Here is a 345,648-nt window from a genome sequence, read left to right as displayed (position 1 = left end):
CAATGGTATCAGTGGTAGGGGAGCGTTCTAAGGACAGTGAAGTCAGACCGTAAGGACTGGTGGAGTGCTTAGAAGTGAGAATGCCGGTATGAGTAGCGAAAGACGGGTGAGAATCCCGTCCACCGAATGCCTAAGGTTTCCTGAGGAAGGCTCGTCCGCTCAGGGTTAGTCAGGACCTAAGCCGAGGCCGACAGGCGTAGGCGATGGACAACAGGTTGATATTCCTGTACCACCTCTTTATCGTTTGAGCAATGGAGGGACGCAGAAGGATAGAAGAAGCGTGCGATTGGTTGTGCACGTCCAAGCAGTTAGGCTGATAAGTAGGCAAATCCGCTTATCATAAAGGCTGAGCTGTGATGGGGAAGCTCCTTATGGAGCGAAGTCTTTGATTCCCCGCTGCCAAGAAAAGCTTAGCGAGATAAAAGGTGCCTGTACCGCAAACCGACACAGGTAGGCGAGGAGAGAATCCTAAGGTGTGCGAGAGAACTCTGGTTAAGGAACTCGGCAAAATGACCCCGTAACTTCGGGAGAAGGGGTGCTTTCTTAACGGAAAGCCGCAGTGAATAGGCCCAAGCGACTGTTTAGCAAAAACACAGCTCTCTGCGAAGCCGTAAGGCGAAGTATAGGGGGTGACACCTGCCCGGTGCTGGAAGGTTAAGGAGAGGGGTTAGCGTAAGCGAAGCTCTGAACTGAAGCCCCAGTAAACGGCGGCCGTAACTATAACGGTCCTAAGGTAGCGAAATTCCTTGTCGGGTAAGTTCCGACCCGCACGAAAGGTGTAACGATTTGGGCACTGTCTCAACCAGAGACTCGGTGAAATTATAGTACCTGTGAAGATGCAGGTTACCCGCGACAGGACGGAAAGACCCCGTGGAGCTTTACTGTAGCCTGATATTGAATTTTGGTACAGTTTGTACAGGATAGGCGGGAGCCATTGAAACCGGAGCGCTAGCTTCGGTGGAGGCGCTGGTGGGATACCGCCCTGACTGTATTGAAATTCTAACCTACGGGTCTTATCGACCCGGGAGACAGTGTCAGGTGGGCAGTTTGACTGGGGCGGTCGCCTCCTAAAGTGTAACGGAGGCGCCCAAAGGTTCCCTCAGAATGGTTGGAAATCATTCGTAGAGTGCAAAGGCATAAGGGAGCTTGACTGCGAGACCTACAAGTCGAGCAGGGACGAAAGTCGGGCTTAGTGATCCGGTGGTTCCGCATGGAAGGGCCATCGCTCAACGGATAAAAGCTACCCCGGGGATAACAGGCTTATCTCCCCCAAGAGTCCACATCGACGGGGAGGTTTGGCACCTCGATGTCGGCTCATCGCATCCTGGGGCTGTAGTCGGTCCCAAGGGTTGGGCTGTTCGCCCATTAAAGCGGTACGCGAGCTGGGTTCAGAACGTCGTGAGACAGTTCGGTCCCTATCCGTCGTGGGCGTAGGAAATTTGAGAGGAGCTGTCCTTAGTACGAGAGGACCGGGATGGACGCACCGCTGGTGTACCAGTTGTTCTGCCAAGGGCATAGCTGGGTAGCTATGTGCGGAAGGGATAAGTGCTGAAAGCATCTAAGCATGAAGCCCCCTCAAGATGAGATTTCCCATAGCGTAAGCTAGTAAGATCCCTGAAAGATGATCAGGTTGATAGGTTCGAGGTGGAAGCATGGTGACATGTGGAGCTGACGAATACTAATAGATCGAGGACTTAACCATATAATATGAAGCAATGTTATCTAGTTTTGAAAGAATATAAAAAACTTGTTGACTTTCAAAAGTAAATGAGTTACAATAATTCTTGTCTTAAATGAATACAGTCTGGTAATGATGGCAGAGAGGCCACACCCGTTCCCATACCGAACACGGAAGTTAAGCTCTCTAGCGCCGATGGTAGTTGGGACCTTGTCCCTGTGAGAGTAGGACGTTGCCAGACAAATGGAGGATTAGCTCAGCTGGGAGAGCACCTGCCTTACAAGCAGGGGGTCGGCGGTTCGATCCCGTCATCCTCCACCATTTAGCCGACTTAGCTCAATTGGTAGAGCAACTGACTTGTAATCAGTAGGTTGGGGGTTCAAGTCCTCTAGTCGGCACCAGAAATCATGGCGGTTGTGGCGAAGTGGTTAACGCACCGGATTGTGGCTCCGGCATTCGTGGGTTCGATTCCCATCAGTCGCCCCATTTTTCTTAAATACATTAATATGCGGGTGTGGCGGAATTGGCAGACGCACCAGACTTAGGATCTGGCGCCTTTGGCGTGGGGGTTCGACTCCCTTCACCCGCACTTTTAATTAAATAACTCATACATGTCTTGCGGAAGTAGTTCAGTGGTAGAATACAACCTTGCCAAGGTTGGGGTCGCGGGTTCGAATCCCGTCTTCCGCTCCAATTTTCAATATGACATGCCGGGGTGGCGGAACAGGCAGACGCACAGGACTTAAAATCCTGCGGTGGGTGACCACCGTGCGGGTTCGACCCCCGCCCTCGGCACCATATGCGCCCGTAGCTCAATTGGATAGAGCGTTTGACTACGGATCAAGAGGTTAGGGGTTCGACTCCTCTCGGGCGCGCTTTTATTAACGGGAAGTGGCTCAGCTTGGTAGAGCACCTGGTTTGGGACCAGGGGGTCGCAGGTTCAAATCCTGTCTTCCCGATATTCCAAAAAACATGGGGCCTTAGCTCAGATGGGAGAGCGCCTGCCTTGCACGCAGGAGGTCAGCGGTTCGATCCCGCTAGGCTCCACTTATATTAATATCATTTATGGCGGTGTAGCTCAGCTTGGCTAGAGCGTACGGTTCATACCCGTGAGGTCGGGGGTTCGATCCCCTCCGCCGCTACCATAAAGGACCTTTAGCTCAGTTGGTTAGAGCAGACGGCTCATAACCGTCCGGTCGTAGGTTCGAGTCCTACAAGGTCCACCATTAGACGTATATATCTCGGAGGTATACCCAAGTTCGGCTGAAGGGATCGGTCTTGAAAACCGACAGGCGGCGAGAGTCGCGCGGGGGTTCGAATCCCTCTACCTCCTCCATTTTTTTCTAAAGTGAATATTTTATCATCGCGGGGTGGAGCAGCACGGTAGCTCGTCGGGCTCATAACCCGAAGGTCGCAGGTTCAAATCCTGTCCCCGCAACCAAATGGTCCCGTGGTGTAGTGGTTAACATGCCTGCCTGTCACGCAGGAGATCGCCGGTTCGACCCCGGTCGGGACCGCCATTTTTTACATAAAGGCTCGGTAGCTCAGTCGGTAGAGCAGAGGACTGAAAATCCTCGTGTCGGCGGTTCGATTCCGTCCCGAGCCACCATTTTGAAATCACGAGCCGACTTAGCTCAATTGGTAGAGCAACTGACTTGTAATCAGTAGGTTGGGGGTTCAAGTCCTCTAGTCGGCACCACTTTCAAAATGAGCCATTAGCTCAGTTGGTAGAGCATCTGACTTTTAATCAGAGGGTCGAAGGTTCGAGTCCTTCATGGCTCACCATTTACAATTTAATGCGGGTGTAGTTTAGTGGTAAAACAAGAGCCTTCCAAGCTCTGGTCGAGAGTTCGATTCTCTTCACCCGCTTTTCAATTATGGGCCTATAGCTCAGCTGGTTAGAGCGCACGCCTGATAAGCGTGAGGTCGATGGTTCGAGTCCATTTAGGCCCACCATAATTGTTCCGCAGTAGCTCAGTGGTAGAGCTATCGGCTGTTAACCGATCGGTCGTAGGTTCGAGTCCTACCTGCGGAGCCATATTTATAGAGAAGTACCCAAGTGGCTCAAGGGGCTCCCCTGCTAAGGGAGTAGATCGCGAACGCGGTGCGAGGGTTCGAATCCCTTCTTCTCTGCCAGAACTGGCCCGTTGGTCAAGTGGTTAAGACACCGCCCTTTCACGGCGGTAACACGGGTTCGAATCCCGTACGGGTCATACTAAAAGAGATAGCATAATCTGCTATCTCTTTTTTGTTGTATAAAGGTGGACTTTGGATAGTCTGCTTTTTTATGCAATAGAAGAAATATGAAGTATGGGCTGTTGCAGTTGGGTATAGAGAGCCGTAAATACAATCATGTTGTTTATTTACCCCAGCTGTATGGCTGTAGCCTCCTACACTTGGAGAAACCGATGAAAATAAATAATATATAGAAGAAGCTGCTTCTTTCAACAGGTGTGATCTACTGGAGACAGCTTTTTTATGTTGTCATTATTGTCGAGTTTTGTCGGTAAGTCGATATATTGCAAAAATCGCTGATATAATTTGAGTTACGATCGATAAATTTTAATAATCGCTGATATATTTGGAGTTACGGTCGATATATTCTAAAAATCGCCGATATAATTTCACTTACCGACGAAAAACACAAGAAAATCCCTTTCACAATCTAAAGAAAACGCCTCCATTGAAATGGATTCCACACCTATTCCAATAACTTTACACTCTATGTGAAAAAGTTCACAAATAGGTCATAATTTGTGAAGTAATTCACAATAATACGTGCTACAATATGAATGTAAAGAAGTTAAACAACATTAAATTAGTATTTTAATTAATTACTTAAACAATCATAAAAAAATATATGTGAACAATAGAGAGGGGAAATTACCATGAAAAAAGGTATCAATCGTGTAGTATTAGTAGGAACAGGAGCTGTAGGTTGTAGTTACGCTTACTCAATGATCAACCAAGGTGTAGCTGAAGAATTCGTATTAGTAGATGTTAATGAAGCAAAAGCAGAAGGGGAAGCAATGGACTTAAGCCATGCGGTACCATTCTCTCCATCACCAACAAAAGTTTGGAGCGGTAGCTATGCAGATTGTAAAGATGCAGATTTAGTTGTTATCACTGCTGGGTTACCACAAAAGCCAGGTGAAACTCGTTTAGACTTAGTTGAGAAAAATACAAAGATCTTTAAACAAATCGTTCGCGGCATTATGGATAGCGGATTCGATGGAATCTTCTTAATCGCAACTAACCCAGTTGATATTTTAACTTACGTAACTTGGAAAGAATCTGGTTTACCGAAAGAGCGCGTAATCGGTTCTGGTACTACTTTAGACTCTGCTCGTTTCCGTTACATGTTAGGTGACTACTTAGATGTAGATCCACGCAACGTTCATGCTTACATCGTTGGTGAACACGGTGACACTGAACTTCCAGTATGGAGCCACGCTACCATCGGTGTACAAAAATTAGAAACAATCTTAGCTAACAACGAACAGTACAAACAAGAAGACTTAGACAAAATCTTCGAAAACGTACGTGATGCAGCTTACCATATCATCGAGCGTAAAGGTGCAACTTACTACGGAATCGGTATGTCACTACTTCGTGTAACGAAAGCAATCTTAAACAACGAGAACAGCGTATTAACTGTATCTGCATACCTTGAAGGTCAATACGGCGAGAAAGATGCTTACGTAGGTGTTCCAGCTGTAATTAACCGCGAAGGTGTACGTGAAATCGTAGAACTTGAGCTAAATGAAGAGGAAAAAGCGAAATTCGCTCATTCTGTAAAAGTATTAAAAGAAACAATGGCACCAGTACTATAATAATTGCTAAATAATTCAGAGGTGGGAAACTGCTTCTTACCTCTGAACTTATATAATTTAATATAAATTCCTTTTCCGGTTTCCCTTGTATATCCCCAATATACCCCTTTTGCTGGATAAGGGTCGTTTATAGAAAAGAGCACTCTATTTTACGTAGAGTGCTCTTTATTATTCCGCTATTTGTCGGGCAGTAAAAACCCACTGATTAAAGTTTCAATTTATTATTTTTTAGGTGTTAATCCTAATTTCTTTAAAATATCTGCCAGTGTACCGCTTTTGGATTTTTCTACAGGTGTTTGTGATTTAGATGCATCTGGACCTTTTTTCAAGAAGTTCCTTTCAACGAAGCGAATATCTTTTTCGTCGACAATACCATCTTTATTAAGGTCTCCGTCTTTTACAGTTAGTTCTTTTTTACCATAGTTGCTAGCGATAATTTCAGCATCTTTAATATCGATTACTTTATCACCATTTACATCGCCGACAAGGTTTTCGTCAGGTCTTGCATAATAATATTGGCCAAGCAGCTTACCGTCTTTTTCAGTACCAAGTTTCGTTGTTAGGCGGCTTGTTAAATGTCTTGGCACCTCTACATATAAGTTATAGTCGCGTTTATTAACTGGAAGTTCATTTAGTTTGAAGTATCCGTATTTATCTAGTGAGCCTTCAAACTTATGACGGTAAGAATCAGTCGCATATACTTTTACGCCAAGCTTTGTATAATCGAACTTTTCATCTAAATATCCGCATTCATTTAAGAACGCACCAGGTTTAATATTTCCTTCTACTAGTGAGTTTAAGGACATAACTGAGAATGTTTGATCTTGAAGTACACGCATTCTATTTGGTTCTGATTCACCTTGTTTCCAGTAAACAAAAATTGGTGACTCTAATTGAGCGTTTGCCTCATAAAATTCATCATTTTCTACTTTGAAAGTTACATCAATGAACGGGAAATCACCATCTAATCCAGCAAAGTTTTTGTCATCGATAGCGCCGCCAACTGTAACAGAACCTGCCTCTAGTTTCGGTTCATTTACTTTTGCGGTTACTCCTTTGTCGGAAAGTAGCTTTTCAAAAGCAGGATTAAATTTCGCATTTTAATAAAATTATGACAAAAAATATTGATAAACATTTTTTTATGATAGATTATTTTGTTTTGATTTTGAGTGGAAAATAGCATGAAAAGTAGGATAAACCTACTAAAATAAAGATTGAGAAAAAATAATAAGAAAAAATATACAAGGGTAATAAAGCGTTTTCAATGAATATTCGTCAAAATTCGATATTTTACACGGAAATGTGAAGAAAAACTAACATTTTTAAGAAAAAAACGAATGTTTTTTATAAATTAACAAGGATATTGCAGTTTTTCGCAGAAATAGTTAAAGTATAAAAAATTCTGTCATCTAAGTGAGGTGAGCATATTGAGTGTAATAAATTGTGAAGAAGTGAAACGAGATGAGTTTCATACAGAAAAGTACTATGAAAGTTATAACATCTTTGGCGCACATGTTGTGACGGAAGATGAGATTCAAGGGGTACGATTTACAGTGTGGGCTCCTCATGCGAAAGCAATGAGTGTTGTTGGAGATTTTAATGAGTGGGATTATGAGCAACATAAGATGCTACAAGTGACAGAAGAAGGCATTTGGTCCTTATTTATACCGCATATTGAAGAAGGAGAAATATATAAATATGCGATTGAAACGTTGGCTGGTGACGTCATTTTAAAGGCAGATCCGTATGCTATATATGCAGAAGTAAGACCGAATACGGCATCTGTAGTTTTTGATATAAAAGGATATGAATGGAAGGATAAAAACTGGAATCGTAAGAAAAAGAAAAAACCGATTTATAAAGAAGCGATGACAGTTTATGAATTACATTTTGGTTCTTGGAAAAAGAAAGAAGATGGAACACTATATTCTTACAGGGAAATGGCAGAAGAACTCATTCCGTATGTGGTGGAACATCAATTTACACATATTGAAATTATGCCGCTTGTTGAGCATCCATATGATCGTTCTTGGGGATATCAAGGAACGGGATATTATGCAGCGACGAGTAGATTTGGTACACCGCATGATTTAATGTATTTTGTCGACGAATGTCATAAATATGGAATCGGTGTCATTTTAGATTGGGTACCGGGGCACTTTTGTAAAGATGCTCACGGTTTATATTTGTTTGATGGCACACCGACCTATGAATATAAAGATAAAGATGTACAAGAAAATCTAGTATGGGGAACTGTCAATTTTGATTTAGGAAAGAGAGAGGTACGTAATTTCTTAATTTCAAATGCGTTATTTTGGATGAAATATTTCCATATTGATGGTTTCAGAGTAGATGCAGTTGCGAACATGTTGTACTGGAATAAAGAAGGACAAGAGCAAAGTAATGAGTACGCTGTGTCATTTTTACGGGAGTTAAATGAAGCGGTATTTGCAGAGGATGAAGATTTTCTTATGACGGCAGAGGATTCAACAGCTTGGCCACTTGTAACAGCACCAACGTATGAAGGTGGGCTTGGATTCAATTACAAATGGAATATGGGCTGGATGAATGACGTGCTGAAATATATGGAGTGTGCGCCAGAGTACAGAAAATATATTCATGAGAAAATGACGTTCTCTTTACTATATGCTTACTCTGAAAACTTCATATTACCCCTTTCTCATGATGAAGTCGTTCATGGGAAAAAGTCGTTATTAAATAAAATGCCAGGTGATTACTGGGATAAGTTTGCTCAGCTTCGTTTATTATATGGATATTTCTTTACTCACCCAGGAAAGAAATTACTTTTCATGGGAGGAGAATTCGGGCAGTTTGATGAGTGGAAAGACCTTGAAGATTTAGATTGGAATTTACATGATTTTGAAATGCATCGTTATATGCATGATTACTTTAAAGAGCTCATAGCATTGTATAAGCGCTCAAAACCACTTTGGCAGCTTGATCATTCGCCTGAAGGTTTTCAGTGGATTGATGCTAATAATAACGAGCAAAGTATTTTCTCGTTTATCCGCCAAGGGGATAAACAAGAAGATGCGTTAGTTATCGTATGTAATTTTACGAAAGCTACATATGAAAACTATAAAGTAGGTGTACCAGATTTCGAGTATTATAACGAGATTTTAAACAGTGATGCACAGCAATATGGAGGTTCGGGACAAGTGAATAAGAAACGTCTTAAGACGTTTCTAGAACCGTACCATAATCAAGCAGCACATGTAGAGATTACAATTCCACCATTTGGCGTATCCATATTACGACCAGTGAAGACGAGAAAGGGGAGCAAAAAACAAGATGGCTCAAAAACAAAAGTGCGTAGCAATGTTACTAGCAGGGGGAAAAGGTAGTCGTTTAAGTGCATTAACAAAGAATTTAGCCAAGCCAGCTGTTCCATTTGGTGGTAAATATCGCATTATTGATTTTACGCTAAGTAACTGTGCGAATTCTGGTATTGAAACGGTTGGGATTTTAACGCAATATCAACCACTCGAACTTCATAATTATATCGGAATCGGAAATGCGTGGGATTTAGACCGAGTAAACGGTGGGGTCACAGTCTTACCTCCTTATGCGGAGTCTTCAGGGGTTAAGTGGTATACAGGTACGGCAAGTGCCATTTATCAAAACTTAAACTATTTAAGTCAGTATGAACCGGAGTATGTTCTCATTTTATCAGGCGACCATATTTATAAAATGGATTACAGTAAGATGCTAGATTACCATATTGAGAAAGAATCGGACGTATCCATTTCTGTTATTGAAGTACCTTGGGATGAAGCAAGTCGCTTTGGCATTATGAATACAAATGAAGAAATGGAGATTGTTGAGTTTGAAGAGAAACCGCAATTTCCAAGAAGTAATCTTGCATCAATGGGAATCTATATTTTTAATTGGTCAATTTTGAAAGAGTATTTAGAGATGGATGCAAGAAATCCTGAATCTAGTAACGATTTCGGAAAAGACGTACTTCCGCTTTTATTGGATGAAGGGAAGAAGCTAATGGCGTATCCGTTTGAAGGATATTGGAAAGATGTTGGAACGGTGAAGAGCTTATGGGAAGCGAATATGGATTTGCTTCGCGATGAAACATCACTGAATTTAAACGATCGTAATTGGCGTATTTACTCTGTCAATCCAAACGAACCGCCTCAATATATTGCTGAAAAGGCGAAAGTAGAAGAATCGCTTATTAACGAAGGGTGCGTCATTGAAGGGGACGTGAAGCATTCTGTGTTATTCCAAGGAGTGACGGTGGAAGAAGGAAGTATGGTGATTGATTCTGTCGTTATGCCAGGGGCTAAGATTGGTAAAAATGTTGTGATTGAAAGAGCGATTGTTGGATCAGAAATGGTTATCGAAGATGGAACAATCATTCGTCCAGAAAAGAATGTTGACGATGTAGTATTAATTGCTGAAGGGAAATAGAAAAGGGGGATGAAATGAATGGGAGAAAAAATGTTAGGAATTATTAATGCAACGGGAAGTTTTCCTTCCTTAAAGAAAGTAACAGGGCATCGTTCACTAGCGGCGTTACCGTTTGGGGGCCGTTATCGACTCATTGATTTCATGCTTTCAAATATGGTGAATTCTAGTATTCATAGTGTGGCAGTTTTTACAAGCCATAAAAATCGTTCGTTAATGGACCATGTTGGTTCAGGAAAACAGTGGGATTTAGATAGAAAACGAGACGGACTATTTTTATTCCCGCCAAACTGCCAATGTGACCAAGATGAATTTGGGTCTTTTGCACACTTTAGAAGACATATTGATTATTTTCTAAGAAGCAGAGAAGAGTACGTTGTTATTACGAATAGCCATCTCGTAACAGCATTAAATTTTCAAGCGGTGTTAGAGCGACATATACATACGGCAGCTGATATTACGGAAGTTTGCCATGAAGGGGTTTCGCTTCAAACATATGTGTTAAAGAAACAATTATTGTTAGACTTATTTGAGTCATATAAAGATGTGGAACAATACAGTTTATTTGATGTAGTGAGAGAAAAGCGCGGGAAATCATTACACATTGCTACATATGAACATACTGGATATGTAGCAATTATTGACTCGATTGAAAGTTACTATAAACATAGCTTAGAAATTTTGCAACCTGCTATTTGGAAGCAATTATTTAAGAAAGAAGCACCGATCTTTACGAAAGTAAAAGATGAGCCACCAACTCGTTATCTAAAGGGTGCAGTTGTGAAAAATACAATGATTGCAAACGGTAGTATTATTGAAGGGGAAGTCGAAAACAGTGTTGTTTCCCGTTCAGTTAAAATTGGAAAAGGTTCAATTATTCGTAATAGCATTATTATGCAAAAGAGCCAAATTGGAGATAACTGTATAATAGATGGTGTTATTATTGATAAAGACGTGAAAATTGGTGACGGTGTCGTATTAAAAGGAACCGCCGATGGGCCGTATGTTGTAGAAAAAGGAAGCGTACAAAACAGTACGATTAATAGTTATTCTTAAAAGAATCAGTGGGGGTCTTCCTCCACTGATTAAAGTTTTAATTCAAATGAAAACTCGAAGGGAGGAAGCTGCAAGAGGAGTAATAAAAACTTTTCGCGCAGTGGGACAACAAGTGAATATTTTATTTGCAGTATCAGAATGTGTACCGTTTGTGAAATCGGGAGGATTAGCTGATGTAGCGGGTGCGCTCCCAAAAGAGCTGAAAAAATTAGGAGTGGACGTTCGTATTATACTTCCAAATTATAGCCTCATTCCGCAAAAGTTAAGAGATGGATGTACGTTACATAAAGTAATTAACGTCCCGCTTGGGTGGAGAAATCAATATTGTGGAATTTTAAAAGGTGAGCAAGACGGAATTACGTATTACTTAATAGATAATGAATATTATTTTAAGAGAGATTCTCTGTATGGTCATTATGATGACGGAGAGCGTTTTTCTTATTTCTCAAAAGCGGTGTTAGAGTGTATTCCGCACCTTGATTTTGAAGTGGATGTTCTTCATAGCCACGATTGGCATACGGCTATGGTTAATTTCTTACTTCGTGAAAAGTATCAAGATAACCCGTTATATGAGCGTATTAAAACGGTATATACAATTCACAACTTGCAGTTCCAAGGAGTATTTCCTCCTGAAGTGATGTACGACTTGTTAGAGCTTGGTGATGAATATTTTCATAGTGAGCAGCTAGAGTTTTATGGAAACGTAAACTTTATGAAAGGCGGTATTATCGCTTCGGATCAAATTACAGCAGTTAGCCCGACATATAAAGAAGAAATTCAATATGAGTTTTTCGGTGAGAAGTTAGATGGATTACTGCGAAAATATAATGATAAGCTAAGCGGCATCGTAAATGGTATTGATACGAGCGTATATAATCCAGAAACGGATTCGTATATTACTGCTCAGTACGATGCAGATTCATTATATGAAAAGAGTGAAAATAAACGCGCCTTGCAGCGTTATTTTGGTTTGCCAGAAAAAGAGGATACACCAATTATTTCAATGGTAACGAGATTAACGAAGCAAAAGGGGCTTGATTTAGTACGTACTGTATTCCGTGAAATAATGGAGGAAGATGTACAATGTATTATTTTAGGATCAGGTGATTTGGAATATGAGCAATTCTTTGAGTGGATGGCATACGAGTATCCTGAGAAGGTAAAAGTGTACATCGGATTTAATGAAGAATTAGCTCACCAAGTATATGCGGGAAGTGATTTATTCTTAATGCCATCACTGTTTGAACCGTGTGGACTTGGACAACTTATCGCATTAGCTTACGGTACGATTCCAATTGTAAGAGAAACAGGCGGATTAAACGATACGGTACAATCTTATGATGAAGAAACTGGAGAAGGAAATGGTTTCAGTTTCACGAACTTTAATGCACATGACATGTTGCACACAGTTCTTCGTGCAATTGAATTTTATCACGATAAACCGGTATGGGAGCAGCTTGTAAAGCAAGCGATGACGGAAGATTATAGCTGGGAGAAGTCAGCTCTTGCTTATAAGAAATTGTATAAAAGTCTCATGGAATAACATGTAGGTGGTGAAGAAATGTTTACTCATGTTGAAAGTTTCAAATCAGCTTTTCTAGAAAAGTTAGAGACGATGTATGGTAAAAGTTTCAAAGACTCTACAACACGTGATCAATACAATACGCTTGGGTACATGGTGCGTGAATATATGAATAGTCAATGGATTGCAACGAACGAGAGTTATCGATCCGGAGAGCAAAAGCAAATGTATTACTTGTCTATTGAGTTTTTGCTTGGACGTTTGCTTGGAAGTAATATCTTGAATTTAGGTATTCGAGATGTATGCGAGCAGGGGTTATCTGAACTAGGGATTTCGTTACAAGAGTTAGAAGAAGTGGAAGCAGATGCAGGCCTTGGTAATGGTGGGCTTGGACGCTTAGCAGCCTGTTTTCTCGATTCACTTGCATCTTTAAACTTGCCAGGACACGGCTGTGGAATTCGTTATAAACATGGTTTGTTTGATCAGAAAATTGTTGATGGTTATCAAGTTGAATTTCCAGAACAGTGGCTTCTTCATGAAAACGTATGGGAAGTAAGAAGGCATGATCAAGCTGTAGAAGTAAGTTATTTCGGCAATGTTGAACCGCTAGAAATTGACGGGCGTTTAGAGTTTAGGCATACAAATGCAGAAGTCATTATGGCCGTGCCATATGATGTGCCGGTAGTTGGCTATGAGACGAGTACTGTAAATACACTTAGACTTTGGAATGCTGAACCAGTTCCTTTCCCGCAAAACTGCAAAGATATTTTGAAATATAAGCGTGAAACAGAGGCTGTATCGGAGTTTTTATATCCAGATGATACGCATGATGAGGGAAAAATACTTCGTTTAAAACAACAGTATTTCCTCGTATCAGCAAGTTTGCAAAATATCGTTCGAATGCATAGAGAAAGATATGGTGACCTTCGTCAACTACATGAAAAAATTGCGATCCACATTAACGATACACATCCGGTTTTAGCAATTCCGGAACTGATGCGTATTTTACTAGACGAAGAAAAGTTAGCATGGGAAGAAGCTTGGCACATAACGACGCAGACGATTTCTTATACGAATCATACGACGTTATCAGAAGCGCTCGAAAAGTGGCCAATTCACATTTTTAAACCGTTATTACCGAGAATTTATATGATTATTGAAGAGATTAATGAACGTTTCTGTCATGAACTTTGGGAACAGTATCCGTATGAGTGGGATCGTATTGAAGCAATGGCGATTATTGCACATGACCTTGTGAAAATGGCTCATTTAGCGATTGTCGGTAGCCATAGCGTAAATGGTGTAGCGAAAATTCATACGGAAATATTAAAGCAGCGGGAAATGCGATTGTTTTATGAATTTTATCCAGATAAGTTTAATAATAAGACGAATGGAATTGCTCATAGGCGCTGGCTTATGAAAGCAAATCCACAGTTAACAAATCTCATTTCAGAGGCGATTGGAACAGAGTGGAAGAAAGAACCGATTAAGCTTCAAGAGCTACAATTAGTTCAATATGATGCGAGTTTCCAAGAGAAATTTGCAGAGGTAAAGCAAGAGCGTAAAGAGATTTTAGCGGAGCGTATTCATAATACAATGGGGATTACCATTGATCCAAATTCTATTTTTGATGTGCAAGTGAAAAGATTACATGCTTATAAACGACAATTATTAAATGTTCTTCATATTTTATATTTGTATAACCGTTTGAAAGAGGATGCTAGTTTTACATTTTATCCGCGTACTTTTATTTTTGGAGCGAAAGCATCACCTGGCTATTATTACGCGAAAAAAATTATTAAATTAATAAATGAACTCGCAAGAAAAGTAAATAATGACCCGTATGTCAGTCAATATATGAAAGTTATCTTTCTAGAAAACTATCGAGTTTCTTTAGCAGAAGATATATTCCCGGCGGCGGATGTAAGTGAACAAATTTCAACGGCGAGTAAAGAAGCATCGGGAACAGGTAATATGAAATTTATGATGAATGGTGCGATTACACTCGGAACGCTAGACGGTGCTAACGTTGAAATAAAAGACCGGGTCGGTGATGATAACTGTTTTATTTTTGGTTTAACAGCAGAAGAGGTTCTTCATTACTATCAAAATGGTGGATATCGTGCAAGTGATTATTATCACCACAATGGGCACATTAAAAAGGTAGTAGATCAGTTAACGAATGGTTTCTTTGCACAGTCGGGAGCCGAATTTGAAGCAATTTACGATTCTCTCGTTATTCAAAATGATGAATATTTTGTTCTGCGAGATTTTGGTCCATATGCTGAAAGACAAGAAGTTGTCGGTAGAGCTTATGAGAACCGAACGAAGTGGCTAGAAATGTCGATTTTAAATATTGCACAGTCTGGTCATTTTGCGAGCGATCGAACGATTTTGCAGTACAGTAATGAAATTTGGGGTATTGGTAATACAGTTAAACAGTTTTAAAGAGGTTGCTATATTGGGAGATATATTATCGATTTACCAACAGAAATGGATATTAATAAATAAAACGTGCTTAATAAAATTAAGCTCGTTTTATTTATTTTGCTTAAGAAAGAAATGGAACAGTGGTATATATGATACCTGCCCCATCATACTCTCCTGTCGCAAAGTATGAAAATGTAAAGAAACCTGTAACCGTAAAAATTACAATAAGGAAAAATGCGAAGATAAATTTTAACATGTAAGGTCCCCTCATCCAAAAATAACTTCATAGATTATTATAGTATACGAATATTTTATTTCCAATTGTTTACTGGTTAAAAATGAGAAGTCAGACATGTTTTGTATGTTGTAATGGAATGATTATTTGTAATGGATTTTGTGTTTTTTGTAAATGTCATGTTGTGATGGACGTGTGCATACTCCCAATCATGATCATTAAAATTTATGTTTCGGGGAGGGAGAAGTGGGACGACATCGAATAAGTTGACGAAACGAAAGCTACTAGCTACTTGTAGTTTATAATAATTTCGAAAAGCGATATCTCCTACTTTTGGAGAAGCGAATGTATAAAGTCCATACTGTGCGAAGGCAGTATTTATACGTGCATCTAATATGTGTAATGTGGCAAGCGCGCCACCTAGACTATGCCCAGTAGCTAGCAGTTTTTTATGTGCTGGCAATGATACGAGCATATCCATAATAGAATCACGACAAGACTCATAAATAGAGAGAAAACCGTTATGGACATTTCCGCCATTTAAAGCATAAGGATAAGGTTTTTGATTGACGAGAGAATCAATAATCCAATCTGGATCTGTTTGAGTGCCTCTGAAGGCAACGATAATTGTATCCTCAGATTCTAATATAAATCCGAACCATTCTGTTGTTTGAATGGCCTTTCCTTGAAAACCTTGTACATATTGAAAACCATCTGGTATTTCGAAAATACCATTTTGTTTATATTGTTCATACGTTAACTCACAACAAGAAGCTAACAGTATGGCAGTTTCTTTATCAAAGGATAAAGGAGTACGCATTAAGGTAGCCCTCCTTAAGAAAAGGTATAGTTTAATATATGCGGTGAGGAACTTGATTCATTCTTTTGGAGGTGGGGAATAGCTTGTATCGCTTACCTAAATCAGTGGAGGAAATTATAATGTCAAAATAAAACAGTGCCTGATAAGGACACTGTTTACTCTTTTTCATCTCAAGGAATCGACTTTTTTAGTTATTCTTAATGAACTGACGCATGCGTTAGTTGCATAAGTAAGAGGTTTGAAAAAATAGCCTGTATATATTTGAATGATGAATAACTTACCTATTTTCTTGTGTTTGTTTGCGTTACATACAGAAAAAATTCGGAAAATAAAACATATTATTTATCTGTTTGTTTTTGCTTCTTTTTCAAATACTCCGTACGCAATTTTTCAAGTTGCTGCTTTTTATCAAATTTGGCAGGCTTCTGTTTTTCATGGAACTTTGCCACAGCTACCTGACTTTTGGAATCCAATTGATATTTTCCCACTTTGTTCACCTACTTTTCTTGTCTCTAAAGAGAATCTACTCAACAAATATAATATACCTTATTTTCCTTAAGTAAACCTTATTACTTTATTTTAACTGCTTTTTCTCGTTTGTAGACGTAAATTAAAACACCCTTTCACTGCATTACTGCAAGCAAGGGCGTTTTAATTTTATTATTTTATTAGTTGATGGTCATGCCCACATAAGGGCACAGTTTACTCTTTCCCATCTAATAAACGACCAAGGCCACCTAATACACTACCTTCGCCAGTACTTTGCGCTGCTGGGCTTGTAAGGCGTGCTGCTAATCGGCTAAGTGTTAAGGACTGAATCCAAACTGTTCCAGGTCCTTCTAACGTTGCGAAGAATAAACCTTCGCCGCCAAATAGAGCTGTTTTTACTTTTCCAACGAACTCGACATCATAGTTAATGTCTTTTGTCATAGCAACAAGACAACCTGTATCAATGCGAAGTTTCTCACCAGGTTTTAATTCACGTTTATATACAGTTCCACCTGCGTGCATGAAAGCAAGACCGTCACCTTCAAGTTTCTGCATGATGAAACCTTCACCACCGAAGAAACCAGTTCCTATTTTTTTCGTAAATTCAATTCCGATAGAAACACCTTTTGCGGCACAAAGAAAGGCATCTTTTTGACAAACTACTTTTCCTTGATATTCTGTTAAATCTACAGGAATAATTTTACCAGGATAAGGAGCAGCAAATGAGACGTGGCGTTTGCCGTGACCTGTATTTGTAAATACAGTCATAAACATACTTTCGCCTGTAACGAGACGCTTACCAGCGCCCATTAATTTTCCGAATAAACCTCCAGATGGGCCAGAACCATCACCGAAGATTGTTTCCATTTCTATGTAATCTTCCATCATCATCATTGCGCCAGCTTCTGCGATCACGCTTTCTTCTGGATCTAACTCAATTTCAACAAACTGCATATCATCGCCATATAACTTATACTCAATTTCATGTGCTCTCATTTTTTTCACCTCGTATGTAATAGATACTTATATTGTACAGAATTTAATAGGATTAGAATACTTTAGTTTTGTTAATTTTCAAATAAAGTGGAACAAACCAAAACTGATTATCAGCTCCCGCCAATCAAGCTGTCCGCAAATACCGGGCTAAAATATGAATATGGAAATTCAACATTATATTAAAATTATAAAAAAATGGTGGAATGAAAGTGTTCTCATTTGACGTTTTGGATATAGCGTGATATAGTGAAATCACTATTGAGCTACATAATGTGGTACGGAAATAAAGCACGTTGAATTAAAGGCTGTAAGCTTGTTATACATTCATGTCCTTTATATCCACCTTTTCATGTGGATTCATAGTTTCATTTTTATTTAGGAGGTACATGACATGCAAACAGGTAAAGTTAAATGGTTCAACAGCGAAAAAGGTTTCGGTTTCATCGAAGTTGAAGGTGGAGACGATGTATTCGTTCACTTCTCAGCTATCCAAGGTGACGGATTCAAAACTTTAGAAGAAGGTCAAGAAGTTTCTTTCGAAATCGTTGAAGGTAACCGTGGACCACAAGCTGCTAACGTTACAAAAAACTAATTAGCTAGCGATAAAAAGCATTCCGATTTTCGGAATGCTTTTTTTTATTCTTTGGAACTCGACTCATTTGAAGACAATTCGCCCTTAAACGTACGCTCTTCAAAGTCATCAAGCATTTGTTCATATTCTTCATGCTCTTCCGTAGCGAAAACTTGCGGATTTTTTCCATACATATCTGTACCGATAAAGTTTTCGAAATCCTCTACGTAGCCTACGTTTTCTTCACTATTTACGTACATGCCATTATAGTTTTTCGAATCTTGTCTTTCTAAATCAGATGGTGTTTCAGATGTTCCGTAATTAGCAACATCTTGCCATGCATCTTCTGCATCATATTCAACAGAACGATCTTCATCATGTTTGTGGAAAGAAGGAGATAACACTTCTTCTTCGACTGGTCGTGTATTCATATTTAGCTTATTTGTCGCGTGCTGGATGCATGTTGTAGCAGTCGGCATTGCTTCTAATCTTTCAAATGGAATTTCTTCGCCAGACACTTCGCAAATGCCGTACGTACCCGCTTCTATTTTTTGCAAGGCATGTTTCGTATCCTCTAGCTGTTTATGCCAAAGTTCAATAAGCCCGAAGTCTTTTTCACGTTCATATAGCTCTGTTGCCATATCAGCTGGATGGTTATCATAGCTAGATAATTCTCCAACAGACTCACGTTCAGATGCACGATCTTCATTTTCGTGTGTTTGTATCGTTTGCTCTAGTTCTTGTTTTTGTTTTTCTAAAATGGATTTAAATTGACCTACTTGTTGTGGAGTTAACATAGTCGTCCACCTTCCTACAATTCAGTTTCTTTACATAGTATGAGCGTTGCGAGTAGGAATTATGAGATGAATTTTAGATATGAAAAAGGAGCCGCATAAGCAGCTCCTTTTATAGAAAGTATCCAAGTAATAATCCGATTCCCATGAGGAGACCGAAGATCGTATTTGTTTTTGCTGTTGCAATCATCGCAGGTACCATTTCCATTGGAATGCTTTTGCCGATAAATCCTTTCGTCGCTTTAAATGCTTTCGGTGCACTTAAAAATACGATAAGCATCCATGGTGATACGATGCCCACGATAATTAAAGCAATTGTCCAAATGTAGGAAACGATGAACATAGAAGCAAGTACACCAACCGCTCGCTCGCGTCCAACGAGAATTGCTAACGTTTTACGACCATTTTCTTTATCGCCATCTAAGTCACGAATATTATTAGCTAGTAAAATGGCACCAATTAAAATGGAGCTTGGAATAGATAGTAAAATGACTTCTGATGTTACAGTTCCAGTTTGAATAAAGAATGAAATTCCAATAATGATAACACCCATAAATAATCCGGCTGTTAACTCTCCAAATGGTGTATAGGCAATGGGAAGTGGGCCACCCGTGTAAAGGTAAGCAACGGCCATACAAACAAGACCGATTCCAGCAAGCCACCAGCTAGAATTCATACAAATATAAACACCTAATAGTATTGCGATGCCGAAAAATCCAAATGCTAAGTTAAGCACTGTTTTTGGCTGAATGCCATCGCGAACGATAGCGCCGCCGATACCAACTGAACCTTCGTGATCGAGTCCTCTTTTATAATCAAAGTATTCATTAAACATGTTTGTTGCTGCCTGAATGAGAAGACAAGCAAGAAGCATTATAAGGAAAAGAGGGAGATGTATTTGATTTATACCTCCGACCTGCATTGCATAGGCTGTTCCGATGAAAACAGGAACGAAAGCTGCTGTTAATGTATGGGGACGTAGTAAACTCCACCAAATGCGCCAGCCTGTTTGCTTGCTTGGTTTTGGCGCCGTAGGAGAGGAATTCGTTTCGACGTTCATTTCCATGTTGAATCCTCCTTTGGTCACATATTGTACACAACTAAGTGTAGAAAAAGCATCATTTAGTGTCAACGTTTATTTTCTAGGAAGAGAAGGTGAATTTCTCAGAAATGCTAAACGTTGACAGGCCTTTCGTTTGAGGTGTATCTTAAAATCAAGCGTAATTATGACTATTTTTCGCCCATAGGGGGGAGACAATTGTGATTCAAACGAAACAAAAAGGCTTGCAAGAAGTTCTTAGTGCAGCTATTAAGCATGCAACTGATGAAAAAATATTGGTTAGTTTTGTAAAACAAATAGACTGGATGGATCCGCTTCTGTTTTATGCAGCAGGAAAAAGGATTGCATTGGAAAATAGATGTTATTTTGCAGATCCAGCTCAGCATGTAATATTTGCTGGAATTGGCTCTGTTTTCACTATAGCAAATTCTTCTCACAAACGCTTTCAAGCGGCTCGTGACGAGTGGGATAAAGTAAAAGAGAAAGCATTTGTACAAAGAGAAAAATATGAATTTGGAACAGGTCCTCTTTTATTTGGTGGATTTTCATTTGACCAAGAAAAAGAGAAAACGGACTTATGGAAAGAATTCGATGATACGACATTTTCACTACCAGCATTTTTATTAACTGTAAAAAATGAAAAAGCATGGTTAACAATGAATACATTCGTTTCAGCAACAGATTGTGCAGAAACTCTTTATAACGAAATTGTTTCTTTAGAAGAGAAAATTTTGGGGGAGAGTAAATGTGCATTAGAAGGATTGAAATTAACAGTTACTTCTAAAGTGGAAGTGGATCCGAAAGGCTGGATGAAAGCCATTGAGAAAGTGCAAGATGAGATGAAGCAGGGTAACGTGCAGAAGGTTGTATTAGCGAGGGAGCTAAAAGTAGAAATGGATCATCATATTGATTCTGCTCTTGTTTTAGAAGCACTTCGCATTGGGCAACCGGATTGTTACGTATTTTCTTTTGATTATAAAGGAGCATGCTTCTTAGGAGCGACGCCAGAGAGGTTAATTCGCAAAGAAGATGAGAAGTTTACTTCGATGTGTCTTGCTGGTTCAACTGGTCATGGTCAATCTATAGAAGAAAGTAAGCGAAATAGTAATGCGCTTCTTCATGATGAAAAGAATTTAGCTGAACACGGTTATGTTGTAAACATGATTCGAGGAGTATTAAATGAGCACTGCGAATCTGTTAATATTCCGGAAAGTCCGGACTTATTAACAACGAAAAACTTAATTCATTTATATACGCCTGTAGAGGCAAAGGGCGATGCGAGTCTTTTAACAATGGTAGAAGAATTACATCCAACACCAGCTCTTGGCGGGACACCTCGTTTGGAAGCGATGAAACTGATTCGTGATGTTGAATTGTTAGACAGAGGATTATATGGCGCACCGATTGGCTGGATAGATGATGAAGGAAATGGTGAGTTTGCGGTTGCACTCCGCTGCGGGTTATTAAATGGCAAGAAAGCATCCTTATTTGCCGGTTGCGGGATTGTAATTGATTCAGTACCACAACTTGAATATGAAGAAACAAGTTTGAAGTTTAGACCGATGCTTGGTGCTTTGGAGGAATTAATGAAATGAACAATCATATAGAAGCATTATCATATTATTTAGGCGCGTTCGTGGATGAACTGACGCGTCTAAATGTATGTGATGTTGTCATTAGTCCAGGCTCACGGTCAACACCGATTGCTCTGCTAATGGAACAACACGAAGGAATGAACACATATTTACATGTAGATGAAAGATCTGCAGGATTTTTTGCGCTTGGTATTGCGAAAGCAAAAAAACGTCCGGTTGCATTATTATGTACGTCAGGAACGGCAGCAGCGAACTACTATCCAGCTGTATGTGAAGCTTTTCATTCAAGGGTCCCGCTTATCGTCTTAACAGCAGATAGACCGCATGAATTAAGAGATGTCGGTGCACCACAAGCGATGAATCAAATTAATTTATACGGTACGTTTGTGAAGCAATTTACAGAGATGGCACTTCCAGAAGCGAGTGAAGCGATGTACCATTACGCTCGCATGACGACGCAGCGCACGATAGCAAGCGCACTTCTAGCGCCGCAAGGACCTGTTCATCTTAATTTTCCAGTTCGCGAACCGCTTATCCCGGACTTTTCATTAGAAAGTTTATGGGATAAAGGACGCGGGGAATATACAGGAGTAGTTCAGCAAGGGAACGTGATGATGCCGAGTGAATATGTAGATTCTCTTGTAGGGCGCCTTTCACATATGGAAAAGGGGCTTATTATTTGTGGAGATGATAGTCATTCAGAAATCGCAGCATTTGCAACGCAACTAGCTGAAAAAACGGGATACCCAATATTAGCAGACCCACTTTCTAATATTCGTAGCGGACACCACGATAAAACGATGGTAATCGACTGTTATGATACATTTTTACGAAATGAATTGTTAAAAGAGACGTGGAAGCCGGACGTTTTAATTCGTTTTGGTGGTATGCCTGTTTCGAAAGCATTAACGCAGTTCATTAAAAAACAAACGAAAGCTGTTCATATCGTTGTTGACGAATCTGGACAATGGAGAGATCCAGCTCTTGTTGCGACAGAAGTTGTACAGGCAAGTGATATTGCATTTTGCAGTACATTAATAGAAAAAATGCCAGTTATGAAAAAGAATGATTGGTCCCAAATGTGGCAACATATAAACGAAAAAACGAAGGAAACGCTTCGTGAAATGGAAACATATGAAACTGCATTTGAAGGAAAAGTCATTACAGATATTGTACGCGTATTACCAGAAGGAGCAACGTTATTTGCGAGTAATAGTATGCCAATTCGTGATACAGATTCATTCTTCTTCACATCAGATAAAAATATTCAAGTGATGGCAAACCGCGGTGTAAATGGGATTGATGGCATCATTTCGACAGCTTTAGGAGCGAGCATGATTTGCGATCCGCTCGTATTAGTCATCGGTGACTTATCATTCTATCACGATTTAAATGGACTATTAGCTGCAAAATTACATGAATTAAATATAACGATTGTCGTTGTAAATAATGATGGTGGGGGTATTTTCTCATTCTTACCACAATATGAGAAAAAGGAACACTTCGAATCGTTATTTGGAACGCCGATTGGGCTTGACTATGAGCATGTTGTTAAAATGTACGGTGGTTCATTTAGCCGTGTAAATGGTTGGGAGCAATTCCGGGAGGAAGTACAAAAGGGAGCAACGACAGAAGGTTTACACGTTGTAGAAATTTGTACGAACCGTGATGAAAACTTAACGTTGCACCGTACGTTATGGGCAAAAACACAGGACGTAATTACTACATCATTGCAAGGTGAATCAAAATGAAAGTAACGCTGCAAGGTGTATCGTATGAATATGAAGTAGTCGGAAGCGGGGAACCACTTCTACTTCTTCATGGTTTTACGGGAAGCATGGAAACGTGGCGTTCTTTTATCTCTTCATGGAGTGGGCAGTTTCAAGTTATTGTAGTGGATCTTGTTGGACACGGAAAGACCGAGAGTCCTGAAGATGTTGCGCATTATGATATTCGAAATGTGGCATTGCAAATGAAAGAACTATTAGATTACCTTCATATTGAAAAAGCACATATGCTTGGCTATTCAATGGGCGGTAGACTGGCGATTACGATGGCATGTCTATATCCAGAATATGTACGTTCTCTTTTATTAGAAAATTGTACAGCTGGACTCAAAAGTGAAGATGAGCGAAAAGAACGCTGTGAAAAAGATGAGCGACTTGCCGATAAAATTGAGCGAGAAGGCATAGAAAGTTTTGTATCGATGTGGGAAAATATTCCGCTGTTTGAAACGCAAAAACGTTTAGCAAAAAACGTACAAGAAGCGGTGCGAAAAGAACGACTTGCTAACAACCCAAAAGGGCTCGCAAATAGCTTGCGCGGCATGGGAACTGGGGCTCAGCCTTCATGGTGGGATGAGCTAAAAAACTTAAAAATACCTGTTCTTTTAATGAACGGAGAGCATGATGAAAAGTTCTTTCGCATATTAAAAAACATCGAAAAATGCGTCTCTGATGCGAAAATTGTCAAAATTGATGGTGCTGGCCATGCAATTCATGTGGAACAACCGGAAAAGTTTGATACAATAGTAAAGGGATTTCTAAAAACTATGCAGTGATGCTTTTTTCAGTTAAGAATGAAGTTACACTTATAGAGGAGATCAGAAATATACAAGGAGGTAGTTGTAATGGCTATTGAATGGGTAAAAGAAGGCAATTACGAAGATATTATTTATTCAACATACAATGGTATCGCAAAAATTTCGATTAACCGTCCTGAAGTACATAACGCATTCCGTCCAAAAACGGTAATGGAGTTAATCGACGCTTTTGCACAAGCTCGTGATGATGCAAATGTTGGCGTTATCATTTTAACAGGTGAAGGTGGACGTGCATTCTGTTCTGGCGGCGACCAAAAAGTTCGTGGTCATGGTGGATATGTAGGTGACGACCAAATCCCACGTCTAAACGTATTAGACTTACAACGTCTAATTCGCGCAATTCCTAAACCAGTTATCGCAATGGTAGCAGGTTATGCAATCGGTGGAGGACACGTACTTCATATCGTATGTGACTTAACAATCGCTGCAGAAAATGCTGTATTCGGACAAACAGGTCCTAAAGTAGGAAGCTTTGACGGTGGATACGGAGCTGGTTACTTAGCTCGTATGGTAGGCCACAAGAAAGCTCGCGAAATTTGGTACCTATGCCGTCAATACAGTGCTGGGGAAGCGCTTGATATGGGCTTAGTAAATACAGTAGTACCATTAGAACAACTTGAAGCAGAAACAGTACAATGGGCACAAGAAATCTTAGCAAACAGCCCAATGGCACTTCGTTTCCTAAAAGCTGCATTCAACGCAGACACAGACGGTCTAGCTGGTATTCAACAACTAGCTGGAGATGCAACGTTATTGTACTACACAACTGACGAAGCAAAAGAAGGTCGCGACGCATTCAAAGAAAAACGCAGTCCGGACTTCGGTCAATTCCCTCGTTTCCCGTGATGAAAGCGGAGCCGACTGTTTAGCCCCGTTGGCTAAGGTTCTTTCGCACAGAAAGTGTTTTTTACTTTCTTGTGCGGAAGGTTCTTAGACGGAAGGGGCTAGGAGGCGCAGCTGGATAAAATCAAAAGCGGAAGCAGCTCGTTCAGAATGTGAGGGGGATGGAGCTTCTGACGTAGAGGCGTTTTTTGCCTCGTAGGAAGAAGTGAAACGACCGACTGTTCTAGCCGCTGTAGCTGGATGTGACAAACCGGAAACAAAACAACTAAGAGACTTGATGTCACATCAAGTCTCTTTCTTTCATGAAAGGAGAATGTATGATGGAGACGATGCCAAATTGGTTAAAGCAACGTGCATTTTTAACACCAGATCGTACTGCAATTGAAATAGAGGAAGAGAAAGTTACTTTTATGCAGCTGCATGAAACAGTAGTATCTGTTTGTGAACGTCTCACGCATGTTGGAGTGAAGCGAGGGCAAAAGGTGGCTGTTCTGATGAAAAATGGTATGGAGATGATTACAGTTATTCACGCCCTATCGTACGTAGGGGCAGTAGCTGTACTTTTAAATACGCGTCTTTCAAGAGAAGAGCTACTTTGGCAAATGGATGATGCTGAAGTTATTTGTTTAGTGACGGATCAAGATTTTGAGGCTAAAGATGTTCCTGTCTATTCATTCGCCGAAGTGATGAATGGACCAAAAGAGGAAGCCTCTATACAAGAAGAATTCTCTTTAGAAGAAGCGATGACGATTATTTATACGTCAGGGACGACAGGGAAACCGAAAGGCGTTATTTTAACATATGGAAATCACTGGGCCAGCGCGGTTGGCTCTTCGCTTAATTTAGGACTTCGTGATGATGATTGCTGGTTAGCGTGTATGCCGATGTTCCATGTTGGCGGGTTATCTCTTCTAATGAAAAATATTATGTACGGCATGCGCATTTTACTCGTTCCGAAATATGATGCTGATTTTATTCATACAGCACTTCAAACGAGAGGCGTAACGATTATTTCAGTCGTATCAAAAATGTTAACTGATTTATTAGAGAGACTTGGAGAAGAAACATATCCATCTTCTTTACGATGTATGTTACTTGGCGGAGGACCAGCGCCAAAACCGTTACTCGAAACGTGTGTAGATAAAGGAATTCCTGTGTATCAAACGTACGGTATGACAGAAACGTCTTCGCAAATTTGTACGTTGTCCGCAGATTACATGTTAACGAAAGTAGGATCAGCTGGAAAGCCACTATTTCAGTGCCAACTTCGTATTGAAAAAGATGGCGTAGTAGTGCCGCCACATGCGGAAGGTGAAATTGTAGTAAAAGGACCGAACGTAACAGGTGGTTACTTTAACCGTGAAGATGCGACGCGTGAGACTATTCAAAACGGATGGCTTCATACTGGCGACCTCGGTTATTTAGATGAAGAAGGATTTTTATACGTATTAGATCGCCGCAGTGATTTAATTATTTCTGGCGGAGAGAATATATATCCGGCTCAAATTGAAGAAGTGTTGCTGTCCCATCCAGCGGTAGCGGAAGCTGGTGTTGTAGGTATGACTGATGATAAATGGGGACAAGTACCCGCTGCTTTTGTTGTGAAAAGCGGGGCGGTAACAGAAGAAGAAATTCTTCACTTTTGCGAGGAGAAATTAGCGAAATATAAAGTGCCGAAGAAAGCATGTTTCTTAGAGGAATTACCACGTAACGCTTCGAAAAAATTGTTAAGACGAGAGTTAAGAGAATTAGTGGAGGAGAAAGAAACAGTAAACAAAAACATAGACAAAAGTAGGCATATATAATAAAAAGTAATTATGAAACAATATAAACCAAAAGAATTTTCAGAAATGCTTAATGTCTCTGTTAAGACATTGCAAAGGTGGGACAATCAAGGTGTTTTAACTGCTTACCGAAACCAAAAAGGAAGATGATACTATACAGAAGAACAGTATAAGGAATATATGGGTATTCAAGAAGAAAATAAAGTAGGCAAAGTAGTTATTTACACAAGAGTATCAAATCCAGGTCAGAAAGATGATTTAGAAAATCAGGTTGAGTTTTTAAAAACATTCGCAAATGCACGAGGGATGATTGTAGATGAAGTTATCAAAGATATTGGTAGCGGATTAAACTACAAAAGAAAACAGTGGAATAACCTGATTGACAGTTGTATGGAAAGAAATATTTCGACTATCATCATTGCACACAAAGATAGATTTGTACGTTTTGGATATGAGTGGTTTGAAAAGTTTCTTCGTAAAATGGGAGTGGAAATTATGATTGTTAACAATGAAAAACTATCTCCTCAAGAAGAACTTGTGCAGGATTTAATATCTATCATTCATGTATTTAGCGGTAGAATATATGGGTTGAGAAAATACAAAAAGAAAATGTCGGAGGATGAAGATTTATGAAAAGAGCATATTTAATAGAAATCAAACCGACAACTGAACAAGTTAGTAAAATCCGTCAAACTATTGGGGTGTGTCGATATGTATATAACCTGTATATCTCTAAAAATAAAGAGGCATATGAGTCGGATGGGAAATTTCTTAGTGGCTATGACTTTTCTAAATGGTTAAACAACATTCATACAAAAGAGTGTGACCAGTGGATTAAAGAAGTGTCGAGCAAAGCGGTAAAACAAGCGATTATGAATGGAGATAAAGCTTTTAAGCGATTTTTTAAAGGTTTATCTAAGTTTCCACGATATAAAAAAAAGAAGAAGCAAGATGTGAAGTGCTACTTTCCGAAAAACAACAAAACAGATTGGACAGTAGAAAGACATAGAGTAAAAGTCCCTACAATTGGTTGGATAAGGTTAAAAGAGTATGGATATATTTCAAAAAATACAACTGTAAAAAGTGGTACAGTATATCAAAGAGCAGGAAGATACTATGTGTCTATACTCTGTGAAGTGAAAGAGGTAAAACCAAATTCAATTCTCAATGCAGTAGGTATAGGAATTGATTTGGGAATTAAAGACTTCGCTGTACGTAGCGATGGAAAAACTCACAAAAATATAAATAAAACAGTACAAGTAAAAAAGATAGAAAAACGGTTAAAACGTGAACAACGCTCTTTATCACGCAAATTTGAAAATATAAGAAAGAGAGGTGAACAACCTGTTACTAATAAAAGAGCGAATATAAACAAAAATATTCTTAGGGTGCAACAGCTACATGCTAGGCTAGCAAATATTCGATTAGCGTATGTAAAGTCTATTGTAAATGATGTGGTGAAAACCAAGCCAATGTTTATTACAGTAGAAGATTTGAATGTGAAAGGTATGATGAAGAACAAACATCTATCTAAAGCTGTAGCGCAACAATGTTTTTATGCTTTTAAAACATGGTTATCAACGAAATGTAGGGAATATGGAATTGAACTACGGCAAGTGGACAGATTCTATCCATCTTCTAAAATATGTTCATGTTGCGGTCAAAAAAGTCGGATTTAAAGCTGTCTGACCGAGTATATACATGTGATTGTGGAAATGTAATGGATAGAGATTTAAATGCATCTATCAACCTTTTACAAGCAAAAAAATATACAATACTAACGTAAATAGATTGTATATATGTACGGTGGGCTACATCGGAATTTACGCCTGTGGAGTGTCACAGCAAACTGTAGTAGCAAGTGATTAGCGAGGCAGGGCACGTAGAAGCAGGAATACTCTAAGAATATACATTTGTCTATATTTTTAGTAGCAGATGTAGGTGGAAATAAAAAAAGCGACACTTCATATAACAGAAATGCCACTCGTAATCCCGTTTGCTGCAAGCTATGGGACTTACGAAAAGCGTGAGAGTATCGTTATTGAATTAGAAGATGAAGACGGGTACATTGGATTTGGCGAAGTCGTTGCGTTCTCTGAACCGTGGTATACGGAAGAAACGGTGAAGACGGCGCTGCATGTACTGCAAGACTTTTTAATACCTGATTTATTAAAGGCTGAAATTTCTCATCCGAATGAGGTACCGGGTCTATTTCAACATATAAAAAGAAACCGAATGGCAAAGGCCGGAATTGAAGGGGCTGTTTGGGATTTATATGCGAAGTGTCAAAAGAAATCGTTAGCGACAGTGCTTGGCGGAACGAAGTCTGAAATTGAAGTCGGCGTTGTAATTGGGATCAATACGATTCCGGTTATGTTAAAACAAATCGAGAAGTACGCAGAAGAAGGATACGAGCGTTTTAAAGTGAAAATAAAGCCAGAGCATGATTACGAATTATTGAAAGAGATTCGAAAAGAGTTTCCGCATATCCCGCTAATGGCAGATGCAAATTCAGCATATACATTAGGGGATACGGAGAGGCTGAAACGACTAGATGAATTCCAATTAATGATGATTGAACAACCGTTAGCCGATTATGATTTTCTTGATCACGCGGAGTTGCAAAAGAAAATTGAAACGCCGATTTGTTTAGATGAAAGTATTCATAGTTTAGAAGATGCACGCGTTGCGATTACCCTTGGTAGCTGCCAAATTGTGAACATTAAACCAGGGCGAGTGGGCGGATTAACAGAATCGGTTCAAATCCATAATTATTGCATGGAGCACAACATACCCGTTTGGTGCGGCGGTATGGTGGAGATGGGGATTTCAAGAGCACAAAATGTTGCGCTTGCCTCATTGCCGAACTTTACGATTCCAGGCGATATATCTGCTTCTAGCAGACATTGGGAGCAGGATATTATTTCGCCGGAAGTGATGCTTGAGAGCGGGAAAGTTATGGTGCCGCAAAGTGTTGAAGCTGAGTATGAAGTAGACCGCGGAAGGTTGGCGGAGATCACGAAACAGCGAATTGTTTTGGAGCGGTAACTTGAGTCTTTAAAGTAGCGGGCGAATTTCGTTGTTAATTGTCGGTAAGTCGATATATTTCAATAATCGCTGATATAATGCAAGTTACGGTCGATATAATTGAGAAATCGCCGATATAATTCAAGTTATGGTCGATATATTTGGAAAATCGCTGATATAATTTTATTTACAAAGGTTACTCTAATGGGTAACCTTTTCGTATTGTACAAATTGGATAGACTAGTTTACAATCGAGCGTATAAAAGGGGGAGTAAAATGAAGCGCATTTCAATTTTAATAGTGGATGATGAGGCAGAAATTGCTGATTTAATTGAGATACATTTAGAAAAAGAAGGGTACCACGTCGTGAAGGCAGCAGACGGGGAAGAGGCTGTTCATATTATTGAAACGCAGCCAATCGACTTAGTGGTTTTAGATATTATGATGCCGAAAATGGATGGGTATGAGGTGACGCGCCAAATTCGCGCGAAGCATCATATGCCAATCATTTTCTTAAGTGCGAAAACATCTGATTTTGATAAGGTGACAGGTTTAGTATTAGGTGCAGATGATTATATGACGAAACCTTTTACACCGATTGAATTAGTTGCGCGTGTAAATGCACAATTACGTAGGTTTCTTACATTAAATCAGCCGAAAGTAGCGGAGAATAAATCTGCTTTAGAGATAGGCGGAGTTATTATTGATCCTGAGCGAAGAACAGTGAACGTCTATGGAGAGCAAATTGAGTTAACACCGAAAGAGTTTGATATTTTATATTTATTAGCGAGCCATCCGAAGAAAGTGTATAATGTGGAAAATATTTTTCAGCAAGTATGGGCAGATGATTATTATGAAGGCGGAAATACAGTTATGGTACATATTCGTACGTTGCGGAAAAAGCTTGGGGAAGATAAAAGAAAGGATAAATTAATAAAAACAGTGTGGGGAGTAGGTTATACTTTCAATGGCTAATATGATGAAAAGTTTTCGATTTAAAATGATTGCCTTATTTGCGTTAAGTATGGTGCTTGCAGCAACTGTAACTTATATAATTTATAAAGGATTGCAGCTGTATTATAAAACGATGGTTCGCTACGAAGAGCCTTTAGCGCAATTTAGGTCAGTGGTAAGGGAAGTTGGAGACATTAACTTCTTTTTAATTTTCTTTATTCCGTTATCTATTATCTTTTTCTTCTTTTTGACAAAACCGTATTTAAAGTATTTTAGTGAGATTTCTAACGGGATTCATCATCTTGCGAACGGTAACTTTACGAATAAAGTTCAAGTTTCATCAAACGATGAGTTTGGAGATATCGCACGTGAAATAAATGTTGCGAGTGAAAAGTTAAAAGAAGCGGTGGAAAGAGGAGACTTTGCTGAAAGTAGTAAAGATCAGCTCGTTGTAAACTTAGCTCATGATTTAAGGACACCATTAACATCCGTGTTAGGGTATTTAGATTTAATTCTTAAAGATGAGAATTTAACAAAAGAACAAATTAAACATTTTTCCACGATTGCATATACGAAATCGCAAAGGCTCGAAAGTTTAATTGATGAGTTATTTGAAATTACACGTATGAATTATGGCATGCTAAAGCTGGATAAAAAGCCGATTGATATAAGTGAACTACTTATACAGTTAGATGAGGAATTGTATCCTTTATTAGAGAAACATCATTTACAAGCTAGGTTGAATATTGATCCTCATTTGCCAATTAACGGTGATGGAAAATTGTTAGCTAGAGTATTTGAAAACTTGTTAACAAATGCCGTTCGATACGGATATGATGGGCAATTTGTTGATCTGAATGGGTATATCGATAATGGAGAAGTTGTCGTACAAGTTATGAATTATGGAGACAGCATTCCAGAAGAAGATTTACCGTATCTTTTTGATATGTTTTATACAGGTGATAAATCGAGAACTGAGAACCGTGGCGGGACAGGCCTTGGACTGTTTATTGCGAAAAATATTGTTGAGCAGCATAACGGTACAATTTCTGCTGAAAGTAATGTAGTTAGAACAATGTTTGAAGTGCGATTGCCAAAAGACGAGAACTTAACAATTTAATAAAAATTTAAACTTTATCCCACTTTTTATTTTAATAGTTTTTTCTATTCTATACGTAAGTTACGTTAAGGAGGAACTAGAAATGAAAAAGTGGGTATTTATTTCTTTTTTTATAGCATGCACAGTATGTGTAGGCTTTTATATATCACCGTTATTTCAAAAGGAAATCGATGTTAAAATTGTCGGAAAAGATGAGCTAGTAAAGGCGGCAAATACCGAGAGGAAAGAGATTACGAAGGAACAAATTTATAAGGGTGATTTATTATTAGTTAATAGGGATTATCCAGTAAAAAAAGATAGTATTAGGTCTGATATTATAAATGTAAATCATAATAGTGAATTAGTAAGAGGCTACGTAATATTTGATAGAAATCTTCGTTTATCAAAGTATGTTGTAAAAAAGTTTTTGAACGTTGTCGATGCGGCTGGAAAAGATGGCGTACAGCATTTCTTAATGAGTAGTGGGTATCGAGATTTTAAAGAACAAAGTAAATTATATAAAGAAATGGGATCTGATTACGCGCTTCCAGCAGGATATAGTGAACATAATTTAGGATTATCACTAGACGTTGGATCAACGCAAAAGAAGATGGAGAAAGCGCCTGAAGGAAAATGGATCGAAGAGAACGTATGGAAGCATGGCTTTGTATTACGTTATCCGAAAAATAAAAGTAACATTACTGGAATTCAATATGAGCCATGGCATATCCGTTATGTTGGCCTACCTCATAGCGCAATTATGCAAAAAAAGAATTTCACACTAGAGGAATATTTAGAGTTTTTAAAAGAGGAAAAAGGGATTTCAACTGAAGTAGAAGGTAAGAAATATACTGTTTCTTATTATAAAGTTTCTGAGAATATGAAAGTGAACATTCCGACAAACAAGCAGTATGAAATTTCGGGGAATAATATGGATGGGGTTATTGTGACGGTTCAGGAATAAAGAAAAAGGCTGTGCCATTTGGGACAGCTTTTTTTATATAAGAAAGGAATTGACGTTTCTTGTCGATAAATCGATATTCCTTGTCGAATCGTTGATATATTATAAGTTATGATAGATATAATTGAAAAATCGTTGATATATTGTAAGTTATGATAGATATATTCAAAAAATCGTTGATATAATTTCCTATACTATTACCATTTTGGAGGAGCATCTTTTTATTCATTTTCAAACATTATAACGTTATATTTACTTCTCCCTTTTTTTGTGTTACGCTAAACGTGTGAAAGAGACATAAAATGAAATTTTAATGTAAGCGTATTCTTATGGCTTCTTATAGAAAAGGGTGGAAGTACAATGACAGAACGATTCGTACTACGTAATGTGAAACGTGTGAACGGGGAAGAGATTGACATTGTAATTGAAAATAACAAAATCGCACAGGTGACGAAAGCTGGTGCTGGCGAGGGTGGAAAGGTTCTTGATTACTCTGGTACTTACGTATCGAGTGGCTGGATTGATTTGCACGTTCACGCTTTTCCAGAGTTTGATCCGTATGGCGATGAGGTGGATGAAATTGGCGTTAAGCAAGGGGTAACGACAATTGTTGATGCGGGTAGCTGCGGAGCTGATCGCATTGCAGATTTAGTAAAAAGTAGAGAGCAGGCAAAAACGAATTTATTTGCCTTTTTAAATATTTCTCGTATCGGTTTGAAACGAATTGATGAATTATCCAATATGGAATGGATCGATAAAGAGAAAGTGATAGAAGCAGTAGAAAAGTATAAAGATGTAATCGTTGGGTTAAAGGCGAGAATGAGTAAAAGTGTCGTTTGTGATAGCGGAATTGAACCGCTTCATGTTGCACGCTCTTTATCTCGTGAAACATCATTACCAATTATGGTACATATCGGTTCAGCGCCTCCTCGCATTGAGGAAGTTGTACCTCTTTTAGAAAAAGATGATGTCATTACACATTACTTAAACGGGAAAGAAAATAATTTATTTGATGAAGAAGGCAAACCGTTACCTGTGTTACTAGATGCAGTGAAGCGCGGTGTGCATTTAGATGTTGGGCATGGTAATGCCAGTTTTTCTTTTAAAGTAGCAGAGGCTGCGAAGCGTCACGATATCATCTTTAATACGATTAGTACAGATATTTACCGGAAGAATCGTGTGCATGGTCCGGTGTATAGTATGGCCCATGTTCTTTCGAAATTCCTTTACTTAGGTTATCCGCTAGAAGAAGTAATTGACGCGGTTACGAAAAATGCAGCAGAGTGGCTGAAAAAACCAGAGCTTGGCCGCATTCAAGAAGGCGATATTGCAAACTTAACTTTATTTACGGTGAAAGATGAGAAGGTTACGTTAATTGATTCAGAAGGGAATCAGCGCGTTGCTGAAAGAAGAATTGATACGAAAGGGGTTGTAATCAATGGGTCATTCATTGAATGCTAAGTATGGATTAAAAAGAGTAATTAATGCGAGCGGTAGAATGAGTATTTTAGGTGTATCTGCTCCTACAGATACGGTAATGGATGCGATGAAACATGGTGGACAAAATTATGTGGAAATTGCTGATTTAGTAGATAAAGCAGGAGACCATATTGCGAGAATTCTAGATTCAGAGGCAGCGGTCGTTGTAAATTCAGCATCGAGCGGAATTGCGCTTTCTATCGCTGGTATCGTTACAGAAGGAAATCGCCGTAAAAGTGAAAGACTTCATCAAGAAGTAATCGCGAAAAACGAAGTGATTATGTTAAAAGGTCATAACGTTCAATACGGTGCTCCTGTTGAAACGATGATTTATTTAGGCGGCGGTAAACTTGTAGAAGTTGGCTATGCAAATGAAGGGAAAGCAGAGCATATTGAAGAGGCAATTGGTGAAAATACAGCAGCGATTCTGTATGTGAAATCACATCATGCAGTGCAAAAAAATATGATTTCTGTTGAAGAAGCATGGGAAGTTGCGCAGCGAAATAACGTACCGCTTATCGTGGATGCAGCAGCTGAAGAAGACATTCAAAAGTATGTGAAGTATTCAGACCTTGCTATTTATAGCGGTTCAAAGGCAATTGAAGGACCTACTTCTGGTATTGTTGGTGGGAAACGAAAATATATTGAATGGCTGAAAGTGCAGTTACATTGCATCGGAAGAAGCATGAAAGTTGGGAAAGAAACAACTTTTGGTTTACTTCAAGCACTTGATGAGTACGGAGTAAAAGAAGATAAGAGCGAGCAAGAAAAAGAATTGCTACAAATACTTATGCCGCTAAAAGAATTAAAAGGTGTAAATGTAACGATCGTTCAAGATGAAGCGGGAAGAGCAATCTTTAGAGCACGTATTCATATTAACGAAAAAGAGTTAAATAAATCGGCAAAAGACGTTGTGACAGCATTACGCGAAGGGGAAATCGCAATCTATACACGTGATTACGGAGTAAGACAAGGATTCTTTGATATTGATCCACGTCCACTTCAAGGTGATGACATACATGTGATTCAAGAAAAATTGAGAGAAATTGTAGGGGGAAACTAAAATGACAAACATTCAAAAACGTTTTTATAAAGGCCGCGTAGCATTAAATGTATTAGCGAACAATATCCGAAATGCGAAAGATATTTTTGAAGCAGCAGAAGGGTATGTAGTAGTGGGGGTATTATCAAAAGACTACCCAACAGTAGAAGAAGCCGTTACAGCGATGAAAGCATACGGAAAAGAAATTGATGACGCTGTATCAATCGGACTAGGAGCAGGAGATAATCGCCAAGCGGCAGTTGTAGCTGAGATTGCGAAGCATTATCCTGGCAGCCATATTAACCAAGTGTTCCCTTCAGTTGGAGCGACACGTGCAAATCTCGGCGAAAAAGATAGCTGGATTAATAGTTTAGTATCGCCAACAGGAAAAGTAGGTTACGTAAATATTTCTACTGGTCCAATTAGCGCAGCTGGAGAAGAAAAAGCAATCGTTCCAATTAAAACAGCAATTGCACTTGTACGTGATATGGGCGGAAATTCATTGAAATACTTCCCAATGAAAGGTTTAGCTCATGAGGAAGAATATCGCGCAGTTGCGAAGGCTTGTGCAGAAGAAGGATTTGCATTAGAGCCAACAGGCGGAATTGATAAAGAAAACTTCGAAACAATTGTACGTATTGCGCTTGAAGCAAACGTAGAGCAAGTTATCCCGCACGTGTACTCTTCTATTATTGATAAAGAAACTGGTAACACGAAAGTAGAAGATGTTCGTGAATTATTAGCAGTCGTGAAAAAGTTAGTTGATCAATATGCGTAAGAAAATTGCAGCATTTGGTGAAGTAATGATGCGCCTGCAAGTACCAGGATATGAATTGTTGTCGCAAGCTAACACATTAAATTACTCATTTTCTGGTACAGGTGTGAACGTTGCAGCAGCACTTTCTCATCTCGGTCATGAAGGCTTTCTTATTTCAACTTTACCGGAAAATTCTGTTGGGGATGCTGCAGTATCACATATTCAAAAGTTAGGCATTCAGGCACCGTTTATTTCAAGAAGCGGTAAATATGTCGGCATGTACTTTTTAGAAAATGGATTTGGCGCAAGGGCAAGCCGCGTTACGTATTCGAATCGACTAGAAAGTAGCTTCAATATGGCATGTGAAGAAATGTATCAATTTGAAGAAATCGCAAAGGAAATTGATATCGTTCATTTTTGTGGTATTACACTTGCGATGAATGATACTGTGCGCCATCATATGAAATCTTTAGCGAAAGCAGTGAAAGAAAACGGAGGAACCGTCGTTTTTGATTGCAATTATCGTCCATCACTTTGGGGAGAAGACGGATATGAACAGGCAAAACCGCATTATGAAGAAATGCTGGGACTTGCTGATATCGTTATGATGAACGAAAAAGATGCAATGTTTGTTTTAGGAATAAAAACCGAAGAAACGGAGCGAGAGGCGCAACTTGTTGATCTTATTCCAAAGGTAGCTGAAACGTATCATATCGCTACAATCGCTGGTACTCATCGCTCTATTAACAGTGATAATACACATTCGCTTCGCGGATTTATATGTAAAGATGGCGCGTTCACTTTTGCAAAAACACTTACGTTTTCTGTATATGATAGAATAGGTGCTGGAGATGCTTATACGAGCGGAATTATTCATGGCGAGATAAAAGAGTTTGCACCAGAGAAAGCTGTTTCATTTGCGTCAGCAGCTGGAATGCTAGCACATACAATCGTCGGTGATACGCCAATGTCATCAGAGAAAGATATACTTCGGGCGATGACGGCATCAGTAGGTGATGTAGAAAGGTAGTGGGTGTAACGGTGAACGTAACGAGGAAAAAAGGACCATTATATTTACAAATAAAAAATATTATTCGTGATCGAATATTGCATGGTGTATATGCCATTCATACGAATATTCCTTCCGAACCGCAGTTAGAAGAAGAGTTCAAAGTGAGCAAAATTACAGTGCGTAATGCAATTAAAGAACTCGCTCAAGAAGGATATTTAGAAAAGAAAAGCGGTAAAGGAACGAAAGTTATCCGTAATACTTCTGCGACGAAGTTGTCAAAAGGTAAGAAATTTACTGAAGTGTTAGTGGAAGAAGGATATAAAGTACAGAAGAAATTGCTAAAAGCAGAAATCGTTCAGATTGAAGAAGGAACAGTGCCATTTCGATTATTCGGCAAGGAGAGTTTTCGTATTGAACGTTTATATACGTTAAATGATGCACCGTACATTCATTATACGCACTATTTCTCAGCAGGAATGGCAAGTACAGATTTATCGGACTTTGACTTGCAATCGCTTTATGATTTAGTTGAAGACCGAGGCATTCACTTAGAAAACTTCAGAGATGAATTCGCTGTTGGCCTTGCGCCTAGGTTCGTTGCAGAAGCGCTAGGTGAAAAAGAGGGGGCAGCGCTATTAAAACGTATGCGTTATTCTTATGATGAAGTTGGCGAAGTAATTGAATATAGTGAAGGCTACTACAATACAGAGATGCAGCATTATGTAGTGAATTATGACGTATAAAAAAGAGGGGATGTTCCCTCTTTTTTTATAAAGTAAAACTTTAATTAGTGGAGGAGAGCATCATCCACTAATTATTAGCTCACACCAATCGGGATAAAAATAAGGGGAATGAGAGATGGATATATACTTATTAATCGTCACGTTACTTGCGATCACAATTGTTATTTTAGGGGTATCATGGTGGAAATGGCATGCATTTATTAGTTTAACAGTTGCGAGTTTATTTTTAGCCATTATGTCTGGACTGAATGTAACGAAAATAGTGACTGCCTATGAAACTGGTGTTGGTAGTGTACTAGGGCATTTAGTTGGTATTTTAGCACTTGGAACAATTTTAGGAAAAATGATGTCCGATTCAGGGGCAGGCATGCAAGTTGCAGATTTCTTTATTCGATTTTTCGGCGTAAAAAAATTACCTTGGGCTATGTTATTTGCAGGGTTTGTTATAGGGATTCCCGTATTTTTTGAAGTGGGGATTGTCATTTTATTACCACTCGTTATTTCAATTCGAAAAACGACGAAGCAAAATATATTATTAATTGCGTTACCTGTCATTGCAGGATTATCTATTGTTCACGGGCTTGTGCCACCACATCCAGGGGCGATGACAGCAATCGGTATTTATAACGCGAACTTAGGAAAGGTACTTTTATATTCATTACTTATCGCGTTACCAGCAGCCATTATCGCAGGACCGATATTTGCAAAGTGGGTACATAAAAGGGTTATACCTGAAAATGAACCGGAGCTTGTTCGAGTTACGACAGTATCAACTGATTTGCCAAGTCGTAAAATTTCATTCTTTATTATTTTATTACCAGTTGTATTGATGATTTTATCAGTAGTTGCACCATATATTTCATTACCGAAAAAAATGACTGAATTTTTTGTGTTTATAGGAAGTCCAGTAATCGCCTTACTTATTTCATGTTTCGCAGCATTTTATTTACTTGGAATAAGACAAGGAATTAATAAAAAGATGATTAAAAAGTTAACGGATGAAAGTTTATTACCAGTCGGTTCCATTATTTTAATTATTGGTGCAGGCGGTGGATTTAAACAAATATTAATTGAAAGCGGCGTTGGAACAGCTATTGCACAAATGGCAGAACATATTTCGTTATCACCAATTGTATTAGCTTTCATGGTAGCTGGTTTAATTCGAATTGCAACAGGTTCAGCTACAGTAGCATTAACGACAGCAGCAGGGATTGTTTCACCAGTTATTCAGCACATGTCTGGTGTGAATTTAGAGTTGCTAGTTATTGCAACCGGTGCGGGATCATTAATGTTTTCTCACGTAAATGATGCAGGATTCTGGCTTGTAAAAGAGTATTTAGGATTAACGGTGAAGGAAACATTTAAAACGTGGACGGTACTCGAGACATTGTTATCATTTATTGCATTTGGTTTTGCTCTTTTATTAAATATGTTTATTTAGAAGATACCTTAATTGGTATCTTTTTTTGATGAAGCCCATTTCCGAAAACAAGCCCGTTTTTAAGAAAGCCAAGCTTCCTATTCGCCCTGAAAACATACTATAAATGGAATCCCCTCATTTAGAGCAAGGTGAACTTGTTATGAATGATACTAAAGGAGGAATAGAGTAATGAGCGAAAAGTGTGAACACAGACATGATGATTGTAACCGCAGACATGGTTGCGGAGGCGGTTTTGCGCTTCTAATCGTATTGTTTATTTTATTAATTATCATCGGTGCTAGCTGCTTCGGCGGAGGCGGCGGTTGTGGCTATGGTGGTTACGGCGGTTATGCAGGCGGCTACGGCGGATATTGCTGCTAATTATTAAAAACTATTGAAAATGGCCTTGTGCAATATGCACAAGGCCATTTTATTCATATTTTTATATGCTGTGATAATTTATTAATGTACAGAGAACGGATTAAGAAGAAGAAAATAATCTCGATAATCCCGAAAAAGGTGAGTACGATACATGTCTCTTTTAGTAATGAGAAAGAAAACATGCTTTGTAAAAACTTAACCGCAAATAACGTGTGAACACCAGCAACGATGTAAGGAACGAAAAATAAAATTCCTAATTGAATCGTTGCAGAGCGAAACATTTCTGATTCAGTTAAGCCAAGCTTTGTAATCGTAATATACTTTTGTCTTTCAGTTGTTAAGTCATTATACATACGGAAGTATAAAACACTAGCCGCACCGATAAAGAAAATAAAGCCGAGAAATGCCCAAATAAAGAATTGAGCAACTGCATTTCCTTTACCGTAAATGAGTTCATCCGTAGCCGTGTGTATGAAGAAAGGAACTTGAGCGTTCTCTTCTGTATGCTTTTCGTAGAACTCACGCGCATCGCCACTAATAACACGTAACATATTTTTGGTTGGAACTATTGCATTTTCCCAGTTTTCTACGAAGTAGTTATAGATTACAGTTGTTTCAATATGAGGAATCATATTATCAAATACATAATCTTGTACGACAGCTAAATGTGGGAATGCAAAGGATGGTTCGATTCCCTTATTAATAAACCCTTTAATATGAAATTCTTTTTTATTAGACCCGAGTGTAATCGTATTTTGCTTTGCAAATGGATTAGATACGAGATCGAGAAGTTCTGGTGAGTGCCGAGAAATAATATAAACTTCTGTAGAATCGATTGTTATTTCCGGTCTTTTCAATTGTTTAGCAATTGCGTTATAATCACTCATCTTCATAAGCATAATATCTTCTTTGGAAGCTGTATCTTTTAATACTGTAAACTTATATTTTTTGTAAAGAAAATTATTAGTTGTAAGCTCCGTTTCAATTGTAGAAATATGCTTTTGTTCAAGGGAATTGTCACCTTCTGATGTATACGTGAAGGGAACGGGATATCGCTCTAGTACTGATGCCTTCGTATTGTTATTAGCAGCAAATAACCCGATAATAATCGTAAATGCAAGTGCAGATAGCATAGAAACAATAAAGAGTACATTAATATTACTGCGTGTACGAGAAACTAAATCTGAAATCCATAACATATTTATTTGTTTCAAATAAAACTTTCTGCGCTTCTTTAAAATATAGATGAAAAGAAGGAATGTTTGTGAAAAGAATAAATATGTCCCGACTATTACGAGCGGTAAAATAGATAACATAATAAAAAAGACAGATCCATTTTGCACATTTTTTTCCGTTACGTAGCCTCGCGGATAACCAGCGATATAATAGCATAGCCCTAAACAAATTAAAGCGAATAAAGAGATGAGTATAGATGGTCTTTTTTCAGCTGGCATTTTCTTGTTCCCCTTAATGAGGTGGGCTGTTTTTCGAGTACGAATAAACATTGGTGTAAACGTAGAAACGATTAAAAATAAAATGATAAACGTTACGGTTGTAACGATAATCGCTTCTGTTGGCCAATATAAATAGAGACCTTTCGCACTTGTTAATTTCGAAGTGACTAATAAGAAAAAGTTAGAAAATACAAGTCCACCTTGAATGCCGATAAAGATAGACAATATCCCGATTATCATATTTTCAGTAAATAACAATCTTTTTAATTGTCTCTGTGAGATACCAAGAATAGTGAGTATCCCGAATTGCTGCTTCCGAACATTTAAAAATGTTCCAATTGAATATAAGAGAAAGAAGAACGAGAACATAACAATCACAAGCTGTGCTGTACTAGCTAAGTTCATTAGAGGATCACGTTCTTGAAAGCTTTGTACACTCTGTAAGCGCGGATGATACGCGTATACAGTAAATGAAAAGAAAACCATGATAGAAAAAGCACTACTTACAAAGTAGGCGAAATATGCTTTCGAATTACGCGAGACATTTTTAAATGCGAATTGCCAAAATGTCATCCACGTCTTCCTCCTAATAACGCTAGAACATCTAATATTTCTTGATAAAATTTCTCGCGATATAATCCGCGGTGCAGTTCATTGTAAAGCTCGCCATCTTTAATGAAAATAACACGGTTACAATAACTTGCTGCAAACGGATCGTGCGTAACCATTAAAATCGTTGCATCTTCTTCTTTATTTAATTTCGTAAATAACTCCATTACGTCAATTGCCGCTTTTGAATCTAAGTTTCCTGTCGGTTCATCGGCTAGTAGAAGTGAAGGATGATGAATAACAGCACGTGCTACTGCGGTACGCTGTGCTTGTCCTCCAGAAACTTCAAAAATACGCTTGTCCAAAATATGATCAATTCCAAGCTTTTGTGAAATGTTATCAAGCTTTTCATCCATTTCTTTTAATGGAACATTATCTAATGTTAAAGGTAGTACGATATTTTCACCGATTGTTAGTGTATCTAGTAAGTTAAAGTTTTGGAAAACAAATCCTAACTCTTGTCTTCGGAAAATAGCTAACTTCTCTCTACGAAATGTGTGCGGTTTTTTTCCGTTAATCACGACATCACCAGAAGTCGGAGAATCGATTGTAGAGATAACGTTTAAAAATGTAGATTTTCCGCTACCAGATGGTCCCATAATGGCAACGAATTCCCCTTTATCCACGTGTAAATTTATATTTTTTAAAGCAGTATGAGGGACTTTTCCCTCATATACTTTTGAGACGTTTTTTATGTGTAATACTTCTTCCATAGTAATCACCTTTCTACTTTTTAAAACTTAATGTGTTGTGATAATTTTTGCATATAAAAGGAACGAATTAAAAGGAAAAATAAAATTTCAACTGTTCCAAAAATCAACAGTACGACTGTAATTTCAGCGAAGAACGAGAGATGTAATATTTCTTGTAGCATCTTTGTCGCAAACATCGTATGGATTGATGCCATAATGTAAGGTACGAAGAAAAGAATCCCAAGCTGAATTGTCGCTGAACGTTTCATTTCAGTCTCAGTTAAGCCGATTTTCGTAATCGTTATATATTTTTCTTGCTCATTTGTTAAATCTGTATACATCCGGAAGTAAAGAACACTGCCAGCACCGATAAAGAAAATAACTCCTAGGAAAGTACCAATTAAGAAGAACGAAGCGACATTTAGTTTTGTCTTATATAGAGAATCGCTCGCTTCACTTGCATGGAAAGGTGGATGCTCTGCTTGAATTGCTGCATTATCGTTATGGATTTTTGTTATAAACGATGAACCGATATTATGTGCTTTTTCCCAATCTGTAACTTTGAAGTTATATACACTCATTTGTTTGGAAACTGTGGATAAGGCTTCTACATTTTCATTAGATAGTATGAGTAATTGGTATATTAAGCTGTTTGGGAATGGGCTATAACTTTTATATTCTTTCACTTGTAGTTGTAAATTGTTTTGAGTAAGTGTAAGAGTATTTTTGTTGTCTTTATTATGAAGCGTTCCAATAACCTGATCATCTAAGTCTTTCATAAGAATATAAGATTCATTCTTATTTACCGTGAGTTTTTCCCAATTTAAAGCCTTAGCAAGTACATTATAGTCACTTTGTTTAATGGCATAATAGAGCTGCGTGTTATCTTCAGCCGAAGATACTTCATATATATCCGTTTTAAATTTTGTATAAGTAAAGTGCTCTTCATTAAATTTCTGCTCTAACCAGTTTAAATGTTCATCAGCTAACGTATTTTCAGTATGTGATAAATAAGTAAACGGGAAAGGGTTTTGTCTAATCGCATCAAACTTTGTAAATTTCCCGAATCCATATAAGAATGTAATCATTGTAAAAGCGAGCGTCGATAGCATCGCTACAATAAAGAGCATGTTAATGTTTGTCCGAATACGTGATGCTAGATCGGAAATCCAAAGCATATTAATTCGTTTCATATAAAACTTTCTTCGTGTTTTTAAAATACGAATAAGTAAAAAACTAATTTGTGAAAAGAAAAAGTATGTTCCAGCTGCAATAAGCGATGGGATGACAAATATACTAGAGACGGCATATAAAAGTCCAATTATGTCACCTAGCGACATAAAATACAGCGGATTTGCGGCTAACGCATATCCACATATTAAACAGATCGCACCAAATAGAGAGATGAGCACGGATGCTTTTCTTTCTTTTTGTTGTTTTCCTTCTTTTAAAAGACGTACGGCTTTTCTCGTGCGAATGAGCATCGGTGTAAAAGATGATACGAGAATGAAGAGCCCGAGAAAGATGATGATAGTTAAAACGATAGCACTTGTAGGCGGATATAAATATAAACCAGGTACGTGTGTAATTTTGGCGGTAACTAACAAAAAGAACTGTGAAAAGACAAGTCCAAGTTGAATGCCAAAAAATATAGAAAGAGCACCAATTAACATATTTTCTATAAATATGAGTCGCTTTAATTGTTTTTGAGATATGCCAAGTACTGTTAAAATCCCGAACTGTTTTTTTCGTACTTTTAAAAACGTCCCGATTGAATACAGTAAAAAGAAAAATGAAAAGAACACAATGACAACTTCTGAAATTGTCATTAATATGTTCAGAGAAAAATTCACGTCTGTCATATGCAATTTAGGATGAAATAAATAAACTGCAAATGAGAAAAAGATTGCGATGGAGAACGCACTGCTTACAAAATAGGCGAAATAAGCTCTGGCGTTCCGCGTCACGTTTTTAAATGCAAACTGCCAAAATGTCATTCACCTGAACCTCCTGATAGGGTGAAGATGAGAAGAGCATAAGAAATACTCTTTTCATCAAGTTTGTTTTAAATATTTTGTCCACTCGTGTAATGTGATAATTTTTGCATATAAAGTGAACGAATGAATAAGAAAAATACGATTTCAACGAATCCAAAAATAATAAGAACGGCTGAAACTTCTTTGAACAGAGATAAACCAATTACATCTTGTAGCATTTTTGTTGCGAACATTGTATGAATGGATGCCATAATGTACGGAATGAAAAATAAAATACTAAGTTGAATGGTTGCAGATCGTTTCATCTCTGTATCTGTTACACCGATTTTAGAAATCGTTATATATTTCTCTTGGTCGTTCGTCAAATCCGTATACATTCTAAAGTAAAGAACGCTACCAGCTCCAATGAAGAAAATAACTCCTAAAAATGTCCCGATTAGGAAGTACGCGGCACTACCTGATGTTATTTTGTATAACGATCCCGCTGATTCAAAGGAGCGAATAAGAGGCCCTTCATACTGGTATTTATTTCGATCTTTTTGTACCTTTTCTATAAAATTATCAGCAATTTCATATGTCTGTTCCCAGTTTTGAATTTTGTAATTGTATGCTGATATATGTTTTACGGTGTTAGGTAAGTTATTTACGATAACATCAGGCAACACTATCGTTTGATATGAAAAGTCAGATGGGATTGCGTTTACATGCTCATAGCCTTTTACTCGTAATTTCGTATTTGTACTAGAGAGTGTAATGTAATCTCTTTTGTAGCTTTGCTCAAATTCGTTGAATATGGTGATATAAGATGTCCCTGTTAGCACATATGCTTCGTTATCATCCATAAATAGTTGTTTCATTCGTAAAGAATCTGCAAGTTTGTTATAGTCACTTTGCTTAATTGCGTATACGTCATTATAAATAGCTATATCTTTATCTTCTTTTAGTGGTGTTTCATATATATCAGCTTCTATTTTTTGATAAGGGAAATGCTCTTTTTGTAATTGTTGCTCAAGCCAATTTAAATGCTCTGTAACAAAAGGGTTCGCATCATAAGAGAAATAAGAAATTGGAAAAGGAGAAGTTCTATTAACTTCTAGCTTAATAAATTTCCCGAATCCATATAGAAACGTAATCATTGTGAAAGCAATTGTAGATAGCATTGCTACAATAAAAAGCATATTAATATTCGTTCGAATACGGCTCGCTAAATCCGAAATCCAAAGCATATTAATCTGTTTCATATAAAACTTCCTTCTTTTCTTTAAAATATAAATCAGTAAGAAACTAATTTGTGAAAAGAAGAAATATGTTCCGATTGTAACAAGCATTGGGATAACGAAAATACTTGAAACCATATATATAACACCGATTTGCGGGCTTACTGATACGAAATATTTAGGATTTCCAGCTAACGCATAACCACCAAATAAACAAATCGCACCAAATAATGAAACAAGTATGGATGGTTTTCTTTCTTTTTGTTTTCCACCATTTGTTTTTAAAAGGTGTACCGCTTTTTTGGTACGAATAAGCATTGGTGTGAATGCAGATACAATGATAAAAAGACTAAGGAAAACAATGGTTGTTAAAATAAACGCGTTAGTAGGACCGTATAAATATATTCCTGGAACATGCGTAAGTTTGGATGTTACTAATAAGAAAAATTGAGAAAAAACAACTCCAAACTGCATGCCGAAAAAGATAGATAAAATCCCGATTAACATATTCTCCATAAAAACAAGACGATGTAATTGTTTTCTCGATATTCCTAAAATGGTCAAAACACCAAATTGTTTTTTTCTAACTTTTAAAAAAGTACCAATGGAATATAGTAAAAAGAAGAAAGAGAAAAATACAATTACTACTTCTGAAAATATCATTAATCCTGAAATTTCAGAAGTCATGTCAAAGTTTTGTAATTTCGGATGGAATAAGTAAACAGCAAACGAAAAGAACACAGCAATGGAAAAGGAGCTACTTACAAAGTAAGCAAAATAAGCTCTTGAGTTGCGCGTGACGTTTTTAAATGCAAATTGCCAAAATGTCATAGATTATACCTCCGGCTAGAAGATATAGAAGTAGTTGTATTGCAAAAAATGTATGAGAGTGAGTTCTCATACATTTTGCTTGCATATGTTACGATCATGCTTCGGTCACCTTCTCCGTATGTTCTGCTTGATTATTTGCAGCGTTGTGGAAGATGATTTTAATCGTCGTTCCTTTACCAACTTCAGAATCTAGTTTGACAGAGTGACCTAAATAATCACAAATTTTACTTACAATATAAAGTCCCATACCAGTAGATTCTCCGAATGCGCGACCGTTTTTCCCAGTGTAAAATGGTTCAAATACTCTTCGAATATCTTCTTGCGGAATACCAACACCTTCATCGCGAACTTCTAAAATAATATCTTTTCCGTTTCGGTAAGCAGATAAGAAAACTTTCTTTCCGCGCTCACCAGAGTAACGAACAGCATTTGTCATTAACTGATAGATGATAAATTTTAGCCATTTTGCATCAGAAGCAACCTTTAAATCAGAATGAACTTCTAAAACAGGAAAGACACCATTACGAATGAATAGTTCTTTTAATCCGTTAATATTTTTTGTTACCGTATCTTTTAATGAAATCGTCTCGACATGGAAATCTTCATGGAAGTTATTTAACCTAGCCATGTATAAAGCCATATCAAGCCCTTGGTTTAGACGCTCTAATTCTTTTTTAAACTTTGGAATTAAATGCTCGTCTTCCATTTCTAGCACCATAAGCTGCATAACAGAAACAGGTGTTTTCATTTGATGTACCCAGTGGTTAATGAATAATTGATGTTCTTGTTGTTTTACTTCATACGATTGTAGTTCTTTTTGGAAGAGGCGGTACTGCGTACGCACGAGTTCATTGACACCGTGAGGCATCGGAGCAGTTGCTCTTTCAATAAACGCATCTTCCATTTTTTCTGGTTGCTCGCTTAATCTATGGTACATTCTACGATTGCGAACGTAACGGTAAGCGAGGAAACAAATAAATAAATATAAACTTAAAACGACGAAATAAAATTTATTGTTTTGAAATCCATCTACTGCATCATAAAGAACGAAAATGATACCGAAGTTTAAAACGTACAGTAGGAAAAATGCAAAATGATCACGTAAAAATAGCTTCATGCTTATTCACTCCAAGTTGCGTTAAAGCGATATCCAAGTCCACGTACTGTTTCAATAGAGTTCTCAATACCAAGCTCATTAAACTTTTTACGAAGACGCGTAATGTTTACGTTTAATGTATTTTCTTCAACGAAGCTTTCGTCATCCCAAAGCGCAGCTAATAAATCTTCACGGCTTGCTGTACGAGGGAATTTAGATAATAACATTTCAGCTAAAATAGCTTCTTTTTTCGTTAAAAGAACTTGTTCAGATCCGAAGTGAATTTCAGGACGTTCTGGGAATAGTTTTAAACCTTCTACTTCAACGATACGTTCAGAAATATTTGGTGCATAATCACCGTAAATACGGCGTAATTGTCCTTTAATTTTTGCCATTACAACGTCGTAGTGGAATGGTTTTGTAATGTAATCATCCGCACCGCTTTCAATTGCCATAATTTGTTCCATCTCACCAGCACGCGCTGAAATGAAAATAATTGGACAAGTAGATTCATGACGAATTTGACGGCACCAATAGAAACCATCGAATTTCGGTAAGTTTACATCAAGTAAAACAAGATGTGGTTTCACAGCGTTAAACGATTCCATAATATCATCGAAATTCTCTGCAACAACAGCTTCATAACCGTACTTCTGAATGTGAGATTGCAGTAATGATGAAATATTTGGATCGTCTTCAACGATTAAAATTTTATACATATGTATATTCCTCCTCAGAAAAACAATTGTAGCTATAGTGTATCATGTGTTTCAAGTCTTTTCATTATGTTGAAAGATAAGCTAGTAAACAGTATAGGTTAAAAGTGAGAAAAGTAAAAAGGGCACTGGATACAATTGACAAATAACAGTAATCGGTTTAACATTTAGATAAATATCTAAATGTCTAATTATCGAAAGGAAGAAAGACATTGAATCAAGCATTCAAAGCATTAGCAGATCCAACAAGGCGAAAAATTTTAGACTTATTAAAAGAAGGTGATTTAACCGCTGGTGAAATCGCTGAACATTTCAATATGACAAAACCAAGTATTTCACACCACTTAAGCGCACTTAAAAATGCTGAACTTATTCAAGATGAAAAGAAAGGGCAATTTGTTGTGTACTCTTTAAACACAACTGTCTTTCAAGATTTATTAACTTGGGTGTTTACATTTACGAATAAGGGGGAAGAGGGGAAATGAAAAAACATCTTTTTGCAATCTTATTAATTGTTATAACTTGTTTAGCTTGGGCGTTTGCTTGGCCACATTTGCCGGATACAATTGCAACGCATTGGAGCGGTGGTAAGGTAGATGGATATTCTTCTAAATTGTATGGAATGATTTCTATGATTGGAATTATGATTGTTTTATATATTTTTCTAAACGTGTTACCAAAGATTGACCCAAAGAAAGTAAATTACGAGAAGTTCTCTAAAGCTTTTATGATGATGAATAATGGTGTACTATTGCTACTATTTGTAGGAAATATGGATATTATTACAAGTGGATTAGGATATAACTTATTCATTAATCGTGTGCCGGAATTATTAGTTGGTATTTTATTTATAGTCATCGGTAACTATTTACCACAATGTAAACCAAATTACTTTGTAGGTATAAAAACACCGTGGACATTAAGTAACGAGGAAGTATGGAGAAAGACACACCGTTTTAGCGGAAAGGTGTTTGTTATATTAGGAATTATTATGATTCTAAGTGTTTTTGTACCAGTAACGTGGAAATCTTTCGTAATGGTTGGAATTATTACCGGTGCAGTAGGATTAACAATGGGATATTCATATATTGCTTATAAAAAAGAAATAGGGGCCTAATAAAAAATTATGGGGGAGAGAGGATGAAAAGACACGTATTACCATGGAGTTTAATTATTGGTATTGCAATTGGATGGTATATTGTATGGCCATATTTACCAGAACAAATTCCACGCCATTATAATGGAGCAGGAGTAGTAGATGGATATTTTTCTAAAGTAGAAGCAAGTTCTGTTTCAATAGGAAGCATGATGTTGCTGTATTTGATATGGCTAGCTCTTGGGTATATTGACGTAACGAAAGATAAGTATAAACAGCATGCTAAAGTCCTTTCCGCAATCCGTTATGCTATTCTTTTGATAGGATTCGGCTGTAACTTATTTGCACTATTAGCAGCGTCTAATTATATTGCATCGGGCTCAATTGCATTTAATTTTGGACTTGGAACATTGTTTCTTGTACTAGGTAATTACATGCAACAAACGAAGCCAAACGGGTTAGTAGGCATTCGAATGGACTGGACATTAGAAAATCCTGTAGTTTGGAGGAAAACACATAGATTTGCTTCGAGGGTATTTGTAATAGGTTCACTTTGTATATATGCCGGGGCTTTGCTTCCAGATCCATTTAATATTTTTATAGGGATTGGAATCATATTAATATGCATTATCGTATCAACAATAAAGTCATATAGTATTTATAAAGAAGAGTTGAAAATGTAAATGTAAATAAAGCTGCTTTTCCTTTTAGGGAAGAGCAGCTTTGTTTTTTATCACTTCTTCAAAACCGGTATCCAAATTTCACTTTTAAAGTTTGGAGAAGATATATCTTTCTGTTCATTCCACAATATCTCCGGTCCTTCCGCTAGTTCATAGTTCGAAGAAGGGAACCATTCAGAATAAATACGTCCCCATACATTTTGTAGTGCATCAGGAAATGGACCGACAGCTTCGAATATAGCCCATGTTGAAGCAGCAACTTCAAGCTGTTTAAACTCCTCTGGACAATCCTTTGTTGTGGCTACTCCAATATAGTGATCGAGTTCGCCTTTTTCCTCCATTCTTCCTTCAGAAAAATTAGTAGAAGCACTAATAATTCCAGTAGGTTCAATGTTTGAAAGGGACTTTAATGTTTGAATAGACTCTGGGTTTAAACTTTTCCACATAGAAGCAATTTCTTCATTTACACCGTTAAAAACAATTGGTACTCGTTTTGTAATACCTATAATTCGAAATGGCTCTTTTTCTTCAATTCGATAGTTCATTTCATTTCCTCCTTGAATGGATAACTGGAAGGTCATTGGTGAATAAGCTTTCAAAGAACGGCTACTATTTCGGGCTTCAGAAGGTGTTATACCGTGCAAGTTTTGAAATGCACGAGCGAATGAATCTGGTGAGTTGTAGCCATATTTTATAGCGACATCAATGACTTTTGCATTGCTATTTTTTAGTTCAAAGGCAGCAAGAGTAAGACGTCTACAGCGAATATAATCAGATAGTGATATACCTGCTAAAAACGAAAACATTCTTTTAAAGTGATACTCAGAACAGAGAGCTAGCCTCGCAACTTCTTTAAAATCAATTTCATTCGTAAGGTTATCTTCAATATAGCGCATTGCAGTATTCATATTTTTAAGTGAATCCATATTATGACCTCCTCTGTACATAGAATAGCAGGAACGAAATAGCTCCATCCGACATTTCGTGCACAACTTTGTAGGGGACATTTTTAACCTTACAAAATTGTAATGTTCCTGTAAGGAGAATGAATGGATGGTATGATATCCCAATGTTATAGTAACAAAGTACTTTTGTTCAGTAGGTTAAATTTTTATATCTTTACTTATGCGTCTTACATAACTGTCATGTTTGTGTAAGAAACATCGATAGTGGCAAGAGTAGAGAGTGTATATAGTTGAAAATAGAGAATAGAAGAAATGAGGGATGTCGAGATGAAAACAGTGTTAGAAGCAAAAAATATTGAAAAAGTGTACGACACGGGTGGGAATAAATTTGCAGCGTTAAAAGGTATTAACTTACAAGTAAAAGAAGGTGAGTTCGTTGGAATTATGGGACCTTCTGGTTCTGGTAAGACGACTTTACTAAATGTTCTTTCTACAATTGATAATGCGACGAACGGTGAAATTTTAATTGATGGAAAAGATATTGTAAAGATGAATGATGATAAGTTAGCGTTATTCCGCCGCGATCATTTAGGTTTCATTTTCCAAGATTATAACTTATTAGATACGTTAACAGTGAAAGAGAATATCGCTTTACCACTTGCGTTATCAAAGGTGAAAGCGAGTGAGATTGATCGCCGCGTTCTTGAAATCTCAAAGAAATTCGGTATTGATCATATTTTAAGTCAGTTCCCATATCAAGTATCTGGTGGACAGAAGCAGCGCTGTGCAGCATCGCGTGCAATTGTTACGAATCCAAGTATGATTTTCGGAGACGAGCCAACTGGAGCACTTGATTCTAAATCTGCAACAGATTTACTTGAAAGTATGAAGTCATTAAATGAATATGATAACTCAACAATTTTAATGGTAACGCATGATGCATTTGCAGCAAGTTATTGTAAACGAGTTATTTTCATTAAAGATGGTGAACTATATAAAGAATTGCACCGTGGTGAATCGACGCGTAAACAGTTCTTCCAAAAAATTGTTGACGTAATGTCTTCTATTTCTGGAGGTATGGCTGATGACCTTATCTAGCATTGCCCTCCGCAACATACAGCGGAACTTTAAAGACTACTTTGTATATTTTGCATCTATGATTTTTAGTATCGTTATTTATTTTACATTTAAAGCACTGCAATATAATTCACAAATGGAAAAAGCAGCAGAAGCTTCAAAAAAAATTAGCGGAGCGTTCCAAGTTTCAAGTGTGATGCTTATCATTTTCGTAGCAGTGTTCATTATATATTCGAACGGATTCTTTACACGTAAACGTAAAAAAGAAGTTGGCTTATATTCGTTATTAGGTATTCGTAAAAGACAAATTGGTAAAATGCTCTTTTATGAAAATATGTTAATGGGATTAATGTCATTAGTAATTGGGATTGCGATCGGTAGTGTCCTTTCAAAATTATTCCTTGAGTTATTAGTAAATATGATGGGATTAAATTTAAACGTTCATTTTGAAGTACCGATGGCTGCCATTATTGATACAGCAATTATTTTCTTTGTGATTATTTTATATACATCACTTCAAGGATATCGTTTAATTTATCGCTTTAAGTTAATTGAACTTTTCCGTGCAGAACGTGAAGGAGAAGCAATGCCAAAAGGATCTGTCATTATGGCATTAATTTCAGTTTTCTTAATCGGTTCAGGTTATTTTTTAGCATTAATGTACATGAAAGCAGTTATGTATGCAGACTTTATGGTCGTTGCATTATATATTTTATTAGCGACAGTAGCAGGGACTTATTTACTGTTCATGTTCTTCACAGTATTTGTATTGAAACGTGCAAGAAATAATAAATCATCGTTTTATAACGGTATGAATATGGTAACGACGTCACAGCTACTATATCGTATTAAAGGAAATGCAAAATCACTTGCGACAATTTCTATTTTAAGTGCGGTAACATTAACAGCGGTTGGTACATCAGTTACGATGTATTACAACACATTTACGCAATCAAAAGTTGCTGCGCCGTATAGTTATTCCTATGAGAAAAAAGATGCAGCATTAGATAAAAAAGTAAATGAAATACTTGCTGGAGAGAAGAATAATCACCCAGTCACATATGAATCAGAAGTTGAAATGATTCCTGTGAAGGGAACATTTAAAGGTGAAAGAGCTGATCAAGTTCTGAACACACACTATAATGTTACGAATCAGTACCAGCTTATTTCTCAATCAAGCTTTAATACACTTGTGAAACATTTAGATGTAGAGCCTGTAAATTTAAGTGCGAATGAAGCTTTCGTATATGATAGCTTATATATTGAGAAACTTGATTTTGGTCCTCTTTATACAGGAAATACAGCTGTATTCCCTGTTGGAAACGAGTCAAAAGAATTAAAAATTAAAGGTGTAAATAATAGAAGCCTTACAAATTTAAATGAACTATTTGTAATCGTTCCTGATAAAACATATGAGCAAGTGAAACAAGTAAACGAAACGCGTACTGTAAAAAATATTGATGTAAAAGGTGAGCGAAATAGTAAAGAGTTAACAGCAAAATTAGCAAGCATTATGCCAGCTGGAGAATCAGAAGTTTTAAAACCATTTAACGATTTCTATACAGGATTCCAAATGGGGCTTGAAACAACAGGCTTAATGATGTTTATTGGGTTATTCTTAGGATTAGTATTCCTATTAGCAACAGGCTCAATCATTTACTTTAAACAATTAACAGAAGCAAGTGCTGACCATGATCGTTATGTTGTTCTTCATAAAATTGGTGTAACGAAGCAAGAGATGAAGAGAGCTATCGCAAAACAAGTGAGCTTTATCTTTGCTATTCCGTTAGTAATCGGTATTTTACACAGCCTATTTGCACTAAAAGGTTTATCAAATATATTACCATTTGAAATTATGATTCCGCTTCTAATTAGTATCGGAGTATACGGCGCGATTTATATTGGATATTACTTCTTAACGGTTCGTTCTTATTATAAAATCGTGAGTGCGAAGTAATAAGGGACAGCTATCGCTAGAGACGATAGCTGTTTTTTTATTCTTCATAAAATCTTAAGAAATCTCCTCAATTTTTGTTAAGAAATAATAGTTATACTTAGAAACAAGTTAGAAACTATTGAACGAATGAGGAGAGGTTTATATGCAACTCATAACATTCTTACATGAATTTATTAAACATCCGAAACATACTGGTGCAATTGCGCCAAGTTCAAAAATATTAGCAAAGAAAATGGTAGATGTAATTGATTTTAATAAAGCGAAATGCATTGTAGAGTTAGGTCCTGGTACAGGAGTCTTTACGAAAGAAATTATGAAGAGAAAGAAGAAGGAAACAATATTTCTTCTTATTGAAATTAATGAAGTGTTTTGCAAGGAGCTAAAGAGAAAATTTAAAGATGAGCAGAACGTCATTGTTGTACACGGTTCAGCCGAAAATATAAAAAAGTATATAGAAGATCTCAATATAGAATGCGTGGATTACGTTTTATCGGGATTACCTTTTACCTCTTTACCAGAAGAAGTTTCAAAGCGTATTTTAAACAATGTAATGGAAGGGATACATGAGAATGGTGAATTTATTACATTTCAATATTCACTTGTGAAAAAAGGATTTATACAGCACTTCTTTCCTGAAATTACGCTAGAGAAAGTGTGGCTCAATTTCCCACCAGCGTATGTCTTTAGCTGTAAAAAAGAGCTAAGGAGAGCATATGCATAATGGAATTACATGAATTATTATCTTATATTGAACAATACGGTTATTGGGCATTATTTTTCTGTTTATGGTTAGGTATTATTGGTATGCCAATTCCAGACGAAATGATCGTAATGAGTGGTGGCTTTGTATCTTCACTAGGGATATTAAGTGTCATTCCTGCATTTTTATTAACATATTTAGGTGTTGTATCTGGGCTTTCTTTAGGTTATATATTAGGGAAAATATTTGGTACGAAAGTACTTGATAAGCTAGTGAAAAAGAAAAAGGCGAAATATCTTTTGAAATCTCAACAAATGGTAGAGAAGTATGGTCATTATGCGTTAGTCACAAGTTACTTCATACCAGTTGTAAGACATATCGTACCGTATTTAGTTGGAATGAATAACATGTCATTTAAGACGTATGCTTTGTATTCTTATACGACAGGATTTGTTTGGACACTCGTTTACTTTGTGCTCGGTGCTTTATTTGGAAAGCATATTGAAAGTATTGTAGCGATTGCGATAGAATATGGCGTGTATTTTGGCGTGATTGTTTTTATAGTTACAGGTATGCTTTATTTATATAGACAAAAAAGAATCACGCTGATGAGTAAATAGAAGTAAAGAAAGTTTCTTCCAGTATGAAGGACAAGATAGGATTATAAGTATAAAATTATCTTTATTTAATGGTAAAATATAGGTAAGTAGTTAAGGGAGGAAAAGCGTTGTGCTACTCATTTTTAGCCTTATCTTAATTGGAATTATGTGCAGTATGAAAATAGTATCCTTACACATGATAGAACGACAAAAGGTAGAGGAACGATATGTATATTGTCCAAAATGTGATACGAAAATTAGAAGAGGAAATTCAGCTCCTTTTTGTTCGAAATGTAATTTAATATTTTAAAAATAAAAAGTCCGAAATCACTTTATATAGTTTCGGACTTTTTATTTTTAAGTAAACATTAATCCACCTAGTTCTCTTTCGTTTGTTTATTAGCTAAAATGGATTATGAATAACAATAGTATGTAAACGAAAATAAATATAAATGTACACATGGAGTGTTATATTTGGAGATTTTAATCATAGTAGGATGCCTAAACTGTATGGATGTTAACCTTTTTAGAGAAAGATATCCCAGCTAATTTAGTTTGGAAGATTGAAAGAATAGATTGAAAATAGATGAGAAGTGGAGTGCATATGATGGAGACACAAATCGTTATTGGAGTACCTGGTTTATGGAAAGATAGAACAGAATTAATACAAGAAGTTGTGAGTAAAAGTAACTATATATTAGCGGGAAATGTTATGCACCATAAGGAGAAAGAGATTGGCTTTGAAATTGATATATATGAACAAGAGGATCCATTTTATAATCCGTGTGGGGTATGGAAGTTAGAGAGTGCTTCGGCAAAGAAATCTATCTTTCAAAAATTGGGGAGTGTGCTAAAAGGATGGAAAAATACATAAAAGAACAGAGGAGTATATGTGATAAATATAAAGCGGAGTATGTAGAATCTCCGAATGACTTGAAATTAGGAATAGCGCAAAATGTGAAAGATGGTATCGCTCCGATTAATGGGTTACGAATGCCTATAGAAAACGGAACGACAGGTTGGTACATTTGGGCTGGTGAAGAAATGGGGACAGAAGAAGATTTCTTTCTTCCTTTACACGTTCAACATATTGATGAATGGGCACCTGAAATAAAGAAGTATTTAGGGTTACCACCTGGTTGGAGATTTTTAATTGCTGGAGATTACGAGGACGTGTGGTATGATCCGAATTTGTTTGATGAAGATTTAGAAGAGGATGCAGATGAATGGGAAGAAAACATGCTACAAGAGTATGGATGGTACATGCATAGCATATTAGCAGAAGATATTGATGGCATCCATGCTAATTATCATACGCATGGTCTAAGAGATAACTTTAATCATCAAGATTTACAAATAGCATTAAATATGGATCCTGAAGCCGCGCATAGTGTTTTTTGTACCATAATAGAAGAAATAAAGAGCGGAAAAAAGTTTGAACAAGGGATTGAGTATACGAATATTATTGAAGGATATCCCATTATTATGAAGTCTTTCGTAGAGATGGATCGAGAAGTTTTGAGGGTTTTATTACCTGATGAAAGAGGGATTCTTCCTACGAGGCCAGAGTGTGATAAATGTTATAAGACTCAATTGGATGATATTGAGGAGAGTTGATAAAAAAGAGCTTGAAACTATTCAAGCTCTTTTTTTATCACTATTTATGTCCTAAAATATGCTCAATCTCATGCAAACTTAATTTACTTGCCTTAGCAATCGTTTCAAGTGGTATACCAAGATTATACATATTTTTAATTATTTGAATTTTCCCCTGTTGAACTCCTTCTTTTCGACCTTGTTCAATGCTCTGTTCAATGCCCTGTTCAATGCCTTTTTCAATTCCTTGTTTCATCCCTTGTTCCATTCCTCTTTTTATTCCTTCTGTCTCTGCATGGGCGAATTTTGCTGCTTCATCCATTAAAACTTTCTCCCTTGCGTCATAGGCTTGTCGGAAAGATGAATCTTGACTCATACGTTCCCATTTATTTATCGCTTTTTGTAAAATAGGGTCTTGGTTCATAGCAATATCCTCCAATAGTTTAGTTAAGTGCTCATCCTCATTTGCTGAAAGCAATAAAAGCCAACGAACAAATGGATCTTTCCACGGATTTACTTTTTCTTCATGCCATTGTTCAGTTAACTTTGGAATTTCTATAATGTGGATTTCAATGTCGTCACTCAGGAGTTTTTGTTGTTGTGTATTCCATAATATGCTTGTTGTTTGGAAGGCTGGGTGTTCCGAAAACATTACGAAGTTTAGTAGGTTTATGGTGATGGTTTTGTGAAGTGCACTGTAGGGCATCCCTTTTTGTAGTTGAGATGTGTATAGTCTTCCCCAATAATATAAACTGCGTTTAACCATATCGTGATTATTATTGAGTTGTATTTCTACATTGACTTTTGTTCCTGTGTCTAATGTTGCTGAAATGTCTAAAATAGATAACTTATCCTCTTCATATTCCCTGTGTAAATGTGGATCTTCTAGTTGTAGAGAAGCAATGGGCGACTCTAAAGACTCTTGTAACATAGCATTTAAAAATGCAATTAGAATATCTTCGCTACCATTCGTACCAAACAATTGTTTAAATGCAAAATCAATGCGTAAATTAACTAACTGTTGGTTGAACAAAGTTTGTCCTCTCCCTTATATGAAGGTACTTCTTTCCTTCATTGTACATAAAAAGAACTAGAGTATGCAAACAAGCCATTCTTCTATTTTTTAGTAGTTTTATTAGAATGTCACAGGTAAGTATGGTTATGTTATACTCTAGTGAAATTAAAAAAAATTTTTGTTTATATCGGGGTGAAGATGATACATATGCAAAAAGATATTTTAAAACTATTAGATAAAAAGCAAAGTAACTATGAATTTCCTGCCTTTGATAATGAATATATGGATATTTCACAAGTGAAATTCTCTCTTTTCTTTAAAGATGCTAAGGATTGGCTAATGGTGTTTCAAATTGTGGGTGTAGGTTCATTAGGTGTATGTAATGATATTCAAGTATATGGCGATAGAATTACTCATTCAATGGGTGATGATTGCATTTTACAATTAAATAATGGCGATTATGAGTTGTTTGATGATGAAGGTGAATTTATACCGAATATTTATAACGGCAGTTTAAAAATTCGCGAGCATCATTTTGAATATGAATTTACAGAAGAGGATTATATAAATAATGGAATAGAAGTACAAACGACAGAGCATTATCCAACATACTTTATGCGTATGCTTGCTACTAATGAGGAAGCTCAAAAATTATTGTGGTGGGATAAAGGAGAAATTTTAGAAGAGTTCGGTTTAGAAGGCGACTGGGAAGTAGCGTATGAAACGGAAGAATGGAAACATGTTGAAGACGAAAAAGTAAGTGAAAATGAATTCTTCCAATCAGTAGCCGCTGCAATAGAGAAGAAAGATCCAAGTGTTATTGTGAATGAAAATGCTAATACGCATTGGAGAAATTGGGTAGAGTTTGATTGTGACTGAAAAGGATAGGAGAAAGAATGACAAATGAAAAGAAGAAGAAAATCCGGAGAAAAAGTACAAATGCATCGTTTTGCACTACCTCTATGCTACGGAAGTGAAGCACCATATTATTATTACGAGGTAGCGCCCCATGAAAGAGAGGAACGCTTCCATTTAACATCAGATCTTTGTGTAATGGATGGTGAACATTATTTTATTAGAGGATGTTTAGAGATTCCTATAATTGACTACCACGAAAATTTCATATGGACTGTGTGGGTATCACTTAGTAAAGAAAGTTATGATGAAGTATTAGAAAAGTGGGATGAAAGAGGCCGAGAAAATAGTGATCCTTATTTTGGTTGGTTATCTGTAGAAATACCAGTTTATCCAGAAACATTAAATTTAAAAACAAATGTACATATAAGAGAAGTTGGAATGGCACCGTATGTTGAATTAGAGCCAACCGAGCATCCTTTAGCGATCGAACAAAGAAATGGAATTACTTTAGAGAGAGTTAAAGAAATAGAGGAAATGATCCAACAATATAACTAGATTAGAAGAGAAAAAACGAGTGCTAGCACTCGTTTTTTTATTACACAACCGCAGGATTATAAATCATCGTAAAGTGTCCTGGTAATAATTCAATGTGACAAGGTGTATGAAGCGAGCTTTCTCCATCTGTATCTACTTCTTTTTCTTCTTTCGTTTCAATATGAATGGATTTCGCTTTTACGTGGAAGATGTCATTTTCATTTGAGTCTTCAAATAGTTTCTTTCCGATGTAATCTTTAAATGCTTGAATACCTGTTGATTTGACTACGAAAATATCAAGTGTTCCGTCATCACATTTTACGTTCGGAATAAAGGATGGAATACCACCAAGATATTCACCATTTCCAACCATGACAAGGACAGCTTCGTCTTCATATACTTGTCCGTCATAAGTAATTTTTACCGGGAATGTTTCAGCATTCTTTACAGTTCGAATTGTGCTTAAATAGTAACCGATTTTACCAAGCTTTGCTTTTTCTTCTGCATCGATATTGTTTGATACTTCAGATACGAGACCAATTCCCCAGAAGTTTAAGAAATGTTGTTCATTTGCTTTTGCAACGTCAACTGGTTTTATGTGTTCTTTTGTAATAAGTTTTGCCGCTTCTGCAATGTTTTGCGGAACACCAAGTGTGCGAGAGAAGTCGTTGCAAGTTCCGCCTGGAATGATTGCAAGTGTAGGTCTAGTTTCGAGAGGTGCTAAGCCATTTGTGCATTCAAATACTGTTCCATCACCACCAAAGACGATAATTAAATCTACTTTACTAGCAAACTCTTGGCAATATTTTGTTGCATCACCTTGTTTTTTCGTATGAAGGATATGTAGATCAGGAAAAGCTGCGGCAAGAGGTGGTACGATTTTCGTTAAATTTGTATGTAAGTCACCTTGACCAGCTTTCGGATTTACGATGAGGAGTACTTTTTCAAATTTTGTCTTTGTCATATTTCATCTCTCCCTGTAGTTTGCAATGGAAAGAAAGGAGCTGTTCCCATGTATTTTAGAACAGCTTCTCCCTATTAATTGGGTGCTAAGATTGTCAGTTATTGTCGGTAAGGCGATATATTTAAAAAATCGCCGATATACATTTTATGTACTATCGATTTTTTAAGTTATACGATTATTCCGTTACAACTGAAGCAATGAATGGTAAGTTACGATATTTTTCCGCACAGTCGATACCGTATCCAACGATGAATTCGTCTGGAATTTGGAAGCCAACATATTCAGCTGTTAAGTCTACTTTACGACGTTCTGGTTTATCAAGTAATGTACAGAACTTGAGTGCTTTTGGTTTATGCATAAAGAAGTGATCTTTTAGGAAATGAAGTGTTAAACCAGAATCGATAATATCTTCTACAACAATTACGTTTTTCCCAGTAATGTTTACGTCGATATCTTTTAGTAGTTTCACTTTTCCTGTTGTTTCTGTTTGATTTCCGTAGCTAGATGCAGAAATAAAGTCAATTGTTACATCATTTTTGATGTTACGAATTAAATCAGCAGCAAATACGAATGAACCTTTTAATACTGCGATAACTACGATTTCTTCTCCTTCAAAGTCACGTTCGATTTGAAGTGCTAATTCTTTAACTTTTGCTTGTAATTGTTCTTCAGAAATTAAAGTGTCTTTTATTTCAATATTCATTGTAATCCTCCTACAGTGTAAAACTTATGAACATTTCGACTGTAAAGGATAGAATAGAAAAAGTCAAAGGAGATAGTAATTTTTTACAAAGATAATGACAAAATCATCTGATGATATGATATACTAAGTGTATTAAGAAAACGCTTCCATGAAGGGTGAATATGATGAAGAAGAAACAGTACACAAGTGTAACATTTATAAAAGCATTACTTTTAACAATTGTTCTTGGCCTGTTGGCTTACGTAATTGATGTACCTGCGATTCGTATTTCATTAATTGGAATGACTTTAGTGTTAGGAGCAATTTCGCATGGTATGATGTCGCAGCTAAAAGAAGCTGGACTTGATGATATGAGAGATCATATAGATAAAAAGTGAGAAACCTTCATTATATAGAGTGAAGGTTTTTTTGTTTCTTACAAAAATGTAAGGTAGTTGTAAGGCAAATCGATAGTTGCATAAGAGCATTTTGGATAAACTATGGGTGTAAGGTAAAAGGCAAGCATATTTTAGGTAAATTAAGTTTTAGGCACTCTATATGTGAAAAAGGAGTAGGAGGGCATGGAGAAACGTTGGACGACCTTTTCTTTTTTAGCGACTAGTAACACCGTAATGCTAGATGGAAAAATGGATTTTTTGCACTTGTTTGATCGTGAAAATGATCATTCTTCTTCTAAATTTACAATGAAATGGAATAAATGGAGCGAGAGTTGTAAGATTGAAGAAGAGGCCCCTAACGAAGAGCAAAAGATTATTTTAACAAACCCTATTAAAGCGTGGGTTGTTCAACGTCGTAAGTGTAACGTCAAAAATCACTTCAAGAAAACTGAGCCGAGACAATTAGTTATCGCTCCGGCCCGTTCTACTTCCAAATCACGCGAAAGTAACATGTAAATAATTGAGACACACACCCGAAAAAAACATCGTACATATTGCGATGTTTTTTTCTTTTTCTACAATGAAATCTTTAAATGAAATATATTTCATCTGCATCTTATATTTATATCTCTTGCTTATTCTAGTAATACATCCGATGCGAGTAGATGTGAATAAAATATAAGGAGAGAGTGAAAATGAAAAAGAAACTATTACCAATTTGTGCAATGGCACTTTTAACAGTAGGATATTCTTCAGTAGCGAGTGCGGATACTGGAACAGTAACAAAGGAAGAAGAAGCGCAAGTACAACAGGATAAAGCTAAAAAAGAAGAAGCAATTAAGGAACAGCAAAAAAGTGAAATAGAGAAAAAGCAAGCAGCACAAGTACAAGAAAAAAATGATATGGCTAAAAAAGAGGAAGCAATAAAAGCTGAGAAAAAAAGTGAAGAAGAGAAAAAGAGAATAGCGCAAGAACAGTTAAAAAACGATATGGCCAAAAAAGAAGCAGCGATAAAAGCCGAGCAAAAGAATGAAGTAGCTAAAAAAGAAGTAGCAAAGCCAGTTGTACAAGGTGAAAAATTACCAAATACAGCATCAAATAATGTAGCAATGATGGGATTAAGTGCATGTCTTGTAGCGGTAGGTACATTATTTGGTTTGAATCGTCGCAATAAGATTAAAGCGTAAATAAAATATTTTCCTATAAAGAATGGGATAATTTCATATATTAAAAATGGTAGGTTACTCCTACCATTTTTGGCATGGAGGAATGAAGAATGAAGTTACTCAATTATATCGGTATCATATTGATGGCTATAGGGCTATTCATGGGATCCTATTATGCTGTGGAATGGTATAAAGGAAGAAGCTCTGCCGGGCAATTAACGGCAGAAGAAATAAAGAGCCTTAAAAATATACAAGATACTCAACTTTCTCATGAAACACCTGTAACTTCTCAAGTGCCTTCTTCTCAAACAGAACATAAAGAAGGAGAAAAGGTAGCGATGTTAAACATACCGAAAATAAAGAAGAAGTTTTCTATATATTGGGGAGCAGATGATACGACTTTGAAAAAAGGAGTGGGTATGTTCGTTAGTGATTTAACGACAACTCCATCTGGAGGGGGACATACTGTACTGAGTGGACATCGAGATACTGTATTTACAGATTTAGAAGAGTTGAAAGAAAAGGATACCCTTGTTTTAGAGTATGATAATAAAACGTACACATATGAAATTCAAAAGACATGGATTACTCATGCGGATGATCGTACTGTTATTATAAAAAAAGAAGAACCGATATTAACACTGACAACTTGTTACCCATTTGATTATATAGGGGATGCACCAGATAGATATATTATCGAGGCGAAGTTAACTGGCAGTTATTCAAAGTGAAATTATAGTTTCTGAAAGCGAGAGGGGGATATATAAGTTATGTCAAAAAACATTTTAATTGTTGAAGATGAAGACATATTACGTGAAATATTAAAAGATTATTTTTTAAGTGAACAATATGTAGTGTTTGAAGCGAGGGACGGGAAAGAGGCTTTAGTTGTATTTGAAGAAGAAGAGGTTGATTTAGTTATTTTAGATATCATGTTGCCAGAACTCGATGGATGGTCTGTTTGCCGAAGGATTAGGAAGACGTCCGAGGTGCCTATTATTATGCTGACGGCGCGTGTAGATGAAGACGATACGTTACTTGGTTTTGAACTTGGAGCAGATGACTATGTGACGAAGCCGTATAGTCCTCCAATTTTATTAGCAAGAGCGAAACGATTATTAGAAAGTAGAAAAGCATCGAAGAAACCTTTAGAGAACGAAGATGATACGTTATCGATTCATGGCATCCATGTCCATTTTCCGTCGCGTACTGTTACTGTTGATGAGGCAGATGTTAGTTTAACGCATACGGAGTTTGAAATATTGGTGTATTTCATGAAAAATCAAGGAATCGTTTTAACGCGAGAGCAACTCATTTCAAGAATTTGGGGATATGAATTTGCTGGCGATGATCGAACGGTGAATAGCCATATTCGTAATTTAAGAAATAAATTAGGAGAGAAAGCAAAGTATATTACAACTGTAGTACGAACTGGTTATAAATTTGAGGGGAATGTATGAAGAAAGGAATTGTACTAAAATTATTTACTCTTACAACAGCATTATGTATGTTGATTTTAGCGACGATATTTATTGGACAAACGATATTTTTTAAACAATATTATGCGAATCGAAAAGTGGAAGATATTAAAGTGAATTTAAATTCTTTTGAGAAGAATTATTTAAATTATGCAGGAAATGCAGAAGAAATTCAGAAACTAGAGCAAGACTTTTTAAGAGAAAATAATACGTGGATTACGACATTAGATAAGAACGGGAATTTAAAACATGCAGATGATTTTTATTTTGAAGTAACGATAGATCGTAGGCAACAAAAGAGCTTTGGACAACAAATATTTAAAATTCCCTTAGGTAATCTCGTCAATATAGAGGAAATTGATAATAAATTATCAGAGCAGTTTTTAGGGCAAGAAATTTATTTTTCTGGAGTGAGAAAAGAAGATAGTTTTATTCCATTCTCTTTTTCTTTATCTAAGCAGAATTTAAGTGGATCTAATAAACCGTTAGAAAAAGCATTTAATGAGAAAATGAGCAAATTAAATGAGGAGAAAAAGAGAGCAGTTGAGGAACAACTTGTTAAGGAAAAGAAACCAGCTGTTCAGGAGCAAGCTGCTCAAGAATTAAATGTTTACATAGGAGGACGTGTTACAAAAGTACAGTTACCAGATGTAAAAGGTCCTGTGAATCCAATTTATAAAAATGGCATCTTCTTAGATAGCATAAAAGAATTTCAAACTAATTTATTATTAAAAGAGAGCAAGCCCATACAATATACAACACAAACAATGGACTATGAAAAAAATGATATTAAATATAAATTATTAATCAAGCCAATAGAAAAAGACGGATCAGTAACATATATTTATGCGATGGCTTCTTTACAGCCCGTAGATGAAGCTGTACAAATGGTGCAAGATTACTATATCTATATCATTGCATTTGTAGTTGTTCTTATTTTTTTAGCTTCGTTCTATTACTCAAAACAAATTGCCAAACCGTTATTAAAAATAAATGATACGACGAAGAAAATAGCACAATTAGATTTTACAGAAAAAATACCGATTACTTCAAAAGATGAAATTGGAGATTTATCGAAAAATATTAATGTGCTATCAAATAAACTCCATTCCCATATTGGACAGTTAGAAGAAGATATTGAAAAGGAAAGAAAGTTAGAAAGGACGCGAAAAGAATTCATTTCTGGTGTTTCACATGAATTAAAAACACCGCTAAGTATTATGAAAAGTTGTATTTCCATTTTAAAAGACGGGGTAGCTGAGCATAAAAAAGAGTATTATTTTCAAGCGATGGAGAGAGAAGTAGACAAAATGGATACTTTAATTTTGGATATGCTTGAGTTAGCTAAATTTGAATCTGGTACATATAAAATGAAAAAGGATTCGTTTTATATTGATACAGTAATTGAAGATATATGTGAACATCTATCTGTGGAAATAGAGAAAAAAGAACTTCATGTTCATAAAAATATATGTTCATTTGAAGTGATTGCAAATCAAGGCCGGATTGAACAAGTCATCGTGAATTTCATTACGAATGCCATACGTTATACACCAAATAAAGAAGATATTATTATTTCTACAATAGATGAGAAGGATCGTATAAAAGTGTGCATTGAAAATAAAGGTACTCACATTGAAGAAGAACAATTAGATAAAATTTGGGATCGTTTTTATCGAGTGGATACAGCTCGTCAGCGTTCACAAGGTGGGACGGGACTTGGGCTTGCTATTTCTAAAAATATTTTAGAATTACACGATGCTGAATATGGAGTGAAAAATACAGAAGACGGTGTATTATTTTACTTTTACTTACCGAAAAAAGCGTAGATAATGCATGCTACGCTTTTTTTAATTTATTTTCATATTATCTTTACCTAATCTTTATTTTTAAGCGATATAATCTGGTTAGAAAATGAGGTTATGTAAGGAGTCGATGAACCGTGCATAGCAATTGGCTAAGTATAATGGTATTTATTTTCTTTTGCGCATTTATTGTATTTTTAATTAATATTACGATATGAAAAAAGAGCGCTCATTAAGCGCCCTTTTTTTGTGTATTCATTTGATAAGCACTGATGCTTTTGAATAAGCGTGGTGAAGTGATAAATAAAAATATAAGTAAAACGGTACATAGAATATAGGAACCAATCATTGTACTACCGTTAAATATTAAAGAATATAGGAAAGCCGATTGGCCTTTTGGTGCATATTGTCCCCAGAAAATGATACCAGCGATAAAGTGACAGAAGTAACGAGCTAGACTACCGATAAAAGTAGCGACGATAATGTATCCAATTACTTTCTTTCCTTGGTTTGGTTTTGATGAAGGTTTGTCTTTACGGTTACCTAAATTTGATTGCTCTTCGCTATTATCATTGGAAGTTAAAAGTGCTTTTTGAATTGGACGATAGAATAAACCAGCAAATCCAATGAATGCGAAAGCAACAAAGTATTCAATTAGTACTTGAATTGGTGTGACGATAATGGCATCGCCTACGACAATTTGTAATAATCCCCAAATTAGGCCCCCTAAGAAAGCCATTTTGAAGCCCCAGCGGTATGCGATAATAAAAATAGGAATCATAGCAAATGAAATGGAACCGCCTGTTGCTGATATTTTTATTGAAAGTGGTAAAATGTCGATGACCAAGGCGAAGGCTGCAAGAATAGCAGATTCGATCATCGCTTGTAAATTAGTGTTACGCATGTTGTCTCCCCCTAAATCCAAGTTGTACAAAAAAGAATAGATATCATAGGAGGATACGAAATACGTAAATAAAAATGAGGTATGTATTTCGGACGTTTGCACAATCCCTGCGTTAGCATTAACTAACAGGTTCGAAGGGTCGGAACGAAGTGTTCCCTCTCAGCGACATGGCTCCCCCAGTGATAACGAGATTCTTTATTTGCTATTGTTTATTGTAAGCGAAATGGATGAGAATGGCAAACGAATACAGTATGACAATAATTGAAATAGAATTGTAGCGAAATGTTAATAAATATGAAGCAAAAGGGTATAGTACAAGAGAAATTGGGTGTGGTATAATTTTTTTGAAAATAATTATCATTCTCTTCTGAGGGGGAAGGTTATGAGCTTAGTAGATATTAAAATTGGAGAGAAAGTGTTAGTAAAAAGTATTCAGTCTTTAGATCAGCTATTAAAGCGTAGACTAGCTGCTTTCGGTCTTGCTGAAGGAAGCGAACTTCGCCTGAAACAGAAAGCGATGTTTAAAGGTCCTTGTACATTGGAGTGTCGTGGACAGTTAATTAGTATTCGTCATTGTGACGCGAAAATGATAAAGGTGGAATTAGCGTGAATAAGGTAGCTTTGCTAGGGAATCCGAATACAGGGAAGACATCATTATTTAATGCACTTACTGGTTCTTATGAGTATGTAGGAAACTGGAGCGGTGTAACAGTAGAAAAGAAGGTTGGTAAATTAAAAGATAGACAAGGAACATTAATTGATTTACCAGGTGTTTATGATTTAAATCCAGTTTCACGTGATGAAGGTGTTGTAACAAACTTTCTATTAACAGAAGAATTTAATCATATGTTAAATATCGTAGATTCCTCGCAGTTTGAAAGAAATATGCATTTAACGTTGCAGTTACTTGAATTTGGTAAGCCAGTCTCAATTGGTTTAAACATGGTTGATGTGGCGAAGCAAAGAGGAATTGTCATTGATGTAAAACGATTATCAGAACTATTAGGTGTAACAGTCGTTCCTGTTGTTGCAAGGAGTGGAAAAGGCTGTGAAGAACTGCTTACGACTCTTAAAGAAAATGACAAAAAAGAGAAAAAGCCATTCCTTATTTCATATGGTGTACAAATGGATGAAGGAATTGGAGAAGTAATTGCTCTTTTAGAGACAGTGAATTACGAGCATCCGAGATGGTTAGCACTTCAATTTTTAAGCAATAACGAAGTAGTAGAAAAAGAAATGAAAGCATTACCAATTTATAAGGAACTCATAGCCATTCGATCTCGCTTAGAAGGAAAACTTGATTGTACGTTAGAAGAGCACATTTACAAAACTCGTGAAGCGTATATTGAAAAGTTAAAAACAAATGTTATGAAGCATGAGAAAGAAGGAAAAATTCCTTTTTCAGAAAAAATTGATAGATTAATTACACATAAAATTTTAGGACTTCCAATCTTTTTAGCAGTTATGTTTTTTATTTTTCAGGTTACGTTTACGTGGATTGGTACACCTTTATCTGATATGTTAGATGAGTTTTTTGGTGGCCAGCTTACGGATTGGGTGACGGCTGGACTTACAAGTATTGGAGCTTCTCAGTTTATTCAAGCACTCGTTACAGAAGGTATTATTGCCGGTGTTGGTGCTGTATTAGTATTCGTACCACAAATCTTTGCACTATTCTTTTTCATTTCATTATTAGAAGACTCAGGGTATATGGCGCGAATTGCGGTTGTTATGGATAGAATTATGGAGTTTTTCGGCTTAAACGGAAAAGCTTTTATTCCGATGATTATCGGTTTTGGATGTAACGTTCCAGGTATTATGGCTGCGAGAACGATTGAACAGGAGAAAGAACGTTTACTTACCATTTTAGTAACACCATTTATGTCTTGTTCAGCACGATTACCTGTATATGCATTATTTGCGGGCGTATTCTTCCCGCATAGTCAGGCGACTGTTGTATTTTCTTTATATGTTGCAGGGATTGTTCTTGCGTTATTAGTTACAAAAATTATGTCTCTTACGATTTTGAAAGCGGAAAAGTCTATTTTCGTAATTGAATTACCTCCTTATCGTGTGCCACAAGCAAAAACGTTATGGCTGAGCACATGGGAGAAAGGAAAAGGATTTGTTCGTAAAGCTGGTACATTCATCTTCGGTGGTTCAGTTATCATTTGGTTATTAAACTATGCAGGTCCATCAGGATTTGGTGTTGATATGGGAGACAGTTACTTAGCGATGATTGGTGGATTTATCGCACCGCTATTTGCACCGCTCGGCTTTGGAACGTGGCAAGCTGCAGCATCCCTTTTAACAGGATTTTTGGCGAAGGAAGTTGTCGTTTCAACAATGGCAATTATTTATGCAGTTAAAGAAGATGTGCTTGGAAACGTAATGGGAGCACATTATACAGCATTATCAGCTTATGCATTTATGTTCTTTATTTTATTATACGTTCCATGTTTAGCGACGGTGGCTGTTATTAAACGTGAAACAGGATCAGCGAAATGGACGATTTTCTCAGTCGTTTACCCGCTTGTTGTTGCGTATGTATTAACGCTTATTATATACCAAGTTGGATCTTTACTAGGATTCTAAAAGGAGATGTATAATGATGGTCAATATTATAATTGGAGCTATCATTTTTGGTTATGCAGCATACACGTTAGTTAATTTTGTAAAGAGAAGTAAAAAAGGAAAATGCGCAGCATGTTCTTTAAATAAGTCATGTCAGTCGAAAACTTGTAGTCCAGATATGGAACAAGTTGCTCATAATAAATAGAAAAAAGCTTTGCGAATTTCGCAAAGCTTTTTTGTTTTACTTTTTAATTTTTACAAGTTGAGAAGCTTCGACGCCGTTGTAACCAGGGAATTCTTTACTTGGGTCTTTATCAAATTTTAATACACCTACAGATTTTTCATCACCTTTTACATTGTTGTAAGTTGCGTCATCGACAATCGCATACATATCTGTATATGCACGGCCACTTCCGATAATTGTGTTGCCTTCATATTTTAATTTGGCTCCATCAAGTGTAGCATTTTCTACTTTTTCTTTTGCAAATAATACACCTTGTTCTGTTGTTACAGCTGGTAATTTATCAAGTGGTTTCGTGTTGTCTTTTTCATCAACTTTGCTAAGTAACTCTTTTTTCACTAGTTCCTCACCAGTTTTCTTATCCATTACAAGAACTTTTTTACCATCTAATGTTGTCATTTTCATTTTATAAAAGTCTTTTTCTTTCACTTCTTTTTTGTTTTTATCTGTAATTTGCTGAACTTGTTCTTCTGAGCCGTACAGTACAAAACCGTTCGCTTTCTCTCCTAATAAAGAACAACCTGATAATGCTCCAAGTGAAATTGCTGCTGCTAATCCGATTCCTACTAATTTTTTCATGATGATTTCTCCTTTTATATGTTTTATATTAAATACAATTTTTGTATTATTGCTTACAAGTGAAGAAGCTTGTTTGTTGCTTCTGGTATTAGTGTATAAGAAATATTAGAATGCAACTATCGAGTTAGCTTACAGTAACATTACACTTATGTAATTTAGTGAAATTGCACAAAAGTAAGTTAATTTCAAAGAGGGATAATGAGAATATATTAGAAATACAATATTGTATATAGAATGTCATATTATAATGGATGTATTTTGGAAATAACATGTAAGGACATATTAGTTTTGTTATAATAAACACATAGGCTGTAAAAATGAATATTCTTTACTGTAAAGGGAGATTTTTCAGTTTTCCAAGTAGTGAATTTGAAATATGAGGTATATCATAGGAGGAATTTAGATGTCTGTATTCAAACGATTAAGAGATTTAACAATGTCGAATGTATATTCATTAATTGAAAAAGCGGAAGATCCAGTTAAGATGACTGATCAATATTTACGCGATATGCAAGCGGATGTACAAGAAGCTGAGAAAAGTGTAGCAGCTCAAATCGCGCTTGAGAAGAAATTCAAAATATTATTTGAAGAGCAAGAAGCACTTGTGAAAAAACGTGAAGAGCAGGCTCATATGGCTGTTCAAGCTAATAACTTAGATCTTGCGCGTCGTGCATTAGAAGAGAAACAAAATGCAGAACAAAAAATGAATGAGTATAAAGCAAGCTACGAGCAAAATAAAGCTGCTGCTGATAACCTGCGCCTAAAGCTAGAAGAAATGCGCAAGCAATTAAATGAGCTGAAAAATAAACGTGAAACACTTGTAGCACGTGTAAATGCGGCGAAAGCACAAAAGAATATTAATCAGGCAATGTCTGGATTTGATTCAAACTCAGCAAAAGCTGGTTTAAGCCGTATGGAAGAGAAAGCTCTTCAATTAGAGGCTGAAGCAGAAGCAAGCGGTGAAGTTTATAAGAAAGAAAAATCATTAGATGATGAATTCGCAAGCTTAAACAAAAATTCTGCTGTTGACGATGAATTAGCTCGTATTATGAAGCAGTATGAGAAATAATATAGAATAGAGACAAATTAACCGACATGTCTAAATATATTCATGTCGGTTTTCTATTATATTTAGAGGAGGTTTTGCAATGACATGGATGAATGTAGTTGCCATGCTTGTATGGACTGGAGCGAGTGCAGTACTTTTATTTGCAATTATGTGGGTTGATTCAATTTTTACAAAATACAATGATTTAAAAGAAATTAAAAATGGAAATACAGCTGTAACAACTCGTTTTATTATGAAATTATTTGCACAAGGGTACATTTTATCCCAATCAATTACGAAAGCAAATGACTTATGGCAGGCACTTCTTGCTTCAGCAGTTTCTTTCGTTATTTTATTAGTGGTAGAAATGTTTATCGAATTTGTATTAAAGAAAATGTCTGGTCTTGATTTAGAAGAAGGTACGAAAGAAGGTAGCGTTGCACATGCGATGTTAGCCGGATCATTACATATTGTTGGTGCACTAATTTTAGGTGCTTGTTTATAAAGAGAAAAGGAGGGGTAGAGTATGAGTTTATTTAAACGAATAAAAAATATAATGAAAAGCCCAGAGCCACTGAAGCCGGAAAAAAGTCTTTTAACGTTAGCTCCTGGCGATATGATTGAAGTTTCATTAGTTATGTATGAATTAATTGGGAAAACGAGTATGCATTCGCGTAAGGAAATTGTTTTGACATTGCAAGATGGAAAAGATATTCGTTATTTAAAAATTGAAGATCGTGAAAATACGTATTACAAATTATATACACCAATTGATGGTCGCTTAGATTCAATTGATGAAATTCCCACGACAATTGAAATGGATGATACCGAGTACCATATGGAAGAACAATATAACGGACGTGTTGTTGTGATGGGAAAAACTCCATTCTCAGCTTCAGAAGAACAGTACGTATGGGAATTCCAATCAGACAATCGAAAATTATTGCGTATTGAATGGCAAAATGGTCGCACAATGATGTATGAGGGAGAAGCAATCATTCCTGCTGATGTACAAATTATAAGAGCAACGTAAGGGGGCGTAATCATGTCAAACCGATTGTTTACCATGATTAAATCGTTTGTAATCCCTATACTTGCTATCGTTATATTACTTGTTGTTGCTGGTTATGCCTTATCAGGTTGTCAAGGCGGGCAGACAAAGTCGATTCAAGACCGTTATCCACTTGAATCTGTTGCCAAGGAAGGTAAACAAGAATCTTACGTGTATAGGGCCGCCAATCGGTCAGTTCCTGAAGTAGCGAAGGAACTCATTAACGAAAGAGAACCGAAGCAAGCATCTAAAGAAGACGAAAATCAAATGTTCCTCGTTTATTCTGATAAGATTTATAACCTGCAAAAGGATAAAGAGAAACCATCTGATACGTTAATTGAAATAAGTAATAAAGAATTTGTCCGTCAAAATTACCAACCGTCCTTTTTGCAAGGATATATTATGGGTAGCATATTAAACGATATATTCGGTTCACGAAAATCATCATACGGTGATTATCGAGGATATAACGATAGACAAAATCATAAACCAGTTATTCCAGAGAGACCACCTACAAAAGAAGAAAAGAAAACCCCACCTCCAATTACGAAGGAAGGGAAAGGGTCTATCATTAAGCGAGGCGATAATGTAGATTCGAAACCATCAGTAGGTGATAAGGGAAGTATTACTGAAAAAGGAAGTAATACGACGCCCCCACCTTCTACTGGAAGCAAGGGTAAAATTACAAAAACACCAGGCGGTTCAAGCGGATCAGATGTGAAGCCAAAATCATCTATTAAAACGCCGCCAAGGAACACATCTCCTCCGAAAACAAGGGTTGGTGGTTCAGGAAAAATTACAAAGAGAAGATAGTATAGAGACCGAAAAGTGTAAATTGCTTTTTGGTCTTTTTTTGTTATGGGAATTAATCCCTTTCAGTTGGTACGATTTATGCATAAGGGGGGAAGTAAAAATATATCAGCGATTATTGGAATATATCGACTTACCGACAAAAACTGACAACGATAGCAACTTAATAATAAAAAGAGGGTGTGCCAAAATTTTGGCACACCCTCTTTTATATAACGATTAATGAATATCACGTTTCTTGAAATTACCGCCTTTTACTTCTGCTACGTCATAAACTGTAATAAAGGCGTGTGGATCGATTTCATTAATAAGTTCTTTCATTTTACTTTCTTCTAAACGGTTAATTACGCAAGAAATTTCTTTGAATTTCTCTCTTGAATAACCACCGTATACTTCGTTATATGTTGCACTTCGGCCTAAACGATCGCGAATTGTTTCTACCATTAATTCAGGCTCTTTTGTAATAATTTTAAATGCTTTTGAACCACTTAAACCAACTTCAACGATATGAATCACTTTCGAAGCGATAAAGTAAGCAATTGCCGAAAGGATAGCTCCTTGAAGACCGAATACCGTTGATACGAAAATAAATACGAACATGTTTAAGAATAAAATAAGGTCACTCGTTCCAAATGGTAACTTACGAGAAAGCAATACAGCAAGCATATCGATTCCATCTAATGCCCCACCGTTACGTAATGCTAGTCCCATACCAAAACCGATGATAATACCACCAACAACTGTAACTAATAATGTATCGCCTTCAATAATAGCTGGTATTCCGTGCATGACAACGGTACCTACTGCTAATGAAGCAATTCCGATAATAGAATAAATCGCAAAGCTTTTACCGATTTGCTTATACCCTAACCAAACGAAAGGAATGTTAATAACTGCGATTAGAGCTCCTAATGGCAATCCAAATAATCTTGAACTAACGATACTTAAACCAGTCACACCACCGTCTGATACGTTATTTGGAATTAATACTGCTTCTAATCCGTACGCTGTAATAAATGCCCCAATAATAATCATCAAAGCTTTTGAAGCAATTTTTAGCTTATTGGGCTTGTTTTTGATAATTTTCTCCATATAATTTCCTCGTTTCAAACTAGTTTCTTATTTGTTACGTCATTCACACCTAAATTTTATTTTAACATTTAATTTGAAAAAATTCTCCTTTAATGGATGTATGCAGGGAATATTATCACCATATTATCTTTAAAATATTTTTGAAATCAGTATAAGAAATCCCATCCTTTCAAAGGATGGGATGCTATTAAGAAAATATAAAACTAAGTATTGATACGAATAAAGCGAAACCTAAAATAGTTCCACATATTTTCATATGGCGCTTACGTCCCATTACGACAATCGCAACATATTCGCGAATCATTGCGTTAGGCCAGTAATAAAATGCAGTTTTTGACCCGATTCCTTGGCTATTAAGACCAGCTTGTCTAGCGTATATGCCAGCGCGGAAAAGGTGGAAATTATTTGTGGTAAAAATACTTTTATATTTACCTTCAGGTTTTAAAGAATCCATAATTTCTTTAGAGAACAACATATTTTGATATGTGTTTACAGAGCGATTTTCTTGCACTGTATGTTCAAGAGGAATTCCTTTTTCAACAGCATAATTTTGCATTGCTTCTGCCTCTGGAAGACCTTCATCTGGACCTTGACCACCAGAGAAAATAATTGTTGGTGGTGTATTTACAGCTGCTTGTTTCCAATAGAAGTCGATAGCTTTATTAATGCGGCTTGCAAGTAATGGTGGTACTTTATCATTAATTAAGCCGCTACCAAGAACGATAATGAAATCTTGATTACGTCTTGGTCTGTTGAATTGGTATAAAAAATATGCACTTAAGAAGTTAGATAAGTGTATAAAGAAATATATGGTTATAAGAGAAATTCCACCAAAAATAGGTTGCAAATGTGATGAGAAGAAACTTGCTGGACTTATGAAAAGGAATAATATAGAGAATAAAATACCTAAAGCAGCAATAAGTGTTAAACAGTTAGTAAAACGTCGTCCTTCTCGTTTCATTAAAATTCTCGCATTCAGAAATAGCCCAAACATTAAAGCAACAACACCGAAAGGAATCATAACGATCACTGCTAAAATAGGTAAGACTATTATGTAGCCTAGGATAGTATTACTTGAGTCCCAAGAGACAAGTATACAAAACAGAAGGAAAAAACAGAAAAAGGCATTAAATAAAAAGCCGTTTATTATTTTTCGTGGATCTTTTAAATAGGAGATAAGAAAAATAATAAACAATATAAGAGGAATAATTCCAAAATACATAAATATAGTACACCTCAATTTGTATAATAATTTGACATATCCTTTATATTACATGATTTTATAATTGAAAATGAAAGAAAAAATGATTTAGAATTTTCTCAATAAAATATATAGATACATATGTTACAATGTATGTAAAGCGATATATTAAAAGTAAAATGGTTGAAAAGGCACTCAGTAGAGTGCTTTTTCTTTTTGTATGCAATTGTGCATATTATATTTTTTTTCAAATGAAGAGGATTACAATATAATTTGTAGACAGACTTTATAAAGCAGAATTTAATACAAACATTTCCCTCTACTTTTTGTATCTAACAATCGTATAACAATAAATAATTCTGTTTTATAGTGTCTGTTTTTGAAATGTGTCTTTTTTGAAGGCACCTTTTTTTATTAGTATAGATAGTTTTCACTGTTAGCGTAGTGTAAACTATCTATACTAAACATTAGCAATCTTCCGTATAAATATTATCAATTTACTATATATTCCAGTGGTGTTAACCTACATATGAAAGGCTTTCTTTTTCAAAATATTACCCCTAATAAAATTTTGAAGAAGTCAACTGTCTCCAAACTTGTCTTTATGCTTAAAGAAAAAGCACTCAAATTGAGTGCTTTTTCTTATTGAAACATGCTATTTTTCTAGGCGATTTTCATAAAATAAAAGTAAAGAAATGAAAGTGGGTGACAAAATGCCGGCAGTTGTGGAAGGTGTTATTATTGAAAATTGCAATGGAACAATTAATGTAGGGGATAAATATAACGTACAGCCGATTGAAAAGACGAAGGCTTATAATGGATCGGGGTCATCAAATACAGGAATGAAAGTACAAACGTTTAGCGGGATTAGTACAGCTGATGTATGGGATAATGATGTAAATGATCAGGGGATACAGTTTACTTTATAGCACAATATGTAAAATTGCATAAAATGATGAAGTTGCCCTATGATACATTCTAGCTGTGAGCTGTTAATGATTCTTCTGTATTATAGTTGTTAGATTAGAAATATAACATCTTATCGAAAATCATACGTACAAAAAAAGACACTTCAAACGAAGTGTCTTTTGTATTTTAGTGATATCCTTTAGCAGAGTCTTTATGAATTTTATTTTTAAAAATACTGTAGCTCCAAAGCTGATATCCAATAACGATTGGTACCATGATCATTGCAACGAAGAACATAATTTTTAAGTTTAATTGACTACCAGCTGCGTTGTATAACGTTGTACTGTATGCATCGTTAATACGAGATGGTAACATTCTTGGGAACATACCTGCAAAGCCAGTTGTCATAAACATTGCGATTGTTAGGCAAATGAATGTGAATGCAAGGCCAATTTTATGTTTGTACACCATAATAAGTGCGAGTACACTCATTAGCATTGCAAGTACTGGAAGAATGAATAGTACCGGATATTCCGTAAAGTTTTGGAATAAGTTTGTCCTATTAGCAGTTGCTACATAGAAGATAGCTAAAATAATAGCAGCTGCCATTGAAAATGGTCTTGCGATTTTATAAGCACGATCAGATACTTCACCAGTCGTTTTAATCATGACCCAAAGGGCACCGGATACGACAAATATAGCAGTGAAGAAAAGACCACCTAATATACCGTAATGGTTTAGTAAGCTAAGTAAATTTCCTTCATAGCCATTTTTTCCGATTTGTAGTCCGTAATAAAGATTAGCGAATGTAACACCGAATAAGAAGGCGATTAGGAAACTGCCAATTGCAAATGCCCATTTACAAGTTTTTTGCCAAATTGGTGAATCATCTTTATGCATGAATTCCAGTCCAGCGGCACGAGCAAATAGTGCAAGTAATACTAAGAATAACGGTGTATATAAATAACTAAACATATTAGCATATGTGACTGGGAAGGCAGCAAATGTTGCGCCACCAGCTGTAATTAACCATACTTCATTACCGCCCCAGAACGGGCCAATTGCTTCTTGTAATTGATTTCGTTCTTGTCGGTCTTTCGTAACGAAAGGAAAAATCATTCCGTTACCAAGTGCATACCCGTCAAGAATGAAGTAAACTGTCCAAATCACGCCCCATAAACCGAACCAGATGATTGCAAGCATATCATGAGACATGAGCCACACCTCCCTCAGTAGCAGGTTCTTCTAATGCGGCAGGTCCTTTTTTCGCGAACTTCAGCATTAAGTATACGTCTGCGATTAAAAGTAAAGTGTAGAATAAAATTAAACTAATTAATGAGAACCAAATTTGCGGGACAGATATAGGTGATACAGATTCTGCTGTACGCATTAGTTTATATACTGTCCATGGTTGACGACCTACTTCAGCGACAATCCATCCTGCGTTAATCGCGATATAAGGAAGTAAGACAGACCATATTGTAATTTTTAAATAACGTTTTGAGTTTTCTAGTTTTCCTTTTCGGTTTAAATAGAAACCATACCAAGTTAATGCCATAAAGAACATACCGAGTGCAACCATTAAGCGGAAGCTATAATACACAAGGTTAACATTTGGACGTTCATCTTTCGGAATATCTTTTAAACCAACAATTTCGCCATCAAATGAATTTGTGTAGAAGAAGCTTCCGAGTTTTGGAATCGTAAGGAATTCAAAGTTCTTCTCATTTTTTACATCAGGAATTTGAACAATTGAGAAGCCTTGTCCTTTTCCAGTTTCCCAAACTGCTTCCATCGCAGCTCCTTTTGCGGGTTGATATTTAGCTGCTGATACACCAGATTGATGTCCCATAAACGGTGTAATTGTTGCGGCGAATAAGCCTAACATTAAACCAAACTTAAATGATTTTTTGAAGAATTCTACTTCATTTTTACGTAATAAGTGATAGGCACTAATTGCCATAACGAAGAAAGCACCTACAATATAACAACCAACTACAGTATGGAAGAACATATTCCAAGCGTATGGATTCGTAACGAGTGCCCAGAAATCATTTAATTCAGCGCGGCCGTTACGTACTACGTAGCCAACAGGGTTTTGCATAAAGCCGTTTGCTGTAATAATCCAAAGTGCGGAAATGTTTGTTCCAAGTGCAACCATCCACATACAGAAGGCACGGAACTTTGGTGAAATTTTGTCTTTACCGAATAACCATATTCCCATGAAAGTAGATTCTAAGAAGAAGGCAACGAGTGCTTCGATTGCGAGAGGTGATCCGAAAATGTCTCCCATATATTTGGAGTACTCAGACCAGTTTGTTCCAAATTGGAATTCCATCGTAATCCCGGTTATAATCCCCATTACGAAGTTAATTGTAAATAATTTACCCCAGAAATTTGCCATTTTACGGTATGTTGGATTCAATGTGCGGGCGTATTGAGTTTCCATACATGCTACTAAAATGACAAGTCCGATTGTCAAAGGTACAAATAAAAAGTGATAAAAAATAGTAATTGCAAATTGAAAACGACTCAGTAACAGAACGTCGGACATAATAAATATTCACTCCTTTTTTACATTATCTACAATCAGTTTATAGTGAAAATACGTTTAAAGTATGTGAAACTTGTTACAAAGATGTGTGTATATTTTGAAAGAATTATGTCGATTATCTGAAAATATCTTATTTTTACTATAAAGCGATATCCTTTTTGAGTTTTTCATATTTTGGTACACTATTTATGTAGTGTAAACGAGAGAAAAGAGGGTCCTTTACTATGAAGTCATTAGAAGAGATTTTGCAGTACAATGAGAAATTTGTTGAAGAGAAAAAATATGAAGAGTTTGTAGCGGGGAAATTTCCAAACAAAAAGATGGTAATTATTTCTTGTATGGATACACGACTTGTTGAACTATTACCGAAAGCGATGAATATGCGTAACGGTGATGTGAAAATTATTAAAGTAGCAGGCGCTGTTATTTCACATCCATTTGGAAGTATTATGCGTAGTATTTTAGTCGCTGTATACGAACTTGGCGCTGATGAAGTATGTGTAGTTGGTCACCATGATTGTGGTATGGCAAAAATTCAAGCAAGCAGTACGATTGAGAGAATGAAAGAACGCGGTATAACAGAAGAGAAATTAGATATGCTTCGTTATTCTGGAATCGATTTAGAACAATTCTTGCGCGGTTTCTCTAGTGTGGAAGAAAGTGTAGAACATAGCGTATCAGTACTTCGCAACCACCCATTACTTCCGGAAGAAGTACCTGTTCACGGTCTTGTTATAGATCCTGATACAGGAAAATTAGATTTAGTTGTGAATGGTTACGACAATTAAGAATTTACTTTGTCATCCTTTTTATCTGGGACAGGATCAAATCCTCCCGGGTGGAAAGGGTGACATTTTAATATACGCTTACAAGTAAGCCAAAAGCCTTTGAGTGCACCATGTTTTTGAAACGCCTCTAATCCATAATGAGAACAAGTTGGATAAAAGCGGCATGTTGGTGGTGTCATCGGAGAAATGAACTTTTGATAAAAGCGTATAATCCCAATAAAAATCTGTTTCATAACGGTCTCCTTTTCAGCATATTCTTAAAGTATTATAGCACGACTGTACATAATACTTTACTAATGTGCATTTCCGTTATATCATATTGGATATAACGGAATTAAATTAAAAGCGGGAGAGATGTTGTATGCCATCAGTAGAAAGCTTTGAATTAGATCATACGATTGTAAAGGCACCTTATGTAAGACATTGCGGAGTTCACAATGTAGGTAGTGACGGTATTGTAAATAAATTTGATATTCGTTTCTGTCAACCGAATAAACAAGCAATGAAACCAGATGTTATTCATACGTTAGAGCATTTATTAGCATTTAATTTACGTAAATATATTGATCGTTATCCGCATTTTGATATTATCGATATTTCACCGATGGGCTGCCAAACAGGATATTATCTTGTAGTGAGCGGAACGCCGACAGTTCGAGAAATCATTGATTTATTAGAACTAACATTAAAAGATGCGGTTCAAATTACAGAAATTCCGGCTGCAAATGAAACGCAATGTGGTCAAGCGAAGCTTCACGACTTAGAAGGAGCACAACGCTTAATGAACTTCTGGTTAAGCCAAGATAAAGATGAACTTGAGAAAGTTTTTGGATAAAAAGAAAAACTGCCTGTGAAAGGGCAGTTTTTTTATTGTGCTAAGAGCGACCATACTCTTCTTTTGTATGAAAATATATTAGATACTCCAACATATAAAATAAAGGCAGAACAGAGAAAATAAACAAATGCTTTCGCTTTTTGCTGCTGCTTTATTTCATCGATTCCAAAAAGGATGAACACGTAAGGTAAAAGAATAGTGAAGTTTGCAAAGAAGCTAAATAGGGCGAGAGAAAGAGCGATAGTGGCGATTATAATTCGAATGTTTTTTAACATGGAATCCCCCTTAGTAGAAAGACATAGTTACTGAGAGAAAATAATTATAAATGCTAAATTGGTCAAAATTTCATTCTACATGTAGTGAAAGTAGTTCGATATTAAGAAGAAGAATATAAGACCAGAAACGAAAAAATACGGGATACTCATTGATTTTCGTCCGGATTTTAATTCATTAATTCCTAGAAGAATAAAGGAACAACTGAGAATAAATTGTAAGTATGGAAGAAGTGAAAAATTATCGGTAACATGGACATAAGTGCTTAGAGTGAGTAAGAGAAGCATGAGAAATGCTAAAAAAATCTGTAATATAGTTAGAGTTAGCATTGTATGGCCTCCTTTAGACCATTTACTAGAATATTTCTGTGAAACCAATAAATAAAGCAGCGGCCCCTGCTAGTAGAGCGAGCAGACTACCTCCTGTTTGTCGTTTTAATATTTCCTCTAAACTTATGGTGAGGGCCATACCTCCTAAAAAGATGAACATATAAGGCATTATTTCTCTACTACCAGTAAAAAATCCATAGATTGCTATAGATAAGGCAATAAGTGATAAAGTAATCCGGACTCCTTTTAGCATGTATGTAACTCCTTTTTCTTTATTTATTCAAATGCGATGAGAAACATTAAAGCTCCTAATAGAAATTGTGAAAGTGGTAGAAAATTATTTTGACCTGTATATAATCCAATTGCCGACATAACGATCACAGTGAGTGCTACTATGATGCAGAGTATACGAAGCATATTAGGAATCATCCTTATTCTTTTTTGTATAAGGATTATCTTCTAGTTTATCGACGGAATGTTTATAAGCATAGCCTTTATTAATTGTCATGATGGAGAGTACGAGGATGATTAGGACGATGATAATACCGATAATTAATATTTTGAACATAAAACCCCTCCTTTTCTTTATTTTACATAATTTTGTAATTGATGAAAACAATAGAAATTAAAAGGATGAAAGAAGGGTGTTACATGGAGACGAAAAAAACATATTATATATCAATAGGAAACGGTCAAATTTCACAAGTGAAGACGGCGGATACGTATAATTTTGAGATTTCCGCAAATGATGAGGAAATTACGGAATTAAGAGAGCACTTCGATCAAGCATATGTAGAAGATTTAGGGGCATTTGTACGCTCCCACGTTCCATTTGTTGAGTATCATCACGATTCAAATAATGACCGATATGATGAACAACTACAAAAAGCATATAAAATGATTTATGATTTAGGAAATCATGAGACGAAAGAATTAGTCGCGCAAATGGGAATAATCAATGGATTGTAATTGGATAATATTATGCAGAAAAGCGAGAATATGCTACAATTTGTGGTAGGAAAAACTTGTAACCATCAATAGGGGAGTAATGGCATGTACAAATTTAAAGATTATTACCACAACACTGTACAATTATCGTTTGAACGTTATCCATTTTCTCCTGAGCCAAAGCATGTTTGGGTTGTATGCCGGTACGGGGATCAATGGTTATTAACGCATCATTTACGTCGCGGTCTTGAATTTCCAGGTGGTAAAGTAGAACTAGGGGAAACACCGGAAGAAGCGGCAGTTCGAGAGGTTCATGAAGAAACCGGCGGCATAGTTTCTGATTTAACTTACTTAGGACAATACAAAGTATCTGGAAAAGACAAAATAATCATTAAAAACATTTATTTTGCAACAATTAGTGCGGTAGAAGAACATACGCATTACGAAGAAACGAAAGGGTCTGTTTTATTAAAAGACATTCCTGACAACATTAAAACGAATAGAAAATTTAGCTTTATAATGCGCGATGACGTATTAGCGCGTACGATGAAACATATAGAAGAAATCGGCTGTTTTACGAAGTAAAGTAGCCGGTTTCTTTTTTTGTATGTAAGAATAAATGTAAATATATCTTTATATTATTTTGGTTATATTATACAATTTTGTAAAGATATATTTACATTTTAGGAGGGGGAAGATGGATAAAAGAAAAGAAACGACTGTTACTGTTTCGATGGTTAAATTAAACTTTTCTTTATTTTTTATAATAATTGCTTTGTCGTTTGGAATTGGTTATTTGCATATATTTCTTTCAGGTGGGGTTCAAGTTGAAGTTACATTATTAACGATGTTTCTTTTTATTATCGCAATGATTGTTCTCGTTTGTATTCATGAGGCAATACATTTAATTGGCTTTCGCTATATCGGAGGTGTTCCGTGGAGTGAACTAAAATGGGGCGTTAATTGGAAATTAGGTGTTGCATATGCTCATTCTAAACAGGCGGTTACAGTAAAGCAAATGAAGAAAGTGTTAATGCTTCCGTTTTTACCAACTGGAATTTTGCCAATTGTATTGGGATTAGCTATGAATCTGGAGCCACTCTCATTTTTAGGAATTCTACTAACAGCAGGTTGTATCGGTGACATTGCCTTATATCAAAAAGTTTCAAAGTTTCCAGATGATGCGCTAGTAAAAGATCATCCGAGTAAACCACAGTTTACAGTGTATGAATAATAAAGAAAGAGGAGGCGTTTTTGAATAACTGCCCCCTCTTCCTTTATTATCACTTTTTTCCGGTAAATCGATATATTATGAAAATCATTAATATGATTTAATTACTATTATTATGTTTTTATCTCGCTATTTGCCGGGCAGTAAGACCCCCCACCTCAAAATTCAGCGGGAGCAATGAAGTAGGTGGGGGCGGCGGATTAAAGTTTCACTTTATCTCCACCTCCACCTCTAAAAACGAAAGCACCTCCAACAAATCATCTACGATACGTGAATGCTTAAAATTCCCCCAAAACGAATCTTTTTTCCAAACACCAAGAATCCCTACTTGTTCAGAACCAAGCACATCGTTTTCTGGATGATCTCCAACATAAAGACATTCTTCTGCCTTCACATCTAGTCTTTGCAAAGCACGTTCGAAAATTTCAGGATGAGGTTTTTTAATTCCTTCAGCTTCTGAAACGAGAATGGTGTTTGTATACGTATGTATATGTAGTGCTCGAAGGTTGCTCATCTGAAATTCAGTAAAACCATTTGTAATAATACCAATTTTAATGTTTCGCTGTTTTAACTGTTGAAGTAGTTCATGCGTGTTTTTGAAAGGAATACAATGATGTTGGAAGTTTGTAATATAGTCGTGTAGTAGTTGTTCTTGCGTTAAAGTAGTAATGTTGTATTCAGAAAGGAGAGTAGCATATACTTTATCCTTCCACGTATAGCCATTATTATCGAGTTCAAGAAATCGAGAACAATACTCTGTTTTCTCTACGCTCTTCAAATGTGAGGCGAAGCGATTATATTGCTCACAAATAAATTGTTCTAAAGATTGGCGCCGATCTAATAGTGTTCCATCTAAGTCGAATAAGATTGCACGAATCATGGGAAGCCTCCTTGCAGTTTTTATAATTAATTATCGCATATTCGCAAAAAAATGATTATGATATTTTGTAGAATGGGATAATGGGGGATTGTATGAAGAAACTGTATGGCAAGTTAGTATGTTGTATTATAGCAAGCAGTTTAGTTGCAGGATGCGAGAGTGCTATCGAGGTTACGAAAGAAAAAGAAATTTGTAAAACAGAAGAAGAGTGCACGCAAATAGGAGATAAAACATTACAAAAAGTATATAAAAAGATAGAGGGACTTTCAGAACTTGAAAAAGTAGAGGATTATGACATAGAAGAGTATGAAAGTATGAATATGAAAGAGGCGGAACAGAAAAAAGAAGAGGATGACAATTACTTCTTTTTAGCTTCTTATTATATCGATGATGATGAAATTGTAGATCCTTATTTTGAGAAATTGGATCGTAAGAGATTGAATAAAGTTTTTGCAGATGACAAAGTAGCAAAAGATGATTTGTTAAGCCAGCGACAAGATAGAGAGTATCATGAAACGTTATGGGACATGTATCGCACTCTCATTCCAGTGAAATATCGTGAGAATATAACAGGGTTTGATCTAATCACGGATGGTTATGACGGCGTTGTTGCCCATGTCATGCTAAGTATGGATGACCCGAGAGATTGGTTGCTTAGTTTAGACGTGCTCGATTCTGGGGTGAATATAGATGAAGTGATGAAAACATTAATTCATGAAACGGCTCACGTATTAACGATTGGGCATAAACAAGTACCAGTGGATAGGAAATATTTAGAGGCGTTTGATGAAGAGAAAGACATTTCATCATATCGAAATAAATGTAAAACGGTGTTCTTGAAAAATGGATGTGCGAGAAAAACTTCGTATATTAACCAATTTTATAATGAATTTTGGAAACCAATTGAGCAAGAGTGGACAGAAAAGAAAGTAGAAGAAAGTGAAGAGGCACAAATTGAATTTTATAAAGAAAAGCATGATGATTTTGTATCGCTGTATGGAACAACAAATGTAACGGAGGATATCGCAGATACATTTACAGCGTTCATTTTACAAGATTCAAAAAAGGTGAAAGAAGGAACAGAGTTAAAATATAAAAAAATTGCTTTCTTCTATCAGTTCCCTGAGCTTGTAAAAATGAGAGCGGAAGTGCTGTCGGGATTATATGATGTTTCAAAAACGATAGAAGAACAAAGTGGAGACTAATGTGAGTTATGCTTTCGATATAGTTTCGTTAAAGAAAAGCGTGAAGAATTTTTAATTCTTTGCGTTTTTTTATGTTGATAAAATTGAAAATTCTGTATTTTTATTAAAAAGAAGAAGGAACTTGCGGTATAAAATAGAATTAGTATAAAAATGTCACAATTTAGACACAATTATAATGCGCGTGTTGTAGGGACTATAAGTTTACTCTCGAGGAGGTAATGAAACGTATGAAAACGATTCTTGCTGTTGCTGGTCTCATTTGGGTAATGTCTCACGGTTTTCCGATTTTTGAAGGGGAGCAAATTCGTAGTGCTTTGAATGAAAAGTTTAATGATTATCATGTGATAGATCGAAAAGATAATGTCGTTACAGTACGTGTGAAAGACTGTTTCCATACAGTTACGGTTGCGGATGGAAACATTACAAATGAAACGAAAATGTGTGATAAAAGGTAAAAGAAAGAAGCTGACTATAGCGCACTGTTTTGAGTCAGCTTCTTTTTCTTTTTCCAATTAGAATTTTTTCAAATGCCTCAACAAATACATACATAAGAGTTGCAAGAACACATGTGAGTAGTACGCTAAGTAAGACGAGTGTGAAGTTAAAGACTTGGAATCCGTAGCTAATTAAGTAGCCAAGTCCTTGTTTGGAAACGAGAAGTTCTCCGAAAATAACACCGACCCAGGATAAACCAACATTTACTTTTAACGTTGAGATAATTGCTGGAAAGGATGCAGGGAGAACGACTTGCTTATAACATTGCCATTTATTTGCGCCAAATGTGTCCATCACTTTTATATAGTTAGAATCGACTTCTTGAAATGCACTGTAAATAACGAGAATGGTAATGATGATGGAAATGATTACTCCCATTGCGATAGAAGATGAAATGTTTGGACCGAAAATAACGATGATGATTGGACCGAGTGCAACTTTTGGCATTGCATTTAGGACGACGAGGTAAGGATCAAGTACGCGGGCTAGAAGTGGCATCCACCAAAGAAACGTGGCAATAATAGCACCGAGTACCGTTCCGAGAATGAAGCCTACTCCTGTTTCCAGCAATGTCGTCCATATGTGGACCCAAAGTGAACCATCGATCCATTTCGTTAAGAAGAGATCCCAAATACTCGAAGGAGAACTAAAGAGTAAAGGATCGATCCATTCTTTTTTGCTAGCTATTTCCCATAGTGCAAAGAAAAGAATAAGTAGTAAAAGCTGTAATGAGCGAGCAATCCAAGCACGCCTGCGTTCTTTCTTTCGAAATTGTTCATGTAGTTGTTGTATATTATCCAAGTCGTTCCAGCTCCTTCCATATATCTTGAAAGAGGGCTGGGAAATCGTAGTGATGGCGTGCTTCTAACGGTGATAAAGAACGGATACTTTCCGGGACGATAAAGGTTTTTGCGATTTTTCCAGGATTCGCTTGCAGTAAATAAATACGATCACTCATCGCAATCGCCTCTTCAATATCGTGAGTAACAAGTAGTGATGTTTTCTTATATTTATTTAGTAAGTTGAAAACGAGTTCTTCTAGTTTTAATTTCGTTTGATAATCGAGTGCGGAGAATGGTTCATCTAGTAATAAAATTTTCGGATCAGTTGCTAACGTTCGAACGAGAGCAGCACGTTGACGCATACCGCCGGATAGTTCACGAGGATATTGTCCTTCTACCCCATGTAGACCGACTTGTTTTAAAAGATTTAAAGTATGTTCTTTCATCTGTTCATCATAAATCTTTCGAATATGAAGTCCAAGCATAATATTTTCTTCAATTGTTTTCCACGGGAATAAGTAATCTTGCTGCAACATATATCCCATAGATGAAGTTTTCGTTGTAATTGGTTCACCATCTAAAAAGACGATACCATCAATTGGATCAAGTAGTCCAGCAATGATTGAGAGGAGCGTTGTTTTACCGCAACCACTTGGGCCGAGTATAGAAATAAATTCGCCTTCTTCCACTTGTAAGCTCATATCTTCGAGAATAAGTTTGGCATTCTCTTTTGCGAAAAAACAGTGAGAAACGTTACGTATTTGTAAAAAACTCATACACTTCGCCTCTATTTCTTAATAACGCTTTCGGCAATTTTTGTATTGACGAGCGCTTCATGTGGGACTTCTTTTTGTAATTCACCAGCATCTTTCATAATCGTTTGGAGCTGTTTCCATTCTTCCGCATCTAGTAGTGGATTTGTCGCATAAGAATGTTGTTTTTTATACCGTTCAATTACTTTTACTGTAATGTCTTTCGAAGTGTCTTTAAATAGCGGAGAAACAGCATCAGCAATCTCTTCTGGACTATGTGTATCAACCCATTGCTGTGCTTTATAGAGCGCACGTGTGAACTTTTCAGCAGCAGCTTTATCTTTCTTTAAGAAACTTTCTTTTGCCATGAACGTTGTATAAGGAACAGTACCAGATTCATTTCCGAATGAAGCGACGATATAACCTTTACCTTCTTTTTCGAATATGCTTGCAGTCGGTTCAAAGAGCTGCACAAACTCTCCTGTACCAGATGCAAAGGCATTTGCAATATTAGCAAATTCGATATTTTGAATTAAGTTCGTATCTTTCCGAGGATCAATTCCATTTTTCTTTAAAACGTATTCCCCAACCATTTGCGGCATGCCGCCTTTACGCTGTCCTAAAAATGTAACACCTTTTACGTCATTCCAATTAAAAGAGTCTAGTTTTTTACGTGAAACTAAAAATGTCCCATCTGTTTGTGTAAGCTGTGCAAAGTTAATGACAGGGTCTTTCGCTCCTTGTTGATGAACATAAATAGACGTTTCAGAACCGACGAGAGCAATATCAATTCCGCCAGATAATAGGGCGGTCATCGTTTTATCGCCACCAGCTGTTGTTTGTAGGTCAATATTTAGTCCTTCATCTTTAAAAAATCCTTTTTCAATCCCGACATATAATGGGGCATAGAAGAGAGAATGGGTAACTTCGCCAACGCGAATGTTTTGAGTTTGTTCTTTCGTACTTTCTTTTTTACTACTACAAGCAGCAAAAGTAAAAACAGCTAGTAACATGATGCAAAAAATCGCGATTAATTTTTTCACTATATAACACCTCCTAGAAGTCACTCTACAAGCATGATATGTAGGTAAGTGCCCATATGTGAGTGTAGATAGCAGGAATTTTTTGGGTGGTAAAGAAGTACAAATATAAGGGGTGATAAAATGGAGTACGAATACGATGATAGCGTACATTTACATCTTGATTATTTCGGGACAGAATGTGATATGGAATCGATCGCTTATAAGAGGAAGAATGAAGACGTATGGGATGTGTATTTTAATTTTGGAGTATACGGTATTCAGAAAGACGATGTAGAGTTAGGTAGGTTTATGGACGAATATGCCGGTTATTACGTTTTTTCTGTACATGCTCGCGATCTTAGTTGGGAATTTGGAAGTGCCCAGTTTGAAGAGTGGGTTTTGAAAAATCGGATAGTAGAAAAAACGCTACAAAAATAGGAGGAATTTTGTGATTGGATTTCTCATCTTATTATTTATTTTTGTGGCCGGATTTTTTATTATGCAAATGCTTATTTACCGATTTGCAAAGAAAAACATCCATAAATATACAAAAATAAAATGGTTTCATATGTGGCTACATATGAATATGAAAAAAGGACCGAGATTAGATTTTTTTGATTTTGTAGTTATAGTGCTCGTATGTATCGTATGGAAAATATGGCTGCTTCCTTTTATATAATACACATACTAATCATTTTCTCTTTTATCATAAAATAACGAAAAGAACCTGTCTTGTGGCAGGTTCTTTTCGTTATAGTAATAGTTGTTAAAAACGTGCAACGCCTGTTTATTAATTCTTTCGTATTTTTATGTGAAATCTTTAATAGTATTAAGGATTTCCAAAACATAGTTATTATATCATAAAGTGGAATGCTGAAATTAAGTTTTTCAAGAATGAGTAATTTGTATACCACAATTTAACTGTTGATTAAGGGAATATTAAGACAATACATTTATGGTAGAAGCAAGTATGCAGACGAAATATGTAATATATGTTATTTTAATAGAAATAGTTCTTTCGATGCGGGGGAAATTAAGACATAGAAACGAGGGAATGAATTGAAGTATGGTTCTACACTTTTTCATCTTCCAAAAAGAAATATATTAATTTCTAGCATTATAAGTAGTATGGTGACTTTATTAGTAATAACTATGCTGTTTATGATTTTAAAGGTTTTTAATTTAGACATGATGAAAGATCATTTAAATCAAAAGCTTGTTTTAAGTGTTATGATGATTTTCATATGGGGCATAACGTTTTATATTACGCATTTCAATAAAAAAGAGATGCCTATACTTAGAGCATCCCTGCGAGTGCATTTTATATTACTTTTATTAGCTCATACAGTAGCGTTATTTTATATTGTCATGCAAGTTAATATGAGTTTCATAGAGGCAATGAATTGGATTTACTTTTATAATATGCAGTTTATATTAAGTTTTGTAGTAATTTATGCAATATATATTCTTGTATATAATTTAATAGGTAAGGTTTTTCTAAGTATGGTTTTAACGAGCTGTACGTTAGTCATTTTGTGTATTGTGAATTATTTGAAGCTTATTTTCAGAGGTGATCCGTTATATCCTTCTGATTTCACACAAATTACGCATATGCAATCTGTTATACCGATGGTGATGGACTATTTTAGTTGGAGTTATATTTTTGTCATTATCGTAAGTATCGTAGCTTGTATTGTAGCAGGGATATATATGAGAAGGTATATTCAAAATGTAAAGATTCATCTAGGAATAAGAGCCTTATTAGTAGTAGGATCTATTTTTGTTCTATATGCGTACGGTAATTTTGCGAATACATTTATGAATAAAGTATTTCAAAAATCAGGTGTAGATTTTGTTTTGTGGAATCAAAATGAGAACTACGCTTCAAATGGTTTTGTACTTGGGTTTATTAGCAATTTAGATACAACAGTTATGGAAAAACCAAAAAATTATTCTAAAGAAAATATGCTTCAAATAGCAAACGATATAAAAAAACAATATAGTGGAAATATAGGGAATCAAAAGAAAAAAGAGAAACCGAATATTATTTTTGTAATGAGTGAATCGTTTTGGGATCCGACGAAAGTAACCAACCTTTCTTTTAGTGAAGATCCTGTACCAAATTTGCATCATTATATAGAAAACTTTCCTGGGGGACAAACTATTTCTCCTACATTTGGGGGAAATACAGCGAACGTTGAATTTGAGGCATTAACAAGTTATTCAATGAGTTTGTTAAAGCCAGGTTCTATACCATATCAGCAGGTTATTACAAATAAGAAAGAAGTTCCATCAATCCCTACGGCGTTGAAAAAAGAAGGTTATTATACAAGTGCAATTCATTCATTTGGTCGCACATTCTTTAAACGTGACGATGTATATAAGGTGTTAGGATTTGATAAGTTTAATGCAGAGGACACGATGGAAAATGTGGATATTGATGGAGATTATATTAGTGATTTAGCGATGAGTAAAGAGATAATTGCTGAGTTAGAGGAACAAAAACAGCCAACATTTATTCATGCAGTTACGATGCAAAATCATTTTCCATTTACAGAAGGCCGATTTGGTGAAAACCTAATAGAAATTAGCGGTCTAGAAAATGAAGAATCAAAAGGAGAATTAGAGACGTATACAGAAGGATTAAGACGTTCAGATGAGGCCCTTCAATATTTAATAGAGCAACTAGATAATTTAGATAGACCTACATTATTAGTATTCTTTGGAGATCATCTTCCATCATTAGGAACAAATAAATCTTTTTATAAAGAAAATGGGTATATAACGAATGAAAAAACACCGAGCGAACGTTTAGCGATGGCGCAAACTCCGTTATTAATGTATGCAAACTTTGATATGCCAAATGATAATTTAGGTTTAGTAAGCCCAATTCATTTTTCTAATCTTATTTTTGATTATGCAGGATTAAATAAATCCTTATTTTATCAATTTTTATCGGAACTTTACAAGGAAATACCAGTGCTTAGAGATGAATTAAAAGTTGATAAAAATGGAGAAGTAATCAATGATTTAACAAAGAAACAAAAAGAAATGTTAGAGCAATATAAAATGCTTCAATATGATTTACTCGTTGGAAATCAATATAGTAAAGATATCCTCTTTAAATAAAAGAAACAAAAAGAACTTGTATAACGATACAAGTTCTTTTTTCATAGTATTTAACGGGGTAACCAGACAAGCTGGGTTTAGGGAGTATTACTTGTACATTTAGTATATATGAAAATGTAATCGTTTTATTCGTGTATTTGTGAGAAATGTGTGAATTTTATGTTTTATAAAAACGATTATGTTAACTTTCATTCTTATATTGCAGTTGTTATGTTTGTAAAAATTTTATCAGTTCTTTATTTAATTCATCCGCTTGATCGATTGGTGAACCATGACCACTATTTGTAAGAGCATGTAACTGAGAATTTTTAATTCGTTGTTGTGTAAGTTCAGCACTTTTGTAAGGAATTAGTTGATCGTGAACGCCGTGGAAGATTTTTGTTGGGACGTTAATTTTATTTAAATCTTTCGTTACATCTTCATTTGCAGCTGCTTGTAAAATTTTGATAAGGGCATAAGAAGCGGACTGCATACCGAGATAAGAAAACCATTCAAGGGTTGCAGCTCCTAAGTTTCTATTGAAAAAGGATAAAGATACATCATTTAAAAATTTTGGTAAATTAGCATACATTTGATTAATGAGAGCATCTGCTTGTTCTTTCGGTACACCGTAAGGGGACTCTTGATTTTTAACGAAAGAGGGGGAGACAGCGTCAATTAATGCGAGCTTAGAAATGCGGCGGCCATTATAGCGAGACATATAGCGAATAGAAAGAGCACCACCAACTGAGAAACCGACTAATGTAGCGTTCTCTACTTGAAGTGCTTCCAGAACAATTGCGATATCATCGGCTAATCGATCATACGTGTAACCAGACCATGGCTTATCAGATTGCCCATTCCCTCGTATATCCATGGCAATACAGCGAAAGCCATGCTCTGGTAAAACATTGAGTTGATATTGATACATTTGATGATTTAAAGGCCATCCGTGAACGAAGAAAACAGTCTTACTACCTGGACCAGGATTAACGTCTTGCACAAAAATATGCACATCTTTCTCGACAGTAACAAACATAAAACTCCCCCTGTTCTATCAATAGGCTCCATTCTAAAAGCTTTGTTTTACTTTTTAGGCCGTCTATATAAAACATCCTCCATAATATACGTATTAATGATCATAGATTTTATGCTCTGTATATAGTCTAAATATATTGCGTTTTTGGTACGATTTTCCTCAAATGTTCGATTTATCTTTGTTTGTCTATGAAAATCATTTATTATAATAAATGGTATTCTTCGAGATATTATTTTGAAGGGGTGTTGAAGTGAAAGAAAGTTTTCTATCATATAAAGAAGAAGAAAAGAATGCAAAAATCCTTTTATGGGTGTTATATGTCATTGTTATTGTATATCAAATTTTCTATGCAATCGTATTAGAAGATAAATCAATAATGGATAAGGGATACAACATAATATGGCAAGTTATTTGCGGAGTAGCAATACTGTGCGTGAATATATATTTAATGAAAAAAGAGAAGGCAAACCTTGTTAAATATGCATGGATATTTGCATACATAGCGATAGAAATCGCTAATATATTTGCATATGTTTTTTATAATAAAGCGGCGTTTGATGCGACAAATATAATAGAAATTATTCTCATTTTCTTTGTACCTATATTTTTAAATAAAAAATTTTATGTGTTTTTACTTTCCTCTATTGTAGGAAAATATTTAATTTATTTATTTGTATTAGAGGAAGTAAAAGCATTTATGTTCCTTATTATGTGTACGCTTATGTTAATAGCTGCATATATCATTTTAAATCGATTTTTACAATATCTTTCAGCCGTAAAGGAAAGTATTGCGATTGCTAGTGAATCACAAAAATTAGCAGTAATCGGAAAAATGGCAGCGACTGTTGGACATGAAATTAAAAATCCACTGGCTTCATTAAAAGGATTTACGCAATTACAACGAGAGAAGCATGAAGAGGATCCTATTTATAAACGTATGATTTTTGAAATAGAAAATATGAATAATATGATAAGTGAGTTGATGGAAGTTGCTACATGCAAACCTTCTATTTATAAGAAACATGATGTAGGAAAAATTGTATTACAAGTAATAACAAGTCTTCGCGGAAAAATGAATGAATTAAACGTGCAGTTTATTTCTAATGTGGAAGAAAAAACAATAGAAGTTGAATGTGATGAACGAAAAATAAGAGGAGTCTTTTTATATACGATAAAAAATGCTTTAGAGGCAATGGAACAAGGTGGCATATTACATTTGCAATTAGAGAATAAAGGGAAAGAATATGTAATAATCAGCGTAATCGATAATGGTCATGGTATTAAGCAAGAAAACTTAACCCGTGTTACAGAAGCCTTTTATACAACGAAACAAGATAAAATTGGTCTGGGACTTACGGTAGCGAATCGAATTGTCGCCGAGCACTTTGGTGAGCTGCATATTTCAAGTGAAAGAGATACTGGAACGAGAATAGACATCATTCTCCCAAGGAAGTGTGGAAATACTGAAATCCAAGTGGAAGAAAAGCTAGGAGTTACCATATGAATAAAGGCTATATATTTAAAAATGAAGAAATAAAGGCATTGAAAGTATTTTTAAGTTTATTTTTTATTATATTTTTTGTGTATGATCTTGCCTATGAATTTATCGTACCTTTAATCGCGGGAGAGCAAGAAGGCGTAGGAAAGTTTGAAGATGGTTTAGGTTTATGGCTTTACTTTTTGACGGTAGTATTGTTTTGCAGTGGAATATACTTTATGAAATGGAAGAATGTTTTTGTGGTAAAGTATATTATTCTAATTGGCTATAATGTATTAGATTGTATCCATAACATTATGATTTATTATGGTAGCGATGCGGAATTTGACGGTGGAAATATAGTAGAAGTATTTTTTATTTTGTTCGCACCAATCTTTGTGAACAAAAGATATTTCTGGTTAGTTCCAGCGATACTTGTCGGGAAGTACGCTCTTACAGGAATCATTATTCAATCTTCTCTCGTTTTAATCCCAATGGCATTATATAGTGTATTTACTATTATATGTTGGATTATATTTTTGAGGGTTCAGTCTTACGTTCGTACGCTTGAGATGATGGACAAAGAAATAAAACAGACAGAAAAACTAGCAGTTGTTGGAAAAATGGCAACGGTTATTGGTTATAAGATTAGAAGACCTTTAGCAAACTTAAAAAAACTTGTGAATAAACAGGCAGACAAGCATCCAGAGGATAAAATTTATAGTGATATTATGAAACAAGAAGTAGATCGGATTCATATAATTGCTACAGAACTTAGTGGATTTGAGAAATCTAAATCACTAGAATCAGAAACTCATAACATACAAGAAATTATCTCTTATGTTATTCGAGTTATGGAAAAGCCTGCTTTAAAACAAGGAGTCCACATACAAGGTATTTACAGTAAAGACTTACCGTCCATTACATGTGATGAAAAACGATTAAAACAGGTCTTTTTTAATTTAATCAAAAATGCAATTGAAGCAATGTCAGTTGGGGGAACAATTACGATTAAAGTTACTGTAAAAGATGGAATCATCGTTCAAGTGAAAGATGAGGGATGTGGTATTCCGAAAGATAAAATTCCAAAGTTAAATGAAGCCTTTTATACAACGAAAGAAACAGGAACTGGTCTAGGTTTAGTAGTTACAGAAAAAATTATTAAAGACCACAATGGTAAAATGAGTTTTGAAAGTGAAGTTGGGGTTGGAACAACGGTTGAGGTTATGTTACCACTGCATTAAATAGAAAAAACATCACTTATTTGGAAGTAATGTTTTTGTGTTCTTCTTAGGTAGACGTTCTAAAAAAGAGGACGATAACGAAAAATAATATATTGATAGTGTAAAAAGAAAATAATGGATGTTTTACTATGAAAAATATATAATGGCTTTGTCTGTTATTTGTTGTAGTTCATTTATATTTCTATTTTTTGACCCGAATCTCGGGTCTTTTTTTATGAAATGAATTGCTATATGTCAGTGATTAGAAAAATAGAATATATATTCATGCTGTAATACTGGTAGCACCAGTAAACTCGGTGCTACCAGTAGGTTCGTTTTCCGGCACAACGAAAGCATTTACGTTGGTACAGGTGGTGCTTTCACATTTCTCTATTTTTCTGTGGTCGATTGTATTGTGTATATAAATTTAAAAAATGATAGCGTTAGAGCCACCATTTCTCCTGCGGAAGCAAAATAACATCCACATCAAAATTTTCTTTAAACCAATCATACATCAATGTCTCTTTCACTAAATATTCAGAGGCAGAGTGTGATACACCAATTAGAGACATATTCGTTTCTTTTACATAATCCATAATGAGCGAGTATTTATGTCGGCCGTAATCATTGTCGATATGGCAATGGATTTCTCCTGTAATATATGCTTCAGCACCTTTTTCTTCTGCTTCCTTCATTAAAGATACAACATCGCCACACCCAGCGATAATTGCGATTTTTTTAATGGAATCATGTCGTTTACCTTCGAAGTCTGTGTAAGGAATCTGGAAGAGTTGTTTTAGATGTTTTTGGAGTGCTTCTGTTGATGTTTCATCTATTTCACAAATAAGACCAATTGGTTCTTGTTCTGGACCTCCATATGCAAAGTCGTCCACTACAGTAGCGTTTAATGCTTTTGCAATTGAAATACTCGTTCCATGCGTTTGATGAAAATCCATTGGTACATGACATGTATATATAGAAAGTTGTTTTTCTTTTATTCCTTGCAAATATTTTTCAGGAATTGGTATGAAACCGCGACCTGATCTTCCAAGCGGATCACCACACTCCATTACAAGGGGATGGTGCATAAAGAGTAAATCACCAGGTGTGGATTGTGAAATGAATGTTTCAAGAACGTCACCTGTAGGGAATACAGCTAAAAATACTTTGTTTACATTTTCAGATCCGTGCATCATAAGGCCGTTAAATAAATCTACAAAATTTGCTTCGAAAAATTGTTGCCAAGGAAATTTGATAGGATCATATACGGCTGGGATAAATCGACTAAAGGCACTATCTTTTCCGTATTTTTCAATTTGGAATAAGTGATTGAGTGATTGCTCTATTTTTTTTAAGGCTGGCATGTTTGATAATCCTCCTTAAGATGATTTTTGCTTTATGAGTTGTTTGTATTCTTCGTAGTAAAATAAGAAGCGGATAGGTAACAAATAAAACCTAGAATCCAGCCGATAGAAGGAGAATAGGGAAGTACATGCTGTAACAGTATTCCGCTAGAAATGAAGAAACTACCCAATAGACCTAATAACATAGGATATCGTTGTAGTTTGAACACGGATAGTAAACCTCCTTTCTCCTGCATGAACTATTCATAAAAGCTCGATTGCTGAAACTTTATCACATACATTGTATATTAGTCTTAATTTTCTGTATATAACTTTTGAGAAAAATGGTGATACAATATATGAATGATAAGAGAAGAGAGGATGAAGATTAACGTATGTACGTTACTGTAACAGAAGCAGCATATAAAAAGATTATGGATACGATTCCAAGTGAAGCGAAATATATAAAGTTATTTTACGATAATGAAGGTTGCGGTTGTGTTATGAGCGGAATTATCGATTTAGTAGCTGTAGCAGAGAAAGATGAGCGCGATGTGGATATTGAATCAAGCACAATGAACTTTATCGCTGATCGTACAAAGCTTGTATTTATGGATGATAAGTTAACTGTTGATTGGCATGAAGGTGGAGGGACTTTTCAGTTGAAGAGCCCAAGCCAGTTTTATAATCCAAATATGAAGTTACACGTTCGAATATAGTAAAGGAAAGGTGATTCCAAAATGTATTTTGGAATCACCTTTTTTATTTTATAAGTCGCTATTATTGTCGATTTTTGTTGATAAGTCGATATATTGAAAAAATCGCTGATATAAATGGAGTTGCGCTGATATATTTGGGAAATCGCCGATATAAATGGAGTTGCGCCGATATATTCAGAAAATCGCCGATATAATTTCATTTACCAAAACGTTTCAATAGTAAAAAGATTTTTTCACATAATGAAATGTACATGTGATTGAATTTTCTGTATAATCTTCTTTGCGGAGGGGATACGCATGAGAAGATGGGGAATTGAGTTGTTAATTTTAAGTGTTGTTATTATTTGGGGGATTAACTATACAATTGCGAAGTATGGACTTTTAGAATTTACAGCAATTGAGTTTACTGCACTTCGCATGATGGCGGCGGCACCGCTTCTGTTACTCCTTACCTTTTTTATTGAAAAGTCGGTTTATATGGAGCGAAAGGATATACCTAGATTAATTATCGTTAGCATTGTAGGTATTGTACTGTATCAAACGTTATTTATGGAAACTGTCAAATATACATCTGCTACAAATGCCTCTTTACTCATTTCTATTTCACCTATTTTTACAACTGCATTTGCGATTTTCTTGAAACAAGAAAAGTTTTCTTCTCGAAAGTTAATCGGTTCTATGACTGCCTTTGTTGGTGCAGCATTAGTTTTAGTAGCAGGACATTCGCTTACTAGTTCTTTTTATGGCAATGGAATTGGACTTATTACATCAATATGCTGGGGGCTTTATCCTGTTTTAGCAGGACCATTAATTAAAAAATATTCAGCATTACGTGTTACAGCATGGTCTGCATTAGTGGGTGCGATTCCGCTATTATTGTTAAGTGGTCCACATGTGTTTGTCATGCCATTTCACATTACTCACGGAATGACACTATTTGCTTTACTATATTCTATTTTCTTTGTAACAGTATTTGGTCTAGTAATGTGGTATGTTGGTGTTCAAAAAATTGGGGCGTCACATACGATGGTATATATGTATATAACGCCGCTTGTAGCTGTTCTATTTGCAGCTGTCTGGGCAAATGAATATGTATCGTTTCAACAAATCATCGGTGGAATTATCATTTTTGTCGGTCTATGGTTTGTGAAATCGGAGAAAGTAAAAGTTCATTCTATTGCAGGGGAACCTATATCAAAATAGGAAAACAGATCACCTATGATCTGCTTTCCTATTTTTTTATTTTTGGTAAGAAGATGAGAAATAAGATAGCAGTAATAAGTGGAATTAAGTTTAAAAATGGAATACGGAAGAGTGTAATAAGAATAATACCTGGAAGAAGAACACCGAGGACAGCGTAAAAAATGCTATGGTTTTTCGTGTACCAATACAATGAAAGTCCAATAAGTGCAGGGATAATGAGGTGAATGAGAGCCATTAAAAAATAAATCATTAGACGCCCCCTTTATTTGTGTGCTTATTACATCATATCCGTATGTTCATAGATTGATATCATTTTTTTCATAAATGGACGAAAAAAGTTTGAAAAACCGTCACAAAATATGAGAATATGATGTTTGAAATCTTGTATAATATTATTTCCTAAAAATATTTAAACAACATAAACATACTGTTTATGTTGTTTTTAATTTGAATGAAATGGATGTAAGGAATATGAATTTGAAAGAAATTTTTTGTTGGATAGATAAGAACGAATGAAGAGAGGTACAGCATGATTAGTATGTCACTAAGATCATTTAAAATCCAATCGTATTATATACTAGGTATTTTGTTACTAGGTTGGATGTTAACACCGTTTTCAGCACACTTTTTAGGCGCTGGAATTGGGCTTATTGTAAGTATGTATTGCGTTTGGCTTTTAGGGAGACGAATTGAGAAGCTTGGAGATAGTATTGTAAAGAAGACGAAAGCACCGACACTCGGTATGTTTAACCGTTTTGCAGCTGCCATTTTGGGTGCTATTATTATGTACGAAATTGAGCACCACATGGTTATGTGGGCATTTGCAGTAGGGATTATGGGCGGTTATTTCTTAATTGTTGTGAATTTAGGTTACTATAGCATGAAAGATGAGAAAGAACTAACAAAGAGCTAAAAAAGATAAAAGACTTTTTTTAGATGGAATAGATGATCCAGCCACGGATAGAAGCGGTCAGGGCCTTTTTTAGCACCATACGATGTGAAACCCGAGAGATGTAGCGAGTAGGGATATAATGTATATTTATAATCAAGGTCACAGATGAAGAGATTAGCGTTTCACTTTATATAAGATATAGAAAGAAGCTTACGTTTTCACGTAAGCTTCTTTTTTATGTAAGTGTGTGTAATCGTTAAGCCGCATTGGGTTTTGTCGGTGAGTACGCGAAACTTTACGGTTACACGACACTTATTCATATGAGTAAAGGGTTATTTCAACAGAAAGTTTTAATTTAAGCGATTGGACCGCCTAAGTTAATAATGTCTTCAGATACGCTGTCGAACTTTTTGAAGTTAGCTTTGAATTCGTTTGCAAGTTCGATTGCTTTTGCTTTGTAAGCAGCTTTATCAGCCCAAGTTTGTTCAGGCATTAACACTTCGTCAGGTACACCTGGTACGTGAAGTGGAACTTCAAGACCAAAGATGTCATGTTTAGCTGTTTCAGTTTTCGCAAGTTCACCGTTTAATGCAGCTTGAATCATTGCACGAGTGTAACCTAAGTTCATACGTTTACCAACGCCGTATTCGCCACCAGTCCAGCCAGTGTTTACTAAGAATACTTTCGCATCGTGTTTCTCAATTTTTTCACCAAGCATTTCAGCATAGCGAGATGCATCAAGTGGTAAGAATGGTGAACCGAAGCAAGTTGAGAATGTTGCTTGCGGAGATGTAACACCGCGCTCTGTTCCTGCTAGTTTACTAGTATAACCACTTAAGAAATGATACATAGCTTGTTCTTTTGATAACTTACTGATTGGAGGCAATACGCCAGATGCATCAGCAGTTAAGAAAATGATTGTATTTGGGTGTCCAGCAACACTTGGCAGTACGATATTGTCGATCGCATGCATAGGGTATGCAGCACGAGTATTTTCTGTTAAAGTAGTATCGTTATAGTCTGCGATACGCGTTTGGTCATTAATGATAACGTTTTCTAAAACAGATCCAAATGTGATTGCATCGAAAATTTGTGGTTCTTTCTCGTGAGAAAGGTTTACACATTTCGCGTAGCAACCGCCTTCAATATTGAATACACCGTTATCAGACCAACCGTGCTCATCATCACCAATTAATTTACGGTTTGGATCAGCAGATAATGTTGTTTTACCTGTTCCAGATAAACCGAAGAATAATGCTACATCGCCTTCTTCACCTACGTTTGCAGAACAGTGCATAGAAAGAATATCTTGTTCAGGTAATAAGAAGTTCATAATAGAGAAGATTGATTTTTTCATTTCTCCAGCGTATTCTGTACCACCAATTAATACGATGCGTTTTTCGAATGAAACCATAATGAATGCTTCAGAGTTTGTACCGTCAACAGCTGGATCAGCTTTGAAATTCGGTGCAGAAACAATTGTGAACTCTGATTCATGAGTCGTTAATTCTTCTTCAGTTGGACGAATGAATAATTGATGTACAAATAAATTGTGCCATGCATATTCGTTAATAACTTGAATTGGTAGGCGGTAATTGCGGTCAGCGCCTGCAAATCCTTTGAAGACGAATAACTCTTCTTTTTCTTTTAAGTATTCTAAAACTTTAGTATATAATTTATTAAAATGTTCTTCAGAAATCGGTTGGTTCACAGCTCCCCAAGCAATTTTGTCAGCAACCGATGCTTCTTTCACAATAAATTTATCTTTAGGAGAACGTCCTGTATATTTTCCTGTTGAAGCAGAAACGGCACCAGTAGAAGTTAATTTCCCTTCATTTCGCATTAATACTTTTTCCACTAATTGCGGAACACTTAGTTGAATCTGTGCATTGCTTCCGTTCAATAATTCGTGTAAACCAATTTGGACATTCACAGTACTCATATTTATATACCATCCTTTTCATTTAATGAAATATTTCTCGTAATCCCCAACAAGAGTATAACACAATTATATAAATAATGTATACTATTTATTTCTTTTTGTTTGTGTGAATGCATTATTTCCTTATTAATATTTCATTTCAGGCGTATTGAGAAAAACTTTCAGGAAAATGTGAATATTAATTGACAAATGAATATCATTTCTTTAGTATAGGTTGGGACGGATACTCTCTTATCCCGAGCTGGCGGAGGGACAGGCCCGATGAAGCCCAGCAACCTCACTTGTATTGATAAATGCAGGTGAATAGGTGCTAAAACCTGTGCGAGGCTACAGGTCTCGAACGATAAGAGCGAAGGGCAAAAAGCAGTATGCAAGTAGCAAATTAAACCTTTCCTCTATGTAAAGTAGGAAAGGTTTTTCTGTATGCTTGTGTGGGAGAATAAATGTATGTCGCAGTTTGTGGCAAATTAAGGATGAGTTCCGTACAATATATACAATTACTGTAGGGAGGTTTACCACATGACAAAAAAACGTCATCTGTTCACATCTGAGTCTGTAACTGAAGGACATCCAGATAAAATTTGTGACCAAATTTCTGATTCAATTTTAGATGCGATCTTATCAAAAGACGCAAATGCACGTGTAGCTTGTGAAACAACTGTAACAACTGGTTTAGTATTGGTAGCGGGGGAAATTACGACTTCTACTTACGTAGATATTCCGAAAATCGTTCGTGAAACAATTCAAGGCATTGGTTACACACGCGCAAAATACGGATTCGATGCAGAAACTTGTGCTGTTTTAACATCTATCGATGAGCAGTCTGCTGACATCGCTATGGGTGTTGACCAAGCGCTAGAAGCACGCGAAGGTCAAATGACTGACGCTGAGATTGAGGCGATTGGTGCAGGAGACCAAGGTTTAATGTTTGGTTTTGCATGTAATGAAACACAAGAATTAATGCCACTTCCAATCTCGCTTGCTCACAAATTAGCTCGCCGTTTAACTGAAGTACGTAAAGATGATACATTATCATACTTACGTCCGGATGGAAAAACGCAAGTTACAGTTGAGTATGATGAAAATGGTAAACCAGTACGTGTTGATACTATCGTAATTTCTACACAACATCACCCAGATGTTACATGGGAAGAAATCGATCGCGATTTAAAAGAGCACGTAATTAAAGCTGTAGTACCAGCAGAATTAATGGATGGAGAAACGAAATTCTTCATTAATCCAACTGGCCGCTTCGTAATTGGTGGACCACAAGGTGATGCTGGTTTAACAGGACGTAAAATCATCGTTGATACTTACGGTGGATACGCTCGCCACGGTGGCGGTGCATTCTCTGGTAAAGATGCAACGAAAGTTGACCGTTCTGCAGCATATGCAGCTCGTTATGTTGCGAAAAACATCGTAGCAGCTGGTCTTGCTGAAAAAGCAGAAGTACAACTTGCATACGCAATCGGTGTAGCACAACCAGTATCAATTTCAGTTGATACATTCGGCACTGGTAAAGTATCTGAAGACGTACTAGTAGAACTAGTTCGTAACAACTTCGATCTTCGCCCAGCTGGTATTATTAAAATGTTAGACTTACGTCGCCCAATTTACAAACAAACAGCAGCTTACGGCCACTTCGGACGTACTGATGTAGATCTATCATGGGAACGTACAGACAAAGCTGCAGCTTTAAAAGAGCAGGCTGGTCTATAATATATGAAAAAAAGCTTTGCGCGGTGAGCGCAAAGCTTTTTTTATTTATAATTACGTTGGAATAAAGCGAAGAGTTCAATGTCATGCCAAGTGCCGTTGCGGAATATAGCTTCTTTACAAGTTCCTTCATGTTGAAAACCAAGTGATTTATATAATTTAACTGCTCTATCGTTAAAAGAAAATACTCGTAAAGAAAGGCGATGTAAATTTAATTCTAAAAATGCATAATCCAATAATAGGGTTAAAGCTTCCTGCCCATAACCTTGCCCCCAGTAATCCTTTTTACCAATATCAATAATGCATTCAGCGTTTCGATTATACGAATCAATATGAATTAAAGAAGTAATACCAATTGGAAGATGCGTAGCTTTTTCTTCAATGATATAGCTCTTAGAGTTCGAAGAATGAATAAATTGCTGGCAAAGTTTTTCTGTGTCTTGAAAGGAATATTTATCAAGAGTAAGTGTAGTTGAACTCATAACGTCTATATCATTATGCCATTTATAATATGTTAGAATATCATCTTCGGAAAACTTTCGTAACTGGATTCGGTTGGACTCAAACAATGTAAACACCCCTTTTGTATTTACTGGTTTTTATTCATTATCTCAACACACGAACTACAATAAATTTGTCCTTCTAATTCAATATACTTTTTCATATTCGTCATGCCATTCGCCGGAAAGGGCATATGAATCCACGCTTTTTCATACGTTTGTATTTCTGTTTTACATGATTTACAAAAGATTGATTTCTTTCTGAACATATGTAATCAACCTTTCATTTGACGTGCTTTACTTGCGCAAAAGGCACTACTTAGTAAAAATAGTGTCGCAAATATAATGCTTACTAATGTAGCGTATGGAATTGCGCCTTTTAAGGAAAAGCCGACAGTGATTGAAGCGATGAATAAGAGGATAAATGTTGTTGTTAATTTTTTATAAAGTTCCATACTATGTAGACCTCCAATTTATTTTTTAGTACAAGTTTTAAAATTGAATTCTATTATGTAGAAAATATAAAGAGTAGCTAAAGATGTGTAGTCTAGGAGTATAAGAAAGTACACTTTCCTTTTTGTGGGTTAGTATACTTATATTGTATCATGCCGCATGAGTGGCTTCATACATAATTGTGTAAAGGTATGTATGATAAAATGAAGAAAAGTCTTTAAGAAAGGAAAGATAAAAAATGAGTGTAACTGAACATAAAAAGCAAGCTCCAAAAGAAGTGCGTTGCAAGATTGTTACGATTTCCGATACACGTACGGAAGAAACAGATAAGAGCGGACAACTATTACATGAATTGTTAAAAGAAGCGGGACATAAAGTAACTTCTTATGAAATTGTAAAAGATGATAAAGAAAGTATTCAGCAAGCAGTGTTAGCTGGTTATCATAAGGGAGATGTAGATGTTGTATTAACAAATGGCGGTACTGGTATTACGAAACGCGATGTTACAATTGAAGCAGTATCAGCGTTATTAGATAAAGAAATTGTTGGATTTGGTGAGCTGTTCCGTATGATTAGTTATTTAGAAGATATCGGAAGCAGCGCAATGTTAAGTAGAGCGATTGGTGGTACAATTGGGCGCAAAGTAGTCTTCTCGATGCCAGGGTCTAGCGGAGCAGTTCGACTTGCGATGAATAAATTAATTTTACCGGAATTAGGCCATATTACATTTGAGCTGCATCGCCAATGAGGAAGTGTGCTGGAATTGTATTAGCGGGCGGTATGTCGAGTAGATTTGGTGAGCCGAAAGCGTTAGCAATTTGGAAGGGAACTACTTTTGTTGAGCATATTGTGAAAGTGATGGGAACTACTTTGCAAGACATTGTAGTAATTAGCCATACTGATATAAAAGAGCGAGTAGAGCAATTCGTACAAGTTCCTGTTATAGAAGATATCCCGCACTATAAAGGGAATGGACCGCTGGCCGGCATTGTATCAGGTATGGAATACATAGAAGCAGATTGGTACGCTATTATGCCTTGCGATGCACCAAATGTTTCGCATGAATGGTTTACCATTTTATTAGAGCAAACGAGTAATGAATATGATGCGGTTGTACCTATTATTAATGGAAGAAAACAACCGTTACTTGCAGCGTATCACAACCGCGTGAAAGAAAAGATTTATGCTTTACTTCAGGAAGAAAAAAGAAGTATGGGCCAGCTTTTATCACAATGTAATGTGAAGTATGTTTCTGGAGAAGATGTACAAGCGAATGCGGATTGGTTTATAAATGTAAATACGAAAGAAGAATATGTGCAGGCTCAAAAAGACCTTTCAAATGAATGAAAGGTTTTTTGATATACAGAATTGGGGAACAATTGCTGTATAAAGGTATGTGAGTAAGTTGATTTTAAGGGGAATTCTTAAAATCATTATACAGTTTAAAATACTGTATAACCATATATTAATTTTTATGGGTTTTTATTACAAGTCTGTTTAGTTATGTTTATTTTTGATATAATTAATATAGAAATAAAACAATGTTTAACCTTATGTATCATTTATTAAACTAAAATTTATGACCATGTAATAAACTCCCTTCGTTTTTTTGAAGGGAGTTTTTCTATTTAAGCAAGCAACTCTGATGCGTTATGCTGCAGGACTTCTTCATATTGGTTAAGCAAACCGTGAAAGATCTCATCCCAGCTCTTTGATTTCGCAAAAGATGAAGCTGCTATTCCCATCTGCTCAAGTTTTTCTTCATTTTGTAATAAAAAATAAATGGATGATAGAAATGCATCTTCATTTTTAGGCGGACAAAGAACTCCCGTTTTTCCATCTGTAATAATATTTTTAACCCCGCCACTATTTGCACCAATGACAGGTGTACCGCATGCGAGTGATTCAAGTACAACATTTCCGAATGTTTCAGTAGCTGATGGAAACACCATTATGTTAGAACAAGCATATGCTTCAGCTAAATCTGTACTTTGTAAATAGCCAGTAAAAGTGATATTTGTTTTCGGAACAGCTTCACGTAAACTTGTTGCTAGAGGACCGTCTCCTGAAATGAGCCAATGAATATCGTTTCGAGTATGTGCTGTTTTAACGATAAGGTGTTGCAGCGTATCAATATCTTTTTCAGGAGCAATTCGTCCAACATAGGAAAGGACATACTTCACTGTAATATTATATTTTTTTCGGAATAGGTCTGTATTGTAAGCAGGATGAAAGAGTGTGCAATCTACACCACGTCCCCATATAGAGAGGGTCTGAAAGCCTTTGTTTTTTAATTGATGTAATGTTTCAAAGGAAGGTACAAAATTTTTTTGCATATGACTATGAAACCATTTTAAATAGTTCCACAGCATATTGGAGAGGAATTCGATTTTGTAATAACGTAAATAGGCATCGAAATCAGTATGATAAGAACCGACAACTGGGATGTTTAACTTTTTTGCATAATACAATCCACAAAGTCCCATGTTGAAAGGTGTGGCAATGTGAATAATGTCAGGTTTAAAGGAAAGTAGTTCTCGTTTAATGCGCGGAGTAGGAAAAGAAAAACGACATTCTGGATATAATATTGTTAACGGGATACTTCTCATCTTATTCACATTCGCTACAAAATTATCTTCAGCTGTATGCTGAGGAGCGAAAACAGAATAGGCGATCTGTTCTTTCTGAAAATATTGTGTTAATCGCTCTAACGTTTTCGCAACCCCGTTAACTTGTGGCGTAAAAGTATCGGTAAAAATGGCGACTCTCATCATATCACTCCTTTATGTGAAAAGTGGGATGAATTGATAAAAAGAGATGATGCCAGAGCAAGTGCCAAGGCACATACCGACGAATACATCTGACGGATAGTGAAGTCCTAAATAAATACGTGAAATACCGACGCATAATGCTAACGGTAATAGGAAAGCAAGTAAGCTTGGATTATAGCAAATAAATGGAATGAAGACAGAGAAAACGGCTGTTGTATGACCAGACGGGAAAGAGTGGTCTTTTAATGGATGGACTGGATATTTTGCATCCTGAATTGTTAAATAAGGACGTTTTCGCGGATACCACCTTTTTAATATTTGCACAGGAATATGGCTAATTGCTAACGAAATAGCAGTTGCAATTGCAGCTTGATGCAAAGTTCCCTTTGCGAAAATTAAAAAGAAAAGTGTGAGTGCGATGGAGAAAGTCGCGCCACCGATATGAGTAATATTGCTGAAAAAGATATTTAATGTTTTTTGATCAAAGTAGCGGTTAATTCCTCTGAAAATGTAACATTCTATTTTATATAATCCACTGACCTTCATGAAAATTCTCCTCCCTCATCTACATATATATGGAGATATTAGCTTTTATTTTAATAAGATTTTGTTGAGGGAGTAATAATGTTTTGTAAAGAAAAAGTTAGATTTTATATAAAAAAAGCTGCCAATCTTATGGCAGCGGAAATTTACTTCTGTAATGATTTATAATATTGACCTTTTTCAACGTATTGCGTGCGAATACGCTCCATATCTTTACGGTCTTCTTCTGTTAATTCACGAATGACTTTCGCGGGACGACCGAAAGCTAACGTGTTCGGCGGAATTTTCTTTCCTTGTGAAACGAGGCTTCCAGCGCCGATAAAAGCTCCTTCGCCAATTTCAGCACCATCTAATATAATAGATCCCATTCCAATTAAAGCATCTTTCTTAATATGGCAACTATGTAAAATGACTTGATGCCCAATTGTTACGTCGTTTTCTAAAATAAGAGGATACTGCGGGCTTTGGTGAAGTGTACATTGGTCTTGTACATTTACTCGGTCTCCAATGATTGTCGGTGACACATCACCACGGATGACTGTATTAAACCAAATACTTGATTCCTCGCCAACGGAAACATCGCCTGTAATCGTAACATAGTCAGCGATAAAAGCACTACTCGCAATTTTCGGTTTTTTTTCTTTGTAAGGATATATCATGTAAAGTCTTCCTTTCCTAGAGACTAGTTTTAGTGTATCAAATTATGAGAAAGAGTGAAATGGAGGAGAGCCGTATGTGGAATTATGAAGCGGAGGAAGCAAAAGCTGTCATTGTTATTGTGCACGGCGCAATGGAATATCACGGACGTTACGAAGCAGTTGCGGAAATGTGGAATCATATCGGCTACCACGTCGTGATGGGGGATCTTCCGTCACATGGAACGACTTCAAGAAATAGAGGACATATTGATTCATTTGATGAATACATAGAGGAAGTTAAATTATGGGTGAAAGAAGCAAGAAAGTATAGGTTACCTATTTTTCTATTCGGTCATAGTATGGGTGGTCTTATTGTCATTCGTATGATGCAAGAAACGAAGAGAGAAGATGTAGAAGGTGTTATTTTGAGTTCGCCTTGTTTAGGGGTAGTGACTGGACCCTCTGCTCCGCTTCAATTTGCTTCAAAAATATTAAATGTTGTGGCTCCAAAATTGCAATTTGCAACGAATCTTACGGTGGAAATGTCAACACGTAACCATAAAGTAAGAGATGCAATGGAGAATGATTCTTTGTTCTTGCGCAAAGTATCAGTACGTTGGTATAGTGAATTGATCAAGTCTATCGAAATTGCTCATAAAAAAATAGATGATTTTCCAGATGTTCCGCTCTTGCTAATGCAAGCTTGTGAGGATAAACTTGTAGATAAAACACGTGTCCGCACTTGGTTTGATAATGTTAAAATAAGTGATAAGGCTTTTAAAGAATGGCCGAATTGTTATCACGAGCTATTAAATGAGTATGAGCGTGATGAAATTTTGAGTTATATTCAGTCATTTACTGAAATGCATGTCAATAATATAGTAAAAACAAACAAATAAATCATTATTTGTACATTTAATAGAGGAGATGAAGGAAGAAGTGAACGTACCGAGTAATCCCATAACGCTCATGGCGAAAGTATACCGTGATGTGTTTCCGGTTGTACACCATGAGCTAGCGATGTGGAAAGAGCGTGCCTACCATATTCCGAATGATGAGCTTCATAGTCAGGCAATCGCAAGTATTGAGCATAAAACGTTTCATTGCGAGGGCGGTGGCATTTTAGCACTGCTAGCAAATGAACACCGAGAAGAATGTATTCGTTTTATCGTAGCGTATCAAACGATCAGCGACTATTTAGATAATTTATGTGATCGCAGTACATCACTTGATCCAAATGATTTTGCCGCACTGCATGAATCGATGTTAATGGCATTATCACCTGAAGTAGAAGGCGGCGGTAATTATTATCGTTATCGTGATGATCAAGATGATGGTGGTTATTTAGATGAACTTGTTGAAACATGCCAAGATGTTTTAAAGAAAACGAAGCACTATGACAAAATTGCTCCTGTTCTTCATGAACTTGCTTGTTATTATTGTGATTTACAAATTCATAAACATGTAAAATTAGAAGAAAGAGAACCACGATTACAAAAGTGGTTTGAAGCGCATAAAGAAAACTTACCAGAGATGAGTTGGTTTGAATTTTCAGCATGTGCCGGTTCTACACTTGGAATCTTCTGTCTTGTCGCATATGCCTTTCATGATGAATTACATGATGAAGATATTGCGAAAATTAGACAAGGATACTTCCCTTACGTACAAGGGCTTCATATCTTACTTGATTATTTCATTGATCAAGAAGAAGACCGTATAGGCGGAGATTTGAATTTCTGTAGTTATTACGAAAACGAGCAAGCAATATTAGATCGGATGAAACATTTTGTAGAAGAAGCGGAGAAGAGTATTGGTGATTTGCCTCATGCGAAGTTTCATCGCCTTATAAGCCGAGGGTTACTTGGTATTTATTTATCAGATCAAAAAGTATCAGCACAAAAGAATATGCACAAAATGGCACGGCGCATTGTAAAGTACGGAGGCCTCACTTCACGATTCTTCTATTGGAACGGGAAGATGTACCGAAAGAAAACAGCGCAGTGATGAAGAAAACCACTCATGTAGAGTGGTTTTCTTTTCATTATGATTGTATTTTTGAAAATACATATATAAGAAGTTCAATCGCAAAAATCACTAATACAGATAATCCAAATAAAGGCATGACAGCGCCCAGTATAACCATCATGATAAAGAAAACGAATATACTGTTCTTATCTCTTTGTTTTGGAGGTGCTGCTAATTTTCCTTTCGGCTTTCTTGCTAACCACATTTTTACCCCGTAATAAATAAGAAGTAGTAGAGATAATGTCGTTAGTAAGCATAATATTTTATTTGGCCATCCAAATAAATGTCCTTCATGAAGCGGGATGCCGTAAGTGAACCATTGTGCAAGTAATCCATAATCACGATAGTCCGTTTTTGAAATGAGTTCCCCGCTATATTGGTCAAAGTAAGCTGTTATCTCTTCATTTGGTGCAACATGCATACCTGTAATACCAGAACCGCTCGATTTCGAAACAGTGAATACACCTTTCGGATCAGCTGGTAGTGAGATAACGTATGGCTTCTTTATTTCAATTCCTTTTTGTAATTCATCGACAGAAATTGTTTTTGGCTTACTCGAATTCGATTCAGGAGGAGCTTCTTTTCTTGTTGCCCATGGCAATTCTTTTACCTTTGATTCAGGCGGTGCCATATACAACTTTGGATATCCAATCGATTCATTCGACGATGCGATTTTATAAATTTGGTTACCCATAAATCCTGACCATGGCAATCCAGATGCGACTAACAAAACGAGTGGAATTGTAAATATAATACCGATAATAGAATGACGTCTTTTTGCTTTTTCTCGCTTATTGGATGATGGTGTGTTTTTGAATTGGCGTATACTCATGTACAATCCGGTTACGATTAAAAAGATTGTCCAGCATGCCGCGAGTTCTACAGTATAGTTGACGACAGTGCCACCGATTAAAAGAGAACTATGTAATTCCCTCATTATATTCGCAAACGTTTCACTTGCGTTTTGATCTCCGACAATTTGATTATTGCTATCTAAATATACATACTTTTGTTGCCCCGTATATTCATTTGCAATCGTAAGCCTCGTATTATAATCCCCATTAAACTCACTAATTTTCGCCACACTATAATGTGGATATTTTTTCTCGGTTAAGGAAATAGAATCAGACATCGAAATAGATTCTGTTTGGGCGCTCTTCCCAAAATATAAATCTTTATAGATGAAATCTTCAACCTCTTCCCGAAATAAATACCCAATTCCGCTCAGTGACAACGTAATAAGAAGCGGTGTAATAAAAAGTCCAGCATAAAAATGCCAACGCCAAAAAATGTAATGAAGCGAACGATTTACTTTCATACTTTCAGTTCCCCTAACCTTCCCTATATGAATAACTACGTATTTAATATAGCGAGATTAAGTGTGATTACTTTGAAAGAATTGTGAAGAAAGTTAAAAGTTTTTAGGGGTTTCAACAAACATAAAACACATTTCAAAAGGGATGTTTTCTATGTTTATGAAGATCTCTTTGTATTTGATAAGTATATCCTAACAACCGCTTTCGCAAGACATTGAGAAGAATCAACAAAATCCTCACTAGCCACAACATTCAAATCAGTACATGCGATAATTGCGGTATCTACTTCATCCTTCAATTGCACAACGAGTGCGTTCCATAATTTGTGAGCTTCTTCAACTTCTCCGCTTTTAATATACGTAATAATTTGATTAATCATCGTTTGCCATTTTTCATAATGAATGTATTCTATATTCCGCTTTGCAATCCCGTCTTGATAAATACCAGCTTGAACTGTCGCTTCCGTTGCAAGAAGAGCGACTCTTTTTGCAGTTTCAGGAATTGCTTTTAACGTTTCGTCAACTATATTTAAAATCGGGATAGAAAGAGAACGCTGTAATTCTTCAAAATAAAGATGTGCCGTATTGCACGGCATAGCGATAAAGCTTGCGCCAGTACTTTCAAGTTTTTGTGCTCCTTCAATAATCGCTTTTTTCATCGCTTCGTAATCAATAGGGCGATCTATGTAAAACGGTGTTGGGCACGAATAGATCATCATATGAGGAAAGTCCATATCATGCTTTGCTCCGTATATTGTTTGGCATTCTGCTACAACTGTATCGACGAATGGTCCGGTTGATTTTGGCCCCATTCCTGCTAGTATTCCGATCATTGTCTCGTCTCCTTTAATATGTAATTAAAAACGTTTTTTGCGAACGATAAAAAGAAATAAGGTAAATAATAAAAATGAATATACGATAGCCCAAGCTGTGAGCCATAGTGTGTGAGTCAGTATATTATATTTGTATTGGCCAAGCATTAGAAAGCTTTCGACAGGTGGTAAAAACCATAATAACTCTTTTTTAAACCGGATAGATGCGATCGTTATAAGCAATATAAAGGTAAGGCTAAGCCAAGCAGTGCCTGCTTTTTGAATCATATTTCTAGTAAATAATGTTGCGATTGAAATTCCTAGTATAGAGAAAGACATGTGAGAGAGAAATCCGACTAGAAATAAAGAAACTGTCATTTTTTCATTAAACATTTGCAAAATAATTGGATAGATTACGGATATAAAAGATAATACAGTACAAATGAGAAGAGCTGTAATATATTTACCAACGTATAATGCGGAAATATTATTTGTGTGAGAAATAGTAATTTGTTCTTGTACAGGGTCTTCAGTATGAAAAATTGTGACCGTAATCCAGGCAGATAATAAATAAAGCACGAGAGCTGTTTCTAAATATGTCGGTACAATAGGAGTCGGTTTATATGTATATACAAAAAGCAAGCTCACAAAGTACATCGCAATAGGAGGGACATACTTATACGATTTTGTATAGTCGAGAAAATGGTAACGAATAAGCGCAAACATAATAAACCTTCTTTCGATTTAAAAGTTAGGTTGTAGCAGTGTGATAGATGCTTTTTTATGTAATAAAAACTGAAGTATTTCGTTTGTATATTCTTTTTCGATTTGTAATTGAATAAGATTTGGATTTGCATTGTGTGCAACGTGTATAAAACCGGATTGCTTTTTTAGTTCTATTGCTGAAAATGTGTCGTGAACGATTGCCTCAATATAGACCTGTTCCGCTACTTTTTGTGCAGAGGTATTTTCTGCAATTGTATGATTTGCTAACGTCACAATTCTATCGGCGAAGTTTTCTAATAGTTGTTTTTCGTGACATGTGAAGAGTATAGATATACCTTGTTGTTTTAATGAGAGTAAAATATGTTCTAATTCTTGCTGAGAGTTAGGATCGAGCCCAGAAAGCGGTTCATCTAAAATTAATAAATGGACGTCTGTAAGTAATGCTTGCATAATACTAGTTTTTTGTTTCATACCTTTTGAAAAGTTTCGTACAACAGAATGTCTTGCATGCTGTAAATGAAAAGATTCAAGAAGCATCGGGATTTTATCTTTTAAATATTTGGTTGATAAACCGTGAATGTGGCCGAGATGATATAAATAATCCTCTAATGTAAAACGAATCCCTTCAGGAAAATGTTCAGGTACATAGCCAATTTGTATATGTTCTTTTCTTTGAAGTGCCCCTGCCGTAGGTGAAACAAATCCTGCAATTATTTTGAGTAGAGTACTTTTTCCCGTCCCGTTTCCGCCAACAATGGCGAGTGCTTCTCCTTCTGGAATGGATAAATCAATATTGTCTAGTATAAGTGATTTGCCGTACTTCTTTTGAATTCCCCGTAGTTCTACTAGCAAAGTTCTATCCTTCTTTCTTTAAATAGTCTATATATCCATTATATAGGAGAATAAAAAAAGACGTGCAGTGAATGCACGTCTTTTTTTGTTATGTTTTGTCGAACAATCGATGTAATTGAAAAATCGTTGATATATTACTCCGCATTATTAACGGGCAGTAAAACTTCCACCTTAAAATTCGGCTGGAGCAAAGAAGTTAGTTGGGAGATAAACTGCCCATAAATGCCCGATTGGTTCAACTAATAATCAGTGGGGATTCCCCCCACTGATTAAAGTTTCACTTTATCGTTTCTCAATCGCCACAATAAATGGCGGGTTATTTTGCTGGTTAATGAAGCCATATCGCAGTACGTGAGCTTGTTTTTGGTCTAGTTCTTCTGCAAATTTGAGAACAGCGTCGCGTTCTACTTGTCCTTCTGGGTGTCCGTGGTAAATGACGAGGACGATGATACCTTCAGGTGCCATTACTTCTAGTAATTGTTCAATTGCCGAAATTGTTGAGTTCGGTTTTGTAACGATATGCTTGTCACCGCCAGGAAGGTAACCTAAGTTGAAGATAGCGCCTGTTACTTTTCCTTTTGCGTCTTCTGGTAGTACGGATAGAAGTGTATCGTGACTATCGTGAACTAAAACAGTACGTTCAAAAAGTTCTTTTTCTTTTAGACGAGTTGTTGAGCTTTCAATCGCTTCTTTTTGAATATCAAATCCAAATACTTTTCCGCTATCCCCAACAATTTCAGCTAGGAAGCAAGTGTCATGACCATTTCCAAGTGTTGCATCTACAGCGTAGTCGCCTTCTTTAACAGCCGTTTGCAGCAGTGTGCGAGCAAACGGTAATACACGTTCTAATTTCATTGTTGTTTCTCCTCATTTGCATATTTTCCTTGCCAGCTTCCGCGGCGTACAAATTCTGCATCGATGGAATTTAATACTTCCCATTTATTTAAGCTCCACATTGGACCAATCATTAAATCAGGTGGGCCGTCACCTGTGATACGGTGCACAATTACGTCTTCTGGAATAATTTCAAGTTGGTCAACAACAAGACTTACGTAATCCTCAAGAGAAAGGAATTCGAGTTGTCCTTTTTCATATTGCTTCACCATTGGCGTTCCTTTTAATAAGTGAAGTAAGTGGATTTTAATTCCTTGTACGTCAAGTTTCGCTACTTCACGAGCTGTTTCCATCATCATGTCGTAATCTTCAAGTGGAAGACCGTTAATAATATGAGAGCAAACTTTAATGCCGTGCTTACGTAATTTATTTACGCCTTCCACGTAAGACGGATAATCGTGAGCGCGATTAATAAGGTTTGCAGTTCGTTCGTGAACAGTTTGTAAACCGAGTTCAACCCAAAGGTATGTGCGTTTATTTAAGTCCGCTAAATATTCAACAACATCATCTGGTAAACAATCTGGACGAGTTGCGATAGAAAGACCGACAACGTCTTTTTCTGCTAGAAGCGGTTCGAATTTTTCTTTTAACACTTCAAGTGGTGCATGTGTATTTGTGTACGCTTGGAAATAAGCGATACATTTGCCATCTTTCCACTTTGAACGCATTTTTTCTTTCATTTCATGATATTGCGTTATAACATCATCGCGGCGATCACCAGCGAAGTCGCCAGATCCGGCAGCGCTACAAAATGTACAGCCACCGTAAGCAACTGTACCGTCACGGTTTGGACAATCGAAGCCAGCATCTAATGAAACTTTAAAGATTTTTTCACCAAATTGATTTCGTAAATGGTAATTCCATGTATGATAACGTTTATTGTCGTTTGTATATGGAAAAGGGTTTTGAACCTTCATTATTTTCCCTCCTAAGCCGAGTCAAAATGAAACAAAATCCATTATAACATACTCATAAGGTAGAGATGGAAGGGACACACTAAAGGGGAATTGAAGCAAGGAGGGACAATTATGGCAGAGCGTCAATCACTTGAATCGTATATTACACAAGCGGAACAAGCGGTGGAATATGCAAAAGAACAATTAGAACAAGGCATGAGACAAGAGCATTACAATACGATGGAGTATTCAGATGCACAGTTACAATTAGAACAAGCGTATAACGATTTACAAACGATGCAACAACATGCGAATGATGAGCAACGTGAGCAATTAAATAGAGCACGTATGGCAATTCGCCAATTGCAACATCAAATGATTATTACACCGCACTAATAAGGAGTGAATGTAATGGCGAAACGTTCAGATCAAAATAACCCAGAGCAAAAAACACAAAATGGACATAACGCTGAGTTTTCGAATGAACTTGATCCCATTGTTCAAGTAAAACAGCGTAATAGTAAAAAAGGACAACCTCAAAAATCAAAACAATCAGAGTAAACCAGGTCGCAATATGACCTGGTTTTATTTTGTTATATGACAATAATGTAAGATTCCTGTAAGGTTTGCCGATAGTTGTAAGCTTACTTTTCCAGTAGAGTAAGGGAGGATTAAATTTTGGACAAGGAGCTGCTTTATGGGGAACAATATTACAAACAAACGAATTGATGAGTTAGATTACATTCGTGGCTTCGCATTACTGGGGATTATTTTAGTAAATATTCTAGCGCTACTTAATATTAAAACTCCAGATCCTAATACAGTAGATGCTAGCTATCAAAGATTTTTATACTTATTTGTAGAAGGTCGTTTCTTCTCAATCTTCTCATTCTTATTTGGAGTGGGATTCTATATTTTTATTTCAAGAGCGATTGCGAAAGGGAAGAATGGCTATGTTTTATTTTTACGTCGTTTAGTAGCATTATTTATTTTTGGTTTAATTCATCAAATGTTTCAGCCTGGAGAAGCACTAGCGTTATACGCAATTTGTGGGTTAATCGTTTTGCCGTTTTATAAAGCGAAAAAAGAAGTGAACCTAGCACTAGGACTTATTTTGACAATTGCCTTCAGTGTAATGGGAGTTAAAGAACTATTACCACTTGGCTTAATTTTATTAGGACTTGCTGCAGGACAATATCGTGTATTTGAAAATCTCACGCAAAATATAAAGAAAGTCGCTATTTTTACAGGTATTATGTTTGTTTTAAGTGTCATAGCAGTATGGTATCAATATGGGCACGCTCCTGCTGAACCATTTATAAATGGGATAATGGAAACTGAAGATGGAACAATGGATGTTGCAAGCCAGTTTCTAAAAATTGGTATTACTGTTGGACCAATTATTTCAGCTTTCTATGTAGGAGCATTAATTTTATTACTTCAGTTAAAACCAGTTCAAACATTATTAGCACCATTGAAATACTACGGTCGTATGGCTTTAACAAATTATATCGGACAAACGGCAATGATTTTAATTGCTAGTAGTGTATTTAACTTTGCAGGAAATTTAACATACATGCAGACGTTATATGTATGTATCGCAATTTATGCAATTCAAATTGTGTTTAGTGTAATTTGGATGAAAATCTTTAAAATGGGTCCATTAGAATGGGTTTGGCGTGTTATTACGTACTGGACGGTAACACCTTTAAAGAAATAAAGTGAAACTTTAATCAGTGGGCTGTTCCTTTCGCGGAACAGCCTATTTTTATTGTCATCTTTTGTCGATAAGTCGATATATTTTGGTAATCGCTGATAAAAGTGTAAGAATCGCCGATATATTTGAAAAATCGCTGATAAAAGTGTAAGAACCGCTGATATATTTTAACAATCGCCGATATAATTTCATTTACCGTTTTACTATGTCGAAATGCGAACTAGTATGAAAAGCCAAACTTACACGCCCACCTTCTTTATATTACAAAAGTGTAAGGTAAATGTAATGTTAACAAATAGCAGTTCACCTCCAAAAGGCGCAAAATAGGTAATGGAAAAACAAGCGTAGGAGGATATATATGACGAAACCAGTTGTAGACGTGAAAAACGTTCAAAAAGTGTACGGTAAAAAAGGTGAGAACCAATCACACGCGTTAAAAGGTGTTTCATTCTCAATTCAAGAGGGTGAGTTTGTTGGGATTATGGGACCATCTGGTTCTGGTAAAACGACATTATTAAATGTAATTTCAACGCTTGATAAAGCAACGGGCGGCGTTGTTGAAATTGCGGGTACGGATATTACGAAAATGAAACAAGGTGAGCTTTCTGATTTCCGTTCACAAAAGTTAGGATTCATCTTCCAAGATTTTAACTTATTAGAGAACTTATCTATTTATGAAAACATTGCACTTCCACTTTCTCTTCAAGGTGTCGCATCACGTAATATTGGACCGAAAGTAGAAAAAGTAGCGGATATGTTAGGGATTACAGAAATACTTCAAAAGTATCCATCTGAAGTATCTGGTGGACAGAAACAACGTTCAGCAGCAGCGCGTGCTTTAGTGCATGAGCCGGCAATTATTTTAGGGGACGAGCCAACAGGAGCGCTTGATTCTAAAAATGCAACGAGTTTACTTGATGCGATGACAAACTTAAATAAAGATCAAGGCGTATCGATTATGATGGTTACGCATGATCCATATAGTGCAAGTTACTGTCAGCGTATTTTATTCATTCAAGATGGTGAGCTATATAAAGAAATTCATCGCGGTGGTACGCGTGAAGAGTTCTACAAAGAAATTTTAGATGTACTTGCAGATTTAGGTACACAAAAGGCGTAAGAAAGGAGGTTCCAGTATGTTATTTAAACTTTCCATGTCGGGGCTGAAAAGTAAGCTGAAAGATTATATCGTCTTACTTGTCGGTCTTGTCATGTCGATTTCAATTTTTTACATGTTCCAAACGTTAGCACTGAATAAAGCATTTTTAGAATCTAATTCAGTGATTAAATCTATTGGATTCGTATTCCAAGCAGGATCATTTTTATTAGCAATTATAACGTTCTTCTACATTTTATATGCAAACTCTTTCTTATTATCTCTTCGTCAAAAAGAGTTCGGTATGTATATGATGTTAGGTGCGAAAAAACATAAAGTTACATTACTTATGTTTATTGAAACAATCGTATTAGGTGCTGCGTCTCTTGCAATCGGGATTGCAGTTGGAGTAGGACTTGCAGAAGGTATTGGACAGTTATTAATGAAACAGCTTGAATTTGCTGGTGAAGGGTATAAAGCATTTTATCTACCATCTATGACTGTTACTTGCATCTTCTTCTTTGCACTATTTGTATTATCAGCAATTATGAACAGTATTAAATTGTCACGTATTTCTGTATTGCAACTAGTACATGCAGATGCACAAACAGAGCGTGTTGCAGTAAAAGGTAAAAAGACAGTTGTAGTGGCATTCCTTGCTGTTATTTTATTAGGTATAGGTTATGCATCTATGATCTATATGGAAAAACTAAAAGAGATGGGAATCCTTATTGCATTAATTACAACGACAGCTGGTACTTACATGCTATTTGGCTCACTTCTTCCAGTCATTATTAAAAAGTTAAAAAGTAATAAAAAGCGTAGTGAAAAAGGACTTAATGCTTTTACATTTGCACAATTAAACTTCCGAATTAATAGTTTAACGAAAGTACTTGCAACAGTGGCAATGTTAGTTGCGCTTGGAGCTGGTGCAATTTCGGGCGGTATGGCGTTCAAAAATAACGTTATAAAAATGGTAGATGGTTTAGTAATATATGATTCAGTAGTTCATAATCCAACAGCTGAAGAAAAGAAGGTTTTAGACGGTATTACATTTAAAGAGAAAAGCGAATATCGTTATAAAGTTGATGATAAATACGTTTACTATGTAAAAGAAGATTTAGAGAAAAATCGTCCTTTCGTAAAAGATATGGCAAAGATGAAGTCTATGAAGGATTTAGTAAATACGAAAAAAGTTTCAGAGGAACTACCGGTAGGTGCAGTTTCTAGAGAGATGAATCAAAAAGATGCGAACACTAAAGAACTTTCAGCGGAATGGACAGATGCTTTTAGTACAATCCATCCATATTATTTATACAATGATCATGCAATTAAAATTGTAGATCAAAAAATGTACGATGGGATAAATGGTAAAGAAGGTATAGCATTTATCGGAAAAACAGATGATTTTTTAACATATAAAAAAGAATGGAAAAAACTTGACGAGTTGCAGCTAGATAAATATAAAAATGTAAAAGTTGAACAAATGGATAGTAAATATCAAGCTTATAGTGGGTTCTATGGCATTGCGAGTGGAACAGTATTTATGGGATTCTTCCTTGGAATTGCGTTCTTAGCAATGATGGCAAGCTGCCTTATGTTTAAAATTCTTTCTGGTGCATCAAAAGATATTACGCGTTATCAAATGCTTCGTAAAATCGGTGTGCGCCGTGAGTTACTAACGAAATCGATTTATAAAGAGCTATTCCTAGTATTCTTATTCCCAGCAATTGTGGGTATCGCTCACGTATTAGTTGGTATGAATATTTTCGGATTTATTTTAATCGATCCGTACTTCCGTATTTGGGTACCAATTGTAATTTTCGTAGTTATTTATGCGATTTATTACTTCATTACAGTTCAATTGTATAAAGGAATTGTTCTTCCGAAAGAAGATTAATAATAAAAACCGAGCAAAAACGCTCGGTTTTTATTATTTTCAGAAAAAATACTTTAATGTTACTGAAATGTATAATATAATGTAAGTAAGTAACGTAATATAAAAGTAGAAGTAGCTGTATAAGGAAAGGAGGAATCCAATCTGTAGAAAGAAGCTGAACTTTTATCCCCACATTTTTTTACCGCAACGTATTTATACAATCGTAAGTTTCCACATTGAAAGTTTTCAGAACCACCTGAGTATATTGTGAAAATAATGGATAACACATGGAAATCTCATAGCATGATAAGGTAAAATGGACAACATAATGAGAAAATTACCGTTCATAAGATGAGGAGAATACATGTATGGAAGTTGTAGAGGCATTAAAAGATATAAGCCAAATTGAGGCTATGAAAAAATATTTAAAAGAGCACTCCCAGCGAGATTATCTTTTATTTGTTATTGGAATTAACACAGGATTAAAAATTACAGAACTACTTAGCATGAAATTTGAAGATGTATTAAATGAAGACGGGACTGTTAAAGAGTTTTATGCTCTTCCTGTGAAAGATGAAAAATTTAAACAAGATATTTATTTAAATACAAAAGTAAAAGAAGCGCTTTTAGATTACGTACAATCTATTGGCGTTAAAAGAGAAAATTACGTATTCCAATCTAATAAAACGCCAAATTCAATTACGCGCCAACAAGCGTATCGTGTAATTCATAATGCTGCAGAAGCAGTTGGAGTTGTTGGTAAAATCGGAACGAATTCAATGCGAAAAACGTTCGGATTTCATGCGTACAAAAGAGGGATAGCGATTGCACTATTGCAAAAACATTTTCATCACGCGACTCCATCAGAGACACTAAAGTATTTAGGTATCTCAAAGGATGAGAGCTTTAAAACGGAGATTGATGTCGATTTATAAAAGCCGTAACTAAAAAATTAGGAGGCGGAAAATATGAATATTAGAGAGAGTGAACTGCCGGGTATTGGATGTAAGTTTGAAGTGATTACAAAAGGTAATGAAAAGATGGTTATCGTTATTCATGATGATGGCCGAAGAGAAATGTACCATTTTGATGCTGATCATGAAGAGAGTATTTCAAGCGTCTCTCTTCGTGATTCTGAAGCGAGACAAATTGCAGCTATATTGGGCGGAATGGTATATAGGCCACAAGCTTTAGATACGATTGAAATGGCTTTTGAGGGATTATCAATTGAGTGGTTTAAGGTGGAAAATAATGCACCAGTTGTACAAAAAACAATTGGTAGTTTACATGTTCGAAACACATATAACGTAACGATTATTGCCATTTTGAAAAAGAATATGAAGAAGTTCTTTAATCCAGGCCCAGATTCTATCATTGAAGCTGGCGATATGCTCGTATTATCAGGTGAAAGACATGAAGTGAAAAGAATTATTAATGAGTTGCTTTCAGTAGGAGGGGATTCATAATCGATGGATACTTTAATCTTTGAAGTTGGAACTGCGTTAGTATTAGTCGCTTTTGCAGCTATTCTCGCTGCAAAGTTAAAGTTCTCGATTATTCCGTTTCTTATTATACTCGGTATGCTAGTGGGGCCTCATGCCCCAGATTTAGGGCTTATCGATTTAAGATTTATTGAAAGTGGAGAAGTTATTTCCTTCCTCGGCCGTGTTGGCGTCATATTCCTCCTATTTTACTTAGGTTTAGAATTCTCAATTAAAAAATTAATTAAATCAGGAAAATCAATTGCTTTTGGGGGAACTGTTCATATATCGCTTAATTTTATATTAGGTTTACTTTACGGATATATAATGGGTTTCCCCTTATTAGAAACATTAATTATTGCTGGGATCATAACAATTTCATCGAGTGCAATTGTTGCGAAAGTAATTGTTGATTTAAGAAGATCTGGTAATAAAGAGACGGAGCTAATTTTAGGAATCATTATGTTTGATGATATCTTTTTAGCGGTATATTTATCAGTCGTTTCAGGATTAGTACTTGGAGGGGCAACATCATTTGTAGGTGCTCTTACATCTATTTTAATCGCAGTAGGTTATATGCTACTATTCTTTGTAGTTGCTAGAAAAGCTACACGGTTTTTAAATAAAATGTTAGATATTTCGTCCAATGAAATTTTTATTATTGTAATATTCGCTATTTTGTTCTTTGTAGCAGGATTTTCAGAAACGATTCATGTTGCAGAGGCAATTGGAGCATTATTACTAGGACTCGTTTTTTCTGAAACAGAGCATAGTGATCGAATTGAACAGCTTGTCGTTCCGTTTCGTGATTTCTTTGGAGCTATATTCTTTTTCAGCTTCGGTTTAAGTATAGACCCATTTTCACTTGGCGGAGCAGTGTGGTTGGCATTAGGAGCAGTTTTCATTACTCTTATCGGTAATTTTACTGCTGGAATGGTTGCGGGGCGTAAAGCTGGGTTATCGCATAAGGCTTCTACGAATATCGGTTTAACACTTGTATCACGCGGAGAATTTTCTATTATCGTCGCGAATATTGGAATTGCGGGTGGCTTAATGGCAGCGATTAAACCGTTCTCAGCTTTGTATGTTTTAATATTAGCATCGTTAGGACCTTTGTTAACGAAAGAATCTGGGAGAATATACTCGCTACTAGATAAGGTGTTTAAATGGAGTGCTAAAGAACGTGTGAAGCGAGAAAAGGAAGTTGGATAGTACAAATAAGGGTAGACTGCATGAAAATTTCATGCAGTCTACCCTTTTATATATTGTTACTGTTGTCGTTTTTTGTCGGTAAGTCGATATATTTTAATAATCGCTGATATATTTGTAGTTGCGCCGATATATTCTGATAATCGCTGATATAATCCAAGAAGCAACCAATATAAATTCATTTACCGACGAACTATTATCTGAATTTCATCAACTATTAATCAGTTGCCTTCCTATTTAAAAACGACTACAATTTTACTGTTATATATATGAACGAAAAAAATAGAATAGGAGGGGAAGCTATGCCAAGGAAAGTATGGCTATTAGTAGCTGGGATGATTATTAATGTCACGGGTGCTTCTTTTTTATGGCCTTTTAATACAATTTATTTGCATGATCACCTAGGAAAATCTTTATCTGTGGCCGGAATGGTATTAATGATCAATTCGCTTACTGGTGTAATAGGAAACTTGCTCGGCGGTGTTTTATTTGATAAATGGGGCGGTTATAAATCAACTTTAGTAGGGATTGTGATTACACTTGTATCAATTTTAGGTCTTGTGTTCTTCCACGGTTGGCCGTTATATGTTGTATGGCTAGCGTTAATCGGCTTCGGTTCTGGAATGGTCTTCCCATCGATGTATGCGATGGTTGGTACGGTTTGGCCAGAAGGCGGAAGACGGGCATTTAATGCGATGTATGTTGGACAAAATGTTGGTATTGCGATCGGAACAGCATGTGGTGGATTAGTTGCATCGTATCGTTTTGATTATATTTTCTTAGCGAACTTTATTTTATACTTTGTTTTCTTCTTAATTGCTTTTATTGGATTCCGCGGTATGGAAGACAAGAAAGAGCCAGGAGTGCAAAAAGAAGTCGAAACGAAAAAAGGGTGGTCACTTACACCTGGATTTAAAGCACTTCTTATCGTGTGTGTAGCATATGCTTTATGCTGGGTTACATACGTACAGTGGCAAGGAGCGATTGCAACACATATGCAGGAATTAAACATTAGTCTTCGTCATTATAGTTTATTGTGGACGATAAACGGAGCAATGATCGTTTGTGCGCAGCCACTTGTTAGTATGTTAATTCGCTGGATGAAGCGTTCCTTAAAACAGCAAATTATGATTGGAATTTTCATTTTTGCGGCGTCATTCATTGTGTTAAGTCAAGCGCAGCAATTTACGATGTTCCTCGTTGCGATGGTAACATTAACAATTGGTGAGTTATTTGTATGGCCTGCGGTTCCAACGATTGCAAATATACTTGCACCAAAAGATAAATTAGGATTTTATCAAGGGGTCGTAAATAGTGCGGCGACTGTAGGGAAAATGTTCGGACCGGTCGTTGGCGGAGCAATTGTAGATTTATACAATATGGAAGTATTGTTTATAGCAATCATGGTAATGCTTGTAGTAGCGCTTGTAGCAACAAGTATTTATGATAAACGAGTAAAAGTAGAAGAAACAGTTGAAGAAAAAATTGCAGTTTAGTTTGACGGAACATGTTCACATGTTTTAGAATATATTTAAATAAAACAACCTTTAGAACAAGGGAGATAGCTCGGCTGTCTTAAGATGAATTCGTTAGTTATGAAGAGTAACGATTAACCGAGAAGTCCTCGCTTTAGTAAGCTCTTAAGAGATACTAGGTGAAGGATAGTTCACGTAACTTATATGTGTAATAACAGTGAGAAGGAGTAGTAGTAATAGAAGCTGGTTTAGAGAGTTGACGGTCGGTGCAAGTCAATCCACGTTTCGTTATGAACTCGCCTTTGAGTTGCAGTTGTGAAATTAATAGTAGCAATTGCCGTTAATCCACGTTACGGATCTAAGCGAATGTACATTTGTACATTAATTTAGGGTGGTACCGCGGGAATCTATAACCTCTCGTCCCTTTTTAGGGATGAGAGGTTTTTTGTATTTTGGGCGGTGAAAATAAATAGAATTTCAAGGAGGGTATCTCATGAGCTTTAATCATCAAGAAATTGAGAAGAAGTGGCAAGGGTACTGGGAAGAAAATAAAACATTCCGTACGCCAGATGAGACAGAAAAACCAAAATTTTATGCACTAGATATGTTCCCATATCCATCAGGTGCAGGCTTACACGTAGGACATCCAGAAGGTTATACAGCGACAGATATTTTATCTCGTATGAAGCGTATGCAAGGATATAACGTTCTTCATCCAATGGGATGGGATGCATTCGGTCTTCCAGCAGAGCAATATGCACTTGATACTGGAAACAGCCCAGCTGAATTTACAGAGCATAATATTAATACGTTCCGTAACCAAATTAAATCATTAGGTTTCTCTTACGATTGGGACCGTGAAGTAAATACAACAGATCCAAACTACTATAAGTGGACGCAATGGATCTTCCTAAAACTATTTGAAAAAGGCTTAGCTTACGTTGATGAAGTACCTGTAAACTGGTGCCCAGCACTTGGTACAGTACTTGCAAACGAAGAAATCATTGACGGTAAGAGTGAGCGTGGTGGACATCCAGTTGAGCGTCGTCCGATGAGACAGTGGATGTTAAAAATTACAGCTTACGGAGATCGTCTATTAGAAGATCTAGATGAGCTTGATTGGCCAGAAAGCTTAAAAGATATGCAACGTAACTGGATCGGTCGTTCTGAAGGTGCAGAAGTACACTTTAACATCGATGGTACAGACGAGAAGTTCACAGTATTCACAACGCGCCCTGATACATTATTTGGTGCAACATACTGTGTACTAGCTCCGGAACATGCGCTTGTTGCAGAAATCACAACAGCGGAACAAAAAGAAGCAGTAGAAGCTTACATTAACGCTGTAAAAATGAAGAGTGACCTAGAGCGTACAGAACTTGCGAAAGAAAAAACTGGTGTATTCACTGGTGCTTACGCAGTTAACCCAGTAAACGGTGAGAAATTACCAATCTGGATTGCTGATTATGTTCTTGCAACTTACGGAACAGGTGCTGTAATGGCAGTTCCAGCTCACGATGAGCGTGACTATGAATTCGCATCAGTATTTAATCTTCCAATGAAAGAAGTTGTAAAAGGCGGAGATATTACGAAAGAAGTGTACACAGGTGATGGTGCACACGTAAACTCAGCATTCCTTGATGGTTTAAATAAAGAAGAAGCAATCGCAAAAATGATTGAATGGCTTGAAGTAACGAGCGCAGGAAATCAAAAAGTAACGTACCGTCTACGTGACTGGTTATTCAGCCGTCAACGTTACTGGGGTGAGCCAATTCCAGTAATTCACTGGGAAGATGGTACAATGACAGCTGTGAAAGAAGAGGAATTACCATTAGTTCTTCCGAAAACAGAAAACATCCGTCCTTCAGGTACAGGTGAATCACCACTTGCCAACATTGACGAGTGGGTAAATGTTGTTGATCCTGAGACTGGTAAAAAAGGTCGTCGTGAAACAAATACAATGCCGCAATGGGCTGGTAGCTGTTGGTATTACCTACGTTACATCGATCCAAACAATAGCGAAGCACTTGTAGATCCTGAAAAAGTAAAACAATGGCTTCCAGTTGATATTTATATCGGTGGCGCGGAGCACGCTGTACTTCACTTACTATATGCTCGTTTCTGGCATAAAGTATTATACGATATCGGTGTAGTTCCAACGAAAGAACCGTTCCAACAATTATTCAACCAAGGTATGATTCTAGGTGAAAACAACGAGAAAATGAGTAAATCAAAAGGTAACGTTGTAAACCCTGATGATATCGTAGCAAGCCACGGTGCAGATACACTTCGTCTATACGAAATGTTCATGGGACCATTAGATGCTTCAATCGCTTGGTCTGAAAATGGTCTTGACGGAGCTCGTCGTTTCCTAGACCGCGTATGGCGTCTATTCGTTCAAGATAACGGTGAATTAAGTGAGAAAATTACTGACGCACCAAATAAAGAGCTTGAAAAAGCTTACCATCAAACAGTGAAGAAAGTAACAGAAGACTATGCAGAGCTTCGCTTCAACACAGCGATTTCTCAAATGATGGTATTCATCAACGATGCATACAAAGCTGAAACACTTCCAAGAGAATATGTAGAAGGTTTCGTAAAAATGATTGCACCAGTTGCACCTCATATCGGGGAAGAGCTATGGAGCAAACTTGGATACAATGAAACAATCACATATGCAAGCTGGCCAACATTTGATGAGTCTAAACTTGTAGAAGATGAAGTTGAAATCGTTGTTCAAGTTATGGGTAAAGTTCGCGCAAAACTAACAATGAGTAAAGACGCATCAAAAGAAGAAATGGAACAACTTGCACTTGAAGCAATTCAAGACCAAATTGAAGGGAAAACAGTTCGTAAAGTAATTGTTGTTCCTGGAAAACTTGTTAACGTTGTTGCAAACTAATTAACGCTAAATAAAAGCTCAGAGCATTTAGGCTCTGAGCTTTTTTGTGTAGAAAATAATCTCAGGGTCACCTTCATCTAAGTTTTCAACTATTCCGCTACGTATAAAACCATTCGAGTTAAATACTTTCTGCATACTGTCATTCGATTCGTTCGTTGAAGAAAATATTTTTCGAGTAGGAGAATGACTTAACATATATGAGATTAACGATCTTGCATAGCCTCGCCTTCTTTTAGTTGGCGAAACAATGATTAATGAGAGGAAAGTACAACTAAAGAAGTTTGTATCGTATGTTAGAAAACCGGAAATAGAATTATCTTCTTTTACAATGATGCATCTACCTTCATTAATAGTCTCCTTAATATAATCTCGTCTACTATCGTTTCCTATTACATCAATATCTATATGTAAGATTGCATCTAAGTCATTGATAGAAGCCTTTATTACGTTTTTCAATAGAAATACCTCCTAGAAAAAATATTCAGTTAATTAATTTTATCATGAATGAAGAAAAAGGAGCGGAATTCTAGTGCAGACAAACACCTATTTTTCTATAGGAAATATGATAAAAAAGGTAGGCTAAATTGAGTAGAAGAGGTGAAAGGAATGAAAGGGATGGACAATAATGCACCACATGGCTTCTTCGGAGGTGGGTCGGGTAGTTATGAACAAATGATGTTAATGGGAGGAGCTGGCCAACAAGGATACGGTGGAATTCCAAGCTGGATGGGTGGAGCAGCAGGAGGATTTCCAACATCGGTAGCGGGCATGCAAACTGGAATGCCTACATCAATGGGAGGCTTTTCAACATCAGGGGCTGGAATTCCTACAGTAACAGGGAGCTTTCCGACATCAGTAGCTGGCGTGCAAACAGGGATTCCAGTAGGAGCACCAACTACATTTCCTTCTTTCGTTGGAGGAGTGCAGACAGGATTTCCGGTACCAGGAGTAGGTGTTGTAGCTGGAGGGATAGGCGGGTATCCGCAAGTTGTTCACGGTCATCATGAACATCACCACCATCATGGACACCATCATCACCAAGGCCATCACGGCCATCATGGACACCATCATCATCAAGGTCACCAAGGCCATCATGGACATCACCACCATCAAGGTCACCATGGACACCATCATCATCAAGATCACCAAGGTCATCAACAACAAGTACATCACCATGGACACCACCACATTCATCCGCAAGCTGTTCTTTATCAAACGCACCAAGGCCAACATGGTCACCATGGACATCACCACCACGGCCAACATCATGGACACCAAGGTCACCACCATCACCAAGGTCATCAAGGCCAACACGGTCATCATGGGCACCAAGGCCAACATCATGGGCACCAAGGCCAACATCATGGACACCAAGGTCAACAGCACCAACACCAACAATATCAGCAATATCAACAACAGCAACAATCTTCTCCTTGGACAGGTGGAATTGGAGCAGGAGGAGCAGGGGCAGCGGCAGGAGCGGCTAGCATTAGTGGAGCAGCAGGGCACGCGGGACACGTGGGTCATTAACAAGCCAACAGAAAAAAGACATAATAAAAAACTGCTAGGAAATCCTAGCAGTTTTTTTCAGCTTCTTGGCGCTGACGTTCAATTTCAGCACGAAGTTGTGGTTCCGGTGCTTGCCAGCCTTCTGGCTTTAGAATCTTACCGTCGCCTTCACGGAATCGAGGCTTCCCATCAGGGAATAGTTTTGCCATGTTGGCGTTGTTTACAATTTCGAATCCTTTATCTGGACGTACGCCCATTTCTGCAAACGTTCCGAATGCAAAGTAAATAAGGTCAATCAGTGCATCGTATTGATCTTCAACAGTCGTTGCCTCAAGAAATTCTTCTAGTTCTTCCTGCATAAAACTTGCACGGATTTTTGCACGCTCTTCTGTTAATTTTGTTGGAGTATTTGTTACAGGATGTCCGAATACTTCATGCATTTTTGCAACAAGTTCATATCCTTTATCTAAACCTTTTTCGTTTGTCATGTTGTTTCATCCTTTCTTACGTTATGCCGAAGTTTATTGTAACATAAGGTGATTATGAAATGAAAAGAACATCTTATAGAAATAAGATGTTCGCTCGTTATTCTTCTTTCTTAATTAAAATAGATAAAATAAGATCAATACCGAATATACCAACGAGTAACATTGGTATAACGACAAGTAAATAACGTGTGAAGGAAACATTTTTTAAGTATGTATGAGCAAATAAAAAGACGGCGAGAAATAAAATACCATTTAAAATAGGCTTTACTAATTTTTTAGACATAAGCTCCCCCATAAATATCTTCTCTCTATTTGATAATAAAAAACTCCTCTCTCCGTTGTATCATGCTGGAGAGAGGAGTTCAATCATTTCTCATTCAATTACACCAGAATTTGTAATGTCTACGGTATATTTTATAGTAACGGGAACATCTTTGTACATTTGTTTCCACTCTTCTAATTTGAATGGGCGATAATGTTGCTTATATTTAGCTCCTAGCCCAAGAGGGTCGACATCTAGAGATTTAAAATGCTTAATTAATTTCTTACCTTGTGTCTCCAATTGTTTTTGAACGACCTTCTCAATCTTTTTTGTATTCTTAGCATTCTCTAAGTTAATCTGTTTCGATACTTCTTGAATACGAGCCTCAAGTTTAACATGAATGGAAAAGGAAGGCTTACCATTTTTTATTTTTATATCGTATGTTGGAATAGAACGAATATTATTAATCATTACGTACCCAGGATCTGCTTTAAATTCATGTGAATCTAACTTATGCTTTTCTAAAAGTCCTTTGAATATAAACATATCTTTTTCTGCAATTTTACCAACATATTTATCCTTTTTAAAAAGACCAATTCCCGTTATTTTTATTTTATCACCATGTTTCTTTAAAATTGGAATATAGTAGTCTTGCCCTTCTTGATAATAACGGAATGCTCCTATATGCAGATTATCTGTTGGTAAAGGACCGGTCTCCATATTATGTTCTAGCATTTTTTTTATATAAATTGCAACGTTGGATGAAGTCGTGTACTTTCCTTTTAAAAGTTCAGTACCATTACCTTCAAGTAAAGCAACATATAAGGCATTCCCGATGTTTACATCACGAATTAATGTATCGAAGGAAGCAACCATTCCTTTCTTAGCAATTCGGGTGGTAAATAGAGCAACCCGCATTTGCCCGCTAGCAAATGGTTGAGAAGACTCTAAAGATGTGTCAGCTTTTACTTGTTTTACCGCATTTGCTGTTCCTTCAAAAACTTGAACTTTGTTTCCTTTTTGCTGAATAGGACAAACAAATGTTACCTTTATTTTATTATCTTTTGCTACATCGAAGACAGTTCCTTGGATAAGGTGTACGTCATCGATAATATTTTTTTGTAAACATCCAGTTAGACTAAAGAGTGCTATACAAGAGATAAGTATTAATTTTCTTTTGATTTTTTCCATTTTCTTTTCACCCACACAATAATAAATAGAATTGGGATGTATACATAAATGAGCCAAAAGCTTCCTTTTGATGCATTACTAATAAAATTATTAATATCGTGTCTGTTTGTTAGAAGTTGTGAAACAATGAGGGTGATAAACATAAAAGCGATTAAAACACCTCTTTGTTTTACAAGGAATATTTCGTGCGTTGCTCTCGTTGCCGCCCACAAAGGTAGAATAAAACTTGTAATGATAACGAGGGCATAAGCTGAAATTGCGATATATTCTAGCCTTTCTATGAATGGTAATTGAACAACTTGGGTCATAGAAAGTTGGGCCCATATCGTTTTTAACAATTGTTTTTCACTAAAAAACGAAAAGGCTAAAAGAGTGCTAAATAAATATAGAAGGTTTGAAAATAGTGCCCCATATTGAGCAAATTTATGAGATTGTTTAGGGTTTTTCACAAATGGATAAACCATGAGGTAAATCTCAAAACCAGTCATACTGTAGATTGACAGTTGAGCGGATTTTAAAATGTCTGAAAAAGAATGTGTGAATATAGGTAGTAAATTATCCCAATGTGAATATTTCAAAACGAATAAGCTTAGAAATAAATACCCTAGTGTACCACCAACAGAGATGACGCAAATGCCTGTAATGACACGAAATCCAGAAGAAATGATGTAATAGCTAACTAGGCACAAAAAGAGTGTTAACATAAAGGTGGAGGCAGTTGGGAACATCCATACTTGAATAATTTCAACGTATGTTCGAATAACCGAAATACTGACGATTAAAAAATAAGTTGCAAAGATGATATTAAAGACGTTCCCTATCCACTTTCCAAAGGTTTGTCGTTGTAAATCAATTAAATTCCCGTTTGTTTCCCTTAATAAAAAATACATCATCCACATAAGAACATGGATAACGATGCCTGTGATTACAACGCCTATCCAGCCGTCGTATCCAGCGGCCTTTGCGGTGATTCGAGCAAATCCGAGAACGCCAGCTCCAAACTGTGCACCGTGAATTAAGAAGAAAACAAAGATAGGAGATATTTGATATTTTTCTTGAACTTTACTCATCAATGCACCTCATCTCTTAATCATCAAAGTCTGATCTATGTTTTGTTGAAATTCCTTTAGCAGCTTTTTTTACATGTTGTGGTCTTGCTTGTACATCTCTTGTATCGATCATTGTTAACGGGAAACGAATCCAAGAGTCTTTAACAGATTGTTGTCTTGTCGGATAAAACAAAGCGTACGGTTTACGTAAGGAAGTAAGTCTAAATAGATGGGTAAATAAAAAGATAAACCCAAGAGAGATACCGAAAAGCCCCCCTATTTCCGCGAATGCTAGAAACGGGAAACGTAGTAATCGAACAGCATTACCCATTTTATAAATAGGTGTAATAAAAGAAGCGAGTGCTGATAGTGCAACGATAATTAATAAAATATTACTCGTTAACCCAGCTTGTACAGATGCTTGCCCGATTACGATACCGCCTACAATACCGAGTGTTTGCCCAACTTTCATCGGTAACCTCGCCCCGGCTTCTCTTAATAAATCGATTGCGAGTTCTAGAAAGAGCGCTTCAATTAAAGGTGGGAATGGTACTTGTGCCCTTGATAAAATCAAAGTTTCAAGTAAATCACTCGGAATAAGTTCATAATGATAATTTAAAACTGCAACGTATAACGGTGTAGCACATATCGAGAATAGAACGGCGATAAGGCGTAAAATCCTTGAAAATGTAGCGTACATCCAGGAGACGTTATAGTCTTCTGGTGAAATGAAAAAATCAAAATAGGATACGGGTGTTAGTAAAACACTTGGAGAACCATCAACAAAAATAGCGATTTTTCCATCAATTAGTGCTTTTGTAACTCTATCAGTACGTTCTGTATTGATATAGAGAGGGAAAATCGATTTTTCACCCATTAATTCTTGTAAATAAGCACTATCATTAATTTGATCATATTCAAGAGCGCGTAATGACTCTTCTAGAAAATCTACATTATCTTTTTCAGCAAGGTTGTCTAAATACATCATGACAACTTTTGTTTTGGAAAACTCGCCGATAATCATTTCTTTTGTTTGTAAATCTAAAACAGGAAGACGTTTTCGAACTAAATTAATGTTTGTATCAATATCCTCTACGAAACCTTCTTGCGGACCAATAACAGTTGATTCGTTTAAAGGAGGGGTTGGTGCACGATAATTATCAATTGCAATGTTTGCAAGCATACATTTTTGATCTTGCTGATTCAATTGAATAATCGCATGCCCCTTTAAAACCATATCCTCAATTTTTTGTAAGTCGTTCGTAATTGTAATGCCGCTCATCGGGATATGTTCCTTAAGCTCTTCTAGTGATGCGTTAGGTCGTTCTAAAAGAGTGGGCATTAAATACTTTTGTAATTTTTCTCCATCAAGTGAAGGGCGATAGTAAGAAATCCAATAAGGCATCGTTTCATCGTCGGATGTATGATAATTTACAAAATCACTAGACTTTTTCAGCTTCTCTATTAAATTTTGTAAAGAATGAATACGATCTTTTTCTGGTTTTGTAAAGTCATAAATACTATTACCTCCAGAGCTTTGTTGCTTACTTTGAGAAGGTTCATCTTGCTTAGCGTTTTGCTGTTTATCTTGAAACGAATCACCTTGCTTAGCGTTTTGTTGTTTATCTTGAGACGAATCACCTTGTTTAGCACTTTGTTGTTTATCTTGAGACGAATCACCTTGTTTAGCACTTTGTTGTTTATCTTGAGACGAATCCTCTTGTTTAGGGTTTTGTTGCTTATCCTGAGAAGGGTCCTCTTGTTTAGCACTTTGCTGCTTATCCTGAGACGAATCAACTTGTTTAGGGTTTTGTTGCTTATCCTGAGAGGAATCCTCTTGTTTAGGGTTTTGTTGCTTATCCTGAGACGAATCACCTTGTTTAGCGCTTTGTTGCTTATCCTGAGAGGAATCTTTTTGCTCGTTATTTTTACCTTTATTATGTTTCATACTTCTAGTCTGTTCTTTGTTATCATCCTCTTGATTGTTAGAATGCTGCTCCTGGTTATCTGTTTCGTTTAATTTTGATGTATTTGATTTTTTTTTCTTACGTAACCAATTCCAAATCATATGTACGCCCTCTTTAATCTTGTAATATAGTGCTATTTTGTGGCTAATTTTGTATATTATTCATTTATTTATGAAAAGAAGAAGGAGATTAGTTTGCATAGAAAAAAAACTTTAGTAAGCAGTTCATACTATAACGGGGAGAGGGAGAGCCTGTGCAAATTGTAAAAAAGGAGAAGTTTGTTTTAAAAGGGTTTACGTTTGAAAATGGCAGAGAAATTCCTGTTCAAATGGGATACGAGACATATGGCACTTTAAATAGAGAAAGGTCAAATGTGATTTTGGTTTGTCATTATTTTAGTGCAACAAGTCATGCGGCAGGAAAATATACAGTGCATGATGAGGAGTCTGGTTGGTGGGATGGGCTAATTGGACCTGGAAAAGCAATTGATACAAATAAGTATTTTGTTATATGTACGGATAATCTTTGTAATGTGCAGGTGAGGAATCCATATGTAATTACAACAGGACCGAAATCAATTAATCCAGAAACTGGAGAAGAATATGCTATGGATTTTCCGATTTTTACATTTCTTGATGTAGCTTGTGTGCAATATGAGTTAATAAAAGGTATGGGAATTTCAAGGTTACACGCTGTAATCGGACCGTCGGCGGGGGGAATGATTGCACAACAATGGGCGGTTCACTATCCACATATGGTAGAGCGGATGATTGGCGTTATTACGAACCCACAAAATCCAATTATTACGTCAGTAAACGTAGCGCAAAATGCGATTGAAGCAATTCAACTCGATCCAAATTGGAAAGATGGAAAATATGGAGAACAGCAGCCGATAAAGGGGCTTCATTTAGCAAATAGAATGATGTTTATGAACGCGTTTGATGAGCATTTTTATGAAATGGCATTTCCTCGTAATAGTATAGAGATAGAACCTTATGAAAAGTTTGCTACACTAACATCATTTGAAAAAGAAATAAATAAAGCGACATATAGAAGTATGGAGCTAGTAGATGCGAATTCATGGATATATACTGCGAAGGCAGTTTTATTGCATGATATTGCACATGGGTTTTCTTCACTAGAAGAATCTCTTTCTAACATAGAAGCGAATGTACTTATGATTCCGTGTAAACAAGATTTGCTTCAGCCGTCTCGTTATAATTATAAAATGGTAGATATTTTGCAAAAACAAGGAAAATATGCGGAAGTATATGAGATAGAAAGTATAAATGGGCATATGGCAGGAGCATTGGATATTCATTTATTCGAAAAGAAAGTTTATGAATTTTTGAATCGGAAAGTATCTAGTTTTGTGTAGAAGGAAAATGATGGGGAAAAGGTGCAGTGTTTGAAGTAGGCACCTTTTTTTACATGATTTGTAGACGGAAAATATATGTAGCAATTGCTATACCGAAAAACGCTATGCTAAGCAATAGAAATAAGAATGACATTTCTTGTGGCGATTTTATCTTTTTATTATTTTTCATACTAAGTACAATAATTGCAGCGAGTAAGAACACAATGCCTATAATGAAAAGAAAAAGCGTCATTTTAATCGACTCCTTTCATAAAACAAGTATATTGAGGATACAATGTGCTAGTTATGTTTGTAAAGAATAAGTTTTACGAGAAAATTGAGAAATAGCTTTTCGATTCTTTGCGTTCTTTCTTTTGCATGCTAAAATTGGTAGAGAATGTTTGTGAAAAAGAAACTAAAGGTTTTATTGTATATAAGGAGGAACTACATATGACAGAAGTTAAAACAATTACTACAGAAGAGGTGCAAGAGCGTTTAGAAAATGGAGAAACGTTATTTTTAGTAGATGTAAGAGAAGATGAAGAAGTAGCGGCAGGAAAGATTCCAGAAGCTGTACATATTAAAATGGGCGATATCCCACATAAAGTAGATTTCTTTAATAAAGAGAATGAATATATCTTTATTTGTCGTTCAGGAATGCGCAGTGAAAATGTATGTCATTATTTAAATGAGCAAGGGTTTAAAACAGTGAACATGGTTGGCGGTATGCTTCAATATGAAGGTGAAACGAAATAGTTAATTGTAAAAAACTTGAAACGAGTCTGTTTCAAGTTTTTTTCTTTTGCATACAGTATAAAAAAGGAGGAGGGGTAAATGGGGATTAATTTGCGTAAAGTAAAAATTATTAATAATACAGGAGCTGTTAATGTCGGTGACTGTTATGATCTCTCACCTTTAGCTGTAGCAAAAGTATATGCAGGTGCTGGAGGATCGAGTGCGGCTATTTTTTTAAATGGAAAAAGGCAGCCAGAAGCGGTCATTAGAACATCAGTATTTCTTCCGCCTTTGGCAACGAGTACACGTACGTTAGGTTCATAGAGGAAAGGTAGAGTGTAATTATGCCTGCTCATATAAAAGAGTTTGTTATTGTGAATAACACTGGAAATATATTTACCGGTGATAATTTGAGTGACACTTCATTTACTGCTTCGAAATCATATAGTGGTTCAATGGGGTGTACTTGGATTGATGTTGTTACAGTAATAGGGACGGAGACGAAGCTTTGTTTACAGCCGGGAGATTCGGTGACGACGACGTATACAAGGGGCACTCCTGCTGGTACTGTAACAGGAGCAAATATGGGGCAAAATGTAAATACATCGAGTATAGCGCAAGCTGTCCCTAATACAGATAATATGGATTCAATTGCAGGACTCCCTTAAGAAATTAAGGGAGTTTTTATTATTTAAAATAAAAATAGTCTTGGAAATTATTTTTGTAAATAGATTAAGAAGAGGCTTATTTATTATGAAAAAGACGGTTTGTAGGCGGTGAAAGTGTGAAGAATCGTGATAATAATCGGAAGCAAAATTCGTTAAGCTCTAATTTTAGAATTCCACCCGAACTTATTGGGCCTACTTTCCCCCCTGTTCCAACTGGGTTTACAGGTATAGGGATTACTGGTCCAACCGGTCCACAAGGCCCAACAGGACCTCAAGGACCAAGAGGATTACAAGGTCCGATGGGGGAGATGGGCCCGACAGGACCTCAAGGTGTGCAAGGGATACAAGGATCAGTTGGGCCAATAGGTGCAACTGGACCAGAAGGACAGCAGGGCCCACAAGGATTGAGAGGACCACAAGGAGAAACTGGAGCGACAGGACCTCAAGGGGTGCAAGGGTTACAAGGTCCGATTGGTCCAACGGGAGCGACTGGGGCACAAGGTATACAAGGGATACAGGGATTACAGGGGCCAATTGGAGCGACGGGACCTGAGGGACCTCAAGGAATTCAAGGTGTCCAAGGGTTGCCGGGTGCAACTGGTCCACAAGGAATACAAGGAGCACAAGGGATACAAGGAACACAAGGACCGAGTGGAAATACAGGTGCAACCGGAGCAACTGGTCAGGGGATAACAGGCCCGACTGGAATAACAGGTCCAACTGGGATAACTGGACCATCTGGAGGACCTCCTGGTCCGACGGGGCCGACTGGTGCGACAGGTCCGGGCGGTGGACCGAGTGGAAGTACAGGTGCGACTGGAGCAACTGGGAATACTGGAGCTACAGGAAGTACAGGGGTAACAGGAGCAACGGGAAGTACAGGTCCGACTGGAAGCACGGGAGCACAGGGCTTGCAAGGAATCCAAGGGATTCAAGGGCCAATTGGGCCAACAGGTCCAGAAGGTCCGCAGGGTATTCAAGGTATTCCTGGTCCGACGGGAGTAACTGGTGAACAAGGAATACAAGGAGTTCAAGGTATTCAAGGGGCAAAGGGAGCAACAGGGGATCAAGGTCCACAAGGGATACAGGGGGCTATAGGGCCTCAAGGGGCCACAGGAGCAACAGGAGATCAAGGTCCACAAGGAATACAAGGAGTACCAGGGCCATTAGGAGCAACAGGCCCACAGGGAGTTCAAGGGATACAAGGTCCGATGGGGGATATAGGACCAACAGGTCCAGAAGGCCCAGAGGGACTTCAGGGCCCGCAAGGAATACAAGGTGTGCCAGGGCCAGTTGGAGCAACGGGTCCAGAGGGTTCCCAGGGGATACAAGGTATTCAAGGAACGGTAGGAACAACAGGCCCACAAGGTCCACAAGGAATTCAGGGAATACAAGGTGTGCAAGGGATAACGGGAGCAACTGGAGTACAAGGAGTAACTGGAATTCAAGGGATACAAGGGGAAATAGGAGCAACGGGTCCAGAGGGTCCCCAAGGAGTGCAAGGTGCTCAAGGGGAGATTGGTCCAACAGGTCCGATGGGTCCCCAAGGTGTGCAAGGAGTACAAGGAATTCAAGGAGCGACGGGCGCACAAGGAGTGCAAGGTCCACAGGGAATTCAAGGAATCCAAGGTCCGACGGGGGCAACAGGAGATACGGGAGCAACTGGGGCGACAGGGGAAGGCACTACAGGTCCAACAGGAGTAACCGGTCCAACAGGGGTAACAGGACCATCTGGAGGACCAGCAGGACCGACCGGCCCAACGGGGCCATCAGGTCCGGCGGGAGTAACAGGTCCATCTGGTGGACCACCTGGCCCGACAGGAGCAACCGGGGCGACAGGAGTAACAGGAGATACTGGGGCGACAGGCTCAACTGGAGTGACAGGAGCGACAGGAGAAACGGGAGCAACCGGAGTGACGGGTTTGCAAGGTCCGCAAGGAATCCAAGGTGTGCAGGGAGAGATAGGTCCGACGGGTCCCCAAGGTGTTCAAGGTCCCCAAGGAATTCAAGGAGTAACGGGGGCCACTGGAGATCAAGGTCCGCAAGGGATTCAAGGCCCACAAGGCGACATAGGTCCAACCGGCCCACAAGGAATTCAAGGCCCACAAGGTTCTCAAGGAATCCAAGGAGCGACAGGGGGAACAGGAGCACAAGGTCCACAGGGAATCCAAGGTCCGCAAGGTGACATAGGTCCGACTGGGCCACAAGGCCCAACTGGAATCCAAGGGATACAAGGAGAAATAGGTCCAACAGGTCCAGAAGGCCCAGAAGGACTTCAGGGCCCGCAAGGAATACAAGGTGTTCAAGGGCCAGTTGGAGCAACGGGTCCAGAGGGTCCTCAGGGGATACAAGGCATTCAAGGACCGGTAGGAGCAACAGGCCCACAAGGTCCACAAGGAATACAGGGAATACAAGGTGTGCAAGGGATAACGGGAGCAACTGGAGCACAAGGAGCAACTGGAATTCAAGGGATACAAGGGGAAATAGGAGCAACGGGTCCAGAGGGCCCCCAAGGAGTGCAAGGTATACAAGGGGCGATTGGTCCAACCGGTCCGATGGGCGCACAAGGAGTGCAAGGAATACAAGGGATTCAAGGAGCAACAGGTGCACAAGGAGTGCAAGGCCCACAAGGGATTCAAGGGATACAAGGTCCGACGGGAGCAACAGGAGATACGGGGGCAACCGGAGCGACGGGAGAAGGAACTACCGGTCCAACAGGAGTAACCGGTCCAACAGGGGTGACTGGCCCGTCAGGAGGACCAGCAGGACCGACCGGCCCAACGGGGCCATCAGGTCCGGCAGGAGTGACAGGTCCATCAGGTGGACCACCTGGTCCGACAGGAGCAACAGGTGCGACAGGAGTAACAGGAGATACCGGGGCGACAGGCTCAACTGGAGTGACAGGAGCGACAGGAGCAACGGGAGCAACCGGAGTGACGGGTTTACAGGGCCCGCAAGGAATCCAAGGTGTTCAAGGAGAGATAGGTCCAACCGGTCCACAGGGTATTCAAGGTCCCCAAGGAATCCAAGGAGTAACGGGGGCAACCGGAGCACAAGGTCCCCAAGGAATTCAAGGCCCACAAGGCGACATAGGTCCAACCGGCCCGCAAGGAATTCAAGGTCCACAAGGTCCTCAAGGAATCCAAGGAGCGACAGGGGCAACAGGAGCACAAGGCCCACAAGGAATCCAAGGTCCACAAGGTGACATAGGTCCGACCGGCCCACAAGGCCCGCAAGGAATTCAAGGCCCGCAAGGAATTCAAGGCCCAACGGGAGCTACAGGAGCAACCGGAGCGACAGGTCCACAAGGGATTCAAGGTCCCCAAGGAATTCAAGGCCCGCAAGGAATTCAAGGTCCAACGGGAGCTACAGGAGCAACCGGAGCGACAGGTCCCCAAGGAATTCAAGGCCCACAAGGAATTCAAGGCCCGCAAGGAATTCAAGGTCCAACGGGAGCTACAGGAGCAACCGGAGCGACAGGTCTCCAAGGAATTCAAGGCCCACAAGGAATTCAAGGCCCGCAAGGAATCCAAGGTCCAACGGGGGCTACAGGAGCAACCGGTTCACAAGGCCCAACTGGAGATACAGGTCCAACCGGAGCTGGAGCCACTGGAGCGACCGGGGCGACTGGAGTTAGTACAACTGCAACATATGCATTTGCGAATAATACATCAGGAACCGCTATTTCTGTTTTATTAGGTGGCACGAATGTACCATTACCGAACAATCAAAATATTGGTCCAGGAATTACTGTTAGTGGAGGAAATACTGTATTTACAGTTGCGAATGCAGGGAATTATTATATAGCTTATACAATTAATCTAACGGCAGGATTACTTGTAAGTTCTCGTATAACTGTAAATGGCAGTCCGCTTGCGGGAACGATAAATGCTCCGACAGTTGCTACTGGTTCATTTAGTGCAACAATAATTGCTAACTTGCCTGCTGGAGCTGCTGTTAGCTTACAGTTATTTGGAGTAGTTGCAATAGCTACATTATCTACAGCAACGCCAGGGGCTACCCTGACTATTATTAGATTAAGTTAATAAGCAGAGAACCTTGAAGCTTTTATGTTTCAAGGTTTTTTTATCTTTGTATTTGTAAGTAAACCTCGTTAACCAGGGGGAGTGAATCCCCTCTAATTATTTAAAGTTTCACTTTATTCACTTGAGCAAAAACATCGCAGTTCGAAAATATATTATAATAGAATGAAAAGAAAGAAATTTGGCAGAAAGGAAGGGTGGCGATGCAGGAGATGGTTAAAGATTTTTTTGGACGCCCACTTCAAGATTTACGTATATCTGTCATTGATCGTTGCAATTTTAGATGTACATATTGTATGCCAGCGGAAATATTTGGGCCAGAATATGCTTTTTTGAAAGACGAGTTTTTACTAACTTTTGATGAAATTGAGCGTTTGGCAAAATTATTTGTTAGCATCGGTGTACGGAAAATTAGACTTACTGGCGGTGAGCCACTGCTTCGTAAAGATTTAACAAAACTTATTGCACGTCTTGTGAAAATTGATGGGCTAATAGATATAGGGTTAACGACAAATGCTATTCATTTAACGAAACAAGCGAAGGCATTAAAAGAAGCTGGATTACATAGAGTGAATGTTAGTTTAGATGCGATAGATGATGACATATTTAAGAATATTAATGGTCGAAATATTAATACGAAACCGGTAATTAAGGGAATTATAGCAGCTAAAGAGGCGGGCTTGGAAGTAAAGGTAAATATGGTTGTGAAAAAAGGGATGAACGATCATCAAGTACTACCGATGGCTGCGTATTTTAAAGAGCAAGGAATCACGCTTCGGTTTATTGAGTTTATGGATGTTGGTAGTACAAATGGGTGGAATTTTGATCAAGTCGTTACAAAACGAGAATTGATTGAGATGATTCATAAGGTGTATCCGCTTGAGCCAGCTGAAGCGCATTACTTTGGTGAAGTTGCGAAGCGATATTGGTACGTTGGAACAAATGTTGAAGTTGGTTTTATTACATCTGTTTCTGAGTCATTTTGTGTCTCTTGTACGAGGGCGAGAATTTCGGCAGATGGAAAGTTTTATACGTGCTTATTTGCGACAGAAGGTTTGGATGTAAGAGAACTTCTTAGAGGAAATCTTTCGGATGAGGAGTTATTAAGTGTTATACAAGATGTATGGATGAATAGAAAAGATAGGTATTCGGATGAACGAACAGAAGAAAGTGCAAAAAATCGTCCGAAAATCGAAATGTCTTATATAGGAGGATAAGAAAGGGGGGTATCGCATGCAGGAGCGATATTCAAGACAAATATTATTTTCTGGTGTTGGAGAAGAAGGGCAGAGAAAAATAAGAGAGAAGCATGTGCTTATTATTGGTGCTGGTGCTCTCGGTGCGGCAAATGCAGAAGCGATTGTTAGAGCGGGTGTTGGAAAAGTAACGATTGCTGATCGTGATTATGTAGAATGGAGTAATTTACAAAGACAACAACTATATACAGAAGAAGATGCAAAGCAGTATAAACCGAAGGCGGTAGCGGCAGCAGAGCATTTAAGAGCGATTAATTCTGAGGTGGAAATAACTCCGGTTGTGACAGATGTAACGGTGCAAGAAATGGAAGAATTAGTGAATGATGTAGATTTAATATTAGATGCGACAGATAATTTTGAAACGCGTCTTCTCATTAATGATATTTCACAAAAGTATAATATTCCGTGGATATATGGTGGGTGCGTTGGAAGCTACGGAGTAACGTATACAATTTTACCAGGGAAAACACCGTGTTTTCGCTGTTTAATGGAGCATCCGGCGAGCGGAGCAACATGTGACACAGCTGGTATTATACAACCGGCAGTACAATTAGTAGTTGCGCATCAAACTACGGAAGCGCTGAAAATATTAGTAGAAGACTACGGAGCGCTTCGTGAAACGATGTTATCATTTGATCTTTGGAATAATCAACAGATGGCATTTAAAGTGAATAGGCAGAAAAAAGATACTTGTTTATCTTGCGGAAGGTTACGTACATATCCGAGTTTAACATTTGAAGCACAAACGAAAACAGAAGTGTTATGTGGGCGAAATACAGTGCAAATTCGTCCAGGTGTGCGGAAGAATTTTAATTTGGAAGAAATTAAAAAGCGCTTACAAAGAAGTGTAGAGATAAAGGCGACACCTTATTTATTGTCGTTTCCGGTAGAAGAATATCGTTTTGTTTTATTTACAGATGGCAGAGCTTTCATTCATGGGACGAATGATATAAATGTAGCGAAAAGTTTATATGCAAGATATATAGGTTGAACCTAAAGGAAATCCTTTAGGTTCAACGGAGAAAGGATTATGAATTTCTCGTATAATCTCCACTTTTTCCACCTGTTTTTTCAAGTAAGTACGTTTCGCCGATAATCATACTTTTATCGACAGCTTTACACATATCATACACAGTAAGAGCGGTAGCCGAAGCAGCTGTTAAAGCTTCCATTTCAACACCGGTGCTACCTTCTGTTTTAACTTTTACTTCAATGAGTAAACGATATTGTTCTTCTGATTGTTTCCAATCGAAAGAAACGTCAACACCTTTTAATAGTAAAGGATGGCACATTGGGATAATATCAGAAGTTCGTTTCGCAGCCATAATGCCTGCGATTTGCGCAACTGCTAATACGTCACCTTTCCCAATTTCATTGTGAGAGATTTTATCGTAAATTTCTTTCGTAACGACAATGCTAGAGCACGCAATTGCTGTTCGAACGGTTGCTTTTTTGTCACTTATATCAACCATCTTCGCGCGTCCTTGGTCATTAAAGTGTGTAAATGAAGACATGGAATTCCTCCTTGAAGTAATTTCTATTGAATATATAAAGTTTAATCGAGATAAAAAAAATTGCAAATATGAGGTGAGAAACGATGGTAGAAAAACGAATTCCAATTCAAGTTGCTGAGGCAGTAGAACGGGTAATGAAATATGCAAAGCATGGTGAAGTAGAAGAAATTTCTATTTCGAAAAGTTACGGGAGAATTCTCGGGGAAGATGTTGTCTCAGATCATGACGTTCCTCATTTTGATCGTTCCCCTTACGATGGTTTCGCCATTCGAGCAGAAGATACGAAAGAAGCAACTCAAGAGAATCCAGTTGAATTTGAAGTAATAGGAGAAATCGGGGCGGGTTCTGTTTTTACAGAAGAAGTAGGATCTTTTCAGGTGGTTCGTATTATGACAGGAGCAGCTATTCCAAAAGATTGCAATGCAGTCGTAATGCTAGAGCTGACAGAAGGGTTTGAGAAGAACGGGAAAATATATATGAAGTTAAAACGCCCTTTTAATAACGGTGACAATGTGTCATTTAAAGGAGAAGATATAAAACAAAATCAAGTTCTCGTTCAGAAAGGCGTTGCAATTAATCCAGGTGTTGCCGCCTTATTAGCAACGTTTGGATATAGTACTGTGAAAGTTGTAAAACAGCCTGTTGTCGGTATTGTAACGACAGGAAGTGAATTATTAGAAGTACATGAGCCGTTAGAACCGGGGAAAATTAGAAATAGTAACTCGTATATGATCGCAGCTCAAATTATGAAAGCTGGCGGGAAAGTTCGTTATTATGGTCAACTCCCGGATGAGTTAGATGCATGTTTTACAGCTGTTCAATCAGCGGTGGATGAGGTCGACATTTTAATTACAACAGGCGGTGTATCAGTAGGAGATTATGACTACTTACCAGCTATTTATGAAAGGTTACAGGCAAATGTACTCTTTAATAAGATAGCCATGAGGCCCGGAAGTGTAACGACAGTAGCTGAAGTTGATGGAAAGTTACTCTTTGGTTTATCAGGAAATCCGTCTGCTTGTTATGTAGGCTTTGAATTATTTGTGCATCCAATTATAAAAACGTATTTGTATGCGAAGGAACCTCACGTATATAGAGCGGATGCTATTTTACAAAAAGATTTTCCAAAGCCAAATCCATTTACTCGTTTCGTAAGAGCGAACGTAACAATTATGGACGGGGCGTTACAAGCGATGCCAGTTGGTTTAGATAAATCGAGTGCGGTATCTTCACTTGCAGATGCGAATGCTTTTATCGTGTTACCCGGAGGAACGAGAGGATTTGAGACCGGAATGAAAGTATCCGTATTATTGTTAGAGCACTCTGAGGGATGTGATTGGCCATGGGCAAAGCCCCTTCAATCTTACAAATAGTAGGATATCAAAATAGCGGGAAAACAACACTTGTTGAGAAAGTGGTGCATGCATTAGCTGAACGAAAAATGAAAGTTGCTACAATTAAACATCACGGGCACGGAGGGTTTCCAGAAGTAGCGCAAAAAGATAGCGAAAGACACCGTAAAGCTGGTGCTGTTGTAAGTAGTGTAGAAGGTGCTGGATTGCTTTCACTTTCTTCACTAAGAAAGAAATGGTCCTTGCAAGAAATTATTCGCTTATATGAGTTTTTTGAAGTGGATACAATTTTAATAGAAGGCTATAAAAAAGAGAATTACTCGAAAGTAGTGTTACTTCGTTCTGCGGAAGACATTGAGCTTTTACATAAAGTAGAAAATATAGTGGCGGTTATTACGTGGTATGATGTTCCGGCAAATATACGAGAAGAATATAAAGTATTTCATATAACAGAAGAAGAGTTGTACATAGACTGGTTTTTACAAACGGTTAGGAGTGCGAAATGATAAATACATATTATGAAGTAATTGATACAGAAATCTCGATTGAAGAAGTAACGAAGAAAGTAATTCGACGTGAATGCGGTGCTGTTACAACATTTATTGGAACGGTTAGAGAGTTTACGAAAGGGCGTCGTACATTATACTTAGAGTATGTTGCTTATAAGACGATGGCAGAAAAGATGCTAGAGAAAATTGGCTTGGAAGTGAAAGAGAAATGGCCAGGTACATACGTTGCGATTACACATCGCATCGGTACGTTGCAAATTTCTGATATAGCGGTTGTTGTTGCTGTTTCAACACCACACCGTAAAGCGGCTTATGAAGCGAACGAATATATTATGGAACGCATAAAACAAATTGTGCCGATTTGGAAAAAGGAGTTTTGGGAAGATGGTGATTCATGGATTGGTGATCAATTAGAAAAAACACCATATCCGGCGGGAGAGCCTGGGAAGGAGCTATAAGTATGATTAGAGTATTGTTATTTGCGCACTTGCAAGAAGAAGCAGGGACAAGTGAATTACAAATAGAGAAAGAAAATATTACGGTTGCACAGTTAAAAGATGTTGTTGCGAACGAATATAATGTACCAGTTTCAGAGCCAATTATGGTTGCGATTAATGAAGAATACGCAAATGAAGATGACAGGGTCCAATCTGGTGATGTTGTTGCACTAATTCCACCAGTGAGCGGTGGTTAATATTGGATTTATTAAAGCGACTTTCCTACATAGGGAAAGTCGTTTTTTTATGGCAGTTTTGAGAACACTAATCTATAGAACAAGGAGGGAACTATGAAAAAAATATGTGTAGTTATCACAATGCTATGTGTGGCCTTTTTCTCTTCTCCAAGCGATTCTTTCGCGAAAGAATCAAGAGAACAGCTTTTAGAGAGTGCATTATCAAATAGGTACTATTCAGTTATTAGACAAGTGACAGAAGATCAATATGAATGTGCTTCAGTTATAGATATAAAGCGTCTTGGCAAGAAAGATGAATTTGTTCCTAGATACGAAGTGAAGCTACAATTTCTTACATTTCAAGGAGCGCATAATCCGCCGAACGATAAAGTTACGCTTACTTTGGAAGATCATTTAGATCACGTAAAGATAAAGAAAGTGGAGCGAGAAAAGAATGTTTCTGACGTTATTGCAGAAAAAGTTTGTGAGCGGGAAAAAGAAAAAATAAAAGCTCACTCTAACGACTTAGAGTGATAATCTATGGCATTTAGTAAAGAAAGGTAATGAGTGATGGATATATTTTTAGCGATTTTACCAGCTATATTTTGGGGAAGTATTGTGCTATTTAACGTAAAACTGGGCGGGGGCCCGTATAGTCAAACGCTCGGAACAACGTTTGGAGCACTTATTTTCTCAATTGTTGTTTATATTTTTATGAAGCCAGTATTAACACCTACCGTTATCGGAGTTGGAGTTGTGTCAGGTTTATTTTGGGCGCTTGGTCAGGCAAATCAATTGAAAAGTATTGATTTAATGGGTGTTTCGAGGACGATGCCAATTTCAACAGGACTTCAATTAGTCGCGACGACTTTATTTGGCGTTATCGTATTTCATGAATGGTCCACGACAATATCGGTCGTCCTTGGGATTTTAGCGCTCGTTTGTATTATTATCGGTGTTATTTTAACATCGCTTCAAAGTGAAGAAGAAAAGAATGCAGAGCAAGCAGCAAACTTTAAAAGAGGTATCGTAATTTTATTAATTTCAACAGTCGGTTATTTAGTTTACGTAGTAGTAATTAGGTTATTTAACGTAGATGGCTGGTCGGCTTTGTTGCCACAAGCAGTTGGTATGGTGTTAGGTGGGATTTTGCTTACCTTTAAACATCATCCATTTAATAAATATGCAATTCGAAATATTATTCCAGGATTAATTTGGGCAGCTGGAAATATGTTTTTATTCATTTCACAGCCGCGTGTTGGAGTCGCAACAAGTTTCTCGCTATCGCAAATGGGAATTATTATTTCCACGCTTGGTGGGATCCTTATATTAGGTGAAAAGAAAACGAAACGTCAATTAACGGGTATCGTTGTCGGTATCGTTTTTATTATCGCAGCCGGAATTATGTTAGGTATAGCCAAAAGTTAAAGGAGGTATGGAAATGTATAGTGATTTAGCAGGGAAAGTTGTCGTTATTACAGGATCAGCAACTGGTCTCGGAAGAGCGATGGGAGTAAGGTTTGCTAAGGAAAAAGCGAAAGTGGTTATTAATTATCGCTCACGAGAATCAGAAGCGAATGATGTGTTAGAAGAAATTAAAAAGGTAGGCGGCGAAGCGATTGCTGTAAAAGGTGATGTAACCGTCGAATCAGATGTTGTGAATCTTATTCAATCTGCTGTGAAAGAGTTTGGTACGCTTGACGTTATGATTAATAATGCAGGGATAGAAAACGCGGTACCGTCGCATGAAATGCCGCTTGAAGATTGGAATAGGGTAATTAATACAAATTTAACAGGTGCTTTTTTAGGAAGTCGTGAAGCGATTAAATATTTTGTAGAACATGATATTAAAGGGTCTGTCATTAATATGTCTAGTGTTCATGAGAAAATTCCGTGGCCACTATTTGTGCACTATGCAGCAAGTAAGGGTGGCATTAAACTGATGACAGAAACGTTAGCGCTAGAATATGCGCCAAAAGGTATTCGAGTAAATAATATAGGACCAGGTGCAATTAATACGCCAATCAATTCAGAAAAGTTTGCTGATCCTAAAAAACGTGCTGACGTAGAAAGTATGATACCTATGGGCTATATTGGAAAACCTGAAGAAATCGCAGCAGTAGCAACTTGGCTTGCTTCATCAGAGGCGAGTTACGTAACGGGAATTACGCTATTTGCAGATGGTGGAATGACGTTATATCCATCGTTTCAAGCTGGGCGTGGGTAATATAAAAGGACGAAGAGATAAAACTCTTCGTCCTTTTTTTACAAAAAAAATAGCGGCCAGCTATTTTAAATTTAGTGATTAATTGTATCTTGAAGAAATTCTGTTGCTTGATGTTCAGTAACATTTTGTACGAGCGCGACTTCGCTGATCATCATTTTTCGTGCATTATCTAGCATTTGTTTTTCGCTCGCATTTAATGTTCTCTCTTTATTACGGCGAAGTAAATCCCGAACCACTTCTGCGCTATCTTGTAAATTGCCATTTTTCATTTTTTCCATATTCATTGTATATCTTTGTTTCCATGAGAGTGATGGGTCTGACTCCCCGTTTTGAAATTCAAGAAGTATATCATCTAACGTACCTCGATCAACGATATAACGAATACCTGATTTTTTTAATTGATCCATTGGAAGCATTACTTGCATATCTTTACTAATGATGCGTATCACACAATATTGACGTGAAGTACCTAATATTTCTTTCTCTTCAATTGCTTCGATGATTCCTGCACCGTGCATTGGATAAACGATTTTATCACCAATTTGAAACAAATCATCCACCTCCATATGTGGTAACCACTTTTAATGATAGCATACGTATGTAAAAATGTCAAATTTTATATAATAACATAACATTTATATTCGAGTCAATAAGATAAAGTGCTTTTTTTATGTTTTTTTTTGAACTTATTTATCCCGCATTAACGGGCGATAAGACCCCCATCTCAAAATTTAGAGAAAGCAAAGAAGTTAGGTGGGGGTCGGGCTGATTAAAGTTTCACTTTATAGTGATTTTTTTAGAAAAATAGTACAGGTGAGAAAGAAGGCATATCCACTTATTTTTAAGCATAAAATGTAAAAGCGCTAATACAATATACCTAAATCCGTTCTTTGCAAAGGAGGGAGAGAAGGTGGGGCGCACAATAAAAATTGATATTACAAATAAAGTTGTAGCTAAATTTAGACCAAATTATTTGGAATTATATACGAGTAAATTTATGATAGGTAAGTTTTATGTCTATACTGAAGATAAAAAATATGTGTTAGAAGACGGATATATATATGAGAATGGAAAGTTTTATCGCATCATAGATACGCACCGTGGCAATAATCAAGCGGCGGAGGGCTGCGATCTAGGATGGTGTTAACATGATTCGTGTGAAAGTGTTTGATGAAAGTCACGAAAAAGACTTAGAAGACGCTGTGAATGTGTTTTTGAAAAAGATTGATGATAGCAACTTTGTAGATATTAAGTATCAAGTTGGTGTTTCCATTAACGACGATGAAAACCAAATTTATTGTTTTTCAGCAATGATCGTTTATAAAGCATAAAAAAGAGCTGGCTCACCCAGCTCTTTTTTATGTTTTATGTTGGGACAACATGTGTCGGTAATACGTTCATAATAGATTGGGGTGTGCCTAATTTTTTTGTCGTTAAAAGAGGCTCCCCTGTTTCATGATTTTGAGCATCTTTACACATACCAAGGTGATAACGATCACCTAAAAATGGATCAATATAAAAACCGTTTTTGAATACTTTATCATTCGGATGTTTTTCATGATGAATATCAGAGCAGTTAATGCAATAGAACATAGCTTTCATCCCCTTTTTATTTTTGTTTGAAAAAAGTGAGTCGGTAGTCATTTCGCTCCTGAGGAAATGTTGAGGAGAAGAGAAATAACTACCTACTCAAATGGTGGGCATATTCCTTCTGATTTGTCATATCTCGCGTATTGTCCCTTGAGGGAAGGAGGAGAGACGAAGTACGCATGATATAAGTAAGGCGCTTCTCTCAAGATGAATGATGGAGTTTCATGTTGAGAGAAGTTTTTATTTTGTATTGCCTTTGTGAGTATATTATGAGGAAATGCTAAGAGGGTGTTTGTCCTGTTGAAAAAATGTTGAGAATTTCTCAACAGTAAAAGAATTAGCGTTGACATGAAACTAAAAGGTGTTATATTATCGAAGTATAACCAAAAGGTGTTATGTTATAACGCCGAGTAAAGGAGAATGAAGATGGAACAACAAAATACATTAAATGATATTAAACAAACAATCGTTTTTAACGCGTCTATTCAAAAGGTATGGAGTGTAGTATCAACTGCAGAAGGGATTGCGTCATGGTTTATGCCAAATGATTTTGTATTAGAGGTAGGACATGAATTTCATGTGCAATCACCATTTGGGCCATCACCATGTAAAGTGTTAGAAATTGATGAGCCAAACCATTTATCTTTCTCATGGGATACAGATGGCTGGGTTGTTTCATTTGATTTGAAAGACTTAGGAGATAACAAAACAGAATTTACGTTAATTCACGGCGGCTGGAAACATCCTGATGAAATTCTTCCGAAAGCAAATGCGAAGAGCTCTATTATTCGCGATAGAATGAGCGGTGGTTGGGTAGCGATTGTAAATGAAAAACTGAAAAAGGTTGTCGAAGGCTAAGTGTCCTCGTCAGCAGCGAAATATGATGTATTTCAAGCAATTGCTGATCCAACCCGCCGAGAAGTAATACGGTTATTAAGTGACAAAGAGTTACCGATTTCCAAAATAACGGATCATTTTCCGATGAGTCGTACTGCGGTTGTAAAGCACCTTCATATTCTTTCGGAAGCAAATTTAGTAAGTGGAAGAAAAAGCGGAAGAGAGAAGATATATCGTTTGCATCCAGAACCATTAGAAGAATTACAACAGTGGCTCTCATATTATGAACGTTTTTGGGATAATAAATTATCCATGCTGAAACATATTGTGGAGAATGAAGAATAAAAAAAGGATGACCAAAATGGTCATCCTTTTTATTGTTGCTCACTTGTTTGTGTAGCTGGCTTTAATAAAAGCCAACCGATAATTAATGTACATACTGCTAATACGAAAGTGCTCATATAAATAACGTGTACACTTGCAGCTAATGCGGATTGTGATTCAGTGGCTACACTTGCTGTAGTCCCGCCGTGTCCACCAGATACAAGATCAAGGTTTTTAATGCCGCGTGCATGAATCATCGTATTAAAGATTGTTCCAAAGATTGCAGCACCTAACGTTTGACTGAATGTATTAATAAATGTGTTTAAACCAACGGCTGTTCCGCGTGTATGAGCTGGTACGGCTGCTTGAATTGTTACCATGTAAATCGGTGTCACAAGCCCCATTCCTAAGCCGAATAATCCGACTGCTACATAAATAAGGAACGATGGTGAATTTGTTGATAGTGTAAATAATAAGAACGTAGCGACTGATAAAATGCTAGCTCCAAGTAAAATGATTTGTTTCGTTTTTAATTTGCCTACTAAGTTACCAGAGAAAATAGCGCCAAATGTCCACATAACAGGGATTGGCATTAAAATAAGTCCAGCTTCTGTAGCATTTTTCCCTAATACACCTTGGCTCCAAATTGGAAGGTACATTGTAATACTAATAATCATTGCGCCAGCAATAAGAGTTAATATATTTATCGTAGATAATGTACGGTTAGAGAAAAGTGCTAGCGGAATTAATGGTTCTGGAGATTTTTTCTCGATGAATAAGAAAATAATAAATGAAATAGCGGCAAAGATTAATAGGCCGATAATTGTCATGTCTCCCCAGTTTTGCTTACTGCTACCTGTTAATAATGCATATAGTAGAGCGATTGTACTTAATGAGAAGACTGTTGCACCAAGATAATCGATATGATGCTTAGCAGGTTTAATAGATTCTTTGTAGTAAATTGCAATCATTAAGCAAGCGATAATTCCGAATGGAACGTTTAGGAAGAAAATATAGCGCCAAGAAAGGGAATCAACTAAAAATCCACCTACTAACGGTCCGATAACACCGGATACACCCCAAACGGCACTCATCCAACCTTGTGCTTTCGCGCGGTCTTTCGCTTCGCTATATAAGTCTCCAATAATCGTCATTGTGATTGGCATAACAGCACCAGCACCGATACCTTGAAGCGCGCGGAAGAAGATTAATTGTTCCATCGATGTAACGATTCCGCAAAGTGCAGAACCGACTAAAAAGATTGTAGCTCCGATTAGTAAAACTTTTTTACGGCCAAATAAATCAGCGAGCTTTCCGTATATTGGAGTCGAAACAGCTGTTGCAAGCATATAAATTGCATATACCCAACTAACAAGTTCGACGCCTGACAAATCACTCGTTATACGAGGGATTGCTGTACTAACAATCGTTCCTTCTACCGCAGAAAGAAACGTCATTAACATTAAAGACATCATGACTTTTTTTCTCATTTGTTTTCCCCTTACCCTTTTTTAAATATTCAACAATATAAAATATAAAGGTACTAAGGTAAATAAAGCAACAAAAAAGCAATGGAAAGTTACATGGAGCAGATATTTGTCGCTTCTTGTCGGTAAGTCGATAAATTTGGGAAATCGCCGATATAAGTTGCAGAATCGCTGATAAATTTGGAAAATCGCCGATATAAGTTGCGGAATCGCTGATATATTTGTGGAATCGCTCATATAATTTCATGTACCTATAAAAAAAGAAACAGGAATCCCTGTTTCTTTTTTTAATACTGCATTTTCGCGTTTTCTCCAGCTGTCGTTCCGGCAATTCTACCAGTAACAAGGGCTGATGTAATATTATAGCCACCAGTATAACCATGAATATCAAGAACTTCTCCGCAGAAATATAAGCCGTTCGTAAATTTAGAAGACATTTCTTTCGGGTTAATTTCTTTCACGGATACACCGCCGCCAGTAACGAATGCTTTTTCAATTGACTGCGTACCATTTACATTCACAGTAAACTCTTTAAAGTCTTTCACAAGTGCACGAATCTTTTCGTGAGAAACTTGTCCAGCTTGTTCGCTGCCGTCAATTTCATTTTTTTCTAATAAGAATAGGAAGTAACGTTCAGGAACATAACCTTTTAAAACGTTTTTAATTCCTTTTTTCGGATCTTCTTTCATTTGTTTCAGCATGCGCTGAAATAGTTGCTCACTATTTTCCTCTGGCAATGCATCAATACTCATTTGTATTGTATTCGTTTTAAACTTTTTCAGTGCTTTCACGACGAATTGACTACAGCGAAGAGCAGCAGGACCAGATAGGCCAAAATGAGTGAAGAGCATGTCCATTTTGTGAGAAATGATAGCTTTTCCTTTCGGGTTTAATACGCTTAAGTTTATATCACGTAAAGCAAGACCTTGTAATGAGCGGTCACGTATAAACGGCTCGTTTGAAAGGATAGGTACTTCTGTTGGGAATAATTCTGTAATTGTATGACCCGCTTTTTCAGCCCAAGCATATCCGTCTCCAGTAGATCCGGTTTGAGGAACTGATTTTCCGCCAACAGCGATAACGACGTGATTTGTTTCTAACACTTCACCTGTTTGCAGTATAACTGCTTTCGTTTGACCATTTTCATATTCAATCGTTTCAACAGGCGTATTTGTACGAATTTTTACACCTAAGTCTTTTAATCGTGTTAAAAGTGCGTCTACAACAGATTGTGCTTTGTTTGACACAGGGAACATGCGACCGTGGTCTTCTTCTTTCAATTTAACACCAAGATTTTCGAAGAATGTAATAATATCTTCATTATTAAAAATAGAAAAAGCGCTGTATAAGAAGCGACCGTTTCCTGGTATATGTTTAACAATTTCATCAAGTGGTAGACGGTTTGTTACGTTACAGCGTCCGCCACCAGAAATTGCAAGTTTACGCCCAAGTTTATTTCCTTTATCAAGAAGTAAGACATTTGCGCCTTCTTCTGCAGCACCAATTGCAGCCATTAGCCCAGAAGGACCGCCGCCGATGACAATAACATCATAATGCATAATATATCGACCTCATTTTCTACATTTCCTGCCTAAAAGAATAGCATGTTTTCCCTTAAAAGAAAAATAGAGTGAAGTACTGCTTAATGAGAGAATTGTGGTACAATACAAAAGTTAGAGTTCAGCACTATCCTGCCATTTGTAGGCGATAAGACTAAAACCTCAAGATTTAGGAGAAGTAAATAGGGAGTCTGTTAGCCTGTAAATGCTCGAATGGTTCAACTAATAAGGAGTAGGAGAGAAGTCTCCAACTAATTATAGTTTCACTTTATGTAGATGTAGGAGGATTTTTGTATGTCCGATTCGAAATTTCTGCGCGGAACGCTTATTGTTACGCTAGGGACATTTTTAGTAAAGTTCTTAGGCATGATTTACGTCTTTCCGTTTCATGCATTAGTAGGAACAGAAGGCGGAACGCTCTATACATATGGATACATTCCATATACGATCTTTTTAAGTATCGCAACGGCAGGTGTGCCACTTGCTGTTTCAAAATTTGTTTCCAAATATAATGCGCTTGGCGATTATAAAACGAGCCGGAGAATGTTCCGCTCGGGAATGGTTATGATGATAGTAACAGGAGTTCTTTCGTTCCTAGTACTGTACATGACGGCGCCATTGTTTGCAGAAGCGATGCTTGGTAAACAAAGTATACACAATAATGTAGGAGAAGTTACGACGATTATTCGTCTTGTAAGTTTCGCACTTATTGTTGTACCAGCAGCGAGTTTAATTCGTGGTTATTTCCAAGGTCACCAGTCTATGGGACCAACTACCGTTTCACAAATTATTGAACAAATTATTCGTATCGTCTTTTTATTAGCAGGTAGTTTTATCGTTATTAAAGTACTTGGCGGTACAGTTGCAACAGCAGTTGGAGTAGCGACATTTGCTGCGTTCGTTTCAGCGGTTGGAGCACTCGGTGTGTTAATTTGGTACTGGTTAAAACGTAAAAAATATTTGGATCAATATCTAATTGAACAAACTGTACCAGAATCAACAGTAAGCACCGTTCAATTGTTTAAAGAGTTATTTGCATATGCGATTCCTTACGTTGTAATTGGGTTAACAATTCCTTTATATCAACAAATTGATACATTGACATTTAACTCAATTATGCAGGCGATTGGTCAAGGTGATATCGCAGAGCGAGCTCTCGGTATTTTCACAATGTGGACGCATAAGCTAATTATGATTCCTGTATCACTTGCAACAGCGTTTAGTTTAACGCTTGTACCAGCAATTACAAAATCATTTACTGAAAAACAATACCGTTATTTGAAATTACAAATTACACAAACATTCCAGGCGAATATGTTTTTAACATTGCCAGCAGTTGTCGGTATTTCTTCACTGGCATATCCAATTTATACTGCGTTTTACGATTCAGATCCACTAGGTGGACAAGTATTAATGTGGTATGCACCAGTTGCGTTGTTATTCGCTTTATTTACAGTAACAGCGGCAATCCTGCAAGGTATTAACCAGCAGAAGCATGCGATTATTGCGCTTATAATGGGCGTTATTTTGAAATTTGTATGTAACGTAATCTTTATTCGTTATTTCGGTACAGTAGGAGCAATTCTAGCAACAGCAGTTGGTTTCTTAGCTTCTGTTTGGTACACAAATCAACAAATTAAAAAATACGCACACTATTCATTCGGTGTTGTATATAAAAGAACATTCCAAATTGCAGTACTAACACTTATAATGGTCGTTGCTGTAAAACTATCACAATGGCTTCTATCCTTCATGATTTCGCCTGATGGCCGTATGGGTGCTCTTATAACAGTTGCAATTTGTGCAGGTATTGGCGGTCTTGTTTACGGATTGTTAGCAATCCGCACAGGAGTACTTGAAAGAGTATTTGGCGGAGAAGCATTAGATAAAATTCAACGTAAACTTGGTAGTAGATTTAAAATAAAGTTGAAATCAAGAGGGGCGTAATTACGTCCCCTTTTCTATGATAAATAAAGAAGGTGAAAAACGTGAGATTAGATAAATTATTAGCAAATATGGGATATGGAAGTAGAAAAGAAGTAAAGAAATTATTGAAAGACGGCGTTGTGAAAATTGATGGAACGCCAGTAAAAGATGCGAAAGTTCATGTAAATGTAGAAGAGCAAGAAGTTATGATTCACGGTGAAGTTGTGGAATACAAAGAATTTGTTTACTTAATGATGCATAAACCACAAGGTGTTATTTCAGCGACGGAAGATGATAATCATGAAACAGTAATAGATTTATTAGAATTAGAAGATGCAATCTTTGATCCGTTCCCAGTTGGACGACTTGATATCGATACGGAAGGTTTCTTATTGATAACAAATGATGGGAAGTTATCACATCAATTATTATCTCCGAAAAAGCATGTGCCGAAAAAATATTATGCACACGTTGCAGGAGTAGTAACAGAAGAGGATGTAAAAGAGTTTGCTAAAGGTGTTATTTTAGATGATGGCTATGAAACAAAGCCAGGTGCACTTACAATATTGAAAAGCGATGATATTTCTGAAATTGAGCTTGTGATTACGGAAGGGAAATTCCATCAAGTGAAACGTATGTTTGAAGCGGTAGGGAAAAAAGTAGTCTACCTAAAGAGAACAGAGATGGGTCCGTTAGTATTAGATGAAGAACTAGAACTTGGACAATACCGAGAGCTAACAGATGAAGAAGTAGAAATGTTAAAAACATATCAAGTAGATACTGAAAAGTAGTACCTTTATAGGCGCAGAAAAGACCCCTTTCTAATTATTAGAAAGGGGTATGTATTTATTTACATACAATTATTTTTCATTATGAGGTCATTCTCACTTTCTTTCCTGTTGTTGTCCACTTACCGCGGCAAGGGCTATACACGAGTTCATTAAACTGCAACACATTTAGATCACGTTGTATCGTTCGCGGTGTGATCCCGAACTCATCTACAAGGTCTTTCGTCGTTACCGTTCCGTTTTCATTGATGTACATATAAATTGATTTAATGCGTGTTAGCATACGAGTAGTTGTAGGTTTCAAGAGAAAACCACTCCTCTACTAGTTTTTTTGACCCCATTCAGGAAAGAAGGTCGTTACTACCATTGTACTCTACATGATAAAATTCATGCTTTAATCTACTTAAATTTTACAGAAATTTAACAAATATTCATATAGAAAAATATTGGTAGTTGACATTGTATATATGGTCAGTCAACTAACACATAAAATTCTACGTAAAACGCCAAATTCCTGCAAATTTTTTTGGAAAAATAAAAGAAAAACTAATAAGAAATATCTGAAATATTACAATTGTTCGGTATTTAGTTTTCGTGTATGGCATAAGAGATTTCGGTTTGTTATGATGGAAGAAACAATATAGTGAAGGATGGATGCGTGATGTCAGCAATTAATTGGACAGAAGAAGTTGCGAAACGAAAAGATGATTTAATTCGTGATACACAACAATTTTTACAAATTAAAAGTGTATGGGAAGAAGAATCGGCGAAAGAGGGCGCACCATTCGGTGAAGGTGTAGAAAAAGCTTTATCTTTCATGTTACATAAAGGAGAAACTGAAGGTTTTGCTTCTAAAAATTTAGAAGGATATGCAGGTCATCTTGAAATGGGACAAGGAGAAGAGTTAGTAGGCATTCTTTGTCACGTTGATGTTGTACCAGAAGGAGATGGCTGGACGACTCCTGCATATAGTGCGGATATTCGCGATGGAAAGATTTTTGCACGTGGTGCAATTGACGATAAAGGCCCAACGATGGCAGCATATTATGCGATGAAAATTGTGAAAGAATTAGGCTTACCTCTTTCCAAACGTGTTCGTATGATTATAGGAACAGATGAGGAAAGTAATTGGAAATGTGTAGATCACTACTTTAAAAATGAAGAAATGCCAACAATCGGTTTTGCACCAGATGCAGACTTTCCAATTATTAATGCAGAAAAAGGAATTTCTGATATACAAGTTGTGCAAAATGGTAGTAAAGAGAAAAAAGGTACATATGAACTTGTTTCATTTGATTCAGGGCGCCGTTTAAATATGGTTCCTGATTTTGCAGAAGCGGTTATTACAGGAGAAGATGTAAATGCACTTACAGTAGCATATGAAGAGTATTTACAAACTGCTAAAAAAATAGGGAAATCGACTATAGAAGGAAATGCAGTGACGTTGCAAATAGAAGGAATTTCAGCGCACGGATCTACTCCTGAAAAAGGAGAAAATGCAGGTTTATTATTAGCAAACTTCTTAACTACAGTTTCACTTGATGGAAAAGCAACTGCATTTGCGACATTTGCAACAGAAACATTTACTGGTGATATTTTTGGTGAAAAAGCTACTATTGCTTATAAAGATGAAATTAGCGGTCCGTTAACAGTGAATGTCGGTCGCATTTCTTATACGAAAGAAAACGGTGGTAACTTAGGGCTAAACGTACGTTACCCAGTTACAACTAACTTTGAAGAAACAATTGTGAAGTTGAAAGAATATGTTGGTACGCATGGTTTTGAAGTGGCTGACTATTCTAATTCTCGCCCACATCACGTCGATAAAGATCACGTATTAATCCGTACGTTACAACGTGTGTATGAAGAACAAACAGGTGAAAAAGCAGAACTATTAGCAATCGGCGGCGGTACTTATGCTCGTTCATTAAAAGCTGGTGTGGCATTTGGCCCGCTATTCCCTGGAAAAGAAGAACTTGCACATCAAAAAGATGAGTATATCGAAATTGAAGACTTATTAAAAGCAACAGCAATTTACGCACAAGCAATTCATGAATTAGCGAAGTAATGGATATATAAATAATGTCCGCTCTCTATTTTGGAGAGCGGCTTCTTTTTACCTGAATGAGATAAGAAAGAAAAGCAACAATAGAAAGAAGGAGAAGATGTACATGGAACTGCATTATTTTGTCGCAATTACGTTACCGAATCATATAAAAGAAATGCTGTATAACTATAAAAAGGACATGCAAGAGGAATTACAATTTCGTTCATGGGTACATAAAGAAGACTATCATATTACCCTTTCATTTTTAGGGAGTGCAACGGAGGAACAATTAGAGGGAATAAAGAATGGATTACAAACAGTTGCAGAAACAAAAGAACTATCGTTCACGTTACAAGGTTTTTCAACGTTTGGTAGGGAAGATCAGCCCCGTATTTTTTGGGCGAAGGTAAGTGAGAATCACGATTTGTTTCAGTTGCAAAAGCAAGTACATGCCATTTGTGAAGAAAATGGATTTTCTCTAGAAATACGCCCGTATCACCCGCATATTACCGTTGCTCGTAAATGGATAGGAGAAGAAAAGTTTCGTTTAGAAAGTATAAAAGAAGTGCCTGAAATATCATTTCAAGCAGATACAATTACTTTATACGAATCCCACGTGAAAGAAACCCCGAAGTATAAATCGATTGCTGAAATAAAATTACAAAAATAGAATGTTGAAAACGTTTTTTATGCAGGTGAATATACTATAGAGAAGAATGGAGTTACTGTATAGAGTCTTGTTGATAAGAAAAGCCTTATCATTTGCAGATCATTTTATCTCGCCTAATTGGTGAAGGCTAATAATAAGTGAGGATGGAAAAATTTTCTCGCTCATTAAAGTTTCACTTTATTTTAACTTTGAGAATGATGGTGATTTTTTTATGTTGAAAGTAAAACGTCCATTTGATGCCTATTTAGATGAAATGAATAAAATTACAATTTTGCTCCCACATGCGTATGGAACAAGTCGGACATTTCGTTTGCAAGAAGGAAGTAATGTGAAAGATTTACCGATTACTCATACTATTGCGCTTCCAGATGCAACGAAGTATGAGTGCTTTATAGAAGAGCCGCTAGATGTGGGGAAGTATTATACAGTACGAGATGAACGGAATGAAGAAACTGATTTACAAATAGGTGCTGTTATTCGAACAAAAATTTTCGATGAAAAGTATTATTACGAAGGTACAGATTTAGGTGCTGTGTATCAAAAACAAGAAACGACATTTAAAGTATGGGCTCCAACTGCAAGGCTTGCGAAAGTAAGAATTTATAAGAGCGATAAAGAATATACCGATCATGAAATGTACAGGGGAGAAAACGGAGTTTGGATTCAAACATTACAAGGTGATTTAGACGGAGCACGCTATACATTTCTTGTTTGTATTAATTTAATATGGAACGAAGCGGTGGATCCTTACGCAAAGTCAGTGACTGTAAATGGAAAGTATGGCATTGTTATCGATTTAGAAAAGACGACTGTAACGAAACGAGAGCAATTACCACCATTACAAGCAATGACAGATGCCATATTGTATGAATTGCATATTCGTGATGCTACTATTCATCCGAACAGTGGAGTGGGTAAAAAAGGGACGTATAAAGGGCTAATGGAAGAAGGAACAACAGGACGAAATGGGACATTGACAGGTTTGTCTCATATAAAAGATTTAGGCGTTACGCATGTTGAATTATTGCCTTTATATTGTTTCGGTGGTGTGGATGAGGCGAATTCTTCTTCTGCCTATAATTGGGGGTACAATCCATTATATTACAATGCACCAACAGGATATTATGCTACAAACCCCTCTGATCCGTATAACAGGATAGTTGAGTGCAAACAACTAATTGAAACATTTCATGAACAAGGTATTAGGGTGATTATAGATGTTGTATATAATCATGTTTATGAAAGAGAGCTATCATCATTTGAGAAGCTTGTTCCAGGATATTATTTTCGTCATGGTGAAGATGGTATGCCTTCTAATGGGACGGGAGTCGGAAATGATATAGCGTCTGAACGGAAAATGATGAGGAAATTCATTGTAGAGTCTATTTTATATTGGCTTACTGAATACAATGTCGATGGATTCCGATTCGACTTAATGGGAATTTTAGATATTGATACAATGAATATGATAGAGAAAGAAGTGCGAAACATAAAACGAGATGCTTTGTTATTAGGAGAAGGATGGGATTTACAAACACCGCTTCCTCTTGAGGAAAAAGCAACGTTAAATAATGCGAAGAAAATGCCACATATCGCACAGTTTAATGATCAATTTCGTGATGGGATAAAAGGGAGTACATTTCATATAAATAAGCGTGGTTTTGCATTTGGTGGGCATGTAGACTGTAATCATTTGCAGTATATTGCAGCAGGAAGTCTTTTAAGTATGAAAGAAACAGGGTTGTTTTTAGAGCCGGCGCAAAGCATTAACTATGTAGAATGTCATGATAATATGACGATGTGGGATAAACTAGTGCGCAGTAATGAAGAATCAGAAACGATTTTGAAAAAACGTCACCTATTAGCGAGCGCAATGGTTATTCTTTCACAAGGCATTCCTTTCTTACACGCAGGGCAAGAGTTTTATCGTACGAAGAAAGGAAATGAAAATAGTTATAATGCAAATGATGAGATCAATCAATTAGATTGGGATCAAAAAGAGAAAGAGATAGAAACCGTTAACTATATAAAAGGTTTAATTGCGATTCGTAAAGAGCATGGGGCATTCCGATTACAAAATGCAGACCTTATAAAAAAACATATGACTTTTTTACAAACATCTACAGAAGTACTTGCATATCACCTAGAGCATGCAGAATCGTTTGGGCCGTGGAAAGAGATTATCGTCTTATTTAATAGCGGTTTAGAAGCTAAAACTGTGCAACTTCCGAAAGAAGCAACGTGGCATGTGTTAGTAAACGAAAACGAAGCGAAAATAGAGCCAATTTCTTCATTTAGAGGAAAGGAACTTAGGCTCGCTCCAATTAGCACGTATATATTGACGATAATGTGACAAATCGCTACTTGACGATGAGAATGTAATAAATGTAGAATTGACAAAGGTGACGATTTTGATAAGTTGTCATTCTATGACAGGTTTTGTAAAATAAAATAGAGGATTTTTGGCTTAGGCTAATTTTTCTTTTCATTTACAGTAAAATATATGAATCCACAACATGTGTAGAAATGTTGCGGTTTTTCTTTTCATAACTATAAAAGATAAGGATTTGTTAACGGGTAATGAATATGGAATGGTTGGAACAATTATTAGGAAAAGAGTGGAGTCTTGTACCGGCTGGTGGAGTAACGGGCGATGCATATATTGCGCAAAACGGACAACAGAAGTTATTTTTAAAGCGGAATACATCGCCCTTTTTAGCGGTATTGTCAGCAGAAGGAATTGTTCCAAAATTACTTTGGACAAGAAGGGTAACGAATGGTGATGTAATTTCTGCTCAAAAATGGCTTCCGGGACAGAAGCTAGAGCCAGAGGATATGAAACTAGAACGTGTTGCGAAACTTTTGAAGAAAATACACTCCTCTAAAGCGCTTGTACAGATGATTCAAAGACTTGGGAAGCAGCCGCTTCACGCACAAGAGTTATTACAACAACTGCAACTCGTTTTAAGAGGAGATATAAGGGATGATGAAACAATTCAGCAAGGCCTTCAATATTTAATGGATTCATTAAAAGCTATTGAATACAATGAATTCGTTGTATGCCATTGTGATGTAAACCATAACAACTGGCTATTGTCGGATGAAGATGAATTGTTTTTAATTGATTGGGATGGAGCTGTAATTGCTGACCCAGCTCTAGACCTCGGTATGTTATTATATTGGTACATTCCGCGCCAGGAGTGGAGTGAGTGGCTCGGTTATTATGATATTGAAATGGATGAATCGCTGCTTAGGCGTATGAGATGGTATGTGATAGCACAAACGATTTTGTCTATTCAATGGCATACAACAAAAAAACAGCAAGCAGAAGCTGAATATTGGCATCAATATTTACAGCAACTACTTGCTTCAGAATAATACTTAAGAAAAATTGTCCATTCCAGCAATCCACTGAGTGAGTTGTTCTTGATTATTGGAAATATGGTTGTCCAAATTAGAGGAAGATTTACCCGATTGACTATAAGAATATACATCGTTTAGCATTGTTTTAGCGTCACTACTTATATTATCGTTTGCGAGTAACGATTGAATGAGGCGCTCTAATTGCTCGCATTCTGAAACTGTCCCGCAGCAATCACTTTGGTGGTTGACTAAAATATCTTTCAGCACTTCTAATTGATGTTGTTGATTAATTGGCATGAACGGATCATCCTTTCGATTGTTTTTCTCTTCAAATGTAAGAGAAAAAGCTGTTTCGTCATGGAATGTTTAATGCTGTATGTAGTTTTTATCAAAATGGTACATCTTATACTTGAAAGAAACGGACCGAGTGCTCGTACGTACTTGGTTTTTTGTTTGGTAGATTGATTAAAAAAAGAAAGAAGGAATTATTCCTTTAAAATAGTTTTGTAAAGAGAGGGAGACATCTATGCGTTTAAGACATAAACCATATGCAATGGATCGAATTAACGAGTATTCACATATCGTAATCGGAAACCCAGAGGAGCGCGCTGGTAACTGGAAAGAAGTATTTGGAAATGAACAACCAATTCATATTGAAGTAGGTACAGGTCGTGGCCGCTTTATGTATGATATGGCAAAAGCGAATCCACATATTAATTATATTGGAATTGAAAAATTCACAAGTGTTGTTGTAGATGCACTTGATAAATTAATTGAAGAAGAAGTGCCGAACTTAAAGTTAATTAATAAAGATGCTGAAGATTTAACAGTTTTCTTTGCAAAAGGTGAGATTGATCGCGTTTATTTAAACTTCTCAGATCCATGGCCAAAGAAGCGTCATACGAAGCGTCGTTTAACGTATAAAACGTTTTTACGTAATTACGAAGAAGTGTTAGTAGAAGGTGGAGAAATTCATTTCAAAACAGATAACCAAGGTTTATTTGAATATTCTCTTATGAGTATGGCTGAGTATGGTATGTTACTAACTTACTTAAGCTTAGATCTTCATAACAGCGACTTTGAAGGTAACATCATGACTGAATACGAAGAGAAATTCTCTAGTAAAGGTCATCGTATTTACCGAGTTGAAGCAAAATATCGTACAGAGCCTATGCAGTAATGCATAGGTTTTTTATATCTAAAATAATCAGAATTTTATGTTAAGATTAATTGAAAGGGGGATGTGTAATGGAACAGTTACAAATTGGAGATATAAAAGTAACGTGGTTAAAAGGCGGAAATACACATTTAGATGGAGGGGCAATGTTTGGTGTTGTGCCGAAAGTACTTTGGTCACGTAAATATAAACATAATGACACAAATCATATTTACTTACGAACAGATCCGTTACTTTTACAAACGAAAGATGGAAATATGCTCATTGATTCAGGAATAGGAAACGGTAAATTGAATGAGAAGATGAAGCGGAATCAAGGTGTAACAGAAGAATCATCGGTTTATGAATCATTAGAAAAACTAGGATTAAAGCCAGAAGATATTCACTATGTTTTAATGACGCACCTTCATTTTGATCATGCATCTGGTTTAACAAAATGGGAAGGTGATCACCTTGTACCAGCGTTTCCGAACGCGAAAGTTTACGTAAGTGAAACAGAGTGGAATGAAATGAGGAACCCAAATATTAGATCCCGTAATACATATTGGAAGGAAAATTGGGAGCCGATTGTAGATCAAGTTGTTACGTTCCAGCAAGAAATAGAAATTACAGATGAAATAAAAATGGTGCATACAGGTGGTCATAGTGATGGACATGCAGTTATTGCTTTAGAAAGCCATGGGGAAACGATGCTTCATTTAGCAGACCTATTACCGACGCACGCACATCAAAATGTATTATGGGTAATGGCATACGACGATTATCCGATGACCTCGATTGAAAATAAACAAAAGTGGATGAAGTATGGTGCTGAAAAAGAGGCATGGTTTACGTTTTACCATGACGCATATTATCGCGCTGTGAAGTGGAATGAGGAAGGGCATATCGTAGAAAAAGTAGAACGGAAAACGAGTATAGAAGCATAAAAATAGGAGGTTGTTCCATCATATTTATTGGAGCAGCCTCTTTTTTATTGTCGGGTTTTGTCGGTAAGTCGATATATTTAAACAAACGCTGATATAATTGGGAAATCGCTGATATAAATTGAGTTGCGCCGATATAATTGGGAAATCGCTGATATAAATTGAGCTGCGCCGATATAATTGGGAAATCGCTGATATAAATTGAGTTGCGCCGATATAATTGGGAAATCGCTGATATAAATTGAGTTGCGCCGATATAATTGGGAAATCGCTGATATAAATTGAGCTGCGCCGATATATTCGGAAAATCGCTGATATAATTTTAATCAATACCCGCAATTTCAAAAAAATAAGAGGTTCACCTAATGGGAACCCTCCTTTTTATGCTGCTATAACCTCTAAAACAGTACCTGTTTTAGCATCAACTAAAAATTCAAATCGTTCTTGTATATCATTTAACATTGTTGTAAGACCGCCGCGATAAACTTCATATGCGACATCATATTTTTCAAATGTCTCTGGAACCATATGTACCCAAGAGCCAGTAATTTCACCTTTATGACTTAATGCTTGTTTCACCATTTTCAATGCTTTTTCTGAAGAAATATGGGATTGTTCTTGTACTTTGTTTGCAACGAGATAACCAGCTGCGAACCCAACGCCAAGACCTGCTACTAAACCTTTCCAGCTCATATATTCACCTCAATTCTATAAAATAAAAATAGTGTACCGATAATAATTATAAAGCAAATACAGCTAAAAAAGAAGAAACTAGAAACATTTCGAAAATTTCGTTACAATAAAAGGGGTATTCTACTAAGGTTTGAAAGAAGGGGACTTCGTGAATAAAGAGACATTACAATTATTTCGTACGTTAACAGAATTACAAGGTGCATCAGGTTTTGAACATAATGTACGCCGTTTTATGAAACAAGAATTAAGCAAATATGCGGATGAAATTGTACAAGACGGTTTAGGGAGCGTATTTGGTCTGAAAAAAGGGGACGAAACTGGCCCGCGTGTTCTTGTAGCAGGTCATATGGATGAAGTAGGTTTCATGATTACGCAAATTACGAAAAACGGAATGCTTCGTTTTCAAACGTTAGGCGGATGGTGGAGTCAAGTTCTATTAGCACAGCGTGTACAAGTTATGACGAAGAATGGTCCTGTTATTGGGGTTGTTGGTTCTATTCCTCCTCATTTATTAAGTGACGCGCAACGTGCAAAACCGATGGATATAAAAAATATGTTAATTGATATAGGTGCAGATAGTTATGAAGATGCGATTGAAATTGGTGTAAAACCAGGACAACAAATCGTGCCGATTTGCCCATTCACGCCGATGGCAAACGAAAAGAAAATTATGGCGAAAGCTTGGGACAACCGTTACGGATGTGGCCTTGCAATCGAATTGTTAAAAGAATTAAAAGATGAAACATTACCAAACACATTATACTCTGGTGCTACTGTACAAGAAGAAGTAGGTCTCCGCGGAGCGCAAACAGCTGCAAATATGATTCAACCAGACATTTTTTATGCGCTTGATGCAAGTCCAGCAAACGATGCATCTGGTGACAAAACGCAGTTCGGTCAATTAGGAAAAGGTGCTCTTCTTCGTATTTATGATCGCACGATGGTAACACATAGAGGGATGCGCGAATTCATTTTAGATACAGCAGAAACAAACAACATTCCGTACCAATACTTTATTTCACAAGGTGGTACAGATGCGGGCCGTGTACATACAAGTAACTCTGGTATCCCATCAGCAGTAATTGGTGTTTGTGCACGCTATATTCATACACATGCTTCAATTTTACATGTTGATGATTATGCAGCGGCGAAAGAATTAATTACGAAGCTTGTAAGAACAACAGATAAAACGACGTTAGAGACAATTAAGAATAACGCGTAGAAGAAAGGGCTAAAAGCTCTTTCTTTTTTTAGGTAGGAGAGATGACCCAGCGGTGTGTGGTGGCGGTCAGTGCCTAATGGATGCTCGAATGATGTGTGAAGACCGCGCGTAGGAAGAAAGAGGAAGCCTGTTTTTGTGTCTAGGACCAGTAATATTGTGGAAAGCCACCTTCTTTTATAGGTAGAAGGGATTCCCTGGTGGTATGTGATAGTGGTTGGTACTTAATTCGTGCCGAAGCGGATATTAGAATAGAATGAAGAATTTTTATAGAGGTGAACGAAATGAAAGTAGTAGTTGGATCAAAGAATAAAACGAAGGTTGGCGCTGTGGAGAAGGTTTGGAAAGATGCTGAAATTACATCTCTTTCTGTTCCGTCAGGAGTATCAGCTCAGCCTTTCTCAGATGAAGAGACGATGCAAGGAGCGATTAATAGAGCGAAGCGAGCGCTAGAGGAAGGAGAAGCTCCAATTGGTATTGGGCTAGAAGGCGGCGTAATGAAAACGGAGCACGGTTTATTTATGTGTAACTGGGGCGCGCTAGCAACAAGTGATGGGAAAGTATTTGTGGCCGGAGGAGCGCGTATTACATTACCAGACGATTTTTTAGCACCTCTTGAAGATGGTAAGGAATTAAGCGAAGTGATGGAAGAGTTTGTGCAGCGAAAAGATATTCGTAGTCACGAAGGTGCGATCGGTATTTTTACAGAGGATTATGTCGATCGTACGGAATTATTTGTACACGTTGTTAAGTTGTTAGTTGGGCAATATAAGTATGACAAAAAGCAAGCATAAACCTTGCACCATGCGCGATGTATGGTAGTATAAAAGAAAGATTATAACATGAAAAATGCACTCGTTAGAGGAGGAAATATAGATGAAGTCATTAGAAAGCATGGAGCAATTCCAACAGTTAAAAAATGAAGAGAATGTAGTCTTTATGTTCTCAGCAGAATGGTGCCCAGACTGCCGCTTTGTAGATCCATTTATGCCAGAAGTAGAAGAGAAATATAGTGATTTCTCATTTTACTATGTAGATCGCGATGAGTTTATTGATCTATGTGTAAAATTAGACGTATTTGGCATTCCGAGCTTTGTAGCGTACAATAAAGGTGAAGAAACTGGTCGCTATGTAAACAAAGATCGTAAAACACAAGAACAAATCGAAGAGTTCATTGAAGGTTTAAAATAAGGCAATTTGCCAATTGAATTGTAAAACAACCTCTACCTTCGCGGGGGAGGTTATTTTTTTGGAAGGGAGGAAAAAAGAGATGAAGATGACAAGTAAAAAGATGAAAGATGAGTTAATAAAGAAATTATCTCGCCCAGAATGGGACTTTCAGTATGATAGTGAGAAAGAAGTTTTACGTATTGAACAAAAAGACTCCAAAAAAGGTATTAACGTATCGCTTCCAGGAGTTGTGGCAAAATGGGAAGTGAACAAAGAAAAGGCAATTGAAGAAGTTGCTTATTACGTACAAGAAGCGCTAATTGCGATGCATAAAGAAGAAAATAGCGGAGCGAAAATTTTACCTGTTATTCGCTCTACTTCTTTCCCGAAACAAGCAGAAGAAGGAAATCCGTTTATTATGACGGATCATACGGCGGAAACACGTATTTACTATGCGTTAGATTCGAATAAAACGTATCGACTAATTGATGAGCGTCTATTACAAAAATTAGAACTTACAGAACAGCAAGTGCGTGAAATGGCATTATTCAACGCACGCTCATTAGGTTATGAATTTAAACAAGACACAGTAGCGGGTAATACATTCTACTTTTTAAACACAAATGATGGGTATGACGCGACTCGTATTTTAAACGAATCGTTACTACAATCGATGCGTGAAAAGATTTCTGGTGACATGGTTGTTGCTGTTCCTCACCAAGATGTATTAATTATTGCTGATATCGTCAACGAAATCGGTTATGATATTATTGCACAAATGACAATGAAATTTTTTGCCGAAGGGCATGTTCCGATTACATCACTTTCATTCGTATATGAAGATGGAGAATTTGAACCAATCTTTATTTTAGCGAAAAATCGGAAGAAGACAGATGGAAAAGAGAAAGGATGAACGAAGTGAACGTTTTTTACAACCTTGAAGGAATTGGTGACACTTTAATTGTTGCCTTACAAGATATTACTTTAGAGAACCGTACTTTTGATCGCAAAGGAGATGTTGCACGCGTATACGATCGTGAAAGCAACGAGACAGCAGGATTCAACATCTTTAATGCATCTTCTTACTTAGAAGTAAAAGAAACAGGCAACCTTACATTAACGAAAGAGCTTGTAGAGAAAATCAACGAAATTTTAGCGAAGAACGGCTTTGAAGAAACAGTAGAAGCAGATCTTTCTCCGAAATTTGTTGTAGGCTATGTAGCTGAAAAAGAGAAACATCCAAATGCTGATAAGCTAAACATTTGTAAAGTAGAAATCGGTACAGAAACATTACAAATCGTATGTGGCGCACCAAACGTTGATGCAGGACAAAAAGTTGTCGTTGCAAAAATTGGTGCTGTAATGCCAAGTGGTATGTTAATTAAACCAGCAGAACTTCGCGGTGTTCCTTCTTCTGGAATGATCTGCTCTGCACGTGAATTAGAGCTTCCAGACGCTCCACAAGAGAAAGGTATTCTTGTATTAGAAGATAGCTTTGAAGTTGGACAAGAGTTCAAATTTTAATTGATATAAGAAAAGAGAGGTTGTCCTTTTGGACAGCCTCTCTTTTTTTACATTCATTGTTGGTAATTCGAAATTTCATGTTGAATCGTTGATATATTGAGAGTAGTGATAGATATATTCAAAAAATTGTTAATATGATAAGGATGTCACCTTTTTTCTTAAAATCTATATTGTATTTTATAAACAAACTAGTTAAAATTTAGAAAAGTAGAAGGGGATAGAAGTATGAAACAGCAACCAAAAATCGCAGAACTTCTAAAACGAATTGAAACTTCAAAACAGCAAGATATTGAGCTAGGTACTTATGAAATATATGTGTTTAGTGAAAGTGAATTAGAAAAAGGACAAATCGGTTACCGATACGATAAACATAAAAATTCATTAATAAGTGAAGAAAACGGAAAGTGGCAAGAAGGATGGATTACAATTGGATATGAAACGGATATGGGCGATCCAGTTTTCGTAAATATAGATGATGACGCTTATCCGGTTTATACTGCAGAACGTGGTACAGAAAAATGGCAGCCAGTTTATATTGGAAATATGGATGAGATTATAGGGCAGTTATAAGAAAAACTTTGAATCCGGTGCAAAGTGATGGGAGAGAAGTATGAAGTATATAAAAATAATGAGCATGATTGCATTCATTGGAATATATATGGCCGGTTGTTCACAAGAGCAGCCGAAAAAAGAAACTACATCTTCTATACAAGAGAAGAACAAAGATACCAAAGAAGACGCACCAGTAGAAAAACAGCAAGAACAAGAAAAAAACGAAGAATTGCAAGCAATTCAAACGAATGAGCAAGTAGAACATAAGCAAGAGGAAGTATCGCCTGAGGAAAAGAAAGAAGAAACTACGCCAGTGCAGCCAACTGAGCAACCAGTGCAAAATAATGAACAAAAAGTAGAGAGTAATGAAAAACAAGGAAAGTTTCTCGTTGTTATTGATCCAGGGCATCAACAAAAAGCGAATTTAAATTTAGAGCCGATTGGGCCAGGGGCAGCGACGCAAAAATATAAAGTGACAGATGGTACAACTGGTGTTGTGACGAAAAAAAGAGAGGCTGTACTTGTATTAGAAATGGCTTTTTTATTAAAAGAAAAGCTTGAAGCAAAAGGGATACAAGTATTAATGACGAGAACATCACAAGACGTTGATATAAGTAATAAAGAAAGGGCGACATTCGCAAATAATCATAAGGCTAATTTATTTTTACGTCTTCATGCAGATGGTTCTGAAAATCCAAACCAAAGTGGATTCGCTGTATTGACGCCGGCAGAAGGAAGTCCATATACGAAAGAGATTTATGCGGAAAGTCTTCAAATCTCTCAAATGATTGTAAATAAAATGAGGGAGAACCAGCAAGTAAAAGTAAATGGAATTAAATTTCGGGATGATCTTTCTGGATTTAATTGGGCAAAGGTTCCTGGTGTACTATTAGAACTTGGGTTTATGTCAAATCCTGAAGAAGATAAAAAATTATCTGACTCGCAGTATGTAAATTCCTTGTTGCAAAGTGTAACAGATAGTGTAGATGCATATCGGAAGAGTAAAGCTTAAACGCAGTCTTACATGTAAGGCTGCGTTTTTCCATATGAAAACACTCGTAAATTAGAATATTATGGATAAATATGACATGCTTAATTTTACCTGCACTTTTTGCCGAATGCTGATACAATAAAGGATGTTACTATTTAGTAGAAAGAGTGGTAAGCATGTTAGATTGGATGAAAAAGCTGTTTAACAAAGAGGAAGAACAAACAGCGATGAATAAAGAAGTACCAAAGCAAGTTGAAAGTCAGCCGAAAATTCCTCGTGTAAACCACTACACTGAAGCAAGAGAAGCACAAATGGCAAGTAGGAATGCAGGTAAATGCCGTTTTCCATTAGTACCGGATAATGGGTTCGATGAAGAGGATGTTATAGAAGCAGGGCATTTTGAAGAACAACCTGTTCAAGCTGTAACATATGAGAATCAGCCTATTCAAAGAGGAATCAAAGTGGAAAGAAGCAGACGACAGTATGTGGAGAAGGTAGTTTCTACATATGAAGAGCCGGAAATGCAATATGAACCGAATCGAGAGCCTGTCGTAAAGAAAGCATCTACACCAGCGCAAGAAAGTAACCGTAGACCATTTCGTCCAACGGAAATGATTTCGCCAATTTACGGATATAACCGTCCTTCAGTAGAGAAAAAGGAAGAAAAGCAGGAGGAAGTAAAGGAAAGAGAAGACCTTGAAATATCTGTAGAGGGCAAATCAGTCGTTGATGCATGGTTAGAGAAAAAAGGATATGCACTATCTGATTTCTCAGAAGGACAAGCACCGACTTCTTCCAGTCATGAAGGAGTTGATCAGCAAGATCAACAGAGTAAAAAGGAAGAAAAGTCAGTTGTCGATCAATGGTTAGAGAAAAACGGTTATGAAATCGAACGCCAAGAGCCTATAGTAGAAGAAAAAGAAGTGTTTCAAGAAATCAGTGCACCGCAGGAAGTTTCAGCGGATGAATTACTTCATAAAACAGTAGCTGAGCAGATGGAAAGTGCTAAGCTAGAAAAAGATGTAGTGGTGTTAAACGAAAACAATCTACAAGAAGAATTAGTAGCTTCTAAAGTAGAGCACGAGGATACAATATTATCAGAAGAAATTAAACGTAATACAGAAATAAAACAACCTACTATTGAAGTAGAAAAGCAAGCTCCAGAAGAATCAGTGATTGTCAAAGCAGAAGAAAAACTTGAAGAAACAATCATTGTGGAAATACCAGAAGAAGTGTCAAAAGTAGAAGTAATTGCAGAAACGGAAGAGTTTGAAGAAGTAGTTATGGAAACAGAGGCACCTGAAGAAGTGGAAGTAATTGCGGAAGCAGAAGAAGTAGAAGTGATTGCAGAAACAGAAGAGTCAGAAGAAGTGGAAGTAATTGCGGAAGCAAAAGAGCTAGAAGAAGTGGAAGTAATTGCAGAAACGGAAGAGTCAGAAGAAGTGGAAGTAATTGCGGAAGCAGAAGAGTCAGAAGAAGCTGAAGTAATTGCGGAAGCAGAAGAGTTAGAAGAAGTGGAAGTAATTGCGGAAGCAGAAGAAACAGAAGTGATTGCAGAAACAAAAGCGCCTGTAGTAGAGACATTTGTAGCACTTGAGGAAATTCAGCAAGAAGATGAAGCAATTGAACAAAAGAGTGAATTCATACATGTTGCTGAGGCTGATGAACAAACGAAGAAAGATGTTCAAAGCTTTGCGAATGTTTTAATTGCAGAAACAGAGGAAAATAGACGAGTTGAAGAAGAAGCACCGGTCGTAGAAGAGCAACAAGTTGAAGAAGAAACACCGGTCGTAGAAGAGCAACAAGTTGAAGAAGAAACACCAGTCGCAGAAGAGCAACGAGTTGAAGAAGAAGCGCCAGTCGCAGAAGAGCAACGAGTTGAAGAAGAAGCACCGGTCGTAGAAGAGCAATCAGTTGTAGAAGAACAACCAGTTGCCGAGGAAACACCAGTCGCAGAAGAACAACCAGTTGTACAAAAAGAAGAACCAAAACGTGAGAAAAAGCGTCATGTACCATTTAATGTTGTTATGTTGAAACAAGATAGAACACGATTAATGGAAAGACATGCAGCTAGAGCAAATGCAATGCAGCCTTCTGCTAATGTACGAGTAGAGAATAAGCCAGTGCAACAAGAGGTAGCAGAACCACAAGTGGAAGAGCACCCAGTGCAGCAAGTAGTAGCAGAACCACAAGTGGAAAAGCACCCAGTGCAGCAAGAGGTAGCAGAACCACAAGTGGAAGAGCACCCAGTGCAGCAAGTAGTAGCAGAGCCACAAGTGGAAGAACAACCAATGCAGCAGGTGGTAGCAGAACCACAAGTGGAAGAGCACCCAGTGCAGCAAGAGGTAGCAGAACCACAAGTGGAAGAGCACCCAGTGCAGCAAGTAGTAGCAGAGCCACAAGTGGAAGAACAACCAATACAGCAAGTAGTGGTAGAGCAAGTACAAAAGCCAATTTCAAGTACGGAAGTACAAGAGAAAGCATATGTTGTAAATCAAAGAGAGAACGATATGCGAAATGTATTGCACACACCACCGACATACACTGTTCCGCCATTAGCGCTGTTGTCGATTCCACAGCAATCAGCGTTAGATAATACAGAATGGTTAGAGGAGCAGAAAGAATTATTAGATACAACGTTTAATAATTTTCACGTTGGAGCACATGTTATTAATGTATCGCAAGGTCCGGCAGTCACTCGTTTTGAGGTGCAGCCAGACCCAGGTGTGAAAGTAAATAAAATTACAAATTTAAGTGATGATATTAAGTTAAGCTTAGCTGCGAAAGATATTCGTATTGAAGCACCGATTCCAGGGAAGAGTGCAATTGGAATTGAAGTTCCAAATAAAGAAAGTAAGCCAGTATTTCTTCGCGAAATTTTAAGAAGTCCTGTATTCACAAAGAGTGAATCACCGCTTACTGTTGCGCTTGGACTTGATATTTCAGGGGATCCAATTGTAACGGATATTCGAAAAATGCCGCACGGACTTATTGCGGGTGCAACGGGTTCAGGTAAAAGTGTGTGTATTAACGCGATTTTAACGAGTATTTTATATAAAGCGAAACCACATGAAGTGAAGTTAATGTTAATTGATCCGAAGATGGTTGAGCTTGCACCATACAATTCTGTTCCACATCTTGTAGCACCTGTTATTACGGATGTAAAAGCAGCAACAGCTGCATTAAAATGGGCAGTTGAGGAAATGGAACGTCGTTATGAATTGTTTGCGCACGCAGGTGCTCGTGATTTAACTCGTTATAATACGATTGTAAGTGAGCGAGAAATTCCGGGAGAAACATTACCTTATATCGTTATTGTCATTGACGAGTTAGCCGACTTAATGATGGTAGCACCTGGTGATGTTGAAGAAGCGATTTGTCGTATTGCGCAAAAAGCACGTGCTTGTGGTATTCATTTATTAGTAGCGACGCAGCGTCCATCTGTAGATGTTATTACAGGTTTAATTAAGTCAAACATTCCAACGCGTATTGCGTTTACTGTATCATCTCAAGTTGATTCGCGTACGATTATCGATATTGGTGGCGCGGAGAAATTACTTGGCCGTGGTGATATGTTATTCTTAGGGAACGGTACATCTAAGCCTGTTCGTGTACAAGGTGTATATGTATCGGATGATGAGATTGAAAAGACAGTTGATCATGTGAAAAAGCAAATGAAGCCGAATTACTTATTTAAGCAAGAGGATTTATTAGCGAAAACAGAACAAGCTGAGTCGGAAGACGAATTGTTCTTCGAAGCATGTCAATTTGTTGTAGAACAAGGGGGAGCGTCCACATCTTCTGTACAGCGAAAATTCCGCATTGGTTATAATCGCGCAGCACGTCTCATTGAAGAGATGCAATCGCAAGGAATTATTTCTGAAGCAAGAGGAACGAAGCCAAGAGATGTCCTTATTTCTGAGGATGAATTCGCTGCTATGCAGGAAACAAATGTATAGTAAACGGTTATGCTGTATACTAAGAGAAAATGTTGGATAGTAAAGTAGGGAGTAAAGCGACATGAAAGAAATTGAATTAAAATTAAAAGGTGAAATAAATAGACTAACAAATAAAACATTTAAATTTGACGAACGTGTTGGAGAAGGGTGGTTCTCTGCCGTTTACTTTTTAAAGACTAGAGAAATCATCGAAGAATTTCGCCCGAAAAGTGTTGTAACGATGCAATTTTTCCAAAAGGAAAATGCAGTTCTTTGCGGAACGGATGAAGTAATTGCGTTGCTACAAACATTCGCTAAAAATCCTGAGGAACTTGAGATTAACTCTTTAAAAGATGGCGATAAAATTAGTCCATTTGAAACAGTGTTAACAATTCATGGTCCTTATGAAAATTTCGGATTTTTAGAAGGTGTCATTGATGGGATTTTAGCTCGTCGTACATCGGTTGCGACAAACGTATATAACGTTGTCCAAGCTGCGCGTAGCGTAGATAAAGAAAAACCAGTTATTTTCATGGGAGATCGTGACGATCATTATACACAACAAGCTGGTGACGGTTATGCAGCATACATCGGAGGTATGAGCGCACAAGCGACGCATGCGATGAATGAATGGTGGGGCAAAAGTGGTATGGGGACGATGCCTCACGCATTAATTCAAATGTTTAATGGTGATGTTGTAGAAGCGGCAAAAGCATATCATAAGAAATTCCCAGAAGATGAATTAGTTGTATTAATTGATTACAACAATGATGTCATTACAGATGCACTTCGCGTAGCGCGTGAATTTGGATCAACATTAAAAGGTGTACGTGTAGATACGTCCCGCACGATGATTGATCAATACTTCATTCGTCACCCAGAAGTACTTGGAACATTCGATCCACGTGGTGTAAACCCATCGCTTGTATTCGCACTTCGTAAAGCACTTGATGAAGAAGGATTCCAGCATGTAGACATCGTTGTAACTGGTGGATTTGATGAGAAGCGTATTCGTGAATTTGAAGCTCAAAACGTACCTGTTGACATATACGGGGTAGGAAGTAGCTTATTAAAAATGAATATTGGCTTTACTGGTGATAATGTAGAATTAAATGGGAAACCAGAAGCAAAAGCTGGTCGTAAATATCGTCCAAACCCACGTTTAGAGCGTGTTCAATTAGAAAAAAGAGAAGAGATGTAAAAGAGAGAAAAACTGATAGGTGATTGACCCTATCAGTTTTTCTGTTATCATAGTATAGCGGCTTCTTTTTTGCTATAATGGACTTGTTATGGATATATAAAGAAGTACGTACGAGTTTATCCTGATAAGTGAAGGGAAGAATAACTTCACTACATCAAAAATGTATGATGATTACCAAAATAAGAAAAGATTCATATACTGTCTTATAGATAGGCCGTTGTATTAGTTCGAAATGTTGGAGGTTCTTTAAGATGACAGTTTACCATTTTGTAGGAATTAAAGGAACAGGAATGAGTTCATTAGCGCAAATTCTTCATGATATGAAGCATACTGTTCAAGGGTCTGATTATGAAAAGCGTTTCTTTACACAAACAGCGTTGGAAAAGCGCAATATCTCGATCCTTCCTTTTGATAAGAATAATGTAGAAGAAGGACAGGTGATTATTGCAGGAAATGCATTTCCTGATACGCATGAAGAAATCGTAGCAGCAAAAGAATTAAACATCCCAGTCCATCGTTACCATCATTTCTTAGGTGACCTGATGAGCCAATACACAAGTGTTGCTGTAACTGGTGCACACGGAAAAACATCAACAACAGGTTTGTTAGCCCATGTAATGCAAGGTGCACACCCAACATCTTACCTTATTGGAGATGGAACAGGGCATGGGGTAGAAAATAGTAAGTATTTTGTATTTGAAGCTTGTGAGTATCGTCGTCATTTCTTGTCTTATAATCCAGACTATGCAATTATGACGAATATTGATTTTGATCATCCAGATTATTTTGCAGACATCAATGATGTATTCAGTGCATTCCAAGAGATGGCATTGCAAGTGAAAAAAGGCATTATTGCATGTGGAGATGATGAAGAACTTCAAAAAATTCAAGCGAAAGTACCTGTTATTTTCTATGGATTTGGAGAAGATAATGATTTCCAAGCACGCAACATCCAAAAGAGAACAGATGGTACTATTTTTGATGTATTCGTTCGTAATACGTACTATGACACGTTCAAAATTACAGGATACGGCAATCACAGCGTATTAAATGCGTTAGCAGTAATTGCACTTTGCCATTATGAAAACGTTGATGTAGAAGCAGTTAAGCATCAGCTAACAACTTTTGAAGGCGTAAAACGTCGCTTTAATGAAAAGCCGATGGGAGAGCAAGTGATTATCGATGACTACGCACACCATCCGACAGAAATTAATGCAACGATTGAAGCAGCTCGTCAAAAACATCCAGAGCGTGAAATTGTCGCTGTATTCCAGCCACACACATTCTCACGTACAGAAAAGTTCTTAGATGAGTTCGCAGAAAGCCTAAGCAAAGCTGATCAAGTATACTTATGTGATATTTTCGGATCAGCACGCGAAAACAAAGGTGAATTAACAATCGAAGATCTGCAAAAGCGTATTGACGGTGCAGAACTAATTACAGATACAACAACGGATGTATTAAAGAAACATAAAAACGGCGTTCTAATTTTCATGGGCGCAGGAGACATCCAAAAATTCGAAGCAGCTTACGTAAAAGAAGTTCAAGTTGCAGAGAAGTAATAGGAAAGACGCATAGCTTGGCTATGCGTCTTTTTTATGTTGTCGTGGTTATGCATTAATGTTGAAACGTCTATATATATGGAGTTGTGTTCGATATATTTCAAAAATCGTTGATATATTGGTACGCGTTTTGAAATATAAGTGTTAGAATAATAAGAAAACTAAAAAGGGGACTGAAAAATATGTTCACACTCCGAGTAGATGACGAAATCGAACTACAATTACTAGAAAAACATCATAAAGAGGAATTATATCAATTATTAGATCAAAACCGTAATCATTTACGAAAATGGCTCCCTTGGGTAGATGGGACGAAATCTGCTGATGCTTATGATGAGATTTTTCCGATGTGGTTAAAGAAGTTTGCAGAGGGAGACGGTTTTGAAAGTGGTATCCGTTACAAAGGAAAGCTCGTTGGGATGGTAGGCATTCATCCAGTGAGCTGGGGGAAGAAAGCGACGAGTCTTGGGTATTATCTTGCAGAAGATGCTGGCGGGAAAGGTATTATGACGCGTAGCGTAAAGGCTGTACTTCACTATGCATTTGAGAATTTAAAATTAAATAAAATGGAAATTCGGTGCGGTGTTGGAAATGCGAAGAGCCGCGCAATTCCAGAACGTTTAGGATTTAAGTTAGATGGTATTTTACGAGATGAAGAATGGCTATATGATCATTTTCATGATATCGCTGTATATAGTTTACTAGCTTCAGAATGGAAAGAGATTCGATGAACGAGAAGATTCGTATTGTTCCATATGAAAGTACGTTTCAAGAGGAAGTAGTAGATCTTATCGTTCATATTCAGCAAAAAGAATATAATGTTCCCATTACGAAAGAAGAGCAACCTGATTTACTTGAAATAGAAACATTCTATCAAAAGGATCACGGAAACTTTTGGGTAGCAATTTATGATGGGAAAGTAGTTGGAACAGTAGCTTTATTAGATATTGAGAATCTTCAAGTAGCGCTAAGAAAAATGTTCGTGAAGAAAGAGTTTCGCGGAAAAGAATGGAGCGCGTCACATATGTTGCTTCAAACAGCAATTTCATGGGCTGAGGATAAAAAATTGAAAGATATTTACTTAGGAACAACAGTAAAATTTTTAGCGGCACATCGTTTTTATGAAAAGAATGGTTTTGAAAGTGTGAGTATAGACGAGTTGCCGAAAAACTTTCCGGTGCTACAGGTAGATAAGAAATTTTATAGGTACATTGTGTAAAAGGTCATTTAGAAATGGCCTTTTTCTATGAAGCAAAATGGAAATAGTGGTATAATTTGGGTTAGGGGGTGTAGGTATGAACTTTCCAATTCAAAGAAGTAAGTCAGTAGTCATTTTTGTTTGTCTTACGTTAGCTTTTATGTTTATATATCCAATTGTCATGCTTTTCACTAATAAAGCGCATTGGATGTCAGCGTTGATTGGGATGGGTTTATGCTTCATTGTAAATGTACCACTCGTTTGGGAAGTATTTATTAAAAAACATAAAGTAGAAAATGGCGTATTAAAGTACGGTATTTTAAATGATGATATTGTATTAAAAGATGTGAGAATTATACGTCAGGTCGGAAAGTCTCTTGAAATTACGACGAATGCATATAAAGTACATATCGTTGCGATGCCGCAAAATATGGATGAATTCTTGGGGCTTATAGAGAAAGAAAATCCACATGTGAAAATAGAAATGGTAGGGAAGAAATAAAAACGCTCGGCGAAAATTCCGAGCGTTTTTATTATTATTTTAAGTTCTCTGGGTTTAAAGCTTCTAGTTCAGGTACAACGAAGCGTCCGTCTTTACGGATTAGTACGTCGTCGAAGTAAATTTCGCCGCCGCCGTATTCAGGGCGTTGGATGCATACTAAATCCCAGTGGATGTTCGAGTTGTTGCCGTTCCATGCATCGTCGTAAGCTTGTCCAGGAGTAAAGTGGAAGCTGCCATCGATTTTTTCATCGAATAGGATGTCTCCCATTGGATGTAAGATGTATGGGTTTACGCCAATTGCGAACTCACCAACGTAGCGTGCGCCTTCGTCTGTATCGAAGATTTTGTTAATGCGCTCTGTATCGTTTGCAGTTGCTTCAACGATTTGACCGTTCTCAAACTTAAGTTGTACATTTTCAAATGTATAACCGTTGTAAGGAGATGGTGTGTTGTAAGAAACTGTACCGTTAACAGAATCACGAACTGGTGCAGAGTATACTTCACCGTCTGGAATGTTTAAATGACCTGAGCATTTAATTGCTGGAATGTCTTTAATAGAGAATGTTAAGTCAGTTCCAGGACCAGTTAAACGAACTTTATCTGTTTTATTCATTAATGTAACAAGGCTATCCATTGCCTTATCCATTTTACCGTAGTCTAAGTTACATACTTCGAAGTAGAAGTCTTCGAAAGCTTCTGTACTCATTTTAGCAAGCTGTGCCATAGAAGCATTTGGGTAGCGAAGAACAACCCAACGTGTTTTTGGAACGCGAATGTCTCTATGAACTTTTTTACCAACTGTTTGGCCATGAACTTTCATACGCTCACTTGGAACGTCAGCTTGTTCATTAATATTATCGCCAGAGCGAAGGCCGATATAAGCGTCCATGTCTTTCATTACGCTTGCTTCATATGCAGCGATTTGTTCGAAATGTTCTTCAGTAGCACCCATTAATAAAGAGCGATCTACTTGATGATCTTTTAAAGAGACGAATGGGAAACCACCAGCTGCATATGCTTCTTTTACAAGTGCAGTTACAAGTTCTTTTTGTAAGCCAAAGTTTTCAATTAATACTTTTTCACCTTTTTGTAAGCGGATAGAGTAGTTAATTAAATTGTATGCTAACTTTTCAATACGTGGATCTTTCATATGTAAAGCCTCCCTACTAATTATGTATCCTCTCCTATTGTAACCTACTTAGTGGAATTTGTTGAATGATTTATGTTACAGTTAACGAATAAGTATGAAAATTCTAATGATGAGATAGGGATTAGAATGAAACGGAAAATGATTGTATAATAGGGGAAAGTATGAAAAAGATAAAGGAAGTGATGAAATGCAAGTTCTTTTATATGTAAGTGCGGCTATTATCGCGGTTGCTTTCGCAGTATTAGTAGTGTATGTATGCAGAACGTTGTTATCGGTTCAGAAGACGTTGGAAAACGTTGCAAGCACGTTAGAAGGTTTAGAAAAGCAAATGCAAGGAATTAGCGTAGAGACAGAGCAATTATTACATAAAACGAATGCGTTAGCTGATGATATTCAACAGAAGTCACAGTCATTAAATAAAGTGGTAGCGGGTGTAGATGGGATTGGAACGACAATCCAATCTTTAAATACGAAGCTTCGTAATGTATCGGACTCTGTAACGGACGAAATTGAAAATAACGCTGATAAAGTAGCGCAAGTTGTACAGTGGAGCAGTGCGGCGATTGAAGTATACAATCATTACCGTGCGTCGAGACAAGAGAAGAAGGTTGAAAAAGAAGAGCGTAAATTAGAAAGAATTGAGAAAAAAGCTGAAAAGAAAGAGAAACGCTCTAGATTTCGTATGAGAGGTGAATCGTGATGAATATGACAAAACTTGAAACAATTGAAGAGCTTGAAGTCTTAGTAGAAAAGAACGAGCCGTATGTTCTTTTTAAACATAGTACGACATGCCCAATTAGTCATGGTGCATACACAGAATTTCAAGCGTATTGCAGCGAAGAAAGAGAAGTGCCAGCGTATTACTTATACGTACAAGATGCGAGAGATGTGTCAAATCGTGTTGCAGAACAATACAGTATTAGACATGAATCACCGCAAGTGTTATACATAAAAGATGGGATGGTAGTATGGAATACATCTCATTGGAATATTAAAAAAGATGCTTTAGAAGAGAATATAAAGTAAAAAGAAGCAAGCTAAAGGTGCTTGCTTCTTTTTTTTGTTTTTGTTGAAATATATTTAGTGGTACACTATTAATAGTTCAAACTAAATAACTAGATTTTTGAAAGTAGGTTTTAAGTAATGAAGAAAATGGCATTATCCTTCGCAGTCGTAAGTTTATTACTGGGAGCTTGTAGTAACAATAGTAATACGATTAGTAAGAAGGATGAAGTTATACAAAAAGATACAAAAGAAAAAAGTATGATTCCGAGAACTGCTGTTTCTAAAGATTATTATAGAACTGTTATTCCTTTAAAAGAACAAAAGGTTATTAATACAGCTAATATAAAAACAAATTCTAAATTAGATTTAGCAGAGTATGAAAATGGTTTAATAAATATTGCAACGCAGCAATTTGATACAGAGAGTCACGTACTGCAATTAAACCAGTATATTCCAGAGAAACTAATTGATGAACTAGTTGCGAAAGTAGAAGCGCCAGTTTTGACGAATATTATAGAACAAGACTATTTCGGAAAACAGAATTCAAATGAATTAAGTTTATCTGGTGTTATGATTGGCTTAGCTATGTCTTCAAGTGTATCGAATGAAGAGGCTATGTCTAAAGGGACTGAAGTTGCTAAACAACTTATTGAAGCTATTAACAAAAATGATAAGTATAACAAATCTCCAATTACGTTTGCTATCTTTAAGCAAGAAAGTACTAGTTCTTTAAAAAATGGTACGTATATTGCTAGTGCTACTGTTCAAAAGAATGATATGAACCTTGGAAATTGGAGTACAATTGATGAAAAGTCGTATTCATATCCTTCTGATGAATTTATACAAGCACATGGAGAAGATAATACAAAAATAAATAACTTTGCTAAGGAAATAAAAGGTTTTTCTAATGGAGATTTTATTCCAGTCAACGCTAAAGTTTCTTATAAGAAAGATCAAATGGATACATTAAATATGAATATTGTTATTAAATATAACGGTAAAACAGAATTAATGGCTCTTACCCAATTGGCTGCGCAAGGTATGTTAGACAAATTGCCTAAAGATGCGAAAGTACAATTACAGATCAAGTCCGAAAGTAAAATTGAGGCCGTTATTATAAAAGAGAAAAACAGTGATAAACCGTTTGTTTCCTTCTTGTAAAAAAAGACAGTATGTAAACTGTCTTTTTTTTATTTTAAATGAAAATATACAATGTTTTTTGATAGTAATTCATTGCTGTATATCGTGTGACAATCGTATATGTATCAGCTATAATAAGTTATCTTAAAAAAGTAACATATAGGAATTTGAAAGAGGTGGCTTTCTTATGGCATCACAACAATTAGGTCGTTTACGTTCTGAAATTGATCAACTTAATTTACAAATATTAGAGTTACTAAACGAAAGAGGTCGTCTCGTACAAGAAGTTGGTAATTTAAAAGAAGTACAAGGTGTGAAACGTTTTGATCCTGTACGTGAAAGAAATATGCTGGATTTAATTGCAGAGAATAATAATGGTCCATTTGAAACTTCGACTTTACAACATATTTTCAAACAAATTTTTCAAGCTGGTTTAGAATTACAAGAAGATGATCATCGTAAAGCATTACTTGTTTCTCGTAAGAAAAAAACAGAAGATACGATTGTTGAAATTAATGGTGAAAAAATTGGTGACGGAAATCAGCATTTTATTATGGGACCGTGTGCAGTGGAAAGTTATGAACAAGTACGTCAAGTTGCTGAAGCAATGAAAGAGCAAGGTCTGAAATTAATGCGTGGTGGTGCGTTCAAACCACGTACTTCACCGTATGATTTTCAAGGTCTTGGATTAGAGGGATTACAAATTTTGCGCCAGGTAGCAGATGAATATGATTTGGCTGTTATTAGTGAAATTTTAAATCCGAATGATATTGAGATGTCATTAGATTACGTTGATGTTATTCAAATTGGTGCTCGCAATATGCAAAACTTTGATTTGCTAAGGGCAGCTGGTGCTGTAAATAAACCAGTATTATTAAAACGTGGTCTATCAGCAACGATTGAAGAATTCATTAATGCGGCAGAATATATTATGGCAAAGGGAAATGGGAACATTATTTTATGTGAACGAGGTATTCGCACGTATGAAAGAGCGACGCGTAATACGCTTGATATTTCCGCTGTGCCGATTTTAAAGAAAGAAACACATTTACCTGTCGTTGTCGATGTAACGCATTCTACAGGGCGACGTGACCTTCTCTTACCAACTGCAAAAGCAGCGATGGCAATTGGTGCAGATGCAATTATGGCTGAAGTACATCCAGATCCAGCTGTAGCTTTATCAGATGCGGCGCAGCAAATGAATATACCGCAGTTCAATGATTTTATGAATGAATTAAAATCATTTGGAAGTAAATTATAAAAACTTTTAATGAGCTGTTCCAAAAAGGGATTTTGGAACAGCTTTCTCTTATTGTATAGCGACTGTCATTGTCGATTTTTGTTGGTAAGTTGATATATTTAAAAAATCGCTGATATAATTAGAGTTGCGGTCGATATATTTGGAAAATCGCTGATATATTTCGAGTTATAGTCGATGTATTCGAAAAATCGCCGATATAAATTTCATTTACTATCGTACTGCTTAAAATAAGATTTCTACTTAGGAAACATCTATTTTTTTACAAAAAATGCCCTTTTTTCATAAAAAATACGAAAATACGAGAAAAGAAGCGAATTTTTTCGAAACTTTTGCGGGAAAATATTGTATGAGCCTGCGTTTTTATCGTATCATTAGTAAAAGGAAGAACTCGGGACGATTGGTGGCATCTGCAAATAGAGTTGATGTCTTTTTTTCATTCAAGTAACCGATACATAAAAATAGATAACAAAAATAGAAGGAGTGTGCGATGAGATGAACGTAACAATCTATGATGTAGCGCGCGAAGCAAACGTTTCAATGGCTACCGTATCTCGTGTTGTGAACGGTAACCCAAATGTAAAGCCTACAACAAGAAAGAAAGTATTAGAAGCAATTGATCGTTTAGGATACCGCCCGAATGCGGTAGCACGTGGACTAGCAAGTAAGAAGACAACTACAGTAGGTGTTATTATTCCTGATATCTCAAATACGTTTTATGCAGAACTTGCACGTGGAATTGAAGATATCGCAACAATGTACAAATATAACATCATTTTAAGTAACTCTGATCAAAACAAAGAGAAAGAGTTCCATTTATTAAATACGATGCTTGGAAAACAAGTGGACGGAATTGTTTTCATGGGTGAAGATATTACAGACATTCACATTGAAGAATTTAAAAAATCTCCAGTACCAATTGTATTAGCAGCGTCATTTGATGAGCAAAATGAAACGCCATCAGTAAATATTGATTATACACAAGCAGCTTATGATGCAATGAAGCACTTTATCGAGCAAGGACATAAACGTATCGGTTTCGTCTCTGGTCCTTTCATTGATAAAGCGGGAAGCGCGAAGAAGTTACAAGGTTATAAAAAAGCTTTAGAAGAAGCAGGTATTTCATATGATGAAAATCTTGTAATCGATGGAGATTACACATATGACTCAGGTATTGAAGCATTCGAAAAGCTTTGGAGCAATGATGAAAAGCCAACAGCAATCTTCGTGTCTTCTGATGAAATGGCACTAGGTGTAATCCATGCAGCACAAGACGCTGGATTAAACGTACCAACTGACGTAGAAGTACTTGGTTTCGATAATACACGTCTTGCATTAATGGTTCGTCCGCAGCTTTCAACAGTTGTTCAACCGATGTATGATATCGGTGCAGTAGCAATGCGTTTATTAACAAAGTATATGAACAAAGAAAAAGTGGAAGATCACACTGTTATATTACCTCACCGTATCCAATTTAGAGATTCAACGAAGTAAGTATAAAAAAGCTCACAGCATTTGCTGTGAGCTTTTATTTGTATTCAGGATAGTATTTTTGTACTACTGTATCTGCCGTGTTATTTTTCTTAACGTGTAAAAATCTTGCGTACAATTCTTTTCCGGTTTCAAATGGTGTATCGTCTAATTCAAACACATGCAACACTTTTCGGAACTTCCACGTTATTTGCTCACCGTACATATTATCGTACGTATCTTCAGATTGCATAGCAATTTTTTTACCAAGTTCGTGAGCATCCTCTAAACTGTTTGCTTTAACAAGAATAATGCTTTCTTCAAAAAGTGTATTGTGATTCTCTTCATAATGCCTTCGCTATAGATGGGGCTATTCCTTGTTATATGTCACATAAGTGCAAATTTAACTATTATAGGGCAATGTCATGTATAATAGAAAGAAAAGGCTTGTGAGGGGGGAAAAGAGATGATCGTTCTTTGGATAATTACGCTTTGTATGACTGCTATTTTTGCATATATGACGTTAAAACAAAATGGTTTAAAGCGATTTGTTCCAGGAAGTATTCTTGCAGGAATTGCCCTTATCACGTATGTAATTTCTATTTTTATTGAAAGTGTATCAGTAGATATGAGCACAAGTTTAATGTTTATTGGTATTACACTATTTGCAGGTAGCATTATGGTACTTATGGTTGCTGGTATTATTTTATTTATTCATATGAATTCGGAAACGTTATAGCATATAGAAAAGGCATGTCCAGAGGGACATGCCTTTTTATCCGTTCAATTATGCTCTATCTTTAGAAGAGTTTTGCTGTTTTAGTAAGTCGCGAATTTGGCCAAGAAGAACTTCTTCTTTTGTTGGTTCTGGAATTTCTTCCTCTTTTTCTTCTTCTTCTTTTTTAGATGTTAGTTTGTTGAAAACTTTAACAAACATAAAGATAGAAGCTGCGATAATTAAGAAGTCAAAAATTGTTTGGATGAAGTTACCATACATAACAGCAGATTTACCGTATCCAAAGTGTAAATCTGTAAAGTCAACGCCACCTAATACCATACCAAGTAATGGTGTGATGATATCTTTTACTAAAGAACTAACGATTTTACCGAATGCAGCACCGATTACAACCCCGACAGCTAAATCAACGACATTCCCTTTGAAAGCGAATTTTTTAAACTCGTTCCACATGTGTTAATCCCATCCTTTCCACGATTCATTATGAAATTTATAATTCCTATCAACATATTCTATAGAAATTTATGAGAGAAATAAAGAGGGAATGGGAATGAAAGTAAATTCTGAAAAATGTATCCGTTTTAATTTTTGTTTACATCATCTAGTAAAGATTGTAGCATTTGCTGTGTTTTTAATCCTTCTAATCCATCTACAACGGGCTTTGTATCGCCTTGTACACACTCAATAAAATGATGAACAGCATCTTCAAAACCACGTTGTTTTAACGTCGTATCCCATGATGGGGAACCACTTTGTGAAACTGAGTTTTCCTGTTCAATTTCAAATGTATTCATATTTTTTACGCGAATGATTTTCCCTGGCGTTACAAGTTCAATTTGTTCTAAATTTGTACCGGCATGGCGATGCATTGCAGTAGAAAGTAACAGTCCACTTGGAGTTGTATATGTATGATGTCCGTAAAGAAGTTCATTCTTTTCATTGATTTGCATCATATTGTGAACGGCGTTAAGGTCATCATTAGCTAACCAGCGAGCGGTATCTACAATGTGTAAATAATCATCTAACATAGTGAAGTCGTACGTATATGGCCCGACTTTATTTGTACGATGCTTTTCAATTCGAATCCATGAAATATCATGAGCCTGTTCTTTGGCAGCGACATACATAGGAACGAATCTGCGATTAAATCCGACCATTAATTTTCGGTTATACTTCTCGCTCAACTCGACTAGTTGCTCAGCTTGTTCCACTGTAGCTGCTAGCGGTTTATCAACATAAACGTCGATCCCTTTTTTTAGAAGTTCAGAAACGATTTCATAATGCGATGCAGTTGAACTATGAACGAAGATTGCATCGCATTCCGAAGCTAACATTTCAATAGAATGAAAGTCTTGAATTCGGTATTGCTGGCAAACTTGTTTTCTTTTCTCTGCGTTAGGTGTAAACGCCCCTACAAAATTCCAATCAGTTTCTTTTGTAAGTGTTGGAAGATAGGCCTTTTGCGCAATACTTCCAAGTCCAATCATCCCAATTTTAGGTTTGTTCATTTTTATTCCCACCCTATTAATAGTAATGTAACGGCTTAAATGTAGCATAGGGTGGGGGAGGAAGGCAAAAATTAGCTTTTTACTTACGGCCTTCTAACAAAATCTTCTCTATCTCCTCAAAGTGATGAGCGCGAGCATGCTCTAGCGGAGTAACACCATCATTGTCTGGAATATTTACATCTGCACCGTGCTCAATAAGAAGGCGAATGACTTGTTGCTGTGTTTCGTTTCCGTTACTTAGTACGATGGCTTCCATTAAAGCTGTCCATCCCAAGTTATTTACATGATTTACATCAATATTTGTTTGAGTGAGTAGTTCTTTTATAACGTCAATATAGCCATGTTCTGAGGCTGGGATAAGAGCTGTTCCGCCGTAACGATTTGTAATCGTAGGATCTGCACCAGCATCAATTGTTAGTTTTAAAATGTCTAAGTAACCTTCCGCACCGGCGTATAGAAAGGGATTATTTTTCATGTCATCTTGGATATTTACGTCAGCACCAGCTTTGATAAGTGCCTTTGCGGTTTTTACATCATTTTTGTATGTAGCAATCATAAGCGGAGTACGTCCTTGACTATCCGTCGCATTTATATTTGCGCCTTGTTTTAGTAAAGATATAACAGTATTCGTTTCATTTTTTTCAGTAGCTGCTAGTAGTGCAGTCTCCATGTTTATCATCTCCTTTTTTACTTCTTGTTCTTGCGAGCATCCTTGTAAAAAAATTACGCAACATATCATACTGAATGTTTTTTTGAACATGGAATTTCAACCTCCTAATTTCAACTGTAAAATAGGAACATTAAATTTTTATAAACTGACGCTAAAATTACTATAAAATCGCTTGAGTAATTGAACATATATTTTTATGCTTATAAATAATAAGGTTTGATAAAGTGAGGATTTAAGATATGTCTATTAAAACAAGGTTTTTATTTTCTTATATTGCTGTTATCCTCGTTTCCATTACGCTTATATTAGTCACGGGATTTTTAATCGTTTTTTCGATAACAGGTGACTTGGAAGCAGTGAAAAATTTCTATAAAAGTTCTTACATTCAAAAGCCGCTTACACCAGAAGAAGAGAATGCCTATCTTGAGTTGAAGTCAGCAGCCAAACAGCATCAATCTCAATTGTTAGATGAGTCGTTTGTCTCAGCAATAGAAAAAGAGGGTGTGAAAATAGTAGTAAGAAAAGGAGAAACACTTTCATATGCTTCAAACGTATTTGAAAGTGTATCTTTAAAAGAAGCCCTTCCGAAATTTGAATCAGCAAATATTAATAGTCGTGGTACAACGGAACTAGGCGATACATTTTATCGATATGTAAAGTTTGATTTTTATTTTCCTCAGGAAGAAGAGGGAAGTATATTTGTATTAAAAAAGCAAAGTTCATTTGTAGATCTTACACAAAAATTATTTCCAATCTTATTCGTATCGCTTTTACTACTAGCCATTTTACTCATTGGATTATTAAGTTACCTCGTTTCAAGAAGTGTAATAAAACCAATTTTTGTATTGAAAGGCGCAACGGAGAAAATTAAAGAAGGAAATTTAGATTTTCAAATACCAGTTACATCACACGATGAAATAGGGCAATTAAATCAAGGATTTGAGGAAATGAGGAAGAGATTAAAAGAATCGATAGAGATGCAAACGCAGTATGAAGAAAATCGAAAAGAGCTTATTTCAAACATCTCTCATGATTTAAAAACACCGATTACATCAATTATCGGATATGTAGAAGGAATAAAGGACGGAGTAGCAAATACGCCAGAAAAAATGGATAAGTATTTAACAACTATCCATACGAAGGCAAAACATATGGACACACTCATTGATGAACTATTTTTATTTTCGAAGCTCGATTTGAATCGAGTTCCATTCCAGTTTGAAACAGTTGAATTGAATACGTTTATGCAAGAATTAATAGAAGAGATGCAGATGGATTTAAGTGAAGAAGGTATAGAAGTGCGCCTACAGTTACATGCATCACCACTATATGTAACGGCTGATTGCGAAAAGATCAATAGAGTTATATCAAATTTAATTCATAATAGTGTGAAATACATGGATAAAGAAGAGAAGAAAATTACTGTAACAGTATCGAGTGATAATAATAAAGTTATTGTGAAAGTGATGGACAATGGATCAGGTATAGAATCTGATACATTGCCGTATATCTTTGAACGTTTTTATCGTGCAGAACAATCGCGGAATTCTAGCACAGGTGGAAGTGGACTTGGTTTAGCAATAGCGAAGCAAATTGTTGAAGAACATGGCGGGGAAATTTGGGCGGAAAGCGAGCTTGGTAAAGGCACAAGCATTTTCTTCTCATTGGAAAAAGTAGAGGAATGTGGTGAGTAAATTGAAAAGAATTTTATTAATAGAAGATGAAGTAAGTATTGCAGAATTACAGCGAGATTATTTAGAAATTAATGATTTCCAAGTTGATGTAGAGCATTCAGGAGAAATAGGTTTACAAACAGCCTTGCAAGAAGACTATGATTTAATTATTTTAGATATTATGCTTCCGAAAATGAACGGATTCGAAATTTGTAAACAAATACGTGCTGTAAAAGATATTCCGATTCTACTTGTTTCAGCAAAAAAAGAAGATATAGATAAAATTCGTGGACTCGGATTAGGAGCGGATGATTATATAACGAAACCGTTTAGCCCGAGTGAATTAGTCGCAAGAGTAAAAGCACATATTGCCCGTTATGAAAGATTATTAGGAAATGTAAGTAAGCAACGTGATACGTTATATATTCACGGAATTTCTATCGATCAACGAGCGAGAAAAGTTTTTATAAACAATGAAGAAGTGGCGTTTACAACGAAGGAATTTGATTTATTAACATTCTTTGTCACACATCCAAACCAAGTATTAAATAAAGAACAGTTATTTGAACGCATTTGGGGATTAGATTCCGCTGGGGATTTAGCCACTGTTGTCGTCCACATTAGAAAGCTACGTGAAAAAATTGAAAGAGATCCTGCTCACCCGCAATATATTGAAACGGTATGGGGAGCTGGTTATCGTTTTAATGTGTAATATACCTGCCGAGTAATTGGCAGGTTTTTTTGTATGTTATTCAAATGGAAAGGAAGGAATAGGTAATTTATGTTAAAATGTAAAGAGAAACAAAACAGAGGAGAGCATGAGGGGCGTGCTATATTTTGGGAGATATATTAAAAGATAATAAATCAAACAAGGCTTTAAAGATTGGAACTAATATCGTACTTATCTTATTGATTATTGGTGCAATACAAATGTTTTATGATGAAGATTCTATGAATGATTATTTCGGTTGGGTCTTTTTTGCAATCTTTTGGGTAATTAAAAGCATTTCTAGCTCTAAGGTAAGTTTAAAAGATAGAGATAAAAAGTCGGTATTACTTGATGTGGGTTTAGTTGTTATTTCTTTTATTTTTTTAGTTGTTTTTAGTGTGAAATATTTCGTTTGAAAAAAGCTCATAGTCGTATAGAGGCTATGAGCTTTTTGTCAGTGTTTAGGTTTTCTTAATAATAATAGTACTAACGATTTATAAAATGTTTGAGTAGTAGAAGTAAACTGATCAGCTTCTTCTAAAAAAGGATAATGGTTGCTCTCCTCAAATGTCACAAAAGTAGAATCGCATATACCCTCATGTATCTCGATGGAATATTGAATAGGACACTGCACATCATATCTTCCGCATATAATAAGTGTCTTTGTTTGGATGAAAGGTAAATACTCTCTTAAATCAAATGAAGGATATTCATTGGCGAAAGCATTCATCCGGCTAATGGACATTGTTTTGTTGATTGGTTTACAAAAATAAGAGTTGTAGTTTTCTGGTTTAAACAATGATAATTTTGTTCTCTCAGTAGATAGTTCTTTTCGTTCTTCACTTGTAAGGTGAGGGCTTTTTAAGTTTTCGATGAGTTTTTGCATATAATGAAACTGTGGATGTGCTGGGTGATAAATGCAAAATGGTGTTTCGGTATAGTTACTTGCTGCAGCGCCTGCTACGACTAATGATTGTAAGGAATTTGGATATGTAATCGCATATAAAAGTCCAAGCATACCACCTGTTGAATGACCGGCGAAATGCCATGTTGGAAGTTGTAATGCTTCTCGTATGGCTTCTAAGTCGTGGATTGTTTCAATCATGCTTAATTCGTTTTCTAACTGGGCGGTTACAGAGCGACCAGTATCTCGTAAATTAATGAGAAATACACGATGCGTAGCAGTAAAAACATCCGCAAAGTAATCCCCAGTTTCATTAAATTGTGAATAGTGATGTGTAATACAAAGCGATTCGCCATTTCCTTTTGTAAAGAGTTCAAATGTACCGCGTTTCGTGTTGATTATTTGTTGTGTCCACATAATATCACGACCTTTTCTCATAAAAGTTGGGCCAGACTGTTATAAAATGAAAATATATCAGCGATTATTAGAATATATCGGCGCAACTCGGAATATATCAGCGATTATCAAAATATATCGGCGTAACTCGGAATATATCAGCGATTATTAAAATATATCGACTTACCGACAGAAAACGACAATAATAGCAAGCTTTAAATAAAAGGAGGCTATTCAAAAACGAGCCTCCTTTTCGTTTAGTATAAAGATTTTGTCATATTATTCCGAATAATTTCAAGGGATTTCGCTACAGTTAATGCGTTTTTTTCTTCAATTTCTGGTTTACGGGGGATAGGTTTATACATGTTGTCTGGATCTTCCCATGTGAGGGGAAGTTCTGTTTCTGCTTGTCCTTTCCAAGCTTCAATCCATTCTGGAGGGAGATAACCTGAGATGTTTTGGATGTTGTTCATTTCGAGCCAAATGAGTGCCCAAGCTCTTGGAACGACGCGCCAGTGATCGTAGCCACCGCCGCCGACAGCAATCCAGCGACCGTCGCAATATTCGTTAGCGATTTCGCGAGCGAGCTTCGGTATTTCGCGGTAAATATTCATCGTCGCACAAAGATGTGTAAGTGGGTCATAATAATGTGCGTCAGCACCATTTTGCGTTAAAATAATATCCGGTTTAAAGTACGCTGCAACTTCTTTTACAACAGTTCGATATGATTCTAAGAATGATTCATCTTCTGTAAAAGCATCGAGTGGAACGTTAAAAGAATAACTATAACCATTACCTTGTCCACGTTCGTTTACAGCGCCAGTTCCAGGGAATAAATAGCGACCAGTTTCATGCAGTGAAATGGTGCATACGTTAGGGGCATCATAAAACGACCACTGTACGCCATCACCGTGATGAGCATCTGTATCAATATATAAGACGCGTAAACCGTATTTCTTTTGAATATATTTCATTGCGATAGAACTGTCGTTATAAATACAAAAGCCAGATGCTTTGCCGCGAAAGCCGTGATGTAAGCCGCCGCCCAAATTAAGTGCGTGTTTTACTTTTCCGGAAAGAACAGCATCGACAGCTGTTAACGTACCACCAACGAGCAATGCACTTGCTTCGTGCATATTTGGGAACATTGGTGTATCTTCTGTTCCGAGTCCATATGTCATCGCAATTGATTTTTCTAACTTTCCTTCTCCAGCACGTTTTACCGCATTTATGTACTCCTCTGTATGAATGTAGGCAATCTCTTCATCTGTAGCCATCCGTGGTGAGATGATTTGAGAGGGAGAGATGAAACCGCCCTTTTGTAATAAATCATACGTAAGTGTGACGCGCAGTTGGTTAAAAGGATGATCAGGGCTAAATGAATAGCCCCGAAAGTCATCCGAATAAATAAACGCGCTACTCATGCCTGCATCCCCATGATGTTTGGCCATAATACGCGGTAACCTTCTGCTTCAAGTGCATCAATCACTTTTAGAGGATTCATCGTTTGAATGCGGAAAACGAGTACTTTATCATTCTCGTCTTTTGCTGGGTAGACGAGAACGCTCACGATATTTATTTGTAAATCACTAAAAATAGCAACGACTTTTCCAAGAATACCAGGTTCGTTTTTTACTTGAATTTCAATTTGCGAACTTGGTTGATGTGCTCCTGTTAATTTTACTAATGTGTGCAGTACTGTAGATTCAGAAATGATTCCAACTAACTTCCCAGCCTTTGTAACAGGAAGACAGCCAATTTTATTTTCAAAAAATAAAGTAGCAATTTCCTCAACAAAATCGAGAGGATGACAAGTCATAACAGGATGTTTCATAATAAGTTCGAGCGGTTGCTGTAGCATATCGAGTGAAACTTGTTCATCTAGAATAGACGGACTTGCATCTCTTACATCCCGATCAGAAATAATGCCTACGACGTGATTATTTTGATCGACAATTGGAATGTGCCGAATGCCTTTCGTGCGTATCGTTCGGATTGCTGTTTCGATTGTATCGTTTGGATGTAATGTAACTACATTTTGATTCATAATTTCTTCTACAATCATTCCAGTTGCCCCCTTTATTAATACATAAAACGATTGTGAAAACGTAGACGATCAAAAGCTTGAATAGAATCCGTATCAACGCGTTTACCGATGCGGACCATTAAACAGTTGGCAGGATGTGAACAAATTTCAGGATCGTCTGTAGCCATCCATTGTAACCCGCCAGCATTCATCATCTTCTCCATTACTTTTCGGTATTCCCACACATTCAATCCTGTTTGTTTCAAATCCCAGTGCCAATAATATTCAGTCGTCAATATAATGTAATCTTCCATATAATCGTCCATCATAGAAACCTCTAGTAAGTTCTTTCCGACAGAACTCCCGCGGAAGGCTGGGACTACTTCAATTGCCCCAAGCTCAATTAAGTTTTCCATTTTTCCTTCTGACCATCGTTCAAGTGGATCAGGATACAAGTATGTAACATATCCAACAATTGTTTGGTCATGTCTAGCAATAATGAGACGAGCTTCTGGTAATTTAGAAATTTCGACAATTGCTTTATATTGTTGTTCGGCAGGACGAAACGCAATTAAGTCTGGATGAAACTCATACATTTCTAAGTTATGTGTAGAGACAGGACCTTCAATAATTAAAGTGCCTTTCGCTGTTTTTAAGTTTCTAGCATTATATATTTTTTTATGAATCAATGTATTGCTCACCACCTTGAGGGTTTGTGAATCTATTAATATCGTACTTTATAATATATGCGATGTGAATCGAAATTTGTCATTAAAAATTTGTCTAAAAATCAACAAATATACTGAAAATTTTAAATAATGTCATTATAATAGATAATAGAATACATAGGAGGGGGATGTAAAGTATGAAAGTAGAAACGCTTCCTGTCATTAAAGGAGAAAATAATTTGCCGAATTATGATGAGGCATACGCGAATTTTAACTGGGAAGAGGTTAATAAAAACTTTACTTGGAATGAAACAGGCCGAGTAAATATGGCGTATGAGGCAATTGATAAGCATGCGAAATCCGATCGAAAGAATAAAGTAGCTCTTTATTATCAAGATGGATCGCGAAAAGAGAAATATACATTTAAGGAAATGAAGGATTTTTCTAATAAAGCAGGAAACGTCCTTAAGAATTATGGCGATGTAGAAAAAGGCGATCGCGTTTTTATTTTTATGCCACGTTCTCCAGAGTTATATTTCGCACTTTTAGGTGCAGTGAAATTAGGAGCAATTGTTGGACCGCTATTTGAAGCATTTATGGAAGGCGCAGTTCGCGATCGCTTAGAAGATAGCGAAGCAAAGGTGTTAATTACAACGCCTGAATTGTTAGAGCGCGTACCATTAAATGATTTACCGGCTTTAAAAACAGTTTTCCTTGTTGGAGATAATGTAGAAGAAGGCGGTAAAACGGTAGCGTTCAATCCTTTATTTGAACAAGCTTCAAAAGAATTACATATTGAATGGTTAGGCCGTGAAGACGGCTTGATTCTACATTACACGTCTGGTTCTACTGGTAAGCCAAAAGGTGTGCTTCATGCGCAAAACGCAATGGTTCAGCACTATCAAACGGCGAAGTGGGTATTAGATTTAAAAGAAGACGATGTATATTGGTGTACTGCTGACCCGGGCTGGGTAACTGGAACAGCTTACGGTATTTTCGCACCGTGGTTAGTTGGAGCGTCAAACGTTATTTTAGGTGGACGCTTTAGTCCAGAAGCTTGGTATGAAGCACTGCAAGATTACGGTGTGACGGTTTGGTACAGCGCACCAACAGCATTCCGTATGTTAATGGGAGCTGGACAAGACGCAATTAAAAAATATGACTTATCACAAGTTCGTCACGTATTAAGCGTTGGTGAGCCGTTAAATCCAGAAGTAATTCGCTGGGGTATGAACGCATTTGGACTTCGTATTCATGATACGTGGTGGATGACAGAAACAGGTGGACAAGTTATTTGTAACTACCCTTGTATGGAAATCCGTCCAGGTTCAATGGGTAAACCAATTCCAGGTGTGAAAGCAGCGATTGTTGATAATGAAGGAAATGAAGTGCCTCCTTACACAATGGGTAACTTAGCAATTGCGAAAGGTTGGCCATCTATGATGCGCGGGATCTGGAATAACCAGCAAAAATATGAATCTTATTTCATGCCGGGAGATTGGTACGTATCAGGCGACTCTGCCTATATGGATGAAGATGGATACTTCTGGTTCCAAGGACGTATTGACGATGTAATTATGACGTCAGGTGAGCGCGTTGGTCCGTTTGAAGTAGAAAGTAAATTAATCGAGCATGCTGCTGTTGCAGAAGCTGGTGTAATTGGTATTCCTGATCCGGTGCGCGGCGAAATTATTAAAGCATTTATCGCACTTCGAGCAGGATACGAACCATCTGATGAATTAAAAGAAGAAATTCGTCAATTTGTAAAGAAAGGCCTAGCAGCTCATGCAGCGCCACGACAAATTGAATTTAGAGATAAATTACCGAAAACGAGAAGTGGTAAAATTATGCGACGCGTATTAAAAGCGTGGGAGTTAAACTTACCAACAGGTGACTTATCAACGATGGAAGATTAAGAGAGAAAGGTCTGAACGAAAAATGTTCAGGCCTTTCTTTTTTATGATATCATGAACTTATATATATAAGTTAAAGGGGGTAGTATGATGAAAACAGAAAAGGAAAAGATGATACTAGGAGAAATGTACATACCGGCTGATCCAGTTTTAGTACAAGAAAGAGAGCAAGCACGTATATTAACGAGAAAATTAAATGATACGCCAGAAGAGCAATTGAAAGAGCGTAGCGAAATCGTAAAAGAATTATTCGGAACGACAGGAGATAATATTCATCTTGAATCTTCTTTTAGATGTGATTACGGCTATAACATTCATGTCGGTGAAAATTTTTACGCGAACTTTGACTGTACGATTTTAGACGTATGCCCGGTAACAATCGGAGTGAACTGTATGTTAGCTCCAGGTGTTCACATTTATACAGCAACGCACCCACTTGATCCAATTGAGCGTATAAGCGGATCAGAATACGGAAAATCAGTTACAATTGGCGATAACGTATGGATTGGCGGAAGAGCAATTATTAATCCAGGTGTAACAATTGGAGACAATGCGGTGATCGCATCTGGTGCTGTCGTAACGAAAGATGTGCCTAATAATGTAGTAGTTGGCGGGAATCCTGCGAAGATTATAAAAAAACTAAAATAATATTTGAACGAAGTGCCTTCCTCGTCTGTATACATTTATGAAAGAATAGATGAGGGAGGTTTTTATATGTCTAATAAATTACTTCTTACTTTTGCTGTAATTGGAATTATAGTTGTATTTTCTTGTGGTCTTTTCTTACCGATACCAATTGGATATAGAGTATCAATGCTTACAGCTGGAGTTATAATGGGTGTTATGTTTTCAATCATTATTCCATTTGATAGAAAACATATAGTACGGAAAAATGGATATAAAATTGATTTTACAAAAACAAAAGTGTATTTTCGCTGGAATGTATTTGACACTATTTCTGTCTGCCTTGCGTTGTATGCATGCATATGTGTGCAAGCGTTAAATACTTTAGTTACAATGGGATTTACGATTCAAAACCCATATGTGCAATTTTTTACAAATCAATCACAATTGTGGATTTTTATTGCGATTGCATATTTAATTTCCCGTATTTCATTAACGTTAAAAGGAATAAAGGAGATCAAAAATCATGGCGCAGATTGGGATTGAGGAGGAGCTCATGCTTGCGTATCAAAGTGGAGATAAACAAGCGGGAGAAAGACTATATGTTTTAATCAAACCAGCGCTATACACATTTTTATATCGATTTAACCGAGATGAACAATTAAGTATCGATCTTGTGCAAGATACGTTTTTGACGCTAGAGCGTAAGAAACATATGTATGAACTTGAAAAAGGTAAAATAAAAACGTATTTATTTCAAATTGGTTATCGTCTTATGATTAATAAATTAAATAGGAGAAAAAAGTGGCGTACGCTTTTGCCATTTTTAGTGCCGATTCCGGAAAAAGAATTTTCTCACGAAGATCGGCTCACAGTAAGAGAAGCAATTTTGAAAGTTCCAGAAGAGCAAAGAGCGGTCCTAATCCTTTCTTATTATCATGACATGCAGCAAAAAGAAATTGCAGAGATATTAAACATTCCGATTGGAACGGTGAAATCGAGACTTCATAACGGGATAAAGAAATTGAAACAATTGCTGGAGGTGGACGAAATTGAGCGAAAATCCCTTTAAGAGTGAATATAAGTTAAAGCAACATTTAGATAGTGATCATGTAGAAATACCAGACTTTCCAAAAACGGTAAGTCGATTCGATCGATTAATCGGGTTTCTTGGTTCCCCGGCGAAAGATCCTGTGGAGGCGACCATTGGGAATGATTTATCGATTGTGTTTCATGTATCGTTATTAGTTGGGGCTCCAATTCTTTCTCTTATTACAATACTCTTTATGGTGTTGTAAAGGATTGACAAGAAGGGAAACCTGACCTCTATTTGACATGCCTATATAAATGATGGTATAAAGAAAAGTATATGAATAATTGAGCGTGGAAAGGGAGAAGTAGTGATCATTTCCCTGTTTTAGAGAGCTGATGGCCGGTGAAAATCAGCACATAGATGATCGCGAATTACGCCCCTAGAGCATCTTTTTTCGATTGAATTATATTCAAAAGGGAAAAGACGGTGCTAAGCCGTTATGTAAATAAGGTGGTAGGCTTTTTTTGCCTGCAACTAGGGTGGTAACGCGATAATCAAAATCGTCCCTTATTTGAAGGGGCGATTTTTTTATGTTTTTAACCTTCACGCCAGTAATGAACTTAAAGGAGAGTATGTAGGATATGGGTATTTTACAAGATCTTGAATTTCGCGGTCTAATTAATCAGCAAACAGATGCTGAGGGCCTTGAGCAATTATTAGAAAAAGAAAGCGTTAAATTATACTGTGGTTTCGACCCGACAGCGGATAGCTTACACATTGGTCATATGTTACCAGTATTAATGTTACGTCGTTTCCAATTAGCTGGTCACCAACCAATCGCACTTGTTGGCGGTGGTACTGGTATGATCGGTGACCCGAGTGGTAAAAAAGCAGAACGTACATTAAATACGAAAGATACAGTTGCTTACTACACAGAAAGCATTAAAAACCAACTTTCAAACTTCTTAGAGTTTGAAAACGTGGACAACCCAGCAACGATGGCTAACAACTACGACTGGCTTGGTAGCTTAGATGTCATTTCATTCTTACGCGATATCGGTAAAAACTTCGGTTTAAACTATATGTTAGCAAAAGATACAGTAGCATCTCGTTTAGAAACTGGTATTTCATTCACTGAGTTCAGTTACATGATTTTACAATCATACGACTTCTTAAACTTATACCAACAACATAATTGCCGTCTGCAAATCGGTGGTAGTGACCAATGGGGTAACATTACAGCTGGTCTTGAATTAATCCGTAAATCAGAAGAAGATGCGAAAGCATTCGGTTTAACAATTCCACTTGTTACAAAATCTGACGGTACGAAGTTTGGTAAAACAGAAGGCGGCGCAATTTGGTTAGACCCAGAGAAAACAACTCCTTACGAGTTCTACCAATTCTGGATCAACACAGATGACCGCGACGTTGTTAAATACTTAAAATACTTCACATTCTTATCTCACGAAGAAATTCTTGAGCTTGAAAAGCAAGTAGCTGAAGCGCCAGAAAAACGTGCAGCACAAAAAGCATTAGGTTCTGAAATGACAAAACTTGTTCATGGTGAAGAAGCATTAGAGCAAGCGATTAAAATTTCAGCTGCATTATTCAGCGGTTCTGTAGCAGAACTGACTGCAAGCGAAATCGAGCAAGGATTCAAAGACGTACCATCTGTAGAACGTACTGCAGAAGATACAGTATTAATTGACTTACTTGTAGAAAGCAAAATCTCTCCATCAAAACGTCAAGCACGTGAAGATGTAACGAACGGCGCAATCTACGTAAATGGTGAGCGTACACAAGCATTAGACTACGTTGTAACAGAAAACGACCGCATCGAAGGTAAATTCACAATCATTCGCCGCGGTAAAAAGAAATATTTCTTAATTCGTTACTAATAAATAAAAAGCTTTGAGGAATTTCCTCAAAGCTTTTTTGTTTTAATCTCCTTTTCGAGTTCATACGGAAATCACATGTAAGCGGTATGATAAACGTATAACAATTAGAAAGGAGTGGTAAAACGAAATGTCACTAGAAGCGTTGATTATTTTTTCTTTGCTAAACGCGGGTCAACTTGCAGAGAATTCGAAGGTTGATATACATAAAGAGCAGAAAGATGCTTATGTATATGTTCAAAAAGAGGAAAATAAATAACTTTAATATATATAAATAAAAGCTACTCGAAGTAACTGTTTTGGTGTCTTCGGTAGCTTTTTGAATTATGAATAAATAGGAATTAATTCTCGCTTGAAATCTTCGTACATTTCAAAGGCGATTTTCATGATTTCTTTGAGTTCATCGTAACTGTGGAAGCATACTGCCGGCAATCTTTCAGAACCATTGGATAATGCTTTTACAAACATATCCCATGAATTCCTAACTCTAACTTCACCATTATACCTTGCAGACCAAATGAACTCAACAAGCCCATATTTTAAGCTGATATTGAATCTGAAAGTATAGAAATCCTTGTTCTTTACTTCACCAACAATAAAAAGTTTTCTTTTTTCATAAAACGAGCTTTATAGCCAAGAGACTCAAATACTGCAATTACTTTTTCGTTTTCATAGTTTTCAAATGTATTTTCTCTATCAGAAAATTTTTCTGATAAGGCTTTATATCTCTTAATAAAATCAATTTTTGTAAGACTGGCTTGTATTTCAGGTTTTAATGAATACGCCAAAAATTACTCCTCCCTAATTTTTAGTATTAGATCAAATAAAGCAGTATACATTTTAGATACATGAAGAAATCCGTCTTTTGTGAGTCGGATTTTTCTTAGTTTAATTCTATTCAAATATTATAATTGTTAATTGAAATGTAGTTATTTTTAGCAAGATTTTGCAGTTAGCTATTTAAAAGTGTAAGTATATCTCCTTTAAATATAGCAGCTATTTCCGCTTCCTCTAATGAATCTCCCCATCTAAAAACTATATCATCTTTTGGGCAGAGATGAATGGAAAGGTTAAAATAATCTATTTCATCTTTCCATTTGTTATATTCATTAAATGCTTTTTTGAAGATTTTTCTAACATTTTCTTCCGCAATTATATCATTATTTTTACTTGCAATGATTGTAAATCTTTTAGGATTACTAGAAACTATTTCAATGGCATCTGTAAGTTTCTCGAGACAAAACTCTGCAATACTTGAGTAGAAAGTTGTTCCCCCAACTTCCATTTCAACTTCTGGACCCTTATTAAATCCCTCAAGTTTCCATTTGGTTTGAAGAGCTTTCCATACCTTTCGGTATTTTTCAATTTTAGAGTTTTTGTCTTTGATTTCAATAGCTGCAAGCAAGTAGAATTTGTAGACATTAGTCAAATCATGTTTCATAAATACTTGCTTGATTTCAGTGCCGCATACTTCTTTGAATTGATTTTTTTCATCTGAGCTAAATAACATGGAGCCATTAACACTGAATAAACTTAAATTTGGTAAATTACCGACTCTTTTGATTGCTTCATCCTTACTAAACCATTTGTAGTAGGAGAATGCATCTTCTTCTACTTCATTCCAACACTTCATTTTACCACCTCAATTTTAATAGTCATAATGATTCCCATGTACATCATTGAAATGTGATCCTCAATTTTGAGATGGATCATCTGGATAAGTATGACCGCCTGAATGCTCTCTTATAATCTTACCATCTTTGAAATGATAGTCTCTTCCGGGGATAGGATTCCCTCTTTTATCTACAGCTGGTGTAACCTTAGTTGGCTGTTCATTAACAGGAATACCGCTTGCTCTCTTAGCTTCGTTGAAAGCTCCACCTATCTTAGCTCCTTTAGGAGTAAAATTTGGCGGTCTTTGTCCTTTTTCTGCTTTTATATAGTCTTTGTAGTTAGGTTTTACTGTCTGCGTAACTCTTTCGCCAGACTTACCAAAAGAAGACTGAAACCTTTGCAAAGTATCGATACTATTTTGAACGGTATTATACCATACAAATGTACCATGTGTAGCAACACCTGCTCCAGCGGTTGTAAGAGCTAAATCAGCTGGGATAACAATTGGTGATGCTGCCCCGAAAGTTACTCCTTCTAACAATACGGTGCCAACATTTGATCCTGTTACAATAGCTATACCGCCCAAAATTTCAAAAATAGATCCTACCCCTGATACAAAATTACCCACAAGATTTCCGGCTTGAAAGGTTGTTTTGGTTTCTAATTCATTGCCCATTGGTAATTCCACACCTGTAAAGTTTTCAGCAGCTGAATTACAAATTCCTTGGAAGAGTTCCCAAGCGCCAATAGCTGTTTTTTGGTACCACGGTCTATTAGCTTCTTGTTCCTGCAAAGCCATTTTTTCTTCAATTTCTTTTTTTATTTCGGCTTCTTGGACTCTTTCCTCTGCAATTTTTTGAATAGAGGTTATCCATTCCATATTCAACCCTTGTGTACTAAATGTACCACTGACGGGACTAAAACCTTTTCCGCTTTGTACTTCAGCTAAACCTGTCGTGATACTAGCTGCTAGTTGAAGGGCCGTGCTGTAGTTGTTACTGGATGTATAATCGAATATATGTAAACGCTCTAGTTTTTCATTAAGCTTTTTTCTCATCGCAATTAAAACAGCCACAATTGAGTCTACTCCAGGCAGTGGTGTAAGTGTCTCTATTGCTTCTATACTTGCAATGGTTTGATTAATTTCTTGAATTTGTTCTAATATCTCCTGTTCGATAACATCTGTAGAAGCTACCTGTGATTGAAAGTCTCTTGGAAAAGCAACATTATAAAAGCCACAACTCATATGAGTGTGACTTAAATGTTTTTATTCAGCCTCAGCCTCGAAGCGTAAAGTGATAAAACTCAAATGAAACCATAAGATATCTAGCAGGATTTATTTTCCTAGATTTGAAATTGTTATATCAATTTTGTTTCTTTTTGCAGTGTTTAAAGCGTTGCTTAGTAAATCTAAAAAAGTTGTACCTGTTGGAGTAGCATGATAATTGGCTAAACTAGTTATTTTATTAGGGATTTTATTTCCCCAAGGTGGCTGTTTTTCCATGTGCTCAATATCCCAAATGACTTCTGCAGGAGGTAATTCACTTAAAATTTTTCTTATCTCTTCTACATTTTGAAGTGCTTCTTCTGTGTCCTCCCAACGTAACTTGTCGAAATATAAATTCTTCATTAATAGTGGGTACTTAGTGCCCCAACCTTCAGACTCTGTATGATATGACATGGTTGAAAAAAAGCTATGTAAAAAATCAGGGTGTCCTGTTTCATAGAAAAATATATCTACTTTAAATCCTACTGCCATTAATATCAATCCTCTCGCTTAAATATTACCTCGGGTGTTTCTTTAGACTTTTCTCTTATTTTTCTTACGATATCAAATAAGGCCTCTTCAGGAACAGTTTGTCCTCGTATATCAATGATGACAGTTTGCTTTGTACCTATAGGTAAATTATCAACCCTATCATTAACTTGTTTAACAATAACTCTAACTAGGTTACTTCTTTTTGATGAAGTAGACAAGTCATAATTTTTCACTTCCAAGCTGTGACCCTTTGTGTAAAAATCAGGTCTTGTACTACCTTTTGTAACTTTTGAAACTTCTTCTCTGTCTTTAAAAGCAACTTGGTCGTCATAGTTAGGATACTCCTTACCTACGTCAAGTTCTGATTGTCTCCAAGATGGTCTAGCAAACATAAGATAACCGCTTAAATAATTAACCCAATTTCCTGATGGTGGAAGTGTGCTTACTATTGCTTCACCAGTGAGACCAACACCTGCAAAAGCAGGTTGTAAACGTGGTGGAAAAGCTGCAGTTACTTTGTACATGTTTGCTCCTCTAGCAAGTTTAGAAGCCTTATCAAGACCTTTCCCACCAAGTAACCCTAGACCGACTGATGTTACTAAATAAGAACCCCAGCGGAATCCACTTTCAACATCGCCATGCCAAACGTCATTCATAAAAGAATCTGAGAAAGCGTTCCACATAGCAGGAAGAGTCTCATCATAATTGACAACAGCATCCCACATGTCTGACCATGTTTCGCCGTCACCTAACGCTTTAAATCCTTCCCAAGCATCTCCAACACCTTTTCCTGCACCATCATAAAGACCATCCCAAGCTTTCTCTAAATCAGATTTTGGTTTACCACACATTGCACCTTCTTCGATTGAATTATCAGCCTGACGATTCCTATCTTCTGCAATCGCTTGAATTGAAGTCGCCCACTCCATATTTAATCCTTGTGTACTAAATGTACCACTTGCTGGACTAAAACCTTTCCCACTTTGAACTTCAGCAAGCCCCGTCGCAATGCTAGCGGCTAATTGAATTGCTGTATTATAGTTATTACTAGATGTTTGGTTGAACTGATACAAATGATCTAACTTTTCTTGAAGTTTGCGCCTCATGGCAATGGAAAGATTTACCATAGCGTCCATGCCCGAAATTGGCATAGTTTGATGGAGGGCTTCTGTACTTGCTATCATTCGGTCAATTTCTCGAATTTGTTCTAATATTTCTTGTTCAATAACATCTGTTGAAGCTACCTGTGATTGAAATTGACTTGGAAAGGCATCGTTCTGACGAATTAATTCCTCACATAAGTAAATGATTCCTTGTGCCAAAGGACGAAAAGTTTCTGCAAAGAATGCTTTTGCGCTATCGTAAGTTTGCCCTTGTAGAACAGTATCACTGGTAAAAGCATCAATCGACTGAATAGCTTGTTCCATACCTTGAATAGTAGCGGTACAGAAAGCATTCATACTTTGTGTTTGAGCCTGTACTTCCCCTAAATACATATTTAAACTCAAAAATCTCCCTCCTTTAATAAGTAAATTATACCGATTTAAGGAGATAACTGTAAATATTACATTGTAATGAGTTTATTAGAGGTATTAATATACCTCTAAGCGAACTTATCCATATTCCAACTGAAAGAATGATTTTTTATTATGAATAAACAATAACGATAATAATTGGAGGGATTATGATGCCTTACATTAATACACCTGTTGGAAAAAGAGAAGTATCACAAAGAATTTACGATTTGCTTGATAAATATGGAACACCATGTGAAAGTAGTGAACCGTGCCCGAGTAGATACATAAAAGATGGATATGAATACCATTGGTTTGTGGGGGAAGATGGGAAACTTAGAACAACAATAGAAAAAGTTGGAAGTATAAAAACTAAAAAGAAAAAATGAGGCACGCCTTTACTATGACATCACGAAAAAGGTTGTGAACATTATTCATACCCTTTTTTATATTCATTTATAAAATATTTGAAGGTATTTTTTATATTAAATCAAACTTATCCATATTCAAAATTAAAAGGGTGATTCGATGATAATTAGAGAAGGTATTGAAGTAACTAAAATTACCTTAGATGGTTATGAATTACCGATTCCAGAAGGGTATTCTGAATTTCTGCTTCGTGCTGGATACTGGCGAGTTGGTGAGAAAGTAGAAAAAATAAATCGTGAGGAAATTCTAGCGGATTATGACAGAAAAGTTGTTCTGGAAGATGGTAAGTTGTGTACGATATTCACTTACAAAGGGGATAAAAAGAAAAGAGGTAAAAAGTTATGAATGAAAGGAAGAATCTTATAGAAAGAAAAGAACGAACTATTTTAGATAATCCACCTAGTGAAGAAACAGCGTTAAAAATGGCAGAGTTTTTTATGAAAACATCGGTTCCACGTATATTAGCTGCTCGTAAGGGTGAAGAGGAAGCTAAAAAAAATGTGAAGTAATGTGATAAAAGGGGTTTACTATATAGTGATAACCTTATGTGGTAATATGTATTTACTACATAAGGAGGGGAAAAATGGATTGGATTAAATTTGGTACGCTGGTTATATCTTTTTTTACTTTATTATTGTCAATTTATAGTGCTAGAACCTTAAATCAAAACAAAGAGAAAGACCGTAAGGTGACTGTATCATTGCCTGAGAAAAGAAGGATGCAAAAGGATTTAATGGATCATATTACAAAAGTTCTTGATTTAGGTAGAAAGTGTTTTGAAGAAACAGATGAAAATGAGAAGAAAAAGATTAAATTTGAATTGTTAAATCATAAAGTGTACATATGGATTAACTTAAATGAAGAGAATAGTTTTGCAAAAGAATTAAGGAGCCATAGTACGGAATATATTTTTTGGTGTGCTTCTTTCTTAGATTCACCTAATGAAAAAGAAAAATTCAACTTCCGGACTGACTCTTATAAAAATCAGCGTTCTATAATGTGAGTAATTGAAAAGTATTATAAAGAAGAGAGTAGGTTAATAGATGATGAATTAATGTAGTCACATTCAAAGGAGTGTGGCTTTTTATTATATCTTGGATATATATTCCTATTGAAATATATAGGGGAAATAGCATTTGCCCACGCTTATTTTATCCAAAAAGTCCCCCAAAAACCTCCCCAAAATGATTAATTTTATTTAAGGTATTTTACAAACCATAAGAACAGCAAAAAACCCTAGAAAAGGCGTTATAATAACGTTTCTAGGGTTTTTAATACTAGTATCTACAAAGCGATTTAATTAACGAGAGTAGAACTCTACGATTAATGCTTCGTTGATTTCAGCTGGTAACTCAGAACGCTCAGCGTGACGAGTGTAAGTAGCTTCTAATTTGTCAGCATCGAAAGTTAAGTATTCTGGTACGAAGTTGTTAACTTCGATCGCTTCTTTAACAACAACAAGGCTGTTAGATTTTTCGCGAACGCTGATAGTTTGACCAGGTTTTACACGGTAAGATGGGATATCTACGCGAGCGCCATCAACCATGATGTGACCGTGGTTTACTAATTGGCGAGCTGCACGACGAGTGCGAGCTAAGCCCATACGGTAAACTAAGTTGTCAAGACGAGCTTCAAGAAGGATCATGAAGTTTTCGCCGTGCTTACCAGGCATTTTACCTGCTTGGTCAAATGTGCGACGGAATTGACGCTCAGTCATGCCGTACATGTGACGAAGTTTTTGTTTCTCTTGTAATTGTAAACCGTATTCTGAAAGTTTCTTACGTTGGTTAGGACCGTGAGGACCTGGTGCGTAAGGGCGTTTTTCTAATTCTTTTCCTGTGCCGCTTAGAGAGATTCCAAGACGACGAGACAGTTTCCAAGCTGGACCTGTATAACGAGCCATAGTTGACTCCTCCTTTAAAAATGTTTTTATTTACGTAAAATAAAAACAGACGTAATCGATATTTACGGGCATTTTGTTTTCATGTACCTTCGCTCCAGCAGCAGGGAGTTACGAGATACACCTCCGTAGAGGAACAAAATACAAACGATAAACTCACATTACAAGGCTGCCTTTTTATTTTACACAAACGCTATTATATCTTTTACCCAGAGTTTCGTCAAGCGAGTACGTTTTTGTTTTATGCATAAAAATTTTGGGAATTAATATAAGAAGGAATTTAAAACAATATAGAAGAAGAGATAGAAACACAAATAAAACGCTTACATAAAATGAAGGAAAACGTTCATCAAATTTTTATGGATGAATATGCGGCAATAAAAACATAAGGGGGATGTTTTTATGAAAAAGAAGCATATGGAGACAGCGTTAATTCACCACGGTTATACACCTGAGGAACATAAAGGAAGTTTAACACCACCTTTATTTCAAACTTCTACATTTACATTTGAGACTGCGCAGCAAGGAGAGGCGAGTTTTGCGGGAGTGGATCCATCTTATATTTACTCACGGCTTGGAAATCCAACTGTGAAATTATTTGAAGAACGTATGGCGTTGTTAGAAGGAGGAGAAGAAGCACTTGCCTTCGGATCTGGTATGGCAGCTATTTCAGCAACGTTAATCGGTTTTCTAAAAGCTGGAGATCATATTATTTGTTCAAATGGATTATATGGATGCACGTACGGTTTTTTAGAAGTGTTAGAAGAAAAATTTATGATTACGCATTCGTTTTGTGATATGGAGACAGAGGTTGATATTGAAAATAAAATTCGCCCAAATACAAAGCTTATTTTCGTTGAAACACCGATTAATCCGACAATGAAATTAATTGATTTAAAACAAGTGATTCGGGTTGCAAAGCGAAATGGCTTACTTGTTATTGTTGATAATACATTTTGTTCACCTTATTTACAAAGACCGCTTGAGCTTGGCTGTGACGCTGTTGTGCATAGTGCGACAAAATATATTGGTGGTCACGGTGACGTTGTAGCGGGCGTAACAATTTGTAAAACGAAAGCATTAGCTGAAAAGATTCGCCCGATGCGAAAGGATATCGGCGGTATTATGGCACCGTTTGATGCGTGGTTATTATTACGCGGGTTAAAGACGTTAGCAGTAAGAATGGATCGTCATTGTGATAATGCAGAAAAAATTGTATCGTTCCTAAGAAAACATGATGCGGTAGAAGGTGTTTGGTATCCAGAAGGGGAGTTAGCATCTCGTCAAATGAAACGCGGGGGCGGTGTTATTTCTTTTTCAGTAAAAGGCGGAAAAGAAGAGACGCAAGCGTTTATTAATGATCTTCACTTTATTACAATTGCGGTGAGTTTAGGAGATACAGAAACGTTAATTCAGCATCCAGCAACGATGACGCACGCTGCGATTCCAGCTGAACTAAGAAAAGAAATGGGCATTTTCGATAATTTAATACGCTTATCAGTCGGTTTAGAATCGTGGGAGGATATCGTTTCTGATTTAGAGCAGGCATTAAAGAAAATATCTACTGTTAATCAATAAAAAAGAGTGAGTTATCGGTTTTGTACAGGACGTACTAAATCGATAACTCGCTCTTTTCTTTTTACATATGTTTTAGGAGTGTTTCCACAAACTTTTCTAAATAGCGCTGATCTACTTCATCGAAACGATTCTTTTCAGGACTATCAATGTCAAGTACACCAATGACAGCTCCTTCTTTCACAATCGGTACAACGATTTCTGAATTAGAAGCACTATCGCAAGCGATGTGACCTGGGAATTGGTGAACGTCTGCTACAAGCTGTGTTGTTTTCGTTTCAGCTGCTACGCCGCAAACGCCTCGTCCAAATGGAATGCGCACGCAAGCAGGCATTCCTTGGAACGGTCCAAGAACAAGCTGAGTTCCTTCTGTTACGTAAAAGCCAACCCAATTAACGCGATCTAAAAATTGGTTTAATAATGCGGACGCATTTGATAAGTTTGCGACTACGTTTGATTCGCCAGTTAATAACGCATCCAGTTGTTTAATTACTGTCTCATATTGCTGCACGCGAGATCCTGCATAACTTTCTTTAGTAAACATGGAAACAGCTCCTTTTTTATCGAGATGTGTAAAATATTAGCAAAATACGATGTATTTCACATGACTTTGTCGATAGAAAATTAAAGGAATTTGTCTTAAAAGTCAAGAAATTTAAACTATAGCTGTTCAGTGAAGGGAAGTGAGCGCATGAAGCAGACGAAACAAAAAGTAATTGATGCGGCAATATCGTTGTTTAATACGAAAGGTTATGATGGAACGTCAGTGCGAGACATTGCAAAGCGAGCGGATGTGAATGTAGCGAATATTTCATATTATTTTGCTGGGAAGCAAGGTTTATTAGAACAGCTTATTACTGATTTTTTAGAAGGATATATTCATGTGATTGAAATGTCGTTTGAACAGAGAGAGTATTTGTCGGCTAAAGATGTAATGGTGCAAATGGTGCGTGGGATTTTACGATATCAATTTGAAAATAGAGAACTAACACGTTTCTTCTACCGAGAGCTTTCGCTTGATACGACATTAATTCGTGAAGTGATGACCGTTTATTTTTCTAAAGAAAGATATTATATAGAACAAATGATTAGACAAGGACAAATGAAACAAGAATTTCAGAAAGTATCATTTACAATGTTTATGACGCAATTAAAAGGTATGATAAGTATGCCGTTTTTATATCCACAATATATATCAGAAGTACTCCATTCTTTCCCGTCTGAGACATTTTTCATAGAAATGTATACGAAAGAGATTGAGCAATGGATGGAACAAGCATTATGTAAAGCGAATATGTACCATGAATGGCCAAGAGCTGTTCATATGTGAAGAATCCCCACCTAACGAACTGAGGTGGGGATTTTTATGTTTACTTTTCTTTGCCATAAATTGTTACATAATAGCGCGATAATTGTTAATGCAGCTCCAGCGATTTCAATTTTATCCACTGTATAACCTCGAAAGATAGAACCAATCAGTGCAAGGATAGGAACTAAATTCATAAATAATATGCCGTTAATAGATGAAATATAGCGATTTCCCATATTCCAGCAAAATACAGCGATAACGCCTGCGATAATCGACATATAAAAGAGCTCAAAACGAACGCTCACAACTGTACGCAGTGACGGTATAGTAACTATATTTGTGTACGTTAAGAAAGTAACAATAACGATGAGTGAAATGGAGCCAAATAAACAAGTTAATGTCGTGTACCTAAGTGGTGACCAAGATTGAAAACGAGCACCCCCGTTTGTATAAATGACCCAGCAAGTAACGCCGCATAGCATCAATATATTTGTTGATAAGTGGCTTGCAGCTCCAAATAGTAATTCAATATTTCCTTTTGAAATGACAAGCATAACACCAAGTAATGCAACAAACATACAAAGGAATGTATAGTTTTGTGGGCGGCGATTTTTCGTTATCCATTGCAGTGATAAGGCAATCAGTGGCATAAGGGATTGAATCATAGCTGCATGGATTGCTCCGGAAGGTCCGGCAAGTTGTTGTCCGTAGAAAACGAGAAAACCATACCCCGCGAAACCGACTGTCCCGTAAAAGAATAGAGAAAGTGTTCTTTTTTCTAAGCGGAGTGAAGTCTTTCCTTCAGTAATTAATAGCAAAATAAGAAAAATAATAGCTGCTGATCCATAGCGAAGCGTTGTGAAGAAGAATGGATCGATAAATTGCAGAGCATTTGCCATTACAGGAAACATAAATCCCCAGGCAGTGACGGCGAGTAAGCATAGAAAGGATCCGAGTAGCATTTGTTTTTTGTTCAAGAGTATCTTTCCCCTTTACATTTCGTTATAGTAAGTTGATGAAATAAGTATAAAGAGTAATTGTTTATAGGAGGAAATATCGATTTCTTATAACGGTTATAACTTTTTGTTAGAGGTGTGTACGATGGATTTGGAGGCAGTACGATCGTTTATTGAAGTGAAGCATACGCGAAGTTTATCAAAGGCAAGTAAGATTTTACATATATCTCAACCAGCGCTTAGTAAACAAATTCAAAAGTTAGAAGCGGATTTAGAGGTTACTTTACTTAAACGTTCTGCGCAAGGAGTAGAGTTAACGGAGGCAGGAGAGTTATTTATAAAAAGAATGTTACCAATTTTGGAGCAAATAAATGAAGTGAAAACAGAAATGAGGGGGTATCAAGAGAACCGGAAGTTTTCAATTGGTATACTACCGAGTTTAGCGGAGCATTACATATCAGAATGTAAAGATATATTAGGTGATGAGTTCGAAGTGGAATGGCAAATCGGACATACGGAAGTATTAAGAGAGTTATTTAAAGCGCGGGAGATTGACGCGATGTTCATCGATTCAGTAGTAGAAGGTGCTACGTATATAAAAGAAGTGCAACAAGAGAAAATTGTTTGTGCTATTTCAAATAATCATCCGTACAAAGAGAAGATAGTCATTCAAATAGAAGAGCTGCACAATGAAAAATTAATTGTATATCCAGAAATATGTGATGTAAGGAAAATGATTATGAACATGTTTCATGAAATAGGTGTAAAACCAACTATAGCTGTGGAAACATCTTACGCAGAACCGATGCTTGCAATGGTAAAAGCTGGCCTTGGTATCACGTTACTTCCAGAAAGGGCAGTAGAGCAGTCTGTAAGGCAAGGAAATGTACATGTAATTTCTGTTGAACCACCACTCATGCGGAAAATTTATTTCGTATCCCATACGAAAGATTGTTTGTTATTACAATCATTTGAGGATAGGTAGTGACGTAGGCGGAATATTGAGAAAGATTACAATCACATTGAAAGGAACATGAAATTTTTAAAAAAACTAGGTCAAAAACAAACCATTACATGGTATGATTAGTACATTGTTAGTTGTTAAATATAGGGGAATTCCCTTTTTATACATAATGCCTTCCATTTCATAAACGGAACGGACAAAAAAAGAGATATAACTAGGAGGCTTTTTTGCATGGATTCTATCCTGACGATCGTTATCATTGTAGTAAGCTCTATTCTAGTGCTGCTCATGATAGAGCTTGTGATAAGAAATCGTTCATATAAAGATATTGAAGCACTGGAGCAGTGGAAACAAGAGATAAAAGATAAACCTGTGGCAGATGAACTAAAACGGGTAAAAGATTTAAACATGACGGGTCAAACAGAAGAACTGTTTGGTAAATGGCGTGAAGAATGGGATGAAATTGTATCAACAACCCTTCCGAAAGCTGACAAAGATTTAGCGCAAGCGCGAAAATTCGCCTCGCAATTCTCCTTCCGAAAAGCAAAGCATGCGATGAACGAATCCATAAGTGGTTTAGATGACGCTGATAATCGTATTACGGACATTTTAAATGAATTACAGCAATTGTTAGAAAGCCATGAGAAAAATAGCTCGGAAATTGAAGGGTTACGTGATACATATCGTAGTATGAAAAAGAGTGTTCTTGCTCATAGACATATGTATGGAGCAGCAGAGCAGAAAATCGAAGAGATGCTAGACGCTGAATCTGAGAAATTTAAAACCTTTGAAGAAGCGACAAACAATGGCGACTATTTAAAAGCGAGAGAAATTGTTATTAGTTTGGAAGAAGGTTTAGCAGATTTAGAAATCATTATTCACCAAATTCCAGATTTATTGGTAGAGTGTCAAGCGACGTTACCAGTTCAGCTGGAAGATTTATTACACGGACACAATGATATGGTAAGACAAGGTTATGTATTAGATTATTTGGAAGTCCCTAAAGAAGTTCGTGATATGACGAAACAACTACAAACATGTTTAATGGATATACAGGAGCTTCATATAACAGAAGCGGCTGAAAAAGTAGAAAACTTAAAAACACGTTTAGATGGCTTCTACGATCAACTGGAACAAGAAGTACATGCGAGACATTATGTGGAGCAAAAAACACTTTCTGTTTATGATGATTTAGAAGAAATGCGCATCGAAACGATTGAAACGAAAACAGAAACACAACTTGTGAAACAAAGCTATCAGTTACAAGATAAAGACATTGAGTCTCAAAAAGTAATTGAAAAGCAAATGCACATTTTAACGAAACGTTTTGAAATGCTACAATTACGCGTTGCAGAACAAGATATTGCCTTCTCTATTATTCGTGAGGAACTAGAAGAGGTTTATGAGCAATGTGAAACGTTAAAAGTACTTCATGCAGAATATAAAGAAATGCTGCAAGCGATGCGCAAAGAAGAATTTGAAGCACGTGAGAAGTTACAAGAAATGCGAAATACTATTTTCGAAACGAAACGCTTTATGCAAAAGTCGAATTTGCCAGGTCTTCCAGAGAGTATTATGGAAGATTTAAAAAGAGGGCAAATGGCAATGCAAGCTGTATATAAACAATTAGAAGTGAAGCCGTTAAATATGAACGCTGTAAATAGCAGTTTAGAAGAAGCATATACAACTGTGAACGGTGTAGCTGAAATGACAGAAGAGTTAATTGGACAAGCGTATTTAGTGGAAAAATTAATTCAGTACGGTAACCGTTACCGCAGTCATGATGAAAACCTAGCAGAAAGTTTAAATTATGCTGAGAAATTATTCCGTGAATACCAATACGATGCAGCTTTAGAACAAGCGGCTTCAGTATTAGAGCAACTTGAGCCTGGCGTTGTTCAAAAAATAGCTGAATATGTAGACAATGAACAAACCCTTTCATAAGGGTTTGTTTTTTTGTGTAATTTTGCAGACGATGTTGCTATAATGAATAGCGGAATACAGTAAGGTTATTCGTTTTAAAATATAACGGAACCTTTGCGTAGTCTTAGCGTAATGACACGTATTTATGATATGATTATACGATGTGATAGCGCTGAAAGGGGAAGAACGATGATCTATTTTGATAATAGTGCGACGACTAAGCCATATCCAGAAGCTCTTCAATCGTACGTGACGGTTGCTGGGAAATATTTTGGTAATCCTTCTTCTATTCATTCGCTTGGAGGAGAGGCAGAGCGTCTATTAACACAATCAAGAACGATTGCAGCGCAGCTTCTTCGTGTTAAACCTTCTGAAATTATTTTTACATCAGGTGGAACGGAAGGAAATAACCTTGCGATTAAAGGGATAGCGATGAGGAATCGTTCGCGTGGTAAACATGTCATTACAACAAATATTGAACACGCGTCTGTGTTTGAAGCATATAAGCAATTAGAAGAACTCGGGTTTGATGTAACATATTTACCGGTTAACGAGCATGGTGTTGTATCGGTAGAAGATGTGAAACGAGCGCTTCGTGAAGATACGATTCTTGTGTCAATTATTCATGTGAACAACGAAACTGGAGCAATTCAGCCTGTTGCTGAAATTGGAACGTTATTATCGAATCATCCGAAAATAAGATTCCATGTAGATCATGTACAAGGGATAGGAAAAGTACCGCTTGATTTATATGCTTCTCATATTGATCTTTGCTCAATATCTGGACATAAATTCCACAGTGTAAAAGGAACAGGTCTTCTTTATGTACGCGATGGCGTAAGATTAGATCCGATTTTATCAGGTGGTCAACAAGAGCTTAAGTATCGCTCTGGTACAGAGAATTTACCTGGCATTGTAGCGATGGTGAAAGCACTTCGCATGACAATGGAACAAGTGAAAGAAAAGGTAGCTCATTTGCAAAGTTTACAAGCAGAGCTTGTTCGTTTCTTTAAAGAGATGGAAGATGTAACGATTAACACGTCGCTTGCATATGCAGCACCGCACATTTTAAATGTATCATTTGTTGGTTTAAAACCAGAAGTAGTCGTTCATGCTTTAGAAGAACACGGTGTATATGTGTCAACGAAATCTGCTTGTTCTTCAAAAGCAAATGAAGTGAGCAGAGTGTTAGTGTCAATGGGAGTGCCGCATGCAGCAGCTGCAAGCGCTATTCGTATTAGTTTGGCACCAGAAAACACAATGGAAGAAGTAAAACAATTTGAAGGTATTGTAAAAGAGACGATGCCAAAATTATATGAAGTGATGAGGTAAAGAAATTATGTTGAAATATGAATATATTTTAGTGCGTTATGGAGAAATGACGACAAAAGGTAAGAACCGTTCTAAATTTGTAAGCACATTAAAAGATAACGTGAAGTTCAAACTGAAAAAATTCCCAAATATTAAAATCGATGCAACACATGACCGTATGTACATCCAGTTAAATGGCGAAGATCATGAAGCGGTATCTGAAAGATTGAAAGATGTATTTGGCATTCATAAATTTAACTTAGCGATGAAAGTACCATCAGAATTAGAAGACATTAAAGAAGGTGCATTAGCAGCTTTCTTACAAGTAAAAGGCGATGTGAAAACATTTAAAATTACTGTACATCGTTCTTATAAGCATTTCCCAATGAGAACGATGGAATTATTACCTGAGATTGGTGGACACATTCTAGAAAATACAGAAGATATTACTGTAGATGTTCATAATCCAGATGTAAATGTACGTGTAGAAATTCGCAGTGGTTATAGCTACATTATGTGTGATGAGCGTATGGGAGCTGGCGGTTTACCAGTTGGCGTTGGCGGAAAAGTAATGGTACTTCTTTCTGGTGGTATTGATAGCCCAGTAGCAGCTTACTTAACGATGAAACGCGGCGTATCTGTGGAAGCAGTTCACTTCCATAGTCCACCTTTCACAAGTGAGCGTGCAAAACAAAAAGTAATCGATTTAGCGCAAGAGTTAACGAAGTATTGTAAACGAGTAACGCTTCACCTTGTTCCGTTTACAGAAGTGCAAAAAACGATTAATAAAGAAATCCCATCTAGCTATTCAATGACGGTTATGCGCCGTATGATGATGCGTATTACAGAACGTATTGCTGAGGAGCGTAACGCACTTGCAATTACGACTGGTGAAAGTCTTGGGCAAGTAGCAAGCCAAACGTTAGATAGTATGCATACGATTAACGAAGTAACAAACTACCCAGTTATTCGTCCGCTTATTACGATGGATAAATTAGAGATTATTAAAATCGCTGAAGAAATCGGCACGTATGATATTTCAATTCGTCCATATGAAGATTGCTGTACTGTATTTACACCAGCAAGCCCAGCGACGAAGCCGAAACGTGAAAAAGCAAATCGTTTTGAAGCGAAATACGATTTCACACCATTAATCGATGAAGCTGTAGCGAACAAAGAAACAATGGTATTACAAACGATAGAAGTAGTGGCGGAAGAAGAAAAATTTGAAGAACTTTTCTAAACCATAAATTACCATATCTAAAACGTGTATGAAGTCATGTTATTTATCACACTCTATACTCACAAGGAGGTGATATAACATGTCACGTAGCACAAATAAATTAGCGGTTCCTGGTGCTGAATCAGCATTAGACCAAATGAAATACGAAATCGCTCAAGAGTTTGGTGTTCAACTTGGAGCTGATGCAACAGCTCGCGCTAACGGTTCTGTTGGTGGTGAAATCACTAAACGTCTAGTTTCACTAGCTGAGCAACAATTAGGCGGTTACCAAAAATAATCCCATATGATGGCTTAGAAAGAGCGGGTTCTCCCGCTCTTTCTTTTTTGTGTTGCCATTTGTCGGTAAGTTGATGTAATTTCATTTAGTAATTCGACAGAACTGAAAAATTTGTCAAAAGAAGAGGGTTCAAAATTAACAGAAAATTCTTTATTATATAAAGGAGGCATAAAGAAAAGGGAGGATATTTTATGAAGCGAGAAGAATTGTTGGCGCCACCGTCTTATAATTTAGTTTCTGAAATAGAGAAATATACGGGTGATAAAGGGAAATTAGCTTTAATTTGGCAAGATGATAAAGGGAATCGAAGGGAAGTTACATACGCTGAATTAATGCAAGGTGCGAATAAAATTGGAAACGCTTTTATAAAAAGTGGTTTGCAAAAAGGGGACAAGCTTCTTATTATGATGCCGCGTTTAATTGAAGCGTACATGACGTATATTGCTGCTATTAAAGCAGGATTTGTCGTAATTCCAAGCTCGGAAATGTTACGTAAAAAAGATATAGAATATCGAATTGGACATGGAGAAGTAAAAGCGATAGTAAGCTATGAGCCGTATATTAGGCAGTTTGATGATATAGAAGCGATGGAATCTCTTCGAAAATTTGTCCTGAGCGAGCAGTCAGTAGATGGATGGATTAATTTAAAAACAGCGTTAGAAACAGAGAGTGACAGGTTAGAAATGGCGAAGACAGATAAAGAAGATATGGTCTTTTTATCTTACACGTCAGGAACGACAGGAAATCCAAAAGGTGTCGTTCATACACATGCGTGGGCATACGCTCATTTACGTACGAGCGCTCCAAATTGGCTCGGAATTGAAGAGAATGATATTGTATGGGCAACAGCTAGTCCAGGCTGGCAAAAGTGGATTTGGAGCCCGTTTTTAGCAACGCTAGGATCAGGGGCAACAGGATTTGTATATCACGGTAAGTTTGAACCGAAAACGTACCTGAACTTATTAGACGATAATAAGGTGAATGTACTTTGTTGTACACCGACTGAGTATAGATTAATGGCAAAGGTAGAAGATTTAAGCCAGTACAATTTAGAGGCGTTACATAGCGCTGTATCCGCAGGTGAGCCGTTAAATAGAGAAGTCATTGGAACGTTCCAAAAGCACTTTCATATTACAGTAAGAGACGGCTATGGGCAAACGGAAAATACATTACTTGTTGGTGTAATGAAAGGGATGGATATTAGACCAGGATCAATGGGGAAACCAACGCCAGGTAACCACGTCGATATCGTAAATGAGGAAGGTACTCCGGTTAAAGTAGGTGAAGTTGGTGATATTGCAGTTCACATTGAAACGCCGGCCCTCTTTAAACAATATTACAAAGATGATGAACGTACAGCGATGCAATTCCGCGGTGATTATTATATTACAGGTGATAAAGCGAAGAAAGATGAAGACGGCTACTTCTGGTTTGAAGGGCGCGGTGATGATATCATTATTAGCTCTGGTTATACAATCGGGCCGTTTGAAGTAGAGGATGCACTTGTAAAACATCCTTACGTAAGAGAATGTGCAGTTGTCGCAAGTCCTGATGAAATTCGTGGAAGTGTCGTGAAGGCATTTATCGTATTAAGAGAGAATATAGAAAAGAACGAAGAAACATTAATTCCAACACTCCAACAACACGTCAAAGAACTCACTGCACCATATAAATACCCTCGCAAAATTGAATTTGTAGATGAACTACCAAAAACGATTTCTGGAAAAATTCGCCGTATTGAACTTAGAAAACAAGAGATGGAGATTCCGTCAAAATAATTTTGAAAACAGTGAAGTAAATAGTTGAATGAAATGCAAAACAATGATAATATAAAAACGAACACAAGTTCGATTTTATAAACTTAAAAAAGAGGTGTCCGTATGATTTTAGGTATTAATCCGTACTTAGTTTTAGATGGTAGTGGGCAAGAAGCTGTACAGTTTTATAAAGAGGCTTTAGATGCAAAAGTAGAAGTCATGCAAACTTTTGGTGACATGCCTGAAAATCCAGAATACCCGATTCCAGCTGAAGCGAAAGAGCGTGTTTTACACGCTACTTTAAAAGTTGGTAATACGGATCTTATGATTTCTGATACATTCCCAGGTCAAGGACATGCAATCGGATCTCAAGTAACAATCGCAATTCAAATTAGTAATGCAGAAAAAGCAAAAGAAGTATTCGATAAGTTACAAGAAGGTGGAGAAGTTATCATGCCACTTCAAGAAACATTCTGGAGCCCAGCATACGGACAAGTAAAAGATAAATTTAATATTGAATGGCAAGTTACAACGTCTACTACTGAACAAAAGTAATTTTTAGAAAAGCACCATGTTTTGAAATGGTGCTTTTTTTTATACAATAAAAAATAAAGGAGATGGGATATATGGGAGAAATTTGGTATGGCGGCACCATTTACACAATGAGAGAAGAAAATGAAAAAGTGGACGCTGTTTACGTTGAAAACGGCATAATTGTTGATGCTGGTAATAAGGGAGAATTAGAAAGCAGATATTCAAACGTAAAGTTACATGACCTAAAAGGAAAAACAATGATCCCAGGTCTCGTTGATAGCCATATGCATCTTATTGGGCATGGAGAGAGATTACTCCGTCTAGATTTATCAAATTGTACATCTTATAGCGAAGTACTGACTCTTGTTCAGAAGCGAGTGGAAGAAGCTCCAAAGGGCTCCTGGATTATTGGAGAAGGATGGAATGAAAATAACTTTACAGATACGAAAGATGTTCACGCGCGTGATTTAGATGAAATTTCGAAAGACCATCCTATTTTATTAAAGAGAGTTTGTCGTCACGTTACATGGGTAAATTCATACATACTGCAAGAAGCGAATATAACAGAAGCGACAGAAGATCCAAAAGGCGGGAAAATTGGCAGAGATTCATCAAATAAGTTAACAGGACTTTTATATGAACAAGGGCAAGAATTAATTAAACATGTTCAGCCAGAAATTGATGAAGCTTATTTACAAAGAGCTCTGCAAACAGCGATTAAAGATTGCTGGAAATACGGACTTGTTGGCGGGCATACGGAAGATTTAAATTATTATGGTGGTTTTAGAAAAACATATAATGCGTTTTCTCACGTTATAAAAGAAATGCCATTTAAAGCCCATTTGCTCGTTTACCATGAAGTAGCACATGAACGAAAAGAATATGAAAATGAACATTATATTGAATTTGGGGCAATGAAAATTTTTTCTGACGGTTCTTTTGGCGGAAGAACAGCATTATTAAGTGAACCGTATGAAGATGCGAAGGAAACGAATGGGGTTGCGATTTTCTCACGTGAAGAACTTGCAGAATTAGTGAAGACAGCACGAGATTTACATATGCCAGTTGCGATTCATACTATCGGTGATTTATCGCTTGAATATGTCATTGATGCACTCGAATTATATCCACCAGCAAAAGGGTTACGTGACCGCATTATTCATTGTCAGCTTGCTCGTGAGGAGTTAATTGAAAGAATGAAAAACTTGCAAGTCATTATAGATATACAGCCAGTCTTTCTTTCATCAGATTTTCCGTCAGTCATTGAAAAACTAGGAGAGCGCCGTCTTCGTTATGCGTATGCTTGGAAGACATTACTGGAAGCAGGGCTACATTGTAATGGTGGCTCAGATGCCCCCATTGAACAAGTAAATCCGTTTCTAGGTATATATAGCGCTGTTACACGTAGAAGTTTTATTGACGGTGTATGCTATATGCCTGAGGAAAGATTAACGGTATATGAGGCTGTTTCTTTATTTACAACAGGAAGTGCCTATGCAATTGGAAAAGAAGCGAAGCGAGGGCAAATTACAAAAGGATATGAAGCAGACTTTACAATATTAGACCGCAATATGTTTGAAATTGAGGCAGAAGAAATAAAAGAAGTACAAGCAGAAATGACCGTAATAGATGGCCAAGTTGCCTATAGAAAAGATGCGTAAAAATATATCAGCGATTATCGGAATATATCGACTTACCGACAAAAACTGACAAGAATAACGGCCGGATAGTAAGAGATTATTGTCCGCGCCAATCTGGGTAAATAAATAACCGCAGAATTATGGAATTCCATAATTCTGCGGTTATTTTAATCCTATAAAAACGTTCTCTGTACTTTTTCCCAGAAAGAGTTGTTTTTTAATTTAACCGTTTTAATTTGTTTATCGCTTAAGCGTACAACAGCTTTTTCCACTTGTTTAATGCTAAGCGCTTCGTTATCCATGCCGATAACAGGATAATCGTTACCGTCTGGTCTTAGTTTTAAAGTTAATGTACGTTCGTGATTTAAAATGAAAGGTGAACCGAGCGTACGGTAAGTGTTGTTGTTTAAAGATGCTAGTTCGCTTACTTGGAAACATGGGATAAGCGGGTCAACAACTGCACCATGCAATGATTTATTGTAAGCAGTACTTCCTGTTGGGGTAGAAACTACTAAACCGTCCCCTCTAAAAGTTTCGAAATATAAATCATCAACGTGAACATCTACAACAAATGTTTTAATAATGCTAGAACGTAATGAGAACTCATTTAAACAATGGAAAGATGTACTGCCATCTACATCTACCTGAATTGTTGGATATTTACGCACTTCAATTTCATTTTTTGTAATTTCTTGAAGGGCTGTATCAACGTGATCAATATGGAAATCGCAGTAGAAAGAAATTTCATCTTTCGTAGAAATCCCTGCGTATAAACAATCTTCTCTAAAACCAGTTTTACGAACGGCTTGTAAGAAGGTTGCATCATCTCCAACACTGACGATAGCGTTTGCATTTTTTGGATGATCTAATATGGTAAATCCATTCTCTTCTAAAATACGATAGATTGGTTTCATTTTTTCAACGAGCGTTGCTTTGTCATCACCATAAAAGAAAAATAAATTGCGACGATCTGCCATTATGTATCCCTCCACTGCAGTTAAATTTTCTGTTTTTCGTGCTACATATCATTAGAGTCCGTTCCCTGATGATATGTTCAAATAATATATTTCGATATAAATTGTCAAAATACCTTTTTATTTTTAGAAAAATTTTTATATTCAATCTTATAGAACCCTGTTTAATGATGAATAAAGTTGTCGATAATGGGTACGGAGTGAAAGGATGATACGTATGAAGTGGTTCGTAATTGGAATAATAATTCTTCTTCTTTTTATTTTGTTTATACTATTGTCGAAAATAAAGCTTAAGGTGACATTTTTATATTCAGAAATGGAAAAGCAATGTTTGCTTCAAGTGAAAATATGGATGATTCGATATACATTTGATGTGTTGGAAAGAATTGAAAAACAGCAGAAAAAGACAGGACAGAAAATCGAAAAAGCTGAAGAGGACGGCGGACTCGATAATAAAATTATGGCGCAACTTGACAGCATTGGTGAACTGATAAAAAAGCTTCAAGAAGTTCATACTATTGTTAAAGATTTTCTCAAACGAGTGAAAATCAATGGTTGGAAATGGCATACACAAATTGGAGCAGGCGACGCAGCTAGTACTGGAATTGTCACTGGATATGCATGGGGGACAAAAGGTATGGCTGCTGGAGTTGTCGGACAATATATGCATATTGTCGATGTACCAGAATTTGAAATTACTCCTGTTTTTCAAGGGAAAGGATTTGCGTCAAGATGTGAGTTAACAGCATCTTTTCGGATATTCCGCACTATAAAAACAGCGGTGAAATTGCTCATATTTATGAGGAAGCAAAGATCTGGTATGACAGAAAAATCTGTTCAAGCATAGGGGGGATATAGAATGGACCATCCAATTCAAGGTTTAATGACAACCGCAATGCAGCATTTAAAACAAATGACTGATGTAAATACCATTGTTGGTGACCCAATTAAAGCGGCAGATGGAAGTGTAATTCTTACTGTTTCAAAAGTAAGTTTTGGATTTGCTGCTGGTGGAAGTGAATTTGGTAAAGTAGAACATTCAGGCCGCCATCCATTTGGCGGGGGAAGTGGTGGAGGAGTTTCTATTAATCCTGTTGCCTTTCTTGTTATAAATGGAGATGGTGTGAAAGTATTGCACTTAGATAAACAAACACACGTCATCGATAAAATAATTGAATTAGCTCCACAAGCTGTTGATAAAGTGAAAGAAATGATGGATAAACGAAAAGAAGATGATCCAGAATTTCAAATTTAACGAATAAAGAAGCTAATCAATAGGTTAGCTTCTTTAATTTTTTTGTAAATAAAGCGATTTTATTTGCATTATCGATAGGGACAAACTATCATTTACATTGTACATATTTTGTTTAAATAAGGGAGGATTTTCAAGTGGCAAACGTAACTTTTAAAGGTAATCCAATGACTTTAGTTGGAACAGAAGTTAAAGTTGGCGATCAAGCGCCAAACTTCCAAGTATTAGCAAACGACTTATCTCCAGTAAGTTTAGAAACATACAAAGGCGAAGTGAAATTAATTAGTGTTGTACCTTCAATCGACACAGGTGTTTGTGATGCACAAACACGTCGTTTTAACCAAGATGCAGCAGGTATTGAAAACGCGAAAGTATTAACAATTAGCGCTGATTTACCATTCGCTCAAAAACGCTGGTGTGCAGCAAACGGTTTAGAAAATGTTGTAACACTTTCTGACCACCGTGACCTTTCATTCGGTGAAGCTTACGGCTTAGTAATGAAAGAGCTTCGTTTACTTGCTCGTGCAGTATTCGTAGTAGATAGCAATGACAAAGTAGTTTACGCAGAGTACGTAAGCGAAGGTACAAGCCATCCAAACTATGAAGCAGCATTAGAAGCAGCTAAATCTGCGAAGTAATGTGAAGGAAATGACCTCTTATAAAGAGGTCGTTTTTTCTCATATATTGCTCTATAACGGCATCGATATATGAGAAAAAACGTTATATCATATATAACTTAAAAGGGAGCTCTTTACAGGAGGTCGCTTTTTCTTTTTGGAAAAAAACACTTTGTGGTATGATATAAGTTATGTGTAAAAGAGAGAAGGAGGAATGTACGTGAGTCAGACAGTAGAAACATTATTTTCTATTTTTGATTCTTCTGCGGTAGTTTTACGTAAAGAATTAGATGTAACATATTTAGAGGCGCTTGTAGAGACAGGTGATAACTTGTTTGAGGGAGCGATTTTACAAGAAGAATTATCCGAATCAGCAATTGAAAGGCTGAATCGTGAATATAGTACGTTTAATGAAGAAACATATAAAGGTGAAGAAATTCGTAAAGCATTTCAGTTAGCCATCTTAAAAGGAATGAAAGAAGGCGTACAAGCGAATCATGAAATGACACCTGATGCAGTTGGTATGTTTATGAGTTATTTATTCCATAAATTTATGCAAGGGCAAAATGAAATTACAGTTTTAGATCCTGCAATTGGAACAGGTAACTTAATGACTACAGTGTTTAATAGCGCAAAAGAAGGACTAACAATGAGTGGATTTGGTGTAGAAGTGGATGAAGTGCTAATTAAACTTGCTTTAGTAAATGCAAATTTACAAAAGCATGCAATCGAATTCTTCCATCAAGATGGACTAGCACCACTTTATATCGATCCAGTTGATGCAGTCGTTTCAGACTTGCCAGTTGGTTATTATCCAAACGAAATCGGTGCAAGTGAATATAAATTAAAAGCAGATGAAGGAATGTCATATGCCCATCACTTATTTATTGAACAAAGTGTGAAACATACGAAAGAGGGCGGGTACTTATTCTTCTTAGTACCAAACTTCATTTTTGAAAGTGACCAGGCACCAAAATTACATGCATTTATTAAAGAAACATGCTTTATTCAAGGGTTATTACAGCTTCCTGTTTCCATGTTTAAAAACGAGAAAAATGCAAAAAGTATATTTGTTCTCCAAAAGAAAGGCGCTAATGTAACAATGCCAAAACAGGCGTTATTAGTGGAGTTGCCTAAATTCTCTAACATGAAGGCGATGGAAGACATTATGGATCAATTAAATACTTGGTTTGCAACACATAAATAAAGCTAGGTATATGTAACAGCATTAGTGATTCATGTAGTACAGTTTTATATAATATGTCATATTTTTAAATATATACAAGATTTAACTGAATTTTTTTGAAATCTGTAATATATATTTTTTCTTGGTGTTACAATTTTTTCACTTGAAATATATGTCGGACGATGTTTAAATTAAAATCGTGAGTATAAAATTTGCTAATGATGAAACGTTTTCATATTTAGTGAATTTGATCAGATAAAATCGAGCGGTTTGTGGAAACATCCACACAACTACCAAGAGAAAAAGGGGCGAAAGACTAGATGTCAAAAATCATCGCGATTAACGCAGGAAGCTCTTCCTTAAAATTCCAATTATTTGAAATGCCAAGTGAAACAGTATTAACAAAAGGTTTAGTAGAACGTATCGGTTTAGAAGATAGTATCTTCACTATTACTGTAGATGGCGAAAAACAAAAAGAAATTACAAACATTCCAGATCACGCAGTAGCAGTTAATATGCTTCTAAAAAAATTAACTGAAAACGGAATCGTTAAATCTCTAGATGAGATTGGCGGTATCGGTCACCGTGTTGTTCACGGCGGCGAAAAATTTGCTGACTCTGTTTTAATTACTGATGAAGTATTAGCTGATATCGAAGAATTAAGCGATTTAGCACCACTTCATAACCCAGCAAACGTTGTTGGTATTAAAGCATTCCAAGAAGTATTACCAAACGTACCAGCAGTAGCAGTATTCGATACAGCATTCCACCAAACAATGCCGGAATCTGCATTCCTATACAGCCTACCATATGAGTACTATGAAAAATTCGGCATCCGTAAATACGGTTTCCACGGAACTTCTCATAAATATGTAACTGAGCGTGCGGCTGAATTATTAGGTCGTCCAATTGAAAGCTTAAGCTTACTTTCTTGTCACTTAGGTAACGGTGCAAGTATCGCAGCAGTAGAAGGCGGTAAATCTATTGATACTTCTATGGGCTTCACTCCACTTGCTGGTGTAACAATGGGTACACGTTCTGGTAACCTTGACCCTGCGTTAATTCCATACATCATGGAAAAAACAGGCCAAACAGTAGAAGAAGTAGTTAACGTATTAAACAAGAAGAGTGGTATGTTAGGTCTTACTGGTTACTCTAGTGACCTACGTGACATCATTGCGAAAGAAGAAGAAGGCGACCACCGTGCGAAAGTAGCACTTGATGTATTCGTAAGCCGTATCCACAAATACATCGGTTCTTACACTGCTCGTATGAAAGGTGTAGACGCAATCATCTTCACAGCTGGTGTAGGTGAAAACAGTGCGATTATTCGTGAGCGCGTATTAGAAGGCCTTGAGTACATGGGCGTATACTTTGATGCAAAACGTAATAACGTATTCGGTGAAGAAGCATTCATCAGCTTCCCACACTCTCCAGTAAAAATTATCGTAATTCCAACTGACGAAGAAGTTATGATTGCTCGTGACGTACTACGTCTTGGAGATATTGGTTAATATATGAAAAGAAAGACGAGATCCTATAGGATTTCGTCTTTTTTCTTTTGGATGTATTTTAAAACTCCATCCGGATATAATATTTTTTCTTTCTGAATGAATGCCGTAATAGGAATCCATTTTGCATACGCTACTGTTTCCTCATCTTGTATATTTAATATTTTCATTTCATATAGTGACGTGTCTAATAAACGCAAAGAATATAGTTGAATGATTTCATGAACAATGTCTCCATCTAGATGAAAGACATTTTCTAAACAACCTAAATAATTGGTGATTTCCACTTCTGTATGAAGCTCTTCCCTAAATTCACGAATAACGGTATGTGCTGATTGTTCACCAAGTTCAATTGAACCACCAAGAGGTCGGTAAAATGTTTCATCGGCTGAATGATATTCTTGTACGAGAAGACGCCCGTGATGTATAGCAATGCCAAAAGCCTTTGCACGTGGATACATATACAATCACTCCTTATTTTTTTGTATAAGGAAGATTATAATATGTTTTGTAGTAAAGGTGTCATGTATTTAAGAATGTGGTTTAATCGTAATTCCATCAAATAAGTCTTTCCAAAATGCTTCATTGTATTGGTATACATCCATAATAGGACATTTCATAACGCAAACACGTTGTAATCCCCAATCTTCTTGGGTGATAGTTGGTATATCGGCAGGAATTAGTAACAGGACAGAGAATGTATGTGTAACGATTTGAGATAAAATTTGTTCTAGGGAACATGCTTCTTCATATGTTCCTCCAGTTCGAATAAATAATATGGATTCTGCCGTTTCAATTGTAGCTAGAAAACGATTAATACGATGTTCATAGTTTAACTTAATTTCTGTATAAGAAGGCCAAGAAGTTGGTGTGTTTACATCTGTTTTAAAGTCATGACAGGAGTCAATTTCATAAAGGTTGTCCCTTAATCTTAATTTTGCATCATCATCCCAAAATGAGATGAAGGATAAATTTTCGAAATTTAAAAAGCGGTCAAATCGATTTTGTAATAATACATTCACTTTTTCTAATGAGGGGCTTAGCATAAAATCAATAACGCCAAAAAATGGTGATAATTCTAATTGATATAATGCCCAAGCAGGCCAGCAGTTTTGTCCTAAGCTGAATACCGCATTATATTCTTTTTTTATATCGGATAGATTCATGTGATTTATCTCATCCTTTTTGTTAATATTTTATGCCATTCAAAAATGGTATGTGAATAAAGATAGACAAGCATATTTGCAAAGAATAAGCAGAAATATGTTACAATAGAAAAAAATCGAACGAGGTGGTTGTTACGATGCGATCGAAGCGAGAACAAGCCATTTTAGACAATATAAAAGAATGGGAAGCGCAATTAGTTGAGCAAGAAGCGACCGATTTTCAAAAAGTGTTTGATAAATGGTTACATACTACAGTTGCGAAATTACCTGAGAAAAAGCGAAAAGAATTCTTCACGAAAGCAGATGGATGGCTCTTTCATTTGCATGCATTTATTCAAAGTTCACAAGCACAGTTAGATGCACGTAATCGGATTTTAGGAACATCAAGATTATTTGATGAATCGATTGAACAGCTTGAAGATTTGAAAGCATTATCTATTGATCAATTAACATACATAGCAGAGCAGCAAACAGCACGTCATCGTCTATATTCATTTGTACAAGGCGGGGCAACAGGTGCTGGAGGTTTATTATTATTAACGGCGGATTTTCCGGTTATGATCGCGTTAAATGTGAAGGCAGTCCAACTTATTGCAACATCATTTGGACATGATGTGAACAAGCCGTATGAAATGATGCTTGCGTTAAAGGTGTTTCATGCGTCATTACTACCAGGAAGACTTCAGCAATATGCATGGTACAATTTATTGCAAGAGCTGGAGCAAGAAGATTCGTTCTTTTACGAAGGAGACGAAGCAGTGCTACAAACAGCTTCTACTGAGGTTGTGTTAAAACAAATTTTGAAGACATTTTCGATTTATGCTCTTCGTCGTAAATTATTCCAAGGTATACCGGTAATTGGAATGGCAATTGGATCTACAGTGAATTATCGTTTAACAAGAAACGTTACTGAATTTGCAAATAGATTTTATCAAGTGCGCCATATAGTCGAGAAAGAAAAAAGAGCATAAAAAAAGCGAGAGGCCGAAGCCTTTCGCTTTTTTAATTTGTTGCATGTTTTTTGGACATTGGAACAGATACTGGCTGTTTTTCTGCTGTTTTTTCTGTTTTTGGATAATAAATTAAATCCAATGTTTTTGCCTGTACGGCAATCGAAAGAATAGTAAAAGCAATTTCTGTCCAATTTAAATAATATAATGAAAGCGCAAGAACAATCGCGTCAAAGACGAAGAAAATTTGCCCAATTGTAAAACGAGTTCGTTTACTTAATACAATTGTTAAAATATCGTCTCCACCGGTTGCACCGCCAAATCGCAATATAAAACCGAGTCCAATACCAGCTAACGCACCGCCAACTACTGCAGCTATAAATAAGTTATTTGATAAATCTACCGTAAATGGAGAATAATTTTCCATAAAGGAATAAAATACTCCGAATGAAATTGAACCTAGGAATGAATAACCAACCATTTTTCTACCTAAAAATGAAGCGCACAGTAAAATAATTGGGATATCCATTAATACAGTTGAAATAGATGGTGAAATATCATAAAAGTTTTGAATGAATAGTGCAATTCCTACAAAGCCACCTTCTGTTAAGTGGTTTTGGAAGTGAATGTGATATAGCGCTGCTGCTAAAATAAATGAACCGATTAAAACCATAAAAATTTCTTTAATAATTTGCCGACTTTGGATGTTCCTCATCGTTATTCCTTCTTTCCGTAGTTAGTAGTCCTTTTTGTGTTGTAAACTAACTACGAGCTCACATGTAGCTTTCAGTTAGTTTACGAAAAAACTAACTACGCTATATGTCGCTGAAGAAATAACGAATAATCCTCTCGTCCATCAATTCTCCCTACCTTCGTTTTAGTTTAAGTCTTAAAACGACTAAACAAAACGTGGAGTAGGATTCGTCATTTAGCAATCCTGCTCTTCTTTGTTTTGTTTAGTTAGTAACAATTAAGTCCTAAACAAAACGCTATGTGTAAGAAGAGTCTTTTTTTTGCCAAATTATCCTTCGGGCAATCATAATTTCCCCACTCTCGTATTTTTTTCGCTAGACTAAAGTATCTGAGCTGAAAAATACGCTACGTGTATGATTCGTCAATACGATGCCACATGCTCCTTCGAGCGATCATGATATCAAAATCCCTTCCTTCAAGATTTATACTATTATATCATACTTTTAAAAAATGTATGCGGATGGAAACCGACAATAAACGGAGGGAATCTACAAAAATGTTATGTTTAAATATTTTTGTAGAAAAGCCTAAGTTATTTCGGAGGATTGGACAGTTTGTAACGGTTTGTCCAATAAGTAAGAAAAAAAGGGTTTTATTCCGTTGTATTCTTTTCATCACTTTTATCTTTAAAAAACGCATCCCAACTAATCACACTTAAAAAAGTTAAAGCGATAATAACGAAAGCACGCATAATCTGTAGACCTCCTTTTGTACATAGTATATGAATCATTCGATTCGGAATGTGTCATTTTTTTACAAGTCTTAACTATTATGAGAGTATATTAATATAGATAGATGAAGGGAAGAGTGAAGGTATGCTAAAAGGAATGTTCAAAAGAAAAGAATTAATATGTATTTCATGTCAGAAAAAAATTCAATATGAAGAAGAGCTTGTTGCTTTTGTAAAGTTGCCGAAAGAAAGAAGTATATTAGTTGGCCCTTTTGATGTGTGTTTGGCAAAAACAGCACAAGAGATATATTGTAAATCATGTTACGACAAAAAAAGCATGACCCAAAGTAATTGAGGGGCATGCTTTTTTCATTGGTGTGCTTTCCCCTCAGATACATTTTGAGTGAGTCGATACCAAAGCCAAAGGTCATTAATGATGGAAGCAAGATCGGCAATTTCTGAATTTAGTTTACAAGAAACTTCGAAGTCTTCTTCGTTATTTAAATAATGTTGTTTTGTATTAATATAGTGCTCAAGTTCTTTTATACGATCAGGAATTTTCCCGCGAACTTGTTCCCATTTTAGTAAAATAGCATGTTGCATTTTTTCGGGGATTTCTTCCCAGTCTTCTTGTAAATGTGGAATTTCAATTCCTAGATGTTCATCGTATAAGAAATACTTTTCCATAAGTTCACCCCCGTTTTCCTGCTTATATTGTACAGAAAAACAGAAAGAAGTTCGACGAAATTGTTTGAAAAAATTTGAAAATGACTCTTGATACATTTTGTGAAAGGTGTTAAAGTGTGAATTATTATAAAAGAAAATGAATATTTATTCTTTAGGGGGATGCAAAATGGAGAAGAAAAAAGTTGTATTAGCATATTCCGGAGGTCTTGATACTTCCGTTGCAATTAAATGGTTACAAGAGAAGAATTATGATATTATCGCGCTTTGTTTAGACTTAGGGGAAGGTAAAGACTTAGCATTTGTAAAAGAAAAGGCACTTTCAGTAGGTGCAATTAAATCATATATGATTGACGTTCAAGAAGAATTTGCAAACGAATATGCATTGATGGCGATGCAAGCACACACATTATACGAAGGAAAATACCCTCTTGTCTCTGCATTATCTCGTCCGCTTATTGCAAAGAAATTAGTAGAAATCGCAGAACAAGAAGGCGCAACTGCAGTTGCACACGGATGTACAGGAAAAGGAAATGACCAAGTTCGTTTTGAAGTTTCTATCCAAGCATTAAATCCTTACTTAGAAGTGATTGCGCCTGTACGTGAATGGAAATGGTCACGTGAAGAAGAAATTGCATATGCAAAAGAAAACGATGTACCAATTCCGATTAATTTAGATAGCCCGTTTTCAATCGATCAAAACTTATGGGGGCGCAGCAACGAATGTGGAATTTTAGAAGATCCATGGGCAGCGCCGCCAGAAGATGCATATGAGATGACATTAGCGTTAGAAGATACACCGAATAAACCAGAGTTTGTAGAAATCGGATTTGAAGCAGGCGTACCGACTACTTTAAATGGCACTGCATATTCACTTGCAGAATTAATTAAAACGTTAAATGCGCTTGCTGGAAAACACGGCGTTGGACGTATTGATCACGTAGAAAATCGTCTTGTCGGTATTAAATCTCGTGAAGTATACGAATGCCCAGCAGCAATGACGTTAATCACTGCGCATAAAGAGTTGGAAGATTTAACACACGTAAAAGAAGTAGCACATTTTAAACCAGTGATTGAACAGAAAATAACAGAACTTATTTATAACGGTTTATGGTTCTCACCTTTAAAACAAGCGCTTCATGCATTTTTACAAGAAACGCAAAAGAATGTAACAGGTACAGTGCGTGTGAAATTATTTAAAGGTCATGCGATTGTAGAAGGACGTAAATCTGAGTACTCTTTATACGATGAAAAATTAGCAACATATACTGCCCAGGACGAATTTAATCATGATGCAGCAGTTGGATTCATTTCATTATTTGGTTTACCGACGAAAGTATACAGCCAAGTGAATCAAAAGAAGGTGGAAGCGTGAGCAAACTTTGGGGCGGACGTTTTACAGAAGAAGCGGAAGCATGGGTTGAAGAGTTTGGAGCATCCATCTCCTTCGATCAACAATTAGTAAATCAAGATATAAACGGGAGTATTGCACACGTCACGATGCTAGCAAAGCAGAGCATCGTGACGAAAGAAGAAGCAGAGAAAATAAAGGTAGGTCTTCAATATTTATTGAAAGAAGCAAAAGAGAATAAGCTACAATTTTCAGTAGAAGCAGAAGATATTCATTTAAATATCGAAAAGATGTTAATTGAACAAATTGGCGAAGTAGGAGGGAAACTTCATACAGGCCGAAGCCGTAACGATCAAGTGGCAACGGATATGCATTTGTATTTAAAAGAAAAGGTAGAACATATTATAAAAGCTACAAAGCAATTGCAAACTGTTCTTGTTCATCAAGCAGAAAATAATATTGAAACGATTATGCCTGGCTATACGCATTTGCAACGTGCCCAGCCGATTTCATTTGCTCATCATATTCTCGCTTACTTTTGGATGTTAGAGCGTGATGTAAATCGTTATGAAGATTCGTTAAAGCGTATTAATATCTCCCCATTAGGAGCAGGAGCGCTAGCTGGGACGACATTCCCGATTGACCGAGAATATAGTGCGGAGCTTCTTGGATTTAATGGAATATATGAAAATAGTTTAGATGCAGTAAGCGATCGTGATTTCATACTGGAGTTCTTAAGTAACTCATCTATGCTTATGATGCACTTATCGCGCTTTTGTGAAGAACTTATTTTATGGAGTAGCCAAGAGTTTCAATTTATTGAAATGAGCGATCAATACGCAACTGGAAGCAGCATTATGCCGCAAAAGAAAAACCCGGATATGGCAGAACTAATCCGTGGTAAAACAGGCAGAGTATACGGTAATTTATTCAGTTTACTTACAGTAATGAAAGGATTACCGCTCGCTTACAATAAAGACTTGCAAGAAGATAAAGAAGGAATGTTTGATACAGTAAAAACAGTAGAAGGATGCCTTCATATTATGGCGGGCATGCTTGAAACGATGACTGTAAACAAAGAAAAAATGGGGCAAGCTGTGACGCAAGATTTCTCCAACGCAACAGAAATTGCCGACTATTTAGCAAACAAAGGACTACCATTCCGTCAAGCTCATGAAATTGTTGGGAAGTTAGTGCTACATTGCACACAAAAAGGAATTTATTTATTAGATGTCCCGCTTGAAACATATCAAGAAATGAGCTCTTTATTTGAAGAAGATTTGTATGAAGTTCTTTCACCATATGCGGCTGTAAAGCTTCGTAATAGTGCGGGTGGAACAGGATTTGAACAAATCAAAAACGCTTTGGAGAAGGCGAAGGGGTTAGTTGGAGAGTTTGTTGGAAGTTGATTGATTTTATAGGGAAGAAGGTACGCTAATCTTGATGGAGAGAAGCTTACCTTCTTTTTTTATAGCCACAAATTAATCATACTTATGTCGATCTTCCGTAATTCGAATATACTCAATATCCATCAAATCTCTAAGTAATGCACCGTTACTTAGTTCAACGCCATGTTTCTCTTTAAAATGAGTACGAATCGTATCTAGCATTTCGAGTTCTTTCCCATTCACATCTAAAATAATACGTTCAGAATCATCCATGTTGCATCCTCCTTTTTTACACATATATATTTTGTCCGTCTATTTCTAAAAAATGTATGTTAACGTAATGTTAGGAAATAAGAAAGGGATGAAAAATGAGACGTATTTATTTTATAGGGTTAATTTTGTACACGCTAATTGTATTACATGTTGCATTCCCAAATATCTTTTCATTTGAGGATTTAGAAACAGTACACGTTGCGATATTTATTTTTGCTCTATTTGTAGTAGATTGCTTTATTTCTATATGGATTTCGAAAAGAAAAGATATACAAGGTGAAAAAGAAATGGAACGGAAAAAGAGAAAACATTCATTTTGGATGATGACATACTGTTTGTCTTTAGTGCTTACTGCTGCTTTTTTTAGTGAACATATTCCATTAGAAAGATTAAATATTGGATTTGGTGCGTTCGTATTTGCATACTATTTTTTTATGCACTTTCTTCCTTATATGAAAGAAAAGCGAGGAGAAGAGGAAAATCCGCTTGTAGAAGAAGCGAGAGAGCAAGAGCATAAGAGAATAGAAGAAGATATAAAGAAACTCGGAGAACAAAAGTGGTATTTAAAATCAAAAATCATATATGTTCTTTGCTTTATTACGCCGCCAATTGGCTATTTGTACGTTTTCTTACTTCGTAAAAAAATGACAGCAGATGCAAGGCAAACGTACTTAACGATCGCGACAATTATGATGGCATTATGGTCTTTGAAGTTTCTTCCGCCTTATGTGTTGGCAATTACCGTTGTTGTCGTAGCATGTCTTGTGTTTATAGTGAAGTTTATAAAATGAAAAACACCAAGTCTATGTGGACTTGGTGTTTTATCTATAAATTAAAGCTCACCTTGTTCCTCATCACCACGAACAACAAGGACATCGCATTTCGCATAGCGAATAATATGTTCAGAGACGCTACCAATTAGGAAACGCTCAACAGCATTTAAACCAGTCGCACCACACATAATTAAATCTACTTTATGGTTTGGAGCGATTTCTTTTGAAATTTTTGATTTAGGATTACCGAATTCTAATACAGTTTCAATTTTTTCAAGACCAGCTTCAAGCGCAGTTTTTTTGTAGTCTTCTAATAAGTCTTCTGCAAATAGATTTGCACGTTCCGCAATTGCACGGCTATAAGCTTCTACTGCTGAGTATGCTTTTACATCAACGATATGAGCAATTGTTAATGTTGCATTGTTGCGCTTTGCGACTTGAATTGCTTTTTTAAAGGCTTTTTCTGCTTCTTTAGAACCATCCACCGCGATTAAAATATTTGTATATGTATTATTCATAGTAAATTCCTCCCAATCTGTTTTATAACTGTTTACAACTTAATTATAAAACAAATTTTGGTAACGTGCTTGCCAGAAACGTTACAGAATTTTGAAAACTCTGTTTCAATTCATTTTAGTTGTAATTGGAGCGAGAACTTGTTACATATGAAGTATAGCAATTTAAAAGGGGGCAGTTTTGTGAGACATGCGCTCATTACAGCCGGTACGAAAGGTTTAGGAAAGCAAGTAACAGAAAAATTATTGGCTAAAGGCTATTCAGTAACAGTAACGTACCATAGCGATATCACGGCTATGGAAACGATGAAAGAAACATATAAAGATGTGGAAGAGCGTCTACAATTCGTGCAAGCGGATGTCACGAAAAAGGAAGATTTACATAAAATAGTAGAAAAAGCGATGAGCCGTTTTGGCAAAATTGACTTTTTAATTAATAATGCTGGTCCATATGTATTTGAACGAAAAAAGTTAGTTGATTATGAAGAAGATGAATGGAATGAAATGATTCAGGGAAATTTAACAGCGGTATTTCATTTATTAAAACTTGTCGTTCCGGTCATGAGAAAACAGAACTTTGGCCGTATTATTAATTACGGATTTCAAGGGGCGGATAGTGCACCGGGATGGATTTATCGTTCAGCTTTTGCCGCAGCGAAAGTAGGACTTGTTTCATTAACGAAAACAGTTGCTTATGAAGAAGCGGAGTATGGTATTACTGCGAACATGGTATGTCCTGGTGATATTATAGGCGAGATGAAAGAGGCAACTATTCAAGAAGCACGTCAGCTGAAAGAGCATAACACACCGATTGGTAGATCTGGAACAGGTGAAGATATTGCAAGAACCATTTCGTTTTTATGTGAGGACGATTCCGATATGATTACCGGTACAATTATTGAAGTGACTGGTGCAGTGGATGTTATTCATAGACATCGATAGAATAAAATAAGATGAAGTTTCGAATAATTGGACAGTTTATCCATTGTGCTGAGAGGTGCGGATAATACTGTCCTTTAATATAAAATTAAATCTATCGGAAAACTCGTGTTATTTTTTTGTCAAATATTGAGATATTATGTTAAAATATAAGAGCGTAGAAAGCGCTTTAAAAAATGATTCAGGGGTCATTTCATAACTCAAGGGGGAACTAATCATGCGTATCGGTATTCCAACAGAAATTAAAAACAATGAAAACCGTGTGGCAATGACGCCAGCGGGAGCAGTACATTTAGTACAAAATGGTCATGAAGTTTTTGTTCAAAAAGGAGCAGGTTTAGGATCTGGCTTTACGGATGAAGAATACGTACAAGCTGGTGCGAAACTTGTAGAAACTGCTGAAGAAGCATGGAATCAAGATATGGTTATGAAGGTAAAAGAGCCAGTAGCAAGTGAATACGGCTATTTCCGTGAAGGTTTAATTTTATTCACATACTTACACTTAGCTCCAGAACCAGAATTAACGAAAGCATTAATCGATAACAAAGTTGCATCAATCGCATATGAAACAGTACAATTAGACAATCGTTCTTTACCATTACTTGCACCTATGAGTGAAGTAGCTGGTCGTATGGCTGCACAAATCGGTGCACAATTCCTTGAGAAAAACAAAGGTGGTAAAGGTATTTTACTTGCAGGCGTTCCAGGGGTAAAACGCGGCAAAGTAACAATCATCGGCGGTGGTCAAGCTGGTACAAACGCAGCTAAGATTGCAGTAGGTTTAGGTGCAGATGTAACAATCATTGACTTAAGTGCAGAACGTCTTCGTCAATTAGATGATATTTTCGGTAACCAAGTAAAAACATTAATGTCTAATCCATATAACATTGCAGAAGCTGTTAAAGAATCTGACCTTGTTATTGGTGCAGTATTAATTCCAGGTGCAAAAGCGCCAAAACTTGTAACTGAAGAAATGATTCAATCAATGGAACCAGGTTCTGTCGTTGTAGATATCGCGATTGACCAAGGTGGTATTTTCGAAACAACTGATCGTATTACAACTCATGATAACCCAACTTACGAAAAACATGGCGTTGTTCATTATGCAGTTGCTAATATGCCAGGTGCAGTTCCACGTACGTCAACTCTTGCATTAACAAACGTAACAGTACCATATGCAGTACAAATTGCTAACAAAGGTTACAAAGATGCTTGCTTAGGCAACACTGCATTACTAAAAGGTATTAACACATTAGATGGCTATGTAACATTCGAAGCAGTTGCAGAAGCGCACGGCTTACAATACGCTGATGCGAAAGAGCTTCTTGAAAAAGCTCCTGCTTTATCATAATAGAAATACATTCGAGACCTTCCTTTATGAGGAGGGTCTTTTTTTATGGAGAAATAACATGTGAATAATTGTTATTTATTGGTGTAAATTGATTTTTATTATGATAATTTAGAATTATATAACAAAAAGAGGGGATTCAATGGGGAGCAAAAAGAGGAAGAAAAAGCAAGTTAAGAGACAAGAGTATATGAAGAGAAAACAGGAACAGAACATACCTTTTTCAAAAAAAGTAGTCCTTATGATAGAAAAAGTATTTCGATATATTTGTATGTTCTTGTATGTGATTTTTTGTGTGTTTTTATGTGGGATGGTTAAAAGTTTGGGGATAACCCCTAATGTTATTGAAGGTATTTTTGGCGTTATGCTTGTTATGGTAGAAGGAATCTTATTCTTTATATTATTTGATAAAGTATGGCCTAGTCATGAAAGTAAAAAAGATAGAAAAAGAAGCAAAAAATCTTCATCCAATTCAAGCTCATCAAGTGGATTCGGTGACTACAGTAGCAACGATTGTAGCAGCTCAAGTGATGGTGGAGGAGATTGCGGAGGTGGTGGAGACTAAGTTAGTTTTTCAGAAGAACGACTAATGAAAGGGTGAGACGGAATATGGAGACTGTGAACTTAATAGAATTAACAAAGGACATTCAAGATCAACATAAAAACTTCGTCGTTTCAAATGTAAATAGTCATTGCTTACGAATCGCTGTATTTACTGGCGAATATGATTGGCATTATCATTCTAATTCGGATGAATTATTCATTGTGCTAGAGGGAGAATTACTTATCGATTTTGAAGATGGAGAAACAGCAGTTTTAAAGCCGAATGATTCTATTTTAATTCCAGCGTGTACGATTCATAGAACGAGAGCATTAAAGAGAACAGTAAATCTTTGTTTCGAAAATATAGAAGCTGATACGATTAAAGTGGAGCAGTTATGAAAAAATTATCTGTAGCCGAGTATAGAAAAATCATTCCGATTTTGGAAAGTAATACAAGAACGACGACATTTGCTTATGCGGTATGTGACCAAATGATAGATGGTGAGATTTTTGCCAACGAGAAGTTAACAGCAGGATTAATTCGTACAGTTAACGGTATCTATTATTTATTTGGTCATACGGATGATCAAAATTATAATGAAGATTTATTGATGTATTTAAAAATGGCTATTGAAAAAACAGAGAAGAGATTTACACTATTCGCTTCAAGTGAAGAGTGGGAAATGATGATTGAAGGGCGTTTTAGTAATGTACTTCGGAATATGCCACGAATGAAATTCCAAAGAGAAATCTTTGAAGAGCGAACACAAGATGCAAATAAAAATACATATGAAGTGAAGCGTATTGATAAAAGTGATATAGAACGAAGCAGTGAATTTACAGAGAAGTATTATAAAGAATATTGGGGATCAAAAGAACTATTTTTGAACGGTGGTTTCGGATTTTGTATAGAACAAGGTGGGATGATTATAGCTGAATGCGTCTCAATATTTAGAGGGAATAGTTTTGCTGAAATCGATATTGCTACGCATAAAGCATATCAAGGGAAAGGATTAGCTCAAGCTGTTGCGACACGGTTCGTTGAGCATTGCATGCAAAATGATATTACACCGTGCTGGGATTGTTATGTAGACAATATTCCTTCGCAAAAACTAGCTAGTAAATTAAGTTTTCATAATCCGATAGAATATAGATTGTTTGTACGTAAGAAAACGGGGGAATAAAAATGAATGTGGAATTAACGAGATTCAAAGTGAAACAAGGTAAAAGTCATCGTGTAGATGAATGGATGCAGCTTCTTAATGACAATATGAAAGAAGTCCTTTTGACATTAAACGACGAAAAGATGTACGTTGAGACAATTTTCCGGGAAATAAGAGATGGAGAAGAATACTTATATTGGTATTCTGCGCAAGGAGAAGGCGGGGCTCTTGTCGAAAATTCTCATCATGAAATTGATAAAAAGCACTTGGAATTTTGGCATGAATGTATTGATGAAGAAGCACCATCTGTTGATATGAAAACGGAAGTTGTTATGATTCAAGATGTTGTGAGGGAAGCGATGGAATAATAGAGTAATATTTTGTGAACAAAAAACAGTCTTATTTTTTTGCTGAAATATATATTATTGGAGATGCTATAGGATGAGAATTAGTAATAAATATATCACTCTCGATGAAATAGAGATAATAAGAGAATCCTTAAATAAATTGCATGAATATCATAATAATAAATCAAAATATTTTTCTGGCGATTACCCCAGAATGACATTTGAGGAACGTATTGAAAATTATAAAAAGAACTCAAAGTACGGAGAATATAGAATTGAATTATTGATTGAGTCAGAAACAGATAATATATTAGGATTTTGTATAGCGTATAGTAAAAGCGTAAGCGGAAAGATTGAAGTTTTATTTGTTGATGAAAAATACCGAAGAAACGGATTTGGTTTGAAATTAATGAATAGTGCAGTGGAATGGTTTAAAGTGAAAAAGATAGATGAAATTGAATTAACAGTAGTGTATGGAAATGAAGCTGTATCATTTTATGAAAAGCTGGGATTTTATCCTCGTTCAATTATTATGGCAACTAAGTCATAACGATAGTATGGGGAGAGATGAGTGGGAGTTTTTGTTTCAAAAAATGATTCATATTTTACTAAATTATATGTGAAGAGCACATCAAAATAAATGTGCTTTTTATTATAGAAAAATTTATAAAAGCTGTATTTGGATATCTTTAAGTGAAAATAAAGAGGGATATCGAGAATATTTTAGGATAAACTATAAAGTGAAACTTTAATCAGTGGTGAGGGCATCCCCCACTGATTATCAGCCCTCACCAATCGGGCTTTTACGAGCAGTCCGCCCCCCACCTAACTTCTTTGCTTCCGCTGAATTTTGATGTGGGGTCTTACTGCCTGTTAATGCGGGATAAAGAAATAAAAAACACCAAACCAAAAGACTTACCAATATACGGTGTAGTCGTAACAGGAAAACAGAGGGTTTACAAATTTTACAAGGAACACCGTATATTAAGGCTGCTGTAAGAGGTGTAACAGTTGAGAAATATTGATTACAAGTAATTAATGTGAATAATCAGAAAATTTATGTTATAATATGGGAAAAGGAGGTTTATATGAGGCAAATACATGGAGCAATTTATATTTACATAACAATGTTTTTCGTGGCGATATCCTATGGATTGGGGCACGTGTATTCGCATCCTATACTAACTTTTTTAAGCGGAGCATGTATGGCGTTTGCGCTTCTTGTCCACCTTTTCTCAGTTTGGATCGTGAAATTTCAATTAAATATTAGTGAAATAGAAGAAGGCACTTTTTGAGTGGCCTTCTTTTTTTAATAATATTTAAAGGAAGAAATAGACAATAAATAAGTGCTTTTGAATGGAGGGGCATGATGAAGAGAGCATTATTCTTTTTCATTAGTATTTTCTTTTTAGGAAGCTGTTCCATTTCGTATATTACTTTTTCTAGCGAGAGCAAAAGTTGGACGGGACAATATAAAGGCCATATTAAGGATGATAGTGAAGATGGAATGTTTACATTTCAGTATAAGGGCGGAGATGGGAATACAGAATTTAAGAATTTAGAGATTGCTATTAATGGAGCCTTTAGTACAATGACACAAACGTCAGAAGTTCATAGAGGAGCAAAGGTTGAAATGAAGTCTTCTTGTGTAAGTTGCGCGCCTATCTCTAAAGATGAACCAATAGAGATTGTGATGAAATGGGATGATAAGTATGAGGAGAAGATGGTGCTAAATTTGAAATAGTAGAGAAATAAAAAAGGCAGCAATCAAGCTGCCTTTTTTATTATTTTACAAATTGTAACTCTTTCGGGAACTTCGTTAAAATTTCTGATCCGTCTTTTGTGATGTAAATATCATCTTCAATACGAACGCCACCTACGTTTGGTACGTAAATACCTGGCTCGATTGTGAAGACCATACCTTCTTTTAATGGAGACTCGTTGCCAGCTTTTACATCTGGATATTCGTGTACGCTAATTCCAAGTCCGTGACCAAGGCGGTGGGGGAAGAAGTCACCGTAACCTGCATCTGCGATAACAGAACGAGCAGCGTTGTCGATTGCGCCAAGTGTAACACCCGGTTTACATGCTTCAACTGCTTGTAGTTGTCCAGCAAGTACAGTGTTGTAAATGCGAGTTTGCTCTTCAGAAATCTCACCGAATGCTACTGTACGTGTAATATCAGAGCAATAACCATCAATGATTACGCCTAAATCAAATAGTACGAAATCGCCGCGTTTCATTTTGTTTGCGCCAGGAATACCGTGTGGAAGAGCAGAGTTCGCACCTGCTAATACCATCGTATCAAATGACATTTTATGTATGCCTTTTGTTTTTAATTCGTGTTCAATAATTGCTAATACTTCTAGCTCGCTGCGGTTTTCTTTAATTGCATTTACACCAACTTCAACAGCATAGTCCGCCATTTTAGCTGCTTCGCGTAAAATAGAAAGTTCTTTTTCATCTTTAATTAAACGAAGTTCGCGAACTTTCTCCTCAGCTGATTTGAAAGCTGCATTTGGGAATAATTTCGTTAATTCTTCGTAGCGCTCTACGTTTAAATGTTCTTTTTCAATTGCAACTGCATTTGCATTGATGCCGCGGTCTTTAATTGCTTTTGCAATCATATCCCATGGTCTGTCAGTATCAGTAAATCCGATAATTTCATGTGCCCAGCCAGCGTTACGTGCTTGGCCTTCTTCCATTTTAGGGCAAATTAAAATAGGTTCTTTTTCTTGGAATACAAACATACCAAGAAGTCTTTCGTGTGGTTCACAGTGGAAGTTTGTCATGTAGAAGACGTTCGGTGTAGAAGTTAAGAACGCAGCTTCTACGTTTTTTTCTTTTAGCCATTGCATTAAATTTTCTAATCTAGCATTCATCGATTGGCACCCCCGAGATATTTAATTACAAATATAACTTTAACTCGGAAGAAAGCGTTATGACAAGTAAATAGATGTTAGAAAAGACAGGGGATTGAAAAATCATGTAGAATAAAAAGTGAGAATGTGAATAGGGGAGGAATGTAATAATGAAAGTATCTTATCATGGACATTCAGTTGTGAAAATTGAGGCGAATGAAAAAGTTATTTTAATTGACCCGTTTTTAACAGGTAATCCGAAAACAGATTTAAAAGCTGAAGATGTAAAAGTGGATGCAATCCTTTTATCGCATGGACACGGTGATCATGTTGGAGATACAGTAGAACTTGCGAAGAAAAATAATGCAGTTGTTGTAGCGCCATTTGAACTAGCAACATTTTTAAGTTGGCAAGGTGTAAATACACACCCGATGCATATTGGTGGTTCACATGAATTTGACTTCGGAAAAGTGAAGTTTACACAAGCATTCCACGGCTCTAGTTATATTGATGAAGCAAATAAGACGATTACATATACAGGTATGCCAGCAGGTATTTTATTTACAGCAGAAGAGAAAACTGTATACCACGCAGGAGATACTGCACTATTCTCTGATATGAAGTTAATTGGGGAATTAAATAAAGTTGATCTAGCATTTTTACCAATTGGTGATAATTTCACAATGGGACCAGAAGATGCTGTACTAGCGGCAAAATGGATTAATGCGAAAACTGTTGTACCGATGCATTATAATACGTTCCCAGTTATTGAACAAGATCCATATCAATTTGTAGAAAAGCTACAAAATTGTACAGGGAAAGTATTAGAAGCTGGAGAAAGTATTACACTATAGAAAAGAAACCCTTCATTTGAAAAAGAAAAGTGAAGGGTTTTTTATGTGTGTAGGACAGCTTTTAATGCTTGTATTTGTTTTGGTGATTCTTTTCTTTTGGTACGTGGTTGTTCAGGTGTTTCATTCAATTCCATTGCAACTTTTTTCCCATCTACGAAAGCTAAAAATACAGCACCTACAACCTCTAAAAATTTTTTCATCATGTGTTCGCTCCTTTGTTTTATTTCTTGTCTTAATTGTATAAGTAATTAAGTGTACGAACTATCGAATGAGATGACAATAGCATTACATTGTTGTAATAGAATGAATGGTGGAATGCAAGAGACATTTTGTTATAAAAAAAATAGTACAGGTATGCAAAGAGAGAGTGTAACAGTTTTGAAAATATAGTATACTAAAAGTACAACACATGAAGAATTTAGGGAAAAGAAAGTATGGTGAAACCATTTGGCTACCAAGCATAACCAAATTTTAGAACATATTAATAGCCTGCCAGTAGGCCATAAAATTTCTGTAAGACAAATCGCGAAAGATTTGAGTGTAAGTGAAGGGACAGCTTACCGTGCAATTAAAGATGCAGAAAATAAAGGATATGTTAGTACAATTGAACGTGTCGGAACAATTCGAATTGAACAGAAGAAGAAAGAAAATATCGAAAAACTGACATATGCAGAAGTCGTTAACATTGTCGATGGTCAAGTACTTGGGGGCAGAGAAGGACTACATAAAACATTAAATAAATTCGTAATCGGAGCTATGAAATTAGAAGCGATGATGCGCTATACAGAAGCTGGAAATTTACTCATTATTGGTAACCGTACGAATGCACATCAATTAGCATTAGAAACTGGAGCCGCTGTATTAATTACGGGCGGATTTGATACGGAAGATCATGTGAAGAAATTAGCAGACGAATTAAAGCTGCCGATTATTTCAAGTAGCTACGATACATTTACGGTCGCAACGTTAATTAATCGTGCGATTTACGATCAGCTTATTAAGAAAGAAATTGTACTCGTTGAAGATATTTTAACGCCAATTGAAGAAACGTTATATTTAAAGCCGAGTGATACAGTACAGCAATGGCATGCATATAACGAAGAGACGATGCATGGAAGATATCCAATTGTCGATGAAAGTAACAAAGTGCTAGGAATCGTAACTTCAAAAGATATGATCGGAGTAGCGAAAGAAACACCAATTGATAAAGTAATGACAAAGCACCCAATTACAGTGAACGGTAAAATGTCTGTCGCAGCTGCGGCACGTATGATGGTGTGGGAAGGAATTGAATTACTTCCTGTCGTTGAGGAAGGAAACAAACTGCAAGGTATTATTAGCCGTCAAGATGTACTTCAGGCACTGCAAATGATTCAACGTCAGCCACAAGTTGGAGAAACCATTGATGATATTGTAACGAATCAATTTATGACACCAAAAGAAGCGAAGAATGAGCATCTATATCAATTTTCGGTGACGCCGCAAATGACGAACTCAATCGGGACGTTATCGTACGGTGTATTTGCAACAATTGTGACAGAAGCGACAAATCGCGTCATTCGTGCGCAAAAGAAAAGCGATTTAATTGTTGAAAACTTAACGATTTATTTCGTAAAGCCGGTTCAAATTGACAATGTTGTATCTGTTCATCCGAAAGTATTAGAAATTGGGCGTAAATTTGGTAAGGTCGATGTAGAGGTGCATCATGAAGGTAATGTTGTTGGAAAGGCATTACTTATGGTGCAGTTAATCGATAAATAAAAAGATGGAACAAATCGTTTTGATTTGTTCCATCTTTTTTTGTTGTTTTAAATTTGAAAGGCATGATTTTAGATGGGAGTTTTAGTGAAATATGTATGGAGTGGAGTGGAGTGGAAAAGTAACGTAACGTAAGAAAAGACAGAATAGTAATTCAATTTGGTTGTATATTGTGTTATGATTATATTGTAAGAAAATGGATTTCTGAAAGGTGGTATGCATTATGTCGTCAGCCGTACTCTTTTTTGGTAGTATCGCACTATTTTACTTTCTTGTAATGATACCGATCCAATATTTATATTTACAAGGTTTACATGAAAAAAAGGAAAAGACAGGATTATCTCAGCGAGAGCTATATGAAAAAATGTCTTTTGGAGAAGAACAACTACATTTTCATGTACAAGGTAACCCATTTAATATACCATCTGCGTTTGTTGCATATATGATTTTGAAAGTTAAGGGACGTAAAAAAGCATCACAATATTGATGCTTTTTTATGTTGCTTCATAGACTTCGGCTTCTTTAACTGCTAATGGCAAGAAATGTTTGTATTGGCGAAACCCGTTAAATACACTTGCACTACCAAATAGAACGAATAAAACACCAACGATAATACGAGCGGTTGAAAGTTCTAAAAAGAATTGGTTTATCCCGAAAAATAAAACGAATGAACCGAGTGCCATTGCGGATTTTCCTGAGAGCCAACCTTTCTCCATTGGGCGGTTTGTACGAAAGTATTTTGTTTTGTAAAAGAGGTACAACATAAATGAGACGATAATACAGAAGACTAATACTGGCATAATGAACACTCCCATCGCTTTGTGAAAAATAATAGAAAAGAAAAAGAAATATCTAAACTTTCTAACTTTTATTATAAAGCAATTGTTCGCATGTATGAAATACTTTCCGTTATAATGGAGGATAAAGTGAAGAAGTTGATTAAAAAGGAGATTATACATATGCATGAGCAAATTTTAGAAGCAATTAAAGAGTTTGATACAATTATTATTCATCGCCACGTGCGTCCGGATCCAGATGCGTTAGGTTCACAGGGTGGTCTTGGTACAATTCTACAAGAATCGTTTCCAGAGAAAAATATTTATACGGTTGGGTACAATGAACCGTCACTAGCATACTTACGAGTAATGGATGATATTGAAGATAGTGTATACGAAAATGCGCTTGTTATTGTTTGTGATACTGCGAATCAAGAACGTGTTGACGATCAACGCTATACAAAAGGGAAGATGTTAATTAAAATTGATCATCATCCAAATGAAGATCCATATGGAGATATTACGTGGGTAGATACGACAGCGAGTTCTACAAGTGAGATGATTTATGAGTTTTATAACTATGGAAAAGATAAAGGATTAAAAATAACAAAAGAAGCAGCTCGCCTTATTTTAGCAGGAATTGTTGGAGATACAGGTCGTTTCTTATTCCCAAATACGACAGCAAAAACACTTCGTTACGTAAGTGAGCTTGTTGATATGGGTGTGAAATTCACAGATTTATACAATGAAATGTATAAGACAAAAGAAAAAATTGCTCGTTTAAACGGTTATATTTTACAAAACTTTACGATGGTAGAAGAAGGAGCAGCTTACATTAAATTAACGAAAGAAGTATTAGAAGAGTTTGATGTACTTCCTTCTGAAGCATCTGGTGTTGTTGGAGCGCTTGGCAATATTGATGGATTAAAGGCGTGGGTTCTATTTTTAGAGGAAGACGACGTAATTCGTGTTCGTCTTCGTTCAAAAGGACCAGTTATAAACAAATTAGCAATGCAATATAACGGCGGGGGGCATCCGATGGCTTCTGGTGCGAAGGCATTTTCTTGGGAAGAAGCGGATCGTCTTTTTGCTGATTTACGTGAGATTTGTAAATAAGAGACTATATGTTAGAACGAAAAGAAGGAGCGGCGCTAAAGCCCTCCTTCTTTATTTTTCTTTCTCTATAGTAATGCTAATTTCAAGCACTGTATCAAAAGATATTGTATCGACTTTAAAACGGTATAGCCGATCGTAATGTTTGTACGTTTTATTTTCGATTACCTTTTTAAGTAGGTCTTTATTTTTTGCGATACTTTGAATGTTTTTCGTTAAAAGATGTTGGAGATCATTATGGATAGATGTAGTCATATTTTCGAGTGTGAGATTGTCTAAATCGTATTTTTCTCGATTGATAAGTTTTATTTTAATCTCTTGAATGGTTAAGAGCCGTTTATTTTCAGTGTTCAATTTTTCTTGATCTTCGAGAAGGACGTGGAGCTTTGCTTCTTGTTTTTCTATAATTTCTCTTTGTTCTGCTATTTTACTAGCTTGTTCTTCTTGAAAAACACCGTATATGTACAAAAAAATAAACCAGCTCAAAACGCCTCCAACAGCAGCCCCAGCTAATACTAAGTACCATCTTTTTGCTGTATTAGCACTTGGTACTCTCATACATGTTCCTGCGTTAGCCATTTAATAATAATGAGACCTGTTTGCATACCACCAGTTGCGAAAAAAATAAGGAGAATTTGTTTTACGATATCTTTCATATCTCCGCCAAAGAAACTTCTTTCAAAGCTATAAAAGGTATCGAATGTTCCGCCGATTGCTGCAACGAGTGCCCAAATTCTTAAATTTTGGGCGAATTGATTAATGTAAGTTAGAGCTGGTTTTCCAATAAGAAACGCACCAAATCCACCAATTAATGAACCGCCAAGTATAACCCCAAAGGCAATAAAATAACTAATAATAAGCAGAGAGAAAAAAGTATGTTCTCTTACATCCATCGTCATTCCCCTTTCTTCTTCATATATATGGACAAAGTATAAGAAGTATGTTTTGATTTCCGCTTTCCTCATCACCTATAATAAAAGTAGTCAAATAGGTAAAGAGAGGGTACAACAGTGAAGTTTGTGCATTTACAATGTCAAACCGTTTTTAGTTTATTAAAAAGTGCTTGTAAAATTGATGAGCTTGTAGTCAGGGCGAAAGAACTTGGTTTTTCATCGCTAGCTATTACGGATGAAAATGTTATGTATGGTGTTATTCCGTTTTATAAAGCATGTAAGAAACATGGTATACAGCCTGTTATTGGATTAACCGCTTCTATTTTTAGTGAAGAAGAAGAAAGGTCTTATCCGCTTGTATTACTTGCTGAGAATGAAATAGGCTACCAAAATTTATTAAAGATTTCTAGCAGTATTATGACAAAGTCCAAAGAAGGTATTCCTAAGAAGTGGCTTGCGCATTATGCGAAAGGATTAATTGCTATTTCACCAGGTAAAGATGGCGAAATTGAGCAATTATTACTAGAGGACAATGAGAGTCAGGCTGAAGAAGTAGCTCGCACGTATCAAAATATGTTCGGCCATTTTTATATGAGTTTGCAGCATCATGCGATTCAAGATGAGTTGCTTTTACAAGAGAAACTACCTGAATTTATTAGTAGGGTTAATATGCCAGTCGTTGCAACAAACGATGTGCGCTATATCAATCAAAGTGACGCGCTTGTTCACGAATGTTTACTATCTGTTGAAAGTGGAACGAAAATGACTGATCCAGATAGGCCGAGGCTGAAAACAGATCAGTATTATTTAAAGTCATCGGATGAAATGGAAGCACTATTTTCCCATGCGCCGGAAGCAATCCAAAATACAATAAAAATTGCAGAGCGTTGCCAAGTAGAAATACCGTTCCATGTAAATCAACTTCCGAAGTTTCCTGTTCCGTCTAATGAAACGAGTGATATATACTTGCGTCGTGTTTGTGAAGAAGGTTTGCGGAAACGATATGGTGAACCGAAAGAAGTGCATATAAAGCGTTTGAATCATGAATTAAATGTTATTTCTCGTATGGGATTTAGTGATTATTTCCTCATCGTATGGGATTTTATGAAGTATGCACATGAAAATCATATTCTAACAGGACCAGGTCGTGGATCGGCAGCTGGTTCACTCGTTTCATACGTATTAGAAATTACAGATATTGATCCAATTGAATACGATCTATTATTTGAAAGGTTTTTAAATCCTGAACGTGTGACGCTTCCCGATATTGATATTGATTTTCCAGACGTAAGACGTGATGAGATGATTCGCTATGTGAAAGATAAATACGGTCAGCTCCGTGTTGCGCAAATTGTAACATTTGGTACGCTTGCAGCAAAAGCGGCAATTAGAGACATTGCCCGCGTAATGGGGCTTCCGCCGCGAGATATTGATATATTTTCAAAACTTATCCCATCAAAGCTTGGTATAACGTTAAAAGATGCATATGAAGAATCACAATCACTTCGTGAGTTTATACAAGGGAATCTTCTGCATGAGCGTGTGTTTGAAATCGCAAAACGTGTAGAAGGTTTACCACGTCATACGTCTATTCATGCGGCTGGTGTTATTATGAGTCAAGAACCGCTAACAGGCAGTGTAGCAATTCAAGAAGGACATAACGATGTTTATGTTACGCAATATCCAGCCGATGCGCTAGAAGAACTTGGGTTGCTTAAGATGGACTTTTTAGGATTACGTAATTTAACGTTACTTGAAAATATTATAAAATTTATCGCGAACAAAACAGGGAAAGAAATCGATATAAGAAACTTACCTCTTCAAGATGAAAAGACATTCCAATTATTAGGGAGAGGGGATACAACAGGTGTATTCCAGCTTGAGTCAGGTGGTATGCGAAATGTACTTCGCGGGTTAAAACCGAATGAGTTTGAAGATATCGTAGCTGTTAACTCGTTATACAGACCAGGACCGATGGAACAGATACCGACTTTTATTGAATCGAAACATGGAAAAAGAAAAATCGAATATTTACATCCGGATTTAAAGTCAATTTTAGAAAGAACATACGGCGTCATTGTATACCAAGAACAAATTATGCAAATTGCATCGAAGTTAGCTGGGTTTTCGCTTGGAGAAGCAGATTTACTGCGCCGTGCGGTGAGTAAAAAAAATCGTGATATTTTAGATCAGGAACGTAAGCATTTTGTCCAAGGATGTTTGCAAAATGGTTATGATGAGACGTCTGCTGAAAAAATTTATGATTTAATTGTAAGATTTGCGAATTACGGTTTTAACCGAAGTCACGCTGTAGCTTACAGTATGATTGGATATCAGCTTGCCTATTTGAAAGCGAACTATACGCTGGAATTTATGACGGCATTATTATCAAGTGCAATTGGAAATGAAGATAAGATTGTACAGTATATACGAGAAACGAACCGGAAAGGTTTTCACGTTTTGCCGCCGTCTCTTCAGAGAAGTGGTTATAACTTCCAAATAGAAGGGAATGCGATACGTTACAGTTTACTTTCGATCCGAAATATTGGAATGGCTACAGTGACGGCATTATTAGAAGAACGAGAGAAAAAAATGTTCGAAGATTTATTTGAATTTTGTCTCCGTATGCCGTCAAAGTTCGTAACGGAGCGTAATTTAGAAGCTTTCGTCTGGTCGGGATGTTTTGATGATTTTGGTGTTTCGAGAACGAATTTATGGAAAAGTATTAAAGGGGCGTTAGAGTACGCGAATCTCGCACGTGATTTAGGAGATGCTGTTCCAAAATCAAAATATGTACAAGGAGAAGAGCTATCTTTTATTGAACAACTAAATAAAGAGAAGGAAGTACTTGGCTTTTATTTATCAAGTTATCCGACAGCGCAATATGTGAAGTTAGCAAAAGAATTAGAAATTCCATCTCTCGCTCAGGCGATGCGACACAAGAAAAAAGTACAAAGAGCTATTGTGTATATAACAAGTGTTAGAGTGATTCGTACGAAAAAGTTTCAAAAGATGGCATTTATTACATTCTGTGATCAAAATGATGAAATGGAAGCGGTCCTCTTCCCGGAAACGTATATACATTTCTCGGATAAGTTGCAAGAAGGAGCAATTGTTTTAGTTGACGGTACGATTGAGCTAAGAAATCATAAGCTGCAATGGATTGTAAATGGACTATATCCGCTAGAGGAAATGGATGTTTATGAAGAAAAGAAAGACGCATCTGTTTACGTGAAATTGCCATCTCAGTATGAGAAAAAGCTTTTAAATCGGGTTACGAAAATATTGTTCGACTATTCAGGTTTTGCGAAAGTACTAATTTATTATGAAAAGGAACATAAAATGGTACAATTATCTCGGAGTTTATCGATTCATCCAAGTGAAGAATGTTTAGGAGCACTTCGTGAAATTGTCGGGGAAGAAAATGTAGTTGTGAAAATATAATGGACAATTTCCCTACACTTCGATTATTATAGTAGTAGTGTTCGTGGTCAGACCACTTGGAGAAATTGATATCAGCAAGAATAATTTGAGGAGAGTGGATAGTTTGTCAACACTTCGTGAAGAAGCACTTCACATGCATAAAGTGCATCAAGGAAAATTAGAAACTGTATCAAAAGTAAAAGTAGAAAATGCAAAAGATTTAAGTCTTGCATATTCTCCAGGGGTTGCAGAACCTTGTAAAGAAATTTATGACGATAAAAGTAAGGTATATGAATATACGATGAAGGGAAATATGGTAGCAGTTGTGACAGATGGAACAGCTGTACTTGGTCTTGGTAACATTGGACCTGAAGCATCTCTTCCAGTAATGGAAGGTAAAGCTGTATTATTCAAGAGCTTTGCTGGTGTAGATGCATTCCCAATTGCCTTAAATACAAACGATGTAGATAAAATTGTTGAAACTGTAAAATTAATGGAGCCAACTTTTGGCGGCGTTAACTTAGAAGATATCGCAGCACCAAACTGCTTCATTATTGAAGAGCGTTTGAAAAAAGAAACAAATATTCCTATCTTCCATGATGATCAACACGGAACAGCTATCGTAACAGTAGCAGGTCTTGTAAATGCACTGAAATTAGTTGGAAAGAAAATGTCTGACATTAAAGTTGTCGCAAATGGCGCAGGTGCAGCAGGTATTGCAATTATTAAACTTTTATATCGCTATGGTGTACGCGACATTATTATGTGTGACCGTAAAGGCGCAATCTATGATGGTCGTCCTACAGGTATGAATCCGGTGAAGGATGAAGTTGCAAAATATACAAATAAGAATCGTATAGAAGGTTCTTTAGCTGATGTTGTACAAGGTGCGGACGTATTCATTGGTGTATCTGCAGAAGGTGCATTAACAGAAGAGATGGTTCGTACAATGAATGACAATGCGATTATTTTTGCAATGGCGAATCCAGTTCCAGAAATTATGCCAGAATTGGCAAAAGCAGCGGGCGCAGCTGTTGTTGGAACAGGTCGTTCTGACTTCCCGAACCAAGTAAATAATGTATTGGCGTTCCCTGGTATTTTCCGCGGTGCACTTGACGTACATGCGACACAAATTAACGAAGAAATGAAGATGGCAGCTGTACAGGCTATTGCTGAGCTTGTAGCAGAAGATGAGTTAAATGCAGACTATATCATTCCGGCACCATTTGACGCGCGTGTAGCGCCTCAAGTAGCGGCTTACGTTGCAAAAGCAGCAATGGAGACAGGAGTAGCTCGCCGTCAAGTAGATCCAAATGAGATCGCTGAAAAAACAAAACAATTAGCGCTGATTGGTAAAGAATAAGCGAGGAATTTCCATTGACATCATCAAATACAAAAGTATATCTCGAAATTGTAAAAAAAATCCGTTCCATTATGGAAGAGGATGGATTGGTGGCGGGGGATCGTTTGCCGTCTGAGCGTGAGTTAAGTTCACGCTTAAACGTAGGACGTTCCTCTGTAAGAGAAGCATTGCGTGCTTTAGAACTGGTAGGATTGATTGAAACGAGACGTGGTGAAGGGACGTTTATTCGAAACTTTTATGATAACGGTCTTGTACAATTAATTGCTCCGTTCTTATTGCAAGATGAGAAAACAATTCGTGATTTATTACAAACGAAACGATTACTTGAGAAAGATATGATTCGAATTGTATGTAATTTACCGAAAGAAACGTTTTCTAAAGTGCTAAGTAAATTACATCAAGTGCTTGAAGGAAACGAAAACTCAATTCCAATGCTTCATCAAACGTTCTTTAAAACACTTATTGAACAAGTCGATAATTATTTACTATATCGCATTTGGATGATCGTAAATGATTACGTATCAACGCTTTCTTGTAAAGTTTCAAGAGATTCTATCGATATGTATAGAAAGCTTTACGCTACTTTGGAAGAAAAACAAGAAAATGATGCACTAAAAATTTACGATGAATTAGTAGAGAATATACAGTTTCACTCGTAATGTATAAAATTTGTCGAAATGACCATGACACGTTATGACAAACATTCTACCGCTTAGCGGTTAAAGTTAAACGTAAAGAGTGAGGTTATTAGACAGATTGAGAAGATAAGGCTAACATCAAACTTTGGTGTTAGCCCCATTTTCTTCTTACGCTAACCTTAGCTCTCAACGAAGGGGGTCAAATTGTGCTAAGAGATTTATTCGTGAAAAAGAAAAAGTACGCTGCAATACCTTCAGAACAAGTACGAAAAGATGTGCCAGATGGCGTTATGACAAAATGTCCGGAATGTAAAAAAATCATGTATACGAAAGAACTTCTAAAAAATTTAAAAGTATGTGTGAATTGTGGATATCATCATCCTATGAATGCATGGGAACGTCTTAATAGTATATTGGACGAAGGGTCATTCCGTGAGTATGACAAAGAAATGGTTTCATTAAATCCACTCGAGTTTCCAGGTTATGAAGAGAAACTAGAGAGCGATCGTAAGAAGACTGAATTGAACGAAGCGGTTGTAACTGGTGAAGGAACAATTGATGACATGCTTGTTGTTGTTGCAGTAATGGATTCTCGTTTTCGAATGGGGAGCATGGGCTCTGTAGTAGGAGAAAAAATCGCCCGTGCGGTTGAAAAGGCGTACGACTTACAAGTTCCATTTATTATCTTTACTGCTTCGGGTGGTGCCCGTATGCAAGAAGGGATATTAAGTTTAATGCAAATGGCAAAAACAAGCGTAGCTTTGAAAAAGCATAGTAATGCAGGAGGATTATTTATTTCTGTTATGACTCACCCAACGACGGGCGGGGTTTCAGCGAGTTTCGCTTCACTTGGTGATTATAATCTTGCAGAACCAGGTGCACTTATCGGATTTGCTGGTAGACGTGTAATTGAACAAACGGTGCGTGAGAAACTACCGGAAGATTTCCAAACGGCAGAATTCTTACTAGATCATGGTCAATTAGATGCGGTGGTGCATCGTGATGATATGAGAGAATCGCTTCGCAAGATTTTAGAAGTTCATCAAGGAGGGGAAATGGCTGTATGGCAGAGCTAGAATTTGAAAAACCAGTTGTTGAGCTAAGAAATAAGATTCGTGAACTGAAAGACTATACGAAAAACAGCCAGATGGACTTCAGTGAGGAGATTCGTATTTTGGAAGAAAAGCTAGAAAATTTAGAGGAAGATATATACGGCAATCTAAAAGTATGGGACCGTGTTCAAATTGCTCGTCATGCAGAACGACCGACAACGCTCGATTATATTGAGCACTTATTTACTGATTTTTTCGAATGTCATGGAGATCGTCTATTTGGCGATGATGCAGCGATTGTCGGCGGCATTGCGAAATATAAAGGGATGCCTGTAACTGTAATTGGGCATCAGCGCGGAAAAGATACGAAAGAAAATATTCGCCGTAACTTTGGAATGCCTCATCCAGAAGGATATCGAAAAGCACTGCGTCTCATGAAACAAGCGGAAAAGTTTAATCGTCCTATTATTTGTTTCATCGATACGAAGGGAGCTTATCCTGGTAAAGCAGCTGAAGAACGTGGACAAAGTGAAGCTATTGCCCGCAACCTATTTGAGATGGCAGGTTTAACGGTACCAGTTATTTGTATCGTTATCGGTGAAGGCGGTAGTGGTGGTGCGCTAGGTCTTGGAGTAGGAGATTACATTCATATGCTAGAAAATTCCACTTATTCTGTTATTACACCAGAGGGTGCAGCGGCAATTCTTTGGAAAGATGCAGGAAAAGCAAAGGAAGCTGCAGAGGCAATGAAAATTACAGCAGCAGATTTGAAAGAATTAGGTGTAATTGACGAAATTATTCCAGAAGCAAGAGGCGGAGCTCACCGTAATATTTTGAAACAGTCAGAAAATATAGACTTAATGATTCGAAAAACTTTTGAACAATTAAACGGAATTTCGAAAGATGAATTAATCGAAAAACGTTATGAAAAATATATGAAAATTGGGCAAGTTTCGTTTTCAAACGCTTCCATTTGGATAAAATAAGAAAAGCGTGCGTTCCACTTCGCGAATGCACGTTTTTATTATGAAAAGACACATCTTCTCCATTGTATTTTTATATTTTTTCGTGTTATTTTATTATAAGGCAAATAATCTTTATGAGGTGAGTACAAATGAAACGTATTGGTGTATTAACAAGTGGTGGAGATTCACCTGGTATGAATGCTGCCATTCGTGCAGTTGTTCGTAAAGCGATTTTCCATGATATTGAAGTATATGGTATTTACCATGGATACGCTGGATTAATTTCTGGTCACATTGAAAAATTAGAACTTGGTTCTGTTGGCGATATTATCCACCGCGGTGGTACGAAATTATATACAGCAAGATGTCCTGAGTTTAAAGATCCAGAAGTACGACTAAAAGGTATCGAGCAATTAAAAAAACACGGTATCGAAGGACTTGTTGTTATTGGTGGAGATGGTTCTTACCAAGGCGCTAAAAAATTAACTGAACAAGGATTCCCATGTGTTGGTGTACCAGGTACAATCGACAATGATATCCCTGGAACAGATTTCACAATTGGTTTCGATACAGCTTTAAACACTGTTATTGATGCAATTGATAAAATTCGTGACACAGCTACATCTCATGAACGTACATATGTTATCGAAGTAATGGGACGTCATGCTGGTGATATCGCATTATGGGCTGGTTTAGCTGATGGTGCGGAAACAATCTTAATTCCAGAAGAAGAGTATGACATGGATGATGTTATCGCTCGTCTGAAGCGTGGTAGTGAACGTGGTAAAAAACACAGTATTATCGTTGTAGCTGAAGGTGTTGGAAGTGCAATTGACATCGGTAAGCACATTGAAGAAGCAACAAACTTTGATACTCGTGTAACTGTATTAGGTCACGTACAACGTGGTGGATCACCAAGTGCACAAGACCGTGTATTAGCAAGTCGTCTTGGCGCAAGAGCAGTTGAATTGTTAATTGCTGGTAAAGGTGGACGTTGTGTAGGTATTCAAGATAACAAACTTGTTGATCATGATATTATCGAAGCGTTAGCTCAAAAGCATACAATCGATAAAGATATGTATCAATTATCTAAAGAATTATCCATCTAATCGGCGTAATGTCAGATATTTGGGAACGGTTTCATAATTTTCGGAGGTGCAATATGCGTAAAACTAAAATTGTATGTACTATAGGTCCTGCTAGTGAAAGTATTGAAAAATTAGAGCAATTAATCGAAGCAGGTATGAACGTTGCTCGTTTAAACTTCTCTCATGGTAGCCATGAAGAGCACGGAGCTCGTATTAAAAACATTCGTGAAGCTTCAAAGAAAACTGGTAAAACAGTTGGTATCTTACTTGATACAAAAGGTCCAGAAATCCGTACTCACGACTTCGTAGACGGACAAGCTGAGCTTGTAACAGGTGCAGAAGTAGTTCTTTCTACTGAGCAAGTATTAGGTACTGCAGAGAAGTTCTCTGTATCTTATGCTGGTCTTTATGACGATGTAGACCCAGGTTCTCGTATTCTAATCGATGACGGTCTTATCGAACTAGAAGTAATCGAAAAAGCTGACGGAAACATCCGTACAAAAGTTCTTAACAGCGGAACTGTAAAAAATAAAAAAGGTGTTAACGTACCAAACGTAAGCATTAAGCTTCCTGGTATCACTGAAAAAGACGTAAAAGATATCATCTTTGGTATCGAGCAAAAAGTTGATTTCATTGCAGCTTCATTCGTACGTAAAGCGTCTGACGTATTAGAAATCCGTGAATTATTAGAAGAGCATAACGCTCAATACATCCAAATCGTACCAAAAATCGAAAACCAAGAAGGTATCGACAACATCGATTCAATCTTAGAAGTTTCTGACGGTTTAATGGTAGCTCGTGGTGACATGGGTGTAGAAATTCCACCAGAAGAAGTACCGTTAGTACAAAAACGTCTAATTAAAAAATGTAACGTGTTAGGTAAACCAGTTATTACTGCAACACAAATGTTAGATTCTATGCAACGTAACCCACGTCCAACTCGTGCGGAAGCAAGTGACGTAGCTAACGCAATCTTCGATGGTACAGATGCAATCATGCTTTCAGGTGAAACAGCTGCTGGACAATACCCAGTAGAAGCGGTAACAATGATGGCTAACATTGCGGTACGTGTTGAAAAATCATTACAATATGAAGATATGTTCAAAAAACGTATTAAAGAGTTCACTCCAACAATTACAGATGCAATTAGCCAATCTGTTGCGCATACAGCACTTGCTCTTGATGTAGCTGCAATCGTAGCTCCAACAGAAAGTGGATATACTGCGAAAATGATCTCTAAATACCGTCCAAAATCTCCAATCGTAGCTGTAACATCTGACGAGCAAGTAGGACGTCGTCTTGCACTTGTTTGGGGTGTACAAGCATTTATGGCTGAGAAGCGCGCAGCTTCAACTGACGAAATGTTAGATACAGCAATTCAAACAGGTATGGATGCAGGTCTAATCGGACTTGGAGATACTGTAGTGATTACTGCGGGTGTTCCAGTTGCTGAAACTGGTACAACAAACTTAATGAAAATCCACGTTGTTGGTGAAGAAATTGCTAAAGGACAAGGAATCGGTCGTAAAGCTGCAAAAGGTAAAGTAGTTGTAGCAAAAACAGCTGCTGAAGCTGTAGCGAACGTAAACGAAGGTGATATCCTTGTTACAACAAGCACTGATAAAGATATGATTCCTGCAATCGAAAAAGCTGCGGCTTTAGTTGTAGAAGAAGGTGGCTTAACAAGCCATGCAGCTGTTGTAGGCGTATCAATCGGTATTCCTGTTATCGTTGGTGTAAACGGCGTAACAGCAACTTTAAAAAATGGCCAAGAAGTAACAGTTGATGCAGCACGCGGAATTGTTTATAATGGACATGCGGAAGTGCTATAAGTAATACGGAGAGAAGGATCGGAGTCCTTCTCTTTTTTTTACACAAAAACGAGATAGAATTAGCTTAAAGCGCCTAGAATTGCTTTTAAAAGCTGTTTGTTATGGGTTTTAATATGAAAGGATATCTATATTTCATATGATGTATATAGGCGTTGTGAGGGTGTTAAAAGTGAGATGTGAGAGAGGTGTAGAACTATGAAGTGGTTGCTATTCTTGTTTATTTTAATACCAGCGATTGAGATTACGGTCTTAATTGGATCGAGTCATGTAATAGGTTTATGGTCTACGTTCGCTATGATTGTATTTACAGGTGTTGTAGGTGTGTATTTGGCGAAAAGACAAGGGTTTAAAGTGCTTGGAGAGATTCAATCTAAGTTGAATAGAGGGGAAATGCCAGGTGAGGCGGTACTAGATGGTATTTTTGTATTTGTAGGAGGTATTCTCTTGGTGCTTCCTGGGTATGTGACAGATGTGCTAGGGTTTATCTGCGTGATCCCTATTACGAGAGCTTTATTGAAGCCGCTTGTTATGAAGTGGATGGAATGGAAATTTAGAAAGAACTCTACTATTATTATTCAGAAATAGCACTTAGATTGTAGAAATCTAAGTGCTATTTTTTGTCTTGTAAGAGGAGAGGAACTTTCTGATTGAAGCTTTGTTTTACCACGCTATTTGTGGGGGGATTTCTATCTTGAAATTGGGCTGCTCGTAAGTGTCTGATGTGGGGCGAATGATGAGCGGGGATGAACAAAACGTCTGCTCATTATATTTGCTATATAATTTTCATTTGAACTCTTGTTGTGCTTCGATTAAACTTGTGATTTTTTAGTGCTATTAATTTAGATGAATAAGATGGAGGGAAACGCTGCTAAATTAAAGTTTTGCTTTCTTATATAAAGGAACGATTGGTGTAAAAAATTCATATAAAAGGCGGAGATTGTTAGTTGAAGTCTTGTTTTATGCTATTTTTGTATATTTATTCATTTGCATAAAAAGTAATAAATGTAAATGATAATTATGAAATAAATAGAATAAATATGTAAAATCACCACGAAATATGCGTTTTTCATGCGAAAAAACAAGAGAATTATCTTTTTTGAGTGCAATTCTCTTGTTTTATGTAATGAGTATGAAAAATAAGTACAAGGAATAATCAGTGGGAAATTCCCACTGATTACATGTAAGTTTTTTGTTGTGTATGAATTAGAAACTATTATTTTGAAGGTGAACCTTTAATATATTTCCACAAGTCATGGAAGACATTAGCTTTGTGTAATGTATTAAGTAGTACTAAGGTGACTGGGCCGATGATTAATCCTAAAAAGCCAAAAAGTTTAAAGCCGACAAATAGAGCGACGAGTGTTGCTAATGGATCGAGACCGATGTTAGATGAAAGTACTTTCGGCTCCATAATTTGTCTTTGGACAATCACGACGATGTATAAAATGAGAAGACCAATGGCGAATGCGGTATCGCCAGTGAAAAATACGTATATAACCCATGGAACGAAGACTGCGCCTGTTCCTAAGTATGGTAGTAAATCTACAACTCCTGTAATAATCGCAATAGTAATGGCGTATGGTACGCGTAATATTAAAAGTCCGATTAGTACAATGACGGTTGTCATAGATACGAGTGTAAGTTGTGCTTTCACAAAACCAAACAAAGCTTTTCTTAAGTCGACAAAAATAGTTTTTCCATAGCCATGTACACGATTCGGTAGCAATTTTCTTGCTTTCTGAGCAAGACGGTGCCAATCGTAACTAATGAAGAAAGTGGCTAATAAAATGAATACAAGGACAGTTAAAGTTGTTGGCAGTGCACTAATGAAATTCGTTAACCCGCTTATAATGGCGGTTAAAAGTTCTTTCATTTGTGTTGTTGCTTCTGTTCCTAAGTTTTGAATGTTTTGTGTAATTGTATAGCGCTGTGGTTCTCCAAGATGATTAAATTTAGAGATTAAATCATCGTAGAGAGGCATAATATGATTAAGTGCAAATTGCTGAGCGAATGTAACGATATCTGGAAACTTTACTGTAACAAGTTGTAGTAAGTATGTTGTGGCAGATATTGCTTCAGTCACAAGATATGTAACAAGTCCAACGATAGCTCCAAATACGAGAATTAAGCTAACGAGTACTGCTAGTGCGCGAGGAAATTGTAGTTTTTGATTAAGGAAATTGACGACAGGATTAATCAAATAAGCAAATGCAAAAGCGATAATAAAAGGATAGATAAGCCCTGACATGTATAGTAATACATAGAATCCAGCTACCGTTGCTACAATGACAAATATGAGTCGCAATATCATATATAGTAAGTTTCGGTTCAAAGATGTATACCTCCCATTCCAATTTGGATTATCCTAATTCGTTCAACTTATAACGAGTGTGCCCCACTGATTAAAGTTTCACTTTACCCCGCTATTTGCGGGCAAGTAAATCTCCTACCCGAAGTGCGGCTGGATCAAAGGAGTTAGCTGGAGATAAACTGCCCGTAAAAGCCCGATTGGTGAAGGCTAATAATCAGTGGAAAATGCCCCACTGATTAAAGTTTCACTTTATGTTATAGTGGAATGATGGATTTTTCCTGCTTTTTCAGTATGTGAGTGACTGTGAAAGCTTGGTGTTGATGCTTCTACTATATGGTAAAAACTTCATTTTCTCTTCTTTTTATTTTACCTGTTTCTTATTAGAAAAGAAAGAAGAGACGACTGTTTTCAAAAATGTATACATGCTTAATTTTTTTTGGTGAAAGTCTCAGTTTGTCATTTTAAAATACATAAAAAATGAAGTGATTCATGTTGAATAGGCATCGATATAGCATGTATAACGATAGGTTTAAAGGTATTTTTGTTTGGAAATGAGTTCATTATTTTCAGAAAGGAAGTGCAAACATGATTAGTCAGTCAACGTTATTTTTATTCATACTACTTATTATAGGACTTATTGCTAAAAACCAATCGCTTACTGTAGCTATTGGTGTGTTATTTTTATTGAAGTTTACGTTTTTAGGAGATAAGGTCTTTCCTTATTTACAAACGAAAGGAATTAACCTAGGTGTAACGGTCATTACAATAGCGGTGCTCGTACCGATTGCGACAGGAGAAATAGGTTTTAAACAACTTGGAGAAGCGGCGAAATCTTATTATGCGTGGATTGCTTTAGCTTCAGGTGTAGCGGTCGCTTTGTTAGCGAAAGGCGGCGTACAATTGTTGACGACGGATCCTCACATTACAACTGCGCTTGTTTTTGGGACAATTATAGCGGTTGCGCTATTTAATGGGGTTGCTGTTGGTCCGTTAATTGGGGCTGGAATTGCCTATGCGGTTATGAGTATTATACAAATGTTTAAATAAGGAATTTTATAGTAATATAAAATTTTTGAATTCTTTCTGTTCACAAAAGTCAGATAATTGTTTATAATAGGATTAGAAACTTTGAAAAGTTACATAACAGCAGAGACTTTACACCAGATAAAATAAAAACAACATAAAACAATTTTATAATGATATTGTTTTATGTTGTTTTTATCATAAAACTCTTCGGAATGTATTTTCCTCACTAACTTGTTGTTTTGAGCGTGAGGATTCGGGGAGACATTCACGCTCATGCTTTCCATGTAAACAATGGACAATAAGAGGGGAACATCGCAACAAATTTGCATGATCGTGCATTTTGCTTGCCTAAAGAGTGAACGGGCGTTCATAATTCAAAAGGGGAGCAAATAGATATAAGGAGCAAGGTTGGGAGAATTTTCAGGAAAAGGAGAGAATGTCATGACTGTTATTCGAGGTTTAGAAGGGGTAGTAGCAACAACATCATCTGTGAGCTCTATTATTGATGATACATTAACTTATGTTGGGTATAATATTGATGATTTAGCTGAGAATGCTACGTTTGAAGAAGTAGTGTACTTATTATGGCACCGCAAGCTTCCTAATGAAAAAGAACTAGCGGAATTTAATGAAATTGTATCAGAATACTATAAAGTTCCAGGTGAGATTTTAACATATTTGAAACAAGTAGATTTAAAAATTGCACATCCGATGTCTGTTTTACGAACTGCAATTTCCATGCTATCATTATACGATGAGAGCGCTGAAATTATGGATGAAAAGTCCAATTATTTGAAAGCGGTTAAATTACAGGCGCAAGTCGGAACTTTAGTTGCTGCTTACGCGAGAATCCGTAAAGGTTTAGATATTGTTGAGCCAAGAAAGGATTTATCATTAGCTGCAAACTTCTTGTACATGTTAAATGATCGCGAGCCAAATGAAGTTGAAATTGAAGCTTTTGATAAGGCGCTTGTACTTCATGCAGATCATGAGTTAAACGCTTCTACATTTACTGCACGTGTTTGCGTAGCTACACTTTCAGATGTATATTCTGGTATTACAGCAGCAATCGGTGCATTAAAAGGTCCTCTTCACGGTGGGGCAAATGAAAATGTAATGAAGATGTTAACTGAGATTGGTGAAGAAGAAAATGTAGAGTCATATATTCATAATGCTCTTCAAAATAAAGTGAAAATCATGGGCTTTGGCCACCGTGTGTATGAGCAGGGTGATCCACGTGCAAAACACTTACGTGAAATGTCTAAGAGATTATGCGTGCTTTTAGGAGAAGAGAAATGGTATAATATGTCTATCAAAATTGAAGACATTGTAACAAAAGAAAAAGGTCTTCCACCAAATGTTGATTTCTATTCAGCTTCTGTATACCATTGTTTAGGAATTGACCATGACTTATTTACACCTATTTTTGCAATTAGCCGTATGTCAGGCTGGTTAGCTCATATTCTAGAACAATATGAAAACAACCGTTTAATTCGTCCGCGTGCTGATTATAATGGACCAACGCATCAAGTGTATGTTCCAATTGCACAACGATAAGCGAATAACACTATTTTGATAGTGAAAATACGCTTTCAAAAGTCTGATTTTTTCGGAAAGATGTAATGATTAGAATATTTTAATTTGACTAACGGTTTGAACTGAGGGGTTATTCCCTCAGTTTCATACATATGAAATTTCAAACATGGGGGTTATCACATTGACGACAGGTGAAAAAATTACTGTAACTAATGGTGTTATGAATGTACCAAACAATCCGATTATTCCATTTATCGAGGGAGATGGAATTGGTCCTGATATTTGGGCAGCTGCATCTCGCGTACTAGAAGCAGCAGTTGAAAAAGCTTATGATGGTGAGAAGAAAATCGTTTGGAAAGAAGTGCTTGCAGGGGAAAAAGCATTCAACCAAACAGGCGAGTGGTTACCAGAAGAAACTTTAAACTTAATTCGTGAATATTTAATCGCGATTAAAGGTCCACTTACAACTCCAGTTGGCGGTGGTATTCGTTCTCTAAACGTAGCACTTCGTCAAGAATTAGATTTATATGTATGTCTACGTCCAGTTCGTTATTTTGAAGGTGTTCCTTCACCTGTAAAACGTCCGGAAGATACTGATATGGTTATTTTCCGTGAAAATACAGAAGACATTTATGCTGGAATTGAATATGCACAAGGATCTCCAGAAGCAGAAAAAGTTCTTGCTTTCTTAAAAGAAGCAATGGGTGTTAATAAAATCCGCTTCCCAGAAACATCTGGTATTGGTATTAAGCCGATTTCAGAAGAAGGGACAAAGCGTCTTGTTCGTGCTGCAATTCAATATGCAATTAACGAAAAACGCTCTTCTGTTACATTAGTTCATAAAGGAAACATTATGAAATTTACAGAAGGTGCTTTCAAAAACTGGGGTTACGAAGTAGCGGAACAAGAATTCGGCGACAAAGTATTTACTTGGGCTGAATACGATCGTATTGTTGAAAAAGATGGTAAAGATGCAGCGAATAAAGCGATGGCAGACGCTGAAGTGGCTGGAAAAATCATCGTAAAAGATTCTATTGCAGACATCTTCTTACAACAAATTTTAACTCGTCCACGTGAGTTCGATGTTGTTGCAACAATGAACTTAAATGGTGACTATATCTCTGATGCACTTGCTGCACAAGTAGGTGGAATTGGTATTGCACCTGGTGCAAACATTAACTATGTGACTGGACATGCTATCTTTGAAGCTACACACGGTACAGCTCCAAAATATGCAGGTTTAGATAAAGTAAACCCATCTTCTGTTCTTCTTTCAGGTGTATTATTATTAGAACACTTAGGATGGAACGAAGCTGCGAAATTAGTAACTGCTTCTGTTGAGAAAACAATTGCTTCAAAAGTAGTAACTTATGATTTCGCACGCTTAATGGAAGGTGCAACAGAAGTGAAATGTTCTGAGTTCGCTAATGAACTTATTAAAAACATGGATGTAGCGATAATCAAAAACGCATAATTAAAGCGGGGGGTAAATTATGACAATCAAACGCAAGAAGGTTTCAGTCATCGGTGCAGGATTTACAGGAGCAACAACGGCATTCTTATTAGCACAAAAAGAACTTGCAGATGTTGTATTAGTGGACATTCCACAACTGGAAAATCCAACAAAAGGGAAAGCGTTAGATATGTTAGAAGCGAGCCCAGTACAAGGTTTTGATGCTAACATTATTGGAACATCTGATTACGCAGATACTGCTGATTCTGACGTTGTCGTTATTACAGCAGGTATTGCACGTAAGCCTGGTATGAGCCGTGATGACTTAGTAGCAACAAACTCTAAAATTATGAAAAGTATTACGCGCGACATTGCAAAACATTCACCAAATGCAATTATTGTTGTGTTAACAAATCCAGTTGATGCAATGACATATTCTGTATTTAAAGAAGCAGGATTCCCGAAAGAGCGTGTTATCGGTCAATCGGGTGTATTAGATACAGCTCGTTTCCGTACATTCATCGCACAAGAATTAAATCTTTCTGTAAAAGATATTACAGGATTTGTTCTTGGTGGACACGGTGACGACATGGTACCTCTTGTGCGTTATTCTTATGCAGGCGGTATTCCGTTAGAAACGTTAATTCCGAAAGAGCGTTTAGAAGCAATCGTAGAACGTACACGTAAAGGTGGCGGTGAGATTGTAGGCTTATTAGGAAACGGTAGTGCATATTACGCACCAGCAGCTTCTTTAGTTGAAATGACAGAAGCAATCTTAAAAGATCAACGCCGTGTATTACCGGCTATTGCGTACCTTGAAGGTGAGTATGGTTATAGTGACCTTTACTTAGGGGTACCAGTAATTCTAGGTGGTAACGGAATTGAAAAAATTATTGAATTAGAACTTCTTGCAGATGAAAAAGAAGCGTTAGATCGCTCTGTAGAATCTGTACGTAACGTAATGAAAGTTCTTGTTTAATAATTGAATAGTAGTGAAAAAGATTCGGGATTCCGAATCTTTTTCTACTATTTACCGAATTGTTTTTTTGAAATAATATGAAAACGCTATCATTTGTAATATCCTATAATGAAACTGTAGATTTATACTATACATTGCCCTCATCATAGTAAATTTCGGATAAGGTATCGCTTTTAGTAGGATAATAAGGTGAAAAAATCGGAGGGGGTTGTAACATGTTAAAGAAAAAAGTTCAAATTGGTCGTAAAATGGATGAAATTACAGTAGGAGAGAAATTATCTATCACTGAAAAAATTGAGGATAAAGATTTGTTATTGTACTTAGGGTTAACGAATGATGCCAATCCATTATATATTCAGCATGATTACGCATCCCAAACTCCGTATGAAAAGCCGATTGTACCAAGCATTATGCTAACGGGAATGATTACAACGGCGGTTACGAAATATTTACCGGGTCCAGGAAGTCATATTACGAGAAAGGACCTTACATTCGTGAAACATGTTCACCATTATGAAACGTTACAAATCCACTTTGAAGTTGTGGCTGTTTCTGAGGAGGAACATACAATTGATATGCTTGTATCTGCTCATGATGAAAAAGGAGAAACTGTTGTAAAGGGTTCATTAACAGTAACGCCACCTTATAAATCTGTTTCCATTATGGAAAAAGCATTAGATAACTTTTAAAAGATGAAAATAAAAATAGCGCTAGCATACCTTTAATAAGGATGCTAGCGCCATTTTTAGTTGAAAAACCCTTCTTTGAACCCTTCAGCAAATTCTGAGCAACCCGTTTTAATCGTATCCCAGCTAGGAGCGTTAAAAGCAAGGATACATGTGACTGCTAAAGATAGAATGGATAGTATTAGTCGCATAATAGACCTCCAAATATTATTAATTTATATATTAAGATTAATGATATTATTATCGGTAATTGAAGTCAATTAAAGGAGTGGTTTTTTAGGTGAGGTGGAAAAGAGAAGAGTGATCTTTGAAACGGTAAGAGAAGCTGAAGTGTGGGCAGACGGGTTTGTGAATGAAATGTACGAGAGAGTATTTGATGGATATGAAACACCAGATTATAAAATAGCGTATGCTTTATCTTTTCTTTTAGCGCAAAATTGAGAACTCAATATTCATACGGAAGTAGAATTTAATAACGATATGGAAGTATATAAAGTATGGATAACAAAACATAATTGAGGCGAACGTAATTGTTTTTAGGAATAACAATAGCACAATCCGAATCCATGAATAGACAATTATATTGAGAGGGACCTTGTTTTCTAGTATGATGAGAATAACGGGGAAAATACTAGGATGAAGAAGGTTTCAAGTCTATAACTTGGAGGAAAAGAATGAACAATCGTATTTTAGTAGTTGATGATGAGGAATTTATCTTAACTTTAATCGAATTTAATTTACAACAAGCTGGGTTTGAAGTTATAACAGCGATGGATGGAGAAATGGCGCTTCAAAAAGCGACAACAGAACGCCCAGATTTAATTATATTAGATTTAATGCTTCCGAAAATGGATGGTATGGAAGTGTGTAAAGAATTACGATTGCAGCGCGTTATGACGCCGATTTTAATGTTAACGGCAAAAGATGATGAGTTTGATAAGGTGCTAGGCCTTGAACTTGGGGCAGATGATTATATGACAAAGCCATTTAGTCCAAGAGAAGTTGTTGCTCGTGTGAAGGCAATTTTGCGCCGCACGAAATTACAACAAGAAGAACAAGTTGCAGAAGCGCCAGACGAAGATAGCATCACAATTGCAGAACTTAAAATTTTACCGGAGTTTTATGAGGCTTATTTCCAAGGAAGAAAGCTTGAATTAACACCAAAAGAATTTGAACTACTTGTGTATCTTGCGAAAAATAAAAGTCGCGTGTTGACACGTGATCAATTATTAAGTGCTGTATGGAATTATGATTTTGCTGGTGATACACGAATTGTTGATGTTCATATTAGCCATTTGCGCGATAAAATTGAACAAAATACGAAAAAACCGACGTACATTAAAACGATACGTGGTTTAGGATATAAATTAGAGGAGCCAAAAGGGAATGAATAAATTTCGTTCCAGGCTTCTTTTTACATTTGTTTCTCTTATTGTATTTATTTTAGTTGGACTAGGTTTATTACTAGAAACTGTGTTTGAAAACTACTATATAGATCATGCTAAAGAGAGAATGGTAAAAGAGACGGAGTATGTTGCGACGTTAGCAGAAGAGCAAGGTTTTAATAATGTCTTAAAAAATCCATACGTATTTGAAAAGTTAGAAGAAAAAATACCAGCTTCTATCGTATTTTTGGATGAAAAAAAGAAAGTTCAATATAGAAAAGGACAAGAATTGGCATTTAGTCCAGAGACGATTAAAGAACTTTCTTCGGAAGTGGCAAAACAACGAAGTAAAGTAATTACGAAAGAAACGGATCGAAAGAATGAATTTTATCATGCGGTGTTCGTTCAAGATGTAGAAGGAAAACAAGGATACATTTTGGTGAAAAGTATAATTGATCCTTTAAGAGACGTACATCAAAAAACGTGGGGATTATTAATTATCGGATTTGTCATTGCTTGTCTCGTAGTTGTATTTTTAGGTATGAAAATTACAGGGCAATATATTAGGCCAATTGAATCGGTTACAAAAGTTGCAATTGAATTGGCAAAGGGTAATTATAAAGCACGTGCATACGAAAGTCATTCGGATGAAACAGGAATGCTGAGTAAAGCGATTAATATTTTAGCACGAAATTTACAAGAGATGACACTTGAACAAGAAATGCAACAAGATCGTCTGCACACGTTAATTGAAAATATGGGAAGTGGAATGATTTTAATTGATAGCCGAGGATATATAAACCTTGTAAACCGCTCTTATAAGGAAACTTTCCACGTAACAGATGAAGAATATTTAGATCGCTTATATTATGAATCGTTTCATCATACAGAAATTATTGAGCTTGTAGAAGAAATCTTTATGACAGAAGTGAAAGTGCGTAAACAAATGTTATTGCCACTTGGAATTGAACGGAAGCATTTCGAAGTATATGGAGCACCGATTATCGGGACAAACCATGAATGGAAAGGGATTGTTCTCGTATTCCATGACATAACAGAGTTAAAGAAATTAGAACAAATGAGAAAAGACTTTTTAGCGAATGTTTCTCATGAATTAAAGACACCGATTACTTCTATTAAAGGTTTTTCAGAAACACTCTTAGACGGAGCGATGGATAATAAAAAATTCTGCGAACATTTCTTGCACATTATTTTAAAAGAAAGTGAGCGCATGCAAGGATTAATTGAAGATTTATTAGATTTGTCGAAGATCGAACAACAAGGATTTAAATTAAATATGGGAACCGTTGACATGAAGGGGCTGCTTGAAGATATTCATATGGTGCTTGATAATAAAGCAGGAGAAAAAGAAATCTCTTTACAAGTGAATGTATTAAAACGTGCCTCTGTTATTGGAGATCCAAGTCGTTTGAAACAAATCTTTATTAATTTAATTAATAACGCAATCGTATATACACCGGCTGGAGGCGTTGTTTCAGTAGAGTTAGCGGAAGATAAATATAATGCTTATATAAAAGTATCGGATACTGGAATTGGTATTAGTAAAGAGGAAATTCCGCGTATTTTTGAACGTTTCTACCGGGTGGATAAAGCAAGAAGTAGAAATACTGGTGGTACCGGCCTTGGATTGTCGATCGTAAAGCATTTAGTTGAGGCGCATCAAGGTACGATTACAGTAGATAGTGAAGTTGGAGAAGGGACAACGTTTACAGTTGTTTTACCGAAATCAGCAACTGAAAAATAGGATGAAGGATGTTTACAATATATTAACAATGGCTTAATTAAATATTAATAAAGCTCTGTTAATATAATACATGAAAACCCCTTCATCCAAGGAGTAATTTTGGACGAGAATAGTTAAGCTGTTCTCGTCACTTCCCTTTATGCCAATATAAGTCTGTTTTATATATGAAAGAAAATAGCCGTTATTTTTCTTCTCTCTATTAGTCATGTTAATATAGAGAGAGGAAAGGAACGGTTTTTTTCTGTGAAAAAAATCATTTCAAATTTGTATGGGGAGGTTTTAATTTTGGAAAAAAAGGTCGTATTAGTAGATGGTAATAATATCGCGTACCGTGCTTTCTTTGCACTACCGCTTTTAAATAACGACAAAGGTATACATACGAACGCAATTTACGGTTTTACAATGATGTTAATGAGAATATTAGAGGAAGAAAAGCCAACTCATATGTTAGTGGCGTTTGATGCAGGCAAAACAACGTTCCGTCATAAAACGTATAGTGAGTATAAAGGAGGGCGTCAAAAGACTCCACCTGAATTATCAGAGCAATTCCCGTTTATTCGTGAGATGCTGGATGCGTTCAATGTACCGCGTTATGAATTAGAAAATTATGAAGCGGATGACATCATGGGAACGTTAGCGAAAGAAGCGAGTGAGCAAGGGGCAAGTGTAAAAGTTATTTCAGGAGATAAAGATTTACTTCAACTTGTTTCTGATAACACGCTTGTATGTATTCCGCGAAAAGGGATTACAGAAGTGGATGAATATACGAAAGAAGCTTTATTTGAAAAATACAGCTTATCACCAAAGCAAATTATCGATATGAAAGGTTTAATGGGAGACCAGTCAGATAATATACCGGGTGTACCAGGAGTTGGTGAAAAAACGGCAATTAAATTGTTAACACAGTTTGGAACGGTTGAAGCGGTGTATGAAAATATAGATCAAGTAAGTGGGAAGAAATTAAAAGAAAAACTGGAAGAAAATAAAGAACAAGCTCTTATGAGTAAGGATCTTGCAACTATTATTACAGATGCGCCGATTACAGTTCATGTGGATGATATGGCGTATAAAGGATATGAAGCAAGTGATGTCATTCCAATGTTCGAGAGTTTAGGATTTACATCTCTTTTAAATAAATTAGGCGTTACGCCAGAAGAAACTGCTCCAGCTGAATTAGATGATATTACATTTGATATTGTGGAAGAAGTTACAGAAGAAATGCTTCAGCAAGATAGTGCGCTTATCGTTGAAGTACAAGAAGATAACTATCATAAAGCAGACATTCAAGGTTTCGGTATTCAAAATGAAAATGGATGTTACTTTATTCAGACAGACATTGCTCTTAAGTCAGATGCTTTTAAAGAGTGGCTTGCAGATGGAGAAATGAGAAAGCATACATTTGATGCGAAGCGTGCAATCGTTGCACTGAAATGGAATGGGATAGATATGCAAGGGATTGACTTTGATCTATTAATCGCTGCTTATTTACTTGATCCAGCTGATACGGATAAAGACTTCCGTACTGTAGCGAAAATGAAAGAAACGCATGCTGTGAAATCTGATGAAGAAGTTTACGGAAAAGGTGCGAAGCGTGCTGTTCCAAAGTTAGAGGTAGTAGCGGAGCATGTGGCTCGTAAAGTTCATGTATTATATGATGTAAAGCAAACATTCGTTGAAGAGTTAAAGAAGAATGAGCAATATGAACTGTTTACAGAGTTAGAATTGCCGCTTGCACGTGTATTAGCTGATATGGAAGTAAAGGGTGTAAAAGTTGATACAGAGCGTCTTCGTAATATGGGAGAAGAACTTGCGGGTAGATTAAAGGAAATGGAACAGGAAATTTATAAGCTTGCGGGAACAGAATTTAATATTAATTCACCGAAGCAGCTTGGTGTTATTCTGTTTGAGAACTTAAACTTGCCGGTTATTAAAAAGACGAAAACAGGTTATTCTACGTCAGCTGATGTACTAGATAAGCTTATGAATCACCATGAAATTATTCCAAATATTTTACATTATCGTCAATTAGGGAAACTAAATTCAACTTACATTGAAGGTTTACTGAAAGTTGTACATGAAGATTCATCTAAAATTCATACTCGCTTTAATCAAGTGTTAACGCAAACAGGTCGATTAAGTTCAACGGATCCGAACTTGCAAAATATCCCGATTCGATTAGAAGAAGGAAGAAAGATTCGTCAGGCATTTGTTCCGTCAGAAGAAGGATGGATTATGTATGCGGCTGATTATTCACAAATCGAACTGCGTGTATTAGCTCATATTGCAAATGATAAAGGGCTAGTTGAAGCATTCCAACATGATATGGATATTCATACGAAAACAGCTATGGATGTATTTGGCGTTGAAAAAGATGAAGTAACTTCAAATATGAGACGACAAGCGAAAGCTGTTAACTTCGGAATTGTATATGGTATTAGTGATTATGGTCTTTCACAAAACTTAGGAATTACAAGAAAAGCAGCAGCGGAATTTATTGAAAAGTATTTAGAAAGTTTCCCTGGTGTACAAGAATACATGGAGGACATCGTAAAAGATGCGAAACAAAAAGGATATGTGGCTACATTATTAAATCGTCGCCGTTATATTCCAGAAATTACGAGTCGTAATTTCAATTTACGTAGCTTCGCTGAGCGTACAGCGATGAATACACCAATTCAAGGTACTGCCGCAGATATTATTAAAAAAGCGATGATTATTATGGCGGATCGTTTAGAAGAAGAAGGATTACAAGCACGTCTTCTTCTGCAAGTACACGATGAATTGATATTTGAAGCGCCAAAAGAAGAAATTGAAAAATTAGAGAAGCTTGTACCTGAAGTAATGGAGCATGCAATTGAACTCGCAGTTCCGCTGAAAGTTGATTATTCTTACGGTCCAACTTGGTACGACGCAAAATAAGGAAGTGATGAAATGCCTGAATTACCAGAGGTTGAAAATGTCAGACGGACACTTGAAAATCTTGTAACAGGAAAAACGATTGAAGATGTTATTGTTACTTATCCAAAAATAGTGAAACGACCAGATGATGCAGAAATTTTTAAAGAAATGCTAAAAGGCGAGAAGATTGAAAATATAAAGCGAAGAGGTAAGTTTTTGCTTCTATATGTAACAAATTATGTTATTGTTTCACATTTGCGTATGGAAGGTAAGTTTTTACTACATCAAGAGGATGAGCCGATTGATAAACATACGCACGTCCGTTTTTTATTTACAGATGGAACGGAATTACATTATAAAGATGTGAGAAAATTTGGTACGATGCATCTCTTTAAGAAAGGTGAAGAAATGAACCAAATGCCTCTTGCTGACTTAGGTCCGGAGCCATTTGATGCGGAATTGACAACGCAGTATTTACAAGAAAGATTGCAAAAGACGAATCGTAAAATAAAAGTTGTGTTATTGGACCAGCGTCTTTTAGTAGGGCTTGGAAATATATATGTAGATGAAGTTTTATTCCGTTCTCAAATTCATCCTGAACGAGAAGCGTCGTCTTTGACAGTGGAAGAAATTGAGCGAATTTATGAGGCTACCGTTACAACGCTAAGCGAAGCGGTGAAGCGTGGCGGAAGTACAATTCGAACGTATATCAACTCACAAGGGCAAATTGGTTCGTTCCAAGAACTCCTAAATGTATACGGAAAAAAGGGAGAACCGTGTGTAACTTGCGGTACGATATTAGAAAAAACAGTTGTTGGCGGACGAGGAACGCATTACTGCCCAATTTGTCAGCCTAGAATATAGAAAAGAGATAACATCGGATAGGCATTTGTCATATACATACAGCAGAGCTATGTATAAGGGAGGAGCTTACCGATGTACCTTTATTTATCTCTTATTTTATTAGCTTTTACATTAAGCTTGGATAGCTGTAGTGTAGGGCTAACATATGGTTTAAGAAGTGTAAGAATTCCACTAAGATCAATTATAATTATCGGAATGTGTTCAGCGGCTGTTATGCTTGTTTCAATGGGAATTGGACATATGATCGCGAAAGTATTTTCACCTGTTATCGCAACGCGTATCGGTGGGCTTGTTCTTATTGGAATAGGGATTTGGGTATTATATCAATTTTTTCGAAGTGAGAAAAAAGAAGAACCGAAGCAAGAGGAGAAGGTCTGGAAATTAGAGATTGCCTCGCTAGGGCTAGTGATTCAAATTTTAAGGAAACCGACTGTAGCAGATTTTGATAAATCAGGCACCATTTCTGCAGGAGAAGCATTGCTTCTTGGTATCGCTCTTTCTGTAGACTCATTTGGTGCCGGAATTGGTGCATCTTTATTAGGGTATGCACCCGCTATGATGGCGATATTAGTTGCAATTATGAGTTCTTTGTTTTTATTTATTGGAATGAAACTTGGAACGGTTTTATCGAATATGAAGTGGTTACAAAAATTTACATTCCTGCCTGGAGTATTACTCATTATTATTGGAATTTGGAAAATGTAAGTATGGGCGTGGAACATTAGTTTCGCGCCTTTTATTATGAGGAGGATTATGATGACAGTAGTAATTGGATTAACAGGAGGCATTGCAAGCGGAAAAAGTACAGTATCTCAAATGTTTCGTGAACTGATTATACCAGTAATTGATGCAGATATTATTGCACGAGAAGTTGTAGAGCGAGGAAAACCAGCATATAACAAAATAGTAGAAGTATTTGGAACGGAAGTGTTACAAGAAGATGGAGAACTAGATCGTCCAAAACTAGGAAGTGTCGTTTTCTATAATGAAGAAAAACGATTGCAGTTAAATAAAATTGTTCATCCTGCAGTACGTGAGGAAATGAATAGGCAAAAGGAAATGTACATAAAAGAAGGTATGCAAGCGGTTGTGTTAGATATTCCTCTCTTATTTGAAAGCAAATTAACAAGTCTCGTTGACCGCATTTTAGTTGTAGCGGTTAAGCCGCATACGCAATTAGAACGTTTAATGAAACGAAATAACTTTTCAGAAGAAGAAGCAACAGCTCGTATTCAATCTCAAATGCCGTTAGAAGAAAAAGTGAAAAATGCAGATGAAGTGATAAATAATGATGGCACAATTATGGGAACGAAAACACAATTGCAGGTAATTTTAAGGAAGTGGAACATTATTGACTAAAAAATTGTGAAATTAATGAAAATGCTTAGTGACATATCTCCTTTTTGTGTTATACTATTATTGGGATTGGAGATAAATAGTATAACGCATTCAAGGGGGATAACATATTATGACTCGTGTGGCAATTAATGGATTTGGACGTATTGGGAGAATGGTATTTCGTCAAGCAATAAAAGAAAGCGCATTCGAAATTGTAGCAATCAATGCAAGCTATCCATCTGAAACGTTAGCACACTTAATTAAATATGATACAGTTCATGGCAAGTTTGACGGAACAGTAGAAGCATTTGAAGATCACTTATTAGTTGATGGAAAAATGATTCGCCTTTTAAACAACCGCGATCCAAAGGAATTGCCTTGGACAGATTTAGGTGTTGAAGTTGTAATTGAAGCAACTGGTAAATTTAATTCAAAAGAAAAAGCAATTCTTCACGTTGAAGCTGGAGCGAAAAAAGTTATTTTAACAGCGCCTGGTAAAAATGAAGATGTAACAATTGTAGTTGGTGTGAACGAAGACCAATTAGATATTACAAAACATACTGTTATTTCAAATGCATCTTGTACAACAAACTGTTTAGCGCCTGTTGTGAAGGTGTTAGATGAGCAGTTTGGAATTGAAAACGGTTTAATGACGACAGTTCACGCTTATACAAATGACCAAAAAAATATTGATAACCCACATAAAGATTTAAGAAGAGCACGTGCTTGCGGACAATCAATCATTCCGACAACGACAGGTGCTGCGAAAGCGCTAGCAAAAGTTCTTCCACATTTAAACGGAAAACTTCATGGTATGGCACTTCGTGTACCAACACCAAACGTGTCTCTTGTTGACTTAGTAGTAGATGTAAAACGTGATGTGTCAGTTGAAGCTATTAACGATGCATTCAAAACTGTTGCAAATGGTGCGCTTAAAGGTATTGTAGAATTCAGCGAAGAGCCTTTAGTATCTATTGACTTTAATACAAATACACACTCAGCTATTATCGATGGTTTATCTACAATGGTAATGGGTGATCGTAAAGTGAAAGTACTTGCTTGGTATGATAACGAGTGGGGCTACTCTCGTCGTGTTGTAGATCTTGTAACGTTAGTGGTTGAAGAATTAGCGAAACAAGAAAATGTACAACATATTTAAGTGAATAAGGGGAGGGCAAGTGAATATTTGCCCTCTTTTTTTATTTTTTTCTAAAAAGGTAAAAATTATAGGAGTATATTTTCGAAAGTGGACATACCACGAAACGTTGTGATTACTGTATTTGTGAATCATTTATTTTTTTTAGGGAAAAGTAAAGAGGAAAATATGACAGAAAATCGAAAAAACTGTTGTTGCAAAATGAAAATAAACAAAGTATACTAACACTCGTAAACTTAAGAGCTGAGGTACGTAGTCACTACTTAAAGGGTTAGGACCTCTCTGGACTAACTTTCCCCCGTGGTAGTGGAGCAAGCCAAATTGCAAATTAGTTTTCAATTCGAACAGTTAGAATAAATTTACAAGGGGGAACTGTAGAATGGATACTATGGATACGATGGGTCGTCACGTGATTGCTGAACTTTGGGATTGCGATTTCGACAAACTGAATGACATGCCGTATATTGAACAATTATTTGTGGATGCAGCACTAAGAGCTGGTGCTGAAGTGCGTGAGGTTGCTTTCCATAAATTTGCACCACAAGGTGTAAGTGGAGTAGTAATTATCTCGGAATCACATTTAACAATTCATAGCTTTCCGGAGCACGGTTACGCAAGTATTGATGTTTATACTTGTGGGGATCGTATTGATCCAAATGTTGCTGCAGAATATATTGCAGAAGGTTTAAACGCGAAAACGCGTGAGAGCATCGAGCTTCCTCGAGGCACTGGTAGCTTCGAAATTAAGCAGAGAGAAACAAAAGCTCTTTAAAAAAGAACATAATTGATTTAAAATGTAAAGAGGTGTATAATGCACCTCTTTTTTAGTTTATAAAAAAGGAAAAATATAACGTACTCGTTAGTTGAATAAATTGGATTCTTGCAAATGAGGTAGTGCTCTATATACCATCTTATTTTTAAGGATGAGATGATAAAGTGATGCGCTGAAACTTAAAGTGGTAAGAGAGTTAGAATGAGTTATATAATATTGTATATATATTTTAGGTGAAGTGAGTAGAGAAAAATAAAGAGTATAGTGTAAAGGAGTGAATGTATTGCGTTGTCCATCCTGTTCTCATAATGGTACAAGAGTGTTAGATTCGCGTCCGGTAGACGAGGGGCGCTCTATTCGAAGAAGGAGAGAGTGTGAAAGCTGCTTAAGTCGCTTTACGACCTTTGAAAGGGTAGAAGAGTCACCTCTTATCGTTGTAAAAAAAGAAGGCACACGAGAAGAGTTTAATAAAGAAAAGATTCTACGTGGTTTAATTAAAGCGTGTGAAAAAAGACCAGTATCTTTAAGACAATTAGAAGAAGTAACACAAAGCGTGGAACGTGAACTGCGTAATTTAGGTATATCAGAAGTGAAAAGTGATATGATTGGTGAAATTGTCATGGAAGAACTTCGCGATATTGATGATGTTGCTTACGTACGTTTTGCTTCTGTATATCGTCAATTTAAAGATTTAAATGTATTTATTGAAGAATTAAAAGATATACTGCAAAAAGAAAGAGAGTAGAAGTTGTATTTTATTCTCTTTACATACCGTAAGTAATAGGATAAGAGAGCTAGAAGCGCAAGCTAATAGCTCTTTTTCACTAAGAATTTATATAATAAAGATAGAACGAATGAAGTAGAGGATAGATTGGATGAGAGAAAGGAAAAGCAAGAATGGAAAAACAGTCATGGATGGAGCTATTGCCGATTGATCGTTATAAAGTAAGTGCGAAAGGGCTACTGCACAATTACGACCGAAAAGTGTTAACGATGTTGTATCAGCCGTTAATAGGTAGTAGAGCTTTTAGCTTATACATGACACTATGGGGAGAGCTAGAGCAAGATCGTGTATTTGGAAAAGAGAATACGCATCATTCCCTTATGGTGACTATGCAAATGCAACTTCCTGAAATATATGAGGAACGAGTAAAGTTAGAGGCAATTGGGCTATTGAAGGTATATATTAAGAAAGAAAAAGATATTCGAATGTTCATATATGAGTTGCAACCACCTTTATCTCCGAAGCAGTTTTTTGATGATATTGTTTTAAGTATCTTTTTATACAATCGATTGAGCCGGACAAAATATAATCAAGTAAAGCAATATTTCTTAGAAGAAGAATTTGATTTTATTTCTTATGAAAATGTTACGCGTTCTTTCAATGATGTGTTTGGTTCGTTTAATCCAGGACAGCTGGAGCATGCGCAAGAAGACCTTCGTATTCCAAAAACGACAACTATGCCAAGTAACGAGAAGGGAGACGCTCCGAAAGTTTGGAATGATTTCTTTGATTTCTCTTTATTTGTAGATGGATTGTCCGCTCTTGTTCCTAAAAAGGCGATTACAGATCAAGTGAGAGACTGCGTTATAACACTTGCTTACGTGTATGGTGTAGATGTGTTATCGATGCAAAATATCGTTCTTGGTGCAGTGACAGAGATGCAAACAATTGATACGGAAAGGCTTAGAAAAGGAGCACGCGATTGGTATCAATTTGAAAATGGTCAAGCATTACCGGTATTAAGTGAAAGAGTACAGCCTCATGCTGCACGTACGATGAAAGAGAAAGAGCCTTCATCGCAAGAGGAGATGTTAATAAAGCAGCTAGAGGAAATCTCGCCAAAACAACTATTGAAAGAGATTTCTGGTGGTGCAGAGGCAACGAAAGCGGACTTGCAGATCGTTGAAGATGTCATGATTAATCAAAAATTGACACCAGGAGTTGTGAATGTACTTATTTATTACGTTATGCTACGCTCAGATATGAAACTTGCGAAAACGTATGTCGAGAAGATTGCTGGGCATTGGGCACGTAAAAAGGTCGGTACAGTAGCGGACGCGATGGCGTTAGCGAAAGAAGAGAACCGTCAATATCAAGAGTGGGCTGAGACGAAGAAAAAAGGCCGTACGGCGAAGAAAACGGTGCGGAAAGAAATGGTGCCAGATTGGCTTAAGGAAGAAGAGCCGAAAGAACAAGAGAAAGAAACAGAGAAGAAAGATATAAGTGTAGAAAAAGATGCAAGTACGCTAGAAGATGAAAGAAAACGACTAGAAGAAGTGTTAAAAAAATATAAGCGTGATTAATAGAAGAGAATGAACGCTCTTTGAGGTGAGAAAATGGAGCATATTCAAAATTCATTTGCAAAATTAATGGAAAATGAAAACTTTAAAAATAGATATGAAGTACTAAAGGCAGAAGTAATGGCGCATCCGCGTGTGAAAGAATTTATAGACGAACATAAGGGTGAAGTAACGACTTCTATGATTGAGCGCAGTCTTGTGAAGTTATATGAATATATTGGACAAAGTGTAGGTTGCGTGGATTGTCCGGATTTAGGTTCATGTAAAAATATGCTACAGGGTTATGAGCCAAAGCTTGTTATTCAAGGGAAGATGATTGATATTCAATACGATCGCTGCGTTAGAAAAGTAGCGCATGACGAGAGAAAGAAATATGAAAAACTCGTTCAAAGTGTATATATGCCAACGGATATTTTGCAGGCAACTATGGAAAACTTAGACCCTTCTGATTTAAATGCACGTATCGATGCAATTGGTGCAGCGAATGAATTTTTAAGTACATATGAACCAGGTAAAAAAGCACAAGGTTTATATTTGTACGGTAAATTTGGTGTAGGAAAAACGTACCTTTTAGGAGCAATAGCGAACGAGCTTGCTCGAAAGAAAATAAGTTCGATGCTCGTATACTTCCCGGAATTTTTACGTGAAATTAAAAGTTCAATTCAAGATAATTCGATTGGTGAAAAGATTGATGCGGTTAAACGCGTACAAGTTTTAATGTTAGACGATATCGGGGCAGAAGCGATGTCAAGCTTTGTGCGTGACGATGTGCTTGGTGCAATCTTGCAATTCCGTATGTTAGAAAACTTACCGACGTTCTTTACGTCTAATTTTGATTTTAAACAACTGGAACACCATTTAACGTATACGCAGCGTGGTGAGGCTGAAGAAATGAAGGCAGCACGTATTATGGAGCGAATTAAATATTTAGCGAAACCAATTCCAATTGGTGGGAAAAACCGTCGTCATAAGTAAAAGAGCAAGCTGAGAAGCTTGCTCTTTTGTATTATAGTGATATTTTCTTTTCAAATATGAGGTCGAAATATTCAGGTTGTCCAGAACTGCCAATCGTAGGGGCAACAATCTGTACGAACCTCCAGCCATCTCTAGCATGTTCTTGAATAATTTCTTGGTAGTCTTCAGCTGGTTTTGAGCGAGTGAACCCCCAATGTAATTCGACTTTTACGAATTTATATTCAAACATTCAAATACCCCCTTTTATTGATAAGTAAAGTATACAATAAAAATTCATAGTAGCTTGTATCATTTTTTTCTCCCTCCCTTAATATATATAAAATTAGCAAGCCATATTGAGTGGATTTTCTAACGATAGGAAATGTGATTCTACTAAGAGTGAAATTCACGTGGGACGGACTCTTATAGGATTTGTAACGTATAGATACAGTCCTTTAGAGCGGGGATAAAAGGGGGGACAAAAGTGATTGAAATTTGCTTCGAAGAAAAAAATGATGCTATGCACGTATATAGACAATTGCTGAAAAGAGCGGAAGTGTTATATAAGGAAACGAGTGTGTATTTACAGGAACAAAAAGTGGTGATTCACATACCAGTACGTGAATCGAATTATATTGAAAAAATCTTATTGCCAGTAATGGTGTATTTCATTGTGAATGTGAAACAAAATGAGTGGATTTATACGATTTTAAAAGAAAAGTTTTTTTATGAAGAACAAGAAGAGTGTCATCAAATATTGCACATGGCACATGAGATTTTAAAGGGAAGAAGAAAAGGTGTAGCTCAGGATTTAACGCGTAACGCATTTGAGTCATATATTAAGTCTTCTTTAAATAATTGGCTTTGTGATCCGCTCTCATTCTCGTTTTCATCATATATCCGTTTTCGTCTTCGTACATATAGGGAAATGGTGGCTAAACTTGCGGAAGTGGCAATTGATGAATATAAGATGGAGCAAGAATACCAAATGTTCATTGAGACGCTTCGGCAACAAGTAAGTAGCCGTAAATCACGTTTGTCTTGCGTGCATCTTATTTTTGATGAAAGCTTTATCTTTTATGATGATAAAGGTAGACGTTTAAAACAGGAGAAGTTGGTCCAATATATAGATGAGGAATTATTAAAGCAAAATGATGTATATATTGATACGAAAGTAATTGCGCCGCTTCTTTCTATTTCGCCTAAAAAGATTTATTTATATACGAAAGAACAAGACCATAATATGATTATTACTTTGCGAAATGTGTTCCAAGAACGGGTCCAATTACATGGATTACATGATTTTGAGCGCAATGTGAAAAATTTAAAAAATAAAGGTAACGCCCTTGATTTTCTAAGTTTTTGAGCATATAATTACCTACATAAATGAAATATATTGAAATGTCATGATGAGGACATGAGTAGTTTTCTACGATTTTCAGAGAGGGAAGCCTTAGGGTGTGAGCTTCCTAGTACGGGATTATTACTTACCACCTCTAAACTTTAGCAGTGAACGGTTTTTCTAGTAATTGCTAACGGACAACACCGTTATGTTGAACTTGAGCAATTAACAATTATGTTAATTGGAACAAGGGTGGAACCACGAATTCAACACTCGTCCCTTTTTACGGGATGAGTGTTTTTTATTTTGAGAAAAAGAGGAGTGACCAGTGATGGCAGATGTAGTTAAAATTACTTTCCCTGATGGAGCTGTGAAGGAGTTTCCAAAAGGCGTAACAACTGAAGAAATCGCAGCTTCTATTAGCCCAGGCTTAAAGAAAAAAGCTGTAGCTGGAAAATTAAACGATGAGATGATCGATCTTGTTACACCAATCGAAGAAGATGGTGCAGTTTCTATCATTACATTAGATTCTGAAGATGGCCTATATATTTTACGCCATTCAACAGCCCACCTTTTAGCACAAGCGTTAAAACGTTTATATAAAGATGTTAAGGTTGAGCTTGGCATTGGTCCAGTAATTGAAAATGGCTTCTACTATGATATTGATATGGAAGAAGCAATTACAGTTGAAGACTTCAAGAAAATCGAAAAAGAAATGCAAAAAATCGTGAACGAGAACTTAGAAATCGTTCGTCATGAAGTACCACGTGCAGAAGCAATTCGTCGCTTTGAAGAAATCGGCGATGAGTTAAAATTAGATTTAATTAACGATCTTCCAGAAGATGCAGTTATTTCAATCTATGAGCAAGGCGAATTCTTCGACCTTTGTCGTGGTGTTCACCTTCCATCTACAGGGAAAATTAAAGTGTTTAAATTATTAAGCGTTGCAGGTGCTTACTGGCGCGGTGATAGCAATAATAAAATGCTACAACGTATTTACGGTACTGCATTCGTTAAGAAAGCAGAATTAGATGAGCACTTACGTATGCTTGAAGAAGCGAAAGAGCGCGATCACCGTAAATTAGGTAAAGAATTAAAACTATTTACTAATAGCCAAAAAGTAGGACAAGGTTTACCACTTTGGTTACCAAAAGGTGCAACAATCCGCCGCATTATCGAGCGTTACATCGTTGATAAAGAAGCAAGCTTAGGCTATGATCACGTATATACTCCAGTACTAGGGAGCAGAGAGCTTTATGAAACTTCTGGTCACTGGAACCACTACCGTGATGGCATGTTCCCATCAATGGAAATGGATAACGAAGAATTAGTTCTTCGTCCAATGAACTGTCCTCATCATATGATGGTTTATAAAAATGATATTCACAGCTACCGTGAATTACCAATCCGTATTGCAGAACTTGGAACAATGCACCGTTATGAAATGTCAGGTGCGTTATCTGGATTACAACGTGTACGCGGAATGACTTTAAACGATGCGCACATTTTCGTTCGTCCAGATCAAATTAAAGAAGAGTTAAAACGTGTTGTAAACTTAACTCTAGAAGTGTACAAAGATTTCGGTTTAGAGAACTACTCATTCCGTCTATCTTACCGCGACCCAGCAGATACTAAAAAGTATTATGCGGATGATGAGATGTGGGAAAAAGCACAAGGTATGTTAAAAGAAGCTATGGATGAAATGGGTCTTGATTACTATGAAGCTGAAGGTGAAGCGGCATTCTACGGTCCAAAACTTGATGTTCAAGTTCGTACTGCTCTTGGAAAAGACGAAACACTTTCAACTGTACAATTAGACTTCTTACTTCCAGAACGCTTTGAATTATCATACGTTGGTGAAGACGGTAAACAACATCGTCCAGTTGTAATTCACCGTGGTGTTGTATCAACTATGGAACGTTTTGTAGCCTTCTTAATTGAAGAATACAAAGGTGCATTCCCAACATGGTTAGCTCCAGTTCAAGTACAAGTAATTCCAGTTTCTCCGCAAGTACATTTAGACTATGCGAAAAAAGTACAAGACGAATTGCGTCGTGCTGGTATCCGTGTTGAATTAGACACTCGTGAAGAGAAGATAGGTTACAAAATCCGTGAAGCACAAATGCAAAAAATTCCGTACATGCTTGTAGTAGGTGACAATGAAGTAACTGAAAACGGCGTAAACGTACGTAAATATGGTGAACAAAAATCAGAAACAATCGCATTAGATGCTTTTGTTGACATGATTAAAGTAGAAGGAAAACGATAAGAAAAAGCCGCGGTATACCGCGGCTTTTTTATGTAATATACTCGAGATAAATTAGAAAAAATAACCATGTGACACTTATCATAAAAAAGTATTGCAAGTATGTTAGTTGTTTGTTACAATATTTCTTGTTGTTAGTAAAACACATCGCGTCTTCTTGACAGACGTCATGTCCTATGATAAACTCATCAAGGATAATAGAATATTGTTTTGTGGAACAAGTAGAAGCACCCGCTTCTCACCTGATGGACGCATTCGCAGTTAACAGGTAAATGTATTTCTTACTTAAGATTTTACAAGTGTGGGTGTCGTATGCCCGCACTTTTTTTGTTCGGGTTCTATGACTACAAAATATGTTCTGAGAAAACCTTGGAGGTGGCTTACTATTAGCAAGGATATGATGATTAACGAGCAAATTCGTGCACGTGAAGTACGTTTAGTTGGCGCAAATGGCGATCAACTTGGAATCAAGTCTCGTAATGACGCTTTAGACTTAGCTGCAAATCTTAATCTTGATTTAGTATTAGTTGCTCCAAATGCGAAACCGCCAGTATGCCGCATTATGGACTACGGTAAATTCCGCTTTGAGCAACAGAAGAAAGAAAAAGAGCAGCGCAAAAATCAAAAAGTAATTAGCATGAAAGAAGTTCGTTTAAGTCCAACAATTGATGAACACGACTTTAACACAAAACTTCGTAATGCTATCAAGTTTTTAGAGAAAGGCGACAAGGTTAAAGCGTCAATTCGCTTTAAAGGACGTGCCATTACTCATAAAGAAATCGGTCAACGTGTTTTAGATCGCTTCTCAGAAGCTTGTGCTGAAGTTAGTACAGTTGAATCTAAGCCTAAAATGGAAGGACGCAGTATGTTCTTAGTTTTAGCACCGAAAAACGATAAGTAATAGATAGAGGAGGAAATACCTATGCCTAAACAAAAAACTCATCGCGGCGCTGCAAAGCGTTTCAAAAAGACTGGATCAGGTAAACTGAAACGTTCTCACGCTTACACAAGCCATTTATTCGCTAACAAATCTACAAAAGCTAAACGTAAACTACGTAAAGCTGGTGTAGTAAGCGCTGGTGACTTCAAACGCATTCGTCAAATGCTTGACAACTTAAAATAAGTTCGGCTGATATATAGAACAATTAGGAGGTAATATTATGCCAAGAGTAAAAGGTGGTACAGTTACTCGTCAACGTCGTAAAAAAGTAATTAAATTAGCAAAAGGTTACTACGGTTCAAAAAATACATTATTCAAGGTTGCTAACCAACAGGTTATGAAATCTCTAATGTATGCATTCCGTGACCGCCGTCAAAAGAAACGTGACTTCCGTAAATTATGGATTACACGTATCAACGCAGCAGCTCGTATGAATGGTCTTTCTTACAGCCGCTTAATGCACGGTCTTAAAAATGCTGGCATCGAAGTTAACCGCAAGATGCTTGCTGACTTAGCTGTTCATGACGAAAAAGCTTTCGCTGAATTAGCAACAGTTGCAAAAAACAACATTAACTAATTAATTAGTTGAAACCTTAGAAGAATTTTCTTCTAAGGTTTTTTTATTTGTATTCAAATAGAAGTTAGAAGTGAAAGAAATTCTAAAGATTAACGACTATGTCGTTATCAATATGACAAAATCAATATAAAAGTTATAGCAGTATAGAAGAATATACATATGAAGTCAGGAGAATACTCCTGGCTTTTTTCAATTCTGCTCGTTTGGAAAGAAGAGTATCTTTCCTAGCCGAAACGACACTGCTATAATGGAAAGATGATATGGAACTTTCATCAGATGAACAATTTAAGAGCGATGACTGAAACGTATTTGTAAATTAAGGACAAGCTATTTTATAAAGAGTTAGATAGCTGACTTATTCATAAGAACTGAAACATAATAATGAACTTTGAGATGAAACAACATTGTTGCGTAAAATGCGATGTTGGAGGAGGACAATAGAATGGACTTACTACAACTATTTAAATTACAAAAAGAATTAGATGACCGTATTGCAAAAGAACATGACTTACAACCGAAAAAATTGTTAAAAGAAAAAATGTTAGCTCTTCTTGTAGAAATTGGAGAACTTGCAAATGAAACACGTTGTTTTAAATATTGGAGCAACAAACCAGCATCGGAACGTGAAGTAATATTAGAAGAATACGTAGATGGTTTGCATTTTATTTTATCAATCGGAATTGATTTAGGTATTGATAAAAACTTCCTATTCTATAAATGTGCACAAACGAATAAAACACAAGTGGAAATTTTCTTAGACACATATGCGAAAGTAATTCGTTTTACAGATCAACCATCTATTACAAACTATATTGAATTATTTACGAGCTATCTTCGACTTGGACAAGCACTTGAATTTGAGCAAGAAGAGATTGAAAAAGCATATTTAGATAAAAATGAAGTAAATCATCAGCGTCAAACACAAGGATACTAATTTAATTTTTGAATATTTCAATTTAATTATTGTATAATGAATTGACTGAAGAAAAAGGAGGGTGTTGGCAATGACAAAATTAGACGCGACATTGACAATGCTAAAAGAATTAACGGACGCACGTGGTATTGCTGGTAACGAACGTGAACCACGTGAAGTAATGAAGAAATATATCGAGCCGTTTGCGGACGAACTTTCTACTGATAATTTAGGGAGTTTAGTTGCAAAAAAAGTAGGGGAAGAAAACGGCCCAAAAATTATGGTTGCAGGTCATTTGGATGAAGTTGGATTTATGATTACACAAATCGATGACAAAGGTTTCCTTCGCTTCCAAACGGTTGGTGGCTGGTGGTCACAAGTTATGCTTGCGCAACGCGTGACGATTGTAACGCGTAAAGGAGATGTAACAGGTGTAATTGGTTCAAAACCACCGCACATTTTACCTCCAGAAGCTCGTAAAAAGCCAGTTGAAATTAAAGACATGTTCATCGATATCGGTGCTTCTAGCCAAGAAGAAGCAATGGAGTGGGGCGTACGACCAGGAGATCAAGTTGTACCTTACTTTGAATTCCAAGTGATGAAGAATGAAAAAATGTTACTTGCAAAAGCATGGGATAACCGAATTGGTTGTGCAATTGCAATTGACGTATTAAAACAATTAAAAGGTGAAAAGCATCCAAACGTTGTATACGGCGTTGGAACTGTACAAGAAGAAGTTGGTCTTCGTGGGGCAAAAACATCTGCGAATTATATTAAACCAGATATCGCGTTCGCAGTAGATGTTGGTATCGCTGGAGATACACCGGGTGTAACGTCAAAAGAAGCGCAAAGTAAAATGGGCGATGGACCACAAATCATTTTATATGATGCTTCTGTTATTGGACATACAGGTTTACGTGATTTCGTAGTTGATGTTGCTGATGAATTACAAATCCCGTATCAATATGATTCAGTAGCGGGCGGAGGAACGGATGCGGGTGCGATTCACATTGCTGTAAATGGTATTCCTTCTATGGCAATTACAATTGCAACGCGCTATATCCATTCTCATGCGGCAATGTTACACCGTGATGATTATGAAAATGCAGTGAAGTTAATTGTAGAAGTTATTAAACGTCTTGATAAAGAGGCTGTACATAACATTACATTTAATTAATAGAAAAAGCGAAGGAGATTCTCCTTCGCTTTTTTATGTTTTAAAAAGGCCGTTCTAATCCTGCTGCAGTATGAGCGCCTAAAATAATTAAACGAGTTAATTGCATCGCCATAAAATGCGGAGTATATATCATTCCTCTTTTTAACCATGACATAATCATTCCGATGTGAGCCCCTGTAACATAACTAATCAAAATATCACGAGGAACCATAAGATCTTCATCATCTGGTTGTGAAATAGACAAGCTTAATGTTAAATGCACTTGTATTGTTTTCATCATTTTATAAGAGTAGTTTCCGGCAGCTTTATCCCCAAGCATAACGTTATAAAAGTTTACATTTTCTGCGATATGTTCGAATAAAGCCAAAAATGTAGGGTGAGGTGAATCAAATGTAAGTTGAAAATCTTCTTTATTTCTATTTTTCGGTTTAATTACTTCTGCTAGCTTCTCTAACATTTCTTCAATACTTTTGTCTAATAGGTCATATTTATCATGGTAATGGCTATAAAATGTAGCGCGATTTACAGGAGCGCGTTCTGCGATATGTTGCACAGTTACATTTTCAAAGCCTTTTTCGCCTACTAAAGCGACAAAAGCATCCTGAATGAGTTGTCTCGTTCGCTTTACACGTGGATCATTTGTATTTTTAATAGACATTTTTCTTCTCCTCGTTTAATTTTCTATACTTAAACAACATATTGGTATTATATTGTTGTTTAAGCGACATTTCATACGTAAATTGTCGGTTGTAGATTCAAAATAATTATTTATAATTATAAACGATAGTCCTTCAGAAATCAGCACCGCTCGCAGGTAGATAAATTTCGATTTACGCTGCAGATGGTGTGATTTTTTTGTTAAAAGGTTAATATAATTAACAATTAAACAATCTAAACAATAAGGACATAAATAGTTTAGAAAAAAATTATATGCGATATAAGGAGAGGAATGCAATGAATCAGTTTCGAAGAATGGTAATTATCAACATTATCACATTAATTGTACTAGTTGGCGGCGGTATTGGCGGTTATTACTATTACAACCAAACGGAAAATTACTTAAAAACAGACAATGCAAAGATTGATGGGAAGGTAATTCCGGTTGCTTCACCAGTAGCAGGTAAACTAACTGACTGGAAAGCTGAAGTAGGAAAAAATTATAATGAGAACGATAAACTAGGTACTGTTACTGTAGCGGCAGCTAATGGAGAACAAACAGTAGATGTAACAATTCCACAAAATGCAACGGTTGTACAATCAAACGCAACAACAAATGCTTTCGTTGGAGCTGGTAGCCCGATTGCTTACGCATTCGATATGAACAATTTATGGGTAACAGCAAACATTGAAGAAACAGATGTTGATGATGTTCAAAAAGGTCAAGATGTAGATGTGTATGTAGATGCATACCCAGATACAACGTTAACAGGAAAAGTAGAACAAGTTGGCTTAACAACAGCGAATACATTCTCTATGTTGCCATCAAGCAACGCAACAGCGAACTATACGAAAGTAACACAAGTAGTACCAGTTAAAATTTCTTTAGATCATAGCAAATCAGTAAATATTGTTCCTGGCATGAATGTGACAGTTCGTATTCATAAGTAAGGGGGAGATGAGATGTCCTCAATTGTAATTGCAGGATATGCACTATTTTGTATAATCGTCTTCTTCCTTGTAAATCGTCTTTTACGAAAGAAAAAAACGAAAATGGGAGAAGAACAAGTCCCAGCCGTAAGTAAAATAGAAATAAGCAAAGTTGAAACAGAAGAGAAAGAAATTGAACGAAAGCAAGAATCGGAAATTTCTAATGTAGTTGAGTTAGAAACAGGAAAGCAAGAAGAAGTAAAACAAGAAAAAGAAGTGCCGAAAAAACAAATGTCTACGCCTGTAGAGAATGTGAACGTAAAAGCAGTTGTAGCTGTATTAATTCTCGGCATGTTCGTTTCTATTTTAAACCAAACAATTATTAACGTTGCATTACCTCCGTTAATGAATGAATTTAACGTATCAACTTCAACAGCACAATGGTTAATTACAGGCTTCATGCTTGTAAATGGTATTTTAGTACCGATTAGTGCATTTTTAGTTTCACGATTTACGTATCGTAAATTATTCGTAGCAGCAATGTTATTCTTCACGGTAGGATCTATCATTTGTGCTACTTCCGGAAACTTTACGATGATGATGACGGGCCGTGTTATTCAAGCGGTTGGTGCGGGTATTTTAATGCCGGTTGGTATGAATATCTTCATGACATTATTCCCGCCTCATAAGCGCGGAGCAGCGATGGGGTTACTAGGTGTAGCGATGATTTTAGCTCCAGCTATCGGGCCAACTGTAACAGGTTGGGTAATTGAAAATTACAGCTGGAACTTAATGTTCTATGCGATGTTTATTATCGGTTTAATTATTACGTTCCTATCTTTAAAATTCTTTACACTAGCTCAGCCAGTGTCTAAAACGAAATTAGATATATTCGGTGTGGTTAGTTCAAGTATTGGACTAGGAAGCTTATTGTACGGATTTAGTGAAGCTGGAAATAATAGTTGGACTAGTGCAGAAGTTGTTATTTCACTTATCATTGGTGTAATTGGTTTAGCGTTATTTATTTGGAGAGAGTTAACAACGGACAATAAAATGCTTGATTTACAAGTATTTAAATATCCAGTATTTACTTTCACTTTAGTAATTAACGCAATCGTTACGATGGCATTATTCGGAGGTATGTTATTGCTTCCAGTATATCTGCAAAACATTCGTGGCTTTACGCCAATTGAATCTGGTTTACTACTTCTTCCAGGATCATTAATTATGGGGATCATGGGACCAGTAGCGGGTAAATTATTCGATAAATATGGCATTCGTCCATTAGCGATAATTGGATTGGCAATTACGACGTATGCGACATATGAATTTACAAAATTATCGATGGATACACCGTATAGCGTTATTATGACGGATTATATTATACGTTCAATTGGTATGTCATTCATTATGATGCCAATTATGACGGCTGGTATGAACGCGCTGCCGATGAAATTAATTTCTCACGGTACAGCAACGCAAAATACGTCAAGACAAGTAGCGGGTTCAATCGGAACAGCGATTTTAATTACACTTATGACGCAACAAACGACTGCTCACGTAGCAGATTACGGCAACATGTTAACAACATCAAACCCAATTTTAGTTGATAAAATACACGGCATGGGGCAAAGTTTAGCGGCCTTAGCTGGATCAGCTCAAGCAGGAGACGCGATGAGCACACAACTATTATATGGACAAATTTCAAAGCTATCTGCAATTAACGGTATTAACGATGCCTTCTTAATCGCAACGATACTAGCAGGTATCGCTTGGGTGTTATCGTTCTTCTTACCATCAGGCAATAAACCAAATAGAAAAGCAGGGAATTAAATTCCCTGCTTTTTTGTGTTCTTTATGCAGTTAAATATAAAAGCTGGTAACCAGCTACGGAGCACAGCCCTGTTATAAACAAAATTGTTCCCATAGCACGAATACTTGATATTTGTCTGCCGCTTATAATAGCTAATAGTCCAGCTAAAGAGAAGAGACCCCAATATAAAGTTCCTGAAATTGGAATCATCCCCTCTAAGTCTATTCCATAACCTATACAAATGATAGGAACAACGATAAGAGATATGCTAATGAAACCAGCTATAATAGTAAATGATTTACGACACTTCATACCAGCAATAATTAAAAAAATGCCGACGATGAATTCGCATAACATTAAAGTAAAAGCTAAAATCATCCAAATTAATATTCCGAACATTTCTGTATTACCTCCGATTTGTGGGTTTCGAAAAAAGTTATATATAGAATCAATCACTTACAGACATGAGTACCCAGAAGATAACCCCTAATATTCCAATGGTAAAAATAATGAATCCCATATTACGTATACTTTTAATTTTTGCTTGGAATCCACTTATCCCTGCTAATAATCCAGTTAAAGAAAATAGGGTCCAGTAAAGAGCAGTTGGAATGGGGAAGATTGTATCCATATTAATTCCTATACTTAAAAAAACAAAAGGTAGTGTGACAAAGGATAGGCTAAGTAGCCCCATTAAACCAACTAGTAATTTCCGATATTTAATTCCTGTTACTATTAAAAAAATACCACCAGCAATCCCGCATAGTAAGAGAAGTGGCGTGAAAAGCATCCAAATAACACTGAACATATGTAAACTCCTTTATATGAATTAAGTTATATTTTACTACATGAGGTTTATTTTGGATATTATTAATAAATATGTATAAATTGATAGAGATGAGAAGTGATCATACGAATTAATAAAAGAGGTATCGTGAGGATACCTCTTTCTAATTCAAGAATGCCAACAAATTATTCATAATATGAAATAACATAGCTGGAATAATGGATTTTGTTTTTTTACATAAAATAGCCATTAATAATCCCATGAAGAAAGTAATGACTATTACGCCAAGTGAGTATGTATGAGCGATACCGAAGAAGAAGCTTGTTATAATCGCTGCAATCCAAAATGGGAAGCGTTCTGAGAAAAAGCGAAGTATAAAGCCACGGAAAATAAGCTCTTCAAAAATTGGTGTGAGTATTGCAAAGCCGAGAAGTAATAATATTTGATACTGCTTAAAGACATCTAAGTTTAGTGCGGAAGATTGCTGCTTTGTTGCGTCTTGGAACACATAATTTAACAAGATGTAATTGAGTAAAATGTTTATAGCGAAGAAAAGAAGTAAGTATACGTATGTACGCCATTCTCTCAGTGCTTTAAAGTTAAATGATTGTAGTAGTAATTTTTTTGCGGGTTCGAATTTAAAAATGAAGAATAACAACACGGCTAGCTGTAATACAATACTTGCAGTATTTACGATAGATTCATACAGGGCAATTTGTTTTTTATCTGTAAGACCGGCTGTATAAATTGTTAAGGGCATTGCGAGGAACACAGTAATAAGTCCGGTTCCGAAAAAAGCGAATACAACGGAGCTAATAAATTGTCCCCATGACATAGAGTATTTCTGTTCATTAGAAAGTTGTGTAGCGGGTTGCATATGTAGAATCACCTCTTTATATTTGTATATTTAATTATAAGGCATTTTGTTTTCAAGCGTAATATTTAAATATTACATATAAAGGTGTATTTTCCATAAAATAATAAAAGAGGTATCACCCTGTAGTGATGCCTCTTTCTCATTGATAACTATGTTCTGTCTTGTTATTCAATTTTGCTTGCTCTATTTGCAATTCACGCTCTACCAATCGATCTAATTGCTGAATTGCTTTAAGTGCTTTTTCATAAGAAATTGTTCGATAATGATGCGCTCCGCCCGGTTCTTCATCTGCTTCATCTGCCCATTTAATAATATTTTGAAGCGATGTTCTTTCAATTTCTTGTTCCACTAAGAAAGAATCTGTATGAAGAAGAATTGCAATAGAAATTTCTTTTGCTAGTTTTGGATGTTCTCCTAATCTAATAAGTAATTTATGTGCTCTTTCAGCACCTTTAATTGCATGTATATCATTCTTTTTATATAAGTCATAATCCCATTCGCCGCCTGTGTACCACGTATGATGTCCGATATCATGAAGGAAGCCAGCTTTTGTGGCAGCATCGACTGAGGCGTGATGCTTTTTGGCTAGGTGAAACGCATGGTAAGCGACAGCGATCGCGTGGACCATTCCAGAACGGTTTACGTATTTTTGTGTAATGTGGTGTTTAAAAATTTGTTCAAGCGTAATACGGTGCATAAAACATTCACTCCTTTTATCTTATGGTGTATATGAAGAAAAATCGATCGGTTTAAATGTATTTTGAACATTGTACTCCATCATAGTTCGTTAGTAAAGTAGAAATGTTTAGGAGAAGAAAAAATTTTTCTGCAAAAAAATCACCTTAGCTTATGCAAAGGTGATTTTCAAATTGCTTATTTTTTTAATCCTTGCTCTAGTGTTTCTAACATTTCGTGCTTTTCATTTTCATTAGCGTTTTTCCAAATGACTTCAAATAAAACGCCAAGACCTGGAAGCATTTTTTCTTCACCGCTTTGAATTGCATCGACGATTGTTTCTTGTAATTGATCTTGTGAATTTCCAGATACATTCGCTAATACGGCACCGCGTAAATTAAAACTCATTGCTTTCACCTCTTCTTCAGAATTGAAACTGACGTTAGTTTTTGTTCTTTTTTATGTAAATATGTATGAAAAATAGGCTATAATGATAAGACAAGAAGAGAGGGAAATACATATTATGAAAAACATTGATTCAGTACAAAATCCGCGTGTAAAGCAGTGGAAAAAGCTGCAAACGAAAAAAGAACGCGATAAAAAAGGTTTATTTTTTGTAGAAGGATTCCACTTAGTCGAGGAAGCTTTGAAGGCAGGAATTGTAACAGAACTTATCGTTTCAGATCAGACAGACCTTCCGAAAGATTGGACAGTTAATGATGTGGAAATGTATATCGTACCTGAGGCGATTGTCAAAATACTTCGTGAAACAGAAACGACACAAGGTGTATTTGCTGTTTGTGAGAAGCATGAGAAAGAAGTAGCTCTTACTGATGGGAAATTCCTTTTATTAGATGGCCTGCAAGACCCAGGTAATTTAGGAACAATTATTCGTACAGCTGATGCAGCTGGTATTCACGCCGTTGTGCTTGGAGAAGGTTGTGTTGATGTTTACAATAGTAAAGTACTCCGCTCTACACAAGGCTCTATTTTCCACTTACCAATTGTAAAAGGGAACTTAGAAGAATGGGTAGACAAGTTAAAAGAAAACAACGTTCCTGTATATGGAACAGCTCTTGAAAATGGAGTTCCGTATGGTGAAGTAACGCCGGCTGGCAGTTTTGCATTAATTGTAGGAAATGAAGGAAATGGCGTACGCCAAGAAATTCTTGCAAAAACGGATCAAAACTTGTATATTCCGATTTACGGCGGGGCAGAATCATTAAATGTTGCGGTTGCAGCAGGGATTTTAACGTATTATTTGCAAAGCCCGGTTGCGAACAAATAAAAAACTTCTTATAATAAGTTGAAGTACATTATATTAAAAGTTAAATAACGAAAAACGTTGATAGAGAAGAGTAACTTACAAAATCGCCATATAGGGAGAGAGTGCCGTAGACTGAAAGCATTCTTATGGTAGACGGAAGTGAATTCACCTCTGGAGTTGACGCCAGGACCATGTATATGTAAAGGCGTTCCGGTCAGAATTGATCGTTATAACTAATGAGTGGGCAGACTTGTTCTGTCAATTTAGGGTGGTACCGCGAATTTACCTCGTCCCTTTTTGGGAGCGAGGTTTTTTTATTTTTAAAATTAGGAGGGTTCCAAAATGGAAGCACGTTTAAAAGAGCTAAAGCAAAAAGCGTTAGAGCTTATTGAAGAAGCGAAAGAGCTAAAGGGCTTAAACGACGTACGCGTAGCGTATTTAGGAAAAAAAGGCCCAATTACAGAAGTATTACGCGGCATGGGAAAATTGTCAGCAGAAGAGCGTCCACGTATGGGAGCATTAGTAAATGAAGTGCGTGAAGCGATTCAAACGCGTTTAGATGACAAAATTAGTAACTTAGAAAAAGCAGTAATCGAAGCGAAATTAGCTACTGAAACAATCGATGTTACACTGCCAGGTCGTCCTGTTGAAACAGGTTGTCACCATCCGTTAACAGCTGTTGTTGAGCAAATTGAAGATGTATTCATCGGTATGGGTTATGAAGTAGCTGAAGGAACAGAAGTAGAAAAAGACTACTACAACTTCGAAGCACTAAACTTACCGAAAGATCACCCAGCGCGTGATATGCAAGATACATTCTACATTACAGAAGAAACGTTACTACGTACACATACATCTTCTGTGCAAGCACGTACGATGGAAAATAATAAAGAAAAAGGCCCAATCAAAATTATTTGTCCTGGTAAAGTGTATCGCCGTGATGACGACGATGCGACGCATTCACATCAGTTCATGCAAATTGAAGGTCTTGTAATTGATAAAAACATTCGTATGAGTGACTTAAAAGGTACACTGCAAGTATTCGTGAAAAAGATGTTCGGTGAAGATCGTGAAATCCGTCTTCGTCCAAGTTTCTTCCCATTCACAGAGCCATCTGTAGAGATGGATATTTCTTGTATGATGTGTCATGGCAAAGGTTGCGGCACTTGTAAAGGAACTGGCTGGATTGAAATTCTAGGCGCAGGTATGGTTCACCCGAACGTACTTGAAATGGCTGGTTATGATTCAAAAGAATATCAAGGTTTCGCATTCGGTATGGGCGCAGAGCGTATCGCAATGTTGAAATACGGAGTAGATGACATTCGTCATTTCTATACAAATGATGTACGTTTCTTACAACAATTCAAACGAGCGTAAGGGAAGGAGAGGATAAATATGTTCGTATCATATCGTTGGTTACAAGAGTATGTAGATATTAAAGATGTAACAGCACAAGAACTAGCAGACAAAATCACGAAAAGTGGTATTGAAGTAGAAGGCGTTGAAGTATTAAATAAAGGTGTAAAAGGTGTTGTAGTTGGTCACGTATTAGAATGTGAAAAACACCCAGAAGCTGATAAATTAAGCAAATGCTTAATCGATATCGGTGAAGAAGAGCCAGTTCAAATTATTTGTGGAGCTGCTAACATTGCAAAAGGTTTAAAAGTACCAGTTGCAAAAGTTGGAGCTGTACTTCCTGGTAACTTCAAAATCAAAAAAGCAAAACTACGCGGTGAAGCTTCTCACGGTATGGTTTGTGCTCTTCAAGAGCTTGGTATTGATGGAAAGTTAGTTTCAAAAGAATACGCAGATGGTATCTTCATCTTCCCAAGTGACGCTGAAGTTGGTGCAGATGCACTTGAAATTTTAAACTTACACGATGAAGTACTTGAGCTTGGCTTAACACCAAACCGTGCAGATTGCTTAAACATGTTAGGTGTTGCTTACGAAGTAGCTGCTATTTATGGCCGTGAAGTAAAACTTCCAGCTATCGACTTACAAGAAACAGCAGAAAAAACTTCTGATTATATTTCTGTAAGCGTAGAAGCGAAAGAAGAAAACCCATTATACATTGCAAAAATGGTTAAAAACGTAAAGATTGGTCCGTCACCAATGTGGATGCAAACTCGTCTTATGGCAGCTGGCATTCGTCCAATTAGCAACGTAGTTGATATTACAAACTACATTTTAATGGAATACGGTCAACCGTTACATGCATTCGATTACGATAAATTAGGTTCAAAAGAAATCGTTGTTCGTCTTGCAAAAGAAGGCGAAAAAATTGAAACGTTAGATGATCAAGAGCGTACATTACAAAGCCACCATCTTGTAATTACAAACGGCACGAAAGCTTTAGCTGTTGCTGGTGTAATGGGCGGGGCGGATTCTGAAGTTACAAATGAGACAGTAAACGTTCTAATTGAGTCTGCATACTTTGCAGGTCAAACAGTACGTCGTACATCAAAAGACTTAGGTCTTCGTAGTGAATCAAGTGCACGTTTCGAAAAAGGAATCGATCCAACACGTACATTTGAAGCAATTCAACACGCAGCTGCTTTAATGGCGAAATATGCTGGCGGTGAAGCACTTGAAGGTGTAGTAGAAGCTGACAACTTACAAGTACAAGAGCGTACAGTATCTGTTACTGCTGAAAAAGTAAACCGTGTATTAGGTACAAATATTTCTGCGAGTGAAATGGGTACAATGTTCACAAACTTGAAATTCCCATTTACAGAAGTAGAAGGAACATTCCATGTAAATGTACCAGCACGTCGTCCTGATATTACAATTTCAGAAGACTTAGTAGAAGAAGTGGGCCGTCTATACGGTTATGACCACATTCCAGTTACATTACCTTCTGGAACGATGACTCGTGGTAAATTAACATCAGCACAAACGAAACGTCGTAAAGTACGCCGCTTCTTAGAGGGTGCTGGTTTATATGAAGCAATTACGTATTCATTAACAAGCGCTGACAAAGCGAAACAATATATGGTTGAGCCAAACGAAAAGGCGCCTGTAGGTCTTGCACTTCCAATGAGTGAAGAACGTAGCCAACTTCGTTTAAGCTTAGTACCGCAATTACTAGAAGCAGTTTCATACAATGTCGCTCGTAAAAACGACAGCGTTGCTTTATACGAAGTAGGTTCTATCTTCTTACCGACAGAAGAAGGAGAACTTCCGAAAGAAGAACAACATCTTGCAGGTGTTATGACAGGTCTTGCTCTTCACCATGCATGGCAAGGTGAGAAGAAAGTAGTAGACTTCTTCGTTGTGAAAGGTGTACTAGAAGGACTATTCGACGTGCTTGGCGTTTCAAATCAAATCACATATGCACCAGCAAAACGTGAAGGTATGCACCCAGGCCGTACAGCTGACATCGTATTAGATGGCGAAGTAATTGGTTTCATCGGTCAATTGCACCCAGAAGCAGAAAAACAATTAGATGTGAAAAATACATTCGTATTTGAATTATCTCTTGTAAAAGTATTCGGTGCAGACGCTGAGGAAACTTACTACTCAGCAATTCCACGTTTCCCATCTATGACACGTGACATGGCTGTTGTAGTAACAAAAGAAACAAAAGCTGGTGAAATGAAGCAAGTCATTGCTGAAGCTGGCGGAGAACTTCTGAAAGACGTAACACTATTCGACTTATACGAAGGTGAAAAAATGGAAGAAGGCAAGAAATCACTTGCATTCTCTATGACTTACTTCGATGCAGAACGTACATTAACAGACGAAGAAGTAACAGAAGCACATAACCGTGTACTAACAACGGTAGAAGCGAAATTCGGTGCGGAGTTACGTAAGTAATTAGAAAATTGCCGGATTCATTCCGGCAATTTTTTTATTGGATTGGTTGTCGGACACTGTCGGTAAGTCGATATATTACAAAAATCGCTCATATATTTTCCGACACCTTGCATCTTTCTCTCGAATGTAGTACATTAATTTTAGTTTAACAAAATGAAAGACGATGATAAGGAAAAGTAGTATATACTATAATCCAAAGCGAGTCAGGGACGGTGAGAGCCTGATGAGGCGGTATATGTGAAGAACACCTTGGAGTTGCTAACCGAAATTGAATTTTGTATTCAAGAGTAGACTTAGACGGGAATCCGGCCTGTTACAAACCGGGAAGTATGTATTACATACGAGTTAAAGTTGGTCTTTATGACAAATTGGGTGGTACCGCGAAGTTTAACCTTTCGTCCCTTTATGGATGAAAGGTTTTTTTGTATTTAAATATATGAGCAAAGGAGAATTTCACTATGGAAAACACATTAGTAAAAAGTCTGTATAGAGATACAGAAAAGTATGCAGATCAAACAGTACAAGTATCAGGGTGGATTCGTAACTTACGTGATTCAAAAGCATTTGGTTTCATCGAATTAAACGACGGTAGCTTTTTCAAAAGCGTTCAAATCGTTTTCGATACAGAATTAGAGAACTTCAAAGAAATTGCAAAACTTCCACTTAGCTCTTCAGTTAAAGTAGAAGGTAAAGTAATTGCAACGCCGGGAGCGAAGCAACCATTTGAAATTAAAGCAGAAAAAATTGATATCGAGGGCTTATCAGATTCTGATTACCCACTTCAAAAGAAGCGTCATACGTTTGAATACTTACGTACAATCGCTCACTTACGTCCAAGAACAAATGCATTCTCTGCAACGTTCCGCGTACGTTCTATCGCAGCATTTGCGATTCACCAATTCTTCCAAGAGCGTGGATTCGTACATGTCCACACACCAATCATCACTGGTAGTGATACAGAAGGTGCTGGCGAAATGTTCCGCGTAACAACGCAAGATTTAAATAACCTACCAAAAGGTGAAGACGGAAAAGTTGATGAGTCAAAAGACTTCTTCGGTAAAGAAACAAACTTAACAGTAAGTGGACAGCTGAACGCTGAAGCTTATGCATTAGCATTCCGTGATGTATACACATTCGGACCTACATTCCGTGCAGAAAACTCAAACACAACTCGTCACGCTGCTGAGTTCTGGATGGTTGAGCCTGAGATTGCATTCGCTGAACTAGGGGACGTAATGAACCTTACAGAAGATATGCTGAAATATGCAATGAAATACGTATTAGAGCATGCACCAGAAGAAATGGAATTCTTCAACAGCTTCGTTGATAAAACAGTTCTTGAGCGCATGAACAACGTAATTAACTCTGACTTCGGTCGCATCACTTATACAGAAGCAATTAAAGTGCTTCAAGAATCAGGTGCTGACTTCAAATACCCAGTAGAATGGGGAATTGACTTACAAACAGAGCACGAAAGATACTTATCAGAAGAAATCTTCAAACGCCCTGTATTCGTAACTGACTATCCGAAAGACATTAAAGCATTCTACATGCGTTTAAATGAAGACGGTAAAACAGTAGCTGCTACTGACCTTCTAGTTCCTGGCATCGGCGAATTAATCGGCGGAAGCCAACGTGAAGAAAGAATGGACGTTTTAGTAGACAGAATTAAAGAATTAGGTATGAACGAAGAGGACTACTGGTGGTACTTAGAACTTAGAAAATACGGCGGTACAAAACACGCTGGATTCGGTCTAGGTTTCGAGCGCTTCCTAATGTACATCACTGGTATGGCTAACATCCGTGACGTAATTCCATTCCCAAGAACTCCAGGTTCTTCTGAATTCTAAAATATGAAAAAAAGCGAGAGGATTTCCTCTCGCTTTTTATTTTACATATTGTATAGTTTATTCCCTCGTAGCAAAAAGTAACGCGAAGGGGTGAATATAAATGAGTAAAAAAGTGAAAAAAGATCATTCAAGATCGGGCCTAGGTTCTCCAGAAGTTGAAGGACAAGGAACGACGACACATGAAACAGGTTCTCATAAAGTATCTTCATCAAATAAGAAGCAGAAACGAAGCTAACATAACAAAGGAGAGTCTTAAGGGCTCTCCTTTGTTATGTGTTACATCTTATTATCGTTAATTTCTTTTGTAATCTTATTTATGTCTTTGTCTAATCGATCTAAATAGAAAAACCACAGTAAACTTATGAACACGTAATAGATGGCCATCACGCCAAGATTATCAGATATATTTTCGAATGTGGATTTAGTAGTGAAAAAAGCTCCCCAAATGATAGAAATAGTGAGGTAAGAAAGTGGGCCTACGAGGTGTACGAAAGCATATAGTACCTTTTTAACTTTTACAGCGTTCATATGAAAAACCTCCTTTTTCTAATCATACATTCAAGTTCTTCACAGAAGTGTTGTAGTTTTGCTGGATTATGTATTAACAAGCGTGCATCGTGTTTCCCGATAAATCTTCGAATCCGAAAGTTTAATAAGAAAGATCGACCATAACGCTCTATTAAATCGTTGAACGCTGGTTGTTCACTTAGTAGCTGAATGTTTTCTCTAATTTCGAACTGTCTTTCGTGTGGATCGCCTAGTAAAATATTTAGAATCATTTGTAGAAGTAGCAATGTAGATCCCCTCCTATGTTAGAATAATCTGTATATTATAATTATAACAAAACTATAAGGACAATAGTAGGATGAAACAAAAAACAGGAGTTTGTAGGCTCCTGTTTTTGTCGATACTATTTTAATAAGCGAAGCGCCTTCTCCGTATTAGCGAAATGCAGTTTCACAAACTCGGGTAATCGTTCTTTACCAAGCTTTTGAATTAATTTAGCAGCAGCGATATCAACTTGTTTACCAGCACCTTTCGGAAGTGGCATACCAGCTTTTTTACTTAGTTCGTCAAACTGTTTTACGAATGAGTAGCGAGCTAAAATAGAAGCAGCGGCTACTGCTAAATGGACGCTTTCACCTTTCGTGGCGAAATAAACATTTTCACGCTGTACCTGTTTTTGTTTTGCTAAATATTTATAGTATGTATCAGGTTGTGTGAATTGATCAATTAAGACGCCTTCAGGTTTTGTAGGTGCCATTTTCGCTAATAAGTTTGTAATAGCTTTATTATGTAGCAAGGCTTTTAACTTACCTTGGTTGTTGCCTTTATCAAATAGCTCGTTATATTTTTCATTATGAAGGACAAGAGAGCTGTAAGGAACAACGTGTAGAAGTTGTTTCGCAATGGCAGTAATTTGATCGTCATTTAAGTTTTTAGAGTCTTTTACACCAAGTTCTTTTAGTAGTGGAATTTGCTTCGCATCCACATATACAGCAACGACTGTCATCGGTCCAAAGAAATCACCAGTACCAACTTCATCAGACCCTACAATAGACATTGTACTGATGGAAGTAGGCGGCGCATAACGATGGGAATCGACAGATTTTTTTACAGCTGTTTTCGGCGCGTGAGAGACAGTTTGCCAACGAGAAGCTTCTGCTTCAGCGCGGCCTCCTTGGAACATTACTTTTCCAGATTTATACGCTGTAATCGTGCAAGATGGCACCTTAGCCATAAAGATACCGCCTTGCGGAATTTTCGGGCTAAGCGAATGTTTATATTGTTGTTTCATGTCTTCAATTACTGTAGAATTTGTTTGAATTACGATAGAATTTGACATAATGGTCGCCCCTTTTTTTATATTGTTATTTTTATCATATCGGATTGTTCTTTCTGTTTCCATATTATGAAGGTTCATGGTATGATAAACTTTAGGATTCTGTACGTGATTGGAGGCCGGTGAGTTGTCACAACAAAAGGGAAAGAAAAGTCGAATTAATGTAGAAATCTATGGTCAGCAATATTCAGTTGTTGGCGATGAAAGTACAAGTCATATCCGCATGGTAGCAGCGATTGTGGATGATAAAATGCGCGAACTCAATGCCAAGAATCCTTCGCTTGACACGAGTAGACTAGCGGTATTGACGGCGGTAAACGTCATACACGATTACATAAAATTAAAAGAAGAACATGAGAAATTGAAAGAAAGTATGACAAAAAAAGGAATGGAATAACATGATTGATATTATTATCATTTTACTGCTTGTTATGGGATTTTTCCTCGGCTTACGCAGAGGGTTTATTCTGCAACTTGTAAAGTTAACAAGCTTTATTATCGCATACCTTGTTGCATACTGGTACTGTAAAGATTTAGCGCCAGCACTTGCGAAATTTATTCCGTATCCATTTGATAAAAACGTATCTGTTCCAGAATGGATTGATGCAAATAATATTGAGACAGTATTTTATCAAGCGCTTGCGTTTATCATATTGTTTATTATTACAAAAATAGCACTTTCATTACTTGGTAATTTGTTAAATATGTTTGCAGAAATACCGGTTTTAAAGCAAGTAAATGCGTTTGCGGGGGCAATCCTCGGATTTTTAGAAGTATATATTGTTTTGTTTGTCTTAATTATCATTGGAAACATTCTTCCGATTGAACAAGTACAAACACCATTACAAAAATCATCAATTAGCAAAATAATTGTAGACGATACACCGATTCTATCTGAAAAGGTGAAGGAACTATGGCAGACAGGTAGCAGAGTATAACTTCTCTTTTTTCGGAAAGAGAAGTTTTTTTCTATGAAAGAAAGGCGGGGTAATGATGAAAGTAAATAAAAAACAAGTTATCAAATTATTAGAGACAATCGGGCTTTTTATGGAACTAAAGGGTGCGAATCCATTTAAAATATCTGCATTTCGTAAAGCGGCAGCAGCATTAGAAAGTGACGATCGTAGTCTTTCTGAGATTGAAGATTTCACAAAGATTCCGGGCATCGGAAAAGGAACAGCAGCCGTTATTCAAGAATATATAGAATCGGGAACATCTGAAGTATTACAAGAACTTGAAAAAGAAGTACCGAGTAGCTTATTGCCGTTATTAAAACTACCAGGTCTTGGTGGTAAAAAGGTGGCTAAGTTATATAAAGAGCTAGGCGTTATTGATATGGAGACGTTAAAAGCTGCTTGTGAGGAAAATAAAGTACAAGCTTTAGCTGGTTTCGGTAAGAAGACAGAAGAGAAAATATTAGAAGCAATCGATCAAGTAGGCTCTCGTCCAGAGCGTTTACCAATTGCGATGGTATTGCCTATTGCCGGGGAAATAGAGGAGAAATTGTCGAATATTGCTGAAGTAATTCGTTTCTCGCGCGCTGGTAGTTTGCGCCGTGTTCGTGAAACAGTGAAAGATTTAGATTTTATCATTGCAACGACAGAACCAGCAGCGGTACGTGAGCATTTACTACAATTCGATAATATGATTGAGGTAATCGCAAGTGGGGATACGAAAGTTTCTGTTCGTCTTCAATATGAATATGATATTTCAATCGATTTCCGCTTAGTAAAACCAGAAGAGTTTATTACAACACTTCACCATTTCACAGGATCAAAAGACCATAATGTAAAAATGCGTCAAATCGCAAAAGATAAAGGCGAGAAAATTAGTGAGTACGGTGTAGAGAACTTAGAAACAGGTGAAGTGAAAACATTTGAGACTGAAGAAGACTTCTTTGCTCATTTCGGTCTACCATTTATTCCGCCAGAAGTGCGTGAAGATGGAAAAGAAATTGAATTAATTAAAGAGTATCCGAACTTAATTCAGTTTTCCGATATACAAGGTGATTTACATATGCATACAACTTGGAGTGACGGTGCTTTTTCTATTGAAGAAATGGTACAAGCGTGCCGTGCTCGTGGATATAAGTTTATGGCGATTACTGATCACTCGCAATACTTAAAAGTAGCGAATGGTTTAACGAAAGAGCGTCTTCGTGAGCAAGCGAAAGAAATTGAACGTATGAATGAAAAGTATCCAGACATTACAATTTTACGCGGAATTGAAATGGACATTTTACCAGATGCCTCGCTTGATTTTGATGATGAAGTATTAGAAGAATTAGACTATGTCATTGGAGCGATTCACTCTAGCTTCTCACAAGACCGTGAAACGATCATGAAGCGTCTGCGTACTGCACTTGAGAATAAACATGTCACAATGATTGCTCATCCGACAGGACGTCTTCTCGGGCGCCGTGAGGGTTATGATGTAGATACAGATTTATTAATTGAACTCGCAAAAGAGACAAATACAGTTTTAGAATTAAATGCGAATCCGAACCGTCTAGATTTAAGCGCGAAATTATTAAAACAAGCACAAGATGCTGGTGTAAAAGTAGCGATTAATACAGATGCTCATACACTTGAAATGTTGGAAGATATGGAAACAGGTGTAGCAGCAGCACGTAAAGGTTGGATTCAAAAAGATAACGTGATTAACACATGGGATATTGAACGTTTATTAGACTATATTAAACGTAATAAGTAACGCAAGGGGGACCTGCAACATGTTAGAAAGAACGTTGCGTGTATTAGAATACAATAAAGTAAAAGAACAATTACTTGAACATACAGCCTCTTCACTTGGCCGTGACAAAGTGAAGCATTTAGTGCCGAGCACTGATTTTGAAGAAATTGTAGAAATGCAAGATACAACGGATGAAGCAGCGAAAGTTATTCGTTTAAAAGGTAGTGCACCATTAGGTGGTATTACGGATATTCGCTCAAATGTGAAGCGTGCAAAAATTGGGAGTATGTTAAGTCCAAATGAATTACTTGATATTGCGAATACGATGTATGGTAGTCGTAATATGAAACGTTTCATTGAAGATATGGCTGATAACGGTGTCGAGCTTCCGATTTTAGAAACTCACGTCGCTCAAATTGTATCTTTATATGATTTAGAAAAGAAAATTACAAATTGTATCGGTGACGGTGGTGAAGTAGTCGATAGCGCAAGTGATAAACTGCGTGGTATTCGTACTCAAATTCGTACTGCGGAAAGCCGTATTCGTGAAAAATTAGAAAATATGACGCGCTCTTCAAATGCGCAAAAGATGCTGTCTGACTCGATTGTAACGATTCGTAACGAACGTTACGTAATCCCAGTAAAACAAGAATACCGCGGCGTATATGGTGGTATTGTTCACGATCAATCAGCTTCTGGACAAACGTTATTTATTGAACCGCAAGTCATTGTAGAATTAAATAACGCACTGCAAGAAGCTCGTGTGAAAGAGAAACAAGAAGTCGAACGCATCTTATTGATGTTAACAGAAGAAGTGGCAGTAGAAGCCGATATCGTTTTATCAAATGTAGAAGTAGTTGCGAATCTTGATTTCATTTTTGCGAAAGCTTTTTATGCAAAGCGAATTAAAGCAACGAAACCAATCGTAAATAACGAGCGTTATATGGATTTAAGACAAGCTCGCCATCCGCTAATCGATCCAGAAATTATTGTGCCAAATAACATTATGTTAGGTAAAGATTTCACGACAATTGTTATTACAGGACCGAATACAGGTGGTAAAACAGTTACGCTGAAAACAGTTGGTATTTGTGTTTTAATGGCGCAATCTGGTCTTCACATTCCAGTAATGGATGAGTCAGAGATTTGTGTGTTTAAAAATATATTTGCTGATATCGGTGATGAGCAATCGATTGAACAAAGTTTAAGTACGTTCTCCTCACATATGGTGAACATCGTTGATATTTTAGAAAAAGCTGATTTTGAAAGCTTAGTTTTATTCGATGAATTAGGTGCTGGAACAGACCCACAAGAAGGTGCTGCACTAGCAATTTCGATTTTAGATGAAGTATGTAATCGCGGTGCTCGCGTTGTTGCAACGACGCATTATCCAGAATTAAAAGCATACGGATATAACCGTGAGCAAGTTATTAATGCGAGTGTTGAGTTTGATGTAAATACATTAAGTCCAACTTATAAATTATTAATCGGTGTACCAGGCCGTAGTAATGCCTTTGAAATTTCGAAACGTCTTGGATTATCTGATCGCGTTATTGACCAAGCACGCAACCACATTAGTACAGATACGAATAAAATTGAAAATATGATTGCGAAGTTAGAAGAAAGCCAGAAGAACGCAGAGCGTGACTGGAACGAAGCAGAAGCACTTCGCAAACAATCTGAAAAACTTCATCGTGAATTACAACGTCAAATCATTGAATTTAACGAAGATCGCGATGAACGATTATTAAAAGCGCAAAAAGAAGGGGAAGAAAAAGTCGAAGCCGCAAAGAAAGAAGCAGAAGGCATTATTCAAGAACTTCGTCAATTGCGTAAAGCACAGCTTGCAAACGTGAAAGATCACGAGTTAATTGAAGCGAAGAGCCGTCTAGAAGGCGCAGCACCAGAGCTTGTTAAGAAACAAAAAGTAAACGTGAAAAACACTGCGCCGAAGCAACAGTTACGTGCAGGTGATGAAGTAAAAGTATTAACGTTCGGTCAAAAAGGTCAATTACTTGAAAAAGTAAGTGATACTGAGTGGAGCGTACAAATCGGTATTCTGAAGATGAAAGTAAAAGAATCTAACATGGAATACATTAACACACCGAAGCAAACAGAGAAAAAAGCAGTTGCAACGGTAAAAGGTAGAGACTATCACGTTTCATTAGAACTTGACCTTCGTGGTGAACGATTTGAAAATGCAATGGCGCGCGTTGAGAAATACTTAGACGATGCCCAGCTTGCAAGCTATCCTCGCGTATCAATTATTCACGGTAAGGGGACAGGAGCACTTCGCCAAGGTGTACAAGATTACTTGAAGAAGCATCGTGGTGTAAAAACCTTCCGTTACGGTGACATGGGCGAGGGAGGCCTAGGCGTAACAGTTGTCGAATTAAAATAGAAAACAACGAAACAAAGGGGAAACCATTATATGTTTATGGACAAACTTGCAAAAGTATTGTTAGCTTGTTGCGGAATATTTTTGGTGATTGGGGTTATTTATTTAGTTGTTTTTGCGAAGTGAAAAAGCGTCAATCGTGGCAGAATGATATTGCCATAGATTGACGCTTTTAATATATGTGAAAAGGAATAGAACATGAAAATCAACCAATACATAAGCGAAGCAAAATCATGCTCCAGACGTGAAACAGATCGCCTCATTAAAGCTGGACGCGTGGCTATTAATGGCGAAATATGTACGCACGGTGAACTTGTGAGCGATGGTGATGTTGTAACGATTGATGGGCAAGTTATTGTAAAAGAAGAGAAAGAAAAGGTGTACATAGCCTTTCATAAACCAGTCGGAATTACTTGTACAGCAGCTGATCATATTGAAGATAATATTATTGATTATATCAATTATCCAGAGCGAATCTTTCCAGTTGGACGATTAGATAAAGCATCGGAAGGACTTATTTTATTAACGAATGACGGCGGCATTGCGAATCGAATTTTACATGGTGATCATGAGCACGAGAAGGAATATGTTGTCACAGTCGATAAACCTTTTACGGACTGGTTTATTGATGAGATGTCCAGCGGTGTAAAGATTAAAGATGGAATGACGAAGCCGTGCAAAGTGACAAGAGTCGATCAATCAACATTTCGTATTGTTTTAACGCAAGGAATGAACAGGCAAATTCGTAGAATGAGTCGAGCTTTCGGGTTTACTGTAATAAAGCTAAAGCGAGTACGCATTATGAATATAGAGCTAAATGAGCTTGAAGTTGGAAAGTGGCGGAGCGTTACAGCTGAAGAGTTAGAAATTTTAATAGGGCAGTTATAGGGAGGGGAAATTTTCTCCCTATATTTTTTTTGTCAGAAAAAATAAAACTATTGATTTTTTAAAAAATAGCCCATATAATAAAAAACAACAAGTTTCGACAAGATATTTTATAAAAGTAATGATGAGGACATGAGTTGTATTTTACGATTCTCAGAGAGGGAAGCCTTAGGCTGTGAGCTTCCTAATACGAAAAGACAAGCTTACCACCTCTAAACTTCAAGAGTGAACTGCATACATGATGCATTGTAATTCTTGGCGGATAAAACCGTTATCAATTTACACGAGCTATAAAATGAGCTTATTTCGTTATAAATTCATTTTATTAGAATAAGGGTGGAACCACGATTTCAACACTCGTCCCTTTGTTAGGGACGGGTGTTTTTTGCGTTCTTTTACGGGGAAGTATGCTTGAAAGAGGATATGTGACGGATTTTGATTCAGAATATTTTGTTAATTCATTATTTTAGGAGGTTAGTAGAAATGAAATCATCTTTAAAGTTTTCAGAGATGTTTGCAATAAGTTTAATGTTATTTGCACTGTTTTTTGGTGCAGGTAATATGATTTTTCCACCAGCGTTAGGGCAAGGTGCTGGAACGGACGTATGGATCGCGCTGTTTGGTTTTATCGTAACAGGCGTTGGACTACCTTTATTAGGAGTAATTGTTATAGCTTTAAAGGGAGATATTAATGAGCTAGCAGGACGTGTACATCCTATATTCGCACTTGTTTTTATCACTGCAATTTATTTATGTTTAGGCGTATTCGTAAGTGTGCCGCGTACAGGAACAGTAGCTTATGAGATGAGTGTTGCACCGTTTTTACCAAGTGAGATAGCTGGTCAGTCATATCCACTTGTTATCTTTACACTTATTTTCTTTGCAGTCACTTTCTATTTAGCTTTAAATCCTTCGAAATTAGTGGGTCGTATTGGTAAGGTGCTAACTCCAATATTATTAGCTGTTATTGCAATTATCGTAGGTAAAGCACTTATTACACCAATTGGAGAATTTGGTGCACCAACAGAAGCGTATAGTGCTCCTCTCTTCAAAGGATTTATTGATGGATATTTAACTTTAGATGGACTTGCAGCACTGGTATTCGGAAATGTTGTAATTCATGCGTTAAAAGAAAAAGGCATTACAAATAAAAACAGTATTGCAAAAGTAACAATCTTTGCAGGATTTATTGCAGCGCTTGGTCTACTACTTGTGTATTTAGCACTTGCTTATCTTGGAGCTTCTAGTGTGTCACTTGGAATGGGTGCAAACGGAGGAATTATTTTAACAAATGTCGTGAATCATTTATTTGGTAGCTACGGAACTTTATTATTAGGGATCGCAATTACAGCAGCATGTTTGACAACTTCTGTAGGTATTGTTGCAGCTTGTGGTGATTACTTCTCTTCCTTATTACCAAAGCTTTCTTATCAAAAAGTCGTTTTCATTTTCTGTGTATTAGCATTTATGGTAGCAAACCTTGGGTTAACTCAGTTAAATGCATTAGCATTACCAATCTTAATCGCAATTTATCCAATTGGAATCGTACTTATCGTATTATCACTTGTTGAAAACTACGTTCGTCTTCCATTAGCGATGTATGTGGGCGGGATTGTAGGAGCATTTGCAATAAGTTTCTTTGATGGATTACACAATGCAAACCTTCAAATTGCAGCGCTAGCACCTATTTTAGATAAGATTCCATTATATAGTGTAGGAATTGGTTGGTTAGTTCCAGGCATAATCGGTATAGGATTTGGTTATATAGTTTCTAAGTTTCAAAAGCAGGAAATTGCTGTAGAGAAATAGAGAAAAGAGACTTTCTATAATAGAAAGTCTCTTTTTTGTAAAAAAAGCCGCATATAGAGAAATTCAGATATTAAAAATTTTATACGTAATATAGTTGACAAAAAATTTATGAGTAGGCTAAGATTGACTTAGTTGTGGAAATATTGGAAGGGAAGTGAGGGAAAAGGGGTTTCTATAACTATAGTGTTGTTATGGGAAGAGGTGAAAGAAGAGGAGAAGAGATAGTTTATTTTTTTTTGATTTTCATTGAGAATGATAATCAATAAATACGTTTTATCATTTTTTCTCAGTTTCTATGCCTTCGTATAAGGAATAGGGTGAGATATTATTTTTAATATTCAATGAGAATGATAATCAATAATACTTATGTTACATAAAAGAATGCTAATTAAATAATAGGTAGAAGAGATTATTTTTTTTCTCATAAATTGATAATAATTATCATTTTCAAAAAGTGAAATGAAAGATAACCAAGGAGGAAACAAGAAAAATGAAAAAGGTTTCTGTATTACCTGCTTTTATTATAACGTTCGTATGTATGTTAGCTTTTCTTGTAATGCCATACGGGAATGTATCAGCAAAACTAGCTGATGGTACTTACGATATTAATTACGTAATTCAAAAAGCGGAAAATGATTCAGCTTCAATGGCAAATGACTATTTTGAAAAGCCGGCAAAATTAATAGTGAAAAACGGTGAGATGAGAGTACAAGTTCCGATGAATCATAGTGCTTGGATTACAGAATTTAAAGCACCAGAGAACGGGAATTTTGTTGATGCGAAAGTTGTTAGTAAAGATGAATCGGCAGATAAAAGAACAGTAGAGTTTAAAGTAGATGATTTATCTAAACCGGCAGCTGTAAAAATTCATGTTGTTGTACCAAATGCAAACTATGACCACCACTACACAATTCGTTTTGCATTTGATGCAAATGTAAAAGCTGTAGGTGGCGATAACGGCGTAGCTGCTACAAAAAAAAATAATGATCAAGCGAAAACAGATACACATGTAAAAGAAGAGAAAACAAAAGTAGAGAGTAAGGAAACAGCTAAAGAAGTGAACAAAGAAACAAAAAATGAAAATGGAAAAGCTGAAAAAACAGATAACCCAAAAACAGGCGATGAAGCACGTATTGGATTGTTTGCAGCGTTAATTCTTATTTCAGGTGCTTTCTTAATTCGTAAAGTGAAGTTGAGTAAATAAATCTTTTGAAGGGTGATGAATATATGTTTAAACAATTTAAAATGATTATTGCCGTATTTGCTGTTTTATTTACGTTTATCGCAACACTAGGTTTACAAGATGCAAAGGCTGCTACAAAACTAGCTGATGGAAAATATAATATTGCTTTTACTGTATGGAAAGGCGATAAAGATGAATCGTCTAGAATGAATAGTTATTTTGAAAGCCCAGCAACATTAACAGTTAAAAATGGAAAACAATACGTTTCATTTAAAGTGAAAGATAGTGCTTCTATTAAAAGTTTCCAAGTAGAAAAAGATGGTCAATTTGTAGAAACAACCGTGTTAAGTGAAAACAAAAAAGATAATACTAGAGTAGTAGAATTTGAAGTTGCTGACTTGTCAAAAAAACTAAATGGAAAGGTGAAAATTAATATTCCAATTATTAATTATAATGCTTCGTATGATATTCGCTTTGTATTTGATGGGAGCAGTATTAAATAATTTTCAAAAGGGAGAGTCGTTCCATTGAACAGGTATACAAAAATTATTGTTGCTATGTTTTTAATGATATTTACATTCGTATCAACATTACAACCACTTGCAGTTCAAGCAGCTACCAAGTTGGCTGACGGTGAATATTCAATTGGCTTCAAAGTTTTAAAAGATACATCAGATGAAGAATCGATGATGAATCAATATTCAGTAAGTCCGGGAACTTTAAAAGTGAAGGATGGGAAAAAGAAAGTATCCTTTACATTAACTAATAGTTCATGGATTACGAAGTTTGAAACAGAAAAAGCAGGTAAGCTAGTTGCGACAAATGTAATTAGTGAAGATAAAGAAAAAGATACAAGAGTAGTAGAATTTGATGTAGAAGATGTAGAGAAGGTATTAAATGCAAAAGTAAAAGTAGATATTGATTTTTTAAATTATCATCATGAGTACGACGTTCGTATTGCATTTGATCAAAATAGTATTACACCAATTCATGTGGAACAACCAAATGAAAAAGAGGACCCAGCTAATAAGCTAGATCCAAATGAAAAACCGGATCCAAGTCAGAAGCCCGACCAAAAGCCTGACCCAGATCAACAACCAAATTCTAACACAATTACAGATGGTGCGTACAGCATTCCATTTAAAGTGTTAAAAGATCAAACAGATGAAGAATCTAAGATGAATACTTACATGGTAAATCCAGGAGTATTAAAAGTAGAAAACGGTAAGAAAAAAGCAATTGTAACATTAAAAAGTAGCTCATTAATTAAAAATTTTCAAACGGAAAAAGATGGCACATTTGTTGATGCAAAAGTAGTAAGTGAGGATACGGAAAAAGATACAAGAGTAGTAGAGTTTGAAGTAAACGATTTATCTAAAAAACTAAATACAAAAGTATTTATCGAAATGGCATCAAGAAATTATAAGCAAACGCATGATGTACAACTTTTATTTGAACAAGATAAACTTGAACAAATTAAAAATGAAGAGAAACAACCAGAAGTAGAAAAACCAGAAGCAGAAAAACCAGAAGTAGAAAAACCAGAAGCAGAAAAACCAGAAGTAGAAAAACCAGAAGCAGAAAAACCAGAAGCAGAAAAACCAGAAGCAGAAAAACCGGAAGCAGAAAAACCGGAAGTAGAAAAACCGGAAGTAGAAAAACCAGAAGTAGAAAAACCGGAAGTAGAAAAACCAGAAGTAGAAAAACCAGATGCTGAAACAATTAAAGATGGTGAATACAGCATCAATTTCAAAGCATTAAAAGATCAAACAGACGAAATTTCAATGATGAACACATATACAAAAAGTCCAGGTGTGCTAAAAGTAAAAGATGGTAAGAAGTATGTATCATTTACGTTAACGAACAGTTCTTGGATTACAAAATTTGAATTTGAGAAAAATGGTTCGTTTGTTGATGCACATGTAATAAGTGAAGATAAAAAAGCTGATACACGCGTAGTGGAAGTAGAAGTACCAGATTTATCAAAAAAGTTAAATGCAAAAGTAAAAGTAGATATCGATTCAATGAATTATCACCATTTTTACGATATTCAATTTGCATTTGATAAAGGTAGCATTAAGCCGTTAGATAGCCAAGGCGGAAACAACAACCAAGGCGGAAACGACAACCAAGGCGGAAACGACAACCAAGGTGGAAACGACAACCAAGGTGGAAACGACAACCTAGGTGGAAACAACAACCAAGATGAAAATAATAAACCGAGAGTAATAGTTGATTCGAAAAATTTAGTAGATGGCCAATATGATATTACATTTAAAGTATTAAAAGATAAAACAGATGAGATTTCAAAGATGCATGACTATGTTGTAAATCCAGCGAAATTAATCGTAAAAGATGGTAAAAAATATATTGAGATGACGCTGAAAAATAGTGCGTGGATTACGAAATTCCAAGCGGAAAACAATGAACTATTCGCTGATGCAAAAGTAGTAAGCGAAGATAAAAATGCAAATACGCGAGTAGTACAGTTTGAAGTAGAAGATCTATTAAAAAAATTAAACGCAAAAGTAAAGGTAGACATCGATGAGATGAACTACCATCATTTCTACGATGTACAAATTCAATTTGATACAAATAATATCGGTGCGTTAGGAACTATTAAAGAGGAACCGAAAAATGAACCGAAAAATCCAGTGACTACACCGAAAGTAGATAATGTAAAAACAGTAGGTACTCCTGATTTTAATCGAAATGCAGATGGTCACAAGAAAAAAGAAGATACAAAAAATGATTCGAAAAAAGAGAAAAACTCAAAAACTGCAGATACAGCACAACTTGGTTTATACATGGTGTTACTGCTAGGTTCACTTGCTTTACTAGTTCGTAAATATAGAGCAGGTAGATTGTAATTTTTGGAGTCTTGATGCATGTTCGCGTGCATCAAGACTTGTTTCATATTGTATGGAAAGGAGTGGTGATTGAGAGTGAAGAAAATTGCAAGTGTACTAATGGCTATCATTTTGTTAATGAGTATAGCCGGGTGCTCATCACCAAAAAAAGAATCAGCAAAGCAGGTAAAGAGTGAAAGTAAAGAGCGCGTCGTTGCAACAACAGTGGCTGTTACTGAAATTATGGATGCGTTAGAAGTAGATTTAGTCGGCGTTCCAACAAGTTCTAAAACTTTACCGAAGCGATATAAAGGTTTACCTGAAGTTGGGAATCCAATGAGTCCAGATATGGAAAAGGTAAAGTCATTAAAGCCTTCAGAAGTGTTATCTGTGACAACACTTGAATATGAATTAAAGCCAGTTTTTGATGGTGTGGGTATGAAAGCAAACTTTTTAGATTTAACGAGTTTGAAAAATATGCAAAGTTCTATTAGCGATTTAGGTAAGAAATATGGGAGTGAAAAACAGGCCGAAGCAGTAGTAACTAAATTAGATAAAAAGGTTGCTAGCATTCAAAAAGAAGTAAAAGGAAAGAAAGAACCGACAGTGCTTATTTTATTAGGTGTGCCAGGAAGTTATTTAGTAGCAACAGAGCATTCTTATATTGGAGATTTAGTGAAACAACTAGGTGGTAAAAATATTGCGCAAGGTGAACAAGTAGAATATTTAGCTTCTAATACAGAGTATTTAAAGAAAGCTGATCCAGATATTATTTTACGAGCAGCTCATGGTATGCCTGATGAAGTTGTAAAAATGTTTGATAAAGAATTTAAAACAAATGATATTTGGAAACACTTTGCTGCGGTTAAAAATAACCGTGTTTACGATTTAGAAGAGCGTTTATTTGGAACGACAGGTAATTTAGCAGCAATTGAAGCATTAGATGAATTGAAAAAAATGATGTATCCGTGATGCATTTTAATATAAAGGAAGAGTAGAATGAATAAAAAAACTTGGAGTTTCCTCATTGTTACTGCATTGCTTATTGTTATGACATCATTGTCAGCGATGAAAGGTAGTTTAGAAGTAGGTATTGTTGAACTTGTACAAGGGATATTTACAGGTGGAAATGAAGATGTTGAAGTCATTAAAGATTTACGTTTTCCGCGTATTATTATTGCGTTGTTCACTGGAGCGGCTCTCGCTGTTTCAGGTGTGCTTTTTCAAGCTGTTATGAAAAATCCACTCGCTGATGCTGGGGTAATCGGTATATCTTCAGGAGCAAGTTTTATGACACTCGTTATTATTACGTTGTTCCCGCAATTCTTTTTCTGGACACCCGTATTCGCCTTTTTAGGTGGTGCGCTTGCATGTTATCTCGTTTATTCGTTTTCATGGAAATCAGGATTAAGCCCGCTTCGCATTATTTTAATTGGTATTGCCATTAATGCAATGTTTACTGGATTAAATGAATCATTCGTTACGATTTGTGGATATTTTATTAAGAGTATTAAGCAAACGACGACTTCTAACATAACGATGAAGACGTGGGGCGATGTAGAAATAATGGTGACTTATGGAACGATTGGTCTTATTCTTGCTCTGTTCGTAGGAGCTTGGTGTAACTTATTATCGCTACAAGATAAGACTGCGAAAAACTTAGGCTTGCACGTGACGAGAGTTCGTCTTATTATTTCTGCCATTGCAGTACTCTTAGCGGCAGTATCAACAGCGATTGCAGGTGTTATTGCTTTTGTAGGATTACTAGTTCCGCATATTTCAAGACAATTAGTCGGTTCAGACCATAAAGTATTAATTCCATTTTCTGCTCTTGCAGGGGCGTTATTAATTTTGACGGCAGATACGATTGGAAGGTTAATTGTGCCACCTAACGAAATTCCAGCAGCAACAATTATGGCGGTTATTGGTGGTCCATTCTTAATATTCTTGCTTAGAAAGAGTGATAAAGTTCATGGAAATTAAAAATGTAACCTTTTCATACGATAACGTAACAAATCGATTAAAGTCTGTTAGTAGTGAAATAGAAATTGGGAAAATTACAACAATCATTGGACCGAATGGATGTGGGAAATCAACATTACTTAGTGTCATGTCTAGAAACCACGCTCCTAGCAGTGGAGAAGTAATACTTGATGGGAAAGCGATTAGTGAATATAAACCGAAAGAGTTTGCTAGAAAACTAGCGGTTGTCCATCAACAAAATGAGGCTCCAGCAGATATTACAGTGGAAAAGCTAATAAGCTTCGGGCGTATGCCATATAAAAATATATTCTCTCCGCAAACAGATGAAGATAGAGAAGCGATTGAGCGTGCGCTAGTATGTACGAATTTACAAAGTAAGCGTGATAAGCCAATTTATGCTTTATCTGGTGGAGAGAGGCAGCGAGTTTGGATCGCAATGACATTAGCTCAAAATACACCAATGCTCTTCTTAGATGAGCCGACCACATATTTAGATATTTACTATCAGCTAGAAATATTAGAGTTAGTGAAAGAGTTAAATGAAGTGCATGGACTAACGATTGTAATGGTATTACATGATATTAATCAAGCCATTCGTTATAGCGACCATATTATCGTTATGAAAGATGGAGAAATCATTACGAAAGGTAATCCTAATGATGTAATCACAGAAGAAATGGTTAAAGCAATATATGGTGTAGATGTCATTGTAAAGCAGGATGAAGATACCGGATTGTACATGGTACCTATGGGAATCTAAAGGCTGAGCATAATCCGTTTTGAGGTGATAATTTGAATAGTAAGAAAGGACGGAAAAAGAATTCTTTTTTTCAACGCATACTTACAATTGTGTTTTTAGGAATCTTTTTCTATTCAATGTATGAGTTGGGCGGGATTTTCATGGATTATTATGAAAATCGTAAAGTAATGGCTGAGGCACAACATATTTATAAAAGAAGTCCAATGGAAGAAAAATCAGAAGATGGAGAGGTACGTAAACAGTTTCAGGATCTCCAGAAAATTAATCCAGAGATAGTCGGATGGATTACGATGGATGATACACAAATTAATTATCCAATCGTTCAAGCAAAAGATAATGATTACTATTTATTTCGTAATTATAAAGGTGAAGATATGAGAGCGGGAAGCATTTTTATGGACCATCGTAATGATGTGAAATCTCAAAATCGAAATACGATTTTATATGGCCATCGTATGAAAGACGGTTCTATGTTTGGTAGTTTAAAAAAGATGTTGGATGAAGACTTTTTTATGTCTCATCGTAAATTATATTACGATACATTATTTGAAGGATACGACGTGGAAGTTTTTTCAGTATACACGACAACAACGGACTTTTATTACATTGAAACGGATTTTGAAAATGATGCAGCATATACATCGTTCTTAAAGGAAATTCAAGAAAAATCACTGTACAAAACGGATACGGAATTGACGGCTAATGATGAAATCGTAACACTTTCTACTTGTGACTATGCGCTTGATCCAGAGGCTGGAAGGCTAGTTGTACACGCAAAATTAATAAAAAGAAATTAAAGAAAAAAGTATAGAATATGAGAAGTGATAGATAACGCTTCTCATATTCTATACTTTAAAAAAGGACTGTTTTTACTGTGCTGCAGCCATTGGCATACGTACAACTTTTACATCATAGTAAGCAATTTTATTATCAAGAATATATTCTGGCATTCCGCCTTGATGTGAGTGAGCATCTTTAAATGCAGCGCTCTTTGTCCAACCTTGGAAATCTTCTTTTGCATTCCAGCGAGTGCTAATTGTTACTTCATCATAATCAACTGTATTTTGCGTTAAAAGAACTTCTAGACCTAAAAAGCCTGGCATCGTTTCAACTTTACCTACTTTATTAAAACGCTCAATTAATTTATGTCCATTTCCCTTTGTAATTTTAGCTGTATTTGTAACGATAATCATGTTTATTCCTCCTATAAATATAGCCTTTATTTTCGAGAACTCATATACATTAAATGATAATGAAAATCATTATCATTGTCAATGCTAAATGTGAAATATAAAAGTTTTTTATATTATATTGGACAGTAAGATTTCCAGTTCAAAATGTAGTAAATATGTGGCAGTTAAGCGAGAGAATGAGCGAGTTGTACTAGCAAAGCAATAATATGGTATAGTGAAACGAGGCTGTTTTTTCAGTCTCGTTTTTTAAATGCTTCCTGTAGAGAAAGCATGCAAATGGAAAGGAAGTTATTATATGCGATCAGAAGTAACTGTAAAAATAAAACCGAAATTTATAAAAGAAATTAAAAGTGGATATCCGCTTATTTTAAAAGATGCGATTCAAAATTTAAATGATGTTCAGGAAGAAGGAACAATCATTAAAGTAGTAGATGAGAAGAACCAATTTATCGGAAAAGGCTATTATGGAAAACAAAATAAAGGATACGGCTGGATTTTAACGAGAAAAGAGAGTGAACAAATTAATCAATCTTTCTTTGAAAGTAAAATCAAATCTGCCTTACATAAACGAAAGCAATTTTACAAATCAAGTGATACGACAGCATTCCGCGCCCTAAACGGTGAAGGTGATGGTCTTGGAGGACTAATTATCGATTATTATGATGGCTACTACGTAGTAAGTTGGTATAGTGAAGGGATTTACACTTTCAGAGACGAGATTATAGCCGCTCTTCAAAAAGTAGCAAACTTTAAAGGTATTTATGAGAAAAAGCGTTTTGATACGAAAGGGAAATATATTGAGGGGGATGATTTCGTAGCAGGAGAGCGCGGCGAGTTCCCACTTATCGTAAAAGAGAACGGTGTAAACTTTGCGGTTTATTTAAATGATGGGGCAATGGTTGGGGTATTTTTAGATCAACGTAACGTTCGAAAACAAATTCGTGATAAATATGCAAAAGGAAGAACAGTGTTAAATATGTTCTCTTATACAGGTGCTTTCTCTGTATTTGCAGCTCTTGGCGGAGCGAGTAAAACGACGAGTGTTGACCTTGCAAATCGTAGTTTAAGTAAAACGATTGAGCAGTTTAGTGTAAATGAAGTTGATTATGAAGCGCAAGATATTATTGTAGAAGATGTATTTCTTTACTTCAAATATGCAGCGAAGAAAAAAATGAAATTTGATATGGTCGTACTTGATCCTCCAAGCTTTGCACGCTCAAAAAAATATACATTTAGTGCAGCAAAAGATTATAAAAATTTATTAAAAGAAACAATTGCTATTACAGAAAATAACGGTATTATCGTTGCTTCTACAAACTGTAGCGCATTCGATATGAAAAAGTTTAAAGGCTTTATCGATACAGCCTTTAAAGAAATGAATGGCAAATATAAAATGTTAGAAGAACATTCTTTACCAGAAGATTTCCGTACCATTGATCAATTTAAAGAAGGAGACTACTTAAAAGTAGTTTTCATCGAGAAAATTAAAGGTTAATAAAGAAAAGGAGCTCGAGTTTACTTGAGCTCCTTTTCTTATTGAACGATATTTTGTACTCTACCGACTTGCCCGTCCTGCAATCGCACTTTAATGCCATGCGGATGGGAAGGGGAGTTTGTTAAAATATCTTTTACAATTCCACGTGTTAATTTGCCTGTTCGTTGATCTTGTTTTAATACAATATCAACTTCAAGACCGGGGGCGATATTAGAACGTTTTTGTCCGTTCATTTATACACCTGTACGTCTACGTTGGTTGTTTGTTTTCTTTGTTTGTTGGTTTTGTAATTTTTTTGTTTCTTGGCTTTGATTTTTTGCATTTTGACCATTTCCATTTCCTTGCTTTTTCTTAGCAAGTTGTTCACGCATTAAATCAGCTAAGCTTACTTTTTTGTTTTCTGACATGATAAGTCTCCTTTATATAAAGTTAATTATGAACAATCGTAGTGAATTTCATCATATCATTGTTAAGGAAGGAAGGGAAGTTGGTTTGAAAATTCATATAATTGTTTCCAGTCTGTAGTAGTTACGATACAATTGGATTGTTAACGTTTGTAAAAAGGGGATAGACATATGTCACATCATATTTTATTAGTTGAAGATGATATCTCAATTCAAGAGATGGTGGAAAAGTATTTAATAAAAGAGGGCTTTCAAGTAACAATTGCGTCTGATGGAGAAGAAGGCGTGAACACATATTTAAAAGGTTCATTTGATTTGATTATCCTTGATATTATGATGCCAAAGCTAGATGGATTAGAGGTTGTACGAATCATTCGAGAAAAAAGTGCAGTTCCGATTTTAATGATGTCGGCAAAAGATACAGATGTTGATAAAGCTGTTGGATTAGGACTTGGAGCAGATGATTACATTTGTAAGCCGTTTTCTATGATTGAATTGGCTGCACGTGTAAAAGCAGGTATTCGGAGGTCTACGAAATACTCGGCTACAGAAACAATAGAAAAAATGATTCAAATTGGTGATTTAACAATTGATCCAATTAATTTTACAGTTGAAAAAAACGGGAAGTCTCTCAAACTCACTTTAAAAGAATTTGAGATTTTAAAGCTATTCGTAAAGAACCAAAATCGTGTATTTACGAAAGCGCAAATATATACGTTAGTTTGGAATGAAGAGTATTACGGTGACGATAACGTTATTAATGTTCATATGAGAAGATTGCGTGAGAAAATCGAAAGTGATCCATCTAATCCAGAATATATTAAAACGTTATGGGGCATCGGCTATAAGTTGGAAGTGATGTAATATGGTCAATTTGTTAATAGGTATTATTTTTATATTGTTATGTGTTATTTATATGCAATATAGAATGAGAAAAAATAGTAGTGAAAATTTACGATACACATATGAAAAGTTAGAAAGTATTGTAAATGACAAAACAGGCGAGACGTTACTCGTTATGACAGATGATCTAGAATTGCAAAAATTATTAGTGGCAATTAATCAATTATTAGATGCAAAACAGAAAACGAATGCAGATCATGCAAAAGTAGAAATTTCGATGAGAAAAATGCTTTCAAATATTTCGCATGACTTGAAAACACCACTAACAGTTATTCTTGGATATACAGAAATGTTAAATAAGGATAAAACGATAAATAAAGAAGAACAACAAATATTACTTGAGAAAGTGCATACGAAAACACTAGAAGTGATGGAGTTAATTCATAAGTTTTTTGACTTGGCAAAATTAGAATCTGGTGACAAAGCAATTGAAATGACAAAAGTAAATATGAATGAAGTTTGCCGCGAGAAGATTTTATCATTTTATGATTTAGTGACGACGAAAGGTTTTCAGGTTCATATTGATATACCAGAAAGAAATATATACGCACTTGGAAATGTAGAAGTATTAGGTAGGGTATTGAATAATTTAATATCAAATGCAATTACATATGGAGACGATGGAAAGGCACTCGGTATGACGTTAAGAGATGATGAAACGGGCGTGTATATAGATGTATGGGATAAAGGAAAAGGGATTGATGAATCTCATATTGATAAAGTGTTTGAGCGTATGTACACACTTGAAGATTCAAGAAATAGATTGTACCAAGGAAGCGGTCTAGGATTAACGATTACGAAACGGCTTGTGGAAGCGATGGACGGAAAAATTCATCTTTCTAGTAAAACGTATGAAAAAACAATTTTTACAATTGCATTAACAAAGATACAGTTTTAGCTTGTAGAGCAGTAGATTCTACAAGCTTTTTTTCAGCGTAAGGAATTTGTAAGAAACGGGTAAGAAAAAAGAGATTTCCGTTGTCTATTATAGAAATATAGAGTATTGCGAAAGGGGAAAGTAACATGACATATATATTAAAAACAAACCAGTTAACGAAAGTGTTTAAAGGGAAAGAAGTTATTTCCGGTGTTAACATGCATGTGAAAAAAGGAGAAATTTACGGTTTTTTAGGACCAAACGGTGCTGGTAAAACAACGATTATGAAAATGATTACAAATTTAATAAAACCGACGAGTGGTGATATTGAAATCTTCGGTGAGAAATTAACAGATACATCTTATGAAGTATTAAAAAGAATGGGGACAATTATTGAATACCCAATCTTTTATGATAAATTAACGGCGAAAGAAAACTTAGACCTACATTGTGAATACATGGGCTACTACGATAAAAATGCAATTGACCATGCTTTACATTTAGTGAAACTACAAGGGGTAGATAATAAAAAAGTAAAAGATTTTTCATTAGGAATGAAACAACGACTCGGTATTGCAAGAGCAATCGTGACAAAGCCAGAATTGCTCATTTTAGATGAACCAATTAACGGTTTAGATCCAATTGGTATTAAAGAGTTACGAGACTTATTTAAAATGCTCTGCAAAGAATATGGCATTACATTATTAGTTTCTAGTCATATTTTAGGTGAAATGGAACTAATGGCCGATACAATTGGTGTGATTCAAAATGGAAAACTAATAAAAGAAGTTTCAATGAAGAGTATTAACGGAAAACAAACAGAGTACATTGAAATCACTGTTCCTGATGTGAAACGTGCAGCTTATATTTTAGAAGATAAACTTGGTATAAAAAACTACAAAATAATGAGTGGAACCATGATTCGTGTGTATGATACGTTAGCGTCTCAGCAGGCCATTTCAAAAGCACTTATTATGAACGATGTGGAAATTGAAAGTATTAATAAGAAACATAGTTCCTTAGAAGAATATTTCTTAAATGTAATGGATGGAGAAGGTATTCATGCTTAATGGACTATGGCTGAACCTGATAAGTGGATTTATCGTAATGCTAATAAGTGGAATTTTATATTATAGAAAACCAGAGCGGAAATGGTTGTTCATTGTACTAGTGATAGGAATGTTAAGCTTCGTTACTGCTGGAATTAGAATGTTAGCAGCGTAGAGACAGGTATATAAAGAATGGAGGCGTAATTTATATGTTTAAATTAATGAAGCTCGAATGGAAGAAACATAAATTATCTCGTTACTTTAAAAGTGTAGCAATTTGTATTATAGCAATTTTCGCTGCAGTAAGCCTTATGGCATTGGGAATGAAAGCCGAGGAAAACATGCTCTTCTCTGACTTCACACAGAACATGGCTGCAGCAAATATTTTTATTAGGATAACATTCATTATTTTTAGTTCGGTCATTTTATCACGTTTAGTAATTGATGAGTATAAGAACAAAACGATGCAATTATCGTTTATGTACCCGCTGCAAAGGAAAATGCTAATGAGGGCGAAATTAACAATTGTTTTTTGTTTTTGTTTTGTGAGCACCATTATCGCTACTTTTATTATTAGTTTACTCGTATATTTTGTGAGTCCAATGATGGGACTGATTGAAACGCCAGCTACGATGGGTGAAATAATAGCTATCGTTCCAGATACTTTTATAAGTGCATTTATGATATCTGGTATAAGTTTAATTCCTTTATTTTTTGGAATGAGAAAGAAATCGACACCGACAACGATTACTTCGGCAGTAATAATTGGTATGCTGATTAGTGGTAACGTTGGTCCTGGAAACGATCAAGTAAGTATGTTTGATTTTATAGCTATCCCAATCGTGCTCTGTTTATTAGGGATCTTCATTAGTTATTTATCGTTTCGTAAAATCGATAAGATTGATGTGGTGTGAAGCAAGCTTAAAACAACAATGAACTGGGGTATGAATGGTGAAAAAGATAATAGTAATTGCAATAGTATTCATTACAATTGCTAGTGCGGTTTTTGGTTTTAAGGTGTTTCAGGGGAAAGGTTTTAAGAAAGAAAAGTCTTTTGAGATAAATAATATAAAAGAAATAGAAGTAGATAATGAAAACTGGAATCTTGAATTTAAAAGTACAGACGCTAATAAAATAGTAATTTCCGCTCAAGGTGAACAAGTAGATAAAGAGATAGATCCTGTCAAAATAGAAAATGATGAAAATAAAATTGTGATTAAACAAAAACAAAAGATGAACAGATTTTTTAATGGTTTCACGTTTAGGAAGAAAAATAGTATATCTATAGCTATTCCGAAGAAAGAAATAAATAAAATTGTATTAAATAATAAATCGGGTGATGTGAAAATAAGAGATATAGTAGTAAAAAATATCATGATAAAAGGCAAGTCTGGAGATGAAATGATTGTAGGACTATCAGCCGAGAAAGGTGAATTCATATCGCAAAGTGGAGAGTTAGTTTTAAAAGGTAGTTCAGTACAAGAATTAAATATAAAGTCTACGACTGGTGATAACTATATAAAAAATGTAAGTAACTCAAATATGAACATCACTTCAACATCTGGGGAAGTATTACTGAAAGATATGACAGAAGGAAAATCATTATTTATAGAAACAAAATCAGGTGATATTGGCGTACGGTATAAAGGTGTCCCTGCATCATTGAAGCTTATGGCTAAAAGTAATTCGGCTGACGTAATAGTGGATTTAAAAGGACTTAAGAAAGATAAAAATACAGAAAAGATAAAAGAAGGAACTATTGGTGATGCAAAAAACGAAGTGAAGATTTTAAGTGAAACAGGGGTAATTTATATTGATTAAAGTTTAAATGAAAGGAGGACTATCATGCTACGTCTTATGAAGCTAGAATTGAAGAAGTTTAAGTTTGGATGGTATGTGAGGGGAGCAGTTATTGCAAATATCATTATACTGGCATTATTAATCTTTGTTAGTTTCATTGCACAAATAGAAGGAGATCCAGAAATAAGAGATCCGCAGATGATTTTGCTAATGGCTAGTACAGTAGTAAGAGCAACATTTATTATTTTTGGTAGTGTGTTAATCGCAAGGTTAATAATTGGCGAATATAAAAATAAAACAATACTACTCATGTTTTCTTATCCTATTAACCGAAAGAAAATGATGGCTAGTAAGTTGGCTATTACAGCGATAGTAACATTTATAACAGTTATTGTATCTAACATTTTAGTAGTAGGAATTTTCTTTGGGATAGATAGTTATTTTTCAATTCTTCCTCATTCATTCACAGTAGATCAATTGGTGCAAGAAGGAATAAAACTGGTTCCTTTAGCTATTGCAACTGCGGGAATGAGTTTAATCCCATTATATTTTGGAATGCGTAAACGTTCAGTGCCAACTACAATTGTTTCATCTCTTATCGTTGTAGCAATTGCAATGAATAGCAACCCAGCGTTTCCTACAGCAACTTTATTTCCCCTTCAACTAGCACTCGCAGCAATTGGAGCTGTGATTGCATATTACGGAATTAAAAATATAGAGAAGGAAGATATAACTGTATGACAAGAATAAGAAAAAAGAGTTGGGTTACACTAACTCTTTTTTGTATATGTATGCTTCGTTACTACTCTGTAAATTTGGAGTGTTTGCTTAAATACTCTTGAACTCCTGGAGAGATATTAAAGTTATTAGGACTTTTATATTCGATAGTAAAATCTCCGTCTCTACTTGTCTCAAAGGAGATGGCATAGCTATTCATTTTAGCATCGTAAGAAGTATTTTTGACTTCTGCATCTAGATTAAAATATTTTGTAATATATTCTTTTGAGTCCGTAATTGCTGCTTGTTTTCCCCAAGGGGTACCATAATAGGTGAAATAAAGAGATACACTAATAACTCCAATAAGGGAAGTTAGTAAAATAGTTCCCATAGCTATTTTTTTATTTTTTGTATTCAATTTGGTTACTCCTCTTCGTAATATGTATTCATTATATGTATTCATTTTAACCTATATATTCCATAAAACAACCATTTTAAAAAATAGTTTCACATGAAACAAGTTACAGAAAAAGACAAGATGTGTAAACACCTTGTCTTTTTTGTCGTTACATTTTAGGAGCTTCCATTCCAGCCGCAGCCCACTCTTCTTTTGCGGGGCCGTACACACCAGGAACTGTTAAGCCGGCTTGTCGCATTAAAACCGTCATTTGCCCGCGATGGTGATTTTGATGATTAATAAGTGTCATTAAAAATATGGAATTCGGCATAGGGCGACCAAAGAAGTCGTTAATAGTAGCTAAGTCTTTATCAGTCCATTTACTTTGAAGTGTTTCAACAAAAGCCGCGTTCACTTTACGGTACTCATCTGCAATTGTTTTTGCAGAAGTTGGAACAGGATAATCTTTCGATTCTCCTTCAAACTTTAGCCCTGTGCCAGATAGTATAACAGGAATTGCCGTCACGATATGCCAAGCAACTCTTCCTAAAGTCCAATGTTCAGGTGCAATCTCTTGTGATAAAGATGCATCGGTTAATGAATCAAGCATTTTCTGAGTAGACTCTGCTTCGTATGTCCATGATTGCAAGAAGCCTTCAATTGTTTGGTACATTATTGTTATCCCCCTCTACTTATGTTCATAGATTAAGTTCGAGAAGAAATGACAAGTTCCCTTTATGTTTTAATGATGGTATTTAAAAATTTTATATATAAATTTTATGATACTATTGAGTGTATATAGAATTATATTAATTCAGGGGGATATGATGAAAAGATTGATTTTAGGAATCATAATTTTATTTTTAATGGTAGGATGTAGCAATGAAACCTATAAAAAAGCAATGGATCAAGGGAAATTGGCGTTAGCGAGTAAAGAATATGACACGGCAGTAGCATCATTTGAGCTAGCATTAGAAGAGAAAAAGGATGATAAAGAAGCAAAGGTATTAAAAGACCAAACTACTAAGATGATAAGTTCGATAAAAGAGAAATCGAGTGGAAATATAGAACAAGCAATAGGTTTGTTTCAAGAAGTAGAAAAGATGAAAGATGGTTCCGCAATCCTTCAAAATCAAGCGAAAGAACAAAAAGATTCGCTCATAGAGCATAAAGAGTTAAAAGGTCAATATATAGGTCAATTGGAAAAGGCAGAGAAGTTAAAGAATGATAAAAAGTATGAAGAGGCTAAAGGGATAGTAAATAAAATTGTTAACGATACTGGCCAAAATCAACAATTTATTTCGGAAAATCAACGGGCCGAAGAGCTGAATAAGCAAATAGATGGCTTACTAACTCAACAAGCAGAAGTTAAGAAAAAAGAGGAAGAGTTAAAAAATGAAAAGAAAAAAGAGGCTGATATTGGAAAGTTAAAGGGGTCTTGGATGTCATCAGAAAGTACAGACAGGCCAGTTGGGTTGGAAATAGAATCTATTAATAGTGAGAAAACAGGCGGAGAATTTATGGAACATAATATTTTTGGGAAAGGGACTACTATAGGAGACTTTCGAATATTAAGTGTGGACCAAGGGATTATTTCCATAGAGCTTGTATTTTTAATGGGAGAAAGAAAACAGAAGGTTGATTTGAAACTTGAGGAGAACACATTAACTGTACATCATGAGTTTATGGGAGGGACTAAATCTGTGAAATTAGTGAGATCAGAGTAATTTATCCCGCTATTCACCTGCAGTAAAATTCCCACCTCAAGATTCGGCTGGAGCAAAGAAGTTAGGTGGGAGATCCACTGCTCATAAAAGCCCAATTGGTTTGGGTTAATAATCAGTGGGGATGAAGCCCCCCCCACTAATTAAAGTTTCACTTTATTTAGTATATAAAAAGGAGGCTTCTAAAACGAAGCCTCCTTTTTAATTAACTTTCTTCCCACTCTTCCTCATCAACCATAAGAAATAAGGTGCTCCAAGTACAGCAACGACAAGGCCAGAAGGAATTTCTTTCGGATATGCAATTGTACGTCCAAGTAAGTCAGCAACAGAAAGAAGGATTGCTCCAAATAGTGCTGAACAAACGAATAGTCTTTGATGGTTCATACCAACAACAATTCTTGCTAAGTGAGGTGCGACAAGGCCTAAAAAGGCAATTGTACCGACAGCAGCGATATTTACTGATGCAAGTAGTGTCGCTAGCACAATTAGAGCAAGACGTGTTTTATTTACTGGTTGCCCAAGTCCAGTTGCTAAATCGTCTCCCAGTACGAGAACGTCAAGTTGTTTTATTAAGAAAAAGATAATGAATACAAGAATTAGAGATGGATATAGAATGATATTTTCTAAGTGATTCCACCCTCTTGCATACGTACTGCCAGATAACCATGTTAAAGCAGCGGCAACATTCAAATTGGCTCTAACGATAAAGATTTGAATAATTGCCGAGCCAAGTGCAGAAATACCAATTCCTATTAAAGCGAGAGCTGTTGGGCTAAATCCTGATTTCCATGAAAAGAAGAGGACAATTCCTACTGCAAGTAGTCCTCCAATAAATGCACCAATTGGTAGAAAGAAACCAGGAAGTGCAGGAAAGACATACATAATAGTTAAAGCACCAACACCAGCTCCCGATGAAATACCAATAATAGAAGGATCGGCAAGTGGATTTCGTAATATACCTTGGAAAACAAGCCCACTTATTGCAAGGCATGCGCCAGCAATAGCAGCAACGAGCATTCTTGGTAAACGAAGATTCATCATCATGTTTTTGTCAAATAGTGTTAATTGACCTGATATAACATTTGTAATACTTTCGATATAAGCGTTACTACCGATTGTAACACCAAGAGCAATCGTCACAATGCAAAGTGTGATAGATATAATGATTACCTTTTTATAAGAGTAATAGCGGGAACTAGCTCCAGCTGCATTCGCACCGTTATCATTCATATATTGTTTCGACTTCATCATTCGGTACACTAAGTAAATAAGCCAAGGAGATCCAATCATTGCTGTGACTGCCCCAACAGGAAGTTCTGCACCGGTTGGATCTATTAATCTACCGAAAACATCTGCTCCAAGTAATAATACTGCCCCCCATAAGAAAGAAGAGAGAAGAAGAGTAAAGTGTTGACGGTATCCGATAAGGCGCATTAAATGAGGCGCAACTAAGCCGACAAATCCAATTGGTCCAACAACAGTAACAATTACTGCTGTTAAAAAGATTGCAGCAATGAAGGCGATAAGACGTGTTACTGCTGTTTTTTCACCAAGAGAAACAGCAACATCATCACCAAGTAAGAGAATGTTGAGTTTACGAGACATAAATAGTAAAACTAGGAAAGAAATAATGATAAATGGAAAAGCAAATTGAACGCCATCCCAGTTATTTTGAATAAGAGAGCCAGCTCCCCATAAAAATAAACCAGCTGTTTCATTTTCATAGAAAAGCTGCATCGTTCCGGTAAAGGCAGAGAGCATTAATGTAACGACCATACCAGCTAATGCCATTCTAAGTGGGGTTCCCTTTTTTCCACCAGAAATACGGTATACAAATAAAGCAGTAATAGCACCGCCGATAAATGTGAACAGAAGAGAATTAATTTGTAAACCTTTCGGTAAGAAAATTGTAGCCGCTACTAGAAAGAAATATGCGCCAGAGTGAATACCCATTGTACTGGATTCAGCAAGTGGATTTTTCGTTAACGTTTGTAAAATAACCCCTGATGCAGCAAGAGCGCCTCCAGCTAAAATGGCAATTACAGCTCTAGGTAATCGAAGCATGATTAAAGTTTGATGTTCTAGTGATTGGTTCGGTGAGATAAGAGCATCAATAATCATACTATAGGAAATGTTTGCTTGACCTTGTCCGATATGAATAAAGAAAAGGAGGAGCAAGAGAGCTGCTCCTCCTCCGAATACAAGACTTGCTCGAAGTGTGTGTTGTAAGCTATTCATCGTGTAATCACTTCTTTGCTGTCATTACATCTGCTACTTGTGTTGCTAAAGATGTTGCAGACTCAGGACCACCGAAAATCCAAGTATCGCCTTTTAATTTATACATTTTGTTTTCTTTTTTGAACTTTAATTCTTCCCAAGCAGGGTTGCCTTTTAGTTGCGTGTCAAAAATGTTATCTTCATCCGCTACAATGTAAATGAAGTTTGAATCTTGTACACTTTGTAATGATTCTACAGTTGTTTGTTTGAAACCATCTGGCTCAGATTTTCCTGCTTCAAAAGTATTTGTTAAACCTAATTTTTTTGTAACTTGTAAAGCTAAAGAATTGTCAGTTAAGATACGGAATGTTGGTACGTTTTTAGCAGTAAATGCTTGTGCCATTGCGATGTTTTTATCTTTTAAGTCTGCTTTCTCAATTTTTGCTTTTGCATCAGCGAATGCTTTATCCATATCAGCTAATACTTTTTTACCTTCTTCTTCTTTTCCAACTGCTTTTGCAATTTGTTTAAATGTTTCTGTCATTTCAGCAAAGTGATCGTTATTGCTTGTTGATGGATCAAACATAACTGTTGGTGCAATTTGCTCTAATTCATTTTTAATTGCTTTACCACGGAATGAAGCTGTAATAATTAAGTCTGGTTTTAAACGGCTAATTTCTTCTAAGTTTGGTTGTTGACGTGTCCCTACATCTACAACATCTTTACTCGGTTTTGTTTTTGTATTTACCCATTTATTATAATTCTTAATGTCTGCCATCCCTACTGGCTGAACACCAAGTGCTAATAAGTCTTCAGAATATACCCACTCAAGTACAACTACTTTTTTTGCTGGTTTATCTAACTTCGTTTCCCCTTCAGCGTGTTTAATTGTTATAGCTTGATTTTTATTGTCCGCTTTTGTTTCTTTTTTCTCCTCTTTTTGCTGTCCGCATCCAACAGCGAATAGAAGAACTACTATGAAAATACCGAGAATTTTCTTCATCTTCTGCCCCCAAATTAAGTGTTTTTTGTAACTAGTACCATAAGTGAAAATGGTTATCAATTACAACACCCAAATCATACTATGAGGGTATTTTAAGTGTCAATATATTTTTAAAATTTTGACGAAAAATAACGAATTATACGGATTTTTATATATTATAGTCGCTATTTATGAAGAATAAGCCTCTTTACTAAAAATATTGGCGAATGTGGAAAGTTTAAATGGGAAAGTGGCTGTGTACGATAGTGTAATGTGTATTGTTAATAGTCTGTGGAGATAAGGCGAAAGTACAAGCAAAAGGAGAGTGAATCGCATGTAATAATTACTAGAATGTATGGAGGAAATCTGTGTTTTATCCCCGACTAGGCAAAGTATTTCTTTGTTATTTAGATAGGTGTTTTTTAAGTCGGTGATTGCGCTAAAAAGATCGAATGTAAAGGAAGTGATCAACATGTCTTCATGGAGCAATAACGTAAATGGATATTGTGGGTGTAATAATCAAAATGGTGTACATGTTGATTCATGCTGTTTTAGTTGCGATGGGACAGTTCCTAAGGTTGGTCCAACCGGTCCGACGGGGGCAACAGGAGCAACAGGCCCAACGGGGGCGACAGGAGTAACAGGCCCAACGGGAGCGACAGGAATAACAGGGGCAACGGGTCCAACAGGAGCGACAGGAATAACAGGAGCAACAGGCCCAACGGGAGCGACAGGAATAACAGGGGCAACGGGCCCAACAGGAGCGACAGGTTCAACAGGAGCAACAGGTTCAACAGGGGCAACGGGAGCAACGGGTTCAACAGGAGCAACAGGAGCGACGGGAGCAACAGGTCCAACAGGAGCGACGGGAGCAACAGGTCCGACGGGAGCAACGGGTTCAACAGGTCCGACGGGAGCAACAGGTCCAACAGGAGTGACAGGATCAACGGGAGCAACAGGTTCAACAGGTCCAACGGGTTCAACAGGTCCAACCGGAGCAACTGGTACAAGTATCACGGCGACATATGCATTTGCAAATAATACGTCGGGAACAGCGATATCGGTACTTCTTGGTGGAACGAATGTCCCGCTTCCGAATAATCAAAATATCGGTCCTGGTATTACGGTTTCCGGGGGAAATACAGTATTTACGGTTGCAAATGCTGGGAATTATTATATTTCATATTCGATTAATATAACAGCTTCATTATTGGTCAGTTCACGAATTACAATTAATGGAGCACCACTTGCTGGGACGATCAATTCTCCTGCGTTAGCAACTACATCATTTAGCGCAACAATTATTACAAATCTTGCAGCAGGAGATGCTATTAGTTTGCAACTATTTGGTTTGTTAGCTGTTGCAACATTATCAACAACTACACCAGGAGCTGTATTAACGATAATAAGATTAAGTTAAACTATAACTCTCTTACTCTTTTAAGATTAAGAGAGTTTCTACATATAATAAGAAGTTAATGAAGTAAAGCATAGTTATACAAAAGTCGGAATATTGTGATTGTAACGCTATGGTGACTATAATATAATGAAAATAACCATCATGAATGAACATTCATTTATTTTTATGTATTTGAAGGGGGAATGAAGGTGGAAAAACCATGGTTGAAAAGTTATCCAGAGGAAATTCCGAGTACGGTTTCTTATGATATTCAGCCGCTTCATAGATATGTAGAACAGATGGCATCTCGCTACCCAGAAAAGAAAGCGCTTCACTTTTTAGGGAAGGATATTACGTTTTCGGACTTCCATGATAAGGTGAAGAGGTTTGCAAATTATCTTCAAAAGCTCGGTGTGGAAAAGGGTGATCGAGTTGCTATTATGTTGCCAAATTGTCCGCAAGCTGTAATTGGTTATTACGGCACATTACTTGCGGGAGGTATCGTAGTACAAACAAATCCACTGTATACAGAAAGAGAATTAGAATATCAGCTTCATGACTCGGGAGCAAAAGTAATTCTTTGTCTCGATTTAGTGTTTCCAAGAGTAACGAATGTTCAATCTGCTACAAAAATTGAGCATATTATCGTAACTCGTATTGCAGACTTTTTACCATTCCCTAAAAATCTATTGTATCCATTTGTGCAGAAAAAACAGTCGAATTTAGTTGTGAAAGTATCAGAGAGTGAAACGATTCATCTTTGGAATTCAGTAGAAAAAGAAGTGAATACGAATGTTGAGGTGCCTTGTGATCCTGAAAATGATCTAGCCCTTTTACAGTACACAGGAGGAACAACCGGATTTCCGAAAGGAGTTATGTTAACGCATAAAAACCTCGTCTCTAACACGTTAATGGGAGTTCAATGGTTATATAATTGCAAAGAAGGAGAAGAAGTCGTTCTTGGGGTTCTTCCATTTTTCCATGTTTATGGTATGACAGCTGTTATGAATTTAAGTATTATGCAAGGATACAAAATGGTCCTTATTCCAAAGTTTGATATGAAAATGGTTTTTGAAGCGATTAAGAAGCATAAAGTGACATTGTTTCCAGGGGCACCAACTATTTATATCGCTCTTTTAAATAGTCCGCTTTTAAAAGAATACGATATTTCTTCTATTCGTGCTTGTATTAGTGGATCAGCACCACTGCCAGTAGAAGTACAGGAAAAGTTCGAAACAGTTACAGGTGGTAAACTAGTAGAGGGATATGGTTTAACAGAATCCTCTCCAGTTACACATAGTAATTTTTTATGGGAAAAGCGAGTGCCAGGTAGCATTGGAGTTCCGTGGCCAGATACAGAAGCGATCATTATGTCACTTGAGACTGGTGAGGCATTACCGCCAGGAGAAATAGGGGAAATTGTAGTGAAAGGTCCTCAAATTATGAAAGGATACTGGAATAAGCCAGAGGAAACAGCGGCTGTATTGCAAGATGGCTGGCTCCATACAGGTGATGTTGGCTACATGGATGAAGATGGATTTTTCTATGTAAAAGATCGCAAGAAAGATATGATTGTCGCGAGTGGATTTAATGTGTATCCTCGTGAAGTTGAAGAAGTATTATATGAGCATGAAAAAGTGCAAGAAGTAGTGACAATTGGAGTTCCAGATCCGTACCGAGGAGAGACAGTTAAAGCATTTGTTGTGTTAAAAGAAGGTACGGAGTGCTCTGAGGAAGAATTAAATCAGTTTGCACGTAAATATTTAGCGGCTTATAAAGTGCCGAAAGTATATGAGTTTAGAGATGAATTGCCAAAAACGACAGTAGGGAAAATTTTACGCCGTGTTCTAATAGATGAAGAGAAGAGAAAGAATGAGGATGAGCAAACGGGCTAAGGCCCTTTCTTTTTGAAAAAATAGGATTGACACTTTTCTAAATAGTCAGTATTATAAGAATATGAATGACTATTCATTCAGTCATCTTCTTGAAGGGGACAGTAAAGTGAAGAAAAATAGACCGAAATACAATCAAATTATTGATGCGGCAGTCATTGTGATTGCGGAGAATGGGTACCACCAAGCGCAAGTTTCTAAAATCGCAAAGCAAGCTGGGGTAGCTGATGGCACGATTTATTTATATTTTAAAAATAAAGAAGATATATTAATATCCTTATTCCAAGAGAAGATGGGAGAATTTGTCGAAACAATTCGTCAAAAAACAGCAGGAATTGAAAGCGCTGTATCGAAGTTATTCATGTTGGTAGAAACGCACTTCTTGCTGTTGTCGCAAAATGATCCTCTTGCTATCGTTACGCAATTAGAGCTAAGGCAGTCCAATCAAGACTTGCGCCTTAAAATAAATGAAGTATTAAAAGGCTACTTACAAGTTATGGATGAGATTTTAGAGACTGGTATAAAACAAGGTGAATTTCAAGCAGATTTAAATGTTCGCGTGGCAAGACAAATGATCTTTGGAACAGTAGATGAAGTTGTGACCAATTGGGTAATGAGCGATCATAAGTATGATCTGGTCGCACTTTCAAAAACGGTACACGGGCTACTTATTGCAGCTTGTGGTTATCGTCAATAATGGGAGGGATCATGTTGAAATTCCTATCTGTAAGAGTTGAAGATCATATCGCGGTGGCGACATTAAATCACGCACCAGCGAATGCGATGTCTTCACAAGTTATGCATGATGTTACTGAATTAATTGATCAAGTGGAAAAGGATGATAACATTCGTGTTGTTGTTATTCATGGTGAAGGACGTTTCTTCTCAGCGGGAGCAGATATTAAAGAATTTACATCTGTTACTGAAGCGAAGCAAGCAACAGAATTAGCACAGCTTGGACAAGTTACGTTTGAGCGTGTTGAAAAATGTTCAAAACCAGTTATTGCGGCAATTCATGGAGCGGCACTGGGCGGCGGCCTTGAGTTTGCTATGTCTTGCCACATGCGCTTTGCAACTGAAAGTGCAAAACTTGGTTTACCTGAATTAACACTTGGATTAATTCCTGGCTTTGCAGGTACACAGCGCTTACCACGTTATGTTGGGAAAGCGAAAGCTTGTGAAATGATGTTAACAAGTACACCAATTACTGGTGCAGAAGCATTAAAGTGGGGACTTGTTAACGGATTGTTCTCTGAAGAATCTCTTTTAGATGATACGCTTAAAGTTGCAAAACAAATTGCTGGAAAAAGTCCAGCAACAACTCGTGCTGTACTAGAGTTATTGCAAACGACAAAATCGTCTCATTACTATGAAGGTGTACAACGTGAATCACAGATTTTTGGTGAAGTATTTACGAGTGAAGATGGAAGAGAAGGTGTAGCTGCATTTTTAGAAAAGCGTAAACCTTCATTTAGTGGCAGGTAGTTCAATTATTTTTTTAATATAAATTAACAGAAAATTAAAATTGATAGAATCTTTCTGAAAAACAAGGGGGTAAATGGAATGAACATCTACGTACTCATGAAACGAACATTTGATACAGAAGAAAAAATCGTAATTAAAAACGGTGCAATTTACGATGGCGAAGCGGAATTCATCATCAACCCTTACGATGAATATGCAATTGAAGAAGCAATTCAAGTAAGAGACGCACAAGGTGGAGAAGTTACAGTTGTAACAGTCGGTGGCGAAGATAGTGAGAAAGAACTTCGTACTGCATTAGCAATGGGCTGTGATAAAGCCGTATTAATTAATATTGAAGATGATGTAGAAAATGGTGACCAGTTCACGACAGCAAAAGTGCTTGCTGAATATTTAAAAGATAAAGATGCAGATTTAATTTTAGGCGGAAACGTTGCAATTGATGGTGCATCTGGACAAGTAGGACCACGCGTAGCTGAAGCGTTAAATATTCCATATGTAACGACAATTACAAAACTTGAAATTGACGGTACAAATGTGAAGATTGAGCGTGATGTTGAAGGTGATACAGAAGTGATTGCAACTTCATTACCAGTTTTAGTAACAGCACAGCAAGGTTTAAATGAACCGCGTTATCCATCGCTTCCAGGTATTATGAAAGCGAAGAAAAAGCCGCTAGAAGAATTAGAATTAGATGATTTAGATTTAGAAGAAGATGATGTGGAAGCAAAGACAAAAACAATTGAAATCTATTTGCCTCCTAAGAAAGATGCAGGAAAAGTGTTACAAGGCGAGCTGCAAGATCAAGTAAAAGAACTTGTATCGTTGCTCCATACAGAAGCGAAAGTAATCTAATAAAATACGAAATTATATATGCAGGAGGGAAAATCTATGGCTCGTAAAGTATTAGTAATGGGTGAAGTTCGTGATGGATCGCTACGTAACGTTTCTTTTGAAGCGGTAGCAGCAGCAAAAACAATTGCAGAAGGCGGTGAAGTAGTAGGTCTTCTAATTGGAGACAGCGTTGCCTCTTTTGCAAATGAATTGATTCATTACGGTGCAGATCGCGTTGTGACAGTTGAAAATGATAAATTAAAATCATATACATCTGATGGTTATGCACAAGCGTTTTTAGCTGTACATGCTGAAGAAAATCCAGAAGGTATTGTCTTTGGACATACAGCACTTGGCAAAGATTTATCACCAAAATTAGCAGCGAAGCTTGAAGCTGGTTTAATTTCTGACGTAACTGCTTTAGAGGTTGAAGGTGGAAATGTTATCTTCACTCGTCCAATTTACTCTGGTAAAGCATTCGAGAAGAAGATTGTAACAGACGGCATCTTATTTGCGACAGTGCGTCCAAATAACATTGCAACTCTGGAAAAAGATGAGTCTCGCAGCGGTGACGTATCTTCTATTACAGTTGATGTGAAAGATTTACGTACAATCATTCAAGATGTTGTCCGTAAAACAGCAGAAGGTGTGGATCTTTCTGAAGCGAAAGTTATTATCGCTGGTGGACGCGGTGTGAAGAGTGAAGAAGGCTTTAAACCATTAAAAGAGTTAGCTGACGTACTAGGCGGCGCTGTTGGGGCATCTCGTGGTGCTTGTGACGCTGAATACTGTGATTACTCATTACAAATTGGTCAAACTGGTAAAGTTGTTACGCCAGACTTATACATTGCATGTGGTATTTCTGGTGCGATTCAGCATTTAGCAGGTATGTCTAACTCAAAAATAATCGTTGCGATTAATAAAGATCCAGAAGCAAGTATCTTTAAAGTAGCTGACTACGGTATTGTCGGTGACTTATTCGAAGTTGTACCTCTTTTAACAGAAGAGTTTAAAAAGTTAAAAGTACATTCATGATTTTAGTACCCTTGAGTTCCAAGTGAAGTACCCCTATATATAGAAAAAGGTGAGAGATCCCCTGTCTCTCATCTTTTTAGTATTTAATCCGTATTTTTATATAGTATAAAGGAACATTTTTTTGTTACAATACATAACGATACATATTATTCGCCACGTATATAAGTTAATGATATACTCTTGGTAGAATATACTTGAAGGAGGAAATAAAATGGCAATTGTAAACGCAAATGACCAAAGCTTCGCAGCAGAAACTAGCGAAGGTATTGTATTATTAGATTTCTGGGCACCTTGGTGTGGACCTTGTAAAATGATCGCTCCTGTATTAGAGGAAATTGATGCAGAACTAGGCGAAAAAGTAAAAGTAGTAAAAGTAGACGTTGATGAAAACCAAGAAACTGCTCGTCAATTCGAAGTAATGAGCATTCCAGCTCTTTTCGTATTAAAAGACGGTAAAGTAGTTGATCAAGCGTTAGGTTACAAACCGAAAGAAGCGTTAGTAGAATTAGTTTCTAAACACTTCTAAAATAAAAAAGCTACCATTTGGTAGCTTTTTTTATTTTCTTTTTTACAGTCTTTCCGTTACAATAAAAGAACGTATGTTGGGTGTTTGGGCATAGTATGTTTTCAAGGGAAAATAAAAATGCTAAGTATGTAGAAATGGAGGGAGACGAGTGCACGAACATTTGAAAGAGAAGTTGGCTATTTTACCAGATCAACCTGGTTGTTATTTGATGAAAGATAAGCAAGGAACGGTTATATATGTCGGAAAGGCAAAAGTGCTTAAAAATCGTGTGCGCTCGTACTTTACTGGTTCACATGATGGGAAAACACTGCGGCTTGTAGGAGAAATTGTTGATTTTGAATATATTGTAACCTCTTCGAATTTAGAAGCACTTATTTTAGAGTTAAATCTAATTAAAAAATATGATCCGAAATATAATATTCAATTAAAAGATGATAAAACATATCCTTTTATTAAAATTACGGCGGAGAAGCAACCGCGCTTACTCATTACTCGAAACGTAAAAAAGGATAAAGGGAAATATTTTGGTCCTTATCCAAATGCACAATCTGCTCATGAAACGAAAAAACTGCTAGATCGTATGTATCCACTTCGGAAATGCACGAATATGCCAGATAAAGTTTGTTTGTATTATCATATGGGGCAATGTTTAGCGCCTTGTGTGAAAGAAGTGACGGAAGAACAAAATAAAGAAATTGTAGATGAAATTATTAAGTTTTTAAATGGTGGACATAAAGAAGTTCGTTCAGAACTAGAAATAAAAATGTATGAGGCCTCAGAGAAACTAGAGTTTGAACGTGCAAAAGAGTTGCGTGATCAAATTGCTCATATTGATGCGATTATGGAAAAACAAAAGATGATTATGAGTGACTTAGTGGATCGTGATGTGTTTGGATATGCAGTGGATAAAGGATGGATGTGTGTTCAAGTTTTCTTCGTTCGAAAAGGAAAGCTAATTGAACGTGATGTTTCTATGTTTCCAATTTACGATGAACCAGAAGAGGGTTTTTTAACGTTTATTGGCCAATTTTATGAAAACAGTAGTCATTTTAAGCCGAAGGAAATTGTCGTTCCAGGAAGTATAGACTCGGAATTAGTAGAGCGCTTTTTAGAAGTGGAAGCGACGCAGCCGAAACGTGGTAAGAAAAAAGACCTTGTAGAATTGGCAAATAAAAATGCGAAGATTGCTCTTGAAGAGAAGTTTTACTTAATTGAACGTGATGAAGAACGAACGATTAAAGCGGTAGATCATTTAGGGAAGCAGCTTGGGATTGAAACGCCATATCGTATTGAAGCGTTTGATAACTCAAATATTCAAGGAACAAATCCCGTTTCTGCAATGATTGCTTTTATCGATGGGAAACCGGCGAAGAAAGAGTATCGAAAATATAAAATTAAAACGGTTCAAGGACCAGATGATTATGAGTCTATGAGAGAAGTTGTGAGGCGCCGTTATACAAGGGCGCTTAAAGAAAATTCACCTTTACCTGATTTGATTATTATTGATGGAGGAAAAGGCCATCTAGCGGCTGCAAGTGATATTTTAGAGAATGAGCTCGGATTATATATTCCGATGGCAGGTCTTGTAAAAGATGATAAACATAAAACCTCCCATTTAATTATTGGGGATCCACCGGAACCTGTGATGCTTGAGAGAAATAGCCAAGAATTTTATTTATTGCAGCGTATTCAAGATGAGGTGCATCGATTTGCGATTACATTCCATCGTCAATTACATGGGAAATCTGTCATTCAATCAGCATTGGATGATATTCCAGGAATCGGTGATAAACGGAAAAAGGTATTGTTAAAACATTTTGGTTCATTAAAGAAGATGAAAGAAGCTTCTATAGAGGAATTTGTCGAAGCGGGTATGCCGAAAAATGTCGCGGAGACGATTTATACGTATTTAACAGATAAGAAGACGTTGTAGTTTACAACGTCTTCTGTTTTTTGGTATAATTTCTGAAGATTTAAAATAAACGCATCTGAATGAAAATACAAAAAAGTCAACTAAACTGATATGTCTAGTTGACTGTAGGTAATGCTTACACTTCAATGAGATCTTTTATATCCCATTTTACAAGAAATGTAATAGAGTCAGAACGTTTTTTCTTTTCTTCGTATGACTCTGCAACGACGTTCCGTTGCTTTTGGATTTGTTCAGCGATGAATCCGGCTTCTAGTTGATAAGAAGAATGTCGTTTTTGTTTTTGACGTTCTGCGATGAGTGTGCCTTTAAGTTGGAACTGCATTTCACGACGCTTATGTTCAACAATGCTTAAAGTGCCCCAGCCAGCCTTTTCAAAGAACTGAATGACTTCTTCAATTGTTTCTAGCGGATATTTTCTTGCAAGGTTTCTACCAGACCAGTATAAAATACCATCTAAATCGTTGCCGATTAAATCAGGTAGTAATTCTTCACGTAGCAATTCATAAGCGAAGGCGTTCAATGAAACATCTTCTAAAGATGTTGTATCGATTGTATTTTTACTCACAATATTCCCCTCTTTCTATAGGGATTATTATATAACATTTCACATTTATAAAAACAGATTTTTCTTTAGGAAAATCTGAATATATAAGAAGAAAAAAAGAATTGGCAAATTATATGCAAATTATGTATACGTTTTCTTGACGCTTCGACAAAAATAGGAGTAAAATGAACTTGGTATCAAATTATGCTGAAATATTTCGAATAATTTTTTCAGTTTTTCTTATGCCAATAGTGAAAAAACATTATTGTCATAAACTAATCTGAAAACAGCAGTCAAACATTCAAGGGGGGTAATGGGGACATGAAAGGCCGCGAGTATACGTTTCGTAAGTGGCACTCATTAATGGGGGTCATCCCGGTTGGTGTCTTTTTGACGCAACATTTAATTGTAAACAACTTTGCAACACGAGGAGCAGAGGCTTTTAACAAAGCTGCAGGCTTTATGGAGCTCCTTCCATTCCGGTATGCGCTAGAAATTTTCATCATCTTTTTACCGATACTGTACCATGCTATATATGGCTTATATATTGCATTTACAGCTAAGAACAATGCGGTTTCTTACGGTTATTTCCGTAACTGGATGTTCGTTTTCCAAAGAATTTCAGGTATCGTTACGCTGATCTTCATTTCTTGGCATGTCTGGGAAACTCGTATTCAAGCAATGTTAGGTAAAGAGGTAAACTATGATATGATGGCAGATATTTTAAACAATCCAGCTATGTTTGCATTCTACTTAGTTGGTGTTGTTTCAACAATTTTCCACTTTGCAAATGGACTATGGACATTCTGCATCAGCTGGGGAATTACAGTATCTCCACGTTCACAAAGAATCTCTACTTATGTAACATTAGCTATTTTCTTAGGTTTATCTTATGTAGGTGTGAGTGCATTATTAGCGTTCATCGATCCACAGCTAGCAAACCAGTAAGGAGTGGGAGAGCATGAAAGGGAAACTTATAGTAGTCGGCGGTGGCTTGGCTGGCTTAATGGCAACGATTAAAGCGGCAGAAGCAGGAGTAAATGTTGAACTGTTTTCTTTAGTACCAGTAAAACGTTCACATTCTGTATGTGCTCAGGGCGGAATTAACGGTGCCGTAAATACGAAAGGTGAAGGGGATTCTCCATGGATCCACTTTGACGATACAATTTATGGTGGGGACTTCTTAGCGAACCAACCACCAGTTAAAGCAATGTGTGAAGCAGCACCTGGTATCATTCATTTAATGGACCGTATGGGTGTTATGTTCAACCGTACGGAAGAAGGACTTCTTGATTTCCGTCGATTTGGTGGAACGCAACATCACCGTACAGCATTTGCTGGTGCAACAACTGGACAGCAATTACTTTACGCATTAGATGAACAAGTACGTCGTCACGAAGTAGCAGGACTTGTAACGAAATATGAAGGTTGGGATTTCTTACGAGCTGTTGTTGATGATGAAGGTGTGTGCCGAGGAATCGTTGCACAAGACTTACAAACTATGGAGATTAGAAGTTTCGGAGCAGATGCCGTAATTATGGCAACAGGGGGCCCTGGTATCATTTTCGGAAAATCAACAAACTCCATTATCAATACAGGTACAGCAGCTTCTGCTGTATATCAACAAGGCGCATATTATGCAAACGGTGAGTTCATTCAAATTCACCCAACGGCAATTCCTGGAGACGATAAATTACGTCTTATGAGTGAATCTGCACGTGGTGAAGGTGGACGTGTTTGGACATATAAAGATGGTAAACCATGGTACTTCTTAGAAGAAAAATATCCGGCTTACGGAAACCTTGTACCTCGTGACATCGCGACGCGTGAAATCTTTGATGTTTGCGTAGAGCAAAAACTAGGTATTAACGGTGAAAACATGGTGTACTTAGATCTTTCTCATAAAGATCCAAAAGAACTAGATATTAAACTAGGTGGAATTATTGAAATCTATGAGAAATTTACAGGGGATGATCCTCGTAAACTACCGATGAAAATCTTCCCAGCTGTTCACTATTCAATGGGCGGACTATGGGTTGATTATAAACAGATGACAAATATTCCAGGTTTATTTGCAGCAGGTGAGTGTGATTATTCTATGCACGGTGGTAACCGTCTTGGTGCGAACTCACTATTATCAGCAATTTATGGTGGTATGGTAGCAGGACCAAACGCAATTGAATATATGAAAGGTCTTTCTAAATCATCTGATGCTGTTTCATCTACTGTATATGAGCAAAATGAATTAATCGAAACAGAGAAATTTAACAATATTTTAACGATGGATGGTAACGAAAATGCGTATGTTCTTCATAAAGAGCTTGGAGAATGGATGACAGATAACGTTACAGTAGTTCGTGAAAATAAAAAATTATTAGAAACAGATGCAAAAATTGAAGAATTAATGGCTCGTTACAAACGTATTAACATTAACGATACAGCAAGATGGAGTAACCAAGGTGCTTCATTTACACGCCAACTTGCAAATATGTTTGAGTTAGCACGTGTTATTACAATTGGCGCATATAACCGTAATGAGAGCCGTGGGGCGCATTACAAACCTGAATTCCCAAATCGTGATGATGCAAACTTCTTAAAAACTACGATGGCAAAATTTGAGGGAGAAGGAAATGCACCAGCATTCCATTACGAGGACGTTGATATTTCGTTAATTAAACCACGTAAACGTGATTATTCTTCAAAACACGATGTAGCTGCTAAGGGTGAAGAGAAGGGGGATAAACAACATGTCTGAGAAAACAATCCGCCTCATCATTACGAGACAAGACGGGCCAGATGCGCAAGCGTTTGACCAAGAGTTTGAAATTCCATATCGTCCGAATATGAATATTATCTCAGCACTTATGGAAATCCGTCGTAATCCTGTTGATTCAAAAGGGAACCAAACAACTCCGATTGCATGGGATATGAACTGCTTAGAGGAAGTATGTGGTGCATGTTCGATGGTGATTAACGGAAAACCACGTCAATCATGTACGGCACTTATCGATCAATTAGAGCAACCAATTCGCTTAAAACCGATGAAGACATTCCCGGTTGTACGTGACTTGCAAGTTGATCGTAGTCGCATGTTTAATGCTCTAAAACGCGTTAAAGCGTGGATTCCAATTGATGGTACGTATGACCTAGGTCCAGGACCAAGAATGCCTGAGAAAAAGCGTCAATGGGCTTATGAGCTTTCAAAATGCATGACATGTGGTGTTTGCTTAGAATCATGTCCAAACGTAAACAGTAAGTCTGACTTTATTGGACCAGCACCGTTATCACAAGCTCGCTTATTCAACTCACATCCAACGGGTGAAATGCATAAAGCAGATCGCTTACGTGCAATTATGGGAGATGGAGGACTAGCAAACTGTGGTAACTCTCAAAACTGTGTGCAATCATGTCCGAAGGGTATTCCTTTAACAACTTCAATTGCGGCATTAAACCGTGATACAACAATTCAATCGTTCAAAGATTTCTTTGGTAGCGATAATAACTATTAATAAATATTGCCTCTTCATATCGAAGAGGCAATATTTATAACTTTATTTTTCTGTTTATTCTGTTTATTTAAAGGTGAAAAGGGGAGATAACAATGAAGAGGATTTCTTATATTGAAGACTTTGAGCAATGGGAAAGTGGTTTTTCGTTTTACAACCCTGTAAAGGTTCGTTTTGGTGAAGTAGATATGTTTGGACATGTAAATAATGTCGTTGCTTTTACTTATTTTGAAGAAGCTCGTATTGCGTTGTTTAAAGAACTTGGATTTATGCAAGAGTGGACACATGCATCATCAGAAACGATGATCGTTGTTGCGGATTTACAATGTAATTTTATTAAGCAAATATATTTTGATGAACAGCTGAAGGTGTATGTAAAGGCAGGATCGGTCGGGAATTCTTCTTTAGATTTACATTATATGGTGAAGAATGCAGCAGGAGAGGTTTGTTTAGTAGGTCGTGGAATGATGGTTCAAGCGTCGAAAAAAACAGGAAGAGGCGAACCATGGCCTGAAGAATGGAAGAAGAAATTAATACAATAATAGAGTGAAAGAAAAATAAGAGAGCAATTTGCTCTCTTATTTTTTGTCTTCCATCGCTTCTTCTAATGTTAAGTGATGTTTATATAGGTATGTAGCGTATGGATTACCAACGTAGCGTAAGTGCCATGGTTCATATGCATATTCTGTTGTATCTGTTTTATCTTCTAAGTAACGAATGACAAAGCCGAATTCATGAGCGTGTTCTGCGACCCATTTTCCTTCTGCTGTCTCCCCGAAGATAGGCTCTAATTGAAATTTAGCTGATTTTGAACTAATATCCATTGCTAAACCCGTTTGGTGTTCACTTGTACCAGGAATTGCGCTTACCGAATTAGCTTCGGCTTTTCCTTGGCGTCTAACGTATGTATCATGCAACGATTTTTGGCGTTTGTATGAACGATAACCAGATACAGCTGTAAGATCAAGCCCTTCTTTTTTCGCAGCTTTAAACATGTTTTCAAGTGCCTCTGCAGCATCTTTTCGCAGCAATGTTTTTTCTTTATCTTTTGGACTAATAAATGGTACATTTGGTCTCGTTAAGTCTTCAGGAATGTATCCATCTGGTAGTTTTCGATGTTTATTAATTAAGACAAGATTAGATTTTGGATTTGTTACAACTGAAAAGTCATTGTCTATTTTCTTTGCATTATGATCAGCTTTTGGAAAAGCAGGAATCTCTTCTTTTTTATGGTTATTATGCTTTTGACTTTCGACAGCTTTTGCTTCATTATGTAGTGGTGTTTTAGAACCAAAGTAAGCGAAAGATGTGATCCCGATTACAATAGTAGTGGCAGAAATAATTATTATCTTTTTCATGATGCCTTGTAATCACAGTCCCTTCTTCATAAAATGTGTATTGTTTTTTTATTATAAATCTAGTTTGTTGGAAAAGGAATATAAGAGTCATAACGTAATAGAAATGCAAAGAAAATGTCAGAAAATGTGTGAATTTGTAGTATTTTTTTATATAATTCATTTCTTATCTTTCATGATTTGCATTTTTTATGTAATATATATACATAAGAAGATGTAGCGATTATCGAGAATAAAGAACTTCTTGTATAGACTAGGAGTGAATGGGAATGGATTTTGCAACAATTATTGGACTTATTTTAGGATTTGTAGCAGTGGTAGTAGGGATGGTCGTCAAGGGCGCTGACATAACAGCCTTATTAAATCCTGCCGCAGCATTAATTATTTTTATCGGTACATTTGCTGCAGTATGTATTGCATTTCCGATGAATCAACTAAAAAGGGTTCCAAAACTATTTAAAGTTCTTTTTGGTTCAAATAAAAAGGATTTAAGTTATGAACAGTTGCTAGAATTATTTGTTCATTGGACATCTGAAAGTAGAAAATACGGTATTTTGTCTTTAGAGCAACAATTAGACAAAATTCAAGATGAATTTCTTTTGCGTGGTATGAAATTTGTGATTGATGGTGTATCCGCAGAAGATTTAGAGCAGATTTTGGAATCTGAATTAGAGGCAATTGAAGAAAGACATGCAAAGGGAGCTGCTATTTTTTCACAAGCTGGTACGTATGCACCGACATTAGGAGTTTTAGGTGCTGTTATTGGTCTTGTAGCTGCGCTTGGTAATTTAACTGATATTGAAAAGTTAGGTCATGCTATTTCGGGTGCGTTTATTGCAACGATTTTTGGTATTTTTTCAGGTTATGTATTATGGCATCCATTTGCAAATAAGTTAAAGCAAAAATCTTCAGCTGAAATTGAGAAAAAACGTTTAATCATTGATTGTTTATTAATGTTACAAGAAGGTACATATCCGTTTATTATGAAGAACCGCATTTTAGGTGCACTTTCTGCAACTGAGCGTAAAAAGCTAGAAAAAGGAGCAGAAAAAAATGCGGAGTAAGAAAAATAGAAGAGGCAAAAAGAAAAAACATGATGAGCATATCGATGAAACGTGGTTAATCCCATATTCTGATATGTTAACGTTGTTATTTGCATTGTTTATCGTTTTATTCGCAATGAGTAGTATAGATGCTGCGAAGTTTAAACAGATGGCAGTTGCTTTTCGAAGTGAATTAGCTGGGGGAACAGGTAACAAAGAATTTTTAAGTGATCAAAAGCCAAATGATGAAAAAGAATTATCAGCAAGTAGCCTTGAGGCAGAACAAGCAAAAAAACAAGAAGAAGCTAGAGCTAAAGAAAAAAAAGAGATGGATGAATTGAAAGCATTACAAAAAAAGATTGATCAATATATTAATGAAAAACAATTATCCTCTTCTTTTCAAACTAAATTAACTGAAAAGGGATTAATGGTGACAATATTAGAAAATATACTGTTTGATTCGGGGAAAGCAGATGTGAAATTAGAATCTTTAGGGATTGCAAAAGAGATGTCTAGCTTACTTGTTTCAGCGTCACCTCGTGAAATTACAGTATCGGGTCATACGGATAATGTCCCTATTGCCAATGCGCAGTTTGCGTCGAATTGGGAATTAAGTACGCAGCGGGCAGTTAATTTTATGCAAGTATTACTGCAAAATAAAGAATTACAACCAGAAAAATTTAGTGCGATTGGATACGGAGAATACCGTTCAATTGCTCCAAACGATACACAAGAAGGAAAGGCAAAGAATAGACGTGTGGAAGTATTTATCTTGCCTTTAACAGAGAAAGTAAAATAAAAGAGGATGGCGAATGCCATCCTCTTTTATTTTACTTCAAATGATTTTAAGTTGTCGCGACGGATTTTATCTTTTTCTGCATCTGATTTTTTGAAATCATAATCATATAAAGCACCTTCCCAATCGCCATACATTGGATTCGGGAAAATAATGAATTTCTCACCAAATTGTGCTTTTGAATCTGCTACTG

357 protein-coding genes, 22 tRNA genes, 2 rRNA genes, 8 pseudogenes, 2 riboswitches and 7 other annotated features (2 of these 398 cut by a window edge) are annotated in these 345,648 nt (G+C 36.6%); of the genes and pseudogenes, 274 read left to right on the top strand and 115 right to left on the bottom strand.

Annotated elements, in window-relative coordinates; genetic code table 11:
- The 25 genes from NST27_RS23995 to NST27_RS23875 all read left to right on the top strand — a co-directional run.
- Nucleotides 1-1,702: ribosomal RNA gene (locus NST27_RS23995) — 23S ribosomal RNA — on the top strand; it begins 1,217 nt to the left of the window's first position.
- Nucleotides 1,703-1,803: 101 nt separating this feature from the next.
- A 5S ribosomal RNA gene (gene rrf, locus NST27_RS23990) occupies nt 1,804-1,919 on the top strand.
- 4 nt (nt 1,920-1,923) lie between these two features.
- Nucleotides 1,924-1,999, top strand: a tRNA-Val gene (locus NST27_RS23985).
- Between the two features lie 4 nt (nt 2,000-2,003).
- Nucleotides 2,004-2,079, top strand: a tRNA-Thr gene (locus NST27_RS23980).
- A 9-nt stretch (nt 2,080-2,088) separates the two neighbouring features.
- A tRNA-His gene (locus tag NST27_RS23975) sits at nt 2,089-2,164 on the top strand.
- Nucleotides 2,165-2,186: 22 nt separating this feature from the next.
- Nucleotides 2,187-2,267: transfer RNA gene (locus NST27_RS23970), tRNA-Leu, on the top strand.
- Nucleotides 2,268-2,296: 29 nt separating this feature from the next.
- Nucleotides 2,297-2,371 (top strand) — tRNA-Gly (locus tag NST27_RS23965).
- A 16-nt stretch (nt 2,372-2,387) separates the two neighbouring features.
- Nucleotides 2,388-2,476, top strand: a tRNA-Leu gene (locus NST27_RS23960).
- Nucleotides 2,477-2,479: 3 nt separating this feature from the next.
- Nucleotides 2,480-2,553 (top strand) — tRNA-Arg (locus tag NST27_RS23955).
- A 10-nt stretch (nt 2,554-2,563) separates the two neighbouring features.
- Nucleotides 2,564-2,637: transfer RNA gene (locus tag NST27_RS23950), tRNA-Pro, on the top strand.
- A 15-nt stretch (nt 2,638-2,652) separates the two neighbouring features.
- Nucleotides 2,653-2,725, top strand: a tRNA-Ala gene (locus NST27_RS23945).
- Nucleotides 2,726-2,745: 20 nt separating this feature from the next.
- A tRNA-Met gene (locus NST27_RS23940) sits at nt 2,746-2,823 on the top strand.
- A gap of 4 nt (nt 2,824-2,827) precedes the next feature.
- Nucleotides 2,828-2,904: transfer RNA gene (locus NST27_RS23935), tRNA-Ile, on the top strand.
- A gap of 17 nt (nt 2,905-2,921) precedes the next feature.
- Nucleotides 2,922-3,014: transfer RNA gene (locus NST27_RS23930), tRNA-Ser, on the top strand.
- A gap of 28 nt (nt 3,015-3,042) precedes the next feature.
- Nucleotides 3,043-3,119, top strand: a tRNA-Met gene (locus NST27_RS23925).
- A gap of 3 nt (nt 3,120-3,122) precedes the next feature.
- Nucleotides 3,123-3,198 (top strand) — tRNA-Asp (locus NST27_RS23920).
- A gap of 13 nt (nt 3,199-3,211) precedes the next feature.
- A tRNA-Phe gene (locus NST27_RS23915) sits at nt 3,212-3,287 on the top strand.
- A 14-nt stretch (nt 3,288-3,301) separates the two neighbouring features.
- A tRNA-Thr gene (locus NST27_RS23910) sits at nt 3,302-3,377 on the top strand.
- 10 nt (nt 3,378-3,387) lie between these two features.
- A tRNA-Lys gene (locus NST27_RS23905) sits at nt 3,388-3,463 on the top strand.
- Between the two features lie 13 nt (nt 3,464-3,476).
- Nucleotides 3,477-3,547: transfer RNA gene (locus tag NST27_RS23900), tRNA-Gly, on the top strand.
- 10 nt (nt 3,548-3,557) lie between these two features.
- Nucleotides 3,558-3,634: transfer RNA gene (locus tag NST27_RS23895), tRNA-Ile, on the top strand.
- Nucleotides 3,635-3,641: 7 nt separating this feature from the next.
- Nucleotides 3,642-3,716: transfer RNA gene (locus tag NST27_RS23890), tRNA-Asn, on the top strand.
- Between the two features lie 7 nt (nt 3,717-3,723).
- Nucleotides 3,724-3,814 (top strand) — tRNA-Ser (locus NST27_RS23885).
- Nucleotides 3,815-3,819: 5 nt separating this feature from the next.
- Nucleotides 3,820-3,891 (top strand) — tRNA-Glu (locus NST27_RS23880).
- 675 nt (nt 3,892-4,566) lie between these two features.
- A complete protein-coding gene (locus NST27_RS23875) occupies nt 4,567-5,511 on the top strand; it encodes an L-lactate dehydrogenase (RefSeq protein ID WP_000715339.1) in 945 nt (314 codons plus the stop codon).
- 221 nt (nt 5,512-5,732) lie between these two features.
- Here NST27_RS23875 and NST27_RS23870 read toward each other — a convergent pair.
- Nucleotides 5,733-6,611: pseudogene (locus tag NST27_RS23870) on the bottom strand (dockerin type I domain-containing protein); the annotation flags it as partial.
- Between the two features lie 327 nt (nt 6,612-6,938).
- On the opposite strand from NST27_RS23870, the gene glgB reads away from it, so the two are divergent.
- From glgB to glgP, 5 genes are all read left to right on the top strand, one after another.
- Nucleotides 6,939-8,876, top strand: a complete 1,938-nt coding sequence (gene glgB / locus NST27_RS23865; RefSeq protein ID WP_047387049.1) for a 1,4-alpha-glucan branching protein GlgB — start codon at nt 6,939-6,941, stop codon at nt 8,874-8,876.
- Complete coding sequence (glgC, locus tag NST27_RS23860) at nt 8,824-9,954, top strand: glucose-1-phosphate adenylyltransferase (protein WP_000057604.1); 1,131 nt, start codon at nt 8,824-8,826, stop codon at nt 9,952-9,954. The genes glgB and glgC overlap by 53 nt, the downstream gene beginning before the upstream one ends.
- 18 nt (nt 9,955-9,972) lie before the next feature.
- A complete protein-coding gene (gene glgD, locus NST27_RS23855) occupies nt 9,973-11,007 on the top strand; it encodes a glucose-1-phosphate adenylyltransferase subunit GlgD (RefSeq protein WP_047387047.1) in 1,035 nt (344 codons plus the stop codon).
- Nucleotides 11,008-11,119: 112 nt separating this feature from the next.
- Nucleotides 11,120-12,550 (top strand): glycogen synthase GlgA, encoded by a 1,431-nt coding sequence (glgA, locus tag NST27_RS23850; protein WP_001986666.1) that lies wholly within the window; start codon nt 11,120-11,122, stop codon nt 12,548-12,550.
- A gap of 18 nt (nt 12,551-12,568) precedes the next feature.
- Nucleotides 12,569-14,977: a glycogen phosphorylase gene (glgP, locus tag NST27_RS23845; RefSeq protein ID WP_000494067.1), complete on the top strand. Its 2,409-nt coding sequence runs from the start codon at nt 12,569-12,571 to the stop codon at nt 14,975-14,977.
- A 103-nt stretch (nt 14,978-15,080) separates the two neighbouring features.
- Here glgP and NST27_RS23840 read toward each other — a convergent pair whose 3' ends face one another.
- The 4 genes from NST27_RS23840 to NST27_RS23825 form a co-directional block, all read right to left on the bottom strand.
- Nucleotides 15,081-15,215: a hypothetical protein gene (locus NST27_RS23840; RefSeq protein ID WP_000911065.1), complete on the bottom strand. Its 135-nt coding sequence runs from the start codon at nt 15,213-15,215 to the stop codon at nt 15,081-15,083.
- A gap of 76 nt (nt 15,216-15,291) precedes the next feature.
- Complete coding sequence (locus tag NST27_RS23835) at nt 15,292-16,014, bottom strand: lipase family protein (protein WP_001260134.1); 723 nt, start codon at nt 16,012-16,014, stop codon at nt 15,292-15,294.
- Between the two features lie 338 nt (nt 16,015-16,352).
- A complete protein-coding gene (locus tag NST27_RS23830) occupies nt 16,353-16,502 on the bottom strand; it encodes a hypothetical protein (protein WP_000521639.1) in 150 nt (49 codons plus the stop codon).
- A 214-nt stretch (nt 16,503-16,716) separates the two neighbouring features.
- Nucleotides 16,717-17,499, bottom strand: coding sequence for a TIGR00266 family protein (locus NST27_RS23825; protein ID WP_001201257.1), 783 nt, complete (start codon nt 17,497-17,499; stop codon nt 16,717-16,719).
- A gap of 391 nt (nt 17,500-17,890) precedes the next feature.
- On the opposite strand from NST27_RS23825, the gene cspD reads away from it, so the two are divergent.
- On the top strand, nt 17,891-18,091 hold the full coding sequence (gene cspD, locus NST27_RS23820; protein ID WP_001193054.1) for a cold-shock protein CspD: 201 nt from the start codon (nt 17,891-17,893) through the stop codon (nt 18,089-18,091).
- Between the two features lie 44 nt (nt 18,092-18,135).
- Here cspD and NST27_RS23815 read toward each other — a convergent pair whose 3' ends face one another.
- Nucleotides 18,136-18,867, bottom strand: coding sequence for a yteA family sporulation protein (locus NST27_RS23815; protein WP_000957391.1), 732 nt, complete (start codon nt 18,865-18,867; stop codon nt 18,136-18,138).
- A gap of 109 nt (nt 18,868-18,976) precedes the next feature.
- Nucleotides 18,977-19,930 carry a 1,4-dihydroxy-2-naphthoate polyprenyltransferase gene (locus tag NST27_RS23810; RefSeq protein ID WP_000425750.1) on the bottom strand — a complete coding sequence of 318 codons (954 nt, stop codon included), beginning with the start codon at nt 19,928-19,930 and terminating at the stop codon, nt 18,977-18,979.
- A gap of 194 nt (nt 19,931-20,124) precedes the next feature.
- Here NST27_RS23810 and NST27_RS23805 point away from each other — a divergent pair, with 194 nt between their 5' ends.
- The 18 genes and pseudogenes from NST27_RS23805 (at nt 20,125) to NST27_RS23720 (ending at nt 39,623) form a co-directional block, all read left to right on the top strand.
- The gene (locus tag NST27_RS23805; RefSeq protein ID WP_000616752.1) at nt 20,125-21,519 is read left to right on the top strand and encodes an isochorismate synthase; all 1,395 of its coding nucleotides are present in this window, start codon (nt 20,125-20,127) and stop codon (nt 21,517-21,519) included.
- Complete coding sequence (menD, locus tag NST27_RS23800; RefSeq protein ID WP_047387044.1) at nt 21,516-23,270, top strand: 2-succinyl-5-enolpyruvyl-6-hydroxy-3-cyclohexene-1-carboxylic-acid synthase; 1,755 nt, start codon at nt 21,516-21,518, stop codon at nt 23,268-23,270. Before NST27_RS23805 ends, menD begins: the two co-directional genes overlap by 4 nt.
- Complete coding sequence (menH, locus tag NST27_RS23795) at nt 23,267-24,079, top strand: 2-succinyl-6-hydroxy-2,4-cyclohexadiene-1-carboxylate synthase (RefSeq protein ID WP_000869218.1); 813 nt, start codon at nt 23,267-23,269, stop codon at nt 24,077-24,079. The genes menD and menH overlap by 4 nt, the downstream gene beginning before the upstream one ends.
- A gap of 69 nt (nt 24,080-24,148) precedes the next feature.
- Nucleotides 24,149-24,967: a 1,4-dihydroxy-2-naphthoyl-CoA synthase gene (gene menB / locus NST27_RS23790; RefSeq protein ID WP_000963886.1), complete on the top strand. Its 819-nt coding sequence runs from the start codon at nt 24,149-24,151 to the stop codon at nt 24,965-24,967.
- 317 nt (nt 24,968-25,284) lie between these two features.
- Nucleotides 25,285-26,769: an o-succinylbenzoate--CoA ligase gene (locus NST27_RS23785; RefSeq protein ID WP_000449556.1), complete on the top strand. Its 1,485-nt coding sequence runs from the start codon at nt 25,285-25,287 to the stop codon at nt 26,767-26,769.
- A 12-nt stretch (nt 26,770-26,781) separates the two neighbouring features.
- Nucleotides 26,782-27,381, top strand: a pseudogene (locus tag NST27_RS23780) (IS607 family transposase).
- A pseudogene (locus tag NST27_RS23775) lies at nt 27,378-28,534 on the top strand (RNA-guided endonuclease InsQ/TnpB family protein). Before NST27_RS23780 ends, NST27_RS23775 begins: the two co-directional pseudogenes overlap by 4 nt.
- Before the next feature lie 155 nt (nt 28,535-28,689).
- Nucleotides 28,690-29,796 (top strand): o-succinylbenzoate synthase, encoded by a 1,107-nt coding sequence (gene menC, locus NST27_RS23770; protein ID WP_001986779.1) that lies wholly within the window; start codon nt 28,690-28,692, stop codon nt 29,794-29,796.
- A 255-nt stretch (nt 29,797-30,051) separates the two neighbouring features.
- Nucleotides 30,052-30,750, top strand: a complete 699-nt coding sequence (locus tag NST27_RS23765; RefSeq protein WP_000822516.1) for a response regulator transcription factor — start codon at nt 30,052-30,054, stop codon at nt 30,748-30,750.
- Entirely contained in the window at nt 30,743-31,849 is a 1,107-nt protein-coding gene (locus NST27_RS23760; protein ID WP_000002610.1) for a HAMP domain-containing sensor histidine kinase, read from the top strand. The genes NST27_RS23765 and NST27_RS23760 overlap by 8 nt, the downstream gene beginning before the upstream one ends.
- An 82-nt stretch (nt 31,850-31,931) precedes the next feature.
- Nucleotides 31,932-32,792 (top strand): D-Ala-D-Ala carboxypeptidase VanY, encoded by an 861-nt coding sequence (locus NST27_RS23755; protein WP_000759396.1) that lies wholly within the window; start codon nt 31,932-31,934, stop codon nt 32,790-32,792.
- Between the two features lie 357 nt (nt 32,793-33,149).
- Nucleotides 33,150-34,250: an amidohydrolase/deacetylase family metallohydrolase gene (locus tag NST27_RS23750; protein ID WP_000139950.1), complete on the top strand. Its 1,101-nt coding sequence runs from the start codon at nt 33,150-33,152 to the stop codon at nt 34,248-34,250.
- Nucleotides 34,228-35,331, top strand: a complete 1,104-nt coding sequence (locus NST27_RS23745) for a DgaE family pyridoxal phosphate-dependent ammonia lyase (protein ID WP_047387038.1) — start codon at nt 34,228-34,230, stop codon at nt 35,329-35,331. The genes NST27_RS23750 and NST27_RS23745 overlap by 23 nt, the downstream gene beginning before the upstream one ends.
- A gap of 1 nt (nt 35,332) precedes the next feature.
- A complete protein-coding gene (gene dagF, locus NST27_RS23740; RefSeq protein ID WP_000181935.1) occupies nt 35,333-36,088 on the top strand; it encodes a 2-dehydro-3-deoxy-phosphogluconate aldolase in 756 nt (251 codons plus the stop codon).
- Nucleotides 36,081-37,097 (top strand): sugar kinase, encoded by a 1,017-nt coding sequence (locus NST27_RS23735; protein WP_001227494.1) that lies wholly within the window; start codon nt 36,081-36,083, stop codon nt 37,095-37,097. Before dagF ends, NST27_RS23735 begins: the two co-directional genes overlap by 8 nt.
- Entirely contained in the window at nt 37,097-37,822 is a 726-nt protein-coding gene (locus NST27_RS23730) for a GntR family transcriptional regulator (RefSeq protein WP_000539268.1), read from the top strand. The genes NST27_RS23735 and NST27_RS23730 overlap by 1 nt, the downstream gene beginning before the upstream one ends.
- A 115-nt stretch (nt 37,823-37,937) precedes the next feature.
- Nucleotides 37,938-39,263, top strand: a complete 1,326-nt coding sequence (gene gntP / locus NST27_RS23725; RefSeq protein WP_000356202.1) for a gluconate permease GntP — start codon at nt 37,938-37,940, stop codon at nt 39,261-39,263.
- Between the two features lie 168 nt (nt 39,264-39,431).
- The gene (locus NST27_RS23720; protein ID WP_001290392.1) at nt 39,432-39,623 is read left to right on the top strand and encodes a YjcZ family sporulation protein; all 192 of its coding nucleotides are present in this window, start codon (nt 39,432-39,434) and stop codon (nt 39,621-39,623) included.
- Nucleotides 39,624-39,676: 53 nt separating this feature from the next.
- On the opposite strand, the gene NST27_RS23715 is transcribed toward NST27_RS23720, so the two are convergent.
- From NST27_RS23715 to NST27_RS23690, 6 genes are all read right to left on the bottom strand, one after another.
- Nucleotides 39,677-41,650, bottom strand: a complete 1,974-nt coding sequence (locus NST27_RS23715) for an FtsX-like permease family protein (protein WP_000144954.1) — start codon at nt 41,648-41,650, stop codon at nt 39,677-39,679.
- Nucleotides 41,647-42,399, bottom strand: a complete 753-nt coding sequence (locus NST27_RS23710; protein ID WP_000393252.1) for an ABC transporter ATP-binding protein — start codon at nt 42,397-42,399, stop codon at nt 41,647-41,649. Before NST27_RS23710 ends, NST27_RS23715 begins: the two co-directional genes overlap by 4 nt.
- A 20-nt stretch (nt 42,400-42,419) precedes the next feature.
- Entirely contained in the window at nt 42,420-44,375 is a 1,956-nt protein-coding gene (locus NST27_RS23705; protein ID WP_000144969.1) for an ABC transporter permease, read from the bottom strand.
- A gap of 68 nt (nt 44,376-44,443) precedes the next feature.
- The gene (locus NST27_RS23700; protein WP_047387033.1) at nt 44,444-46,423 is read right to left on the bottom strand and encodes an FtsX-like permease family protein; all 1,980 of its coding nucleotides are present in this window, start codon (nt 46,421-46,423) and stop codon (nt 44,444-44,446) included.
- Between the two features lie 94 nt (nt 46,424-46,517).
- Nucleotides 46,518-47,540, bottom strand: a complete 1,023-nt coding sequence (locus tag NST27_RS23695; protein WP_000765341.1) for a sensor histidine kinase — start codon at nt 47,538-47,540, stop codon at nt 46,518-46,520.
- A gap of 2 nt (nt 47,541-47,542) precedes the next feature.
- Nucleotides 47,543-48,238: a response regulator transcription factor gene (locus NST27_RS23690; protein ID WP_000276738.1), complete on the bottom strand. Its 696-nt coding sequence runs from the start codon at nt 48,236-48,238 to the stop codon at nt 47,543-47,545.
- A gap of 209 nt (nt 48,239-48,447) precedes the next feature.
- Here NST27_RS23690 and NST27_RS23685 point away from each other — a divergent pair, with 209 nt between their 5' ends.
- The 3 genes from NST27_RS23685 to NST27_RS23675 are packed head-to-tail and all read left to right on the top strand — an operon-like array spanning nt 48,448 to nt 50,014.
- Nucleotides 48,448-48,720: an autorepressor SdpR family transcription factor gene (locus NST27_RS23685; protein WP_001070531.1), complete on the top strand. Its 273-nt coding sequence runs from the start codon at nt 48,448-48,450 to the stop codon at nt 48,718-48,720.
- Nucleotides 48,717-49,352, top strand: a complete 636-nt coding sequence (locus tag NST27_RS23680) for an SdpI family protein (protein WP_000716352.1) — start codon at nt 48,717-48,719, stop codon at nt 49,350-49,352. Before NST27_RS23685 ends, NST27_RS23680 begins: the two co-directional genes overlap by 4 nt.
- 23 nt (nt 49,353-49,375) lie before the next feature.
- On the top strand, nt 49,376-50,014 hold the full coding sequence (locus tag NST27_RS23675; RefSeq protein ID WP_000820677.1) for an SdpI family protein: 639 nt from the start codon (nt 49,376-49,378) through the stop codon (nt 50,012-50,014).
- A gap of 50 nt (nt 50,015-50,064) precedes the next feature.
- On the opposite strand, the gene NST27_RS23670 is transcribed toward NST27_RS23675, so the two are convergent.
- A complete protein-coding gene (locus NST27_RS23670) occupies nt 50,065-50,937 on the bottom strand; it encodes an AraC family transcriptional regulator (RefSeq protein WP_000377730.1) in 873 nt (290 codons plus the stop codon).
- Nucleotides 50,938-51,243: 306 nt separating this feature from the next.
- On the opposite strand from NST27_RS23670, the gene NST27_RS23665 reads away from it, so the two are divergent.
- The 7 genes from NST27_RS23665 to NST27_RS23635 all read left to right on the top strand — a co-directional run bounded on the left by NST27_RS23665 (nt 51,244) and on the right by NST27_RS23635 (nt 56,866).
- Entirely contained in the window at nt 51,244-52,014 is a 771-nt protein-coding gene (locus NST27_RS23665; protein ID WP_000859655.1) for an ABC transporter ATP-binding protein, read from the top strand.
- The gene (locus NST27_RS23660) at nt 52,001-53,950 is read left to right on the top strand and encodes an ABC transporter permease (protein WP_000176157.1); all 1,950 of its coding nucleotides are present in this window, start codon (nt 52,001-52,003) and stop codon (nt 53,948-53,950) included. The genes NST27_RS23665 and NST27_RS23660 overlap by 14 nt, the downstream gene beginning before the upstream one ends.
- 142 nt (nt 53,951-54,092) lie before the next feature.
- Nucleotides 54,093-54,671, top strand: a complete 579-nt coding sequence (locus NST27_RS23655) for a class I SAM-dependent methyltransferase (RefSeq protein WP_001176053.1) — start codon at nt 54,093-54,095, stop codon at nt 54,669-54,671.
- The gene (locus NST27_RS23650) at nt 54,671-55,270 is read left to right on the top strand and encodes a DedA family protein (protein ID WP_000418927.1); all 600 of its coding nucleotides are present in this window, start codon (nt 54,671-54,673) and stop codon (nt 55,268-55,270) included. Before NST27_RS23655 ends, NST27_RS23650 begins: the two co-directional genes overlap by 1 nt.
- Before the next feature lie 109 nt (nt 55,271-55,379).
- Nucleotides 55,380-55,559: a hypothetical protein gene (locus tag NST27_RS23645; protein WP_001986677.1), complete on the top strand. Its 180-nt coding sequence runs from the start codon at nt 55,380-55,382 to the stop codon at nt 55,557-55,559.
- 294 nt (nt 55,560-55,853) lie between these two features.
- The gene (locus NST27_RS23640) at nt 55,854-56,123 is read left to right on the top strand and encodes a hypothetical protein (RefSeq protein ID WP_000970753.1); all 270 of its coding nucleotides are present in this window, start codon (nt 55,854-55,856) and stop codon (nt 56,121-56,123) included.
- Nucleotides 56,108-56,866, top strand: coding sequence for a DUF4262 domain-containing protein (locus NST27_RS23635; protein WP_047387029.1), 759 nt, complete (start codon nt 56,108-56,110; stop codon nt 56,864-56,866). The genes NST27_RS23640 and NST27_RS23635 overlap by 16 nt, the downstream gene beginning before the upstream one ends.
- A gap of 40 nt (nt 56,867-56,906) precedes the next feature.
- On the opposite strand, the gene NST27_RS23630 is transcribed toward NST27_RS23635, so the two are convergent.
- A complete protein-coding gene (locus tag NST27_RS23630; RefSeq protein ID WP_000483122.1) occupies nt 56,907-57,878 on the bottom strand; it encodes an Rpn family recombination-promoting nuclease/putative transposase in 972 nt (323 codons plus the stop codon).
- 189 nt (nt 57,879-58,067) lie between these two features.
- On the opposite strand from NST27_RS23630, the gene NST27_RS23625 reads away from it, so the two are divergent.
- Entirely contained in the window at nt 58,068-58,739 is a 672-nt protein-coding gene (locus NST27_RS23625) for a DUF7003 family protein (protein ID WP_001168095.1), read from the top strand.
- A gap of 24 nt (nt 58,740-58,763) precedes the next feature.
- A complete protein-coding gene (locus NST27_RS23620; protein ID WP_000830212.1) occupies nt 58,764-59,273 on the top strand; it encodes a DUF2199 domain-containing protein in 510 nt (169 codons plus the stop codon).
- Between the two features lie 40 nt (nt 59,274-59,313).
- Here the strand turns inward: NST27_RS23620 and NST27_RS23615 are convergent, their stop codons facing one another.
- Nucleotides 59,314-60,216: a diacylglycerol/lipid kinase family protein gene (locus NST27_RS23615; protein ID WP_000167895.1), complete on the bottom strand. Its 903-nt coding sequence runs from the start codon at nt 60,214-60,216 to the stop codon at nt 59,314-59,316.
- A gap of 175 nt (nt 60,217-60,391) precedes the next feature.
- Nucleotides 60,392-60,919, bottom strand: coding sequence for a hypoxanthine phosphoribosyltransferase (gene hpt, locus NST27_RS23610; RefSeq protein WP_001019298.1), 528 nt, complete (start codon nt 60,917-60,919; stop codon nt 60,392-60,394).
- A gap of 161 nt (nt 60,920-61,080) precedes the next feature.
- Between hpt and NST27_RS23605 the strand changes: the two genes are divergently transcribed.
- From NST27_RS23605 to NST27_RS23580, 6 genes are all read left to right on the top strand, one after another.
- Nucleotides 61,081-61,296, top strand: coding sequence for a hypothetical protein (locus tag NST27_RS23605; RefSeq protein WP_002001286.1), 216 nt, complete (start codon nt 61,081-61,083; stop codon nt 61,294-61,296).
- A 183-nt stretch (nt 61,297-61,479) separates the two neighbouring features.
- Nucleotides 61,480-61,812 (top strand): hypothetical protein, encoded by a 333-nt coding sequence (locus tag NST27_RS23600; RefSeq protein ID WP_000415619.1) that lies wholly within the window; start codon nt 61,480-61,482, stop codon nt 61,810-61,812.
- A 179-nt stretch (nt 61,813-61,991) separates the two neighbouring features.
- Nucleotides 61,992-62,483: an LPXTG cell wall anchor domain-containing protein gene (locus NST27_RS23595; RefSeq protein WP_000728021.1), complete on the top strand. Its 492-nt coding sequence runs from the start codon at nt 61,992-61,994 to the stop codon at nt 62,481-62,483.
- A gap of 89 nt (nt 62,484-62,572) precedes the next feature.
- The gene (locus NST27_RS23590; RefSeq protein ID WP_000771590.1) at nt 62,573-63,193 is read left to right on the top strand and encodes a class D sortase; all 621 of its coding nucleotides are present in this window, start codon (nt 62,573-62,575) and stop codon (nt 63,191-63,193) included.
- Nucleotides 63,194-63,232: 39 nt separating this feature from the next.
- Complete coding sequence (locus NST27_RS23585) at nt 63,233-63,922, top strand: response regulator transcription factor (protein ID WP_000041848.1); 690 nt, start codon at nt 63,233-63,235, stop codon at nt 63,920-63,922.
- Nucleotides 63,919-65,769, top strand: coding sequence for a sensor histidine kinase (locus tag NST27_RS23580; RefSeq protein WP_000715408.1), 1,851 nt, complete (start codon nt 63,919-63,921; stop codon nt 65,767-65,769). Before NST27_RS23585 ends, NST27_RS23580 begins: the two co-directional genes overlap by 4 nt.
- A gap of 208 nt (nt 65,770-65,977) precedes the next feature.
- Here the strand turns inward: NST27_RS23580 and NST27_RS23575 are convergent, their stop codons facing one another.
- Nucleotides 65,978-66,649, bottom strand: a complete 672-nt coding sequence (locus NST27_RS23575; RefSeq protein WP_001246570.1) for an energy-coupled thiamine transporter ThiT — start codon at nt 66,647-66,649, stop codon at nt 65,978-65,980.
- Between the two features lie 86 nt (nt 66,650-66,735).
- Nucleotides 66,736-66,837, bottom strand: a riboswitch (TPP riboswitch).
- A gap of 194 nt (nt 66,838-67,031) precedes the next feature.
- Between NST27_RS23575 and NST27_RS23570 the strand changes: the two genes are divergently transcribed.
- From NST27_RS23570 to NST27_RS23560, 3 genes are read left to right on the top strand one after another with little or no spacing between them, the layout of a single operon-like run.
- The gene (locus NST27_RS23570; protein WP_000060512.1) at nt 67,032-67,259 is read left to right on the top strand and encodes a FeoA family protein; all 228 of its coding nucleotides are present in this window, start codon (nt 67,032-67,034) and stop codon (nt 67,257-67,259) included.
- Complete coding sequence (feoB, locus tag NST27_RS23565; protein WP_001044845.1) at nt 67,256-69,244, top strand: ferrous iron transport protein B; 1,989 nt, start codon at nt 67,256-67,258, stop codon at nt 69,242-69,244. Before NST27_RS23570 ends, feoB begins: the two co-directional genes overlap by 4 nt.
- Before the next feature lie 13 nt (nt 69,245-69,257).
- The gene (locus tag NST27_RS23560) at nt 69,258-69,428 is read left to right on the top strand and encodes a FeoB-associated Cys-rich membrane protein (RefSeq protein ID WP_000989593.1); all 171 of its coding nucleotides are present in this window, start codon (nt 69,258-69,260) and stop codon (nt 69,426-69,428) included.
- A gap of 36 nt (nt 69,429-69,464) precedes the next feature.
- Here NST27_RS23560 and NST27_RS23555 read toward each other — a convergent pair whose 3' ends face one another.
- On the bottom strand, nt 69,465-70,043 hold the full coding sequence (locus NST27_RS23555; RefSeq protein ID WP_000737502.1) for a lipoprotein BA_5634 family protein: 579 nt from the start codon (nt 70,041-70,043) through the stop codon (nt 69,465-69,467).
- A 403-nt stretch (nt 70,044-70,446) separates the two neighbouring features.
- Here NST27_RS23555 and NST27_RS23550 point away from each other — a divergent pair, with 403 nt between their 5' ends.
- From NST27_RS23550 to NST27_RS23535, 4 genes are all read left to right on the top strand, one after another.
- Nucleotides 70,447-71,112 (top strand): PspA/IM30 family protein, encoded by a 666-nt coding sequence (locus NST27_RS23550; RefSeq protein ID WP_000110280.1) that lies wholly within the window; start codon nt 70,447-70,449, stop codon nt 71,110-71,112.
- Nucleotides 71,113-71,191: 79 nt separating this feature from the next.
- A complete protein-coding gene (locus NST27_RS23545; RefSeq protein WP_000220087.1) occupies nt 71,192-71,596 on the top strand; it encodes a DUF350 domain-containing protein in 405 nt (134 codons plus the stop codon).
- Between the two features lie 21 nt (nt 71,597-71,617).
- The gene (locus tag NST27_RS23540; protein WP_000051740.1) at nt 71,618-72,124 is read left to right on the top strand and encodes a DUF4178 domain-containing protein; all 507 of its coding nucleotides are present in this window, start codon (nt 71,618-71,620) and stop codon (nt 72,122-72,124) included.
- A 12-nt stretch (nt 72,125-72,136) separates the two neighbouring features.
- On the top strand, nt 72,137-72,955 hold the full coding sequence (locus NST27_RS23535) for a DUF4247 domain-containing protein (RefSeq protein WP_000071190.1): 819 nt from the start codon (nt 72,137-72,139) through the stop codon (nt 72,953-72,955).
- Nucleotides 72,956-73,171: 216 nt separating this feature from the next.
- Here the strand turns inward: NST27_RS23535 and NST27_RS23530 are convergent, their stop codons facing one another.
- Both NST27_RS23530 and NST27_RS23525 read right to left on the bottom strand, forming a co-directional pair.
- Complete coding sequence (locus NST27_RS23530) at nt 73,172-74,044, bottom strand: YitT family protein (RefSeq protein WP_000411244.1); 873 nt, start codon at nt 74,042-74,044, stop codon at nt 73,172-73,174.
- Between the two features lie 187 nt (nt 74,045-74,231).
- On the bottom strand, nt 74,232-75,266 hold the full coding sequence (locus NST27_RS23525; RefSeq protein ID WP_002098000.1) for a YdcF family protein: 1,035 nt from the start codon (nt 75,264-75,266) through the stop codon (nt 74,232-74,234).
- Nucleotides 75,267-75,940: 674 nt separating this feature from the next.
- Here NST27_RS23525 and NST27_RS23520 point away from each other — a divergent pair.
- Nucleotides 75,941-76,174: a spore germination protein gene (locus tag NST27_RS23520; RefSeq protein ID WP_002005871.1), complete on the top strand. Its 234-nt coding sequence runs from the start codon at nt 75,941-75,943 to the stop codon at nt 76,172-76,174.
- A 166-nt stretch (nt 76,175-76,340) separates the two neighbouring features.
- Here the strand turns inward: NST27_RS23520 and cydB are convergent, their stop codons facing one another.
- Together cydB and cydA are read right to left on the bottom strand one after the other, a co-directional pair.
- Complete coding sequence (gene cydB / locus NST27_RS23515; protein WP_000017658.1) at nt 76,341-77,369, bottom strand: cytochrome d ubiquinol oxidase subunit II; 1,029 nt, start codon at nt 77,367-77,369, stop codon at nt 76,341-76,343.
- Nucleotides 77,359-78,708 (bottom strand): cytochrome ubiquinol oxidase subunit I, encoded by a 1,350-nt coding sequence (gene cydA, locus NST27_RS23510; RefSeq protein WP_001286188.1) that lies wholly within the window; start codon nt 78,706-78,708, stop codon nt 77,359-77,361. Before cydA ends, cydB begins: the two co-directional genes overlap by 11 nt.
- A 224-nt stretch (nt 78,709-78,932) precedes the next feature.
- Here cydA and NST27_RS23505 point away from each other — a divergent pair, with 224 nt between their 5' ends.
- Nucleotides 78,933-79,496 (top strand): beta-class carbonic anhydrase, encoded by a 564-nt coding sequence (locus NST27_RS23505; protein ID WP_000838164.1) that lies wholly within the window; start codon nt 78,933-78,935, stop codon nt 79,494-79,496.
- Here the strand turns inward: NST27_RS23505 and yidD are convergent.
- A complete protein-coding gene (gene yidD / locus NST27_RS23500; protein WP_000809334.1) occupies nt 79,493-79,729 on the bottom strand; it encodes a membrane protein insertion efficiency factor YidD in 237 nt (78 codons plus the stop codon). The genes NST27_RS23505 and yidD overlap by 4 nt on opposite strands.
- A gap of 128 nt (nt 79,730-79,857) precedes the next feature.
- Between yidD and luxS the strand changes: the two genes are divergently transcribed.
- The gene (luxS, locus tag NST27_RS23495) at nt 79,858-80,331 is read left to right on the top strand and encodes an S-ribosylhomocysteine lyase LuxS (RefSeq protein WP_001141371.1); all 474 of its coding nucleotides are present in this window, start codon (nt 79,858-79,860) and stop codon (nt 80,329-80,331) included.
- 32 nt (nt 80,332-80,363) lie between these two features.
- Here luxS and NST27_RS23490 read toward each other — a convergent pair whose 3' ends face one another.
- The 4 genes from NST27_RS23490 to ytzI form a co-directional block, all read right to left on the bottom strand.
- Nucleotides 80,364-80,606: a YczI family protein gene (locus tag NST27_RS23490; protein ID WP_000916675.1), complete on the bottom strand. Its 243-nt coding sequence runs from the start codon at nt 80,604-80,606 to the stop codon at nt 80,364-80,366.
- A gap of 352 nt (nt 80,607-80,958) precedes the next feature.
- Nucleotides 80,959-81,186 carry a DUF3953 domain-containing protein gene (locus NST27_RS23485; protein WP_000912058.1) on the bottom strand — a complete coding sequence of 76 codons (228 nt, stop codon included), beginning with the start codon at nt 81,184-81,186 and terminating at the stop codon, nt 80,959-80,961.
- Between the two features lie 23 nt (nt 81,187-81,209).
- Nucleotides 81,210-81,350, bottom strand: a complete 141-nt coding sequence (locus NST27_RS23480) for a hypothetical protein (protein ID WP_163115712.1) — start codon at nt 81,348-81,350, stop codon at nt 81,210-81,212.
- 1 nt (nt 81,351) lies between these two features.
- The gene (ytzI, locus tag NST27_RS23475) at nt 81,352-81,501 is read right to left on the bottom strand and encodes a YtzI protein (protein ID WP_000472789.1); all 150 of its coding nucleotides are present in this window, start codon (nt 81,499-81,501) and stop codon (nt 81,352-81,354) included.
- Between the two features lie 83 nt (nt 81,502-81,584).
- Between ytzI and NST27_RS23470 the strand changes: the two genes are divergently transcribed.
- From NST27_RS23470 to NST27_RS23460, 3 genes are all read left to right on the top strand, one after another.
- On the top strand, nt 81,585-81,902 hold the full coding sequence (locus NST27_RS23470) for a hypothetical protein (protein ID WP_016123488.1): 318 nt from the start codon (nt 81,585-81,587) through the stop codon (nt 81,900-81,902).
- Between the two features lie 84 nt (nt 81,903-81,986).
- Nucleotides 81,987-82,466 carry an antimutator 8-oxo-(dGTP/GTP)ase gene (gene mutTA / locus NST27_RS23465; protein WP_000276385.1) on the top strand — a complete coding sequence of 160 codons (480 nt, stop codon included), beginning with the start codon at nt 81,987-81,989 and terminating at the stop codon, nt 82,464-82,466.
- A gap of 112 nt (nt 82,467-82,578) precedes the next feature.
- The gene (locus tag NST27_RS23460; RefSeq protein WP_000361287.1) at nt 82,579-83,115 is read left to right on the top strand and encodes a DUF3267 domain-containing protein; all 537 of its coding nucleotides are present in this window, start codon (nt 82,579-82,581) and stop codon (nt 83,113-83,115) included.
- 205 nt (nt 83,116-83,320) lie between these two features.
- On the opposite strand, the gene NST27_RS23455 is transcribed toward NST27_RS23460, so the two are convergent.
- Nucleotides 83,321-83,992 (bottom strand): HAD family hydrolase, encoded by a 672-nt coding sequence (locus NST27_RS23455; RefSeq protein ID WP_000617257.1) that lies wholly within the window; start codon nt 83,990-83,992, stop codon nt 83,321-83,323.
- Nucleotides 83,993-84,084: 92 nt separating this feature from the next.
- On the opposite strand from NST27_RS23455, the gene NST27_RS23450 reads away from it, so the two are divergent.
- Both NST27_RS23450 and NST27_RS23445 read left to right on the top strand, forming a co-directional pair.
- A complete protein-coding gene (locus NST27_RS23450) occupies nt 84,085-85,197 on the top strand; it encodes a hypothetical protein (RefSeq protein ID WP_047387023.1) in 1,113 nt (370 codons plus the stop codon).
- 227 nt (nt 85,198-85,424) lie between these two features.
- Nucleotides 85,425-85,652 (top strand): hypothetical protein, encoded by a 228-nt coding sequence (locus tag NST27_RS23445; RefSeq protein WP_000849112.1) that lies wholly within the window; start codon nt 85,425-85,427, stop codon nt 85,650-85,652.
- 34 nt (nt 85,653-85,686) lie between these two features.
- Here the strand turns inward: NST27_RS23445 and NST27_RS23440 are convergent, their stop codons facing one another.
- Genes NST27_RS23440 through NST27_RS23430 form a run of 3 tightly spaced genes read right to left on the bottom strand, consistent with a single transcriptional unit; the run spans nt 85,687 to nt 88,269 of the window.
- A complete protein-coding gene (locus tag NST27_RS23440) occupies nt 85,687-86,493 on the bottom strand; it encodes an ABC transporter permease (protein ID WP_000368822.1) in 807 nt (268 codons plus the stop codon).
- Entirely contained in the window at nt 86,486-87,250 is a 765-nt protein-coding gene (locus tag NST27_RS23435; RefSeq protein WP_000009025.1) for an ABC transporter ATP-binding protein, read from the bottom strand. Before NST27_RS23435 ends, NST27_RS23440 begins: the two co-directional genes overlap by 8 nt.
- A gap of 11 nt (nt 87,251-87,261) precedes the next feature.
- Nucleotides 87,262-88,269: an ABC transporter substrate-binding protein gene (locus tag NST27_RS23430; protein ID WP_000733151.1), complete on the bottom strand. Its 1,008-nt coding sequence runs from the start codon at nt 88,267-88,269 to the stop codon at nt 87,262-87,264.
- Nucleotides 88,270-88,389: 120 nt separating this feature from the next.
- Here NST27_RS23430 and NST27_RS23425 point away from each other — a divergent pair, with 120 nt between their 5' ends.
- The 3 genes from NST27_RS23425 (at nt 88,390) to NST27_RS23415 (ending at nt 91,377) form a co-directional block, all read left to right on the top strand.
- Nucleotides 88,390-88,686, top strand: coding sequence for a DUF3986 family protein (locus NST27_RS23425; protein WP_000455580.1), 297 nt, complete (start codon nt 88,390-88,392; stop codon nt 88,684-88,686).
- A gap of 10 nt (nt 88,687-88,696) precedes the next feature.
- Entirely contained in the window at nt 88,697-88,927 is a 231-nt protein-coding gene (locus NST27_RS23420; RefSeq protein ID WP_000578981.1) for a hypothetical protein, read from the top strand.
- 380 nt (nt 88,928-89,307) lie between these two features.
- Nucleotides 89,308-91,377, top strand: coding sequence for an LTA synthase family protein (locus NST27_RS23415; protein WP_000873625.1), 2,070 nt, complete (start codon nt 89,308-89,310; stop codon nt 91,375-91,377).
- A gap of 208 nt (nt 91,378-91,585) precedes the next feature.
- Here NST27_RS23415 and NST27_RS23410 read toward each other — a convergent pair whose 3' ends face one another.
- Nucleotides 91,586-92,395 (bottom strand): alpha/beta fold hydrolase, encoded by an 810-nt coding sequence (locus tag NST27_RS23410; protein ID WP_000498273.1) that lies wholly within the window; start codon nt 92,393-92,395, stop codon nt 91,586-91,588.
- A 250-nt stretch (nt 92,396-92,645) separates the two neighbouring features.
- Here NST27_RS23410 and NST27_RS23405 point away from each other — a divergent pair, with 250 nt between their 5' ends.
- Complete coding sequence (locus tag NST27_RS23405; protein ID WP_000664862.1) at nt 92,646-93,899, top strand: ATP-binding protein; 1,254 nt, start codon at nt 92,646-92,648, stop codon at nt 93,897-93,899.
- Nucleotides 93,896-95,116 (top strand): ATP-binding protein, encoded by a 1,221-nt coding sequence (locus NST27_RS23400; protein WP_061661726.1) that lies wholly within the window; start codon nt 93,896-93,898, stop codon nt 95,114-95,116. The genes NST27_RS23405 and NST27_RS23400 overlap by 4 nt, the downstream gene beginning before the upstream one ends.
- 422 nt (nt 95,117-95,538) lie before the next feature.
- On the opposite strand, the gene NST27_RS23395 is transcribed toward NST27_RS23400, so the two are convergent.
- Both NST27_RS23395 and NST27_RS23390 read right to left on the bottom strand, forming a co-directional pair.
- Nucleotides 95,539-96,459, bottom strand: coding sequence for a Nif3-like dinuclear metal center hexameric protein (locus NST27_RS23395; RefSeq protein WP_001111134.1), 921 nt, complete (start codon nt 96,457-96,459; stop codon nt 95,539-95,541).
- Between the two features lie 32 nt (nt 96,460-96,491).
- Nucleotides 96,492-96,668 (bottom strand): hypothetical protein, encoded by a 177-nt coding sequence (locus NST27_RS23390; RefSeq protein WP_033685738.1) that lies wholly within the window; start codon nt 96,666-96,668, stop codon nt 96,492-96,494.
- Nucleotides 96,669-96,833: 165 nt separating this feature from the next.
- Here NST27_RS23390 and NST27_RS23385 point away from each other — a divergent pair, with 165 nt between their 5' ends.
- Both NST27_RS23385 and NST27_RS23380 read left to right on the top strand, forming a co-directional pair.
- The gene (locus NST27_RS23385; RefSeq protein WP_000289569.1) at nt 96,834-97,157 is read left to right on the top strand and encodes an iron-sulfur cluster biosynthesis family protein; all 324 of its coding nucleotides are present in this window, start codon (nt 96,834-96,836) and stop codon (nt 97,155-97,157) included.
- A gap of 297 nt (nt 97,158-97,454) precedes the next feature.
- Nucleotides 97,455-98,360, top strand: coding sequence for a DMT family transporter (locus NST27_RS23380; RefSeq protein WP_001255414.1), 906 nt, complete (start codon nt 97,455-97,457; stop codon nt 98,358-98,360).
- A 28-nt stretch (nt 98,361-98,388) separates the two neighbouring features.
- On the opposite strand, the gene NST27_RS23375 is transcribed toward NST27_RS23380, so the two are convergent.
- Nucleotides 98,389-98,610, bottom strand: a complete 222-nt coding sequence (locus tag NST27_RS23375; protein WP_000639042.1) for a hypothetical protein — start codon at nt 98,608-98,610, stop codon at nt 98,389-98,391.
- Nucleotides 98,611-98,889: 279 nt separating this feature from the next.
- Between NST27_RS23375 and NST27_RS23370 the strand changes: the two genes are divergently transcribed.
- Nucleotides 98,890-99,273 (top strand): ATP synthase subunit I, encoded by a 384-nt coding sequence (locus NST27_RS23370; RefSeq protein WP_000624926.1) that lies wholly within the window; start codon nt 98,890-98,892, stop codon nt 99,271-99,273.
- A gap of 334 nt (nt 99,274-99,607) precedes the next feature.
- Here the strand turns inward: NST27_RS23370 and pckA are convergent, their stop codons facing one another.
- The gene (pckA, locus tag NST27_RS23365) at nt 99,608-101,194 is read right to left on the bottom strand and encodes a phosphoenolpyruvate carboxykinase (ATP) (protein WP_000108802.1); all 1,587 of its coding nucleotides are present in this window, start codon (nt 101,192-101,194) and stop codon (nt 99,608-99,610) included.
- Nucleotides 101,195-101,422: 228 nt separating this feature from the next.
- Nucleotides 101,423-101,544, top strand: a riboswitch (SAM riboswitch).
- Between the two features lie 169 nt (nt 101,545-101,713).
- On the opposite strand from pckA, the gene metK reads away from it, so the two are divergent.
- Entirely contained in the window at nt 101,714-102,913 is a 1,200-nt protein-coding gene (metK, locus tag NST27_RS23360; protein ID WP_000163123.1) for a methionine adenosyltransferase, read from the top strand.
- A 41-nt stretch (nt 102,914-102,954) separates the two neighbouring features.
- Here metK and NST27_RS23355 read toward each other — a convergent pair whose 3' ends face one another.
- From NST27_RS23355 to NST27_RS23345, 3 genes are read right to left on the bottom strand one after another with little or no spacing between them, the layout of a single operon-like run.
- Complete coding sequence (locus NST27_RS23355; RefSeq protein WP_000464119.1) at nt 102,955-103,479, bottom strand: GNAT family N-acetyltransferase; 525 nt, start codon at nt 103,477-103,479, stop codon at nt 102,955-102,957.
- A gap of 20 nt (nt 103,480-103,499) precedes the next feature.
- Nucleotides 103,500-103,679, bottom strand: coding sequence for a hypothetical protein (locus NST27_RS23350; RefSeq protein ID WP_000488709.1), 180 nt, complete (start codon nt 103,677-103,679; stop codon nt 103,500-103,502).
- A 6-nt stretch (nt 103,680-103,685) separates the two neighbouring features.
- On the bottom strand, nt 103,686-103,865 hold the full coding sequence (locus NST27_RS23345) for a hypothetical protein (protein WP_000424800.1): 180 nt from the start codon (nt 103,863-103,865) through the stop codon (nt 103,686-103,688).
- A gap of 236 nt (nt 103,866-104,101) precedes the next feature.
- On the opposite strand from NST27_RS23345, the gene NST27_RS23340 reads away from it, so the two are divergent.
- Nucleotides 104,102-104,611 (top strand): MogA/MoaB family molybdenum cofactor biosynthesis protein, encoded by a 510-nt coding sequence (locus NST27_RS23340; RefSeq protein ID WP_000117128.1) that lies wholly within the window; start codon nt 104,102-104,104, stop codon nt 104,609-104,611.
- The gene (locus NST27_RS23335; protein WP_001224116.1) at nt 104,608-105,210 is read left to right on the top strand and encodes a molybdenum cofactor guanylyltransferase; all 603 of its coding nucleotides are present in this window, start codon (nt 104,608-104,610) and stop codon (nt 105,208-105,210) included. The genes NST27_RS23340 and NST27_RS23335 overlap by 4 nt, the downstream gene beginning before the upstream one ends.
- Before the next feature lie 281 nt (nt 105,211-105,491).
- Here the strand turns inward: NST27_RS23335 and NST27_RS23330 are convergent, their stop codons facing one another.
- From NST27_RS23330 to NST27_RS23320, 3 genes are all read right to left on the bottom strand, one after another.
- On the bottom strand, nt 105,492-106,634 hold the full coding sequence (locus NST27_RS23330) for a glycosyltransferase family 4 protein (RefSeq protein WP_047387016.1): 1,143 nt from the start codon (nt 106,632-106,634) through the stop codon (nt 105,492-105,494).
- A 12-nt stretch (nt 106,635-106,646) separates the two neighbouring features.
- The gene (locus NST27_RS23325; RefSeq protein ID WP_000868592.1) at nt 106,647-107,180 is read right to left on the bottom strand and encodes a phosphatase PAP2 family protein; all 534 of its coding nucleotides are present in this window, start codon (nt 107,178-107,180) and stop codon (nt 106,647-106,649) included.
- A gap of 143 nt (nt 107,181-107,323) precedes the next feature.
- Complete coding sequence (locus NST27_RS23320; protein WP_000640186.1) at nt 107,324-107,836, bottom strand: gamma carbonic anhydrase; 513 nt, start codon at nt 107,834-107,836, stop codon at nt 107,324-107,326.
- Nucleotides 107,837-107,910: 74 nt separating this feature from the next.
- Here NST27_RS23320 and NST27_RS23315 point away from each other — a divergent pair, with 74 nt between their 5' ends.
- Both NST27_RS23315 and NST27_RS23310 read left to right on the top strand, forming a co-directional pair.
- On the top strand, nt 107,911-108,714 hold the full coding sequence (locus NST27_RS23315; RefSeq protein WP_061662116.1) for an alpha/beta hydrolase: 804 nt from the start codon (nt 107,911-107,913) through the stop codon (nt 108,712-108,714).
- 40 nt (nt 108,715-108,754) lie between these two features.
- The gene (locus NST27_RS23310; RefSeq protein ID WP_001102467.1) at nt 108,755-109,819 is read left to right on the top strand and encodes a tetraprenyl-beta-curcumene synthase family protein; all 1,065 of its coding nucleotides are present in this window, start codon (nt 108,755-108,757) and stop codon (nt 109,817-109,819) included.
- A gap of 37 nt (nt 109,820-109,856) precedes the next feature.
- On the opposite strand, the gene NST27_RS23305 is transcribed toward NST27_RS23310, so the two are convergent.
- The 6 genes from NST27_RS23305 to NST27_RS23280 form a co-directional block, all read right to left on the bottom strand.
- Complete coding sequence (locus NST27_RS23305; RefSeq protein WP_000867821.1) at nt 109,857-111,158, bottom strand: PepSY-associated TM helix domain-containing protein; 1,302 nt, start codon at nt 111,156-111,158, stop codon at nt 109,857-109,859.
- A gap of 155 nt (nt 111,159-111,313) precedes the next feature.
- Entirely contained in the window at nt 111,314-111,988 is a 675-nt protein-coding gene (locus NST27_RS23300; RefSeq protein ID WP_000579303.1) for an aspartate/glutamate racemase family protein, read from the bottom strand.
- Between the two features lie 24 nt (nt 111,989-112,012).
- The gene (locus NST27_RS23295) at nt 112,013-112,693 is read right to left on the bottom strand and encodes a hypothetical protein (RefSeq protein WP_000457777.1); all 681 of its coding nucleotides are present in this window, start codon (nt 112,691-112,693) and stop codon (nt 112,013-112,015) included.
- 18 nt (nt 112,694-112,711) lie between these two features.
- Complete coding sequence (locus tag NST27_RS23290) at nt 112,712-113,545, bottom strand: ABC transporter ATP-binding protein (protein ID WP_000959740.1); 834 nt, start codon at nt 113,543-113,545, stop codon at nt 112,712-112,714.
- Nucleotides 113,546-113,827: 282 nt separating this feature from the next.
- Nucleotides 113,828-114,400 (bottom strand): class I SAM-dependent methyltransferase, encoded by a 573-nt coding sequence (locus NST27_RS23285; RefSeq protein ID WP_000764497.1) that lies wholly within the window; start codon nt 114,398-114,400, stop codon nt 113,828-113,830.
- The gene (locus tag NST27_RS23280; RefSeq protein ID WP_000868044.1) at nt 114,397-115,356 is read right to left on the bottom strand and encodes a TIGR01212 family radical SAM protein; all 960 of its coding nucleotides are present in this window, start codon (nt 115,354-115,356) and stop codon (nt 114,397-114,399) included. Before NST27_RS23280 ends, NST27_RS23285 begins: the two co-directional genes overlap by 4 nt.
- Before the next feature lie 111 nt (nt 115,357-115,467).
- Here NST27_RS23280 and NST27_RS23275 point away from each other — a divergent pair, with 111 nt between their 5' ends.
- From NST27_RS23275 to leuS, 10 genes are all read left to right on the top strand, one after another.
- Entirely contained in the window at nt 115,468-115,731 is a 264-nt protein-coding gene (locus tag NST27_RS23275) for a YtzC family protein (RefSeq protein WP_000840871.1), read from the top strand.
- 15 nt (nt 115,732-115,746) lie between these two features.
- On the top strand, nt 115,747-115,896 hold the full coding sequence (locus tag NST27_RS23270; protein WP_001129340.1) for a hypothetical protein: 150 nt from the start codon (nt 115,747-115,749) through the stop codon (nt 115,894-115,896).
- 136 nt (nt 115,897-116,032) lie between these two features.
- Nucleotides 116,033-117,055: a DUF418 domain-containing protein gene (locus tag NST27_RS23265; RefSeq protein ID WP_000527732.1), complete on the top strand. Its 1,023-nt coding sequence runs from the start codon at nt 116,033-116,035 to the stop codon at nt 117,053-117,055.
- A gap of 355 nt (nt 117,056-117,410) precedes the next feature.
- Nucleotides 117,411-118,172, top strand: a complete 762-nt coding sequence (locus tag NST27_RS23260; RefSeq protein WP_000165837.1) for an ABC transporter ATP-binding protein — start codon at nt 117,411-117,413, stop codon at nt 118,170-118,172.
- Nucleotides 118,173-118,188: 16 nt separating this feature from the next.
- Nucleotides 118,189-120,048 (top strand): FtsX-like permease family protein, encoded by a 1,860-nt coding sequence (locus tag NST27_RS23255; RefSeq protein WP_000897803.1) that lies wholly within the window; start codon nt 118,189-118,191, stop codon nt 120,046-120,048.
- Between the two features lie 347 nt (nt 120,049-120,395).
- Nucleotides 120,396-120,962 (top strand): tyrosine-type recombinase/integrase, encoded by a 567-nt coding sequence (locus tag NST27_RS23250; RefSeq protein ID WP_000454205.1) that lies wholly within the window; start codon nt 120,396-120,398, stop codon nt 120,960-120,962.
- A 33-nt stretch (nt 120,963-120,995) separates the two neighbouring features.
- Nucleotides 120,996-121,493, top strand: a complete 498-nt coding sequence (locus NST27_RS23245) for a cation:proton antiporter regulatory subunit (protein ID WP_001026053.1) — start codon at nt 120,996-120,998, stop codon at nt 121,491-121,493.
- Between the two features lie 3 nt (nt 121,494-121,496).
- On the top strand, nt 121,497-122,720 hold the full coding sequence (locus NST27_RS23240) for a cation:proton antiporter (protein ID WP_000380174.1): 1,224 nt from the start codon (nt 121,497-121,499) through the stop codon (nt 122,718-122,720).
- 299 nt (nt 122,721-123,019) lie between these two features.
- On the top strand, nt 123,020-124,213 hold the full coding sequence (locus NST27_RS23235) for an MDR family MFS transporter (protein ID WP_001137563.1): 1,194 nt from the start codon (nt 123,020-123,022) through the stop codon (nt 124,211-124,213).
- Nucleotides 124,214-124,400: 187 nt separating this feature from the next.
- Nucleotides 124,401-124,620: a binding site (T-box leader), on the top strand.
- A gap of 65 nt (nt 124,621-124,685) precedes the next feature.
- Nucleotides 124,686-127,094, top strand: coding sequence for a leucine--tRNA ligase (gene leuS / locus NST27_RS23230; protein ID WP_000009466.1), 2,409 nt, complete (start codon nt 124,686-124,688; stop codon nt 127,092-127,094).
- 27 nt (nt 127,095-127,121) lie between these two features.
- On the opposite strand, the gene NST27_RS23225 is transcribed toward leuS, so the two are convergent.
- Nucleotides 127,122-127,550: a GNAT family N-acetyltransferase gene (locus NST27_RS23225; protein ID WP_000800044.1), complete on the bottom strand. Its 429-nt coding sequence runs from the start codon at nt 127,548-127,550 to the stop codon at nt 127,122-127,124.
- Between the two features lie 150 nt (nt 127,551-127,700).
- Between NST27_RS23225 and NST27_RS23220 the strand changes: the two genes are divergently transcribed.
- The gene (locus NST27_RS23220; protein WP_000677619.1) at nt 127,701-128,624 is read left to right on the top strand and encodes a hypothetical protein; all 924 of its coding nucleotides are present in this window, start codon (nt 127,701-127,703) and stop codon (nt 128,622-128,624) included.
- Nucleotides 128,625-128,668: 44 nt separating this feature from the next.
- Here the strand turns inward: NST27_RS23220 and NST27_RS23215 are convergent, their stop codons facing one another.
- From NST27_RS23215 to NST27_RS23195, 5 genes are all read right to left on the bottom strand, one after another.
- Nucleotides 128,669-129,091, bottom strand: coding sequence for a hypothetical protein (locus tag NST27_RS23215; protein ID WP_000180554.1), 423 nt, complete (start codon nt 129,089-129,091; stop codon nt 128,669-128,671).
- Between the two features lie 97 nt (nt 129,092-129,188).
- Nucleotides 129,189-129,374: a hypothetical protein gene (locus NST27_RS23210; RefSeq protein ID WP_000038775.1), complete on the bottom strand. Its 186-nt coding sequence runs from the start codon at nt 129,372-129,374 to the stop codon at nt 129,189-129,191.
- 90 nt (nt 129,375-129,464) lie between these two features.
- Nucleotides 129,465-130,544 (bottom strand): Ger(x)C family spore germination protein, encoded by a 1,080-nt coding sequence (locus tag NST27_RS23205; protein ID WP_000411371.1) that lies wholly within the window; start codon nt 130,542-130,544, stop codon nt 129,465-129,467.
- Entirely contained in the window at nt 130,520-131,614 is a 1,095-nt protein-coding gene (locus NST27_RS23200; RefSeq protein WP_000049071.1) for a spore germination protein, read from the bottom strand. Before NST27_RS23200 ends, NST27_RS23205 begins: the two co-directional genes overlap by 25 nt.
- A gap of 16 nt (nt 131,615-131,630) precedes the next feature.
- A complete protein-coding gene (locus tag NST27_RS23195; RefSeq protein ID WP_000638090.1) occupies nt 131,631-133,661 on the bottom strand; it encodes a spore germination protein in 2,031 nt (676 codons plus the stop codon).
- 152 nt (nt 133,662-133,813) lie between these two features.
- Between NST27_RS23195 and NST27_RS23190 the strand changes: the two genes are divergently transcribed.
- Nucleotides 133,814-134,938, top strand: coding sequence for an alpha/beta fold hydrolase (locus tag NST27_RS23190; protein WP_001167633.1), 1,125 nt, complete (start codon nt 133,814-133,816; stop codon nt 134,936-134,938).
- Between the two features lie 49 nt (nt 134,939-134,987).
- On the opposite strand, the gene NST27_RS23185 is transcribed toward NST27_RS23190, so the two are convergent.
- Nucleotides 134,988-135,170 carry a hypothetical protein gene (locus tag NST27_RS23185; protein ID WP_000171881.1) on the bottom strand — a complete coding sequence of 61 codons (183 nt, stop codon included), beginning with the start codon at nt 135,168-135,170 and terminating at the stop codon, nt 134,988-134,990.
- Between the two features lie 197 nt (nt 135,171-135,367).
- Between NST27_RS23185 and NST27_RS23180 the strand changes: the two genes are divergently transcribed.
- The 6 genes from NST27_RS23180 (at nt 135,368) to NST27_RS23155 (ending at nt 142,610) form a co-directional block, all read left to right on the top strand.
- Nucleotides 135,368-135,673 carry a rhodanese-like domain-containing protein gene (locus NST27_RS23180; protein WP_000141207.1) on the top strand — a complete coding sequence of 102 codons (306 nt, stop codon included), beginning with the start codon at nt 135,368-135,370 and terminating at the stop codon, nt 135,671-135,673.
- Between the two features lie 78 nt (nt 135,674-135,751).
- Entirely contained in the window at nt 135,752-135,976 is a 225-nt protein-coding gene (locus tag NST27_RS23175) for a spore germination protein (RefSeq protein WP_000512465.1), read from the top strand.
- A gap of 20 nt (nt 135,977-135,996) precedes the next feature.
- On the top strand, nt 135,997-136,320 hold the full coding sequence (locus tag NST27_RS23170) for a hypothetical protein (RefSeq protein WP_001110848.1): 324 nt from the start codon (nt 135,997-135,999) through the stop codon (nt 136,318-136,320).
- 116 nt (nt 136,321-136,436) lie between these two features.
- Entirely contained in the window at nt 136,437-140,366 is a 3,930-nt protein-coding gene (locus NST27_RS23165) for a BclA-related collagen-like exosporium protein (RefSeq protein WP_000796083.1), read from the top strand.
- Nucleotides 140,367-140,566: 200 nt separating this feature from the next.
- The gene (gene moaA, locus NST27_RS23160; RefSeq protein ID WP_001157118.1) at nt 140,567-141,580 is read left to right on the top strand and encodes a GTP 3',8-cyclase MoaA; all 1,014 of its coding nucleotides are present in this window, start codon (nt 140,567-140,569) and stop codon (nt 141,578-141,580) included.
- A gap of 16 nt (nt 141,581-141,596) precedes the next feature.
- Nucleotides 141,597-142,610 carry a molybdopterin-synthase adenylyltransferase MoeB gene (locus NST27_RS23155; RefSeq protein ID WP_001158106.1) on the top strand — a complete coding sequence of 338 codons (1,014 nt, stop codon included), beginning with the start codon at nt 141,597-141,599 and terminating at the stop codon, nt 142,608-142,610.
- A gap of 37 nt (nt 142,611-142,647) precedes the next feature.
- Here NST27_RS23155 and moaC read toward each other — a convergent pair whose 3' ends face one another.
- Nucleotides 142,648-143,133, bottom strand: coding sequence for a cyclic pyranopterin monophosphate synthase MoaC (gene moaC / locus NST27_RS23150; protein WP_000094147.1), 486 nt, complete (start codon nt 143,131-143,133; stop codon nt 142,648-142,650).
- A gap of 83 nt (nt 143,134-143,216) precedes the next feature.
- Here moaC and NST27_RS23145 point away from each other — a divergent pair, with 83 nt between their 5' ends.
- The 7 genes from NST27_RS23145 to NST27_RS23115 all read left to right on the top strand — a co-directional run bounded on the left by NST27_RS23145 (nt 143,217) and on the right by NST27_RS23115 (nt 147,894).
- Nucleotides 143,217-144,506, top strand: coding sequence for a molybdopterin molybdotransferase MoeA (locus tag NST27_RS23145; RefSeq protein WP_047387004.1), 1,290 nt, complete (start codon nt 143,217-143,219; stop codon nt 144,504-144,506).
- Nucleotides 144,476-144,991: a molybdopterin-guanine dinucleotide biosynthesis protein B gene (gene mobB, locus NST27_RS23140; protein WP_000513645.1), complete on the top strand. Its 516-nt coding sequence runs from the start codon at nt 144,476-144,478 to the stop codon at nt 144,989-144,991. The genes NST27_RS23145 and mobB overlap by 31 nt, the downstream gene beginning before the upstream one ends.
- Nucleotides 144,988-145,452 (top strand): molybdopterin synthase catalytic subunit MoaE, encoded by a 465-nt coding sequence (gene moaE / locus NST27_RS23135; protein WP_000611226.1) that lies wholly within the window; start codon nt 144,988-144,990, stop codon nt 145,450-145,452. The genes mobB and moaE overlap by 4 nt, the downstream gene beginning before the upstream one ends.
- 2 nt (nt 145,453-145,454) lie before the next feature.
- A complete protein-coding gene (gene moaD / locus NST27_RS23130) occupies nt 145,455-145,688 on the top strand; it encodes a molybdopterin converting factor subunit 1 (RefSeq protein ID WP_000621778.1) in 234 nt (77 codons plus the stop codon).
- 93 nt (nt 145,689-145,781) lie between these two features.
- Complete coding sequence (locus NST27_RS23125; RefSeq protein WP_000717679.1) at nt 145,782-146,201, top strand: DUF3888 domain-containing protein; 420 nt, start codon at nt 145,782-145,784, stop codon at nt 146,199-146,201.
- A 36-nt stretch (nt 146,202-146,237) separates the two neighbouring features.
- Nucleotides 146,238-147,095 (top strand): glucose uptake protein GlcU, encoded by an 858-nt coding sequence (gene glcU, locus NST27_RS23120; RefSeq protein WP_000350861.1) that lies wholly within the window; start codon nt 146,238-146,240, stop codon nt 147,093-147,095.
- Nucleotides 147,096-147,108: 13 nt separating this feature from the next.
- A complete protein-coding gene (locus NST27_RS23115) occupies nt 147,109-147,894 on the top strand; it encodes a glucose 1-dehydrogenase (protein ID WP_000286677.1) in 786 nt (261 codons plus the stop codon).
- A gap of 71 nt (nt 147,895-147,965) precedes the next feature.
- Here NST27_RS23115 and NST27_RS23110 read toward each other — a convergent pair whose 3' ends face one another.
- Entirely contained in the window at nt 147,966-148,460 is a 495-nt protein-coding gene (locus NST27_RS23110; protein ID WP_000451444.1) for a CarD family transcriptional regulator, read from the bottom strand.
- A 344-nt stretch (nt 148,461-148,804) separates the two neighbouring features.
- Here NST27_RS23110 and NST27_RS23105 point away from each other — a divergent pair, with 344 nt between their 5' ends.
- The gene (locus tag NST27_RS23105; protein ID WP_000533804.1) at nt 148,805-149,041 is read left to right on the top strand and encodes a DUF2553 family protein; all 237 of its coding nucleotides are present in this window, start codon (nt 148,805-148,807) and stop codon (nt 149,039-149,041) included.
- Between the two features lies 1 nt (nt 149,042).
- The gene (locus NST27_RS23100) at nt 149,043-149,225 is read left to right on the top strand and encodes a sporulation protein Cse60 (protein ID WP_000621751.1); all 183 of its coding nucleotides are present in this window, start codon (nt 149,043-149,045) and stop codon (nt 149,223-149,225) included.
- 34 nt (nt 149,226-149,259) lie between these two features.
- Here NST27_RS23100 and NST27_RS23095 read toward each other — a convergent pair whose 3' ends face one another.
- Nucleotides 149,260-149,487, bottom strand: coding sequence for a DUF3973 domain-containing protein (locus NST27_RS23095; protein ID WP_000498988.1), 228 nt, complete (start codon nt 149,485-149,487; stop codon nt 149,260-149,262).
- A 423-nt stretch (nt 149,488-149,910) separates the two neighbouring features.
- Between NST27_RS23095 and NST27_RS23090 the strand changes: the two genes are divergently transcribed.
- Nucleotides 149,911-150,342, top strand: coding sequence for an SRPBCC family protein (locus NST27_RS23090; protein ID WP_000437765.1), 432 nt, complete (start codon nt 149,911-149,913; stop codon nt 150,340-150,342).
- Nucleotides 150,343-150,666 (top strand): ArsR/SmtB family transcription factor, encoded by a 324-nt coding sequence (locus NST27_RS23085; RefSeq protein ID WP_000098837.1) that lies wholly within the window; start codon nt 150,343-150,345, stop codon nt 150,664-150,666.
- Nucleotides 150,667-150,695: 29 nt separating this feature from the next.
- Here the strand turns inward: NST27_RS23085 and NST27_RS23080 are convergent, their stop codons facing one another.
- Both NST27_RS23080 and NST27_RS23075 read right to left on the bottom strand, forming a co-directional pair.
- The gene (locus tag NST27_RS23080; RefSeq protein WP_001228005.1) at nt 150,696-152,135 is read right to left on the bottom strand and encodes an MDR family MFS transporter; all 1,440 of its coding nucleotides are present in this window, start codon (nt 152,133-152,135) and stop codon (nt 150,696-150,698) included.
- Nucleotides 152,136-152,419: 284 nt separating this feature from the next.
- Entirely contained in the window at nt 152,420-153,691 is a 1,272-nt protein-coding gene (locus NST27_RS23075) for a BaiN/RdsA family NAD(P)/FAD-dependent oxidoreductase (RefSeq protein WP_000558859.1), read from the bottom strand.
- 294 nt (nt 153,692-153,985) lie between these two features.
- Between NST27_RS23075 and NST27_RS23070 the strand changes: the two genes are divergently transcribed.
- Nucleotides 153,986-155,638, top strand: coding sequence for a putative polysaccharide biosynthesis protein (locus tag NST27_RS23070; protein ID WP_001284030.1), 1,653 nt, complete (start codon nt 153,986-153,988; stop codon nt 155,636-155,638).
- Nucleotides 155,639-155,679: 41 nt separating this feature from the next.
- Nucleotides 155,680-156,408, top strand: a complete 729-nt coding sequence (locus NST27_RS23065; RefSeq protein WP_001234947.1) for a pseudouridine synthase — start codon at nt 155,680-155,682, stop codon at nt 156,406-156,408.
- A gap of 79 nt (nt 156,409-156,487) precedes the next feature.
- On the opposite strand, the gene NST27_RS23060 is transcribed toward NST27_RS23065, so the two are convergent.
- Entirely contained in the window at nt 156,488-156,709 is a 222-nt protein-coding gene (locus tag NST27_RS23060) for a DeoR family transcriptional regulator (protein WP_000805512.1), read from the bottom strand.
- Between the two features lie 357 nt (nt 156,710-157,066).
- Between NST27_RS23060 and pepV the strand changes: the two genes are divergently transcribed.
- The 4 genes from pepV (at nt 157,067) to NST27_RS23040 (ending at nt 162,500) form a co-directional block, all read left to right on the top strand.
- A complete protein-coding gene (pepV, locus tag NST27_RS23055) occupies nt 157,067-158,473 on the top strand; it encodes a dipeptidase PepV (protein ID WP_047386999.1) in 1,407 nt (468 codons plus the stop codon).
- Nucleotides 158,474-158,576: 103 nt separating this feature from the next.
- Nucleotides 158,577-159,122 (top strand): RNA 2',3'-cyclic phosphodiesterase, encoded by a 546-nt coding sequence (gene thpR / locus NST27_RS23050; protein WP_000418996.1) that lies wholly within the window; start codon nt 158,577-158,579, stop codon nt 159,120-159,122.
- Nucleotides 159,123-159,333: 211 nt separating this feature from the next.
- Nucleotides 159,334-161,475, top strand: a complete 2,142-nt coding sequence (pulA, locus tag NST27_RS23045) for a type I pullulanase (RefSeq protein ID WP_047386996.1) — start codon at nt 159,334-159,336, stop codon at nt 161,473-161,475.
- Between the two features lie 227 nt (nt 161,476-161,702).
- Nucleotides 161,703-162,500: a phosphotransferase family protein gene (locus NST27_RS23040; RefSeq protein ID WP_001986674.1), complete on the top strand. Its 798-nt coding sequence runs from the start codon at nt 161,703-161,705 to the stop codon at nt 162,498-162,500.
- Nucleotides 162,501-162,503: 3 nt separating this feature from the next.
- On the opposite strand, the gene NST27_RS23035 is transcribed toward NST27_RS23040, so the two are convergent.
- The gene (locus NST27_RS23035) at nt 162,504-162,782 is read right to left on the bottom strand and encodes a YtzH-like family protein (RefSeq protein WP_001122235.1); all 279 of its coding nucleotides are present in this window, start codon (nt 162,780-162,782) and stop codon (nt 162,504-162,506) included.
- Between the two features lie 229 nt (nt 162,783-163,011).
- On the opposite strand from NST27_RS23035, the gene trmB reads away from it, so the two are divergent.
- The gene (gene trmB / locus NST27_RS23030; RefSeq protein WP_001239383.1) at nt 163,012-163,665 is read left to right on the top strand and encodes a tRNA (guanosine(46)-N7)-methyltransferase TrmB; all 654 of its coding nucleotides are present in this window, start codon (nt 163,012-163,014) and stop codon (nt 163,663-163,665) included.
- Nucleotides 163,666-163,733: 68 nt separating this feature from the next.
- The gene (locus NST27_RS23025; RefSeq protein ID WP_000436862.1) at nt 163,734-164,588 is read left to right on the top strand and encodes a YtnP family quorum-quenching lactonase; all 855 of its coding nucleotides are present in this window, start codon (nt 163,734-163,736) and stop codon (nt 164,586-164,588) included.
- 378 nt (nt 164,589-164,966) lie between these two features.
- Here NST27_RS23025 and NST27_RS23020 read toward each other — a convergent pair whose 3' ends face one another.
- Entirely contained in the window at nt 164,967-165,278 is a 312-nt protein-coding gene (locus tag NST27_RS23020) for a PepSY domain-containing protein (protein WP_000118543.1), read from the bottom strand.
- A gap of 148 nt (nt 165,279-165,426) precedes the next feature.
- Here NST27_RS23020 and NST27_RS23015 point away from each other — a divergent pair, with 148 nt between their 5' ends.
- From NST27_RS23015 to NST27_RS22955, 13 genes are all read left to right on the top strand, one after another.
- A complete protein-coding gene (locus NST27_RS23015; RefSeq protein ID WP_001986690.1) occupies nt 165,427-166,500 on the top strand; it encodes a M42 family metallopeptidase in 1,074 nt (357 codons plus the stop codon).
- Between the two features lie 281 nt (nt 166,501-166,781).
- Entirely contained in the window at nt 166,782-167,291 is a 510-nt protein-coding gene (locus NST27_RS23010; protein WP_047386993.1) for a DUF84 family protein, read from the top strand.
- An 82-nt stretch (nt 167,292-167,373) separates the two neighbouring features.
- Nucleotides 167,374-167,688: a thioredoxin family protein gene (locus tag NST27_RS23005; protein ID WP_000838193.1), complete on the top strand. Its 315-nt coding sequence runs from the start codon at nt 167,374-167,376 to the stop codon at nt 167,686-167,688.
- A 79-nt stretch (nt 167,689-167,767) separates the two neighbouring features.
- Nucleotides 167,768-168,580, top strand: coding sequence for a DUF1444 domain-containing protein (locus NST27_RS23000; RefSeq protein WP_000784588.1), 813 nt, complete (start codon nt 167,768-167,770; stop codon nt 168,578-168,580).
- Nucleotides 168,577-169,191 carry a YtpR family tRNA-binding protein gene (gene ytpR / locus NST27_RS22995; protein WP_001006761.1) on the top strand — a complete coding sequence of 205 codons (615 nt, stop codon included), beginning with the start codon at nt 168,577-168,579 and terminating at the stop codon, nt 169,189-169,191. Before NST27_RS23000 ends, ytpR begins: the two co-directional genes overlap by 4 nt.
- Nucleotides 169,192-169,416: 225 nt before the next feature.
- Nucleotides 169,417-169,761, top strand: a complete 345-nt coding sequence (locus tag NST27_RS22990) for a hypothetical protein (protein WP_047386990.1) — start codon at nt 169,417-169,419, stop codon at nt 169,759-169,761.
- A gap of 40 nt (nt 169,762-169,801) precedes the next feature.
- Nucleotides 169,802-170,755, top strand: coding sequence for an N-acetylmuramoyl-L-alanine amidase (locus tag NST27_RS22985; RefSeq protein WP_047386989.1), 954 nt, complete (start codon nt 169,802-169,804; stop codon nt 170,753-170,755).
- A gap of 155 nt (nt 170,756-170,910) precedes the next feature.
- Nucleotides 170,911-174,693, top strand: coding sequence for a DNA translocase FtsK (locus NST27_RS22980; RefSeq protein ID WP_341035193.1), 3,783 nt, complete (start codon nt 170,911-170,913; stop codon nt 174,691-174,693).
- A gap of 61 nt (nt 174,694-174,754) precedes the next feature.
- Nucleotides 174,755-175,873 (top strand): nicotinate phosphoribosyltransferase, encoded by a 1,119-nt coding sequence (locus NST27_RS22975; RefSeq protein ID WP_000658370.1) that lies wholly within the window; start codon nt 174,755-174,757, stop codon nt 175,871-175,873.
- 251 nt (nt 175,874-176,124) lie between these two features.
- Nucleotides 176,125-177,435: a UDP-N-acetylmuramate--L-alanine ligase gene (gene murC / locus NST27_RS22970; protein ID WP_000219457.1), complete on the top strand. Its 1,311-nt coding sequence runs from the start codon at nt 176,125-176,127 to the stop codon at nt 177,433-177,435.
- Nucleotides 177,436-177,617: 182 nt separating this feature from the next.
- Complete coding sequence (locus NST27_RS22965) at nt 177,618-178,166, top strand: GNAT family N-acetyltransferase (protein WP_025966470.1); 549 nt, start codon at nt 177,618-177,620, stop codon at nt 178,164-178,166.
- Nucleotides 178,163-178,654, top strand: coding sequence for a GNAT family N-acetyltransferase (locus tag NST27_RS22960; RefSeq protein ID WP_025966469.1), 492 nt, complete (start codon nt 178,163-178,165; stop codon nt 178,652-178,654). The genes NST27_RS22965 and NST27_RS22960 overlap by 4 nt, the downstream gene beginning before the upstream one ends.
- A 76-nt stretch (nt 178,655-178,730) precedes the next feature.
- Nucleotides 178,731-179,135, top strand: coding sequence for a PH domain-containing protein (locus tag NST27_RS22955; RefSeq protein ID WP_001010627.1), 405 nt, complete (start codon nt 178,731-178,733; stop codon nt 179,133-179,135).
- Between the two features lie 34 nt (nt 179,136-179,169).
- Here NST27_RS22955 and NST27_RS22950 read toward each other — a convergent pair whose 3' ends face one another.
- A complete protein-coding gene (locus tag NST27_RS22950) occupies nt 179,170-180,285 on the bottom strand; it encodes an aminopeptidase (RefSeq protein ID WP_000654731.1) in 1,116 nt (371 codons plus the stop codon).
- Nucleotides 180,286-180,472: 187 nt separating this feature from the next.
- Between NST27_RS22950 and NST27_RS22945 the strand changes: the two genes are divergently transcribed.
- The 5 genes from NST27_RS22945 (at nt 180,473) to ccpA (ending at nt 185,182) form a co-directional block, all read left to right on the top strand.
- A complete protein-coding gene (locus NST27_RS22945) occupies nt 180,473-180,985 on the top strand; it encodes a DUF948 domain-containing protein (protein ID WP_001197720.1) in 513 nt (170 codons plus the stop codon).
- On the top strand, nt 180,985-181,311 hold the full coding sequence (gene ytxJ / locus NST27_RS22940; protein WP_001057469.1) for a bacillithiol system redox-active protein YtxJ: 327 nt from the start codon (nt 180,985-180,987) through the stop codon (nt 181,309-181,311). Before NST27_RS22945 ends, ytxJ begins: the two co-directional genes overlap by 1 nt.
- A gap of 117 nt (nt 181,312-181,428) precedes the next feature.
- Nucleotides 181,429-182,451: a CamS family sex pheromone protein gene (locus NST27_RS22935; RefSeq protein WP_047386986.1), complete on the top strand. Its 1,023-nt coding sequence runs from the start codon at nt 181,429-181,431 to the stop codon at nt 182,449-182,451.
- A 166-nt stretch (nt 182,452-182,617) separates the two neighbouring features.
- On the top strand, nt 182,618-183,691 hold the full coding sequence (locus NST27_RS22930; RefSeq protein ID WP_000168204.1) for a bifunctional 3-deoxy-7-phosphoheptulonate synthase/chorismate mutase: 1,074 nt from the start codon (nt 182,618-182,620) through the stop codon (nt 183,689-183,691).
- 492 nt (nt 183,692-184,183) lie between these two features.
- Nucleotides 184,184-185,182 (top strand): catabolite control protein A, encoded by a 999-nt coding sequence (ccpA, locus tag NST27_RS22925; RefSeq protein ID WP_001103297.1) that lies wholly within the window; start codon nt 184,184-184,186, stop codon nt 185,180-185,182.
- A 34-nt stretch (nt 185,183-185,216) separates the two neighbouring features.
- Here the strand turns inward: ccpA and NST27_RS22920 are convergent.
- A pseudogene (locus tag NST27_RS22920) lies at nt 185,217-185,510 on the bottom strand (DUF4288 domain-containing protein); the annotation flags it as partial.
- A gap of 114 nt (nt 185,511-185,624) precedes the next feature.
- Between NST27_RS22920 and NST27_RS22915 the strand changes: the two are divergent.
- Entirely contained in the window at nt 185,625-185,897 is a 273-nt protein-coding gene (locus NST27_RS22915; protein ID WP_000636589.1) for a DUF3917 domain-containing protein, read from the top strand.
- Nucleotides 185,898-185,945: 48 nt separating this feature from the next.
- Here NST27_RS22915 and mscL read toward each other — a convergent pair whose 3' ends face one another.
- From mscL to NST27_RS22900, 3 genes are all read right to left on the bottom strand, one after another.
- Nucleotides 185,946-186,347, bottom strand: coding sequence for a large conductance mechanosensitive channel protein MscL (gene mscL, locus NST27_RS22910; RefSeq protein WP_061661741.1), 402 nt, complete (start codon nt 186,345-186,347; stop codon nt 185,946-185,948).
- 128 nt (nt 186,348-186,475) lie between these two features.
- Nucleotides 186,476-187,402 carry a Gfo/Idh/MocA family protein gene (locus tag NST27_RS22905; protein WP_001039691.1) on the bottom strand — a complete coding sequence of 309 codons (927 nt, stop codon included), beginning with the start codon at nt 187,400-187,402 and terminating at the stop codon, nt 186,476-186,478.
- Nucleotides 187,403-187,481: 79 nt separating this feature from the next.
- Nucleotides 187,482-188,162: an ankyrin repeat domain-containing protein gene (locus tag NST27_RS22900; RefSeq protein ID WP_000475112.1), complete on the bottom strand. Its 681-nt coding sequence runs from the start codon at nt 188,160-188,162 to the stop codon at nt 187,482-187,484.
- Nucleotides 188,163-188,311: 149 nt separating this feature from the next.
- Here NST27_RS22900 and NST27_RS22895 point away from each other — a divergent pair, with 149 nt between their 5' ends.
- From NST27_RS22895 to NST27_RS22885, 3 genes are all read left to right on the top strand, one after another.
- Complete coding sequence (locus NST27_RS22895) at nt 188,312-189,766, top strand: sensor histidine kinase (RefSeq protein WP_000023892.1); 1,455 nt, start codon at nt 188,312-188,314, stop codon at nt 189,764-189,766.
- Nucleotide 189,767: 1 nt separating this feature from the next.
- A complete protein-coding gene (locus NST27_RS22890) occupies nt 189,768-190,457 on the top strand; it encodes a response regulator transcription factor (protein WP_001986686.1) in 690 nt (229 codons plus the stop codon).
- Between the two features lie 122 nt (nt 190,458-190,579).
- Entirely contained in the window at nt 190,580-190,870 is a 291-nt protein-coding gene (locus tag NST27_RS22885) for a hypothetical protein (RefSeq protein ID WP_076774657.1), read from the top strand.
- A gap of 38 nt (nt 190,871-190,908) precedes the next feature.
- On the opposite strand, the gene NST27_RS22880 is transcribed toward NST27_RS22885, so the two are convergent.
- The 4 genes from NST27_RS22880 to acuA all read right to left on the bottom strand — a co-directional run bounded on the left by NST27_RS22880 (nt 190,909) and on the right by acuA (nt 194,469).
- Nucleotides 190,909-191,796 carry an alpha/beta fold hydrolase gene (locus tag NST27_RS22880; RefSeq protein WP_141526341.1) on the bottom strand — a complete coding sequence of 296 codons (888 nt, stop codon included), beginning with the start codon at nt 191,794-191,796 and terminating at the stop codon, nt 190,909-190,911.
- A 215-nt stretch (nt 191,797-192,011) separates the two neighbouring features.
- Nucleotides 192,012-193,178 (bottom strand): acetoin utilization protein AcuC, encoded by a 1,167-nt coding sequence (gene acuC, locus NST27_RS22875; protein WP_080296769.1) that lies wholly within the window; start codon nt 193,176-193,178, stop codon nt 192,012-192,014.
- The gene (locus NST27_RS22870) at nt 193,175-193,819 is read right to left on the bottom strand and encodes an acetoin utilization AcuB family protein (RefSeq protein ID WP_000634583.1); all 645 of its coding nucleotides are present in this window, start codon (nt 193,817-193,819) and stop codon (nt 193,175-193,177) included. Before NST27_RS22870 ends, acuC begins: the two co-directional genes overlap by 4 nt.
- A 17-nt stretch (nt 193,820-193,836) precedes the next feature.
- Nucleotides 193,837-194,469: an acetoin utilization protein acetyltransferase AcuA gene (acuA, locus tag NST27_RS22865; RefSeq protein WP_000581388.1), complete on the bottom strand. Its 633-nt coding sequence runs from the start codon at nt 194,467-194,469 to the stop codon at nt 193,837-193,839.
- A 176-nt stretch (nt 194,470-194,645) separates the two neighbouring features.
- Between acuA and acsA the strand changes: the two genes are divergently transcribed.
- From acsA to NST27_RS22830, 7 genes are all read left to right on the top strand, one after another.
- A complete protein-coding gene (gene acsA / locus NST27_RS22860; RefSeq protein ID WP_000862049.1) occupies nt 194,646-196,364 on the top strand; it encodes an acetate--CoA ligase in 1,719 nt (572 codons plus the stop codon).
- A gap of 84 nt (nt 196,365-196,448) precedes the next feature.
- The gene (locus tag NST27_RS22855; RefSeq protein ID WP_002005819.1) at nt 196,449-197,009 is read left to right on the top strand and encodes a maltose acetyltransferase domain-containing protein; all 561 of its coding nucleotides are present in this window, start codon (nt 196,449-196,451) and stop codon (nt 197,007-197,009) included.
- 66 nt (nt 197,010-197,075) lie between these two features.
- Nucleotides 197,076-197,531, top strand: a complete 456-nt coding sequence (locus tag NST27_RS22850; protein WP_000066458.1) for a hypothetical protein — start codon at nt 197,076-197,078, stop codon at nt 197,529-197,531.
- Nucleotides 197,512-198,057, top strand: a complete 546-nt coding sequence (locus tag NST27_RS22845) for an RNA polymerase sigma factor (RefSeq protein WP_000057201.1) — start codon at nt 197,512-197,514, stop codon at nt 198,055-198,057. Before NST27_RS22850 ends, NST27_RS22845 begins: the two co-directional genes overlap by 20 nt.
- A complete protein-coding gene (locus tag NST27_RS22840; protein ID WP_047386978.1) occupies nt 198,038-198,283 on the top strand; it encodes a hypothetical protein in 246 nt (81 codons plus the stop codon). Before NST27_RS22845 ends, NST27_RS22840 begins: the two co-directional genes overlap by 20 nt.
- Nucleotides 198,284-198,360: 77 nt before the next feature.
- Nucleotides 198,361-198,589: a binding site (T-box leader), on the top strand.
- Nucleotides 198,590-198,659: 70 nt separating this feature from the next.
- The gene (tyrS, locus tag NST27_RS22835; RefSeq protein ID WP_000512092.1) at nt 198,660-199,916 is read left to right on the top strand and encodes a tyrosine--tRNA ligase; all 1,257 of its coding nucleotides are present in this window, start codon (nt 198,660-198,662) and stop codon (nt 199,914-199,916) included.
- Between the two features lie 127 nt (nt 199,917-200,043).
- The gene (locus NST27_RS22830) at nt 200,044-200,172 is read left to right on the top strand and encodes a hypothetical protein (RefSeq protein ID WP_000050940.1); all 129 of its coding nucleotides are present in this window, start codon (nt 200,044-200,046) and stop codon (nt 200,170-200,172) included.
- Nucleotides 200,173-200,237: 65 nt separating this feature from the next.
- Here NST27_RS22830 and NST27_RS22825 read toward each other — a convergent pair.
- From NST27_RS22825 to NST27_RS22805, 5 genes and pseudogenes are all read right to left on the bottom strand, one after another.
- A pseudogene (locus NST27_RS22825) lies at nt 200,238-200,701 on the bottom strand (hypothetical protein).
- Between the two features lie 164 nt (nt 200,702-200,865).
- Nucleotides 200,866-201,546, bottom strand: a complete 681-nt coding sequence (locus NST27_RS22820) for a hypothetical protein (protein ID WP_047386973.1) — start codon at nt 201,544-201,546, stop codon at nt 200,866-200,868.
- A gap of 60 nt (nt 201,547-201,606) precedes the next feature.
- Nucleotides 201,607-202,755 (bottom strand): annotated as a pseudogene (locus NST27_RS22815) (HNH/endonuclease VII fold putative polymorphic toxin); the annotation flags it as partial.
- Between the two features lie 108 nt (nt 202,756-202,863).
- Nucleotides 202,864-203,286: an immunity 70 family protein gene (locus tag NST27_RS22810; RefSeq protein WP_000268162.1), complete on the bottom strand. Its 423-nt coding sequence runs from the start codon at nt 203,284-203,286 to the stop codon at nt 202,864-202,866.
- A 5-nt stretch (nt 203,287-203,291) separates the two neighbouring features.
- A complete protein-coding gene (locus NST27_RS22805; protein ID WP_047386966.1) occupies nt 203,292-204,794 on the bottom strand; it encodes a T7SS effector LXG polymorphic toxin in 1,503 nt (500 codons plus the stop codon).
- Nucleotides 204,795-204,973: 179 nt separating this feature from the next.
- Between NST27_RS22805 and NST27_RS22800 the strand changes: the two genes are divergently transcribed.
- The 4 genes from NST27_RS22800 (at nt 204,974) to NST27_RS22785 (ending at nt 206,232) form a co-directional block, all read left to right on the top strand.
- Nucleotides 204,974-205,189 (top strand): hypothetical protein, encoded by a 216-nt coding sequence (locus tag NST27_RS22800; protein WP_001146351.1) that lies wholly within the window; start codon nt 204,974-204,976, stop codon nt 205,187-205,189.
- Nucleotides 205,190-205,328: 139 nt separating this feature from the next.
- The gene (locus NST27_RS22795; protein WP_000586754.1) at nt 205,329-205,574 is read left to right on the top strand and encodes a hypothetical protein; all 246 of its coding nucleotides are present in this window, start codon (nt 205,329-205,331) and stop codon (nt 205,572-205,574) included.
- Nucleotides 205,571-205,738, top strand: a complete 168-nt coding sequence (locus tag NST27_RS22790; RefSeq protein WP_001005733.1) for a hypothetical protein — start codon at nt 205,571-205,573, stop codon at nt 205,736-205,738. Before NST27_RS22795 ends, NST27_RS22790 begins: the two co-directional genes overlap by 4 nt.
- A 74-nt stretch (nt 205,739-205,812) precedes the next feature.
- Nucleotides 205,813-206,232, top strand: a complete 420-nt coding sequence (locus NST27_RS22785) for a hypothetical protein (protein ID WP_000383806.1) — start codon at nt 205,813-205,815, stop codon at nt 206,230-206,232.
- A gap of 297 nt (nt 206,233-206,529) precedes the next feature.
- On the opposite strand, the gene rpsD is transcribed toward NST27_RS22785, so the two are convergent.
- Nucleotides 206,530-207,132 carry a 30S ribosomal protein S4 gene (gene rpsD / locus NST27_RS22780; RefSeq protein ID WP_000135317.1) on the bottom strand — a complete coding sequence of 201 codons (603 nt, stop codon included), beginning with the start codon at nt 207,130-207,132 and terminating at the stop codon, nt 206,530-206,532.
- A gap of 399 nt (nt 207,133-207,531) precedes the next feature.
- Between rpsD and megL the strand changes: the two genes are divergently transcribed.
- Entirely contained in the window at nt 207,532-208,707 is a 1,176-nt protein-coding gene (gene megL, locus NST27_RS22775; RefSeq protein ID WP_000726564.1) for a methionine gamma-lyase, read from the top strand.
- Nucleotides 208,708-208,768: 61 nt separating this feature from the next.
- Here the strand turns inward: megL and NST27_RS22770 are convergent, their stop codons facing one another.
- Nucleotides 208,769-209,248 (bottom strand): GAF domain-containing protein, encoded by a 480-nt coding sequence (locus NST27_RS22770; protein WP_000494342.1) that lies wholly within the window; start codon nt 209,246-209,248, stop codon nt 208,769-208,771.
- A gap of 147 nt (nt 209,249-209,395) precedes the next feature.
- On the opposite strand from NST27_RS22770, the gene refZ reads away from it, so the two are divergent.
- Nucleotides 209,396-210,034, top strand: coding sequence for a forespore capture DNA-binding protein RefZ (gene refZ, locus NST27_RS22765; protein WP_000814923.1), 639 nt, complete (start codon nt 209,396-209,398; stop codon nt 210,032-210,034).
- A gap of 11 nt (nt 210,035-210,045) precedes the next feature.
- On the opposite strand, the gene NST27_RS22760 is transcribed toward refZ, so the two are convergent.
- Nucleotides 210,046-210,990, bottom strand: a complete 945-nt coding sequence (locus tag NST27_RS22760) for a DMT family transporter (RefSeq protein ID WP_001986680.1) — start codon at nt 210,988-210,990, stop codon at nt 210,046-210,048.
- A gap of 124 nt (nt 210,991-211,114) precedes the next feature.
- Between NST27_RS22760 and NST27_RS22755 the strand changes: the two genes are divergently transcribed.
- The 8 genes from NST27_RS22755 (at nt 211,115) to NST27_RS22720 (ending at nt 220,639) form a co-directional block, all read left to right on the top strand.
- Complete coding sequence (locus tag NST27_RS22755) at nt 211,115-211,954, top strand: LysR family transcriptional regulator (protein WP_000362531.1); 840 nt, start codon at nt 211,115-211,117, stop codon at nt 211,952-211,954.
- Nucleotides 211,955-212,164: 210 nt separating this feature from the next.
- Nucleotides 212,165-213,877, top strand: a complete 1,713-nt coding sequence (ezrA, locus tag NST27_RS22750) for a septation ring formation regulator EzrA (protein WP_047386963.1) — start codon at nt 212,165-212,167, stop codon at nt 213,875-213,877.
- 168 nt (nt 213,878-214,045) lie between these two features.
- Nucleotides 214,046-215,188 (top strand): cysteine desulfurase family protein, encoded by a 1,143-nt coding sequence (locus NST27_RS22745; RefSeq protein ID WP_047386962.1) that lies wholly within the window; start codon nt 214,046-214,048, stop codon nt 215,186-215,188.
- A gap of 7 nt (nt 215,189-215,195) precedes the next feature.
- Complete coding sequence (gene thiI / locus NST27_RS22740; RefSeq protein ID WP_000922336.1) at nt 215,196-216,410, top strand: tRNA uracil 4-sulfurtransferase ThiI; 1,215 nt, start codon at nt 215,196-215,198, stop codon at nt 216,408-216,410.
- A gap of 79 nt (nt 216,411-216,489) precedes the next feature.
- Nucleotides 216,490-216,687, top strand: coding sequence for an alpha/beta-type small acid-soluble spore protein (locus NST27_RS22735; protein WP_000091640.1), 198 nt, complete (start codon nt 216,490-216,492; stop codon nt 216,685-216,687).
- A 191-nt stretch (nt 216,688-216,878) separates the two neighbouring features.
- The gene (gene mbcS, locus NST27_RS22730; RefSeq protein ID WP_000817770.1) at nt 216,879-218,465 is read left to right on the top strand and encodes an acyl-CoA synthetase MbcS; all 1,587 of its coding nucleotides are present in this window, start codon (nt 216,879-216,881) and stop codon (nt 218,463-218,465) included.
- Between the two features lie 102 nt (nt 218,466-218,567).
- A complete protein-coding gene (locus NST27_RS22725; RefSeq protein ID WP_000600350.1) occupies nt 218,568-218,999 on the top strand; it encodes a VOC family protein in 432 nt (143 codons plus the stop codon).
- A gap of 71 nt (nt 219,000-219,070) precedes the next feature.
- Nucleotides 219,071-220,639 (top strand): amidohydrolase, encoded by a 1,569-nt coding sequence (locus tag NST27_RS22720; protein ID WP_047386960.1) that lies wholly within the window; start codon nt 219,071-219,073, stop codon nt 220,637-220,639.
- A 152-nt stretch (nt 220,640-220,791) separates the two neighbouring features.
- Here the strand turns inward: NST27_RS22720 and NST27_RS22715 are convergent, their stop codons facing one another.
- Entirely contained in the window at nt 220,792-221,595 is an 804-nt protein-coding gene (locus NST27_RS22715; protein WP_000785177.1) for an NAD kinase, read from the bottom strand.
- A 205-nt stretch (nt 221,596-221,800) separates the two neighbouring features.
- Here NST27_RS22715 and NST27_RS22710 point away from each other — a divergent pair, with 205 nt between their 5' ends.
- From NST27_RS22710 to ackA, 5 genes are all read left to right on the top strand, one after another.
- Complete coding sequence (locus NST27_RS22710) at nt 221,801-222,439, top strand: DUF2953 domain-containing protein (protein WP_002098024.1); 639 nt, start codon at nt 221,801-221,803, stop codon at nt 222,437-222,439.
- A 12-nt stretch (nt 222,440-222,451) separates the two neighbouring features.
- A complete protein-coding gene (gene ytfJ, locus NST27_RS22705) occupies nt 222,452-222,847 on the top strand; it encodes a GerW family sporulation protein (RefSeq protein ID WP_000350003.1) in 396 nt (131 codons plus the stop codon).
- A gap of 134 nt (nt 222,848-222,981) precedes the next feature.
- Nucleotides 222,982-223,482, top strand: a complete 501-nt coding sequence (gene tpx / locus NST27_RS22700) for a thiol peroxidase (protein ID WP_000024525.1) — start codon at nt 222,982-222,984, stop codon at nt 223,480-223,482.
- Between the two features lie 199 nt (nt 223,483-223,681).
- Nucleotides 223,682-224,668 (top strand): class I SAM-dependent methyltransferase, encoded by a 987-nt coding sequence (locus NST27_RS22695; RefSeq protein WP_000084367.1) that lies wholly within the window; start codon nt 223,682-223,684, stop codon nt 224,666-224,668.
- Nucleotides 224,669-224,967: 299 nt separating this feature from the next.
- Complete coding sequence (ackA, locus tag NST27_RS22690) at nt 224,968-226,161, top strand: acetate kinase (RefSeq protein ID WP_000034575.1); 1,194 nt, start codon at nt 224,968-224,970, stop codon at nt 226,159-226,161.
- 23 nt (nt 226,162-226,184) lie between these two features.
- On the opposite strand, the gene NST27_RS22685 is transcribed toward ackA, so the two are convergent.
- On the bottom strand, nt 226,185-226,619 hold the full coding sequence (locus tag NST27_RS22685) for an NUDIX hydrolase (RefSeq protein WP_047386957.1): 435 nt from the start codon (nt 226,617-226,619) through the stop codon (nt 226,185-226,187).
- 69 nt (nt 226,620-226,688) lie between these two features.
- Entirely contained in the window at nt 226,689-227,324 is a 636-nt protein-coding gene (locus NST27_RS22680) for a DUF1796 family putative cysteine peptidase (protein WP_001053730.1), read from the bottom strand.
- A gap of 137 nt (nt 227,325-227,461) precedes the next feature.
- Between NST27_RS22680 and NST27_RS22675 the strand changes: the two genes are divergently transcribed.
- Nucleotides 227,462-228,295, top strand: coding sequence for an EcsC family protein (locus NST27_RS22675; RefSeq protein ID WP_001256853.1), 834 nt, complete (start codon nt 227,462-227,464; stop codon nt 228,293-228,295).
- A gap of 31 nt (nt 228,296-228,326) precedes the next feature.
- Here the strand turns inward: NST27_RS22675 and NST27_RS22670 are convergent, their stop codons facing one another.
- The gene (locus NST27_RS22670) at nt 228,327-228,989 is read right to left on the bottom strand and encodes a YitT family protein (protein ID WP_001244515.1); all 663 of its coding nucleotides are present in this window, start codon (nt 228,987-228,989) and stop codon (nt 228,327-228,329) included.
- Nucleotides 228,990-229,842: 853 nt separating this feature from the next.
- Between NST27_RS22670 and NST27_RS22665 the strand changes: the two genes are divergently transcribed.
- Nucleotides 229,843-230,052 carry a hypothetical protein gene (locus NST27_RS22665; RefSeq protein ID WP_000911986.1) on the top strand — a complete coding sequence of 70 codons (210 nt, stop codon included), beginning with the start codon at nt 229,843-229,845 and terminating at the stop codon, nt 230,050-230,052.
- 14 nt (nt 230,053-230,066) lie between these two features.
- On the opposite strand, the gene NST27_RS22660 is transcribed toward NST27_RS22665, so the two are convergent.
- A complete protein-coding gene (locus NST27_RS22660; protein ID WP_000417218.1) occupies nt 230,067-230,384 on the bottom strand; it encodes a hypothetical protein in 318 nt (105 codons plus the stop codon).
- 166 nt (nt 230,385-230,550) lie between these two features.
- Here NST27_RS22660 and NST27_RS22655 point away from each other — a divergent pair, with 166 nt between their 5' ends.
- Together NST27_RS22655 and argH are read left to right on the top strand one after the other, a co-directional pair.
- Nucleotides 230,551-231,756 carry an argininosuccinate synthase gene (locus tag NST27_RS22655; protein ID WP_000412315.1) on the top strand — a complete coding sequence of 402 codons (1,206 nt, stop codon included), beginning with the start codon at nt 230,551-230,553 and terminating at the stop codon, nt 231,754-231,756.
- On the top strand, nt 231,753-233,141 hold the full coding sequence (argH, locus tag NST27_RS22650; protein ID WP_047386954.1) for an argininosuccinate lyase: 1,389 nt from the start codon (nt 231,753-231,755) through the stop codon (nt 233,139-233,141). The genes NST27_RS22655 and argH overlap by 4 nt, the downstream gene beginning before the upstream one ends.
- Before the next feature lie 72 nt (nt 233,142-233,213).
- Here the strand turns inward: argH and NST27_RS22645 are convergent, their stop codons facing one another.
- Nucleotides 233,214-233,393: a hypothetical protein gene (locus NST27_RS22645; RefSeq protein WP_000342765.1), complete on the bottom strand. Its 180-nt coding sequence runs from the start codon at nt 233,391-233,393 to the stop codon at nt 233,214-233,216.
- Between the two features lie 95 nt (nt 233,394-233,488).
- Here NST27_RS22645 and NST27_RS22640 point away from each other — a divergent pair, with 95 nt between their 5' ends.
- Nucleotides 233,489-234,184, top strand: coding sequence for a hypothetical protein (locus NST27_RS22640; protein ID WP_001252886.1), 696 nt, complete (start codon nt 233,489-233,491; stop codon nt 234,182-234,184).
- A gap of 41 nt (nt 234,185-234,225) precedes the next feature.
- On the opposite strand, the gene NST27_RS22635 is transcribed toward NST27_RS22640, so the two are convergent.
- Nucleotides 234,226-234,684, bottom strand: a complete 459-nt coding sequence (locus NST27_RS22635; RefSeq protein WP_001066673.1) for a universal stress protein — start codon at nt 234,682-234,684, stop codon at nt 234,226-234,228.
- Nucleotides 234,685-234,831: 147 nt separating this feature from the next.
- Between NST27_RS22635 and NST27_RS22630 the strand changes: the two genes are divergently transcribed.
- The 10 genes and pseudogenes from NST27_RS22630 to NST27_RS22585 all read left to right on the top strand — a co-directional run bounded on the left by NST27_RS22630 (nt 234,832) and on the right by NST27_RS22585 (nt 240,765).
- Complete coding sequence (locus NST27_RS22630) at nt 234,832-235,623, top strand: SDR family oxidoreductase (protein ID WP_002005829.1); 792 nt, start codon at nt 234,832-234,834, stop codon at nt 235,621-235,623.
- Nucleotides 235,624-235,837: 214 nt separating this feature from the next.
- Nucleotides 235,838-236,971 (top strand): alanine dehydrogenase, encoded by a 1,134-nt coding sequence (ald, locus tag NST27_RS22625; RefSeq protein ID WP_001219398.1) that lies wholly within the window; start codon nt 235,838-235,840, stop codon nt 236,969-236,971.
- A 139-nt stretch (nt 236,972-237,110) separates the two neighbouring features.
- Nucleotides 237,111-237,533: a hypothetical protein gene (locus tag NST27_RS22620; RefSeq protein WP_000534946.1), complete on the top strand. Its 423-nt coding sequence runs from the start codon at nt 237,111-237,113 to the stop codon at nt 237,531-237,533.
- A 44-nt stretch (nt 237,534-237,577) separates the two neighbouring features.
- Nucleotides 237,578-237,910 carry a cupin domain-containing protein gene (locus tag NST27_RS22615; RefSeq protein WP_000450941.1) on the top strand — a complete coding sequence of 111 codons (333 nt, stop codon included), beginning with the start codon at nt 237,578-237,580 and terminating at the stop codon, nt 237,908-237,910.
- Nucleotides 237,907-238,695: a GNAT family N-acetyltransferase gene (locus NST27_RS22610; RefSeq protein WP_000736726.1), complete on the top strand. Its 789-nt coding sequence runs from the start codon at nt 237,907-237,909 to the stop codon at nt 238,693-238,695. The genes NST27_RS22615 and NST27_RS22610 overlap by 4 nt, the downstream gene beginning before the upstream one ends.
- Before the next feature lie 2 nt (nt 238,696-238,697).
- Entirely contained in the window at nt 238,698-239,042 is a 345-nt protein-coding gene (locus NST27_RS22605; protein ID WP_001100227.1) for a DUF6176 family protein, read from the top strand.
- 73 nt (nt 239,043-239,115) lie between these two features.
- Entirely contained in the window at nt 239,116-239,571 is a 456-nt protein-coding gene (locus tag NST27_RS22600; protein ID WP_001222923.1) for a GNAT family N-acetyltransferase, read from the top strand.
- 335 nt (nt 239,572-239,906) lie between these two features.
- Nucleotides 239,907-240,046: pseudogene (locus tag NST27_RS22595) on the top strand (anti sigma factor C-terminal domain-containing protein); the annotation flags it as partial.
- A 63-nt stretch (nt 240,047-240,109) separates the two neighbouring features.
- A complete protein-coding gene (locus tag NST27_RS22590; protein ID WP_001248905.1) occupies nt 240,110-240,316 on the top strand; it encodes a hypothetical protein in 207 nt (68 codons plus the stop codon).
- A gap of 74 nt (nt 240,317-240,390) precedes the next feature.
- Nucleotides 240,391-240,765, top strand: coding sequence for a hypothetical protein (locus tag NST27_RS22585; RefSeq protein WP_047386949.1), 375 nt, complete (start codon nt 240,391-240,393; stop codon nt 240,763-240,765).
- Nucleotides 240,766-240,805: 40 nt separating this feature from the next.
- Here NST27_RS22585 and pepQ read toward each other — a convergent pair whose 3' ends face one another.
- Nucleotides 240,806-241,903: a Xaa-Pro dipeptidase gene (gene pepQ, locus NST27_RS22580; RefSeq protein ID WP_000994032.1), complete on the bottom strand. Its 1,098-nt coding sequence runs from the start codon at nt 241,901-241,903 to the stop codon at nt 240,806-240,808.
- A 149-nt stretch (nt 241,904-242,052) separates the two neighbouring features.
- Between pepQ and NST27_RS22575 the strand changes: the two genes are divergently transcribed.
- A complete protein-coding gene (locus tag NST27_RS22575) occupies nt 242,053-242,736 on the top strand; it encodes a metal-dependent hydrolase (RefSeq protein ID WP_000868918.1) in 684 nt (227 codons plus the stop codon).
- Nucleotides 242,737-242,777: 41 nt separating this feature from the next.
- Here NST27_RS22575 and NST27_RS22570 read toward each other — a convergent pair whose 3' ends face one another.
- The gene (locus tag NST27_RS22570; protein ID WP_000976017.1) at nt 242,778-242,939 is read right to left on the bottom strand and encodes a hypothetical protein; all 162 of its coding nucleotides are present in this window, start codon (nt 242,937-242,939) and stop codon (nt 242,778-242,780) included.
- Between the two features lie 244 nt (nt 242,940-243,183).
- Between NST27_RS22570 and NST27_RS22565 the strand changes: the two genes are divergently transcribed.
- Both NST27_RS22565 and NST27_RS22560 read left to right on the top strand, forming a co-directional pair.
- On the top strand, nt 243,184-244,497 hold the full coding sequence (locus NST27_RS22565; protein ID WP_000201580.1) for a CBS domain-containing protein: 1,314 nt from the start codon (nt 243,184-243,186) through the stop codon (nt 244,495-244,497).
- A 220-nt stretch (nt 244,498-244,717) separates the two neighbouring features.
- Nucleotides 244,718-244,981 (top strand): DUF3949 domain-containing protein, encoded by a 264-nt coding sequence (locus tag NST27_RS22560; protein WP_000093045.1) that lies wholly within the window; start codon nt 244,718-244,720, stop codon nt 244,979-244,981.
- 7 nt (nt 244,982-244,988) lie between these two features.
- On the opposite strand, the gene NST27_RS22555 is transcribed toward NST27_RS22560, so the two are convergent.
- Complete coding sequence (locus NST27_RS22555) at nt 244,989-245,294, bottom strand: YtpI family protein (RefSeq protein ID WP_001144776.1); 306 nt, start codon at nt 245,292-245,294, stop codon at nt 244,989-244,991.
- Nucleotides 245,295-245,453: 159 nt separating this feature from the next.
- Here NST27_RS22555 and NST27_RS22550 point away from each other — a divergent pair, with 159 nt between their 5' ends.
- Nucleotides 245,454-246,386, top strand: coding sequence for a DHH family phosphoesterase (locus tag NST27_RS22550; protein WP_047386947.1), 933 nt, complete (start codon nt 245,454-245,456; stop codon nt 246,384-246,386).
- Nucleotides 246,387-246,437: 51 nt separating this feature from the next.
- Here NST27_RS22550 and ytrI read toward each other — a convergent pair whose 3' ends face one another.
- Together ytrI and NST27_RS22540 are read right to left on the bottom strand one after the other, a co-directional pair.
- On the bottom strand, nt 246,438-246,941 hold the full coding sequence (gene ytrI, locus NST27_RS22545) for a sporulation membrane protein YtrI (protein WP_001265736.1): 504 nt from the start codon (nt 246,939-246,941) through the stop codon (nt 246,438-246,440).
- Entirely contained in the window at nt 246,938-247,351 is a 414-nt protein-coding gene (locus NST27_RS22540) for a YtrH family sporulation protein (RefSeq protein ID WP_002005839.1), read from the bottom strand. Before NST27_RS22540 ends, ytrI begins: the two co-directional genes overlap by 4 nt.
- Nucleotides 247,352-247,393: 42 nt before the next feature.
- Here NST27_RS22540 and dnaE point away from each other — a divergent pair, with 42 nt between their 5' ends.
- The 8 genes from dnaE (at nt 247,394) to NST27_RS22500 (ending at nt 258,222) form a co-directional block, all read left to right on the top strand.
- Entirely contained in the window at nt 247,394-250,720 is a 3,327-nt protein-coding gene (dnaE, locus tag NST27_RS22535) for a DNA polymerase III subunit alpha (protein WP_047386944.1), read from the top strand.
- Nucleotides 250,721-250,853: 133 nt separating this feature from the next.
- Nucleotides 250,854-252,062, top strand: a complete 1,209-nt coding sequence (locus NST27_RS22530) for an NAD(P)-dependent malic enzyme (protein WP_161114790.1) — start codon at nt 250,854-250,856, stop codon at nt 252,060-252,062.
- A gap of 14 nt (nt 252,063-252,076) precedes the next feature.
- A complete protein-coding gene (locus tag NST27_RS22525) occupies nt 252,077-252,721 on the top strand; it encodes a FadR/GntR family transcriptional regulator (RefSeq protein ID WP_000204439.1) in 645 nt (214 codons plus the stop codon).
- 185 nt (nt 252,722-252,906) lie between these two features.
- Nucleotides 252,907-253,776: an acetyl-CoA carboxylase, carboxyltransferase subunit beta gene (gene accD, locus NST27_RS22520; RefSeq protein WP_000942859.1), complete on the top strand. Its 870-nt coding sequence runs from the start codon at nt 252,907-252,909 to the stop codon at nt 253,774-253,776.
- Entirely contained in the window at nt 253,764-254,738 is a 975-nt protein-coding gene (gene accA / locus NST27_RS22515) for an acetyl-CoA carboxylase carboxyl transferase subunit alpha (protein WP_000818804.1), read from the top strand. The genes accD and accA overlap by 13 nt, the downstream gene beginning before the upstream one ends.
- 128 nt (nt 254,739-254,866) lie before the next feature.
- Nucleotides 254,867-255,826, top strand: a complete 960-nt coding sequence (pfkA, locus tag NST27_RS22510; RefSeq protein WP_000821157.1) for a 6-phosphofructokinase — start codon at nt 254,867-254,869, stop codon at nt 255,824-255,826.
- A 53-nt stretch (nt 255,827-255,879) separates the two neighbouring features.
- Nucleotides 255,880-257,637 carry a pyruvate kinase gene (pyk, locus tag NST27_RS22505; RefSeq protein ID WP_001232673.1) on the top strand — a complete coding sequence of 586 codons (1,758 nt, stop codon included), beginning with the start codon at nt 255,880-255,882 and terminating at the stop codon, nt 257,635-257,637.
- A 195-nt stretch (nt 257,638-257,832) separates the two neighbouring features.
- Nucleotides 257,833-258,222 carry an FxsA family protein gene (locus NST27_RS22500; RefSeq protein WP_000871631.1) on the top strand — a complete coding sequence of 130 codons (390 nt, stop codon included), beginning with the start codon at nt 257,833-257,835 and terminating at the stop codon, nt 258,220-258,222.
- A 628-nt stretch (nt 258,223-258,850) separates the two neighbouring features.
- Here NST27_RS22500 and ytvI read toward each other — a convergent pair.
- Complete coding sequence (gene ytvI, locus NST27_RS22495; RefSeq protein ID WP_001081388.1) at nt 258,851-259,969, bottom strand: sporulation integral membrane protein YtvI; 1,119 nt, start codon at nt 259,967-259,969, stop codon at nt 258,851-258,853.
- 564 nt (nt 259,970-260,533) lie between these two features.
- Between ytvI and NST27_RS22490 the strand changes: the two genes are divergently transcribed.
- The 5 genes from NST27_RS22490 to NST27_RS22470 all read left to right on the top strand — a co-directional run bounded on the left by NST27_RS22490 (nt 260,534) and on the right by NST27_RS22470 (nt 265,631).
- Nucleotides 260,534-260,995, top strand: coding sequence for a DUF441 domain-containing protein (locus NST27_RS22490; RefSeq protein WP_000625507.1), 462 nt, complete (start codon nt 260,534-260,536; stop codon nt 260,993-260,995).
- A gap of 387 nt (nt 260,996-261,382) precedes the next feature.
- Entirely contained in the window at nt 261,383-262,531 is a 1,149-nt protein-coding gene (gene citZ, locus NST27_RS22485) for a citrate synthase (RefSeq protein WP_000503652.1), read from the top strand.
- 160 nt (nt 262,532-262,691) lie between these two features.
- Nucleotides 262,692-263,984 (top strand): NADP-dependent isocitrate dehydrogenase, encoded by a 1,293-nt coding sequence (gene icd / locus NST27_RS22480; protein ID WP_000206898.1) that lies wholly within the window; start codon nt 262,692-262,694, stop codon nt 263,982-263,984.
- Between the two features lie 19 nt (nt 263,985-264,003).
- Complete coding sequence (gene mdh / locus NST27_RS22475) at nt 264,004-264,942, top strand: malate dehydrogenase (RefSeq protein ID WP_000153232.1); 939 nt, start codon at nt 264,004-264,006, stop codon at nt 264,940-264,942.
- A 215-nt stretch (nt 264,943-265,157) separates the two neighbouring features.
- Nucleotides 265,158-265,631, top strand: a complete 474-nt coding sequence (locus tag NST27_RS22470) for a MaoC family dehydratase (protein ID WP_000914181.1) — start codon at nt 265,158-265,160, stop codon at nt 265,629-265,631.
- A gap of 56 nt (nt 265,632-265,687) precedes the next feature.
- Here NST27_RS22470 and NST27_RS22465 read toward each other — a convergent pair whose 3' ends face one another.
- Nucleotides 265,688-265,819, bottom strand: coding sequence for a hypothetical protein (locus NST27_RS22465; protein WP_001237022.1), 132 nt, complete (start codon nt 265,817-265,819; stop codon nt 265,688-265,690).
- A gap of 89 nt (nt 265,820-265,908) precedes the next feature.
- Between NST27_RS22465 and NST27_RS22460 the strand changes: the two are divergent.
- The 12 genes and pseudogenes from NST27_RS22460 (at nt 265,909) to dnaI (ending at nt 279,085) form a co-directional block, all read left to right on the top strand.
- Nucleotides 265,909-266,147, top strand: a pseudogene (locus tag NST27_RS22460) (hypothetical protein).
- 155 nt (nt 266,148-266,302) lie between these two features.
- Nucleotides 266,303-267,022 carry a two-component system response regulator PhoP gene (gene phoP / locus NST27_RS22455; protein ID WP_001065220.1) on the top strand — a complete coding sequence of 240 codons (720 nt, stop codon included), beginning with the start codon at nt 266,303-266,305 and terminating at the stop codon, nt 267,020-267,022.
- Nucleotides 267,015-268,778, top strand: coding sequence for a sensory box histidine kinase PhoR (gene phoR / locus NST27_RS22450; RefSeq protein ID WP_001032108.1), 1,764 nt, complete (start codon nt 267,015-267,017; stop codon nt 268,776-268,778). Before phoP ends, phoR begins: the two co-directional genes overlap by 8 nt.
- Nucleotides 268,779-269,063: 285 nt before the next feature.
- Complete coding sequence (polA, locus tag NST27_RS22445) at nt 269,064-271,697, top strand: DNA polymerase I (protein WP_000412803.1); 2,634 nt, start codon at nt 269,064-269,066, stop codon at nt 271,695-271,697.
- Nucleotides 271,698-271,709: 12 nt separating this feature from the next.
- On the top strand, nt 271,710-272,540 hold the full coding sequence (gene mutM / locus NST27_RS22440) for a DNA-formamidopyrimidine glycosylase (protein WP_001114477.1): 831 nt from the start codon (nt 271,710-271,712) through the stop codon (nt 272,538-272,540).
- A gap of 72 nt (nt 272,541-272,612) precedes the next feature.
- Nucleotides 272,613-273,245, top strand: coding sequence for a sporulation membrane protein YtaF (ytaF, locus tag NST27_RS22435; protein WP_000281743.1), 633 nt, complete (start codon nt 272,613-272,615; stop codon nt 273,243-273,245).
- A 51-nt stretch (nt 273,246-273,296) separates the two neighbouring features.
- Nucleotides 273,297-273,899, top strand: a complete 603-nt coding sequence (gene coaE, locus NST27_RS22430) for a dephospho-CoA kinase (protein WP_000219293.1) — start codon at nt 273,297-273,299, stop codon at nt 273,897-273,899.
- Between the two features lie 109 nt (nt 273,900-274,008).
- Nucleotides 274,009-275,037 carry a glyceraldehyde-3-phosphate dehydrogenase gene (locus NST27_RS22425; RefSeq protein ID WP_000198968.1) on the top strand — a complete coding sequence of 343 codons (1,029 nt, stop codon included), beginning with the start codon at nt 274,009-274,011 and terminating at the stop codon, nt 275,035-275,037.
- A 385-nt stretch (nt 275,038-275,422) separates the two neighbouring features.
- Entirely contained in the window at nt 275,423-275,806 is a 384-nt protein-coding gene (speD, locus tag NST27_RS22420; protein WP_002003660.1) for an adenosylmethionine decarboxylase, read from the top strand.
- Nucleotides 275,807-276,089: 283 nt separating this feature from the next.
- Nucleotides 276,090-276,551: a transcriptional regulator NrdR gene (gene nrdR / locus NST27_RS22415; RefSeq protein WP_001203687.1), complete on the top strand. Its 462-nt coding sequence runs from the start codon at nt 276,090-276,092 to the stop codon at nt 276,549-276,551.
- A 152-nt stretch (nt 276,552-276,703) separates the two neighbouring features.
- Nucleotides 276,704-278,113, top strand: coding sequence for a replication initiation and membrane attachment family protein (locus NST27_RS22410; protein WP_000415035.1), 1,410 nt, complete (start codon nt 276,704-276,706; stop codon nt 278,111-278,113).
- A 33-nt stretch (nt 278,114-278,146) separates the two neighbouring features.
- Complete coding sequence (dnaI, locus tag NST27_RS22405) at nt 278,147-279,085, top strand: primosomal protein DnaI (RefSeq protein ID WP_000400104.1); 939 nt, start codon at nt 278,147-278,149, stop codon at nt 279,083-279,085.
- Nucleotides 279,086-279,116: 31 nt separating this feature from the next.
- Here the strand turns inward: dnaI and NST27_RS22400 are convergent, their stop codons facing one another.
- A complete protein-coding gene (locus NST27_RS22400) occupies nt 279,117-279,314 on the bottom strand; it encodes a DUF4177 domain-containing protein (protein ID WP_000464457.1) in 198 nt (65 codons plus the stop codon).
- Nucleotides 279,315-279,548: 234 nt separating this feature from the next.
- Between NST27_RS22400 and ytxC the strand changes: the two genes are divergently transcribed.
- The 7 genes from ytxC (at nt 279,549) to NST27_RS22365 (ending at nt 286,279) form a co-directional block, all read left to right on the top strand.
- Nucleotides 279,549-280,430 carry a putative sporulation protein YtxC gene (gene ytxC, locus NST27_RS22395; protein ID WP_000569629.1) on the top strand — a complete coding sequence of 294 codons (882 nt, stop codon included), beginning with the start codon at nt 279,549-279,551 and terminating at the stop codon, nt 280,428-280,430.
- A gap of 31 nt (nt 280,431-280,461) precedes the next feature.
- Nucleotides 280,462-280,690, top strand: a binding site (T-box leader).
- Nucleotides 280,691-280,737: 47 nt separating this feature from the next.
- A complete protein-coding gene (gene thrS / locus NST27_RS22390) occupies nt 280,738-282,675 on the top strand; it encodes a threonine--tRNA ligase (protein ID WP_000786083.1) in 1,938 nt (645 codons plus the stop codon).
- 210 nt (nt 282,676-282,885) lie between these two features.
- Nucleotides 282,886-283,006, top strand: a sequence feature (ribosomal protein L20 leader region).
- A gap of 63 nt (nt 283,007-283,069) precedes the next feature.
- Nucleotides 283,070-283,573 (top strand): translation initiation factor IF-3, encoded by a 504-nt coding sequence (gene infC / locus NST27_RS22385; RefSeq protein WP_000973215.1) that lies wholly within the window; start codon nt 283,070-283,072, stop codon nt 283,571-283,573.
- Between the two features lie 21 nt (nt 283,574-283,594).
- A complete protein-coding gene (rpmI, locus tag NST27_RS22380) occupies nt 283,595-283,795 on the top strand; it encodes a 50S ribosomal protein L35 (protein ID WP_001125945.1) in 201 nt (66 codons plus the stop codon).
- A 37-nt stretch (nt 283,796-283,832) separates the two neighbouring features.
- Nucleotides 283,833-284,189 (top strand): 50S ribosomal protein L20, encoded by a 357-nt coding sequence (rplT, locus tag NST27_RS22375; protein WP_001138362.1) that lies wholly within the window; start codon nt 283,833-283,835, stop codon nt 284,187-284,189.
- Nucleotides 284,190-284,631: 442 nt separating this feature from the next.
- A complete protein-coding gene (locus tag NST27_RS22370) occupies nt 284,632-285,123 on the top strand; it encodes a dUTP diphosphatase (RefSeq protein WP_000365050.1) in 492 nt (163 codons plus the stop codon).
- Between the two features lie 70 nt (nt 285,124-285,193).
- Nucleotides 285,194-286,279 carry a M42 family metallopeptidase gene (locus tag NST27_RS22365; RefSeq protein ID WP_000163557.1) on the top strand — a complete coding sequence of 362 codons (1,086 nt, stop codon included), beginning with the start codon at nt 285,194-285,196 and terminating at the stop codon, nt 286,277-286,279.
- A 40-nt stretch (nt 286,280-286,319) separates the two neighbouring features.
- On the opposite strand, the gene NST27_RS22360 is transcribed toward NST27_RS22365, so the two are convergent.
- Nucleotides 286,320-286,937, bottom strand: coding sequence for a TetR/AcrR family transcriptional regulator (locus NST27_RS22360; RefSeq protein ID WP_000023661.1), 618 nt, complete (start codon nt 286,935-286,937; stop codon nt 286,320-286,322).
- Nucleotides 286,938-287,233: 296 nt separating this feature from the next.
- On the opposite strand from NST27_RS22360, the gene NST27_RS22355 reads away from it, so the two are divergent.
- Both NST27_RS22355 and NST27_RS22350 read left to right on the top strand, forming a co-directional pair.
- Complete coding sequence (locus tag NST27_RS22355; protein WP_001071419.1) at nt 287,234-287,887, top strand: HlyD family secretion protein; 654 nt, start codon at nt 287,234-287,236, stop codon at nt 287,885-287,887.
- Nucleotides 287,888-287,899: 12 nt separating this feature from the next.
- Nucleotides 287,900-289,699: a DHA2 family efflux MFS transporter permease subunit gene (locus NST27_RS22350; protein WP_000095271.1), complete on the top strand. Its 1,800-nt coding sequence runs from the start codon at nt 287,900-287,902 to the stop codon at nt 289,697-289,699.
- Between the two features lie 22 nt (nt 289,700-289,721).
- Here NST27_RS22350 and NST27_RS22345 read toward each other — a convergent pair whose 3' ends face one another.
- The 5 genes from NST27_RS22345 to sspI form a co-directional block, all read right to left on the bottom strand.
- Nucleotides 289,722-290,078: a hypothetical protein gene (locus NST27_RS22345; protein WP_001986669.1), complete on the bottom strand. Its 357-nt coding sequence runs from the start codon at nt 290,076-290,078 to the stop codon at nt 289,722-289,724.
- Nucleotides 290,079-290,127: 49 nt separating this feature from the next.
- Nucleotides 290,128-290,487: a hypothetical protein gene (locus NST27_RS22340; RefSeq protein WP_000493176.1), complete on the bottom strand. Its 360-nt coding sequence runs from the start codon at nt 290,485-290,487 to the stop codon at nt 290,128-290,130.
- A gap of 142 nt (nt 290,488-290,629) precedes the next feature.
- Nucleotides 290,630-291,343 carry a CPBP family intramembrane glutamic endopeptidase gene (locus tag NST27_RS22335; RefSeq protein WP_047386938.1) on the bottom strand — a complete coding sequence of 238 codons (714 nt, stop codon included), beginning with the start codon at nt 291,341-291,343 and terminating at the stop codon, nt 290,630-290,632.
- Between the two features lie 139 nt (nt 291,344-291,482).
- On the bottom strand, nt 291,483-292,040 hold the full coding sequence (locus NST27_RS22330) for an HD domain-containing protein (protein WP_000554786.1): 558 nt from the start codon (nt 292,038-292,040) through the stop codon (nt 291,483-291,485).
- A gap of 176 nt (nt 292,041-292,216) precedes the next feature.
- Complete coding sequence (gene sspI, locus NST27_RS22325; RefSeq protein ID WP_047386935.1) at nt 292,217-292,426, bottom strand: small acid-soluble spore protein SspI; 210 nt, start codon at nt 292,424-292,426, stop codon at nt 292,217-292,219.
- Between the two features lie 82 nt (nt 292,427-292,508).
- Between sspI and NST27_RS22320 the strand changes: the two genes are divergently transcribed.
- The 5 genes from NST27_RS22320 to NST27_RS22300 all read left to right on the top strand — a co-directional run bounded on the left by NST27_RS22320 (nt 292,509) and on the right by NST27_RS22300 (nt 299,186).
- The gene (locus NST27_RS22320) at nt 292,509-293,306 is read left to right on the top strand and encodes a TrmH family RNA methyltransferase (protein ID WP_001986644.1); all 798 of its coding nucleotides are present in this window, start codon (nt 292,509-292,511) and stop codon (nt 293,304-293,306) included.
- Nucleotides 293,307-293,354: 48 nt separating this feature from the next.
- Nucleotides 293,355-293,583 (top strand) — a binding site (T-box leader).
- A gap of 44 nt (nt 293,584-293,627) precedes the next feature.
- On the top strand, nt 293,628-294,662 hold the full coding sequence (gene pheS / locus NST27_RS22315) for a phenylalanine--tRNA ligase subunit alpha (RefSeq protein WP_000388219.1): 1,035 nt from the start codon (nt 293,628-293,630) through the stop codon (nt 294,660-294,662).
- Nucleotides 294,663-294,680: 18 nt separating this feature from the next.
- Complete coding sequence (gene pheT / locus NST27_RS22310; RefSeq protein ID WP_000498190.1) at nt 294,681-297,101, top strand: phenylalanine--tRNA ligase subunit beta; 2,421 nt, start codon at nt 294,681-294,683, stop codon at nt 297,099-297,101.
- A 154-nt stretch (nt 297,102-297,255) separates the two neighbouring features.
- Nucleotides 297,256-297,507, top strand: a binding site (T-box leader).
- 52 nt (nt 297,508-297,559) lie between these two features.
- Nucleotides 297,560-298,951, top strand: a complete 1,392-nt coding sequence (gene asnS / locus NST27_RS22305; RefSeq protein WP_000432177.1) for an asparagine--tRNA ligase — start codon at nt 297,560-297,562, stop codon at nt 298,949-298,951.
- A gap of 100 nt (nt 298,952-299,051) precedes the next feature.
- A complete protein-coding gene (locus tag NST27_RS22300) occupies nt 299,052-299,186 on the top strand; it encodes a YuzL family protein (RefSeq protein ID WP_000039590.1) in 135 nt (44 codons plus the stop codon).
- 41 nt (nt 299,187-299,227) lie between these two features.
- Here NST27_RS22300 and NST27_RS22295 read toward each other — a convergent pair whose 3' ends face one another.
- The 3 genes from NST27_RS22295 to rnhC all read right to left on the bottom strand — a co-directional run bounded on the left by NST27_RS22295 (nt 299,228) and on the right by rnhC (nt 300,797).
- Nucleotides 299,228-299,479 (bottom strand): hypothetical protein, encoded by a 252-nt coding sequence (locus NST27_RS22295; protein ID WP_000994758.1) that lies wholly within the window; start codon nt 299,477-299,479, stop codon nt 299,228-299,230.
- The gene (locus NST27_RS22290; protein ID WP_000925537.1) at nt 299,476-299,745 is read right to left on the bottom strand and encodes a hypothetical protein; all 270 of its coding nucleotides are present in this window, start codon (nt 299,743-299,745) and stop codon (nt 299,476-299,478) included. Before NST27_RS22290 ends, NST27_RS22295 begins: the two co-directional genes overlap by 4 nt.
- 116 nt (nt 299,746-299,861) lie before the next feature.
- Complete coding sequence (gene rnhC, locus NST27_RS22285) at nt 299,862-300,797, bottom strand: ribonuclease HIII (protein ID WP_000071570.1); 936 nt, start codon at nt 300,795-300,797, stop codon at nt 299,862-299,864.
- A gap of 124 nt (nt 300,798-300,921) precedes the next feature.
- On the opposite strand from rnhC, the gene zapA reads away from it, so the two are divergent.
- The 13 genes from zapA to srtB all read left to right on the top strand — a co-directional run bounded on the left by zapA (nt 300,922) and on the right by srtB (nt 316,149).
- Nucleotides 300,922-301,191 carry a cell division protein ZapA gene (gene zapA / locus NST27_RS22280; protein WP_000082701.1) on the top strand — a complete coding sequence of 90 codons (270 nt, stop codon included), beginning with the start codon at nt 300,922-300,924 and terminating at the stop codon, nt 301,189-301,191.
- Between the two features lies 1 nt (nt 301,192).
- Nucleotides 301,193-301,732 (top strand): CvpA family protein, encoded by a 540-nt coding sequence (locus NST27_RS22275; protein WP_000565412.1) that lies wholly within the window; start codon nt 301,193-301,195, stop codon nt 301,730-301,732.
- Nucleotides 301,733-301,787: 55 nt separating this feature from the next.
- Complete coding sequence (gene polX / locus NST27_RS22270) at nt 301,788-303,506, top strand: DNA polymerase/3'-5' exonuclease PolX (RefSeq protein ID WP_000867517.1); 1,719 nt, start codon at nt 301,788-301,790, stop codon at nt 303,504-303,506.
- A 19-nt stretch (nt 303,507-303,525) separates the two neighbouring features.
- On the top strand, nt 303,526-305,886 hold the full coding sequence (locus tag NST27_RS22265; RefSeq protein ID WP_000893716.1) for an endonuclease MutS2: 2,361 nt from the start codon (nt 303,526-303,528) through the stop codon (nt 305,884-305,886).
- 195 nt (nt 305,887-306,081) lie between these two features.
- The gene (locus tag NST27_RS22260; protein ID WP_000700746.1) at nt 306,082-306,771 is read left to right on the top strand and encodes a 23S rRNA pseudouridine(2604) synthase RluF; all 690 of its coding nucleotides are present in this window, start codon (nt 306,082-306,084) and stop codon (nt 306,769-306,771) included.
- A gap of 109 nt (nt 306,772-306,880) precedes the next feature.
- Nucleotides 306,881-307,136, top strand: a binding site (T-box leader).
- A gap of 115 nt (nt 307,137-307,251) precedes the next feature.
- Entirely contained in the window at nt 307,252-308,577 is a 1,326-nt protein-coding gene (gene brnQ6, locus NST27_RS22255; protein ID WP_000842650.1) for a branched-chain amino acid transport system II carrier protein BrnQ6, read from the top strand.
- Nucleotides 308,578-309,067: 490 nt separating this feature from the next.
- Nucleotides 309,068-309,781 carry a heme uptake protein IsdC gene (gene isdC, locus NST27_RS22250; RefSeq protein ID WP_000757960.1) on the top strand — a complete coding sequence of 238 codons (714 nt, stop codon included), beginning with the start codon at nt 309,068-309,070 and terminating at the stop codon, nt 309,779-309,781.
- Nucleotides 309,782-309,804: 23 nt separating this feature from the next.
- The gene (locus tag NST27_RS22245; RefSeq protein WP_000476165.1) at nt 309,805-310,263 is read left to right on the top strand and encodes an NEAT domain-containing protein; all 459 of its coding nucleotides are present in this window, start codon (nt 309,805-309,807) and stop codon (nt 310,261-310,263) included.
- 24 nt (nt 310,264-310,287) lie between these two features.
- Nucleotides 310,288-312,630 carry an NEAT domain-containing protein gene (locus NST27_RS22240; RefSeq protein ID WP_341035182.1) on the top strand — a complete coding sequence of 781 codons (2,343 nt, stop codon included), beginning with the start codon at nt 310,288-310,290 and terminating at the stop codon, nt 312,628-312,630.
- Nucleotides 312,631-312,699: 69 nt separating this feature from the next.
- Nucleotides 312,700-313,581 (top strand): heme ABC transporter substrate-binding protein IsdE, encoded by an 882-nt coding sequence (gene isdE, locus NST27_RS22235; protein ID WP_047386931.1) that lies wholly within the window; start codon nt 312,700-312,702, stop codon nt 313,579-313,581.
- 27 nt (nt 313,582-313,608) lie between these two features.
- Nucleotides 313,609-314,592 carry a FecCD family ABC transporter permease gene (locus tag NST27_RS22230; protein ID WP_001036848.1) on the top strand — a complete coding sequence of 328 codons (984 nt, stop codon included), beginning with the start codon at nt 313,609-313,611 and terminating at the stop codon, nt 314,590-314,592.
- Nucleotides 314,582-315,352, top strand: coding sequence for an ABC transporter ATP-binding protein (locus NST27_RS22225; RefSeq protein ID WP_000403761.1), 771 nt, complete (start codon nt 314,582-314,584; stop codon nt 315,350-315,352). Before NST27_RS22230 ends, NST27_RS22225 begins: the two co-directional genes overlap by 11 nt.
- A gap of 32 nt (nt 315,353-315,384) precedes the next feature.
- Entirely contained in the window at nt 315,385-316,149 is a 765-nt protein-coding gene (gene srtB, locus NST27_RS22220; protein ID WP_001086121.1) for a class B sortase, read from the top strand.
- Between the two features lie 72 nt (nt 316,150-316,221).
- Here srtB and isdG read toward each other — a convergent pair whose 3' ends face one another.
- Nucleotides 316,222-316,545 carry a heme oxygenase gene (gene isdG, locus NST27_RS22215; protein WP_000587818.1) on the bottom strand — a complete coding sequence of 108 codons (324 nt, stop codon included), beginning with the start codon at nt 316,543-316,545 and terminating at the stop codon, nt 316,222-316,224.
- 295 nt (nt 316,546-316,840) lie between these two features.
- Here isdG and NST27_RS22210 point away from each other — a divergent pair, with 295 nt between their 5' ends.
- Complete coding sequence (locus tag NST27_RS22210; protein ID WP_001255964.1) at nt 316,841-318,040, top strand: class I SAM-dependent rRNA methyltransferase; 1,200 nt, start codon at nt 316,841-316,843, stop codon at nt 318,038-318,040.
- A gap of 38 nt (nt 318,041-318,078) precedes the next feature.
- On the opposite strand, the gene NST27_RS22205 is transcribed toward NST27_RS22210, so the two are convergent.
- Together NST27_RS22205 and NST27_RS22200 are read right to left on the bottom strand one after the other, a co-directional pair.
- On the bottom strand, nt 318,079-318,273 hold the full coding sequence (locus NST27_RS22205; protein ID WP_001014310.1) for a YwbE family protein: 195 nt from the start codon (nt 318,271-318,273) through the stop codon (nt 318,079-318,081).
- Nucleotides 318,274-318,447 carry a hypothetical protein gene (locus NST27_RS22200; protein ID WP_001293578.1) on the bottom strand — a complete coding sequence of 58 codons (174 nt, stop codon included), beginning with the start codon at nt 318,445-318,447 and terminating at the stop codon, nt 318,274-318,276.
- 168 nt (nt 318,448-318,615) lie between these two features.
- Here NST27_RS22200 and NST27_RS22195 point away from each other — a divergent pair, with 168 nt between their 5' ends.
- From NST27_RS22195 to NST27_RS22165, 7 genes are all read left to right on the top strand, one after another.
- Nucleotides 318,616-319,308, top strand: coding sequence for a response regulator transcription factor (locus tag NST27_RS22195; protein WP_000018030.1), 693 nt, complete (start codon nt 318,616-318,618; stop codon nt 319,306-319,308).
- A 1-nt stretch (nt 319,309) separates the two neighbouring features.
- On the top strand, nt 319,310-320,245 hold the full coding sequence (locus tag NST27_RS22190) for a HAMP domain-containing histidine kinase (RefSeq protein ID WP_047386928.1): 936 nt from the start codon (nt 319,310-319,312) through the stop codon (nt 320,243-320,245).
- 125 nt (nt 320,246-320,370) lie between these two features.
- Nucleotides 320,371-321,294, top strand: coding sequence for an ABC transporter ATP-binding protein (locus tag NST27_RS22185; RefSeq protein WP_000221066.1), 924 nt, complete (start codon nt 320,371-320,373; stop codon nt 321,292-321,294).
- On the top strand, nt 321,287-321,448 hold the full coding sequence (locus NST27_RS22180) for a hypothetical protein (protein ID WP_000931810.1): 162 nt from the start codon (nt 321,287-321,289) through the stop codon (nt 321,446-321,448). The genes NST27_RS22185 and NST27_RS22180 overlap by 8 nt, the downstream gene beginning before the upstream one ends.
- Nucleotides 321,449-321,482: 34 nt before the next feature.
- Nucleotides 321,483-322,187 carry an ABC transporter permease gene (locus NST27_RS22175; RefSeq protein ID WP_000475530.1) on the top strand — a complete coding sequence of 235 codons (705 nt, stop codon included), beginning with the start codon at nt 321,483-321,485 and terminating at the stop codon, nt 322,185-322,187.
- A gap of 34 nt (nt 322,188-322,221) precedes the next feature.
- On the top strand, nt 322,222-323,094 hold the full coding sequence (locus NST27_RS22170) for a DUF4097 family beta strand repeat-containing protein (protein WP_047386925.1): 873 nt from the start codon (nt 322,222-322,224) through the stop codon (nt 323,092-323,094).
- Between the two features lie 24 nt (nt 323,095-323,118).
- Nucleotides 323,119-323,814 carry an ABC transporter permease gene (locus NST27_RS22165; RefSeq protein ID WP_000945181.1) on the top strand — a complete coding sequence of 232 codons (696 nt, stop codon included), beginning with the start codon at nt 323,119-323,121 and terminating at the stop codon, nt 323,812-323,814.
- A 61-nt stretch (nt 323,815-323,875) separates the two neighbouring features.
- On the opposite strand, the gene NST27_RS22160 is transcribed toward NST27_RS22165, so the two are convergent.
- Together NST27_RS22160 and NST27_RS22155 are read right to left on the bottom strand one after the other, a co-directional pair.
- Nucleotides 323,876-324,208, bottom strand: a complete 333-nt coding sequence (locus tag NST27_RS22160) for a YfjL-like protein (RefSeq protein ID WP_001093299.1) — start codon at nt 324,206-324,208, stop codon at nt 323,876-323,878.
- A gap of 148 nt (nt 324,209-324,356) precedes the next feature.
- Nucleotides 324,357-324,860 (bottom strand): DinB family protein, encoded by a 504-nt coding sequence (locus NST27_RS22155; RefSeq protein WP_000284973.1) that lies wholly within the window; start codon nt 324,858-324,860, stop codon nt 324,357-324,359.
- 154 nt (nt 324,861-325,014) lie between these two features.
- Here NST27_RS22155 and NST27_RS22150 point away from each other — a divergent pair, with 154 nt between their 5' ends.
- The gene (locus tag NST27_RS22150; protein ID WP_000825574.1) at nt 325,015-325,914 is read left to right on the top strand and encodes a hypothetical protein; all 900 of its coding nucleotides are present in this window, start codon (nt 325,015-325,017) and stop codon (nt 325,912-325,914) included.
- A 198-nt stretch (nt 325,915-326,112) separates the two neighbouring features.
- On the opposite strand, the gene fhuB is transcribed toward NST27_RS22150, so the two are convergent.
- Together fhuB and NST27_RS22140 are read right to left on the bottom strand one after the other, a co-directional pair.
- Nucleotides 326,113-328,149 carry a Fe(3+)-hydroxamate ABC transporter permease FhuB gene (fhuB, locus tag NST27_RS22145; protein WP_001087094.1) on the bottom strand — a complete coding sequence of 679 codons (2,037 nt, stop codon included), beginning with the start codon at nt 328,147-328,149 and terminating at the stop codon, nt 326,113-326,115.
- A 7-nt stretch (nt 328,150-328,156) separates the two neighbouring features.
- Nucleotides 328,157-329,131 (bottom strand): ABC transporter substrate-binding protein, encoded by a 975-nt coding sequence (locus tag NST27_RS22140; RefSeq protein ID WP_000721843.1) that lies wholly within the window; start codon nt 329,129-329,131, stop codon nt 328,157-328,159.
- 451 nt (nt 329,132-329,582) lie between these two features.
- Between NST27_RS22140 and NST27_RS22135 the strand changes: the two genes are divergently transcribed.
- The 8 genes from NST27_RS22135 (at nt 329,583) to uvrC (ending at nt 338,211) form a co-directional block, all read left to right on the top strand.
- Nucleotides 329,583-330,530, top strand: coding sequence for a BclA C-terminal domain-containing protein (locus tag NST27_RS22135; RefSeq protein WP_061661779.1), 948 nt, complete (start codon nt 329,583-329,585; stop codon nt 330,528-330,530).
- Between the two features lie 188 nt (nt 330,531-330,718).
- Nucleotides 330,719-332,404: a long-chain-fatty-acid--CoA ligase gene (locus tag NST27_RS22130; RefSeq protein ID WP_000414747.1), complete on the top strand. Its 1,686-nt coding sequence runs from the start codon at nt 330,719-330,721 to the stop codon at nt 332,402-332,404.
- 106 nt (nt 332,405-332,510) lie between these two features.
- On the top strand, nt 332,511-333,098 hold the full coding sequence (locus tag NST27_RS22125; RefSeq protein ID WP_000742223.1) for a TetR/AcrR family transcriptional regulator: 588 nt from the start codon (nt 332,511-332,513) through the stop codon (nt 333,096-333,098).
- Nucleotides 333,099-333,109: 11 nt separating this feature from the next.
- Complete coding sequence (locus NST27_RS22120; protein ID WP_000911292.1) at nt 333,110-333,886, top strand: enoyl-CoA hydratase; 777 nt, start codon at nt 333,110-333,112, stop codon at nt 333,884-333,886.
- Nucleotides 333,887-333,964: 78 nt separating this feature from the next.
- Nucleotides 333,965-334,738 carry an electron transfer flavoprotein subunit beta gene (gene etfB / locus NST27_RS22115; protein ID WP_001029028.1) on the top strand — a complete coding sequence of 258 codons (774 nt, stop codon included), beginning with the start codon at nt 333,965-333,967 and terminating at the stop codon, nt 334,736-334,738.
- 36 nt (nt 334,739-334,774) lie between these two features.
- Nucleotides 334,775-335,752, top strand: coding sequence for an electron transfer flavoprotein subunit alpha (gene etfA / locus NST27_RS22110; RefSeq protein WP_000101943.1), 978 nt, complete (start codon nt 334,775-334,777; stop codon nt 335,750-335,752).
- Nucleotides 335,753-335,963: 211 nt separating this feature from the next.
- Nucleotides 335,964-336,278 carry a thioredoxin gene (gene trxA / locus NST27_RS22105; protein ID WP_001018941.1) on the top strand — a complete coding sequence of 105 codons (315 nt, stop codon included), beginning with the start codon at nt 335,964-335,966 and terminating at the stop codon, nt 336,276-336,278.
- A 148-nt stretch (nt 336,279-336,426) separates the two neighbouring features.
- Complete coding sequence (gene uvrC, locus NST27_RS22100; protein ID WP_000544296.1) at nt 336,427-338,211, top strand: excinuclease ABC subunit C; 1,785 nt, start codon at nt 336,427-336,429, stop codon at nt 338,209-338,211.
- Between the two features lie 115 nt (nt 338,212-338,326).
- Here the strand turns inward: uvrC and NST27_RS22095 are convergent, their stop codons facing one another.
- Nucleotides 338,327-338,776, bottom strand: a complete 450-nt coding sequence (locus NST27_RS22095; RefSeq protein WP_000042226.1) for a YslB family protein — start codon at nt 338,774-338,776, stop codon at nt 338,327-338,329.
- Nucleotides 338,777-339,076: 300 nt separating this feature from the next.
- On the opposite strand from NST27_RS22095, the gene sdhC reads away from it, so the two are divergent.
- From sdhC to NST27_RS22075, 4 genes are all read left to right on the top strand, one after another.
- Complete coding sequence (gene sdhC, locus NST27_RS22090; protein ID WP_000678354.1) at nt 339,077-339,703, top strand: succinate dehydrogenase cytochrome B558; 627 nt, start codon at nt 339,077-339,079, stop codon at nt 339,701-339,703.
- A gap of 13 nt (nt 339,704-339,716) precedes the next feature.
- Nucleotides 339,717-341,510: a succinate dehydrogenase flavoprotein subunit gene (gene sdhA, locus NST27_RS22085; protein WP_000676750.1), complete on the top strand. Its 1,794-nt coding sequence runs from the start codon at nt 339,717-339,719 to the stop codon at nt 341,508-341,510.
- Nucleotides 341,503-342,264 carry a succinate dehydrogenase iron-sulfur subunit gene (gene sdhB, locus NST27_RS22080; RefSeq protein ID WP_001291827.1) on the top strand — a complete coding sequence of 254 codons (762 nt, stop codon included), beginning with the start codon at nt 341,503-341,505 and terminating at the stop codon, nt 342,262-342,264. Before sdhA ends, sdhB begins: the two co-directional genes overlap by 8 nt.
- A gap of 92 nt (nt 342,265-342,356) precedes the next feature.
- Nucleotides 342,357-342,803, top strand: coding sequence for an acyl-CoA thioesterase (locus tag NST27_RS22075; RefSeq protein WP_000822733.1), 447 nt, complete (start codon nt 342,357-342,359; stop codon nt 342,801-342,803).
- A gap of 36 nt (nt 342,804-342,839) precedes the next feature.
- On the opposite strand, the gene NST27_RS22070 is transcribed toward NST27_RS22075, so the two are convergent.
- Nucleotides 342,840-343,619: a M15 family metallopeptidase gene (locus NST27_RS22070; protein ID WP_000720201.1), complete on the bottom strand. Its 780-nt coding sequence runs from the start codon at nt 343,617-343,619 to the stop codon at nt 342,840-342,842.
- 266 nt (nt 343,620-343,885) lie between these two features.
- Between NST27_RS22070 and motA the strand changes: the two genes are divergently transcribed.
- Both motA and motB read left to right on the top strand, forming a co-directional pair.
- The gene (motA, locus tag NST27_RS22065) at nt 343,886-344,680 is read left to right on the top strand and encodes a flagellar motor stator protein MotA (protein WP_000344853.1); all 795 of its coding nucleotides are present in this window, start codon (nt 343,886-343,888) and stop codon (nt 344,678-344,680) included.
- The gene (gene motB, locus NST27_RS22060) at nt 344,670-345,458 is read left to right on the top strand and encodes a flagellar motor protein MotB (RefSeq protein WP_001256734.1); all 789 of its coding nucleotides are present in this window, start codon (nt 344,670-344,672) and stop codon (nt 345,456-345,458) included. Before motA ends, motB begins: the two co-directional genes overlap by 11 nt.
- A gap of 26 nt (nt 345,459-345,484) precedes the next feature.
- Here motB and NST27_RS22055 read toward each other — a convergent pair whose 3' ends face one another.
- Nucleotides 345,485-345,648 carry the 3' end of a 5'-nucleotidase, lipoprotein e(P4) family gene (locus NST27_RS22055; protein ID WP_000782765.1) on the bottom strand. 664 nt of this gene lie beyond the right edge of the window, so the window shows 164 of its 828 coding nt (coding positions 665-828); the start codon falls outside the window, past its right edge — the gene reads right to left on this strand; it ends in the stop codon at nt 345,485-345,487.

It is taken from the genome of Bacillus sp. FSL W8-0770 (assembly GCF_038008705.1).
GTDB classification, from domain to species: Bacteria; Bacillota; Bacilli; order Bacillales; family Bacillaceae_G; genus Bacillus_A; species Bacillus_A cereus.
Note: the sequence above shows the minus strand (reverse complement) of the source record. Positions and strands in the feature narration are given on the sequence as shown.

Coding starts and splice junctions, on each gene's coding strand:
- NST27_RS23875 (WP_000715339.1), top strand. CDS start 4,567: ATGAAAAAAGGTATCAATCGTGTAGTATTAGTAGGAACAGGAGCTGTA.
- glgC (WP_000057604.1), top strand. CDS start 8,824: ATGGCTCAAAAACAAAAGTGCGTAGCAATGTTACTAGCAGGGGGAAAA.
- glgD (WP_047387047.1), top strand. CDS start 9,973: ATGGGAGAAAAAATGTTAGGAATTATTAATGCAACGGGAAGTTTTCCT.
- glgP (WP_000494067.1), top strand. CDS start 12,569: ATGTTTACTCATGTTGAAAGTTTCAAATCAGCTTTTCTAGAAAAGTTA.
- NST27_RS23840 (WP_000911065.1), bottom strand. CDS start 15,215: ATGTTAAAATTTATCTTCGCATTTTTCCTTATTGTAATTTTTACGGTT.
- NST27_RS23835 (WP_001260134.1), bottom strand. CDS start 16,014: ATGCGTACTCCTTTATCCTTTGATAAAGAAACTGCCATACTGTTAGCT.
- NST27_RS23825 (WP_001201257.1), bottom strand. CDS start 17,499: ATGAGAGCACATGAAATTGAGTATAAGTTATATGGCGATGATATGCAG.
- cspD (WP_001193054.1), top strand. CDS start 17,891: ATGCAAACAGGTAAAGTTAAATGGTTCAACAGCGAAAAAGGTTTCGGT.
- NST27_RS23815 (WP_000957391.1), bottom strand. CDS start 18,867: ATGTTAACTCCACAACAAGTAGGTCAATTTAAATCCATTTTAGAAAAA.
- NST27_RS23810 (WP_000425750.1), bottom strand. CDS start 19,930: ATGGAAATGAACGTCGAAACGAATTCCTCTCCTACGGCGCCAAAACCA.
- menD (WP_047387044.1), top strand. CDS start 21,516: ATGAACAATCATATAGAAGCATTATCATATTATTTAGGCGCGTTCGTG.
- menH (WP_000869218.1), top strand. CDS start 23,267: ATGAAAGTAACGCTGCAAGGTGTATCGTATGAATATGAAGTAGTCGGA.
- menB (WP_000963886.1), top strand. CDS start 24,149: ATGGCTATTGAATGGGTAAAAGAAGGCAATTACGAAGATATTATTTAT.
- NST27_RS23785 (WP_000449556.1), top strand. CDS start 25,285: ATGGAGACGATGCCAAATTGGTTAAAGCAACGTGCATTTTTAACACCA.
- NST27_RS23765 (WP_000822516.1), top strand. CDS start 30,052: ATGAAGCGCATTTCAATTTTAATAGTGGATGATGAGGCAGAAATTGCT.
- NST27_RS23760 (WP_000002610.1), top strand. CDS start 30,743: ATGGCTAATATGATGAAAAGTTTTCGATTTAAAATGATTGCCTTATTT.
- NST27_RS23755 (WP_000759396.1), top strand. CDS start 31,932: ATGAAAAAGTGGGTATTTATTTCTTTTTTTATAGCATGCACAGTATGT.
- NST27_RS23750 (WP_000139950.1), top strand. CDS start 33,150: ATGACAGAACGATTCGTACTACGTAATGTGAAACGTGTGAACGGGGAA.
- NST27_RS23745 (WP_047387038.1), top strand. CDS start 34,228: ATGGGTCATTCATTGAATGCTAAGTATGGATTAAAAAGAGTAATTAAT.
- dagF (WP_000181935.1), top strand. CDS start 35,333: ATGACAAACATTCAAAAACGTTTTTATAAAGGCCGCGTAGCATTAAAT.
- NST27_RS23735 (WP_001227494.1), top strand. CDS start 36,081: ATGCGTAAGAAAATTGCAGCATTTGGTGAAGTAATGATGCGCCTGCAA.
- gntP (WP_000356202.1), top strand. CDS start 37,938: ATGGATATATACTTATTAATCGTCACGTTACTTGCGATCACAATTGTT.
- NST27_RS23720 (WP_001290392.1), top strand. CDS start 39,432: ATGAGCGAAAAGTGTGAACACAGACATGATGATTGTAACCGCAGACAT.
- NST27_RS23715 (WP_000144954.1), bottom strand. CDS start 41,650: ATGACATTTTGGCAATTCGCATTTAAAAATGTCTCGCGTAATTCGAAA.
- NST27_RS23710 (WP_000393252.1), bottom strand. CDS start 42,399: ATGGAAGAAGTATTACACATAAAAAACGTCTCAAAAGTATATGAGGGA.
- NST27_RS23705 (WP_000144969.1), bottom strand. CDS start 44,375: ATGACATTTTGGCAGTTTGCATTTAAAAACGTGACGCGGAACGCCAGA.
- NST27_RS23700 (WP_047387033.1), bottom strand. CDS start 46,423: ATGACATTTTGGCAATTTGCATTTAAAAACGTCACGCGCAACTCAAGA.
- NST27_RS23695 (WP_000765341.1), bottom strand. CDS start 47,540: ATGAAGCTATTTTTACGTGATCATTTTGCATTTTTCCTACTGTACGTT.
- NST27_RS23690 (WP_000276738.1), bottom strand. CDS start 48,238: ATGTATAAAATTTTAATCGTTGAAGACGATCCAAATATTTCATCATTA.
- NST27_RS23680 (WP_000716352.1), top strand. CDS start 48,717: ATGAAAAAACATCTTTTTGCAATCTTATTAATTGTTATAACTTGTTTA.
- NST27_RS23675 (WP_000820677.1), top strand. CDS start 49,376: ATGAAAAGACACGTATTACCATGGAGTTTAATTATTGGTATTGCAATT.
- NST27_RS23670 (WP_000377730.1), bottom strand. CDS start 50,937: ATGGATTCACTTAAAAATATGAATACTGCAATGCGCTATATTGAAGAT.
- NST27_RS23665 (WP_000859655.1), top strand. CDS start 51,244: ATGAAAACAGTGTTAGAAGCAAAAAATATTGAAAAAGTGTACGACACG.
- NST27_RS23660 (WP_000176157.1), top strand. CDS start 52,001: ATGACCTTATCTAGCATTGCCCTCCGCAACATACAGCGGAACTTTAAA.
- NST27_RS23655 (WP_001176053.1), top strand. CDS start 54,093: ATGCAACTCATAACATTCTTACATGAATTTATTAAACATCCGAAACAT.
- NST27_RS23650 (WP_000418927.1), top strand. CDS start 54,671: ATGGAATTACATGAATTATTATCTTATATTGAACAATACGGTTATTGG.
- NST27_RS23640 (WP_000970753.1), top strand. CDS start 55,854: ATGATGGAGACACAAATCGTTATTGGAGTACCTGGTTTATGGAAAGAT.
- NST27_RS23635 (WP_047387029.1), top strand. CDS start 56,108: ATGGAAAAATACATAAAAGAACAGAGGAGTATATGTGATAAATATAAA.
- NST27_RS23625 (WP_001168095.1), top strand. CDS start 58,068: ATGCAAAAAGATATTTTAAAACTATTAGATAAAAAGCAAAGTAACTAT.
- NST27_RS23620 (WP_000830212.1), top strand. CDS start 58,764: ATGAAAAGAAGAAGAAAATCCGGAGAAAAAGTACAAATGCATCGTTTT.
- NST27_RS23615 (WP_000167895.1), bottom strand. CDS start 60,216: ATGACAAAGACAAAATTTGAAAAAGTACTCCTCATCGTAAATCCGAAA.
- hpt (WP_001019298.1), bottom strand. CDS start 60,919: ATGAATATTGAAATAAAAGACACTTTAATTTCTGAAGAACAATTACAA.
- NST27_RS23605 (WP_002001286.1), top strand. CDS start 61,081: ATGATGAAGAAGAAACAGTACACAAGTGTAACATTTATAAAAGCATTA.
- NST27_RS23600 (WP_000415619.1), top strand. CDS start 61,480: ATGGAGAAACGTTGGACGACCTTTTCTTTTTTAGCGACTAGTAACACC.
- NST27_RS23595 (WP_000728021.1), top strand. CDS start 61,992: ATGAAAAAGAAACTATTACCAATTTGTGCAATGGCACTTTTAACAGTA.
- NST27_RS23590 (WP_000771590.1), top strand. CDS start 62,573: ATGAAGTTACTCAATTATATCGGTATCATATTGATGGCTATAGGGCTA.
- NST27_RS23585 (WP_000041848.1), top strand. CDS start 63,233: ATGTCAAAAAACATTTTAATTGTTGAAGATGAAGACATATTACGTGAA.
- NST27_RS23580 (WP_000715408.1), top strand. CDS start 63,919: ATGAAGAAAGGAATTGTACTAAAATTATTTACTCTTACAACAGCATTA.
- NST27_RS23575 (WP_001246570.1), bottom strand. CDS start 66,649: ATGCGTAACACTAATTTACAAGCGATGATCGAATCTGCTATTCTTGCA.
- NST27_RS23570 (WP_000060512.1), top strand. CDS start 67,032: ATGAGCTTAGTAGATATTAAAATTGGAGAGAAAGTGTTAGTAAAAAGT.
- NST27_RS23560 (WP_000989593.1), top strand. CDS start 69,258: ATGATGGTCAATATTATAATTGGAGCTATCATTTTTGGTTATGCAGCA.
- NST27_RS23555 (WP_000737502.1), bottom strand. CDS start 70,043: ATGAAAAAATTAGTAGGAATCGGATTAGCAGCAGCAATTTCACTTGGA.
- NST27_RS23550 (WP_000110280.1), top strand. CDS start 70,447: ATGTCTGTATTCAAACGATTAAGAGATTTAACAATGTCGAATGTATAT.
- NST27_RS23545 (WP_000220087.1), top strand. CDS start 71,192: ATGACATGGATGAATGTAGTTGCCATGCTTGTATGGACTGGAGCGAGT.
- NST27_RS23540 (WP_000051740.1), top strand. CDS start 71,618: ATGAGTTTATTTAAACGAATAAAAAATATAATGAAAAGCCCAGAGCCA.
- NST27_RS23535 (WP_000071190.1), top strand. CDS start 72,137: ATGTCAAACCGATTGTTTACCATGATTAAATCGTTTGTAATCCCTATA.
- NST27_RS23530 (WP_000411244.1), bottom strand. CDS start 74,044: ATGGAGAAAATTATCAAAAACAAGCCCAATAAGCTAAAAATTGCTTCA.
- NST27_RS23525 (WP_002098000.1), bottom strand. CDS start 75,266: ATGTATTTTGGAATTATTCCTCTTATATTGTTTATTATTTTTCTTATC.
- NST27_RS23520 (WP_002005871.1), top strand. CDS start 75,941: ATGAAAGTGGGTGACAAAATGCCGGCAGTTGTGGAAGGTGTTATTATT.
- cydB (WP_000017658.1), bottom strand. CDS start 77,369: ATGTCTCATGATATGCTTGCAATCATCTGGTTCGGTTTATGGGGCGTG.
- cydA (WP_001286188.1), bottom strand. CDS start 78,708: ATGTCCGACGTTCTGTTACTGAGTCGTTTTCAATTTGCAATTACTATT.
- NST27_RS23505 (WP_000838164.1), top strand. CDS start 78,933: ATGAAGTCATTAGAAGAGATTTTGCAGTACAATGAGAAATTTGTTGAA.
- yidD (WP_000809334.1), bottom strand. CDS start 79,729: ATGAAACAGATTTTTATTGGGATTATACGCTTTTATCAAAAGTTCATT.
- luxS (WP_001141371.1), top strand. CDS start 79,858: ATGCCATCAGTAGAAAGCTTTGAATTAGATCATACGATTGTAAAGGCA.
- NST27_RS23490 (WP_000916675.1), bottom strand. CDS start 80,606: ATGTTAAAAAACATTCGAATTATAATCGCCACTATCGCTCTTTCTCTC.
- NST27_RS23485 (WP_000912058.1), bottom strand. CDS start 81,186: ATGCTAAAAGGAGTCCGGATTACTTTATCACTTATTGCCTTATCTATA.
- NST27_RS23480 (WP_163115712.1), bottom strand. CDS start 81,350: ATGCTTCGTATACTCTGCATCATAGTAGCACTCACTGTGATCGTTATG.
- ytzI (WP_000472789.1), bottom strand. CDS start 81,501: ATGTTCAAAATATTAATTATCGGTATTATCATCGTCCTAATCATCCTC.
- NST27_RS23470 (WP_016123488.1), top strand. CDS start 81,585: ATGGAGACGAAAAAAACATATTATATATCAATAGGAAACGGTCAAATT.
- mutTA (WP_000276385.1), top strand. CDS start 81,987: ATGTACAAATTTAAAGATTATTACCACAACACTGTACAATTATCGTTT.
- NST27_RS23460 (WP_000361287.1), top strand. CDS start 82,579: ATGGATAAAAGAAAAGAAACGACTGTTACTGTTTCGATGGTTAAATTA.
- NST27_RS23455 (WP_000617257.1), bottom strand. CDS start 83,992: ATGATTCGTGCAATCTTATTCGACTTAGATGGAACACTATTAGATCGG.
- NST27_RS23450 (WP_047387023.1), top strand. CDS start 84,085: ATGAAGAAACTGTATGGCAAGTTAGTATGTTGTATTATAGCAAGCAGT.
- NST27_RS23445 (WP_000849112.1), top strand. CDS start 85,425: ATGAAAACGATTCTTGCTGTTGCTGGTCTCATTTGGGTAATGTCTCAC.
- NST27_RS23435 (WP_000009025.1), bottom strand. CDS start 87,250: ATGAGTTTTTTACAAATACGTAACGTTTCTCACTGTTTTTTCGCAAAA.
- NST27_RS23425 (WP_000455580.1), top strand. CDS start 88,390: ATGGAGTACGAATACGATGATAGCGTACATTTACATCTTGATTATTTC.
- NST27_RS23410 (WP_000498273.1), bottom strand. CDS start 92,395: ATGTTTGTTACTGTCGAGAAAGATGTGCATATTTTTGTGCAAGACGTT.
- NST27_RS23400 (WP_061661726.1), top strand. CDS start 93,896: ATGAATAAAGGCTATATATTTAAAAATGAAGAAATAAAGGCATTGAAA.
- NST27_RS23395 (WP_001111134.1), bottom strand. CDS start 96,459: ATGCCAGCCTTAAAAAAAATAGAGCAATCACTCAATCACTTATTCCAA.
- NST27_RS23385 (WP_000289569.1), top strand. CDS start 96,834: ATGTACGTTACTGTAACAGAAGCAGCATATAAAAAGATTATGGATACG.
- NST27_RS23380 (WP_001255414.1), top strand. CDS start 97,455: ATGAGAAGATGGGGAATTGAGTTGTTAATTTTAAGTGTTGTTATTATT.
- NST27_RS23375 (WP_000639042.1), bottom strand. CDS start 98,610: ATGATTTATTTTTTAATGGCTCTCATTCACCTCATTATCCCTGCACTT.
- NST27_RS23370 (WP_000624926.1), top strand. CDS start 98,890: ATGATTAGTATGTCACTAAGATCATTTAAAATCCAATCGTATTATATA.
- pckA (WP_000108802.1), bottom strand. CDS start 101,194: ATGAGTACTGTGAATGTCCAAATTGGTTTACACGAATTATTGAACGGA.
- metK (WP_000163123.1), top strand. CDS start 101,714: ATGACAAAAAAACGTCATCTGTTCACATCTGAGTCTGTAACTGAAGGA.
- NST27_RS23350 (WP_000488709.1), bottom strand. CDS start 103,679: ATGTTCAGAAAGAAATCAATCTTTTGTAAATCATGTAAAACAGAAATA.
- NST27_RS23345 (WP_000424800.1), bottom strand. CDS start 103,865: ATGGAACTTTATAAAAAATTAACAACAACATTTATCCTCTTATTCATC.
- NST27_RS23340 (WP_000117128.1), top strand. CDS start 104,102: ATGAGTGTAACTGAACATAAAAAGCAAGCTCCAAAAGAAGTGCGTTGC.
- NST27_RS23335 (WP_001224116.1), top strand. CDS start 104,608: ATGAGGAAGTGTGCTGGAATTGTATTAGCGGGCGGTATGTCGAGTAGA.
- NST27_RS23330 (WP_047387016.1), bottom strand. CDS start 106,634: ATGAGAGTCGCCATTTTTACCGATACTTTTACGCCACAAGTTAACGGG.
- NST27_RS23325 (WP_000868592.1), bottom strand. CDS start 107,180: ATGAAGGTCAGTGGATTATATAAAATAGAATGTTACATTTTCAGAGGA.
- NST27_RS23320 (WP_000640186.1), bottom strand. CDS start 107,836: ATGATATATCCTTACAAAGAAAAAAAACCGAAAATTGCGAGTAGTGCT.
- NST27_RS23315 (WP_061662116.1), top strand. CDS start 107,911: ATGTGGAATTATGAAGCGGAGGAAGCAAAAGCTGTCATTGTTATTGTG.
- NST27_RS23305 (WP_000867821.1), bottom strand. CDS start 111,158: ATGAAAGTAAATCGTTCGCTTCATTACATTTTTTGGCGTTGGCATTTT.
- NST27_RS23300 (WP_000579303.1), bottom strand. CDS start 111,988: ATGATCGGAATACTAGCAGGAATGGGGCCAAAATCAACCGGACCATTC.
- NST27_RS23295 (WP_000457777.1), bottom strand. CDS start 112,693: ATGTTTGCGCTTATTCGTTACCATTTTCTCGACTATACAAAATCGTAT.
- NST27_RS23285 (WP_000764497.1), bottom strand. CDS start 114,400: ATGAAATTAGAACGTGTATTACCGTTTGCTCGCACACTGCTGCAAACG.
- NST27_RS23280 (WP_000868044.1), bottom strand. CDS start 115,356: ATGAAGGTTCAAAACCCTTTTCCATATACAAACGACAATAAACGTTAT.
- NST27_RS23275 (WP_000840871.1), top strand. CDS start 115,468: ATGGCAGAGCGTCAATCACTTGAATCGTATATTACACAAGCGGAACAA.
- NST27_RS23270 (WP_001129340.1), top strand. CDS start 115,747: ATGGCGAAACGTTCAGATCAAAATAACCCAGAGCAAAAAACACAAAAT.
- NST27_RS23265 (WP_000527732.1), top strand. CDS start 116,033: ATGGGGAACAATATTACAAACAAACGAATTGATGAGTTAGATTACATT.
- NST27_RS23260 (WP_000165837.1), top strand. CDS start 117,411: ATGACGAAACCAGTTGTAGACGTGAAAAACGTTCAAAAAGTGTACGGT.
- NST27_RS23255 (WP_000897803.1), top strand. CDS start 118,189: ATGTTATTTAAACTTTCCATGTCGGGGCTGAAAAGTAAGCTGAAAGAT.
- NST27_RS23250 (WP_000454205.1), top strand. CDS start 120,396: ATGGAAGTTGTAGAGGCATTAAAAGATATAAGCCAAATTGAGGCTATG.
- NST27_RS23245 (WP_001026053.1), top strand. CDS start 120,996: ATGAATATTAGAGAGAGTGAACTGCCGGGTATTGGATGTAAGTTTGAA.
- NST27_RS23240 (WP_000380174.1), top strand. CDS start 121,497: ATGGATACTTTAATCTTTGAAGTTGGAACTGCGTTAGTATTAGTCGCT.
- NST27_RS23235 (WP_001137563.1), top strand. CDS start 123,020: ATGCCAAGGAAAGTATGGCTATTAGTAGCTGGGATGATTATTAATGTC.
- leuS (WP_000009466.1), top strand. CDS start 124,686: ATGAGCTTTAATCATCAAGAAATTGAGAAGAAGTGGCAAGGGTACTGG.
- NST27_RS23220 (WP_000677619.1), top strand. CDS start 127,701: ATGAAAGGGATGGACAATAATGCACCACATGGCTTCTTCGGAGGTGGG.
- NST27_RS23215 (WP_000180554.1), bottom strand. CDS start 129,091: ATGACAAACGAAAAAGGTTTAGATAAAGGATATGAACTTGTTGCAAAA.
- NST27_RS23210 (WP_000038775.1), bottom strand. CDS start 129,374: ATGTCTAAAAAATTAGTAAAGCCTATTTTAAATGGTATTTTATTTCTC.
- NST27_RS23205 (WP_000411371.1), bottom strand. CDS start 130,544: ATGGAAAAAATCAAAAGAAAATTAATACTTATCTCTTGTATAGCACTC.
- NST27_RS23200 (WP_000049071.1), bottom strand. CDS start 131,614: ATGAGTAAAGTTCAAGAAAAATATCAAATATCTCCTATCTTTGTTTTC.
- NST27_RS23195 (WP_000638090.1), bottom strand. CDS start 133,661: ATGATTTGGAATTGGTTACGTAAGAAAAAAAAATCAAATACATCAAAA.
- NST27_RS23185 (WP_000171881.1), bottom strand. CDS start 135,170: ATGACGCTTTTTCTTTTCATTATAGGCATTGTGTTCTTACTCGCTGCA.
- NST27_RS23180 (WP_000141207.1), top strand. CDS start 135,368: ATGACAGAAGTTAAAACAATTACTACAGAAGAGGTGCAAGAGCGTTTA.
- NST27_RS23175 (WP_000512465.1), top strand. CDS start 135,752: ATGGGGATTAATTTGCGTAAAGTAAAAATTATTAATAATACAGGAGCT.
- NST27_RS23170 (WP_001110848.1), top strand. CDS start 135,997: ATGCCTGCTCATATAAAAGAGTTTGTTATTGTGAATAACACTGGAAAT.
- moaA (WP_001157118.1), top strand. CDS start 140,567: ATGCAGGAGATGGTTAAAGATTTTTTTGGACGCCCACTTCAAGATTTA.
- NST27_RS23155 (WP_001158106.1), top strand. CDS start 141,597: ATGCAGGAGCGATATTCAAGACAAATATTATTTTCTGGTGTTGGAGAA.
- moaC (WP_000094147.1), bottom strand. CDS start 143,133: ATGTCTTCATTTACACACTTTAATGACCAAGGACGCGCGAAGATGGTT.
- NST27_RS23145 (WP_047387004.1), top strand. CDS start 143,217: ATGGTAGAAAAACGAATTCCAATTCAAGTTGCTGAGGCAGTAGAACGG.
- mobB (WP_000513645.1), top strand. CDS start 144,476: ATGGGCAAAGCCCCTTCAATCTTACAAATAGTAGGATATCAAAATAGC.
- moaE (WP_000611226.1), top strand. CDS start 144,988: ATGATAAATACATATTATGAAGTAATTGATACAGAAATCTCGATTGAA.
- moaD (WP_000621778.1), top strand. CDS start 145,455: ATGATTAGAGTATTGTTATTTGCGCACTTGCAAGAAGAAGCAGGGACA.
- NST27_RS23125 (WP_000717679.1), top strand. CDS start 145,782: ATGAAAAAAATATGTGTAGTTATCACAATGCTATGTGTGGCCTTTTTC.
- glcU (WP_000350861.1), top strand. CDS start 146,238: ATGGATATATTTTTAGCGATTTTACCAGCTATATTTTGGGGAAGTATT.
- NST27_RS23115 (WP_000286677.1), top strand. CDS start 147,109: ATGTATAGTGATTTAGCAGGGAAAGTTGTCGTTATTACAGGATCAGCA.
- NST27_RS23110 (WP_000451444.1), bottom strand. CDS start 148,460: ATGGAGGTGGATGATTTGTTTCAAATTGGTGATAAAATCGTTTATCCA.
- NST27_RS23100 (WP_000621751.1), top strand. CDS start 149,043: ATGATTCGTGTGAAAGTGTTTGATGAAAGTCACGAAAAAGACTTAGAA.
- NST27_RS23095 (WP_000498988.1), bottom strand. CDS start 149,487: ATGTTCTATTGCATTAACTGCTCTGATATTCATCATGAAAAACATCCG.
- NST27_RS23090 (WP_000437765.1), top strand. CDS start 149,911: ATGGAACAACAAAATACATTAAATGATATTAAACAAACAATCGTTTTT.
- NST27_RS23080 (WP_001228005.1), bottom strand. CDS start 152,135: ATGAGAAAAAAAGTCATGATGTCTTTAATGTTAATGACGTTTCTTTCT.
- NST27_RS23075 (WP_000558859.1), bottom strand. CDS start 153,691: ATGCATTATGATGTTATTGTCATCGGCGGCGGTCCTTCTGGGCTAATG.
- NST27_RS23070 (WP_001284030.1), top strand. CDS start 153,986: ATGTCCGATTCGAAATTTCTGCGCGGAACGCTTATTGTTACGCTAGGG.
- pepV (WP_047386999.1), top strand. CDS start 157,067: ATGTCAGCAATTAATTGGACAGAAGAAGTTGCGAAACGAAAAGATGAT.
- thpR (WP_000418996.1), top strand. CDS start 158,577: ATGGAACTGCATTATTTTGTCGCAATTACGTTACCGAATCATATAAAA.
- pulA (WP_047386996.1), top strand. CDS start 159,334: ATGTTGAAAGTAAAACGTCCATTTGATGCCTATTTAGATGAAATGAAT.
- NST27_RS23040 (WP_001986674.1), top strand. CDS start 161,703: ATGAATATGGAATGGTTGGAACAATTATTAGGAAAAGAGTGGAGTCTT.
- NST27_RS23035 (WP_001122235.1), bottom strand. CDS start 162,782: ATGCCAATTAATCAACAACATCAATTAGAAGTGCTGAAAGATATTTTA.
- trmB (WP_001239383.1), top strand. CDS start 163,012: ATGCGTTTAAGACATAAACCATATGCAATGGATCGAATTAACGAGTAT.
- NST27_RS23025 (WP_000436862.1), top strand. CDS start 163,734: ATGGAACAGTTACAAATTGGAGATATAAAAGTAACGTGGTTAAAAGGC.
- NST27_RS23020 (WP_000118543.1), bottom strand. CDS start 165,278: ATGAGCTGGAAAGGTTTAGTAGCAGGTCTTGGCGTTGGGTTCGCAGCT.
- NST27_RS23010 (WP_047386993.1), top strand. CDS start 166,782: ATGAAAGTAGTAGTTGGATCAAAGAATAAAACGAAGGTTGGCGCTGTG.
- NST27_RS23005 (WP_000838193.1), top strand. CDS start 167,374: ATGAAGTCATTAGAAAGCATGGAGCAATTCCAACAGTTAAAAAATGAA.
- NST27_RS23000 (WP_000784588.1), top strand. CDS start 167,768: ATGAAGATGACAAGTAAAAAGATGAAAGATGAGTTAATAAAGAAATTA.
- ytpR (WP_001006761.1), top strand. CDS start 168,577: ATGAACGAAGTGAACGTTTTTTACAACCTTGAAGGAATTGGTGACACT.
- NST27_RS22990 (WP_047386990.1), top strand. CDS start 169,417: ATGAAACAGCAACCAAAAATCGCAGAACTTCTAAAACGAATTGAAACT.
- NST27_RS22985 (WP_047386989.1), top strand. CDS start 169,802: ATGAAGTATATAAAAATAATGAGCATGATTGCATTCATTGGAATATAT.
- NST27_RS22980 (WP_341035193.1), top strand. CDS start 170,911: ATGTTAGATTGGATGAAAAAGCTGTTTAACAAAGAGGAAGAACAAACA.
- NST27_RS22975 (WP_000658370.1), top strand. CDS start 174,755: ATGAAAGAAATTGAATTAAAATTAAAAGGTGAAATAAATAGACTAACA.
- murC (WP_000219457.1), top strand. CDS start 176,125: ATGACAGTTTACCATTTTGTAGGAATTAAAGGAACAGGAATGAGTTCA.
- NST27_RS22965 (WP_025966470.1), top strand. CDS start 177,618: ATGTTCACACTCCGAGTAGATGACGAAATCGAACTACAATTACTAGAA.
- NST27_RS22960 (WP_025966469.1), top strand. CDS start 178,163: ATGAACGAGAAGATTCGTATTGTTCCATATGAAAGTACGTTTCAAGAG.
- NST27_RS22955 (WP_001010627.1), top strand. CDS start 178,731: ATGAACTTTCCAATTCAAAGAAGTAAGTCAGTAGTCATTTTTGTTTGT.
- NST27_RS22950 (WP_000654731.1), bottom strand. CDS start 180,285: ATGAAAGATCCACGTATTGAAAAGTTAGCATACAATTTAATTAACTAC.
- NST27_RS22945 (WP_001197720.1), top strand. CDS start 180,473: ATGCAAGTTCTTTTATATGTAAGTGCGGCTATTATCGCGGTTGCTTTC.
- ytxJ (WP_001057469.1), top strand. CDS start 180,985: ATGAATATGACAAAACTTGAAACAATTGAAGAGCTTGAAGTCTTAGTA.
- NST27_RS22935 (WP_047386986.1), top strand. CDS start 181,429: ATGAAGAAAATGGCATTATCCTTCGCAGTCGTAAGTTTATTACTGGGA.
- NST27_RS22930 (WP_000168204.1), top strand. CDS start 182,618: ATGGCATCACAACAATTAGGTCGTTTACGTTCTGAAATTGATCAACTT.
- ccpA (WP_001103297.1), top strand. CDS start 184,184: ATGAACGTAACAATCTATGATGTAGCGCGCGAAGCAAACGTTTCAATG.
- NST27_RS22915 (WP_000636589.1), top strand. CDS start 185,625: ATGATCGTTCTTTGGATAATTACGCTTTGTATGACTGCTATTTTTGCA.
- mscL (WP_061661741.1), bottom strand. CDS start 186,347: ATGTGGAACGAGTTTAAAAAATTCGCTTTCAAAGGGAATGTCGTTGAT.
- NST27_RS22905 (WP_001039691.1), bottom strand. CDS start 187,402: ATGAACAAACCTAAAATTGGGATGATTGGACTTGGAAGTATTGCGCAA.
- NST27_RS22900 (WP_000475112.1), bottom strand. CDS start 188,162: ATGTTCAAAAAAACATTCAGTATGATATGTTGCGTAATTTTTTTACAA.
- NST27_RS22895 (WP_000023892.1), top strand. CDS start 188,312: ATGTCTATTAAAACAAGGTTTTTATTTTCTTATATTGCTGTTATCCTC.
- NST27_RS22880 (WP_141526341.1), bottom strand. CDS start 191,796: ATGAGAAAAGGTCGTGATATTATGTGGACACAACAAATAATCAACACG.
- acuC (WP_080296769.1), bottom strand. CDS start 193,178: ATGAGTAGCGCGTTTATTTATTCGGATGACTTTCGGGGCTATTCATTT.
- NST27_RS22870 (WP_000634583.1), bottom strand. CDS start 193,819: ATGATTGTAGAAGAAATTATGAATCAAAATGTAGTTACATTACATCCA.
- acsA (WP_000862049.1), top strand. CDS start 194,646: ATGAAAGTAGAAACGCTTCCTGTCATTAAAGGAGAAAATAATTTGCCG.
- NST27_RS22855 (WP_002005819.1), top strand. CDS start 196,449: ATGATGAAAACAGAAAAGGAAAAGATGATACTAGGAGAAATGTACATA.
- NST27_RS22850 (WP_000066458.1), top strand. CDS start 197,076: ATGTCTAATAAATTACTTCTTACTTTTGCTGTAATTGGAATTATAGTT.
- NST27_RS22845 (WP_000057201.1), top strand. CDS start 197,512: ATGGCGCAGATTGGGATTGAGGAGGAGCTCATGCTTGCGTATCAAAGT.
- tyrS (WP_000512092.1), top strand. CDS start 198,660: ATGGGTATTTTACAAGATCTTGAATTTCGCGGTCTAATTAATCAGCAA.
- NST27_RS22830 (WP_000050940.1), top strand. CDS start 200,044: ATGTCACTAGAAGCGTTGATTATTTTTTCTTTGCTAAACGCGGGTCAA.
- NST27_RS22820 (WP_047386973.1), bottom strand. CDS start 201,546: ATGAAGTGTTGGAATGAAGTAGAAGAAGATGCATTCTCCTACTACAAA.
- NST27_RS22810 (WP_000268162.1), bottom strand. CDS start 203,286: ATGGCAGTAGGATTTAAAGTAGATATATTTTTCTATGAAACAGGACAC.
- NST27_RS22800 (WP_001146351.1), top strand. CDS start 204,974: ATGCCTTACATTAATACACCTGTTGGAAAAAGAGAAGTATCACAAAGA.
- NST27_RS22795 (WP_000586754.1), top strand. CDS start 205,329: ATGATAATTAGAGAAGGTATTGAAGTAACTAAAATTACCTTAGATGGT.
- NST27_RS22790 (WP_001005733.1), top strand. CDS start 205,571: ATGAATGAAAGGAAGAATCTTATAGAAAGAAAAGAACGAACTATTTTA.
- NST27_RS22785 (WP_000383806.1), top strand. CDS start 205,813: ATGGATTGGATTAAATTTGGTACGCTGGTTATATCTTTTTTTACTTTA.
- rpsD (WP_000135317.1), bottom strand. CDS start 207,132: ATGGCTCGTTATACAGGTCCAGCTTGGAAACTGTCTCGTCGTCTTGGA.
- megL (WP_000726564.1), top strand. CDS start 207,532: ATGAAAAAGAAGCATATGGAGACAGCGTTAATTCACCACGGTTATACA.
- NST27_RS22770 (WP_000494342.1), bottom strand. CDS start 209,248: ATGTTTACTAAAGAAAGTTATGCAGGATCTCGCGTGCAGCAATATGAG.
- refZ (WP_000814923.1), top strand. CDS start 209,396: ATGAAGCAGACGAAACAAAAAGTAATTGATGCGGCAATATCGTTGTTT.
- NST27_RS22755 (WP_000362531.1), top strand. CDS start 211,115: ATGGATTTGGAGGCAGTACGATCGTTTATTGAAGTGAAGCATACGCGA.
- ezrA (WP_047386963.1), top strand. CDS start 212,165: ATGGATTCTATCCTGACGATCGTTATCATTGTAGTAAGCTCTATTCTA.
- NST27_RS22745 (WP_047386962.1), top strand. CDS start 214,046: ATGATCTATTTTGATAATAGTGCGACGACTAAGCCATATCCAGAAGCT.
- thiI (WP_000922336.1), top strand. CDS start 215,196: ATGTTGAAATATGAATATATTTTAGTGCGTTATGGAGAAATGACGACA.
- NST27_RS22735 (WP_000091640.1), top strand. CDS start 216,490: ATGTCACGTAGCACAAATAAATTAGCGGTTCCTGGTGCTGAATCAGCA.
- mbcS (WP_000817770.1), top strand. CDS start 216,879: ATGAAGCGAGAAGAATTGTTGGCGCCACCGTCTTATAATTTAGTTTCT.
- NST27_RS22725 (WP_000600350.1), top strand. CDS start 218,568: ATGATTTTAGGTATTAATCCGTACTTAGTTTTAGATGGTAGTGGGCAA.
- NST27_RS22720 (WP_047386960.1), top strand. CDS start 219,071: ATGGGAGAAATTTGGTATGGCGGCACCATTTACACAATGAGAGAAGAA.
- NST27_RS22715 (WP_000785177.1), bottom strand. CDS start 221,595: ATGGCAGATCGTCGCAATTTATTTTTCTTTTATGGTGATGACAAAGCA.
- NST27_RS22710 (WP_002098024.1), top strand. CDS start 221,801: ATGATACGTATGAAGTGGTTCGTAATTGGAATAATAATTCTTCTTCTT.
- ytfJ (WP_000350003.1), top strand. CDS start 222,452: ATGGACCATCCAATTCAAGGTTTAATGACAACCGCAATGCAGCATTTA.
- ackA (WP_000034575.1), top strand. CDS start 224,968: ATGTCAAAAATCATCGCGATTAACGCAGGAAGCTCTTCCTTAAAATTC.
- NST27_RS22685 (WP_047386957.1), bottom strand. CDS start 226,619: ATGTATCCACGTGCAAAGGCTTTTGGCATTGCTATACATCACGGGCGT.
- NST27_RS22680 (WP_001053730.1), bottom strand. CDS start 227,324: ATGAATCTATCCGATATAAAAAAAGAATATAATGCGGTATTCAGCTTA.
- NST27_RS22675 (WP_001256853.1), top strand. CDS start 227,462: ATGCGATCGAAGCGAGAACAAGCCATTTTAGACAATATAAAAGAATGG.
- NST27_RS22670 (WP_001244515.1), bottom strand. CDS start 228,989: ATGAGGAACATCCAAAGTCGGCAAATTATTAAAGAAATTTTTATGGTT.
- NST27_RS22665 (WP_000911986.1), top strand. CDS start 229,843: ATGCTAAAAGGAATGTTCAAAAGAAAAGAATTAATATGTATTTCATGT.
- NST27_RS22660 (WP_000417218.1), bottom strand. CDS start 230,384: ATGGAAAAGTATTTCTTATACGATGAACATCTAGGAATTGAAATTCCA.
- NST27_RS22655 (WP_000412315.1), top strand. CDS start 230,551: ATGGAGAAGAAAAAAGTTGTATTAGCATATTCCGGAGGTCTTGATACT.
- NST27_RS22645 (WP_000342765.1), bottom strand. CDS start 233,393: ATGGATGATTCTGAACGTATTATTTTAGATGTGAATGGGAAAGAACTC.
- NST27_RS22640 (WP_001252886.1), top strand. CDS start 233,489: ATGAGACGTATTTATTTTATAGGGTTAATTTTGTACACGCTAATTGTA.
- NST27_RS22635 (WP_001066673.1), bottom strand. CDS start 234,684: ATGAATAATACATATACAAATATTTTAATCGCGGTGGATGGTTCTAAA.
- NST27_RS22630 (WP_002005829.1), top strand. CDS start 234,832: ATGAAGTATAGCAATTTAAAAGGGGGCAGTTTTGTGAGACATGCGCTC.
- ald (WP_001219398.1), top strand. CDS start 235,838: ATGCGTATCGGTATTCCAACAGAAATTAAAAACAATGAAAACCGTGTG.
- NST27_RS22620 (WP_000534946.1), top strand. CDS start 237,111: ATGGGGAGCAAAAAGAGGAAGAAAAAGCAAGTTAAGAGACAAGAGTAT.
- NST27_RS22615 (WP_000450941.1), top strand. CDS start 237,578: ATGGAGACTGTGAACTTAATAGAATTAACAAAGGACATTCAAGATCAA.
- NST27_RS22610 (WP_000736726.1), top strand. CDS start 237,907: ATGAAAAAATTATCTGTAGCCGAGTATAGAAAAATCATTCCGATTTTG.
- NST27_RS22605 (WP_001100227.1), top strand. CDS start 238,698: ATGAATGTGGAATTAACGAGATTCAAAGTGAAACAAGGTAAAAGTCAT.
- NST27_RS22600 (WP_001222923.1), top strand. CDS start 239,116: ATGAGAATTAGTAATAAATATATCACTCTCGATGAAATAGAGATAATA.
- NST27_RS22590 (WP_001248905.1), top strand. CDS start 240,110: ATGAGGCAAATACATGGAGCAATTTATATTTACATAACAATGTTTTTC.
- NST27_RS22585 (WP_047386949.1), top strand. CDS start 240,391: ATGAAGAGAGCATTATTCTTTTTCATTAGTATTTTCTTTTTAGGAAGC.
- pepQ (WP_000994032.1), bottom strand. CDS start 241,903: ATGAATGCTAGATTAGAAAATTTAATGCAATGGCTAAAAGAAAAAAAC.
- NST27_RS22575 (WP_000868918.1), top strand. CDS start 242,053: ATGAAAGTATCTTATCATGGACATTCAGTTGTGAAAATTGAGGCGAAT.
- NST27_RS22570 (WP_000976017.1), bottom strand. CDS start 242,939: ATGATGAAAAAATTTTTAGAGGTTGTAGGTGCTGTATTTTTAGCTTTC.
- NST27_RS22560 (WP_000093045.1), top strand. CDS start 244,718: ATGTCGTCAGCCGTACTCTTTTTTGGTAGTATCGCACTATTTTACTTT.
- NST27_RS22555 (WP_001144776.1), bottom strand. CDS start 245,294: ATGCCAGTATTAGTCTTCTGTATTATCGTCTCATTTATGTTGTACCTC.
- NST27_RS22550 (WP_047386947.1), top strand. CDS start 245,454: ATGCATGAGCAAATTTTAGAAGCAATTAAAGAGTTTGATACAATTATT.
- ytrI (WP_001265736.1), bottom strand. CDS start 246,941: ATGAGAGTACCAAGTGCTAATACAGCAAAAAGATGGTACTTAGTATTA.
- NST27_RS22530 (WP_161114790.1), top strand. CDS start 250,854: ATGCATAAAGTGCATCAAGGAAAATTAGAAACTGTATCAAAAGTAAAA.
- accA (WP_000818804.1), top strand. CDS start 253,764: ATGGCAGAGCTAGAATTTGAAAAACCAGTTGTTGAGCTAAGAAATAAG.
- pfkA (WP_000821157.1), top strand. CDS start 254,867: ATGAAACGTATTGGTGTATTAACAAGTGGTGGAGATTCACCTGGTATG.
- pyk (WP_001232673.1), top strand. CDS start 255,880: ATGCGTAAAACTAAAATTGTATGTACTATAGGTCCTGCTAGTGAAAGT.
- NST27_RS22500 (WP_000871631.1), top strand. CDS start 257,833: ATGAAGTGGTTGCTATTCTTGTTTATTTTAATACCAGCGATTGAGATT.
- NST27_RS22490 (WP_000625507.1), top strand. CDS start 260,534: ATGATTAGTCAGTCAACGTTATTTTTATTCATACTACTTATTATAGGA.
- mdh (WP_000153232.1), top strand. CDS start 264,004: ATGACAATCAAACGCAAGAAGGTTTCAGTCATCGGTGCAGGATTTACA.
- NST27_RS22470 (WP_000914181.1), top strand. CDS start 265,158: ATGTTAAAGAAAAAAGTTCAAATTGGTCGTAAAATGGATGAAATTACA.
- NST27_RS22465 (WP_001237022.1), bottom strand. CDS start 265,819: ATGCGACTAATACTATCCATTCTATCTTTAGCAGTCACATGTATCCTT.
- phoP (WP_001065220.1), top strand. CDS start 266,303: ATGAACAATCGTATTTTAGTAGTTGATGATGAGGAATTTATCTTAACT.
- phoR (WP_001032108.1), top strand. CDS start 267,015: ATGAATAAATTTCGTTCCAGGCTTCTTTTTACATTTGTTTCTCTTATT.
- mutM (WP_001114477.1), top strand. CDS start 271,710: ATGCCTGAATTACCAGAGGTTGAAAATGTCAGACGGACACTTGAAAAT.
- ytaF (WP_000281743.1), top strand. CDS start 272,613: ATGTACCTTTATTTATCTCTTATTTTATTAGCTTTTACATTAAGCTTG.
- coaE (WP_000219293.1), top strand. CDS start 273,297: ATGACAGTAGTAATTGGATTAACAGGAGGCATTGCAAGCGGAAAAAGT.
- NST27_RS22425 (WP_000198968.1), top strand. CDS start 274,009: ATGACTCGTGTGGCAATTAATGGATTTGGACGTATTGGGAGAATGGTA.
- speD (WP_002003660.1), top strand. CDS start 275,423: ATGGATACGATGGGTCGTCACGTGATTGCTGAACTTTGGGATTGCGAT.
- NST27_RS22410 (WP_000415035.1), top strand. CDS start 276,704: ATGGAAAAACAGTCATGGATGGAGCTATTGCCGATTGATCGTTATAAA.
- dnaI (WP_000400104.1), top strand. CDS start 278,147: ATGGAGCATATTCAAAATTCATTTGCAAAATTAATGGAAAATGAAAAC.
- NST27_RS22400 (WP_000464457.1), bottom strand. CDS start 279,314: ATGTTTGAATATAAATTCGTAAAAGTCGAATTACATTGGGGGTTCACT.
- thrS (WP_000786083.1), top strand. CDS start 280,738: ATGGCAGATGTAGTTAAAATTACTTTCCCTGATGGAGCTGTGAAGGAG.
- infC (WP_000973215.1), top strand. CDS start 283,070: ATGATGATTAACGAGCAAATTCGTGCACGTGAAGTACGTTTAGTTGGC.
- rpmI (WP_001125945.1), top strand. CDS start 283,595: ATGCCTAAACAAAAAACTCATCGCGGCGCTGCAAAGCGTTTCAAAAAG.
- rplT (WP_001138362.1), top strand. CDS start 283,833: ATGCCAAGAGTAAAAGGTGGTACAGTTACTCGTCAACGTCGTAAAAAA.
- NST27_RS22370 (WP_000365050.1), top strand. CDS start 284,632: ATGGACTTACTACAACTATTTAAATTACAAAAAGAATTAGATGACCGT.
- NST27_RS22365 (WP_000163557.1), top strand. CDS start 285,194: ATGACAAAATTAGACGCGACATTGACAATGCTAAAAGAATTAACGGAC.
- NST27_RS22360 (WP_000023661.1), bottom strand. CDS start 286,937: ATGTCTATTAAAAATACAAATGATCCACGTGTAAAGCGAACGAGACAA.
- NST27_RS22355 (WP_001071419.1), top strand. CDS start 287,234: ATGAATCAGTTTCGAAGAATGGTAATTATCAACATTATCACATTAATT.
- NST27_RS22350 (WP_000095271.1), top strand. CDS start 287,900: ATGTCCTCAATTGTAATTGCAGGATATGCACTATTTTGTATAATCGTC.
- NST27_RS22345 (WP_001986669.1), bottom strand. CDS start 290,078: ATGTTCGGAATATTAATTTGGATGATTTTAGCTTTTACTTTAATGTTA.
- NST27_RS22340 (WP_000493176.1), bottom strand. CDS start 290,487: ATGTTCAGTGTTATTTGGATGCTTTTCACGCCACTTCTCTTACTATGC.
- NST27_RS22335 (WP_047386938.1), bottom strand. CDS start 291,343: ATGCAACCCGCTACACAACTTTCTAATGAACAGAAATACTCTATGTCA.
- NST27_RS22330 (WP_000554786.1), bottom strand. CDS start 292,040: ATGCACCGTATTACGCTTGAACAAATTTTTAAACACCACATTACACAA.
- sspI (WP_047386935.1), bottom strand. CDS start 292,426: ATGAGTTTTAATTTACGCGGTGCCGTATTAGCGAATGTATCTGGAAAT.
- NST27_RS22320 (WP_001986644.1), top strand. CDS start 292,509: ATGATAAGACAAGAAGAGAGGGAAATACATATTATGAAAAACATTGAT.
- pheS (WP_000388219.1), top strand. CDS start 293,628: ATGGAAGCACGTTTAAAAGAGCTAAAGCAAAAAGCGTTAGAGCTTATT.
- pheT (WP_000498190.1), top strand. CDS start 294,681: ATGTTCGTATCATATCGTTGGTTACAAGAGTATGTAGATATTAAAGAT.
- asnS (WP_000432177.1), top strand. CDS start 297,560: ATGGAAAACACATTAGTAAAAAGTCTGTATAGAGATACAGAAAAGTAT.
- NST27_RS22300 (WP_000039590.1), top strand. CDS start 299,052: ATGAGTAAAAAAGTGAAAAAAGATCATTCAAGATCGGGCCTAGGTTCT.
- NST27_RS22295 (WP_000994758.1), bottom strand. CDS start 299,479: ATGAACGCTGTAAAAGTTAAAAAGGTACTATATGCTTTCGTACACCTC.
- rnhC (WP_000071570.1), bottom strand. CDS start 300,797: ATGTCAAATTCTATCGTAATTCAAACAAATTCTACAGTAATTGAAGAC.
- NST27_RS22275 (WP_000565412.1), top strand. CDS start 301,193: ATGATTGATATTATTATCATTTTACTGCTTGTTATGGGATTTTTCCTC.
- polX (WP_000867517.1), top strand. CDS start 301,788: ATGAAAGTAAATAAAAAACAAGTTATCAAATTATTAGAGACAATCGGG.
- NST27_RS22265 (WP_000893716.1), top strand. CDS start 303,526: ATGTTAGAAAGAACGTTGCGTGTATTAGAATACAATAAAGTAAAAGAA.
- NST27_RS22260 (WP_000700746.1), top strand. CDS start 306,082: ATGAAAATCAACCAATACATAAGCGAAGCAAAATCATGCTCCAGACGT.
- brnQ6 (WP_000842650.1), top strand. CDS start 307,252: ATGAAATCATCTTTAAAGTTTTCAGAGATGTTTGCAATAAGTTTAATG.
- isdC (WP_000757960.1), top strand. CDS start 309,068: ATGAAAAAGGTTTCTGTATTACCTGCTTTTATTATAACGTTCGTATGT.
- NST27_RS22245 (WP_000476165.1), top strand. CDS start 309,805: ATGTTTAAACAATTTAAAATGATTATTGCCGTATTTGCTGTTTTATTT.
- NST27_RS22230 (WP_001036848.1), top strand. CDS start 313,609: ATGAATAAAAAAACTTGGAGTTTCCTCATTGTTACTGCATTGCTTATT.
- NST27_RS22225 (WP_000403761.1), top strand. CDS start 314,582: ATGGAAATTAAAAATGTAACCTTTTCATACGATAACGTAACAAATCGA.
- isdG (WP_000587818.1), bottom strand. CDS start 316,545: ATGATTATCGTTACAAATACAGCTAAAATTACAAAGGGAAATGGACAT.
- NST27_RS22210 (WP_001255964.1), top strand. CDS start 316,841: ATGCGATCAGAAGTAACTGTAAAAATAAAACCGAAATTTATAAAAGAA.
- NST27_RS22205 (WP_001014310.1), bottom strand. CDS start 318,273: ATGAACGGACAAAAACGTTCTAATATCGCCCCCGGTCTTGAAGTTGAT.
- NST27_RS22200 (WP_001293578.1), bottom strand. CDS start 318,447: ATGTCAGAAAACAAAAAAGTAAGCTTAGCTGATTTAATGCGTGAACAA.
- NST27_RS22195 (WP_000018030.1), top strand. CDS start 318,616: ATGTCACATCATATTTTATTAGTTGAAGATGATATCTCAATTCAAGAG.
- NST27_RS22190 (WP_047386928.1), top strand. CDS start 319,310: ATGGTCAATTTGTTAATAGGTATTATTTTTATATTGTTATGTGTTATT.
- NST27_RS22185 (WP_000221066.1), top strand. CDS start 320,371: ATGACATATATATTAAAAACAAACCAGTTAACGAAAGTGTTTAAAGGG.
- NST27_RS22180 (WP_000931810.1), top strand. CDS start 321,287: ATGCTTAATGGACTATGGCTGAACCTGATAAGTGGATTTATCGTAATG.
- NST27_RS22175 (WP_000475530.1), top strand. CDS start 321,483: ATGTTTAAATTAATGAAGCTCGAATGGAAGAAACATAAATTATCTCGT.
- NST27_RS22170 (WP_047386925.1), top strand. CDS start 322,222: ATGGTGAAAAAGATAATAGTAATTGCAATAGTATTCATTACAATTGCT.
- NST27_RS22165 (WP_000945181.1), top strand. CDS start 323,119: ATGCTACGTCTTATGAAGCTAGAATTGAAGAAGTTTAAGTTTGGATGG.
- NST27_RS22155 (WP_000284973.1), bottom strand. CDS start 324,860: ATGTACCAAACAATTGAAGGCTTCTTGCAATCATGGACATACGAAGCA.
- NST27_RS22150 (WP_000825574.1), top strand. CDS start 325,015: ATGAAAAGATTGATTTTAGGAATCATAATTTTATTTTTAATGGTAGGA.
- fhuB (WP_001087094.1), bottom strand. CDS start 328,149: ATGAATAGCTTACAACACACACTTCGAGCAAGTCTTGTATTCGGAGGA.
- NST27_RS22140 (WP_000721843.1), bottom strand. CDS start 329,131: ATGAAGAAAATTCTCGGTATTTTCATAGTAGTTCTTCTATTCGCTGTT.
- NST27_RS22135 (WP_061661779.1), top strand. CDS start 329,583: ATGTCTTCATGGAGCAATAACGTAAATGGATATTGTGGGTGTAATAAT.
- NST27_RS22120 (WP_000911292.1), top strand. CDS start 333,110: ATGTTGAAATTCCTATCTGTAAGAGTTGAAGATCATATCGCGGTGGCG.
- etfB (WP_001029028.1), top strand. CDS start 333,965: ATGAACATCTACGTACTCATGAAACGAACATTTGATACAGAAGAAAAA.
- etfA (WP_000101943.1), top strand. CDS start 334,775: ATGGCTCGTAAAGTATTAGTAATGGGTGAAGTTCGTGATGGATCGCTA.
- trxA (WP_001018941.1), top strand. CDS start 335,964: ATGGCAATTGTAAACGCAAATGACCAAAGCTTCGCAGCAGAAACTAGC.
- sdhC (WP_000678354.1), top strand. CDS start 339,077: ATGAAAGGCCGCGAGTATACGTTTCGTAAGTGGCACTCATTAATGGGG.
- sdhA (WP_000676750.1), top strand. CDS start 339,717: ATGAAAGGGAAACTTATAGTAGTCGGCGGTGGCTTGGCTGGCTTAATG.
- sdhB (WP_001291827.1), top strand. CDS start 341,503: ATGTCTGAGAAAACAATCCGCCTCATCATTACGAGACAAGACGGGCCA.
- NST27_RS22075 (WP_000822733.1), top strand. CDS start 342,357: ATGAAGAGGATTTCTTATATTGAAGACTTTGAGCAATGGGAAAGTGGT.
- NST27_RS22070 (WP_000720201.1), bottom strand. CDS start 343,619: ATGAAAAAGATAATAATTATTTCTGCCACTACTATTGTAATCGGGATC.
- motA (WP_000344853.1), top strand. CDS start 343,886: ATGGATTTTGCAACAATTATTGGACTTATTTTAGGATTTGTAGCAGTG.
- motB (WP_001256734.1), top strand. CDS start 344,670: ATGCGGAGTAAGAAAAATAGAAGAGGCAAAAAGAAAAAACATGATGAG.